The organism is Rhodanobacter sp. IGA1.0, from assembly GCF_040208325.1.
Classification (GTDB): Bacteria; Pseudomonadota; Gammaproteobacteria; order Xanthomonadales; family Rhodanobacteraceae; genus Rhodanobacter; species Rhodanobacter spathiphylli.
Window position 1 is genome coordinate 2,494,213 of the sequence record NZ_CP157948.1, and the last position, 453,655, is coordinate 2,947,867.

The following is a 453,655-nucleotide window of genomic DNA, read 5'->3' on the forward strand; positions in this document are numbered from 1 at the left end:
TACGTGCTGGACGATTCGGTGATCACCCAGAGCGCGCCCAGCGACTTCCAGCTGCAGCAGATGCTGGACATCCTGCGCGGTCGCCTGGCCGCCCGGAAGATCGACATCCGCGCGCTGGACATGGGCGAGCCGGAAGTGAACCTGGGCGGTGCGCGGCAGAAGATCACCGTCAAGCAGGGCATCGAGCAACCGGTGGCAAAGAAGCTGGTGGCCGCGCTGAAGGCGGCCAAGCTCAAGGTCGAGGCGCAGATCAACGGCGACAAGCTGCGCGTCAGCGGCAAGAAGCGCGACGACCTGCAGGAAGCGATGGCCGTGCTGCGCAAGGCGGACGTGGAACTGCCGCTGCAGTTCGACAACTTCCGGGATTGAACGGAATCCCTACGCCTTCGACAACAGGCGTCCGCCCATCGCCGCATTGACGGCCACCACGAAGGCCACCGCCGCCGCGTGGGTCAGCAGGTCGGTGGCGGCCGAATCGTAGGCGTGGCAGATCTCCAGCAGGCTGGCCGAGGCGGCCGCGCTGGCCAGGCCGATCAGCACCGCGGTGCGCACCGGTCGCAGCGGACAGGCGCGGCGCAACAGGATCACCAGCAACGCCGACAGTGGCACCGAGAAGCTGATGATGAACAGCAGGCAGTCGGCCGACTGATGCAGGCCGGCCACCTCGGTACCCGGCGCGATCCACGTGCGCAGGCAACCCAGTCCGCTGGCGCCGATCCACAACGCCGCCGCGGGCAGCGGCAGCCATGCCCAGGCGCGGCTGCGCCCCGGCACGCCCAGCGTGAACGCCGCCCACGCGCCACTGATCGCCGTCGCCACCGCGCCAAGGCCGGCCCACGCCAGGTCGGGGGTTGCCGCCCAGCGCAGGCGCATCGGCTGGATGCCGTAATGCATCACCAGCAACGCCGCGATCGCCACCACCGTCAGCAGCCACCCCGCCGTGCGCAGCCATGGCGGCAGCAGGCGCCGCACCGGCACCAGCTCGGTGCCGAGCCGGTCGATCAGTGCCTCATGCGGTCGCAGCTCGGACATGGCCTCAGGGTTCTCCGTGGAAACGTTCGCGCAACGCCTTCAGCGCGCGATGCAGGTTCACTTTCAGCGCGCCGGTGTTGCGCCCGGTCAGCTCGGCCGCCTCGCTGAGCGAGCGTTCGCGCAGGCCCAGTTGCTCGATGGCCTCGCGCTGGCCCGGCGGCAACTCGGCGATCGCGTCGCGCAGGCGCTGCGCGCGCTCGTCGCTCTCGGTGGCGGAGCTGGCATCGCCTTCGTCGGCATGGCTGTCGAAGGCGTACTCGTCGTGCACCTCGCGACTGTCGCGCCGACCGCGGCTGCGCAGGGCGTCGATCGCGCGGCGACTGGCGATCGCGGTCAGCCAGGCGTCGTACGAGCGCGCCGGGTCGTAGGTATGGCGCACCCGATGCACGGTGATCAGGGTTTCCTGCACCACGTCATCCAGATGGTCCGGCGCCACGCCCTGGCGCCGCGCGGCGGCGCGGATCAATGCCACCGAGTCGGCCAGCAGCTTCTCGTAGGCACGCCGGTCGCCGGCCTGGGCAGCCGCCATCCAGGCCGCCCGACGCTGGTCGGGCGAATCGCTGTCGCGGGCTTCGGTAAAGTCGACTGGCACGATCCGGCGGGGACCCGTCCGCAAACAAAGTCCGCTATCTAGGCCCAACAGGCCGTTGGCAGTCAAGGCTTGCGACATGCGTGTTCCATCGTGGGACCCTCACCCTCTTTCGCCGCATCCGCCGCCCGGGTTACCTCGTAAACCTCGGGTAACCGGCGACGGTCCCCCGGCGAAAGACCAGACAACCACCCACGGATGACATCCCATGCTCGTGTTGATCCTCGCCTATCTCGGCGGCGTCCTGACCATCCTCAGCCCGTGCATCCTGCCGGTGCTGCCGTTCGTGTTCGCCCGATCGGACAAGCCATTCATGCGCAACGGCTTCCCGATGCTGCTGGGCATGGCGATCACCTTCGCCGGCGTGGCGACGCTGGCGGCGCTGGGCGGCGGCTGGGCGGTGCACGCGAACCAGTACGGCCGGATCATCGCGCTGGTGGTGCTGGGCTTCCTGGGCCTGACCCTGCTGTCCACCCATCTGGCCGAATGGATCACCCGCCCGTTCGTGGCGCTGGGCAACCGCCTGTCGCAACGTTCCGCCACCGACGGCGATTCGATCTGGGGCTCTACCGGCCTCGGCGTGGCCACCGGTTTGCTGTGGGCTCCGTGCGCGGGGCCGATCCTGGGCCTGCTGCTGACCGGCGCGGCGCTGAATGGCGCCAGCGTGCAGACCACCCTGCTGCTGCTCACCTACGCGGCCGGCGCGGCGACCTCGCTGGGCCTGGCGCTGCTGATCGGCGGCAAGGTGTTCGCCCTGATGAAGCGCTCGCTGGGCGCCGGCGAATGGGTGCGCCGGGCGCTGGGCGTGCTGGTGCTGTGCGGCGTGGCCGCCATCGCGCTGGGCCTGGACACCGGCCTGCTCACCCGCGTGTCGCTGGCCAGCACCGGCGGCATCGAACAGAAGCTGATCAATGCCGTACGCCCGGCACCCGCTCCCCAGCCGGTGCTGAAGGCCGGTGAACCACTGCCGGTGGAAGGCACGATGCCGTCGCTGGCCGGCGCCACGCAGTGGCTCAACAGCGCGCCGCTGAGCACCGAATCGTTGCGCGGCAAGGTGGTGCTGGTCGACTTCTGGACCTACTCCTGCATCAACTGCATCCGCTCGCTGCCCTACGTGCGCGGCTGGGCCGACAAGTACAAGAACCACGGCCTGGTGGTGATCGGCGTGCATGCGCCGGAGTTCGCCTTCGAGAAGGACCCTGCCAACGTGGCCAAGGCGGTGCAGGACCTGGGCGTCGACTACCCGGTCGCGCTGGACAACGATTACGCGATCTGGAAAGGCTTCAACAACGAGTACTGGCCCGCGCATTACTTCATCGACACGCAGGGGCAGATCCGCCATCACCACTTCGGCGAAGGCGAGTACCGGCAAAGCGAGGACGTGATCCGCCAGCTGCTCACCGAGGCAGGCCAGAAGAACCTGCCCGGTGGCTACGTCAGCGACGACCATCGCGGCGTCGAGGCGGCCGCGTCGGACGATCCCACCCGCTCGCCGGAAACCTATGTCGGCTACGCCCGCGCCCGCAATTTCGTCGGCGGCCGGGTCGTGCACGACGACGCGCATGACTATCACGCGCCAGGCGCGCTGGCGGCCAACCAGTGGTCGCTCGACGGCCGTTGGACGGTGCGCGACGAGAATGCCCGGCTGGAGCAGGCCGGCGGCGCCATCGTCTACCGCTTCCGCGGTCGCGACCTGCATCTGGTGCTGGGCCCGGCGGCGGACGGCAAGCCGATCCGCTTCCGCGTCACCATCGACGGCAAGGCACCCGGCGCCGACCACGGCATGGATACCGATGCCGACGGCAACGGCACGGTCGACAGCCAGCGTCTTTATCAGCTGGTGCGCCAGGCCAGCGGCAGTGGCGAGCGGCTGTTCGAAATCACCTTCCTCGACCCGGGCGTGCAGGCATTCGCCTTCACCTTCGGCTGATTCCCCACCCACCGTTCCGGAGGTTGCCATGTCACGACTTGAACAAACCCTCGCGATGGATCGCCGCCGCTTCCTGCGTGCCGCGCTCGGCGGTGGCGCCGTGCTGCTGGCCGGCGGTGGCCTGCTCGCCTCGCGCGTGCGTGCCGCGGCCAGCACGCCGGTCGGCCAGCCCGGCAACGTGCTGGTGGAAATCTTCGACGATCACGGCCGCGATCTGGGCCCCCGCGAAATGCCGCGACTGGTGCTGACCGACGCCCAATGGCAGCAGCGCCTGCCGCCGGCGTCCTACGACATCATGCGGCGCGACGGCACCGAACGCGCGTTCAGCGGCGAGCACGAGCGCCCCGCGGTGGCCGGCCTGTTCCGCTGCAGGGCGTGCGGCACCGCGTTGTACGACGCCGCCACCGAATTCGATTCGGGCACCGGCTGGCCCAGCTTCTGGCAGCCGATCGCCGCGCGCAACGTGGTCGAGCGCAGCGACCACCTGTTCGGCATGACCCGCACCGCGATCAGCTGCAAGGGCTGCGACAGCCACCTCGGCCATGTCTTCGACGATGGCCCCGCCCCCACCGGCTTGCGCTACTGCATGAACTCGGTGGGTCTGCGTTTCGTGCCGCGCACGGCAGCCTGAGTCGGACACACCCCGGCAACAGTCGCTCGAAACCCCCGGTTCAAGAAAATACGCGCACCACGTTCACCGGGCCATGCACCCGGACGGTCAACCAGGCGGGCGGGAGGACGAAAGCCTCCCGCCCGTTTTCGTTCCTGCATGCGCCACGTGACGATGCGTCGACGCCGCTGAACCAGGTCAGGTGAATCCCGACACGCCGTCACGTCGTTACCACGGCGGCCGTAGCAACGTTCCTGCGCGAAGCACGCCGGCATCGCGCGTCGGCGGCGGCATCGACATGAATGACGGAGGGTTGCGATGAAAACCGTGATGGAAATCTATCGCCGACAGCTGGATCGGCAGAAGCAGAAAGGCGGCATCGGCTGGGTCCTGTTGTGGCTGCTCGGCGTGCCGATTCCGGTACTGATCGTGTTGTTCCTGCTGCGCGGCTGCACCTGAGCCCGCCGCCCGACATCGACGGTCACGTTCCGGTTACCAGGAGAACTTCATGGCACAGGTGGAAATTGAAAGCACGGTGGTGGAAGCTGCGCAGCCGTCGCTGCGGTGGGGCGCCATCGTCGCCGGCTGGCTGGTGGCGGTTGGCATCGCCTTCCTGCTGTATGTCGGAGGACTGGCGATGGGTTTCACCGCATTTGATCCCGACGACGTCGAGGCCACCGCGAAAGGCATCGGCATGGGCACGGCGGCATGGCTGATCCTGACCTGGGTGGTGTCGTTGCTGATCGGCGGCATGTTTGCCAGCTGGTTTGATGGCAGGGATGACGAGACCACCGGCGTGATGCATGGCATCACCGTCTGGGGGCTGTCGATTGCCGCCTCCGGCTTGCTGCTGGCGCTGGGCATGGGCGGCGCGATCGGTGGCGGTGCCAGCCTGGCGGCGACCGCCGGCATGCATCGGCACGGCATGAGCCGCTCCGTCGGCTTTCTGCACGATGCGCAGCGCATGGGCAGCGACGCCAGCGTGCTGCTGCAGGCCCGGCTGTCGCAGAAGATCCGCACGGCGGACAGCCCCGCGTCCCCCGCCGCCACGACGGACATGCAGACCGGCGCGACGCCGATGCCTGCGGCTCCGCCTGCACCGAAACTCGATCCGCGGGTCGCCGGCGCGGCGACCGCTGCGCTGCTGGCGAATCATCCCGACACGGCAAGGGCGTTGCTGGCCGCCAATACCGACCTGCCGCAGGCCGATATCGATGCCGCGGTGCAAAGCCTGTCACCCGAAGTGAGCGCTGCCCAGGCACGGCTGAAGGCCGCCGCGGACAGGGCCACGCACTACGCCGCGATGGCGATGTGGGTACTGCTTCTGAGCATCGTGCTGTCGCTGCTCGCCGCTGCGCTGGGCGGTTGGCTCGGTGCGTCCCACGTGCACCGTGTCTATCACCTGCGTCGTTACGCGCGCCGCGTGCCGCAACGCTGAATCGCCTACGCCCTCCACGGCCACCAGCCGTGGCCGTGGAGGGCGTAACGATCCGCCGCATGCTCCAGCGGATTGCGCGCGCTGATGCCGCCACACCACAGATACACCGGAAGGAACAGCGGCCCCAGCAGCATGTATTGATAGACATGGGCACGCTCGTGGTCGGCCAGCGAGATCGCCGGCTCCACGCATCGGCCGGCGCGATGGGCATAGGTGACGCACGCCACATCCAGTCGCTGCCCGGTGTGCACGATCACATTGCCCAGCGTCAGCGCGCCGCCCGCGCCCCACGGCCAGCACCGCACCACCACCGCCCGCTCCCGTCGCTGCCAGCGCATCCGCGCGCCGAACGGCAGTGCGATGCAGCCGAGCAACAGTCCCGCCGCGCTGTTGGGCAAAGTCCACAGCATGCCCAGCGCAAGCAGTCCGATGCGCAGCGGCGAGGTTCCGGGCTTGTGGACTCGACTTGGATTCACGCTGGCCAGCCGCCATCTGATGCCCATGGGCGCGGCGCGCGCCGGAGATCGGAGTTTGCCATGAGTACACCGCTTGCCATTCCCTGCCCGCACTGCAGCGCCCTCAACCGCGTGCCGGCCGACCGCGTGGCCGAGCGCCCGAACTGCGGCCGCTGCAAGCAGGCGCTGTTCGAGGGACATCCGGCGGAACTGACCACGGCGAACTTCGACGCGATCGCCGGCCGCGGCGACCTGCCGGTGCTGGTGGATTTCTGGGCGCCGTGGTGCGGGCCTTGCGTCGGCTTCGCGCCGGTATTCGTGCAGGCCGCCGGCAAGTTCGAACCGCGCCTGCGGCTGGCCAAGCTGGATACCGAGGCGCAACCGCAGATCGCGGCGCGCTTCAACATCCGCAGCATTCCCACCCTGATCATGTTCAGGCAAGGCCGCGAGATCGCGCGGCAATCCGGCGCACTGAACGCGGCGCAGCTGCAGCAGTTCGTCGAGGGTGCGCTGGCGCGCGGCTGATCAGCGCGCCGCGGTGCCCGCGGCCTGCCAGCGCAGCCAGTTGATCACCGCGGTCACCGCCGCGCGTGGTTTCCCCGGCGGTCGCACGATCCAGTACGAAGTTCCCAACGGCACGCCGAGTTCGCCGCACGGACGCAACAGGCTGCCGTTCGTGACCTCGTCCGCGGCCAGCCGATGGCGCGCCAGCGCCACACCCTGCCCCTGCATTGCCGCGCGCAGCACCAGGTCGGACGAGGTGTAGCGGGCGCCGCCCTGCAACGCGAGCCTGGCCGGACCGTGCACGCTGCGCCACGCTTCCCATGACGCCTGCGGGTCGCGGTCGTGCAGCAGCCGCAGCCCGGCCAGTTGCCCCGGCTTCGATGGGCGTCCGGAGGTCTGCCACAGCGCCGGGCTCATCACCGGATACAGCGCATCGTCCATCAATCCCTCGGCATGCAGGTCCGGCCACGGCCCCGTACCCATGCGGATCGCCAGGTCGATGCGGCCATCGTCCATGGCGTCGAGGCGTTGTTCCACCTGCACCGACAGCTCGATCTTCGGATGCGCCTTTTCCAGCGCGGGCAGGCGCGGCAGCAGCCAGCGGATCGCGAACGACGGCGAGGTCGACAGCGTCACCGCATGCGCCGGCCGGGTCTCGCGCAACGCGGCCACCGCCTGCTCGATGCCGCGCAGGCCGGCCAGGCTGGCACGCCCCAGCGCCTCGCCCTGCGGGGTGAACACCAGAGCGCCGCGACCGGCCGACGCACGCAGCAGCGGCACGCCCAACCAGCGATCCAGTTCGGCCAGGTGCCGGCTCACCGAGGAATGCGCCATGCCCAGCTCGCGCGCGGCGGCGCGCACGCCGCCATGGGCGTAGACCATGGCGAACGCGCGCAGGGCATTCAGCGGAAGCTCGTTCATGGTCGCAATTCTAGACCATAGATGCCGCGTCATAGACCAGCTTCGTGGCGGACGATGGATACACTCGACCATTGCGGAGAACGACCCATGGAGCAACTGCTCGCTGCTACCAGCCTGCTGTGCGTGGCCGCGATCACGCCCGGCCCGAACAACCTGGTGATCCTGCGCGCGGCCGGCACGGCCGGCATGCGCCGCACGCTGCCGATGATCGCCGGCATCGTGCTCGGCGGCCTGTTGTTGCTGGCGGTGACGGCGCTGGGCGCTGCGGCGGTCTTTGCGGCACTCCCGTCGCTGCGACGCTGGATCGCCCTGGCCGGCACGCTGTACCTGGCCTGGCTCGGTGCTGCGCTGTGCATCGCCGGGATGTCACCACCAGGCGACACGACCACTTCCTCGCCCTTGCCGGCCGGCGCGCTGGGACTGGTCGGCTTCCAGTTCCTCAACCCGAAAAGCTGGCTGCTGGTGCTTACCGTGCTGGCCGCGATGCAGGCCACGCGAACGCACGATTACCTGCTGCTGGTGGCGATGTTCGTGCTGATCCCCACGCTGTGCCTGTGGCTGTGGGCCGCGCTCGGCGCCTCGCTGGCGCGCTGGCTGGCCCGGCCGGTCGCGCGACGCGGCGTGGACATCGTCGGCGGCGCCTTGCTGGTCGCCTGCGCCGCGCTGCTGCTGATCCAACCCTGAGCTGACCGGAGACTTGCGATGACCACTTTTCAGCCCACGTCCGCCCGTCGCGTGCTTTGCCTTGCCGGCAGCCTGCGCCGCCACTCCTGGAACCGTCGCCTGTTGCACGCGGCCGCACTGCAGGCACCAACGGGCCTGCAGCTGGACGTCCACGACGCACTGGCGGCCGTGCCCCTGTTCGACGAAGACCTGGAGTCGCGCGATCCGGCCGGTCCGGCCGGCGTGCAGGCGTTGTGTGCGGCGGTGGCCGCCGCGGACGGCCTGCTCATCGCCACGCCCGAGTACAACCAGGCGCTCCCTGGCGTGCTGAAGAACGCACTGGACTGGCTGTCGCGCGAGAGTCCCCTCGGCGAAGTGCTGGCCGGCAAGCCGGTCGCCGTGCTTGGCGCCAGCAGCGGACCGTGGGGCACCCGGCTGGCACAGGCCTCGCTGCGCCAGGTGCTGCACACCTGCGGCGCACTGGTGATGCCGGCGCCAAGCCTGTTCGTGGCCCGCGCCGCCGAGCGCTTCGATGCCCGGGGCTGGCTCACCGACACCGCCACGCTGCAGTCGCTGCAGTCCTTCCTGCTGGCCTTCGACGCGTGGATGGAACGCGTGGCCCGACCGGCTGCGCTGGAGCAGCCGCAGGCCATGCCGCGCTGAGCCATGCCTGCGGCCACCCATGCCTTTCAGCACACTCGGCGCACCCGCCGCGCGTTTAGGCTTCGGTCTTTACGCCCGAGGAGAGGCCCGTGCGCAAGTCCCTGCCGTTCGCCCTGATGGTCGCCCTGCTGTTGCCCGGATTCGCCACCCCGGCCGCCGCGGCCGACAGCGACAAGCCGGCGGCGAGCGCCCAGGCGGCGGGCAAGGATGGCTTCCAGCTACCGCCGTTCCCCGCCGACGCGCACGTGACGCAAACCGCCACGGTCGACGGCCGCACGCTCAAGTACACGGTGACCGTCGGCTCGCTGCCGGTGCGCGACGAGAAGGGCAGGACGACCGGCGAGGTGGTGTTCACCGCCTACACCATGGCCGGCAACGACCGGCCGGTGACGTTTGCGCTGAACGGCGGCCCGGGTGCTTCGTCGGTCTACCTCAACCTGGGCGCGATCGGCCCGAAGAAGGTGGACTTCGGCGTCGAGGGCGACTCGCCGTCCGAGCGCCCCACCCTGCACGACAACCCCGGCACCTGGCTGGGCTTCACCGACCTGGTCTTCATCGACCCGATCGGCACCGGCTACAGCCGCGCGCTGGTCGACGACAAGGAGGCGACGAAGCAGTTCTACGGCACCGATGTCGACATAAAGTACCTGTCGCGGATCATGTACGACTGGCTGGTGAAGAACGGCCGCATGGACGCGCGCAAGTATTACGTGGGCGAAAGCTACGGCGGTTTCCGCGGCCCGCGCATCACCGAATACATGCAGACCCAGCTGGGCGTGGCGATGAGCGGCGTGACGCTGATCTCGCCGTATCTCGACCCGGGTGCATGGAGCGACGACACCGTCTCGCCGCTGCCGTGGATGACTACCCTGCCGTCGATCGCGGCGGCGCACCTGGAGCGCGAAGGCAAGCTCAGCGCCGAGACGATGGCGCCGGTGATCGCCTATACGCGTGGCGAGTACGCCACCACTCTGATGAAGGGACGTTCCGACCCGGCCGCCACCGAAGCGATGATCCGCAAGGTCACCGACCTGACCGGGCTGGACCCGCTGTTCGTCAGGCGCTCCGGTGGCCGCCTGGAAACCCAGGCCTATCTGCGCGAGGTGTATCGCGCCGAAGGCAAGCTGGGCAGCCGCTACGACTCCAACGTCACCGCGTGGGACCCGTTCCCGTACGCGCCACGTCAGCAGACCGGCGACCCGATCCTCAACGGGATCATCGCGCCCACCACCACGGCGATGGTTCACTTCGTCACGCAGACCGTGGGCTGGAAGGTCGACGGTCGCTACAACGCGCTCAGCTACGAAGTGAACCGCCTGTGGCACGAGGACGACGACGCGCAGGAAGGTTCGGTGAAGGAACTGCGCCAGGCCGTGGCCAACGACCCCGGCCTGCGCGTGCTGATCGCCCACGGCTGGGACGACCTGTCCTGCCCGTTCATGGTCTCGGTGCTGGCCGTCGACCAGATGCCGGCGATGGGTGATGCGTCGCGCGTGCAGGTCAAGGAATACCCCGGCGGCCACATGTTCTACGCCCGGCCCGACAGCCAGGCCGCGCTGACCGCCGACGTGAAGCAGCTGTACGGCGCGAAGTGACCCCTGGAGGGCCGGCGTCGCGCCGGCCCGTCGCCGCTCAGCGCCTGTGAAGAAAACCACCTCCTGTGGTTTTCTTCTATCGCGCGTCCGGTACATGCCCGGACGCGCTCACATGAAGCAGTCTCTAGCGTGACTCCTTCATGTCCGGCCATCGGGCAATCGCTCCTGCGTTGCCTCAACTCGGGCATCCATGCCCTCGCCGTGGCCGGGCTTCGAGGTTGAAAGAATCACAATCTCTCAGCGCGCCACGGCGCTGGCGCGCACCAGGTATTGCACGCTGAACATCCGTTGCGGGTCCAGCCAGGTGCGCATCACCGCCAGCCCGGCCTTTTCGGCCAGGGCGGCGAAGTCTTCCAGCGAGTACTTGCAGCTGTATTCGACCTGGATCACTTCGTCGGCGCGGAAACCCACCTTGCTGCTGCCGATCTTCACCTGCTGCTCGCGGCTGCTGACGATATGCGTCTCGATGCGGCCGGCCATCGGGTTGTAGCGCGCGTGGTGATGAAAGGCGGAAAGATCGAAATCGCTGCCGATCTCCCGGTTCAGCCGCGCCAGCATGTTCAGCGTGAACTCGGCGGTGACGCCGGCGCGATCGTTGTAGGCCGCTTCCATCTGCGCAACGTCCTTCTTCAGGTCCACCCCGATCAGGATGCCGCCCGCGTCGCCCATCTCGTTGCGCATCTTGCGCAACAGGTCCACCGCGTCGCGCGCCTCGAAATTGCCGATGGTGGAACCGGGGAAATACAGCACCGTCCGGCGCGGTGCGCGCGGCGGGATCGGCAGGCGCAAGGGCTTGCTGAAATCCGCGCACAACGGCTGCAGCGGCAGCTGCGGGAACTCCAGGGCGAGCCTGCGCACGCTCTCGTTCAACGGCGCCGGCGAGATCTCCACGGGCACGTACGACACCGGGTCGTGCATCTCGCGCAACAGCATGCGGGTCTTCAAGCCGCTGCCGCTGCCGTATTCGACCAGCCGCACCTCGCTGCCCAGGCTGTCGGCGATGCTGGCGGCATGCTCGTCCATCAGGGCGACTTCGCAGCGGGTCAGGTAATACTCGGGCTGCTCGCAGATCCGCTCGAACAGCGCCGAGCCACGCTCGTCGTAGAACAGCCACGAAGGCAGGCGCTTGAGTTTCAGGCCGAGCCCGTGCCGGGCGATCGCCAGCAGGTCGTTCAGTGGCGGGCGGCGATCGTCGTCGCCGGTACTGCAGGGTTGTACGCTGCTCATCGATCCTGTCCCAGGCGCAGCCCGGCAAACTGCCAGCGGGCGTGTGGTGGAAAAAAATTGCGGTAGGTGGCGCGCAGATGGTCGCGCGGCGTGGCGCACGAACCGCCCCGCAGCACCCACTGCCCGCACATGAACTTGCCGTTGTATTCGCCCAGTGAACCGGGCAGCGGGCGAAAGCCCGGGTAACTGATGTAGGGCGAGGCGGTCCACTCCCACACGTCGCCAAACATCTGCAGCAGACCCTCGCCAGCCACGGCTGGCTGCGGCTGGCAGCGCCCCTGGTCCTGCAGGTTGCCGTGCACCGGCAAGCCCTGCGCGGCCGACTCCCATTCCGCTTCCGTGGGCAGTCGTGCACCGGCCCAGCGCGCGAACGCCTCGGCCTCGAAATAGCTCAGGTGGCAGACCGGCTCCTGCGGATCGATCGCGCGCACGCCGGCCAGGGTGAATTCGCTGGCCAGGTCGTCCTGCCAGTAGATCGGATGCTGCCAGCCCTCGCGCTGCACCGTGGCCCAGCCTTCGGACAGCCACAGGCCGGGCTCGCGATAACCGCCTTCGCGCACGAACGCCAGGTACTCGGCATTGGTCACCAGCCGGTTGGCCAGCGCATGCGGCTGCAGCAGGGTCCGGTGGCGCGGGGTTTCGTTGTCGAAGGCGAAACCCTCGCCACGATGGCCGATCTCGACGATGCCCTCGCCGCCATCGATGTAGCGCAGCGGCACGACCTTCGCGCCAGCCTCGGCGAGGATCGGTGCGCGATACGCCGGCTGCAGCGGATTGCACCAGAACGCGTGCTTGATGTCGGTCAGCAGGAGTTCCTGGTGCTGCTGCTCGTGATGCAGGCCCAGCTCGACCAGCGAGGACAGTTCGGCGTCGTCGTGGCGGGCCAGCAGGTCGGCCACCATGTCGTCGATGCGCCTACGGTAGTCGCGCACCTCGTCCAGCGAGGGGCGCGACAGCAGCCCGCGTTGCGGTCGCGCATGCATCGGCCCGACCGACTGGTAGTAGGAATTGAACAGGTAATGCCACGCCGGATCACGGGGCCGATAAGCCGGGTCGCGGCCCAGCACGAACTGTTCGAAAAACCAGGTCGTGTGGGCCAGGTGCCATTTGCCTGGACTGGCATCGGGCATCGACTGCAGTTGCAGGTCTTCGGCGCTGAGGTGGGCGCAGAGTTCCAGGCTGTGGCCGCGCACCCGCCCGAAGCGGCTGCCGATGTCTTCCGCCGCCAGCGATCGCGAGGCCATCAGCAGGCCTTCCGGAACGACGTCCCGGTACCGGCGGAGCAGAGGGAGTCGGTGATGGAGTCTCGGGTCACATGCATATTCCCCAGCATGGCGGATCGACCGTTCACTTCTTGTGACAAGAGTATCGCGGATACTCCGTCTGCTCTCCCCATGCCGCTGCAGCGCGGCATGCAGCTGCCGTGGCTGGATCACGGTTCGCACCATCCCGAGAAAGCGAGGCACGTCCGATGAAAATGATCCTTCCCCTGATGATGCTTGCCCTTGCCACCGGCGCGGGTACCGCGCAGGCGGCCGACAAGGCGGCCCACCCGCCCCTGCCCGCCGGCGAGTGCATCGACACGACCCAGATCAACGAATGGCACATCGTGGATGCGCGCACGGCGATCGTGCGGACGGGTCCGAAGCGCTACCTGGTGGCATTGCGTCACGACTGCCCGCGACTGGGCATCGCGCCGCCAGGCCTGATGTTCCGCCCCAACCACTCCAATGCGGTCAACAACCGGGGGCGCATCTGCGGCGAGACGGGCGAGACCGTGCGCTCGCGCCAGCAGCCGCCGTGCGCGATCGAGTCGGTCAGCCGGATCGACAAGCAACGCTTCGACGAGCTCAGCGCCAGCGCGAAGCGTCACGGCAGCGGCGCGGAACAGCCCATGACCCTGCCTGTCCACTGACTGAAGCATCCCGCAAAACGACAGGGGCCCGGATGACCGGGCCCCTGTTCAAGTGCTTCAGCGATGAGTGCGATCAATCGTCGCCGTAGCCATCGTCGCGGATGTAGCGCGTCTGGTACGGGTCGTCGTAGACCACGGTGCGCGTCTCCACCACGCGACGGGTGACCACCGGCTCCTCACGGTAGATCACGGTGCGCGGCTCGCGATAGACCGGCGCGTCGTAATACACCGGCGCGGGGCGCAGGGCGTTGTCGACCAGGCCGATCACGGCGCCGGTGACGATCGCGCCCGCGATCCAGCGACCACCGCTCCAGTGACCACCACCGTGACCGTAATAACCGCCATGGTAGCCACCGTGGTAACCACCGCCATGGTAGCCATGGCCGTGCCCGTGCGCCGACGCGCTCAGCGGCATCGCCACCGCCGCTGCAACCGCCAGGCCGATGGCCGCCAGCTTGCCTGCACCACTGAAACGTCGAGTCATGAGTGTTCTCCGTTGTACGGGCAGATGCTCGTCGGATCAGCCTTAATGTGCACTGAAGGGTTCACTTTTTGATGCGGGCGCTGTCCCAGGGATTGATGCCCGGATCGGCCTTGCGCCGCCGCAACAGCCAGCAGCCGTGGATGTCGGCGCGGCGGGCGAAGTCGAACGGGATGCTGGGCGCGCTCCAGTCCTCGATCTCGAAGTGCGTTTCCAGCGCCTCGCGGTCCAGCTTGAAGCGGCGGAAATTGTTGGAGAACACGATCACGCCGTCGCGGGTCAACCGCTCGTTGCAGGCTTCCAGCAGCTTCACGTGATCGCGCTGCACGTCGAAATCCTCGGCGCGCTTGGAGTTGGAGAAGGTTGGCGGGTCGACGAAGATCAGTCCGTAGTGGCCGCGATCGCGCTGCAGGAATTCCAGCGCGTCGAACTGCATCAGCCGGTGGTCGACACCGGTGAACCCGTTCAGCGCCAGGTTGCGCGAAGCCCACTCCAGATAGGTCGCCGACAGGTCGACGCTGGTGGTTTCCAGCGCGCCACCCGCCGCCGCGTGGACGCTGGCGGTGGCGGTATAGGCGAACAGGTTGAGGAAGCATTTCCCGTGGGCCAGTTCGCGCACCTTGCCGCGCACCAGGCGGTGGTCGAGGAACAACCCCGTATCGAGATAGTCGGTGAGGTTGACCAGCAGCTTCAGACCGTCCTCTTCCACCTCGATGAACTCGCCACGCTGGTCCATCTGGCCGTATTTCGAACCGCCCTTGCCGCGCTCGCGGGTCTTCAGCGCGATGCGCTCGCGCGGCACGCCGAGCACCTCGCCGGCAACCCGGGCGATCTCGCGCATGCGCAGGCGGGCCACGTCGGCGGGCACATCGGCCGGCGCGCGGTACTCCTGGATGTGCAGGTGGTCGTCGCCGTTCGTATCGCCGTAGACGTCGATGGCGGCGGCGTACTCGGGCAGGTCCTGGTCGTAGGCGCGCCAGCAGTGGATGCCCTCGCGGGCCAGTCGCTTGCGCAGGTGCCGGACGTTCTTTTCCAGCCGGTTCTTCAGCATCTGTGCGCCGGGAGACAACGGCTTCGCTTCACGCGGCTGCTCGTCGCGCGGTTTGAGGTCGAAGGTCAGCAGCACGGTTTCCAGCGCGCCGTTGTACAGCGCGTAACGCTTTTCGGCATGCAGTTGCATCGCGCGGCCCAGTTCGACGTCGCCGGCCAGCACGGCGGCGCGCCAGCCGCTGAAACGCTGGCGCAAGGTGTCGCCCAGCGCGCGGTAAAGCTTCGGCATCTCGGCGCGGTCACCGAGGCGCTCGCCGTACGGCGGATTGGTGATCACCAGGCCGTACTCGACGCCGGGCGGCGGCGCGGCGCGCGTCATGTCCTGCTTGTCCAGCGTGAAGAAGCCCGCCACGCCCGCTTCCTGGGCGTTGCGTTTGGCCGTCTGCACCATGCGCGGGTCGGCGTCGCTGCCGAAGAACACGCTGCGCAACGCGCGCAAGCCGTTCTCGGCGCGCTGCTTCGCCTCGTCCAGCAGGCCGCGCCACAGCGCGATGTCGTGTTGTTGCCAGCCGAGGAAGCCGAAGTATTCGCGGCGCAGGCCCGGCGCCACGTCGGCGGCCATCAGCGCGCCTTCGATCAGCAGGGTGCCCGAACCGCACATCGGATCAAGCAGGGCACCGCCGGCCGCGTAGACCTCGGGCCAGCGCCCGCGCAGCAGCATCGCGGCGGCAAGGTTTTCCTTCAGCGGCGCCTCGCCCTGCTCCTCGCGCCAGCCGCGGCGGTGCAACGGCGAGCCGGCGAGGTCCAGCGACACGGTGGCGCGATCGCGGCGCAGGCGCAGGTTGATGCGGATGTCCGGCTCGTCGGTATCGATGTCCGGACGCGAACCGTCGCGCTGGCGGAACTGGTCGACCACGGCGTCCTTGGTGCGCAGGCCGATGAACTGGCTGTGGTTGAGCTTGCTCATCGCGGTGCCGGCATCCACCGCGAAGGTGGCATGTGCGGCCAGGTGTTCGCTCCAGTCGATGCCCTGCACGCCGCGGTACAGCGCGTCGTCGTCGGCCGCGTCGAACTCGGCCAGCGGCAGCAGGATGCGGCTGGCCAGGCGCGACCACAGGCAGGCCTTGTAGGCGGTTCCCAGCGTGCCGGAAAAGTGCGCGCCGGCCAGCGCCTCGCGCACGTCGCTGGCGCCGATGGCGACCAGTTCGTCGCGCAGCAGGTATTCCATGCCCTTGGGGCAGGTGGCGAAGAACGCGCGCATTGCCGACGTGTTCATGCGGCGGCCTGCTGGTCGAGCAACAGCCGGAACTGGGCGCTGATCATGCCCATGCTTGCGCCCAGTCGGTGATCGTCGTCCAGCACCAGCAGCGGCAGGCGCCGCCGCGCGGCGAACGCGTGCACGCCGGCCAGCGGGCAGACCTCGTCGCGCCAGCCGTGGATCAGCATGGCGGGCACGTCGGCGCGCAGGTCGAAGCGGCGCGCATAGCCGGGGATCTCGCTGGGCGTGGCCAGCAGCAGCAAGCCGGCCACGGCCACGTCCAGCGAGACCAGTCCGGAAACGAAGGCACCCATGCTGGAACCGACCAGCAGCGGTGGAGCGTCGAGCGCCTCGATGGTGGCGCGCAGGCGGGCGATCCGCGGCGCCACCGAGCCGGCATGGCCGCGGCTGTCGTCGGTGCGGTAGTCCGGCCGCTGCGTGCGCCAGCCCAGCGACTCGGCCAGTGCGGCCAGCGCGCTGACCTTGGTCGCCTCGGGGCTCGAATCCGAACCGTGCGAAAGAATGATCTGGCCGCGCATGGCGGTCTCCGTGAAAGTGCTCGAAGCAAGGCACGCATGGTAACAGGCGGCGTTTCCGCCGCGGCCGCGGCACGTGCGAAACTGCCCCGCATGAGCCTGACCATCCACGACCAGCCCCTGCCCTACGTCGAGCTGTTGCCCGAGCGCCCCGCCGCGGCGGTGGAGCTGGTGGTGATCCACTGCACCGAGCTGCCGGACCTGGCCACCGCCCGCGAATACGGCGAGCGCGTGCTGCACCCCAGCGGCGCCGGCAACAGCGGCCACTATTACATCGACCGCGATGGCGCGGTGTACCGCTACGTGCCCGGCACCCGCGTGGCCAACCACGTGCGCGGGCACAACCCGAACTCGATCGGCATCGAGCTGGTGAACCTGGGCCGTTATCCGCACTGGTGGGATTCGCGCCAGCAGCAGATGACCGAGCCTTACGGCGATGCCCAGATCACCGCGTTGCGCGCCCTGCTGGCCGAGCTGCGCCGGGACTTTCCGAACCTGCGCCGGATCGCCGGCCATGAACAGCTGGACACGGACCTGATGCCAGCCAGCGACGATCCCGCCATCCAGATCCACCGCAAGCTTGATCCCGGCCCGCTGTTTCCGTGGGCCGAGGTGCTCGAAGCTTGCGGCCTGAGCCGGCCGGCGGTGCCGTAAGCACGGCCCGCGCCCGCTATAATCGCGGGCTTACCTCCCCGCGAGTCCGATTCCATGTCACCCAACCACGTCACCGAACTGGTCGAGCTGCTGCAGCTCGAGCGACTGGAAGACAACCTGTTCCGGGGCCAGAGCCGCGACATCGGCACCCGCTTCGTGTTCGGCGGCCAGGTGCTGGGACAGGCCTTGTCCGCCGCGCAGCAGACGGTCGATCCGGCCCGCGAGGCGCATTCGCTGCACGCGTACTTCCTGCGCGCCGGCGACATTCGCGCGCCGATCGTCTACAGCGTCGAACGCACCCGCGATGGCGGCACGTTCTCCTCGCGGCGGGTGGTGGCGATCCAGCACGGCCAGCCGATCCTGAACGGCTCGATCTCGTTCCAGGTGCCGGAAACCGGCGTGGAACACCAGACCTCGATGCCCGAGGTGCCGGCGCCCGAAGACATCGAACCGATGCATCCGCTGCCGCCGGACGAACTGGCCCGCCTGCCGGTGAAGCTGCAGCGCTGGCTGGGCATCGACGGTCCGTTCGAGTTCCGCCAGGTGTGGCCCCGCGACGAACTGCATCCGGTGAAGCGCCCGCCGATCCAGCACATCTGGTTCCGGCTGACCTCGCCGATCGACGACTCGGCGATCCTGCACCGCGCGCTGCTGGCTTACGCGTCGGATTTCCACCTGATCGGCACCGCCACGCTGCCGCACGGCATCTCGTACATGACCCACAACGTGCAGATGGCCAGCCTCGACCACGCGCTGTGGTTCCATCGCCCGTTCCGCGTCGACGAATGGCTGCTGTACACCTTCGACAGTCCCACCGCCCAGGGCGGCCGCGGGCTGGCCCGCGGACAGATCTTCAGCCGCAACGGGCACCTGGTCGCCTCCACCGCGCAGGAAGGCCTGATCCGCGTGCGCAACGACTGATCGCGTAGACTGCCGTCCATGCGCCAGATCTATACCTCTCCCCGCGAGCAGAACATCGATACCGTGGTCGCCCTGATGGCCGAGCACGGCATCGAGGCCACGGTGTCCAATCGCTCCAACTACAACCGCTCCAGTTGGCAGCGTTTCAGCTACTCGCAGCGCCAGGACGATCGCAGCCGCTGGCCCCAGGTGTGGATCACCAGCGCCGACGACTACACCCGCGCCCGCGCGCTGCTGCGCGAGATCGGCATCGAGCCGGTGGTCCGTCATGGCGAGGAACTGGCCGCCGCACGCAACCCCACGCCGCTCGACCGGCGCAGGCTCACCGTCGCCCGGGTGCGCCGCATCGTACTGCTGGTGGTGCTCGGCGTGGCGGCGGTGGCGATGCTGCGCGATCTGCACGTGTTCTGAATCGACCACGTGCGGCGCCGCCAGCGGCGACATAGAATCGGTCCATGCGCCGATCCGACCAAGTCCGGCTGTTCCAGACCCTGCCCCATGCGTGCGGCTATTACGCCGACCGCACGGCACAGAACCTGGTGCTTGATCCGGCCGCCCCCAACCTGGACCAGTTGTACGGACCCGCGCTGGAACGCGGCTTTCGTCGCGCCGGTGGCCACCTGTATTTTCCCCATTGCGCCAGTTGCCACGCCTGCACGCCGTGCCGCATCGACGTGGCGAATTTCCGGCCGGATCGCAGCCAGCGCCGCTGCCTGCAGCGCAATACCGACGTGGTCGTCACCGAGTGCATCCCCGGTTACAACCGCGAACGCCACGCGCTCTACGAGCGCTACCTGCACAGCCGGCATGCCGGCGGCGGCATGGACGACGCCGAGGCCAGCGACTTCCGCCGCTTCCTCACCGCGCCGTGGAGCCCCACCGTGTTCATGGAGTTGCGCACGGGACCAAGGTTGCTGGCCGTGGCGGTCACCGACATCTGCCTCAACGGCATTTCCGCCGTCTACACCTTCTACGAACCGGAGGAAGCCGGGCGCAGCCTCGGCACCTTCGCGATCCTGCAACAGGTGGAACTGGCCCGCCGCCGCGGCATCCCGTGGCTGTACCTGGGTTTCTGGATCGACGGCCACCCGAAGATGGATTACAAGCGGCGCTTCATGCCGCTGCAGATCCGTACGGCCCAGGGCTGGATCGACATGCCGTAGGGCGCGCGTCTAAGAAGATTCCCGCTGCGGATACGGAAACAGCTTCTCCAGCGGAATCGACAGACCGTCGTCGCCGACCACGCGGCAATGCCCGCGATTGAGCTGGCGCGGCTCGCTGACGCCACAGCTGTGGGCGATGATGCCCACTTCGTGCATCACGTTCTTCGCGTAGTGGAATACCCGCTCGCTCTTGTCGGTGACCACCAGCCCGCGTTGCAGTTTCGGGTTCTGCGTGGTGATGCCGGTGGGGCAGGTGTTGCGATTGCACTGCAACGACTGGATGCAGCCCAGCGCCAGCATGAAGCCGCGCGCCGAGTTGACGAAGTCCGCGCCGATCGACAACGCCCACGCCACGTCGTAGGCGGTGATGCACTTGCCCGAGCAGACCACCTTGATGCGTTCGCGCAGGCCCTTGACGATCAGCATGTCGATCAGCGCCGGCAGCGCCTCGTGCAGCGGCAGGCCCACGCCTTCCATCAGGGTCTGCGGCGCGGCACCGGTGCCGCCCTCGGAGCCGTCGACGATGATGAAGTCGGGTGCGCTCCCGATGCCGCGGCGATGCACTTCATCGCACAGCTCGCCGATCCATTCGGCGCCGCCCAGCACCGCCTTGAAGCCCACCGGCTTGCCGGTGAGCTCGCGGATGTGGGCGATGCTGTCCATCAGCTGCGCGACGTTGCCGATGTCCAGGTGCCGGTTCGGGCTTTGCGAATCCTCGCCCACGGGAATGCCGCGGATCGCCGCGATCTCGGCGGTGACCTTGGCGCCGGGCAGCAAGCCGCCCATGCCCGGCTTGGCACCCTGGCCCAGTTTGATGCTGACCATCTTCACCTGCGGGTGGGCACAGATCGCCAGCAGCTTCTCGTCGTCGAGCTTGCCGTCCGGCGTGCGCACGCCGTACTTGGCCGTGCCGATCTCGAAGATGATGTCGCAGCCGCCTTCCAGGTGATACGGCGCCAGCCCGCCCTCGCCGGTGTCCATCCAGATGCCGGCCTTGGCCGCGCCGTGCGACAGTGCCCGCACCGCCGGGGCCGACAGCGCGCCGAAGCTCATCGCGGAAATGTTGAAGAACGCGGCATGGCTGTACGGCTCGCGTGCATACGGGCCGATCGTGACCGGCACCGGCTTGACATGATCGGTGCCCAGGTCGGGAAACGGCGCATTGACGAAGAACGGCACGCCTTCCGCCCGCAAGTCGCGGCTCGACCCGAAGGCGTTGGTGTTGTCGACGTTCTTCGCCGCGCGATACACCCAGGTGCGCTGGGCGCGGTTGAACGGCATTTCCTCGCGGTCGCTGGAATACAGGTACTGGCGGAAGAACTCGCCCAGGTGCAGGAACCAGTAGCGGAAGTGGCCGATCACCGGGAAGTTGCGCAACACCGCGTTGCCGGTCTGGTTGCGGTCGACCACCCAGGTCGCCAACAGCACCACCACCGCCAGCGCCAGCAACAGCAGCGCGAACGCCGCCGACAGCTCGACCACCACCACCAGCCAGTGCGCAAATCCGCCTGATTCCATCCTTGCCTCTCCCCGATCAAGGGCTCGCCGTGAGGGCGAGCGGTTACGACTGGACAACCATCGTCGATGGCGCAGAGCCTATCGCATCGGGTCGCGGCATTCTTCCGCTCACAACTCGATGCGCAGCCTGCCCGCGGCGCGCACGGCCTTGCCCACAGCCTCGTTCAGCGTGCCGGCCCGCGCCAGCGCCACCGCCATGCGCCGGCGCCCCTTCACCTCGGGCTTGCCGAAGATGCGCAGTTGCGTGTCCGGCTCGGCCAGCGCCTCGGCCACGCCGTGGTAGCGCGGTCCCGCACCTTCGCCCTCGACCAGCACTGCGCACGAGGCCGACGGCCCGTACTGGTGGATCACCGGGATCGGCAGTCCCAGGATCGCCCGCGCATGCAGCGCGAACTCGGAAAACTCCTGCGAGATCAGGGTGACCAGGCCGGTGTCGTGGGGGCGCGGGCTGACCTCGGAGAAGATCACCGCATCGCCCTTGACGAAGAACTCCACGCCGAACACGCCCCAGCCGCCCAGCGCGCCGGTGACCGCGGCGGCCTGGCGCTGCGCCTCGGCCAGCGCGGCATCGCTCATCGGCTGCGGTTGCCACGACTCGCGGTAATCGCCGTCTTCCTGGCGGTGGCCGATCGGCGCGCAGAAGCTCACGCCATCGGTGTGCCGCACGGTGAGCATGGTGATCTCGTAATCGAAATCGACGAAGCCCTCGACGATCACCCGGCCCTTGCCCGCGCGTCCGCCGGACTGGGCGTAATCCCACGCATGCTGCACTTCGTCGTCGCCGCGCACCACGCTCTGGCCCTTGCCGGAGGAACTCATCACCGGCTTGACCACGAACGGATAGCCGATCGCGGCGGCCGCGGCGCGGTACTGCACCTCGTCGTCGCAGAAGCGATACGGCGAAGTCGGCAGCTGCAGCTCCTCGGCGGCCAGCCTGCGGATGCCTTCGCGGTCCATCGTGAGCCACGCGGCGCGTGCGGTCGGGATCACCCGCTGCCCTTCCTTTTCCAGCTCGATCAGGGTCGGCGTGTGGATCGCCTCGATCTCCGGCACCACCAGATCGGGCTTTTCCAGCTCGATCAGCGCACGCAGCGCCTTGCCGTCCAGCATGTCGATCACGTGGCTGCGATGGGCCACCTGCATGGCCGGCGCATTGGCGTAGCGATCAACCGCGATCACCTCGACCGCGTAGCGCTGCAGTTCGATCGCCACTTCCTTGCCCAGCTCGCCGGAGCCCAGCAGCAGAACGCGCAACGCGTGGTCGGAATGGGGCGTGCCGAAAGGCTTCATCGGGTTCTCCGGTGTGGGCAAACCGGCATTGTATGCGGCCTGCTCGGAGGGCCGACCGCCGCCCTGCCGGGATCACGAGGAGGCCGCTTGCATTTGATATCACTCTGATATCTAATCACCCCACCTCAGGGAGACTCCTCAATGAACGAACACAATGGCTTTTCCGTCGCCGGCATCCCCTTCGTGGGGTTGTGCCTGGTACTGGCCGGCATCGGCGTGACGCTGGTGGTATCCGCCATCCACGGTCATCCGGACGCCCCCCCGCTGTTCCAGGTGTTCACCGGCGTGATCGTGCTGGCGATCGACAGCTTCATGCTCAAGGGCTTCTTCCAGGTTGCCCCGAATGAAGGCCAGGTGCTGCAACTGTTCGGCAAGTACGCCGGCACCGTGCGCCAGGAGGGCCTGCGCTGGACCAATCCGTTCTACAGCCGCCAGCGCATCTCGCTGCGCGTGCGCAACTTCGAGAGCGGCAAGCTGAAGGTCAACGACAACGACGGCAACCCGATCGAGATCGGCGCCGTGGTGGTATGGCAGGTGCTGGACACGGCCGAGGCGGTGTTCTGCGTCGACGACTACGAAAACTACGTGCACATCCAGAGCGAATCCGCGCTGCGGCAGATGGCGCAGAGCTACCCCTACGACGCCCACGAGGACAGCAAGCCCTCGCTGCGCAGCCACGGCGACGAGATCAACACGCACCTGCGCGACGAGATCCAGACCCGCCTGGGCAAGGCCGGCGTGCAGGTGGTGGAGGCGCGCATCAGCCACCTTGCCTACGCCCAGGAAATCGCCCAGGCGATGCTGCAGCGGCAGCAGGCCGGCGCGATCATCGCCGCACGCACGAAAATCGTCGAGGGCGCGGTGAGCATGGTCGAGATGGCGCTGGAACAGCTGAGCCAGCGCGGTGTGGTGAACCTGGACGAAGAGCGCAAGGCGGCGATGGTCAGCAACCTGCTGGTGGTGTTGTGCGGCGAGCGCGGCACCCAGCCGGTGCTGAACACCGGCACGCTGTACTGAGGGGATGGTCATGGGCAGCCTCATCACCATCCTGCTGATCGTGTTCATTGCGTGCCACGCCGCGAGGCGTGGACACGGGCGGCGCTGAGCCGGCATGGCCGCCGAGAAAAAAGCCTATCCGCTGCGCATCAACGCCGTCGTGCTGGACGCGATGCAACGCTGGTCCGATGACGAATTGCGCAGCCTCAACGCACAGATCGAATACGTGCTGCGCGAGGCGCTGCGCAAGGCTGGCCGTCTGAAAGCCAACCCCGGCGCGGCCGCAGTCGACCAGGACAGCGACTGACCCTCCACTGCAAGAGCCCCACTCCATGCCAGCCATCGCGCCCGCCGCCCTTCCCGTCAAGGGCCCCCATCTGAAGCTCGCCATGCTGCTCGGCGTGGCCGGTTTGTTGTCCACGCTGGCGCTTTGGCCCTATCTGATGGTGCTGATGCCGCAGAAGCTGGCCGCCCTGCACGTGCCCTTGCCGGTGGTGATCGCGGCACAGACGATCCAGGCTGGCGTGATCTGCTGGCTGCTCGGCTGGCTAGGCCTGTACCTGGGCGCGACGCACGGACTGGATGCGCCGTGGCTGCGCAGTTGGGTCTACCGGCGTCCGCTCGACCCGGGCCGGCCCGCGCGCTGGGGCCTGGCCATGTCGCTTGGCGCAGCGGCTGCCGCGCTGGTTCTCGGGCTGTCGTTGCTCGGGCCCGCGCTTCCAGCCGAGCATGCCACCAGCGCCGCGGGCTGGGCCTGGCGTGGCGCGCTGGCGTCGTTCTATGGCGGCATCGTGGAGGAAGTCGGCTGCCGGCTGCTGCTGGTCAGCCTGTTCGTCTGGCTGCTGGCCCGAAGCCATCGCAACGTGGCGCTGCCGTGGATGTTCGTGCTGGCCATCGTGGTGGCCGCGCTGCTGTTCGGCGCCGGCCATCTGCCGGCAGTCTTCGCGATCACGGCGGCGCCGGCATCGCTGCTGATCGGCAAGATCGTCCTGCTCAATGCCGTGGTCGGGACGGTGACCGGCATGCTGTTCTGGAAGTACGGCCTGGAGCACGCGATGCTGGCGCACTTCTGCGCCGACCTGGTGCTGCACGTGATCGCGCCACTGGCCGGCGCCACCTGAATCGCTCAACGCGGATCGAAAGCCACCTGCTGCAACTGGGGCAACTTCAACAGGCGCACCTCTGCATGCTGCCGATCCGCCACCAGCAGCAACGAACCCGACTGCGCGATCGAATCAACCTCAGGCAGTCCGTCGTCTGCACCCAGGCGCTCCAGCGGACGCCCATTGCTGGCGTCGTAGACCACCAGTTCGCGGGTCTCCGGGTCCACCACCAGCAGCCAGTCGTGGGCCGCATCGCGAAAATGCACCAGCTGGCGAACCGGATCGGCCTGATCCGCTCCGGCCGGGGCCGACAGCCAGGACCACGACAAACCCAGCGACAGCACCGCAAGCAGGATCAGGCCGGGCCCGCGCAGGCGGCGCAGAACGTGGCTGGGCGACCATGTCGCACGGGAGCGGTGCCAGAGGGCGATCTGCATGTTCATGCAGGAACGATCGCAGCCAGGCGTGACCGTCGCATGACACCCGCAAGAACTATTCGTTGCGCCAGCGCAGCGTCCAGCCAAGCGCGAGCCAGCCAAGCACGAAGGCGAGTCCGCCCAGCGGCGTGATGATGCCCACCCAGCGTGGCGCGCCCAGCGCCAACGCGTACAGGCTGCCGCTGAACAGCACGATGCCGGTGCCGAACGCGAACAACGCTGTCCGACCGCTGCGGCCACGCCCCAGCGCAGCCGTCATGACCAGCGCCAGCGCATGCCATGCGTGGTAGTTCACCGCCGTATGCCACAACTCCATGCCACGCCCGTCGAGCACGCCGCGCAATGCATGTGCGCCGAACGCGCCCAGCAGCACCGCGCTGGCTCCGGCGATGCCGACCAGCATGGCAACACGGGTACTGACAGGTTGTCGCATGATGCTCGTATCCCTGGCCGGCGAACCCGGCAACGCGGCGGGTGTCGTATGCTTGAACGGATGAAGACCCAGGATTCTCGCATGAAGCCCCGCCATTGGCCGCGCCCCGCGCTGCTGCTGTTGCTGCTCGCCATCAGCCTGCTGCTGGGCGGCTGCCAGCGCGGTGAACCGCTGCCGTTCCGGCTGACCAACATCACTGGCCACATGCCCGATCTCGACTTCAGGCTCACCGACGACAACGGCAAGGCGGTCACCGGCGCCGACTATCGCGGCAAGGTGGTGCTGCTGTATTTCGGCTACACCCACTGCCCCGACGTCTGCCCGCTGACCCTGGCCCAGTTGCACGTGGTGATGCAGCGGCTGGGGCCGTTGGCCGACGGCGCACGCATCCTGTTCGTCAGCGTCGATCCGGCGCGCGACACGCCGTCGATCATGCACGCCTACGTCAACGCATTCGATCCGCGCGCGGTGGGACTGGTCGGCGACGCCCGCGCCGTCGAGGCGCTGAGCAAGCGCTACCGCTCGGCCTTCACCCGCGAACCGGGCGATGCCGACGGCAATTACGAGGTCAGCCACAGTTCGGCGATCTACGTGTTCGACCGCGAGGGCCATGCCCGCGTGCTGGCCACTCCCTCCGCCTCGCACGACGACCTGGTCCACGACCTGCACCTGCTGCTCGACAACGGAGCCGACCGATGAAACTTTCCCGACTGTCGCTGCTGTGCGCCGGCCTGCTGCTGGCCGGCATCGCCCACGCAGCCGATGCCGACCACATCCATGCCAGCCACGCGTGGATTCGCGTGCTGCCCGGCGCCCTGCCCGCCGGGGCCTATGTCACGCTGGAAAACGACAGCGGCGCGCCGATCGCGTTGCGCGGCGCCGGCAGCACGATCTACGACGACGTGATGCTGCACCAGAGTTCGACCGCCGGCGGCGTCAGTCGCATGAGCATGGTCGACTCGCTCGACGTGCCCGCGCACAGCAAGGCCGCGCTGGCGCCGGCGGGCTACCATTTCATGCTGATGCAGCCGAAACAGCCGGTGAAACCGGGCGACACGGTCACGCTGACCCTGCAATTCGCCGACGGCAGCACCCTGGCCACCGACTTCATCGCGCGACCGGCCAACGCGCTGGACGCCGGCGACGCTCATGCCGACCACGCCATGCCCGGCATGGATCACGGCGCGATGTCACACGATCACTGAGCGCGCAGCCCTCGGTCGGCGACCGTCGCTTCGCTGGCCACCTTCCTGACCGTCCTGTGCGGCGGCTTGCGCGGCAGCCGGCCGTTGCGTGACAGGCGCAGCCACAGGCGCAGCGCCATCAGCCCGCCGATCGACTCCACCAGCGCCGACGGCACCCAGATGATCACGCCGCCGATCAGCTGGCCGGTCAGCACGTTGAAGGTGAATGCGCGTCCGCAGATCTCGAAGATCGGATAGAGGTCGGTCTTCGAGAACGTGACGATCGCTCCGGCGACGATCTGCGGCGTCATGGTGATCGCCGGCGACAGCACGCGCAGCCCGGCGGTCATCCGTCCCGGCGGATGCGGGCGGTGATCGAGCACCAGCGACCAGTAGGCGAAACCGCTGACCAGCATGCTCCAGTTCATGAAGCGGTAGATGCGCCAGTCCAGCATCGCCAGCGTCTGCAAATCGGGAACCAGCCAGATCAGGATGAAGGCGATGAACAGCAGCGTGGCGACGGTCGGGTTCCACAGCACGCCGAACACCATCCGCCACGGCCACGAGCGCTGCAACGGACGCAGCACGCGCACCCGCCAGGCCAGCGGAAGGCCGGAACGCAACACGGCAGACGGATACGCCGCCACGATCAGCAGTGGCGCGACGTGGTGCAGCAGCAACTGCTGGATGCGGTGCATGAAGAACTCATGCTCGGCGTAGTAGTCCAGATACGTGTGCAGCGACAGGTAGATGATCGCCATGCCCGACCAGAACGCCAGCTTGCTGGCAAACCGCACCGGCCGACGGCGGCACCCGCGCAGATACAGCACGCCGGCCACCACGAAGCACGCGAGCAACACCCACGAAAACTCCCACGGCACGATCCATTTCAACAGGCTTGCAGTCACTGCACCGGCACTTCTGTCTGCGCCGGCGGCGGCCGGCGACCGCCCAGCTTAACGCCGCACCGCCATCGCGTCAGCCTCCGCGGGTTCGCGCGCTTGCGGCAGATTGCCGCCGTCACCGGCGGCGGCGACCGTAGCGGCCCCTGCGCCAGCCGTACAACAGGCCGAACAGCACCACCAGGGCGGGGATCGCCACGATGTTGGTGACCTTCACCCGCAGCCCCAGCGCATCGATCTCCGCGTTGAGCTGGTGCTGCACGTCGCGCAGCTCCTTGTTGATCGCCAGCTGGCGCTGACGGAACTGCTCGATCTCGCGGCGCTGCTCGGTCGTGGCGGTGCTGGCATGGCCGCCCTTGGCGGGCTGCAGCTCGTCCAGCCGCCGCCGGGTGTCGGCCAGTTCCTGCTCCAGCTCCTGCTCCTTCTGCAGGAATTTCTGGTCGGCCACGTTGCGCAACGCCTGCACCCGGGTGAAGGGACGCTGCGACGTGGAGCGGCCGCGGATCGACAGCAGCGCCGACGAGCCGCTGAGGTTGTCCACCAGGTTGGTCACCAGATCGCCGTTGTTGGCGAAGATCCGCATCATGGTCTGCCCGAGAATGGTCTGCGGCTCGACCCACAGGCGATCGCTGAGCAGGTCGGTATCGGCAACTAGGATCACCTCGGCATGCGCGGCCGAGCGCGCGCGATGCCCCGACACGCCGGCGCGCTCCGGAAACGCGCTGTCGAACGTGCCTTGCAGGCGGGCAGCGAGCAGGTAGTGGGTGCCGTCAGGATGGTAGTTCTGCAGCAGCGTGGTGGGATCGTTGCTGGCGTCCAGCACGCGCTGGGTGGACACCACCTCGGCCTCGGCACTGCTCTGCAGCAACGGAATGAGCCGGGTCTGCGCATCCGCGGCCAGGTCGAAGAAGCCCGCGGTGGAGACGTTGATGCGCTGCAGGCTGGCGGTCACCGGATCGTTGCGGTTCAGCTCCTGCGCGCCCAGGTCCAGCATCGCCGGATGGTTGAGGCTGTTGCCGGCCAGCTCGATCTGCAGCGCACGGGTGCGATCGAGCACCACCTTGTGCGGGTCATAGCTCACGCCCCACGCCTTGAACAGGCGCGACAGGTCCGAAGCACGATCCGGGAAGGTGATGCTCTCCGGCCCGTAGGGCGAGGTGTCCAGCTCGGCGTCCGGATCGACGAACACCACCAGGTGCCCGCCGCCCAGCACATACTGGTCGATCGCATATTGCGCGTCGGGGCTCAGCTGCTTGGGGTGGATCAGCAACAGCACGCGGATCTTGTCGTCCACTTTCTGCAGCGTGGCCGGATCGATCGTCTTCAGGTCGAACAGCTGACCCAACTGCTGCAGGACCGTCCACGGCTGTTCGCTGAGCACCGGGTTGCCCTCGACCGGCAGCGAACTGATCACGCCGACCTGCGGCTTGCTGGTCTGGTTCAGTTCGTAGACCAGCTTGGCAATGTCGTATTCGAGGAACGTCTCGCGTGAGGGATCGAAGAACGCGATCGACAGGGTCTTCTCCGGCACGCGCTCATCGTTGCCGTCGCCGTCGACACTGCCGGACATGGCACTGCCGGCGAGGCCGAAGAACACCCGCTCGCCATTGCTGCCGCCATTGGCCGCGGTGAGGCCGCTGCCCTCGGCGCTGGCCTCGTCGTCGGAATACGGCACCGGGTCGATGGTCTGCAGGCGGATGCGGCCGTGCGAGCGCGCCACCATCTCCTGCAGCATCTCGCGCACGCGCTGCTCGTAACTGCGCAGCTGCGGCAGGTCGCGGGTGGCATGGTCGGAAAAGTACAAGGTCAGCCGCAGTGGCCGCTGCAACGTATCGACGATGTGCAACGTGCCGGGCGTCAGCGTGTACAGCTGGTCGGTGGTGAGGTCGATCCGCGACGCATGCAGCCAGCGACTGCTGGCCACGATCAGCGGCACGAACACCAGCACCAGCAGCACCAGCGCCAGGTAGAGCAGGCCCCGCCGGGTCAGCCGCAACGGGGTGGAGAACAGGCGGCGGATACGCGACATGGACATGGCTTCAGCGCGTCCGTTTCAGGTCGAGCAGCAGCACGCCGGCGAGCAGCCAGCCCAGCGTGCTCAGCAGGAAATACAGCAGGTCGCGCACGTCCAGCACGCCCCGCGCGATCGCCTCGAAGTGGCGCAGCATCGACAGGTGCGCCACCGCGTTGATCAGCTTGCGCGGCAAGGCGCCGGAGAAGAAGTCGAGCACCTGCGGCTGGCCGATCAGGATCAGCAACACGCAGACCAGCGCGGTGAGGATGAAGGCCACCACCTGGCTGCGGGTCAGCGCGGACAGGCAGGCGCCGATCGCCACGAAGCTGCCCGCCATCAGCCAGCTGCCCAGGTATCCCGCCAGGATGATGCCGTTGTCCGGCGAGCCCAGATAGTTGACGGTGATCCAGATCGGGAAGGTCAGCGCCAGCGCCAGGCCGATGAACAGCCAGGCCGCCAGGAACTTGCCCAGCATCGCCTGCCACAGCGTCAGCGGCAGGGTCAGCAGCAGTTCCAGCGTGCCGCCCTTGGCCTCCTCCGCCCACATGCGCATGGTGATCGCCGGCACCAGGATCAGGTACAACCAGGGATGCATCGCGAAGAACGGCTGCAGGTCGGCCTGGCCACGCTCGTAATAGTCGCCCGCGTAGAACGTGAGGATGCCGCTCAGGACCAGGAAGATCACCAGGAAGACGTAGGCCACCGGGGTCACGAAATAGCTGCGCAACTCGCGCCGCAGCACCGCGTTGACCGGGCTCATGCGCGAACCTCGGCGGTGCGCTCGTCACTGGTGGTGATCTGGCGGAACACCTCGTCCAGCCGGCCGCGCTCGAGCTGGATTTCCGAGACCTCCAGGCCCTGCTCGCGCAGCAGCGTTTCCACCGCCTCCAGGATGCGTTCGCCGGGCTTCGGGAACACCGTGATGCGCCCGTCCAGCGGGTCCACCTCGATCGACGCCACCTGCGGCAGGCGCCCCAGCATCTCCTGCGACATGCCGCTGCCCGGCGCGCTGAACGACACCGCCCCGTGATAGCGCGAGCGCGCCTCCAGTTCGGCCGGCGTGGCATCCGCCAGCAGCTTGCCACGGGCGATGATCACCACCCGGTTGCACAGCGCGTGGACTTCTTCCAGCAGGTGGGTGGAGATCAGGATGGTGCGGTCGCGCGCCATCACGTCGATCAGCTGGCGCACCGCGTGCTTCTGGTTCGGATCGAGGCCGTCGGTGGGTTCATCCAGCATCAGTACCGGCGGATCGTGCAGGATCGCCTGGGCCAGTCCGACGCGCCGGCGCAAGCCCTTCGACAGGGTGTCGATGCAAACCTCCAGCACTTCCTCCAGCTGCAGTTGCTGCACCACCGCGTCGAAACGCCGGTAGCCCGTCTCCGCCTTGAGCCCGCGCATGCGCACGATGAAGTGGAGGAACTCACGCACGGTCATTTCGCCGTAGCTGGGCGCGCCTTCGGGCAGGTAGCCCAGTGCCCGCTTCGCCTTCAGCGGCTCGCGGCTGACGTCGTGGCCGCAGACCCGTGCCGTGCCCGACGTGGGCACCAGGAAGCCGGCGATCATGCGCATCGCGGTGGACTTGCCGGCACCGTTGGGGCCAAGCAGTCCCAGCACCTGGCCTGGCTCGACACGGATGCTCAGCGCATCCACGGCGGTGAGGTGGCCATAGCATCGGGTGAGCTGGTCGGTTTCGATCATGTCCGGTTGGGGCTGTGGAGTTCGGCGCGACCAGCTGGCGAAAGTACGGTTGGGCGCTGTCGCGGCGCGTCCCGCAATGTACCGCAAGAAGCGCGGGGTGGCCCGCCCGGGGTGACCCGAAAAAGAAAGGCCCTTCCGCTTGGAAGGGCCTTTCTGTCTTTCGGCAAGACCGCGCGTGGAGGGTTTACTCGCCCGCGCTGGCGGCCTCTGCCGGAGCCGCGGCCGTGCCGGCCGGGGCGGGAGCGGAGCTGGCCGCTGCCGGCGCCTGCGCATCGTCCAGGCTCGGCGGCTGCAGGCCGGCTTCCTGTTCCGGGGTCTTCTCCGGGGCGTCGGTGATCGGCAGGTACACGTTGTACTTGGCGTAGGACGTGATGTTGCCGCCGGCATCCTTCACTTCCGGCGTGGCAATCACGTCGTAGGGGCGGTTGACCACTTCGTCGTACTTGTAGCCATGGGTCTGCGCGTACGCCTTGAGCATCTCGCGGGTCTGCGGCACACCGGCGAAGGTGCCGTTCCACACGCCCTTGAGCGCGGAACCACCGAAGGCCAGCGAGGCGCGAACGTTGCCGTCCACCACCAGGCGACCGAAGCGGTCGCGGCTGCCGACGGCCACGCTGCTGTCGGCTGCGCCGGCGGCGCTGCTCGCCTCGGCGGGAGCCGCATTGTCGATCGACGGCGGGGTGGCGGCGGTGAGCTGTTCGCTCTGGCCATTCACGGTCAGCGTGCTGCTGTCGATCGGGAACGCCACGTCGAAGCTGTAGGTCTGGTCGCCGTAGTTGGTGGTGATCAGGATGCGCGAGCCGGTGATGTTCACGCCGAGCTTCTTGGCGGCCGCCTGGATTTCCGTGGTCGCCTTGGCCACCGCGTCGTCCAGACCTTCCAGGCCGTCCTTGCGCTGGATCGAGCTCGACACCAGCAGCACCGGGGTGGGCTGGGTCTGTTCGATGTAGGGAATCAGCTGGCTGTAGTCGATGTTCGGCACGCCGGCCAGCACGTTCTGCAGGTTGTTCAGGCTGAACTGGATGAAGGAGTCCGGATCGCCGTGGATGTACAGGTTGGCGAAGCGGTTGATCAGGTTCCAGCCGTAGGAAACGTCGTACGACCAGGTCACCTGGGTCAGCTGGCCGCGGTTGCCCTGACGCTCCAGATCCAGCGTGAAATGCTTGTCCAGGCCGCGCCAGTCGTTGTCCAGGTTCCAGATGATGCTGGCGCTCTTGGTGTTGCCGTCGATCTGGTCGAACTCGGGCGTGGCGCTGGCGATGGTCAGGCCACCGTTGCCCAGCTTGGCATCCGTCGTGGTCCAGCTGATCTCGGCGCCCGGGCCGTAGGCCTTGCCGGAGAACGCGAACTGCACCTTGGGATCGAGCGAGCGCAGCACCGAGTAATCCGGCAGCCGGCGGTAGTTGTCGAGCACGTCATAGACCTGACGCATGTCCTTGCCGATGACCAGCTGGCGTTCCACATGACCGCTGCCGGGCATGACCACAGCCGCCAGGACACCGATGACCGCAACGATGACCAGGGCAACAAGAAATTCAAAGACACGCATCATTCCAGAGTTCTCCGAAGCGTCTTTACGCCATACCTAGATAGTGTTGCCCCGGCCTTCCGCGCGAACCCGCCCTTCGGTGGGGTCCGCGGGCCATGGCAGGGGGTCGGCAAACGCCGAAGCTACGGATGTTACTTGCTCACGGGCTGGAACGCTATCCGCCCGGACGGCCTCCGCGCAGGGCCGAAAAACCGCCGGCCGGGGCCCGCTGAAACGGCGCATCCGGGCGCCCTGCACCCGCTCGGGCATCAGACGATGCCCATTTCCAGCGCCTTCAGAACGGCCCGCGTGCGGTCGCGCACGCCCAGCTTGGAAAGGATGTTGGAGACGTGGTTCTTGACCGTGCCCTCGGCCACCTTCAGCGAGTTGGCGATCTCCTTGTTGCTGTAGCCGCCGGACAGCAGTCGCAGGATCTCGGTCTCGCGCTCGGTCAGCGGGTCGGGCTGCTCGAGGCTGGTGAAGTTGTTCTGCATCCGCGACACCCCGGCCATCAGCCGCTGGGTCACCATCGGCGCCACCAGCGAGCCGCCGGCGGCCACCGTGCGCACGGCCTCGACCAGTTGCTCCAGCGAGACGTCCTTCAGCAGATAACCGCGGGCGCCGGCCTTGAGGCCCTGCAGCACCAGCTGGTCGTCGTCGAAGGTGGTCAGGATGATCGTGGGCGGCAGCTCGTTGCGGGCGGACAGCGCCTGCAGCACCTCCAACCCGCTCATGTTCGGCATGCGCAGGTCCAGCAGCACCACGTCGGGCTTGATCCGCGGAATATCCTGCACGGCCTGGGCGCCGTCGGCGCACTCGGCCACCACACGGATGTCCTCGGCCAGGTCCAGCAGCGAGCGGACGCCCTGGCGAACCAGATTCTGGTCGTCGACGAGACAAACGGAAATCATCGCGGATCCTCGGGAAAACTGTGGCTTGACGATGGGATGCTGGCAGCTGGCGCAGGGCACCGCTGCCAACACCGACGCACTTTCGCACCCCGGCGCAGCCGGCAGAGATTACGACACATTGAGCGCTGGTGGCTCAAGCCGGTTCGGTGCGTGCGCCAACGCGGCATGTTCCCCCAGCGGTAGCCGCACGGTCAGCGCAAACCCCTGGCTCGGCCCGCTGTCCAGGCTGAGGCTGCCGCCGAACTCGGCCAGCCGCTCGCGCATGCCGGACAGGCCGTTGCCCGGCTCGAAGTTCTCGGCGCCGCGGCCGTCGTCGCGCGCATGCAGGCCGATCAGGCTTTCCCCGGCGTAGGCGAAATTCAGCCACAGGTTGCGGGCTGCCGCGTGGCGCGCGGCATTGGTGATGATCTCCTGGGCGCAGCGCAGCAGCACCTGGGCACGGCGCGGGTCCTCCACGCTGAAACGTGGCGGCATCACCACGTGCACGGCGAGGCCGGGCACGCCTTCGGCCAGTCCCCGCAGGGCCAGGGTCAGGTCGATCGCGTCGTCCTGGCGCAGTTCGCTGACCACCTCGCGCACGTCAGCCAGCAGCAGCTTGGCCGTGCTCTGCGCCTTGCGCACATGGGCGCCGGCCGCTTCGTTGGTGAGATGGCTGGCCACCTCGAGGTTCAGGCTCAGCGCGGTCAGGTGGTGGCCGATCAGGTCATGCAGGTCGCGCGCGATGCGCATTCGCTCGGCGATGCGGCTGGATTCGGCCAGCAGGGCGCGGGTGGCGCGCAGCTCGGAATTCAGCCGCCGCTGCACGTCGCGCTGCTCGGCCTGCTGACTGGCGACCGTCGAGGTCACGAACACCAGCACCGAGATGCCCAGGTAGATGCTGGCCTGGAGAAACCCGAGGGCAACACTGTGATCGTATTCGGGGAAGGTGGCGAAGATCGCCACCAGGCTCAGGTGCTGCAGCACCAGCCAGAACACCGCCAGCGAGAACGGCAGCAGCCACGGCAGCACCAGCGAGGCCACCACCATCAGCATCGCCGACAGGCCGCTGTGGCTGTACCAGCCCACCGCCACCGCGGCGGCCGTCATCAGCGTCAGCCCGAGCAGTTTCAGCACAGGGTAACGGCGCGAGCCGAGGTTGCTGGTCAGCAACCAGTACATCAGACCGAAGATCAGGTAACACAGCGTCCACAGCAGCAGCGAGAAATTCGGGCGCTGCAGCTGGGTCAGCCGCTCGGTGGCCCAGTTCGTGATCAGCGGCGTCCCCACCGACAGATAGGTAAAGAAGCCCGCATAGCGAAGCAGGCGGATATGGTTGAAGAATGGCCAGCGCATCCCCGCATCATTGGCTGCGCGGGGATTTCGCGCAATGCGCGAGAAGTCATGCCCGGCCGGGCCCCGCTTGTCGCCGCGCGCCGCTTTACAAAGCTTTTACATGTGCCCTTGCGAGATGTAAGGGCCTGCAGCGCATGTCATAATGCGGCATTGCGCGAGGCTGCGGTCGCCTCTCGTCCCCGAATCCACCCTTGCGGAGCAACGAATGGCCCTTGCCATCCGCGACGTGCGCGAGCACGACCTGGATGCCGTACTGGCGCTCAACAACGCTGCCGGTCGCTCCATCCTCGCACTGGATCCTGCCCAGCTGCGCTATTTCCACGAGCACGCCGAATATTTCCGCGTGGCCGAAATCGACGGTCAGCTGGCCGGCTTCCTGATCGCGCTGCGCGAAGGCGGCGATTACGACAGCCCGAACTATCGCTGGTTCGCCGAGCACTATCCGCAGTTCCTGTACATCGACCGCATCGTGATCGCCAACGCCTACCGCCGCCACGGGCTGGGCCGCATCTTCTATTGCGACGTGCACAGCTACGCCGAGGTGCGCGTGCCGCTGCTCACCTGCGAAGTGTTCCTGGAGCCGCGCGACGACGTGGTCGTGCTGTTCCACGGCACCTACGGTTTCCAGGAAGTCGGCCAGCAGCGCATGGGCGAGCACGGCCCGCAGGTCAGCCTGCTGGCCCGCGACCTGCCCAGCTACGCTTATGTACGCGACACCTGGCTGGAGAAAGGCGGCCTGCCCGACGTGCCGTGGCTGGCCGAACGCGAACGCCCGGACACCGCCCAGCCGCATCCGCTCCGCCTGGCCGGGGAGCGGCACGCATGAACGCAAGCATGGATGCCACCGACGCCTGTGACCTGCGCTTCGGCCAGGTCGGCCTTGCCTGCGTGCGGGTGCGCCGGGTCGATGCCGCCGCCCTGTGCGACGAACTGGAACGCCGCGTGCGCGCCGCGCCGCAGATGTTCGCCCGGGCCGCCGTGGTGCTGGACCTCAGCCACCTGCTCGACCTGCCCGACGACGGCACCGTCGACGCACTGCTCGAAGCGGTGCGCAGCGCCGGCATGTTGCCGGTGGGGCTGGCCTATGGCACCAGCGAGACCGAGGCGCTGGCCAAACGGATGGGGCTGCCGCTGATCGCCAAGTTCCGCGCGGCCTACGAACCGGCCACCGGCGCGCCCGCTGCCGTCGCCCCCGCGCCACGCAGCGAACCCGCCCCCGCGCCGACGCGCGAACCGATTCTCGCTGCGCCGGCCTCCGGCAACGTGGGCGCCCAGCATCATGCCGGCTCGGTCCGCTCCGGCCAGCAGATCTACGCTCGCGACCGCGACCTGATCGTCACCGGCGCGGTGGCCAACGGCGCCGAAGTGATCGCCGACGGCAACATCCACATCTACGGCGGCCTGCGCGGCCGCGCCATGGCCGGCGCGCAGGGCGACGAGAAGGCACGCATCTACGTCTCCGACTTCCGCGCCGAACTGGTGGCGATCGCCGGCCAGTACCGCGTGTTCGAACAGATTCCCGGCGACCTCGAGGGCCAGTCCGTGCAATGCTGGCTCGACGGCGAAAAACTGATGATCGCCAGGCTGTGATCACCCACAACAAAAACAAACCTGCGGAGATGGGCCCTTGACTGCTGAGATTATCGTTGTCACCTCCGGCAAAGGCGGCGTCGGCAAGACGACGACCAGCGCCTCCCTCGCCACCGGCCTGGCCATGGCCGGCAAGAAAGTCGCCGTGATCGACTTCGACGTCGGCCTGCGCAACCTCGACCTGATCATGGGCTGCGAGCGGCGCGTGGTGTACGACTTCGTCAACGTCGTGCACGGCGAAGCCACGCTGAAGCAGTCGCTGATCAAGGACAAGCGCTACGACAACCTGTACGTGCTGGCCGCCAGCCAGACCCGCGACAAGGACGCGCTGACCATGGAAGGCGTCGAGAAGGTGCTCGACGGCCTGTCCGAGGACGGCTTCGACTACGTGGTCTGCGACTCGCCCGCCGGCATCGAGAAAGGCGCCCACCTGGCGATGTACTTCGCCGACCACGCGGTGGTGGTGGTCAACCCGGAAGTCTCCTCGGTGCGCGACTCCGATCGCATCCTGGGCCTGCTGGCCAGCAAGACCCGGCGCGCCGAGAAGGGCGAGCCGCCGATCACCCAGCACCTGCTGCTGACCCGCTACAACCCGGCCCGCGTCGCCATCGGCGAAATGCTCAGCGTGAAGGACGTCGAGGAAATCCTCGGCATCCAGGTGGTGGGCGTGATCCCCGAGTCGGAGAACGTGCTGACCGCCTCCAACAACGGCATCCCGGTCATCGTCGACGCCAACTCGCTGGCCGGCCAGGCATACAGCGACACCGTGGCCCGCATCCTCGGCGAAGAGCGCCCGTTGCGCTTCATCGACGTGCCCAAGAAGGGCTTTCTCCAGCGCGTGTTCGGAGGTTGATCACGATGGGCATTCTCGATTTCCTCAAGCGCAAGCCCGAGGCCACCGCCAGCGTGGCGCGCGAGCGCCTGCGCATCATCGTGGCGCAGGAGCGCTCCACCCGCGGCGCGCCGGACTACCTGCCGATGATGCGCAACGAGTTGCTCGAAGTGATCAAGAAGTACGTCCATGTCGACCTCGACGCGATCAACATCAACTTCGAGCGCGACAGCGGCCACGAGATCCTCGAACTCTCGGTGACCCTGCCTGACGGCAAGCAACCGGCGAGCAGCGAAGCCCGGAGCGGCTGAGCACCCACGCCAAATCCATGCCGGGCCGCCACGCGCGGCCCGGCGATCTTCATCCGGATCGTCCGCGCGTCGCGCCCCATGCACCCCGACACCCATCCCACCGCCAGCGACCCGGCCGACAGCGTGCTGTGCGTCGGCCAGATCGGTTTTGCCGATCCCGCCGCGTTGCTCGCGCAGTTCGGATTGACGCTCGAACAGGTGGCTCGCGACGCGCCGATTCCCGGCAGTTTCTGGGGTGAGCGCGAGGCCGGCATCATCGGCACCACGGTCTACGCCCGCGAAGACACGCCGGTGCACTCGCTGTTGCACGAAGCCGGCCACCTGATCGTGCTGCCCGAGGAAAAACGTGCGACGGTGCATACCGACGCCACCGACTCGGTCGAGGAAGAGGACGCCACCTGCTACCTGCAGATCGTGCTGGCCGGCCAACTTCCCGGTGTCGGCCGCGAACGCCTGATGACCGACATGGACGCCTGGGGCTACTCGTTCCGGCTGGGCTCGACCCGCGCCTGGTTCGAGCGCGATGCCGCGGAGGCACGGGAGTTCCTCAGGGCGCGTGGCCTGCCCCACACCTGACCCCGCGCCTGATGCACCACGGGCGGCAAGCTATTTCGCGTGCCAGTCGCCGTCGCTGCCCTTGTCGTACTTCTTCTTCACCGCCGCCCACGCCACCTTGTGCGCCACCTCCTCGCGCGATTCCTCGCCGCGACGCTCGTCGCTGTCGGCGTATTCGTCCCAGGCGCTGTTGAACGCTTCCTTGTAGATCTCCTGGGCGTGCTTCGGCACGTGCTCGCGCACCGACTCGGGCAACTCGCTGACGGTCTTGTAGGGCATGACATGCTCCGGCAGGGAACTGCGGCCAGCCTGGACCCGGCCAGGTCCAGCGCGCGTCAAATGGATGTCCATATCGCGCGAAACGCGGGCGGCGGCCACGCGTGCGACAACCCGCCAGCGGCCTGCGTCCGCGGCACTGGTCGCCCGCGGTGTTTGCCCTAGAATCGGCCCAGGCAACCCCTTGCGCAGCGCGCGGGAGGACAACGTGGCGATGCGTCAGCTGGTATTGCTGTTCGACGGCACCTGGAACAAGCCCGAATCCAACACCAATGTGGAGCGTCTGCGCCAGCTGATCGCCCCGCTCGACGACCACGGCCATTCGCAACTGGTCAACTACATTCCCGGCGTGGGCGTGACGCGCGGCATCAGCCATCTGCTCGGCGGCGCGTTCGGCTACGGCCTGTCCGGCAACGTGCTGGATGGCTACCGCTGGCTGTGCGAGCAGTGGCAACCGGGCGACCGCATCTTCCTGTTCGGGTTCAGTCGCGGCGCCTACACCGCCCGCAGCCTCGGCGGACTGATCCGCAAATGCGGCCTGCTGCGCTGCGGCAACGACGACAAGGTGGCCAGGTCCGACGTGTCCGCTGCCTACGCCCTCTATCGGGACGCCGCCAGCAAACCCGACGACGACGTCGCAGTCGCCTATCGTGCCGAGCATTCGATCGAGGTGGATATCCACTTCATCGGCGTATGGGACACGGTCGGCTCGCTGGGCATTCCCGACACCGCCTCCTGGTTTCCGTATGCCCGGGCGCGCTACCGGTTCCACGACACCGAGCTGAGCCGCATCGTGAAGTACGCCTACCAGGCGCTGGCGCTGGACGAGCATCGGGCCGACTTCGCGCCCGCGGTGTGGACGCGCAATCCGTACACCGTCAAGCCCGGCGAATCGCTTACCTCCAAGAAGAACGAGCAGATCGACATCGAGCAGCGCTGGTTCATCGGCTCGCATTCGGACGTCGGCGGCGGCAACGACTGCGACGGTGCCGGCCGCAAGCCTGACCCACTGCCCGACCTGCCGCTGGCCTGGCTGCAGCGCAAGGCCATCGACGCCGGCCTGGCGTGCGACAGTCTGCTGCTGCCCGCCGCCGACGCGTACACCGGCGTGCCGCGCAATTCGTACCGGGAATTCATGAGCGGCCTGTACAAGGAATTCAAGCCGCCGATCGATCGCCTGCTCGGCACCGGCGTCAACGAGAAGGTCGACGAGTCGGTGTGGCAGCGATGGCTCGCCGACAGCAGCTACCGCTCGCCGTCGCTGGCCCGCGCGCTGACCAGCGCCACCGTGCTGATGTCGGTGGAGGCCGTGGTGCCGATCGCGCATGCGCCCGCCGCTAGCGAGTCGATCACCAGCGCGCCCGCCGCCTGAGCCTCATCGCTCAGCGCGGCTCGGCGATCTCCGCCTCCATCACCTCCGCCGCATCGGCGCCGCTGACCGGCAACACGGCCTCGCGGGTCACGCCGTGGTACCAGCCCCAGGCCAGCACGCCCAGTACGGTCAGCAGCGACGCGCCCAGCGCCAGCTGCAGCATGCTGGCCGACAGCAGCGGCGACATCACGCCGGCCACGAAGCCGCACAACAGCAGGCTGGCAAACGCCTGCACCGAGGAGATGCCGCCACGATGGTGCGGAAAGCGATCCAGCAACAGCAGGGTCAGCGTGGGGAACGCCAGCTGCACGCCGATGCCGTGCAGGATCAGCGGCAGCATCGACCACGGCAGGCGCGGCTGCGGAAACAGCAGCGCCAGCAGCAGATGCGCCACGCAGGCCAGCAGCATCGACGCGTAGCCCAGGCTCACGGTGCGCTTGGCGCTGGCGCGTTCGGCCATGCGCCCGGACAGCCAGGCGCCGCTGATCAAGCCGACCACCACCGGCACGAACAGCCACGGAAAACCCTGCGCCGAAAGATGCAGCAGCTCGCGCACGATGCGCGGCGCGGAGGAAATGTAGAGGAACAGCCCGGCGAAATTGACCGAGCTGGAAACCAGCAGCGGCCAGAACGAGCGCTCCCGCGCGAACGCCAGGTAGCCGGCCAGCAACGGGCGCGGCGCGAAGCGCGAACGCCGTTCCGGCGGATGCGTTTCGTCCAGCAGGGTCAACAGGGCCACCGCCAGCAGCAGGGTGAAGCCGGCCAGCAGCCAGAAGATGCCGTGCCAGCCGTCCAGTGGCAGCAGCAGGGCGCCGATCATCGGTGCGATCACCGGCGCCACGCCGAAGATCATCATCACCTGCGACATCAGCCGCTGCGCCGCCGGCCCTTGCAGGCTGTCGCGGATCACCGCCCGGCCCACCACCAGGCCGGCGCCCGCGCACATGCCCTGCAGGCTGCGACAGGCCAGCAGCATCGCGAACGAGGTGGACGAAGCCGCGCCCACCGACGCCAGCGCGTAGACCAGCATGCCGGTGACGATCACCGGCTTGCGCCCGATCGCATCGGAGATCGCGCCATGGAACAGGCTCATCACCGCATAGGTGAGCAGGTACGCACTGACCAGCTGCTGCAGCGCCGTGTCGTCGACCTGGAAACGCGCACCGATCAGCGGGAACGCCGGGAACACCGCATCGATCGAGAACGGCCCGATCATCGACAGCCCGGCCAGCAGCCACGGCAGGCTGCGTCGCACGGTGTGCTGGGCTGGAGTCATGATGGCATGCTGGTCGCGGCGGGTCGCGGCGGGTCGCGCATTATAGGGCGACCCTTGACGTCGGGGCGGCCGGATCGACTAGGATGTTCGCCATGGGAGATGGCATGCCTCCCGTCCCGGAATGCTCGCTCCCCCCGGGACAAACCGCTTCTCGCGCTCCTCGTGTTGAAGTTGATGATGCCTGCTCCCCCGGTTTCCGGCGGTGCAGGCGTGCCTGCCACCGCGGAACCGGACACATTCCCGTCAGGAGGCGCGCTCGTGGGCTTTACCGGATTCGTGGCAATCGGCATCGGCGGCGCCATCGGCTGCTGGCTGCGCTGGGGACTGGGCATCCTGCTCAACCCGATGTTCCCCACCCTGCCGCTGGGCACCCTGGCGGCAAACCTCGCCGGCGGACTGCTGATGGGCTGCATGATGGGCCTGTTCGATCACTTCCAGGCACTGCCGCCCGCACTGCGGCTGTTCGTGTTCACCGGCTTCCTCGGCGGCCTCACCACCTTTTCCACCTTCTCCGCCGAATCCGCCACCCTGCTGCTGCGCCAGCAGTACCTGTGGTTCAGCGGCCATGTCGCGGTGCACGTGATCGGCTCGCTGGCGATGACCGTGCTCGGCATCGCGCTCACCCGCAGCCTGCTGCGCCACTGACCGGGCATCCGCATGAAACCGCAAGACCTGCAACAAGGCGTGCACCTCACCTTCTACTGCCACTCCCGCGCCAGACACGACGGCATGCTGCTGTCCGAATGGCTGCTGGAACAGGCGAAGCAGCGCGGCATCGGCGGCGGCTCGGTGTTCCGCGCCATCGCCGGCTTCGGCCGGCATGGCGTGCTGCACGAGGAGCAGTTCTTCGAGCTGGCCGACGACCTGCCGGTGAAGATCGAGTTCCTGCTGCGCGACGATCAGGCCGCGACGCTGCTGCAACTGGTGCGCGAGGCGGGCGTCGACGCGACGTATGCGCGCTGGCCGGCAGACTTCGAAATCCTCGGCAAGCACTGACCAAGAACGAAACATCCGCCGCGAGGCAAGGCCATGAGTCAGGACGATCTGAAAGACCGCGCCAGCCAGTTGCTCGAACAGGCCGGCATCCACATCGACGGCAACGCGCCGATCGACCTGCGCGTGCACGACGACCGCCTGTATCCGCGGGTGTTCGCGCATGGCTCGCTGGGTCTGGGCGAAGCCTACATGGACGGCTGGTGGGACGCGGACGACCTGCCCGGCCTGTGCACGCGGCTGCTCACCGCGGGGCTCGACCAGGAACTGAAGACGCTGGATACCCTGCTCGCCCACCTCAAGGCGCGCTTCATCAACCTGCAGCGCGGCGAGCGCGCGTTCGAGATCGGCAAGGCCCACTACGACCTCGGCAACGACCTGTTCCAGGCCATGCTGGGCAAGCGGCTGGTCTACTCCTGCGGCTACTGGGCCAGGGCCGACAACCTCGACGACGCGCAGGCGGCCAAGCTCGACCTGGTCTGCCGCAAGCTGCAGCTGAAGACCGGCCAGCGCGTGCTGGACATCGGCTGCGGCTGGGGCGAGGCGCTGAAATACGCCGCCGAGCGTTACGGCATCGAAGGCGTCGGCATCACCGTCTCGCAACAGCAGGCCGACTACGCCCGCGAACTGTGCGCCGGCCTGCCGATCGAAATCCGCCTGCAGGACTACCACGACATCAACGAGCAGTTCGACGCGGTGTTCTCCATCGGCATGTTCGAGCACGTCGGCGGCAAGAACTACCGCGCCTACTTCGAGACCGTGCGCCGCTGCCTCAAGGACGACGGACTGTCGCTGCTGCACTGCATCGGCAGCAACCGCGCACCGGCGCAGACCGACCCGTGGATCGAGAAATACATCTTCCCCAACTCGATGATCCCCGCCGCGAGTCAGGTCACCACCGCGCTGGAGGACCTGTTCGTGATCGAGGACTGGCACAACTTCGGCGCCGACTACGACCGTACCCTGACCGCGTGGCGCGCCAACGTCGAAGCGGCGTGGCCGAGCCTGCCAGCCAGCTATGACGAACGCTTCCGCCGCATGTGGCGCTACTACCTCGCGGTCTCCTCCGCGGTGTTCCGCAGCCGCCGCGACCAGCTGTGGCAAATCACCCTGAGCCCGAACGGCGTGCCCGGCGGCTATCGCGTGCCGCGCTGAAACGCCCGCGCCCGTGCTTGCAGGCAACTTGAAGGCCCCGCATAGTCCAGTCTGACCTTGCCCCTGGGAAACCCCGATGAAGCTACGCATCGCCGCCTTGCTGGTCGGCCTGACCCTGCTCGCCAACGCCGCCCTGGCCATCGGCACCTCTCCAGCCTCCGCCACCCCAGGCAACGCCTACTTCGACAACAGCGGTCGCGACGACGTGCTTGCCGGCGGCGTGAAGATGATCCCGGTCACCACGCCCAGGGGCACGTTCCACGTCTGGACCAAGCGCGTGGGCAACAACCCGAAACTGAAGGTCCTGCTGCTGCACGGCGGCCCCGGCGCCACCCACGAATACTTCGAGGCGTTCGACAGCTATTTCCCGGGCGCCGGCATCGAGTATTACTACTACGACCAGCTCGGCTCGGCCTACAGCGACCAGCCCAAGGATATTTCGCTGTGGACCATCGGCCGCTACGTCGACGAAGTCGAACAGGTCCGCCAGGCGCTGCACCTGGACAAGGACAACTTCTGCCTGCTCGGCCAGTCCTGGGGCGGCATCCTGGCCATGGAGTACGCACTGAAATACCAGCAGCACCTGAAGTGCCTGGTGATCTCCAACATGATGGATTCGATCCCGGCCTACAACGTCTACGCGAAGAACGTGCTGATGCCGGCGATGGACCAGAAGCAGCTGGCCGAAGTACAGAAGCTGGAAGCCGAACACCACACCGACGATCCGCGTTACATGCAGATCCTGACGCCGATGCACTACGAGCAGCACATCCTGCGCATGCCGGCGGATCAGTGGCCCGATCCGGTCAAGCGCGCCTTCGCCCACATCAACGAACAGATCTACACGCTGATGCAGGGCCCCAGCGAACTCGGCGCCAGCGGCCGACTGGAGCACTGGGATCGCAGCGCCGACCTGCACCGCATCACCGTCCCCACCCTGGTCATCGGCGCCCAGCACGACACGATGGACCCGAAGTACATGCAGTCGATGGCGAAGAAACTGCCGCAGGGACAGTTCCTGCTCTGCCCGAAGGGTGGCCACATGGCGATGTATGACGACCAGCAGACGTACTTCAATGGGTTGATCGGGTTTTTGCGAAGGGTGAAAGCGCGATAACGGAAGGGATGGTTGCGGAATTACACTGTAATTTGAAATCTACTTACCGTTAGAACCGTGGTGACATTTTCAGGGGGCGTCGTGAGCGAGAAACCGGACCAGGCCCAGGAGATTGGAAAAGCGATCGTCGTCGCGGCAAAGCCAGAAGAGCTAGATGCCCTTAGCGCGTGGGCACAGACCATGCTGGACATCAAAGCTAGCAAGATCTCCGCAGTCCAAAAAGCCAAATCCGCCATACTCGCGTCTACTGACAGGAAGGTTCTAGCCCCCATCCTCCAAGTTACTTGGAAAGAGCTAAAGCGTGTCGGATGGGAAGAGCGCAGTCTGCCTGCACGGATGGCCATGGGGGGTGCTGTTGCTGCACTGACGATTTCAGGACAAGGCGCAGGAATAGTTGCATTGGGTGGCGCAATCGGCGTGCCCCTTTTTGTCGTATTCGGTGCTGGGAGCGCGCTTGCCGGCGTAATAATTGATGAGGTCAGGAGAAAGAAGTGATCGCCGTCCGCAGTTCTAACAGCTCATTCAAGCCGATGCCGCAATTGGCGCGGGTTAACCCAAGTGTTAGCTGCCATTACAAATGACCATTGCAACGGAAGCACAAGAAATCTATCTCAGCAAGATCAACGAGACGCTAGCGCGGCTTGAAGCTTGTGCGGCATTTCTTGGCACATATACCTCGACCGGTTCAATTTCGCTACTAGAGGCAGCAGCGCTGCAAGCGCGCAAAGCCTTTGAGACTGTCGCATACGCGGCAATTGCGCCAAACAAGGCTCGCTACAAGGCATTTCGTGCGCAAACGGAACGGCCATCAGATTACCGGAAGGACTATAACGCTCGAGCGATTCTCCAGCATTTAGCAAAGATCAACCCAGACTTTTATCCAACTCCCCTTCTGCCCCCTACACAGCAGGCACCGGGGCATTGGCACTTCGATTTGAAGGTTGATGGCTATCTAACAAAAACGCGATTTGAGTCGTTCTACGACAGGCTCGGAAAATTCCTCCATGCCGACAATCCGTGGGGTAGCGACAAGGGCTTTGCGAACCTTGCAGCTGATCTTCCTTCGACTGTAAGCCAACTTAGGGGACTGCTTGCGCTTCACAAGACGATTGTCCGTGTTCCAAACTTCTCAGGCGTCTGGGTTATCGAGGTGCCAACTGATGGTCGCGCACCGCATATTCTGACTGCACAGGCCACAGGCGAATTTGCCGTTGTCGTGGGTGGAAGCTAACGATTCGTTGAGGGCGGACAACTTCGCCACCACTCAACTCAAGCTCACGAGCAATGAGGCTAGGTACATTTAGATTCAAACGCCACGAACTCTCCCAAGGAGCGGAAATGGATACCCCGAACAAGTACTGGTTTCCCGCCAAGCGCTACGGCTGGGGCTGGGGGCTGCCGACCCGATGGCAGGGTTGGGTTTGCCTCGCCATCTATGCGGGGTGTGTTGCACTCGTCATTCATTTCCTGCGCCCGGCGGTGGATCCCATCATGTTCGCGATCAGTCTTGTATTGCTCACTCTCGGACTGATGGCCGTGTGCTGGCTGAAGGGCGAGCCGCCTCGCTGGCGTTCGGGCAGCTGACCTGAGACTTTCAGCACAGCGCACTTCGTCGCAACGATTCATCCAGACCGGAAAAGTATTTTCCGCGGCGGTTCCTTTTGCTTCAGCACGACGCAACTCCATCGGAAGCGAACCATGAGCAAGCAAGTCCCACTCTCCGAATACCTCATCCTCTCACGCGGCCAATGGGACAAGGACGCCTCGCGAGAAGATATCCAGGCGGCGATCGACCGGTTCTACGCGTGGTACGACCGGCTGGTAAGTGAGGGCAGGATCGCACTTGGGCATCGGCTGGCACGCGAGGGCAAGGTGGTATCGCGGCAGGCGGCCATGGACGGCCCGTTTGCCGAGGCCAAGGAAGTGGTCGGCGGTTACTGGTTCATCCTGGCCGACAGTCTGGACGAGGCCGCACGCATCGTGTCGGAAAACCCCTGCCTGACCTACGGCCTGGTTTGCGAGGTGCGGCCGATCGATCCGGCGCGCGGCAGCGCGTATGCATTGACCAACGAAACTCCGACCTAGCAGCCCATGCACATCCGTCTTGACGACCTGACCGGCCCCGAGATCATCCAGCTGCTGCGCGAGCATCTGCGAGACGTGGCGTTGCACTCCCCTCCGGAAAGCATCCATGCACTCGACCTCGATGCACTGCGCCAGCCGGACATCACGTTCTGGAGCGTGTGGGAGGACGATGAACTGATGGGCTGCGGTGCGCTCAAACAGCTCGATGCCGGCCACGGTGAGATCAAGTCGATGCGCACCGCGGCGATCCACCTGCGCAAGGGCGTGGCCGCCACGCTGCTGCAGCATATCCTCGGGGAGGCAGCGCAGCGCCACTATCGGCGGCTGAGCCTGGAAACGGGTTCGATGGCCGCGTTTGCGCCGGCCCATCGCCTCTACGCCCGCTTCGGCTTCATGCCATGCGGACCGTTTGCCGGCTACGTCGAAGACCCTTACAGCGTGTTCATGACGCGGGATGTGCCGCAGCAGTATTGAACCGATCGCACCTACCCGCAACACTCGCGGACATGAAGAAGCCAACCCTGTTCGCACACATCCTGATCGGCGTCGCCCTGCTGCTGCCCGTCGCAGCCATCGCCCGCCCTGCGCTGTGGGTGGTGAAGGACGCCGACACCACGATCTATCTGTTCGGCACCATGCACCTGCTGCCGCATGACACGGCCTGGCATTACCCGGCACTGGACCAGGCGCTGGCGGACAGCCAGACGCTCTACATCGAACTGACCGATGACACTCCGGCGAACATGATGCCGCTGGTATTGCGCTATGGCATGGACACCTCGCATCCGCTGCCGACCCTGCTCGACCATGCCGAACAGCTGCGGCTGAACATCGCGGCGAACGAGGCCGGCGTGCCCGGTGGCATGCAGACACTCAGCATGATGCGCCCATGGATGGCGGCGCTGACGCTGGCGACGGCGCCGCTGCTGAAGGCCGGGCTTGATCCCGAGCAGGGCGTGGACAAGCAGCTGAAGGCGCAGATGACGAGCGCCGGCAAGCAGGTGCTGGGGCTGGAAACCGCCGAACAGCAGATCCGCTTTCTGGCCGACATGCCGCAGGCGGCACAACTGGCGTTCCTGCGCTCGACCATGCGCGATGTCGGCAAGGGTCCGATCGAACTGACCCAGCTGATCGACGCGTGGAAGGACGGCGATGTCGCCACCATCGCCCGGCTCGAAGACGAAGACCTGCGCCAGACCGAGCCGAAGCTTCATCAGCTGCTGCTCGTGCAGCGCAATGGCATCTGGGCGCGGAAGATCGCCGCGATGCTGCAGCAGCCCGGCACCGTCTTCATCGCCGTCGGCGCCGCGCACCTGGCCGGGCCGGACAGTGTGCAGGCGCAGCTGCTCAAGCTGGGCATCGACGCGGTTCGCCAATAGCGGGAGGGCTGCTGCAGCGTCTCCCGAACCATCAGGTCCAGCGCATCACCGCTTCTGCCGTGTCGGCCGGCGTGGAGTTGAAGCAGATCTTCGCGTCAGGTGCGCGCTCGTGAACCACGTTGATGAGTTTCTCGAACAGCAGCAACAGCGACGGCGTGCGAAGTCCGGCGCCGATCATCACGCAGTCGAAGCTCCCTCGCTGGAGATGCTGTGCGGCAACCGCTTCGGCAGTTTCACCCGCATCGACGAGGCAGCTTTCCACCACATGGCCCATGCCACGCAATCGCTCCAGCTGGGCATCGATGAATGCCTTGACGAGATCGGGAGTGAGCTCGGGAAATTCCGAGAAATCGGCAAAGACCGGATCAAGCCCCAGGGCAAGCACGCTTTTCGACATTTGTTCGGGCTCCGTTGCATGCGGATCAGTCGATGCCGGCGACAGCATGCGGCAGGTAGGGCGCTTCAAGCGCCTCGATTTCGGCATCCTGCAATCTGACCGTCAGTGCTGCCACGGCTTCTTCCAGATGCTGCGGTTTGGTCGCGCCGACGATTGGCGCGGTGACCACGGACTTGTGCAGCAGCCACGCCAGCGCCAGCTGCGCACGCGGCACGCCAAGCCGCGCGGCGACCTCGCCGACGCGATCCACCACAGCCTTGTCCGCCGCCTTGCTCGCGGCATACACGCCATCGCCCCAGGGATCGGAGCCGCCACGCACCGTGCTTGGCTCCTCCTCCCACGACCGTGCCAGGCGCCCGCGCGCCAGCGGACTCCACGGCACCACGCCGATGCCCTGGTCCGCGCACAGCGCCAGCATCTCGCGCTCTTCCTCGCGATACAGCAGGTTGTAGTGCGGCTGCATCGAGACGAAGCGTGTCCAGCCATGCAGGTCGGCGGTGTGCAGCGCCTTGGCGAACTGCCACGCCATCATCGACGAGGCACCCAGATAACGCGCCTTGCCCGCTTTCACCACGTCATGCAGCGCCTCCATCGTCTCCTCGATCGGCGTGGCGTGGTCCCAGCGGTGGATCTGGTAGAGATCGACGTAGTCGGTGCCGAGCCGGCGCAGGCTGGCGTCGATCTCGGTCATGATCGATTTGCGCGACAGGCCGCCGCCGTTGGCGTCCTCGCGCATCGGGTAGAACACCTTGGTCGCGATCACGACCTCCTCGCGCCGGGCGAAATCGCGCAAGGCGCGCCCCAGCACCAGCTCGCTGCCACCGGCGGAGTACATGTTCGCGGTGTCGAAATAGTTGATGCCCAGTTCGAGCGCGCGGCGGATGAAGGGCCGGCTGTGCTCCTCGTCGAGCGTCCATGGCCTCGCCCTGGTGGGCGCTTCCGAATAGCTCATGCAGCCCAGGCAGATGCGCGAGACCTTGAGGCCGGTGTTGCCAAGTCGTACGTAGTTCATGGGGATCACCTCTCTCTCGTTGCGTGAAATCGGTCCGGCCCTATCGCCGCGCCTCGCGGTGGATGGCGATGCCGGCGGCAACCAGCGCGATGCCGATCGTCTCCGCCCGCCCGGGCAGCTGGTGCAGCACGACGGCGCCGACCAGGCAGGCGGTGGCGGGCAGCAAGGCCAGCAGCATCGCAAAGGTGGCCCGCGGCAACCGCGCCATCGCCAGCTGGTCGCACACGTAAGGGATGACCGATGATGTCACGCCCACGCCCATGCCTGCGGCGAGCAGCGGCAGGCTGAGCAGCGCCGGCGTGGCCGGGCGAAGACCGATCAGGCTCACCACCACCAGCGCCACCAGCATTGCGGCGGCCAGGCCATCGATGGCGTTGCCGCCGGCATCGTTCGCGACTCGATGGCCGAGCACGATGTACAGCGTGAACAGCGCGCAGTTGGCGAACGCGAACGCGAAGCCGAGCGGCGCGCCGGCCAGGCGCAGGTGGGTCAGGAACCACACGCCGGCAATCACCAGGGCCAGCGCCACGGTATTGCGCTGCGTGCGCAAACCGGCCAGCGCCAGCGCGATCGGGCCGAGGAACTCGATCGCGCCGACCGTCGCCAGCGGCAGTCGATCGATCGCCAGGTAGAAGCAGGCATTCATGCCGCCGAGCACCACGCCCAGCCCCGCGATGTTCCATCGCGCCGCCACATCCATCTGCCGGAAGCGGCGCCACGGCCGCCGCCACGCGGCAAAGATCAACGCCGCGCTGGCGATCCGCAGCCAGGCGACGCCGAGTGGCTCGACCCGGGCGAACAACAGCACGGCGAAGGCCGGGCCGAGGTAGTGGAAGATCGCACTGGCCACGAAATACAGCTGCGGCGGCGGCGCGAACCGCGGTAACGGAGAGGTGGAAGGCTGCTCGTTCATGGCCTCCCATTTTCCAGGGAACCGGCGCATGATCCATCAAAAATCCAAGGATACGTCCGTCAATTTTTCAACTATCGCAGTAAAAGTGAACGATATGCCTCAGATTTCCAGCCTCGTCTCCGATCCCCGCAACATCGAATTGCTGAAGGCGCTGCAGGAAGACCCGCGCCAGCCGGTCAGCAAGCTCGCCAGTCGCATCGGCATGTCCGCGCCGGCAGTGAAGGAGCGCCTCACCCGGCTGGAGGAAACCGGGGTGATCTGCGGCTACCGGATCGAGCTGGAACCCAAGGCGCTGGGCTGGCCGATCACCGCGTATGTGCGCGTGCGCCCGATACCCGGGCAGCTGTCGAAGATCGCCGAACTCGCGCAGAAAATGCCGCAGGTGGTCGAGTGCCACCGCGTCACCGGCGAGGACTGCTTCATCATCAAGGTGTACCTGGACGCGCTGGAGAATCTCGACCAGATCCTCGACCGCTTCCTGCGCTACGGCCAGACCACCACCTCGATCGTGCAGTCCACCCCGGTGCCGCTGCGTGCGCCGCCGCTGCCGGGCAGTGGCGGCAGCAATCCGTAGACGCGCTACAAGAGGTTGCCACTTTCTGGCACCATCGACCGGTTATCCGCGCCGCGCGCGCCACTTTCCAAGATGTAACCCATGAACCTGCAAGCCAATTACGAACAGATCCCGCTCAAGGAATACGCCGAGCGGGCCTATCTCGATTACTCGATGTACGTGGTGCTGGACCGCGCCCTGCCCTTCGTGGGCGACGGCCTGAAGCCGGTGCAGCGGCGCATCATCTACGCGATGAGCGAGCTGGGCCTGAGCGCCACCGCCAAGCCGAAGAAATCCGCACGCACCATCGGCGACGTGATCGGCAAGTTCCATCCGCACGGCGACAGCTCCAGCTACGAAGCGATGGTGCTGATGGCGCAGCCGTTCTCGTACCGCTACCCGCTGGTCGATGGCCAGGGCAACTTCGGCTCGCCGGACGACCCGAAAAGCTTCGCGGCGATGCGCTACACCGAATCCAAGCTCAGCCCGATCGCCGAGGCCTTGCTGGGCGAACTGGGCCACGGCACGGTCGACTGGGTGCCGAACTTCGACGGCACGCTGGAAGAGCCGGGCTGGCTGCCGGCGCGCGTGCCGCACGTGCTGCTGAACGGCTCGATGGGCATCGCGGTGGGCATGGCCACCGACATCCCGCCGCACAACCTGCGCGAGCTGGTCACCGCCTGCATCCGCCTGCTGGACGAGCCGGAGGCCAGCGTCGCCCAGCTGTGCGAGCACGTGCTGGGCCCGGACTACCCGACCGAGGCCGAGATCATCACCCCGCGCGCGGACCTGCTGTCGATCTACCAGACCGGCGGCGGCTCGGTGCGCGCCCGCGCGGTGTACCAGCGCGAGGAAGGCAACATCGTGATCACCGCGCTGCCGCACCAGGTCAGCCCGTCGAAGATCCTCGAACAGATCGCCGCGCAGATGCGCGCCAAGAAGCTGCCGATGATCGAGGACCTGCGCGACGAGTCCGACCACGAGAACCCGATCCGCCTGGTGATCGTGCCGCGCTCCAACCGCGTCGACGCCGACGAGACGATGCAGCACCTGTTCGCCACCACGGACATGGAAAAGAGCTTCCGCGTCAACCTCAACATGATCGGCCTGGATGGCCGCCCGCAGGTGAAGGATCTCAAGCGCATCCTCACCGAGTGGCTGAGCTTCCGCACCAGCACCGTCACCCGCCGACTGGAAAACCGGCTGGCCAAGGTCGACCGCCGCCTGCACCTGCTTGAAGGCCTGCACACCGCCTACCTCAACCTCGATGAAGTGATCCGCATCGTGCGCACCGAGGACGAGCCCAAGCCCGTGCTGATGGCGCGCTTCCGGCTCAGCGAGGAGCAGACCGACTACATCCTCGAAACTCGCCTGCGCCAGCTGGCCCGCCTCGAGGAAATGAAGATCAACTCCGAGCGCGACCAGCTCGAAGAGGAGCGCGCCCGCATCAACGTGCTGCTGAAATCGCCGGCCAAGCTGAAGGGCCTGATCAAGGAAGAACTGCGCGCCGACGCCGAGAAATTCGGCGACGCACGCCGCTCGCCGCTGGTCGAGCGCGAAGTGGCCCAGGCGCTGGACGAAAGCGCGCTGGTCGCCAGCGAGCCGGTCACCGTGGTGCTCTCGCAGAAGGGCTGGGCACGCGCGGCGAAGGGCCACGACATCGACGCCGAGGCGCTGAACTATCGCGAAGGCGACGGCCTGCTCGCCGCGGTGAAGGCGCGCACCACGCAGCAGGTCGCCTTCATCGACTCCACCGGCCGCGCCTACTCCACGCCCGCGCACACCCTGCCCTCGGCGCGCGGCAACGGCGAGCCGCTGACCGGCCGCTTCAGCCCCGCCGGCGGCGCCAGCTTCGACGCGGTGATCGCCGGCGACAACGACACCCGGCTGATCCTCGCCACCGACTTCGGCTACGGCTTCGTCAACCGCTTCGAAGCGCTCACCGGCCGCAACAAGGCCGGCAAGCAGATCATCTCGCTCAGCGACGGCGCGAAAGTGTTGCCGCCGCAGGTCAGCGCCGACCCGGCGCGCGATCGCATCGTGGTAGTCACCACCGAAGGCCACCTGCTGATGTTCTCGGTGGCCGAGCTGCCGGAACTGGACAAGGGCAAAGGCAACAAGCTGATCGAGATCCCGAAGAAGCAGCTGGCCGAAGGCGAACGCGTGGCCGGCGTGGCCGTGGTCACCGAAGGCAAGGGCGAAGTCACCATGTACGCGGGCGCGCGCAAGCTCACCCTGAAGTGGGCCGACCTGGTCGAATACGGCGGCAACCGCGCCACCCGCGGCAACCTGCTGCCGCGCGGTCTGCGCCGCGTCGAACGGATCGAAACCACCGGTTGAGCACGGCATGGCGCAGGGCGGGCAGTGCCCGCCCTGCGGAGCGAGTCCAGGAACTTGTCGCCGCACCACCGTTCCAACAGGGATGTGCACGCCGACGCGACCCCGCGCGTTGAACACGTGACCACCGGAGTAAGCATGACCATGCAACGCATCCTCCCTGCCCTGTTCGCCGCCCTGCTGACCACCACGGCCTGGGCGCAGACGCCGGCCAGGCCGCTGAACCTCAAGCTGGCGCCCGCCGACATTCCCGCAGCCAGCAGCACCGTCGCCAGGCCGGCCTCCGCCACCAGCGCGCCCGGCGTCTACTACGGCGACACCAGCGGACGCATGGGCAACACCGAGGTCACCAGCGCCAGCGACACCGATTCCGATTGCGACGATTACAGCTACAACCGGCCGCAGGTGCACGGCAGCGTCGGCATGGGCGTGGTCGGCGGCAACCACGTCAGCGGCAATTACCAGACCGGCACGGTGAACCTCAGCAAGGCCTTCGGCAGCTGCGACCATCCCCGCGGCGGCGTCAGCATCTCGATCGGCGGGGGCACCGGCAACTTCCACGGGCGCGGGCATTGATGCAACGGTAGCCACCAGGGGCTTGGCGAGGCGACGCTTCGACTCCGTTCGCTGGCGCGAGCTGCGCTCAGCGTGAGAATGATGTCAGGGACAATAGTTGCCTGCGTGGATCACCGCGGCTGGGCCGCGCGCGTACTGGCGATGAAACAGGCGAGAGTCGCTGCCGCGGAAAAAAAAGAGGCGCACCGCGCCTCCCACCATCAATTTATATCAGCCACCGGGACTTGCGACAAGGCTGGTGGCGTGAACTAGGATCGCCGCCCTGCCGATCGGGCAGGAAGCGTGAGACGCACCGGGCGATGCATGACGACGAGTGGGTTCCGGTTACCAGCGAGAACTGCAACCGGGTGGACGGGCCGTTCTATCACGGGACGAGGGCGGATCTTTCGGTCGGCGATTTGCTGACTGCCGGGTTCACCTCCAATTACGACGATCGCGTGGTGATGAACCATGTCTATTTCACTACCGTGCCGAAGGTGGCCGGTCTTGCGGCGGAGATGGCCCGTGGTGCGGGAAGGCCGCGCGTCTATGTCGTCGCGCCGACCGCGGCGTTTGAAGACGACCCGAACGTCACGAACAAGAAGTTTCGCGGCAACCCCACACGGTCGTATCGAAGCGCGTCACCGCTGAGGATCGTGGGTGAGCTCACAAGCTGGGAGCCCTACGACGAGGAGTTCATTTCGGCACTGAAGAGCCGCGTCGAAGGCGGCATGGGAGAAATTATCAACTGAGAAAAAGGGGACCCGCCAGAAAAGGTATCTGGAACCATTCGTGGCTTTGTTTAAAGTCGCTGACAACAACGTCAGCCTGTCCGCATGTCATCAACGCGCGTTCGCACAAGACACGATCTGAGACAGGGCTCGTCGCTTGTCCGTCCAGAAGTGGCGCCGCATACTCGGCGCAACGTCCCGTTTTCGGGCCCAAGAAAACGCTGGACCTTGAAAACTGCCACGGCAATCTTCGCAGCAATCGCTGGAGCTTCAGCAGGCTTCATTGCCGGAGTGTTCGCTGCGTTTCTTGGCGGCGTACACGAGAAGCCGGCGTTCTTCGCAATTTCACTGTCCTCATCCATCGCCCTTGCCCTTGCATCGCTAGCCGGCGCTTCACGTTTGCATGTGGCGTTCCCCCGGGCCCATTACGCCATTCTCGCAGCCTCCATGGCCGGGGCGGGAGTGGGCGTGTGGAGCGTCCTTCGCATGATCAAAGTCATTTAGTCGGGCGCGGACGCCTAACGGGCGCAACTGAAAACCAGAGCGGGCGAAGGCAAGTAAATCGGCTTGTTGCCTCCGTCCCCTTTGATTGATATTGCCCATCTCCATGCGCAACACCGCGATGGCCACCTTGTCCGAAGCCTGCACGTGCAAATTAAAGGGGACGAAATTAAAGGGGACGTGGCCAATTAAGTGGAGCTGCGGTTCTCCGCCAGCGCCTCAGGCAACGGCGCGTTCGCACGAAGCCAAGCCTCCCCAAGCAGCTCCACCAACCGCGCCTCGCACGCCGACAGATCATGCCCGCGCCGCTGTGAAACCACGAACGTCAGCGAACGGATGTGCCACGCACGCCGCTCAAGCTCGACGAGCTGTCCGCTGGCCAGATCCTCGGCGACGAGATGCCGCGGCAAGTGTCCCCATCCCAGCCCGGCCTTCAGCAGATCGCGTTTGGCGCCAAGGTCATTGACCAGCCACTGGCGCTTGCCGGCAACACCCTGTTGGGTCTTGTCGGCGCCGGGCTGGTTGTCGGTGACGATGATCTGGATGTAGCGGCCAAACTCGTCCACGGGGACGGGGCTGGGTGTCGAAGCCAGCGGATAGGTCGGCGCACAGACCGTCGCCATCGCTTCCTCGCGCAGCCAGTGGCGCTCGATGGCATGCGGGTTCACTTCCGGCACGTCGTTGATGGTGACGGCCAGGGCGCACACTTTTTCGAGCACCAGCTTTTCGCCGCCCTGCATGGTGGTGATGCGCAGGTTGATCGCGGCGGTGGGGCATTCTTCCTGCAGAGTGCGCAGGCAGCCGATCAGGTGGGCGCGCGGAAAGTAGGCGTCGACCGCCACCGACACTTGCGGCACACCGGCCTTGGCGATCGCGCCGGCGCGGTTCTTCATTTCCTCCGTGCGCGAGATCACCGCCCGTGCGTCCGGCAGGAGGCTGCGCCCCGCCGCGGTGAGCTGGGCCTTGCGCGTGTTGCGCTCGAACAGCTCGACGTCGAACGCGCTTTCCAGCGCCTTGATCGCGTGGCTGATGGCCGACTGCGCCCGCGCGAGCTTGCGCGCCGCGCCCGAGAAGCTGCCCTGGTCGCACACCGCCACGAACGCACGCAGCTGGTTGATGGTGACGTTGTCGAGCATGAGTTATCCAGAAAATAGATCGTATCAAGCGATGTTTCGTCAATTGGTTTGATGCGTCAAGCGACCCAGATTGGTTGGGCAACCGGCTCGAACAGGCCGGATCACCCCACTCAAGAAGGATCATCCCCATGAGCTACGCCATCATCGGTTTCGGTTCCATCGGCCAGGCCCTCGCCCGCGCGTTCGCCCGCAACAACATCGAAGTCACGGTCGCCAGCCGGCGGCCGCCCGAAGCACTGTTGCCGCAGGCGCAGGCGATCGGCCCCAGGGTCATCCCAGGGACTTTGCAGGAAGCGGTCAAGGCGGACGTGATCATCCTGGCGGTGCTGTTCGAGGGGCACCGTGACATCGGCAAGCTGCTTGCGGACTGGAAGGGCAAGACGGTCATCGACGCGATGAACACGAATGACCCCGTCGAAACGCTCGACAACCTCCCCTCCTCCGCCTTCGCCGCCAGGTCGTTCCCCGGCGCCAGGTTCGTCAAGGGCTTCAACCACCTGCTGTCGCGCACGCTGGCCACCGACCCCAAGGTCGAGGGCGGCCACCGGGTGGTGTTCCTGTCGAGCGACGACGAAGCGGCCACCGCGCAAGTGGCGGACCTTGCCAAGCGACTCGGCTTCGCCCCCGTCAACCTCGGCAAGTTCGACGAGGGCGGCGCGCTGGTGCAGGCACGCGGCCGCGTCTGGGGCCCGCTGATTTTCCAGGACCTGTTCAAGCAGCAGCCCTGAACGCGCACGGCCATCGCGACAAGGATCGCGATCGGCGCGCCATCCCCATCACTGCTTCGGCAGTGGCAACCCCTCCCACCAAGGATCCATGACATGAGCAAGTTGAACGGCAAGACCGCCGTCATCACCGGCGGCGCCACCGGCATCGGCCTCGCAGCGGCAGAGCGCTTCATCGAGGAAGGCGCCTTCGTCTTCATCTACGGCCGTCGGCAGGAAGCGCTCGACGCCGCGCTGGCAAAGCTCGGCCCCAACGCCCGCGCGGTGCAGGGCTCGGTCTCCGACCCGGCCGATCTCGACCGGCTTTACGCGGCGGTGAAGGCCGAACGCGGCACCCTCGATATCGTGTTCGCCAACGCCGGGACCGGCGGCCTGCTTCGGCTGGGCCAGATCACCGCGGAGCACATCGACGAAACCTTCGATACCAACGTGAAGGGCACGATCTTCACGGTGCAGCAGGCGCTGCCGCTGATGGGCCCGGGTGGCTCGATCATCCTGACCGGATCGAGCGCCGGCACCACCGGCGCCCCGGCCTTCGGCGTCTACAGCGCGAGCAAGGCCGCCGTGCGCAACCTCGCCAGGACCTTCGCGGAGGACCTGAAGGGCACCGGCATCCGGGTCAACGTGCTGTCGCCCGGACCGACCGCGACCGAACTGGCGAAGGCCGCGGTGGGCGAGGAAGGCCTGAAGGCGTTCGCCTCGATGAACCCGTTGCAGCGCATGGCCGAACCGGCCGAGATCGGGGCGGCGGCGGCCTTCCTGGCGTCGTCGGACAGCAGCTTCATGACCGCCAGCGAGCTGGCCGTCGATGGTGGGCTGGCGCAGATCTGACGCGTTGCATATGGCCGGGTGCTCCTTCCGATGGGTTGGAGCGCCTTGTCGATTGCCCGGTGGCCGCGCCGAGCTACCAACCCGCATACGCCACCCACCCCTTGAACGTGAAAGCCGCATAGAACAGTTCATGCCGTTCGAAGCCCGCCTGCTCCAGCAGGTCGACTTCAGCTTCGGGGGAAAGCAGCGGGAGGCGGCGGGCCATCGCTTCGATCGTCGTGGCCGGATTCGCCACGGGTACGCCGTTCGAGGTCATGAAGGCCACATGCCTGCCCAGCCAGCGCAGCTTCTCGTCCGGCGCGTCGGGTACGCTGTGATGCGCCATCACCAGCGGGGCGCCTGGTTTCAACCGGCGCCACAGCTCGCGCAGCGCCTGCAGGCGCTCCGCGAAGGACAGGAAGTGCATGGTCAGCAGGCAAACCGCGCCGTCGAATTCGATGGCCGGGGCCGCATCGATACAGCCTTCCAGCAACTCCACTCTCGGCGCCAGCGGCCCCAGCGTCTGGACGGCCAAATCCAGCATCGGCGCCGACGGGTCGACGCCGAGCAGGCGCCAGTGCGGGTAAGCCTCGGCGAGGGCCTTGAGCTCCAAACCTCCACCGGCGCCCAGCACCAGCACGCGCCCATTGGACGGCACGTGCTCGTGCAGGAGCAGGCCGGTCATCTGGTGGAGCGCATGCAATCCGGGCACCTGCCGCAGCGGCCCGTCCGTGTATCGCGCCACCGCCTGGGGATCGTTGAAAGAAGACATGCTGCCCTCGCCGCTTGACATGGAGGCACTAACGTAACATCGTTTGTTACATGAAACGAGACAGCCGACTTTCCGCCGTACTCCATGCCCTGCTGCACATGGCCGAGTGCGATGCGCCGATGACGTCCGATGCGCTGGCGCAGTGCCTGGGCACGCATCCGGTGGTGGTCCGCCGCACCATGGGCCTGCTGCGCGAGGCCGGCCTGGTCACGGCGGAGCGCGGACACGCCGGCGGCTGGCGCATTTCGGCAGACCTCACCAAGGTCACGCTGCGCCAGTTGCACGAAGCGCTGGGCGAGCCTGCGCTGTTCGCCGTGGGCAACCGGAACGAACATCCCGAATGCCTTGTCGAGCAGGTGATCAATGCGGCGCTGGACACCGCGTTCGCCGACGCCGAGGCACTGCTGTTGCAGCGGTTCGAGTCTGTCACCCTGGCCGCGCTGGCCGCGGATTTCGTGCGGCGCCACGGCGCGCATCGATCGAGGCACCGGCATGAAGCATGACGTGATCATCATCGGCGGCAGCTACTCGGGCATGGCCGCGGCACTGCAGCTGCTGCGGGCGCGGCGCAGCGTACTCATCATCGACGGCGGCAAGCGGCGCAACCGCGGCGCCCGTCATTCCCACGGGTTTCTGGGCCAGGATGGCGTCGATCCCGCCGAACTGGCCCGCGTTGCCCGCGAGCAACTGCACGCGTATCCCACGCTGACCTGGCTGGACGGCGAAGTCGAGCAGGCGACCGGCGCGATGGACGACTTCCAGGTGGTCTGTGGCAGCACCCCGCATTCAGCCCGGCGCTTGCTGCTGGCGATCGGCGTGTCGGATCGGCTGCCCGGGATTCCCGGCCTGGCCGAGCGCTGGGGCAGGAGCATCTTCCACTGCCCGTATTGCCACGGCTACGAACTGGACCAGGGCCGCATCGGCGTCATCGCGACCGGCTCGATCTCGATCCATCAGGCGCAGCTGCTGCCGGAGTGGGGAAACACCACGTTCTTCCTCAACGGCACGTTCGAACTCGACGAGACCGCCGCGGAAGAACTGGCCCGTCGCGGCGTGACGGTCGAAACGACGCGAATCGAGCGGATCGACGGAGACGCCGACGTCGTGCTCACCGACGGACGACGCATGAGCTTCGCCGGCCTGTTCACCGCGCCGCAGAACGAGCCATCGACGCCGATCGCGGCGCAGCTCGGTTGCGAACTGGCCGAAACGCCGATGGGCCTGCAGATATCGACCGGAGAAACCAGGGAGACCACCGTGCCGGGCGTGTTCGCCTGCGGTGACGCGGCAAAGATCCCGCACTCGGTGTCGCTTGCGGTGGGCGACGGCGCCTGGGCCGGTGCGCAGATCCACCGGTCACTGGTGTGGCCCGGGGCATAGCCCGCTTCCGCCGGCACACGGCTCGCAAAGCGCGTTCCTCCGGCGCCCGATCGAGCCGATCCCGAGGCGCAACCTGTTGCCCACGCAGAAGCGGAACCGCAAATACGTTCCGATGGAATCGCTCGCCCGCGCTGAAGCGGGAAATGCGCTGAAACTCACAAAGACGGCGGTCCGAAGCGGGGTTCTTTGGCATCGGTGCCGACAACGAGGCAAACTGCGCGCCTGTCCAGACGATACGCGGAACACGCCCATGCACGGCGAATACAAGATGCCCGGCGGCAAGCTGGTCGTGATCGACCTGGAACTGCATGGCGATCGCCTGGCCAAGGTGCAGCTGAGCGGCGACTTCTTCCTGGAGCCGGACGGCGCGCTCGACCTCATCAACCGCGCGCTGGAAGGCCAGCCCGCGGCGGCCACGGAAGCGGAACTGGCCCGCGCCATCGCCGGCCCGCTCGACAGCGACGTGATGATGTACGGCATTTCGCCCGAGGCGATCGCGGTGGCCGTGCGCCGCGCCCTGCACAAGGAATCTGCAGCATGATCCGCACCGACTGGCGCGACCACGACTGGCAGCTGATCCACACCACGCCGCAATCGCCCACCCTGCACATGGCGCTGGACGACGTACTGACCCACGAGGTCGGCGCCGGCCGCCGCGCACCCACCCTGCGCATCTGGGAATGGGCTTCGCCGGCGGTGGTGATCGGCCGCTTCCAGTCGCTGCGCAACGAGGTCGACATGGAGGCCGCACAGCGCCATGGCATCGAGGTGGTGCGCCGGGTCTCCGGCGGCGGTGCGATGTTCATCGAGCCCGGCAACACCATCACCTATTCGATCTACGCGCCGAAGTCGCTGGTCAAGGACCTGTCGTTCCAGGAGGCCTATGCCTTCCTCGACGAATGGGTGCTCGAAGCGCTGGCCGAGCTGGGCATCAAGGCCTGGTACCAGCCGCTCAACGACATCACCTCCGAAGGCGGCAAGATCGCCGGCGCCGCCCAGGTGCATCGTGGCGGCGCGGTGCTGCACCACGTCACCATGGCCTACGACATCGACGCGGCGAAGATGCTGGACGTGCTGCGCATCGGCCGCGAGAAACTGTCCGACAAGGGCACCACCAGCGCGGCCAAGCGGGTCGACCCGCTGCGCAGCCAGACCGGCCTGCCCCGCGAGGTGGTGATCGAGCACATGATCGCCACCTTCCGCCGACTGCACGGCCTCGGCGACGGCACGCTGCGGATGGATGAACTGACCCAGGCCGAGACCCTGGCGCAGTCCAAGTTCGGCAGCCCCGAATGGACGGCCGACGTGGCCTGAGCAGCGGCGTGGCAGGGCCATACCTGCCATTCGTCACTTGTCAGGCGCGGTTCGCGAGGCAGAGGATCGGACTTCCGTTCGCGCTGACAAGGAGAAGTAGATGGCTGCTTCACGACTACCCGTCCTGGTCGCCGGGCTCTGCCTGGCCTTCGCCGCCCACGCCGCCGACACCGACACCTGGAAACTTCCGGTCGCGGTGAAGAAACTCGACAACGGTCTCACCGTGGTGGTGTCCGAAGACCACAGCTCGCCCACCGTCGGCATCAGCATGGTCTACCACGTCGGCATGCGGCTGGAGCCGCAGAACCGCACCGGCTTCGCCCACCTGTTCGAGCACCTGATGTTCGAGGGCACGCCCGACGCGCCCAAGGGCACCTTCGAGCGGGTGATCCAGGGTGGCGGCGGCGTGTTCAACGGCTCCACCCGCGCCGACTACACCAACTACATCGCATCGGCACCCTCGTCAGCGCTGGCGCCGATCCTGTGGATGGAGGCGGACCGCATGAAGTCGCTGGACTTCAGCGCGAAGAACCTCGCCAACCAGCAGAACGTGGTGAAGGAGGAGATCCGCGTCAACGTGAAGAACCAGCCCTACGGCCTGTTCTACTGGACCGACCTCAACCGTCTCGCGTTCGACAAGTGGGCCAACAACCACGACGGCTACGGCTCGTTCAAGGACCTGGACCACGCCAGCATCGCCGACGTGAAGACCTTCCACGACACCTTCTACCAGCCGGCCAATGCGGTGCTCGGCATCGCCGGCGACGTCACCCCGGCGCAGGCCTTCGCGCTGGCGCAGAAATACTTCGGCCAGCTGCCCGCCCGCACGCTGCCGCAGCGTCCCGACGTCACCGAGCCGCTGAACACCAAGCCGCGCCACGAGGAGCAGACCGACGCGCTGGCCAAGGTGCCGGCGCTGGCGATCGGCTGGAAGATGCCCGCCCGCGGCAGCAAGGACCAGGTGCCGATGATGGTGCTGTCGCAGTTGCTGGTGGGCGACGACGCCTCGCGCTTCTACCAGGGCCTGGTCAAGGGCCGCGAGCTGCTGCTCAACGTCAACGGCGGCGTGAACTTCCCGCTCGGCGACGGCAGCGACTACGCCGGTCCGACCCTGCTGGGGCTGTTCGCGCTGTACAAGCCCAACGCCACGCCCGACCAGGTACTGGCCGCGATCGACGAGGAGATCGGCAAGGTCGCCAGCGACGGCGTCGACGACGCCACCCTGGCGCGGCTGAAGACCAAGATGCTGTCGGACTGGTACGGCGGGCTGGAGTCCTTCCTCGGCCGTGCCGACACGCTGGCCAAGCTGCAGACCTTGTGGGGTGACGCCAACGTCGCCAACCGGATGCCGGGCTGGATCGAGGCGGTGAGTTCGGATGACATCAGGCGCGTGGCCCGCACCTATCTCACCGACGCCAACCGCAGCGTGATCGTGCGCCGCCCGGCGGCCGCTGCCGCCCCCGCCACCAAGACCGCCAAGTGAGGACCGCCATGAAGACGAACATGACATTCAGGACGCTCGCCATCGCGCTTGGCCTGGCACTGGCCGGCATGGCGCAAGCCTCCACCACGGCGTTGCCGAAGGACCTGCCCGCCTACGGCCCGGACAAGCCGCTGCCGGTGCCGCAGATCGCCCAGCGCACACTGCCGAACGGACTCACCGTGTGGGTGGTGCCGCGCGACGGCCTGCCCAAGGTCAACGTGGCGCTGTCCGTGCTCGGCGGCACCGCGGCCGACGCCGCCGCCACGCCGGCGATGTCGCAGATGATGGCGCGCCTGCTCGACGAAGGCACCGCCAGCCGCAGCTCGCGCGACATCGCCGAGGCACTGCAGGCGATCGGCGGCGACTACGGTGCCGGCGCCGACGACGATGCGATCGGCATCCGCGCCAGCGCGCTGGCCTCGCACGCCTCGCAGTTGCTGGCGCTGGTGGCGGACACCGCGTTGCATCCCAGCTTCCCGGCCAACGAAGTCGCCCTGGCCAAGGCCAATGCGCTGCAGGGCCTGAAGGTGCAGGAAGCCGACCCGGACTGGCAGGCGGGCCGTGCCTTCAGCCACGCGGTCTACGGCGATCATCCGTACGCGCGCGATTCGCTGGTCGAAGCCACCGTGCAGGCCACCTCCAGCGACTCGCTGCGCGCGCTGCACGACGCCCGCTTCCGGCCCGATCGTGCCCTGCTGGTGATCGTGGGACGCATTGACGCGGACGCGGCGTTCAAGCTGGCCGAACAGCAGTTCGGCAGCTGGAAGGCCGACGGCAAGGCCCTGCCCGATACTGCGCCGGCACCACGTGAAGCAGCGCCCCAGCGGCTGCTGGTGGCGCGCGACGGCGCCGTGCAGAGCAACATCCGTTATGGCCGTCCAGCCGTCCCCGCCAGCGACCCGGACTACGTCCCGCTGACCGTGGCCAACACCATCCTGGGCGGCGGCTTCACCAGTCGCATCACCCAGGACATCCGCGAGGACAAGGGCTACTCGTACAGCCCGTGGTCGCGCTTCAGCGCCAGCCGCGTGGGCGGCAGCACGGTGGCCACCGTCGACGTGCGCAACGAAGTCACCGGCGCCACCCTGGCCGAACTGTCCAAATTGTTCGACAGCATGGCCAGCCAGCCGGCCAGCGCGGAAGAACTCAACGGCGCCAAGCGCCTGGTCGGCGGCATCTACCTGCTGCGCAACCAGATCCAGGGCTCGCTGACCGGCACGCTGGCGAACTACTGGGTGGACGGCCTGCCGCCGAGTTTCCTGGGCAGCTACGTGGCCGAGGCGAACAAGGTCACCGCCGCGCAAGTGCAGGCGATGGGCCGCAAGTATTTCGCCGCGAAGGACCAGAGCATCGTGATCGTGGGCGATCCCAAGGCGATCGATGCGCAGCTGAAGCCGTACGGGACGTTTGCGGCGTTCAAGCCCTGAAGAACGACCCCACCCCAACCCTCCCCTGCGACCGAAGGAAGTCCCCTTGCGGGACACGCAGGGGAGGGAGCAAGGCGGCGCTTTCGCTTTCATCTCCTGCATGACAGGGTGGGAGCAAAACCGCACGCTCGATCCCTCCCCCTGCGCAGCAGGGGGAGGTCAGGAGGGGGTGGCTTTTGACTTTGCGGCGAACAGCGACCCCACCCCGGCCCTCCCCTGCGACCGAAGGAAGTCCCCTTGCGGGGCACGCAGGGGAGGGAGCAAGGCGGCCCGCACGGCTTTACCCATGCAACAAGCAGGCTCACAACAGCGGCAGGATGTGTTCACGGCTGAGGTGGGCCACCGGCACGTCGGGCCGGGCCGGATCGATCCAGCGCAGTTCGGCGATCTCGGCCTGGGCCGTGATCGCGCCGCGCACTGCCACCGCGTAGACGGCCGCCTCGACCACGTGGCCGGGCTCGTTGGCCGCCGGCGCGCGGCAATGGCACAGCAGGCGGGCCGAGTCGCGCAGCAGTTCGCAACCCAGTTCCTCGCGCAGCTCGCGGGCCAGCGTGGCCAGTTCGTCGAGGTCGTCCGGATCACGCTTGCCGCCGGGCTGCTGGAACACCGTGGCGCCGTGCTTGCGCACCAGCAGGCTGCGTCCGGCCGTGTCGCGGAGCACCGCGGCGACGATGCGGATGACCGGTTCCGCGCTCACAGCCGGGTGTACGACCACGACTGCATGCGGCCATCCCGGTACGGCATCACGCCGTGGAACGGGCGCGGGTCGGTGTCGAACACCAGCGGCAGGAAGTGGCGGTCGCCTTCCCACATCGGCAGGGTCAGCAGGCGCTCCAGCGCGATCCACTCCAGCGTGCCTTCGGGATTGACCATGAACGGCGTGCCCGCGTAGCGGTCGATCACGAAGATGAAGCCGAGCCAGTCCTCGCCCTGCTTGCCGAAGCCGGGCCAGTTCAGCGTGCCGCGCAACTGCATCGACTCGCAGGTGATGCCGGCCTCCTCGAGGATCTCGCGCTGCATGCAGGCGGCGATGTCCTCGCCCGGCTCCATCTTGCCGCCCAGGCCGTTGTACTTGCCCAGGTGCTGGTCGTCCGGGCGGGCGTTGCGATGGATCATCAGCACTTCGCTGCGATCGGGCGACAGCACGTAACCGAGGGTTGCCACTATCGGCGTATAGGGCATGGGCGGGCACCGGGGAAAAGCGCAAGTTTAACGGCAGCCGGGCCTCTGCGCAGGCGGCGGACTTGCACGCGCAACGCAGGGCGGCGACCATCGACGCATGGCTTCTTCTTCCCCGCTCCACCCCCGCCCCCGCCATTCCCGATGGCAGCGCGCGCTGTTGCCCGTGTTGCTGCTGCTCGGCGCGCCCGGTTGCGCGCCCACGGCGCAGGCACTGGCCAGCGGCGAGATCGCGTTCGAAGGACAGAACTACCGGATCGTGCACGTCGATCTCAGGCGCGAGGGCCTGTCCCTGCACTGGCGCGACCCGCAGAGCGGCCAGCCCTTCAGCAGCATCGAGACGCTGCGCCAGTGGGGCGAGCAGCACGGCCGGCACCTGCTGTTCGCCGCCAACGCCGGCATCTACGACCACAAGTTCGCGCCGCTCGGCCTGTACGTGGAAAACGGCAAGACGGTGGTGCCGCTGAACCTGGCCCACGGCAACCCGGCCTCGGGCAATTTCTCGCTGCTGCCGAACGGCGTGTTCGCGGTGTATCCGGACGGCCACGCCGCGGTGCGCACCAGCGCCGCGTTCAAGGCCGACGGCAAGAGCGCGAAGTGGGCCACCCAGTCCGGCCCGATGCTGCTGATCGACGGCAAGCTCAACGAGCAGTTCGTCGACGATTCGTCCAGCCTGAAATGGCGCAGCGGCGTCTGCGTGAAAACCCCGACCGAAGTGGTCTTTGCCGTGAGCGAGGCGCCGGTGAACTTCCATACGTTTGGACGTCTGTTCCGCGACAAGCTGGGCTGCCGCGACGCGCTGTACCTCGATGGCAGCATCTCGCAGCTGTACGTGGACGGCGAAGGCTATGCCGGCGCTCCGGCCTTCATGGTCAAGCCGTATGCGGGCATCTTCGCGGTGTTCGCCAAGCCATGACGACGCGTCGTCGCCGCATCCTGCGCATTGCGCTGCCGAGCCTGCTGGCGCTGCTGCTGGCCGCCTTCCTCGTCGGCTGGTACCTGTTCGCCGGCAGCCGTGCCCGGCTCGACGGCACGCGCCAGGCCACCGGCCTGTCCGCTGCGGTCAGCATCCGTCGCGATGCGCTGGGCACGGTCACCATCGAGGGGAAGAATCGCACCGACATCAGCTATGCACTGGGTTACGTGCACGCGCAGGAGCGCTTCTTCGCGATGGACCTGATGCGCCGCATGAGCGCCGGCGAACTGTCCGCGCTGGTCGGGCCGGCTGCGCTGAAGGTCGACCTCAACCACCGTCGCCATCGGCTGCGCGCCGTGGTCGAGGCTGCCTATGCGCAGATGGCTCCCGCCGCGAAGCACGAACTCGACCGCTATCGCGACGGCGTCAACGCCGGTCTGGCCGACCTGCGGGTGCGGCCATGGGAATACCTGCTGCTGGGCAGCCAGCCGCAACCGTGGCGCTCGGAAGACAGCGCGCTGGTGATCGCCGCGATGTACCTGGACCTCAACAGCGACGGCCGCAACGAACGCGAGCTGCGCATGGCGCAGATGCGCGCGGTGCTGCCCGGTTCGCTGGTGGATTTCCTGCTCGCGCCCGACCCCGACTGGGAGGCGCCGCTGAGCGGTCGGCTGTCGCGCACGCCGGTGCTGCCCGCCGCCAGCGTGTTCGACCTGCGCCCGCTCGCACCGACTGCAGCGTCGACGGCGCTGACCGCCACGCTGGCGCCGGCGCTGGATGCACCGCGCCCCGGCAGCAACAACTTCGCCGTGGCCGGCACGCTCACCGGCAACGGCGCGGCGATGCTGGCCAACGACATGCACCTGGGCCTGCGCGTGCCGAACATCTGGTTCCGCACCCGCCTGCGCTATCCCGATGCCGGCGCGCCGGGCGGCCAGCGCGACGTCAACGGCGTCAGCCTGCCCGGCACGCCGGCGGTCATCGTCGGTTCCAACGGCCAGATCGCCTGGGGCTTCACCAACAGCTACGGCGACTGGCAGGACTGGGTGCGCGTGCTGCGCGATCCGCACGACGCCAGCCGCTACAAGGTGCCCGACGGCTGGGCCAGCATCGAGACCCACGACGAACACATCCGGGTCAAGGGTCGTCCCGACACCATCCTCAAGGTCGAGGACACCCGCTGGGGCCCGATCATGGGCCAGGACGCCGACGGCACGCCGCTGGCGCTGGCGTGGATCGCCGGCCGGCCGCACGGCTACAACCTCGACCTGATGCAGCTGGAGCACACGCCCGACGTCGCTGCGGCGCTGGACCTGGCGCCGCATCTCGGCATGCCGCCGCAGAACCTGCTGGTCGCCGACAGCCACGGCAACATCGGCTGGACCCTCGCCGGCAACAGCATCCCGCTGCGCGCGGGGATCGACCCGCTGCTGCCGTCGGACTGGTCGAAACCGGGCAGTGGCTGGCAGGGCTGGGCCGCAGCCGAGCGTTACCCGCGCATCGAGAATCCCGCCGATGGCCGGCTGTGGACGGCCAACAACCGCACCGTCGACGGCGACGCGCTGGCCCTGCTCGGCAACGGCGGCCACGACCTCGGCGCGCGCGCCCAGCAGATCCGCGACGACCTGCGCGCCCGCCCCAGTTTCACCCCGGGCAACCTGCTCGACATCCAGCTGGACAACCGCGCGGTGTTCCTCACGCGCTGGCAGCGCCTGCTGCAGCACACCCTGGCCGGCAGCACCGACCCGGCGCTGCAGCAACTGCGCCAGCTCACCGCGACCTGGCGTGGCCGCGCCGCGGTGGACAGCGTCGACTACCGGCTGGTGCGCGCGTTCCGCAACCAGGTCAGCGAGGCCGTGCTGGCGCCGTTCGCCGCCCGCGTGAAGCAGCGCTACGCGGACTTCAGCTGGCCCGGCGAAAACAGTGCCGAGGCGGCCGTGTGGACGCTGATCCACGCGCGACCGCCGCAACTGCTCGACCCGCGATATCCCGACTGGCACGCCCTGCTCGTCGACGCCGCGAAACAGGTGACGACCGAACTGGGCCGGCAACCCGGTGGCCTCGCCGCACGCAGCTGGGGCGAGCGCAACCGCGCCGACATCCGCCACCCGCTGTCCGCCGCGTTGCCGCGCTGGCTGGGCCGCCACATCGACATGCCCGACCAGCCGATCCCGGGCGACAACAACATGCCCCACGTCGCCGCGCCCGGCTTCGGCGCATCCGAACACCTGGACGTCGCGCCCGGCCACGAGGCCGAGGCCATCCTCAACATGCCCGGCGGCCAGAGCGACCACCCGCTGTCGCCGTATTTCGGCGCGGGTCACGCGGACTGGGCCAACGGCAGGCCGACCCCGCTGTTGCCGGGCGCCGCCAGCCACACGCTGACCTTGCGCCCGGTGCCGGAACCATCGCCTACAGCTGACGCGCGCGGTGCAGCAACGGATTGATGCCTTCGCGTAAACGCCTGACGATGGCGCTGCCGCGGATGCGAATGGTGAGGTGCTGGTCGCCGTGACCGGCCAGTTCGAGCACCGCCAGCATGCGCTGCAGAGGCAGCCACGTACGCCACCATTGCAGCAACACCAGCAGCAACGCATACAGTGCGAGCCCGACCACTCCGGCCAGCCCTGGCAGCGCCGCGGGATTGGCCAGACCGCCGACTTGGTCGGGACCGATAGCCACCAGTGCAGCACGTCCACCGGACGCCTTCAGCGGTGTCACCCAGGCGGTGGCCGCATGCTGATCATCGCTCAGGGTCAGCGCCTCGCCCCTGCTGTCGCTCACCGCCAGCACGCTGGCAAGTTGCGCGGACAGCGCCGTGCCGGTCCAGCCCAGACCCGTCGATGGCGGAAGCGCCGAACCCGGCGCCGGCTGCATCAGCAAGGCCACGTCGACATGCGCGATGCGGCTGATGGCGGTGGCAAACGCATCGTCAACATGGCTGGCGGCAAGCAGCAAACCTTGCAAGGCACCACCGCGCAGCAGCGGGCTGACCGATACCCAGTACAGCTGACCGTGATCCACCCATACGCCCTGCTGCGCCTGCCGTTGGCTGATCGCGGCGCTGACCAGCGGATCACGCTGGATGCTGGCGTGGTCTTTCAACAGGATGCCGGATGCCGCCACCGGGCGGCCTTGCAGATCGAGCACCACGGCGATGTCGTAGCCACGGCGGCGATCCTTCAGCAGGTCGCTGATCGACGCGCTGTCCACCGTGCCGCCCAGTTGCGGGTTCGGAATCAGCGACTGCGCCACGTAGTCGACAAACGCCGGATCCTGGGCCAGCAGGTCGGCGCGCAACTGCAATTCGCTGAGACGGTTCGCTTCCAGCTCGCGCTCCACCGTCGACGCCACGCGCAGCTGATCAAGCGCATGGCCACGCGTGGCGTGCTCGACTTGCCACAGGATTCCGGCGACCGCCGTCACGGCAAGCAGCAGCACGGCACCCGTTCCGAGCAGCAGGAATCGCGTTGCCGGCTTCATGGCGTCGACACGGCATGGAGGGCGGTGGTCAGGCGCGGCCTGGTCACCACGATCCGCTGGCGCACCGCCGCGCTCGCCGGCAAGATCAGCTTCTGGCTGAGCGGTTGCGCACGCGGGTTCCAGAAGTGCAGCGTGCCCGGTCCTGCCGGCAATCCGGTCAGGGTGAAGTTGCCGTCCGCGCCCACCCTGACCACGTAGGCGGAAGGCACCACCAGCACGTCCAGCTCCATCGAATGATGGACGTTGCAGCTGACCAGCACGATGCCGGCCCGGCGAAACGCGTGGTCGGCCTTCTCGCCGGAAGCCTGGTAGCCCAGATCAAAGGCGGCACCCGGCGTCACCGAGAAAACGTTGTGGCGCACGTCGTCCAGGTTGACGAAGGTCACCGTGCTGCCCAGCGGCACCGCCAGCGCCTCGGGGCTGAACTCCCGATTGTGCGTATACACCGTGTAGCGCCCCGGCCTGGCGCGGCTGCCACCTTTGTCGGCGACGAAATACACCAGCGTGTCGGACTGTTCGCCCGCGTCGACCTGCTGGCCGCGCGCGGCGGCCAGATCCACGTGCCCGCTGACTTGCAGCGTCGCTGGCGCCGGTGCGGCTACCGCCGTCGCGGCGGCCTTGTTCGCCGGCGCCGGCTTCGGCGCGGGACGATGGGTCACCGCCGTGTGCGCTGGCCGGGCCGCCGGCACCGGCGCCATCGTTGCCGCAGGCGCGGGCGAAGCAGCCACCGGCGCCGCTGCTGGCAACACCGGTGCCGGCGCGACTGCCGGCATCGGCTGCGCTTGCGTCCGCGGCGCGAGCGTCGGCGCGCTGGCGTGCGGGCGCGGTGGCGCCATGCTGCACGCGCCGAGCAACAGCAGCGCGCCTATCCAACCCATGCGATACGTGTACATGCGACCCCCTGAGGTCTTTCGATCCAGCAGCGTCATCCGGTCACTGCCGGATGACGTCCTGCGCAAGCACGGCTTTGCGTGCGGAGCCACCCGGATGGACGGCTATCTGGTGATCACCGCCGGATGCATCGGCGCCAGTTTCGCCAGCAACTTGTTCTGCGCGCGGAACGGCACATTGTTCTTGTCCATCGCCGTCTGCAGATCCTCGACCAGCGCATTGAACGCTGCGCGGTTGATGCCGAGGCTGCGGTGCACCTTGACCATGTCCTTGCCGGTATACGTGCACGGCCCATCGAGGATCACGCAGAACTGGTCGACCAGCTCCGCCTTGATGTGCTCGCGGTCGCTATCGGCGAAGTACGGTCGCGTGCGCGCGTCCGCCATCAGGTTGTCCATGAAGTCGTTCATCAGCGTGACCAGGCCCGGCTTGCCGCCGAACTGGTCGAATACCGGCTTGAGTGCCGGATCGCGCGGTGCGCTGGCAGCCATTGCCGCGGACTGCGGCGGCATCGGCGCGGTGTCCTGCGCCAGGATGCTCTGGCTGAGCATGACAGCGGCGGCAAGCGTGGCGAGCTGGAAATAGTGCTTGTACATGGGGTACTCCCGGTGGGGAAAAAGTGGCGACAAGGAAGGCGCGAAGTGGCTCAGAAACCGACCTGCACCGAGGCATACAGGCCGCGCTGCCGATCCTTGATCACGATGTTGCCGAGGTCGGCGTAGGCCACGGTGAGCGAGACATGCTTGCTCGGCGCCCATGCCACAAAGGCGTCGTACCAGTCGTCCTCCCTGGCGATGCCGAGGTTGTTCGGCTTCTGCCGGTATTCCGCGCCGATCGCCCAGTGCCGGCTCAGCAGATAGGCCACCGAGGCCTCGAACTCCGGCTTGTAGGAGTTGTTGAGATCGCCGCCGAAACCGAGGATGCCGATCTGGTTGGCCTTGGTGAAACGCACCGTGCCATCGACCAGCAGGCTCTGGCCGAGGAACAGCTTGGTCGCGCTGATGTAGTAATCAGTGCCCTGCGAGCGCTTCGCGCCGACAAACCTGACCACGCCGTCCTGATCGTTCTTCTTGTATTGCGCACCGACCGAAACCTGCGGCAGCCAGCTGCCCTGGTCGAGCACGACATCGCCAAACAATCGCACCTTCACCCCGACGACGTCCTGCCGGAAGGTGAAACCCTCACCCAGTCCCAGCGCCGCACCGACCTTCTCGGTATCGAAGCGCTGCCGCGCGAACGACAGTTCGACCCGGTTGTACAGGCCGACCATCGCACCCGCCGTATCCACGTGATAGTCCGGCAGGTTCACCCGCGTGTAGAACGCATTGGCGCCAATCTCGTCGCGCGTTCCGTAACCACCGATTACCGCCCACGGCGTGAGGCCGCCGCCCGCCGCGCCTTCGAGTTGGGACACGCCGCCGGTCAGCAGCAGCTTGTTGCTCGTGGTCGGGCCGGCATCCGTGCCAGCGGCCGTGGCCACCGCGGAAAGCATGCAGCCACCCAGTGCCAGGCCGATCAGCCCGGCGAACCGGGTCTTGTCATTCGTACGCATTGAAACTCCCCTCGCAGACAGCGCGGTATGCGCATGTGAGGAGAGGTACGAGTAATGCCGCGCAAAAGATGCAAACTTTCTTTCGCCGGCCCATGCAGCCTCGCGGGGGGCCGGATCTGGTTCCTGATGCATCCATCCGCACCGGCGTCACGTATGCGCACGTGCGCCAACGAGTGGGGCGTCCCCACTCGTTGGCAAATCGGCGTCGCCATGACCCGCGTCAGCTGGCTCGCCGCTGAAATACGGACCACAGGATGATTCAACCATGAGTGTCAGCAGCCCCGCCGAGCGAGACGAGTTGAACCGCCTGTTGCAGCAATCCGGAAGCCATGATCAGAAGGCATTCGCCGAGCTGTACAAGCGCACCTCGTCCAGATTGTTCGGCGTCTGCCTGCGCATGCTGCGCGATCGGGGCGAAGCCGAAGAGGTGCTGCAGGAAACCTACACCACAGTGTGGCGGCGCGCCGCCAGCTTCGATGCGTCGAAGGCCAGCGCGATCACCTGGCTGGTCACGTTGTCGCGGAACAAGGCGATCGACCGCCTGCGCCAGCATCGCGAGCAACTGATGGATGATCCGTCCCGTCTGGACGAGATGGTCGACGAACAGCCCACACCCGCCGCCGACGCCCAGACCAGCCAGGAGTACCGGCGACTGCAGCACTGTCTGGACGAACTGGAGCCGCAGCAGCAGAGCTCGGTGCGTGAAGCCTTTTTCACCGGCGCTACGTATAACGAATTGGCGACACGCTGCAAGGTGCCGCTGGGAACCATGAAAAGCTGGATTCGCCGCAGCCTGATGCAACTCCGCACGTGCCTGGACTCATGAACAACCCCACCGACGACGGCAACCACAACCTGCGCTACGCCGAATACGTGCTTGGCGTGCTGGATGCCGACACACGCGCCGACGTGGCGCGCGAAGTGCTGGCTTCCGATGAAGCCGCCACCGCGGTGGCACTGTGGCAGCGCCGGCTGATCCCGCTGGCCGACAGCGTGACCGAAGTGGCGCCCGCTCCCTACGTGTGGGCCCGTATCCAGCATGCGCTGCAGCTGGATGCGCCGACCCGCGCGCAGCCGCCCGGGAAGCTGTGGAACAACCTGCCACTCTGGCACTGGCTTGGCATCGGCGCCAGCGCCATCGCTGTCGCCCTGCTGGTGGTCGTCGCATTGCCGCGCAAGCCACCGACACCCGCCGCGACCATGGTTGCCTACATGGCCGCCACCATCCAGCAGGACAACGGCAGCACCGGCTGGACCGCCACGGTCGATCCGCAGCACGCGCACATGGTGGTGGTGCCCGCCACGCCGATCGCGTTCGAGCCAGGCCGTGCACCCGAACTGTGGCTGATTCCGGCGGGCGGCAAACCGATTTCCGTCGGCATGATCGCGCGCGACCGCGCCACCACTCTGATCCTCGATGCGACCCTGGTGGCACGCCTTGGGCCGACGGTCACGCTTGCCGTTTCGGTGGAACCGACGGAGGGCTCACCCACCGGCCAGCCGACCGGTCCGGTGATCGCCAAGGGCGCACTCAGTACCGCACCGAACGCGGGCGGCAAGGTGTCATCGGCGTGATGCACGGTCGCCATCAACCATCTCGCAGGATCACGGCTTGCTGCCACCGCTGATTGCGCACCGCCAGCGCTCGCCGACCCGCCGTCGTGATGAATCATCGCAAGCCGGGCTGGCTGGCTGTCGATGCTGGCCAGGCCGCGGGACTGCACGGGGAAACCGGAGATGGTGCCAAGGCCAGGACCGGCGCCCTTGCCGACCGGCCTGGTGCGGCGCACTTCCTCGGCCATGCTCATGCCGTTGTCGGCCACCGCAGACACGCGCAGTCGCCGTCCGGCGGCCGTCCACGGGGTGGTCTGCGATCCGCCGGGTGACCGCCGTGCGGCAGAGCGGGACGCGGTCGGTAATCGCGGCTGCGCCCATGCGTCATTCGACCACATGAACCATCCGGCCGAATCTGACCGAAGTCAAAGGTATCGCGCCCGCACACGCGCATGATCCGCACCGTTCACACGGCGGATCCGGTTCATGATCAGTTGCGACACCGTCATCATCGGCGCGGGCCCGGTCGGCCTGTTCCAGGTTTTCGAGCTGGGTCTGCTCGGGCTCGGCGCGCAGGTGATCGATTCGGTGCCGCAGGCCGGCGGCCAGTGCATCGAGTTGTACCCGGACAAGCCGATCTACGACATTCCGGCGGTGCTGGCATGCAGCGGGCGCGAGTTGATCGAGCGGCTGCAGCAGCAGATCCGGCCGTTCGCGCCGCAGTTTCACCTGGGCCACACCGTCACCACGCTGGAGCGCATGCAGGACGGTCGCTTCCGCCTGCAGACCAGCGGCGGGCTCGTGTTCGACGCGGGCGCGGTGGTCATTGCCGGCGGCCTCGGCGCGTTCGCACCGCGCACGCTGAACCTGCCGAAAGCCGCGCCGCTGGTGGGCCGCACGCTGCACTACAAGGTGACCCGGCCGGCGCTGTTCGACGACCAGGACATCGTGATCGCCGGCGGCGGCGACGCGGCACTGGACTGGGCGCTGGAGCTGGTCGAGCGCGCGCGCAGCGTGGTGCTGGTGCACCGCTCGTCGACCTTCCGCGCGGCGCCGGCCAGCGTGGCCCGCATGCAGGCCTTGTGCGACGAGGGGCGCATGCAGTTCTGCGAGGGCGACATCGTCGGCCTGGAAACGGCGGACGACGCGCTGGCGCAGGTCCGCGTGCGCACGCGCAGCGGCATGGTCCAGCGCATCGCGGCCTCGCACCTGCTGGTGTTCTGGGGCCTGCATCCGGCATTGGGGCCGATCGCCGAGTGGGGGCTGGCGCTGGAACGCCAGCAACTGGTGGTGGACCCGGCGACCTTCCAGACCTCGGTGCCCGGCATCTTCGCGGTGGGCGACATCAACACCTACCCGGGCAAGAAGAAGCTGATCCTGTCGGGCTTCCATGAAAGCGCGCTGTGCGCGTTCGCCGTGCATGCGCATCTGCATCCCGGCGACAAGGTGAACCTGCAGTACACGACCACCAGCCCCGCCTTGCAGCGGCGCCTGGGCGTGCGCGATGCCGAGCGCGACGCCGTCGTCGCCGAGCCGCCGCCACGCGTGGCGGCCACGGCCTGACCTCGCACGCACGCGTTCAATCACTCATCCCGGGAGACATCCCATGCACCGTCCCTCCGCTTCCGACGACCCGCGTTCGCCCGACCGCCGGCGCTGGCTGAAGCAGGCCGGCCAGCTCGCCATCGCGGGCGGCCTGCTGGCCGGTGGCGGCTGGGCGGTGCTCAAGCGCAAGCAGAACCTGTGGCAGGTGCGCCGCGAGCGCACGCTGATGCAGACCTCGGTGGCGGTGACCTGCCTGGCCGATGACGTGCAAGCCGCCGGCGTGGCGATCGAAGCCGCGTTCGCGCGCATGGCGGCGACCGCGGCGCAGCTGACCCGCTTCGATCCCGCCGGCCCGCTGGCGCGACTCAACCGCGAGGGCCAGCTGGCGCAGGTGCCGGCGCAACTGGATGCAGTGCTGCGCCAGGCGCTGTCGCTGTCGCGGCTGACCGACGGCGCGTTCGATCCGACCGTGCTGCCGGTGCTGCGCTACTTCGAAACGCTGCGCGGCACGGCGGCCACCGACGCGCACGAGCAGCGCGTGGCCGAAAGCCGCGACGCGCTGGTCGGCTACCGCGACCTCGCCCTCGATGCGCGCGGCGCGCGGTTGCTGCGCCCGGGCATGGCGATCACCCTGGACGGCATCGCCAAGGGCCACGTGGTCGACCAGGGCATCGCCGCGCTGCGCGGCGCCGGCATCGAGTATGGCCTGATCGACGCCGGTGGCGACATCCACGCGATCTGCGGCAACGACCCGCAGCGGCACTGGAACGTCGGCATCGTCGATCCGTGCGACGTCAGCCGCGTGGCGGCAGTGCTGCAGCTGCGCAACGCGGCGCTGTCCACGTCGGGCAATTACCGCGTGTTCTTCTCCGCCGACCGGCGGCTGTTCCACATCGTCAACCCGCGCACCGGCTGGTCGCCGCAAAGCTATTCGAGCGTCACCGTGATGGCGCAGCGTTCGGTGCTGGCCGACGGCATGAGCACGGCGGCGTTCTCGCTGGAGCTGCCGCGCCTGTCTGCACTGATGGACGCGCAGGATCAGCAGTGGCTGGCGTTCTCGCGCACGGGCGGGCAGCGTTGGCGCTCGCGCGACCTGCCGCTGATTGCCGGCACGGCGGAGCGCGTGTGATGCGCATGCCACGCCCGCTCGTCACCCGCCTGCTGCTGGCGCTGTGCCTGTTGTTGCTGGCACCGGCCGCGCTGGCCGGCATCGACGCGAAGCACCCGCAGCTGCACGAGGTGTTTCCGCAGGCCACCCGCTACGGCGACATCGAGGGCACACCGCCGGCAGCCGCGGTGTACCAGGGCGACAAGATCATCGGCTACGTGTTCGAGACGGTGATGGTGGCGCCGGTGCCCGCGTACTCGGGTGCGCCGATCAACCTGCTGGTATCAATCGGCACCGACGGCAGCATCCGCGACGCCCGCGTGCTGGAGCAGCACGAGCCGATCCTGCTGGTCGGCATCCCGGTGCAGAAGCTGTACGACTTCGTGGCGCGCTACATCGGCCATCGCGTGGACGACCAGATCGTGGTCGGCGGCGGCGCCAGCGGCAGCGTGCGCATCGACGCGATCAGCAGCGCCACGGTGACCTCGATGGTGGTCAACGAGACGATCATGAACTCGGCGTTGAAGGTGGCCGCCTCGCGCAAGCTGATCGCCGGCGCCACCGAGACCGACGCCAGGGTCGCCGCCGTGCGCGCCGACTACTACCAGCCGGCCGACTGGGACACGCTGACCGGTAACGGCGCGATCGGCCACCTGCAGCTCAAGCGCCGGGCAATCACCGACGCCTTCAAGGGCCAGCCGGAGAGCGGCCTGGTCGACGATCCCACCGCGCCGGCGCCCGGCCACGAAGGCGATGTCTTCATCGACCTGTACTTCGCCGACGTCACCCCGCCCACGGTGGGCCGCAACCTGCTCGGCGCCAGCGCCCACGCCGACCTGATGAGGCAGCTCAAGCCCGGCGATTCGGCGATCGCGGTGATGGCCAACGGCATCTACTCGTTCAAGGGCGTGGGCTACGTGCGCGGCGGCATCTTCGACCGCGTGCACGTGCTGCAGGATGGCAAGCTGGTGCTGTTCAAGGACACCGACCTGGTGCAGTTGAACGACACCCCGCTGCGCGGCAAGCCCGACTTCGCCGAGCAGGCGATCTTCATCGTGCGCAACGGCGGCAGCGGTTTCGACGCGACCCGGCCGTGGACGCTGCAGCTGATGGTGAACCGCCAGGTCGGCCCGCTGCAGAGCATCTATCACACCTTCACCCGCGATTACCGCATGCCGGCGGTCTACACCACGCGGCCACAAAGCGGCGCGGAGGCACAGTCCGGCGCACTGCCGGCCGACGCCGCGCTGTGGCAGAAGATCTGGTACGGCCGCCGCATCGACATCGCCGTGCTGCTGGCCGGGCTGACCGTGCTGACGCTGATCCTGCTGTTCCAGGACTGGCTGGTGACGCGGCCCGTGCTGCTCGAACGGGTGCGCACCGGTTTCCTGATCTACACCCTGGTGTTCATCGGCTGGTACGGGCTGGCGCAGTTGTCGGTGGTGAACATCTTCACCTTCATCCAGTCGCTGCTGCACGGTTTCCATTGGGAAACCTTCCTGATGGACCCGCTGATCTTCATCCTGTGGGTATTCGTCGCCGCCACCTTGCTGCTGCTCGGGCGCGGCGTGTACTGCGGCTGGCTGTGCCCGTTCGGTGCGCTGCAGGTGCTGGTGAACAACGCGGCCAAGCGATTGCACGTGCCGCAGTTCGAGTTCCCGCGGGCGGTGCACGAGCGGCTGTGGGCGCTGAAGTACGTCATCCTGCTGGTGCTGTTCGGCATGTCGCTGCAGTCGCTCAACACGGCCGAGCACTACGCCGAGATCGAGCCGTTCAAGACCACGTTCACCCTGCACTTCGCGCGCTCGTGGAGCTACGTGCTCTACGCAGTGCTGCTGGCCGGCGTCTCCGCCTTCAACCACAAGTTCTATTGCCGTTACGTCTGCCCGCTGGGTGCCGGGCTGGCGGTGTCTGGGCGCTGGCGCCTGTTCGAATGGCTGCGCCGGCGGCCGGAGTGCGGCAGCCCCTGCCAGGTCTGCGCCAACGAGTGCGAGGTCAAGGCGATCCATGCGGATGGCCGCATCGACTTCAACGAATGCCACTACTGCCTGGATTGCCAGGTCACCCGCGTCAACGATCACAAGTGCCCGCCGATGGTGCAGCAACGCAAGAAGCGCGAACGCGCCGCGCGGCCGTTGCCCACGCCGATCGCGCTGATTACCCCGGCGAACGCGCCGGAAACCCGGGAGCCGGCGCCCGTCGCCGACTGATCCCACACGTCACCTGCCTCTGCGGATGGAAGCCATGCACGACGAATCGAAGAACAAACCCGAAGCAAACGCGGAAGGCGCCGACCCCGCGCGTCGCAACTTCATGAAGAACAGTGCGCTGGTCGGCCTGGCCGGTGCGGCGGGACTGGCGTTGGCGGGCTGCGGCCGCAAGGGGGACCACGGTGGCGCGGAAGGTGGCGCCGCCGGACACGATGGCGAGCGCCAGCGCGGGCACGGCGAGCACGAAGCGGCCTCCGACCACGTGCCGCCCGGCCAGCTCGACGAGTACTACGGCTTCTGGAGCGGCGGCCAGTCCGGCGAGGTGCGCCTGGTCGGCGTGCCCTCGATGCGCGAGCTGATGCGCATCCCCGTGTTCAACCCCGACTTCACCATCGGCTGGGGCGTCACCAACGAGAGCAAGCGCGTGCTGGGGCCGAACTTCCCGCCCGGCGGCGACTGCCACCACCCGCACATGAGCCAGACTGACGGCCACTACGACGGCCGCTACATCTTCATCAACGACAAGGCGCATACCCGCGTCGCGCGCATCCGCTGCGACGTGATGCGCACCGACCGCATCACCGACGTGCCCAACGTGCAGGCGATCCACGGCCTGCGCGTGCAGCGCGCACCGCGCACCGGCTACGTGTTCGCCAACGGCGAGTTCCTGGTCCCGGCACCGAACGACGGCCGCGACCTGGAGGACCCGGCCAAGTACCAGACCATGTTCAGCGCCCTCGACGGCGACACCATGGAGGTTGCCTGGCAGGTGCTGGTGGACGGCAACCTGGACAACACCGAGGCCGACTACGCCGGCAAGTACGCCATCTCCACCTGCTACAACAGCGAAAAGGGCATGGACCTGCCCGGCACGATGCAGGCCGAGCGCGACTGGGCGGTGGTGTTCAACCTCGCCCGTATCGAGGAGGCGGTGAAGAACGGCAAGTTCAAGACCATCGGCAGCTCCAAGGTGCCGGTGCTGGACGGCCGCCACGGTTCGTCGTTCACCCTGTACATCCCGATTCCGAAGAACCCGCACGGCATCAACGCCAGCCCCGACGGCAAGTACGTGGTGGCCAACGGCAAGCTCTCGCCCACCGTCACCGTGATGGAGTGGAGCCGCATCGACGATTGGTTCGCCGGCAAGCTGAAGGACCCGCGCGACACCGTGGTGGCCGAGCCCGAGCTGGGCCTGGGCCCGTTGCACACCGCCTACGACGGCCGCGGCAATGCGTACACCACGCTGTTCATCGACAGCCAGATCGCCAAGTGGAACATCGCCGACGCGATCGCCGCCCACGACGGCAAGAAGGTCAACTGCCTGCGCCAGAAGATCGACGTGGCCTACCAGCCCGGGCACTGCCACACCTCGATGGGCGAGACCCGCGATGCCGACGGCAAGTGGCTGGTGTCGCTGAACAAGTTCTCCAAGGACCGCTTCCTGCCCACCGGCCCGCTGCATCCGGACAACGACCAGCTGATCGACATCTCCGGCGACACCATGAAGCTGGTCGCCGACGGCCCGGTCTACGCCGAGCCGCATGACGTGATCCTGCTGCACCGCCGGCTGCTGATCGACAAGGTCAAGAAGAGCTGGGACCGCGAGGACCCGTTCTTCGCCGAGACGGTGGCGATGGCGAAGAAGCACGGCGTCAACGTGCTGTCCGACAGCAAGGTCATCCGCGAAGGCCGCAAGGTGTTCGTGTACATGACCTCGGCCGCGCCGATCTTCGGCATGGGCAGCTTCAAGGTGAAGAAAGGCGACGAGGTGACCGTGGTGGTGACCAACATCGACGCGGTGGAGGACGTGAGCCACGGCTTCTGCATCGTCAACTACGGCATCAACATGGAGATCAGCCCCGGCGCCACCGCCTCGGCCACCTTCACTGCCGACAAGGCGGGGGTGTTCTGGTACTACTGCACGTTCTTCTGCCATGCGATGCACATGGAGATGAGCGGGCGGATGCTGGTCGAGGCCTGAGCCATGCCGTGCCGCCGCATCACACGCGGCGGCACGGCACGACCTGCCGCTGCCATGCATACGCTTCGTTGCCTCGCCATCCTGCTGCTGCCGCTGCTGGCGCTGCCGGCATACGCGGACGAGTCGCTGGAACAGCTCGTGGCGGCGGCGCCGCCCGGCGCCACGGTCAGCGTGCCCGCGGGCGTGCATGCGGTGCACCTGAAGCTGGATAAGCCGGTCACCCTGGTCGGCGAACCCGGTGCGATCCTCGACGGCGGCGGCGCGGGCGACGTGGTGCGCATCGGTGCATCGAACGTGACCGTGCGTGGACTGACCCTGCGCCACAGCGGCAGCAACCTCACCGCGACGAACGCCGGCATCTTCGTCGAGCGCCAGACACGCGAGGTCACGCTGGAGGACAACCGCATCGAGGACAGCCTGTTCGGCATCTACCTCGACGGCGCGGCCAACGTCCGCGTGGCCCACAACGTGATCCGCGGCATGCGCAACCTGCGCGTGGCCGACCGCGGCGACGGCATCCACCTGTGGAACGACACCGGCTGCACCATCGAGGGCAACGACGTGGCCGACTCGCGCGACGGCATCTACGTCTATGTCAGCTCGCACAACACCATCGCGCGCAACGTGGTGCACGACGTGCGCTACGGCGTCCACTACATGTATTCCCAGGACAACCTGCTGCTGGACAATGTCAGCCGCGGCAACCTCGCCGGCTATGCGCTGATGTCCTCGCACCACCTGAAGGTGCTCGGCAACAGTTCCGAGGACGAGAGCTCCTACGGCTTCCTCCTCAACTACATCGCGCACAGCGAGATCGCCGGCAACCGCATCTACCGCATCAAGGGCCAGAGCGACGACGCCGGCGGCACCATCGACGGCACCGAGGGCAAGGGCCTGTTCGTCTACCTGTCGCAGTTCAACGACTTCCACGACAACCTCGTCGCCGACTCGCAGATCGGCATCCACGTGACCGCCGGCTCGGAGCACAACCGGTTGTGGGGCAACCATTTCGAGGACAACCGCATCCAGGTGAAGTACGTGCAGAACCTCGCCCAGGAGTGGTCGGCGCACGGTCGCGGCAATTTCTGGAGCGATTACCTGGGCTGGGACCTTGACGCCGACGGCATCGGCGACGTGCCGTTCCGTCCCAACGACGGCGTCGACGTGCTGCTGTGGAAATACCCCTCCGCGCGGAACCTGATGTCCAGCCCTTCGGTGCTGCTGATGCGCTACGTGCAGCGCGCCTTCCCGGTGTTCACGCCGCCCTCGGTGCAGGACAGCTACCCGCTGATGAAAGCTTCCCCGGCCATGCCATGAACCACCCGATCGAATGCCACGCGCTGGCCAAGCACTACGGCGAGCTTGCCGCACTCGACGGCATCAGCGCCGTCGTACCGCGCGGCCAGGTGATCGGCCTGCTCGGCCACAACGGCGCGGGCAAGTCCACCCTGATCAAACTGATCCTCGGCCTGATCGCGCCCAGCGGCGGCCGACTGCAGGTGCTCGGCCAGTCACCGTGGCGCGCGCATGCCTTGCGTCGGCGCATCGGCTACCTGCCCGAGAGCGCCACCTTCTACGGCAACCTCAGCGGCCGCGAACTGCTCGACTACCTGGCGCGACTGAAGCAGGCGCCACGCGCACAGGTCGCCACGTTGCTCGAACGCGTCGGCCTGGCGCACGCCGCCGACCGACGCGTCGGCACGTATTCGAAGGGCATGCGCCAGCGCCTCGGCCTGGCGCAGGCGCTGCTCGGCTCGCCCGAACTGGTGCTGCTGGACGAGCCGACCACCGGCCTCGATCCGCAGGCCACCCGCGAGCTGTACCGCATCGTCGGCGAGTTGCGCGCGGACGGCCGCTGCGTGCTGGTCTCCTCGCACCTGCTGGCCGAACTGGAGCCGCACATCGACGGCGCGCTGATCCTGCGCCAGGGCAAGTTGCTTGCCGCCGGCAGCCTGCACGCGCTGGGCGAGCAGGCCGCGCTGCCGGCACAGGTGTTGCTGCGGTCGCGCGAGCTGGCGACGGGCGAACTGCTCGCGCGCCTGGAAGCCGGCGGCGTGTCGGCACGGCCGCGCCCCGATGGCCGGCTGGAATTGCAGGTGCCGCGCGCCGGCAAGTTGCGCATGCTGCGCGAGCTGCTGGCCGACCCGGCGGTCATCGATCTCGACGTGCGCGAGCCGACGCTGGCGCAACTCTACGACTGGCTTGGCGCCGGCCCGCCATCCACCGCGGAGGTGGCCGCATGAACCCGATCCTCACCGTCGCCGCCAAGGAATTCCGCGACGACTTCCGCAACCGCTGGACGATCGCGCTGACCGTGCTGTTCGCATTGCTGGCGCTGGGCATCGCCTGGTTCGGCAGCGCCGCCGCCGGCCGGGTCGGCTTCACTTCGTTCGACGCCACGCTGGCCAGCCTGACCACGCTGGGCGCGTTCGTGATCCCGCTGATCGGCCTGCTGATTGCCTATGGCAGCATCGTCGGCGAGCGCGACGACGGCACCCTGCTCCTGATGCTCAGCTATCCGCTCTCGCGCGGGCAACTGGTGGCCGGCAAGTTCCTCGGCCACTGCGGCGCACTGGCCGCGGCCACGCTGGCCGGCTTCGGCCTGGCGGTGGCGATCATGCAGTGGATGCAGCCGCCGGAGCAGATGATGCAGGCGTGGCTGCAGATCGGCCGCTTCATCCTCAGCGCCTCGTTGCTCGGCGCCAGTTTCGTCGGACTGGCCTGCCTGATCAGCGTGCAGACCGCCGACAAGTCCCGCGCCGCCGGACTGGCGCTGGTCGGCTGGCTGGTCAGCGTGGTGCTGTTCGACCTCGCGCTGCTGACGCTGCTGGTGGTCAGCGGCGGCAACCCGCTCGAGCGCGCGGTGTATCCGTACCTGCTGCTGTTCAACCCGGTCGACGTGTTCCGCCTGGTCAACCTCACCGCGCTGGGCGACGGCGCCGGCAACGACCTGCTGACCGGCATGACCGCCCACCACGTCTATCCGCCCGCCCTGCTCTACGCGCTGTTGCTGGGCTGGGCGGTGGCGCCGTTCGCGTGGGCGATGCTCGCGTTTCGGCGCAAGGAAATCTGAAGGACTCCGCGCATGCCCTGCTCGCCGATCACCCCCCTGCGCCGCGCCGCCTTCGTGCTGACGCTGGCCCTGCTCGCCGGTTGCGGCGGCAAGCCCGTACCCGCACACCACGCCGTCGATACCCACCCGGACGACGCCTGCGCGGTGTGCGGCATGTATCTGGACGGCTCGCCCGGCCCGCGTGCCGAGGCCTGGATCAGCGGCCGCGCCAAGCCGCTGGTGTTCGATTCCACCCGCGACTTTTTCGCCTACGTGCTGCAACCGGAAAACCAGTCCGCGCTGCAGGAACTGTTCGTGCAGGACAGCACGCGCATCGACTGGCAGCAACCCGCCCACGCCGCCGCCAGCTTCATCGACGCCCGCACCGCCTCCTACGTGGCCTGGCAGCCGCTGGCCGGTTCGATGGGGCCGACCCTGGCGCCGTTCGCCAGCCGCACCGTCGCCGAAGCCTTCGTGCGCGAACATGGCGGCGCCGTGCTCGGCTTCGCGGAGATCACGCCCGCACTGGTGGCCACGCTGGACTACCGCTGCCCCGCCCAGGCCACCGGCGCTCACAGCACGCTGCAATGCCTCGCCGCGCCCTCGCCGTTGCTCGGCCTGTCGAGCCATCCGCCAGCCGCGCCTTCGCCGGCGCATCCCCGCCCCCATCCATGACAGGAATCCGCACCATGCTCGGACTGAACAGTTTTTCGCACTGGATCGTGCTGCTCGTGCTGGCAGTGCTGATCTTCGGCACTGGCAAGCTGCGCAACGTCGGCCGCGACCTCGGCGGCGCCATCGCCGATTTCCGCAAGGGGCTCGGTGAGGTCAAACCGGAGCGCGCTGCTCCGTCGGCGGCGCAACTGGACACCGACGACAAGCCGCCGCGCTGACACGCCGCTCTCCCTCGCCGGATGGTGGTCCGCTCAGTGCTCCAGCGCGGCCGCCACGGTCTCGGGCAGGGTGTTCAGCGAGAACGGTTTCTGCAGCACGCGGTAAACCAGTGCCTGCAGCGCCTCCGGCAGCGGCGATGGCGCGTAACCGGTCATCAGGATCACCCTCAGTTCCGGACGCAGCGTCTTGCCGATCCGGGCGACCGTATAGCCGTCGATGTCGGGCAGCTTGATGTCGCTCAGCAGTACGTCGATGCGCAGATCGGATTTCAGGGCCTCGACCCCGCTGTTGCCATCGCTGGCTTCGACGACGCTGTAGCCCGCGTCCTGCAGGTTTTCCATCACCAGTTCGCGCAGGAAGGTCTCGTCTTCGACAAGCAGGATGCATGGGGTGGAGGAGTCGGGGGATGACATTACGCTACCTCGGGAGTCGCTTCGCCGGGAACATGCGGCAGGACGATGTGGATGGTGGTGCCGCGGCCGGGCCCGCTGTCGATGCTGGCCAGGCCACGGGACTGCACGATGAAACCGAAGATGGTGCTGAGGCCCAGGCCGGTGCCCTTGCCGACCGGCTTGGTGGTGAAGAACGGCTCGAACGCCTTGCGCCGAACCTCCTCACTCATGCCCATGCCGTTGTCGACCACTCGCAGATGCACGTAGTCGCCGTCCGGCAGGCCCTCCATGGGATGGTCGGCATCGATGCGCAGATCATCCACGCCGATGACGATGCGCCCGCCGTCCGGCATCGCATCGCGCGCGTTGACGACAAGATTCAGTATCGTGTTCTCCATCTGGTTCGCGTCGCACAACACAGGGCGATGCGAGTCGAGCCGGTAATCGATTTCCACGCCGCTGCCCACCGAATGCTCCAGCAGCGGGCGGATGTCGCGAACCAGCACATCCAGCCGCAGCAACCGCGGCGACAGCGGTTGTTGCCGCGCGAAGCTGAGCAGGCGCTGGGTCAGGCTGGCGGCCCGATCAATGCCGTCCTGCGCCACGTCGAGGTAGTGCCTGATCCGCTGTTCCCGCGCTTCGCGGCCATCATCGGACCCGCGTTCGCGTGGCGGCGAGGCGGGTGTGCCGTCAGCCGACGGATCGCCCTGCAGCAGCTTCTGTTGCAGCAGGGTGAGACTGCTCTTGATGATCATCAGCAAATTGTTGAAGTCATGCGCGATGCCGCCGGAGAGCTGGCCGATGGCTTCCATCTTCTGGCTCTGCCGCAGCGCCTCCTCGGTCCGTGCCCTCTGCGCCATCTCGATGTTGAGCCGCTCGTTGGCGTCGGCCAGTTCGGTGGCACGCCGATGCAGCGCATCGTTGGCGCGGGTCAGCACGCCCTGGGCCACCGCCAGCACGGCAAGCATCAGCACCGCCATGATGGTGAGCAGCGCCACGCCGCTGTAGCGAGTCAGTTGCACCATCAGCGGCGTGTCTGCAGCACGCAGGTATACCCGACCGACGGTAGTGGCGCCCTGGCGCGCTGGCACTTCCACCAGTTGCCGCTGGTGCGGCGCGCGGCCGTCGGCGGCCAGGCTGTCGGCGATCGGCTCGCTGCCCGCCCGCTGGAAACCGGCCACCTGGCGATGCGCCTCGTTGTACACCGCCGCTGCATCCAGCCGGGGGTCGAGCATCAGGGCGTTCACGTATTCCTGCGCGGCCGCGCGATCATCGAACGCAATTGCCGCAGTCACGCTGGCGGCCAGGATGTTGGCCTGGGTGACCAGCTGATGTCGCCGCTCGACCCGCGCCGAATGGTATTGGTAGGCGGCCGCGAGTGCGCCGGCGATCAGCAGCAGGCCAGCCGCGACCAGCAGCATTACCGGGCGGAACCTGTAGGCCTGGAGGTTCGCGTGGGCATTCATCGCGAATTGACCTTAAGCGCCAGGCTCAACAGCTTCGAGCTGATGGTGAGATGGTTGCGCGCGGCGGCGGAGGTATTGATCTCGAAGCCGACCCGGCCCTGCCGTATCACGAACTGCACGATGCCCTGATCATCCGGCGTGGCGGAGTCGACCACGGTCAGCACCGGGCTGCCGTCCACCGCCGCCAGCGCCTGCCGCGTGGTCTGCGCCGGCAGCTTGCCGATGAAGGCGATCTGGCAGCCAGCGTCGGCCGTCAGCGCGTCCAGCCGAAGCACTTCAAAGGCATGCGTACCGAAGCGGCGCCCGACCACCGCGTCGGCCAGAAAGCCGTGGAACGGATCGTCGCCGACCACGCAGATCCTGAAAGCTGCGTCCGGGCCGACGAACTCGCCGGGCGGCCAGTTGACGAAGGGCGCGAGCTTGTAGAGATACGTCGCCTTGACCGCGTACTCCAGCGAGATCGCCGGTGGCGCTGGCGACGGCTGTCGTGGCAATTGCACCGCGTTCGCCGCCGCTGCGCCCATCGCGTACGCCAGCAGCGCGGTCAGGCAGGCGCAGACACGGGCGCGCGCCACGCGCGATCCCGCGCACAACGCGGCAACGGCACGCAGGGCATGTCCGGACGCGGCGCGGCGGGGCAGGATCGGCATGTCCTCAGAACTTCAGGCGGGCATCGAGCAACACGCTGCGTCCGATGCGGTCGCTGTCCGGGAACACGTATTCCTGATGCCACGAGTGCAGCAGGCTGGAGCCGGACAGGGCGAGATCCAGTTTCTCATTCACCCGCCAGGCCAGTCGTGCGTCGAGCTCCACGTAGCCGGGCACCTTCGGGTCCGGCAAGGCGCTGACCCCGCGCAGTTCGGCCACCAGGGTCCAGCGCTCGGAAAGGTTCATCACCGAGCGGATGAAACCGTGACGCTCGGGATCATTGCCCGCCTGCGACAAGCCCAGCAGGCCACTCGCACCCGGCTTGAAGCGCAACCGTTGCCGCTGTGCGGCAAAGCCCGCGCCCAGGCGCCAGGAGTCGCTGACCGCGTAGCTGCCCCAGGCTTCCAGCCCCAAGGTATGGCCTTCCATGCCATTGCCCCACAGCAGTGGAAGCAGCGTGGGCGAATATTCGATGGTCCGCAGGTCGTCGTAGACGTTGTAGTACACCGACACCGACACGGTCGCCCGCGTGGCCACCTGTGCACGCCAGCCGGCTTCATAGGCGGTCAGCTGCTCGCGCCTGAAATCCGGATTGCCGACCAGGAAGGTGGTCGAGCCGAGTTTCTCGATGACATCCTGGTCGAATGGCGTGGGCGTGCGCACCGCGCGCGAAGCGGCTGCCCACAGCAGCACGTTCCCCCCGGGCTTCCATGACAGCTTTCCGCTGGGCATCAGCGACAGGCCCGAGTAGGGATCGTCCTCGGCCTTGAGGCCAAGAGTCAGCTGCACGCGCGGGCCCAGCCCGATCTGGTCCTGCACGAATGCGTTCGCCAGGTTCTGCGTGTTCACCGCCGGGTTCCACAGCAGCGAACTGGCCGGACTGATCCGCGGCTTGATGTCGTAGCGGTAGTTCCGGTTGCCGGCACCCCACACGACCTGGTTGTGCTCGCCCAGCGCGAAATTGTGCTGCAGCTCGATGTCCCAGGTGTCGAGCGCGAAGCCGTCGCCACTGGCATCGTTGCGACGATGCACATGGTCGTAATAGGCCTGCAGCTGGAAGCTCGAGGTATCGCTGATCGCGTGCTGCCAGCGTGCCAGCAGGTCGCCTTCGCTGCTGCGCGAGTCGGGTGCGCCAGCCTGCTCCACGCGGCCATCGTGCAGGTCGCCCTGCAGCATGGCGGCATCGGCCGCGCCGCCATCCCAGTCCAGCCGGAAACCGACCTGCGGATTGCTCCAGCCGTTGCGCGCGTCGTGCCCGGTGCTGTCGTCGAGCGAGTCCCGGCGAACGTCCCGCGCGTAGACCCGGTAATGCGCGTGTTGTCCCAGCACGCCGCCATATTGCACGGACGCCTCACGCTGCCGGTCGCCCACGCCCACGCGCAGCACCCCGCCCCGGGTATCGGCAGCCTTGCGGGTGATGATGTTGATCACGCCGTTGACGGCGTTGGCGCCCCACAGCGCACCGCCGGGACCGCTGATGACCTCGATGCGCTCGATGTCTTCGGGCATCACGTACTGGTCATCCCAGTACATGCCGGAAAAGATCGGTGAATACACGCTGCGGCCATCGATCAGCACCAGCAGCTTGTTGGGAAAATTCTGCGCGGCGTTGTTGCCGCTGAAACCCCGCGCGGTGATCACGTAGTTGCTCGGGCTGGTCTGGAAGACCGCCAGGTTGGGCGCGAGCCGCAGGATGTCCGGCAGGCTGGTGGCGCCGGATCGCAGGATGTCGTCGTGACCGATCACGTAGACCGCCGCCGCGGCATCGCCCAGCGGCTCGGGGGTCTTCGCCACCGAGGAAACCACCACCTTGCCCAGGTCCTCCAGCGAAAGGTGACTGAGATCCTGCGGCACCGCCACGGCGCTGGCCACGTCGACCGACAGCGCCAGCAGGCCCAGCGCAATCGCGCCGCGCCGGCACGCGCGCTTCTCCAAGCTCATGTCGCCATCCTTTCGCAAGCACAATCCGAACAGCACATGAAAGCCCCCTGCCACCGACCTGACTCACCCCGGATGCCGGCATCGGGCGACATTATGCCGCCGATGCCCGTGGCGCCGTGTCTATGGGTTCTTCACATTTCGCAGCGGCGCCCGTCTCGTCGCCCCGTGCCACAGGTTCGCCCCGCGCCTATCCCAGCATGCGTTCGCACACTGCCCGGTACAGCGCCGGCAGCGCATCCAGGTCCGCGATGTCCACGCACTCGTCCACCTTGTGGATGGTGGCGTTGACCGGTCCGAGCTCGACGACTTCGGCCCCCATCGGGGCGATGAAGCGACCGTCGGAGGTGCCGCCGCCGGTGCTTTGCTCGGGATCGATGCCGCACAGGTCGCGGCAGACCGCCACCACGGTCTCGCGCAGGGCGCCACCCGGTGGCGTGAGGAAGGGCTCGCCGGAGAGGTTCCAGTCCAGTGCGAAGTCGAGTCCGTGGCGATGCAGGATCGCCTCGCTGCGCGCGCTCAGGTCTTCCGCGCGGCTGGCAGTGCAGTAGCGGAAGTTGATCAGCGCGGCGAGTTCGCCCGGTATCACGTTGTTGGCGCCGGTGCCCGCGTTGAGGTTGGAAACCTGGAACGAGGTGGGCGGAAAGTCCGCATTGCCTTCGTCCCAGCGCTCGGCAGCCAGTTCGGCCAGCGCGGGGGCAAATGCGTGGATCGGATTCAGCGCCTTTTCCGGATACGCCACGTGGCCCTGCACCCCGCGCACCACCAGCGTGCCGGACAGCGATCCGCGGCGGCCCACGCGAATCAGGTCGCCCAGCCGTTCCTTCGAGGACGGTTCGCCCACCACGCACCAGTCGATGCGTTCGCCGCGTTCGCGAAAGTGTTCGGCCACGCGGCGCACGCCATCGAGGTTGGTCGGGCCTTCCTCGTCGCTGGTCAGCAGCAGGCCGACCCGGCCGCGATGTGCGGGATGTGCCGCCACGAACAGCTCCAGCGCCACCACCATCGCGGCGACCGAGCCCTTCATGTCGGCCGCACCTCGGCCGTATAGACGTCCGTTCCGGACGGCCGGCTCGAACGGCGGACTTTGCCAGGAGGCTTCCGGCCCGCTGGGCACCACGTCGGTGTGGCCGAGGAACGCCAGCGTCGGGCCGGCGTCGCCATGGCTGGCCCACAGGTTGTCGACTTCGCCGTAGCGCAGGTACTCGACGCGGAAACCGGCATGCGCCAGCCGCTCGCCGATCAGCGGCAGGCAACCGGCGTCATCGGGCGTCACCGAATGGCGGCGAATCAGGTCACAGGCAAGCTCGAAGACGTCGGACATGGGCACTCGCGATAGTCACGCAGGGCAGGAGCCGCAGCATACCAAGCACGCCCGGCCCGGTTGCTCAGCCGGTCAGCACCACGCCCAGCAGATGGCCTACCCCGTAGGTGATCGCGGCGGCCGCGGCGGTGATGCCGAACTGGCGGGTGATCGAAAACAGCATGCTGCGTCCGGTGAACAGCGAGGTGCCGATGCCGATCAGGGCCAGCCCGGCGGCGGTGGAGCAGGCGCTGGCCAGCATGGCCATGTGGCCACCGAGGAAGAAATATGGCGCGACCGGAAACAGTGCGCCACAGGCGAACAGGCAGAACGAGGAGATCGCCGCGCCCCAGGCCGAGCCGCCCAGTTCGGCCGGATCGACACCCAGGTCTTCGCGCACCAGCATGTCGAGCGCCGCGCGCGGCGTTTCGGCCACATGCTCGGCCAGGTGCTCGGCCGCCGCCGGCTCCAGCCCCTTGTCGCGATAGATGCCGGCGATGTGTTCGAGGCCGTCTTCCGGCGCCACCGCCAGGCGCTCGGCGCGCTCGGTGATCCGGGCCTGGTAGAACTCGCGCGAACTGTTGACCGACAGCCACTCGCCCAGCGCCATCGAGCATGCCCCGGCGACCAGCCCGGCCAGACCGGCCAGCAGCACGGCGCGATCACCCGAGGCGGCGCCGGCCATGCCCATCACCAGGCTGACGTTGGAAACCAGCCCGTCGTTCGCACCGAGCACGGCGGCGCGCAAGGTGTTGCCGCTCTGGGCGCGATGGCGCAACCCGTGCGGACCGGCCGGCTGCGACAACGGAAAGTGGTCGCGATGGCCACTGCGGTCGACTGGCGTGACGGCATGATCGGCGTGTTCAAGCCGCACCACGGTAGGCATCACGAACTCGGTACCGAAGCGCTGCGCGAACCAGCCAAGCGTGCGCACACGCAAGCCGATCCGCGACGGCGGCACCACCTCGCCCAGTTCGCGCAGGCGCTCTTCCCAGAACTGCGCATTGACCTGCTCGCCCGCCGCGATGCGTCGATAGGCCTGGCCCAGTCGCGCATCATCGGCCAGCTCGGCCAGCCGCGTGTACAGCGCGGCGTTGTCACGCTCGATGCGAAGATTGCTGCGGAAGCGGCGGGTGCGATGCGTGCTCATTGTTGTCAGTCGTCGAGTTCGTCGTCGCGCTGGCCCAGGCAGACCAGCGCCAGCAGCAGCACCGCGACGAAACGGAACGCGCTGTCCAGCCCGTTCCACTGGCTGGACATCCACATGCCGAACCATTCGCCGCCAATCGCCATGAAGCCACCCAGCCACAGCAGCACCCCGACGCTGAGGCCGGCCACGGCGAGGCGCTTGGCACGATGGAACTGCGCGGCCGGTGAACGGCGTGCGCGCCACAGGCGCCACGTCCCCAGCCCGCACAGCACCGCGGCCAGCGTTTCGGTGGCGATGATCAGCACGTAAGCCGCATGCTGCAGCAGCGGCGCATGGATCGCGCGGTAGTGGATGGTGGCGTCCGGGAAGATCGAGTCCATCGCCAGCACGTGCTGCACGAAGACCAGGTTGCTGCCGTAATCGGTGATGTTGCCGAAGGCGACCAGCGCCAGCCACAGCGCGATCGTCGCCATCAGCCCGATCCTGGAAAGCCGCAACGGCATCTCAGCGTCCGAACAGTTTCTTGAAGCCGTTGTCGCTGAAACCCACGCTCACCGTGCCGTCGGCTTGCACCACGACCGGACGGCGGATCAGCGCGGGATATTCCTTCAGCAGCAGGGTCCATTCCGGATCGCTGCCGGGGTTCTTGCGCTGCGGCAGCAGGTTGCGCCAGGTGGTCGAGGACTTGTTGACCAGCTTGTCCCAGCCGCCGAGCTGCGCCGCCCACGCTTTCAGCGTCGCCGCCGGCACCGGGTTGGCGCGGTAGTCGACGAAGTCGTGCGCCACCTCGAAACGGGCCAGCCAGTTGCGCGCCTTGCGGCAGCTGTCGCAATTCGGAAGTCCATGCAGCACGGGGTTCATTCGCCACTCCGCAGCAGCTCGTTGATGCTGGTCTTGCCGCGCGTCTTCTCGTCCACCTGCTTGACGATGATCGCGGCGTACAGGCTGTGGCTGCCGTCCTTCGCGGGCAGGCTGCCGGCCACCACCACGCTGCCGGCCGGCACGCGGCCATAGCTCACTTCGCCGGTGGCGCGGTTGTAGATGCGGGTGGACTGGCCCAGGAACACGCCCATGCCGATCACGCTGCCCTTCTCCACCACCACGCCCTCGACCACTTCCGAGCGCGCACCGATGAAGCAGCCGTCCTCGATGATGGTGGGGTTGGCCTGCAGCGGCTCCAGCACGCCGCCGATGCCGACGCCACCGGACAGGTGCACGCCGGCACCGATCTGCGCGCAGGAACCCACGGTGGCCCAGGTGTCGATCATGCTGCCGGCGCCGACATGGGCGCCGATGTTGACGTAGCTGGGCATCAGTACCGCGTCCTTGGCGATGTGCGCGCCACGGCGCACCAGCGCGCCGGGCACCACGCGGGCACCGAGCTGCTGCAGCTCGGTGTCGTCGCCGTGGGCGAAGCGCAGCGGCACCTTGTCGAAGGCCTGGGCCGGGCCACCGTCGACCACGCGGTTGTCGTTGATGCGGAAATACAGCAGCACCGCCTTCTTGATCCACTGGTTCACCGTCCAGCCGCCGTGGCCGTCCGGCTCGGCCACCCGGCGCTCGCCGGACTCCAGCAGGTCGAGGACCTGGCCGATCGCGGGGCGCAGACGGGTCTCGATCTCGGTCGGGTTCAGCGTGTTGCGGCGTTCGAAGGCTTCGTCGATCAGGGTTTGGATGGCTTGCATGGGGTTCTTTCGCGGAAGATGATGACGGTTGGCCGGTAGGGCCACGAAGAATACAGGCCGGATCGGCATTTGCCTGCCCGGGTTCATCCGTATTTGACGACGGCGCATCCATTGTTTCACAGCACTCAACGGAGTCGGAAATGAACCAGATCAAGATTGGCGTGATGGTGGGAAGCCTGCGCATGGATTCGTTCAATCGCCGACTGGCCCGGGCCGTGGAGAAGCTGGCTCCCGACGATCTCGCCTTCCGGCACATCCAGATCAACGACCTGCCGCTGTACTCGCAGGATTTCGATGCGGCCTACCCCGCTGCCGCCACCCGACTGAAGAAGGACATCGAGTCCGTCGATGCCCTGCTCTTCGCCACGCCCGAATACAACCGCTCGATTCCGGGCGTGCTGAAGAATGCGATCGATATCGGTTCGCGGCCCTGGGGCACCAACTCGTTTGCCGGCAAGCCCGCGGCCGTCATCGGCGCCTCGATCGGTTCCACCGGCACCGCCCTGGCGCAGCAGCATCTGCGCAACGTGCTCGCCTACCTGGACATGCCCGTACTGGCCCAGCCGGAGGTGTTCATCCACTTCAAGGAAGATCTTGTCAGCGAGGATGGCAGCATCGGCAATGATGGAACGCGGAAATTCCTGCAGGGCTTCGTCGACAACTACGTCGCGTGGGTCAGGCGATTCGCGCGGTGAGCCGCCCATGCGACGCGCCTGTCGCGCGCGTCGCATGGCGTTGCCGGGAACCGTTGCAGTCTCCTGCGTGAAGAGCCATCACCGGCTCCCGGATGTTCGGGCACATCTGACATGCCGATGCGGGGAACCTCCTTCACCGTCACGAGACGCCCTGCGGGTCCATGATGCATCCGGGCCCGCCTGCATGAAATGTGCGAGGGGCACCGTTTCGTCATCTCCCCTGGAGGAACCCCATGCACGAGCAGATCACTCAAGGCTCGATGGTCTTCATCACCGATGGCGCCGACGGCATCGGTGCCGTGCGGGAGATCAGGCGCGGCCTGCCCGAACTGCTGGTCTATATCGAGAACGCCGGAGACTTCGTGATACCGATATCGGCCGTGAAGGATGTTCATTCCGGCAAGGTCGTGCTGGATTTCGACAGGCTGGATCTGCGCGTGCGCAATGCCATCCGTCATGCGCGCGATGCGGAAGACAGCCATTACGTCGCACCGGCTTCGGGGGAAGAGGAAGAATAGCCGTCGACATGCGCCAGGCCGATCACCCCGCGGCCCGGAGTACGCTTTCCGGCAAGATATCCGGCTTGTCGACGGAACCCCTCATGGCATGATCAACCGAGACGAAGAACGACTGAACCGCCAGCTGGACCGGTTCGAACGCGAGTTGCCCGCGCCGTTGAGTCGAAGCATGCGCTGGCTGCGCGAACCTTCGTCTCGATGGATCCGCGTTCCGGCGGGCATCCTGCTCATTGTTGGCGGCATCTTCAGCATCCTGCCCCTGCTGGGCTTGTGGATGCTGCCGCTGGGTCTCCTGCTGCTGGCGCAGGACCTGCCGTTCCTGCGGCGCCCGACGCGGCGCGCCCTGCTGTGGATGGAACGGCGCTGGGTGCGCTGGAAACGGCGCCCTCGCAGCACCACCGGATAGTCGGAATCGTCGGAACGCCGACTTCGTCGATGCCGTCCTGCCGTGTGGCCCGATCCGCGCGCCCTCGGCAACCACCCGGGGCCGTCCCGCAGATCGACGATGCATGGTGTTGAAGCCGCCGGTGACTGGTTTTGTGTGGATAATTCGTGATAATGGCGCGATCCCACCTGGAAGGCGGTGCAAACCCATGACGCAATATGATCTTGAGTCTTTGTTGGCACCGATCGGAGATGAATCCCCGTCGGGTGACGATCTGGAATACGACCCCGAATTCCTCGCGCTGGAACGCGCCGCCGCACCCAAGGCGGAACGCGCCATCGGGGACAACGTCAAGGCCGCGGAAGAGCCGGACTGGGAAAAGGTCGCCGAACTGGCCGAGGCCCTGCTGCACCGATCCAAGGACTTGCGTCCGGCCATCCACCTCACCACCGCCTGGATGCGCACCTCCGGCATGCGTGGATGGAGCGCCGGGCTCAGCCTGATCCGCGGGCTGCTTGAACACTTCTGGGACACCGTCTATCCGCAACTGGATGCCGAAGACGACAACGATCCGACCATGCGGGTCAATTCGGTCGTGCCACTCGGTGACCTGCAGGGTGTGCTGCGCTATTTCCGCACCACACCCTTCGTGCAGTCGCCGCGGATGGGCCGTTTCGACCTGCGCGACCTGCGCATCGCCAACGGGACGCTGAAGGTCACGACGGAAGGCGAACCCGGCCCGTCGTTGACCGAGATCGAAGCCTGTTGCATGGACTGTTCCGAAGAAGAACTGGTGGCGGTCACTGCCGCCATCGGCCAGTCACTGGAGAGCGCCAAGGCCATCGACGGCATCTTCAACGACCGCATCGGTACCGCCGGCCCGGACCTCAAGAATCTGCTCAGCGATATCTACGAGCTGAAGAAGTTCCTGGACCCCCAGCTGGCGCGGCGGCTCCCGCAGGAAGGCACAGGCGGTGAGGGTGACGCGGGCGAAGGTGGCGGCGAAGGCGGTACCGGCGGCACCCGCGCATCCAACGGTGCCATTTCCGGGCCGCAGGACGTCATGCGGCGGCTGGACGAGTTGTGTGACTACTACTCGCGCAACGAACCGTCGAGCCCGGTGCCGCTGCTGCTGCGGCGTGCCCAGCGACTGGTCGGCATGGACTTCATGGACCTGCTGAAGGATCTCGCCCCGGGCGGCATTTCGGAGCTGCGCGTGGTTTCCGGCACGCCCGAAGACGAATAGGCCGAGGACGAGCCGGCCGCAGATCCGACCCGGCAGTTGCAGGGGCAGGCTTCAGTAGACGCCCTTGCAGCTGTTCGCACCGGATCGCACGAAGAGCTGACGCACCGACGGGTCCCAGCTGAGGGTCAGGCCGGCGGGCAGTCCCGCGGTGATGCCGGCCGAAGCGATCTGACTGATTGGCCCCACCGTCGTGGTGCGGCCATCCGCGAAGGTGACTCCCGCGCTGATCGTGTAACTCAGCGGATCGGTGCACGTCCCTATGTCCACCTGCCTGGAAACGGTGGTGCCGCCGGAAAAGTCCGGCATGGTACCGGCGATGGGCGACCCGACCTTCTCGCTGCCATTCCCGGCACGGCACGTGGTGGTCAATACATAGCTGATCGAAAGTTTCGCCGGGGTGGCTACCTGCACCACGGCCACCGCGTCGGGCTGGGCCCCGCAGCCAAACAGGAAGGCCTTGCGCCTCGACGCCACGTGGAGGACGTAGCTGCCAGGATCCAGCTTGGCGCCCGCGGGCAGTTCCAGCTCGATCCGGGCGGGCGAGACCCCGGTCACCTTGGGCTGCACGGCCTGCGGCTTGCCCTGGGCATCGGTGGCGGTGACCGTGGGATCCTCGCACTGCGCGTCGAACAGGTTGGCGCCCACCAGCGCGAAACTGGTCTTGCCGGGGGTGTTGCGCAACACGAACAACGGTCGGTGATCGGCGGTCTCGACAGCATCGACAACCGGCGGCAGCTTCGCCCCCTCCGAGGCTTCGGCAAGCTGGGCCACCGTGGTCGCCAGCGCATCGGCCATCGCGTTTGCGTCGACGTCCAGGCAGCCCTTGCTGGCAGCCAGAAACGCTTGCACCCGCTGGCTGGCTGCATGGGCACGATAGGCGTTGCTTTTCGGTTTGGCGTCGATGATGTCGATCGGCTTGTCGGTTTCCTTGCCGAGCGATTTGCGCAGGGCCTCGCTCATGGCGGCGAGGCGCTCGCTGGTCGAACCCAGGCTGGAACCCGGCATGCCCGCTGCGCGAGCGGACAATTCGTGCTGCGCCGCGCCCAACTCTTCCAGGATCGCCGTTCCGGTCAGTCGCGGCGCAAGCTGCGCCGCGAGTGGTGTAACCCACCCCGGCGCCAGCAATCCGACCAGGACGGCCGCGCCGAGCTTCAGCATGCTCATCGGCGACCATTCATCATGAAGCCCACCATCCCCACCGTGTCGCCTTCCTGGCAATCCTGCTGGTCCGGCTGATCCGGATCGCACCCGCTCTGCTGATCGGCCGGCAAGCGCACGCCGGACGGCACGATGCCGTAGGAACGATAGTTCGCCGTGATCACACTCGGGTCGATGTAGGAGTCACCGTGGTTGCCGTTCTGCGCACTGCCTGCACCGGTCGCGGTCGGAACGTTGATCGCGAAACCACCACCCAGCGGCAGCAGGTTGTTGCTGCTGTCGATCGCATAGAAATAGGCGGGCGGGAAACCGACATTCGCAATCTGCTGCAAACCGCTGCCGATCACGTAGATGGGCGCCGAGGCCTTGCCCATCCGTCCGGTTGAGCCCCAGATGCCCGTGCTGTTGTAGAGCGGCGTGGTGCCCAGCTGGAACAAGTCGCCATTGGTCACCGACAGATAGGTGACCGCGTTGCCGGCGTTGACCGTGAACGTGCTGCCATCGACCGACGCCAGAGTCAGGGTCTTGTTGTTGGTCATGCTGAAACCACCCGGCGACGAGAAGTTGCCAAGCGTGTCGACCATGTTGTTGATGCGACCGGAGGCACTGCCCAGCGTGGTGGCGCCTGCCGCGCTTCCGCTCAGGGTGCCGGCCGTGATCAGGCCACCGGAGCCTTCGTTGATCGCGCCGGCGGACTTCAGCGTGGTCTTCGTGCCGCTGATCGACCCGTTGATGGACAGTCCACCGGCGGTCGTGGTCAGGGCCAGGGCGGAACCGCCGTTGACCGCGCCATTGACCGTCAGCGCCTGCGCATTGCTCAGCGCGAAGTTCGCTGCGCTGAAGCTGCCCAGGGTACCGATGTGGTTGGCGCCGGTGAGGGTCGTCGCGCCGACCGACTGGCCGCTCAGGGTACCGGCCGTGATGCTGCCGCCGGCACCTTCGCTGATGGCACCGGCCGACTTCAGCGTCGTCGTGGTGCCGCTGACGGCACCGTTGATGATCAGGTCACCCGCGGTGGTCGTGAGTGTCACGGCCGGACCGCCATCGAGTGGCCCGACCACCGTCAGCGTCTGCGCATTGGTCAGACTGAAGTCTGCCGTGAAGCTGCCCAGCGTGTTGATGTGGTTGCTGCCGTCCAGTGTGGTATTGCCGGTCGACTGACCCGTCAGCAGATTGGCAGTGATGCTGCCTGCCGCCCCCTCGGTAATCGCGCCGGCGGAGTTGAGCGTGGTGGTGGTGCCGCTGACCGCACCGTTGATCGCCAGATCGCCGGCGGTCGTGGTCAACGTGGTACTGGCGCCGCCCTGGAGCGGACCACTCACGGTCAGCGAACGCGCATTGGTCAGGCTGAAGGCCGTCGCGCTGAAATCGCCAAGCGTGGCGACCTTGTTGGCCTGATTCAGCATGGTGCTGCCGGTCGAACTGCCGGTCAGCGTGCCGGCGGTGAGGATGCCGCCGCCCTGGCTGATATTGCCGCTGGAGCCCAGGTTCACCGTCGTGCCCGTGACGTTGTTGCCCAATGCCAGATCGCCGGCCGAGGTCAGCGAAACGTCATCACCCGTCAAGGCCGTATTCACGCTCAGCGCTCCGCTGGTCGTGGTCAGGCTGATGTCGCCGGTACCACCCGCGGTGGTCAGCGGGCCAGCCACACTCAGCGCTTGCGCATTGGTGAGAGCGAAATTGGCGGCACTGAAGCTCCCGAGCGTGCCGACGTGGTTGGCCTGGTTCAGCACGGTGTTGCCGACCGAACTGCCATTCAAGGTGGTCGCGGTGATGCCGCCACCGCTGCCTTCGGTGATGTCCGCGGCCGAGTTGAGCGTGGTCGTGGTGCCGCTCACCGCGCCGTTGATGGCCAGGTTGCCGGCCGTGGTTGCCAAGGTCGTGCTGGTGCCGCCGCTGACGGGACCGGTGACGGTCAACGCTTGGGCGTTGGTCAGTGCGAAGCCAGCCGCGGTGAAGCTGCCCAGCGTGCCGATGTGGTTGCTGCCGTTGAGCGTCGTTGCTCCAACGGATTGGCCGGCCAGCATGGTGGCCGTGATGACACCGCCTGCGCCTTGGCTGATCGCGCCCGCGGAGGTGAGTGTCGTCGTCGCGCCATTGACCGCCGCGTTGATCGCCAGGTTGCCGGCGGTGGTGGTCAGCGCCGTACTGGCGCCGCCGTTCAGGGTGCCGGCGATGGTCAGTGACTGGGCGTTGGTGAGGGCGAAACCCGCGGCACTGAAGTTGCCCAGGCTGGTGACGTGATTGCTGCCGTTGAGCGTGGCAGCCCCCGCCGACTGGCCCGTGAGCGTCGCGGCGGTGATGTTGCCGCCGGCTCCTTCGCTGATTGTTCCGGCCGATTTCAGGGTGGTGGTGGTGCCGCTCAACGCACCGTTGATGGCCAGGTTCCCGGCGGTCGTGGTCAACGCCATGCTGGCGCCGCCATCGACTGTCCCGGTCACGGCAAGCGACTGCGCGTTGGTCAGCGCAAAGCCGGCGGCAGTGAAGCTGCCCAGGGTGCCGACATGGTTGACCCCGGCGAGGCTGGTTGCACCTGCCGAATGACCGGTCAGCGTGGTGGCGGTGATGCTGCCTGCCGGTCCTTCATTGATCGTGCCGGACGAGTTCAGACTCACTGCCGTGCCGTTGAGCATGCCGCCCACGGTCAGGTTGCCCGAATTCACCGTCAACGCACCCGTGCTCACCGTTCCCAGCGTCAAGGCGTTGATGTCGCTGATCTGCGTGGCGCCACCGGCGAGATTCACCGTGCCACCGAAGTCATTGCTGCCGCCAGCGAGGGTAATCGCGCTGGTGCCGGCATTGATCGTGGTGGTACCCGCCACGGCCAGCGCAGCGCCCGTCTGCGATACCGCTCCGCTGCTGGTGATGAGCAGGTCGCCACCCACCGTGGTCGCACCCAGCGTCGTGCTGGTTCCGGCTCCGGTCGTGGTAATCGTCAGCGTGCCGGCCGCATTGCCGCTGACGCCAAGATTGCTGCTCGCCGTCACCGCTGCGATGCCCGACGTGGTACCGCCAACCCCTGTCGTACCCGCACCGGACAGGTTCACATTGACCGGCGTGGTGTATCCCGAGTAGTCCAGGCTGCCGTTGCTTCCAGCGTCGAGATTCCCCGAGATATCCCCGTCGGCACCCGAGTGCATGAAGAAATGGCCGGTACCGGTGTCGATCAGGTTGCCGATGCCGGAGAAGGTTCCGGCCAGACTGGTCACCGTACCCTGATTGTGGCCGGTGAGACTCCAGTTCTGGTTGGACGCGGACAGCGTGCCGGTGCCGGCATCGGCGATGTTCTCGAACGAGGTCCAGGCCAGCGCGCCGCCGTTGCCGGCGTTTGCGCCGGTCAGGGTGTAGGTCTGGTTGCTGCCGCTGATCGTGTCCGAGGCCGAGCCGCCCTTGGCCGTGGTGATGCCGCTCCAGCCGCCGGTCCCGGTGGCCGTGCCGCCCAGGCCCACGTTCACCGCCGTGGTGTACGCACTGTAATCCAGCGTGCCTGCACTGCCGGCCGTCAGCATGCCGCTGACGCTCGCACCGTTGGCAAACACGAAGTTGCCCGCTGCGCTGTCGCTCAGGTTCTCGAACGAGACCCAGCTCATCGTGCCGTTGTTGCCCGCGTTCGCCCCGGTCAGGTGATACGTCTGGCTGCTGCCGCTGATCGTGTCCGACGCCGAACCGCCCTTCACCGTGCTGATGCCGCTCCAGCCACTGGTGCCGGTCGCCGTACCACCCAGGCCCACGCTCACCGCCGTGGTGTACGCGCTGTAATCCAGCGTGCCTGCACCACCGCCCGCCAGCGTGCCGCTGACGCTCGCGCCATTGGCAAACACGAAGTTGCCTGCCGTGCTGTCACTCAGGTTCTCGAACGACGTCCAGTTCAGCAAGCCGCTGCCGCCAGCGTTCGCGCCCGTCAGGTTGTAGGTCTGGCTGCTGCCATGCACCGTGTCGTTGTGACCGCTGCCGGTCACCGACGTCACGCCGCTCCAGGTGCCGCCAATGCCGGTCGTCGCGCCGCTGCCGTTGGACAGGTCCAGCGACACCGCCGTGCCGTAGCTGGCGTAGTTCAGCGTCTGCGCCGCGACGTTGCCCGCAAGGCTGCCGGCCGTACCGAAGTTCACCGTGCCGGTCGCGTCGCTGATGTTCTGGAAGCCGCCCCAGTTGTAGCCGTTGCTGCTGCCCTGGTTGGCCACCGTATTGTCCAGCGCATAGGTCTGGCTCGTACCGGTCACCGTGTTGCTTTGCGCCGCGTTCGCATTGACCGTGGTGTAACCGCTGAAGCTGCCACTGGCACCCGAGATCGCGCCGGTGTCCACGTTCAGCGTCAGATCCTGCAGGTAGTTGCCGAAGTCCAGCGTCTGCACCGCGATGGTGCCGGTGACCCCGCCGTTGGTGCCGAAGTTGACCGTGCCGGTGGCGTCGCTGATGTTCTCGAACGAGCTCCAGCCCACCAGGCCACTGCTGCCCTGGTTGGCAACGGTGTTGTCCAGCTGGTAGGTCTGGCCCGAACCCGTGATCGTGTCGCTGTTGCCACTGCCTGTCACCGTGGTGACGCCTGTCCACGTGCCGCCCATGCCGCTCGTCGCGCCGGCGCCATTGCCCAGGTCGAACGTCACCGCCGTGCCGTAGTTGGTGTAATTCAGCGTCTGCGCGGTGATGTTGCCCGTGACGCTGCCGCTGGTACCGAAGTTCACCGTGCCGCTGGCCGCGTTGAGGTTGCCGATGCCACTGAAGCCACCCGGCAGCAGGGTCGTGACCGTGCCGGTGTTGCTTCCGCTCAGGTTGTAGACCTGCGCGCCCGCGGTCGCGATCGTGCCGGTGCCGGCATCGGCGATGTTCTCGAACGAGGTCCAGGCCAGCGCGCCGCCGTTGCCGGCGTTTGCGCCGGTCAGGGTGTAGGTCTGGTTGCTGCCGCTGATCGTGTCCGCGGCCGAGCCGCCCTTGGCCGTGGTGATGCCGCTCCAGCCGCCGGTCCCGGTGGCCGTGCCGCCCAGGCCCACGTTCACCGCCGTGGTGTACGCACTGTAATCCAGCGTGCCTGCGCTGCCGGCCGTCAGCATGCCGCTGACGCCCGCACCGTTCGCAAACACGAAGTTGCCCGCTGCGCTGTCGCTCAGGTTCTCGAACGAGACCCAGCTCATCGTGCCGTTGTTGCCCGCGTTCGCCCCGGTCAGGTGATACGTCTGGCTGCTGCCGCTGATCGTGTCCGACGCCGAACCGCCCTTCACCGTGCTGATGCCGCTCCAGCCACTGGTGCCGGTCGCCGTACCACCCAGGCCCACGCTCACCGCCGTGGTGTACGCGCTGTAATCCAGCGTGCCTGCACCACCGCCCGCCAGCGTGCCGCTGACGCTCGCGCCATTGGCAAACACGAAGTTGCCTGCCGTGCTGTCACTCAGGTTCTCGAACGACGTCCAGTTCAGCAAGCCGCTGCCGCCAGCGTTCGCGCCCGTCAGGTTGTAGGTCTGGCTGCTGCCATGCACCGTGTCGTTGTGACCGCTGCCGGTCACCGACGTCACGCCGCTCCAGGTGCCGCCAATGCCGGTCGTCGCGCCGCTGCCGTTGGACAGGTCCAGCGACACCGCCGTGCCGTAGCTGGCGTAGTTCAGCGTCTGCGCCGCGACGTTGCCCGCAAGGCTGCCGGCCGTACCGAAGTTCACCGTGCCGGTCGCGTCGCTGATGTTCTGGAAGCCGCCCCAGTTGTAGCCGTTGCTGCTGCCCTGGTTGGCCACCGTATTGTCCAGCGCATAGGTCTGGCTCGTACCGGTCACCGTGTTGCTTTGCGCCGCGTTCGCATTGACCGTGGTGTAACCGCTGAAGCTGCCACTGGCACCCGAGATCGCGCCGGTGTCCACGTTCAGCGTCAGATCCTGCAGGTAGTTGCCGAAGTCCAGCGTCTGCACCGCGATGGTGCCGGTGACCCCGCCGTTGGTGCCGAAGTTGACCGTGCCGGTGGCGTCGCTGATGTTCTCGAACGAGCTCCAGCCCACCAGGCCACTGCTGCCCTGGTTGGCAACGGTGTTGTCCAGCTGGTAGGTCTGGCCCGAACCCGTGATCGTGTCCGAGGCCGAGCCGCCCTTGGCCGTGGTGATGCCGCTCCAGCCGCCGGTGCCGGTGGCCGTGCCGCCCAGGCCCACGTTCACCGCCGTCGTGTACGCGCTGTAATCCAGCGTGCCTGCGCTGCCGGCCGTCAGCATGCCGCTGACGCCCGCACCGTTCGCAAACACGAAGTTGCCCGCTGCGCTGTCGGTCAGGTTCTCGAACGAGGTCCAGCTCAACACGCCATTGTTGCCGGCGTTCGCGCCGGTCAGGTGATACGTCTGGCTGCTGCCGCTGATCGTGTCCGACGCCGAACCGCCCTTCACCGTGCTGATGCCGCTCCAGCCACTGGTGCCGGTCGCCGTACCACCCAGGCCCACGCTCACCGCCGTGGTGTACGCGCTGTAATCCAGCGTGCCTGCACCACCGCCCGCCAGCGTGCCGCTGACGCTCGCGCCATTGGCAAACACGAAGTTGCCTGCCGTGCTGTCACTCAGGTTCTCGAACGACGTCCAGTTCAGCAAGCCGCTGCCGCCAGCGTTCGCGCCCGTCAGGTTGTAGGTCTGGCTGCTGCCATGCACCGTGTCGTTGTGACCGCTGCCGGTCACCGACGTCACGCCGCTCCAGGTGCCGCCAATGCCGGTCGTCGCGCCGCTGCCGTTGGACAGGTCCAGCGACACCGCCGTGCCGTAGCTGGCGTAGTTCAGCGTCTGCGCCGCGACGTTGCCCGCAAGGCTGCCGGCCGTACCGAAGTTCACCGTGCCGGTCGCGTCGCTGATGTTCTGGAAGCCGCCCCAGTTGTAGCCGTTGCTGCTGCCCTGGTTGGCCACCGTATTGTCCAGCGCATAGGTCTGGCTCGTACCGGTCACCGTGTTGCTTTGCGCCGCGTTCGCATTGACCGTGGTGTAACCGCTGAAGCTGCCACTGGCACCCGAGATCGCGCCGGTGTCCACGTTCAGCGTCAGATCCTGCAGGTAGTTGCCGAAGTCCAGCGTCTGCACCGCGATGGTGCCGGTGACCCCGCCGTTGGTGCCGAAGTTGACCGTGCCGGTGGCGTCGCTGATGTTCTCGAACGAGCTCCAGCCCACCAGGCCACTGCTGCCCTGGTTGGCAACGGTGTTGTCCAGCTGGTAGGTCTGGCCCGAACCCGTGATCGTGTCGCTGTTGCCACTGCCTGTCACCGTGGTGACGCCTGTCCACGTGCCGCCCATGCCGCTCGTCGCGCCGGCGCCATTGCCCAGGTCGAACGTCACCGCCGTGCCGTAGTTGGTGTAATTCAGCGTCTGCGCGGTGATGTTGCCCGTGACGCTGCCGCTGGTACCGAAGTTCACCGTGCCGCTGGCGTCGGCGATGTTGCCGAACGATGTCCAGTTCACACCGTTGCTGCTGCCTTTGTCCGCGACGGCATTGTCCAGCAGGTAGGTCTGGCCCGAACCCGTGATCGTGGCCCCAGAGCCGTTGCCGGTTATCGTGGTCAGACCGAAAGCACTGTAATCCAGGCCCGAGTCGCTCGAGGTCTTCGTACCGACGTCGAAAGCCCCGGTCACGTCGGTGACGTCGCCACCGGTGCCCGACACCGCGCCGAACCCGGTATAGGTTATGCCGCTTGCCGACGATGCCCCGGCGTGATCGTCGAAGCTGCCGGCGACGTTCGCAATGGTACCGGTACCCGCCACGTTGGTGGCATTGGCGAAGGTCATGCCCAGGCTGGTTCCGGCGTTGTCGTCGAACCCCGAAGCTCCCGTAACCGTCGTGGTGTCGGCGCTTGTGAAACCGTTGAAGGTGACGCCGCCGGTGCTGCCCGCCGTGTTGCCGGTCAGGTTGAACGCGGCACTGCCCAGGCCGGTGATCGAACCGGTGCCGGTGATGCTTCCCGTCCCTGTTGGCGCAGCGCCGGAAAATGCAGCGTTGCCCAAGCCTGCAAGCGTGCCGTCGACCGTGATGGTGGTTGCCGCGGTCGCCGACAAATCGCCATTGATCGTGCCGGTGCCCAGGTCCAGCGCACCGCTGTTGCTGACGACGGTCAGTGCGCCCGTGTTCAAGGTACCCAGAACCAGATCGCCGCTGTTCGTGACCTGAGTGGCTCCACCGGTGAGACTCACCGCACCGGTGAATGCATTGAGGTTGTTCAGCGTGATCGTCCCGCTGCCGGCGTTGAAGGCCGAGGTGCCGGCTACGCTGAAGATGCCCGACGTCTGCGAGATGTTGCCTGTGGTGGTGGTCACCGACAAGGAACCGTTGACGGTGACATCGCCCGCACTGAACGTGCCGCTGTTCGTGGTCAGACCGGTCAGCGCCACCCCGCCGCCCACCGCATCGCCGAAGGTTGCCGCGCCACTCGTGCTCTGCACTCCCAGTGTGTGCGCACCGTCGACCGTCGACGCGAAGTCGATCGAGCCGCCCGTGCTCATCAGTAGCGTATTGGCACCCAGTGTCACCGCGCCGCTGTACGTCTGATCGCCACTCGTGCTCACACCCGTGGCGTTGAGCGCCGTCGTACCGCTGACCGAAAGCGTAGTCAGGCCGGAAAACGCGCTGCCAAGCACGGCATTGCCCGTAACGGTCAGGCCGTTGCCCGATCCGGTTACACCGCCGAGCAGTTTTACCGTCGTACCCGCAAGGGTGTCACTGTTGCCCAGGGTCACGCTGTCGTTGTAGGTCTGCGCGGCGGTGGTGTGAACGTCGCCACCCAGCATCGTAGTGCCCGCCGCGTCCGTGGTCAGACTTGTCAGGGCGTTCGCCGCACCGACCGCCCCACCAAACGTCGTCTGGCCGCCCGTATTCACCGAGAGGGTGTGCCCACCGTCCACCGTCGAGATGAAATTGATGGTGCCGCTGCCGCTGCTGGCAAGCGTCACGTTGGCGCCAAGGACCACCGGGCCGTTGTAGGTCTGGTTGCCACCCGTGGTGATGTTCTTGCCGATCTTGATGGCGCCGCCCGCCACGGCCGCATCTGCTCCGTTGGCGGTTGCCGAATTCAGAACCAGTGCCGATGTCCCGGTGCCGGTGAGCACGGCATTGATGTTGACATCCTTGGCGGCGGTGAGAGTAAGCGTGTTTGCGCCCCAGCTCACCGTATCATTCACGTTGATGTTGCCGCTGCCGCCGCCGCTGCCACTGCTGGACAGGATCGTGACGTTGCCGCTGCCCAGATTGGTGCCTAGCGTGGCACCCGTGATGTCGCCGCCGCTGGCGGCAATCTTGAAGTCCTTCGGGTCGATCAGCCAGTCGCCATTCGTACCGTTGGCGGCCAACGTGTTGACGCGGGCGCTGTCGGCGATGCTGACGTGCGCAGCCGAAGTTTCGATGGCGCCACCGTTGCCGCCCAGGGTGCCACCGCGGGCGCTCAGGCTGCCTGCGATGGTGCTGGACTGGTCGCCCCATACGACCACGGAGCCGCCGTTGCCGGATTGCGTGGCGTCGGCATTCAATGTGGCGCTGGCGCCGAGCGTGCTGTTGGCAGCCCTGAGCAATCCTTCACCACCTTGCTGACCTCCGCCGATGCGGATGCTGCCGCCGCCCAAGGTACCGGAGGCGTCAACGCTGCCGCTGACGTTGACATCCTGATCGGACAGCAACTGGGCGCTGCCGCCGTGCACGCCGGACACCGTGATGTTGCCGCTGTTCTCGACGTTGCCGCCGTTGCCGACCAGACGCACCACGCCGCCATCGGTGCTGATGCCGCTGGCATCGATCACGCCGGCGTTGTTGACCAGGTTGGTGAACAGGTCTTTGGTGGCCGAAGCCTGCAGCACCACGGTGCCGTCTTCGGCGCGCAAGGTACCCTTGTTGGTGACCGCGGCTTCCTTCGCGTCCAGGCGTTCCTTCAGTTCACCGGTGATCTGGATGTTGATCAGGCCATTGCCATCGAAGTCCAGCGTGGCATGGTCCGCACCGTCGAGGTTGATCTTGCCGTAGTTGGCGAAGATCACGCCGTCGTTGAGGACGCTGCCGCCCACCAGACTGACGGAACCGCCGCTCGCGGCCTGGATCAGGCCGTGGTTGACGATGCCAGCCCCCGCACCCGCCACGTTGAGGTTATAGCGCCCCGCGAGAAAGTCGTTCGGGGTGAGGTCCAGCGTACTGGCGAGCAGGCCGCCGACATTCATCTGCGCGGTGGCGCCGAAGATGATGCCGTGCGTGTTGATCAGGAAGATCTGGCCGTTTGAATTGATCTTGCCGAAGATCTGGCTGGGATTCTGGTCGAGGATGCGATTCAGGGCCACCGCCGACCGACCGGGCTGATTGAACAGCACCGTTTCGTTGGCTGCCAGATTGAAGGTCTCCCAGTTCAGCGCCAGCTTCTGCGACACCTGGTTGATGACGGTGCTGTTGCCACTTTGGGCGATGGAACCCGAGCCACCCACCACCACGCCACCGGTCGGTCCTCCGGCGAGTGCCTCGCCACTGAACACGATCGACCCCAGGGCCAGGCCCACGCAGAGACTGATGGGCCAGGTCCGCCTCAAGGGCAGTGCCGTTCCGGAAGTCCGATCTGCATGGACGCGCGCCGTCGTGCGCATCGTGCGCTGCTTTGTGCTCTTGCTCATGGTCGTCATCCGTCAGAACGTGAAGCTGAACCGGGAGTAGATGTGGTAGCCCTTGTGGTCAGACGCATCCTGCGAACCCAGGGGCACGGCACCGTTGAGGTGAAACTCGAAATTGTGGAATCGTGGCAGGCGGAAAATCAGACCTGCGCCCACGCCACTCAAGGTGGCCGTGTCGGGCGTGATCTCGCGGTTGGCACCCGCGGAAAAACCCTTGGCGTAGTCGACGAACACCTGGAACTCCAGCAGTTCGCGCCATGGCCTTCCGTAGAAAGGCGACACCTTGTCGCCGAAACCCGGGGCGTCGACGTGATACTCCAGCGAGGTGTAGTAGCCACGGTCGCGCAAGGCATCGGCAATCGGGTAGGCGCGGGTGCTGTCGGGGCCGCCCAGGGCGAACTGCTCAAGCGGGATCAGGGCATCGTTGGTGTACTGGCCCACCAGTTTCAGATAGAGCCGCTGCGACTTGGTGAGGAACTGCATGCGCGTGTACGACAGCTTCGTCACCAGGAAGCTGCGCGAGTGCTGCGGACTGACCAGGTCGGGAACGAGCGAATCGTCACTGATGGACTTGCGCAAGCCGACCTGAAGGATGTCGACACCGTTGAAGCGACGGTCGGTGTGCAGCAAACCGTAGGTCAGTTCCCCCACGGTGAATTTCTCGTCCGACAGGTGGAATCCCAGACTGTCCAGCTTGGACTCTTCCCGGATCACATGCAGCGTGCTCAGCGCCTGCATGTCGTCGCGATTGATGAACTTCCAGTCCATGCCGCCGTAATAGAGGGAACTGGGACCCTTCACGTCCAGCGCCGCGAACGAACCGGTATTGATCTGCAACTCGTTGCGGGAGGCGCCGACCACGGCTGACAAACCGGGCACCCAGGGCGCCGGCGCGCGATACGTGGTCGCGCCGTAGATGTTGTCGCTGGGATCCAGCGCATAGTCGACGTTGAGGTTGAATACGTCGCCGATGCCCAGCGGATTGGCCCATTCGATGCCGGCCTGTGCACGGTAGCGGCCGGTGAGCTCGGTGCCGTAATTGTTGGCACCCAGCATGAACTTGACCGGACGCTTCGCTTCGGTGGCGATCATTACCAGATCGGTATCGCCCGTGTTCTCGCCGGGCTGGAATGTCGATGCCACGGTGACACCGGGGAGATCGCGCGCGTAGAGCAAGGCGGTATCCACATCGCTCTTCTGCAGCGGCTTGCCGCGGAGTTCCTGCGCCGAAGCAGAGATCACGCTGGGCCGGTAGCGCTTGGTGCCCTTGACGATGATCTTGCCGATCTTTCCTTCCAGCACCTGGATCTGCACGATCTTGTCCGGCCCCACCGTCTGCGCCGGCAGGAACGCGTTGGAGACGATGAAGCCGGCACTGCGATAACGCTCGACGATCTTGTTGGCGACCGCCTGCATGTCGTCGAAGCTGAGCTCCACCGGAGTGCCGGCCTTGGCCGCCAGTTCCTGGTACTGCGCATCGGCCAGAGCCTGGATGCTGGCCGGCGTCACTCCGACATCGGAATGGTCGGCCACGCCCGTCACGTGGAAACCCTGCACGGCAATCTTCTGATCGGCGGCGGCATCACGATCACGGACTGGCGGCACCACGTTGTCCGCCTGGACCTGCGCCGGCGGAGTCTGTGGAGAGCTGCCGGCAGGCGCCGCCGTGCCGGAAGCCTGGTCAGCTGATCCGCCGCCAGCATCCTGTGCCTGAACGTTTCCGCCCGTAAGTGCAAACGCCAACGCTGCCGCGAAGCAAACAATGCGCACGATACATTCCCCTTGGCCGCATCTAATCGATCCATTGACGGTGTGCCCCGATGATCGGTGCCCACCAGCTGCGAACTTCCCAAGCCCCCGGCATTCAGGCAATTGCTGCCTGCTGGCTCGTCTTACCTCTATCAGGATACACCTTTGCCCTTCCAAAGGAAGAGCCGTTCGGCATCGAAAAAGATGCCCACGAGCATGCCCGGCAAGTTCTGACAGGGCATGTCGGAAAAGGACTGCTTTACAGATACGCGACAATCAAGAATCACTGGAAAAGCAGGGTTTTCAGTATTCCCGCGCGGTGTTGCCGGCAGGCAAATTCCGCTGGATTTCACGAGCAGCGAGGGCCGCCCGGGCTCGCTTCGACTTGAACGAAGAATGTGCCGCACGGTTGCCTGTCATGGATGGAGTCGCAACCTGAAACGACTGCCATGGCAGGCAATCAATGACGCAGAACCAGCCAGCCAGCCACGACCACGAGAATGGCAGCGGCAGTCAGGACCAGCAGCACCTTCCTGGAAAACGTCGGCCGCATCGAAACCAGCGAGGCAAGTGCCCGTCCGGCGTCAGCAGCAGAATCATTGGCGCTCGCCGCAGCCGGATCGCCGCTACGCGGTGCCCTGACGCTTCCCGGCGGCACCAGCGCCTTGCGCGCGGTGACCACGCCACCACCGTCCGACAAGGGTTGCAGTACGCGACGACGGCGGTTGCGATATTCCGCGCGGGAAATCCGGCCCAGCCGGTGGGCATCATCCAGTGCACGCAAATCGCGGTTGATGGCAGCTTCGCGTTCGGTCATTTCAGCTCCCTCAGTATCCGGAAACCCACGTCCCGTTGCGGCGATCCGCCATCAGCACGGCTGGAATCGACGCTGCAATCCGACCAGTAGCTGCTGTAACTGCCGCCACGTACCATCACGCTGCCGCCGCTCACCACCCACTCCCACACGTTGCCGGTCGAATTGACCAGGCCCCAGGGATTGCGTGAACGACCACGCGGGGAAACCGCAGCGCCACCGCCATCGCCGCCGCCGGCCGAGGGAAGGATGCAGTTGCTGTCCTCGGCCTGCTTCCAGCCACCGCCGCCTTTCGCCGCGTGCAGCCATTCCGCGTCGGTCGGCAGCCGATAGGTGAATCCGCCGCTGAGGTCACTGAGCCAGCGCGCATAGGCACGCGCCTGATCCAGGCTGATGTTGCTTATCGGCGCGTTGCCAAGATCCTTGTCGGCCACCGACACCGCGGCGCACTTGCCGCTGGAGCGGCAGAACTGGTTGAACTCGTTGATCGAGATTTCCGCACGCGAGATGGCGTACGCCTTGCCACCGTTCACGCCGGGCACAACCACCAGCAATGGCCCGCGCCCGCCATTGATGGCATCCGAACAGAACTTGCCCTTGCCCGCCAATCCCGGCTTCGCGCAGGGATCGGGACCACCCGCCGCAGCCACGCCTCCGCTGGGCGCGGGTTGCACGACCGGGGTGGTGCCGGTCTTTCCGGTCGTCACGGGCGGCCGCCCCGGCGTCGGCACCGGCGCCTCGGTCACCGGCGTCGATACCGGGGCAGTGACCTGCGGGGCGGGCGCCGCCACAGCAGCGCGCTTCAGCTTGTCGAGCTGCTCGGCGAGCGACCGGGCCGTCAGCTGGCCCCGCGCCTTCATGCTCGTTTCCAGCTTGCCCAGTTCGGTGGCGTCGTTCCTGCGCACGCTGTCCAGTTGCTTCTGCAACTGCGCGTACTCCGCACTGCCCAGTGGCTGCTTCGAGGCGGCCATGATGGCGGCGACCACATCGTAGCGGGCCTTTGCCGCGCGCAAGCCGGCGTTGTTGCCGAGGGTCCCCAGGCCCTGCCCGAGCACGTCGGACGCGCGCTGGTAACGCCCCTTCTGGAATGCATCTTCGGCCTGGCCCAGATAGGCATCGGCCAGCAGCTTCGGTCCCTCGGTCTTGAGGAAGGGATTGTCCGGCTGCAGGGTCCTGATCCGTGCCAGCGACTGGCTTGCCTTGCTGACGTCGCCGGCGGCCACCGCGCTCTTCATCGATTCGATACGCGACTTCACTTCGGCATCGGCGCCTTCCTGCGCGGCCTTCGCCTGCAACTGCTGCTGCAGCGCATCCAGTGCCGCGCCCTGCGCGATCAGCTCGGCCGATTTCGGCACGTACTTGAGGCCGAAGTCGACCGCAATCCTTGCCTGGGGCAGATGCTGGGGATCAGCCAGGCGCGCGGCTTCGGCCGCGATGGCCGCACCCAGCGCGTTGACCGCGCGTTCGGTTTCGGGAGACTTGTCGGCGCCGAGCGTGGCCATTGCGGTGGCCACGTCACGCTGCCAGTCAGGTGTCAGCGTCGGCTTGGCACCCAGGCTGGCCAGCGTGGTGCGCGCGTCGGCAAGTGCCTGAGCCTGCTGCTGCAAGGTCTTCTGCTGCGCCGCCGAACGGGAAGCGGCCACGTCGGCCAGTACCCTGGCGAAGCCGGCTTCCGCGGGATCGATCTGCTGGCCGGCCTGGCCGACCCGCTCGGCCGCATCCAGGTTGCCACCGGCGATCTGGTCGCGCGCCAGCTTGATCAGGCCGGCATCGGCCTGCGCCTTCACTGCCGCGTAGTCCGGAGAATCCGCGCCGATCTGGGTGCGCGCGGTATTCAGGGCGCTCCTGACGTCCTGCAGCCAGACCACCGTGGCCTGGGGATTGGCGAGCAGGTCGGTTACCCGGCTCTTCGCCAACGCGGTGCGTTGCGCTTCGCTGGCAGCCTTCTGCGCCAGCTGGTTCTGCTGTTCCAGCAGGGCCTGTCGCGTCGCCGTGAGGCTGGCGTCGCCCGGGAACAGGTCGATGCCGAAGCCGGCAATGCTGATGGCGCCCGGCAGGTCGCCGGCACCCTGCCGTTCTTTCGCCTGGGCGGCCAGGACGTCTTTCAGGCGGGCCGTCTGCGCCGCCAGTCGCGGATCGTCTCCCAGCAGGCTGGCCGCATCGTGATAGGCCGTGGCTGCCTTGGCGCGCCAGTCATCGGCGCTGACTGGCTGGTCCAGCAAGGCGGTCAGCGTCTGCAGGCCCTGCTCCCGCTGCTGTTGCAGCGCCTGCGCCTTCTGCTCCTGCAGTCGTTGGGCCGCCAGCGCCTTGCCGATTTCGTCGAGCTGCGCGCTGCGCTGCTTCAGTCTCGCCGAATCGGGGAACAGGCTGCTCGCCAGCTTGAGTTCGACGGTTGCCTCGTCGACACGCCCTGCGTCGATCGACTTGCCGATGGCGGTGTCGTACTTCAGCTCCAGCTCGGCATTTTTCAACAGGGCACTGTTCGGATCGATCGCGCGGATGCGAGTCAGCGTGGTGACGACGTTGTCCGGCTGGTTCTCGAAGATCGCGTCGGCGCCGATCTGGTCGGTCAGTTTGGTGTCGAGCGAGTTGAGCAGGTCGTTGCGCTGCTTCTCCACCTCGGTGCGCTTGATGTCCAGCGCTGGCGAGTAGAGCTTGAGGTCGTCGCGCAGCTTGAACACCTTCTGGGTGCCGGCATAGTCGTAACGATCCCTGGCGGGATTCCAGTAGGCGTCGATGCGGCCGAGCAGGTAGCTCTGGATCAATTCGCCCTGATCGATGATCGTACGCTTGCGATCGTCGTCGTTCAGGGTGTCGAGGGCCTGCAGGGCCTGACCCTCATCCGCGTAGTGGTCGGCGCGCGTCATGGTGAAGCGGGCGATCACTTCGGCCAGATGATGATTGCGCTGGTAGGTCGTCCATGCCCAGGCGCCGCCGGCAATGACCAGAATGGCCGGCACGCCGTACAGCAGATACGGCAGTGCGCGTTCACGCGCGCCCACGTCGCGCAGGCCTTCGATCAGCTCGTTGGCGCTCTTCAGGCGCTGCGCCTTGGTGAAGGCGACGCTGGCACAGAGCGTCTTGTACTGGTGCTTGGTCAGCCCCTTCACCGGTGGCGGCTTGCGGCCTTCCTTCATCGCCACTTCGGCGCTGGCCTTGTCGTACGGATGCTTGCCGGTGAGCAGTTCGAACGTCACGCAACCCAGTGCGTAGACATCATCGCTGGGAACCGGGTCCTCACCCCGGATCATCTCCAGGCTGGCGTAGGCCGGGGTGAGCGCGCCCAGCGTACCGGCGTCGAATACGGTCTGTTCGCCGACGGCATCGCCCATGTGCTTGCCGGCGCGGGCAATGCCGAAGTCGAATACCTTCGGCACGCCTTCGCGGGTGACCATGACGTTGGCCGGCTTGAAGTCCGAATGGACCACGCCGGCCGAGTGGGCGCGCGTGAGCGCCCGCGCCATGCCTTCGATCAGCGGCCGGGCTTGCGCCAGCGGCATGCCGTTGTAGGCCTTCTCGCGAATCAGCTGCTTGAGATCGGAGCCGTCGACGTACTCCATCGTCATGAAGACGATGGTGCGATCCTTGTCGAAATCGTAGACGCGCACGATGTTGTCGTGCGCCAGCTGTTGCGAGCGGCGCGACTCGCGCTGCAACGAGATCAGCGAGTCGGGATGGCGGCGAAATTCGTCGTTCAGGATCTTGACGGCGACGTAGGGGTCGCGGTCACGGGCTTCCACCTTGCGCTCGTCGCGGGCCTTGAACACCACGCCCATGCCGCCGCGGCCGATCTCCTTCTCGAGGTAGAAACGTCCCTTGAGCAGCGAGCCGACGGTGACGAAGTCAGGCGCATCGCCTTCGGCGATATGGTTCCAGCTGGAACTGCTCATGCTGGAACTCGTGCCGGTCATCCCCTGACGGGTGCCCTGCGTGCCGGTCGCCCCGACGGTCTGACCTTCAGTCGGTTCGCGTGGCGCAGCCGAGGCCGGTTTCACCATGGTGGCTTCATCGTCCGCCGCCGGTGGCCGGACCGGACGCGAGGCCGGCTTGACCACGGTGACATCATCCGGCGGCGGAGCTGGCGGACGGGAAGCGGGTTGCACCCGGGTCGCGTCGTCACTGCCGACTCCGCTCGGCGGAGCGGCCGGAGCGCTCGGCGCGGGGCGCTGCGTGGCGGGCTTTACCTGGGTAACGTCATCGTCCTGCGACGCGCCTGCCGGGGAAGCCTGCACGGATGCCAGCTTGGCCAACAGGGCCTTGGCCACCATCGGATCGAGCGCACCGGCGTCACGCTGCTGTTCGAGCCATTCCTGTTCGGCATGGTGTTGCGCCTCGGACACGGCCCCGCGCGCACCGAGTGCGTCGAACAGGGCGGCGAGCTTGAGCTTGTCGGCCTGGTAAGCGGAGACCAGTTCGGCTATGGAATTCATGAGTGGGGGTTTTTCTTCATTCTTGGATGCGAACGACGACGGCCGAGATGTTGTCCCTTCCGGCGCGACTCATCGCCAGGTCGAACAGGCTGGCGACGAGATCCTGCGGTTGCGGGTGGCGACGGCATTCGTCGTCAAGTTCGGCATCGGACATTTCCTTGTTGATGCCGTCAGAACAAAGCACGAAGCCCATGCCGGGCCGATTGCCCGCCACGACCCAGTCGACGAACAGGCGTTCCTCCGCGCCCACTGCGCGCGTGAGCACGCCGGAGCCTGCCTGCGCTGGCGTCGCAGGGGCGCCAAAATGGGTGACATCATCGTCGCCGCCATGCACGTGATCGCGGGTGATCTGACGCAGCTGGCCGTCCTCGAAACAGTAGACGCGGCTGTCCCCCACCCATCCGCACAGCATGTAGTCGCCGTCATGCACCAGCACCACGACGGTGGAGCCGATCAGGTCGACCCCTCGCGCGGCGGCGGTCTGCAACAGTTCGGCATTGACCTGGGAGAGCGTGTCCTCGATCGCTTCGATGAAATCCAGGGCGCTGCCGGAACGGGGCAAGGCGCCGAGGCGTTCGACGATCATCGAGCTGGCGTAGTCGCCTGCCGAATGGCCGCCCAGTCCGTCGGCGACAACCCACAGGCCGACTTCGTCGCGCACGAGAATGGAGTCTTCGTTGTGCTTGCGCACCTTTCCGGTCACCGTGCGTCCGGCCGAAACATAGCGGGTCATCATGCACCAACCTCGATGATCGTCAGCGGCCACCTTGCCGCATCCACGCCCAGTCCCGCGGCATTCGCCAGCCGCGGGCGTGCTTCGTCGACAGGCAGCGCGAGATGGCTGGCCACGACGTCCGGTGACAGGTTCAACAGGGGCTCGCCCGCCATCAGCAACAGGCGATCACCCGCAACGAGCTCGCAGCGGACTTCTCCGCAAAGGGGCTGCTCGGACGCGCCCAGCCCGGGAACACCGGGTACCACGCTGCTGAACAGCAGATCGTCGAACTCGCCGTCGTCCGCGCCACCGGGCAGAGGGTCGTCGGCCTGCGCGAACAGCGGCTGCACGCGTCCATGGCGCCAGTGCCAGGCGCCTGCGGCGCCAATTCGCAGCAAGCCGGCCTGCCCCGCCACCACGTGAGCGGCAATCACCGCGCAGTCCTCCAGTACCGGATCGATCAGGTCCTCGCTGGCCCGGCGCAACGGCGGGTTGAGCATCAGCAACTGTCTGCGCAGCGAATGCATGCCGCCGATCAGGTCGCTGCACGACATCGTGCGGATGATCCCGGACACTTCGCCGACGGCACGCTGGCGAGAATCGGCCGTGCCGACCTCGGCCGACAGCACAGTCAGTCCGCAGTCCGTTCGTTCCACCACGGTGACGGCCGCGACAACCTCACCTTCCCCGGCTGAGGTTACCTGGGCCGCCACCGGGGCAACGGACGGGAGCGGCGGCACCGAGGTCGCCGCTTCGGACGTCCCGACGAGGTCGGCCAGCAGATCCGGATCATCGGGCAGCCATGCGCTGGAAGGTGTCGGCGGTGGTGACGGCATGGCCGACACCGGGATGGCCGGCGCCGCCGCCATCAGGTCGTCGAGCAGGCTGTCCGCGCGTCCCGACACCGCTGCCACGCGCGGCACCGATCGTTCGAAAGTCATCGGCGATTGCCACGCCGCGGCGCCATGTTGTGCGTCCAGGAAGGTCACGTAGGCGGATGCCGCCGGCAATCCGCGGGTGGCCAGCACACACGCCGGAACACGTTCGCTGCCTGCCGTCCACCACAGGCACCAGGGACCCGGGACGGCGGCCAGACGCTCCCACACTTCTCCCAGGAACGGCTCCGGCGAGGAGGCCCCGCCGAGGGGCAGGCGCCAGTGTGCCGCGCGATTCCAGTCGACGTCGCGCAGCGACGTGGGGGCCGGCGACGACGCCCGCGCCAGCGGATCACCCAGGGCTGCCACCTGCTCGTCGAACGCCTCCACGCTGATGCGGGCGTCGCACTGCGCCATCGCATGCACCTGCTCGGCCGCGTCTGACCAGGCTTTCGCCTCGGTCAGCGCGCGGGTGCCTGAGGCGATGTCCACGCCGAGCGGAGCGGCGATGACCATCGGGAAGCAGCGCCCCACCCGATCCACGCCCGGCCCCATGATCCCGAACCAGGCGGAATCACCGCACACCCCCGGGGCGAAGAGAAAGCGCCACACCGGACTGGCGTGGTAGGCGTCGTGCCAGCCGCTGCCCAGTTCGGCACGGCTGGCCGCCACCGCCTCCTCGAAGTGCCTGTCCCAGACATCGACGAAAGCCGATGGCAGCCGGCGCTGCACGAAGTCTCCCGCGCAAGGCAGCTTTCCGAAAAAGCCCGCGGCGGAAGTCGGCATGCCTCTAGCCTCCGCACCGGAAACTGGACAGCGCGTTGCTCAGGAAGGGGTTCTTCAGGTTGTTGGCCTGGACCGTCACCTTGGCGACATGGCCACCGAAGTTGAAGCTGGCCACGAAACGCAGATCGGACTGCTTCTGCAGATTCGCTGCCTGCAGCGCCCGGAAGAACGCCCAGTCGCCGCGATAGTCGAAGGTGGTCAGCAGGGTTCCAGCCGTGTCGTAGGCCGAGATCGAGACATGGCCCGGCGTCGGTCCCGGCCATTTCATGGTGGCCGTGGTCGAGCCACCGGACTGGTATTCGTACTTCTGCCCATCGACCTCGATCACCAGCTTGCCGATGCCGGGGTCGAGCACGGGCGCAAGCAGGGTGAAGTCGACCTCGGGCATGTTGCCGCTGCGGAAGAACATCTGCTTGATGCGGTCGGCACCCTGCAGTTGCGCCAGCATGCCGGCCGAGCCACTGACCGCGCCAGGGCCGCTCTTCCACTGCCAGTTGCGGCCACTGGCATCGATCAGCTTGCCCGCGGTCTGGTTGTAGAAGCCGTCGAAGCGCCCGCCATAGCCGAACATCTCGCCGAAATTCTGCAGCGGGATATCGTTGTTGCTGGACGGCGAGAACGGATAGCGCCCACGGGTGTAGTCGGCGCAGTCCTTGGCCACCATCTGCTGGTACTGATCGTCGAGCGCGCCCTTGGTGCCGCTGGCCACCAGCGCCTGGCTCTTGCCGGTCAGCGCCGCAAACCAGCCCGAAGCGGGCGCCGGCAGCTGGCCGGCCGCCTGCTGCGCCATCAGCAGTTGCGGATTGGGCTGGCCAGCGGCCGAGCTGAAATCGCCCATGGTCAGCAAGGTCTTGCTGAGATCGTCCAGCACCTTGAGCGTCTGATCGATCGGCGCGGCACCCGGGCCACCTTCGCTCAACTTGTTGATCTGCTCGAAGTGGTCGCTGATCACCTGTCCCGGCTTGGCGGCTGCCGCATCGTCACCCGGCGCGGCAGTCCCGGCGCCGGCCTGGGCGAGCGCGCGCGCCAGGGCGGACTGGGTCGCCTTCTTCTGGGCCAGCTTCTTGGCCACGTCCTCGGCCTTGTCCTTCGCATCGGCGGGCGGTGCGCGCATCAGGTCGTGGGTGTTGTCGCTCACCACCTTCAGCAGCAGCTTCATCGGCGAGTTGGGGCCGGCCAGCTTGGCCGCGATCGTGCTGGCATCCTGGATGTTGCCGATCGGCTGCAGCTCCAGATCCGCCAGGATGTCGTCCCAGGCCTTGATGTAGTCCTGCTCGTAAAGTGCCAGCACCTGCTGGGCGAGCCGGGCCTTCTGCAACGAATCGATCTTGGTGGCGCCGAATACCCAGTCGTCGGCGGCGAACTGCGTGACTGCCTGATCGATGCCCTTGTCGACTTCATCCTTGAACACCGGTTGCGTGAACAGTGCAGGCAACGGTTCCGAAAGCGGCGCACCGCTCTTGCGCCGGTAGACGTTGCCGAGCAGGCCCAGCTCCTTGTCCAGTCGCAGCGGCGGATACGCACCGCTGTCCGCGTTCAGCTTGATGTTGCCGTAGATCAGCGTGGCCAGGTCTGCGGTGCGCAGCGTGTTGCGCGCCTGTTCCACCAGGCTGGAATCCAGGTTCAGCGCGCGCAGCCGCCCCTCGTGTCCGACCAGCGCGTCGAAATGCCTGGTCAGCGCCTTCTGCAGCACCGGGTCGGACGGGAACAGTCGCCGCCATTCGATAGCCGCCAGCGCCACGATCTGGTCGTGATCCAGATGCTCGGGCTGGCCCAGCATCAGGTAGCCCTTGAGGTAGTAATAGAGCATCTGCGGGTCGCCCGCATTCGCGGCCAGGCCGGCCCGGAACTGCGAAGCCACGCCAGGCAGCAACAGCGCGTTCAGCTCGCGATAGTACGCGTCACGCACTTCGTCGCCGACCGCATTGCCCTGGTACAGGCCGAAACGCATCGACAGCGGCACGTCGCCCTTGTGCTGCTCGGCGACATCCACCGCGCTGGACAGCGACTCCAGCCGCTCCAGCACCATCGCGAAATAGGCCTGCTGGTTCGGCGCCAGCGAAGCGTCGCTCTGCGCCGGATACTTCTGCAGCGCCGCCTGCACCTGGCCCAGGTAGGCGCCGTTGCGCCGGTAGCTGCTGGCCAGGCCGAGGATCAGCAGGCCGCAGGCCAGCAGCACGCCGATGTACGCGGCCGCCTGCAGCAGGGTCTTCTGGCGCTCCAGCTTCGGATTGGTGCCGGCAAAGCCGGATTCCTTGAACAGCACGTCCCGAAGCAGGCGTTCGACGAAGAAGGTGCGGCTCTGGGCGCCGGGCACGTGCAGGCGCGAGGCGTCCAGCCCGAAGGTGCGTGCCACCGCGCCCATCATGCGGTCGATCGGCGTGCCTTCCTGCGTGCCCGAAGTGAAGTAGGCACCACGCAGCAGCAACGGCGCATCGTACTGATGACCGGTGAACACGCCTTCGACGAACTGCCGCGTGATGTCGCGCAAGGCGCCGAGCTGCTGCGGGAACGACAGGATGGCCGCGCGCCGGGTGCGATCGCGCTCGCCGTGCAGTCGATCGAGGATGCGCGTGTTGAGCCGGTCCAGCAGCAGGTTGAATTCTTCGAGGAACTGCTTCGCCGCGCTGCCGTCCATGGTCTTGTCGACCGCGAACGACATGCCCCAGACCTGGCTGCGCAACTCGGGATTGAGGTCGTCGAAGAACTCGGTGAAGCCGGCGACCAGGTCGCACTTGGTGAACACCAGATAGGCCGGCACGCCGATGCGCAGGTGCTTGGCCAGTTCGTCCAGGCGCTGGCGAACCGCCTGGATGTGCTGCTGGCGGCCATTCGCATCCAGGGTCAGCAGATCGGACAGGCTCATCGCCACGATCACGCCGTTGATCGGGCGGCGCTTGCGGTACTTGCGCAACAGGTTCAGGAACTCGGTCCAGGCCGATGCATCGGCGCCGCGGTCGGAGTCCTGGGTGGTGTAGCGGCCGGCAGTGTCGAGGAATACCGCCTCGTCGGTGAACCACCAGTCGCAATTGCGCGTGCCGCCAACGCCGCGGATCGCTTCCTTGCCGAACTTGTTCGACAGCGGGAAGTTGAGGCCCGAGTTCTGCAGCAGCGTGCTCTTGCCGGACCCCGGCGGCCCGATCACCACATACCAGGGCAGCGCGTAGAGATTGGTTCCACCGCTGCGATTCTTGCGCAGGGTTTCCACCGCCTCCTGGAAGCGGTTCTGCAACTGCGCCCGCTCGTTGGCGGAGCGGTCGTCACGCTCGCCGCCGGCCTGGGCGGTGCCCTGATCGCTCAGGTCGCTGGCCATCTGCCTGGCCTTGCCGCGCACGCGCATCTGTTGCAGCTGCAACCAGACCGCCCAGATCACCACGATCACGATGATCACTAGCAAGCGGACCACCGGGCTGGCCAGCGGCTGCGACTCGCCGAAGCCGAGGTAGGGACCGCCGAACCAGATCAGCAACGACAGCAGCAGCAAGCCGACGAGGGTGATGAACAGGCGGGATTTGAACAACGCAAGAAGCTTGCCCACGATGTTCAGTCCTCCGGGCTGTAGAGAATTTCGACGCGCCGATTGCGCGCGCGATTGGCCGGCAGGTCGGGCGGCAATGCGATCGGTTGCGAGGAACCCGCGCCGCTGGATTCCAGCCGCCCGCTGTTGTCGATGCCCTGGCCGAGTATCTGCAGTACCGACTTTGCGCGCTCGGCGGACAACGCGTAGTTGTCCTTGAACCGCAGCGAGTGCACCGGCTGGTCATCCGTGTGGCCCACCACGACGACCCGCCCCGGAACCTGGTTCAGCGCGGCGGTGATGGCGTGCAGCATCGGAATCTGCTGGTCGGCCACCTCGGTGCCGCCCGATGCAAACATCGCGGCGGCATTGAGGCGAACCAGCGCCGAGCCGTCCGGCTTCTCGTCCACCGTCAGGGCGCCAGCCTGTTCCTCCGGCGCCAGCAGCTGTTTCAGGCTCTTGCGTTCGACCTTGGGCTGGGCCTGGCGACGCTGCGCGTCGTCCGGTGGCACGGCGGTTTTCAGGCCGATCTGCGCCACCTGTGCGCTGACCGGCGACGACAGTTCGTTCAACCGCGTGAAGAAGTACAGGAAGGCGCCCAGCAGCAGGCAGGCGCCAGCGGCCAGGATCACCCACAGCGGAACGTGGCGCACCAGCGGATTGCGCCGGTCCTCGATGCCCTTCCAGTGCGGGGCCAGCTCCTCTGCCGCGGGCGGGCGCTGCGCCTTGATCCGGCGGTACAGCTCTTCCTGGATGTCGGCCAGCTTGGCGCGGCCATCGGCTTCGATCTGGTAGCGCCCGCCGAAGCCGAGCGCCAGGCAGATGTACATCAGTTCGATCAGGTCGATGTGCTTGGAGAAATCGGCACACAGCCGGTCGAGGATGATGAAGAATTTCTCGCCGCCGTAGGATTCGCCATGGAAGACCACCAGCAGCGTCTTCGCCGCCCAACCGCTCTGCTGCCCCCACGGCGTGTTCATCACCGACTCGTCCAGCGTCGAGCACAGCACGTAGCGCGCCGCGGTGATGGTCTGGGCGGCGATGCCGGCCGCCTGCGCGGTGCTTTCGAACTGACGGACCTGGGCGATCACCTGCTCGCGCAGATGGGCCGCATCGGGTTGCGACACGCTGTTGCGCAACTGCACGGCCAGCAGCAGCAGCGGACTGGCGGCCTGCACCAGGGCGTTGAGACCCCCGCCCAGAAAGTCGCTGATCGCGGCCGGAGGAGCCATCTCGGCGCGCGACACCGGGCCGCGCGGAGTGGCCGCGGGTGCGACGGGTGCTGCAGCAGCCGGTGGCGGGACGGGCATGGGCGCCGGCGGCGCTCCGCGCGGACGGACCACCGTCGCATCGCGCATGGGATCGTCGTCATGGGGACCGTTGCTGTTCATGCGCTCAACCTCTGATCGCCCACAGTTGCAAGTCGAGGCCGGCGAACTCGCCACCGAAGTGGAAGGCGATGCCGCCCGACGTCTTCAAGGCCCGCCACATCGGCGAATTCTTGTCGAACTCGAAATACAGATAGCCGGAGTTGTAGGGAATCTGGCGCGGCGCGACCGGCATCGGCGCCACCGGGATGCCGGGCAGCTGCAGATTCACCAGGTCGCGGATCTTTTCCACCGGACCGATCTTCGACTGCGCGGGCAACTGCCGACGCAGGTCTTCGGACTTCATGTCCGCCTTCGCCGCCAGCACGAACGCGGCGCTGTCGACCAGGCTGAGATCGGGCACCACGGCCACCCACACGCCGAACTTGCGCTGCTGCAGCGGAATCGGAATCGCCGTCTGCTCCATCACCGCGCTCAGGCTGCTGCGCAGAGCCAGAATCAGTGGCTCGAAACTCTCGTACAGCGCCTCGTGCCGGTACGGCGGAAACGCCGGCGGCCGCTTGCCCGGCGCGGTGAACGTGCACAACTCGCCGGCCATCTCGGTCAACACCCGGTAGAAGTCTTCAGGATGCAGGATCGGGGCGGCTGCGAGGTGGGCGATCAGCGGCTGGTAGCGGTTGACCACCTGCAGCAACAGGAAGTCGGCGATCTCGGCGGCACCGCCGCGGTCGGTCACCGCGACACGGCTGGCCAGCGCCTCGCCGCGCTGGTGCAGCAGGCCGAGCAGTTCGGTGAGGAAGGTGGTGAGCTTCGGTGCGGCATGGCAGCTCAGTGCCGTCGGCATGAAGGCTTCTTCGAGGATCACCCGCCGGTCGGAACGACACTCCACGATCCGCGCCACGGGAATCTGGGCCAGCCCCTCCAGCGGTTGCGATTGCGGCAACAGTCGGCTGTTGAGACCGCCCACCTCCAGCGCCGTCAGCCCGTCGACGCTGCCCGAGGCATCGCGCACCTCGGTTTCGCGCACGCGGAAGCGAAACAGCTTTTCGGCAGGTGCCTCGGGGCGCCCGCTGTCCGGTTGTGCGGGCGAGCGCAACGGCAGGGTCAGGAATACCGTCTGGTCGCGCCAGTTGCCATCCACTTCCAGCGCCAGCGGCAGCGGATCGTCCGCCGGCATGCAGAATGGCGTGCCGTCTGGGAACACGCCGCGGGCGCGCTTGATCCCGAGCTTGCCGATCGCCAGCAGATCGGTCTCGAGTTCCAGCTCCGAAAAGCCCCAGGTGTAAGGGCGCAGACTGCCGGCACGCAGTTCCACGAAGCGCTCGAGATAGCGTTCCTGCTGCTGCAGATGCTGGGGTCGAAGGAAGAGTCCCTCGCTCCAGACGACCTTGTTCATATCCGTCATGCGTCGCACCTGCCCCTGTGAGTCCCCGACGGCATTGCCGGGTGTGTCGGTGCCGGCCATCAGCGCCGACACGTCCCCTGAATCCGTCCTTCGATCTGCGACCTGCAATGCCCCCCGGCGCCGCTAGTGATGTGCCTTTTGCATTCTCCGCGCCGACTTCAGGCGTGACAACTGTTCTTCATAGGCCCGCGCAAACTCGTCGCCGAACAGGCGCCGGAAACATTCATCGGGATCACGCGAAAGGCCTTCGAAATGCTCGCGGTACTTTTCCCAGTACTTGCCCTTGCCGGCGAACGCCGACCGCTTCGCGCCATCGGTTTCCTGTTCGAAGCGGTCCGGGCTGAAATGCACCAGCAGGGATTCGAACGCGGCACGGACACCGGCGAGCATGGCCATCTGGTGGCAGCGGATGTCGTCGAAGGCGTCCTCGAAAGCCGCCGTCCCGGACATGAAGGCGCCGTTCGAGGGCGCCATGATCTTGGCCAGCGCATCCTCCGGATTGGGCGCGAACTTCAGCGGGTTGTTCTCGGAGCGCTGGATGATCGTGACCGGCAGGCGGAACGTGTTCTTGATCTCCGCCCGCGCGCGGAGCACGTCCATCACGCCATCGACGACGACCCGGAAGATCTGGTCGACGTCCGTGGGCAAGGCCGTGGTAGCCGCCGGAAGCGGCACGTACGCTGCCGCCGGAGCTGCCATATAGGGTGCCACTGGCGGCGCATGGACCGGCGGCGCGACCACCGGAGGCGGCGCCACGGCCACGGGCGGCAGCATGACCGGTGCCGGGGCCGGACTTGGCGGCGACGAAAAGTCGCCCATGGTCAGGTCCCAGTTTTCCGGCAAGGCGTTCGCGGTGGACTGCCGCTGTTCGGTGGTCATCGGCGGATGGAAGAAGTCTTCCGTGCTGGACGAGTGGTTCCAGCTCGAACTGGCATTGCCGGTAGTGGCGCCTGAAAGAAGACCGGAGGTGCTCTCCGAGGAACCCAGAAAACTCAACGGATCAAGTTCGCCGCCCGACGCGGGTGAGACGGCGCCGGGAATCAGGTCTGCATCGAGCGGAATGCCGCCGCCCATCGCCGGGGGATACGCAGGCGCCTGGGGAGCGATATCGAGCAAGCCGAAATCCAGCGGGTCGAGCGCCCCCGCCGGGATGGACCCGGCCGGGATGGATGGCGCCGAAGGCGGCGGGGACAGATCGGGCAACGCGGTGGAGCTGCCTGCATCCTGCAGGCGCACTTCGACCTCGAAGGTATCGATCAGCAGGCGGTCGCCGTTCTTCAACGCCGAGGGATCGCCCTTGATCAGCGGCGCATCATTGAGCAGCATGCCGTTGGTGCTGCGATCCTCGATGAAATACATGCCGTTGAGGAAACGGATCATCGCGTGAACGCGCGACACGCCCGATGCACTGAGCACCCAATCGCAATCCTCGGAACGTCCGATGCTTCCACCCGCCCCCTCGAACGCCTTGCTGCTTCGGCTGCCGAACTGGGCAGCCTGACGGCCAGCGACTGCAAGGATCAGGCTCTGCGACATCGGCACGCGTATTTCCCCAGCAACTGTCAGATCGGCACGGCGGTGACGAACGCATCATCACGGCTCATGCAGTGAACCAGGTTTCGAACCCACGTGAAGACCAGCGACTGATCGCGGCAAGGCCGTGAACCGGTTTCACGACCAGATTTGGCACTGGGACTTCCACATCCATGACCGAGCATCCTGCCCCTCCACCTTTCCATTCCCGCCCCGAGCCGAGCACCGCCGTAGTGCCCGAAGCGGCGAACCACGTACCGGGAAAACCGGCGCGCGATCCACCACGACAGCCATCAACTCACGAAAAATCTGCCGTCCACAATCGTATCGCCCCACGCCACGCCGGGCAAGGTCATGTCGGTTCGACACCCGGTCCTTGGCCTGCCCCGCGGCGCCTCAGGCGGTGCCGGCAACCCCGTTCAACAGGTTCATCGCCGGCTCGATGAAGGCAGCCCGGCGACTTTCGAATTTCTCGGTCACCAGGGCAGCCAGCATGTTGATCGCCGCCACGACGGCACAGGCCGTGAGATGGTCGGCCGGGGGCACCGGGGTTTCCTGCGACGCCGGCGCCAGACTGCCGCCCGACCAGCCCGCCGCCGCAGCCACCCAGGCGCCAGCCGACTTGTAACCACCCGCGTTGGCGAACTCGAAGGCGGCGCGCCGATTGCTTTCGTTCGGCTCACGCACCCACTTCTCGGCCAGCGAGGCACCGGCCTTGTCTTCCGGGTCCAGCACCTGGTCGCGTGCACATTGGCACAGCCAGGCCACGGCGTAGCGCTTGGGCAGCATCCGGGCCAGCAATTTCAACGCATCCTGCACCTGCCCGGCCGCCACCAGCGCCTGCACGGCGGCCTGTGCGGTCATGTCGGGGGTGAGCAACGCACTGGCCGGCTCGGACAATTCCATCTGGACGGATGCTTGCATGACTGATGACATCGACGTGCTCTCCAACCTAGCCAATCATGATGATGCCGCCGGACATCTGCGCCATCGCGTCGGCCTTGAGCATCAGCATAGGGCCCTTGACCGTCGTCATGGCGCCGCCGGCCACTTCGACCTGCGCGTCGGAATGGGCCTTCAGCGACACGCCTGCACCGAGGTCCATGTTGACGCCAGCCTTGGCAGCGATCTTCATGCTGCCGTCTAGCGTGATGTTGACACCCTTGATCGTGATCGAGCCGTCGCTCTTCATGACGATGCTCGAAGCACCCGTGACCAGCTCGATCTCCGTGCCCGCATCAAGCTTGAACTTCTGGCCGATCGTGGTGGTGCCGTTCTGCTTGACGTCCAGCTTGTCGTCCTTGCCCACCGTCGCCGTGCGATTGCCGGTGATGTCCTCGGTCTGGTCGTTCTTGATGGTGATCTTCTCGTCGTGGTCGATCTGCACGAAATGATCGTTCTCCACTTCCTCGCGCATGTCCTTCTGCGCGTGCAGGAACAGCTCCTCGCTGCCCTTCTTGTCCTCGAAGCGGATTTCGTTGAAGTCGTCCGCGCCACCGCCTTCATGGCTGCGGCTCTTCACGCCGCTCTGGGTCTTGTTGTCGGGCAGCGCGTAAGGCGGCAGGTTGTCGGCGTTGTAGACGCTGCCGATCACCAGCGGGCGATCCGGGTCGCCTTCGAGGAAGCTGACCACCACTTCCTGCCCGACCCGGGGAATGTGCACGGCGCCCCAGTTCTTGCCGGCCCACGACGACGCCACCCTGACCGGGCAGGAAATGTGGGCGTTCTTCTTGTCCGACTTGTTCCAGTGGAACGTCACCTGGATGCGGCCATACTTGTCCACCGAGATGTCTTCGGCCTTGTCGCTTCCCGACACCACGGCAGTCTGCAGGCCGACGACCATCGGCTTGATCGCCGTCTGCATGGTGCGGAACGGCTGGCGGCTGCTGATCACCGAGAAATTGCAGAAGAACAACTCGCCATCCGAGCCGCCGGACGTGCGCGCGGCGTTCTCGATGTGCACGGTCGACCCGGTGACCAGGTATTCCTGGTTCAGTTCGGCACGGGGGAACTTGGTCAGCTTGAACAGTGCGCCAGTCAGAAGTCCCGGCGCGTTGGTCGAGCCCGAGCACAGCGACTGGGCCACGTTGATCGCTTCGAGACGCACCTGGGCGTAGTGCTTGCCCGCGTCGCTGGTCTCGTGATCGCCGGGGAAGTCGAACGACTCCAGTCCGTTGACGGAGTGGTTGTCGTCGGCGTTGCTGATCGTCTCCTCCCCGAGCAACGAAGTCTTCGGCTTCATCGGGTCGTAATCGGTCAGTGAGTACTTGGTCGTCTGCACCGATCGCGCCGATGAAAAGTCGGTGATCGAGACCTCCAGCGCCGCGCGGCTTGCCCCGGCCTGCGGCCGATACGGAAGCTGTGCGTACCCGCTGGTGGTGGCATGTGCACCCAGGGAGTCGGCGAGCACCATGGTGTGCACGCCATCGGTGTGCTGAAAGAAGTAGTAGATGCCCTCCTGTTCCATCAGCCGGCTGATGAAGTTGAAGTAGTCCTCGCGGTACTGCACGCAATAGTCGCGCGGCGGATAGTTGCCGCTGAGGCTCAGCTTGACGTCGCCATAGCCGAACTCGGCCAGCACCGCCTTGACGATGTCGGGCACCGATTGCTTGAGGTAGATGCGGCAATCGACCTTGTGCATCAGCAGCCAGGCCTTCGGCACCAGCGTCACCGCATACTCGGCAAAACGCTCTTCCTTGAAGCTTTCGAACCCGGTCTGCGAGATTTCCGAGACCATGCCGCTGAAATAGCGCTTGTAACCCTCAGATTCGAAGGTGACCGTCATCGAGCTGCCGAGCAGAGGCAGCAGCTTGACTTCGCTGTCCGTGCTGATCAGCTTCAACTGGTAGGAAAACAGCCTCCCCAGCTGCTCGCCGCCAGACAGGCTGGCAGGCAGCAGCTTGTCACCGAGGTCTGACTTCAGTGTCATCCGATTCGTCATTTCCCATCTCCCCCAGCGAGCCCGCGATTGCGTTCTTGCGAATCCCCAATGTTTATCATATTCCCGTCCAGCCCGGGAGAGGCGAATATCCCGTCAGCGCCCGTCCTGCGGCGCACAGTCTGGCAGGCCCTTTGCTTTCAGTTGCCTCGACGAGCCAGTACCACCCAGCCGGACACGGGCCGGCCAAGCTCCTTGCGCAGCGGGTGCGCCGCCATCCGCACTTCGCCGAAGCCCGCTGCCTTCAACGCCTGCAGCACGTGACTCCGGCTGTGCTGATAGCGGCCACTGGGATGCAGCTCGACGCGATCGTCGTCGCCCTCCAGCACTTCGAGCGTGAAGGCCAGTATCCCGCCGGGCCGCAGCGATCCATGGGCGGCCTGCACGACTTCATGCAGGTCCCCGAAATAGATCAGGGTGTCCGCCGACAGCACGAGATCCCAGCACCCGTTGCCGCCACGCAGGAACTGGCCCAGTTCGGCGACTTCCAGTGCGTCATAGCCGCCGCGGCTGCGTGCCTTGTCGATCATCTTGCCGGACAGGTCAACACCATGCAGCCGCCGCGCGTAGGGCCCGATCAGGGGCGCGCACAACCCGGTACCACAACCCGCATCCAGCACATCCAGGCGAGCGGCAGGCTGACCCAGCATGCCGCCCAGGTGGTCGACCAGTACGTCCGGCGCACGGTAATCGAGGCTGTTCAGCAGCTGCTCGTCGAAACTGTCCGCAAACCCGTCGAAGATCTCCCGTACGTAGGCGTCATCCGCCCGCGCCGGCATCGTGCCGCCACCACAGGATGCCAGCATGTGGCGCGGCACCGGATGGTTCGGTTCGCGCGACAACCAGTCGCGGTAGACATCGAGTGCCTCTTCGCGCCGGCCCAGCACGTAAAGCGCCACGCCTAGCTCCTGCAAGGCACGTGTATCGGTCTGGTCACAACGCCAGGCCTCCCTAAAACAGTCCACGGCGTCGGCGAGATCCTCGAGTACGTCCAGATGGCTGCTCTTGAACATGCCCATCAACATGTGGGCGCGGCCCAGACGGGGCGCCCGTTGCAGCAGCTCTTCGTAGAACCGGCAAGCCTCCGTGGGCCGCTGCTGGGCCTCCAGCACGATGGCCAGATTGCCCAGCGCATCGAGATGGTGAGGCACGCAAGCCAGCGCCCGGCGATAACAGGCTTCCGCTTCGGCGAGATGTCCTGATTCCTTCTGTATGTTGCCGAGGTTGTTGTGGGCTTCCGCGTGACCGGGCACCGCACGCAAGGCCATCCTGATCAATCGGGCCCCTTCATCGCTGTCGCCGCGCTGGTGACGCAGGACTCCAAGGAAATGCAGCGCATCGGGTTGGCCCGCCTTCATCTGCAGGGCCCGCCGATAGCCGGCTTCGGCTTCGTCGAGACGGCCTTCCTGATGCGCCTCGATGGCCCGCTGCATCGTACTCATCACGCGATGCGCCAGATCCTGGGCGTGACGACCGTTTCCGACCCGGTCAGCGGATGACCGGCTCACCCGCCGAGCTCCGGCATCCCGGACAAATGCATGGCACCGGGCCCGCGGGATGGCAATCCGCCATCTGGCGCCCGCCAACGACCAGGGCCGATGATCACTGCAGCACGCGGCGTCTCCATGACTTGTTCCGGTCAGCTGATGATCACCGTGGGACAACCGAGGATGATGGTTCCGCCATGCGCCGTCACGTCACCCATCCGGGCCGCGGGCATGTTGGAGATGAGCACCTTGAACGAGCCCATGGCGATCAGGTCCGGCGGTCCCACGCAGACAGCCATGTCGCTTACCCGAGCGGCGGGCAATCCCCCAATGAGCACCGTGGGCGCACCCGGGCCGGAGATGGGGCCACCCACGTGGGGCACCGGCCCGGTAAACATCGGGCAGACGTGCATGTCGGTAAGTCGCGCTGCTGGAGGCATGAGCTTCCCTCTCCCTCAATGATTTGGATGAATTATGCGCCGTGCCGGGCGTCCTGCGTGCGGCGATGAATGGGGCGCGCTGCGCGAGTATCCGTCCGATCAACTTGACCCAGGATCGAAAGCGCAACTTCGCCTTCCTGACTTCAAATCCCCGCCCCCAAGGACGGGCCAGGCTGCATGACTGCTGACGCAAAAGCGGCCACGAATCGACTTAGGCGTTGAACTGAACGGTATTTCCCGGCTTGTCGATGCTGCTGTTCAACTGGATGATGTCGGCCCGACTCAACCGGTTCAGATCGTAGATCGTCTGTCCCTTGTTCTCGTCGGCAAAGTCGACCATGACGAAATTCGGCAGGTAAATCTGGAAATTCGTGGCATGCGAATCCAGGGGAAAGGCCTCCGGAACGCTGTTGCTCATGTAATTGTAGCCACCTTCTGTCCACAACTGCTTCAGTTGCTGCTTTCCACTCGTGGTCCAGGCCTTCTTGTCCCTTCCCTTGATGCTTCGCACCATGCCGGTCTGCGTCCAGTACATCATCCGGAGTACGTCGCGGGAATAGTGCGCCGTATTGGCGTCGCCGAGGATGCGCCTCTGCTTGTCGATGTTCTGGAGGAACTTCCCCTTCACCGGGGAGCTGAATGCATAGTCCCGCGGCTGCACGATGTCCGTTCCGCCCTTCCCGTAATAGACCAGGCCGTTGATGTGGTCGGGCATCACGCCATGGGGATAGAGACTGACAACTTGTGCTGCGCCGTCCGCAATCGTCGCGCCCGCCTGGCTCAATTTGGAGAAGCCGTCAGGCATGAACCCGCAGACCACCTTGCCGCCCATTTCGTCGAGGGTGTGGTTGGCCAGATTGCCCGGCTTCGTGTAAAGCCGGGTTTTCAGCTTCTTCTGGCAGGCCTCCAGGATCAGCTCGTAATTGGCCGACTTGTCGAACTTGAGTATCAGGAATTCGTCCTTGTACTTCTCGACGAAGCGGAACGCACCATCGAGGATGTCGTCCAGATCCATGCCCCAATCGCCGAGCACCATCCGCGTGACCTCGATGTTGCGGGTGGTCCCGCCCACGTTTTTCGTCTTCATTTCCGGCGTGTTCTTGCCGTGGAAGGCGGAAAGCTTGGCGCCGCCGTGGCCGGTTCGCTGACCCGAAATGCGGATATCGAAAATGCGCACGCCGCACTTGGCCTGCTGATAGATCGACTTGCTCTGGGTGCGGGCACGGATGCCGCCCGAATTGATCGCCGCGTCGTGGCTGCCGGCCATCACGATCTCGTTGACCTTCTTCTGCCCGCCGAGCGAGTGGTATTCAATGGCCATTTCGACATCCTTCAATGGGGTGGGAGCGCACGCATCGCGGGCACTCGGGCATCAACGAAAAACAGAAACTCTCCATGCCTGTCTGGTCCGGGACACAGCGAACCTTCATGCATGCAGGGGGAAAGTTGCCGGCCAGACACTGACACGGCTATCCGCATAGCGGCCACCACCAACCTCGACGGTATACGTGGGATCGTCCGTCAGCAGCCCCTTGCCCATCAGCGAATCGCGCAGGAACGCGCTGCTTCCGACCGCCTGGAACAGGCGGCTGTCGACCTTGGACAGCAGCAGGTTGCCGTTGCCGACATCCTCGAAGATCGTCTGATAGGCACCGGGATAGGCGGCCGCGAAGCAGGCCCGATGATGTTCGTTGATCCAGTAGCTTTCCTTGCCGCCGCGGGTGTAGAGATCCATCCTGGAGTGCTTGGCGGCGGAACGCCGTCGCAATCCACCGCCGACGATGCGATTCTTCATCCCGCTGGTCTGGTAGCTCTTGTGTTCGGAAAGCCCCATGACCAGGCGGGCGTAGCCCTCGCACATGTCGGCTGCCGAGCAAAGAAAGTTGTAGGGGACGCCATCGATCGGGGTGCCGAGGCTGCGCAAGAATCCGCAAGCCAGGTTCCGCGTGATGTATGCGGCATAGGCGGGCTCGTTGGGGATCACCTGGGCATTGTGCACACCCGGCATCGGCAGCATCACCGCCGTGGTGCGGGCCGGATCGACGACAGTCAGGCGACTCCAGTCCTGCGGCTTGAATGACTTGCGCATCTCGTGCATCGCAATGATCGCGATGTAACGCGCAACGTTGGGGGTCAGTCGCGTGGTGTCCTCGATGGTCTTGCCGGCACTCAACCCGGCGACCGGGTCGACCCCGAAGATATTGCACTCCAGCTCGTTGCCGAACACCTCGTTCAGGGCCGCCGCGATGCGGATGCAGGTCACCGCGCCACGGCTCCAGCCCGCCAGGTTCACCCGATCGATCGCCTGGCCATGCTCGAAGATCATGTCCTGGATGATGTTGACCGTACGGATCACGTTCTCGTCCCAGCCGAGTCCGCTGAGATTTCCCAGCGCGTTGCCGACCTTGTTCGAGCGCGTCAGTTTCGACGTGGAGGTCTTGCCACCCAGCGCCTTGCTGAACGATGAGCCGCCACCACCCGACCCCGAGATGCGATTGCCCGTGATGGGGTTGACCTGCTGGGGAAGCGCGATGCCCCCGACCATTCCCGAGCCGGGCCCCTCGTTGATCAGATAGCTGCCCGGAGTAACCAGCGACCCTGCCAGCCTCGCCTCCGAGCCGTCCGTATGGTTATGAAACCAGGCCACCAGTTCATTGCTTTCCGTCGCCTTTACCCGGTTGAACCCGGTACCGTGGCAGTACACCGTGAACGTAGTCATATTGATTCCCGGTTGTCGCTGGCCGCCCCCTGACGTGCGGGCCTGCGGTACATGGGCAACGTCATGCCCCCAATGGCACTTCAACTTCGCATTCCGTCGCCCAAGGTCCGCAGCAAGCCCGCGCCAGATCAGGCTGGGCGCGGGTGACGGTCATCCTTCGAGTTTCCGGACCCACGTGGCTGCCCCGATGTGAGAGGGAGCGCGTCGCTGCGAAGACGTGCGGTCGACCTGCAGCGACTTCGCGCTTCGTCCTTTCAGGCAGGCCATCGCCTGCCGCTTGTTCAACGGTCACCCGAAGGCGTACGCAAACTCCCCGTCCTTCACTTCCACCAGCACCTTCGCCACCTCCTCCCCAGCAATCATCCTGGTGAGGAACGCGCGCGAAATGTCCGGCAGCATCGAGTTGGTCAGGATGGCGTCGATCATGCGTCCGCCCGATTCGGTCTCGGTGCAGCGTTCGACCACCAGCTTCACCACGTCGTCGCTGTATTCGAACGGGATCTTGTAGCGGGCCTCGACGCGCTTCTTGATGCGGTTGATCTGCAGCTTGACGATCTTGCCCAGCATTTCGGGGCTGAGCGGGTAGTACGGAATCGTCACCAGACGGCCCAGCAGCGCGGGCGGGAAGATCTTCAGCAGCGGCTCGCGCAATGCCTTGGCCATGCCCTCGTGATCGGGCATCAGCTCGGGGTCCTTGCACAGGCCGGCAATCATCTCGGTGCCGGCGTTGGTGGTCAGCAGGATCAGGGTGTTCTTGAAGTCGATCGAGCGGCCTTCGCCGTCTTCCATCACGCCCTTGTCGAAGACCTGGAAGAAGATCTCGTGGACGTCGGGGTGGGCCTTCTCCACTTCGTCCAGCAGCACCACCGAATACGGCTTGCGCCGCACCGCTTCGGTAAGCACGCCGCCTTCGCCGTAGCCGACATAGCCGGGGGGCGCCCCCTTGAGGGTCGAGACGGTGTGCGCTTCCTGGAACTCGCTCATGTTGATGGTGATGATGTTCTGCTCGCCGCCGTACAGTGCCTCAGCCAGGGCGAGCGCAGTCTCGGTCTTGCCGACGCCGGAAGTGCCGGCCAGCATGAACACGCCGATCGGCTTGTTCGGATCGACCAGCCCGGCACGCGAGGTCTGGATGCGCTTGGCGATCATCTCCATCGCGTGATCCTGGCCGATGACGCGGGCACCCATCAGGTTGGCCAGGTTCATCACGGTCTCGAGTTCGCTCTTGACCATCCGACCGACCGGAATGCCGGTCCAGTCCGACACCACCGAACCCACGGCCTGCTGATCGACCGAGGCCAGGATCAGCGGATGTTCGCCCTGCAGTTCGGCCAGTTCGCCCTGCAGGTCCTGCAGTTCCTTCAGCGCGGCCGCACGGTCGTCACCGGCAAGGGCGGACTCGCCAGCGGGCGCTTCCTTGGCGTCGGCCACCTGGTTGGCCGACTGTTCCAGCGCACTGCCGGTGCCTTCGACCGGCGCGGAAGAACCGCGCAGCTTCGCACGGATGTCGAGGATCCTGTCGACCAGATCCTTCTCCTTGACCCAGTTCGCCTCCAGCGTTTCCAGCCGCGCCTTCTGCGTCGCCAGTTTCTCGTTGGCGCTGTCCTCGCGGGCGGTCACGTTCACGCCCACGTTCTTCTCGCGAGCGATGATGCCCAGCTCGGTTTCCAGCGCCTGGATGCGCTTGCGGGTGTCGTCCACCTCGGCCGGCACCGCATGCTGGCTGATCGCCACACGGGCGCACGCAGTGTCGAGCAGGCTGACCGATTTGTCCGGCAACTGGCGCGCGGGTATGTAGCGGTGCGACAGCTTCACCGCCGCTTCCAGCGCCTCGTCGAGGATCTGTACCTTGTGGTGCTTCTCCATCACGCTGGCGACGCCCCGCATCATCAGGATCGCCTTCTCCTCGCTGGGCTCGTCGATCTGCACGGTCTGGAAGCGACGGGTCAGCGCCGGGTCCTTCTCGATGTGCTTCTTGTATTCGGCCCAGGTGGTGGCGCCGATGGTGCGCAGGTTGCCGCGCGCCAGCGCCGGCTTGAGCAGGTTCGCCGCGTCGCCGGTGCCGGCCGCGCCGCCGGCGCCGACCAGGGTGTGCGCTTCGTCGATGAACAAAATGATGGGCTTGGTCGAGGACTGCACTTCCTCGATCACCTGCTTCAGGCGATTCTCGAACTCGCCCTTCATGCTGGCGCCGGCCTGCAGCAGACCCACGTCGAGCACGCGCAACTGCACGTCCTTCAGCGGCGGCGGCACGTCGCCGATGGCGATGCGCATGGCGAAGCCCTCGATCACCGCCGTCTTGCCCACACCGGCCTCGCCGACCAGCATCGGGTTGTTCTGGCGACGGCGCATCAGGATGTCGACCAGTTGGCGGATCTCGTCGTCACGACCGACGATCGGGTCCATCTTGCCGTCGCGCGCCTGCGCGGTGAGATCGATGGTGAACTGCGCAAGCGCTTCCTGTTTGCCCATCTGCGCCGGCGACATCGCGCCGCTCGCTTCACCCGGCGCCGAGCCCCCACCCATCCTGAAACCGTCGTTGGCGCTCAAGCCGTCTTCGGGTGAACCGCCGACGACCTCGGCGAACTTCTCGACCAGGGCCTCGGGCTTGATCTTGTCGAATTCGGCCGAGATGTTCACCAGGGCATTGCGCAGGTTGCGCGTGCGCATGCAGCCGACGATCAGGTAGCCGGTGCGGACCTGCGCCTCGCCGAACATCAGGGTGGCGAACACCCAGGCGCGCTCGACTGCTTCCTCGACATTGCTCGACAGGTCGGAAATGGACGATGAACCGCGTGGCAGTCGATCCAGCGCATCGGTAATGTCACGCGCCAGGTTCGACGGATTGAGGTTGAACTGCTTGACGATGCGATGCAGGTCCGAATCCTGCAATTGCAGGATCTGGTGAATCCAGTGCACCAGTTCCACGTAGGGATTGCCCCGCAGTTTGCAGAACACGGTAGCGCTTTCGATGCCGCGAAAAGCAAGCTTGTTGAGCTTTCCGAACAGGGCGCCGCGACTGATTTCGGCCATGATCATCGTTCCTTTGCAGTAGTTGTCGTTCAGCGAACTTCTTGCGATGTCGAACTGGTATCTGCGCGCGCCGTTCAGGCGGCGCGATCGTGCAACGAGCTGCCTTCGCCCTGTCTGGTCAGCCCACCGGCTTCAGGACGACCTGATCGGCGTCATCGTCCCGGTACACCTGCCCCATCCATGTCGTCAGCCCCATGCGGCCACCCTGCCCCAACCGGGTGGCAGGCACCTCGTCCCTTTTGAGGACCAGTTGCACATCCCAGGCCTTTTCTTCACCGACATAGGTCTTCACCGCGGCCACGAGCTGTTTCAGCGCCTCGCCCCCCGGCAGGAAATTGTTGAACTCGGCTCGGCTCAGCGGCCCCAACCGCAGGCGGAACCGCTGCTGACTGCCCCATACGTACTGGCCAGTGACCGTGGTCAGTCCCAGCGCCGCCACCTCGCCGGAGGCACCAAGGCGCAGGTGGGACTCCGGTGGCAGACGCATCCACTCGGCGACAAACTCGACAATCCCCACCGGGATGCGGAAGAAACGTTCGAGCAGGCCCTTCAACCCTTCGGCATTGCGTGCCTGCTGCAGCAACCGCCCGGCGAAGAAGCGCTTGAACTGGTCCGGCAGCGCGTCGCGCCCCTCGAGATTGGGCGTGGCCAGGCCGACCAGGGCGCCCATGTACAGGCGGAACCGGTCTTCATCCGGTCGATCCAGATGCACGGTGGGCTGCGAGTCGGCCCAGGTGCGATAGAACAGGCTCATCATCCGGTGATGGAAGATGTCCGCGAACGCGGAGAATGTGCGATCCCGCGAGTTCAGCTCGCGGTCCATCGCATATTCGGTCAGATGCAGCGGCAACGGCGCATTCGGGCCGAACAGGCCGAAAAAGAGGCCATGCATGCGCGCCGGCCGGCCACCGCCACCCGGCTGGTAGCGATCAACTGTCCTGGGCGCAAACGCCAGCGACGGCGTCTGGCACAGACGCACGAAGTCCTCGGCAGCCTTGGCGGAATGTCCAAGTCTCGGCCGTTCGGGATGGGCACACTCAAGCCGCCGGATCGCTTCGAAAAACTCGAAGTCCTCCGGACGATCGCGCAGCGCGTTCTCCAGCGCTACAACGTCTGCCGTGTTCCGAGCCGAGCCGGCCATCGAGCGACCTCATTGCGTTCCAAAGTACGCAGGACTGTTTCAGTGAAGGAATTGATGGACACGTAGCGCGCAAAGAACTGCTGCATCACCGCGCCCAGGAGGAAGGCGCCGGTGCCCTCGAAGGCGCCGTCGTCACAGGTAAGCGTGATCTCCAGGCCACGGCCGAAAGTGATCGGACCCGGTACCGGAATGCGCCGCACGATGGGCTGCGAACTCACGGCCTTCACACCTTCGACCTGCCGCAGCGCACTGGAGTCGAACTCGTCGCAGTAGAGCGTCAGCATCTCGCGCAAGGCCGAGGCGCCTTCGCCGGCGTTGTTCTCCAGCAGCGATACGTAATTCAGCTGAAGGTGGCTGAGCAGCCGCCACGCCGTTTCGCCCGTGGCCACCGGCGCTCGTGGCTTGGTGGGGCCGGCAACACAACGGATGGATTCGACAGGCGCACCGGTCTCCAGCGTGAAGTCGGTCTTGGACTTGCCCACCGGCATCTGCAGCGGCAGATCGCGGTTGGTGCACATCAGCTGCATGCCGATCTGGCGCAGCTCGGTCGAGTACGGCGCCTCGCTGGAGTCGACCAGCGCGATGAACATCTCGTTGCCGATGTAGCTGGAACGCGCACCCTGGCGCTTCTGCCGCGAGGACACCAGCCGCGGCTCGCGGCGTATCGTGTAATAGGCCGAATGCTGGCTGTGCCAGGTGCGTTCGTCGCAACCATAGAAGGGCAGGAAGCGCTGCTCAGGTTCCTGCCGGTCGCCGAAGCCCTCGACGTTGCCGATGCTGTGGATCTCGAAATCCATCGGCCGCGTACGGTCGGCCAGGATGTGGTACTCGCTCTTGCCCTGCTGCAGATGGATGCGGTCGGCCCGGCGGGGAAACAGGTTGATCGCGGGCGTGCAGAACAGACGGAAGTTGTTCAGGTCGATCGCGTTGTGCAGGCTTGCCACGCTGCGGTCGAACAGCACGACGATCTCGAACTCGTTGCCCCTGGAGCGGCTCAGCAACGACTTCAGCCCGGTGAATTCGGCGAACAGGAAGCGCTCGGGACAGGCAAAATATTCCTGCAGCAGCCGGTAGCCGCTGAAGGATCGGCCACTGTACGGAATGAGCGCCTCGTCATCGTCGAAACCACGCCGATGGATGGCGCTGGCGTCATGTGTCTGGCTGATCTCGCCACTGGCCCCCATGGCTCGCACCATGTAACAGACCGCATTGCCAAGCAGTTGCTCGTAGAGACGCTTGGGCAACTCGTCGGCGCCGGCGATGAATACCGGCAGTTTGTCCAGCGCCAACATGTTGGCCTGGGCGCCGGCCGTGACGCGAAGCTTGAGCCGAAGGCCGGCACGCACCGTCTTGCCTGCGGGCAGGGCCACGCCCGCCGCGGCGATGGCCGCCGGCGTCTCGAAATACTTCGCCTCGATCAGTTCCAGCGGCCACAGGGTGACGTCGTGCGCAGTGCGATACTCGCACGTCGTGCGGTCATCCTTGCCGGCAAGGCTGCGCAGCGCGGTGTGCCGCGCCACCGTATGACCGGCGAGCAAGCCGCTTTCTTTCAGATCCGGCTGCATCTGGACCACGGCCATGGACGGCACGGGCGCCAGGTAATGCGGGTAGATCATTTCCAGCAGATGCTGGGTGAACACCGGGTATTGCGCGTCCAGCTTGAGCTGCACGCGCGCGGCGAGGAAGGCGAAACCCTCGAGCAGACGCTCCACATATGGGTCGGCGCACTCGAAGCCTTCCAGGCCAAGGCGTCCGGCAATCTTCGGGTATTCGCGCGCAAACTCGCCGCCCATCTCGCGGACGTGTTGCAGTTCCCGGTTGTAGTACCGCAGCAGTCGTGGGTCCATGGTCAATCAGCCGAAGCCTTCCGTTACCTTGAAGTTGCCCGTCTCCAGATCGACTTCCGTCTTCAGGTAGAGATTCAGCGGGATCGGCTGCGCCCACATTTCCGAGTCGATATTGAAGACCAGTGCCTGCCGATCCATGCGCTTGGACATGGCCGTGGCCGTGACCCGAAGCGTGTTGGCCGTGAGCCGGGGCTCAAAGGCGAGAATCGCATCCCTGACCTGGCGCTGCAGCACGTCCGGATTGATTCCGGACAAGGCCATGCCGGTCAGGTCCGGGATGCCGAAATTGAGTACCGAGCGCGCCACCTCGGGATATTCGGACAGGTCGTTGTCGGCATCCATGCTCACGCAGTTCAGCAGCCACGACATGTCCCGCGTGACGCAGTCACGCAGCCGCGTGGCCGAAATGACCCGCTTCTCGCGGCTCTCTTCCAGCTTGCCCGGTTCGTCGTCGGTAAGGCGATCGAGCAGCGATGGCTGAAGTCGTTCCTGGGTGGTCAATTCAGCCATGGCAATGCATCCCGGCTCAGGCGGCGCCGAACGCGATCAAGCGCGCGTCGAAGAGCGAATACTCTGCTGCATCGGTAGCCAGCATGCGCTGGCCCAGGCCCACGTGCAGTCCTTCGCCCTGCTCGATCCAGTCGGTTCGGCGGCCGAGCACGAGGTCAGGATCCCCGGTGAGCTCGCTGCCCGCATAGCGCCCCGGAATGAAGCCGATCGCCTTTCCGCCATTGCTCCAGGTGACCTGGGTCGGCACCCAGATCTTGTCGCGCAGGTCGCTTGGCGCCTCGAACTTCAGCTCGCTCAGGCGCGAGAACGGCACCCAGGAATAGCCACCGTTGACGATGATCTCCAGACAGGGACCGATGCGCGGGTCCGCGTCGGCGATCCATTCGAACGCATTTCCATCAATGTTTCCGGCCACTGCCGGCGCCTGCTCGAAAGCCTGTTCACGCAGGGCGGCGGCCTGCTCATGCTGTCCTTCGGCGCCCAGCTTGAGCGCCTGGAGCAGCAGCGCCAGCCATTGCTCCGGTTCTCCGATGATCACCGGCATGCGCTTGCCGGCAAAGACCTCGGCGCGCACCAGCTCGCCGCGCAGTGCCTCGGAGTACGCGCCCACCATCATGGCGTTGAGCGGATCGAGCTCACCGCAGACGTTCAACTGGTTCTGTGCCCGCTCCCATTGTCCGAGCAGGGCCAGCAACTGGAATAAAAAAACCCGGCGCTTGGCGTCTGCCGGGTTGTTGCGTACTTCTGCAGTGAGCAGTTGCAGTGCCTCGTCAGGCCGACCATCTTTGAGCTTGCTCTCGGGCGTCATGTCATTCTCGGAAGCGTATCTGTGGACATGTCCACAGACAGGCCCGTTGTCCATGCTTGGCCCCGGAGCCGCTCGCGCACGACGCCCGGAAAATCACGCGAGGCACGATCTTCGATCATGCCTGCGCGTGCATTCACGGGACGACCAGAACGAAGGCCCCGGGGTTCAACCCCGGCTGGAAGCCGGGGAGCACCGCGCGGTTTAAGCGACTTCTTCGACGCTGTACGCGACCGTACCGGCTTCGCTGACCTTGCCCTTGTCGTCCTGGGTGGAATAGGCGACTTCGAACTTGGCAAACGCGAGCGAGATGTTCTCGGTCAGCATGTCCTCACCACCCGAGCCACCGGTGCTGTAGCTGGTGACCATCACGCTGGTGAGCGTGACTTTCAGGTAGTCATCCTGCGTGCCGCCGGCCTTGGACACATAAAGGATCGCCGAATCGGAATGGGCGCCGGTGGTCAGGGCCTTCATGAACTGCGTCGAGCTCTTGTCCACATACTTCGTGATGCTGATGTCCTGGACGTTGGCCTTGCCGGCGCCGCCGCCGCTGCCATGGCCGAACGAGCCACTCTGCGACATGCCCCACGACCAGGCCAGGAGCTGAATCTTGCCAGCGTGCTTCTTGTGCTTCGACTCACCGGTAAAGGTGACCGAACCGCCCTTCAACTCCAGATGCATGTCTAATGCCATGAGAATTCTCCTTGTCAGTTTTGGTCAATTGAACCGGATTGGCCTTCTACTCTTCACCAACGATCCGGCGATGTTGCGTGCAACCACTTCATGAAACGAACATCTGGCAGGAGCGTCAGCTCTTTGCCGCAGACGGCAGGCGGGAAACCAGCCGCAAGGACACCGTCAAACCCTCCAGCTGGTAATGCGGCTTGAGGAAGAACTTCGAGGTGTAGAAACCCGGTGCGCCCTCCACTTCTTCCACGATGACTTCCGCCGCGGACAGAGGCTTGCGCGCCTTGGTTTCCTCGCTGGAGTTGGCCGGGTCACCGTCGACGTACTGGCCGATCCAGGACCCCAGCCACCGCTCCATCGCATCACGATCCTTGAACGAGCCGATCTTGTCCCGGACGATGCACTTCAGGTAATGCGCGAAGCGGCAGCAGGCGAACATGTACGGCAGACGTGCGCCGAGGGCCGCGTTCGCGGTCGCGTCCGGATCGTCGTACTCGTCCGGCTTGGCCAGCGACTGCGCGCTGATGAATGCCGCCATGTCCGAGTTCTTCCGGTGAACCAGCGGCATCATGCCCATCTTGTCCAGCTCGGCCGAACGACGGTCGGTGATGGCGATTTCGGTCGGGCACTTCATGTCCACGCCACCGTCGTCGGTGGGGAACGTGTGCGCCGGCAGACCTTCCACCGCACCACCGGACTCGATGCCGCGGATACGCGAGCACCAGCCGTATTCCTTGAACGAACGGTTGATGTTCACCGCCATCGAGTAGGCCGCGTTCTGCCAGGTGTACTTGGAAGAGTCGGCGCCACTGGTGTCCTCTTCGAAATTGAACTCCTCGACCGGATCGGTCTTGGAGCCATACGGGAGGCGCGCGAGCGTGCGCGGCATGGTCAGACCGATGTACTTGGCGTCATCCGACTCACGCAGCGAACGCCATGCGGCGTAGTCCGGAGTGGAAAACACCTTGGCCAGATCACGCGGATTGGCCAACTCGTTCCAGCTGTCCATGCCCATCAGCGTGGATGCCGCTGCGGAAATGAACGGTGCATGCGCCGCCGCCGCGACCTGTGCGATACCGCTCAGCAGCTCGACGTCGGGCGGGCTGTGGTCGAAATAGTAGTCACCCACCAGGCAGCCGTAGGGTTCACCACCGAGCTGGCCGTACTCTTCCTCGTACATCTTCTTGAAGATCGGGCTCTGATCCCAGGCCGTGCCCTTGTAGCGCTTCAGGGTCTTGGCCAGATCCTTCTTGGAGATGTTCAACACGCGGATCTTCAGCTGCTGATCCGTTTCGGTGTTGTTGACCAGGTGATGCAGGCCGCGCCACGCGCTCTCCAGCTTCTGGAAATCGGCGTGGTGCATGATCAGGTTGATCTGCTCGCTGAGCTTGCGGTCAATCTCGGCGATGTAGGCGTTGATGGTCTGCGCAACGTCGTCCGAAACGATGTCGGAACGGCTCAACACCTGTTCGGCCAGGGTGCGAACAGCCGATTCCACTTCTTCCTTGGCGCGGTCGCTCTTGGGCTTGAATTCCTTGTTCAGCAGCGCAGCAAAATCGCCGGCGTCCAGAGTCTCGGTGGCGCCACCCTGTTCGGCTAGTTTCTCGGTTGCCATGCGTGCTTACTCCCCGTCTTTGTTGTTGTCGTCGGACGGCTTCGGCGCTGAAGCCAGCGACTGCAGCAGCGCCGGGTCCTTCAGTGCCTGGGCGATCAGATTCTCCGCGCCGGCCTTGCCGTCCATGTAGGTGTCGAGGTTGGCAAGCTGGGTACGCGCTTCGAGCAACTTGGCTACGGCGCCCACCTTGCGGGCCACCGCCGCCGGCGAAAAGTCGTCCATGCTCTCGAACGTGATGTCGACCGCGAGATTGCCTTCGCCGGTCAGCGTGTTGGGAACGGCAAACGTCACCCGGGGCTTCATCGACTGCAACCGGTTGTCGAAGTTGTCGACATCGATCTCCAGCGCCTTGCGATCCTCGATCGAGGGCAGTTCGCCAGCGTTGGCACCGGAGAGATCCGACATCACGCCCATCACGAACGGAACCTGGACCTTCTTCTGCGCGCCGTAGACCTCGACGTCGTATTCGATCTGCACGCGCGGCGCACGGTTGCGCGCGATGAACTTCTGACTGCTTTGCTTGGCCATGCCTTGTCTCCCGGTAAATGCTCTTGCAGTTCGAACGGAACGATCAATTCGGTGCGGCACCAATGTGCGCCTGCCGCAAAAAACCCTATATCGGTGGGCCGACGTTCCTGCATCGCGAGATGACCGCGACGGAGAACTGCCGGGATTTGCATTGATGCCCCTCATTGCCGCTGCCCGACACCCCGAAAGCTGGTAGCGCACATGCGCTGCACAGCCGGGCCGGTTCGATCAGCCGGACATTGCATCAATTGGAATTGCGCAATTTCGAAACACTGCAAACCGCAGGCTCCGGCGCCCATGGGGCGCACAGCGGGGATCGCGGCACTGCCTCCGGATCAGACCCGATATCACCAGATGGTTCGCAAGCGTGATCGTCCACCCCCTTCATTCCATGCGTCGGACAGGCTCGACGGGGCTCCTTGCCTGCCCCGCCCTGGATCTTTCCACCTCATGGCAAGGCCCGCCTCATCCGGACGAACGCGCCAGCTGCCGAATCGCAGCAATGAAGTGTCTTGCAGCCCCCGTACAACCATCGTCACCGAAATGCTGCACTGGTCAGCACAGTCCGTGATACCCGGAGGCCCCTGAATCTGCTATCGCGGAACGGCAGGTTTCTGCGCTCCGCTTCCATCCTGAACCAGACTGGTTCGCCGGATAACGTACATCCGCAATCGCCTGTCTGCAAGCTGAATTTGAGCCCGTCGACGGTTATGACAACAAACTAACAACCGGCCCATGCCGGGCGATCGCCGCGACACGACAATTGCTGTTGCATCGTGTGTTTGAGAAGCATCGCAGGACGCAAGATTCTGTAGGTCTTTGCCCCGTCCCGGTGATCGAGGCACGGGGACGGGAGCCGGCCAGCCCGGGTCAAACGCGGCGCGGCCGGCCGTCCGGTTCACCGAACTGCCCATTGCGGGAAAATCGGTGGCTCGGCCAGTTCGACGTCGGGGTACCATGGCTGCCAACTCCTGTTTCAGCCGTGCATCGGCACCACCGTTCGGGAGGTGATCCGCAGCGAATTCCGCATCGGGCCGAATCCGTAATTCCGACGCCGCCGCCCGCGGCTTCCGGCGGTACCCGCTCGCTTCGTCCGCCATTCCGCGAATGGCCGGAATGCCGGTTCCGAGGCCGCAAAACAGAAGCGGCGCGACCCTGGGGATCGCGCCGCTTCTGAATTTCAATTGGTGGGCGGTACAAGGATCGAACTTGTGACCCCTACCATGTCAAGGTAGTGCTCTACCGCTGAGCTAACCGCCCGTATCGCGCCTGACTGACGACGCGAGCCGCGCAGTATACGGGAGCCGAAGGCGATCGACAATATCCCGCCGGCGACGGGTTTCCCGGCTCAACGCAGCGACTGCTCGCGCAATTGATGGATCTGGTCGCGCAAACGGGCGGCATCCTCGAATTCCAGGTTCTGCGCGTGCTTGTACATCTGCGTCTCCAGCTTTTTCAGCAGTGCCGAAGCCTGCTGTGAGCTCATGCCTGCGTAATCGGCGGCCTGCTCCGCCACGGCGCCCTGACTGCGGGACGATGACTTGCCGCCACGGCGGTTGCCGGCATCGCTGCGCGCCCCTTCCATGATGTCGGCGATGCGCCGCACCACGGTCTTTGGCGTTATCCCGTGCGCTTCGTTGTACGCCAGCTGCTTTTCGCGACGGCGGGCGGTTTCATCCATCGCGGCCTGCATCGAGCGGGTGACGTTGTCGGCATACAGTATCGCCTTGCCCCGCACGTTGCGGGCGGCACGGCCGATGGTCTGGATCAGTGAGCCGGTGGAGCGCAGGAACCCTTCCTTGTCGGCGTCGAGTACCGCCACCAGCGACACCTCGGGCATGTCCAGGCCTTCGCGCAGCAGGTTGATCCCGACCAGCACGTCAAACTCGCCCAGCCGCAGGTCGCGGATGATCTCGCTGCGCTCGACCGTCTCGATGTCCGAGTGCAGGTAGCGCACCTTCACGTCGTGTTCGGACAGGTATTCGGTGAGATTCTCGGCCATGCGCTTGGTCAGCGTGGTGACCAGCACGCGGTCGCCCATGGCGATGCGCTTGTGCGCCTCGCTGAGCAGGTCGTCGACCTGGGTGCGCACCGGGCGCACCTCCACTTCGGGATCGACCAGGCCGGTCGGGCGCACCACCAGCTCGGTTACCGCATCGCCGGATTTCAGCAGCTCGTAGTCGCGCGGCGTGGCGGAAACATAGATCGTCCGCGGCACGCGCTCCTCCCATTCCTCGAAACGCAGCGGCCGGTTGTCCATCGCCGATGGCAGCCGGAAGCCGAACTCGACCAGGGTTTCCTTGCGCGAGCGGTCACCCTTGTACATCGCGCCCAGCTGCGGCACGGTGACGTGGGACTCGTCGACCACCAGCAGACCGTCGGCCGGCAGGTAGTCGAACAGCGTGGGCGGCGGCTCCCCCGGCGCGCGGCGAGTGAGGTGGCGCGAGTAGTTCTCGATGCCCTGGCAGTAGCCGACCTCGGCCATCATCTCCAGGTCGAAGCGGGTGCGCTGCTCCAGCCGTTGCGCCTCGACCAGCTTGTTTTCCCGGTAGAGATATTCCAGCCGATCCTTCAGCTCGAGCTTGATCGTCTCGATCGCGTTGAGCACGCTCTCGCGGGTGCTGGCGTAATGGGTGCGGGGATAGACGGTGTAGCGCTGCACCTTGCGGATCGTCTCGCCGGTCAGCGGGTCGAACAGCGCCATCTTTTCCACTTCGCCGTCGAACAGCTCGATACGCAGCGCCTCGGTTTCCGATTCGGCCGGGAACACGTCGATGATCTCGCCGCGCACGCGGTAGGTGCCGCGGCGCAGCTCCGTCTCGTTGCGGGTGTACTGCAGCTCGGTCAGCTGGTGGATCAGCTTGCGCTGGTCGATGCGTTCGCCGGTGGCCAGGATCAGGCGCAGTGACAGGTAGTCCTCCGGATTGCCCAGGCCGTAGATCGCCGACACGGTGGCCACGATGATCGAGTCGCGCCGCGACAGCAACGCCTTGGTCGCCGACAGCCGCATTTGCTCGATGTGCTCGTTGATCGAGGCATCCTTCTCGATGAAGGTGTCCGACGCCACCACGTAGGCTTCCGGCTGGTAGTAATCGTAATAGCTGACGAAGTACTCCACCGCGTTGTGCGGAAAGAATTCCCTGAACTCGCCGTACAACTGCGCCGCCAGCGTCTTGTTCGGCGCCATCACGATGGTCGGCCGCTGCACGCGTTCGATCACGTTGGCGATGGTGTAGGTCTTGCCCGAGCCGGTGACGCCGAGCAGGGTCTGCGCGGCCAAGCCGGCCTCGAAACCCTCGGCCAGGCGGGTGATGGCCTGCGGCTGGTCGCCGGCGGGCTGGTAGGGGGCGGCGAGTTGGAAACGATCAGTCATCGGCTACAGATGTGGGCGCGGTACGCCATTTTAAATCGGGCCTGCTGACAGGGAGTGTCACCAGAAGCCGACGGACCAAAGGCTGCCCGGCCACTGGAGGGGAAACACCTGCGCCATAGCATGGACGTCCGGTCCACGCAGGAGGCGACGCCGTGACAATATCCGGGAAACGCAGGCCAGGGCACGGGCAAACCGGTTTCACCCTGATCGAGCAGATAATGGTGCTCGCCATCATCGGCATCCTGGCCAGCGTGGCCACGCCTTCCCTGCATCGCATGCTCGGCCGCAACGAATTGCGGGTTGCCCAGATGGATTTCATCAGCGCCCTGCAGCGCACGCGCCAGGCGGCCGTGATGAGCGGCCGACGCGCGCTGTTCTGTCCCAGCGTGGACGGCGGCAGCTGCAGCAGTGCCATCCGCTGGGAAAGCGGCTGGCTGGTGGCGCACGACCGCAACGGCGACGATCAGCCCGATGGACATCCGCTGGATGTCGGCAACAGTCATCGCGGAAAGCTGATCATCCAGAGCAGCAACGGTCGGCACATCGTGCGATTTCACCCGGACGGCACCGCCGGTGGCAGCAACATCACCTTGCTGTTCTGCCAACCTGCGCATGCCGGCGATGCTCTCACCGTGGTGGTTTCCAATGCGGGCCGCGTCCGCGGCGCCCCGGCCAACTCCACCCAGGCCGCCACTTGCGCCCAGCTGAGATGACCCGCCTCGGCGAGGTTGACGCGGCGGCAGCATGTCCAGTTGATCCCGATCAACACCTGGCCACGCCGACAGGCACATGCTGAGTCTCCCGGAGGAGACATGGCCATGGGCAGGTTGAGCGGAAAAGTGGCGCTGGTGACTGGCGGCGCCGTGGGCATCGGCGCCGCCTGCGTGCGCCGCATGGTGGCGGCAGGCGCCCGGGTAGCCGTCGTCGACCTGCCCGACGGGCCGGGTCGGCAGCTGGTGGCGGAGCTCGGTGAAGACACCCGCTTCTTCCCTGCCGACGTCTCGTTGGAAGCCGATGTCGCGGCGGCGATCACCGCCACCGTCGCCGCGTTCGGACGGCTGGACATCCTCGTCAACAATGCCGGCATCGCCGGTCCGAACAAGCCGACGCACGAACTCACCGAGGCCGAATGGGATCGGGTGCAGGCGGTCAACGTGAAGGGCGTGTTCTTCGGTACCAAGCACGCGATCGCGCCGCTGCGCGCAGCCGGTGGTGGCAGCATCATCAACCTGTCGTCGATCTATGGCCTGGTCGGCGCGCCCGACGTGCCGCCGTACCATGCGTCCAAGGGGGCGGTCCGCCTGATGAGCAAGACCGACGCGCTGCTGTACGCCGCCGATCGCATCCGGGTGAATTCGATCCATCCCGGCTTCATCTGGACGCCGATGGTCGAGCAGCACGTCGCGTCCATGGGCGGTGACCCCGAACAACACCGTCGCGAGGTCGGCGCGCTGCATCCGCTGGGCCACATGGGCGACCCGGACGATATCGCCTGGGGCGTGGTCTATCTTGCCTCCGACGAGTCGAAGTTCGTGACCGGCAGCGAGCTGGTCATCGATGGCGGCTATACCTGCCGCTGATTACCCAGAGCATTTGAGGAGTTCCCCATGTTCAAACATATCCTGCTGCCCGTCGACGGTTCCGAACTGTCCCTGCGCGCCGTCGACACCGGCATCGAGCTGGCCGCCCGGCTGGGCGCCAGCGTGTACGCCTTCCACGTGATCGCACCGTTCCCCGCTTCCATCTACTTCGCGGAGATCATCCAGGCCAACGAGCCGACCTATACCAGCGAGGCCATCGCCAACGCCGAGAAGTACCTGGCCGACGTGAGCCAGCGCGCGCAGGCCGCCGGAGTTCCCTGCGAGAGCAGCCACGAGACCGACGCGCGGCCCTACGCGGCCATCGTCGGCGCCGCGCGCAAGCAGCAGTGCGACCTGATAGTGATGGCCTCGCACGGCTGGCGCGGCTTCGACCGGCTGCTGCTCGGCAGCGAGACGCACAAGGTCATCCTGAACGGCGACGTGCCGGTACTGGTCTGCCGTTGAGCAACGGCCGGCAGACCGCGGCATGAACGACAAGGCCGAGGCACCGGCGCGCCACGGCCTCGGCCCGGCCGAGGCGGCTCGCCGGCTGGCCGCGGACGGCCCGAACCTGCTGCCGGGCAACACGCCGCGCAGCATGTTCGCGATCGTGGGCGGCGTGCTGACCGAACCGATGTTCCTGATGCTGCTGGTCGCCGGCGGACTCTACCTGGCACTGGGCGACCGCGCCGAGGCGGCGTTCCTGCTGTCCTTCGTGTTCGTGGTGATCGGCATCACGCTGGCGCAGGAGCGCAAGACCCAGCGCGCGCTGGAATCGCTGCGCGAGCTGTCCGCGCCGCGCGCGCTGGTGATCCGCGGCGGCGAGGAAGTGCGCATTCCCGGCCGCGAAGTGGTGGTCGGCGACTTGCTGGTGCTGCACGAGGGCGACCGCGTCGCCGCGGATGCGGTGTTGCTGGACGGGCATCTCGACGTCAACGAATCGCTGCTCACCGGCGAGGCGGTGCCGGTCACCAAGCTTCCCGGCGAAGACACCGGCCAGTTGTTTGCCAGCACCGTGGCGACCAAGGGCGTGGGCGTCGCCGAGGTCCGCGCCATCGCCGGCGCCACCGCGGTCGGTCGCATCGGCCAGGCGCTGGTCGACACGGCCGAACCGGTGTCCGGCTTGCAGCGTGCATCGCGCCGGCTGATCCGCAACCTCACCATCGGCGGCCTGCTGCTGGCCACGACGTACACGCTGCTCGGCTGGCTGTGGGACAGCCACGGCCTGCTGGAGAGCGTGCTGGCCGGCATTGCGCTGACCATGGCGATCCTGCCGGAAGAGATCCCGGTGATCCTCACCGTGTTCCTCGCGCTGGGCGCATGGCGCATTTCGAAGCACAAGGTGCTGACCCGGCGGGTGCCGGCGGTGGAGGCGCTGGGCGCGATCTCGGTGCTGGCGGTGGACAAGACCGGCACGCTGACGCAGAACCGCATGCAGGTGGCCGAGCTGGACCTGATCGGCGACACCTTCCGTGACGCCGGCGCCGACGCATTGCCCGAGCCGTTCCACGCTCTGGTCGAGTTCGCCATGCTGGCCACGCCGGCCGACCCGTTCGACCCGATGGAAAAGGCGATCCAGCAGTTCGGCCTGCGCTGGCTCACCAACACCGAACACGTGCACGCCGAATGGGCGCCGGAATTCGAATACGCGCTGTCGCCGGAAATCCTGGCGATGACCCACGTGTTCCGCGGCGATGCCCGCGATGCGCACCTGCTGGCCACCAAGGGCGCGCCCGAAGCGGTGATCGACCTGTGCCACCTGGACGCGGATGCCGCTGCCGCGATCCTGCGCCAGGTCGAATCGCTGGCCGAGCGCGGCCTGCGTGTGCTCGGCGTGGCCCGCGGCGAATGGCAGGGCGAGGCGTGGCCGCGCAGCCAGCACGATTTCGACTTCCGCTTCCTCGGCCTGCTCGGCTTCGTCGACCCGCCACGCCCGGAAGTGCCGGCGGCGATCGCCGAATGCCGCAGCGCCGGCATCCGCATCATCATGATGACCGGCGACCACCCCGCCACCGCACGGGCGATTGCCCGCGAGGTGGGCTTGAGCGAGCGCGCCGAGGTGATCACCGGTGCGGAAATGGCCGCGCTGGACGACGTCGCGCTGCGTGAACGGCTGCGTCGCGTCGACCTCTGCGCGCGACTCAAGCCCGAGCAGAAACTGCGCCTGGTGCAATTGCTGCGCGAAGGCGGCGAAGTGGTGGCGATGACCGGCGACGGCGTCAACGACGCGCCCGCGCTGAAGGCCGCCGACGTCGGCATCGCGATGGGCGAGCGCGGCACCGACGTGGCGCGCGAGGCCGCCGCGCTGGTGCTGCTGGACGACAGCTTCGCCAGCATCGTCAGCGCGATCCGCCAGGGCCGGCGCATCTACGACAACATCACCAAGGCCACCCGCTTCGTGTTCGCGGTGCACATGCCGATCATCGCGCTGGCGCTGGTGCCCACCCTGCTGCACTGGCCGGTGCTGCTGATGCCGGTGCACATCGTGCTGCTGGAACTCCTGATCGACCCGGCCTGCTCGATCGTGTTCGAAGCCGAGCCGGCCGACGACGACATCATGCGCCGGCCACCGCGCGCAGCGTCCGACTCCCCGTTCGCCGCGGCCAACCTGCGCTTCGCCGTGATCCAGGGACTGGGCTTCGCCGGCATCCTGCTGCTCGGCTACGGACTGCTGCCCGGCCAGGGAATGGACGCCGCGCAGAGCCGCAGCGCCGTGTTCATCGCGCTGATCATGGGACTGTTCCTGCTGACGCTGGCCAACCGCGACTTGTCCCACCCCATGCTGGCCCGCCATCCGGCGAAGAACCCCTGGCTGCGGCGGATGTTCGGCGCCGTGACGGCGATGCTCGTCATCGTGATCGGCGTGCCCTTTTTCCGCGGCGTGATGGGCCTGGCCCTGCCCAACGCCCCCCTGCTGCTCGCCAGCGCCGGCATGCTGCTGGCAGCGATCGCGTGGCTGGAGTTCTTGCGCCGCGCGACACATGTGCGGCCGCGCGCGTTTGTGGCGCCTTGACCCGCGACCGCGCCACAGGCGATATCTTCACCCACGCCGGCCCGCCCCCATCCACCTCACGCCGGCCCAGCGAAGGCCACGCCATGACCACGACGCCAGCCCACACCACCATCGGAGAACCGCTGCTGGAGCGCGCGGGGCAGCTGGGTGCCGTGCGCATGGCGGTGGTCCATCCTTGCGATGCCACCAGCCTGGCCGCCGCGCTGGATGCCCGGCGCTGCGGACTGATCGAGCCGGTGCTGGTGGCGCCACGCCACAAGCTTGAGCAGGTCGCGAAAGACGGCGCGCTCGACCTGGCCGGCATTCCCATCGAAGACGTGCCCCACAGCCACGCGGCGGCGGACCGGGCGGTGGCGCTGGCTGCCAGCGGACACGTCGACGCGCTGATGAAAGGCAGCCTGCATACCGACGAATTGATGGCCGCGGTGGTGGCCGCCACCTCCGGCCTGCGAACGGCGCGGCGCATCTCGCACTGCTACCTGATGCAAACGCCGGCCTACCCCCGTCCGTTCATCATCACCGATGGCGCGATCAACATCGCACCGACGCTGGAAGACAAGGCCGACATCGTGCGCAATGCGATCGACCTGGCGCACATCCTGGGCGTGGCCACGCCGCGCGTGGCGATCCTGGCCGCGGTGGAGACGATCAACCCGCGCATGCAAGCCACGCTGGACGCGGCCGCGCTGTGCAAGATGGCCGATCGCGGCCAGATCACCGGCGCGATCCTGGACGGCCCACTGGCCTTCGACAACGCGATCTCCGCCGCCGCCGCGAAGATCAAGGGCATCGCCTCGGACGTGGCCGGCCGCGCCGACATCCTGCTGGTGCCCGACCTGGAAAGCGGCAACATGCTGGCCAAGCAACTGGAATACCTCGGCGGCGCCACCAGCGCGGCGGTGGTGGTGGGTGCGCGCGTGCCGATCGTGCTGACCAGCCGCGCCGACCCGCGCGAATCGCGCATCGCCTCCTGCGCGCTGGCCGTGCTGATCGCCCACCACTACCGGCACTCACCGCCATGACCGACGCCACCGGCCGCCCGCTGATCCTGGTGCTGAACTGCGGCTCCTCCAGCATCAAGTTCGCGCTGTTCGACGCCAGCCACACGCCGCTGTCGCGCACGCCGCACTGGAGCGGCGCGATCGAGGGCATCACCGGCGCCACGCCGGTGTTCAGCGCGATCGACGCCGCTGCCGGGCCGCTGACACTGGACGCCGGGCAGCCGTACCTGTCGGCCCTGACGTTGCTGCGCCAACGCATCGTGGATCGCCTGGAAGATAGCCGGATCGTGGCGGTCGCTCATCGTGTCGTGCATGGCGGCAGCAAGTATTTCGAGCCGACGCGGGTCGACGCCGAGGTGCTGGCCGATCTGAAGAGCTACGTCCCGCTGGCGCCGTTGCACCAACCCTTTGCGCTGGAAGCGATCGCCGCGCTGCTGGATGAACAGCCGCAGCTGCCGCAGGTCGCCTGCTTCGACACGGCCTTCCACCAGAGCATGCCCACCGTGGAAAAAATGCTGCCGCTGCCACGCTCGGCCTGGCAGCAGGGCTTGCGGCGCTACGGCTTCCACGGCCTTTCGTATGCCTACGTGGCGCAGGCCCTGGGCGAGCGCTACGGCGTGGTCGCGCGCGGCCGCACGATCGTGGCGCACCTGGGCAGCGGCGCCAGCCTGTGCGCGTTGCAGGATCTGCGCAGTGTCGCCACCACCATGGGCTTCTCCGCGCTGGATGGATTGATGATGGGCACGCGTTGCGGCGCGCTCGACCCCGGCGCGGTGATCTACCTGATGGAGATCCGCAAACTGTCGCTCGAACAGGTGGCGCGGATGCTGTACCACGAGTCCGGCCTGCTCGGCGTTTCCGGCATCTCGTCCGATCCGCGCGTGTTGTTGCAGCATGAGGACGACGCACGCGCACGCGAAGCGCTGGAGCTGTACGTGCGCAGCGCGGTGCGCGAAGTGGGCGCACTGGCGGCGGCGCTGAATGGCCTGGACATGCTGGCCTTCACCGCCGGCGTCGGCGAGCACAACGCGGTGATCCGCGAACGCATCTGCGCCGGCCTGGGTTTTCTCGACATCGCGCTGGACCCATCGGCGAATGCCACCCATGCCCCCGTGATCTCCAGCGCGGCCAGCAAGGTGCGCGTGGTGGTGGAACCCACCAACGAGGAATGGGTGGCCGCCAGCGCTGCCGCCACGCTCATTCGCCATTGAAGCACGGCACGGCCTTACGCCAGCATGCCTGCGGTCTCCGCGCTCCACGCCCAGTTGCGGATCTCCGGCAAGTCCTCGCCGTTCTCGTCGATGTACCGCTTGTGCTCGACCAGCTTGTCCAGCAGCTTCTGCTTGAGGTAGATGCCGCGCTCGCCTGCCCGCGGCACCCGGTTGATCACGTCGATCACCAGATGGAAACGGTCGAGCTGGTTGAGCACCGTCATGTCGAACGCGGTGGTGATGGTGCCCTCCTCCCGGTAGCCGTGCACGTGCAGGTTGTCGTGGTTGGCGCGCCGGTAGGTCAGGCGGTGGATCAGTGTCGGGTAGCCGTGGAAGGCGAAGATCACCGGCGTGTCGCGGGTGAACAACTGGTCGAAGTCGTCATCGTCCAGGCCATGCGGATGTTCACTGGGCGACTGCAGCTTCATCAGGTCGACCACGTTGACCACGCGCACCTTCAGCTCCGGCAGGTAACGGCGCAGGATCGACACCGCGGCCAGCGTTTCCAGCGTGGGCACGTCACCGGCGCAGGCCATCACCACGTCCGGCTCATCGTGCTGATCGCTGCTGGCCCACGGCCACAGGCCGATGCCCTGGCTGCAATGGCTCGCCGCCGCATCCATCGCCAGCCATTGCGGCGCCGGATGCTTGCCCGCGACCACCACGTTGACGTAGTGCCGGCTGCGCAGGCAATGGTCCATCACCGACAACAGGCAGTTCGCATCCGGCGGCAGGTACACCCGCACGATGCTGGCCTTCTTGTTGATCACGTGGTCGATGAAACCCGGATCCTGGTGGGTGAAACCGTTGTGGTCCTGTCGCCACACATGCGACGCCAGCAGGTAATTCAGCGAGGCGATCTTGCGCCGCCACGGAATCGCCGCGGTCATCTTCAACCACTTCGCGTGCTGGTTGAACATGGCATCGACGATATGGATGAATGCCTCGTAGCAGTTGAACAGGCCATGGCGCCCGGTCAGCAGATAGCCTTCCAGCCAGCCTTCGCACTGGTGCTCGCTGAGCATCTCCACCACCCGCCCGCTCGGGGCGAGAAACTCGTCGCCCGGCAAGGTGGTGGCCTGCCATTGCCGATCGGTGACCTCGAACGCCGCGCCCAGGCCGTTGGACAGCGTCTCGTCCGGCCCGAACATGCGGAAGTTGCGCTGCTCGGCATTGCCCCGGATCACGTCGCGCAGGAACGGCCCGAGCACCCGCGTGTCCCCGATGCCGGGCACGCCGGGGATCGGCACGTCGACGGCGTAGTCGCGGAAATCCGGCATGTTCAGATCGCGCAACAGCAGGCCACCGTTGCTGTGCGGGTTCGCGCTCATGCGACGCGCCCCGGCCGGCGCCAGTGCGGCCCACTCCGCGCGGAAACGGCCTTCCTCGTCGAACAGTTCTTCCGGCCGATAGCTGCGCAGCCACGCCTCGAGCTGCGCCAGGTGTTCCGGCGGGCTCGTCGACGAGATCGACAACGGCACCTGGTGGGCGCGGAACGTGCCTTCGTTTGGCCGTCCGTCGACCACGGCCGGGCCGGTCCAGCCCTTGGGCGAATCGAGCACGATCATCGGCCAGCGCGGCCGGGTGGTGACGCCGCCTTCGCGGGCGTCGCGCTGGATCTGGCGGATCTGCGCCACCACGGCGTCCAGCGTCGCGGCCATCGCCTGGTGCATGGCCGCTGGTTCGCTGCCCACCACGAAATGCGGCGTCCAGCCGTAGCCGCGCAACAGCTGCTCCAGCTCGTCATGGCCGATGCGTGCCAGCACGGTGGGATTGGCGATCTTGTAGCCGTTCAGATGCAGGATCGGCAGCACGGCGCCATCGCCCACCGGGTCGAGAAACTTGTTCGAGTGCCACGCCGTGGCCAGCGGCCCCGTCTCCGCCTCGCCATCGCCCACGACACAGGCGGCGATCAAGCCGGGGTTGTCGAAGACGGCGCCGAACGCATGGCTGAGCGAGTAGCCGAGTTCGCCGCCCTCGTGCATCGAGCCCGGGCACTCCGGCGAGGCATGGCTGGCTATGCCTCCCGGGAACGAGAACTGCTTGAACAGCCGCTGCAAGCCGGCCTCGTCCCGGCCGATCTGCGGATAGACCTCGCTGTAGGTGCCGTCGAGGTAGGCATTGGCCACCACGGCGGGCCCGCCATGGCCGGGCCCGGAGAGGTAGAGCATGTCCAGATCGTGTTGCCTGATCACCCGGTTCAGGTGCGCGTAGATGAAGTTCTGCCCCGGTGTGGTGCCCCAGTGGCCAAGCAACATGCGCTTGATGTGCGCCGGGGCCAGCGGTTCGCGCAGCAGCGGATTCGCGCGCAGGTAAATCTGCCCGACCGAGAGGTAGTTCGCCGCGCGCCACCACGCATCGATGCCCCGCAACGATCCGGCATCGGCCGGCGGACAATCCAGGTGGGTCGCCATCGACAGTCTCCCCGGCGGGCTGGAAGCCCGGTATGCCCGCAGTATGTACCCGTATCCGTGAATTCCGATGCTGCACATTGCCGCATGTCGTGCAACCGCACCGACTCCCGACCACACTTGGGCAGCGGGCACTGACCTGCGACACCGGCCCAGTCGGCAACCACTCCACCGGAAACACCCATGACCGTGCGCAGGAACACCGAAGATGGCGGTACCGAAAGGCCGGTGTGGGCCAACCTGAGCGCAGGCCTGGTCACCGGCGCGGCCGACGACGACCCCAGCGGGATAGCCACCTACTCGCAGGTGGGGGCCGCATTCGGCTACGGCATGCTGTGGTGCGTCGTGCTGACCATGCCGCTGATGATCGCGATCCAGGCGGTCAGCGCCGGCATCGGCCGCGTCACCGGCCACGGCCTGATGGACGGCATGCGCAAGCACTATCCGCATCCGCTGGTCTACGCGTTGACGGCCTCGCTGGTGTTCGCCAACGTGATCAACCTGGCGGCCGACATCGGTGCCATGGGCGCCGCGCTGCAACTGCTGATCGGCGGACCGGCGCTGCTCTACGCGGCGGGTTTCGCGCTGTTGTCGCTGGTGCTGCAGGTGTTCATACCGTTCACCCGTTACGCCCCGATCCTGAAGTTGCTCACCCTCAGCCTGTTTGCCTACGTGGCCACCGTGCTGGTGATCGGCGTGCCGTGGCTGGCCGTACTGAAGAGCCTGGTGCTGCCGCCTATCCGCTGGAATGCGCAATACGCGGTCGGCCTGGTCGCCCTGCTCGGCACCACCATCAGCCCCTATCTGTTCTGCTGGCAGGCGGCGCAGGAGGTCGAGGAAATGACCTCCAGCAAACGCCGCAAGCCGCTGCGCCGCGCGCCGAAGCAGGCGCCGAGCGCCCTGCGCCGCATCGGCATCGACACCACGGTCGGCATGATCTTCTCCAACCTGATTGCCTTCTTCATCATCCTCACCGCCGCGATCGTGCTGCACGCACACGGCAAGGTCGACATCCAGACCTCCGCCGAAGCGGCCGCGGCACTGCGGCCACTGGCTGGCGACCTGGCCTTCGCGCTGTTCGCCGCCGGGATCATCGGCACCGGCCTGCTGGCCGTGCCGGTACTGGCCGGCGCCACCGCCTATGCCGCCGCCGGCGCCTTCGGTCAGCGCAGCGGGCTGGAATACAAGCCGCAGAACGCCCGTTTTTTCTACACCGTGCTGATCGTCGCCAGCCTCGCCGGCATCGCGCTGAACCTGACGCCGCTGGACCCGATCAAGGCCTTGTACTGGAGCGCGGTGGTCAACGGCGTCACCGCCGTGCCATTGATGGTCGTGATGATGCTGATGGGCTCGCGGCGCAAGGTCATGGGCAAGTTCACCATGCCCTGGCCGCTGAAGATCTTCGGCTGGCTGGCTACCGCGGCCATGGCGACGGCGGCCGTGGTGATGTTCGTCAGCTGGGGACAGTGAAGGCGCGGCGGCCCGGCCTTCGACGAGCCCGACCGCAGGGTGGCTCCCGATGCGACGATGCCATTCAGCCGTCGGCCCTCCTCCCATCCGCTCGCCGCAGCACGCCGGAAAGACGCGTGCCCGGCGCCACCGTGTTGAACACCGTGCCGAACTTGCGCACGTTGTCGTGCAACAGGGCCAGGCGCTGCTCGCTCTCGTCGCTGTCCACCAGGATCTCGTAGTCGATCGATTCCAGCCGCGGCGGCACGTCCTGGCGCACGCCATGCACGCGCACCTCGACCCCGCGCCACTGGAACTTCAGGATCGGCGTGACCCGCTCGATGCTCTTGATCATGCAGGCCGACAGGGCGGCCAGCAGCAATTCGGCGGGGTTGAACGCATCGAGGCGACCGGCCAGATCGGTATCCAGCGACAGTTCGGCATGCTTGCAGCGGGCAACGCTGCCGTGGGCATCGGTGCGATGGGCAATGACCTGGAAGCTCAGCTTGCCAGCGGTTTCGGTCATGGGAGTTCTCCAGAATGAGACGGCCGATGGATCAAGCGTAGCCGGGCGCATGCGCCGCGTCGGTCGCGACGCGCGGCAGGCTGAAACTCACTTGCGCGCCACCCAGCGCGGAGCGACCGAAGGCCAGCTCGCCGTGATGCAGGCGGGCGATCGCCTGGGCGATCGACAGGCCCAGCCCGCTGCCTTCACCGATGCTGCCTTCGGGGCGATGGAAGCGCTCGCCCAGCCGCGCCACGGCCGCGTCGGCGAAGCCGCTGCCGCTGTCGTTCACCTCCAGTGTCACCTGTTCGTCGCGCCCGCCGACGCGCACGTTCACCTGGCCGTGGTCGGGTACGTGGCGCAGCGCGTTGTCGAGCAGGTTCTGCACCAGGATGTCGAGCAGGCTGCGGCTGCCCAGCACGAAGTCGTTGCCGTCGTGGTCCAGCGACAGCTCGATGGAACGCGCCGCCGCGCGCTCGCTGGCGTCGCGCAGGGCGGCTTCGGCCACGCTCACCAGACGCAACGGGCCGGCGTCGTCCAGCTCGGCCAGTTTCTCGACCCGCGCCAGCATCAGCAGCTGGGCCACCAGTCGCTGCATGCGGTCCAGCGCCGCCTGCGCGCGCTGCAGGTGCTGCGCGCGCACGGGCACATCGTCGCCGCGCCCGGCCAGGTCCAGTTCCAGCCGCAGCGCCGCCAGCGGGTGGCGCAGTTCGTGCGCGGCGTCGGCGGTGAAGCGGCGTTCGTGTTCCAGGCTGCGCCGCAGGCGATCGACCAGTTGGTCGATCGCCTCGGTGAACGGCGCCAGCTCGACCGGCACCCGCGCGTCGGTGAGCGAGGCGGCGGCCGGATCGGTGCCGGCGGAGAGGCTGCGCGCCAGCTGGCGCAGCGGTTTCAGCCCGCTGCGCAAACCGGCAAACACGATCGGCGGCACCAGCACCAGCAGCGCGAGCAAGGCCAGCAGCGCCGGCGCCAGCAGCTTGCGCAGCAGTTCGTCGCGCTCGTCCAGCGGCGCGCCGACCTGGACCCAGTACCGATGCCGCGCATCCCAGCGCTGGAACACCCGCCAGCGCCGGTCGTCGTGCACGATCGAATGGAAGTGCGCATCACCCGGGTCGAAGCGCAGCAGCGGCAGTTCGGCGCTCTCGACCAGCAGTTCGCCGCGCGCATCGCGCAGCACGATGGCCGGTCGCTGGGCGGTATCGTCCGAGCCGAGCAGCGGCTTGTCCGGCAGGCGCACCGTACCGACGCGGGCGACCTCGTCCGGCATCACCGCGAACACGCTGGCGGCGGTGCGCACCAGCATCTGGTCGAAGATCTCGTCGACCTCGTGCAGGCTGCGCCAGGCCAGCCAGCCGGCGGCGGCACACCACACCAGCACGATGCCGGCCAGCAGCCGCAGCACCAGCCGCCGGTTGAGCGAGGGGCGGATCACGCGGCAACTCCGCCGGGCGGATTGATGGCGTAGCCGATACCGCGCAAGGTGCGAATCCAGCCTGGTCCCAGCTTGTGGCGCAGGTGATGGATGTGCACTTCCACCGCGTTGCTGGCCACTTCGCGGTCCCAGCCGTACAACGCGTCCTCCAGTTGCTCGCGGGAATACGCACGCCCGGGATGGCGCACCAGCATTTCCAGCAACGCGTACTCGCGCGCGGTCAGCTCCAGCGGCGCATCGGCAAGCGTGGCGCTGCGCGCGGCCGGGGTGACTTCCAGCGCGCCCACGCGGATCGCCGGCTCGACCTGGCCGTCGGCCCGCCGCAGCAAGGCGCGCAGGCGGGCGGCCAGTTCGTCCAGGTGCACCGGCTTGACCACGTAATCGTCGGCGCCGGCGTCCAGCCCGGCGACGCGGTCGGCCAGTTCGTCGCGGGCGGTCAGCAGCAGTACCGGGGTGGCGTCCTGGCGCCGGCGCATGCCGGCGATGATCGCCGGGCCGCTGCTGCGCGGCAGGTTCCAGTCCAGTATCGCCGCGGCATACGCGGTGTCGCTCAGGGCGGCGGCCGCCTGGTTGCCGTCGGTGATCCAGTCCACCGCATAGCCGAGCTGGCGCAGGCCGTCGGCCAGCGCCTGCCCCAGTGCCCGGTCGTCTTCGGCTAGCAGGATGCGCATAGCCTCATTCTTCTCGCGTGATCGATCCGCCCACTTGACTTGCAGCAATTGGCGCCGTCTTTTCGCCGCCTGCGGCATCCTGCCCCAGCGCATGCTTGCGGCCGTGGATCATCGCGGCGACCAGGTTCTCGCCGTAATGCACGCTCTCGCCCACCGCGGCCAGCACGTGCAGCACGACCAGCCCCAGCACGGCGTAGGCCAGCGCTTCGTGCAGCTCCTCCAGCCAGGGCGTGCCGAAGTAGGCGTCCGTCGTCTGCAGCCAGCCGGTGACGCCGACCAGCAACACGCCGACCAGCAGCGCCAGGATCATCACGGCGGCCGCCGGGTTGTGCCCGAGCTGTCGTCGCGAGCGCCCGGCCAGCCGCTCGCGCAGATAGTCACGCACCCGGCGCGGGCCGGGCACCCAGTCGGCGAAGCGCGCGTGCCGCGTGCCGACCCAGCCCCACACGAAACGCACCGCGAGCAGGGCCAGCACGGTGTAGCCGATCCCGCGGTGGACCAGCTCGCCGTCCTCGGTGAAGAAGTTGGCGAGGAACAAGCCCGCCAGCGACCAGTGGAACAGGCGGACCAGCGGGTCCCACACTTTGACCATCGCGTTCATGGCTTGTCCTCGCTCGAGTCAGGTGACGATCAACCGCCCTTCTTCCTGACGATGCGGCCGTCGGTGGGATCGAAGTAGATCTCCACGTTCTTGCCCGCCTTGTCCTTGCCGTAGATCTCGTAGCAGTTGCCGCTGACCTGGAACACCTTGATGGTGTAGCCCTGGTCGAGCACCTTCTGCTTCATCGCCGCCTCGGTCAGCCACTGCGCACGCGGCGCGTTGGTGCATTGCGGTGCGGCGAAGGCGGACGCCGACAGGACGGCGGCGGCGAGGAACAACGGTGCGATGACGATGCGCTTCATGGTGTTTCTCCGGTATCGGCATGATTGCCTTGGGTGGCATTGCAACCGGGAAGGCTTACGTGGGTCTTAAGCCCCTTCGACATCCGCGATTGACGTCGGTCAGTACGGTTGCGGCGGCTTCATGGGAAAGTCCGCCGGACTGTGCCATCCGGAGCAAGACCCGCATGATCATCTACAGCTGCCACGGCGCCGCCAAACAGGTCACCGGCTCCTGCCACCTGGTCACCTGCAACGATCGCCGCGTACTGATCGACTGCGGCATGTTCCAGGGCAGCGACGAAGTGGAGCGGGCCAATGCCGAGCCGTTCGGCTTCGACCCGGCCGGCATTGATGCATTGCTGCTGACCCACGCCCACCTCGACCATTGCGGGCGGATCCCGCTGCTGGTGAGCCAGGGCTTTCGTGGTCGCATCATTACCACGGCCGCCACCCGCGAACTGGCGCGGGTGGTGATGCTCGATTCGGCCGGCCTGCAGGAGGAAGAGGCGCGCCGGGCGCAACGCCGCAATCGCCGCGGCGAGGAAGTGACGCCGCCGCTGTACACCCTGGACGAGGCGCTGCACGCGCTGGACTTCTTTGGCCCGGACGTCGGCTACGACGAAACCGTGCCGGTCGTCGAAGGCATCACCGCACGCTTCCTCGATGCCGGCCACATTCTCGGCTCGGCGTCGATCGTGCTGCAGCTCGATGACGGCAAGCGGCAGCGCCGCATGCTGTTCTCCGGCGATCTCGGCAACCCCGGCCGACCGATCCTGCGCGACCCGACACCCGCGCCGCCGGCCGACTACGTGGTGATGGAGAGCACTTACGGCGATCGTCCGCACCGTTCGGTGCCGGACTCGGTGGACGAGATGTACCAGGCCATCCGCGACACGGTGAACCGGCGCGGCAACGTGGTGATCCCCACCTTCGCGCTGGAACGCACCCAGGAAATCCTCTATTACCTGCACCGCGGCATCGCCAGCGGCGCAATTCCGCCGCACGTGCGGGTGTTCCTGGACTCGCCGATGGCGATCTCCGCCACCGAGATCTTCCGCCGCCACCGGGAATGCTTTGACCAGCGCTTCCTGGACGAACTGCAGCACGGCGACCCGTTTGCCATGCCCGGCCTGCACTTCACCCGCGAAACGGCCGAGTCGATGGCGATCAACAACGTCGACGGCGGCGCGATCATCCTGGCCGGCTCGGGCATGTGCAACGGCGGTCGCGTGCGTCACCACCTCAAGCACAACCTGTGGCGCGAGCGCAGCAGCGTGGTGTTCGTCGGCTATGCCGCGGAAGGCACGCTGGCGCGGCGGATCATCGACGGGGCCGCCAGCGTGCGCGTGTTCAACGAGGAGATCCCGGTGCGCGCGCAGGTGTGGACGATCAACGGCTTCTCCGCCCACGCCGACCGGCCCTCGCTGCTGGCCTGGCTGGGTGATGCACCGCGGCGCGAGGTGTTCCTGGTGCACGGCGAATACGGCCGCGGCATGCAAGCCATGCAGGACGTGCTGACCGGGCAAGGCGTGAACTGCCAGCTGCCCGGCCTGCACGAACCGATCAGGATCGACTGAACCTGACGCAGGCGGATCGACAGATCCGGCACTTGCGGTGCTGGCCTGCCCGCGGGCGGCCGGGTGAGGCGGCCGTGCCGCATGTTATGGTGCGTGCAGACTCCGCACCGGCGCGGCGCCCAACCGGGTTCACCGCAGGTGCCACCGAGGAAACGATGGCCGACGAATCCGCCGTGCTCGACCTGAGCCAGCTGCGCCGCAGCTGTTCGTCCTGCGCCTTGAGCGACCTGTGCCTGCCCGCCGGCATTGGCGGCGATGACCTCGAGAAGCTGGACATGACGATCCGCGACAAGCGCATGCTCGATCGCGGCGGTGCGCTGTATCGCGACGGCGACCCCTTCCACGCGCTCTACGTGGTGCGTTCGGGTTCACTGAAGACCTTCGTGCAGGATGACACCGGCGCGGTGCAGATCCTGGGCTTCCACCTGCCCGGCGACATCGTCGGCTTCGACGCGCTGGCCACGGACCGGCATGTCAGCCAGGCCGAGGCGCTGGAGCGCAGCAGCATCTGCGAGCTGCCGTATGACCGCCTGCAACAGGTCACCAGCGAGGTGCCGGCGCTGCATCGACAGCTGATGCGGGTGGTCAGCCGCGAGGTGGTCGAGGAACACCGGCACATGGTTGTGATGGGACGGCAGCAGGCACAGGAGCAACTGGCGATTTTCCTGAAGAGCCTGTCCGACCGCTACCAGCGCCTGCAGCGCGACGGCAGCATGCTCACCCTGTCAATGTCGCGCTACGACATCGCCAACTACCTTGGCCTGGTGGTCGAGACGGTCAGCCGCCTGTTCTCGCGACTCGAGGAAATGGGCGTGCTGGAGGTCAACCGCAAAGCGGTGACCATCCGTCGACCGGACCTGCTCGCCGAGCTCTGCCGCAGCAGTTCCACCTCGCCGTCGAGACAACGCGACAACGGCTGAGCCCGCCATCGCCTTCCTGCCTGATTGACCTGGATCAAGTCGAGCCACTCCGGGCCGGCGTAGAACAGTACGCAGCGAAAAGCCGTGCCGCGATGGCCGCCCCTCCCGGCATGGGAATCGATCACGATTCATCCACTGCGGGAACGACCATGTCCACCAGCCACTCCGATCACGGCGCCTCTTCGGGCACACCCTTCGGTGCCATCGAAGGCACCCACTGGATCGACACGCTGAACGACGGCAGCGCGGTACTGATACGCCCGTTGCGTCCCGACGATCGCCAGCGCGAGAAGGATTTCATCCATCGCCTGTCCGAACAGGCCTGCCGCTTCCGCTTCATGGGAAGCCTGAAGGAAGCCAGCCCCGCCCTGCTCGACCAGCTGATGGACATCGACGAGCGGAACCGGATGGCCTTCATCGCGCTCGCCCACGACAACGGCGAGTTGCGCGAAGTCGGCATCAGCCGCTACAGCGCCAGCGGCGATGCGGGGCAATGCGAATGCGCGGTGACCGTGGCCGACGACTGGCGCCATCGCGGCCTGGCCGTGCTGCTGATGAGGCGGCTGATCGAGGTCGCGCGCAAGAACGGCTTTCGCAAGATGTTTTCGACCGACGCCGCGGAGAACGAGCCGATGCGCGAACTGGCCGACCACCTCGGCTTCCAGCGCCGGCGCGACCCGGATGACGCCACCCAGGTCATCCACACGCTCGATCTTTGAACGCCACCAAATCGACACGGCCGCCATGACAAGCACCGAACAGACACCGGACGTCAAGCGTCCGGGCGACATCCTCGCGCTGGCGACTTCGACCAGTCCATGGAGCCCGGCGGTCGTCGCCGGCGCCGCCATTGCCAGGCGCTGGGGCAGCAACCTGACCGGCTGCTACCTGGACCCTGCATTGCGAAAACTCACCGGCAGCGAAGCGGACAGCGAACCCAGCGTACTGGGCCTGCTGCTCGAACCGCGAGCCGAATTCGCTGACGAGCGGGCGGCCTTCGAATCCTTCGCCCGCCGATCCGGCATCAGCAACGCCGACTGGATTGTCGCCCGGATGGGCCTCGCCCACAGCCTGCGCTGGCTCGGCGCACGACACGACCTGGCGGTGATCGAGCGCGACATGGTGCCGGCATCCGGCCTGCTCGACGTCCTCGGCGAGGCGATCCTGTCCTGCCAACTGCCGTGCCTGATCCTGCCCCCGCGGCTCGATCGGGAAATCCGCTTCGAACGCATCGTGATCGGCTGCAACGGCAGCGTCGAGGCGATCCGCTCGATCCATGCCGCGCTGCCGTTTCTCAGGGTGGCGCGGCAGGTCACCCTGGTCGACGGCGACATGCGCAATGGCGATGAAGGACGACCGCACTTTGACCCCTTCATCTACCTGTTGCGCCATGGCGTCACCCCACGACCCAACTACATTCGCGCCTCTTCCGCGATGGCCGGTGAAATCCTGCTGAAGGAAGTGGAGAACATCGACGCGGACCTGCTGGTGATGGGCGCCTACGGCCATTCGCGCGTGCGCGAACGCGTCTTTGGCGGGGCCACCCGACGCGTGCTGGAGGAAGCCGTCGTCCCGGTACTGATGCAGCACTAGACGCACACGCGATGCCCGGGCCGAAAGCCGGTGCGCCCCCTTCTGGCGCAGTGGGGTCCGCGGACATCGGCTGTCCTGCCGGCCCCGCATCAATCGTCCCTGCCGACCGGCACCACCGGGAGCGCGCAACGCGTTCCCTTGATCGCGTCATGACCATCCCGTGACCCGGATTGCGGCCGCGACAATTCGCCCGGGCAGCTGACGTGGTCGCTTGACCTGCATCAACAACAGCGACAACCGCCTCGACCAGCATGCGCGCATCTTTCAGGGAGATGCACCATGAGTACCACCCGAAAACTCTGGCTGGGGCTGGCGGCGTTGCTCGTCGCCTCCTTCGCCGTGCTGCTGTGGGTCGGCAAGGAGGTCCACCAGCAGGCGCCACCGCTGCCCACCGCCGTCGTCACCGCAGACGGCCAGACGCTGTACACCAAGGGCGACATGGAGGAAGGCCGGCAGGTCTGGCAGAGCATCGGCGGCCAGCAGCTGGGCTCGATCTGGGGCCATGGCGCCTTGCTGGCACCGGACTGGAGCGCGGACTGGCTGCATCGCGAGAGCATGGCGATGCTTGAACTGCTTTCCCGCGACGCCGGCCTGGGCCCCTACGACACGCTGACCGCGCAACAGCAGGCGCCGCTGAAGGCTCGCGTGCAGGAAGAGCTGCGCACCAATACCTGGGACGCGGCCAGCAACACCATCACCGTCTCGGCATTGCGCGCCCGCGCCATGGAAGCGGTGGCGGCGCACTACATGAGCCTGCTCGGCAACGACCCGGCCACGCACAAGCTGCGCGAAGGCTACGCCATGCGCGAGAACACCGTGGCCGAGATGGAGCACCGGCGCGAGGTCACCGCGTTCTTCTGGTGGACCAGCTGGGCGGCCGCCACCCAGCGCCCGAACGAGCCGATGAGCTATACGCAGAACTGGCCGTACGAGCCGCTGGCCGGCAACACGCCGACCTCGACCAGCTTCCTGTGGTCGGTCTTCAGCATCCTGTTCATGATCTTCGGCATCGGCCTGCTCGGCTGGCACCACGCCCGCCAGGTCAGCCACGAACCGCTGCCGATCGTTCCGGCGCGCGATCCGCTGACCGAGTTCAAGGCCACGCCGTCGATGAAGGCCACCGGCAAATATTTCTGGACCGTGCTGGGCCTGTTCCTCGCACAAATCCTGCTGGGCGCCACCACGGCGCACTACCAGGTGGAAGGCCAGCAAGCCTATGGTTTCGCGCTGGCCAACTACCTGCCGTACAGCCTCACCCGCACCTGGCATACCGAACTGGCGGTGCTGTGGATCGCCACCGCGTGGCTGGCCACGGGCTTGTACATCGCGCCGCTGATCTCCGGACATGAACCGAAATTCCAGCGCCTCGGGGTGAACTTCCTGTGGGTCTGCCTGCTGGTCATCGTGGTCGGTTCGTTCGCCGGCCAATGGTTTGCGGTGATGGACAAGATGGGCCTGAAGTACAACTTCTGGTTCGGCCACCAGGGCTGGGAATACACCGACCTCGGCCGCTTCTGGCAGATCTTCCTGTTCATCGGCCTGATGCTGTGGCTGTTCCTGGTCGGTCGCGCGTTGTGGCCGGCAATGGATCGCAACAAGGAAGGCGCCTCGATCGTGGGTCTGCTGTTCCTGTCCACCGTGGCGATCGGCCTGCTCTACGGCGCCGGCCTGATGTGGGGCGAGCACACCCACATCGCGATGGTCGAGTACTGGCGCTGGTGGGTGGTGCACCTGTGGGTGGAAGGCTTCTTCGAAGTGTTCGCCACTGCAGTGATCAGCTATCTGTTCGTCCGCCTGGGCCTGCTGCGCGTCACCACGGCAACTACCAACGTGCTGTTTGCCACCATCGTGTTCATGGCCGGCGGCGTGCTCGGCACGCTGCACCACCTGTACTTCAGCGGCACCACCACGGCGGTGATCGCGCTGGGCGCCAGCTTCTCGGCACTGGAAGTGGTGCCGCTGGCCCTGATCGGCATGGAAGCGTACGAGACCTGGAAGAAGCAGCACGAGGCGCCGTGGATGGCGCGCTACCGCTGGCCGATCATGTTCTTCGTGGCGGTGAGCTTCTGGAACCTGGTCGGTGCCGGCCTGCTCGGCTTCCTGGTGAACACGCCGATCGCGCTGTACTACATGCAGGGCCTGAACCTCACCGCCACGCACGGCCACACCGCCCTGTTCGGCGTGTACGGCATGCTGGGCCTGGGCCTGATGCTGTTCTGCCTGCGCGGCATCAGGCCGGACGCCGAGTGGCGCGAAGGCTGGCTGAAGAGCGCGTTCTGGCTGCTCAACATCGGCCTTTCGCTGATGGCTGCGCTGACCCTGCTGCCGCTGGGCATCCTGCAGCTGAAGGCGGTGCTGGAACACGGCTACTGGTTCGCCCGCTCGGCCGAGTTCATGGATCGCCCGCTGATCCACATGCTGGTGTGGATGCGCGTGCCCGGCGACTCCCTGTTTGCCCTCGGCGCGCTGCTGATCTCGGTCTTCGTCGCGGCACTGTGGCTTGCGCCAAAACGTCGCAGCGCCACGCTGCCGCTGGGCAAGCGCCAGACCGAAGGCGTCTGATGCGGCGCTGACATGACCCACATCAGGGCGCGCCGCAAGGCGCGCCCTGATGCTTGCAGCCATCCAGAAAGCCTCATGGAATGCCGGTGTTCGAGTTCTACCCGCAAATCAAATGGGTGCATATCGCCTGCGTGCTGGCCAGCGGTTCGCTGTTCGCGCTGCGCGGCCTGCTCGTCCAGCTCGGCCACGCCGGCGCCGCCCAGTGGGAGCCCGTGCGCTGGCTCAGCTACGCGATCGACACCAGCTTGCTCACCGCCGCGCTGATGCTGGTCAGCATCCTGCCCGGCGCGCTGTTCGCCAACGGCTGGCTCACCACCAAGCTGGTGCTGCTGGTGGTCTACGTGGTGCTGGCCACGCTGGCACTGAAACGCGCCCGCACCCGCCGTGCGCGGCTGGCCTTCTTCATCGCCGCACTGGCCTGTTACGTCTACATGCTCGGCGTGGCGCGCATGCACCACCCGCTGGGCTGGCTGCATGGATGGATCGCATGAGCGCACAACCGTTCAACCATGGCGAGCCGCGCGACCACACGCTGGACGCCTGCTTCCTCGGCCCCTACGGGGAGAACGACGCGCTGCTGGAGAAGATGCTGGTCGAGTTCCTGCGCGATCACGTCTACTGGCGGCGCAACTTCCACCCGGAAGATCCGCCGGCGATCGCCACCGCCGCCGCGCACCACCCCGACTACCTGGCCTTCGAGTCGCGCATGCGCCGCGAGCTGCACCAGCTGTCGGCGTCGCTGAAGAAGTCGGTGCCGTTCCACAGCCCGCGCTACATCGGCCACATGGCCTCGGACCTGCTGCTGCCGGGCCTGGCGGCGCAGATGCTGACCCTGCCCTACAACCCGAACAACGTCAGCGAGGATGCCGCGCCGGTCACCGTCGACATGGAAGTGCAGGTCGGCCTGCAGCTGGCGCGCATGCTCGGCTATCCGCATGACCCCGCCCAGGACGCCTGCGCGTTCGGCCACCTCACCTCCGGCGGCACCCTGGCCAACTACCAGGCACTGCGCCTGGCGCTGGCGCTGAAGGCGTTTCCGGTGGCGCTGCGTGCTGCGCAGGTCCCTGGACTGGCGCTGCCCGAGGATGACTGGAGCGCATTCAACCTCGCGCAGGCGGACGGCATCGCGCTGCTGACCGACTGGCAGGCCTGGCTTGTGGCGCAGCCCGCGGCCGGGCGCAGCGGCTGGTTGCAGCGCGTCGAACGCGAGCGCATCGAGCAGCGCGGCCTGGTCGACTTCTTCGCCGCACACGCCACGCTGAAGCTGCCGCGGGTGCTGGCGCCGGTGACCGCCCACTACTCCTGGAGCAAGGGCGTGAAGCTGCTCGGCCTGGGTCGCGACCAGCTGGAGCTGCTGCCCACCGAAGGCATGCGACTGGACCGGGACGCCCTGCGCGACACGCTGGAGCGCTGTGCCCGCGAGCAACAACCCGTGCTGATGTGCGTGGCGGTGCTGGGTGGCACCGAGTACGGCACCATCGATCCGATCGACCAGGTGCTGGCCGCCCGCGATGCATCGCGCCAGCGGGGACTGGATTTCGCCGTGCACGTCGACGCCGCCTGGGGCGGCTACCTGGCCACCCTGTTCCGCAACGAAGACGGCTCGCTGCGCCCGCGCGACGAAGTCGCCACCGACTACGTGCAATTCCCCACGCCCGCCGTGCACGCCGCGTTCGCCGCGCTGGGCGCCACCGACTCGGTCACCGTCGACCCGCACAAGCTCGGCTACCTGCCCTATGGCAGCGGCGCCTTCATCTGCCGCGACCATCGTGCGATGAGCCTGCTGGCCGAGCGTGCCGACTATGTCTTCCACGGCGGCACGCCGAAGGACTATCTCGCCCGCTACCGCAGCCTGGGCCAGTTCATTCCCGAAGGTTCCAAGTCCGGCGCGGCGGCGGCAGCGGTCTACGTCACCCACAAGGTGTTGCCGCTGGATCACGCCCATTTCGGCCGCCTGCCCTGCGCCACCGTGCGTGCCGCCGAAACCTTCCACGCCCGCGCGCAGCGCTTCGCGCTGGAGCTGGCCGACTGCGTCCACGCGCTGGTGCCGTTCGCGCCGGACAGCAACCTGGTCTGCCTGGCGCTCAACCCGCGCGGCAACCGCTCGATCACCGTCGCCAACGCCTTCTTGCGCGAACTGCACGACACCTTGCGTTGCGACCCGCAGCAGCCGCTGCAGACCAAGGAGTTCTTCGGCTCGGTGACCACGCTGCGCCCGGACATGCTGGGCCACGCACAGACCACGCGCATCTTCCAGGCGCTGGGCCTGGATGCGAGCTCGCTCGATCCGGACGAGGACCGGCTGATGATCCTGCGCCACACGCTGATGAATCCGTACCTGATCGATCACGAGAACGGCATCAGCTACATCGACCGCTATTTCGAATTTCTCGGCCGCCGCATGCGCGCGATGCACCGGGCCGCGAGCCACTCGACATGAATCCGGAGTCTCCGATGGACAGCGTCCTGCACCTGGTCAACCTGCAACAGGATCATGATCGCCGCTGGGTGCACGACGCCCTGACCAGGCTGGCGCAGGAGGCCGCACGCTCCGCCGACACCCATCTGCTGAAGCTGAATTTTCCCGGCTTCCACGGCATCGACTTCTACTTCAAGGACGAGGCCGCCCACCCCAGCGGCAGCCTGAAGCACCGGCTGGCCCGCTCACTGTTCCTGTACGCGCTGTGCAACGGCCGGCTGCGTGGCGGCCAGGCGGTGGTGGACGCGTCTTCGGGCAGCACGGCGATTTCGGAAGCCTGGTTCGCGCGCCTGCTCGGCCTGTCGTTCACCGCGGTGATGCCAGCCTGCACCGCGCCGGGCAAGATCCGCGACGTGCAGGCGCTGGGCGGCACCTGCGACCTGGTCGACGACCCGGCCCAGGTGCACGCGCGCGCCGCCGAACATGCCGCACGCGGCGCCTGCCACCTCGACCAGTTCGGCCTGGCCGAACGCGCCACCGACTGGCGCGGCAACAACAACATCGCCGAGTCGATCATCGGCCAGCTGGCACTGGAGGCCGAACCCGAACCGGCGTGGATCGTGTGCGGCGCCGGCACCGGCGGTACCTCGGCCACCATCGGCCGCTACCTGCGCTACCGCCACCTCAATACCCGACTGTGCGTGGCCGAGCCCAGCGGCAGCGGCTACGTGCACGGCTGGCGCAACCGCGACATGAAGGCGGTGGCCAGCCAGCCCACCCTGATCGAGGGCATCGGCCGACCGCGCGTGGAACCGGGCTTCATCTTCGACGTGGTCGACCGCGTCAACGAAATCCCCGACGCCGCCTCGATCGCCGCCGCCTGGCTGCTGGAAGACCTGCTCGGCCATCGCTACGGCGGCTCGTCCGGCACCAACCTGGTCGCCTGCCTGCAGCTGGCCGCGTCGATGCGCGCGCGCGGCCAGCGTGGCAGCATCGTCAGCCTGCTGTGCGACCGCGGCGAGCGCTACGCGCAGACCCTGTTCGACCGCGACTGGCTGGCCGCGCGCGCGATCGACCTCGCGCCGTGGGATGCCGCGCTGCGCCACAGCCTGGCCAGCGGCCGCGCGCCCGCGCTGACATGAGCGCCGCTGCGTCGCCGGCCCCGGGCGTGCGCTTTGCGCTGCTGGGCCATGGCCGTTTCGGCGCGGCGTTTGCGCAGCTGTTGCTGCAGGCGGGGCACCACGTGCGCGTGTTCGATCCGCACGCCCGAGTTCCCGCCGCACTGGCCGCGCCATCCTTGCGTGTCGCGCTCGAGGGCGCGCAATGGATCGTGCTGGCGATGCCGGTGCCGCAACTGCGGAGCACCCTGCTCGCGCTGCGCCCGCTGCTGCACGCCGGCCAGATCGTGTTCGACGTGGGCAGCGTGAAGATGCATCCCTGCGCGGCGATGGACGAGTTGCTGGGTGACGCGATTCCCCACGTCGGCAGCCACCCGCTGTTCGGTCCGCTCAGCCTGGCGCGCGACGAGCGCCCGCGGCGCACGGTGATCTGCGCCTCCGCCCGGCATCCGCAGGCCGCCGCGCGCACGTCTGCGTTGTTCGCCGCGCTCGGCTGCGAAGTCATCGAACAGGACCCGGAGAGCCACGACCGCGCGATGGCGCGCACCCACGTGCTGGCCTTCTTCATCGCCAAGGGCCTGATCGACATCGGCGTGGACGACGGCATGCCGATCGCGCCGCCCTCGTTCCAGGGCATGAAACACATGCTGGCCGCGGTGCGCGGCGACGCCGGCCACCTGTTCGGCGCGATCCAGCGCGAGAACCCGTTTGCCGCCGAGGCCCGCGCCGAACTGCTGGCCGAACTGCAACGCGTGCATCAGCAGTTGCTGGTCGCGACGGATGACGACGAGCTCGCCATTGCGACCTCCGGCGAACCGTCCGCATGAGTTTCCATGACCTGCGCAGCTTCCTGCAGCGGCTGGAGCGCGAACGGCAATTGCAGCGCGTCAGCGCGCCCGTGGACATACATCTCGAATCCACCGCGCTGAGCCTGCGCGCGCTGCGCGAGGCGGGTCCCGCATTGCTGATGGAACATCCCGGCGACAGTCGGCACGCGTTGCTGGGCAACCTGTTCGGCCATCGTCGCCGCATCGAGCTGGCACTGGCCGGGCGGCCGCTGGCCTCGCTGCGCGAATTGGGCCAGCTGCTTGCCGCGATCAAGGAACCGCGCTGGCCGTCCAGCCTGCGCCAGGCGCTGGCCACCTGGCCGGAGCTGGCACAACTGGCCCACGTCGCGCCGCAACGCGTGCGGGAAGCGGCGTTCGAACACGAAACGCTGCGCGGCGACGAGATCGACCTGGCCCGCCTGCCGATCCAGCACTGCTGGCCGGACGACGCCGGCAAGCTGGTCACCTTCGGCCTGGTGGTGACCCGGGGCACCGACAAGCCCCGACAGAACGTGGCGATCTACCGCCAGCAGGTGATCGGTCCGAACCGGGTGATCATGCGCTGGCTGCCGCATCGCGGCGGCGCGCTGGACTACGCCGACTGGCGCGCCGCGCATCCGCGGCAACCGTTCCCGCTACTGGTCGCCATCGGCGCCGATCCGGCGACCATGCTGGCCGCCGTGGCGCCGGTGCCGGACAGCTTGTCCGAATACGAATTCGCCGGCCTGCTGCGCGGCCAGCGCACCCGCGTGTGGCACAGCGAGCTGACCGGGCTCGATGCACCGGCCGGTGCGGAGATCCTGCTGGAAGGCTTCATCCACCCCGGCGACACCGCGCTGGAAGGCCCGTTCGGCGACCACACCGGCTACTACAACGCGCAGGATCACTTCCCCGTCTTCACCATCGAACGCCTGCACCTGCGCCGCGACGCGATCTACCACGGCAGCTACATGGGCCGCGCGCCGCACGACGAGCCGTCGGTGCTGTCGATGGCGCTGAACGACATCTTCGTGCCGATCCTGCAGAAGGTGTTTCCCGAGATCGTCGACTTCTTCCTGCCGCCGGAAGCGTGCTCGTACCGCATCGCCGTGGTCAGCATCCGCAAGCAGTACGCCGGCCATGCGCGGCGCATCATGATGGCGGTGTGGTCGTACCTGCGCCAGTTCACCTACACCAAGTTCGTGATCGTCACCGACGACGACATCGACGTGCGCGACTGGGCGGCGGTGATCTGGGCGGTGTCCACCCGGGTCGATCCCGCGCGCGACACCATGCTGGTGGAGAACACCCCGATCGACTACCTGGACTTCGCCAGCCCGGTCGCCGGCGTGGGCTCCAAGCTCGGCATCGACGCCACCCACAAATGGCCGTCCGAAACCACGCGCGCCTGGAGCCGGCCGATCGTGCCCGATGCCGCGGTGGAGCGTCGCGTGGATGCGCTATGGGCGACCCTGCAAGCCACCCCGTAGGAGCGCACCCTGTGCGCGATGCACTCCGTCACGTGTCGCAAAAGCTCGCGCACAGGGTGCGCTCCTACGGCTCGTCGTGCATCTCGTGCATCGTGGGCGCCGGCTGGTCCCAGCCCGGATCATTGAAGTAGTGCGGATAGTGCGCGATCGCCTCGCGCATCGCGGCCACCGCCTTGACGTTGCCCGGGTTGGCCTGCAGGGCCTGCGCTGCGCCGAGCAGCGGCGCCAGGATACCGTGCAGCGCCGCGTCCGGCTCGGCGGCGAGCTTGCAGTTGGCAAACATGAAGCCCACCGCATCCTCCACTTCGGCCGCGCGATCGACCGCCATCGGCGCGCTCATGTGACCCATCTCGTAGTGACTCAGCTGATCCACCGCAACGTGCACGCGTCGCATGCCCTCGCGCAGGGACGCGTCCGGTTCCCAGCGCTGCGCGGGCACGCTCGCCGTGGCGGCGTGGTGGGTGGTGTGTTCCGCATGCGTCTGTGGTGGTGTGGCCTGCACCGAAACGGCCAGGCCCAGGCCGCAGGCCAAGGTGACAAGAGTGTGGACGGATGTCATGGGGACTGCTCCAGCAGGCGGCGTGCATGCCGCGGATGGAACGATGCTAGCGCGAGCCTGCAGATGCGCGACTGACCTGCGTCAACCACGCGTCCGTCATCGCCGCGACCGGCTGTCGCAGCTCAGTTGCCGTTCCCGCGTCGCGGCAACATCCGGCGCAGCGTGTTGTCATGCATGAAGTAGTGGTGATACAGCGCCGCAGCCGCATGCAGGCCCACCAGGTAATAGCCGATTGTGCCGATGGTGCCGTGCAGGTCCTCCAGCCGCTCGCCGAGCAGCTCGTCCGGCACGATCAGCGGCGGCAATTCCAGGCCGAAGAACGGGATCACCTTGCCGTGCGCGCTCAGCGTGAGCCAGCCCAGCATCGGCATCACGATCAGGAACGCGTACAGCAGCGCGTGCATGATTCCGGCCAGGTGATGCTGCCAGGCCGGAAGACTCGCATCACGGCGTGGCGCCGGCGTCGTCAGGCGAATCGCCAGACGCAGTAAGACCAGCGCGAACACGCCGAGCCCCAGCATGAAATGCCACGTCTTCAGGCCCGCGCGCAGGCTGCTGCCGCGCGGCGCCAGTTCGTGCAGCTCGATGCAGGCGTAGACGGCCACCAGCAGCGCCAGCATCAGCCAGTGCATGCCGATCGACAGGGGGTGGTAACGGTCGTTGGTGTTCATCGGATTCATGGATCTTTCCCGTCGGCAATCGGAGCGGAGTTCCGGACATCGCTACGAATCGTGCGAAGTCGACCGCAGCATGGACTGTGCCGGCACGTCCGGGCTTGACCTCGGTCAACTTCCCTTCCGGTGACTTCAGCGCATCCGCAGATTTTTTTCGCATCCGCACGGAACCGCTCCGGCCTGACCCATGTCAACGCAGGTCGCCCGGTCAGCCGCCACGATGCGCCGCGACCTTCTCCGCTTCGAGGTGCACATGCAACTGGTCTGTCCTGCCGGCAACCTGCCGGCGCTGCAAGCGGCGATCGACGCCGGTGCCGATGCGGTCTACGCGGGTTTCCGCGACCAGACCAACGCCCGCGCCTTCCCCGGCCTGAACTTCAGCGACGCGGAGCTGCGCGACGGCATCGCCTACGCGCACCAGCGCAAGCGCAAGGTCTACCTGGCGCTGAACACCTACCCCGACAGTGCACGCCTGGCGACGTGGTACGGCGCGGTGGACAAGGCGGCCGAGTTCGGCTGCGACGCGATCATCGCGGCGGAGATGGCGGTGCTCGATTACGCCACGCGCAGCTACCCGGCGATGGCACGGCATTTGTCGGTGCAAGGCTCGGCCACCACCGCACCGGCGCTGCGCTACGCGCACGAGCGCTTCGGCATCAGCCGCGCGGTGCTGCCGCGGGTGCTGTCGATCCAGCAGGTCGAACGATTGTGCGCAGGCTCGCCGGTGCCGATCGAAGTGTTCGCGTTCGGCAGCCTGTGCATCATGGTCGAAGGCCGTTGCCAGCTGTCCAGCTACGTCACCGGCGCCTCGCCGAACCGTCATGGCGTGTGCTCACCGGCCAGCTTCGTGCGCTGGGAGGAACACGGCGACGGTCGCCGCAGCGTGCGCCTGAACCAGGTGCTGATGGACAAGTTCGAGCCCGCCGAACCGGCCGGCTATCCCACCGTGTGCAAGGGCCGCTTCGAGGTCGGCGGCGAGACCTTCCACGCACTGGAAGAACCGACCAGCCTCAACACGCTGGAGCTGCTGCCGCGCCTGGCCAGGGCCGGCGTGGCCGCGTTGAAGATCGAAGGCCGCCAGCGCGGCGTCGCCTACGTGGCCTCGGTCACCCGCACCTGGCGCGACGCGCTGGATCGCTACCGCAGTGCGCCGGATGCATGGCAGCTGCAACCGGGCTGGCAGTCGTCGCTGTCGAAACATGCCGAAGGCCACCAGACCACGCTGGGCCCCTACCACCGTTCCTGGCATTGAAACGATGAACACGATAAAGCTGAGCCTCGGCCCGCTGCAGTATTTCTGGCCCCGCGAACAGACCCTGGCGTTCTACCGCGAGGCGGTGGAGTGGCCGCTGGACATCATCTATCTGGGCGAAACCGTGTGCAGCAAGCGCCGCGAACTGGGCACGCGCGACTGGATCACGCTGGCCGCCGACCTCGCCCGCAGCGGCAAGCAGATCGTGCTGTCGTCGCTGGCGCTGATCGAGGCCGAATCCGAGCTGGGCGTGCTGCAACGGCTGGTCGACCACGGCGACTGCTGGATCGAGGCGAATGATCTTTCCGCCGTGCAGCTGTGCCGCGAACGCGGCGTGCCCTTCGTCGCCGGCCCCGCCCTCAACGTCTACAACCACCACGCCCTGTCGATGCTGATGGCCGACGGCCTGCGCCGCTGGGTACCGGGCGTCGAGCAGGGCCACCAGCTGCTGCGCGAACTGCGCGAGGCGATGCAGGCCGAGGACCGGCCCATGCCCGAGCTGGAGGTGATCGCCTTCGGCCGCCTGCCGCTGGCCTTCTCCGCCCGCTGCTTCACCGCCCGCGCGCTGGACGTGGCCAAGGACCAGTGCGGCTTCCGCTGCATCGACTACCCCGACGGCATGCCATTGGCCACCCGCGAAGGCGGCCCCTTCCTGCGCATCAACGGCATCCAGATCCAGGGCGAGGAAATCACCGACCTCGGCCCCGAACTGCCCGCCTTGCGCGAACTGGGCGTCGACGTGCTGCGCCTGTATCCCCAGGTCGACGGCATGGCCGAAGTGATGGCGCACTTCGACCTGGCCCGCCACTCCCCGGTAGCACCGCCGCGGATCGGCGCCCGCAACGGCTACTGGCACGGCGAGCCGGGCATGCGGCCGGTGGCTGAGGCATAAGCCCAGCGAAGCCGACGCGTGGCACCGGCAGCTGTCCCAACAGACATCGCGGCCACCCTTCTTTGTTGCGGGTCGTGGTGCCGGTATCCCACGGCCGTACTCCCAACCGCCACAGTCCGCAGGCTTGCCGGATGATAGGCTGCGGCTTGGCTTTTCCTGCAGCGACGTTGGAGGGGAACGTGGCACCTGATCAGAAAGAACAGCCCAGATGGATACGGTATTTGGCGTATGCATTCGCGACCGTTTGGCTTGGCACTTTTCTATATCGTTATATCGATCCCACGTCGCGCCAAGATCGAGCAATTCTGAGAAACTTTTCGAGCCAACAGATTCTGTCCATAAGCGTCGAGCCAGCCCGAGCCGGATACCCAACTCTTGTCAACCAGACAGTCCTTATCAAGGACAGGCAGAGCATTGCGGCCTTTTCCAAGGCGTTCTCGCATCTGTCAGGCCATAACCCTGAGCATCCTGAAGTCACTAGGGCCGCCATACTTCGCATACAACTCAAAGACCGGGTGCTAGGTGGCTACCTCGAGGAGAGCAGCAATGACGGCACAGTTTTTTACTGCATGAGTGGCGTGACGAAAGGATGGGTATACGGGACCTATCTGGTCCCTGACGGCGGCGAGCTCTTCAATCTCATCAAGAAGTTCGCGCCCACGCCAGCTCCATAGCAGCCTTCGCGGAAAGCTTCTCGTCAACGCCGGTTGCACGATGCTCTTGCCTTGGGCCTTCGGGCGACTGCCGGCGATCATGTGATCTTTGGTGTGGCGTGCCCGTTGTCATCGCGTCGCGCTGGCGGTGAATCGAAAGGCGATTCCTCAGGCAGGCTGGACTGGGCGATGCATCGAGTGGCGTTGAATGGCACAGCATCGCAGTCCACTTGCCTGCAACGCACGCAAGTTCACAGGCAGCACGCTGCACCACGCTCAAAACGTATAACGCAACACCGTGAAGTAGTGGCAGCCGGTGCCGGTGAGCACGAACAAATGCCAGACGAAGTGGCTGTAGCGCAGGCGTTCGTGCAGCAGGAAAAACACCACGCCCAGCGTATAGGCCAGGCCGCCGGCCAGCAGCCAGGCCAGGCCGCCCGGCGCCATGTGCAGCCATAGCGGGCGGATCGCGATCAGCGCCGCCCAGCCCATCGCGACGTACAGCGCGGTGGACAGCCGATGGAAACGCGCGCCGACGGCAAGTTTGAAGATCGCGCCCAGCAGGGCCAGGCCCCAGATCACGCCCAGCATCGACCAGCCCCAACCGCCACGCAGCACGCCCAGCGCGATCGGCGTGTAGGTGCCCGCGATCAGCAGGTAGATCGCCGCGTAGTCGAAGCGCTGCAGCAGTTCCTTGATCCGCAGATGCGGGATCGCGTGGTACAGCGTGGACGCGAGGTACAGCAGGATCGCGCTGGCCCCGAACACCGTCGACGCCACCACCGCGGTGGTGCTGCCGCTGCGCAGTGCGGCAATGACCAGGATCGGCAGGCCGGCCACGGCGAGCAGCAGGCCGAGGCCATGGCTGATGCTGTTGGCGATTTCCTCGCCGAGGGTGGAGTCACGCGAGAGCGCGGGCGCGGCCGTGGGAGACATGCGGAGAAGCTCGGAAGAATGGAGCGGCTGCCGCGAGGGCAGCCGCAGGACGCGCGGGCTCAGACCCTGGCAAACACCAGGGTGCCATTGGTGCCGCCGAAGCCGAAGCTGTTCGACATCACCGTGGCCAGCTTCGCTTCCCGGCTTTCGCGCACGATCGGGAAGCTTGCGGCTGCCGGATCGAGGTCGCTGATGTGGGCGGAGCCCGCCATGAAACCGCCGTTGAGCATCAGCAGGCTGTAGATCGCCTCGTGCACGCTGGCGGCGCCCAGCGAGTGGCCGGTCAGTGCCTTGGTCGAGGACAGCGGCGGCACCGCGTCGCCGAACGCTTCGCGCACCGCGTTCAACTCCACGATGTCGCCCAGTGGCGTGGCGGTGCCGTGGGTGTTGAGGTAGTCGATCGGCGCCTTGACGTTGGCCAGCGCCATCTTCATGCAGCGCACCGCGCCCTCGCCCGACGGCGCGACCATCTCGGCACCGTCGGAGGTGACACCGTAGCCGACCAGCTCGGCATGGATGCGCGCGCCACGCGCCCTGGCGTGTTCGTATTCCTCCAGCACCAGCATGCCGCCGCCGCTGGCGATGACGAAGCCGTCGCGGCTGGTGTCGTAGGGGCGCGAGGCGCTGACCGGCGTGTCGTTGTGATGGCTGGACAGCGCGCCCATCGCGTCGAACTGCGAGGTCATGCCCCAGTGTTCCTCTTCGCCGCCACCGGCGAACATCACGTCCTGCGCGCCGTGGCGGATCAGGTCGGCGGCCGCGCCGATGCAGTGCGCCGAGGTGGCGCAGGCGGCGGAGATCGAATAGCTCAGGCCCTGGATGCCGAAGGTGGTGGCCAGCGTGGCCGACACCGTCGAGCACATCGTGCGCGGCACCATGTACGGGCCGATCTTGCGCACGCCCTTGTTGCGCAGCAGGTCGGCGGTTTCGATCTGCCAGCGCGGCGAGCCGCCGCCGGAACCGGCGATCGCGCCGATGCGCGGGTCGCGCACCTGGTCCGCGTCCAGTCCGGCATCTTCCATTGCCGAACGCATCGACACATAGGCGAACGCCGCGGCGTCGCCCATGAAGCGCTTCAGCTTGCGATCGATTACCGCGTCGAGATCGATGTTCGGCACGCCGGCCACGTGGCTGCGCAAGCCCAGCTCGGCGTACTCGGGCATCGCGCGGATGCCGCTGCGGCCATCGCGCAAGGCGCTGGTCACGGTTTGCAGATCATTGCCCAGGCAGGACACGATGCCCATGCCGGTCACGACGACGCGACGCATCTCAAAAACCCTCGGTGGACTGGAACAGGCCCACGCGCATGTCGCTGGCCTCGTAGATCAGGCGGTCGTCGACGAAGGTCTTGCCGTCGGCGATCACCAGGCGCAGCTTGCCGCGCATCACGCGGCGGATGTCGATCTCGTAGCGCACCAGCTTGGCCGTCGGCATCACCTGGCCGGAAAACTTCACGTTGCCCACGCCCAGCGCGCGGCCACGGCCGGGTTCGCCCAGCCACGGCAGGAAGAAGCCGCTGAGCTGCCACATCGCGTCCAGGCCAAGGCAGCCAGGCATCACCGGGTCGCCGATGAAGTGGCAACCGAAGAACCACAGGTCCGGATGGATGTCCATTTCGGCATGGATCAGGCCCTTGCCGTAGGCACCGCCTTCCTCGGAAATCCGCGTGATGCGATCGAACATCAGCATCGGCGGCGAAGGCAGACGGGCATTGTCGTCACCGAACAACTCGCCGCGGCCGCAGGCGCGCAGCTGTTCGTAGTCGAAGGAGGAAGGACGTGTCATGAAATACTCGCGGGGTGAGGAACGCCCAGTGTGCCAGCTGAGCGCCCTCCTGTCTTGACGCGCATCAACGCGATGCCGTACGCGTGCGCACTGAAAAGCTGTCGTGGTAGTGGGCGGTGTGTCAGGACGGACAGCCGCGATCTTCCCGCCAGTGTGCGCCCAGCGAGCGCGTGCGCAGGCGCATCGCGCGCAGCAGCGCCTTGCCCAGCTGCGCCTGCCAGCCGGCCTCGGCCAGCACCTCGCAGGCGTGCCACGCATCGCGCAGCGAACGGGCTTCACGGATCGGGCCGGCCGCATGCCACAGCAGCTCGCGCAACATGGCCAGCTCGGCCGGCGGCAGGCTCGGGCCGCGCTCGACCACGCGCACCGTTCCCGCCACGACAGGCTCCGCCGCGTGGCTGAGCCCTTCGCCCAGGCGCCGGCCGCAGACCACGCCCTCCAGCAGCGAATTGCTGGCCAGCCGGTTGGCGCCGTGCACGCCGTTGCAGGCCACCTCGCCCACCGCGTACAGGCCGGGCACGCTGGTGCGCCCGTCCGCGTCGGTGGCCAGCCCGCCCATGTGGAAATGCGCCACCGGTGTCACCGGCAGCGCGGCGTGGCGAGGATCGAAGCCATGCGCCAGGCAGGCCGCCAGCACGGTGGGGAAACGCCGCTCCCAGTCGCCATCGACACCGGTTGCATCGAGGCGGACACGTCCTCCGGCCGTCTGCACCGCGGCCACGCGCCGCGACACCACGTCGCGCGGCGCCAGGTCGCCCAGCGGATGCACGCCGGCCATCAGCGCGTTGCCGGCGGCGTCGAGCAGGCGGGCGCCGGCACCGCGCAAGGCCTCGGTGATCAGGGGCAGCCGATGACCTGCCACCTCCAGCGCGGTGGGGTGGAACTGCACGAATTCCAGGTCGCGCGCCGCGGCGCCGGCGGCCAGCCCCAGCGCCAGCCCCGCGCCATCGGCGCCTGCCGGGTTGCTGCTGCGGGCATACAACGCGCCGATCCCGCCGGTGGCCAGCACCACGGCGGACGCCTCCACCGGCTCATGCCGGCCGCGCTCGTCGCGGGTACGCACGCCGACCACGCGGCCTTCGCGCAGCAGCAGGGCATCGACATCGACGCCGCCGCGCCATTGCACATGCACGGCCGCCTGCGCCCGTGCGCGCAAGGCCTGCACCAGGGCTGCACCGCTGGCATCGCCGCCGGCATGCGCAATGCGGGCGGCGCCGTGGCCGCCTTCGCGGCCCAGCTGAAGACCGCCGAGCGCATCGCGATCGAACGCCACGCCCTGCGCCTGCAGCCAGGCAATCGCCGCAGGCGCCTCGGCAGTCAGCCACTGCACCATCGCCGCGTCGTTGTGCTGCACCCCGGCCACCAGCGTGTCGTGCGCGTGGGCGGCCGGGCTGTCGCGCGGATCGAGCGCCGCGGCGATGCCGCCCTGGGCCAGCGCACTGGCGCTGCCGCAGCCGTCATGGGCGCGACACAGCAGGCGCACCGGCGCGGGCGCCGCGGCCAGCGCCGTCGCCAGCCCGGCGACGCCGCTGCCCACCACCACGATCGGCAGGCGTGCGTGCCTCACACGCGTTCGCGCCGACCGACCGCCAGCATGCGCTCCAGCGCTGCGCGTGCGCGTTGGCTGACGTCGGCGGGGATCTCGATCGCGTGGCGCAAGTCGCGCAGGCAGGCGTAGATGTTCTGCAAGGTGATCCGCTGCATGTGCGGACACAGGTTGCACGGCTTGATGAACTCGGTCTGCGGGAACTGCGACTTCAGGTTGTCGGCCATCGAGCACTCGGTGACCATCGCCACGCGCGCCGGCCTTTCGCGCGCCAGCCACTTGCCCATCGCGGTGGTGGAGCCGACGAAATCGGCCTCGGCCAGCACCTCGGGCGAGCATTCCGGGTGCGCCACCACCCGGGTGCCGAATTGCTCGCGCACATGCCGCACTTCCTGCGCGGTGAAGCGCTCGTGCACTTCGCAGCGGCCGTGCCACAGGATGATTTCCACGGCGGTCTGTTTGGCGACATGGCGGCCCAGGAATTCGTCGGGCAGGAAGATCACCTGGTCCGTGCCCATCGACTCGACCACCTGCACCGCGTTGGCCGAAGTGCAGATCGCATCGGACTGCGCCTTCACCGCGGCCGAGGTATTGGCGTAGCTGACCACCGGCACGCCCGGATGTTGCGCGCGCAGCGCCAGCACGTCGGCGGCGGTGATCGAGGAAGCCAGCGAGCAGCCGGCTTCGAGGTCGGGCAGCAGCACGGTCTTGTGCGGCGCCAGGATCTTCGCGGTCTCGGCCATGAAGTGCACGCCGCACAGCACGATCAGCTCGGCGTCGCAGTCGGCCGCGGCCTGGGCCAGGCCCAGCGAATCGCCGGTGATGTCGGCCACGCCGTGGAAGATCTCCGGCGACTGGTAGCTGTGCGCCATGATCACCGCGCCGCGCTGCTTCTTCAGCCGGTTGATCGCCTCGATCCACGGCAGGTGCAACGGAATTTCCAGGCATGGCACCAGCGGCTCCAGCCGCTCGGCCAGCGCCGCGTAGTCGTGTTCGAGTTCGTCGCGCCAGACCGGCACGGGCAGGTTTGCGAGGTCAGTCATGGTGATCGCTGCCGAGGAAAGAAACGAAGCGTCAGGCGGACTCGCCGCGATGCGCCGCACGCGCCGCGCGGGCGAACCGGGCACCGCGATTGAGCGCGATGCGCAGGCCCAGCGGCACCGATTCCCACGGCAGCCGCTCCAGCAGGTTGCGTGCGGTGAGGCCAAGCTCGGTATCGCCGGTCAGGTCCAGCGCGCGCTGGAAGAACAGCGTATCGGCGTCTTCCAGCCGGCCGGCCAGCAACAGCAGGTCGGTGGCGCTGCCGCGCACGCTGGCCTCGGGTTCGTCGTCGACCACCTGCAGGCGATCACCTTCCAGCGCCAGCACCCAGCGCAGGCGCAGGTCGCTGACCTCGATGGCCAGCCGACGGCCGCGCATGAACTCCAGCGAGCCGTCGCGGATCGGCGTGGCCAGCACGCGCTGCATCGCCGCTTCCAGCAGGCGCTGCTGCCAGCGTACCGGCAGGACGCGCAACAGTGGCGCCACGCGTTGCGGCGGCGGCAGCACGCGCAGCAGGCGCGGCGTGATGGAAGCGGGAGCTGAGGGCATGCGCATGGTGGGCGGCATCATGCGTGGATCGATGGCGTGGACGCCTTGACCCAGGTCAACGGCGAGGCCTTGCCGCGCGCAGGCATCGGCGATCGCCAGGTTCACCATCCGCGCCGCGGTGTCCGCCGGCAGTTGCAGTCGACGCGCCAGCGCCTGCGTGCGACGACGAACCTGTTGCTCGCGCAACAGGTCACGCGACGGCACACCGCTGCGTGGCTTCAACCGGCCGGCCATCGCGGCGAGCCGCCGACGCGTGGCCAGCAACACGATCAGGCCATCGTCGACGCGATCGATCGCCGCACGTACGCGGGCAAGCGCAAACCGTCCGGCGCCGGGCATCACGGCCCGCTCTCCTGTCGAAACACTCATCGCGACTTCTCCAGCGAGCGCAGAAAGTGCCTGGCGCGACGGCCCGCGCCGAGCAGGGTCCAGCCCGTCAATGACCACACCAGCACCAGCGCCACGCCGGCCACGCGTGCCAGCGAGGCGGACGGCCAGGCCATCGCGGCCGGCAACGACAGCAGCAGCGGCTGGGCCAGCAGGACGCGACGCTTGTCCGCCTCGGGCAGCAGGCGCTGCACGCCGGGCAGCTGGATGCCGCGACCGCAGTGGCGATGCAGCGCGATCCAGCCGATGAAGGGCACGATCTCCAGCATCATTGCGGTCACCAGCAAGGGCAGCGCCAGGCCCAGCCCCACGCTGGCGGCGAGCATGCCGCCGGGCGCGATCGGCAAGGCCAGCGCGGCGCATGCCAGCGCGATAAGTCCTGCACGCCAGCTGTCCACCAGCGGTCCCCGGCGCAACCGCGGCGCGCGCCACTGCAGCCACAGGCCGGCGCCGGCGAAGATCAGCACGGGCGCGGCAACCACGCCGGCCACCGCGCTGCCTGCGCGCAGGCCGGCAACAGCCACCAGCATCGCGACCACACCAGCCAGCCACGTCGCCTGCGCCGCTTCGGGCACGCTGCCGGTGCCCTGGAACATCGGCATCACCACGCGTGCCACGGTGGCCAACAGCACCACGATCCAGCCCAGCACGCCCCAGCTGGCATGCACGTCGGTCCACGCCATCAGCGGAACGGCGAGGCGTCCGGCCAGGCCCAGCGCAAGCACGGCACCGAGCACGGCGGTGGCGATTGCGGACGCCAGTCCCACGCCGAAACCCGCGCGCAGCAGTCGCTGTCCCGCCGCCGCCAGCAGTCCGGGCACCACCATCAGCGCCAGCATGACGAAGGCAGCCGGCAGGACCATCGCCGCGGTCATCAGGCCGAAAGGCCAGCGCTGGTGCATGCCGGCCACCAGCAGCAGCACGCCGACGTTGAACAGGCCATGCAGCCAGCGGCCCGATCGCTCGCCACCGCGCAGCGTCACGCCAGCGGCCGCGGGAAGAAACTGCAGGATGCTGCCGAACATCGCATTGCCCAGCACGCCGAGGGTAAAAGCGTGCACCAGTGCCAGGGTGGCCGGGCTCCAGCGCGTCCGCAGCGCGACATCGCCGTCGACGATCAGCAGCACGCCGGCCAGCACGCCCCACAACGGCACCGTCAGCAGGAAGCGCAGCGGCAGCGGCGCGGCCGGCGCCCGGTCAAGCCGCAGCTTCGTCATCGCCGAGCGGACAGCGGATCAGCACGCGGGCACCGCCGCCGGCAAGCAGCGTTGCGGTTGCCGGCCATCCGCGGGCCTGCAGCAGGTCGAGCAGCGGTGTGGGCAGCAAGGGCGTCAGCACCTGCACGGCCTGACCCGGACGCAACGCGTCGGCGGCGGCCAACGCGCGCATCATCGGTTGCGGCGACGGCAGGTCGCGCAGATCGAGTTCGAGCAGCGGCGCGTCAGCGACGCCGCACACGGTGGAAGGGGTGTTCTGCATGTCGCCATCAGACCGCGGATGCACTGCGGACGCGCTGACCTGGGTCAACCCGCCCGCAGCCCGCCGCCGGTCGTCTCAGCGGGCGCCGGCCAAGCCATGCTGGCCACGCCACTCCAGCTGCAACCACACCTTGGCGCTGTCGCGACCGAAGCCGTCCGCCTGGTAGTTGCCCAGCTTGACCAGGCCGCTGAGTCCGCTTGCCAGCGGGAACGCCAGCGACGCATCCCATTCGCTGCCGTAACGGCCGCCACGATCGGCGCGATAGTCGTGCCACACCACGGTCCACGCCAGCTTGCCGGCAAGGCCGGCGCGACCGAAGTTGCCGTTGACGCCCACGTAGCGATCGTCGAGCCCACCGGCCGGCGTCACGTTGAACTGGTCGTTCCAGCCATTGAACGCGTGCAGCGTGGCCAGCGGCGTCTGCAGCGCATGCACGCCGTTGCCGCCCAGGTGTTCCCAGCCCAGCTTCGCGGTGATGCCGGATTGCGTCCAGCTCGGTTCAAGCAGCCAGTAGCTGTGCGCAAAATTCAGCGGATTGTCGGCATGCTCGTATTGCCGCGCGCCCTCCACCGTCCAGCCCAGTCCGTTGCCATCGCGCAGGGCCTTGCCGTTCCAGCGCAGGCCGTAGGTGGCGCTGGAAGCGCTGGCGACGTCGCGGTCATCGTGCAGGTAGGCGTAACCGGTGAACTGCTGCGTGCCCCGCGTCCACGCCACGTTGAGCAGATGGGTATTCAGCTTGCGCTCGCGGGCCAGCGGATTCAGCGCATCATCGCCGGCCACCCGATGCACGCGGTCGAGCCAGTCGTAGTTCACCGTCAACGCGGACCACGGCTGCCATTGCAGGGCGACGGCATCGAAGGTCTGTTCGTGCTGGCGCCAGCCGCTGTTGCCGATCCAGCGCTGGTTGTCGACGAGCAGCCGCTGGCGACCCACCGTCGCGGCGACCTGGCTGCCCTGCCAGCGCACCCAGTACTGGTTGAACTCGCTGCCCTTGGGATCGGTCACCGCCGGATACTGGCTCTGTCCGTTCGCGCCGCTGTTGTAGCGATCGCCGGCGCTGGCCACGCCAGCGCCTTCCAGCAGGCCGCTCCAGCCGTGGCCAAACTCCGCATGCAGGCCGAGCCGCAGGCGCAAGGTGTCGGCGCTCGCGTTGCGGTTGAAAGCATCATCATCGACGCCTTCATGGCGCAGGCGGGCATCCCACTCCAGTTGCAGCGAAGGCGTGGCCGACGTGGTGGCCGGCGTGACGCTGGCGGACTCGCCCGCCGCCCAGGCCGGCATGGCCACGATGGCCAGCAGGCAGGCCATGGAAAGACGGTTTCTCGTGTGCTTCATCGCGTTGCTCCCTTGTAGTTGGCGGCAGTCTCTGCCTGCGGGGGCGCACCCGACCTGACTTCGGTCAAGTCATGGCGAGGGATGCCACCACTGTGACAACGCGCCGCGCAGTCCACCCAAAAGACAACGCCGTCCATGCGGACGGCGTTGTCTTTTGGTCTGTCAGGTATGGCCGTATGGACGTCCATACCTGCATTTCACCGCGGCATCAGTGTCCGGCAGGTGCGGCCGGCACTGCTGCGGCACGTGCCTTGGCCACCTCTTCCTTGCTGATCTGGCCACCCGGGTTGCCCCAGCTGTTCAGCACGTAGGTCAGGATGTTCGCCACCTCGTCGTCGTTGAGCTGGCTCATCGGCGGCATCACCGAGTCGTACTCGTGCCCGTTCACCGTGACCTTGCCGGTCAGGCCGTGGGTGACGATGGTCATCGCCCGCTTCGGATCGGCCGCCAGGAAGTCCGACTTCGCCAGCGGCGGGAACACGTTGGCCAGGCCTTCGCCGTTGGCCTGGTGGCAGACCGAGCAGGTGCCGGTGAACAGCTGCTTGCCCGCGGCGATCTGCTCTTCCTTGGTCAGCGTGCCGGCCGCATGCGCCTTGGCTGCCGTGGTCACCGCCTTCAGGTTCGGCTCCGAGCGGTCGCCCAGGTAGACCGAGTCCACTTCCTTGCCCGAGTAGATCGACTTGTCTTCCGGGCCATCCACCTTGAGGATGCCCAGCGCGCCCTTGTTGAAGGCGCGGAAGATCGAGTGGTCGACCAGCACGTAGCTGCCCGGCACGTCGGTGTGGAATTCCACGATCGCCGCGCCGCCGGACGGGATCAGCGTGGTCTGCACGTTGTGCTGCGCCACCGTGCCGCCTTCGGGCTGCACCTTGTCGAAGATCTCGCCGATCACGTGGAAGCTCGACACCAGGTTCGGACCGCCGTTGCCCACGAACAGGCGCACCGTCTCGTTGGTCTTGGCGGTCAGCGCGTTGTCGCCGGTGAGCGCGCCTTCCTTGCCGTTGAACAGCACATAGGTCGGGTTCTCGTCGATCGCCTTCTCCATGTCGAACGGCTGCAGGCCCTTCTGCCGGTACTTGCCGGTGGTATAGAAGTCGCCCTGCATCACGTAATACTCGTGGTCGACCGGGCTCAGGCCCTCCGGCGGCTCGACCAGGATCAGGCCGTACATGCCGTTGGCGATGTGCATGCCCACCGGCGCGGTGGCGCAGTGGTAGACGAAGATGCCCTGGTTCAGCGCCTTGAAGGTGAACTGCGACTCGTGGCCCGGCGCGGTGAAGCTGGAGGCCGCACCGCCGCCCGGACCGGTCACGCCATGCAGGTCGATGTTGTGCGGCATCTTGCTGTCCGGCGCGTTCTTCAGGTGGAACTCCACCGTGTCGCCCTGGCGCACCCGGATGAAGCTGCCCGGCACGGTGCCGCCGAAGGTCCAGAAGGTGTAGCTGACGCCTTCGGAAATCGGCATCTCCTTCTCGACCACTTCCAGCTCGACGATGACTTTCGCCGGATGGTTGCGATGGATCGGTGGCGGCACGTGCGGCGGGCTGGTCAGCACCGCGTGGATCGGCTCGCCCTGGGGCGGGCCGAAGTCGCCGTGGGTGGCGGCGATCGCGGCCGGACTGGCGGCAACCTCCCCCACCGGCGACACCGAAGACGACTTGCCCGAACAGCCGGCCAGCGTCAACGCACCCGCCGCGGCAAGAACGAGTAACAACGAACGTGACATGGGTTTCTCCCTGTGGTTTCTGGACGAAATCGTAGGGAGGCGTCGAAAACCGCGCTTGACGCAAGTCATCTTTGCCGATGGAAAACTGCGCGTGCGTCAAGCCGCCACAGGCATCGAAAATCGCTCAGCGCGGAAGCAGGTTCCTGCCGAGCTGCTGCAGGCGCTCGGGATCGCGCAACACCAGTTCGCGGCCTTCCAGTTCGATCAGTTCCTGCTGGCGGAAACGGCTGAGCACGCGACTCACGGTTTCCGCGGCCAGGCGCAGATAGTTGGCGATGTCGCCGCGCGACATGCTCAGGTGGAAGCGTGTGCCGGAGAAGCCCCGCTCCTCGTAACGCCGGGCAAGGTCGGTGAGGAACGCGGCCATGCGCGCGTCGGCGTTGTGGTCGCCGGCCAGCAGGGTGGCCATGCCCAGCTCCTTGCTGATCAGGCTGAACAGGCGCTGCTGCACCGCCGGCATGCGCGTGGCCAGCGCACTCATCGCGGGGAAGGAGAAGCGGCAGAAGTAGGCGGTGTCCAGCGCCACCGCATCGCAGGGGAAGTGATCCGGATAGATCGCGTTGAGGCCGATCACCTCACCCGGCAGATAGAAGCCCAGCACCTGCTCGTGGCCCTCGGCGTCGACCATGCTGGTCTTCACCGTGCCGGCGCGCACCGCAAAAATGGAGCGGAACGGATCGCCGGTGCGGAAGACGTGCTCGCCGGCATGAAACGGCCCGACGTGCTCGACCAGGCAATGGAGTTCCAGCAGCTCGGGCTTGCCATAACCTTCGGCAATGCAGGCGCCGGAAAACGCGCAGGTGCGACAGAAATGGGTTTCGTCGCCGTCGTCGGCAATCGGATTCGGTGGCTCGGGCAGGCGGCCTGCCGGGTTGTTGCGGCGCATGGGAGACCTTGCAAAATCGCGCGAATCGGACCAGGCGCGCTGGTGTCGGCATACCGCCACCGGCGCGCTGCGGATACCCCGCGATGATACGCAATGCCGGCCGTCTCTGCGGCCCGGCCTGCCGGTCACGTCGTCGCACTACCCTGCGACACGGCGATTTTTGCGTTCCGCAAAAAGAACAAGGGCCGGCATGACTGCCGACCCCTGCTTGCATTTGGCGCCCGAAGTTGGACTCGAACCAACGACCCCCTGATTAACAGTCAAGTGCTCTAACCAGCTGAGCTATTCGGGCGTGAGCTGCGTAGTTTGCTGAGCAGGCCGCTGGCTGTCAAGACGTCACCAGCGATTCCTGCCACTTTTTCTTCAGGCACCGAGCACCCGGTAGCACGGCTCGTACGCGCTGCCGCCGGGAAGCTTCATGCGGTGCTGGGCCACGAACGCCTGCAACAGCTTGTCCAGCGCACGCATGATGTCGGCATCGCCGTCGATGTCGAACGGTCCGTTCTTCTCGATCGCCTGCACGCCCTCCTCCTTCACGTTGCCCGCGACGATGCCGGAAAACGCGCGACGCAGGTCTGCGGCGAGCTCGTGCAGGGGCCGGCCATGCCGGATCTGCAGCGCGCGCATCGCCTCGTGGGTGGGCCGGAACGGCCGCTGGAATTCCAGCGGAATCTGCAGCGCCCAGTTGAAGAAGAATGCGTCCTTGGTGTCGAGCCGGTTGTGGCGCACCTTGTCCAGGCCCTTGATCATGGTGCGCGCCACCTCCTGCGGATCGTCCACGATGATCTGGTAGTGCTGCGCCACTTCGTCGCCCAGGCTCAGCCGCAGGAATCGGTCGATCTGCTCGAAATAGGCGGACGACTGGCGCGGCCCGGTGAAGATCAGCGGGAACGGCGTGCCGGCATTGTCCGGGTGCAACAGGATGCCCAGCAGGTAGAGGATTTCCTCGGCGGTGCCGACGCCGCCGGGGAACACGATGATGCCGTGCCCGAGGCGCACGAAGGCCTCCAGCCGCTTCTCGATGTCCGGCATGATCACCAGGTGGTTGACGATCGGGTTCGGCGATTCGGCCGCGATGATGCCCGGCTCGGTGATGCCGATGTAGCGGTTGTGCCGGCGCCGCTGCTTCGCGTGGGAGATCGTGGCGCCCTTCATCGGCCCCTTCATCGCGCCAGGGCCGCAGCCGGTGCAGATGTCCAGCCCGCGCAGGCCGAGCTGGTAACCGACCAGCTTGGTGTAGTCGTACTCCTCGCGCGAGATCGAGTGGCCGCCCCAGCACACCACCAGGTTCGGGTCCACCTGCGGCTTCAGGATGCGCGCGTTGCGCAGGATCTCGAACACGCCCTGGGTCAGCCCCGCGGATTCGTCCAGGTCGAAACCGACCTGCTCCAGCTGGGTCGACACGTAGACGATGTCGCGCACCACCGCGACCAGCAATTCGTTGATGCCGCGGATGATCTGGCCGTCCACGAAGGCCTGCGCCGGCGCGTTGGTCAGTTCGATCTTCATGCCGCGGTCCTGCTGCAGCACCTGGATGTCGAAATCGGGGTACTGCTCGAGGATCGCCCGCGGGTCGTCGCTGATGTTGCCGGAGGTCAGCACCGCCAGCGCACAGCGCCGCAGCAGCGCGTGCAGACCGGAGCCGCTGGCACCGCGCAGGCGAGCCACTTCATGGCGCGAGAGCACGTCCAGGCCACCGATCGGCGAAATGCGGGCGCTCACCACGCCGGTTCTGGCCGGTGCGCCCTTGTAGGTGTCATTCATTCGATTGCTTCTCCATGGCCGCTCCATCGCGGCCGACCTGTTAGCTTCCTGCGCGAACCACGATATGGTCAAGCACAAAAAAACCGGCGCCCTCGCGGGCGCCGGTTGCGTTTCAGACCCGGGAATGGATCAGAACGTGTACTTCACCGTCAGCTGCACCGCCCAACGCTGAGCCAGATCGCTCGGGTAGGTCGAGGTTGGCACCTGCTGCGGGCTGTAGTTGCCGTTGCTGTCGTGATAGCTGGAGCCGGAGATGTCGTAGATGTACTTGCCGTCGGCATCCACGCCATAGAAGTCGGCCAGGTTGCGGTAGCCCGGGAAGTTGGCGCGCTTCTCGATACCCCAATGCTTGTTCAGCAGGTTGGTGAAGTTGTAGACGTCGAGCTTGATCTTGCCCTTGTTGCCCTTGAACAGGCCAGGAATTTCCTGGCTGAAGCTCAGGTCGATCTGGTTGAGCCAGCCCGCGTGGTCGCCATTGCGGCCGGCAGGGCCGCCCTGGTGATCCTTCAGGTAGTCGTTTGCCTTGATGTAGTCGTAGAACTGCTGGATCAGCTTGGGATCGGTGTTGGCACGGAACGATACCTGGCCCGGGTTCGGGATGAAGGCCAGGTCGTTGCTGACGCCGTCGCCATTGGCATCGTTGCCGAAGGTCCAGCTGTACGGCGAGGCATTGTGGCCGTCATAGAACACGCTGGCGCTGGTGGCGTAATCGCCGAAGAAGCGATGCTGCCAGTTCAGGCCGGCGATCACGCGACGCGGGATCGAGTAGTTCGACGGGCTTGCCTTGTCCTCGTTCGGGTTGAACACGTAGTTGTTGACGTAGTTCGAACGGGCGACGCTGCTGGTACCCGGGTTCACTTCCGTGGCGCGGCTCCAGGTGAAGCCCACCATGCCCGACCAGTCGGTCGAGAACGGCTTCTTCAACGACAGCGCCAAGCTGTCCGCACTGCCGCGGCTGCTGTTGGCCAGGTTGATGGTGCCGTCGGAGAAGGCGCCATTGGCGAGGTAGCGCGACTGCTGACCCGACGAACGCGGATCCCTGGTCGGGTTCTTGTAGTAGGTGAAGCGACCATCCGGCAGCACACCGGTGGGAGCACCGATGTTCATGTTCTGATAGTAGATCGCGTCACGCACCTTGATGTGCTGGTAGTCGGCGGTGGCGATCAGGCCCCACCACGGCAGCTCCTTGTCCATGCCGACGCTGAACTTCCACACGCTCGGCAGGCGGAAGCCCGGAGAGATGGTGTTGACCGTCTGCTGACCCGAACCCACCACGCCATCATGCTGGTCGTGGGCATTCGGGCTGAAGACGGGCGGATTGGGGTTGCAGGGATCGTTGCCGCCGCTGGGTTTGCAACTGAACTGCGTCTGCGTGGCACCCGAGTTGGAGAAGATGTTGCCGATCCACACGCCGGGCGGGTTGGAGATGAACAGGCCCGCGCCACCGCGCAACTGGGTCAGATGCTCGGTGTCGAAGTTGTAGTTGAACGACAGGCGCGGCTGCACCACGCGGTTGCCGTTGATGGTGGTCTGGTTGGTACGACCAAAACCGCCGGTGGCAGCGCCGGTCACCGGATTGATGCCCGGCGCCGCTGCGAACAGCGGGTTGTAGATCGGCTTGTCGCTCATCAGCGGGATGTCGACGCGCACGCCGTACTGGACCGACAGGTTGCTGGTGGCCTGCCAGGTATCCTGCAGGAACACGCCCCACTGCTTGAGCTCGAAGTTGGCCGCAACGTCATCCAGGCTCAGGCCGTCGGACGGACGGCTGTAACGGTACTGGTAGTAGTTGCCGGCCTCGAAGTTCTCCAGGCCGGTCATGCCGTTGCCATCCTCGAACGTGTAGCTGCCGAAATAGTTCTGCAGGAACAGGTTGTAGGTGGTGTCCCGCTCGTAGTCGAAACCGCCCTTGATGGTGTGGTCACCGGCGTAGTACGTGCCCGCCCACGCGGCGTTCAGCGTCTTCACGTCCAGGATGTTGGCCTGGTAGGAATAGTTGGTGCCGAATTCCACCTGCGCACCGTCGCTATAGCCGACCGGATAGATGGTGATGTCCGGCAGGTCGCCACCCGCCACTGGGTTGCTGCCCTTGTGGAACTTCGCGTACGAAATGGTGGTGTCGGTCGAGAACGAATCGGACCAGTCGTCGTAGAAGTGCAGCGCGTAGCTGGTGTTCTTGGTGTCCGAGTTGTACCAGCCGCTGGAAAGCACCAGCTTGGAGCTCGTGCCGCCGATAGTCGGCTTGCTTTCCTTGGTCTGGCTGAAGGTGAAGCTGGCACGATGGCTGTCGCTGATGTTCCAGTCGATCTTGCCCAGGTAGCGCTTGTCTTCCAGGTCGGTGTTGCCACCACCCGCAGTACCGATGTCGGTGATGCCGTACTTGCTGGCGGCAATGTCGCGCACCTGCTGGATCATGTCGGGGGTAAGCCCCTGCACGATGACGCTGGCGCCGCTGCCTTCCGCACCGTAGGGGCTGCCCGAGCCGATCTGCTTGCTCTTCTCGGCCGAGATGAAGAAGAACAGCTTGTCCTTGATGATCGGACCACCGACGGTGGCGCCGCCGGTCCACTGGCGATCGAAGCCGTTGAACTTGGTGTCGCTTTCGTTCTTGCCGATCATGTTCTGGTTCTGGAATACGTAGTAGACCGAACCATGGAAATCGTTGGTGCCGCTCTTGGTCACCGCATTGACCACGGCGCCCACGCCGCGGCGGGTCGCCACGTCATAGTTCGCGGTGGAGATGTTGTATTCCTCGATCGTGTCCTGCGAAATCGGCGTGGACAGGGTCGGCAGGCCGTTCGCGTTCAGGCCGAACGGATCGTTCGCGCTGACCGAATCGACGGTGATGTTGTTGTAGCGGCTGTTCTGGCCGATGGCCGAGAACGAACCGGCGGCGCGATCGGTGACCACGATGCGCGGATCGAGGCGCACGATGTTCTGGATCGAGCGGTCCGGCGTCGGGGTGGCTTCGATTTCGCGGCTCGACACGTTGGTCGAGATGCCCTTGTTGTCCGCCGAGAAGGTCTGGGCCAGCGAGTTGGCCGAAACGGTGACGCCGCTGAGATTGGTGGCTGCCTGCTCGCTGGCGCCGCCCATCGTCAGGTTGACCGGGGTTTCCTGAGCCAGCTGCAGATAGACGTTGTCCTGTTCCGCCTGCGCCATGCCCGCCTTGGAGACGGTCACGTCGAACGGACCGCCCACACGCAGACCCTGCGAGGAGTAACGGCCATCCGGACCGGTGGTGGTGATCTTGGTGGTACCCGACGGCTCATGCACGATCTGCACGGTGGCGCCGGCGACCGGCTGGCCGTTGGCGTCGAGCACGCGGCCGCTGATCGAGGAAGAGGTGTCCTGCGCCATGGCAGGCACCGACGCTGCCAGCAACGAGGCAATGGCAAACGGAAGGAGTTTGGTGCGAATTCGGCTATTCATTCTTGATCGACCCTCAGGCTCGCAACGAAAAGGAAACTCAGGTTTGAAGGTCAAAAACGTGGCTACGCCCGGCACGGGCCAGGCAACATCGACACGATCTGCAACCCCAATTGATTTGCGCGGTTCCAAAACAGCACGAACCGCAAGAACTCCGGCACGCTGGACCAACCCGTCCGCGGCTTTGTTAAATGATTGTAACGACATTGTATGACATTTTTGTAACGTTTACACGTCACCCCGGCGCGACAAAGCCCTGCCCCCAGCGCCAGCACGAAGCTTTTCAAATCAGCCACATGGCAAGGTTTCGCGGGATCGGCATGGCTGCCGTGCGACACCTTATCCGGGGACGCGCCTATACCGAACGGAGAATGTTTGCCGCGGCTTGGCGCACACCTGCCGGATGTCGATCTCGCGGGACCAACGCGCCCCGTCGCGGCGGCGAAACAGCTCGCGACAAGGGCGAAAGCTCAGCTGCTCGCGCGCAGGAACGAGGCCACGCCGGCCATGAACATCTGCACCGAAAGCGCGATCAGCAGCATGCCCATCACGCGCTCCAGCGCCGTCAGCACGCTCTCGCCGAGCCAGCGGAACAGGTAGGTCGAGCTGAGCAGGATCAACGCGGTGGCGAGCCATGCCAGCAGCAGGGCCAGCACCCAGTCCGCGGTGCGACCGGGCTGGGTGTTGGTCAGCAGCAGCAGCGCGGCCATCGCCGAGGGACCGGCCACGCCGGGTATTGCCATCGGCACGATGAACGGCTCGCCGCCACCGGACTTGCCGAAGATGCCGCCACCATCGGCCGGCGGAAACACCATGCGGATGCCGATCAGGAACAGCACGATGCCGCCGGCGATGCTGATCGACTCCTGCCTGAGCTGCAGCAGGTGCAGGATGTACTGGCCGCCGAACAGGAACGCGAGCAGGACGCCCAGCGCGATCAGCAGCTCGCGCACCATCACGTGGCGGCGGCGCCTGGGTGGCACGTCCTTCAGCAGGCTGAGGAACAGCGGGATGTTGCCCAGCGGATCCATGATCAGGAACAGCAGGATGCCCGCGGACAAGGTGGTCATCTGCGCTTCCATCTCGACTCCATGCTTGATCGACGCCGGTGTGGCGCCCTTTCGGTGGATCTGCTGCCGATCAGCCGGCGCGCAGGTCCAGTATCGTGCCGCGCGCGGGGGCGCCCTGAGCACCCAGCAGGTGGATCGCCGCGGCGGCGGTGGCATCCGGCAACGGTCGCTGCAGCAGGTCTTCGCCAAAGTAAGCCAGCTGCCGCAGCGCCGTGCGCATCGGCGCCGGCAACAGGGCATGCACCCGCAGCGGGCCGGTGTCGGTTTCCTCGTGCAGGATCGCCGCGAAACGCTCCAGCGCCGCCTTCGATGCGCCGTAGCCGCCCCAGTGCGCGCGCTGCAGCAACTCGGGGTCGTCCAGCACGAACACCACGGCACTGTCATCGGCCTGGGTCAGCAGCGGCAGGCAGGCCTGGGTCAGCGCGAACGGTGCGTTGACGTTGACGTGCATCGCGCGCAGCCAGGCATCCGGCTTGTGCATGGTGATCGGCGTGAGGCCGCCGAAACTCACGGCGGCGTGCACGATGCCGTCGAGGCGACCGAAGTCGCGCTCCAGCCCTTCGGCCAGTGCGGCATAGTCCTTCGGCGTGGCCACTTCCATGTCCAGCGGGTGGATCACCGGCTCGGCCAGGCCTTCGGCGAGCATCGCGTCGTAGAGTTGTTCGAGCTGGCGCTTGCGCTTGCCGGTGATGACGACGGTGGCGCCCGCACGCGCCGCAGCTCGCGACACCGCCCCGCCGAGGCCACCGTAGGCGCCGGTGACCAGCACCACGCGACCGGCCAGGGCATCGTTGGCGGGTTGCCAATGATCGGGCAGGCGGGAAAAGGGCAGCATGCTCAAAGTGCGACTCCGGCAACGTCGCTGGCCATGCGCGACAGCTCGCCGGCAGCCTTCAGCTCCTCGATGATGTCGCAACCGCCGATCAGCTCGCCCTGGATGAACAACTGCGGGAACGTGGGCCAGTTGGAAAAATGCGGCAACGCGGCGCGTATGCGCGGATCGGCCAGCACGTTCACGGCCTGGAACACCGCACCGGCTTCGGTCAGCGCCTTCGCGGCGCGACTGGAAAAGCCGCACATCGGAAACTCCGGCGTGCCTTTCATGAAAAGCACGATGGGATGCGCGGCCAGCATCGCCCTGATTTGCTCGTTGATGTCCATAGTTCGGTGATTCATCTTTACAATGCAGGCAGAGCGCTATTGTATCAGCCAGCCGTCGGCTGCCGTCCGCTGCGCCGACCTTTTTCCCAGCCAACGTCAAGGAGCCCCAACATGGCGATCGAACTTCCCCCGCTTCCGTATGAAAAGAACGCGCTGGAGCCGCACATTTCCGCCGAAACGCTGGACTTCCACTACGGCAAGCATCACCAGGCCTACGTGACCAACCTCAACAAGCTGATCGAGGGCACCGAATTTGCCGACGCGCCGCTCGAGGACATCATCCGCAAGTCGTCCGGTGGCGTGTTCAACAACGCGGCGCAGATCTGGAACCACACGTTCTACTGGAACTCGATGAGCCCGAAAGGTGGCGGTGAACCCGGCGGCAAGCTGGCCGACGCGATCAACAAGGCGTTCGGCTCGGTCGACAAGTTCAAGGAAGAATTCAGCAAGTCCGCCGCGGGCAACTTCGGCTCCGGCTGGACCTGGCTGGTGCAGCGCCAGGACGGTTCGCTGGGCATCGTCAACACCTCGAACGCGGCCACGCCGATCACCGGCACCGACAAGCCGCTGTTCACCGCCGACGTGTGGGAACACGCCTACTACATCGACTACCGCAACGCCCGCCCGAAGTATCTGGAAGCGTTCTGGAACCTGGTGAACTGGGACTTCGCGGCAAAGAACCTCGCCTGAAGTCCGGCCATCTGAAAGCAGGAAGCGGGGCCGCCAGCGGCTCCGCTTTTTTCATGCCTGCACGAAGCCTCGATCAACCGAGTCGATCATCGGCCAGGTGATAGTGCGGGTCTTCGGCGGCGTTCGATTCGATCATGCCGCCCGCCTTCAGCAGCAACTCGGCACAATCCGGACTCAGGTGGCGCAGCTGCAGTCGCTTGCCGAGCTTCTGATAGCGCTCGGCCAGCGTATCGATGGCCTCGATGGCGGAGTGATCCATCACCCTGGCCCGACCGAATTCCACGATCACCTGCTGCGGGTCGTCCCTGGGGTGGAACAGGTTCTGGAAATTGCGGGTCGAGGCGAAGAAGAGCGTGCCCTCCAGCTCGTAGATGCGGCGGCCTTGGGCATCGGTGCGCGTGCTCACCTCGATCTGGCTGGCATGCTGCCAGGCGAATACCAGCGCCGAGATCACCACGCCCAGCAGCACCGCCAGCGCAAGGTCGGTGAAGATGGTCACCACGGTGACCGCGACGATCACCAGCGCATCGGCGCGCGGCACCTTGCCCAGCACCCGCACACTGCCCCAGGCGAAGGTCTTCGCCGACACCACGAACATCACCCCGATCAGCGCCGCCAGCGGAATGCGCTCGATCAGCGCCGAGCCGAACAGGATGAATCCCAGCAGGCCCAGCCCGGCCACCACGCCCGACAGGCGATGAGTCGCGCCGGCACCGACGTTGATCATGCTCTGCCCGATCATCGCGCAGCCGCCCATGCCGCCAAACAGGCCGGTCACGATATTTGCGGCGCCCTGCGCCAGGCATTCACGGTTGGGCTTGCCGCGTGTATCGGTCATCTCATCGATCAGGTTCAGGGTCAGCAGCGACTCGATCAGGCCGACCATGGCCATGATCAGCGCGTACGGGAACACGATGCGCAATGTACCGAGGTTCCACGGCACGTCAGGAAGATGGAAGCTGGGCAGGCCGCCCTTGATCGAAGCCAGGTCACCGACCGTGCGCGTGTCGATGTCGAGCAGGTTGGTCAGCAGCGCCACAGCGAGGATCGCCACCAGCGCCGAAGGCACGGCCCGGGTCACGCGCGGCAGCAGGTAGATGATCGCGATGGCCAGCGCGACCAGGCTCAGCATCACCGCCAACGCCCGGCCGGTGATCCAGTCGCCGTGCTGCTGGAAATGCGGCATCTGTGCCAGGAAGATCACGATCGCCAGCCCGTTGACGAAACCCAGCATCACCGGGTGCGGCACCATGCGGATGAACTTGCCCAGTCGCAGCGCGCCGAACAGCAACTGCAGCAGCCCCATCAACACCACCGCGGCAAACAGATACTGCACGCCGTATTGCACCACCAGCGCCACGATCACCACGGCGATGGCGCCGGTGGCGCCGGAGATCATGCCCGGGCGCCCACCCAGCATGGCCGTGATCAGGCACATCATGAAGGCGGCGTACAAGCCGGTCAGCGGATTGACGTGGGCGATCACCGCAAAGGCGATCGCCTCGGGCACCAGGGCAAAGGCCACGGTGAGACCGGACAAGACATTGTTTTTCGCTTGCGCGAGCGAGAGCGACATGGAAATCCCTGTTGTTCGACGCCAGCGCGGCCGGCATCGACGGTGCCTTCGGCTGGCGGCGGATTCACGAAAACGCGCGGTGTCGGACATGGCGACACGGCGCAGCAGACGGAAGAACAGAGGGGGCACTTACACTGGCGGAAGATCCTGGGGGCCGGCGCGAACAGCGCCATGCAAGCCGCCCAATATAGCAGGCAGGCTGCCGGATCGGGGCCAGCCTGCTCCGGATTCCGGGCGCGACAGGATCAATCGCCCAGCACGTCCAGCACCGGCTGCGCCTGTGGCTGCCGATCGAGCAAGCGGGCAACCCGCTGCACCCGCTCGGCCAGCGCACCGGCATCGATGCCGCAGACGGTCGCGTGGCCGACCTTGCGGCCGGCCCGCTCCTGCTTGCCGTAGTCGTGCCAGTGCGCATCGACCGTTTCCAGCACGGCCGTCCGCTCCGGCAGTTCGCCGATCCAGTTGAACATCGCCGACATCCCGCGCACGCCGGTGTCGCCCAGCGGCATGCCGAGCACGGCCCGCACGTGGTTCTCGAACTGGCTGGTGCGGGCGCCCTCGATGGTCCAGTGCCCGGAGTTGTGCACCCGCGGCGCCATTTCGTTGCCGAGCAACTCGCCATTCCTGACGAACAGCTCCAGCGCGAACACCCCCACGTAGCCCAGCCGTTCGGCCAGGATGCGGGCCAGTTCGGTGGCGCGTTCCTGCAGCACATCGCTGTCCGGCGCCGGCGCCAGGCTCATCGACAGCACGCCGTCGACATGCCAGTTGCGGGTCAGCGGCCAGGTGCGGAAGTCACCGTCGCGGCCGCGCACGGCAAGCACCGACAACTCGCGCTCGAACGGCACGAAGGCTTCGAGGATCAGTCCATGGGCCGGTGCCTGCGCGCCGAGCGCCGCCCAGGCCGCGTCGGCATCGGCCACCTCTCGCAAGCGGAACTGGCCCTTGCCGTCATAGCCGAGCCGCCGCGTTTTCAGGATGGCCGGCGCGCCGACCCGTGCCAGCGCCTGATCCAGCTGCTCTCGGGTGTCCACCGTCATGAAGTCAGGCGTGGACAAACCGCATTCGCGGAACAGGGTTTTCTCCGCCAGCCGATCCTGCGCCACCGCCAAGGCCTGCGGCGCGGGAAACACCGCCACGCGTTCGGCCAGCCAGTGCGCGGTTTCGGCGGGCACGTTCTCGAAATCGAAGGTCACCACATCCACCTGCGCGGCAAACTTCTCCAGCGCCGCGTAGTCGGTCCAGTCCGCCACCACCAGCGGCGCGACCTGGCCCGCGCAGGCATCGGCCGCGCTGTCCACCACCAGTGACTTCACTCCCAGCGGCGCCGCAGCCAACGCCAGCATGCGCGCCAGCTGGCCGCCACCGAGTACGCCCAGCACGGGCTGCTGCCGCGGGCTCATTGGCGCGGGTCCGGCTGTTCCAGCACGGCCTGGGTCTGGCGCAGCCGCCAGTTGTCCAGCGCCGCCGCCAGGGCAGGATCGTGCAGGGCCAGCACCGCCGCCGCCAGCAGGCCTGCGTTCACCGCGCCGGCGCGACCGATGGCCAGCGTTCCGACCGGGATGCCGGCCGGCATCTGGGCGATCGACAGCAGGGAATCCATGCCGTTGAGCGCCTTCGACTGCACCGGCACGCCGAACACCGGCAGCCGGGTCTTGGCCGCCAGCATGCCGGGCAGATGGGCGGCCCCACCGGCGCCGGCGACCACCACCTGGATGCCGCGGGCCGCCGCCTGTTCCGCGTAGCTGAACAACAGGTCCGGCGTACGATGCGCGGAGACCACCCTGACCTCATGGGCAACGCCCAGTTCGGTCAGCACGTCGACCGCGTGCTGCATCGTTTCCCAGTCCGAGCGCGAGCCCATCACGACGCCGACGCGCGGCTGCATGCTTGTTCCTGTCATGGCCGGAATGCCCAAAAACGGCTATTGTACGGGCTTTCTCCACCCCGGCACACCCAAGCGAACCATGGACAAGCGCCTGCTAGACATTCTGTGCTGCCCGGTCAGCAAAACCCCGTTGCGCCCCCTCAGCAAGCGCGAACTCGACGCACTGAACGAAGGCATCGGCGGTGGCAAGGTCGACACCGTAGCCGGCGTGACCGTAGGCGAGCGGGTCAGCGAAGGCCTGATCACCACGGACGGCAAGGTGATCTACCGGGTCGAGGACGGCATTCCGGTCATGCTGCCCGAGGAAGGCATCGGCACGCTGCAACTGGCCGATTTTCCTGCGGCCTGAGGCCGCAGCAGTGGCCTGAAACGCCGGGTCGGGCATGACACGGGGGCGTCATTTGGCTTATCGTCGACACCTGCGCCGCCCATTGTGGGTCCGGTCGCACGCCATGTTTCAGGGGTTTGGCGATGAATGAAGCCACCGATACGCCACGAGTCGTCAGTCTGAGCCAGCGCATGGACCCGGCCAGCGAGCGCGTGGGCGAATTGCTGAGCGCGGTTCGCAACATCGCCGGCAAGCACCTGCAGCAGTGGACCGGCAACGCGTTCGAGCATGTCGACGACGCCCTGTTCGACCTGGCCGAGAAGGCCGAAAACAACGCCACCCAGATGCATTATTTCGACGGCATGCGCGAGGTGCGCAAGCGCCGGCCGTCGGTGGAACGCAACTTCCTCGGCGCGGTCAGCCGCAGCATTGCCGAGCTGGCCCATCCGCCCAAGGCGGAACCGACGAACGTCCCGGCATCACTCGGTGGCGTCGAGCTTTCGCTGGTGGCGGACAACGAGCTGGAAGAGTCGCTGGCGATCACCAGCATGATCGGCAAGAACGAATCGCGGCTGTCGCGCGATCTGTTCTCGGTCAACCAGCGGCTGTCGGTGATCTGCGGCGGCCACAAGGTGGACGATGCCGGCAACCCGGTGGGGCCGGCGGTGCTGGCCCAGGCCTTCCGCCAGGCCCTGCACGAACTCAGCGCCGACATGCGCGTCAAGCTGATCATCTACAAGCTGTTCGATCGCTACGTGCTGTCATGCCTGGAAGAGCTCTACCAGGACATCAACACCGAGCTGGTGCGCGCCGGCGTATTGCCGCAGCTGCGCCACGAGATCATGCGCGGCGGCAATGCCAAGCCGGGCCCGGCGGGCACCCAGGCCGGAGGCGTCGATCCCGCCGGTGGCGTCGCCAGTGGCAACGTCGACGAGGCTGGCGACATCCCGAGCGACCTGCTGCAGACCCTGCATGCCCTGTTCAGCGCGCGGCGCCCGCACGCCGGCGTCGGCCTGGGCGCGGCGAACCTGCCCAGTGGTCCGCTGCCGTCGGCCAACGAGTTGCTCGGCGCCTTGAGCGTGCTGCAAAGCCAGATCGCCAGTGCCGGACCGCTGCCGCATGCGCAGCCGGATGACGCCGCGGAGCTGAGCCGCGAGGTGCTGCAGCTGAAGGGTCAGTTGCTGACCCAGCTTGGCGCCCTGCGTGGCGAGAAGCCCAGTCATGTCGCCACCATCGATGAGGACACCATCGACCTGGTCGGCATGCTGTTCGAATTCATCCTCGAAGACCGCAACCTGCCCGCCGCGATGCAGGTCATGCTGGCACGCCTGCAGATCCCCTATCTCAAGGCGGCGATCCTCGACCGCAAGCTGTTCGCCCATCGCCAGCACCCGGCGCGACGCCTGCTCGACTGCCTGGCCGAGCAGGCCAAGAGCTGGTCGCAGGAATCCGATCGCGACCAGCGCCTGCACGACAAGGTGAAATGGATCGTCGATCAGCTGTTGCACGATTTCGACGACGACATGGGCATCTTCGACCGCCTGCTGGTCGATCTGCAGCAGTTCCAGGATGCCAACAAGCGTCGCTCCGAACTGGCCGAGCAGCGCGTGGCCGAGTCGACCCGCGGTCGCGAGAAGCTCGAGCAGGCGCGCCGTCGTGCCGCCCGCGAGATCCTCGATCGCATCGGCGAGAACAAGTTGCCACCGCTGGTCCACGGCGTGCTGGCAAGGGCCTGGGCCAATCACCTGGTGCTCACCCTGTTGCGCGAGGGCGAGGATTCGCCTGCCTTCAAGAGCGCCCTGCGCTTCATCGACGAATTCATCGCCAGCACGCGCACGCCGCATGACGTCCAGAGCCAGCAGACGCTGCGCCAGATGCTTCCGGGCATCGAGCGGGCATTGCGGCAAGGCCTGGCCAACGTGGCGTTCCAGGAACAGGACGTGGAGCGCCTGCTGGCGCAGCTGCATACGTACTACCGTCAGCAACTTGGCGAGACGCTCGGTCCGGCCGAGGTCGTCACCGTCGAGGAAGACGCCGCGATGCTGGCGATTCCCGACAACATCCAGCCGATCATCGAAAGCCGGAACTCGCAGCAGGAAGAGCTCGAGGAAGAGGTCGCCGAAGTTCCGCTGGACAGCCCGGAATGGCATCAGGTGCTGGCGCTGCAACCCGGCACCTGGCTGGAGTTCTGCCTGCCCGACGAGGCCATGACCCGCGCCAAGCTGTCCTGGATCAGCCCGATGAGCGGCCGCTACCTGTTCGTCAACCGGCGCGGCCTGAAGGTGGCCGATTACTCGCCGCAGGAACTGACCGGGCTGATGACCGATGGCCAGGCTCGCGTGCTCGCCGCGAACGCGCTGTTCGACCGGGCGATGAGCGCGATCGTGGGCAAGCTCAGCCAGCCGGACAACCCGGCCCCCGCAGACAACCCCGCCGAATGACCCAGCCTTCACCGCTCACGCCGCCTGCCGCCGATCAGATTGCCCTGGATGTCGAACGTGCCCTCGCCGAGGATCTCGGCGCAGGCGACGCGACGGCGGATCTCCTACCCGTCGATGCCCGGGCTCATGCGGTACTGACCTGCCGCGACGCTGCCGTGATCGCCGGTACGGCCTGGTTCGACGCCTGTTTCCGCCGCCTCGATCCCGCGGTGCGGATCGACTGGCAGGTCCGTGACGGCGAGCGCGTGGCGCCAGGCACGGTGATCTGCCGGCTGTCCGGCCATGCCCGCTCGCTGGTCACCGCCGAACGTTCGGCGCTGAACTTCCTGCAACTGCTTTCCGCCACTGCCACCCTCACCGCAAGCTACGTGGCGGCAGTGGCCGGCACCGGCACGCGGGTGCTCGATACCCGCAAGACCATCCCGGGCCTGCGGATCGCCCAGAAATACGCGGTGCGCTGCGGCGGGGGCCACAACCACCGCATCGGGCTGTACGACGCGATCCTGATCAAGGAAAACCACATCATCGCCGCCGGCAGCATTGCCGCCGCCGTCGCGGCGGCGCGCCGCTCGCACTCCAGCCTGCTGCTGGAGATCGAGGTGGAGAATCTCGATGAGCTGGAACAGGCCCTCGAGGCCGGCGTGGACCGCATCATGCTGGACAACTTCTCGCTGGCGGACATGCATGAAGCGGTGACCCGCACCGCCGGCCGGGTGGCGCTGGAAGTCTCCGGCAACGTCGACCTGGAGACGATCGGCGAGTACGCCCGCACCGGCGTGGACTTCGTCTCGGTCGGCGCGCTGACCAAGCACGTGCACGCGGTCGACCTGTCGTTGCGGCTGCAGCTGGACTGACCGGAGCGACGGCCGGGCCATCGGCTCCGGCAGCTTGCACTGCATCGACGGCACCCACACACTGAAGGCATGAGCGACGTCTTCAACCTCCTGCTGCTGCTCGCCCTTGTCGCCATCGTGGCCGCGTGGCTGAAGCTCAGCGCCGCCCGCGACCGGGCGGTGCTGGAGGCTCGGCGCCAGTGCGAGCAACACGGCCTGCAACTGCTCGATGAAACGGTCGGGCTGCGCGCCCTGCGGCTGCGCCGGGTCGACGGCCTGCTGCGAGTCGAGCGCTGCTACGGTTTCGAAGTGAGCATCGACGGCCACGATCGCGAGCCGTGCCGGCTGTGGATGCTGGGCAACAGCCTCAGCGGCCTCAGCCTCCCGGTGATCGAACTGCAGCCCCACGAAACCCTGGCCAACCGGACCGACAACGTGGTGCCGCTGCGCCCGCGCCGGATTGATCGCCTGAACTGACCCGGCGGGCGCCACTTGCCCGCCCCTGGCCTCGGCGGCGCAGGGCCATGAATCTCCGCGCTACTTCACCACCCGCAGATGCGGCGCGCTGCGCTTCGGCCGGGAACCCGCATCCTCGGCGCCACCGTGGCCCGGCGTACTGTCGTCCGGCTCGGGAGCGGACGGTGGCGGGTCACCACCTTCCTCGTCGGCGGGGAACATCATGCCCTGGCCGTTCTCCTGGGCGTACAGCGCCAGCACGGCCAGCACCGGAATCTGGATCGACTGGCTGACGCCGGAGAAACGTGCCTGGAAGCTGATCCAGTCATTGCCCAGGTCGAGGTTCGCCACCGCCCGCATCGCCAGATTCAGCACGACCTGGCCGTTCTTGATCACCTGCGGCGGCACCCGCACGCCGGCAAACGTCGCATCCACCAGGATGTAGGGGGTCAGTTCGTTGTCGCTGATCCAGTCGTAGATCGCCCGCAGCAGATACGGCCGATTGGACGTCATTGGAACTACTTCATTCTTGCTCATGATCCTGCCGCATTGCCTTTTCCTGATCGGTCATGCTGCGCGCAAAACCCTGACTGTGAAACAACCGCTCGCCGTAATCGATCAGCGGCTTGCCTTCCCTGCCCAGATCCACGCCCAGCCACGGCAGTCGCCAGATGACCGGCGCCACCAGGCAATCGGCCAGGCTCATTTCGGGATTGAGGAAGAACTTCGCCGCCTTGAACAGCGGCACGGAAGCCAGCAGGTGCTCGCGCAGGCGCTTGCGCGCCGCGTCCGCCGGCCGGCCACCGGCACGGATGATGTCGACTTCGACCAGCCAGTCCTTCTCGATGCGCACGGCCGCCACGCGCAGCCGCGCCCGCGACTGCGGATCGATCGGCATCAGCGGTGGATGCGGGTAGCGCTCGTCGAGGTACTCGCAGACCACCGAGGTATCGAACAGGGTCAGGTCGCGATCGACCAGGGTCGGCGTGCTGGCGTAGGGATTGAGGTCGATCAGGTCCTCGGGAGGACGTGCCGGATCAACCAGGACGCGTTCGTAGCTGACCCCCTTGGCGGCAAGAACCAGCCGGGCGCGGTGACATTGCACGTCATCGGCGGTGGTGTAGAGCGTCAATACGGTACGCGAGCGAGCGCTTGGGACCATGCGCATTTCCCCATCGGTGAGACGACTGCGGCGGCTCGTGGCCGCCGCAGTCGGTTGATGCCATCCGGCTTCAGTGAACGTCCTTCCAGTATTCCTTCTTCAGCATGGCTGCCAGCAAGGTGAAGAACGCCAGGAACAACAGTACCCAGATGCCGTAATGATGACGCTCCAGCGCCGCCGGTTCGGAGGCATATTCCAGGAACGTGGTCAGGTCGCGACTGGCCTGCTGGAACTGCGCCGGGGTCAGCTTGCCCGGTTGCGACAGCACCAGCTTCTCGACCTTCGCATCCTCGCCCGGCTTGGCCTCGGTCATCACGGCCGTCTGCAGGCCCTGCAATTCCCACAGCGGGAACGGCATCGACGCGTTCGGAAATACCGTGTTGTTCCAGCCGACCGGACGGCTCGGGTCCAGGTAGAACGAGTTGAGGTAGGCGTTGACCCAGTCCGCACCCTTGGCGCGCACTTCCAGCGAGAGATCCGGCGGTGCCTTGCCGAACCACTTGGCCGCCATCTCCGCCGGCATGTGGGAAACCACGGGCTCACCGAACTTGGCGCCGGTGAAATTGAGGTTTTCCATCACTTCGGCTTCGGTCAACCCCAGATCGCTGGCGATCCGCTCGTAACGCATGTACTTGAGCGAGTGGCAGCCGACGCAGTAGTTGAAGAACAGCTTGGCGCCGCGCTGCAGCGAAGCCTGGTCCTGCACGTTGGTGCCGGCGGGCGGCAGGCCGCCCTCTTCCGACGCCTGCACCGAGGCGCTGCCGACGATCAGACCGAACGCCAACGCCACCGGGAAGATGTATCGCTTCATTAGCAGCTGCCGCTTAGTCATGCGTCGTCACCCGTTCCGGAACCGGCTTGGTCTTTTCCCAGCCGAAGTGTGTATAGACCCAAAGGAATGCGAAGAAGCCGAAGTAGACCAGCGTCATCAGGCGGCCGAACAGGTTTTCCCAGAACGTCACGTCGACATCGCCGAACCAGACCGGGATCACCTCGGCGGTGATGCCCGCGCCAACCGCACCCAGCGCAATGAACGACACCACGAACAGGCCCAGCGCCACCTTGAAGCCGGTGCCGCGGTAGCGGATCGACTTGACCTTGCCGCGGTCGAACCAGGGCAGCGCGAACAGCACCGCGATCGCGCCGAACATCGCCAGCACGCCCCACACGGCGGAGCCGAGGAAGGACGGGATCATGCGCACGATCGCGTAGAACGGGGTGAAGTACCACACCGGCTTGATGTGCGACGGGGTCGCCAGGTTGTTCGCCGGGATGAAGTTGTCGTGCTCGAGGAACCAGCCGCCGAAGGTCGGCGCGAAGAAGATGATGAAGGCTGCGATCAGCAGGAAGAAGCCCACGCCAACCAGGTCCTTCACCGTGTAGTACGGATGGAACGGAATGCCGTCGGCCGGCTTCAGCGCATCCCAGCGGTTGCCCTTGGGACCCTTCTTGATCTCCACGCCATCGGGATTGTTCGAGCCCACTTCATGCAGGGCCGCGATGTGCAGCACCACCAGCAGCAGCAGCACGATCGGCAGCGCGATCACGTGCAGGGCGAAGAAGCGGTTCAAGGTGGCGTCGGCGGGCAGGAAGTCGCCCATGATCCATTCCACCAGCGTGTTGCCGATGTAGGGAATGGTACCGAACAGCGAGATGATCACCTTGGCGCCCCAGAACGACATGTTGCCCCACGGCAGCACGTAGCCCATGAAGGCTTCCGCCATCAGCACCAGGAAGATCAGCATGCCGAGCAGCCACACCAGCTCGCGCGGCTTCTTGTACGAGCCGTACATGATGCCGCGGAACATGTGCAGGAACACCACCACGAAGAACAGCGAGGCGCCGGTGGAGTGCATGTAGCGGATCAGCCAGCCCCACTCCACGTCACGCATGATGTACTCGACCGAGTTGAAGGCTCCCGCCGCACTCGGGTTGTAGTTCATGGTGAGGAAGATGCCGGTGACGATCTGGTTGATCAGCACCAGCAGGGCGAGCGAACCGAAGTAGTACCAGAGGTTGAAGTTCTTCGGCGCGTAGTACTCGGTCATGTGCGCGCGGTACATCGGCGCCATGCCGGGTGCGCGTTCGTTGACCCAGTCACCGACTCTCGTGAATACGTTGGCCATTAGCCAGCCTCCTTCGGATCCACGCCAATCTGGATGGTGCTGTCATCGATGAAGTGATACGGCGGCACCGGCAGGTTCTTCGGCGCCGGAACGCCCTGGAACACGCGACCGGCCAGGTCGTAACGCGACTTGTGGCAGGGGCAGTAGAAACCGCCCTTCCACTCCGGATCGAACGGCTCGGGCTTGATCTCCGGCACGAAGTCGGGGACGCAGCCCAGATGCGTGCAGATGCCGATCATGACCAGCCATTCGGGCTTGATCGAGCGCGCTTCGTTCTGCGCGTACTTCGGCTGCTGGTCGGCGGAAGCGCCGTCGGACTTGGGGTCGACCAGGCGCGAGTCCACCATCGGCAGGGTCGCCAGCTGGGCTTTCGTGCGGTTCAGCACGAACACCGGCAGGCTGCGCCACGATACGGTCAGCAATTGCCCCGCCTCGATCTTGGCCAGCGATTGGGTAACCGGAGCGCCAGCGGCCTTGGCGCGCGCACTGGGTTCCCACGACTTGATGAAGGGCACAGCCGCCGACACGATTCCGATACCACCAACCACCGCAGTGGTTGCTGTCAGGAAACGGCGGCGGCCATGATCGACGACTTCGTTCGCCATCAGGCTCTCCGGATTACATTGCTTGCCATTGAGACACAGGCGTTTTGGTGCCTGCAAAAATCGCGTTAGTGTAGCGTCAGGCCCTGCCCCGTACAATAAACGGCATCACGGCGAAGTCCAGCCGCCACACCACTCGCCACGATCGCCGGGACCCATCCTCCGACATGAAACATGCCGCCGGCACGCTCCTGTTCATTGCCCGCTTCGCCATTCTCGGACTGGCCATGGCCTTCGTGGTCGGCCTGTTCTGGCCGGGCAGCGGCGAGCGGCTGCGGGCGCGCTTCGGGCTGACCGAGTCCGTGCACGCGCCGGCGGCCAGCCAGCCCCGCGTGGGCAACGGGCCCGTGTCCTACGCCGACGCGGTGGCCGCCGCAGCGCCCTCGGTGGTCAACATCTACGCCAACAAGATCGTCACCGAGCAGGCCGTGCGGATGTACGACAACCCGGTGCTGCAGCAGTTGTTCGGTGGCCAGCCGACGACCTACCAGCATCGGGAACAGACGCTGGGCTCGGGGGTGATCGTCAACGCCCAGGGTTACGTGCTGACCAACAATCACGTGATCGCCCATGCGGCCGACATCCAGGTGCTGCTGTATGACGGCCGCATCGCCCAGGCCCGCCTGGTCGGCGCCGACGAGGAATCCGATCTTGCCGTGCTGAAGATCGACGCCAGCAATCCGCCGGTGATCCCGATCGCCAGCGAAGACCCGCGGCCGGGCGACGTGGTGCTGGCGATCGGCAACCCGCTCGGGCTCAACCAGACCGTGACCATGGGCATCGTCAGCGCGATCGGCCGCCAGTTGAACAGCTCCAGCGCCGAGGATTTCATCCAGACCGACGCGGCCATCAACCTGGGCAATTCCGGCGGCGCCCTGGTCAACGCCGAGGGCCAGCTGGTCGGCATCAATACCTTGCTGATCGGCAAGGCCGCCGGCGCCGAAGGCATCGGCTTCGCGATACCGGTCACCACCGCGAAGAAAGTGCTGGACCAGATCATCGCCACCGGACATGTGGTGCGCGGCTGGCTCGGCGCCGACTACGCCTTCGTGCCGGTCGCGGCCAACAGCGGCTTGCCGGCGGCAGCCCGCGGCGCGCTGGTCACCAACGTCTATCCGGGCAGTCCGGCCGCCCTGGCCGGCATCAAGCCACGCGACATCCTGCTGCGCCTCGGCAGCGAGGACATCCTCGATCCGGCCAGCCTGCGCCGCTCCGAAGCGGCGCTCAAACCGGGCAGCAAGGTCGAGATCTCGGGCTTGCGCAACGGCAGCCCGTTCCACGCCGAGGCCACCGTGGCGCAACGACCCGCGATGGGCACGAACGCGCTGTCCGGCGACTGAGGGCAGCCGGCGGGAACCTGCCGGCTCAGGGCGCGGAGCCCGGCCCCCGCGCAGCCAGCGGCTGGTGGATCGCCGCGCCGTAGCGCTTGCGCAAGGTGCCCACCCGCTCCACGTAGACCTGGGTCTCCGCATACGGCGGCACGCCCCTGTAGCGCTGCACGGCACCGGGGCCCGCGTTGTAGGCCGCGGCGGCCAGTCGCTCGTCGCCGTTGAAGTCATGCAGCAGCAGGCTGAGATAGCGTGCGCCGCCGCGGATGTTCTGGTCGCTGTCGAACGCGTCCAGCACGCCCATGTCGCCCGCCGTACCGGGCATCAGCTGCATCAGTCCCTGCGCGCCCGCAATCGACAAGGCGCGTGGATTGAACGCGCTCTCGGCATGGATGATCGCCCGCAGGAACGCCTCGTCGACCCCATATTCCAGGCTGGCGGCGCGAATCGTGTCCGCATACGCGGTCAGGTTGAGCGCCACGCTGCCCCAGCGAACCGTCGAATGCAGGTTGCATGCGGCACAGGTGGCGATATAGGTGAACAGCATGGTGACGGCGCGGCCGCGCGCGCCACCGACCTGGGGCAGGTTGGTGTATTCCACGCTGCCATCCGCCCGCACGATGCGGTAGACCGCACCACGCAACACCTTGTCGGGCGCTGGCCCGGTCGCCGCCGACGCAGCGACGGGGGCCGGCGTCTCGCGGTAACTCCATTGGCCGGGCACGGCCGTGGCGGGGCCGCCGATCGCGCTTGCCCCAGTGGCCACCGAGCCCTGCACGGCGGCCAGGGAAACCTTGCCGGCCGGTGCAGGGCCGATCGGTGTCGCGCTGGTTTCGACCGTTCCCCGAACGTTGGTCAGCGCCGCGGCTTCCACGCTGCCATCCACCAGTTTGCGGGCCGAGGTCGTCACCGCGGAGGACACCCCGGTCAGCGACACCCGCGGACGCGGCGCCGGCTTGCGCCGGAATGCGGGCGCGGCGTAGCTGCTGATCGCGCGGCAACCGTGATAGCCGACCTTGCTGCTGCTGTACGCCGTCTCGCCATTGGCGCCGGTACACTGATACAGCACGCCGGCCCGGGCCGACAGCCACCACAGCGGGCCGCAGGCCAGCGCGACCCCGCAAAGGATCGTGCGTAATGGGAAGCCCCGGAACAGTCGACCGACGCTTCCCCCGTGACCTGCGACGTCGAACATGGGCGCAGTGTGCCGCCATGTGCCGCCAGCGCCAAGTCCGCAGCGGCGATTTCGTGCGCCATGCAGCGTTCCGGGCCGCAGGCCGGTGCACGGCCGGAACTGCGGCAGCGGCATCGGACCGCCGGTCGACGAGCCGCAAGTGCTTGATCCGGCATGGCGAATTACTGGCAGGCGGGCGCCCGCGCGGGTAAACTGCGCGGTTCACACGATGGCACCCCGTGCCTCACGAACCACGGTATCCCCAGTCATGAGCGGCAACCCGACGCCTCCGAAACTGTTCATCAAGACCCACGGCTGCCAGATGAACGAGTACGACTCGGCCAAGATGGCCGACGTGCTGAAGGCGTCGCACGGCATGGAGCTGACCCAGGACGAATCCGAGGCGGACGTGATCCTGATCAACACCTGCTCGATCCGCGAGAAGGCGCAGGAAAAAGTGTTCAGCCAGCTCGGCCGCTGGAAGCAGCACAAGAAGGACGGCAAGCCGGTGCTGATCGGCGTCGGTGGCTGCGTGGCGAGCCAGGAAGGCGACGCCATCGTCAAGCGCGCGCCGTACGTCGACCTGGTGTTCGGCCCGCAGACCCTGCACCGCCTGCCCCAGCTGATCGAGCAGCAGCGCGCCAGCGGCAAGCCGCAGGTCGACATCAGCTTCCCCGAGATCGAGAAGTTCGACCGCCTGCCCGAGCCACGCGCCGAAGGCCCCACCGCCTTCGTCTCGATCATGGAGGGCTGCTCGAAATACTGCAGCTACTGCGTGGTGCCGTACACCCGCGGCGAGGAACTCAGCCGTCCATTCGACGACGTGATCGTCGAGGTGGCCAAGCTCGCCGCCCAGGGCGTGCGCGAAGTGAACCTGCTGGGCCAGAACGTCAACGCGTATCGCGGCGCCACCTTCGACGGCGGCATCGCCGACCTCGCCGTGCTGATCCACGCGATCGCCCGGATCGACGGCATCGGCCGCATCCGCTTCACCACCTCGCATCCGCTGGAGTTCTCCGACTCGCTGATCGAGGCCTACGCCAACGTGCCGCAGCTGGCGAATTACCTGCACCTGCCGGTGCAGGCCGGCTCCGACCGCATCCTCTCCGCGATGAAGCGCGGCTACACCGCGCTGGAGTTCAAGCAGAAGATCCGCAAGCTGCGCGCGGTGCGGCCGGACATCTGCGTGTCATCCGATTTCATCGTGGGCTTCCCCGGCGAGACTGCCGAGGATTTCGACAAGACCATGAAGCTGATCGACGACATCGGCTTCGACCAGAGCTTCTCCTTCATCTTCTCCTCGCGTCCCGGCACGCCGGCGGCAAACCTCGCCGACGACACGCCGGCCAGTGAAAAGCATGAGCGCCTGTCCCGTCTGCAAGCCGCGATCAACGCGAATGCGAAAGCGATCAGCCAGGCGATGGTCGGCACCGTGCAGCGCGTGCTGGTCGAAAAGCCCAGCACCCGCGACGCCAGCGAACTGACCGGCCGCACCGAGAACATGCGCTTCGTCAACTTCCCCGGTCATCCGCGCCTGATCGGCCAGTTCGTCGAGGTGGAGATCACCGAGGCGATGAGCAACTCGCTGCGCGGGCGGGTGAAGCTGGCCGACGAAGTCGCCGCACTCGCGTCATGAGCGGGCTGGTGATCCGGGAAATCGGCGCGGACGAGTTCGTGCGCGTGTGGCCGTTCTTCCAGATGATCGCCGCCGGCGGGGACACCTACACCTATCCGCGCGACATCACCCTCGAACAGGCCCGCTCCATGTGGACCACGCCCCCGGCACGCTGTTTCGTGGCCGAACGCGACGGCCAGGCGCTGGGCTGTTACCGGCTGGCGCCCAACCAGATGGGCCCCGGTGACCACGTGGCCAACGGCAGCTACATGGTGGCGCCGCAGGCACGCCGGCAGGGCATTGCGTCGACCTTGTGCGAACACTCGCTGGAACAGGCGCGCCAGGGCGGCTTCAGCGCGATGCAGTTCAATGCCGTGGTGGCCAGCAACACCAGCGCCGTGCGGCTGTGGCAGCGCCACGGTTTTCGCATCGTCGGCCAGGTGCCCGGCGCCTTTCGTCACGCGCAGCTCGGCCCCACCGATCTCTACGTGATGCATCGAGCCCTGTAGCCGGCGGCGACGGAGTGGCTCAATCCAGCCGCTTGCGGAAACGCAGGATCGCCAGCGCCATCATCGCCACGGTGAACACGGCCAGCGCGAGCACGTCGCCCCACATTTCCCACAGCCCCGCGCCTCGCAGCATCACGCCGCGGATCAGGCGCAGGAAATGGGTCAGCGGCAGCGCCTCGGCGATCCATTGCACTACCCGCGGCATGCCCGCGAACGGAAACATGAAACCGGACAGCAGGATCGACGGCAGGAACACGAAGATCATCATCTGCATCGCCTGGAACTGCGACTGCGCGCGGGTGGAGATCAGCAGGCCCAGGGTGAGGTTGGCGAGGATCAGCAGGCTCGACGCCAGGTACACGTCGAGCACGCTGCCGCGGATCGGCACCTCGAACAGCCATATACCGAGCGCCAGGATCACGCTGGTCTGCACCAGCCCGATCGCGACATACGGCAGCACCTTGCCGACCATCAGTTCGGAACGGGTCAGCGGCGTGGCGATCAGCAACTCCATGTTGCCGCGCTCGCGTTCGCGCACGATCGCAATGGCGGTGAACAGCACCATCGTCATGGTCAGGATCACCCCGATCAGGCCGGGCACGATGTTGACTGCCGAGCTGCGCTGCGGGTTGTAGAACGCGACCACGCTGATCCGCCCGGACACCGGCGTGCTGGTCAGCGGCGCACGCGTATCGGGCCGGGCACTGTCGATCGGCACCTGCGCGAGCTGCGCGGCGGCGCCCTGCACCGTCGTGTCGCTGCCGTCGACCAGCACCTGCGCCACGGCGCGGCCGTCGATGCGGCGGCGCTCGAAATCCGGCGGCACCACGATGCCGATGCTGACTTTGCCGGCACGGATCATCGCCATCAGTTCCTGCGGCGTGTCCGCTTTCGCGACCGGCGCGACCACGCCGGTGGCCAGCATGTCCATCACCAGTGCCCGCGAGCCGGCGGTGTCGGCCTGGTCGGCGACACCGGTGGCCAGCCCGCGCAGGTTGGTGTTGATCGCATAGCCGAACAACACCAGCTGGATCACCGGAATGGCCATGATCATCGCCAGCGTGACGCGGTCGCGGCGCATCTGGCGCAGCTCCTTGATCACGATCGCCCACAGCCGGCGCCAGTTCATGCAGTGCGCTCCCCGTGCGCGTCGCCCTTGCGCGTGGCGGCGACGAACACGTCTTCAAGGCTGGGTGGCGCCGGCACCACGTCGGCTTTCGGCCCGGCGGTCGCCAGTGCCTGGTCCAGGCGTTGCGTCACGTCGCCGATGTCTTCCGCGACCAGCACGCGCAAGGTGTTGCCGACCTGGGCTACGCCGAGCACGCCCGGCAGTTCGACCAGCGCGCGCTGAGCCGCGCGCGGGTCGGCGGTGTCGACGACGAAGGTGCGTCCGTCCAGCTCGGCGGTGAGCTCGCGCGGCGTGCCGTCGGCGACCAGCGCGCCGCGATCGAGGATCGCCAGCCGGTGGCAGCGCTCGGCCTCGTCCATCAGGTGAGTGGACACCAGCAAGGTGGTGCCGTTGTCGGTCAGCTCGAACAACTTCTCCCAGAAGTCGCGGCGCGATTCCGGATCGACCGCGCTGGTCGGCTCGTCCAGGAACAGCAGCTCAGGCTCGTGGATCACCGCGCAGGCCAGCGCGAGGCGCTGCTTCTGGCCGCCGCTCATGCTGCCGGCGAGCTGCTGCTGTCGGTCGCCGAAGTGGTATTGCCCGATCAGTTCGTCGATGCGGCCCTTCGTCTTCGCCTTCGGCACGCCCTGGATCGCGGCCAGGAATTCCAGGTTCTCGCGCACGCTGAGGTCCTCGAACAGCGAGAACTTCTGGGTCATGTAGCCGATGTGCGGACGCAACTCGTCGGCCTGCGCGGGAATCTTCAAGCCCAGTACCTCGATCTCGCCATCGGTCGGCGTCAACAGGCCGCACAGCATGCGGATCGTGGTCGACTTGCCGGAGCCGTTCGGGCCGAGGAAGCCATAGACACGTTTTGCCGGCACCTCGAGGTCGACGTGATCGACCGCGACCAGCTTGCCGAAGCGCCTGGTCAGTCCGCGGGCGCGGATCGCCACGCTGCCGGCATCGGTGGTCACTTTGCGGACCCGTGGAACTCGACTCGCACCGGCAGACCGGCGGGAAGGTCCGCCGCGTCCCCACCCAGCGTCACTTCGGCCAGATAGCTCAGCCGCGCCGCGTCGTCGCCGATCAGCGCGTAATAAGGGGTGAAATCGGGTTCGCTGCGGATCATCCGCACCGTGCCGGCATACGGCTGTTCGCGGCCGGTCACGAAGACCCGGATCGCATCGCCGACATGCATGCCCGCGCGCTGCTGCACCGGCACGTAGATGCGTGCATATGGCGCGTCGCCGGCCAGCAGGATCGCCACCGGCGCGCCCACCGGCGCCTGGTCGCCCAGATTGTACGGCAGGCTGTCGATCCGTCCGGCGCGCGTCGCCACGATGGCCAGCTTGCCCAGCAGCACCCGCTGCGCATCGACCTCCGCTTGCGCCGCCGCGACTGCCGCCTGCGCCTGCGCGAGCTGTTCCGCACGGGTGCCGTGCAGCAGTTCGTCGAGGGCCGCGCCGGCAGCGGCCACCTGGCCGTCGGCGTTGCCGGCCGCGGCGCGGGCGCGATCCAGATCGGCCGCGGCCACGTAGTTCTGGCCCTTCAGCGGAAGCAGGCGGTGGTAGTACGCCCCGGCTTCACGCGCCTGCGCCTGCGCCGCCGCCAGGTTCGCCCGCGCCTTGGCGATGTCCTCGCTGCGCGGGCCGGTTTCGAGCTCGGCCAATATTTCGCGCTGCTGTTGCAGCTGGGCTTCGGCGGCCGCGAGCTGGGCACCGGCATGCGCGGGGTCAAGTCGCAGCAGCGGCTGGCCCGCCTTGACCCGCTCGCCCTCGCGCACGTCGACCGCCACGATGCGTTCGGCGGCGGGCGCGGGCAGCGTGATGCGGTCGAATTCAAGCGTGCCCAGCGCCTGCGGCGGCTGTTTGCCGCAACCGGCGGTGATGGCGAGCAGCACGGCCGCCAGCGACCGGCAAATCACAGCGGCGATCTTCATGCGGTTTCTCCGGGTACTGCCGCGCCAATACCGTGTCCGAGCAAGGCCAGCGTGTGCCTGGGCATGACCTCGGCCCCCAGCTCTTCGGCGCCGAACGCGCGTCGCCAGATCGGCGCACCCGCGGCGGGAAACAGGGTCAATCCGACCAGCGAGACGACCAGCAGGCGCGGGTCCAGCGCCGCATTCAGCCGTCCATCCGCCTGCGCCGCCGCGAAGCGTTGCGCCAGCAGCTGCGGCACCCCCGGCACGCCCTGGGTGAACAGCACTTCGCGCAGCGCGCCGCCTTCGCACAGCACCTCGCGGACCCACAGCGGCGGCAGCCAGGGATGCTGCGCGACCAGCTCGCCGATGCCGCGCACGAAACCCTCGGCCAGGGTGGCCGGATCGTCCCCGGCATGTTCAAGTTGCGTGCGCAGCGGCGCCAGCGCCGGCAGCAGGCGCTCGTCGATCACCGCCTGCTGCAGTCGCGCCTTGTCGCCGAAGTAGTAATGCAGCATTGCCGGGGTGACGCCTGCCTCGGTGGCGATCGCCCGCAGCGAGGTGGCGGCGATCCCGGTGCGCGCGAACTGGGCGATCGCCGCATCCAGCAGGCGCCGCCGCAAGTCCTGGTCGTCGCCGCTGGGTCGCCCGGCACGGCGACCCGCTTTTGCGCGCTTGTTCGAGGTGGTCATGCGCGCAAATTAATTCATCAATTAATTATTTGCAAATTGCTGGTCATGCGGGCTTTCGGCAATGGCCCTTCCGGCAGCGGCGCGCTACTCTCGCGCCCCTATGAGCGAACTCAACCAGCGCGACTTCACCCTCGACCCCGAAGACAACGCCCGCCTCGCCAACCTGTGCGGGCCGTTCGACGAGCACCTGCGCCAGATCGAACTGCGCCTCGGCGTGGAGATCAACCACCGCGGCAGCATCTTTCAGGTGCTCGGCGCGGACGCCCCCGCCAAGGCCACCGAAAAAGTGCTGCGTGCGCTGTATGCCAGCACCGAAGACGAGGCGCTGACCGGCGCGAAGATCAACCTGCACCTGGCCGAATCCGGCGTCGACGCGATCGCCGAAGCGGACGCCGGGGAAGCGCAGGAAGTGGTGATCAAGGTCAAGCGCGGCGTGATCAAGGGCCGCGGACCGAACCAGGCGCGCTACCTGCACGCGATCGCCAGCCACGACATCAACTTCGGCGTGGGCCCGGCCGGCACCGGCAAGACTTATCTGGCCGTGGCCAGCGCGGTCGAAGCGCTGGAGGCGAACCGGGTGCAGCGGCTGATCCTGGTGCGCCCGGCGGTGGAGGCCGGCGAGAAGCTGGGCTTCCTGCCCGGCGATCTGTCGCAGAAGGTCGATCCCTACCTGCGCCCGCTGTACGACGCGCTGTACGAGATGCTCGGCTTCGAGAAGGTGGCCAAGCTGATCGAGCGCAACGTGATCGAGATCGCGCCGCTGGCCTACATGCGCGGGCGCACCTTGAACGATTCCTACGTGATCCTCGACGAAGCGCAGAACACCACGGTCGAGCAGATGAAGATGTTCCTGACGCGCATCGGCTTCGGCACGGTGGCGGTGATCACCGGCGACGTCACCCAGGTCGACCTGCCGCGCAGCACGCGCTCGGGCCTGCGCCAGGCCATCGAGGTCTTGCGGGGCGTGAACGGCATCAGCTTCACCTTCTTCACCTCGCGCGACGTGGTGCGCCATCCGCTGGTGGCCAAGATCGTGCGGGCGTACGAGGCGTTCGAGCAGAAGGACGAGGGCGGCGAATGAGCGCGCCGGTGATCCTCGCCGTCGGCTACGCCGTGCCGCGCGCCGGCTTGCCCGCGTCGGCCAGTTTCCGCCGCTGGGTGGAGGCGGCGCTGCGCGGCGCCAGACGCCGGAAGAGCGTCGAGCTGGCGATCCGCATCGTCGACGCCGACGAGGGCCGCGCGCTCAACCGCGACTACCGCGGCAAGGATTACGCCACCAACGTGCTGTCGTTCCCCGCCGAGTTGCCGCCCGGCATGAACCTGCCTCTGATCGGCGACCTGGCGATCTGCGCGCCGGTGGTGCTGCGCGAGGCCGCCGAACAGGGCAAGGCACCGCGCGACCACTGGGCCCATCTCACCGTCCACGGCGTGCTGCATCTGCTCGGCTACGACCATCTCGTGGACGCCGAAGCCGAGGCGATGGAAGCGCTGGAAACCCGCATCCTGGCCGGCCTCGGCATTGCCGACCCCTACGCCTGACGTGCTTGCTCCCTCACCTGCAAAGCAGGGGAGGGCCGGGGCGGGGTTCGCTGTTGATCTTCACCGCCCCCCCCCCGGAGCAACCCCCTCACCTGAAGGACTCCTTCCGGTCGCCAACCTCCCATGTGCGCAGGGGAAGGGGCAACGGCGCGCTGGTACCCTGAACCATCGCGACTTTTCCGCTAGAATCGGGCTTCCGCCCGTTTCCGGGCAGAATCCCAACGAGTGATGAGCGACGACCCCGGCAGTACCAGCGGCCCGGCCCACCGAACCTGGTGGGATCGACTGGGCCACATGTTTTCCGGCGAGCCACGCAACCGCGACGAACTGATCGAGGAATTGCGCTCCGCCCAGACCAACGGACTGCTGTCCGTGAACACCCTCACCATGGTCGAGGGTGCGATCAAGGTCACCGAACTCAGCGTTGACGACGTGATGGTGCCGCGGGCACAGATCGTGATGCTGGCGGCCGAGTCACCGCTGCCCGACATCCTCGCCGCCGTGGTCGAATCCGGCCACTCGCGTTTCCCGGTGCACGGCGAGGACAAGGACGAAATCCTCGGCATCCTGCTGGCCAAGGACCTGTTGAAGTATTTCGGCGCCGCCGAACACTTCGACATCCGCGCGATCCTGCGCCCGGCCGTGCTGATCCCCGAGTCGATGCGGCTGAACGTGTTGCTGGAAGAATTCCGCCTGACCCGCAACCACATGGCGCTGGTGGTCAACGAATACGGCGGCGTCGCCGGACTGGTCACCATCGAGGACGTGCTCGAGCAGATCGTCGGCGAGATCGACGACGAGCACGACGACGAGGAGGAACCCGAGCTGATGCACGTGCAGCCCGGCGGCGACTGGCTGGTCAGCGCGTTGACGCCGATCGAGGATTTCAACGAACAGACCGGCGCCGACTTCTCCGACGAGGAGTACGACACCGTGGGCGGCATGGTCACCTCCGAGTTCGGCCACCTGCCCGAGGTCGGCGAGGAAGTCAGCATCGGCGACTACCTGTTCCACGTTACCGAGGCTGACGATCGACGGGTGCAGGGCTTCCGCGTGGTGCGCCGGTAGACTCCCTCACGCCCGCTGCGCGGGGCCGGATCACCGGGCCCGTTCCCGCAGCACCACGACAAGGTTGAACCCATGCGACAAACCGGTCTCGCGTTCCTGCTCTTCGCCCTGTGGCTGGCCATCGCGCCGGCGCACGCCAGCGTGGCCAACGCGCCGGGAGCGAACCTAGAAGTGTCACTGGTCACCTACGGCCCGGGTGAAACCTACTGGGAGCGCTTCGGCCACGATGCCATCGAAGTGCGCGACACGGTCTCCGGCGAAGCGGTCAGCTTCAACTACGGCGTGTTCGACTTCAACGAGGCGAACTTTTTCCTCAACTTCGCCCGCGGCCGCATGCACTATCTGATGGATGCGGCGCCGACCAGCCTGGACGAAAGCTATTACGTCGAGGCCGGCCGCTTGATCACTCGCCAGCCGCTGGCGCTCGATGCGAACCAGGCCGCCGCGCTGCGCGACTTCCTGTTGTGGAACCTGCGCCCGGAGAACGCGGGCTACAACTACGACTACTACGCGGACAACTGCACTACCCGCGTCCGCGATGCGCTGAACCAGGCGCTCGGCGGCATCTTGGCCACGCAGATGAAAGCACGCGCCGGCGGCATGACTTACCGCCAGCAGACCGATCGCCTGATGAGCGGCCAGCCATGGCTGATGCTGGTGCTGGACCTCGGCCTCGGGCCGTATGCGGACCAGCCGCTCGATGCATGGCGGGAAAGCTTCCTGCCCGAAGTGCTGCAGTCGCAACTGCGCGAAGTGAAGGTGGACGACGGCCACGGCGGCCTGCGTCCGCTGGTGATCGGCGAGCAACTGGTTTCGGCAAACCGGCTCGACGTGCCACCGACCGTGCCGCCCGACCTGCGCCTGCCCCTGGCGCTGGCCGGGCTGTTGCTGGCGGCGCTGCTGGTGCTGGGCCGTCGCCACTGGCCCACCGGCTACGCCCTGCTCGGCACGATCTACCTCGTTGCCGCGGGCCTGGTCGGCATCGTGCTGCTGGCGCTGTGGACGCTGACCAGCCATCACTCGGCCTGGGCCAACGCCAACCTGCTGCTGTTCAATCCGCTGGCCTTCCTGTTGCTGCCGACGCTGTGGCGCGCGCGCCGCGGCCTGGCAGCCTCGCGCTTCATCGATGGCGTGATCGCGATCCAGTTGCTGGCCTGCATGGTCGCGGTGCTGCTGCACCTGCTGCCCGGTACCGTGCAGCAGAACCAGCCGTGGCTGCTGTTTGCGCTGCCGGTCTGGCTCGCCCTGGCCTGGAGCCTGCGCCACCGCCGCTGATCCGCGTTGCCCCGCCCGCGGACGGGGGGCATCATGCACGGCATGAATCCGATTTCGCCTCCAGCAGACTCCGTGGCGCGCACCGACCAGCCCATGGTGGTGAACTGCATCGCCTATCGCCAGGACGGCAGCCGCATCGGCGACGTCACGCTGGATGCGATCAGCGATGTACTGGCCGAACCGGACACCTTCGTCTGGGTCGGCCTGCACGAACCGGACGAAGCCCTGCTGCTGAAGATCCAGGACGAATTCGGCCTGCACGACCTGGCCATCGAAGACGCCCACGCCGCGCACCAGCGCACCAAGATCGAAGCCTATGGCGACTCGCTGTTCCTGGTGGTGCAGACCGCCCAGCTGATCGATGGCCAGCTGGCGTTCGGCGAAACGCACATCTTCTTCGGCCCGCGTTACCTGGTCACCGTGCGCCACGGCGCCTCGCTGTCGTACGCGCCGGCCCGGCGCACCTGTGAACACACCCCCGAGCTGCTGGCCAACGGCCCCAGCTACGGACTCTACGGCGTGCTCGACTTCATCGTCGACAACCTGCTGCCGATCGTGCGCGACTTCCGCGAAGAGGTGCAGCAGCTGGAGCACGACATCTTCGGCGAGACCTTCAAGAGCAGCACGATCCGCCGCCTGTACGACATGCAGCGCGACCTGATGACGCTGCGGCTGGCGGTGGCGCCGCTGCAGGACATCGTGCAGCAGCTGATCCGGCTGTACCCGAACCTGATCCCCGAGGAACTGCGCGCCTATTTCCGCGACGTCTACGACCATGCCTTTCGCGTCAACGAGGCGATCAGCGCGATGCGCGAAATGCTCACCGCGGCGATCAACGTCAACCTGTCGCTGGTCAGCCTGCGCCAGAACGAAGTGATGAAGAAGCTCGCCGGCTGGGCCGCGATGCTCGCCGCACCCACCCTGCTCACCAGCTGGTACGGCATGAACTTCACCCACATGCCCGAACTCAGCCGACCGTGGGCGTATCCGGCAATGATCGTGCTGATGGGCTGCATCGTGGGCGGCATCTACGTGGGGCTGAAGCGCGCACGCTGGCTGTAGCGGCCGGTCGCGAACCGGCAGGCGGTTGTCGATCCGGCGCCGAACCGCCAACATGGCGCAAGCTTCCAGCATGGCGCCGCGACTGATGACCCACCCTGCCGACCGCATCCCCGCCGACGCCAGCGCGCCGGTGGAAACCCTCTACGAAGGTCGCTGGCTGAGCCTGCGCAAGCGCGGCCGCTGGGAGTATGCCGAGCGCAACAACCCCGGCGGCGCGGTGATCATCCTGGCCGTGACGCCCGAGGACAAGGTGCTGTTCGTCGAGCAGTACCGCGTATCGATCCTGCAGAACACCATCGAGATGCCGGCGGGACTAGTCGGCGACCTGCCCGGCCAGGACGACGAGGACATCCTGCTGGCGGCGCAGCGCGAGCTGGAGGAAGAAACCGGCTATCGCTGCGAACGGGTGGAATTCATCCACCAGGGGCCGTCGTCCTCGGGCATGAGCACCGAGATGATCGCGTTCGCCCGCGCCTGGCACCTGCAGAAGGTCGGCCCCGGTGGCGGCGACGAGAGCGAGAACATCGTGGTGCACGAGGTGCCGCGCAGCGAAGCGGGCGCGTGGCTGTTTGCCCGCGCCGCGGAAGGCTATTCCATCGATCCCAAGCTGTTCGCGGGGCTGTGGTTCATCGAACACGGCGGGCGGCCCGCAGCTGCAGGAGGCTGAGAGGTTGGCGTTTTTCAACCTCTCAGGTCGGCCAAGGACGGCCGACCGCGGATCGGGCACGCCAGTGCCTGATCCGCGTGAGCGAGTCCGGGCATGTACCGGACTCGCGATAGAAGAAAACCACGGGAGTGGTTTTCTTCACAGGCTCTGAGCGGCAACCTTCAGTCGCGCCCCGCCCCCAACAGCGGCCCGCGCAAACGCCAGACCGCGATGCCCAGGCCCACCAGCGACACCGCCAGCCAGCCGCCCATGACCTGCGTGTCGCCCAGCCAGAGCACGGCGGCCACCACGCCGACCACCAGCACGCCCAGGCTCAGCGCCAGCAGCGGATCGCGCTGCTCGCGATGGGCCGACAACAGGGCGAACGCACCCAGCGACGCCAGCAGCACGGAAAGGATCCGCCAGGTCCAGACGAACTCCGGCGGCACCGGCAGGTCCGGAAAGATGTCCAGTACCGGCACGTCGCCCAGCTGCACCACGTAACCCTTGCCGTCGGCTGCGTCGGCAGCCGCCTCCAGCCGGTCGCCATCGATGCGCCCGACCACGGTCAGCTGCTGCAGCGGCACCTCGTTCCAGCTCACCCGCACGTCGCCGAGCCGCGGATCGCCGGGGTGTGCACTGGTGACCAGGTAGTTCTGGTAACGCGAGAAGCTGGCCGCGAGATTCTCCGGCAGCCCGGCGGCATCGGGGGTCACCTGGACGGTTCCGGGCATCGCGTGCAGCAGCACCGGGTCCAGCTTGAATCCGCCCAGTTGCACCAGCCCGGCATCGAACTGCTTGCCCTCGATCGGAAAGCCGACCGGGTTCGCGTGTCCCTTCGGCTCGACGAAATGACCTGCATCGAGCAGGTGATCGACCCAGTCCAGCTCGTAGTGCACGCTGTCGCCCACCCGGATCTCGCGCCACTGGAACATCTCCACGTGACGCACCAGCACCGGCGTGCTCACCCGCAAGTTGAAGTCCGGGTCATGCGGCGCCTCGACCACCCGCGGCGTGCCGACCAGGCGGGCCATGGTGCCGTGCTGGCCCGCTTCCGGCCGCGCGTTCTCGCCCAGGTCGATCACCTCGCCGCCATGTGCGCTGGCGGCGGCCCGGTAATCCTGCAGGCCACGCGCGGTGGTCGCCATCAGTCCGATGCCCGCGAACACCAGCAGCGCGCCGACGACGTTCAACGCCAGCGCACGCAGCGAAATCCCCTTGCGCAAATCCATCAACCTGCTCCGATCGTGCCCAGCGGCAAAATGCCCGCCGCCATGACCGCATCATGCAGCATTCGGGGAAAGTAGCGAATCCGGCGGTCTTGCATGTCGTTTCACTGCACCTTGCCCAGTCCCGACGGCCGGCGCGGATCGCTGGCGGCGTCGAGTTGGTTGGTCTTGCGGTCCCAGGTCACCACGTTCATGAAACCCCAGGCTTCGCGGGGCTTCAGTGTGTAGCCCATCTTCGTCAGCGCATCGCTGGTCGCGGCATCGAACACGCCCGCCTCGACATTCACCACGTCCGGCAGGTACTGGTGATGGAAGCGCTTGTGCGCGGCGATCTGCTGCGCGCTCTCGCCATCGATGAAGTGCAGGATGCCTTCGAGCACCTGGGTGATGATGGTGGAGCCGCCCGGCGAGCCGATCACCGCGGTGCGGTCCGCGCCGATCACGAGGCTGGGCGACATCGACGACAGCATGCGCTTGCCGCCGACCGGCGCATTCGCCTTGCTGCCCAGCAGGCCATAGACGTTCGGCTTGTCCGGCACCAGCGCGAAGTCGTCCATCTCGTCGTTGAGCAGCACGCCGGTGCCGTCGGCGACAAAGCTCGAACCCATCGTGTAGTTCACCGTGGAGGTCACCGCCGCCATGTTGCCGTCGGCGTCGATGATCGAGAAATGGGTGGTGTGCATGCCCGGCTCGGCCGCCTCGGCGCGGGGCAGCATCGACGATGGCGTGGCCTTGTCCGGCAGGATGCTCTGGCGCAGGCCGTCGGCGTAGAACGGCGACAGCAGCATGTCCAGCGGCATCTTCACGAAATCCGGGTCGCCCAGGTAGTCGTTGTGGTCGCGGAAGGCACGGCGCATCGCCTCGATGATGTAGTGCGTGCGCGTGGCGGCGTCCATTTTCGTCAGGTCGTAACCGGACAGGATGTTGAGGATCTCGGCGATCGCCACGCCACCGGACGAGGGCGGCGGCGCGGTGACGATCCGGTAGCCGCGGTAGTCGACGGTGATCGGCGTGCGCTCCTTCGCCCGGTAGCTGGCCAGGTCCGCCAGCGTCCAGTTGCCGCCGGCCGCGCGCACCGCGGCGACCAGTTTCCGCGCCGTCTCGCCGTGATAGAAACCCTGGTCGCCGTGGCTGGCGATCAGCTCCAGCGTGCGCGCCTGGTCCGGGTCCTTCCAGATCACGCCCGCTGCCGGCGGCTTGCCGCCCGGCAGGTATTTTGCGGCCGACGCGGGCCAGCGCTGCAGGTCCTCCTGCATGCCGGCGATGGCTTCGCGCAGGCGCTCGTCCGGCTCGAAACCCTCGCGCGCGATGCGGATGGCCGGCGCCAGCGACTGCGCCAGCGGCAGCCTTCCGTAACGCTTCGCGATCAGCACCAGTCCGGCCGGCTCGCCCGGGATGCCGGCCGACAGCGGCCCCTTCAGCGCGGTGTCGCGATCGGGGCTGCCGTCGGGGTTGAGGTAGTCCTGCGCATCCACCGCCGCCGGCGCGGTTTCGCGCGCGTCGATGAAAACCTCGTGGCCATCGCTGGCCCGGTGCAGCACCGCCATGAAGCCGCCGCCGATGCCGGAGCTTTCCGGCTCCACGATCGACAGCGTGGCTACCACCGCCACGGCGGCGTCGAACGCATTGCCGCCCCTGGCCAGCACTTCGAGGCCCGCCTCGGTGGCGTGGAAATTCGCGCTGGCGATCGCCGCGTGTCCCGGTGCCCGGGTCGAGGCGTGGCCGCTCGCGGCCTTTGCCGGTGCGCCGTCGGCAGCGAACGCGCCGCCAGCGACCAGCAGCAGGCACAGCGCCGCCGCCCGCCAGTTCATCGACAGGCTCATGCCGCGGACTCCCTGGCCATCAGGTGTCGGTATTTCAGTTCGAGTTGCTGCGGTGATTCGACGTGATCCGGGTCGCTGATGATGCATTCGACCGGGCACACCACCACGCACTGCGGTTCATCGTGATGGCCCACGCACTCGGTGCACAGCGCCGGATCGATCACGTAGAACTCTTCGCCCAGCGAGATCGCCTTGTTCGGGCAAGCCGGCTCGCAGACGTCGCAATTGACGCAGGTGTCGAGAATTTTCAGGGACATGGCTGGATATGACAGGCCGGGTTGCGACGCCGTGGAGGGCGTCCGGGCCGCCGGTGCAATCACGGCGGGCAGTCACCCGGCGCCCGCGCAGGTCGCGGGGCGACGGTTCATCCCGCCGCGCCGGAAACCGGCGCGGCGGTCGTGCTTACATCGCGACGAAACGGACCGTGGCGCCGGTCGGCTTCAGCACGTCGTCGACGCGCTGCTGGTCGGCGGTGTCACCGATGAACAGCACGATCACGTCCTTGAACGAACCGGGCTTGGCATCCTTGAACGCCGCGATCACCAGGTCGGCAGTCTTGGCCGAATCGGGGCCGGCGAACACCAGCATGTTGCCCGGCAGCACGCCGCGAGCGACGGTGTCCTGCACGTTCGACAGCTGGCGGCCGCGACCGGCCACGGCTTCCTCGGAATCGCCGGCCGGCACCAGATACGGGTACGGACGATCCGCCTTCATGCCCTGCATGTTGTTCTGCACGATCTGGCCGAGATAGGCATTCCACGCCTTGGTGTCGTTCGGATCGGTCGGCTTGGTCGCCTGCTGGCTGGTCTGCTGGTCGGCCTGCTGGGCTTCTTCGTGCTTGCCGCAGGCGCTCAGGGCCAGGCTGGCGGTCAGCGCGAGGGCAGCAATGAGAGCGAACTTACGCATGGTTATCACCTTCTGTTTCGGGTTGCTTGTTGGAGCCGGCGCGGCTCTTCTGCCAGCGCTGCCGCATGGCCTGTTGTACCGCCGGATGCACGAAACCGGAAATGTCCCCGCCGAGGCGGCCGATTTCGCGTACCAGCGAGGAGGAAATGAAACTGTATTGCTCGGCCGGCGTCAGGAACAACGTCTCGGCCTGGGGAATCAGGTGCCGGTTCATGCTGGCCAGCTGGAACTCGTATTCGAAATCCGACACCGCGCGCAGGCCGCGGATGATCACGCCGGCGCCAATCTGCTCCACGAAGGTGGCCAGCAGGCAATCGAAACCGCGCACTTCCACGTTGGGCAGGTCGGCCAGCGCCATCCGCGCCAGGGTGATCCGTTCGCCGATGCTGAAGGCCGGCCCCTTGCTGGAGCTGTCGGCCACCGCCACCACCACGCGATCGAACAGCGCCGCGGCACGGGCCACCAGATCGGTATGACCGTTGGTGATCGGATCGAAGGTGCCCGGATACACGGCCAGGCGGGGATTGCCGATGGATTTGCTCACGAGAGGGAAAGTGGCAGTGGTTGTGAGCCCTAGCTTAACGGAAGCGCACGCCGATAGAGCGCAAAACGCACCTCACCGGCATGGCCTTCGCGGTGCAATTGCCAGTTCGGCGGCAGGTCGGGCACCACGGCGCGGGGCGATTCCACGTAGATCCATGCGCGCGCGGCCAGCCAGCCGCCCCGTTCCAGTTGCCTGGCCAGACCCTCCCACAGGTCCAGCGCGAACGGCGGGTCGAGGAAAACCAGGTCGTGGGCCCGGCCAGCCTGCTGCAGGAAGCTGCCGGCGTCGGTGACGTTCACCCGAGCCTGGTCCGCCTTCAGCCGCACCAGGTTTGCCCGCAGTGCCTGCGCCGCGCGGGCATCGCGTTCGACGAACTGCACCGACGCGGCGCCGCGCGAGAACGCCTCGATCCCCAGCGCGCCGGTGCCCGCGCACAGATCCAGGCAGTCCATGCCCTCGATGACCGGCGCCAGCCAGTTGAACAGGGTCTCGCGCACGCGCTCGGCGGTGGGCCGCAGCCCGGGCAGATCCGGCACCTCCAGCCGCGAATTGCGCAGGCTGCCGCCGATGATCCGCACCCGCCCCGGGCCGGCCTTGCGTGACCCGTTCATGCGCTTGCCACGATGGCGCGCCGTCCCTCAGCGGCCAGTACAGGTTGGAGTGTTAGCATGCCGCCCATTGTCTTTGAATCACGCCCGCAATGCTCAAGTTCTGGAAGAAAAAGCCCGCCGACAAGGACGCGGAAGCGCCGGCCACCACGCCGCCGGTCGACGCTGCCGTCGCGCAGACCAGCGACGCCCCCGTCCTGCGCGAGGCACTGGCCGAGACGCCCTCGCCCGCCGACCACGCCACCGACCACGAACGCTTCCAGGTCCCGGCACCCGCCGCCGATGAGCCGGCCGCCGCGCCGGCCAGACGCAGCTGGCGCGAACGCCTGGCCGGCAGCGTGTTCTCGCGCAGCCTGGGTTCGCTGTTCGTGCGCCATCCGAAGCTCGACGACGACCTGCTGGACGAGCTGGAAACCACCCTGATCACCGCCGACGTCGGCATCGAGGCCAGCACTGACCTGGTCGAGAACCTGCGCAAGCGCATGCACAAGCGCGAGTTCGCCGACTCCCCCGCGCTGCTGGCCGCCCTGCGCCAGTCGCTGGTCGCCCTGCTCAAGCCGGTAGCGCAGCCGCTGGACGTGGCGCATCGCAAACCGTTCGTGGTGCTGGTGGTGGGCATCAACGGTGCCGGCAAGACCACCACCATTGGCAAGCTGGCCCGCCGCTGGCGCGACGAGGGTCGCGCGGTGATGCTGGCCGCCGGCGACACCTTCCGCGCCGCCGCGGTCGAGCAGCTGAAGACCTGGGGCGAACGCAACCAGGTGCCGGTGATCTCGCAGGGCCAGGATGCCGATTCGGCCAGCGTGATCTTCGATGCCTTGCAGGCGGCGCGTTCGCGCGGCGCCGACGTACTGGTCGCCGACACCGCCGGCCGCCTGCACACCCAGGGCGGCCTGATGGACGAACTGGGCAAGATCGCCCGCGTGCTGAAGAAGCTCGACGCCGATGCGCCGCACGAGGTGCTGATGGTGATCGACGGCACTACCGGACAGAACGCCGTCAATCAGGTGCGGCAGTTCCGCCAGATCGTCGGCGTGACCGGCCTGGTCGTGACCAAGCTCGACGGCACCGCCAAGGGCGGCGTGGTGTTCGCCCTGGCGCGCGAGTTCGGCCTGCCGATCCGCTACGTGGGCCTGGGTGAAACCGCCACCGACCTGCGCAGTTTCGATGCGGAGGCTTTCGTCGATGGCCTGCTTCCGGCCAGCCTCGGCGAGGTGCCGACGCATGACTGAACCGCGACGACGGAGCTGAGCGGATGTCGCGCCGACTGCGATTGACCCTGCTGGTGCTTGGCGGCCTGGTGCTGGCGCTGGTGCTGGCCGCGGTGATCGCCGTCTACCTGTTGCTGCAGCCGGAACGCTTCACCCGGATGCTGCAGACCCAGGCGCGCGCGGCCGGACTGGAACTGAGCCTGGCCAGCCCCGCCAGCCCGACCCTGTTTCCACGCCCGGCCCTGCAGCTCGATGGCATCACCCTGAATGCGGCCGGCGCCACTGCGCCGATCCTGCTGGCCGCACACGGCCAACTGGCCCTGCCATGGCACACCCTGTTCGGCGGCCCCACGGTGATTTCGCAGCTGGAGATCGATTCGCCACGGGTCGATCTGGATGCGCTGCAGGACTGGCTGGCCGCGCTGCCCGCCAAACCCGAGGGCGCGCCCCCCAACATCCCGCGCATCGATACCGGCGTCAGCATCAGCCACGGCAGCGTGGTGCGGGGCAATGAAGTGCTGCTGGGCAGCGTCTCGCTGCAGGCCGGCAGCCTGGTGACCGGCCAGCCATTTCCGCTGGCGCTTTCGGCCGTCACGGCGGCGGGCACGCCGGTGCAACTGCGCCTGTCGGCGACCCCACGCATCGAAGGCAATGCGCTGCAACTGCAGGACATCACCTTGCACCTGACCCAGGGCAGCACGGTGAAACTCGCCCTCACCGGCAATGCGTACTGGCATGGCGCCGCCGATGCCGAGGCCAGCCTCAGCGGCAAGCTCGAGCAGGCCAACGCCGGCCAGTACGACATCTCGCTGCGACTGACGCCCGCCGACCAGAGCAACCCGCTGCTGCTGGCGCTGAAGCTGGACGGCCCTGCCAATCATGCGGATCTGAAACTGCCGCCACTGGCGCTGGCGCGCTGGTGGAACGGGCTTGGCGATCCGCGGGGGCCGCAATTGAGCGTGCCGCCGGGCAGCGGCCACGCCGAAATCGCCAGCCTGGAGATGGCCGGCATCAGCATCGAAGGCCTCACCGTCCAGGCCGGCATCGATGCGCCCGCAGCGGCCGGCACGGTGGCGGCACCCGCCTCGAAACCGGCGGCCGGCAAGAAGCCATGAGCGATTCATTCGCGAACCGGTTGCTGCGCTGGTTCGACCGGCACGGCCGCAAGGACCTGCCGTGGCAGCAGGCGCTCGACAACGGCCAGCGCGACGCCTACCGCGTGTGGTTGTCCGAAGTGATGCTGCAGCAGACCCAGGTCGCCACCGTGGTCGGTTACTTCGATCGTTTCGTCGGCGCGCTGCCCACGCTGGAAGCACTGGCTGCCGCCCACGAAGACACCGTGCTGGCGCTGTGGTCGGGGCTCGGCTACTACCGCCGGGCGCGCTTCCTGCACCGCGCCGCGCAACTCTGCGTCGAACGGCACGGCGGCGAACTGCCGCGCGACTTCGACGCATTGAACGCGCTGCCCGGCATCGGCCGCTCCACTGCCGGGGCGATCCTGGCGCAGGCGCACGGCCTGCGTTTTCCCATCCTCGACGGCAACGTCAAGCGCGTGCTGGCGCGCTACCACGGCATCCACGGCCACCCCGGCGAAAGCGCGGTGGAAAAGCAGCTGTGGCAACACGCCGAAGCACACACCCCGGGCACCCGCGTCGCCGACTACACCCAGGCGATCATGGATCTCGGCGCGACGGTCTGCACCCGTGCGCGCCCGCGCTGCGATGCCTGCCCGCTGGCCACGGATTGCATCGCGCACCGCGACGACCTCACCGCCGCCCTGCCCGGCCGCAAGCCGGCCCGATCGATCCCGACCCGCGCCACCGTGATGCTGATCCTGCGCGACGCAAGCCATCGCGTGTTGCTGGAACGGAGGGGCCCGCAAGGCGTGTGGTCGGGCCTGTGGAGCCTGCCCGAGGCGAGCGACCCGAACGAAGCCTGGCGAGTGGCGCGGCAATACGCGCACATCGATGACGCGCAGGCGCTGGCCCCGTTCACCCACGTCTTCAGCCACTATCGGCTGGCGATCGAACCGCTGCTGTTCGATCGCGCGACAGCCGCACGCGGCGTCGCCGATAATCCGCACTGGCGCTGGTGCGGCGTCGACGAACTCGATGCGCTTGGCCTGCCCGCGCCGGTACGCAGTCTCTTGCTGCAGATCAGCGACGCCGGCCGAACGCCTGCCGCAAGCTTGCGCACCAACTGATCCGCCAGCCCCCGAGGGCCGCAACAGGAATGACCCCATGAGCCGCACCATCCACTGCAGCAAACTCCACGTCGACGCCGAAGGCCTCGACTTCGCCCCCTGGCCCGGCCCGCTCGGCCAGCGCATCTACACCGAGATTTCCAAATCCGCCTGGCAACAGTGGCTGGCCCACCAGACCACCCTGATCAACGAGTACCGGCTCAATCCGCTCGATCCGAAATCGCGCAAGTACCTCGGCGAACAGATGGAGAAATTCCTGTTCGGCGGCGACGTCGACCAGGCCGCCGGCTTCAGCCCGCCGCCCACCGAGTCTTGACGAAACGCCGCGCTTTCGGTCTAATGCGCGGCTCCACGCATCAACAGCGACCTTGCCGGTTCTGCTTGATCGCCAGGTTCCCGGCCGGGTAGCTCAGTTGGTAGAGCAGGGGATTGAAAATCCCCGTGTCGGCGGTTCGATTCCGTCCCCGGCCACCATGTTTGTCAGCACTCGCAGAAGCCGCACTCGTTGCGGCTTTTGTTTGCCTGCCGGAAACGTGCGCTTCCGCTTGCCCACCGTGCGCGGCACTGACGGCGACGCTCAACCCTTTTGGGTCACTCCGTGACGTGTTGCGGATCTTCCGGGGACTGTCGTGGCGCCGTATCCGCTTGCGTGAAGCCTGGCCCGGGTGCATCGTGGCCACTCGATTTTCCTTGTGGATCAGGCGATCTAGCGCAAAAGCTTCGTCTAAAACCGTGAACTGCATCACAGATTCTCAAATTGGCACAGATGCTGCTTTGCCTGTGCGGCAATCCCCGTTGCCCGCTTTCGAGAAGTCGCCATGGATGAATGTAGCGAAGTCCCCACCCCGGGTCGTACCCAGCAGTTTCTGGCCGAACAGTTGCGGCGGCGCTATGCGAGCTGCCGCGAATCCCTGGCCGGTCGAGGCGATCAGTCGCCACAAGCGCCGACAGCCCCGCCTCATGCGGTGACGCAGGCAGTCGCGGAAATGCCGCCGGCCGCCACCGCGCAGCGCTTTTCCGCCCTGTTCTCCGAAGCTTACAGCGCCGCGCGGGATTCGCAGGACCACGCTCTCAACAGCATTCTGGACCGCCGCCGACGGCACGCCGCAGGCTGAGTCGTCAGGACGGCTTCGTCGCCATCCCGCTGGCCCGGACGCTGGCCGGCGGGTCGTGGGCGCCGTGGGAAGCGGACGTGCGAAAATCGCCCCACCCAATGACGACGTCTCCAAGTTCATGACTTCCCAGAAATACGACTTCCGCCAGTTCCAGGAAGAGCTCGCCAGGCTTGAACAGAAGGTGGAGAAGCAGCAGGCCGCCAAACCGCCCGGCGGGAAACCGCTCGGCAAGAAGGCGCTGGCCGCCCAGCGGATGGCGATGGCCCGCGAGGAGTTCCTGGCCTTGCGCAAACGGCACGAACTGACCGTGGCGGACGTCGTGGCGTTCTTTCCGGAGGAGGAAGGCATCGCCTACCTGCAGGATCTGATCGCCGCCGCCCAGGCGAAACCGCGGCGCAGCCGCAAGGCGTGAACCGGCGCCGCCGGCGTAGACCCGCAGGAACTTGCTGACTAGTATCGGAGCACTCTGCCCTTACGACAGGTGAAGCCCGTGAAGCGACTACTCCTCAGCGCCTTGATCATGGCCGCGTTCTCGACCGCCCAGGCCACCGACCAGCCCGGCTTCAGCACCGAGCGGCTTTCGGCCACGGTGAAGACGCTTTCCTCGGATGCCTTCGAAGGCCGCGGGCCGGCCACGCCGGCCGAGACGAAGACCATCGATTACGTGGTGGCGCAGATGAAAGCCGCCGGCCTGCAACCGGGCGGCGACCTCAAGGACGGCAACCGCGGCTGGACCCAGGCAGTGCCGTTGCGACGCAGCGCGATCGTCGGCACGCCGGTGTTGCGGCTGGCGCTTGGCGACCAGCATGAAAAGGTGACCCAGGGCGAGCAGATCGCGATCCGCGCCCCGATGAACGGCTCGACCGAGGTGGCAATCCGCAACGCGCCGCTGGTGTTCGTCGGCTACGGCGTGAAGGCGCCGGAGCGGAACTGGGATGATTTCAAGGGCGTCGACCTGCACGGCAAGATCGCCGTGGTGCTGATCAACGATCCGGATTTCGAGACCGGCCACGGCGACTTCGGCGGCAAGGCGATGACCTACTACGGCCGCTGGACCTACAAGTTCGAGGAAGCCGCGCGGCAGGGCGCGCTCGGCCTGCTGGTGATCCACGAAACCGCGCCTGCTTCGTACGGCTGGGCCACGGTGAAGAACTCCAACATCAACGCGATGTTCGACATCGTGCGCGACAAGCCCGCCGCCGTGCACCCGGAACTGGAAGGCTGGATTCAGCGCGATCTGGCCGTGCAGATGTTCAGTCACGCCGGGCTGGATTTCGATGCGCTGAAGAGGCAGGCGCAGACGCGCGACTTCAAGCCGGTCACGCTGAAGGACGAAAGCCTCTCGGCCCACTTCAAGGTCGATTCGCAGGTGATCACCTCGCACAACATCGTCGGCCGCGTGGAAGGCAGCAAGCGCCCGGACCAGACGGTGATCTACAGCGCGCACTGGGATCATCTGGGCGTCGGCGCGCCGGACGCCAGCGGCGACCGCATCTACAACGGCGCCGTCGACAACGCCACCGGCACCGCGGCGCTGATCGAGATGGGACGCGCCTTCGCCCAGGGCCCCAGGCCCGAGCGCACGGTGGTGTTCCTCAACGTCACCGCCGAGGAAAAGGGCCTGCTCGGCTCCGAGTATTACGCGGCCAATCCGCTCTACCCGCTGGCCACCACGGTCGGTGTGCTCAACATGGACGCGCTCGATCCGCATGGCCCCGCGCGCAACTTCACCATCTCCGGCAGCGCGAAGCTGGGCCTGCTCGACGACCTGATCGCCGAGGCGAAGAAGCACGACATCAGCTACACCGCCGACCCGAAACCCGAGGCGGGCTACTTCTTCCGGTCCGATCACTTCTCGTTCGCCAAGCGCGGCGTGCCGGCGGTCTCGTTCGGCTCGGGCAATGACTGGATCGATGGCGGCCTGGCAGCCGGCAAGGCCGCCGAGGACGACTACACCGCCAAGCGCTACCACCAGCCCGCCGACCAATGGGAAGCGGACTGGTCGTTCACCGGCATGGCGCGCGACCTGCAGGTGCTCCACGACGTGGGCAGCGACCTGGCCAATTCCGACCAGTGGCCGGACTGGAGCAAGGACTCCGAATTCCGCAGCATCCGCGACGCCAGCAGCGCCGAACGGAAATAGCGCAGTGCTCCCTCCCCTGCTTTGCAGGGGAGGGTCGGGGTGGGGTCAACGCAAAAACCGCGGCAACACCATCACGCCACGCCGGCAAACCACGCGCCGTAGCCGGGAAGCTGCAGGCGGCTTCCTTCGAGGCTGCCCGACAGCAGGCCGTGCCCGTCCAGCGGATGCAGCCGCGCAAGCTCGTCGGGAAGATCGATGCTGACCGGCGCGTCGCCCAGGTTGAACACCACCAGCACGGTTCGTTCGGCCAAGTGGCGGGTGAAGGCAAGCACCGGCTCGACGGTATCGATGAAGGCGATGTCACCCCAGCGCATCGCCGGTCGCGACTGGCGCCAGTGCATGAAGGTGCGGAAACCGTTCAACACCGAATGTGGATCACCGTCCTGACGGCTCACCGCCAGTTCGCGATGCTCCTCCGGCACCGGCAACCACGGCGTGCCGTGGCTGAAGCCAGCGTGTGCCGCGTCATCGCTCCACGGCATCGGCGTGCGGCAACCGTCGCGACCCTTGAACTGTGGCCAGAACGCGATGCCGTAAGGGTCCTGCAGCGCCTCGAACGGCAGCTCCGCCTCGGTCAGGCCCAGCTCCTCGCCCTGGTAGACGCAGACCGAGCCGCGCAGCGAGCAGACCATCGCGGTGAGCAGGTTGGCCAGCGATGCGGATGACCGCCCCTTGCCCCAGCGCGTCAGCACGCGTTCGACATCGTGGTTGGAGATCGCCCAGCATGGCCAGCCTTCGGTCATCTGCGCCTCCAGCGTCTGCACCGTGCCGCGGATGTGCGCGGCGCTGAAGTCGTCGGTGAGCAGCTCGAAGCTGTAGCCCATGTGCAGGCGGCCGGGACGGGTGTATTCGGCCATCGTCGCCAGCGAATCCTCCGAGGAGATCTCGCCCAGCGTGGTCGCGCCCGGATAGCCGTCCATCAGCGCGCGCAGCTCGCCCAGGAAGGCCAGGTTTTCCGGCTGCGTGTTGTTGAAATAGTGGTACTGGAACGCGTACGGGTTGTCCGGGCTGAAGCCGCGGCCCACGCGCTTGTCCTTGGGCTTTGGCGGGTTGTCGCGCAGCTGGCGGTCGTGGAAGCAGAAGTTGATCGCATCCAGGCGGAAGCCGTCGACGCCCTTGTCCAGCCAGAAACGCACGCTGTCCAGGATCGCCGCGCGCACTTCCGCGTGGTGGAAATTCAGGTCCGGCTGCGAGGTCAGGAAGTTGTGCAGGTAATACTGGCCGCGGCGCGGCTCCCATTGCCACGCCGAACCGCCGAACAGCGACAGCCAGTTGTTCGGCGCACTGCCGTCGTCCTTCGCGTCGGCCCACACGTACCAGTCGGCCTTCGGGTTGTCGCGGCTTTGCCGGCTCTCGCGGAACCACGCGTGCTCGGCCGAGGTATGGCTGAGCACCTGGTCGATCATCACCTTCAGGCCCAGCCCATGCGCCTTTTCCAGCAGCGCATCGAAGTCGGCCAGCGTGCCGAACAGCGGATCGACATCGCGATAGTCGGCGATGTCGTAGCCGAAATCGGCCATCGGCGACTTGAAGAACGGCGCCACCCAGATCGCGTCCACGCCAAGGCTGGCCACGTAGTCGAGACGCGCGATGATGCCCGGCAGATCGCCCACGCCGTCGCCATCGGTGTCCAGGAAACTGCGCGGGTAAATCTGATAGGTGACGGCGCCGCGCCACCAGGGTGCATCGGTCATTCGCTTGTCCCGTGTGTTTGCCGCTGTCGAAGCGCGCGCCTGCAGGCACGCAGTTGTGCAGCCCGTGGAAGAGCTTAGCGGCAGCGTGCAGACAGCACCGCGACAGTGCATACGTATTCATCGAATGCGCTTATCGCAGCGCAGCATGAGGCGCGACGATGCAGCGACGAACCCGCTTCCATCACTGCTGTCGAGTGCGCAAACAGCGCCGCATCGGCATCCGCGCCAGCCAACCACGCATCGATGCCCAATCGATCGACACATCCTCGGCGACTGCGTTGCAGCGTCGTCTTCGACGCACAGCAGCACAATGAATACGTATGCATGAACGGTCCGACCGGCGGACGCCGCCCTACCATGGCGTCACGTCGACGAACAGGTGCTGCGCAAGCGCGAGTCATCCGCCGCGACGCTGGGGCTGAAACCAATGACCAATAATGACGTGCAACCCTGGGAGGGGATAACGGTGATACTCAAACGCAAAGTGCTGGTTCTGGCGCTGGCATCGGTGGGCTTCTGCGCCACCTCGGTGACCTGGGCCGCGACACCTCCGGCCGGCAACGCCGACCAGTCCGGCCAGGACACCACCCAGGGAAGCACCGCTTCCAACACCCAGGAAGTCAGGGATGCCAAGGCTAAGAAAAAGCAGCAGGCCACCGAACTCGGTGTGGTGACGGTGAGCGGCTTCGCGCAGAGTATCCAGAGCGCGATCGCGACCAAACAATCGTCCAACGAGATCGTCGAGGCCATTTCTTCCGAAGACATCGGCAAGCTGCCTGACGTCAGCATCGCCGAATCGATTGCGCGCCTGCCGGGCGTGTCGGCCCAGCGTGTCGCCGGCCGCGCCCAGGTGATCAGCGTGCGCGGTCTCTCACCGGACTTCGCCACCACCCTGCTCAACGGTCGCGAGATGGTCAGCACCGGTGACAACCGCAGTGTGGAATTTGACCAGTATCCTTCCGAACTGGTCAGCGGGGTCACCGTGTACAAGACACCCAGGGCCAGCCTGATCGGCCAGGGACTTTCCGGCACGCTCGACATGCACACCGTGCGGCCCCTGGACTACCAGCAGCCCGTAGCTGTCGTCGGTGTGCGCGGCCAGCACAATTCGCTGGGCCGGGCAGCAGATTCGAGTGCGTTCGGCAATCGATTCAACGCCAGCTACATCGGCCAGTTCATGGATCACACGCTGGGCATCGCCGTTGGCTACGCGCACTCGCAGACGCCAACCCAGGAAAATCAGGTGGGTCTGTACGAACCCTGGCAGCAGGTGGGTGACAACTGGCGTCCGGGCGTGCCCGCCGGCACCTGGTTCTCGGATGGCATCAAGGCGTTGCGCCGTACCGGCTACACCAAGCGTGACGGCGTGATGGCCACGGTGGAATGGCGGCCGTCGGAAAGCTGGACCAGCACGCTCGACCTGTTCCATACCAAGGCCACGCAGAAGGACACCGCCAACCAGTTCGAAGTGAACCTCGGCGACTACAACGGCGGCTACGGCCGTCTCGCCGTCACCAACCCGACGATCAACAGCAACGGGACATTCACCAGCGGCACGGCCAACAACATCTATCCGCTGGTGCGCGGCATGTACAACAGCCGTCACGACACCATCAACGCGGCAGGCTGGAAGAACGAGTTCAATGCCGGCCAGGTCAGCATCGTGGCCGACCTCAGCTACTCCAAGGCCAAGCGTCGCGAGCTCAATCTCGAGAACAACACCCAGCTGGTGCCTGCACCGCAGCTCGACTCGCTGAACCTGAACTACTCGGGCAGCAACTTTTCCCAGCTGGCGCCCGGACTCGACTATTCCGATGCGAGCAAGCTGTTCCTGACCAATACCATTTACGGCTCAGGCTACGGCAAGGCGCCGAGGGTCAGCGATCAGCTGAAGAGCGCCAAGCTCGGCGCCACCATCCCGATGCCCGATTCGGTCAACCAGCTGATCACCGACGTGGAAGTGGGCATCAACTACGCCGACCGCGAAAAGATCAAGCACCAGCCCGAAGGCAACATCAACGTCGGTGCCCAGGGCGACACGGCGATCGCACCCGACCTGCAGTACGGCCTGGTGGACCTGGGTTTCGCCGGCGTCGGCAAGATCCCGTCGTGGTATGTGCCGGGTGCCGTCGCGCGCTACATGACCTTCGCGCCCAACGAAGACGCCTCGTATCTGGTGTCCAAGGCCTGGGACCTGTCGGAGAAGATCACCACCGCCTACGCGATGGCGAATGTCGACACCGTATGGGGCGTTCCCGTACGCGGCAATGTGGGCGTCCAGGTGCAGCGCGCGGACCAGTCCTCGTCGGCCAACGTCTTCAATGATTCGAAGCCGGTTGGCAGTCAGATCGAAAGGTTCACCGACGGCAAGACCTATACCGACGTACTGCCGAGCCTGAATCTGGCCTTCTCGCTTACCGAAACCCAGATGCTCCGCGTGGCACTGGCCAAGCAGGTGGCACGTCCGCGCATGGACGACATGCGCGCCTCGCTGGAGTTCGGTGTCGACAAGACCACCGGCAAGCCGGGTGCCAGCGGCGGCAATCCAAGGCTCGATCCGTGGCGCGCCAATGCCTTCGATCTGTCGTGGGAAAAATACTTCGGTGGCAATGGCTACGTCGCCGCGGCGTTCTTCTACAAGGACCTGACCAGCTACATCTACACGCAGACCCGCGACGGCTACGACTTCTCGTCCCTGGTAGCCAATTATGTGCCGGGTCCCAACGAGCCGCCGACCCTGACCAAGGGAACCTTCAGTGCGCCGTTCAACGGCAAGGGCGGCAGCCTGAAGGGTCTGGAATTGTCGGCATCGATACCGCTGAGCATGTTTACGCCGGCACTTGATGGCTTCGGCGTGCTGGGCAGCGCGAGCTTCAACGACAGCAGCGTCAAGATCAGATCTCCCGAGAACGCGACCAGCGTGGGCGATGGCCCGATCAGCCTGCCAGGCCTGTCCAAGCGCGTGTTCAACCTCACCGCCTACTATGAAAAGAACGGGTTCGATGCCCGCATCAGTGAGCGCAAGCGTTCGGACTTCATCGGCGAGATCGGCAACTTCAACGGTGCGCGCACGCTGCGCTATGTCGTAGGCGAAAAAATCTTCGACGCACAGATTGGCTACACCTTCGCCGAGGGCAGCAAGCTGCACGGACTGAGTGTGCAGTTGCAGGCCAGCAACCTGACGAACGCGCCGTATCGCACCTACGCCGGCACCAAGGATCGTCCGCTCGAGTACATCGAGTGGGGCCGCACCTACCTGCTTGGCGCCACGTACAAGTTCTAAGCCAACGCAGCTACTCCCTGTCCTGCCGGCGGCGACGCCGGCAGGTTTTTTTTGCCGGCCATTTGCATCGCGCGAGTTGCGCACGCAGAACCGCCCTGGCGGTGCATGAATACGTATGCAGAACTGCGGCATCCGCCACCCGGCGGCCTACCATGAAGAGCACTCTCTAGATGGATGGTCGCCGTCCGGCGCAAACCATTGGCCGCGCGAAAACGACACGATCAGCCGCAAGTTGCCGGAGCCCCCGTTGATGCGCCCTGCTGCCCTTGTCTTGCTCATGTGCACGGCCCTGCTCGTCACCGGATGTGCGGCGCCATCCGTGCGAGCGCCTGCCGAGCACCATGAGGCCGCGGTCAAGAGGTTGTCGCCAGGCGCTGCCTCTACCGCCCGCGCGGACGTCTGGTACGAAATCTTCGTGCGCAGTTGGGTCGACAGCAACGGCGACGGCATCGGCGACCTCAACGGCGTCACCGCCAGGCTCGACTACCTCAAGTCGCTGGGCGTCAGCGGCATCTGGCTGATGCCGATCAATCCGTCCCCCAGCTATCACGGCTACGACGTCACCGACTACTACGGCATCAACCCGCAGTACGGCACTCCGGGCGACTTCCGCCGCCTGCTGGCCGAAGCGCACCAGCGCGGCATCAAGGTGATCATCGATCTGGTGACCAACCACACCAGCGACCAGCATCCCTGGTTCGTCGCCGCGCGCGATCCGGCCAATCCGTACCACGACTGGTACAGCTGGGCCGACCCGCATACCGACCTGTCCGCGGCCAGTGCCGTCGGCGGCCAGGCCTGGCGCGCCGCCGGCAGCGCGCACTACCTGGGCGACTTCACCGGCGCCATGCCCGACCTCAACTACGACACGCCGGCCGTACGCCAGGCAATGCTCGACGTGGGCCGCTACTGGCTGAAGCAGGGCGTCGACGGCTTTCGGCTCGATGCCGCCCAGCACATTTACTACGACTTCAAGGCACAGGACGGCGACCCCCGGGTGCTCGCCAGAAACCTGGCCTGGTGGTCGCAATTTCGCCGCGCCATGCAGGCGCTGCATCCGGACGTCTATATCGTGGGCGAGGTCACCCAGGATTCACCCGACCGGCTCGCGCCGTGGTTCGGCCCGCTCAGTGCGGTGTTCGACTTTCCGCTGGCCAGCCAGTTGATCGACAGCGCCAGGAACGAGCGCGCCGGCGACCTGCCCGCGCTGCTGGCGCGCACCGACGCCGCCTATCGCAAGGCTACCGGCAAGGCGGGCGTGGACGCACCCTTCTTGTCCAATCACGATCAGGAACGCGTGATGAGCCAGCTAGGCGGCAACTTGCAGCACATGCGCATGGCCGCCGCGATGCTGTTGACCCTTCCCGGCCAGCCATTCGTCTATTACGGCGAGGAACTGGGCATGCGCGGGGTGAAGCCCGATCCGAACCTGCGCGAACCGATGCGCTGGGGGCGTTCCGGTGGCGAGACCACCTGGAAGGCTTCCACGGCGCACGACGGTGCCGGGGTGTCGGTGCAGGCCGAGCTGGCCGATCCCGCCTCGCTGCTCCAGCACTACCGCAGCCTGATCCGCTGGCGCAGCGAGATCGGCGCCCTGCGCGATGGCGTCCTGCACGCATGGCCCACCACCAACACCCGCATCGCCGCCTGGCAATTGCAGGACGCGAGCAGCCACGTGCTGGTGCTGCACAACTTGTCCGGCCAGGCGCAGACCGTGATGTTGGGTGGCAGCGCCACGACGTTTTCCACCATTGCGCGCCAGACTGGATCGGGCGCCACGCTCGCTGACGGCCAGCTCCGGCTGCCGCCATATGCCTCGGTGATCCTGCGCTGAGCGCAGCAATCCCGATCTCCCGTTCATCGAGAGGTTTTTGCATGCCCCACTTCACGCCCCGCCGCCTGACGCTCGCGCTTGGCCTCGCCCTCGGCTTGGCCGCTGCACCCGCCTTTGCCGCGGAGGCCGACGTTGCGTTCACTGCACAGGCAGCGCACGGCGAGCTCAATCTCGTGCACGGCAGCGACCGCATCACGATCGGCTTCATCACGCCGAACACCGTGCGCGTGCATGCGCTGCCGCATGGCCAGAGCAGCCCTGCCTCGATCGTGATCGACCCCAAGGCGAGGCCCGCCGCGCTGACCGAGGTGAAGGCCGATACGACGGGCGACGTCACCACGCTGTCCACCTCGGCGGCTGCGCTTCGCTGGGATGCGCGCAACGGCAGCCTGCAGTTCTCCGATGCGGCCGGCCATGTGCTGCTGACCCAGCACGGACTCGGCGCACTCGCCAATGGCACACTGAAACTGGACCACGGCAGGGGCGACCCGCTTTACGGCATCGGTGGCTACAACGCCACCGAAGACGCCAGCGCCGGCCTGCTGCGCAGCGGCACCCAGACCATCACCGCCGGCGAGCAGGGCCATGCCGGCGCTCCGCTGGTGTGGAGCACCGCAGGATATGGCGTGCTGGTCGATACCGTGGGCGGCAAGTTCACGCTCGACGACGGCCGCATCGCTGCCAGTGACACGTCGCGCAGGGACCTGGACTACTACCTGATCGCCGGCGCGCCGAAGCAGATCTTCGCCGAGGTGGCCAAGCTCAGTGGGCATACGCCACTGTTCCCGAAGTGGGCGATGGGCTTCACCAACAGCCAGTGGGGCATCGACGAGAAGGAGTTGCTGCAGATCGTCGACGCCTACCGCGCCAGGCACATCCCGATCGACAACTTCACGCTGGACTTCGACTGGAAGGACTGGGGCAACGACTGGGGCGAGTTCACCTGGAACACCACCAAGTTCCCCGACGGCCCCGGCGGCAAGCTCAAGCAGATGCTCGACGCGCGCGGCATCAAGCTCACCGGCATCATGAAACCGCGCGTGCACGTCGACACCATCGAGGGCCGCGAAGCCGCCGAGAAAGGCTACTTCCTCAAGGGCAACAAACCGGCAAAGGACTACTTCTCCGGCAAGCTGGTGCGCGAGATCGACTTCGCCAACCCGCAGGCACGCACGTGGTTCTTCGACCACATGAAAACCGCCTTCCAGTCCGGCATGGTCGGCTGGTGGAACGACGAGGCCGACAACGTCGGCATCGACACCCAGCACCTGGACATGCAGCGCGCGATCTACGACGGCCAGCGCGCCATCTCCAACCAGCGCGTGTGGTCGATCAGCCGCAACTTCTACCTGGGCGCGCAGCGCTACGCCTACGGCATGTGGTCCGGTGACATCCACACCGGCTTCGCCAGCATGGCCGGCCAGCGCGCCCGCATGCTGAGCGCGATCGACGTGGGCGCGATGCAGTGGGGCATGGACACCGGCGGTTTCACCGCGGGCACGCCGACGCCGGAAAACTACGCGCGCTGGGTGCAGTTCGGCGCCTTCGTGCCGGTGTTCCGCGTGCATGGCGACTCCAGCCAGAAGCGCCAGCCGTGGGTGTACGGGCCCACCGCCGAGAAGGCCGCCGCCGATGCGATCCGCCTGCGCTACAGCCTGATCCCCTACATCTACAGCTACGAGGACCAGCGTCGCCACAGCGGCGTCGGCCTGGTGCGTCCGCTCACCTTCGACTGGCCGAACGATCCCAAGGTGCGCAACGACGTGGCCAGCTGGATGTTCGGTGACAGCCTGCTGGTGTCGCCGGTGGTCGAGCAGGGCCAGACGGCGAAGACCATCTATCTGCCCGCTGGCCAGTGGACCGACTGGTTCACCGGCAAGCGTTACGCCGGCGGCCAGGACGTGACGCTGCCGATCGATGCGAGGAGCTGGAGCGACATCCCGTTGTTCGTGCGCGCGGGCGCGATCATCCCGACCCAGCCGGTGATGGATCATGTCGGCCAGAAGCCGGTGACACAGCTGGAGGTCGAGGTGTTTCCCGCCGACACCCGCACCCAGTTCGATTACTACGACGATGACGGCAACAGTTACGACTACGAGCATGCGGCGTACTTCCGCCAGTCGCTGGCCGTGCAACGGCGCGATGACGGCGTCCGCTTCGAGACCGGCGCGGTCACCGGCAGCTTCAGGCCGGCGCTGCGTTTTTACCTGTTGAAGATCCACGGCAGCGCCGCGGGTGCGGTCGACGGCGACGGTCGGCCCATGAAATTCTTCGCCGACCCGGACTCGCTGCAGGACAGCCAGGGGGAAGGCTGGGCCAGCGGCCGCGATCGCTACGGCGAGGTCACCTGGGTACGCGTTGCCGCCGGCGCGACGCGGAGCGTGCGGGTCTCGCCGAAACGCTGAGCATCGCGCGACTCGTGGCGGCAGTGGACGCCGCCGCCAATCCGTACGAAACTGCACACTTCGATGTAAACGTTTACATCCTTGTCCCGCAACGGCCCGCCCTGCCCGCATCCATCCGGACGACGCCATGAACCACATGTCTATTGCCCGCCACTTCCTGTTGTCCGTCTGCGCCGGCGCCCTGCTGGTCACCAGCTCGGTGCGGGCCGTTCCGGCAGCCGGTGAACGGATCCACATCGACGCCACTGCCAGCGGCACGCCGTTCCCCCATTTCTGGGAACAGATGCTGGGCTCCGGCCGCGCCGCGCTGGCGCTGCGCGATGACTACCGCAAGGACCTGGACGCCGTGCATCAGGCCACCGGCGTGAGCTACATCCGTTTCCACGGCATCCTCGACCACGACGTGGGCCTGATCCAGCGCGATGCGCAGGGAAAGATCTCCTACAACTTCTCCTACATCGACCAGATCTACGACGGCCTGCTCGAACACGGCTTCAAGCCGTTCGTGGAACTCGGCTTCATGCCGCCGGAACTGACCTCCGACCCGGCCGCGCTGCACCCGTTCTGGTATCACCCGAACATCGCGCCGCCGAAGGACTACGCCGAGTGGGACGCGATGATCGACGCGCTGGCCAGGCACCTGGTCGAGCGTTACGGCATCGATGAAGTGGCCAGCTGGTACTTCGAGGTATGGAACGAGCCGAACATCGGCTTCTGGGTCGGCAAGCCGGCACAGTCCAGCTACTTCACCCTGTACGACCACACCGCGCGCGCGCTCAAGGCGGTCAGCCCGCGCTTCCGCGTGGGCGGCCCGGCCACCGCCCAGGCGGCGTGGGCCGCCGACTTCCTTGCCCACACGCACGAGAACAACGTGCCGGTCGATTTCGTCAGCACGCACGTCTACGGCGACGACACCGCCGACAACGTGTTCCACACCGGCGAGAAGATCCAGCGCCGTGACATGGTCTGCCGCTCGGTCGACAAGGTGCACCGGGAAATCGCCGCCTCGCCCTACCCGCACATGCCGCTGATCTTCAGCGAGTACAACGCCAGCTACGCGAACCTGCCCAACGTCACCGACACCGTGTTCATGGGCCCGTGGCTGGCCAACACCATCCGCGAGTGCGCGGGCAAGGTCGAGGCGATGAGCTACTGGTCGTTCTCCGACGTGTTCGAGGAACAGGGCATCGTGCGCAACCCGTTCTACGGCGGTTTCGGTCTGATCGCCGCCAGCCGCATTCCCAAGCCGGCGTTCAACGCGTTCGCGATCCTGCACAAGCTGGGCGGACAGCGGCTGGCCGTCGCCTCCGACTCCGCCCTGGTCACCCGGCGCGATGACGGCACGCTGGTGATCGCCCTGTGGAATTACGCCCCGCCGGTGGGCGACACCGCCAGCTACACGCCGGGCAAGCCCGCCGGCAGCGCGAAGCACTTCAGCCTCGACGTGCAGCACCTGCCGGCCGCCGCCCACGCCACCGTCTGGCGCGTCGATGAAACCCATGGCAACGCGCTCGCCGCGTTCGACCGCATGGGCCGCCCCGACTCGCCCAGCCGCGCGCAGATCGTGCAATTGCGCGAAGCGGGCAAGCTGGCCGCGCCGGAGTCGATGAAGCCGCGCGACGGCAAGCTCGCGGTCGACGTGCCGGTGCAGGGCCTGGTGGTGATCGAGCTGCGCTGAAGCGGCCCCGACAGCGCAGCAAGGCGGACACGCTCCGCCCTACGCGGCAGAGCCCTCGCGCTGCGCCGTCCGCTGCACATGCTCGCGGCACAACCGCTCAACCAGGGTGCGATGGTCGGGCAGATCGACAAGTGCATGGCCGGCCATCTCGCGGATCATCGCGAACTCGCGCCGCGCCGCGGCCATCTGCGGATACGCGCTGCGCATCGGCTCCAGGTCGGTCCTGAATTCCATGCCGTACAGCACGTACTGCCAGCTGCACGGCAGGAACATCTCCAGGTCGGTGACGAAGTCCAGCCGGTGCGGCGGGCGATGCCGCCACAGCGCGAGGCGGTCCTGCAGCGTCTGCGGGATGCTGGCCGGGTCGGCGTTGTCGATCCAGAACGCGTGGTCGCGCCGCTGCGACAGGCAGTAGTGCATCTTGATGAAGTCGATGATGCGCTCGTAGCGCGCCACCATCATCTGGTTGTAGTGGCGCGCGCTGCGTTCCATGTCGTCGAGGTCGCCGGGCAGCAGATGCGCGATCAGGTAGGCGCCCAGTTCGACCAGGGCGATGCCGGTGGATTCCAGCGGCTCGACGAAGCCGCCGGCCAGGCCCACCGCCACGCAGTTGCGACGCCAGTGCTCGGGCCGGTAGCCGGTCTCGAACTTGATGTGCAGCGCGTCCAGCCCCGCCGCCTGCTCGCCCACGTAGCGACGGATCACTTCCTCCGCACGCGTCGCATCGGTGTGTCGCGACGAATACACGTAGCCGATGCCGCGGCGTTTCTGCAGGCCGATGTCCCAGATCCAACCGGCCTCCTGCGCGGTGGCGCGGGTGAACGGCAGGATCGGCGCATCCGGCCGCACATACGGCACCTGCAGCGCCACTGCACGATCGCCGAACAGCACATCGCGCCGGCTGTGGAATGGCGACTGCATCGCGCCGCCGATCAGAGCGCCGCGCAGGCCGGTGCAATCCACGTAGAGGTCGGCCGTGAGTTCGCCGATTTCCCGTGTGACGATGCGCGCGATCGCGCCGGATTCGTCCAGCTCCGCCCGCTCCACCGTGGCCAGATGACGGGTGACGCCAAGCGCCTGACCATGCTCGGCCAGCACCCTGGCGAAGCAGGCCGCATCGAAGTGATAGGCGTGGTTCATCGGCCCCTGGTAGTCCGGGTCGCCGGCCCGCTTCGGCGCGCGGCCCTGTTCGATCAGGCGCTGCTGCATGCTCACCGCCTCGGCGAACGACATGCCTTCGGGCGCACCGCCCAGCAACCAGTACGGCAACAGCTCCGGGCTGCCGGGCCGCTGGCTGGGCTGGCTGAAAGGATGGAAGAAACGGTCCGCACCCGCTTCGCCCGGCGGGCGCACCCAGTTTACGTACTGGATGCCCTGCTTGTAGGTCGCGGTGGCGCCCACCAGGAACCGTCGCTCATCCAGGCCGATCGCGGCCAGGGTGCCGCGGATCGAGGGAAACGTGGCCTCGCCCACGCCGAGCAGGCCGATGTTCGGCGACTCCACCAGCTCGACCCGGATGCTGCCGGGCACGGCGCTGTTGAGCGTCCTGGCGAGGTAACAGGCGGTGAGCCAGCCGGCCGTGCCGCCGCCCACCACGAGGATCTTCTGAATGCGTGACATCTCGCCCCCTCCGCGGCTTGTTGCGGAGCAACAAGCCAAGCATGGAATTTCGCAGTAGGATCGGCCCCGATGACAGCGCTGTCATACATTTTGACAGCGCTGTCATTCAGCACAATAGCGCATGTCCGCGACCACTGCATGTCCACGACGATCTTTGGGGAGAGGGTGAAATGAAATTACGCTACTCGGCTTTGTACCTCGCGATGACCGCGATACTCGCCTCGGGCGCCGTCCATGCAGCCGGTCAGGACACGACTGCTGCGCCCGACGCCGCCACACGCACCAAGGTCAAGGACCTGGACAGCGTCCAAGTCACCGCGACCAAACGCGAAACGCCGCTGCAGAAAACCCCGGTCGCGATCAGCGTGATCAGCGCCGATTCGCTCGACAAGGAGCGGGTGATGACGGTGCAGGACATCACCAAGCTGGTGCCCGGTTTCCAGGCCACCTCGCAGGGTGACCACGGCGTGGTCACGCTGACCATGCGCGGCATCGGCAACGACAGCGCCAAGACCGAATACGCCGATCCGGAAGTGGCGATGTTCATCGACGGCGTCTACTCGCCGCGACCCGAAGCCGCCGCCGGCCTGCTGCTGGACATCGACAGCGTGGAAGTGCTGCGCGGTCCGCAGGGCACGCTGTGGGGTCGCAACTCCACCGCCGGCGTGGTGAACTTCCAGACCGGCAAGCCCGACCTCAGCGGCTTCTACGGCAACGCGCAATTCGAGGCTGGCAACTACAGCCACATCGGCACGCGCGCCACGGTGAACCTGCCGATCAGCAGCACCTTCGGCATCCGCGTGGCGATGGCGCAGGAACAGCACGACGGCTACGTCGACTACCAGAACCCGTCGCAGCAGTTGCCCAGCGTGGCCGACCAGCAGGCGGCGTACCTGGCCAGCGGCGGCTCGCTGGCCAGCTTCCAGCCGATCAACGCCGCCAACTACGTGACCGCCGGCGACAAGTACAACGCGCAGGACCAGTCCGCCGCGCGCGTCAGCGCGCTGTGGCAGCCCAGCGACAAGTTCACCTGGAACCTGTCGTGGGAATACTTCCGCGACCGCGGCACGCCGGGCATGAGCCTGATGCAGCATCCCCGCGCCGGGCAGGACTTCTGGTCCGCGCTGATCGACACCGCGCCCTACCTCAAGCGCGACTCCAACACGGTGCGCAGCCGGATGGACTTCAAGATCGGCGACTCGATGCTGCTGAGCTACGTGGCGGGCTTCAACCGCTTCTCCGGCAAGAGCAACTTCGACCAGGACAACGGTGCCCAGGTGCCGACCAGCTTCAACACCGGCGCTTCGTACCAGGCCGACCGCACCAACTACAGCAACTACAGCAACTACAGCCACGAGCTAGACCTGAAGTCCACCGGCGACAACGCGGTCGACTGGATCCTTGGCGCGTACTACGCGGCCGAAGACAACAACATCCGCTTCGACATCCCGATCCTCAACGGCACCGCCCAGGGCACGGTGAGCTGGCAGGGTTCGTTCATCCAGCCCAAGGAAACGGTGAAGTCCACCGCGTTCTTCGGCCAGGCGACCTGGCACATCAGTGACGGCCTGCGCCTGACCGGCGGCGCGCGCTGGTCCAAGGACAAGAAGGAAAACGTGGGCGGCCGTGGCTGGGGCTGGGGGTATGACCCGAACGTGCCGCAGGTGCCGATCGCGCCGGACGTCGACCCGGGCAACGTGGGCTTCAACGTCTCCACCGTCAACGATGCGAAGTACGACAAGAGCAAGGTGACCTGGCTGGGCCGGCTCGATGCCGACGTGGGCCAGCACGGCCTGCTGTACGCCAGCGTGTCCACCGGCTACAAGTCCGGCGGCACCCAGGATGCCGGCACCCTGTACGAGCCGGAGACGCTGACCAACTACGAAGTCGGCTCGAAGTTCAGCTTCCTCGACGGCCACCTGACCTGGAACAGCGCGATCTACTACGAGCAGTTCAAGAACTTCCAGCTGGCCGCGCCGATCACCTACCCCGACGGCAACCGCGGGCTGGGCTTCTCCAACGTCAAGGGCACCACCAAGGTGATGGGCTTCGAGTCCGAACTGGCCTACTCCAGCCAGGACGACCGCCTCAACCTGGTGTTCTCGGCGATCCCCAAGAAGGAGCTGGGCACGCTGAAGTACGCCGGCAGCAACGACTACCAGGGCCTGCCCGCCTGCGATCCGGCCTCGGGCATCAGCGCCTGCGTCGACGTCAGCGGCAACGACCTGCCGCACGCGCCGAACACCTCGCTCACCGCGATCTACGAGCACGACTTCCACCTGACCAACGGCGGCCGCGTCACCCCGCGCCTGTCCGCGCAGTACCAGAGCACGCAGTGGCTGAGCACGTTCAACCTCGGCGAAGGCGATCAGCAGAAGGCCTACACACGCGGTGATCTTTCGGTGCGCTACACCGAACCGCAGGATCGCTGGTGGGTCTCGGCCTATGTGCAGAACGTCACCGATGGCAAGGTGCGCACCAGCGCCGGTCGCTTCGCCCTGCCCGACGGCAGCTTCATCTACACCTCGCAGTACCTGCCGCCACGCACCTACGGCGTGACCGTCGGGGTCTGGTTCTAGGAGCGTGGGCGGTAGAAACTTTCGAGGCGAAAAAGTGGCGGCGCGAGGACAGATTTTTGACGATTCGCCGACCCATGGTGGTTCCATGGGTCAAGAATCGGCGGAAATATGGACCGCGCAGGCGCTTTTGCAGCCCGGAAGATTTCTGCCGCCTACGCTCCCAGGCTGACACCGTTCTCCTGGCGACGGATTCCTCCCCTCCCATCGCCACTGGATGCCCCCGCAACGGGGCATCCTTTTTTTTGCGCTCGCCCGCGCCAGTGTGATCGTCCGCATACTCCGCGCGATCACTCGGGGCTGTCGCCGCAATCTGCGCAGCCGGACACGGACACGTGTCGCACCTGGCGCTTGAATGGGAACCGCAGCCTCACCGAACCGACGATCAGGACACTCTCCCCGCGACCGCACTCCGGGTCGCCCATTGGATGCACCGGCAACGGGGCATCCATTTTTTTGGCCGTCCATATGGGTGGGCCGGCGTAGCGCCGGCAGGCGAGGCCCACGAAAAAGCGGCCCGCAGGCCGCCAAGTTTTCATTCCGCGCCTTGCCGGAACCTGTTCCGGCTCCGGCCTGGCTGCCCGGCTCAGTGCGCGGGGCAGTCCAGCGTGTGGTCGGCCACCGTGCCCAGCGACACTTCGGCCACGGCGATGCGTCCGCCGCTGCCGCTGGCCCACTCGAACGGCCGGTCCAGCTTGCTCATGTCGGCGCCCGCGTCGCGGAAGCACTTCAGCGGGATGCCGACGCTCAGCCATTGTCCGCGCGGCAGGGCGGTGAGCTGCGTGCCGATCGGCAATTGCGCACCGCAGCCGCTGCCGCAGCTGACGCCGATGCTGGCGCCCTGGGCCGACAGCGCATCGACGCGCAGCGTGGTCACCAGCATCACGTCGCCATTGGTTTCGCGCTCGACGTCCAGCGGTGCCGGCGCGACCAGCGCGGCCTGCGCCTTGCCGCCGCCGGACCAGGCCAGGCTGCGGGCGTCTTCCTGCGCCTTGTAGTCGAGCGCGCCGACGCGCAGCGTGCCGTCCGCCGTGACCGATGGCGTCGCCGTGACGTTGCTGTCCGCGCCATTGGCGCCGGTGAGCTGCAGCACGAAGCCCTGCGCCGGCTTGCCGTGGGTGAAGTAGACGCCGGCACGGGCGCTGCTCAGCGCGATGCCCGGGTCTTCGGACAGCTTGCCGCCCTTGCCGGGCTCGGCATAACTCAGCCCGAAGCCGTAGCGGAACTGCGGGTCGTAGTGCGCCTTGCCGCCGGCCAGCGGAATCTGCACCGCGGTGCGCGGCCACGAGTAGGCCAGCCTGCCGTGGAAGTCGTGGGCGATGTGGCCGTCGCGGGTGCGCAGCAGCACGTCGGCAATGCCCTCGCCTTCGCTGCCCGGCAACCACGCCACCACGAACGCGTCGGCGGCATTGATCTCGCGGTTCATCCACAGCGGCCGTCCGGTCAGGAACACCGCCACCACCGGCACGCCCTGCTGGCGCAGGCGACGCAGCAGGTCGAGGTCGTGATCGTTGCCCGGCCGGTAGGCGAGGTTCGGCAGGTCGCCCTGGAACTCGGCGTACGGGTCTTCGCCGAACACCACGATGGCGACATCGGGCTTGCGTTTGTAATGGCCTTCCACCGACAGCTCGGCGCTGCCGCCGGCGGCCTGCACCTGGTCGCGGATGCCGGCCCAGATCGAGGTGGCGCCGGGGAAGTTCGCATTGGTGAGGCCGGTGCCCTGCCAGGTCAGCGTCCAGCCGCCGTTCTGCTTGGAGATGTTGTCCGCGCCATCGCCGGCGACCAGCACGTGCTTGCGCGGATCGATCGGCAGCACGCCGTCGTTCTTCAGCAGCACCAGCGATTCGCGCACGGCGCGGCGGGCCAGCGCGCGGTGTTCGGCGCTGCCGATCACCTTCACCGAATCACGCACCAGTGGATTGGCCGAAGGCAGCCCCGCCTCGAACATGCCCAGGCGCAGCTTCACCCGCAGGATGCGGCTCACCGCGTCGTCGACGCGGCTCATCGGGATCACCCCGGACTTCACCTCGGCCAGGGTGTTCCTGTACAGGCCCTTCCACGAATCGGGCGCCTCCAGCATGTCCAGCCCGGCGTTGTAGGCCACCGGGCAATCCTCGTTGGTGCAGCCGGGCACCTGGCCGTGGGCGTTCCAGTCACCCAGCACGATGCCGCCGAAGCCCATGCGCTGCTTCAGCACGTCGGTGATCAGGCCCTTGTTGCCGGCCATCTTCACCCCGTTCCAGCTGGAGAACGAGACCATCACCACCTGCACCCCGGCGCGGATCGCCGGCGGATAGCCGACCGCGTGCACGCCGCGCAACACCGCCTCGCTGACCTCGGCATCGCCCTGGTCCTTGCCGTCCCTGGTGCCGCCGTCGCCCAGGAAGTGCTTGGCGGTGGCGATCACGTGGTCGGCGTCGAGGAACTGCGGCGTGCCGACCTTGCCTTCCAGCCCCTCGATCACCGCGCCGGCGTATTGCGCCACCAGCGCGGGGTTTTCCGAATAGCCTTCGTAGGCACGGCCCCAGCGGCCGTCCTGGGGCACCGTCAGCGTGGGCGCGAAGGTCCAGTTGATGCCGCTGGCGCGCAGCTCGCGGGCGGTGACTGCGCCGATCGCATGGATCAGCTGCGGATCACGCGCGTTGCCCAGCGCGGAGTTCTGCGGGAACAGCGTGCTGCCGACCAGGTTGTTGTGGCCATGCACCGCGTCGATGCCGAACAACACCGGGATCGCCAGCCGGCCGCCCGAGGTATCCATCGAGGCGCGGTAGAACGCGTCGGACAGCTTCTGCCACTGCGCCGCGGTGCCGTACTGGCCGCCGTCCGGCCCGGAATTGCCGCCGGCCAGGATCGAGCCCAGCCGATACTCGCGCACGTCCTCCGGCGTCACCGACTTGATGTCGGCCTGGATCATCTGGCCCACCTTGTCCTCCACCGACATCTTCGCCAGCAGCGCCCCCACCCGCGCCTCCAGCGCCGGATCGGGCGGCAACGGCGAGCGCACGCGGGGCCAGGCATCGGGATGGACGGTGGCGGCGGTGTCCCCGGCGAGCACGAAATGGATGGGCATGATCAACGCGCCGGCGAGGGTGGCGAAGAGGGCAAGACGACCCGGCAACGAGTTCGGTGGGGGCGGAAATCGCACGGCAAGGCTCCTGGCTGGCGCGCCGACGGCACGCGGTCTGAACCGCATAGTGACACGGATGACAGCGCTGTCAATTCGCTGCGCAACATGGCTGGATTCGGCGGGTCTGGTCAGGCACGCCGTGGCGGTGTGACGCATCGGCCGACGCATCAGCCAAGGGAAGTGGCGGCTTGCGACGGCGTGTGGCGGGCGGTGCCCGCCCTGCGGAGGGAGGCTGAGAGGCAGGCGTAGGGCGGACACCGTCCGCCGGCTCTTCGCGACCGGGCGGCGAACTTCAGGAAACGCGCGCGGTGGAGCCGCGGATCTGCAGGGAGAACGGCATCTGCACCAGCTCGCCGGTGCCGCGGCCGCGCAGCAGGTTCAACAGCTGCTGGGCGGCGATCCGGCCCATCTCGCGGCTGGGCTGCTGCACCGTGGTCAGCGCCGGCCACAGCTGGCGCGCCAGCGGGGTGTCGTCGAAGCCGCACACGGACAGGTCCTGCGGCACCTTCAATCCGTACTCGCCGGCGGCCCACATCACTCCGGTGGCCATGTCGTCGTTGGCGGCAAACACCGCCGTCGGCCGCTGCTTCAGGGCGAACAGTTCGCGTGCCGCGGTGACGCCGGAGCCGAACGTGAAGGCGCCCTGCACCACCAGCGCGGGATCTTCGGGCACGCCGGCCGCGGCCATCGCCTCGCGGTAACCGGCCAGCCGCCAGCGGCTGGCGCCGTGGTCGGCGATGCCCAGCACGTGGGCGATGCGCCGGTGGCCCAGGCCCAGCAGATGCTCGACGATGGCCCGCGCGGCGGCCTGCTCGTCCATTCGCACGCCGATGCTGGTGTCGCTCTGCGGCGACACGCTGGCATACGGCACGTTGCGCTCGCGCAGGCGCTTGAGCAGCGGCGCGTAGTCGGTGATCGGCGGCGTCAGCACCACGCCGTCGGGGTGATGGTCGGAGATCAGAGCGTCGAGCCGGCGGATGAAGTCGTCGCCACGCATCCGCAGCGGTCGCACCATCATGCTGTAGCGATGGGCGTCGCAGGCTTCCAGCACGCCGTCCTGGATCTCGGCCAGGTAGGTCGAGGCCGGGTTGTCGTTGTTGTCGTACAGCATCGCCACCACGAACGAGCGATTGCCGGCGAGACTGCGCGCCGAGGGATGCGGGCGATAGTCCAGCTCTTCCATCGCGGCGCGCACGCGCTTGCGCGTCTCCTCGCTCACGTTGGCCTCGTCGTTGAGCACGCGGGACACCGTCTTGGGCGATACGCTCGCTGCGCGCGCCACTTCTTCGAGGCGTACCCGCATGGAATCTCCCGTGTGATCGTGGCCGTCGAACGACTATGCCGTCATCGCCCGCCGCTTTACAAGGCGCCGCGCGAATGGCGCGCCGGGCGAAAACGGACGCGCGGCATGAATACGTATGCAACCACTGGTTGCTGCAGTGCGACGCTGCCTACCATGCGGGAAGCATCGTCCCTGCGGACGTCGCGCCAGCCCGCAGCCACCGGAGCGTTGTCACCGATGACCACCACGATTCGCCTTCCGCCACCGCGTCCCCGCCCGTGCTGAGCCTGTTGCTGGGAGCCGCGCTGGCCGCCAGTGCCGCGACGCCTGCGTGGCAGGAAGGCCTGGCGCAGGACGGCCTGGACTGGCACGGCGTGCACGTCGGCATCGAGCACGACGCGCAGCACCGCTACACGCTGGCGTGGCCATACGGCCAGCGGGTGATCGCCCCGCAGCCGCTGCGCAGCGACACCGCCAGCCCGCTGTTCGACGGCCTGTTCGCGATGGCGCAGGACGACCTCGCGCTCGACTCGGTGGAGGCGATCCGCGACGGCGCGTTCGACCACGGCCAGCCGATTCCCTGCCGCTGCTTCGTCACCGGGCTGAAGTGGCCTTACGTGTGGACGCGCGACCTGTCCTACGCGATCGACCTCGGCCTGTGGCGCTTCGACCCCGCCCGTTCGCGCAACGGGCTGAAGTTCAAGCTGTCCGGCGTGCGCGTGGCCGGCGCAGCGCAAGGCACGGATTCAAAACCGTACTATCCGATGCAGGACACCGGCTCCGGCGGCAGCTGGCCGATCAGCACCGATCGCGTGGTGTGGTTCCTCGGTGCGCGCCATCTGCTCGACGACGCCGCGTTCGCCGGCGACGTCTACCAGGCACTCGGCGCCACCCTGGCGCAGGATCGGCAATACGCGTTCGACCAGCGCCTCGGCCTGTACCGGGGCGAGACCTCCTTCCTCGACTGGCGCGAACAGAGTTACCCGGCGTGGACCGCGGACGAGGTGGGCTTCATCGCGCAATCGTTCGCGCTGTCCACCAACGTGCTGCACTACCAGGCGCTGCAACTGGCCGCCACGCTGGCCGACCAACACCACGACGCGAAGGCCGCCACCGGCTACCGCAATGACGCGGCGGCGCTGAAGGCGGCAATCAACGCCCGCTTCTGGCGCGCCAATCGCGGCATGTACATGAGCTACCTCGGCGGCGACGGCACGCCATACGACACTTACGACCTGCTCGGCATCGCGCTGGCGGTCGACAGCGGCGTGGCCGACGGCGAACGCGCCCGCCGGACGCTGGCGAACTACCCCACGTGGCCGGCCGGCAGCCCGGTGATCTGGCCCGAGCGCGCCGACCAGCCGGTCTACCACAACCGGGCGATCTGGCCGTTCGTCAGCATGTATGCGCTGCGCGCCGCACGCGAAACGCAGCAGCCCGCCCGCATCGCCCACGAGATCGCCTCGATCATGCGCGGCGCCGCGCTGCACGGCTCCAACATGGAGAACTACGAACTGCTGACCCAGGGCCAGCACGTCGACGAAGGCAAGCTGAGCGGCCCGGTGGTTAATTCGCCGCGCCAGTTGTGGTCGGTGGCGGCCTACCTGGCGATGGTCAGCGAAGGCGTGTTCGGCCTGGAAGAGAATGGCCTGAAGGGGAACGAGCGGGTCGCACCGAAGCTGCCCACCGCGCTGGTGCCGATGCTGTTCGGTACGCGACATGCGATCACCCTCGAACTGCCCGGACGCCGGATCACCCTGCAGCTTCCCGCCGCGCTCGACGGCAACCTGCTCGTCGCCGACCAGCAGCGCACGCAGGGCAACACCACCACCGTCACGCTGAAAGCGGTGCAAGTCGCCGACCTGCCGCCGCGCACCGACGCACCGCTGTACGCGCCGCTCGCCCCCGCCGCACCGCAGGTGCAGGCCGTCGGCAAGCGCTGGCAGATCCGCGTCGACGGCAGGCAGCGGCTCTACCTCAACGGCGTGGCGCACGGCGACATCGACGCCAGCAGCACGCTCGCACGACAGCCGGGCCTGGCCTGCTTCAGCGCCACGCGCATCGACGCGCAGGGGCTGGAATCGCTGCACAGCCCCACCGTCTGCGTCGGTGACACGAACCGGATCGGCGGCGACTGGCCGCGCCAATGGACGGCACCGGCCAGCGGCGACTGGCGCGTCGCTCTGGACTACGCCAACGACCACGGCCCGATCAACACCGGCATCACCGCGGCGGTGAAGATGCTGGTGATCCGCTGCGACGGCAGCGCCGAGCAACGCCTGCCGATCGTGATGCCGCACAGCGTGCGCACCCAGTCATCCAGCTGGGGCCGCTTCGGCACGAGGGCGGGCGCGACCTGCCGGTTCACGCTCGACGACGGCTTCAACATGAGCTACCTGGCCCACTTCGCCCACTACACCGGCGGACAGGGCGGCAGCGATGGCCCATTGAACCGGGCGGTGGTGCATGATCTGCTGATCGCTCCGCTCGCCCCCGGCCACGGCTCACCATGAACGACGGTACTTCCGTGAACTCCAAACCGGCGCTGTCGTTCTGGCAGATCTGGAACATGTGCTTCGGCTTCCTCGGCCTGCAGTTCGGCTTCGCGCTGCAGAACGCGAACATCAGCCGGATCTTCCAGACCCTGGGCGCCGACCTCAACGACATCCCCGCGCTGTGGATCGCCGCGCCGCTGACCGGGCTGATCGTGCAGCCGATCATCGGCCACTTCTCCGACCGCACCTGGAACCGGCTGGGGCGGCGCCGCCCCTACTTCCTGGCCGGCGCGGTGTTCGCCTCGCTTGCCCTCTTGTGGATGCCGAACGCGCCGGTGCTGTGGATGGCCGCCGGCCTGCTGTGGATTCTGGACGCCTCGATCAACGTGTCGATGGAGCCGTTCCGTGCCTTCGTGGGCGACCAGCTGCCGACCCGCCAGCGGCCCTCCGGCTACGCGATGCAGAGCTTCTTCATCGGCGTGGGCGCGGTGGTGGCCTCGGCGCTGCCGTGGATACTGGCGCAATTCGGCGTGGCCAACGTGGCGCCGGACGGCGGCATTCCCGACACGGTGAAATATGCCTTCTACGCCGGCGGCGCGGTGCTGCTGGGCGCAGTGCTGTGGACCATCTTCAGCACCCGCGAATACCCGCCGGACCGGCTGCAGTCGTTCAGCGACAGCGTGGCCGAACAGCCGCCGGTGGACGTGTCGCAGGCCTGGCGCTGGGGTGTGCTGCTGCTGCTGGTAGGCGTCGCGGTGCTGTTCGCGATCCAGCATTTCGCGCTGGAGAAAGAGGTCTACGTGCTGGGCGGCGGGCTGCTCGTGTTCGGCCTGCTGTTCGTCTGGCTCAGCTTCAGCCGCGGCCGCGGCATGCTGCGCGAAGTGATGGGCGACCTCTACGGCATGCCCGTCTCGATGCGGCAACTGGCGTGGGTGCAACTGTTCTCGTGGTTCGCACTGTTCGCCATGTGGATCTACACCACCGCGGGCGTGACCGAGACCATCTACGGCACCACCGACGTGCACTCGGCGCTGTACAACGAGGGCGCCAACTGGGTCGGCGTGCTGTTCGCCGCCTACAACGGCTTCGCCGCCGTGGCCGCGGTGGTGATTCCGCTGATGGTGCGGCGCTGGGGCCTGCGCATCAGCCACCTGATCAACCTGTGCCTGGGCGGCGCCGGCCTGCTGTCGTTCCTGCTGATCCGCGACCCGGTATGGCTGCTGGCCTCGATGGTCGGCGTGGGCTTCGCCTGGGCCTCGATCCTGTCGCTGCCCTATGCGCTGCTGTCGGACAACCTGCCCGCGGGGAAGATGGGCGTCTACATGGGCATCTTCAATTTCTTCATCGTGATTCCGCAGCTGCTCGCCGCCAGCGTGCTCGGCCTGCTGCTGCGGCTGTGCTTCCACAACCAGCCGATCTGGGCGCTGGCGCTGGGCGGCGCCTGCCTGCTGGTCGCCGGCCTGTTCACCCTGCGCGTGCGCGAGCCCGGCTAGCCCAGCCTCGCCAACGCCATCACCGGAACGACGAGATGATCCGCACCACCGTACTGGCGCTTGCCACGCTCACCCTGTTCTGCGGCGGCGCGCACGCCGCGGATACCACGCCCGAATTCGTCGGCACCGACGCGCCGATGGCGTCCAACGCGATCTACTTCGTGATGACCGACCGCTTCGTCAACGGCGATCCGTCCAACGACCAGCGCCACCAGGGCGGCGCCCACCCCACCTTCGACATCCCGGTGGCCGGCGCGCCGAAGGGCGAGAGCGCCAACATCGGCTACCTCGGCGGCGACTTCCGGGGCGTGCTGGACAACGCCGCCTACATCCGCGGCATGGGCTTCGGCGCGGTGTGGATCACCCCGATCGTGGACAACCCCGACGAAGCCTTCACCGGCGGCGATCCGGTGAGCTGGGGTTCCAAGTTCACCGACCGCGGCAAGACCGGCTTCCACGGCTACTGGGGCGTCAACTTCTACCAGCTCGACGAGCACCTGCCCAGCAAGAACCTCGACTTCCGCCAGTTCACCACGGCGATGCGGGCGCAGGGCCTGAAGACCGTGCTCGACATCGTGGCCAACCACGGCTCGCCCGCCTTCAGCATGCCGCAGGCGCAACCGATGTTCGGCCAGATCTACGACAGGGAAGGCAAGCTCGTCGCCGACCAGCAGAACCTGCCGCCGTACAAGCTCGATCCCGTGCGCAACCCGCTGCACCGCTTCTACCACGCCTACGACGACCTGGTTCAGCTGTCCAACAACGACGACCGGAACCCGGCCGTGCTCGACTACTTCGCGGGCGCGTACAACCAGTGGGCCGACCAGGGCGCCGACGCGTTCCGCATCGACACCATCAGCCACATGTCCACCACCTTCTGGAAACAGTTCGCCGCGCGCATCCGGGCGAAGCATCCCGGCTTCTTCATGTTCGGCGAAGCGTTCGACTACAGCCCCGACAACATCGGCCAGTACACCTGGCCCGAAAACGGCGGCATCAGCGTGCTCGACTTCCCGCTGCGCGGGCGCATCGCCGACGTGTTCGAGCATCCCGGCAGCGACTACGCCCAACTGCTCGACCGCCTCTACCTCACCAATGGCCCGTACCAGAACCCGTACGAACTGGTCACCTTCTACGACAACCACGACATGGCGCGCCTGGCCGCCAGCGACAACGGCTTCATCGACGCCAACAACTGGCTGTTCACCGCCCGCGGCATCCCGGCGATCTACTACGGCTCCGAAACCGGCTTCGAGCGCGGCAAGGCCGAACACCAGGGCAACCGCAACTACTACGGCCAGCAACGCATCGACGCCGCAGCGAAAAGTCCGATCTATCGCCAGCTCAAGCGCATCGCCCAGTTGCGCGAAAAGACCCCGGCACTGCAACGCGGCCTGATGCTGCCACTGCACTTCGCCGGCAACCAGGCCGCGTTCTACCGCGTGTACCAGAAAGGCGACGCACACCAGATCGCACTGGTGCTGCTCAACAAGGGCGACGCTGCCGCATCGTTTGACGTTGGCGATTATCTGCAAGCTGGCCGCTGGACATCCGCGTTCGGCGACAAGGCAGTCGACGTCGGCACCGGCGGAAAACTGCACGCGACGGTGGCGGCACACGACGTGCAGGTCTATCTGCTCGATGCCCCCGCCACCCGCGCCGACCTGATTGCCGAACTGACCCGACTCACCCGCGAGCGCGGACATCCGCCCCATTGAACCATCCGGGTCGAGCCGGGCAGACCAACACGATGGTCGCACCCCGCCACGCATCAGCTTGCAGCACACCCTCGAGCAGCCCGCGGCTATCGTTTCGCGGCCGATCCAGCCACTGCGCCATTCCCGCCGCCGTTACACCCTCACTTCCGCCCCGGTAACTCATACACCCTCAAAAGTCGCTGATAACAACGGCAGTCGATCCCGCCCCAAGACCGACGTCGTCGCGCAAACTCATGATGTGGCGAAGGAATTCGCCGCTTGAACGATCAATGGCCAAATCGCATACTCGGCGCAACACCCCACTTTTGGGGTCTACTTAGCGTTAGACGTCAGAGCATCTTTACTTCGCAGCTTCTTCGCGTGCGTGCCGAGTTCTGGCTTCGCATCGGCTGCGCGCATTCTTTCGCTTCGGGCTGGCCTGCGTTGTCGTCTTTCGCGCGCCTGGTCGCTCATCGTGTCTTGCGCGCGTTGGCGTACCCGCACCTTCATGCTTCGCGGCGCGCGCGATTCGCTTCAACGTGGCATTCGTCTCAGCGGCTCGTTCTTCGCACGCAGGCCACAACCTTCGCGGCATTGCCGGGCTTTCAGCAGTTCACCGACGGCGTAGCGTGCTGCCGCCTAACAGGTCATTCAAGGCGGACGGCTTCGCCGCCGCTTAATTCCAGCGTTGAGGCTGTAGAAAAAGTCCTTTCCGCCGGCGGATAGACGGCCAAATGGGCGGCTGAAGATATCGTCGCCTGCCGCGCTCCATCCTTGGTGGTTCTTCGCAGAGAGGTGTTCGCTTCCATTCGAGGCGCCTGATCGGCGCCACGATGCTTGTCTTGTGCCTTCTCAGGCCACCTTGCGGTAGTTCGCCAGCTTCTCGATGTTGTGCACCAGTGCGAACAGCTTCCACTGACCATCCACCTTGGATTGACCGCGCAGGGTGAATCGATGGAGCCGCTTGTTGTGGCGCACATTGCCGAAGACCGGTTCGACGGTGGCGAAGCGCCGCCCGTATTGTTCGCGTCCCCACGCACTGTCGATGCGCTCGCGCATGCGCGCGCTGTGGGTGCGTTCGGCTTTGCGGGTAAGTACGGCCACTTGCCGCGAGCGTGTGGTCTGGGGTTTGCGCAAACACCTCGTACGCAGCGGGCAGTCATTGCAGGCTGCTTCCGGTGCGCGGAACTTGATCGCGGCATAGCCGCCGATGGTGCAGTCCTTGCCGTTGCGATGCAGCCGCTGCCCGGCAGGACAGATCGCGTGTGACTGGTCCGGCGCGATGATGAAGTCCTCGCTGCCGAACAGGCGTGGCTTCGCTTCCTTGCGTGACTTGTCATGCAGCGGCTCGGGCTTGACCCGGTGCTTGGCCTGCTCGGCGAAACGTTCGTCGCGTCGACGCATGGCGTTGTCGGCGATCAGGGCGTCGATGCCCTTCTCGGCCAGCGCTGCGAGGTTGGCTTCGGAGTGATAGCCGGCATCGGCGGTGATCAGCGTCGAGGCGGTGCGCTGCGTGGCGCACGCTTCGAGGACGGGCAGCAACAATTCCTGTTCCGCGCCGGTGCCGTGGGCCGAAGCCTCCACGATCACCTGATGGTCGGCATCGACCACGGCCACGGCGCAGTAGCCCTGGATCACGCCCTTGTCGGTCGCCAGCTTGGCGGACTCGCTGTCGGTGCGGTTGGACTTGCGAACCTTGCCGCGGGTGCCGGGCCGATCTTCCGGATGATCGGCCAGCCACTGACGAATCTTCGCCGCCTCGCCGGTGAGACGCTCGATGCGAGCAGCCGCTTTGGCATCCAGCACGTCTTCGGCGGCGCCGGCATCGTTGGCCTGGTGGCGTTCCAGCATGGTGGTCGCCGCACGTTCCATCTTCTGAGCTTGCGCAAGAAACTCCGCTCGTGTGCCGGAGCGATGCTTGGAGGCGTTGGAGGGCAGCTTCACGCCATCGATGGCGAACACGACCCACAAGGATGTGGGAAGTGGCTGCTGGCGTCGGGAACGCCAGCAGGCTCGCGGCCGATCAGGCCTTCGCCATCAAGTAGCGTGAGCACCTGGGCAAACACCGCCGCGATCGCGTCGCGCGAGCGGCTGACGAAGTCCGCATCGTGGTGAAGTGCGGCTTGGCGTCGCCGGTCAAGGCGATGAACAGCACGTTGTCGCGGCAGGCCCGCTCGATCGAGCGCGAGCTCACCATGCCTTGCGAGTACGCCAGCAAGACGGCCTTGAGCAGCATCGTCGGTGCATGCGCCGGCGCGCCACTTTCGTCGTTGCGGTAGTGCGCATCGAACGCCGACAGGTCCAGTTGATCGACCACGTGGTACAGCGTATGGGCGACCGACCCTGGCACCAGCTGCGCCTGCAGGTCGACCGGCAACAACCGCGGACTCATGTCGATGTGCTTGTAACGCGCCATGCAGATGCCTCTTGTTCGCCTGAAGCTATTGAAGCAACATCAGCGCAGGTTTTTCTACAACCTCGTTAGCGCTTTCAGAGGAAGTCGTGAAGTCCAGACGTTTACTTGCTTCGTTGACAGGGCTCGCATTGCTGCTTGTGAGCGTAAGCGCGCAGGCGATCAAGCCGCCAATGCCGCGGTCAAGGGCGCAATTAGCCGGCGTCTGGGTTGGCCCGGACGCGTGGGGTTCAGTGCTGCGCCTGGAGCTCAATAGTGAAGGGCAAGGGCTCCTGGCAGTCCGCGACCTCGACTCAAAGGGCGATCTGGCTCTCTACAAAGTTGAGCTTGCAAAGATCAACATCAACGACCTCTCCTTTTCAGTTTCATCCATCAGCAACGGTGCTGCACGTATCGCTTTGTCTGGTACAAACGACTCGAATGCCATCAATTTGGTGCGCTACTTGAAGGATTTCGGTGACGGCTACGGCGTTCACGCGTTACTTATTCGCCAAAGCGATCTACAGTCAGGGTTACGAGATCTGAAAGCGGCCGGCTCTAAGCTTCCCGCACAGCCAGCGCGCTAACAGATCATTCGAGGCGGACGGCTACGCCGCCGCTCAATTCCAGCGTTAGGCCGTAATGGCAACTCGCATAAAAGTACTGAGTTATCTCATGGCAGCTTGTGGCGCACTGCTGCTTACGGTGGCCATTGCCTCGCTCATTGCCGTCTGGCCGCCGAGACTTTCTGACCCATACCACCCCGCGTACGTGGTTGTGCCTGCCTGGTTGCCTCAGGCCTTCGTCCTTGTCTCAGCGCTTGTTGCTGGTGGCGTCATGCTCTCCTATCGCATTGCCAGTCGACACAGTGAACCGCCCCGGTTTTCCCGGAGGCTGTTTGGTTTGAGTCACGCTGCCTTGGGCAGCGCAATCTGTTGCCGATAGTAAGCCGCCTCGGCTTCCGCCGGCGGGATGTTCCCGATCGGCCCCAGCAAGCGTTTGTGATTGAACCAGTCCACCCAGTCCAAGGTGGCCCATTCCACGGCCTTACGGTTCGGCCAGGAGCGCCGATGAATCACCTCGGCCTTGTACAGGCCATTGATCGTCTCGGCCAAGGCGTTGTCGTACGAGTCGCCGACACTGCCGACCGAGGCGTCGATGCCGGCCTCGGCCAGGCGCTCGGTATAGCGAATGGACACATATTGCGATCCGCGGTCGCTGTGATGAATCAGACGGCCCTCGTCGAACGGCTTGCGTGCATGCAGTGCCTGTTCCAGGGCATCGAGCACGAAATCCGTGCGCATCGTGCTCGACACCTTCCAGCCGACGATGCGACGCGCGTACACATCGATTACGAAGGCCACGTACAGGTGTCCCTGCCAGGTCGACACGTACGTGAAGTCGGCCACCCACAGCGCATTCGGACGAGCGGCCCGGAACTGCCGGTTCACACGGTCCAGCGGACAGGGCGCCGCCGTGTCGCTGACGGTCGTCTTCACGCCCTTGCCGCGGATCACGCCACGCAACCCCTGCCGCTTCATCAGCCGCGCCACCGTGCAGCGTGCCACATCGACCGATTCACGCCGCAGCTGTCGCCAGACTTTACGCACGCCGTAGACCCGGCGGTTCTCATTCCACACCCGCTGGATGTCGGCACACAGTCGCTCGTCTCGCTGGACGCGTAGCGGTGTCTTGGCCGGATCGGCTCGCCGGGCTGCGTGCAGGTAGTACGTCGACGGGGCGATCGGCAATGCCTTGCAGATCGGCTCGACCCCATAGACGCCCCGGTGCTCGTCGATGAACGCCCTCATGGCTTGAACCGGCGGTCGAGCTCCGCCTGGGCAAAATACGCACTGGCCTTGCGCAGGATCTCGTTGGCCTGGCGCAGTTCGCGCACCTCGCGTTCCAGCGCCTTGATCCGGGTCTGCTCCTCGCTCGTGGCTCCGGGCCGCAGCCCTTGGTCACGCTCGGCCTGGCGCACCCAGTTGCACAGCGTCTGCGCCGTGCAGCCGATCTTGCCGGCGATCGACTCGATCGCGGCCCACTGCGACGGGTGCTCCGCCCTGTGTTCGAACACCATCCGGACTGCGCGCTCCCGGACCTCACGTGAGTACGTTGGGGACTTCTTCTTCGGGGTTTCCATCGCTCCATCCTCTCAAGAGTTGGAGCCTCCGAGAATCCCGGGACGGTTCACAGCGCTCGTCTCTCCCGGGTTTCGTTGGTAGCCATAGTGCTTACAGTCGCCGCATGGGCTACGGTTGTTACCTCTTGGGCGGTCGCTGACGGTTGGGTAGCGGCCTAACATCTCCTTAGGAGACTTCCAGTCAAGCCCGGGTGCATGATGCTTTTGCCCTGAGCTTTCGGGCGACTGCTGGCGATCGTGTTGTGCTTCGTGTTGCGTGCTGCGTTGTCAGTTTGATGCGGCGTCAAACGTTGCCAGACTGCATTTCCCTAGACGGTCTTGTTGAGTCGATGTTGCCGGCTCGGACCAGGGTATAAATCGCGCCCGGGGACATCATTCCCGCATACCCCAGGTAGTGACGATGCCAACGATACGAAAAGCGCACGCCGGTGATGCCGGCAGGCTGTCCGAAGTTGCCGAGGCGACTTTCAGGGCGACGTTCGGTGCAACGAACACCACCGAGCACATGGAGCTTCATTGCCGAAGCAGCTACGGCGCGCACATTCAGTCAGCCGAGATCGCCGACCCCGACCTGCTCACCTTGCTCAGCGAGGATGAGGGGCGCCTGGTCGGTTATGCCCAGCTGCGCCGGGGCGAGGCACCGGGATGTGTGGCGGCGAAGCGACCGGGCGAGATCCAGCGCCTGTATGTCGTTGAGGACTGGCACGGCAAGGGGGTGGCGCAGGCGCTCATGGATGCCTGCATCGAGGCGATGCAACGACGCGGCGCAGACGCCGTCTGGCTCGGTGTGTGGGAACACAATCCGAGGGCCATCGCGTTCTACGGGAAATTCGGCTTTGTCGTGACGGGTGAGCATGTGTTTTCACTGGGCGGCGATCAGCAGCGGGACCTCGTGATGGTCAGGGCGCTTGCTTCGGAGTAGAACCGTTTTTGCGCCGCGGAGCTGCTGTACATGGTCGCCAAGTCTCTCCCGGACGAACGCGGCGGGGAAACCGGCTTGCCTGCCGACTCCGCCATCCGCAAACCATGCTTCCGGGGAAGCGCCCGGGAGCAGAGATGATGCATGATGCGGTCCGGAACCTCGGACCGAACGTTTTTCACCCGCCACTCCAGCGCGATGAGGACGATATGCTCAGACGCGATTTCCTGAAGACAGCCATGGCTACCGCCGCGATGACGGCGGCGCTCCGCATTCAAGCCAGCGAGACTCCCGCGATGTCGAACGGGCATTTTGCCGACGTCGATGGCCAGCACGTCTTTTACAGCGTGCATGGCGCCGGCAAGCCACTCATTCTTCTTCACGGCGGCATCGACCCCGACAGCTTCGGCAGCAATCTGGCCGCATTGGCGAAAGGCCGGCGGGTGATCGCGCCCCATCTCCAGGCGCACGGGCGTACGCCGGACACCGACCGGCCATTGCGCAGCGAAACGCTGGGCGACGACATCGCCGCGCTGATCGGCCATCTGAAGCTCGGCAAGGCTGACATCATGGGTTATTCCCTGGGAGCCAGCGTCGCCCTGCAGACCGCGATCCGCCATCCGGACGTGGTCGACCGGCTCGTGCTCGTGTCCGCGGCGATGAAGCAGGACGGCTTCTACCCGGAGGGGGTGGAGGCCTTCAGGCAACTGGAGGTCAATGCAGCCGCCTACGGCCCCGGCGTCAAGGCATCGCCGTTGGGACAGACCTATCCCGACGTCGACTGGACAAACCTGTTCCGCAAGGTCGGCGACCTGACCAAACGCCCCTTCGACTGGAGCGCCGACGTCGCCCGGATCAAGGCTCGCACGCTGCTGGTCTTTGCCGACGCCGACGCCATCCGGCCCGGGCACATGGTCGAGTTCTGGAAAGCCCTGGGAGGCGGCCAGCGCGATGCCGGGGTCGACGGCTCCCTGCGACCCGCGAACCAGCTCGCCATTCTGCCGAACACCACCCACTACACACTCGCCGTCGATCCGATGCTGCCGGCGATCGTCGACCGCCTCCTTGTGCCGGGCGCTGGCTGATGATGGCGTGGCCCGGACACATGGTGAGCGGCGGCGGCGACGTGGCGAACTCCCCTCGCCTGCCGCGACGCGGCGAGGACGTCGGCGCATGAGTGTCCACGCCGGCTCCTGTCTTTGCGGCGCGGTGCGCTTCGAGGTGGAAGCCGAGTTCGAGCACTTCTACCTTTGCCACTGCACGTATTGCCGCAAGGATTCCGGTTCGGCCCACGGCGCGAACCTGTTTTCCACGCAGGCCCGCTTGCGATGGCTCAGCGGCGAAGACAAGGTGACGCGCTTCGAGCTGCCGCAGAGCCGGCACGTCCGGTGCTTCTGCTCGATCTGTGGCTCGGCGTTGCCGGTGACGCCGATGGACGGCCAGATGCTGGTCGTTCCGGCCGGCAGCCTTGATGCCGCTGTCACGCTCCGACCCGACGCGCACCTCTTCGTAGCCAGCAGGGCCGACTGGGACGAGGCCTTGGAGACGATTCCACGCATGGCGGGATTCCCGGACTGAGACGGCGGCAATGGCGCATTGATGCGCCATGGCGCCAGACCGCATACTGGGCGAACACTGTTCATCGCCGGGGACCACGCGATGCGATGCAAGCCGGGGCTGCTGATGTTTGCGCTGGTGCTGCTGGCCGGTTGCGGGACCGTCCCGCGGCTGCCCGCTCCACCGGAACTGATCGGCCCGGCGGCACCGGAGGGCTTTTCGCCTGACGTGCGACTGGTCACCACCGACCTGAAAAACTTCACCGCGCTGGCACCCGACTTCTTCGGCGGCATGCGCTGCGCGGCGCGCGACGGCACCGTCGACATCCTCGCATTGTCCGGCGGCGGCTCGGGCGGCGCCTACGGTGCCGGCGTGCTGGCCGGCATGACGCGCGCGCACGCGCGACCGCAATTCGAGATGGTCACCGGCGTGAGCGCCGGCGCGCTTCTGGCCCCGTTCGCGTTCCTCGGGCCGCAGTGGGATGCCCGCATGCAGGAGGCGTTCACCGGCGAGCGCAGCGCCAAGCTGCTGCATTCGCCCACCCGCACGGTGCTGGCCCGCCTGCTGTCGCCGCGCGGCCTGCCGCACCGCAACGCGCTGTTCCAGCTGGTCGATCACTTCGTCACGCCGCAGATGATCGAAGCGGTGGAGCGCGAAGCGGCAACTGGCCGCCGACTGGTGGTGGCCACCACTGACCTGGACAAGCACGAGACCGTGCTGTGGGACCTGGGCAAGATCGCCCGGCATGGCGGCGACGCGGCGCGCACGCTGTTTCGCGACGTGCTGATCGCCTCGGCCAGCGTGCCGGGCGTGTTCCCGCCGGTGCTGATCCGCGTGCGCGACGGTGATCACGTCTACGACGAAATGCACGTGGACGGCGGCGTCACCACCTCGGTGTTCAGCACGCCGCTGATCGCCGGCATCCAGTCGACCGAGCTGCCGCTGCTGCGCGGCGCGCACCTGTACATGCTGGTCAACGGCCAGCTGGCGCGGGCGCCGCAGACCACCCGTTACAACACCATCGACATCGTCTCCAATGCACTGGCCGCCGAACTCACCTACAAGACACGCGAGGCGATCGTGGACAACATCGCCGCCTCGCACCGGCTGGGCATGCAATTCCTGCTGACCGAAATTCCGGTGGACTATCCACAGACCAGCTTCATCGACTTTGACCAGGCGAACATGCTGGCGTTGTTCGACTACGCCGCGCGCTGCGCCGCGCAGGGGCTGGTGTGGATGACGCCGGAACAGTCGATCGAACGCAACATGGGCGCGAACCACGCCATCACGGCATCGGACGCACCGGCCTGCCCGGCTGGAAGTCGACGGGACAAGCCGGACCGCTTCACGCCAGCGTTCCAATGAAATGGCGCGATGGCGACGGTCATCGCGCGGCAACAGGGATACGCGTCAGAGCTGGCTCATGCCGCCGTCGATGATGACTTCGCTGCCGACGATGAAGGCCGATTCCGCTGCGGCCAGGTGCAGCACGGTCGAGGCCAGTTCCTGCGGCGTGCCGAAGCGGCCCAGCGGAATCTGCGACTGGATCTGCGCGGCGGTGGCTTCCAGCGTGGCCGCGTCCATGCCCAGCTTGCCGTACAGCGGCGTGCTGATCGGGCCGGGGCTGACCACGTTGACGCGCACGCCGCGCGGCAACAATTCGGCCGACAATGTCCTGGCCAGCGAGATCAGTGCGGCCTTGCTGGCGGCGTAGACGGATGAGTTCGGCATGCCGATGTGCGCGTTGATCGAACCGTTCAGCACGATCGAGGCGCCGGCATTGAGCAGCGGCAGCAAGGCCTGGATCTGGAAGTAGGCGCCCTTGACGTTGGTGTCGAAGCCCTGGTTCCACAGCGCCTCGTCGACGTCGGCAAGCGAGGCGAATTTCGCGCTGCCCGCATTGATGAACACGGCGTCGAGGCGGATCTGCTGGCTGGCCAGCGTGGCCGCCAGGTCCCTCGCCTCGGCAACCACGCCGGCGTTGTTGCGCAGGGCGATGGTGTCGCCGCCCAGCGCTGTCCTCGCCTCGGCCAGCGCGGTGCTGTCGCGGCCGGTGATGATGACGCGCGCGCCTTCGGCGGCGAACGCATGGGCGGCGGCCAGGCCGATGCCGCTGCTGCCGCCGGTGACGAGTACGGACTTGCCTTCGAAACGATTCATGATGTGCTCCAGCGATGGGGTGGTGTTTCAGTGGAGCCATCCTGATCGCCGGCGCGGTGTTTGCCGTACCATCGTTTCGACGAACTCGTTCGAAGGAGTTGCACATGTTGTCCGACGACGAACTGGCCCTGCTGGAGGCGATCCGCAGCACCGGCAGCCTGTCCCGCGCGGCGGCCCACCTGGGCAAGGCGCCCTCGACCGTCTCGCATGCGGCACGCCAGCTGGAAACACGTTTCGACGCCCTGCTGTTCGACCGCCGCCGCTACCGCCTGCAACTGACCCCGGCCGGCGAGCTGCTCACCCACGAGGCCGCGCGACTGGTGCAGGATGTGGCCCGCTTGAACCAGCGCGTGAAGCAGGTGGCCAACGGCTGGGAAGACCGGCTGCACATCGTCACCGACGAGATCCTGGAGTTCGAGACGCTGCTGCCGGTCATCCGTGCGTTCGATGCGCTGCAGTCCGGCGTGCGCCTGCGACTCACCCACGAGGTGCTCGGCGGCACCTGGGAAGCCTTGCGCGAAGGCCGGGCGGAACTGGTGGTCGGCGCCACCAACGAACCGCCGGCGATGCCGAAGTTGCGCTGGTTCGAGCTGGGCACCATGGACTGGGTGTTCGCCGTATCGCCGCGACACCCGCTGGCGAAGGCGGGCGAGCCGCTGTCACAGGACGCGGTCGGCGCCCATCGTTCGGTGGTGGTGGCCGACTCCTCGCGCAACGTCGGCCGCGCCTACGGCATCGTCGGTGGGCAGGCGACGCTGGCGGTGCCCAGCATGCGCGCCAAGATCCTTGCCCAGCGCGATGGCCTGGGCGCGGGCTGGCTGCCGCGACATCGCGCCAGCGCCCTGCTGCGGAGTGGCCAGTTGGTCGAGAAGAGCATGAGCGAGCCGCGCGAACCGAACACGCTCTACGTCGCCTGGCGCAGCGACCAGGAAGGTCGCGCGCTGAGCTGGTGGCTGCAGCAACTGCGCCAGCCGCGGCTGGCGAAGCGGCTGATCCAGGGCCTGCCGGTGCCCGCGGAAAGCCGCTAGCCGCGTGCGTCGAGGCGCCGCGCCGCCTCGCTGGCGGCCAGGGCATGATCGAGATGGTGACCCTGCAGTTCATCGCAACCGGCGCCGACGAGGAACTGCGCCTGCTCCGCGGTCGCGACGCCTTCGGCGGCAACGCTCATGTCCAGCTCGTGCGCCACCGCGATGATGGTGCGCACGATCGCCGCATCCGCGGCGTCCTGCGGCAGGTCGCGCACGAAGATCTGGTCGATCTTCAGCTTGTCGATCGGGAATTGCTTGAGGTAGGCCAGGCTGGAATAGCCGGTGCCGAAATCATCCAGCGACAGCCTGATGCCCAGCGCCTTCAGCTCGGCCAGGGTGCGCTGCACCCGTCCCACGTTTTCCATCAGCGAGCTTTCGGTGATCTCGATGTCCAGCATCGCCGGCGGCACGGCATGACGCTGCAGCGATGCGGCCACCTGGGCCAGCAGCCCGGGCCGCTGCAGTTGCTGGGCCGAGACGTTCACCGCGACGGTGAAGTCGCGATAGCCCAGGTCAAGCCAATCGCGCACCTGCCGGCAGGCCACGTCGAGCACCCAGCCGCCGATCTCGTGCATCAGGCCGAGCGCTTCGGCAATCGGGATGAAGCGCGCCGGTGACACCTGCCCGAGCTGGCGGCAGTTCCAGCGCAGCAGCGCCTCGAAACCGGTCAGCCGCAGGTCGGCGGCCTCATGCTGCGGCTGGTAGTGCAGCTCCAGCTCGCCCAGCCGGATCGCATCGCGCAGATGGTTGCCCAGCAGCAGCCGGTCTTCGAGCTCCTGCATCTGCGCCAGCGAAAATTCGCAGACACGGTCGCGCCCTTCCTGCTTGGCCTGGCTCATCGCCGCCTCGGCGCGGCGCAGCAGGTTCCTCGCATCGGTGCCATGCGCGGACGAATGACTGACACCCACGCTGGCAGTCAGCAGCAACCGGTAGTCCGAACCCTCGATCGGCTCGGCCACCACCGCGCGCAGCACTTCGGCCAGCTCCAGCACCGCGGCGGCCGGCATCCCGGCCACCGTCACCATGAATTCGTCGCCGGCGAAGCGGGCGATCCGGCCGCGTCCGCCCAGCGCCGTCTGCAACCGGGTGGCGAGGCGCAGCAGCACGTCGTCGCCGGTGGGATGGCCGACCGAGGCATTGACCAGCTGGAAGCGGTCCAGCCCCACCACCAGCACCGAGGCCGGCACGTTCGGATAGCTCAGGATTTCCGCCAGTGCGTGCTCCAGCAACAGGTGGTGCTGCAGGCCGGTGACCGGGTCGTGGCTGGAGGCGTAGGCCAGTTCGGCCTCGACCCGCCGCCGCTCGGTGATGTCGCGCGCCACGGCATAGACCAGCCCGTCAGGCGCCACGAACGACACCCACTCCAGCTGCCGTTCGCTGCCGTCGCGGCAGATGCAGCGACTGACGAAATCGTGCATGCGCTGGCCGGCCGCATCGAGCTGCTGCATCGGGTCGACGTCGAACACGTCGCTCTCCACGCGCAGGAATTCGCGGTAGCTGCGCGACTTCAATTCGTCGGCGGAGTAACCGGTCACGCGCGTCAACGAGGGATTGAACTGCACCAGCCGCTGCGCGGCCGGATCGATGATACAGAAGATTTCCAGCGACATCTCGAAGAAGCGATCACGCTCGCGCAGGCGGCGGATGAGCTGCTCGCTTTCGATCGCCACGCCGGTGAGCGGCAACATGCGATCGATGCTGTACAGCTCTTCCGGGCGCGGCTCGCGCAGTTCGCGAAAATACACCGCGAAGGTGCCCAGCACCTTGCCTCCGCTGCCCAGCACCGGCGTGGACCAGCACGCCTTGAGGCCGTGCGCCAGCGCCAGCGACCGATAGCTGGCCCAGTACGGATGGCTGGCGATGTCGGACACCACCACGCGCTCGTGCCGCCACGCGGCGGTGCCGCAGGAACCCTGGGCTTCGCCGATGGCCAGGCCATGCAGGGCGCGGCTGTAGGCCTCGGGCAGGCTGGGTGCGGCACCGTGCAGCACGTGCTGCCCGCTTTCATCGAGCAGCAGCAGCGAGCACAGCGCGCCGGGGTTCATCGCCTCGTGCAGGTGGGCGATCTGCGCCAGGCTCTGCGCCAGCGGACGCTGCGCCGCGATGCCGGCCAGGATTTCGTGCTGACCGGCCTCCAGTTGTTCGGCGCGCTTGCGTTCGCTGATGTCCTGGCAGGCGCCCATCAGGCGCACCGCGCGACCGGCGGCATCGACCTCGACCATGCCGCGACTGAGCAGGGTGCGTATCGCGCCGTCCGGGCGCACGATGCGTTCCTCGAACTCGAACGGCTGCGTTCCGGTCACGGCCTGGGCGATCGTCTGCTGCACGCGCTCGCGATCCTGCGGATGCACCAGCGCCAGGTAGGACTCGAACGTGGCGGCGTGTTGCGCCGGCGTCACGCCATAGATGCGGTACAGCTCCTCCGACCAGGTCACCCGGTTTTCCGCGATGTCCCATTCCCAGCTGCCGACGTGCGCCACCTGCTGCGCCTGCGACAGCATGCGCTGGTGTTGCAGCAGCTCCTGTTCGGCCCGCTTGCGCTCGGTGATGTCGAGGAAGTAGATGGTCAGGCCTTCCGCCGACGGATAGATGCGGTTCTCGAACCAGCGCTGGTACGGCGGATACCAGGCCTCGATCTGCCGCGGCTGCTGGTCGGCCATCGCCTGTTCGTAGGCGCGCTGGAACGGCTGACCCTTGCCTTCGGGGAATTCGGTCCAGATATGCCGGCCGATCAGATCCTCTGCCCGGCGACCGAAAAACTCGCAGGCCTTCGCGTTGAGGTAGATGTAGCGCCAGTCCCGATCCAGCGCCACGTACGCATCGGTGATGCGTTCGAACATCTGGTGAAATTCCAGCTCGGACGTGGTGCGATCCATGGCGCTCTCGATCCTGTCATGCGGGGGGATCCGGACAACTTGGGCAGACTAAGGGATCATCCGCACCAGCCGCAACGGCACCAGGCCGATGGCATCAGCGCAAGCTGGAGCGACGCACCATCAGCTTCACCGGCAGCACTTCGCTGTCCACCGGCTCACCGCGGATCAGGCCGATCAGGCTGTCGACCAGCACTTCGCCAGCCTGGCGCGTGTCCTGCAGCACGGTGGTCAGCGGCGGGTTGACGAAGCTGGCGGTGGCGATGTCGTCGAAGCCGGCCAGCGCAACATCCTGCGGCACGCGCAGGCCGTGGTCGCTCAATGCGCGCATTGCACCGATCGCGATCAGGTCGCTGGCGGCGAACACGGCGTCGAAGCCGGTTTCGTTGAGGATCAGCCCGCGCATCGCCTCGTAGCCCGAATGCTCGGTGCTTTCGGCGTTCTGCTGCAGCTCCGGATCGACCGTGATGCCTGCCTGTTCCAGTGCTTGCACGTAGCCGCGATAGCGACCGAAGAATTCCGGGTAGTGGCTGGAGGCATCACCCAGGAACGCGATGCGGCGACAGCCGCGCTCGAGCAGGTGCTCGGCCACCGCCAGGCCGCCGGCGAAATTGTCGCAACCGATCGACACGCCGGGCTGATCCGGCAGCACCGCGCCCCAACGCACGAAGCGGGTGCCCTGGTCGACCAGTTTTTCCAGCTTGTCGGTGTAGGCCAGGTAATCGCCGTAGCCCAGCAGGATCAGCCCGTCGGCCTTCTTGCTGTCGGCGAAGTCGGCATGCCAGTCGTGCGAGAACTGCTGGAACGAGATCAGCAGGTCGTAGCCCTGCAGGGCACAGGCGCGAGTGATCGAGCCAAGCATCGACAGGAAGAACGGGTTGATGTGCGAGTCGTCGGCGGTGGGGTCCTCGAAGAACAGCAACGCCAGCGTGCCGGTGTGCATCTTGCGCAGGTTGGACGCGTTCTTGTCGACCTTGTAGTTGAGCTGGTCCGCGGCGGCCTGGATGCGCCGCCGGGTTTCCTCATTGACCAGCGGGCTGCCACGCAGCGCACGCGACACCGTGGCTTGGGATACCCCGGCCAGGTGGGCAATGTCGATTGAAGTGGCCTTTGCCTTCATCCGCAGCGCGATCCGCCGGCTTCCCTTGCGACGGCGCCGTGCCGTCGTTGGCGAATCCTAGCCGGTTTGCGCGGCGCGCGTCGTATCGGCTCCGCCGCTGCTCGCGCGCGGGACAGGCAAATTGCGCCACGGCGAGGTCTTTTTGCGGCACGGCGTTCATGCGCGCATGTCCTCCAGTTCGACGCCGCGGGTTTCGCGCACGCCGGACACTACGAACAGCAGCGACAGCAGCGCGAAGCCGGCATACAGGCCATAGGCGAAGGTGAGGCCCAGTTCGGCCAGCGCGGGGAAGCTGCTGGTGATGGCGAAGTTGGCCAGCCACTGCGCCGCGGCGGCCACCGCCAGCGCGGTGGCGCGTATCGAATTGGGGAACATCTCGCCCAGAAGCACCCAGACCACCGGGCCCCAGCTGACGCCGAAGAACACCACGTAGGCATTCGCCGCGACCAGGGCCACCATGCCGACCGAGCCGGGCAGGCTCAGCTCCGCACCGCTGCCGGTGGCCTGCGAGAAGCACCACGCCATCACGCCCAGGGTGATCGCCATGCCGGCCGAGCCGACCACCAGCAGCGGCTTGCGCCCCACCTTGTCGACCAGCGCGATCGCCACCAGGGTCACCAGCACGTTGACGATCGAGGTGACCACCGTGATGGTGAACGAGTCGGCCTCGCTGAAGCCCACCGAATGCCACAGGGTGGACGAGTAGTAGAAGATCACGTTGATGCCCACGAACTGCTGGAACACCGACAGCAGGATGCCGATCCAGACCACCGGCAACAGCCCGGCCGCCTTGCCGCGCAGGTCGCTCAGCCGCGGCTTGTGTTCCGATCGCAGGCTGCCCTCGATGTCATGCAGCTTGCTGTCCAGCGCCGACTCGCTGTGCATGTTCAGCACCTTGCGCAGCACGACGCGGGCTTCGTCGATGCGGCCCTTGGCGACCAGGTGACGCGGCGATTCCGGCACGCCCAGCACCAGCACGCCGTAGATCAACGCCGGCAGGGTGGCCACCAGGAACATCCAGCGCCAAGCCGCCAGGCCCAGCCACAGCGGCTGGCTGGCGCCGCCCGCGGCACCGCTCAGCCAGGCATCGCTGAGCAGGGCGGCGAAGATGCCCAGCACGATCGCCAGCTGCTGCATCGAGCCGAGCCGGCCGCGGATGTTTGCCGGCGACACCTCGGCGATATAGGTGGGCGCGATCACCGAGGCCACGCCCACGCCGATGCCGCCGACCAGTCGCCACAGGATCAGGTCCCACACCGCGGTGGCCATGCCCGAACCGATCGCGCTGGCGACCAGCAGCACCGCCGCCACCTGCATGGTGCGCACGCGGCCGAAGCGGTTGGCCAGCATGCCGGCATACCAGGCGCCCAGCGCCGAACCGAGCAGGGCACAGGACACCGCGAAGCCGATCTGCGCCGCGTCCAGCGCGAAGCTGCCGCGGATCGCGTCGACCGCGCCGTTGATCACGGCCGTGTCGAAACCGAACAGGAATCCGCCCAGCGCAGCCGCCGCCGAAATCAACACCACCCGCGCCGTGGCGTGCCGCCCCAGGCCATCTCCGGTTGCATCCATCGTGCTCATCGCGTCTCCCCAACGTCATGACCAGTCATCGCAGTCGATTCTGCGGTGTGCGTGCGGCGCTGTCCGGCTGAATACGTATGCAGGAACCGACACGGACTGCCCGTGCCCACCCCTGCCCGCTCCTGCACCTGACGCCATCGAAGCTACTATGACAGCGCTGTCATGTTTCGCCAAGCCTGACCCGAAAACGTCGATGGAACCGCGCTCCCATGCTGCTTGCGGAACGGCTGACGGCGCCCGGGCGCAGCCATGCGCCAGGCGTTTGCCAATCATCGGTGGCGCCACGGTGCGCCGCGGCGAGAGAGCTAGTCCGCCGCGTTGATCACCGCGAGGAAATCGCGGCCGTAGCGCTTGAGCTTGGCCTCGCCCACGCCGCTGACGCTGGCCAGCTCGTCCTCGTTGGCCGGCAATGCCCGCAGCATCGCCAGCAAGGTGGCGTCGTGAAAGACCACGTAGGGCGGCACGCCCTGCTGTTTCGCCAGCTGGGTGCGCAGCGCGCGCAGCTGGTCCCACATCGGCTGCTCGTAGGCCTCGATGCCCAGGCTGCCGCCATGTCGCGGATCGCCGGTGACCAGCTTGCTGTCGCGCCGGCGCCGGGTGGCACGTTCGGGGCGGGCGTCCTCGCGCAGCCGCACCTGCTTGCCGCCGCTGAGCACGGCGCGGCTGGCGGCGGTGAGCCGCAGCGTGCCGTAACCTTCGGCGTCGGCTTCGAGCAGGCCGGCCGCCAGCAACTGGCGGAACACCGAGCGCCACTGCTTATCGTCCAGCTCCGCGCCGATGCCGAAGGTGCTCAGGCGATGGTGGTCGAAGCTCAGCACGCGCTCGCTCTCCTCGCCGCGCAGCACCGCGATGACGTGGCCGGAGCCGAAGCGCTGGCCGGTGCGGTACACCGCCGACAACGCCTTCTGCGCGGGCACCGTGGCGTCCCAGGTTTTCGGTGGCGCGATGCAGTTGTCGCAATGGCCGCAGGGGCCGGGATAGCTTTCGCCGAAGGCGCCCAGCAGCAGCTGGCGGCGACAGTCGATCGCCTCGGCGTAGGCCAGCAGGGATTCCAGCTTCTGCCGCTCGACCCGCTTGCGCTCGTCGGCCGATTCGGATTGCGCGATCATCTGGCTCATGGTGACCACGTCGGACAGGCCGTAGATCATCCACGCCTCGGCGGGCAGGCCATCGCGGCCGGCGCGCCCGGTTTCCTGGTAGTAACCCTCGATGCTGCGCGGCAGGTCCAGATGCGCCACGAAGCGCACGTCGGGCTTGTCGATGCCCATGCCGAAGGCGACCGTGGCCACCATCACCACGCCGTCCTCGCGCAGGAAACGCTGCTGGTTCTTCGCACGGGTGGCCCCGTCAAGGCCAGCGTGGTACGGCAGCGCCTCGATGCCCGATTCGGCCAGCCACGCGGCGGTGTCGTCCACCTTGCGCCGGCTCAGGCAGTACACGATGCCGGACTCGCCCTCGTGGCCAAGCAGGAACTCGCCCAGCTGGCGCTTCGCGTTGTGGCGCTGGCCGACCCGGTAGCCGATGTTGGGCCGGTCGAAACTGGAGACGAATTGCCGCGCATCCTGCAATGACAGGCGCTCGACGATCTCCTCGCGGGTGCGCGGATCGGCGGTGGCGGTAAGCGCGATGCGCGGCACCTCGGGGAAGCGCTGGTGCAGGATCGCCAGCTCGCGATATTCGGGACGGAAGTCGTGGCCCCATTGCGACACGCAATGTGCCTCGTCGATCGCGAACAGCGCCACTTCGGTGCGCTCGAGCAGGTCGAGGAAGCGTGAGGTCAGCAATCGCTCCGGCGCCACGTAGAGCAGGTTCAGCTCACCGGCCAGCAGCTGCCGCTCGACCTCGCGCTGCTGGTCCCCCGCCAGGCTGGAATTGAGAAACGCCGCCGCCACGCCGGCCTCGCGCAAGGCGTCAACCTGATCCTGCATCAACGCGATCAGCGGCGACACCACGATGCCGGTGCCCTGACGCAGCAACGCGGGGATCTGGTAGCACAGCGACTTGCCGCCGCCGGTGGGCATCAATACCAGTGCATCGCCGCCCTCGCCCAGATGCTCGACCACCGCCTGCTGCTGGCCGCGGAAACTGGGATAGCCGAAAACGCTTTGAAGAATGTCGAGGGAAGTGGGCATTGCTGGAATGCTAGCAAATGCGGCGGTGCCGCTTCGCGGAAGCAGGTGTGCGCGGGACGCGCGCGGGCGTGTGGGTTGGCGATGACAGGGGCTTCTCCCCTTGCGTGGGCGGAGAGATGAGGCGAAGGCAAGAGGCGCTTTGGTTCTATTGGAGCGGGGGCTTCCCTCTCCTCAATCCTCTCCCGCAAGCGGGAGAGGAGGCGAACGCAAGAGGCGCTTTTACTTTATTGGAGCGGGGGGCCCCACAACTCGTGGTCGAGATCGGCGTCGAGGCCGAAACGCGAGAGGGGGACGCGGCCGTTCTTTACCTCGACGCCTTCGGCGCGCAGGCGGCGTGACTGTTCGCGGAAGCCGCGGCTGCCCGGGGGCATCGCGATGTGCCCGCTGGAACGCAGCACGCGGTACCACGGCAGCTCCATGCCGTCGGGCACTTCGCCCAGCAGGCGGCCGACCAGGCGCGCGCGACCGGGCAGACCCGCGCGCGCGGCGATCGCGCCGTAGCTGGCCACGCGTCCTTGCGGAATGGCGGCGATGGCGGCGTAGATGCGGGCGGCGGCATCGTTCATGGTTCACGCGACGCAGGGGAATCCGTGTCAGAGTAGCTTCCGACCTTCGCCAGCGGAAGCCGCACCATGCGCCACTTCGAAGCCGTGCGTTCACACATCGGCAGCCTGCACGAGCTGCGCCACAACGACCCCTACCTGATCAGCTTCGACTTGCAGCTGGCGCAGGATCGCTGCCAGGGGATCTACCTGGCCGAGCTCGAGGACGAGGCGGGACGACGCTATCTGCGCATCTCCACGCCGGTGGGACCGCTGGCCGGCACCGACCCGAACCGCTGCCTGCGCTTCAACTGGCAGCAGCGCACCGGTTTCCTCGCAGTCGCCGACCTGGACGGATCGCCCTACCTGCACCTGTGCGAAAACCGCCCCTACGAATTCCTCGACCAGGCCGAGCTGCAACGCGTGGTCGGCGAGCTGGGCACGCTGGGTGACGAGCTGGAACAGCTCATCGCCCACAGCAGTGATTCGCTGTAGCCGGACGTTCGCTCAGGACACCAGCCGGAACAGCAGCACCAGGCCGTAGGCCAGCAGCGCGGTGATCGGCAGGGTCAGCATCCACGCCCACACCATCCGCTCGACCACCGACCAGCGGATCGCGTTGAAGCGCTTGGCCGCGCCCACGCCCATGATCGAGGCGGAGACGTTGTGCGTGGTCGACACGGGAATGCCGAACACCGACGCCACCAGGATCACCGCGGCGGAGCTGGTTTCGGCGGCGAAACCGTTGATCGGATGCAGCTTGACCATCTTGTGGCCCAGCGTCTTGATGATGCGCCAGCCACCGCCGGCCGTGCCGGCGGCCATGGTCAGTGCCGACACCACCTTCACCCACACCGGGATTTCGAAACCGCCGGCGGGGTTGCCGTCGATGCGCAGGAAGCCCAGCCAGTGCGGCAGCTGGTCGAACTGGTGGGCGGCGGTGCCGCCGGCCAGCGCCAGCGCGATGATGCCCATGCTCTTCTGCGCGTCGTTCATGCCGTGCGCCACGCCCATCGCGCCGGCCGACAGGATCTGCGCCTTGCCGAAGAACGCGTTGACGAACGGCGTGCGCCCGAATCGGCGCAACCAGCCCTGTCGGTTGGCGAACCAGGCCAGCAGTGCGTACAGCGCCCCCATCAGCAGGAAGCTGATGACGAAACCGCCCAGCGGCGACAGCACCATCGGGATGATCACCTTGGGGATCACGCCGTGGCCCTTGAGCACGCTGCCCTCGACCCAGATCACCGAGTCGAAGTTGTTGCCCGAGGCGGCGATCGCCGCGCCGACCAGCGAACCGACCAGCGCATGGCTGGAGCTGGACGGCAGGCCCAGCCACCAGGTGATCAGGTTCCACACGATCGCCGCCAGCAGCGCGCAGATCAGCAACTGCGAACTCATCTCGATGACACCGGCATTGATCAGCCCCGAGGCGATCGTGGCGGCCACCGCCGTGCCCATGAACGCGCCGACCAGGTTGGTGCCGGCCGCCATCAGCACGGCCTGCCCCGGCGTCAGCACCTTGGTCGCCACCACGGTGGCGATCGAGTTGGCGGTATCGTGGAAACCGTTGATGTAGGTGAAGGCCAGCGCGATCACCACCACCGCGATGACGATGCTCATGGGCGCTCACCGCAGCAGGGAGAAATCCCGCACGGCGTCGCAGGCCGGCTTGCAATGCACAGGGTCACGGGCGTGGCCTCAGGAGTTCTTCAGCACGATCGAGTAGACGATGTTGCCGACGTCGCGGCACTTGTCGATGGCCTTCTCGATCAGCTCGAACAGATCCTTGGACAACATCGCCCGCATCACGTCGCCGCCTTCCACGTACAGCGTGCGGTATGGCGCCAGCAGCATGCGATCACCTTCGGACTCCAGCGCCTGCAGGCGATCCTGCAGCTTCTTCACCGGGTCGATGCGCAGGCCGCGGCGCAACTCGTGCACCATCTGCACCACCACCGCGCTGGACTGCTCCAGCACCAGCGCGCGCTGGGCGAAATCCACGCCGACCAGGCGCCCGGCCACGATCTCGTAGCGCTCGGCGAATTTCTCCACGGTCTTGGGAATCTTGTACAGGGCCGAGTTCAGCGCCTCGATGTCCTCGCGATCCAGCGCGGTCACGAAGGTGTTGACCAGGCCTTCGCTGATCTGTGCGGCCAGTTCCTTTTCGCGTGCCCGGGTCACCGCGAATGCCGCCATCACCTGCTCGGCGCCCGGCCGGGTCAGCAGTTCGTGCAGCGCCTTGGCGCTTTCGTGGGCGGTCTCGGCGCTCTGTTCGAGCAAACCGTAGAACTTGTCGCCTTTGCCGAAAATCGTCTGCAGTGAAAACATGCGGGTCACGCCTGATCGAACGGAATGACAGGAATGTTACAGGACTGCCGTGCTGCCCTGCATCAATCCGTGTCCATCGACGGATCAATCCGTGTCCATCGACGGGGTGATGCGCGGGGGCAACACCACTTACACTGTGCCCATGCACCCTCCCCCATCATCGCCGCGATGCTGACCCAAATCGCGCTCGTCCTCGTCCTGGCCCTGTGCAACGGCTTCTTCGCGCTGTCGGAGATGGCCCTGGTGGCTTCGCGCAAGAGCCGCCTCAAGCAGATGGCCCTGAACAGCCGCAAGGCAGCCGCGGCATTGCGCCACGCCGAGGCGCCCGAGCATTTCCTGTCCACCGTGCAGGTCGGCATCACCCTGGTCATGCTGATCACCGGCGCGATCGCCGGCGACGCGCTGGGCGGCCATATCGCCGCCGCCCTGGAGGGCACGCGCCTGACCTGGTTGCTGCCGTACGCGCGGATCATCGGCATCGTGCTCGGCTTCGTGCTGATCTCGTACATCCAGATCGTGTTCGGCGAACTGGTGCCCAAGCGGCTGGCGCTGGCCTCGCCGGAGAAGGTCGCCTCCTACGTGGCCATCCCGATGCTGGTGCTGTCACGGATCACCGCGCCGTTCGTGTGGCTGCTGAACCATTCCAGCAACCTGCTGCTGCGCATGTTGCGGGTCAACCAGCTCGGTAGCGGCATGGTCACCGAGGAGGAGATCCGCCTGCTGGTGGCCGAGAGCGCCGAACAGGGCGTGCTGGACCCGGATGAGCACAACATGGTGAACCGGGTGCTGCGCCTGGGCGACCGCACGGTGGACAGCGTGATGACCCCGCGCATGCGCATCGCCTGGCTGGACATCGCCGGCACCCGCGAGGAAAACATCGAGGTGCTGCGCGAAACGCCGTATTCGCGCTACCCGGTCTACCGCGGCGACGAGAGCGACGTGGTCGGCGTGGTCGAGGTCAAGCGCCTGCTGCACAGCTTCGCCGAAGGCATGCCGGAACTGTTCGAGCACCTGTCGAAGCCCCTGTTCGTGCCCGCCGCCGCCCGCGCGCTGGACCTGCTGGAGGAATTCCGCGACGCCGAGACGCCGCTGGCGCTGGTGGTCGACGAGTACGGTGACATCGAGGGCGTGGTCACCGTCAACGACCTGCTGGCGGCCGTGGTGGGCGCCAGCCAGATCGGCCACGGTGGCGGCAACGAGGCCAGCCCGATCATGCAGCGCGCCGATGGCAGCTGGCTGATCGACGGCAGCCTGCCCACCGACGACCTGCGCGAACTGCTGCAGATCAGCACGCTGCCGGGCGAGGACGAACATGATTTCCGCACCGTCGCCGGCATGGTGATGACGGCGCTGGGCCACGTGCCGCAGACCGGCGAAGTGTTCGCCTGGCACGGCATCCGCTTCGAGGTGGTCGACCTCGACGGCGCCCGCATCGACAAGCTGCTGGTCACGCCGGCACCGTCGCTGGAACCGTCCGACGACGAGCAGTAAGGCCAAGAGCACCCCACCCCGGCCCTCCCCTGCTGCACAGGGGAGGGATCAAGACAAGCTAGTTACCGATCTTTCGCCAGCCCGGCCATCCGCTGTGCGTCCGCCAGGATGCCGTGCAGCACGCGCAACTCGCGTTCGTCCGGCTGGGCGCGCTGGAACAGCTTGCGCAGGCGCAGCATGATCGTGGTGGGCTCGCGGCCCTTGTGGAATTCGATGTCGTCCAGGGTCTGTCCCAGGTGGCGGTAGAACTGCTCCATCTGCGCGGCGTCGGCCGGCGGCTCGTCGTGCTCGGGCGGTGGTGCGGGCAAGTCGTCGCCCAGCATCGCCAGGCGCACCTCGTAGGCCATCACCTGCACCGCCTGCGACAGGTTCAGTGAACTGAAGTCGTCCACGCTGGGAATCCGCACCATCGCGTGGCAGCGCGCCAGTTCCTCGTTCTCCAGCCCGGTGCGCTCGTTGCCGAACACCAGCGCCACCTGCTCCCCGCGCATCGCCGCCGCCAGCACCTGCTGCGCCGCCTCGCGGGGCGACAGCTCCGGCAGATTGACCCCACGCCGGCGCGCCGACAGGCCCAGCGCCAGGCTGGTGCCGGCCAGGCCATCGACCAGCTCGCGGTGGATGCCGGCCTGTTCCAGCACGTCGTCCGCGCCCGCCGCCAGGGCATTGGCCTCGGGGTCGGGGAAGCGATACGGCGTCACCAGCTCCAGTCGCCGGAAACCCATCGTGCGGATCGCCCGCGCCGCGCTGCCGATATTGCCCGGATGCGAGGTGCGCACCAGCACGTGACGGATGCGGGCGGCGAGGTCGTGGAGATCGGTCATGCGCTGGGTGGATTGGCAGTGCGGGTCGACAAGGATAGTGGACAAGGGCGCCCGGGGCTCGCCTCTGCTAGAATCGCCGGCCGCAAACCCGCTCTCTTCCAAAGTCGATACCCATGGCCAGACCACACGTCACGATCGCGGCGCGCGCCGCGCGTTCAGCAGGCAATGTGATCCTGCGCTACATGAACCGCATCGACGGGCTGAACATCGTCGAGAAGCAGCAGATGGACTTCGTCTCCGAAGTCGACAAGCTGGCCGAGGCGGAAATCATCAAGGAACTGCGCCGCGCCTACCCCGACCACGCAATCCTCGCCGAGGAAAGCGGCGCGATCGGCAAGGGCCCGCTGACCTGGGTGATCGACCCGCTGGACGGCACCCACAACTATCTGCGCGGCATCCCGCACTTCAGCGTCTCCATCGCGCTGCTGGACAAGGGCGTGCCGATCCACGCGGTGGTGTTCGACCCGTTGCGCGACGAGCTGTACACCGCCAGCAAGGGCGACGGCGCCTACCTCAACGACCGCCGCATGCGCGTGGGCAAGCGCGAGAACCTGGGCGGCGCGATGATCGCCACCGGCTTCCCGTACCGCCAGCGCGAGCACCTGGTGCCGCAGCTCGACATGACCCGCGCGATCCTGGGCCAGGCCGAGGACATCCGCCGCTCCGGCTCCGCCGCGCTCGACCTGGCCTACGTGGCCGCCGGTCGCTACGACGGCTACTTCGAGATCGGCCTGAAACCGTGGGACATGGCTGCCGGCGTATTGCTGGTGCATGAAGCGGGCGGGCGCTACTGCGACTTCGCCGGCCGCGACGGCATCCCGGAAAGCGGCAACATCGTCGCCGGCAACCTCAACGTGGCCAAGGCGATGGTCGACGCGATCGGGCAGCAGGCGACGCCGGCACTGCTCAAGGCCTGATGCGTGGCAGCCCGTTGCAATGGAAAGGCGCCTTCGGACGCCTTTTGCTTAGGAATTTCTGTGATGCAAGGAATACTTGCGGCGCGCCGTGCCGGCATGCCCAGCGCAGTTCCTGAAGACTGACCACGACGGCGGCTTTCCCACCGGCAGACATTCCAGAGCACACTGCCGGACGAACGCCTTTGGCTATCGCCAGCCGATCCCGATGAGCCCCCTTGCCACCGATGCACTGAAACCACACTGACCCTGCTCAGCCAGCCGCCTGCCCCACATCGGACTGTTCGTTGCGGCCGTCACGCGCACTGGCTGCATGATGCACCGGAGGACTGGCACAGGACCCGGCATCGAACGAACCTGTCCGGGTCGCCACGATCCCGTCGCGCTCAACGTCTTCCGGCCCGCCTTGCCCTGGAGCGAAGTCGAAGCCGTAACCGTGCCCCGTCAGCCCCACGGCCGACAGCTTCAACTCGACCCAACTGGCATCGTCGGGAGAGCGCTCGAAGGCGAAGGACACCGCGTTTCCATCGCTGGCCGTCGACCAGGTCAGCCAGCGTCGACGCAGAGTATCCGGATCAAACGGTCCGTGCCCACCGGACGTCGTTGCCGCGTCGAGCAGCAGACAGCCATTGACCGGCTCGCGCTCCAGCGACTGGCGCATCCGCCTGCTCCGCTGATTCAGCAAGGGATGTCCGGACAACACCAAGGTCCCGGTACGATCCCATGCCGAGGCTACCGCCGTGCAGGGTCCATGGCAGAAGCGGATGGCATAGACCCCGGTATAGACCGACGGATGTCCGGCCGCGTAGGGTGCCGAAGCCACCCACTGCAGCACGCCGGACACGATCACGGACAGCAACGTAATACCGGCCATCGCCGAACTCCTGATCCATCAGCTTTCGGGCAACGAGGCCCCAGTGTCGCGCAGAAACCCGCGCAGGAACGGCACGGTGATCCGCCGCTGCGCCGCCAGCGAGGCCTGATCCAGCTTGTCGAGCAGGTCGAGCAGCGCACCGAGGTCGCGCGCGTAGCGGGCGAACAGCCAGTCCAGCACGCTGTCGTCCAGTTCGATGCCGCGCGACGCGGCTTGCGCTTTCAGCACCATGCGGCGTTCGTCGTCGTCCAGCGGTTTCAGCGCGAACTGGGTGCAGGCACCGAGGCGCGAGCGCAGGTCGGGCAGTTCGATGCCGAGCCGGGTGGGCGTGGCGTCGGCGGCGAACAGCAGGGCGCTGCCTTCGGCGCGGGCGCGGTTGTAGAGATCGAACAGGGCGTGTTCCGCGTCGCGGTTGCCGGCGATGGCGCCCAGGTCGTCCAGCGCCAGCAGTTCGCTGCCGGCGACGCCGCGCAAGGCCGCGGCGTGGTCGGCGATCGTCGCCAGCGGCAGGTATTGCACGCGCCGTTCGGCGGCGATGGCGGCCTGGCAGGCGGCCATCAGCAGATGGCTGCGGCCGCTGCCGCTGGCGCCGTGCAGGTAAACCCACGGTGCACCGGGCTGCAGCGCCAGCGCCTGCACCGCGGCCAGTGCGGCGGCATTCGCGCCGGCGTGGAAATGTTCGAAGCGCTGCCGACGCGGCCAGCGCAGCGCGAGCGGCAACTGCGGGATCATGGCGTGGACGAGTCGACCGGCGATGCCACGTCGACCGCGGAAGCCTCGACCTCACCACCGCGGTGCACGGCCACATCCACCTCGGTGATCACCGGATCGTCCGGCCCTTCCTCGTTGTACAGCTCGCTCATCCGGTAGCGTTCGATCAGATAGCGCAGCAGCACCATGATCACCGACGCCGCCGGCAGTGCCAGCAGCACGCCGAGGAAACCGAACAGGTAGCCGCCGGCCAGCACCGCGAACATCACCGCCACCGGGTGCAGGCCGATCTTGTCGCCGACCAGCTTGGGCACCAGCACATAGCCTTCCAGCAACTGACCGACCGCGAACACGCCGCAGACCAGCAGCACGTGGGTCCAGTCGCCGTACTGCACCAGCGCGGCGATGATCGCCGCCACGAAGCCGATGATGAAACCCAAGTACGGCACGAAGCTGAGCAGGCCGGCGACCATGCCGATCAGCAGGCCCACCTGCAGCCCGACCATGCCCAGGCCGGCGCCGTAGAAGACGCCCAGCGCCAGCATCACCAGCAACTGGCCGCGCACGAAGGCGCCGAGGATCTTGTCCGACTCGCTGGCCAGGTGCGCGATGGTGGGCTGGATCGAGCGCGGCAGCATGCCGTCGATCTTCGCCACCAGCCGATCCCAGTCGCGCAGCAGGTAGAACGCCACCACCGGGATCAGCACCAGGTTGGTCAGCGCCATGGCGATGCCCAGGCCCGAACGCGAGACCTTGCCGATCACCGCGGTGGCGACGCCGCCGATCGAGCCGATGTGTTCCTTGATCGCCGTCAGCATCCGGTCGCTGTCGAAGGTGTGCGGGTCCAGGTGCAGTCGCGCCTGCAGCCACGGCCACACGGTGTTCTGCGCCCAGTCGCCGTAGCGCGGCAGGTTGCCGACCAGGTTCTCGACCTGGCGCGCGACCAGCGGGATCAGCAGCAGCAGCACGCCGACCACCGCCACCAGGATCACCACGAACACGATCGTGGCGGCCCACATCCGGTTGAGGCCGAGCCGCTCCAGCCGGTCGGCCAGCGGATCGCCCAGATAGGCCAGCATCGCGGCCACCGCGAACGGCATCAGCACCGGCGCCAGCAGCCACATCAGGTAGCCGATCACCAGCACGATCGCCAGCAGCTGCCAGCGCCGCGAAATGTCCCTGTCCTGATTCATCTTGTCACCGCAGCCAGCGCAGGTTCGCATCGGCACCCGGGTGCGGTTCGCCCTGCAGCAGCAGGTGGCCGCCCGCGGCGAGGTTGGCGGCCAGCGCGCTGATCGGGACCGCCGCCTTGATGTCCAGCAGCACGGCATCGTTCTGCGCGCCCAGGGTCAGCACCTGTTTCACCGTCGGGTCGTCCTGCAGGGTCGAGATCAGCCTTGCGTAATCCATCGCGCTGTCCAGACCACTGACCCACAGCTTGCCCTCGCTGGGGCCGGCGCCAATCACGTTGAGCTGCTTGCCCAGCCGGTCGACCAGGCCGTTGCCGGCATCGCCCAGCAGGTTGTCCGCGCTCGCGCCCTGCGCAGTCCAGTGCTGGGCCTGACCGCCGGAAATCAGCGTCCAGTCCGCGCTGTTGCCGGCGAGCTTGCCCAGCAGGACCAGGCCGGTGCGGTACTGCTGGTTGACCCCGGCCAGTGCAACAGGGTCGGCGGCGGCGATCTTCGCCGGATCAGGCGCGCTGGCCGCATCGGGATACACCACGTTGATGCCGCGCGCGTTGGCACTGGTCGCCAGGCTGGCCAGTGCCGTCTGGTCGAGCAGATGACCGTTGCCGTCCTGCACCAGCAACAGCACGGGCGGCTTGATGCCCGCACTTTGCACGCCCAGCTTCGAGACCAGCCGGCGCACCGAACCGGGCTCGAAATCCACGTTCAGGATCAGCCCGGTGGCGGCGCGCTGGTACTGGAATTTCTGCACCATGGAGGTGGCCTTGCCCAGGGCATCGGCGTAACCGGCGTTGCTGCGCAGGTCCTGCCCGCCGGCGACCCGCGTCAGCACCTGGGCCAGCGCGGTGGAGAACGCCTGGTCGCGCTGGGCGTCGCTGGTGTCGGCCACCGGCACCACCACCGAATACGGCGAGCCGGCGAGCTGGGCATGCAGGGACGGCAAGGCGGCAAAAGCCAGCAGCAAGGTGAGCATCAGCAGGCGGGACAGGCGCATGGGGCAGGCATCTTCTTGGAGAAATCTCCCGGGAAGTCTGCCCAATAGTGTCCCCAGCGTCCATCGCGGCGGTGTCGAAGCCGGCGAAGGCGAACGGCACCGGCGCCACAAGCTGGTAAACTTGCGCGTTTCACCCACGCCGCAGATCCTGACCAAGGTGCTCGCCATGTCTGACGCCCTCACCTACCGCGCCGCCGGCGTCGACATCGATGCCGGCAATGCGCTGGTCGAACGCATCAAGCCGCTGGTCAAGCGCACCCTGCGCCCCGAGGTCATGGGCGGGCTGGGCGGCTTCGGCGGCCTGTTCGACCTTTCCGGCCGCTACAGGGAACCGGTGCTGGTCTCCGGCACCGACGGCGTGGGCACCAAGCTGAAGCTGGCGCAGATGCTGAACCGCCACGACACGATCGGCATCGACCTGGTCGGCATGTGCGTCAACGACGTACTGGTGCAGGGCGCCGAGCCGCTGTTCTTCCTCGACTACTTCGCCACCGGCAAGCTGGACGTTGACACCGCCGCGGCCGTGGTCGGCGGCATCGCCACCGGCTGCGAACTGGCCGGCTGTGCCCTGATCGGCGGCGAGACCGCCGAGATGCCGGACATGTATCCGCCGGGCGAATACGACCTGGCCGGCTTCACCGTGGCCGCGGTCGAAAAGTCGCAGATGCTGACCGGCGACGCGATCGTGGCCGGCGACGTGGTGCTGGGCGTGGCCTCCAGCGGCCCGCATTCGAACGGTTACTCGCTGGTGCGCAAGATCCTCGATCGGGCGGGCAGCCCGCTGGATCTCGACCTCGGCGGCGTGAAGCTGGTCGACGCGCTGATGGCACCGACCACGATCTACGTCAAGCCGATGCTGGAATTGCTGAAGAATGAAACCGTCCACGGCATGGCCCACATCACCGGTGGCGGCCTGAAGGAAAACATCATCCGCGTGGTGCCGGATGGCCTCGGCATTGCACTGGATGCCTCCGCGATCGTGCTGCCGCCGGTATTCGACTGGCTGATGCGCGAAGGCAACGTGGCGCGCGAGGAAATGTGGCGCACGTTCAACTGCGGCGTCGGCTTCACCGTGATCCTGCCGCGCGATGCGGTGGCAGGCGCGTCCGCGCTGCTGGCCACGCACGGCCTGGCCAGCTCGGTGATCGGCGAGATCGTGCCCGCGCAGGGCGACGAGCGCGTGCATATCGGCTGATCCGTTTGGCCTCCGTACCCGCCAAGGTCGCCGTGCTCGCCTCCGGGCGCGGCAGCAATCTCGCCGCCCTGCTCGACGCGCGTGCGCGCGGCGAACTGCCGGTCGACTTCGTGCTGGTGGGCAGCGACAAGGCCACCGCCGGCGCGCTGCGGCTGGCCGAAGCCGCCGGCATCGCCACCCTGGCCCTGGACCCGCGCAGCTACGCGGATCGGCGCGCGTTCGATCTCGACCTGTTCGAACGCATCACCGACAGCGGCGCCGAATGGCTGGTGCTGGCCGGCTTCATGCGCATCCTCGACGGCGAGGCGCTGCGACCGTGGGCGGGGCGCATCATCAACATCCATCCCTCATTGCTGCCGAAATACCGGGGCCTGCATACGCATCGTCGCGCGCTGGAAGCCGGTGACGCCGAGCATGGCGCCAGCGTGCATTTCGTCACTGCCGAGCTGGACGGCGGCCCGGTGATCGCCCAGGCGCGCCTGCCGATCGTGGCCGATGACGACGAGCAGTCGCTGGCCCAGCGGTTGCTGCCACTGGAACACCGCCTGCTGCCGGCGGTGCTGGCCGAACTGGCCGGCGGCCGGCTGCAATGGGATGGCCACGGCCCACGCTTCGACGGCCGGCCGCTGTCGATGCCACTGCAGCTGGGCACACACGGGCTGCAGCCTTAAGGCGACGCTGATCAAGTATCGCCGCCGTCATGATGACTGGAAGGCCCGCAGGTGATGTTGCGTGGCGCCGGCAAGACTGGCCGTCTTGCCAAGCTGCGCGGCATCGGCTGCGGGCCTTCCAGTCATCACCTCATCATTTCAAATTCAAGAAGTTGAGGCCCACCCTCTCTGTCCGCATACCTTCGGTCCGTCGTCTCGACAGACGGCCAGTCTGCCTTCGCCGACGGCCCTGTGGTCTGCGAACAGAGAGGGTGGGTGACGGTGGTGATACTTGATCAGCGTCGCCTTAAAGCAGGTTCAGCCCTGCCTGCGCAGACTCGGCGCATGACTATCCGATCCCTGCTCGCTCCCCTGCTCGGCCTTGGCCTGCTGTTCGGCAGCCACGCCGCCGCAGCCACCCAACCCCAGGCCTTCACCGCCACCTATGACGTGCTGCAAGGTGGCCAGCCCATGGGCGTCGCCACGATCCGGTTGCACGCGGCCGGCGACGGCCAGTGGATCTACAGCAAGGACGTCAAGGGCACCGGCGGACTGGCCGCCCTGCTCGGCGCCAGTGTCAGCGAAACCTCGCGTTTCCGCTGGAAAGGCGACGTGCCCGAGGCGATCAGCTACGACTACCTGATGCAGGCTGCGGTAAAGCAGAAGCAGCGCCACTTGGTGGTGGACTGGGCGAACAAGCAGGTCAGTGTCGACGAGGGCAAGGGCGCACAGAGCTATCCCGCCAGTCCCGGCATGGTCGAGCGCAACACCCTGGCGCTGGCGCTGGGGTTGGCGCTGCGCGACGGCAAGCAGCAGATCGCCCTGCCAGTGGCGGTACGCCAGGAAGTGCAGACGCAAAACTTCAAGGTCAGCGGCAAGGAAACCGTCAAGGTACCCGCCGGCAGCTTCGACGCCGAGCGCATCGATCGCACCGACGCCGACCGCGGCTTCAGCGCCTGGTACGCCCCCGACCGCTACCCGCTGCCGGTGAAACTGGCCCAGCACGACGGCGGCGACCTGGTGCTGGAGCTGGTGAGCTACCAGGCCGAGTAAGAGCCCAAGCCCGGCAATCCCGCCGTCCCGGCAAACCCGCCGTCCCGGCAAACCCGTAAGCCCCGAGAGCACCTTGATCCCTCCCCCTGCTCGCAGGGGGAGGAAGGGAGGGGGTAGCTCAGGCCCTCGCGGAAAATGAGCGGAACCCGCGGGGGCAGCCCAGCCCCTCGCGGAATCGGCGGAACCAGCGGGGGTAGTCCAAGCCCTCGCGGAAAACGGGCGAAACCAGCGGGCAAGCCCAGCCCCTCGCAGAAGACGGGCGCAAGGAGCAGGTAGCCCAGCCCCTTGCCGAAGATCAAGAGCACCCCACCCCGGCCCTCCCCTGCTGCGCAGGGGAGGGAGCAAACCTCAGTTCGGCAGACGCCGGATCTTCGCGCCAAGCACGCCGAGCTTCTCCTCGATGTTCTCGTAGCCGCGATCGATGTGGTAGACGCGGTCGACGGTGGTGTCGCCCTTGGCCACCAGGCCGGCCAGCACCAGGCAGGCCGAGGCGCGCAGGTCGGTGGCCATGATCGGCGCGCCGCTCATCCGGGACACGCCCTGGATCACGGCGGTGTTGCCTTCGAGCTGGATGTTCGCACCCAGCCTCTGCAATTCCTGCGCATGCATGAAACGGTTCTCGAACACCGTCTCGGTCACCACGCCGGTGCCTTCGGCCACGCAGTTGAGCGCGGTGAACTGCGCCTGCATGTCGGTGGGGAACGCGGGGTATGGCGCGGTGCTGATGTTGACCGCCTTTGGCCGACGACCGCCCATGTCCAGCTCGATCCAGTCGTCGCCGGTGGAGATGTGCGCCCCGGTCTCTTCCAGCTTGGCCAGCACGGCCTCCAGCGAGCTCGCCCGGGCATGGCGGGCACGCACCTTGCCGCCGGTCATCGCCGCGCCGACCAGGTAAGTGCCGGTTTCGATGCGGTCGGGCAGCACGTCGTGCTGGGCGCCGTGCAGTCGTTCGACGCCATGGATCACCATGGTCGAGGTGCCCACGCCCTCGATCTGCGCGCCCATCGCGATCAGGCAGTGCGCCAGGTCCACCACTTCCGGCTCCTGCGCCGCGTTCTCGATCACCGTGGTGCCCTGCGCCAGCGTGGCAGCCATCATGATGTTCTCGGTGCCGGTGACGGTGACCATGTCCATCACCACTCGCGCACCCTTCAAGCGCGACGCCTTGGCCTTGATGTAGCCGTTTTCCACCGTGATCTCGGCGCCCAGCGCCTGCAGGCCGCGGATGTGCTGGTCGACCGGGCGCGAGCCGATCGCGCAGCCGCCGGGCAGCGAGACTTCGGCCTGGCCGAAGCGCGCCACCAACGGCCCCAGCACCAGGATCGAGGCGCGCATCGTGCGCACCAGGTCGTAGGGCGCCACGCAGGTGCTGGTGGTGCGCGGGTCGACGTGCATCTTCATGCGGTCATCGAGCACCAGTCGCACGCCCATCTGGCCGAGCAGTTCGATGAAGGTGGTGACGTCATGCAGGTGCGGCACGTTGCCGATGCTCACCGGCTCGTCGGCCAGCAGGCACGCGGCGAGGATGGGCAGCACGGCGTTCTTGGCGCCGGAAATGGCAACCTCGCCGTTGAGTGGCGTGCCGCCGCTGATCAGGATTTTGGCCATGGGTGCAGGGAATCGGGAATGGAGAATCGGGAATGGGAAATCGGAGGAGCCGAGGTCGGGCGCGGAACTGGGCGGAATGGCTTTTGACCATTCCCCGTTCCCTATTCCCTGTTCCCGGCTTCTTCCGGAGTCAGTGTCTTTAGCGCCAGCGCGTGGATCGCACCGCCCATCAGCTCGCCCAGCGTGGCGTACACCAGCCGATGCCGGGCCAGCGGCAGCTTGCCGCCGAACTGGCTGGCCACCACGGTGGCCTCGAAATGCACGCCATCGGCGCCGCTGACCTCCGCCTTCGCACCGGGCAGGCCCTGTTCGATCATCGCCTGGATGCGGCTGGAGTCCATCGGGTAGTGTTCCATGAGGTGGTCGGGCCAGCCGGAAGGCGGATTCCCGCTGGACCGGAATCCTTTGTGCTGGCTTATGACGTTAAAATGGGAAGATGCCATGGTAATGGAAATACGCTGGCGCAGAAATGACGAGGGTTCGGCGGCAGGCGGAACCGGCCCGCTTCCCATCGCCCTCCGTGTCCCCGCCACCCTTGCCTGAGCCCCCATGAACGCACGCACCGCCCCACCCCTCCCGACCTCGCTGGATGCCGACCTGGTCACCCGCAGCGCGCGCACGGTGGTCGCCACCGAGGCGGCCGCCGCGCTGGCCCTGGAATCGCGGATCGGGCCGGAATTCGTCGAGGCCTGCCGGCTGATCCTGGGCTGCAAGGGTCGCGTCGTGGTCAGCGGCATGGGCAAGTCCGGCCATATCGGGCGCAAGGTCGCCGCCACCCTGGCCTCCACCGGCACCCCGGCATTCTTCGTGCATCCGGGCGAGGCAAGCCATGGCGACCTCGGCATGATCCTGCCGCAGGACGTGGTGCTGGCGCTGTCCTATTCCGGCGAGACCGACGAGCTGCTGCTGATCCTGCCGGTGATCAAGCGCCAGGGCATCCCGCTGATCGCGATCACCGGACGCCCCACCTCCTCGCTGGCCACCCAGGCCGACGTGCACCTGGACGGCAGCATCTCCAGCGAAGCCTGCCCGCTGGGCCTGGCGCCGACCACCAGCACCACGGTGGCGCTGGTATGGGGTGACGCGCTGGCGATCGCCCTGCTCGAGGCGCGCGGCTTCACCTCGGACGACTTCGCCCGCTCGCACCCGGCCGGTGCGCTGGGCCGCCGCCTGCTGTTGCACATCAGCGACGTGATGCATACCGGCGACGACGTGCCAAGGGTTTCGCCGGACGCCGGCATCACCGCCGCGCTGGTCGAGATGACCCGCAAGCACCTGGGCATGACCGCCGTGGTCGACGCCGATCAGCGCCTGCTGGGCGTGTTCACCGACGGCGACCTGCGCCGCGCGCTGGACGACGAAGGCGTGGACCTGCGCGGAGCCACCGTAGCCGAACTGATGACCCGCGGCCCGAAAACCATCGGCGCCGACAAGCTGGCGGCCGAGGCGGCGCAGCTGATGGAGAAGTACCAGATCCACGCCCTGCTGGTGGTCGACGACGAACAGCGCGTGGTCGGCGCGCTGAACATTCATGATCTGCTGCGGGCGCGTGTGGTCTGATCCCGACTCTGATTTGTCTCGACAAATCAGAAAAATCAGGCAACCCCGCTCTTGACCCTTTCCCACCACGCACCCGAAGCCGTGCCTACTTCCTCTTACCTCGCCAATATCCCCCCTGACCTGCTCACCCGCGCCGCGAACATCCGCCTGGCCGTGTTCGACGTGGACGGCACGCTGACCGACGGTCGCCTGTGGTACGGCGAGGACGGCCGCGAAACCAAGGTCTTCCACGTGCATGACGGCCTGGGCCTGAAACGGCTGCAGGCGAACGGCGTGCAGGTGGCCATCATCACGGCACGCATCAGCCACCCGGTGGCGCTGCGCGCCGAGGAGCTGGGCATCAGCCACGTCTACCAGGGCCAGGGCGACAAGCGCGGCTGCCTGCAGCAATTGCTCGACGCCCTGCAGCTGACGCCCGGACAGGCCGCCTTCGTCGGCGACGACCTGCCCGACCTGCCGCCGATGCGCATCGCCGGGCTGGCCGTGGCGGTGGCCAACGCCCATCCCTGGGTCGCCGAGGCGGCCCACTGGCAGACCACCCGCAGCGGCGGCATGGGTGCGGCGCGCGAGGCCTGCGACCTGATCCTGCACGCCCAGGGCAAGAGCGACGCCGAACGGGAGCGCTGGCAGTGAGCCTGCGCCTGTGGCTGCGCGACCGGCGCCTGCCGGCCGCGACCATCGCCATCGCGCTGGCCGCCGGCGTCGCCCAGATGCTGCTGTGGTGGTTCGGTCCGGCGCCCAGGACCAACGACTTCGTGGGCCCGCCCCGCTCGGGCTACACCCTGACCGACGCCCGCATGACCGAGTTCAACGCCGAGGGGCAGCCCAGTTTCCACTTGCAGTCGCCGCACCTGGAACGCCGCGAGGGCGACGATTCGCTGTACCTGAATTCACCCACCTTCCAGCTGCCGGCAAACCAGGCCGGCGTACCCGACTGGCAAGGCAAGTCGCTGTATGGCTGGGTCAACAAGAGCGGCACCGAGCTGAAACTGCAAGGCCCGGTGGACATGCACCGGGCGGCCTTCCGCGATGCGCCCGCCGCGCAGATCCAGACCGCCGACATCACTGCCTGGCCGAAACAGAATCGGCTGGAAACCGCCGCACCCGCCCGAATGGTGCAGGGCGGCACTAGAATCAGCGGTATCGGCATGCGCGCCGACCTGAATGACAAACACCTGGAGCTGCTCGATGACGTTCATGCCACCTTCCCGCCGCGCAAGCGCTAGGTTCGCGCTCGGCATTGCCGCCCTTGGCCTGCTGGCGGCCCAGCCCGCCCTGGCCAAGAAGAGCGACCGCCAGCAGGAAATGCACGTGGGCGCGAAGCATTTCGACGGTTTCCAGAAGCCCAACAGCGTCAGCACGCTGAGCGGCAGCGTGGTGATCACCCAGGGCACCCTGAAAGCCACCGGGGCGCAGGCCAAGGTGTATTTCGACGGCGACAGCCAGATCAGCCGCGTGGTGATCACCGGCAGCCCGGCCCATCTCGAACAGCTGGACGAGAACAACAACCTGGTGCTGGGCGACGCTGCCACGCTCGACTACGACAACCTCAAGGGCATTGCCGTACTCAGCGGCAACGCCTCGATCACCCAGAAGGGGCGTGGCGACGCCCACGGCGACAAGCTCACCTACAACACCGAGACCAGCCAGATGACCGGCGAAAGCAACGGCGACGGCCTGGTCCACATGACCTTCAAGCCCAAGGCGAAACCTGCCGGAGACACGGCGCCAGCCGCATCCTCGAGCGCACCGGCCAAGCCGGCCACGCAGGGACAGCCGTAACCGATGCTCTCCGCCGAAGGTCTGCAAAAGAGTTTCAAGTCGCGCCAGGTCGTGCGCGAATTCGGTTTCTCGATCCGCGAGGGCGAAGTGGTCGGCCTGCTCGGCCCCAACGGCGCGGGCAAGACCACCTGCTTCTACATGGTGGTGGGACTGATCGAGGCCGACGCGGGCAGCATCAAGCTGGACAAGCTCGACATCACCGGCCTGCCGATGCATGCGCGCGCCAAGCTCGGCATCGGCTACCTGCCGCAGGAAGCGTCGGTGTTCCGCCGGCTCAGCGTGTCCGACAACATCATGGCGGTGCTGGAGTTGCGCGACGGCCTGACCACGCAGCAGCGCGAGACCGAGCTGGAAAACCTGCTGGACGAACTGAAGATCGCCCACATCGCCGAACAGAAGGGCATCAGCCTGTCCGGCGGCGAGCGGCGCCGGGTGGAAATCGCACGGGCGCTGGCGGCCAACCCCCGCTACATGCTGCTGGACGAACCGTTCGCCGGCGTGGACCCGATCTCCGTGGGCGAGATCCAGCGCATCGTGCGCCACCTCAAGGAGCGCGGCATCGGCGTGCTGATCACCGACCACAACGTGCGCGAGACCCTGGGCATCTGCGACCGCGCCTACATCCTCAACGAGGGCGAAGTGCTGTCGCGCGGCACGCCGGCGCACATCCTGGCCGACGACAAGGTGCGCGAGGTGTACCTGGGTCGCGAGTTCCGGCTCTGAACAAGCTGTCGCGACACCATCGTCCGCCTGGCCCGGGCTATGGCCGCCCGCGCGGGCTCGGGGTACGATGGTGGCGTTATCTTTCGACCCGGCTGGCATGAAACCCGCACTGCAGTTTCGCCTCCACCAGCAGCTGACGCTGACGCCGCAATTGCAGCAGGCCATACGCCTGCTGCAGCTGTCGCAACTGGAGCTGGAGACCGAGCTGCGGCAGATCGCCGAAAGCAATCCGCTGCTGGAATTCGCCGAGGAGATCGAGGACGAGGAAGCCCCCGAGGTCAGCGAGGCCGAATTCGACTACCCCAGCGTCGAGGCCGTGTCCGCGGCCGGCAGCAACGACGAAAGCGAAAACAGCGAATGGGCTGACGGCGGCGGCGCAGCGGAAGCGCCCATCGACTTCTCGGCCAGCAGCTCGGGGAGCAGCTCCGGCTCGCGTGGCGACGACGACTTCGAGCCGCAGAGCGTGGCGCCGGAAACCCTGCAGCAACACCTGCTGTGGCAGCTCAACCTGGCCTCGTTCAACCCGCGCCAGCACCTGATCGCCACGGTGCTGATCGATGCGCTGAACCCCGCCGGCTACCTGGCCGAGGGCCTCGATGCGGTCATCGCCGCCCTGCCCGCCGGTTTCGATGCCAGCATGATCGAGATCGAGACCGTGCGTCGCCAGTTGCAGGGCTTCGATCCCACCGGCGTGGCCAGCCTCGACCTGCGCGACTGCCTGCGCGTGCAACTGGAACAGTTCGATGCCGCGACCCCGCAGCGCGAACTGGCGCTGCAGATCGTGGACAGCGAGCTGGACCTGCTGGCCCGCAACGACATCGCCCGGCTGGCCCGGCGGCTGCGCGCCAGCGAGGACGACGTGGCCGAGGCGGCCGTACTGATCCGCAGCCTGGACCCCCGACCCGGCGCGGCCCTGGACACCACCCCGGTGGAATACGTGGCGCCGGACGTCTACGCCCTGCGCGACGGCACCCGCTGGCGGGTCAGCCTGAATGCCGACGCGCAGCCGCGGCTGGGCCTCAACCAGCATTACTGCGGGCTGATCGCCAAGGCGCGCGGCGAGGATGCCAGCTGGATGCGCGGCCAGCTGCAGGAGGCGCGCTGGCTGATCAAGAGCCTGGAATCGCGCGCCGAGACGCTGCTGAAAGTGGCCGACGCGATCGTGCGGCGGCAAAGCGCCTTCCTCGACTACGGCCCCGAGGCGATGCACCCGCTGGTGTTGCGCGAGGTGGCCGAGGAAGTCGGCATGCACGAATCGACCATCTCCCGGGTCACCACGCGCAAGTACCTGCACACCCCGCGCGGCACCTTCGAGCTGAAATACTTCTTTTCCAGCGGCGTATCCACCGAGGACGGCGGCAGCGCCTCGGCCACCGCCATCCAGGCCATGCTGCGCAAACTCATCGACGCCGAAGACGTGCGCAAGCCGTTGTCCGACCTCGCCATCGCAGAGGAGCTCAAGCGCAAGGGCATCCAGGTTGCCCGCCGCACCGTCGCCAAGTACCGGGAAGGCCTGCGCATCCCCACCTCCAGCGAGCGCCAGCGCGCGGGCTGAACCATCTCCGTCGCGGGAACTTGGTTAACGAAAATTCGCTCCCATACCTGTTACAGAATGACTGACGATGTGTCGGCGCCCGTGGCCCGACGCGTCCACCCCGCCGCGACAACGCGGCACTGCACCACCAGAGGAGGCGACCCATGCAATTCCAACTCAGCGGCCAGCAGATTGAAGTCACCCCGGCCTTGCGCGACCACGCCACGGCCAAGCTCGACCGCCTCACTCGCCTCGACGACAAGCTGATGAGCCTGGCGATCGTGCTTTCGGTCGACAAGCTCCAGCAGCGCGCCGATGGCACGCTCAACGCGGTCGGCGCCACGTTGCATGCCGAAGCCACCGAGGCCGACATGTATGCCTCGATCGACGTGCTGTTCGACAAGCTGGTCGCCCAGCTGCGCAAGCACCGCGAGAAAATCGCCGACAAGCACCAACGCGAAGCGCGCGAGGAGCGCCAGTACGGCTGATCCCGTCGCTTGAACACTACCCGGAACGGCCCGCCTCGCGCGGGCCGTTTCCTTTTCTGAACACGTACCACCGTCCAAGCTGGCACAATGGCCGCGTCGCCGCGAAGCCCCGCCGGGCAACGACACGCGGCGCAGAGGACTGAGCTTGGACCGGATCAGCGCACGACAACTCTTCGACGGCGTCCACGAACGCATGGCCTTGCGCTGGGTGTCGGGCATGCGTGGCGAATCGCGCGTGCTGGAGCCGGGCGTGGCGCAGTCGCGGCGGCCTTCGCTGATCGGCTATCTCAACGTGATCTACCCGAACAAGGTGCAGATCATCGGCTCGGAGGAGCTGAACTTCCTCGACGGGCTGGACTCGCGCCAGCGCTGGGAGGTGATGCACAAGATCGCCGCCTACCAGCCGGTGGCACTGATCGTGACCAAGGACCAGCCGATCCCCGCCGACCTGCGCGAGGTGGCCGAGGAAACCGGCACGCCGCTGTGGACCAGTTCCAAGCGCGGCCACGAGCTGCTGACCTACCTGCAGTACCACCTGGCGCGCATGCTGGCGGCGAAGATCACCCTGCATGGCGTGTTCATGGAAGTCTTCTCGATCGGCGTGCTGATCACCGGCGAAGCCGGCTCGGGCAAGAGCGAGCTGGCGCTGGAGCTGATCAGCCGCGGTCACCGGCTGGTCGCCGACGACGCCACCGAGTTCACCCTGATCGCGCCGGACGTGATCGACGGCACCTGCCCCGACCTGCTGCAGGACCTGCTGGAAGTGCGCGGGCTGGGCGTGCTCAACGTGCGCGAGATGTTCGGCCACATGTCGGTAAAGACGTCCAAATACCTGCGCCTGGTGATCCACCTGAAGCCGCTGCGCGACGGCGAGGACATCGATGCGCTGACCCGTCTGACCGGCGACATCGGCCACCGCGAGGTGTTCGACGTGCAGGTGCCGATGATCACCCTGCCGGTCGCCTCGGGCCGCAACCTCGCCGTGCTGGTCGAGGCCGCCGTGCGCAGCCATGCGCTGAAGAGCAAGGGCATCGATCCGGCGCAGACCTTCATTGACCGCCAGGCGCACCAGTTGCGGCGGCTGCCTCCATGGTGAACGCATGAACGGAAACACTCCCCTGCTCAATCCGCAGGTCGACCCCAGCGAGATCCACCTGATCGTGCTCACCGGCATGTCCGGTGGTGGCAAGACAGTGGCGCTGCGCGCGATGGAGGACCTCGAGTTCTACTGCGTCGACAACCTGCCATCGGCCCTGCTGCCGCAGCTGGTCAACGCGGTGATCCATGGCAGCAGCAAGCACCGGCGCATCGCGGTGGGCGTGGACGTGCGCAATCGCGGCACCGACTTCGCCAACATGCCGACCGTGCTGTCCGAGCTGGCCGCCGCCGGCGTGCAGGTGCACCTGGTGTTCCTTGACTGCCGCGACGAGGTGCTGATCAAGCGCTACTCGGAAACCCGCCGCCGCCATCCGCTGGCCACCCGCGGCGTGTCGCTGGCCGACGCAATCGTCGAGGAGCGCCGATTGCTGCGCCCGCTGATGGCGATTGCCGAGAAGGTGATCGACTCCAGCGAACTCAACGTGCACCAGTTGCGCCGCCTGGTGGCCACCGGCTACGCCCAGGCCACCGAAGGGCTGACCCTGATGTTCCAGTCGTTCGCGTTCAAGCGCGGACTGCCGCTGGACGCCGATTTCGTGTTCGACGCGCGCTGCCTGCCCAATCCGCACTGGCAGGCCCACCTGCGTCCGCTGTCGGGCAAGGACGCGCCGGTGCGCGAGTTCCTCGAAGCCGAACCCCTGGTCGGCGAATACTTCGCCGACACCGCGCGCTGGCTGGATGCCTGGCTACCCCGCTTCGAACAGGACGACCGCAGCTACGTGACCATCTCGATCGGTTGCACCGGCGGCCGTCACCGCTCGGTGTACCTGGTCGAAAAGCTCGCCGCCCATTATCGTGACCGCCGTGAAGGCGTGCTCGCCTTCCATCGCGAGCTGGAGTGAACCGGCATGACTTCGGCAATCCTCAGGAAGCAGCAGCCATGAGCGTGGGCGTGCTGCTGATGACCCACGAAGCGGTCGGTCACGCGATCATTTCGGCGGCGCACCACGTGATGCCGAAACTGCCCTTGCGGGTGGACGCGGTGGAGGTGCCACCCAACGCCGATCCCGACGTGATGCGCACGCTCACCGCCCACCACGCGCGAGAACTCGACCACGGCGACGGCGTGCTGATCCTTGCCGACCTGTACGGCGCCACGCCGTGCAACATCGGGCTGTCGCTGGGCGCGCTGGGCGTGCGCCTGCGCTGCGTTTCCGGACTCAATCTGCCGATGCTGCTGCGCGTACTCAACTATGCGGAAAAGCCGCTGGACGAACTGGCCGAGATCGCGGCCAGCGGTGGCCGCGGGGGAATTTTCATCGACCATGCCTGACCTCAAGGATGCCCTGATCCATTCCACGCAGGCGTCACCGGCTCTGTCTGCCCGCAGGTTCGCGGTGCGTCGACGACGCCAGGCCGGCCGCCTGTCGAGGAGGCGCGCCGCGGAGATGCGGGCAGACAGAGCCGGCCCCCACCGGCTGACAAATAATGACGGGGTGATGTCCAGAAGGCCCGCAGCCGGCAGCGCGCGGCTTGCCAAGGCGGCCGGCCTTGGCTGCGCCACGCGCCACCATCTGCGAACCTTCTGGACATCATGCCGCCTGTGCGGAATGGATCAGGGCATCCTTTCTCATGCTTGAACAAGAAGTCGTCATCTCCAACAAACTCGGGCTGCACGCCCGCGCCTCGGCCAAGCTGGTACAGCTGGTGCAGGGTTTCAAGTCCACCGTGTGGCTGGTCAGCAAGGGCCGCGAGGTCAACGCCCAGAGCATCATGGGCGTGATGATGCTGGCCGCCGGCCTGGGCAGCCCGCTGATCATCCGCGCCGAGGGCCCCGACGAGGAACCTGCACTCGCCGCCGTGGTCGAGCTGTTCGAGCGCAAGTTCGACGAGGGAGCGTAGTGATGCAGGGAATCGGGAGTCGGGAATCGGGAATCGGCAAGGCCGGCTGCACCAGATTGACGGTGCATCGCCGGCCTGCGCGCGCCCAGCTCCGGTCCATGCCCCATTCCCCATTCCCCATTCCCGGCTCCGCAGGGAGCCGAGCGTGAGACACCTCCTTCCCGGCACCGTCGCCGCCCACGGCATGGCGCTTGGCCGCGCGCGGCTGGTGCAGCCCAGTCGTTACGCGGTCGACAACCGGCCGCTGGGCGAGGACGAAATCGAGGGCGAACTGGAACACCTGCACCGCGCGCTCGACACGGCGCGGCAGGAACTGCGCGAACTGCGCAACCGGCTACACGGCGCGCTGGCCCGCGAGGTCAACGAATTCATCGACGCGCACAGCCTGCTGCTGGACGACGCCGAACTGCTGCGCGGGCTGGACGACCTGGTCCGGATCGGCCACTACCGCGCCGGCGCCGCGCTGAAGAAGCAGCGCGATCGCCTGTCCGCCGTGTTCGAGGCGATGGACGATCCCTACCTGCGCAGCCGCAAGGAAGACGTCGAGCAGGTGATCAACCGGGTGATCTCCGCGCTGCAGCGGCAGACCAGCCCGGAAGAGCGCAAGCTGGCCGCCCGCGTGGGCGAGATCCTGGTGGCCGATTCGATCGCGCCGGGCGACATGGCGCAGCTGGCCGGCAACGGCCTGCTCGGCGTGGTCGCCAGCTCCGGCAGCGCCTATTCGCACAGCGCCATCCTGGCGCGCAGCCTGGGCCTGCCGATGCTGGTGGGCACCCGCGATGCGCTGTCCAACATCCACGACGACGACCTGATCCTGCTCGACGCCGAAGGCGGCGAGGCGATCGTCCATCCGACCGCGCAGGACCTGTCGCGCTACCGCGCCTGGCAGCGCGAGGCGGCCATCGAGGGGCGCCGCCTGGCCAAGCTGGCCAACGCGCCCACCCGCACCCGCGACGGCGTCGAGATCGCCCTGCTGGCCAATGCCGAAACGCCATCGGACGTGGCCATGGCCCGCGCCCGCGGCGCCGATGGCGTGGGCCTGTACCGCACCGAATTCCTGTTCCTCAAGCACAAGGGGCTGCCCTCGGAAGACGAGCAGTTCATCGCCTACCGCGACCTGGTGATGGGCATGGGCGGCCTGCCCGTCACCATCCGCACGCTGGACCTGGGCGCCGACAAGGCCGACGCCGCCGGGCTCAGCCTCCGCGGCGAGGACAACCCCGCGCTGGGCGTGCGCGGCGTGCGCCTGTCGCTGCGCTATCCCGCGGTGTTCACCACGCAGATCCGCGCGATCCTGCGCGCCGCCTGCTACGGTCCGGTGCGCGTGCTGGTGCCGATGGTGACCCAGCCCGACGAACTGATCGCGGTGCGCACGCTGTTCAAGCTGGCGCGCCAGGACCTGAAGCGCGAGAACATCGACCTGCCCGAGAAACTGCCGCTGGGCGCGATGATCGAGGTCCCTGCGGCGGCGATCAACGTGCGCGCCCTGCTGGAGCACGCCGACTTCCTCGCCATCGGCACCAACGACCTGGCCCAGTACGTGCTGGCCGCCGACCGCGGCAACGACGCGCTGGAGAACATCTACAACCCGCTGCAGCCGGCGCTGCTGCGACTGATCTCGCACGTGCTCGGCGCCGGCCGCCGCGCGAAGAAACCGGTCAGCCTGTGCGGCGAGATCGCCGGCGACGTGAACTTCACCGCGCTGCTGCTGTTGCTGGGCCTCAACGAATTCAGCATGCACCCGGCGCAGATCCTGCAGGTGCGCGACCGCCTCGCCACGCTCGACCACGCCAGCCTGCGCCGCAACCTGGCCCGCCTGCTGCGGGCCCACACCCACGAGCAGGCCGAAGCGATGCTGCGCGAAATCCTGGACCATTCGCAGGAGCCGGCGCTCCCTGCCAGCGCTTCCACCTGAGTCATCGCGGGTTTCCGGCCGGGCAACACGGCATGGGCTTCAGGCGCCGCGCCGGAAGCCGATGCTGTCGAGAAACGCATCCAGCAACGCACCCCGATATTTCTGCCGGTGCAGCAGCAGCGAGAGCCGGCGTTGCAGATCCAGGAACGGCGTCTTCAGCGCCTTCAGCCGTCCGGTCGCCAGGGCATCGGTCACCGCCACCGAAGGCAGGCAGGCGATGCCCAGGCCGGCGACCACGGCCTGCTTGATCGCCTCGATCTGGTCCAGCTCCAGCACCGTCTCGCCCGGCGGCAGCTGTGACAGCACCCGCTCGCTGGTGGCACGGGTGGCCGAACCGGGCTCGCGCAGCACCCAGCGGGCGCCGGCGAAATCCGCCGGCTTCAGACCCCGCTTGCGCGCCAGCGGATGCTCCGGCGGCGCGCACACCACCAGCGAGTCGTCGCGCCAGGGCCGCACTTCCAGCAGCGGATGGGCCACCGGGCCCTCGACGCAGCTGATGTCCAGGCTGTGCTCCAGCATGCCTGCGGTGATCGTCTCGGTGTTGGCCACGCGCAGCCGGATCGCCACCTGTGGATGCGCACGCACGAAGCCGCCCAGCAATTCACCCACCAGATAATTGCCCACCGTGTTGCTGGCGCCGATGCGCAGCTCGCCGCCCAGTTCGGCGCCGTCCTCGCGGCCGCGGCGACCGAACTCGGCGTGGCGCTCCAGCAGTTCCTGCGCCAGCGGCAACAGCTCGCGACCACGGGCGTTGAGGTGCAAGCGGCCGCGCTCGCGGTCGAACACCGGCCCGTCCAGCTGTCGCTCCATCTCGGCCAGCGCCATGCTGGCCGCCGGCTGGGTGAGGTGCAGGCGTTCGGCGGCGGCACGCACGCTGCCGAGCAGCGCGATCTGCACGAACACGTCCATCTGTCGCGGGCTGATGTTGATCATCAGCTGAGTTTATACGACCAATCACATATTCCAAGTTCTGGTTATGGATCGCGGGGCGGACAATGGGCGCCAATCAAGGAGCCCGCCATGTCCGCCCCCGTTTCCGTCGCCACTCCCAACCCCTTGCTGCAACGCGCGCCCGGCCTGCTGCTGGCGGTAACTATCGCGCTGCTGGCCTGGCTGCTGGGCCGCTGGGTACCGCTGATCGGCGGGCCGGTGATCGGCATCGTGCTGGGCATCGTGGTCGGCAACACGCTGCCGCTGGGGGCGCGTTACGCGCCGGGCATCGCGTTCGCCGGCAAGAAGGTGCTGCAGTGGTCGATCATCGCGCTGGGCTTCGGACTCAGCCTGGACCAGGTGGCGAAGACCGGACTGGAGTCGCTCTCGGTCACCCTGGTCACGATGACGATGGCCTTTCTTTCCGCCTGGGCACTGGGCCGCTGGCTCGGCGTGCACGACAAGCTGATGGTGCTGATCGGCGTGGGCACCGCGATCTGCGGCGGCTCGGCGATTGCCGCGGTGACGCCGATCATCCGCCCCGACGACCACGACACCGCGTTTGCGATCTCCACCATCTTCCTGTTCAACGTGGTCGCCGTGCTGCTGTTTCCCCTGCTCGGCCACCTGATGCACCTGACCGACCTCGGCTTCGGCCTGTGGGCCGGCACCGCGATCAACGACACCTCGTCGGTGGTCGCCGCCGGCTACAGCTACAGCCACGCCGCCGGCGACTACGCCACCATCGTCAAGCTGACCCGCGCCACCCTGATCATCCCGATCTGCCTGGTGCTGGCCTTCGTGGTCGCCGCCCGCGAGAAGCGCAAGCATGCCGAGGCCGGCAACGCCGGCCACTTCAGCCTGGCCAGCATCTTCCCGTGGTTCATCCTGTGGTTCCTGGTCGCCTCGGCGCTGCGCACCGCCGGGCTGATCCCCGTGGCCATCCAGCCGTCCATTCACCTGCTCGCCGAATTCCTGATCATCGTGGCGCTCACCGCGATCGGCCTGTCCGCCAACCTGCGCAAGATGATCTCCAGCGGCCCGCGTCCGATCCTGCTCGGGCTGGGCGTGTGGATCGCGGTGGCGGTGAGCAGCCTGCTGGTGCAACTGGTGATCGGGCGGCTTTGATCCCGGCCCTCGTCACCGGTCGGCATGAGTCTCGACGCTTACGCCTTGCCCTGCTCCACCAATGTCAACGCCACCTTGTCGCGCAGATACACCGGCAAGGCCAGCTCGGGCGCTTGCGCATGGCCAGCCGCGAACTCGCGCATGGCCAGTTCGGCGACATGCGCAGCTTGCGGGTAGCAATGGCCATCGGCCGAATGCAGGGCGCCACTGAGGCGCTGGCTCAGCACGGTGGCGTAGGTGGCCCAGCCGCTGCCGACTACCTGCCAGGCGTCCGCTTCAGGCAACACCAGGGTCTCGGCAGTGCAGATGCGCTCGTCGTCCAGCGCGACCAGGCCGCCATTGTCGTCGCGGCGGTAGCAGGCGGCGTAGATTTCGCCCATGCGCGCGTCGATCACCGCGAGGATGGCGGTGCCTTCCTCCTCCGGCGCCTCCAGCGCCAGCGCGGCGAGCGAAGAGACGGTGATCACCGGCAGGTCCAGCGCCAGCGCCATGCCTTGCGCCAGCGACACCCCCAGCCGCACGCCGGTGAACGCGCCGGGGCCGCGGCCCACGGCGATCGCGTCGAGCGCGTGGCGGCCGATGCCGGCTTCGGCCAGCAGTTCGTCGGCCATCGGCAACACCAGTTCGGTGTGCCGGCGCGGCGCGATTTCACTGCGGGCGATCAGCTCGTCGCCGTGGATCAGGGCGACGGAGCAGGCTTCGGTGGCGGTTTCGATCGCGAGCAGATTCATGATTGTCCCATGATAGCCGCTGGCGGCTCGGTCGAGGTCGGTACGTACGCATACCAGTCGATGCGGCGGGTCAGGTACATCATCAGCGCGACCATCGCCAGCAGCACCAGGGCGCCGATCAGCAGCGCGTACTGCTCGGCCGCGATCAGCCCGTACAGCATCGCGTAGATCAGCCCCAGCACGCCGCCCAGCAGCAGGCCGGCGCGCCGTGCATGCAGCACCGCCATCGCATAGCCACCGACCAGCACGACCACCGCGGCCGCCGCCAGTGCGTAGGCCAGACCGAAACCGATCTGCTCGGACAACGCCAGCAACACCACGTAGAACGTGGCCAGCGCCGCGCCGACCAGCAGGTATTGCACCGGGTGCACGCGCAGCCGCTTCAGCACCTCGAACAGGAAGAACGCCACGAAGGTCATCGCGATGAACAGCAGGCCGTACTTCCCCGCGCGCACGTTGCGCTGGTACACGTCGACCGGCTGGTACAGCTGCACGCCGAAGGTCGACGCCTGCAGCGCGGCTGTCATGGCGTCGCCGTCCGTCCAGTGCTGGCCGTAGCTGCGATTGAGGTCCAGCAGGTGCCAGTGGGCGCTGAAGCCGCTGGCATCGATGGCGTGTTCCAGCGGCAGCGCCGCACCGATGAAGCTGGGGTCGCTCCACGGCGCGCGCATGGTCACGTCGGTGCCGCGCGCCAGCGGCAGCATCTGCAGCGCCTCGGTGCCGGCCAGCTTCAGGCTGATCTGCACGTCGATCGGCTGGTCGCCCAGCACGTCGAGGTCGATCGGCACCACCACGTTCGGCCCTCCCCCAAGGCGATCGGCCGACGATTCGAAACGGGCTGGCTGACCGTTGACCCGCAGGTCGGAAATTTCCTGCAGGCCGCGCAAGTCACCGATCGGCAGTCGCAGTTCGGCCTTGCCGCCCTGCCACGGCGCGTCGCTGGCATGGCGATACTCGGCGATGTCCTGCGCCCGGAATTGCGCGCCGAGCTTCACCGTGGCGACGAATACCGGGGCGGTGTAGATGCCATAACTGCGCGTGGTCACCGCCATCGCCACGTCCAGCTTCAGCGCGTCGGCCAGCATGCTTGCGCTGCCCGCCTGCCAGCGCGGCGTCGCCTGACCTTCCGCCGCCACCTGGCGCAAGGTGGGCACCACCAGCACCGGCCCGCCCAACACCTGCTTGCCGCCCCAGCCTTGCGCGATCTGGCTGATCGCATCGGTGCGCAATTGCTGCCGCTCGCCCACCAGCCCGCGTACCTGCATCAGCGGTATCGTCATCAACAACGCCAGCACCCCGACCCCGAGCACCTTGGCGGTCACCGTCTGTGTCCAAGCAATCATGCGTCCACACTCCCCGGATGGAGCGCGCATCAGAGCAGACGCAACGGCCCGCAACGCGTCGCAAGCAGGCCGTTCGGGGGCACGGGCATGGCATCCACGAGGCGGTGAGGGAGCGATCGCGGATCTAGTCGCGGATTTACCGGCGGGCAGGCTGGCGGGGTGTCACCGCCGAAGGTCTTCCACCCATCGACCATCCACGAGTTCGACCCACCGGGTAATGCCGATCCCGGCCAGGAAGGCCGGATCGTGGCTGACCACGACCAGGGCACCTTCGTACGCGCGCAACGCCTGCGCCAGCAGGTCGACGCCGGGAAGATCGAGGTTGTTGGTCGGCTCGTCCAGCAACAGCAGCTGCGGTGCCGGCGTGGCGTGCAGCACGCAGGCCAGCACCGCACGCAGGCGCTCGCCGCCGGACAACGCGCTGGCGGCCAGGTCCATCCGGTTGCCCTGGAACTGCAGCCGTGCCAGCAGGTTTGCGCGTTGCTGTGCGGGCATGCCCGGGGCGGCGAGCGCAAGGTTCTCGCTGACCGTACGGTCCGGATCGAGCAGCTCCAGCCGCTGCGACAGGTAGGCGACCCGACCCGGGCCATGCCGCACGTCGCCATGGCCCGGCCTGCACTCGCCGGCGATCACCCGCAGCAGGGTGGTCTTGCCCACGCCGTTGGCGCCGCACAACGCGATGCGTTGCGGACCGTGGATGGTGAAGCTCAGGCCGTGCCTGCCGAAAAGATCGCGACCGCCCTGCACCACCTGCAGGCCCTCGGCCGAAAACAGCAACCGGTCGGCGGCCACCCGCGTGGCCGGCAATGAAAAATCCGGCACCGCCGCATCGTTCAATGCGTGCCTTGCGTCCTGCAGGCGCGAGCCCGCCTGTTCCATCCGCGCGGCATGGGTCGCGTCGACCCTGGCTGCGGAAGCCTGCGCCGCGCTGCGGCGATTGCCGGCCACGATCCGTGGCAACCCGGCGTCGGCCAGGTGGCGCGAGGCATTGCCCGATCGCCGCGCGGCGCGTTCGCGTGCCTGCTGCATGTCGCGCTGCTCCCGCTTCCATTCGCTGCGCAGGTTGCGCACCTGCTGTTCGACGGCGCGCTGTTCGGTTTCCAGCGTTTCGCGATAGAACGCGAAGCCACCGCCGTACAGGCGCAATGCGGACGGCGTCAGTTCGGCGATCTGATCCATCCGCTCAAGCAATTCCCGATCATGGCTGGCGACCAGCAGACAGCCCTTCCACTCCTGCAGCACGGCATACAGCCGCAGGCGCGAAGCGCGGTCGAGATTGTTGGTCGGCTCGTCCAGCAGCAGGACGTCCGGGCGTCGCATCAGTTGCGCCGCCACGCCCAGCGACATCGCCTCGCCGCCACTGAAGGTGTCAAGCCGGCGCTCCAGCGCAACGTCAACCAGACCCAATCGCGCCAGTGCCGCCACGCTGCGCTCGCGCACCTGCCAGTCGCCATCGACTGCATCGAAGTGCACGGGATCGACCTGGCCGGCGGCGATCGCATCCAGCGCCTGCAACCTGGCCGCGATGCCCAGCACTTCGGCCACCGTGGCCTGGCCATCCAGCGACACGCTTTGCGGCAGATACCCGACGACACCGTCGATCGCCACCTGACCGGACCGCGGCGACAACTCGCCCGCCAGCAGCTTCAGCAGGCTGCTCTTGCCTGCACCGTTGGGCGCGACCAGGCCGGTGCGAACCGGCCCCAGCGCGAACGAAAGACCGTCCAGCACCGGCGTGCCGTCAGGCCATGAAAAAACGAGATTGACGACGCGAATGCGTGCATCCGACATGGGATTCTCCACGACAGCACACGGGCAGCTGCTGCCCGCGGCGATGAACCAGGAGGATGGCCGACGCGACGCGCCTGACTGGCGGCGCCCGGAATCCAGGATGGGTCTATGGATGAATCATGTCGCTCACATGCTGCCGTGCTCTCCGTCGTGCGCGTGCATTCTATGACCTTCGGCACCGGCCTGCCCGATCCTGAAACTTCATCACCGGGCCGCGGTCAGGCACCATGAGGTGCCGGCGCGGTCGGCGCATCGCACTGCCCATATGACAAGACCGGAGATCCGCATGCACAGGCTCGTCCGCTTTCTGACCCGCAACCGGGGCTTCATCACCTTCATGCTGTGCATGATGGTTTTCCGCAGCGCGGTGGCCGACTGGAACGTGGTGCCGACCGGCTCGATGCAGCCGACCATCCGCATCGGCGACCGCATCCTGGTCGACAAGCTGGCCTACGACGTGCGCCTGCCGCTGACCCATGTCTCGCTGCACCACCTGGCCGATCCGCAACGCGGCGACATCGTGGTGCTGGATTCGCCGGCCGCGCACGAGCGCCTGGTGAAACGGGTGGTCGGCCTGCCCGGCGACGAGGTGGCGATGCGCGCCAACGTGCTCTTCATCAACGGCCGCGCGGCCAGCTACGCGGCCAGCGGCTATCAGGGCATCCACGACGACCTCAGCGATCCCGCGCATTACGAAACCGAACGCTATGGCGCGCTGCGCCACGCGATCCGCCTGTCCAACCGTCACCCCAGTCCGCTCAGCAACTTCGGCCCGGCCAGGGTGCCGCCCGGCCAGTACCTGCTGCTCGGCGACGACCGCGACAACAGCATGGACTCGCGCTACTTCGGCTTCTTCGCCCGCGGCGAGATCGTCGGCCGCGCGCACCACGTCCTGGTCTCGCTGGACCCGCAACAGCATTACCTGCCGCGCGGGGATCGCTTCGGCGCCGCGCTGCACTGACCCTGGCCGTACGGCCAGGGATTAATTCGCCGGATCGAATCGGCTTCCGCGCTGCTCGTCCCGGGCCAGCCAGGCCAGGAAGTCGGCGCGCATCGACGCATCCAGTTCGTGGCCGGTCGGATGGAGCTTCGTCTCGTGGGCGACGCCGAGGCGGGTCAACCAGTCATCGCTGCGCTGCGCCCAGCTCACCGGAAGTTTGTCGTCGTGCGTGCCATGCGCGATGTAGCCACGCAAGGCGAACAGACGGTCCGCGCTCGCCAGCAGCGGCTCGAGCTCCGGCAGGATGCGCCCGGCCAGCACGGCGAATGCAGCGACGCGTTCGGGCGCGGTCAACGCCACGCTGGCGCTGAGGATGCCGCCCTGGCTGAAGCCGGCCACGACGGTGTGCGCCGCGTCGATGCCGTGGGCCTGCTGCAGTTGTCCGATGAAGTCGATCAGGATGCGACGGCTGGCGTCGGCTTCGCTGGCCACGATCTGCGGACCGTTGCTGCTGAAGGCCACGCGGAACCAGCCGAACGCCATCGGGCCCAGCGTGATCGGCCCGCGCGGCAACACCACCAGCGTGTGGCTGTCGACCTCGGCGCCGAGCGCGGCGAGGTTGCTCTCGTTGCCACCCACGCCGTGCAGCAGCACCAGCAGCGACGTCGGCTGTGCCGGCGGCGGCTGCAAGGTGCGGAAGGCCAGCGCGAAGGCCGGATCGTTCGACAACGGCGACAAGGTCTTCATGCTGCTTTCCCTAGCGCGGACTGCACGGCATCGGGCAAACCGAACGCGAACGAATCCATCGACAGCACGCCGTAGGTCATGCCGCCCTCGACCAGCTGTGCCGTGTCCGTCGCGGAGCTTGCGCCCACGGCGACCAGCAGCGGCAGGTAGTGCTCCTCGGTCGGGTGCGCGCGTTCACCGTGCGGAGAACGACGCCGGTAGTCGAGCAGCGCCTCGACGTTGCGTGAGGCCACCGCGTCGCGAACCCAGCCGACGAATTGCCGGGCGTACTCCGGATCGCGGATGTGCTGGCGGAATTCGTACAGGTTGTGGGTGAGGCTGCCGGAACCGACCACCAGCACGCCGCGCTCGCGCAGCGGCGCGAGCGCCTGGCCCAGTCGCAGGGCACCGGCCGCATCGATGCTCTGCGGCAGCGACACCTGGAACACCGGCACGTCGGCGTCGGGGAACAGATAGCGCATCGGCACCCACGCGCCGTGGTCGAGGCCGCGGCGTTCGTCGACGGTCACTTCAAAACCCGCCGACGCAAGCAGGCGTGCCGCATCCTGCGCCAGCGCGGGCGCGCCCGACGCGGGGTATTGCAACTGGTACAGCGGCTCGGGGAAGCCGCCGAAGTCGTGGATCGTTTCCGGCGCGGCGCTGCTGCCGATGCGCACGCCCCGCGTCTGCCAGTGCGGCGACACCACCAGCACGGCGGTGATGCCGCTCAGCGCCTGGCCGATGGCGCGCAGGTTCGGGCCCAGCAGGCCCGGTTCCAGCGCGAACATCGGCGAACCGTGGGAGATGAACAGCGAAGGGGCGGTGATCATGGTGTTTTCTCCATGGGCAACGGACGCGAAGCGCCCGTTGCGTGAACTGCAGGATGGAACTCAGGCGTCGCGGCGCTTGCTCCACAGATGGTCGAGGCTGAGCGCGCCGGCGCCGTGCGCGGCGACCATCAGGAAGCCGCCGGCCATCGCCACGTTCTTCCAGAAGTTGATCGCCTGGGCGGCATCATCGAAGTGGGCGTGGAACACCACGGCGCTGACCAGCGAGAACGCGGCCATCGCCAGCGCGATCCAGCGGGTGAATGCGCCAGTGAGGATGGCCAGGCCGCCACCGAGTTCCAGCGCGATCACCAGCGGCAGCAGCGCGCCCGGCAACCCTGCGGATTCCATGTACTGCTGGGTGCCGGCGTAGGCGGCGATCTTGCCCCAGCCGGAGATGATGAAGATCAGCGAAAGGCCGATGCGGCCAAACAGCGCAAGCGAGGCGTTCATGACAAGTCCTTTGGTGATGGGGTGATGGAGCGAGTTGATGGAAGACACTCTATTCGCCAAAGGAATACCGATAAACTGGATCTGGATTGACTTACTGTTCCGCAAATCGAGACAAAGGGACCGTGCCGTGGACAAATTCCAGGAAATGGCCAGCTTCGTGGCGGTGGTCGAAGCCGGCAGCTTCGTCGGCGCCGCCGAGGCCACCGACCTGTCCAAGGCGGCGGTGTCGCGCCATGTCGGCGAACTCGAGCAACGTCTTGGGGCGCGCCTGCTGCACCGGACCACGCGACGACTGTCGCTGACCGACGATGGCCAGCTGTTCTTCGCCCGGGCGAAAGAGCTGCTGGCCGCGGCCGACGAGGCGGAATCGGAAATCAGCTCGCGCAGCGGCGAGCCCAGCGGAAGGCTGCGCATCAATGCGCCGCTCACCTTCGGCGTGCTGCACCTGGCCCCGCTATGGGGACGCTTCGCGCAGCGGTATCCGAAAGTGTCGCTGGACATCGAACTGAGCGATCGCGTCGTCGACCTCGTCGAGGAGGGCTACGACCTCGCCGTGCGCATCACCAACCTGCCCAGCTCGCAGCTGGTCAGCCGGCGACTCGCCACCACCCGCATGATCGCCTGCGCATCGCCGGCCTACCTGGCGCAGCACGGCACGCCCACGCACCCCGCCGAACTGGCCCAGCACGAGGTCATCTCCTACAGCTACTTCGCCGCCCGCGACGAATGGACCTTCACCGCGCCCGACGACAGCCCCGTCGTGGTGCGCACCCACGCCCGCATCCACGCCAACAATGGCGACACCTGCCGTGCCGCCGCGCTGGACCACCAGGGCATCATCCTGCAACCGGACTTCATCATCGCCGACGACCTGCGCCGCGGCGACCTGGTCGAACTGCTGCCGACCTACAGCACGATGACGCTAGGCATCCACGCGGTGTATCCGTCGCGCAAACACCTGCCGATCAAGACGCGCAGGCTGGTGGATTTTCTGGTGGAGGCGTTTGCGGTGCCGGGGTGGGATGTGGCGCGGTGATCAGTGGCGACCTGAGGCGGGATCTTGCCAGTCGGGCGAGTGTCGACTTCGCCCAGAAGTGGACACTCCAACATGCAGTCTCATCGGGTTTCGTCCTGCTCAACTTCCCTCGCCCCGGTTTTCGTGTGGACCCTATCTCGCGATAACGTCCATTGTTCGCAGCGGCCGGCAGGGCATCAGCTATATCGTTTGCAGGAAGTGAACCCGACTTGCATTTCTCAGTCTCCCCGGGATTGCACGGCGCTTGTGCGGCAGGCAAGATCAACCGCATCCGCAGCTATCGGGGACGCCTACGTGCCATTGCCAAACGCTACGGTCGGCGCACGCGAGGCGAGAAAGTGCAGGAAGCGGAGCATTCTGCATCGCCTGCTGGTTGCCGCCGCTTTGCTGCTGGTTATTTCCGGGGGAAGTGCAATGGGTCTGTTTACTTCGCTGGTGTTGTTTTCGCCCGTGTCTGGCGTAGTGCTGAAGGATGGCGCGCCAGTGGAGGAGGCGGAGATTCGGCAGGAATTGAGGTTGTTTGACGAGAAGTTGCCCGTGCAACGAGCATTGAGCGATTCATCGGGCCGGTTTCATTTTGCGATAGTCGAACGACGAGCGGGCCTTAGCAGAATCGTGCCGCATGAACCGGTGATCACGCAGACGATCATCATCACGTACGCCGGTAAAGAGTACGAGGCATGGATCCATACGAAGAACAGCTATGAGCTCAACTCCGAGCTGGACGGCCACCCACTTCGTCTGCAGTGCGAACTTTCTCGCGAGCCGGACTTTGAAGGAAAGCATTACGGAATCTGCAAGGCTGTTTGACGCCAGCAAGACAACACCACGCAATGGGAGCCAGGCTCATGGAACTTTCACCTGCCGATTCAGCCGAAATCGCCAGTAGCGCTTACACACTCCGCGACTCCACGGACATGCGTCGCATGGCAGCTGCCGCGCCATTGACCCGCCACGCCTTTCGGTTGCTCGACGCCACAAGGTTGACAGGAACCACGGGCCTGGGTGCGCCGTTGAATAAAACCACCGGGTTCGGTTACGTCGCATGGGGCGAGGGTGCCAGGCAAGGCGAATGCCTCGTGTCGATTCGAGGAACATTTATGCTGAGTGCCTGCGACTGGATGACCAATGCGCGGCTGGGCGGCGTGAATGGGCCGAGCGGGTTCTGCGTTCACTCAGGATTTTGGGCGGCCGCGCAAACCATCCTTCCGCAGGTAAGGTCGGCATTGCGTGGTCGCAATGTATCGACCATCCATCTTGTGGGCCACAGTCTCGGTGGCGCGATCGCGACGCTGCTGGCGGATAGTCTCGGCGATACCGGCTGCCGACTGATCTTGTACACCTTCGGCGCACCTCGCGCCGGGGTAGGACAGCACGCTGAATATCTGACCAACAAGCTTGGTACCAACAACATCTTTCGCGTATATCACGACACGGACCTGGTGCCGATGGTGCCTGTCTATCCGTATTGCCATGCACCTTATGGATCCCGTGCTTATGCCATGAAGGGGCCCGGCAAGGTGATCAGCGCCGCCGCACATTCGATGACCACATACTCGCACTCGGTAGGGTCGCTCGGATGGATCGGGTTACCTATCCGGGAGGCGTCGCTGGGCAGCCTCGAAGCTGCTCAAGTCTGGCTTGCTGCTGCCGCGGATGTCAGTGGGCCGAGTATCATGTTGTCGGCCACGGCATTGAGAATGATCCTGTCCTCGCTGGACTGGATATTGAAGCAGATAGGTCACGGCGTAGGCCTCGCACTGCTGGGCGGTGCGACGATCGTCGATCGCCTGGCACATCTGCTCTACAGTGGCGCCCTGCAGTCGATCAAGCTTGCCGGGATGATTCGACAATTGATGTCTGCAGCGATGCGTTTCATGGGCCGCACCATCACCGCCACGATGAATATCACCGTTGCGTTCGTGCAGTACGTATTTGACCTGCTCTTTCGGGTCATTTCCAGGCTGGCCTTGCGCGCCGCTGAATTGATGGTTCGTTGATGGCGAAAACCTCCGAGGCAGACAACTCGCGATAACCCGTACCCACGCCCGCATCCACGCCAACAACGGCGACACCTGCCGTGCCGCCGCGCTGGACCACCAGGGCATCATCCTGCAACCGGACTTCATCATCGCCGACGACCTGCGCCGCGGCGACCTGGTTGAACTGCTGCCGACCTACAGCACGATGACGCTCGGCATCCACGCGGTGTATCCGTCGCGCAAGCACCTGCCGATCAAGACGCGCAGGCTGGTGGATTTTCTGGTGGATGCGTTTGCGGTGCCGGGGTGGGATGTGGCGCGGTGATCGCCGCCCCGAGTGATCCATCGCCTTCGGCGATCGAATCACCTTGCCTGCAGGAGCGCGCTTGCGCGCGATGTTCGGCGCGGAGCTGACGGCATTCAACGCCGTGTCACCCGCACCCGCCATGCGAGGCCCTGATCAGGGCACCCCGGCCACCGCCACCGCGTCCGCACCCGCGGGAATGCGAAGCGGGCACGCGGGATCGTTCACCGCACGCCACACCGCTTCGGCCACGTCGCGTGACAGCGTGATCTCGGACGACTGCCGCGACTCCGCAAGAACCCGCTGCGCAAAGCTGTCGTAGGCCTCGGGAAAGCCGTCCTGCATCAGGGGCCGTGCGTTCTCGCCAAAGGCCGTGTCCGGAGCCCGCCCCGGCAGCACGAGGTTCACCTGCACATGAAACGGCTGCAGTTCCAGCGCCAGCGATTCGGTGAATGCATTGATGGCCGCCTTGCTGGCGGTGTAGACGGAAAGCAGCGGCAGCGGTTTCAGCGTCACACTGGAGGTGATGTTCACGATGCGCCCCGCCCGCCGCTCACGAAACCGGGGCAGCACCGCGCGGGTCATCGCGATCGTGCCCAGCGTGTTCGTTTCGAAGACCGTGCGCGCGATGTCCATGGTGGTGCCCTCCAGTGCGTTCAACACGCCGATCCCCGCGTTGTTCACCAGCACGTCAATCGGCCCCGCCGCGTCCACTGCTGCAGCAATGCTTTGCGGATCGGTCACGTCGAGGGGGAGCACGCGCAGGCGTGCGGAGCGGGGCAGCAGGTCCTCGCGCGGCGTGCGCATGGTGGCGATGACATTCCAGTCGCGGTCGAGGAAATGGCGGGCAATCTCGAGGCCGAAGCCGGACGAGCAGCCGGTGATCAGGATGGTTTTCATGATGACTCCGTAATGGTGGGCGGAGTCGAAACGATAGGCGGGTTGGTCAGGACTTTCTATGATAGACAGTCCATTATTCTTTTGCAGGAGTCCTGCATGATCGACCCGCTTGCGGAGATTGTCACGCTGCTGCAGCCAGCCGCCCGCTTCTCCAAGGTCGTGGTGGGCGCCGGTCGCTGGCGTGTCCGTCGCGAGGAAGTCGGGCAGCCGTTCTACTGCGTGGTCATTGACGGATCGTGCCGCCTGAAGGTCGACGACGACGCGCCGATCATGCTTCATGCGGGCGATTTCGTGCTGATCCCGGCGGCGCAGAACTTCACCATGACCAGCCAGGAAGCGCTGACCCCGGAAGACGTCGACTCACCGCCGATGCCAATGCCTGATGGCGAGTTCCGGCTCGGCCACCCTGCCGGTCCGCCCGATGTCCGATTGCTGGTGGGCCACTGCAGCTTCGCTTCACCGGATGTGGCCTTGCTGGTTTCGCTGCTGCCGCGGCTGGTGCACGTGCGCGACGACAAGAGGCGGGCTGCCGTGGTGCAGCTTGTCGCCGACGAATCCCGCGCCCGTCGCCCCGCACGCGATGTCATCCTCTCCCGCCTGCTGGAAGTGCTGTTTATCGAAGCGCTTCGATCCGGCGCGGGGACGGCTGCGTCACCCGGTCTCCTGCACGGCCTCGCCGACACCCGTCTCGCCGAGGCGATACGGCAAATGCACGAAAATCCCGCTCGGCCATGGACGGTCGCGCAACTGGCGAAAGCGGCGGCACTGTCCCGCTCGGCATTCTTCGAACGTTTCAGCCGCGCCGTCGGCATCGCCCCGATGGCCTATCTGCTCGCCTGGCGCATGGCGCTGGCCAAGCAATTGCTGCGGCGCCGGGAAGGCGCACTGACCGAAGTAGCCGAACGCGTCGGCTACAGTTCGGCCAGCACCTTCAGCGTCGCCTTCGCCCGCCACGTCGGGCAGTCGCCGATGCGGTATGCGCGGGCGCAAGGATAGAAGGCTGAGCAGGAGCATCACGCAAGTGTGCTGCCGCAAGTAGCCGCAGCAGCGGCCGCGCTCCAGGCATCGGCATGGATGCCCGAGTTGAGGCAAGCGCGGTTACGATCTCGGCGGTTACGATCTCGCCTGCACCCTGCCCGCCACCAGGCGGTCCGAGCCACCCGCGACATTCCGATAGGCACCACGATGAGCCAGTCCCTGGAAGCAACCCGCAGCGCCACGGTGAAAGCGCCTTCCGTGCTGCGCCGGATTCCGCCCGGCATCTGGGCGCTGGGCATGGTCTCGATGCTGATGGACACCTCCTCGGAGATGATCCACGCGCTGCTGCCGGTGTACCTGGTCGGCACGCTCGGTGCCTCGGCGCTGGCGGTCGGCATGATCGAGGGCATCGCCGAATCCACCGCGGCGATCACCAAGGTGTTCTCCGGCGCACTGTCGGACTGGCTGGGACGGCGCAAGTTGCTGGTGGCGCTCGGCTACGGCCTGGCCGCTTTCACCAAGCCGGTCTTTCCGCTGGCAAGCACGCTCGGCTGGGTGGTCGCGGCGCGTTTCGTGGACCGCGTCGGCAAGGGCATCCGCGGCGCACCGCGCGACGCGCTGATCGCCGACCTGGCACCGGCCGAATTGCGCGGCGCCTCGTTCGGCCTGCGCCAGTCGCTGGACACCACCGGCGCGTTCCTCGGCCCGGTGCTGGCGATCGCCCTGATGTGGCTGACCGCCGACGACATCCCGCGGGTGTTCTGGTTCGCGGTGGTGCCAGGCCTTGCAGCGTTCGCGCTGGTGCTGTTCGGCGTGCACGATGCGCCGCGCGACCGGAACAGCAGGCGGGCGCGTTCGCCGTTGTCGCGCGCCGAGTTGGCGCGCCTGCCGCCGCTGTACTGGGGCGTGGTGGTGATCGCCGCGGTATTTACCCTGGCCCGTTTCAGCGAGGCGTTCCTGGTGCTGCGTGCGCAGGAGCTGGGCCTGGGGCTGGTGCTGATTCCGCTGGTGCTGGTGGTGCTGAACGTGGTGTATGCACTGTCGTCCTACCCGGTCGGCGTGCTGGCCGATCGCTTCGACCACGGCAGCCTGCTCGCGCTTGGCGTGCTGGTGCTGGTGCTGTCGGATCTGGCCTTGGCCTTCGTCGGCGGACTGGCTGGACTGGCGCTGGGCGTGGCGTTGTGGGGACTGCACATGGGCATGACCCAGGGCCTGCTGGCCGCGATGGTCGCCGACGCGGCACCGACCGACCTGCGCGGCACGGCGTACGGCATGTTCAACCTGGTCAGCGGACTGGCCCTGCTGGTGGCCAGCGTGGTGGCCGGCGGGCTGTGGGATGCGTTCGGTTCGCGCGCCACCTTCCTCGCCGGCGCCGGCTTCGCGATCGTGTCGTTGCTCGCGCTGGTGCCGGTGGCGCGACGGGTGCGCAGGAGCCGGCCGGCACCGCACTGAAGGGAGCGGCGTGGCGTTCGACGGCGCCGCTGCCCGGGATAGCCGTGGAGCCCACGACGGGAGGAAGTCAGCGCGAGGTCGTCTTCACCCCGTGGGCCCGCCGCTGGCCTCGCGGGTCAGGGTCTGGAATGCCTGCATGATCTGCTCCGGCGCAAAGCCGCAATGGCCTTCGCCGACTGACGGCAGCAGGGTCGGCGCGCGGCCGTGGGCGGACTGCACCATGGCCGGATACACCGGCTGGTAGCGCACGGGGATGAGGAAGTCATCGTGGTTGTACTGCAGCACCAGCGGCTTGTGGATCTTGCCGCTGAGCGAGGTGGCCACGGCCAGGTAGCGCATGGCCTGCGGGTCGCCGGCGTAGCGGCGCACGCCGCGATTGAAGGCCGCATCGTCACCGAAGCCGGCGTACACCGTGGCGCGATTGTCGACCGGCATGCCTTTGGCGCGTTGCTGCATCTGGTGCAACACCAGGTAATGCACGCCGATGGCACCGGCCAGGCGTTCGCGCGATACGTGCAGGTGCGTGGCGAGCAGCTGCGCGGCGTGTTTGTCGGTCTGCAACGCCGCATCCACTGCATGCATCACTTCCATCTGGCCCAGCGCGGGCGCGGCGGGATCGGCGAGGCCACCCGGCGGCAAGCCGGGCGTGCGGGGAAAGAAGTAGTCGAACGCGACGACGGAGGTCAGGATGTCGTCGAACACGCGTGTGCCGGGCACGTTGGCACCGCACAGCGACAGCCCGCCGTCGTAATGCCGGCCGTGATGCTCCAGGCTGGCCAGTACGACGTAGCCGCCCATCGAAAAACCCACGACGTAGGTATGCCGGGGCTGGCCGTGCCGCCGTACGAACCAGGCGCGCAGGCGCTCGTTGTCGCGCAGCGCGTCATCCACCGCCCAGCCCTGCGAGGCATAGCTGCTCTGCGCCAGCGCGTAGCCGGCCGCCAGAAACGGCGACGCCTCCTCGCCGGGTGGCCTGGGCGCGGGGCGCGGCGTTCCGATCGGCTCGAAACCGTGCAGCTGCATGACCAGGTCGCCATTCCAGTGCGCGGGGATGTCCACCCGGTACGGCGCGCCCTTCAGCACGCCGGTGTCCACCGTGGCGGTGGAGGTCGCCTTGTTCTCGGGATCGGCATCGTGCGCGGCTGCCGTCCCCGCACTCAGGGCGAGAAACGCCAGGAACAGCCATGCACCACGGGGCTTGCGGATCATCGACAGCAACTCCTTCGCCTGGACAGGAAGCATGGGGCGCGACTACCGGTTTCGCGTTCGCCAACAGCTGGGGGTGGTCGCCTCAGGACGCGGCCACCAGCGTTCCCTGATGGAACAGGATCACCCAGTCATCTGCCCGACGTCGCCAGATCGTGCTGCGACGGCTCACGCGTTCGCCCTGCTCCAGGGTGTAGGTGAGCAGGTAGGTGTCGGGGCCGAGCTCGCGGCAGTGGAAGTCGCGGGTTGTCCAGCCGTGTTCGGCAGGATCGGGGGCGCGGTGTTCGAGGACATCGAGGACATGGGCGCGGCTGTAGCGCAGGCCGGAGGCACCGACTTCCCAGAAATCCGCCTCGACCATGCGTTCGAAGTCGGCGCGGCGGCTGCCGAATTCCGGCCGGTGGAAGATCGGCTCGCGCCGACGCAGGGCTTCCAGCACGGGCAGCAGTTCGGGGGCCGTGACCAGGTCGGGTTCCGCCGGATGGCCGTTCCGCTCGCGGTCGCGGTGCGATGTCGGGCTCATGGCCTGGTTGCGCTGCGACAGGAAACGAACGCTTACCGGGGCGGCTGCCACAGCTCGACGCGCGCGCCTTCGGGGTCGGTGATCCAGCCGAAGCGACCGAACTCGCTCTGCTCGACGCGCTCGTCCACCGCGACACCGGCGGCACGCAGTTGCGCCAGCAGCGCGTCGAGATCGTCGACGCGGAAGTTGATCATGCACGCTTGCGGGCCGGGGCCGAAGTACTCGGTATCGGCCGCGAACGGCGACCACAGCGTGTAGCCCGGACGCTGCTCGTCTTCGACGAAGCGCGCGCCACCCCATGCTTCGGCATCGAGGCCGAGATGCTTCGCGTACCACGCGGTGAGCGCCGCGGGATCGCGCGACTTGAAGAAGATGCCGCCGAGTCCGATGACCTTGGCCATGTTGCGATGTTCTCCCGATCGGGTTGTGGGCGGGCTCAGGGTAATCCCCTTCGACCTCGCTGCGCTACGCCCGGGAGGAATCCTTCGCGGTCACCTGCGGCTCGTCGCTGAAGAACGCCTGCACGTCCGCCAGCTCGCGGGTGCGCGGCATCGGCGGCACGCTGGCGAGGAACAGCTTGCCGTAGCCCTTGCCGGTGAGGCGCGGGTCGCACAGCACCAGCACGCCGCGGTCGTGCACGCTGCGGATCAGGCGGCCGGCACCCTGCTTCAGTGCGATCACCGCGCTGGGCACCTGCCAGCCCATGAACGGGTTGATGCCGGATTGTTCGAGCGCGGCAAGGCGCGCCATCAGCACCGGATCGTCGGGCGCGGCAAACGGCAGCTTGTCGATCACTACCACGCTGAGCGCCTCGCCGACCACGTCGACGCCTTCCCAGAAACTGGCCGCGCCCAGCAGCACGCCGTGGCCGCTGGCGCGGAATTCCTCCAGCAAGCGCGGGCGCGGCGCGGTACCCTGCACGAACAGCGGCCACGGCACCTTGTCCTGCAACAGTTCGGCGGCACGACGCAGCGCCCGGTGCGAGGTGAACAGCAGGAAGGCGCGGCCATTCGAAGCGTGCAGCACCGGCAGCACGGCGTCGATCACCTGCTCGGTGTAGTCGCGCGCGTTGGGATCGGGCAAGCCCGACGGCAGGTAGCACAAGGCCTGCCGCGCATAGTCGAACGGGCTTTCCAGGCTCAGCGTCTGCGGCTCGTCCAGGCCGAGCTGGCGCGCGAAATGGTCGAAGTTGCCGGCCACCGACAGGGTCGCCGAGGTGTGTATCCACGCCGCCTGGGTCCGCTCGCGCAGGCCGCGCATCGGCGCGGCCAGGTCCAGCGGCGTGGCGTACAAGGCAAAGCCGCGGGGAAAGGTTTCGTACCAGCGCACGTCCTGGTCGCCGTGCGTCTCGACGATGCGCTCCAGCCGCTCGCTGAACAGCGCGGCGCGTTCGTGCAGGTTGGCGAAGCCGCGCGAGCGCTCGGCCTGCGAGGCGAGCAGCTCGGCCAGCGTGGCCAGCAGTTCGCCCAGCTCGTGCAGCGCGGTGCGCACATCGGCGCGATCCTCCAGCAGCGCGAAGGCGCCGCGCGTGGGCAGCGGGTCCATCGCCAGGCGCAGTTTGCGCAGCGCGTCCTGCAGCGCCTCGACCGGTTCCAGCAGCAGGCCGATCGCGCCGGTGACGCCGCTGCATTCGGTCAGCGCGTCCTGCGCCATGTCGGTGAGCTGGCGCGCGCTGAGGCTTTGCGAGAAGAACTGGCCGGCCAGTTCGGGAATCTGGTGCGCCTCGTCGAGGATGAAGGCCGCTGCGCCGGGCAGGATCTCGCCGAAGCCCTCCTGCTTCAGCGCGAGGTCGGCAAACAGCAGGTGATGGTTGACGACCACCACGTCGGCCTCCATCGCCTCGCGGCGCGCCTTGAACACGTGGCAGTCCTCGTGGAACGGACACTCCACGCCGAGGCAGTTCTCCGCGGTCGAGGTCACCCGCGGCCACAGCGGCGATTCCTCCGGCACCTCGGCCAGTTCCATGCGGTCGCCGCGGCGGGTGCGCGCGGACCAGGCACGGATCGTGGCGAGCTGGGCGGCCTGGGCGCGTTCGAAGGTGGCGCCTTCGCGCACGGTCTGATCGAGCCGGTACAGGCACAGGTAATTCGCGCGGCCCTTCAGCAAGGCCGTCTTCAGCCGTGCGTCCAGCACCGAGCGCACCTTCGGCAGGTCGCGGAAATACAGCTGGTCCTGCAACGCCTTGGTGCCGGTGGAGATGATCACCCGCTCGCCCGACAGCAGCGCCGGCACCAGGTAGGCGTAGGTCTTGCCGGTGCCGGTGCCGGCCTCGGCGACCAGCGTGTCACGGCCCGCGATCGCCTGCTGCACGGCGCGCGCCATCACCTGCTGGGCCAGTCGCGGCGCGAAGTTCGGCAGCTCGCGGGCGAACGGGCCGTCGGCACCGAGCAGGGCGTCGAGGTCGTCGGACCCGGTGTCGTCGAGGGCAGTCATCCGGCAAGTATGGCGGAGCGGCGACGCGCCACAAAACCCGGGGCGGAACCTTGGCGCGCTCCACTGCATCAACTTGCCTGACACCACCCCAGGGAGAATCCACGTGAGACTGTTCGCACCCGCCGCCGCACCCGCGCTTGACCTGGTCGACATCCACGGCCGTCCGATCGCGATCCATCGCGCGGGGCGACTGACCCTGCTCTCGTTTTTCCGCGACGCCGCCTGCCCGTTCTGCAATTTCCGCATCTACGAACTGACCAGCGAACACGCGGCACTGGCCGCGCGCGGTCTGGACATCGTGGCGGTGTTCAGCGCCTCGCAGGCGGACGTGCTGCGCTTCGCCGGACATCGGCCGCGACCGTTCCCGCTGGCGGCCGACCCGACCTCGCGCGCGCACGAGATCTACGGCATCGAGCGCTCGCTGTGGCGCAAGCTGAAGGCGATCGTGACGCGCGTGCCGACTTTGCTGAAGGGCATGCGCCTGGTCGGCCTGGCCGGGCTCAACACCGGCAACCTGATGCCGGCCGACTTCGTGATCGACGAGCACGGCCGCATCGTCGAGGCGTACTACGGCCGCGACGCCGGCGACCGCATTCCGCTGGAACGGGTGCAACAGCTGCTGCCGGCCGGTCGACTTCGGAAGGTGGCCTGAGCCGCTCGGCGTCACTGGCCGCGCCCGCGACAATCGTTCACCATGCGGGCACCGCCACCGGGAGATGTGCCGCATGACGACCGAACTTTGCATGCTGTTGTGGAGCGTGGTGCTGGGCCTGGTGCAGATCGCACTGGCCGCCACCGGCTCGGTGAGCCAGCGCGGCCTGGGCTGGGCCGCCAGCGCCCGCGACGGTGAACCGAAGGCACTGACCGGCATCCCCGCGCGGCTGTGCCGCGCCAGTCAAAACTTCCTCGAAACCTTCCCGCTGTTCGCGGTGGTCGTGCTGCTCGCCCTGGTGCTGCAGCGCCACGACGGCACGATCGCGCTCGGCGCCCAGCTGTATTTCTGGAGCCGACTGGTCTACCTGCCGGTATATGCCGCCGGCATCCCCTACCTGCGCACGGTGGTCTGGACAGTGAGCATCGTCGGCATCGTGCTGGTGCTGACGGCGCTGTTCTGAGTCACCGCGCAACCGGCAGGGTGTGGCGACGAACACAAGACCAGAAGAATGCCCCCAAGCACATGTCGGCTGGCCCGCCCACAGAAAGGAAAGTCCCGACATGACTACGCGTGGAGCATGACGATACGATCTTGCTCCCAGTATCCGGGAGGGATCGTGGGATTCCTGCCAGCCAGTGCTTCGATCAAGGAAGATGAAGATGCCTTATCTGATGAACGTCGAGGAAGCGTCGGTCTACGGAAAGCGAAAGTTCGTCAACACGAAGGGACATACCGAGTGCGTCGAGTTTGTCCGCCAGGTCACCGCCGCTCCACAGACGTCACTATGGATTCGTGGCCGACTGGTCAAATCCATCAAGCCCGGCGAACTCGCTCGCGGCACCGCCATCGCGACCTTCGATGACCATGCGAAATACCCGACCGACAGTTCGGGCAGACATGCCGCGATCTATCTCAGCCACGACAGTCGTGGCATCGTGGTGTTGGATCAGTGGAACAGTCAGGGTGAGGTCTTACAACGGGTCATCCGGTTCCATCGCCCGCCCGGAACGAAACGCAGCAACGACGGTGATTCGTTTTACGTCATTGAATAGCGGGAGAATGCGATGAAGACTTTCCTTTTTTGTGCTTTCCTGCTTGCCCTGTCAACAGGATGCGCCGCGATGCAGCCGATCGACTGTCCGGCGACGCTTGCTGTCACGAGCGCGGCCAGTCCGCCGGGCGATTGGCAGGTGGTGACGCCGACCGGAACCCGTTCGCTCGATCGCGTCGGATTCTATTCGGGGCCGCCGTCGGAGCAGGTGTCGCTGGCACCGGACAGCACCGTGGAAGGCGGCGGAAAATCGCTGGACGTCTGGACCTTCTCCCCGTCGACCGACGAGCCTCTGTGGGTCGCGTGCTTCTATGTTGGCACCACGCTGTTCATTGCGAAGCCGATGCCCCACGGCATGAAACGCTGCAGCGTGAATTACGCGACCACCCGCTCCGGATCGCGCTTGCGGCTGGCCGAGGCGCATTGCCAATAAGCTTGCCGCGGCACCGCGACCTGCCGGTGATTCGCGCGTGCCGTGTGTGCACGTCCGCTTGGCCGGGTACGCGAGAAAACGCGAGCGATCCCGTCGGCTGACTCAGAGCCTGAGAAGAAAACCACTTCCTGTGGCTTTCTTCTATCGCGAGTCCGGCGCATGTCCGGACTCGCTCACATGAAACAGTCACTTGTGTGACTGCTTCATGCTCGGCCGTCCTTGGCCGATCTGAGAGGTTGAAAAACTCACAACCTATCAGTACCGCGGCACGCCGGCCTTGTGGCACTGCCCCACCCACTTGCGGGCAGTGGCGGCACCGGCCTGGTCGCGGGCCTGCAGGCGCATTTCGACGATGGTCTGCCAGTTGCGTGCGCACAGCGGGCCCAGCCGCGGGCCCAGGCTCCACGAGCGATGGGCGAGGCGCTCGGCGGCGCCGAAATCCTTCAGTCGCACGGCCACTTCGGCGCGTTCCTGCAGCAGTTCCGGCGAATCGGGGCTGAGCTTCAGGGCCTGGTCGAGCTTGCCGGCGGCGGCGCCGTATTTGCCGGCCTGCTCGTCCTGCTTCGCGGCGTCCTGCAGCGCGTCGACGCCGGGATCGCGCAGCGGATTGACGTCGATGATCGACTTCTCGCGGGCTCCGGCCGCGCGGATCGCCGCCACCTGGTCATAGGTCGGCAATGGCACCTGCGCCGGCGCGGGCGGCGTGGTGGCGAACATGCCGCAGCCGGCGAGCAGGCCGGCGGTGAGCAGGGACAGCAGCAGATGTCTGACACGGAACAGCATGATCAGTTTCCATTCGGTATGGCAGGCGCCGCGACCGGCGCGTCGGCGGGCGGCGGGTTGTCGCCGCTGCCGAACAGGTTCTGCCAGAAGCAGCCTTCGGTGTCGGCCGACACGGTGCCGGCGATCACCGGCACCTGCTGCGCACCTTCGCATTGCGGTTCGGTACGCTTGCCGGTGGCGGGATTGAGCCAGGCCATCTCCAGGCCGGTGCCCGGTGCCGCCGGCAGCGGCTGCGTGGGGAGCTTGGCGAACAGGTCGCGCCACGCGCGCAGGCCGCCGCTGGCGCCGAACAGCGTGGTCGGCTTGTTGTCGTCGCGGCCCATCCAGAACACCGCCAGGTGCTCGCCGGTGAAGCCGGCAAACCAGCTGTCGCGCATGTCGTTGCTGGTGCCGGTCTTGCCCGCGGCATGCAGCGAAGCCAGCGCGGAATTGCCCAGCGCGCTGGCGGTGCCGTATTCGGCCACCTGCTGCATCGCCCAGGTGGTCAGCCGCACGGCTTCCTGGTATTCGCCCGCGCCACCCTGCACCTGGTAGCGCTTGATCGTGCGGCCATTGCCGTCGAGCACGCCGCGCACCGCCACCAGCGGCAGCGCGTGCCCGTCGGCGGCGAGGTACTGGTAGAGCTGGGTCAGTTGCAGCGGCGCCAGGTCCAGCGCGCCGATCAGCAGCGACGGGCTGGGATTGATGTCGCCGATGCCGAACGACTTCAGGAACGCCTGGATGCGCGGCAGGCCCACGTCCATGCCCAGGTGGATCGTGGCCAGGTTCCACGAGTGCGCCAGCGCGTCGACCATGATCAGCGGGTCGTGGCTGCGATGGTCGTCGTTCTGCGGTGTCCACTGGCTGCCGTCGGGCTGGCGCATGCTGACCGGGCTGTCGTCCACCAGGCTGGCCAGGTTCCAGCGCTCGGGCTGGGTCAGCGCCACCAGGTAGACGAACGGCTTGATCGTCGAGCCGATCGGCCGGCGCGCATCGAGTGCCCGGTTGAAACCCGGATCACCGGGGATCTTGCTGCCGACCACGGCCAGCACGCTGCCGCTGTGCGCATTGGTCACCACCGCCGCCGCCTGCACGCCGTCGCCACGCTTGCCCAGGCCCTTGAGCGTGCTGGTGATCGCCTGCTCGGTGTAGATCTGTGCCGCCGGATCGAGCGTGGTGAAGATCGACAGGTTGCCTTCGCGCAGCGCGTCCTCGTCGAAGTCCGCGGTGATCTGCTTGCGCACCAGGTCCATGAACGCCGGGAAGCGGTTGTGCGGCAACTGGCCGTTGCTGACGATGTCCAGCGGCGCGGCCTGGGCCGCGTTGAGCTGGGCCGCGGTGATCAGGTTGGTCTCGAAGAATTCCTTCAGCACCAGGTTGCGGCGGGTCAGCGCGCGCTGCGGCGATCGGCGCGGATCGTAGAAGCTCGGGCCCTTGACCATGCCCACCAGCAAGGCGATTTCCTGCGGGCGCAGGTCTTCGAGTCGCCGGCCGAAGTAGAACTCCGACGCGGCCGCGAAGCCGTGCACGGCCTGGCTGCCCTGCTGGCCGAGGAAGACGTCGTTGACGTAGGCCTCGAGAATCCGCCCCTTGCTGTAATGCGCCTCCAGCAGCAGCGACATCAGCGCTTCGTTGATCTTGCGGGTGAAGTTCTGGTCGCGGCTGAGGAACAGGTTGCGCACCAGCTGCTGGGTCAGCGTGGAGCCGCCCTGCACGGTATGCCCCGCGCGCAGGTTGGCGAACGCCGCCCGCGCGATCGCGCTGAAATCGATGCCGATGTGGTGGTTGAAGTCGCGGTCCTCGACTGCCTGCAGGCCGCTGACCAGCAGCGGCGGCACGTCGGCAAGGCGCACGAAGCGGCGCTCTTCCTGGCTGGCGCCGTACAGCGTGGCGATGCGCGCCGGGTCCAGGTGGGCCAGCTCGATCGGCTTGCCGCTGGCCGCGTCCTGCACCGACCTGATCGAGCCGCCACCCAGGCTGACGCGGATGCGCTTGGGCAGTTCGCCGCCGTCGGGGCCGGCGTAGCCGCGCGAGGAAATCGTGTAGCGCAGACCTTCCTTCTGCCAGCTGCCGGCGACCTGGCCCTTGCCGTCATGGCTGTAGCCGGCGAAGGTGAGTTCCAGTTCCAGCGCGGAAGACGTCATCGGCTCGCCGGCCGCCAGCGGCAACGGACGGGCGTAGACGCGGGTCGGTACCGCGAACACCAGTTCGTTGAAGCGGTCCTGGACGCGCTTGTTCAACACCAGGGTGTACGGCAGCACGAAGCCGACCAGCAAACCCGTGCCGATCCAGAACGGGATGCGCAGCCACGGCCAGCAGCGTCGGGCGAACAGGCGAATGCGGGTCAGAAAGGCCAACGTGGGGAATTCCGGCAATCAAGTGGTTCGATGATAGGGCCTGCCACCCGGCGGGCATATGAACGCGGCGGGCGGTTTTGGGGCGAAATGCGGGCGATTCGGGATTCGGGGAACGCAGAGGGTCATGCAGGGGACGCCGTGCCCGCGCTACGGAAGCGTCTGCCACGTCGCGGGTTCGGGGCGGAACGATCGGGGGTGGACGCCGAGCAGGCGCTGCAGCTCGCCGTTGTCGGCGACCAGGTCGTTGTCCAGTCGATCCAGCGCGCCGCGCAGGCGTGGCAGCGCCAGCTTCGCCGCGCGCAGCAGCCACGCGGGCAGCGGCAGCGGCATGGTGGCGACCGGCAGGCTGCGACGCACCCGCGCGAACATCTCCGCCGCAGGCAGACGTTCGCCGCCGCCGATCTGCAGCACGCGCCCGCCCGATGCCGGACACTCCAACGCCGCCAGCGCGGCCAGCGCGATGTCTTCCGCATGCACCGGCTGGCGCAGGCCGCGGCCGCAAGGCAGCGGGAAGACGCGCAGGCGCATCGCCCGACGCGCCAGCGGAGTGAGACTCTTGTCCAGCCCGGCGCCGTAGACCAGGGTGGGACGCAGCACGGTCCATGCGCTGCCGTGACGCTCGCATGCAGCCGCCAGTTGCGCCTCGCTTTCGCGCAACTGGCGCGAGATGTCGCGCTCGCCGGAAACCAGCGAATCGCGCTTGCTCTCAGCGCTCATCGAACTGGTGGCAATCACCCTTGGCGCGTCGACCACGTCGGCGTGCGCCAGCCAGTCGGCCAGGCCGGTCAGCGGACCGAAGCTGATGATCGCCGACAGTGGCGGCAGGCCCGGTGGCCGGTCGGGCAGCCAGCCATGCAACCAGGTGATGCCGGCGGATGCGGTTCGCGGCTGCCGGCTCAACGCGACCACCGGCTCGCCATTGGCGATCAGTCGTGGCAGCAGGAATCGGCCGATCTGGCTGCTGGCGCCGATCACCAGAACCGTCATGCGCGACTCACCCGCCACCCTGCAGACGGGCATCCAGGTCCTGTACGCGCGGACTCGCCGGCGCCAGTTTGCGTGCGCGCAGCAGCGACTGGCTGGCACCGATGCGGTCGCCGCGACCCAGTTGCTGTTCGGCCTGGTCCAGCCAGGCACCGGCGAGGCGGCTGCCGAGCGCGCCTTGCGCAGCGTCGCCAGGGGCCAGTTCGGCGAGATTGGCCAGCATGTCGCTGGCCTGTGCCAGCTTGCCCGCGGCGAGCGCCTGCTCGAACTGCTGGCGAACCTTGTCCGGCAACGCCTGCAATCCGCGCACCGCTGCCTCGTTGTTGCCATCGATCGCCAACGCGCTGCGGTACAGATCGTAGGCGCTGTCGCCGGGCGGCATCATGATGTCGCCGTGGCTGGTCGCCTGTTCGGCACGCTGCACCAGTTGCGCCACGGCCGCGCTCTGCTGGGGCGTCAACACCGCTTGCGGCATCGGCGGCTCGCTGCTCGCATCGGCTGCAAGCGCGGTCTTGCCGCCATCGGAAACGGCGGAGGCCGCCGCACTGCCCAGGCGTGCCCGCGTCGCTGCAAGGTCGGCCGATTTGGGCGCCAGCTGCGCGGCCTGGTCCAGCAGTTTCTCCGCCTGCAGGTTGTCGCCGGCATCGATCGCCGCGCTGGCCTGCACGGTCAGCGCCTGCGCCACGTTGCCGAGGCCGGCGTGGGCCTGGGCGTTGTCGGGGTCCAGCTTGAGCGCGGCCTGGAAGTGCGCCAGGGCGGTGTCGTCGCCGCTGCCGGCGATGCGGCCTGCGCGCAGCGCATCCTGGCCGGCCTTCAGTTCCGCCGCCAGCGCGCTGTTGTCCTGCTTGCGCGTCTGCGCCTGCAGCGCACGCAGTGCCGGCAGCGCCCCGTTGTTCGGCTGCAGCGCGGCGAGCTGCTCGATGCTGGCATCGGCCTTCGCGTTGTCCTTCGCATCCAGCGCCTGGCGCGCATCGACTGCCAGCGCGTAGCCGACCTGGTCCAGGCCGTGCCTGGCCACTGCGTTGTCGGGGTCGGCCTGCAGCACGCGCCGATACAGCGCGCCGGCACCATCGGGTCCGGCCAGCTTGCCAGCGGCGAAGGCCTGCTGGGCCTGGTCGACCAGGTCCACGGCGTGCACCTGTCCGGCACGCGCGCTGCTGATCGCGTGATCCAGCCGATCGATGTCGCTGCCGCCACCGAGCAGTTCGCGGGCCACCGTCGCCTGCTGCGCGGCCTGGCTCAGGTTGCCCGCCTGCAGCGAGGCGTCGGCCCGGGACAGCATCGCCTGGCCGACCTGGCGCAGGCCGTCACGGGCGCGATCGTTGTCCGGCTCCAGCGCTGCGGCGGCCTGGAACAGTTCGCGCGCACTGCTGCCGTCCTGGCCGTCCAGACGTCCATCCTGCAAGGCCTGCTGCGCCTGGGTGAGCAAGGTGTTGAAGTCGGTGCGCGGCACCATGCCGCGCAGGCGGTTCTGGTTGATCCACAACGCCGCCAGCAAGGCAATCACCACCAGCAGCAGGACCGGCACCAGCCAGCCGCGGCGTGTTTTCGGCCGCGCCGGCGAGGACGCCCGGCCATGTGGCCGGCGGGCTTCCACCGCGACCCGCGGCAGGCCGTCCGGCGAGGGCGCGCGCGGCGTGTCCAGCCGATCGAGATCGCCGAGGGTGGGCTCGGTGCGCATCGGGGGGTGTGCGTCGTGCTGGTCGCGGCGTCCGCTCATGGTTCGTGGCTTCGGAAATGTCGGCTCAGCTTACCATCGGGCCCGCAGCCCCTGCCCCGCCTGGGGGCAGGCATTGCGTGGGCATTCAGCCGACGCCGACGCGGCGCACGTCGATCACGTTGGGCAGCGCCAGCAGCTTGCCGAGCAGGGCCGACAGCTGTTCGAAGTCGCGCACGCGCAGGGTGAAGCGCATTTCGACTTCGCCGGTGCGCACGAATTGCCGGCTGGACGAGGCGATGATGTGGGTGGCCGCGTTGCTGATCACGCTGGTGACGTCCTTCTGCAGGCCCTTGCGGTCGTAGCCACGCAATTCGATGTCGACCTCGTACGCTTGCGCCGCCGCGCTGCCCCAGTTGACCTCGATCACCCGGTCCGGGTCACGCCGGGCCAGCCGCGCCAGGCTGGCGCAGTCGGCGCGATGCACCGACACACCACGGCCCCGGGTGATGAAGCCGCGCACCGGATCGCCCGGCAGCGGCTGGCAGCAGCGCGCCAGCGTGGTCAGCAGGTTGCCGATGCCCTCGATGCTGAGCGCGCTGTGGTCGAGCGTGCTGTGGCGCGAGGCGACCGGCGTGCTGGACTGCGTCACCGCCGGCTGCGCCGGTTGTGCCGCCTCCTGCACCACCCGGGCGATCTGGCCGGGCGTGATCTCGCCCAGCGCCAGCGCGATCAGCAACTCGTCCTGGTTCTTCAGGTGGAAATGCGCCGGCAGCTTGCCCACGTCGGCACTGGTCAGCGCCAGGCGCCGCAGCTCGCGCTCGAACATGCTGCGGCCGACCGCGAGGTTGGTGTCGTGGGCGATCCTGCGGAACCAGTTGCGCAGCTTGTCCCTGGCCCGCGAGGTATTGAGGTAGCCGTGATGGGGCGAGAGCCAGTCGCGGCTGGGATCGGCCACCTTGCCGGTGAGGATCTCCACCCGGTCGCCGCTCTGCGGCTGGAAGGTCAGCGGCACGATGCGGCCGTTGACCTTGGCGCCGCGGCAGCGATGACCGACTTCGGTGTGCACCAGGTAGGCGAAGTCCAGCACGGTGGCGCCGCGGGCCAGGTCGAACACCTCGCCCTTGGGCGTCAGCAGGTAGACGCGGTCTTCCAGCAGCTCGGTGTGCAGGTCGGCGGCCAGCGTGCTGTCGTCGTCGCCGCGCGGTTCCAGCAGCTTGCGCATCCAGGCGATCTTCGCCTCGAACTCGGCATCACCGCTGCCGCCTTCCTTGTAGCGCCAGTGCGCCGCCACGCCCAGCTCGTTGGCGCGATGCATTTCATGGGTGCGGATCTGCACTTCCAGGGTCTTGCCAGCCGGGCCGATCACCGCGGTGTGCAGCGACTGGTAGCCGTTCGGCTTGGGCCGCGCGATGTAGTCGTCGAACTCGTTCGGCAGATGCGGCCAGCGCCCGTGCACCACGCCCAGCGCGGCGTAGCAGTCGGTGATGTTGTCGACCAGGATGCGCACGGCGCGGATGTCGTACAGGTCGGAGAAGTCCAGCGACTTGCGCTGCATCTTCTTCCAGATCGAGTAGATGTGCTTCGGCCGGCCGGCCAGGTCGGCGCGGATGTCGGCGGCGGCCAGCGCACGCTGCAGTTCGTCCAGCGATTCGCGGATGAACGCCTCGCGATCGGCGCGACGCTCGTCGAGCAGCTGCGCAATGCGGCGGTAGGTGTCCGGCTGCAGGTAGCGAAACGCCAGGTCCTCCAGCTCCCACTTCAGCTGCCAGATGCCGAGCCGGTTCGCCAGCGGCGCGTGGATGTCGCGGGTCAGCCGGGCCAGCGCCTGGCGTTCGTCGTCGGCCAGGTTCGCCGCCGCGCGCATGCGCGCGAGCTGACGAGCCAGCAGCACGAACACCACGCGCAGGTCGCGCACGATCGCCAGCAGCAGGCGGCGCAGGCCTTCGGCAGCGCCTTGCGGCGGTCGCTGCGCGTGCAGCGCCCACACCTGTTCGGCCGCCTGCTGCCCGTCCACCAGCCGCTGCAGCTCCGCCGGCAACTTCGCCCGGCGCTCCTGCCACAGCGCCGGATCGGCACGGGCCAGCGCGAACCACAATGCCGCCGCCTGCGTCTGCGCATCGCAACCGAGCATGCCGAGCAGGTCCAGCACGTCGGTGCATTCGGCCTCGTTCACCGTGCGCAGGGCGCAGGCATCCAGCGCCTCGACCAGCGCAGGCGGCAGCGTGCCGGCGCGATCGCGCCATTGCTGCAGGCTGCCGGGTTTGACGAGGGGGGCCATGATCTTCAGGGCTTCGCGGGATGCGCCCATCTTAGCTGCAGCCCCGCTCCGTTCACTGACCGGCAACGGAATGCCACGCGCCCCGACAACTCAGCCGAGGGCGGCCAGCGCCTTCGCCAGCCGCTTGGCCGAGACCGGCTCGGCCGTTTTCAGCTCCTGGGCGAACAGCGACACCCGCCACTCCTCGATCAGCCAGCGCAATTCGGCCAGCCCGGCCGGGTCGGCGCCGGCGCCGGCGCCGGCGCCGGCGGCGCGATGCTGCAGGTACGCGCGCCAGTACGGCAGCACCTGCAGCATGCGTTGCTGGTCCTTCGCCGGGTCCTGGCGCAGGCGTTCGCCACGCAGGCGCATCGCCTTGAGGTAGCGCGGGTAGTGCGCCAGCCGCGCGGTCGGCAACTCGCGCAGGAAGCCCGGCGTCAGCAGCGCGTCGAACTGTTCACCGAGGTCGTCGTAGCTGGCGCGGGCGAAACCCAGCAGCGGCGGCGCCAGCCACGGCTTCATCTCGGCCTGGGCCTCGATGATCGGTTCGGCCAGTTTCAGCCGCTCGACGCCGGCGCCGAACAGCTCGCGCGAGAACTGCGTGCGCAACATCTCGAATGCGCCGGCGCTGCGCACGTCCAGCTCATGGCGTTCCAGCAGATCCCGAAAACCGCCTTCGAGCAAATCCTCGCGCAGGCCGTCGACGCCACCGAGCGGCGCGTATTTCAGCGCCAGCGCATTGCCGATCGGCAACCGACGGCGCGCCTGCTTCGCCTCGCTGGCCAGCGCATTGCGCAACAGCCGCACCACGCCCTGCCGATGGGCGGCGCGAGCCTCGTCGCTGCGCTCGAACACGCGCAGCGCCACCGTCTCGCCCAGGTCGACCAGGGCCGGGAACGCGGTGAGCCCGCCATCGGAACGCACCTGCGCGGGGATCGCCTCGAAGTCCCAGCTGGCCACGTCTTCGCGGGTCAGCTCGATGTCGGTCTTGCGCGAGAACGCCTCACGCGCCTGGCCTTCCCACTGCCCTCGCAGCGCGGCCAGGTCGCGGCCGCTGGCCAGCGTCCTGCCGCGCTCGTCGTGCAGGCGATAACGCATCAGGAAGTGCGGCGGCAGTTCGATGCCGGCAAATTCGCCGGCACCGATGTCCACGCCGGTGGTGCGTTTCAGGAACGCGGCCAGCACCTTGACCAGCGACTCGTCGCGGGGCGATTCCGCCTCGACGAAGGCGCGGGCGAAATCCGGCGCGGGCACGAAGTTGCGGCGCAGCGCCTTCGGCAGGCCGCGGATCAGTTCGGCCACCTTGTCCGCCAGCAGGCCCGGCACCAGCCATTGGCAACGCGCGGCGGGCAGCGCGTTCAACATCGCCAGCGGCAGCTGCAGGGTCACGCCGTCGGCCTCGTCGCCGGGGACGAAGCGGTATTCCAGCCTGTATTTCTGCGGCGGCATTTCGAGCGCGGCGGGAAAGGCCTTCGCATCGAGCCCGGCGCCGCCGGCCATCACGTCGTCCAGCGACCAGCGCAACGCGGCCTGCTCGGCGGGGCGCGCCTTGCGATGCCACGCTTCCAGCGCACGGCTGCTGGCGATGTCCTCGGGCAACTTGCCCTCGAAGAACGCGACCAGCTCGTCTTCGTGGCGGATCAGCCCTTCGCGGCGCTGCTTCGCCTCGATGCCCTGCGCCTCTTCCAGCACGCGCAGGTTGGCGCGCACGAAATCGGCCTTGCTCTCGATGTCACCACGCACCAGCGCTTCGCGCACGAAGATCGCGTGAGCCAGCGCCGGGTCCTGCTGCTGGAACGTGACCGGCCGCTTTTCCACCAGCACCAGGCCGAACAGGCTGACCTGCTCGTACGCCACCACGCAGCCGCGCTTCTTCGACCAGTGCGCCTCGCGGCAACTCGTGCGCAGCAGGTGCGCCGCCTGCTGTTCGATCCACAGCGGCTCGACCCGCGCGTTCGCCATGCCCCACACGCGCCCGCCCACGTCGAGGATCTGCGCCGAGAAGATCCAGTTCGGCGGCGCCTTCGACAAGGCCGAACCGGGGAAGACCTGGAACTTGCGTTCGCGGGTGCTCTGGTAGATGCCCTTCTCGTCCTTGCGGCCGACCTGGGTCGGCAGGCCGGCCAGCAGGGAGCGATGCACGGATTCGTAAAGACGATCGGCGGAGTCGCCGCCGTCACTCCCTCCCCCGCTAGCAGGGGAGGGTTGGGGTGGGGTCCGCTTTTGACTTTGTGCAGCGACGTCAAGAGCTCTACCCCCTCCCGACCTCCCCCTGCCAGCAGGGGGAGGAGCAGAGCGTGCGGCTTGCGGCTGTCCTTCCAGCTTCCAGCCCAGCTCCCCCACCACCAGCAACAACTGCCGATGCAGCTCGCGCCATTCGCGCATGCGCATGAAGCTGAGGAAATGCCGCGAGCACCAGTCGCGCAGCTTCGACTGGGTCAGTTCCTCGTGCGCGTCGTGATAGGCCCGCCACAGGTTCAGCACGCCGGCGAAGTCGGATTTCGGATCGGCGAACACGGCGTGCGCCGTATCGGCCTGCTGTCGTGCATCGCCCGGCCGCTCGCGAGGGTCCTGGATGCTGAGGAAGCTGACGATGACGAGCAGTTCGCGCAGGGCATGCAGTTGCTCGCCCTCGACCAGCATGCGCGCCAGCTGCACGTCGATCGGCAGGCGTGCCAGGGTGCGGCCGATCGCGGTGAGCTTGCGCGCCTCGTCGATCGCGGAAATCTCGGTGAGCCGGCGGAAGCCGTCGGCGATCACGCGCGGGTCGGGTGCTTCCAGGAACGGGAAGTCGTCGACCTCGCCCAGTTTCAGCGCCAGCATGCGCAGGATCACGTTGGCCAGCGACGAGCGCAGCAGTTCGGGATCGGTGAACGCGGCGCGGCCGGCGAAGTCCGCCTCGTCGTACAGGCGATAGCAGATGCCCGGCCCCACGCGGCCGCAGCGGCCCTTGCGCTGGTCGGCGGCGGCCTGCGAGACCGGTTCGACATGCAGCCGTTCCAGCTGGCTGCGCTGGCTGTAGCGCTTCACCCGCGCGGTGCCGGTGTCGATCACGTAGCGGATGCGCGGCACGGTCAGCGAGGTCTCGGCCACGTTGGTGGCCAGCACCACGCGACGCTTCACGCCGGGCTTGAACACGCGGTCCTGGTCGCCGGCGGAGAGCCGCGCGTACAGCGGCAGGATTTCGGTTTCACGATATTGCCGGCGCGACAGCAGCTGGTGCACGTCGCGAATCTCGCGCTCGCCGGGCAGGAACACCAGCACGTCGCCGCGCGGGTCGTCGTGGCTGATCTCGTCGAGCACGGCAGCGATGTGTTCGGCGCTGCCTTGCTGCATGTTTTTGGCCACAGCCTCCACCGGCCGCCAGCGCGTTTCCACCGGATACGCCCGCCCTTCCACCTCGACCACCGGCGCGCCGCCGAAGTGCTCGGCAAAGCGTGCGGTATCGATCGTGGCCGAGGTGACGATGATCTTCAGCTCCGGCCGCCTGATCGCCAGCCGCTTCAGATAGCCCAGCAGGAAGTCGATGTTGAGGCTGCGCTCGTGCGCCTCGTCGATGATCAGGGTGTCGTACGCACTGAGCCACGGATCGCCCTGGGTCTCGGCGAGCAGGATGCCGTCGGTCATGAACTTGACCAGCGTGCGATCCGACACCTGGTCGTTGAAGCGCACCTGGAAACCCACCACCTCGCCCAGCGGCGTGCCCAGTTCCTCGGCCACCCGACGCGCCACCGAGCGCGCGGCGAGCCGGCGCGGCTGGGTGCAGCCGATCATGCCGGCCTCGCCGCGACCGGCGGCCAGGCAGAGTTTGGGCAGCTGGGTGGTCTTGCCCGAACCGGTCTCGCCGGCGATCACCACCACCTGGTGCTCGCGGATCAGCTTGACGATGTCCTCGCCGCGGGCGCTGATCGGCAGCGCATCGTCCAGCCGGATCTCGGGCTTGGCCGCGGCGCGGGCGCGGCGTTTGGCCGCGGAACGCTGGATATCGGCGCGCAGCGCCTCCAGCTTGCCTTCGTCGGGCCGGCGCGACAGCGTGCGCCAACGCCCCAGCAGGCGACCGAAGTCGCGACTGGACACTCCATCCAGTTGGCGGCGCAGGTCGCGCAGGCCGGGGTCGGCGGCGGAATCAGGCGGTGGTGGCGGGCGGTCATTCATCGAACCGCGCATGATACCCGTTGCAAGCGCGTCAGCCCGATAGCCGCCAGCTATCGCAGGCATACGAAGGTTTCATTTCACCGGCGGGCTGGCACCCGCTACTGTGGACCCATTGCATTCACCCACCCGTCTTCTTCCACCATCGAGGAGCAGCACATGGCCATTTCCATCGGCATTGCCAAGAAGGACCGCGAAGCGGTCGCCAAGCATCTGTCCAAGCTGCTGGCCGACACCTATTCGCTGTACCTGAAGACGCACAGCTTCCACTGGAACGTCACCGGCCCGCAGTTCAACAGCCTGCACCTGATGTTCGAGACCCAGTACAACGAGCTGTGGCTGGCCGCCGACGAAGTGGCCGAGCGCATCCGCACGCTGGACGTGTTCGCCCCGGGCTCGTACAGCCAGTTCGGCAAGCTCAGCTCGATCAAGGAAGAATCCGGCGTGCCGGATTGGAAGGAGATGGTGAACCAGCTGGTCGAGGGCCACGAGATCGCCGCCGCCACTGCCCGCGATACGCTCAAGGCCGCCAACGGCGCCGGCGATGACGGCACCGCCGACATGGTCACCGGCCGCCTGCAGGCGCACGAAAAGACCGCGTGGATGCTGCGCTCGTTGCTGCGTTGAGCGCGGGCATCCTGCGTACAGGCAGAAACCCGGCCTGGCGCCGGGTTTCTTTTTCCTACAGCTCGCGCGTGGCGCAGCACTTGTCGGGCTCCATCGGCTTCAGCACCGTCGCCGGCGGAGCGGGCGCGGGCTGGAGGGATTTCGGCGGCAAGCCGTAGCGCTGGTTGAAGTAGGCCCAGCTGGGCCACAACGCGTGCGCCAGCGCCAGCCTCGACAGCGCCGGATCGACCGCCACCGGCGCCAGCTGGTGGTCGGCCACGGCATAGTGGAACTGCGCCGCGGGCTGGCCCGGCTGCAGCACCAGCAACTGGTCACCTTTCAGATAACCGTAGTTGTCGCCGTACTGCATGATGGCCCGCCCCGGGTAATGCACGGTGAGATCGGCACCGAGCATCGGCTGGACGCTGCTGATGCCGATCAGCGACAGCAGGGTGGGCGCCAGGTCGATCTGGCTGACGAGGTGTTCGTCACGCTGGGCCGGCACGCCCGCACCGAGGATCAGCGCGGGAATGTGGAAGTGCCGCACCGGCACCAGGCTGGCGCCGAACACCCGCGAATCGTGGTCGGCCACGAGCAGGAACACGGTGTTCTTCCAGTACGGTGACAGCTTCGCCTTCGCAAAGAACCGGCCGATCGCCCAATCGGCGTAGCGCACCGTGTTCTGCACGCTCGCCGCCGGCTCGCTCGCCTCGATCCGTCCGCCCGGGTATTCCCACGGCGTGTGGTTGGAGACGCTGAAGGCCAGCGTGAACTGCGGCTGCGTGCCGCCCTGCATCAGGCGATGGTGCAGCTCGTTGAACATGTCCTCGTCGGACGCGCCCCACGAGCCGACGAAGGCGGGCTTCACCTCGAACTTCGGCTGGTCGATCACTTCGTCGAAGCCGTTGCCGAGGAAGAACGACTTCATGTTGTCGAAGTGCGCCTCGCCGCCGTAGATGAAGCGCGAGTGGTAGCCGAACTCGCCGAGCAGGCCGGCCAGGGTGAAGAAGCCCCGCTGGCTGCGCGGCTGCTTCAGCACGGCCTCGGCCGGCGTGGGCAGGAACCCGGTGGTGATCGCCTCCAGACCGCGCACCGAGCGCGTGCCGGTGGCGTAGGTCCGCGCCAGCAGCCAGCCGTCCTTCGCCAGCGCATCGAACTGCGGCGACAGCTGCTCGCCGCCCAGCGTGCCGATGTACTGCGCCCCCAGGCTTTCCTCGACGATGATGACCAGGTTGAGTGGCTCGGCCGGCCGCTTCGAGGCGTGCTGCACATGCCAGCCGGGATGCTGCGGATCGAGCATCGCACCCTCGAACCCCGACGCCTCGCGCACCAGCTGCTGCATTTCCGCTTCGGGCATCGGGCCGTACAGGGCCGCCGACGAGCGCTCGTTGTGCATGCCGCGGATCGCATTGATCACGCTGTACAGCGAATTCAGCGGCAACGTGTTGATCATCGCGTCATCGCTGAACGCCACCATCGATGCATTCAGCGGGCGATGCTCCAGCGTGCCGCGCGCGCCCAGGAACAGCAGCGGAAACATCGCCGCCATCAGCAGCGGCCGCCAGCGCAGTCGCAGGCGCGCATCGACCAGTGACGTGCGCAATACGCGAAAGCCGACCCAGCCGAGCAGCAGCAGGCCCGCCAGGGCGAACAGCAGCACGCCCTTGTAGCCATGCCACAACATCGCCGACACCTCGTGCGGACTGTCGAGGTACTCCACGTACAGCCGGTTCGGCCGGGTGTCGTATTCCAGGATGAACTGCGGCGTGGACAGCTCCAGCAGCACGAACAGCATCCACCACAGCCGATACCACCACGCCGTGATGCGCGCGGCCCAGGGCCGATGCCCCAGCCACGGCGAGAGCAGGGCCGGCAGCGCACAGACCATCGCCAGCAGGCTCAGATCGATGCGCAGCCCGCCCAGCAGCACCGGCCACAATCCGCCAGCCGGCTCCGCCCGCGGCCACAGCCACAGCGCAAGACCGAACCGGCTCAGGCCCAGAAAAACCAGGGCGAGCAAAAAGAAACGCCAGCTGAGTTGTCGCACGTGATCCCCCGAGACTTGCAGCGCCTTGCGCCGCGAAGGACGACCACTGCGAACGCCGCCAGAGAAGCGGCTACAGCGCGGACTCTAACGCATAACTCATGACCGGACCCGGCGGCGCCCATCCAGTCGCCCCGCAGGCCGGTCGGCGGCAGGTGGCTCAGGCGCCACGCGCCGCAGCGTCGCCCTCAAGCTTCCGCACAGCGTCGGCGGCCTCGGCCAGGCTGGTTCCGAAATGCCGGCGATGGGCAGCCACGGCGCGCCCCTGCTTGCCGGACACGGCCAGCGACCGGATCTCGGCCAGCTTCGCCAGGTCGGCTTCGCTGTCGCCGAGCAGGCGTCTTTCCAGCTTGCGCAGTTGCGAATGCAGTTCGCCCAGCCGCATGCAGACGATCTGGAAGCCCACCGCGAGGGTGATCATGACGACCATTTCAAACCCGTCAGGGCTCACCTCCGCAGCGTAACCGTCGGCATACCCGTGGGCATGAGCCGGCAGGTACGCCAACACAGGAAGCCGCAGAAGCGGCGCACCTCTTCCTTGCAGCCCTGTACGGGTAGCGGCTCACACCGGCCATTCAACGGAACGTGGCGGTGGAGAATTTCACCGAATAGCCATTTTTCTTCAGCGCCTTGCCGATTTCGGTCGCGCCGTCATCGCGGCAATACTTCAGGTCCTTCACGCCGTACTTTTTCAACGAACGCATCGACGGTACCCACACGCCGGCGGATGTCGAATACGAGTACTCGCCAGTCACGGCGTCCAGCGTGTAGCTTTCGGCCAGATCGAGAGTGCTGACGGCCTTCTCCGAATCGGCGAGCAGGGCAATATCCACGCCGGCACGGGCGTAGAAGTCCGACTCGTCGGCATGAAATGCCGTGAGCCAGGCCGCATATGCAACCACCAGCCCCTCCGGGATGTGTTCGGCGCGCATGGATCGCGCCTCGTCTTCCGGGGTCCCGAGGCCGCCATGCCACGCGACCACCGAATCGCACTCGATGTTCAGGCGCTTTCCGGCGATGGCCAGATAGCTTGCACACGCGGAAACGCACACCCCTTTCACGTCGACTTCGACATCCGGATGCGCCTGGATGTCCCTGGCAATCTTCAACGCCACCGAAGGGTAACCACCGCTGCTGTTGAGCAGCACTCTGGTAAAGCCACCCCTGGCGACCGTCAGATATTGTTCGTACGAACCTTTTTCGATATCCCCCTCGAACCGTATGGTCGAGCCGGAAGACCGGGTCCAGCCGGCCCACACGCACTGACTGAACAGCGCGATGGTGATCAATGTTCCGGCGATGAAGCCATGCTTTTTCATGCGTCGTCCCGAGCAGATCCGTTGCCGGAGCCGCACCTCAGCAATAATGTCGACGTACCCGCTTGCGAACTCCGGATATCGCTCCCCTGCGATGCGGTCGCCATGGGAAAACCGTTGACTTCCCTGGCGGAACACACCGGCCGTTCGGTGCCCGAACGGATCGACCTTCCCACGCGGCTACGTCGCCGGCGTGGATGAACGGCCAGGTCCGGGCCGGTCTTGCAAAATCGGCGGGCTTACGCCGGGTCACTCGAAACGGAGCCGCCACCAAACCACCCGATGAGTACTATCCATGGCGAAGCCCATGGATCCCTGCAGAAACACGCTGCGCTGCACCTGGCGAAGCAGCAGAAAGATGATTCACACGTCGCTGATTGCGGCGGTTCCATTCAGTATGGACAACGGCGAAACCATGGACAGCTATGCGGCGGGCACCATCGTGTCCAGGGAACGAGGAAAGACCCGCCGCGCCTTGACCGCCCACGCCGAGAGAGATGCGGTTCAATCAGTCGGACAGGGGCGCAATCAACCCCGAAGTGACTTCCACGTCAGCGCCGCCGTACTGACTTCCCCAAGCCAAGCGGACCGGGATCACCGTCGACATTCGGCTTTTACGCACCTGTTTTCCCATGCTTCTCGTCGTCGTACAGACGACACATTTTATGCACGTCGTCGCTGTATTTCCTGCGCAAGACAAATATAACAAGTTTGTTGCAACCGATTCCAAGTACAGCGCCAGCCACCAGCAACGCCACGTAGCTGTAATGGGACGCTTGGTAGATGATCGATACAAGCACAGCCATGCTTACGACGCCGATCCAGGTCAGCCAGTGGCCAAGCGCCAGCCAGAAAAGCAGCTTCCCCACCCGTACCCTTTGAACCCGGTTCAGGCCCTGCAACTCGGCCATGTCCTTCACGAAAAGCTCGCCCCTCACCGCTTGGCGCTCCCAGCAAAGGTCTGGACAAGCATCTTGCCGATTCCCAGGTTGCATCCATCGATTCCGGAATACCTGATCGAGTGCCCTTTCGACGCGACCACCAGTGCAGGTGAAAGCCTTATGTTGAGCACATGCCGCAGGTCGGGTCGCCCATTGCATATGAAACCACCACCGAACCTGCGGGGCTCATCCAGCTCCATCCCGTCGGCGAATACGAATATATTGAACGTACCAGGCAAAAGCGCCGAAACCTTCTCGAGGTACCTCAAGAAAACCATGCATATCGGGCATTTGAGTGAAACGAAAACCAGTACGACGCCCTTGCCTTCAGTATCCAGATCGTCGATGTTGGGCAACATGTCAGTTACGTCGCTCGCCCGCACGCCCACGTAAGCCGACTTGGAAAGATTCATGCCGGCACCGAAGCCGCACAGAATCAGGACTGCGGAAACCAGCGTCAGGCATGAGGTAGTGAAGCCCATTTCCCCAATCCCGGCAACCAGCCCGGACATGCCAAGAAATGTGGCAACCATCGATACGTTAGTGCGCTCATCCACCATGGACGCCACTCCGAAGCAGGGGCATCCGGTGCGGGAAAACAGTAGCCGGCCAGCCAACAGCATCGCAAAAAGGGTCACTCCCAACGCCAAAAGCACCCACCGGCTCAGCGGGCCCCACAAAAGAGCAGCCCCGCCCAGCGAAAGATCCAAGGCAATCAGGGCGGCCAGAAGTCCCGTGGAGCCCTTCTGCGAAACCCGGGTCTTGCCGGTCATCCACAAAACAATCGACCTGCGGTCAGATATTTTCTTGTAGGCCGAAATGAAGAATAACGTCGACAAACACCCCGCGGACACGGCATCCGCCCATGAATACATACCCACCTCCGAATCTTGCAGTGGCGGCGTGCTCATCGAGCACGCCGCCCCGATCAATCAGCAACCGATGATATTGGCGGCTATGTCACCCGCCCCGATGCCGACAGCGGCGCCGCCCCAACCGCCGAGGATGCCGCCAACGATGGCGCCGCCGATCTCCCACTTGTCGGCGCACGAGAGCACTGCCCCAGAAACGCTCTCAATCTCTTCCAGAGTTATTTCGCGCATAAATATCCTTCTCAAGTTAAATGGACTCGGCAAAAAACTGCCGAGTCCGGATTACGCAGTGCAATCAGCTGGCGCAGCCGCCACCGATCGCATCCCCGATCCAATGGCCTGCGGCGGCGCCGACCCAGGCACCGGCAGGGTTACCGCCGGAAAGGAGAAAACCTTCCAGAGCAAAGGATCCCACCAGAATTCCCTGACACACATTGATCATGCCGCCGGACACCTTCTCGATATCTTCAAAACTCAACGTCTGCATGCTTATCTCCCTCTCCTGATTTAACGGCTGGAGCGATATTGCCCAGCCATGACGGGAAGCGGCTTTATGCCGCCACCACCGACTTCGCTTGACCCATGGTCAATAGGACCGCCCGATCGGCACAGGCCACCGTCTCCGCGCGGTGCGCGACCAGCAACCGGGTGACTCCGAGCGCCTTCACTGATGCATTCACTGCGCGCTCGCGCGCAGGATCCAGGTGGCTTGTCGCCTCATCCAGAATCAGCAGGCGCGGCTGCCGGTACAGCGCCCGAGCAAGGATTACCCTCTGCTTCTGCCCCCCGGACAGGCTGGAGCCCATGTCCCCCACGAGGCTCTGATAACCCATCTGCATCGAAATGATGTCTTCATGCACGGCGGCCTGCCGGGCGGCTTCCTCGATGCGTGCCGAGGAGGCGTCCGGGTCGAAGAAGCTGATGTTGTCTGCAATCGAGCCCGCAAAAAGCTGGTCATCTTGCATCACCGCGCCACTCCAGCCGCGATACTCATCCAACCCCAGCGTGCGGATGTCGATTCCGCCGAAGCGCACCTCACCCTTCGTCGGCTCAAGCAACCCAAGCACTATTTTGGCGAGCGTGCTCTTCCCGCATCCGCTGGGACCGACGATGGCCACTGATTCGCCTGCCTCGATGCGCAAGCTGCAGTTCCGGAGTATCCACGGCTCGTCTTCCGCATAGCGGAAACTGACATCGCACAATTCGATGCTGGCTTCGGGAATTGGCCCCGCCCACGCCGTATCAGCCACCTTTTCAGGAGCGGTCAACGCGATGTCCGCCACGCGCTCCGCATGCAGTTTCAACATGCTGAAATCGACCCACTTGTCGATCAGCGCCGAGGCTCGGCTGATGAACTGGTCGGCGTATGCAATGAAGGCTATCAACATGCCTGCGGAGAACTCGTTCCTGAGCGCCAGCGTCGCAGCAATCCAGATCATCCCGACCCGACCGATGCCGAACACCAGCTGGTTGCTCAGGGTGAAGGCGATGCCTAAGCGCTGGATCTGGACCTCGCGATTTGCCGTAGACACCGTGGCGTTGGCATACCGCGACAATCTTTCGCTTTGCTTGTTGCCCAGCTTGATCGGCAAGGCACCACGAATGGACTCGAGCAGCTCACTCTGCTGGCGCGCGGTACGTGCGATCTGCTCTTCGTTGGCACGGCGCAAAGGACCGAAGAAGGCCCACCGTATCAAGCCGTAGCTGGCGAACAGGCCCACCACCAGCGCCGTGAGCCCGGCGCTGTAGAGGGTCATCACAAACAGCGTCGCCAGTGACATCACGCCATCCAGCAACGATCCGACAAATTGCGTGGTCAAGGTGCGCTGTATGCTCTGTATCGAACTGAAACGTGATACGACGTCGCCCACATGGCGTTTCTCGAACCAGTCCATCGGCAGCCGCATGAGGTGACCGAACAAATTGCTGGACCACTGCACATTCAGCGTTGCGCCGAGCCAGGTGACCGCCCACGAACGGGCGGCGGTGATCGCCGCCGAGAAGATCGCAACCCCCATGAAGCCAAGCCCGAGCATGGCGAGCAGGTCGTGATCCGCCGATACCAGCACCTGATCCATCACCCATTGCAGATAGAAGGGTGCAGCCAGACCAAACACCTCGAGCGCAAGCGCCAACAGGAGAATCTGTGTCAGTGCCGATATCAGCCCATGCACCCGGCCAGTCAGGCCGCGGAGCGAAACCGCCTGGCGCTCATGCACCGGCGAAAAGTCGACCGCGGGACTGAGCTCCAGGGCTATACCGGTGAAGTGCGCCGAGGCCTCCTTGAGGGTCAGCCTTCGGATCCCGCGAGCCGGGTCATGGATGACGATACCTCGCCTGCCGGCGCTCCTGAGCACTACGAAATGGTTGAGGTCCCAGTGCAGCACGCAAGGTGTTTTAAGTTGGGCCAAGTCGCCCATGTCCAGTTTCAGGGGGCGGCAGGTGAACCCCAATTGCCCTGCCATCACCATCAGCCGCGCCAACGATGCGCCCTTGAGCGAAGTGGAAAATCGCCGGCGGAGGGCGGCCAGATCCACGTCGTGACCGTGAAAGTTCGCCACCATCGCCAGGCAAGCCACGCCGCATTCGGTGACCTCGGTCTGTAGCATCATCGGGAGCGTGCGACGCCAGCCAAACTGCAATGCGGCGCGGTAGCCGCGGCCCGCTGCGGACACCTGCGCTTGTCGGTTGCCGTCAGCCATGAGCGGCGTCTCCATCCAGTTGATGGGCCATGCCGTACAACGGCTCGAACACCCATTCAATCAGGCTACGGCGATCCATGAGGATGTCAGCGTTGAGCGCCATGCCGGGCCTCACGGGCTGCCGCTTGCCGTAAGCCAGTACATCCTGCCTGTCCAGCTTCACCCATACGCGATACATCGGTTCGATCTGTTGCTGTGGCCGATCGGTCAATGCTGTCAGCTCTTCGGGGCTCAGTGCACTACGGGATATATCGGTAATGTGGCCATATTGCTGGCCAAACTTTTGGTACGCGAAAGCCTGGTAGCGCATTACCACCCGGCTGCCCGGTTCGATGAAGCCGATGGCCCGGCTGGGCACCAGCAACTGGGCCTGCAGCGAGGAGCCCGCCGGAAGGATGGAAAGCAGCGGCTGGCCGGCGGCGACCATCTGCCCTTCCTTCAGCAGCACGGTGGAAACCACGCCATCGCGCGGCGCGCGCAACACCACGGCGCGCTGCATTTCGTTCTGCGCCGTCGACTGGGCCAGGGCGGCGAGTTGCCTCTCGGTATCGTTGCGCTTGCCTGCCTCGTCCAGCGGCAGACGTGCCAGCTGCTGCTGCGCCTCGTCGTATTGCTGGCGGGCATCGAGCTGCTGACGCAGCAGCGTCTTGTACTGCGCCTGCGCGTCGAGCATCGCCGCCTCCTGCTGCTGGATCTGCACGGCCGAGACAAAACCCCGGGCGGCCAGCGGCCTGATCTTCGCCAGCATCTGCTGGTTGCTGGTCACCTGTTGCTGCTGGATCGCCAGCTGTCCGGCGATCTGGGTGAGCTGCCCCTGCAGCAAGGCCATCCGCGAACGCAACGCTTCGCCCTGCTGCTCACCCAGCTGCTGCTGATTGACCAGGTCGGCCTGCAGGCGTGAGCGCTGGATCTCCAATTGCCTGCCGACCAGCGCATGAGTGTCGCCCAGCGCCACGCTGTCCTGTTCGCTGGACAGGCGCAGCAACACCTCGCCCTTCCTGACCTGCTGGCCATCGCGCACATTCAATCGGGTGATCGTGCCGGCGTCGGGAGCCACGACGTTGAGCAGGCCTGCGCTGGGCACCAGTTGGCCCGCCACGGTCTCACGTCGGGTGTAGTGACCAAGAAAGAGGAACAGCAGAATGGCCGCGGCCAGCGCCAGCGCCAGCATGGTCAACAGCCAGCGCGACAACGGCGCGGCCACGATGATCGAACCGAGCCACTCGCCGCGTCTGGCGTCGATGACTTCCTGGCGAAACAGTCCCTGTGACAAAGCCATCCTTCCCTGACCAGCGATCCGCGATGAGCCGAGCAGGCTGCACCCGGCATGAAAGGCGCGCATTGTTCAGATCATGTCCCCACGACGCCATAAGACAGTTTCCTAATTGACGAGCAGGTTCCGGCCCGCCGACCGCCGCGGCGCGTGCCCGCCCGCCGCCACAACCTTTTCCCGCAACAAGGACTTGCAGACGCATTCCACCGCGCCGCCGGGATGCCTCGCACCTTCGCAGGCCACCGGCACACGCGGCGAAACTGTGCGCTGGCTCAAGCCTTACCGGTGTGGCAAGACGCGGTGGCCCGGCCCGAGCCAGTCACAATCTCGACCCGGTCGCCGCAACCACCGGCCGACAAGCTCCCGCGGAGGCAGCCGCGTCCGGCCTCGCGAAAGCCATCGCTTGCGGACGGATTTGTCCCCCGCCCGGGGATTCATTGGCCGTTGGTCTCAAATTCGCTAAGCTTCTGCGGCTCGGTCGCCAGTCCGGCGAAGCCTCCCTGGGGATCTCTTGAGCATCACCGCAGCAAACCACAACAGCCGATATCCGCTGCTCACTGCGATCCTGCTCGCGCTGGTCGTGGCGGCGATGAACATCGGGCTGTGGTGGTACGGCAACCTGCCGCATGGTCCGGATGACTGGCACGGCAGGATCGGCGGTTTCTCGCTGTCGGTGTTCCAGCGCTACCAGAGCCCGTTCAAGCAGGACTATCCCAGCAGCGACGACATCGCGGCCGACCTGAAGCTGCTGCACAAGTACAGCGACCGCGTGCGCACGTACACCATGCAGCAGAACCCGCAGATGTACCGGCTGGCGCAGGCCGAAGGCCTGAAGGTGATGGCCGGTGCCGAGATCGACAAGCGGCTGGACAACAACGAGCGCGAGATCGAGCTGCTGATCGCCAAGGCGCGCGCCTATCCGGACACGATCACCCGCGTCATCGTGGGCAACGAGGTGCTGTTCCGCAACGACCTCACGCCGGAACAGATGATGACCTATCTGGACCGGGTGCGTGCGGCCGTGCACCAGCCGGTGTCGATCGCCGAGCCGGACTACATCTGGCTGAAGTATCCCGAGCTGGCGCGGCATGTCGATTTCATCACCATCCATCTGTTCCCGTTCTGGAACGGAGTCGCGCGCAAGGATTCGGTGCCGGCCGCGCTGGGCGCCTACCAGCAGGTCCGCCAGCACTACCCGGACAAGCCCGTGGTGGTCGGCGAAATCGGCTGGCCGTCGAACGGTGACCGGCACGAGTACGCCGACCCGTCGGTTTCCAACGAGGCGATCTTCATCCGCGACTGGATGAACGTCGCCAAGCAGCAGCACATCGACTACTACCTGCTCGAAGCGTTCGACCAGCCGTGGAAGGAAAACCTGGGCGAAGGCCGCACCGGCGCGTACTGGGGCATGTTCAACGCCGACCGCCAGATGAAGTTCCCGCTGACTGGCCCGGTCACCGAGGACACCGGCTGGCCGTGGAAGGCACTGGCTGCCAGCCTGCTGGCGCTGTTGCCGATGATCCTGTTCGCCCGCCGCTTCAGCCGCTTCCGGCTGATGGGCAAGTTGTTCTTCTGCATGCTGATCCAGCTGGCCTGCGGCCTGCTGACCTGGTCGGCCACGCTGCCGTTCAACTTCTACCTGAGCTGGGTCGACTGGACCATGCTCACCTTGTTGTTCCCCGCGCAGATCGCGATCCTGGCGATCCTGCTGATCAACGGCTTCGAGTTCACCGAGGTGCTGTGGCGGCCGAAATGGATGCGCCATGCCGGCATGCTCACGCCCGATCCGCCGGAGAAGCAGCCGTTCGTGTCGATCCACCTGGCCTGCTACAACGAGCCGCCGGAGATGGTGATCATCACCCTCGACTCGCTGGCCGCGCTGGACTACGCGAACTTCGAAGTCCTGGTGATCGACAACAACACCAAGGACCCGGCGGTGTGGCAGCCGGTGCAGGCCTACTGCGAGAAGCTGGGCAAGCGCTTCCGCTTCTTCCACCTGGAACCGTGGCCGGGCTACAAGGCTGGCGCGCTGAACTTCGGCCTCAAGGAAACCGATCCGGCCGCCGACGTGGTGGCGGTGATCGACGCCGATTACGAGGTGCGCGCCGACTGGCTGGCCACGCTCACCGGCTACTTCCACGACCCGAAGGTGGCCGTGGTGCAGTGCCCGCAGGCGCATCGCGAGTTCGAGCACAACGCGTTCCGCCGAATGACCGCGTGGGAATACGACGGCTTCTTCCGCATCGGCATGCACCACCGCAACGAGCGCAACGCGATCATCCAGCACGGCACCATGACCATGGTCCGGCGCACCGCGCTGGAAGGCACCGGCGGCTGGTCCGAGTGGACCATCTGCGAGGATGCCGAGCTGGGCCTGCGCCTGATGCACGCGGGCTACGAGCTGGTCTACGTCGACGAGCTGATGGGCAAGGGCCTGACCCCGGCCGACTTCAAGGCGTACAAGAGCCAGCGCTACCGCTGGGCCTTCGGCGCGATGCAGATCCTCAAGGGGCGCTGGGACTGGATGACGCAGCGAGGGCCGCTTTCGGCCGGCCAGCGCTTCCACTTCCTCACCGGCTGGTTCAGCTGGTTCGCCGACGCGCTGCACCTGATCTTCACCCTGATGGCGCTGTTCTGGACCGCGGGCATGATTGCGTATCCGCAATACTTCAGCCTGCCGATGCAGCTGTTCCTGATCCCGGTGATCGGCTTCTTCTTCGCCAAGGCGATCTTCGGCATCGTGCTGTATCGCGCCCGCGTCCCGTGCAGCTGGTACGACACGCTGATGGCGTCGCTGGCCAGCATGGGCCTGTCCCACGCGATCGCCCGGGGCATCCTGCACGGCCTCACCCGCGAGAAGACCTCGTTCGTGGTGACCGCCAAGAGCCGGCGCCTGGGCGGCAGCAACTTCGCCGCCTTCGCCCCGGTGCGCGAAGAGCTGCTGATGGCGATCGCGCTGGCGCTGTGCGTGATCGGCATGGCGCTGGGCTACGGCACGCGCTACATCGAGGGCACCTTGTGGATGTTCATCCTCGCCGCGCAATCGATTCCGTACGTGTCGGCGGTGATCGGTGCATGGATCGCGCACAAGGCCGGCGACAAGGCCGGTTGATGCGCCCGTTGATATCGCCTCGGCGATATCAACAAATCAAGCATGACGCCCTGGCGCTCAGGAAATCCGTCATGCTTCATACGAAGCCAACAACTCCTTGGGTAAGCTGCCCTCACCCCCGCGAACACGCCATCGAGGACGGAACCCCACGCATGCGCCGATCCCCACGACGCCTGAGCCTGCTGCTGCCGCTGGTGCTGTGGGCTACCGCAGCCCACGCCGGCGTGCAGTTGACGGTGGATGGCGTGGCGGACCCGTTGAAGGCCGCGGCGATTTCCGGTGTCGAGCTGTCGCAATACGCGAAACGCGAGGTGAGCGACGCCCAGATCCGGCGCCTGGCCGAACGCGCGCCCGACCAGGTCAAGGCGGCGCTGCAACCCTACGGCTATTACGACGCCACCGTCACCGACGAGCTGCAGCAGGTCGGCAGGGACTGGCACGTGACCCTGCACGTGAAGCCGGGCGAACCGGTGAAGGTCACCGACGTCGAACTGCAGCTGGACGATTCCGCGTCGAAGATCGCCCCGCTGCGCCGGGCCCGGCGCGCGATCGAACGACTCAAGGGCCAGACCCTCGACCATGGCGCCTACGAACACGCGCGCGACGCGCTGAGCGCCCAGCTCACCGCCAACGGCTTCCTCGACGCGCGCCTGGTCACCCATCGCGTCGAGGTGAACCGCGCCAACCACAGCGCGGCGATCAGGCTGGCATGGGATGCGGGCCCGCGCTTCCGCTACGGCCGGGTGCACTTCGAGGGTTCGCAGTTCAACGACGGCTTCCTCGACCGCTACGTGCCGTTCAAGCCCGGCGACTACTTCGCCCAGGACCAGTTGCTGGTCTTGCAGCAGGCCCTGAACGGGGCCGACTACTTCGCGGTGGTCAACGTGTTGCCGGACATCGACGAGGCGAAGGATGGCGTGGTCGACGTCACCGTGCAGCTGGCGCCGGCAAAGCGCTCGATCTACACCGGAGGCCCGTTCATCGGCACCGACACCGGCTTCGGCGTGCGCGGCGGCCTCGAGCGGCGCTGGGTCAACCGCCGCGGGCACAAGTGGAAGAACGAACTGGTGCTGGCGCAGAAGCTGAAGACACTCTCCACGCTGTACTCGATCCCGATGCCGGGCGACAACCAGCGCAGCTACAACGTCGGCGCCAATTTCCGCGACGCCAACACCGCCACCTCGCAGTCGCGCACGCTGGAGCTGGTCGGCAACGAGACCCGCCAGTGGCATGGCTGGACGCGCACCGTGGGCGTGCATGCCCTGTCCGGCACCTTCACCGTGGGCAAGCGTGGCAACGAGCCCGACAGCGCACCCGGCATCGAGCACGGCCGCAGCACCCTGGTATTCGGCGAGGCCTCGCTGACCCGCAAGCAGGCCGACAACCCCGACTTCGTGCGCCGCGGCTGGCTGCTCGGCATGGCCGTGCGCAGCACCGCCGGCAGCCTGCTCTCCGACGCCAGCTTCAGCCAGTTCACCGCCGACGCGAAGTGGATCCGCGCGTTCGGCGCGAAATCGCGCAACCGGCTGATCCTGCGGGGCAGCTTCGGCATCACCCACACCGACGACTTTTCCGCGCTGCCGCCGCAGCTGCGTTTCTTCGCCGGCGGCGACCGTTCGGTGCGCGGTTACGGCTACCAGTCGATCGGGCCGCGCAACAGCGACGACCGCGTGATCGGCGGCACCAGCCTGCTGGTCGCCAGCAGCGAGGTCGAACACTACTTCACCCGCAACTGGGGCATGGCCGCCTTCGTCGACGCCGGCAACGCGTTCCGCGGCACCGACTACCGCCCGAAGATCGGCGCCGGCCTGGGCCTGCGCTGGCGCTCGCCGGTGGGCATGATCCGCGTCGACCTGGGCACGCCGATCCACGACGACCGCGCCCACGGCATCCAGCTGCATCTGGTGATCGGACCGGATTTGTGAGTGGCTGGCGCAGGCGGCCGCTCACAGGCGATCCAGGGATGGATCGCACGCGCATCGACCACGCCGTGGTCGATGCGGCGGAGCCGGGTTCGTGCAACGGACCCGGCGAGTTGCAAAAGGGCAGGACTGCCCTTTTGCAACTTTGGGTAGAAGGTGGCATCGCAAGAAGAAAAAAACGCAATAACCGAAGGAAACGGAAGGCATCGTATTCATGAAGTGGTTCAAGCGCATCGCCATCGCATTCGCCGCGCTGCTGCTGGTCGTGGCGGCGACGTTGTGGTGGCTGCTCGGCACCGGCGCGGGCCTGCGCTTCGCGCTGGCGCGGGCACAAGGCGCCACCGACGGCGCGCTGCAGGTGCGCCAGGCCACTGGTCGGCTGATCGGCCCGCTCGATCTCGCCGGCGTGCGCTATGACGACGGCAAGGGCACCGTGGTTTCGCTGGCCAAGGCGCATCTGGATCTGCGCCTGTGGCCGCTGCTGGCCAAGCGCGTCCACGTGCTGGCGCTGGACGCCGATGGCGTCGAGGCAAGCCTGCCCGCGCCTGCCGCCGACAAGGCCGAAAGCAGCGGCAGCTTTTCGCTGCAGCCGCCGCTAGAAATCATCTTCGATCGCGCGCACGTGGGCAGCGTCAAGGTAAGCCAGGCCGGCAAGCCGGTGTTCGCCTCCGACCGGCTCGACCTTGCCGGCCGCTGGAGCAACCAGGGCATCGAGGTGCGTCAGCTGGCGCTGCAGGCGCCCGATGGACACGTCGACCTGGATGGCCTGCTGGTGCTGGGAACGCCCTACCACGGCAACGGCAAGGCCGCGTTCGCCTGGAAGGTCGGCACCACCGGATACGCCGGCAGCCTCGATGTGCGCAGCGACGGCAAACAGGCCACGCTGGATGTCAGGCTTACCGCACCGACGCCGCTGCGGTTGCAGCTGGCGTTGACCCAGGGCGGCGACTACGCCTGGACGGGCAAGCTCGACGCGCCGCGGTTCGATCCGCAACCCGTGCTGGGCGAAAGCTCGCTGAAGACCGTGGCGCTCGCACTGCAAGGCCATGGCGATCGCTACAGCGGCACGCTCGATGGCCGGCTGGAGCTCAATGACTACCAGCTCCTGCTGCAGCCGCTGCGGGCGTCGCTCAGCCGCGATTTCCAGGTGCTCACCCTGCAGCAGCTCACGCTGGGCTCGCCGCAGATCAAGGGCAAACTGGAGGCCAGCGGCAACGTGCAACTGGGCGCCAAGCCGCTCGGCGCCGAGCTGGACATCCGCTGGAACGAGCTGCAACTGCCAGCCGCCCTGATCGGCCAGGAGCTGGCCAGCCAGGGCGAGCTCAAGGCCAGCGGCAGCGTCGACAGCTACCGCGCCAGCGGCGACGTGCGCATCGGCCCGCCCGGCAAGCTGGCGGCGCTCACGCTCGACCTCGACGGCACACCACAACGGATCAACCTGCACACGCTGGCGTTGAAGCAGGCCCGGGGCGGGCTGCAGGCGAACGGCACGCTCACCCTGCAGCCGACGCTGGCCTGGCAGGCCGAAGCCAGTGCCGACCAGCTCGACCCGGGCCAATTGTTCGCCGGCTGGAACGGTGCGCTGGATTTCGACATCGCCAGCCACGGCAGCCTGCCGCCGAGCGGCCCGGACGCCACGCTGGAGATTCGCCGGCTGGGCGGCCAGCTGCGCCAGCGCGCCGTCAATGGCCGCGGCAAGCTGCACCTCTCGCCGGACGAGGTGGTGGACGGCCAGCTGGAGCTGGCCTCGGGCCGCAGCAGCATTCACCTGGTCGGCAAGCCCGGCAACAGCAACGATGTCGCGCTGGATCTGGCGGTCGCCTCGCTGGGCGACTGGCTGCCGGATGCCGGCGGACGTCTGGACGGCCATTTCACCATCGCCGGCAGGCCACCAGGCTTGAGCATCAACGGCCAGCTGCACGGGCAGGCCCTGTCATGGCAGCAGCAGAAGGCCGACAGCTTGCAGCTGATCGTGGGCGTGCCGGACATCAGCCATCCCGCCGGCAAGATCGACCTGCAGACCCGCAGCGTCTACCTGCAGGGCCTGCTGTTCCAGCAGGTGCACCTGCTGGCCGAGGGCAGCCAGTCCGACCATCGCCTGCAACTGGACGCCAGCGGCAGCCAGCTGTCGGGCCGGCTCGACCTGCGCGGTTCGCTGAAAGGCCCGCAATGGAAGGGCACCTTGTCCACGCTGGACCTGGAACCGCAGGGCATGCCGCCATGGCGGCTGCTGCGGCCGTCGCAGCTGGCCTACGACGACGGTGCGATGAGCCTGTCCGAACTGTGCCTCGGCGCGGGCGACCCGCAGCTGTGCCTGACCGCGGAACAGGACAAGTCCGGCAACCTCGACGCCGGTTACCGGCTGCAGGCGCTGCCACTAGCCCTGCTGCTGGATGCCACCGGCAACGCCGACCTGCCGATGCGCGCCGATGGCGTCCTGGAAGGCAGCGGCAAGCTGCGGCGCAGCGCGGCGGGCGCGCTCAGCGGCAACGCGTCGATCCATTCCGCGCAAGGCACCATCAGCTACACCGACCGCACCGACGAGCCGCTGCTGCATTACAGCCAGTTGCGTCTGGACGCGGCACTCGCACCGGGCGGACAACGGATCGAGGCCCACGCGGGACTCGATGACGGCGGCCGTCTGGACGGCCAGCTCACCATCACTGGCGCGCAGCAGGCGCTGGGTGGCCAGCTCGACCTGCGCCTCGACAACCTCGCCTTCATCGAGTTGTTCAGCAGCGAAGTGGCCGGGGTCAAGGGCAGCGCCAGCGGGAATTTCCGCTTCGGCGGCACGCTGAAGCAGCCGGCCGTCCTCGGCCAGGCCGGCGTGACGGACCTCGCCGCGGAGTTGCCGTCGGCGGGACTCAAGCTGAGCGAAGGCCAGCTGGTGGTCAGCACCAGCGACGCCCGCCAGTTCCTGATCCGGGGCAGCGTGAAGTCGGGCAAGGGCAGCGTGGCGATCAACGGCAGCGCCGGGCTCGGCGAAGGGGCGCAAACCTCGTTGAGCCTCAAGGGCAGCCAGTTCACCGCGGTCGACATCCCCGCAGCCAGAGCCGTGATTTCGCCCGACCTCACCCTGAAGCAGGACGCCGGCGGCATCGAACTCGGTGGTTCGCTGGCCATCGACAGCGCCGACATCAATGCAGAGAAATTGCCCGGCGCCGGCGCGACCCAGGCCTCGCCCGACGTGCTCGTGGTCGACGAGAAGCAACAGCAGGAGGCCGCCAGCAAACTGCCGCTCAGCGCGGTGGTCAAGGTCGACCTCGGCCGCAGGACCCACGTGGTGGGCATGGGACTGAACGGCACCGTGACCGGCGTGCTCACGGTGATCGATCGCCCCGGCCGGGCCACCACCGGCCAGGGCCAGATCGCGGTGAACGGCACCTATCGCGCCTATGGCCAGGATCTCGCCATCCAGCACGGCCAGCTGCTGTTCGCCAGCACGCCGATCGCCAATCCGGGCCTGAACATCCGCGCGGTGCGCAAGCTCAACCCGAACGCCACCATCGACGAAGGCCAGGAGGTCGGCCTGCTGGTGTCGGGCACCGCGCAGCGGCCGATCCTCACCGTGTTCTCCAACCCGGTGATGGAGCAGTCCGATGCGCTGTCCTACCTGGTCACCGGCAAGCCGCTGTCGCAGGTCAAGGGCGGCGAAGGCGACATGGTCGGCGCCGCCGCCCAGGCGCTGGGCTCGGCCGCCGGCGACCTGCTGGCCAAGAGCATCGGCTCGAAACTGGGCGTCGACGACATCGGCGTGTCCAGCAACGAGGCACTGGGCGGCAGTTCCGCGTTCACCGTGGGCAAGTACCTGTCGCCGCGGCTGTACCTCAGCTACGGCGTGGGGCTGTTCGAACCCGGCGAAGTGATCACCCTGCGCTACCGGCTCAGCCGGCGCTGGAACTTCGAGGCCCAGCAGGCCACCGAATTCAGCCGCGCCAGCCTCAACTACCGCATCGAGAGATGATCAGCCGGCGCTGCCCAGATACGCCGACGGCGTCGCACCGAAGCCGGCCTTGACGTAGCGCGCGGTGTCGTCCGCCAGCACTTCCGAAGCGCCTGCCTCGATGCCGGCCAGCACTGCCTGCGCAATGTCCTCCGGCTTCGACTTCGGCGCCTCGACGGTCTTCACCATGTCGGTGTCGATGTAGCCGGCATGCACCGCGACGACCTGGGTGCCCTGCCCGCGCAGCTCGTTGCGCAAGCCGTTGGTGAGCGCCCACGCGGCGGCCTTGGAGACGGAGTAGTCCCCGGTGCCCGGCAGGCTGGCCCAGCTCAGGGCGGACAGCATGTTGACCAGCGCGCCACCGCCGTTGCGGCCCAGCACCGGCGCGAACGCGCGGCTCACCGCAAACACGCCATAGAGGTTGGTTTCCATCACGGCGCGCAATGCCTCCACGCCGTTGTCGCCGAGCAGGCTGTCGCCGCCGATGACGCCGGCGTTGTTGATCAGCAGGTCGACGTCGCCACACTGCGCGGCGGCCGCGGCGATGTCGGCGGGGTTGTTGACGTCGAGTCGCACCGGCACCAGGCCCTCCAGCGAAGGCACGGTCGAGGGATCGCGCGCGCCGGCGTAGACCTTGCGCGCGCCAGCGGCCAGCAGGGCCCTGGCATAAGCCAGCCCGAGGCCACGATTGGCGCCCGTGACGAAAGCGGTACTGTTCTGGATTTTCATGGATCGGACCTCGGAGTGTGGGAAGGAGACTTTGCTGGCCGCGATGCGCGCGGCCCATCCGTTTCTTGCGGGCGATGACGGTTGCGCCTGCTCAGCGCGCCGCCTGCATGGAGGGCGAGCCGTCCAGCTTCACGGTGACGGTGCTGGACAGGCCCGGCCGCAGCCGCGCCAGCGCCGCCTGGCCCGGATCGAAGCGGATGCGCACCGGCACCCGCTGCACGATCTTGGTGAAGTTGCCGGTGCCCGGCTCGAACGGCAGCAACGAGAACTGCGCGCCGGAACCTGGCGCGAAACTCTCGACGCGGCCGTGCAGGGCCTGACCGGGCAAGGCATCGACCTCCACCCTGACATCCTGGCCGACCACCATGCGGGTGGTCTGGGTTTCCTTGAAGTTGGCGATCACGTACAGCGCGTCCAGCGGCACCACGGTGAGCAGGCGCGAGCCCGGCTGCACGTAGTCGCCCGGTTCCACCTGGCGATCACCGACCACGCCGTCGATCGGCGCGCGGATCAAGGTGTTCGCCTGGTCCTGCCGGGCCAGCTCGAGCGCGGCCTTCGCGGTGGCGACGCCGGCCTCGGCCTGGGCAAGCCCGGCCTGCAGGGCGAGCCGGCTCGCGTGGGTCACCGACGCCGCGTCGCGGCTGACGGCAAACTGGGCGCGGCTGTGTTCCGCATTGGCCTGGGCGGTGATCGCCGCCGTGCGGAACTGTTCGGCCGCACTGCGCGACACCGCACCGCTGGCGATCAGTGCGTCGTAGCGTCGACGGTCGGCCTCGGCCTGTTTCTGCTGCGCATCGGACGAGCGGATGGAAGTCTGCGCCGCACGCATGTTCGAGCCCGCGAGGCGTTCCTGCGCGTCGAGCGCGACCAGTGCGGCCTTCGCCGCCGCGACCGCAGCCTGCGCGCTCTGCAGGTTCGCCGTGGCCGATGCCACGCGGGCATCGAACTCCTCCGCGTCGATGCGCAGCAACGGATCGCCCCGGTGCACGCGCTGGTCATGCTGCACCAGCACCGCGGCGACCAGCCCGCGCACCTTCGGCGCGACCACCGAGCTGTCGGCCTGCAGGTAGGCGTTGTCGGTGGACACGCTGCGCTTGGGCGCGGCGATCCACCAGGCGCCGGCGAGCGCGATCGCCAGGGCCACGGCCCCGACCAGCAGCGGCTTGCGCGCCCATGGTGTGCGGGGGAGCGCCGCGGCGGCGGTCGCGGGCGTGCCCGAGGTACCGTCGGCACTCATTGCTGCGACGCCTTCATGCCGAAGCGCTGCTTGAGCTGCGCACGCGAGGCGGCGAGGATCGCGTCGGAGCGTTTCGCATCCGGCTCGATGCGCGCCAATGAGAGCGCGCCGATCAGCTCGGCGATCATCGAACGTGCTGCGGCTTCCGGTTCGGCATGGCCCAGCGCCGACAACTTGTCAGCCAACCTCGCAGTGGATTGCTGCACGCCGAGCGCGAACTGTTCGCGCGCCGGCCCGGACAGCCGCGGCACGTCCGAGGCCAGCGCGGCCATCGGGCAGCCGAAGCCCCGTGCGTCGCGATGTTTCTTCGACAAATAGAAATCGACATAGGCCGCCAGCCCTTCGGCCGGGTCGCGTTCGGCGGTTTCGTGTTCCAGCCGCGCACTTGCCTGCGCGAACATCTGCCCGATCGCGGCGGCGACCAGCTCGTCCTTGGACTTGAAGTGGGCGTAAAAGCCGCCGTGGGTCAGCCCGGCCTCGGCCATCACGCCGGCCACGCCGACGCGATCCGGGCCGTCGCTGCGGATCGCGCGCGCCGCGGCCTGCAGCACCAGCTCGCGGGTCTTCTGCTTGTGTTCGGTGTCGTAGCGCATGACGGCCTCGCTTTTTAATATGATGAGCATCATACTATGATTCCACGACAATGCAAGAGCCGCCCGTGAATGCCCTTACCGCCCCGCCATCCCCGGCCGCCATCGCCCCCGCCGACCTGCCGCTGCCACGCAAATTCCTGATCTTCGGCGTGATGGCGTTCGGCATGTTCATGGCGCTGATCGACATCCAGATCGTCGCCGCCTCGCTCAACGAGATCCAGGCCGGACTCTCCGCCGGACCGGACGAGATCAGCTGGGTGCAGACCGGCTACCTGATGGCCGAACTGGTGATGATCCCGTTCTCCGCCTTCCTGGCGCAGGCGCTGTCGACGCGCTGGCTGTTCGCGCTGTCGGCCGCGCTGTTCACGCTCGCCAGCGCGCTGTGCGGAATGGCCTGGGACATCCAGTCGATGACCGTGTCCCGGGTGATCCAGGGCTTCGTCGGCGGCGCGATGGTGCCGACCGTGTTCGCGACCGGCTTCGCGCTGTTCACCGGCAGGCAGCGCGCGCTGATCCCGGCGATCCTCGGCATGGTCTCGGTGCTGGCGCCGACGCTGGGGCCGACCGTGGGCGGCTGGCTCACCGAGGTGGTCGGCTGGCGCTCGATCTTCTACGTCAACATCGTGCCGGGCGTGGCCGTCGCCGTGCTGTCGATGCTGCTGGTGAGGGTGGACCGGCCGAACCTCGCGATGCTGAAGCAGATCGACTACGTGCACCTGATTGCGATGGCGGTGTTCCTCGGCGGACTCGAATACGTGCTGGAGGAAGGTCCGCGCCACGAGTGGCTGGGCGACCCCGCGATCGCCACGGCGGCATGGCTGTCGCTGGTGGGGTTCGCGCTGTTCCTGGAACGCTCGCTGCGCTCGTCCGGGCCGATCGTGCGGCTGTCGCCGTTCCGCCAGTCCACCTTCGTGCTGGCCTGCGTGCTCAGCCTGGTGATCGGTTTCGGGCTGTACGCGGCGACCTACCTGGTGCCGGTGTTCCTGGGCCGCGTGCGCGGCTACAACAGCCTGCAGATCGGCACCACGGTATTCGTCACCGGCCTGGCGCAGATCCTCAGCACGGTGGTGGCGGCGCGACTGTCGCAGCGCATCGACGCGCGCTGGACGATCAGCGCCGGCCTGCTGCTGTTCGCCGCCAGCCTGTGGATGTTTTCCGCGATGACGCCCGAATGGGGCTTCGCCGCGCTGTTCTGGCCGCAGGTGCTGCGCGGCTTCGCGATCATGCTGTGCATCGTGCCCAGCGTGAACATGGCCTTGAATGGTTTTGCCGCGGCCGAGCTGCGCTACGCCTCGGGCCTGTTCAACCTGATGCGCAACCTCGGCGGCGCGATCGGCATCGCGGTGGTCAACACCTGGCTGCAGGATCAGAGCCGCATCCACGTCGCGCGCTTCGGCGAGAACCTGGGCGAAAGCGGCCGCCATGCCGGCGACGTGGTCACGCAACTGGCCGGGCGGATCGGCCAGCTCACCACCGATTCCGCCCACGCCCTGCTGATGGCGCAGGGCGAGCTGGGCCGGCTGGTGTCGCGCACGGCGTTGACGCTCGCCTTCGACGACGTGTTCCGGCTGATGGCGTGGATGTTCGCCGCCGCGCTGCTGCTGGTGCCGTTCTGCCGCACCCCGCCGCATGCCGCCCAGGGTGCTGTCGTGGAAGCGCATTGAGGAGGGCAGTCCGCCCGTGCCGCCTTCCGGCCACCGGGACGTCGACGCGCGCGCCCGGACAGTGCAAGCTGTGCGGCACCGACCGACCTGCCACCTCATGGAGACCCATCGCATGTTCAAGAAGACCCTGCTGACCGCCCTGCTGCTCGGCGCCTCGGCCGGCGCGTTCGCGCAATCGCCGGCGCCGGCAACCCCGGCCAAGGCCCAGGCGACCAGCACGCTGACGCCACAGCAGAAGGCCTTGCTGGAAAAGCAGAACGTGCAGATGGCACGGGCCGCGCTGCGCATCGCGCAGATGGTCGACCAGAACCAGCTGGGCCAGATCTGGGACCAGTCCTCCAGCGTGGCGAAGCAGTCCACCAGCAAGAGCGATTTCGTGAGCGGCGTGAGTTCCGATCGCAGCAAGCTTGGCGCAGCAGGCGAACGCAGGCTGCAGGCGATCACCCGCACCGCCTCGAAGGGCGGCAAGGTGCCGGCCGGCATGTACGTCAACGTCAGCTATGCCACGCACTTCGCCAAGGCGCAGCGGCCGGTGCGCGAACTGATCTCGTTCCACCTGGACAGCGACAAGGTCTGGCGCGTGGCCGGCTACACCCTGCGCTGACGCCATCCGCCAACCGGCCGGCGTGGCGCAGCGCCGGCCGGCCATAGCCCACAGGTCATGCACACAACGCGGCACCGGCGCACTATCGTGGGACTTTCCCCGGTGGAGGCGTGATCATGCAACACATGCGATGGATACTCGGTGCCGCGATCCTGTGCGGCGCGCCGGCGTGGGCGGCCACGCCGGCCACCAGCCCGATCGGGATCGACCTGAAGGGCATCGACCACGGCGTGAAGCCGGGTGACGACTTCTTCCGCTACGCCAACGGCGACTGGCTGAAGACCGCGAAGATTCCCGCCGACCGCTCCAGCACCGGCAGCTTCCTCAAGGTGTTCGAGCAGTCCGAAAAGGACACCGCCGAACTGATCCGCAACGCCGGCGCCAGCCACCCCGCCGCCGGCAGCAATGCACGCAGGATCGCCGATTACTACGCCGCCTGGATGGACACCGCGACGATCGAGAAGCATGGCCTGTCCGCGATCAGGCCCGAGCTGGCGCAGATCGACGCGATCGCCTCGCGCGCGGACCTGGCCCGCGTGCTGGGCAGCCGCCTGCGCGCCGATGTCGATCCGCTCAACGCCACCAACTACCACACGCAGAACCTGTTCGGCCTGTTCGTCACGCAGGGGCTGGAGGACCCGTCGCACCACGTCGCCTACCTGCTGCAGGGCGGCATCGCACTGCCCAGCCGCGACTATTACCTGTCCGATGATCCGCACATGGTCGCGGCCCGCGGCAAGTACCTGAGCTATGTCGGCGCCTTGCTGCAGCAGGCCGGCTTCGCCGATGCGCAGGCCAGGGCAAAGGCCATCGTCGCGCTGGAAACGAAGATCGCCAAGGCGCAGGCCAGCCTGCTCGACAGCGAGAACGTGCACAAGGCCAACAACCTGTGGCGCACGGCCGACTTCGCCAGCAAGGCGCCCGGACTGGACTGGCCTGCCTACTTCAAGGCGGCCGGCCTCGACGACCAGTCGCAGATCGACGCGTGGCAGCCCGGCGCGATCACCGGCCTGTCCGCGCTCACCGCCAGCGAGCCGCTGCAGGCGTGGAAGGACCTGCTCAGCTTCCACACCATCAACCACGCAGCCGGCCTGCTGCCCAAGGCGTACGCCGACCTCAACTTCGATTTCTACGTGCGCACCCTGCAGGGCACGCCGGTGCAGCAACCGCGCTGGAAGCGTGCCGTGGGCGCCACCAGCAACGCGCTGGGCGATGCCGTGGGCCAGTTGTATGTGAAGCACTACTTCCCGGCCTCGTCGAAGGCGGAAATCGAACAGCTGGTGAAGAACCTGATCGCCGCGTTCCACGACCGCATCGACACGCTGAGCTGGATGACACCCGCCACGCGGGCGAAAGCCCAGGCGAAACTCGCCACCTTGCGCGTGGGCGTGGGCTATCCGGAAACCTGGCGCGATTACGGCAAGCTGGACATCCGTGCCGATGACGCACTGGGCAACCAGCTTCGCGCGGAGAAGTTCGAGTACGAGCACCAGCGCGCCAAGCTCGGCCAGAGCGTCGACAAGGCCGAGTGGTGGATGACCCCGCAGACGGTCAACGCGGTGAACCTGCCGCTGCAGAACGCACTGAACTTCCCCGCCGCGATCCTGCAGCCGCCGTTCTTCGACCCGAAGGCCGATGCGGCCGCAAACTACGGCGCCATCGGCTCGATCATCGGCCATGAGATCAGCCACAGCTTCGACAACCTCGGCGCCGAATTCGACGACCAGGGCAAGCTGGCCAACTGGTGGACGCCGGAAGACCTGGCCCACTTCAAGGCGGCCGGCCAGCAGCTGGTCGAGCAGTTCAACCAGTACGAGCCGCTGCCCGGCCTGCACGTCGATGGCGAGCAGACCCTGGGGGAAAACATCGCCGACGTTTCCGGCCTCACCATCGCCTACCTCGCCTACCAGAAGTCCCTGGGGGGCAAGCCTGCGCCGGTGATCGACGGACTTACCGGCGACCAGCGCTTCTTCCTCGCCTTCGGCCAGGCCTGGCGCGGCAAGATCCGCGACGCCGCCCAGCGCCAGCGTCTGGCCACCGACGTGCACGCGCCCGGCGACTTCCGTGCCGAAACCGTGCGCAACCTCGACCCGTGGTACCCCGCCTTCGAAGTGAAGCCGGGCGAGAAGCTGTACCTGGCGCCGAAGGATCGGGTCAGGATCTGGTAAGCGGCGCTTCCGGACCGACCTCCCGCGGGCTGCACCCAGGTGCAGCCCGCTTTCCGGAGGCACATCGGCGTGCACGCGCCCCGGCCTGTTCCTGTGGTCGCAGCGGACAACCTGCGCGCAGCGCATCGGCGCTGCCCGGCAAACCATCAATGTTATTGTGCGAGAGAGCCGCCGCGGGGCGGCTTTCTTGTCGGGCAGGTCTGGAAAGAAATTGATGTTGATCCGATCGGGGTGGCTTGTACGCCTGGCCATGGCGGCGGTGGTGGCGGTGGCGCCGGTAGCGCCGAACGCCGCGACGACCCCGCCTACCCAGCCGCTCGACCTGTTCGATCTCGGCGCACCGTCGTTCACGACCTTCACCACGCGCGACGGCCTGCCCGACCCCGTCGCGGTCACCCTCGCGACCGATCGGCAAGGCATGGTCTGGGTGGGCACCCCGCACGGCCTGGCCTGGCATGACGGCAAGCGCTGGCATCCACTGGACGACCCCGCCCTGCACGGCTACGTCAGTCAGTTGTTCGTCGACGATGAAGGCACGCTGTGGGCCTGTGGCAGCGCATTCGGCCTGGCCCGTTACGACGGCAGGCACTGGCACGTCGAGGGTGCCGCCGACGGCCTGGCCACCAGCCACGTGCGGCGACTGGTCGAAACGGATCACCGGGGCGGCAGGCGGCTATGGGCGGTGAGCCCGAGCGACGGCCTGTTCTATCGCGATCACGGCCGCTGGCGGGCCGACCCGGGCAATGCCCAGCTGCCTGACGCCGGCTTCCTGGTGCTGGCGCAGACCCGCGACCTTTTCGGACACCCGCGGCTGTGGGCCGGTTCGGTCAGCAGCGGCCTTTGGTATCGCGAGGACGACGGCCCCTGGCAACACTTCAGCACGGCCGGCTTCGATGCGGGCAACGGCCTGGCCTACCTGCTGGCCACCCGCCACGAGGGGCGGGACGCGTTGTGGGTCTCCGTCTACAACTCGGGCCTGTGGCGACTGGACGAACATGGCGTGCGCCACTGGAGCGTGGAGTCCGGCGAGCTGCCGACCGACGTGCTCTATGACATGGTCGATACGCCGGTCGCCCATGACGCGCACGCGCTGTGGGCATCCTCGCGCAATGGCCTGATCCGGATCTACCAGGACAAGGTGCAGGTGTTCGACCGTCGCCACGGCCTGCCGTCGAATGCCGTGCGCGGAGTGAGCGCCTGGCGCAGTCCCAACGGCACCGCCGTGTTGTGGGTCGCCACCGAGGACGGCGTGGCGCGCGCCGCCGTGGACCAGGGCAACTGGAAGACGGTTTCGCTGCTGGGCGCCGCGCAGACCGGCGTGCTGGCCGTGCTGGTGGACCATGATCCGCAAGGCAACGAACGCCTGTGGGCCGGGTCGGACGGCGACGGCCTGGGCCTGTACGAGCGGGGCCACTGGCGCTACTTCAGCAAGTCCGGCGGGCAACTTGCCGATGCCGACGTGAACATGATCGCGCGGACCGACGACACGCAAGGCCGTGCCGCCGTCTGGCTGGGAGCGGGCTCGGGGCGCCTGTTGCGCGTGCGCGACGACGCCACCTTCGAACCGGTGGCCACGCCCTGGCCACGCCAGCCCGGGCAACGCCTGAACGACATGCTCAGCCGCCGCATCGACGGCACGGTCGAGCAATGGTTCGCCACCGACGCCTCCGGCGTGTACCGGCTGCGCGGCGGCGTCTGGACGTCTTTCCGTCCGGACGGCGCCGTCGGCACCTGGTCGGTGGTGAAGTTGCTGGCGCAGACCACCGCCTACGGCCACGCCTGGTTATGGGCCACCAGCAACCAGGGGCTGGCCCGATTCGACGGAAAGAAGTGGACGCTGCTGGGCCGCGACATCGGCCTGCCCGGCACCGACCTGCTCGGCGTGCAGCTGATTCCCGATGCCCGTGGACGCCCGATCCTGTGGCTGGGCAGCACCCGTCACGGCTTGATCCGCGTCGACATCAGCGATCCACTGAAGCCGCGCACCCTGCCCGCCGACCTGCCGCCTTCGCCGGACCTGACCACCGATGGCGCGCTGGCCGACACTGGCGGCCGCATCTACGTCTGCACCGATTCGGGCGTGCAGGTGCTCAGCCCGGAGGCGGGTCGGTACCGCTCGCAGGTGTTCACCGTCCGCGATGGCATGGTCAACAACGAATGCAATCCCAACGCGCAGTTCATCGACACGCATGGGCGCTTCTGGACCGGCACGCTGGGCGGACTGATGGTGCACGACCCGGACGAGCAGAAGCCGGACCACGACCCCAAGCCGCTCAGGCTGATCCAGGTGAAGCTGGACGACCAGCCCATGAACGGCGAGCGCTACACCATTCCACCCGGCCACCATGAGCTGCGCGTGGATTTCGCCCTGCTGACCTGGCAGCACGAGGACGAATCACGCTTCCGCACCTGGATCGAGGGCTTCAGCAAGGCGCCGGGCGCGTGGACGGCCGACAACTTCCGCGAGATCGGCGCGCTGCCGGCCGGCGACTATGTCCTGCATGTCGAAGGCCGGGATCATGCCGGCAACCTCAGCGAGCCCTTGCTGTTGCCGTTCACCGTCGAGCCGTACTGGTGGCAGCAGCTGTGGGCGCGGCTGCTGTTCGCTGCCGCGGGCCTCATCGCGATCTGCGCCTTGTGGGCCTGGCGCACGCTGGCGCTGCGCCGACGGCAGCACGCCCTGGAGCGCCGCATCGATGCCCGCACCAAGGCCTTGAACGACGCCAACCGGCAACTGCTGGAGCTGTCCCGCCGCGATGCGCTGACCGGCGTATTCAACCGTCGCTGGCTGATGGAATCCCTGCAGGCCATGCATGACGAGCGGCGCGGCGCGGTGGCGTCGATGATCTTCATCGACGTGGACCACTTCAAGCACTTCAACGACAGCTTCGGGCATCTGGTCGGCGACCAGGCGCTGCGCAGCGTGGCCGAAACCATCGGCCGATGCCTGCCGGCAAACGCCGTGCTGGCCCGCTACGGCGGCGAGGAGTTCGCCTGTCTGTTGTCCGACACGGAATTGCCGGCGGCGCACGAGCTGGCCGAGAAGATCCGCACCGAGGTGGCGCGGCATGCGGCGCACGACCCAGCCAGGACCACGCGCCAGATCACCATCAGCGTCGGCGTGGCCTGTCGGCGCCTGGAATCGGAAGCCGACGTGGAAATCCTGCTGCGCAAGGCCGATGAGGCGCAATACGAAGCCAAGCGCGCCGGCCGCAATTGCGTGCGCGACGCCTCGCCGGGGGCCTGACCGCAAACCTCGCCGGAGCGAGCCCGCCAGGCATCACCCGCCTCGGCGCGAACCCTGCTTCCGCTTTGCCGCATGCTCCGCCTGCGTGGCCACGTTGAGCGCCACCGCGGCGCGTATCAGCTGCCTGAAGGCGGAGGCGGGAATCCTGGCGTTCTCGTGCAGGTCGATGGCCCGCCGGGTGCCGCCGTCGAGGCTGGCATTGAAGAGCTTCTTCGGATCACTGACCGATGCGCCGCGGGCGAAGGTGAGCTTCACCTTGTCCTTGTACGACTCGCCGGTACAGACGATGCCCGCGTGCGACCACACCGGCGTTCCGCCCGAGGTGGGCTTGGCCCACTTCCACTCTTCGGTGATCTCCGGATCGGCCTCGCGGATCAGCTGGCGCACCTGCGCGAGCATCTCGCCGCGCCAGTCGTCCAGCGCCTCGATCCGCGCGGTGATCCTGGCGGAAGCGTCATCTGCCGCGGCTTTCGTTGTCATGCCGGCTCCTGTCTGCTGACGGCCTGGCGGCCAGGGAAAGCGGAGCATAACCGGCCTTCGGCCCCGCATTGCATGAGGCCGCTGCAGGCGGTATAACATGCGTTATAACAATCAGTGGAACCCGCCATGAAGCTCAAGATCACCACCATCGGCAACTCCGCCGGCGTCATCCTGCCGCGTGAACTGCTGGCCCGTCTGCGCCTGGAAAAGGGCGACGAGCTGTTCGCCCTGGAAACCCCCGACGGCATCCGCCTAACCACCTACGATCCGAACCTGGCCAGGCAGATGGAAGTGGCCGAGGAAGTGATGCGCAAGGACCGAAACGTCCTGCGCAAACTGGCGCAATAGGCGGATGAACATGATCATCTGGATCGAACGACCGCTCGCCATCGCTATCCACGAGCGGCAGTTGGCCGAACATGGCGGCGGCATCGGCGTGCGCGACGATCACCTGCTGGACTCGGCGCTGGCCCGCCCGCAACAAGCGCACGCCTACGGCGATCCGCCGCCTGATCTTGCCGACCTGGCCGCCCGCCTCGCCTTCGGCCTGGCGCGCAACCACCCCTTCGTCGATGGCAACAAACGCACGGCGCACGTCTGCTATCGCGTCTTCCTCACACTCAACGGTGCCGACCTTGTCGCCAGCGACGAGGAAAAATACGTCCACATGGTCGCCCTCGCCGAAGGCAGCCTGCCTGAAGCCGAGTTCGCCGCATGGTTGCGCCAGCACATCAGGCTCGACGCCGGTTCAAGCCTCAACGAGGCGCCGGCACGCTACGCGCGCTGAATCCGCCTGCACCACACTAGGGCCGGGCATCTGCGTTCACCCATGCTCAGTCCTGCACCATGCCGATCGTGTGCAGCCATGCTTCGGCCAGCTTCGACCAGCCGGTGATCGGGTTCGCGGTGGGACGCAAGCCGAAGGCATGGCCACCATGCGCATACAGGTGCATTTCCGCCGGCACCTTCGCCTTTGCCAGTGCGGTGTAATAGACCAGCGCCTGATCCACCCCATCCACGTAGTCGTCCTCCGCCTGCAGCAGGAACGTCGGCGGCGTCGTGGCTGAAACCGGAATGTTCGGGTTCAACTTGCCGTCACCCCGGGTCAGGTGCCCGGGATAGATCGGCATGGCGAAATCCGGTCGCGCGCTTTCCCGGTCGGCCGCATCCACCGGCGCATACAGATGGCGATCGAAGTTCGTGCTGATCTCCGCCACCAGGAAACCGCCAGCCGAGTAGCCCAGCACGCCGATCCGGTGCGGATCGACGTGCAGTGCGGCGGCTTGCGAACGCACCAGCCGCATCGTCCGCTGCACGTCCTGCAAGGAGGACACCGACAAGGCGAAATTGTGCGGACGGCAGTCGCACTTCCAGTCGTAAGGCAGGCTCGGCACGCGATACTTCAGCAGCACGCAGGTGATGCCTCGCGATGTCAGCCAGTCGCAGGTCTCGGTGCCTTCAAGGTCGATGGCAAGGATCTGGAAGCCGCCGCCGGGAATCACGATCACCGCCGCGCCGGTGTTCTTCCCCGTGGGCGCGTACACCGTCATGGTGGGCTGCGTGACATTGGTGACCGCCGTCGCCGGCTTGCCCGCCAGCAGCTTCTCGCTGACCTTCGCCGTTTCCGGCCCGGGCACCGGCTGCAGATCCGGCGCCGCGCCCGGCCATATCGGAACCTGCGTGTGTCCGGCAGCAGGCTGCCACACCGGTGTCTTCGCCTGCACGCTGGCGCAAAGCGCCAGCAACCCGAGCGCGGCGATGAAAGCTTTCATGGCGAGTCTTCCTTGCTGGCGCATGGCCAGGCGGGATCTACAGGGCGGGAAATCTGCGGGAGCGCAGCGTGCCTATTCTGGGCGAGTCATCGGCCCGGCGGCGGCAGGTTTCATGACTTTCCCGGGACGCGTCGCGACACAACCCGTGCAGGGATTCAGCCGCGCTGCATTCCCTCGATACCCAGCCCGTCGATGCTGGCGATCCCGGCCGAATCGAAACCGGCCAACGCGCTGAACCGCCGCCCGCGCTCCGCATAATCCTTGAACTGATCGAAGCTGGGCGCACCCGGTGAAAGCAGGATCACGCCCGCGGCGGGAGTGCAGGCCCGGGCCTCGGCGACCGCCGCGGCCAGGTTGTCGACCAGGGCCAGCGGGCAGGCGACGCCTGCCGCGCGCAAGGCTTCGGCGATGCGCGCGCCGTTGCTGCCCATGCAGACGATCGCGTGCGCCGGTGCGTTGCGCATCGCCTCGACGAACGGCGTCCAGTCCAGCCCGCGGTCGTGACCGCCGACCAGCACGGTCACCGTGCGGCCGTGCAGGCTTTCCAACGCGGCCAGCGTGGCCAGCGGCGTGGTGCTGATCGAGTCGTTGACCCAGTGCCAGCCATCGTGTTCGCCCAGCGGCTGCAGGCGATGCGGCAGCGGTCGGAAGCGTGCCAGTGACGGCGCGGCAGCCAGCGCGTCCAGGCCGATCGCCTCCAGCGCGGCCAGCGCGGCGCAGGCATTCAAGGCGTTGTGCAGGCCGGGCGCGGCCAGCTGCGCCACCGGGAAAACCTGCTGCGTACCGCGGCAGATGACCTCGCCTGCAACGTGCCAGCCGTCGGCCTGGCCGAACTGCAGGCGCTGCGGATGCGTGCCGGTGAGCGCCAGCAGGTTCGGCTGCAAGGCATTCACCAGCAGCTGGCCGGACACGTCCCCCAGCTTCAGCTTGTCCGCCACGTAGCGCTCGCGCGAGCCGTGCCAGTCCAGGTGTTCTTCGTACAGGCTGGTGACCACGCCCAGCTCCACGGGCCCGGCTTCGCCGGTCTGGAAGCTGGACAACTCGATCACCCACAACTCCGCGCGCTGGTCGAGCAGTTCCAGCAGCGGCAGGCCGATATTGCCGGCCAGCGCGGTGCGCACGCTCAAGCTCCGCGCCAGGTGCGCGATCATCGCGCTGGTGGTGCTCTTGCCCTTGGTGCCGGTGACGGCGATCACGCGGGCGTCGGGGTTCTCGCCGAACCACAGCGCGGTGCCCGAAGCGACCGCCGTGCCCCGCGCCTGCGCCGCGAGCAACGCGGGCTTGTACGCCGACACGCCGGGCGACTTCACCACCACGTCGAACTGCGCCAGTGTCGCGGCATCCGGTTCGCCGGCAACCACCTCGAGCGCGCCATCGAAAGCGCGCGCCGCGTCGACCTCGCCGGCACTGCAAAACAGCACCAGCGACAGCTGCGGACAACGCTGGCGCAGGGCGTGGATCGCGGCACGGCCTTCACGGCCGAAACCCCATACCGCCACGCGGCGGCCTTCCAGATCGGCGAAACGCATCAGCCGATCGTCTTCAGTGCCGGCCGCAGACGTGCCGGCACGCGGTGCTCCGGCGACGGTTCCAGCCAGGGCTCCAGCGCCAGCTGCGAGGCATCCAGCTGCGGCAGGATCTCGCTGCGGAAGCGCGTCACCAGCGCATCTTCCTGCCACTCCGGCCGCTGGCTCAGCGCGAACATCGCGGCGCGCGCCTCGGCGCCCTCGCCCACGCATTCGAACGGCTTGTGGTCCTGGTATTCCAGCAGCGCGTCGAACCCGGCGGCCTGGTTTTCATCGTCCAGCAGGTTGCGGCCGAAGATGGAAAGCAGCCGCGGCTTGGGCAGGAACGGCGCCAGCGCCAGGAACACGAAGTGACACTTCGGGCACTGCCCGCACCAGCGGTCGACGGGCTTGGGCCCGAGCAACCTGAAGTTGCGATTGCAGCTGGAGAACGCGTCGAAGTACGGCGTCAGTTTCGCGAACGCGCGGGTGATCGCCAACTCCGAATACGGCCGCAGCAGCGAGCAGTAATCGAGATCGCTGGCCACGTGCGTGTGCAGCCAGCTGCCCAGCAGCTGCTCAAAGGCGTAGCCCTTGCTCCACTGGTGGTTCACCTGCTGGCCGTCATATTCCAGCGTGGCGGCCGAGGCGGAACGTTCGTTGGCGAAGGCGATGGAGTCGTAGCCATACAGGATCGCGGCGACGGCGAGGATCGCCGAGTTCACCGCGGTCACCGGGATATGTCCGTTCCACGCGCCCAGCTGGTTCATCTCGAACAGCCCTGGCGCCAGTTCGCGCTGGATGTTCAGCGTGGGCAGGCCGGTGCGCTCGGCGCAGGCCGCGATCAATGCCGAATTGCCGACCCACACGGCGGTCGCCTCGCCGCCGATGGACTTGATCGCCTCCACCGCGACCAGCGAATCCTTGCCGCCGCCGATCGGCACCAGGGTGCGCCGGGGCAGGTTGAGTGATGGAGCCTTGGGTAGACCCGCCCCCTCACCCCGCCCCTCTCCCCCCAGGGGAGAGGGAGATGTTGCGCTTCGCGGAAAACTTATGCGCCCGCGCAGGTCCAGCCCGTTGCGATAGGCGAACTCGGCCAGGCCGTGCAGGTACAGCGCGTCGAGCAGGTCGGCGGTGGCGTCATCCAGCGGACCATCGGCCAGCTCGATCTTCGGCGGCACGCCGGCCTTGTAATAGCTGACCCCGGCGATCAGGTGCAGCAGTTTCAGCGCCGCAGCGAATGCCGCGCGCCGCTCCGCCGGCAGCGCCGGCGCCTGCGGAAAGCGGATCGTCTCGACCAGTTCCTGACCATCATCGAACGCATAGCCCAGCTCGGCCACGCCATCGGCGTAGCTGGCACGGGTGAACCGGAACACCTGGGTCAGGCGGGGCTGCATGGTTGGTTGCACATCGTTCTCCAAGCGGTCGCCCATTATCGCCGCAGTTTCATCCGCGCAGGCAGAAGCATCATTCGAGGATGATTTCCTCGGCCTCGTCGCGCATGTTGTACGGGCTGGACATCACCTTGCCGTAGGCGCCGGCCTGGGCGATCAGCATCACGTCGCCCTCGGCCGCTTCGGGCAGGCGACGGTCGCTGCCCAGCACGTCGCCGCTTTCGCAGATCGGGCCGACGATCTGGTACAGCGCGGTGGCCGGTTCGTGCAGGCGGGTCAGGTTGACGATCTCGTGCCAGGCGTCGTACAGCGCAGGGCGTATCAGGCTGTTCATGCCGGTGTCCAGGCCCAGGTAACGCAACGCGCCCTTGCCCTTCTGCTGGGTGACCTTCGCCAGCAGCACGCCGGCGTCGGCTACCAGGTAACGGCCCGGCTCCATCCACAGCTGGTAATGCGGATACGCGGCCTTGACCTCGCGCAGCACCCGATCGAGCGCGGCGATGTCCAGCCGCGCCTCGCCCGGATGCGACGGCACGCCAAGTCCGCCGCCGATGTCGATGAAGCTGACGCTGCCGATGCGTTCGGCCAGGCTGGCCAGCTGGGCATAGACCTCGCCCCAGTGCGTGTCGTCGAGGATGCCCGAGCCCAGGTGCGCATGCAGGCCGCGCACCGTGACGCCGTGCGCGTCGGCCAGACGCAGGAAGTCGTCCAGCTGATCGACCGGCAGGCCGAACTTGCTGCCGCTGCCACCGGTGCGCACTTTTTCGTGGTGGCCCAGGCCGCGACCCAGATCCACCCGCAGCACGATCTCGCGGCCACGGAACAGTTCGCCCCAGTGCTCCAGCGGATACAGCGCGTCGAGCGACACCGTGGCGCGCGTGGTCAGCGCCCAGGCGTAGTCTTCGCGCGGCGCGAAGTTCGGCGTGAACAGCAGCGGCGCGGATTCGGGCACATGGGCCAGCACGAACTTCAGCTCGCCCGGCGACACGCATTCGAAACCGAAACCTTCCTCGGCCAGCGCAGCGAGGATGGCAGGATGGGTATTCGCCTTCACCGCGTAATGCAGGCGATCGACCGCAGCCAGCGACTTCAGCTCGCGCGCCTGATGGCGCACGGTGGGCAGGTGGTAGACGTAACGGGGCGTGGCTTCGGCGGCGATCTGCAGCAGGCGATCGCGCTCGGCCTCGTGCCACCACGCGGCGGCCACGTCCGGCACTTCGCCGCTGCCGTACAGCGCCTGCCAGCTGGGACCGAACAACGCGCTGTCGTCGGTGCGCAAGGCCCCGGCGCCGATCAACAGGTCGTGCAGGTGCGGCAGCAACAGATCCACCACCTCCTCGTCCACCACGAAGGTGAGATTCAGGTTGTTCGACGACTGCGAAATCATGTGCACGCGCAGCTGGCCGAACTCCGCCAGCACGCCGGACAAGGTATGCAGCAGCGAGCGCATGCCGCGGCCGACCAGGGTGATCGCGGCGCACGGCGCAATCACCTTGACCCGGCACACCTTGGCCAGGTCCGAGGCCAGCGCCGCGATCGCGTCGGAATCGAGCAGGTTCTCGGTGGGGTCCAGCGACACGGTGACATTGGTTTCGGCCGAACCGATCAGGTCCACCGACAGACCGTGCTGCTTGAAGTGGGCGAACACGTCGGCAAGGAAACCGACCTGTTGCCACATCCCGACCGATTCCATCGACACCAGGGTGATGCCCTTGCGCGCGCTGATCGCCTTGACGCTGGGCGCGTGCGCGCGCACCTCGGGACCGATCACGGTGCCCTCGAGCTCGGGCCGGTTGGTGTCCTTGATCAGCAGCGGCACGCGCGGCTCGCGCAGTGGCGACAGGCAGCGCGGATGCAGCACCTTGGCTCCGGTCGAGGCGATTTCCTGGGCCTCCTCGTAATCCAGCCGCTGCAGCAGGCGGGCCCCGGGCACCTGGCGCGGGTTGGCGGTGAACATGCCGGCCACGTCAGTCCAGATCTCCACCCGCTGCGCCTTCAGCAACGCGCCGAAATAGGCGGCCGAAGTATCCGAGCCGCCGCGACCGAGCAGCACCGTGCGCCCCTGGCTTTCACGGGCGATGAAGCCCTGGGTGATGAACACCTCGCCCAGCGCGGCCAGCCGCGCGTTCAGCGCGGGATCGGGTTTCGCCTCGACCATGGCCGACAGCAGCCGGGTGCGCTCGTTCTGGTTCGGCAGCGCCACGGCCGACAGGCATTCGCGCGCATCCAGCCATTGCGTGGTCACGCCGCTATGACTGAGGAAGGCGGCACCCAATGCACTGGACATCAGCTCGCCGTGCGCCTGCACCTGGGCCTGCCAGGCCAGTTCGCCCAAGCTGCCGCTGTCGTCGGCCAGCCGGACCAGGTCGCCCAGGCGCTCGTTGAGTGTCCCCGGCAGGGCCAGCTGCATGTGTTCGAGCAGTTCGTAATGACGCTGCACGATGGCCTTCGCCGCCTCGTTGCGCTCGGCGCGATCGGCGTGCCGGCACAACTGCTTCAGCGCATCGGTGATGCCGGACAGCGCGGAAACCACCACCAGTACCCGAGCGCCCTCGGCGCGCCGACTGGCCACCAGCTCGCGGATGTTCTGCCAGCGCGGCAAGCTCGCCACGCTGGTGCCGCCGAACTTCATCACGATCCAGGGGGCGTGGGCAGGCAGGGGCGCGGAAGTTGGCGAGGTCACGGGTGTTCGCTATGGGCGGTGGGACATCCGGCCAGTGTTGCGCTGCCGCATCGGAATTGCAAATGGTTTTTCGATGCGGTCATTTGGACGTTTGGACGTCTGAATGATGATGACTTGTCGGGGTTGGCGTGTGCGAGGCAGGCGGCCCGGAGGGGGTGGCCGGATGAAGACTGGATGGTCCGGAAAGCTTTTATGGGGCGAGGTCGGGGCTTTTTGGGGGCTGTTGCCGGAAACGTGGCGCACTTGCTCCCTCCCCTGCTCGCAGGGGAGGGCTGGGGTGGGTGCTTTTGAGCTTTTCGATGACCCTGAGCTACCCCACCTCAATCCTCCCCTGGGAGGGGAGGAGGCGATGGTGTGCGCTTCGCGCACTTGTTTATTGAACAAAGACGGGGATCTTTCCGATCCTGGCCTGCCACTCGCGCGGGCCGGTCTGGTGCACCGAGGTGCCGCCGGAATCGACGGCCACGGTCACCGGCATGTCCTCGACGGTGAATTCATAGATCGCCTCCATGCCCAGATCGGCGAAGCCGACCACGCGCGAAGCCTTGATCGCCTTGGACACCAGGTACGCGGCGCCGCCGACGGCCATCAGATACACCGACTGGTGCTTCTTGATCGCCTCGATCGCGGCCGGGCCGCGCTCGGCCTTGCCGACCATGCCGAGCAAACCCGTCTGCGCCAGCACCTGTTCGGTGAACTTGTCCATCCGCGTGGCGGTGGTGGGGCCGGCGGGGCCGACCACTTCTTCGCGCACGGGATCGACCGGGCCCACGTAGTAGATGAAGCGGCCCTTGAAATCGACCGGCAGCGGCTCGCCCTTGTTCAACATCTCAACCATGCGCTTGTGCGCGGCATCGCGGCCGGTGAGCAGCTTGCCGTTGAGCAGCAGGGTTTCGCCCGGTTTCCAGCTGGCCACTTCCTCGCGGGTGACGGTGTCGAGGTTCACCCGGCGGCCCTTCGAGGTGTCGTAGGTGAGCTTGGGCCAGTCTTCCAGCGACGGCGGATCGAGCATCACCGGACCGCTGCCGTCCAGCACGAAGTGCGCGTGGCGGGTCGCGGCGCAGTTCGGGATCATGGCCACCGGCAGGTTTGCCGCGTGGGTGGGGAAATCCTTCACCTTGACGTCGAGCACGGTGGTCAGGCCGCCCAGGCCCTGGGCGCCGATGCCCAGCGCATTGACCTTCTCGTACAGCTCGATGCGCAATTCCTCGCAACGGTTGGCCGGGCCGCGGGCGATCAGTTCCTGGATGTCGATCGACTCCATCAGCGATTCCTTCGCCATCAGCATCGCCTTCTCGGCGGTGCCGCCGATGCCGATGCCGAGCATGCCCGGCGGGCACCAGCCGGCGCCCATCGTGGGCACGGTCTTCAGCACCCAGTCGACGATCGAGTCGGACGGGTTGAGCATCGCGAACTTCGACTTCGCTTCCGAGCCGCCGCCCTTGGCTGCCACGATCACCTCGACCGTGTCGCCCGGCACGATCGACATGTTCACCACCGACGGCGTGTTGTCCTTCGTGTTGATGCGCTTGCCGGCCGGATCGGCCAGCACGCTGGCGCGCAGCTTGTTGTCCGGGTCCATGTACGCACGGCGCACGCCTTCGTTGGCCATGTCCTCCAGCGACATGCTGGCGTCGTCCCAGCGCACGTTCATGCCGACTTTCAGGAACACGGTGACGATGCCGGTGTCCTGGCACAGCGGGCGATGGCCTTCGGCGGCCATCCGCGAGTTGATCAGGATCTGCGCCATCGCGTCCTTCGCGGCGGGCGATTCCTCGCGCTCGTAGGCGGCGGCGAGGCTCTTGATGTAGTCGACCGGGTGGTAGTAGCTGATGTACTGCAACGCGTCGGCGACGGACTGGATCAGGTCTTCTTGCTTGATGGAGGTCATGGCGGCAGCTTTGATGTCGAGGGGGCGAGGCGCCGCAGACTGCTGTCCGGGGCGCACAACCCTCTTATTGTGCCGCAAATCGCTGCGGCGCCCGCAGTCCGCCGCAGCGGAAGGGTGACATCCCGGCTTGCCGCTATCATCGAACCCCTCCCCGTCACCCGTCGCCACCGACCATGCCCGACACCTTCCGCTTCCTGCAGCTGGACGTCTTCGCCAGCCGCCTGTTCGACGGCAACCCGCTGGCCGTGGTGATCGGGGCGGTAGGGCTGGATGGCCAGGCCATGCAGCGCATCGCGCGCTGGACCAATCTTTCGGAGACCACCTTCCTGCTGCCGCCGAGCACGCCGCAGGCGGATTACCGCGTGCGCATCTTCACCCCGCGGCAGGAGCTGCCGTTTGCCGGCCACCCCAGCGTGGGCAGCGCGTATGCGGCGATCGAGGCCGGCCTGGTCGACGCCGGCAAGACGGCGCTGATCCAGGAGTGCGCCGCCGGCCTGCTGCCGGTGCAGGTGATCGGCCAGGGACCGACGCGAATCATCCACGTGCAGGCGCCGCCGGCGCGGATGCACGCGCTCGACGATGCACGGCGCGCGCAACTGGCGTCCGCGCTGCAGGTGGAACTTGCCGGGGATGAGGTGGTGCTCGTCGACAACGGTCCGCACTGGCTGCTGTGCCAGCTGGGCGAGGCGGCAACCGTCCGGGCACTGAAGCCGGACATGGGCGCCCTGGCGGAAATCTGCACGCGGCAGCACGCCGTCGGCGTCGGTGTGTTCGGCCGCGAGCGTTCCGGCGATGCGGCGATGGCCGTGCGCGCGTTCTGCCCGGCCGACGGCATTCCGGAAGACCCGGTCACCGGCAGCGCCAACGCGGCGATCATGGCCTGGCTGGCCGCGCGCGGCGATCGCGACGGCTACGGCCTGGACTATCGCGCCAGCCAGGGCCGCGAAGTGGGTCGCGACGGCATCGTCGAGGTGGCCCGCGACGCAGCCAGCGGCGCGGTCACCATCGGTGGCGCCTGCGTGATCGGCGTACGCGGTGAACTGAGGCTTGATGAGCCGACCGGTCACGCATGAAGAAAACGGCCGCCCGGGGCGGCCGTTCTCCTGCACCGGTTGCGCGAGACTCAGAAACGATATTCGGCAAATCCCGACAGCGAGCTGACGGCTTCCTTGGCCTTGGTGCCATACACCGTGGCACGGCTGTGGTACTCGTCGAAGTTCACGCCCAGACTGAAGTGCGGCGTGACGTCGTAACCGACGCCGACGCCACTGTAGGCCCCATCGCCACTGAAACTGTCCGAGCCGAGAGTGGTCACGTTCGCGTCGAACTTCGAACGGAACCAGCCCGCGCGTGCGGACAGGTAGATCTTGTTGTTGAAGGTGTACTTGAAGTTGGCGCCAAGCAACGGCCCGGTCAGCTTGGTCTTGAGGTTGACGGTGTTGAAGTTGACGATCAACGACCCGCTCGCCTGGCCCAGGTTGACGTAGCCAGCTTCGACGCCAAGATCGCTGGCGTCGCCCATATGCCACGCATATCCGACGCGCGCCGCGGTGGTGGTGTCGGTACGGTCGTCGAAGCCGCTGTCGTGGAAGTGCGACTGGCCGACATTGGCGTTGATGAAGAACGCGCCCGTATCGGCGGCAAACGCGCCGGTCGACACGGTGCCCAACGCCAACGCGAAGGCGGCCATCCTGATGACTTTGTTCATACGATTCCCTGTTTGGATACTGCTGCCATGCCCGCTGCCACATGCATGCGGGCGCGGCATTCTGGGTGAAGCGGGAGACGGAACCAAGAGCCGCATGAAATTGCGAGACAACGCAGTTTTTGCGTCGACGCGCGGCCCCCTCACACGCCACGAGATTCCGACGCACCACCACCGTTGCGGTGTGCACGGCGAGCTGCAAACCGGGCCCGGCTTGCCCGATCGCCGGCGCGACGCCATGCTGTCGCGCCACCCCTGCAGAGTCCATCGAATGTCATCTCCTCCGCCGTCCACGGGCTCCTACCTGCGCAGCCTGCGTCCCTGGGACGCCGCCCTGATCGTGGTCGGCGGCGTCATCGGCGGCGGCATCTTCCTTACCCCCGGCGTGGTGGCGCAGCGCACCGAGTCCGGCTTGTGGCTGTTGCTGATGTGGGTGGCCGCGGGCTTGCTCACCCTGCTGGGTGCGCTGTGCTACGCCGAACTGGGCGCCCGCCGGCCGCATGCCGGCGGCACCTATGTCTACCTGCGCGAGGCGTTCGGGCCGCTGGCCGGTTTCCTGTTCGGCTGGACGATGCTGCTGGTGATCTACTCCGGCTCCTCCGCCGCGGTAGCGACGATCTTCGCCAGCTATGCCGCCCCGCTGTTCGGCCTGTCGGCGGCGTGGTCGCTGCCGTTGACGATCGGCGCGCTGGTCTTCGTCACCGGCATCAACCTGTTCGGTATCCGCCTTGGCGCGCAGATCCAGAACCTGTTCGCCCTGCTCAAGCTGCTGGCGGTGGCGGTGCTGGTGGCTTGCGGGCTGTTCTTCGCCGGCGCCGGCCACCAGCAGGTGCTGGCCGCGGACCCTGCGCGTCGCGGCGTGGGCTTCATCGGTGCGGCGCTGCCGGTGCTGTTCGCGTACTCGGGCTTCACCTATCTCAACAACCTCGCGGGCGAAGTGCGCGAGCCGCAGCGCACCTTGCCGCGTGCGCTGGCGCTGGGCATGGGCCTGGTGATCGTCGCCTACGTGCTGGTCAACGTGGCCTATCTCGCCGTGCTCGGCCACGCCGGCCTGGCGGCCAGCAACGCGCCCGCCGCCGACGTGATGCAGCAGGTGGCCGGGCCGATCGGCGCCAGGCTGATCGCGCTGGGCGTGGCGATCTCCACCCTCGGCTTCTGCAACATCACCCTGGTCGCCGGCGCGCGCGTGCTGCAGGTGATGGGCGAGGACGGCCTGTTCTTCCGCGCCGTGGCCCGCCTGCATCCTCGCTGGCGCACGCCGAACACCGCGCTGCTGCTGCTGTCGGGCTGGGCGGTCTTGCTGGCGCTGGCGTTCAGCTACGGCCAGCTGCTCGACTACGCCACCTTCGGCGACTGGCTGGCCTGCGCGCTGGGCGTGGCCACCCTGTTCTGGTATCGCCGCCATGACGATGCGGCAGGCGGCTTCCGCGTGCCGGGCTATCCGTGGCTGCCGCTGCTGTTCGTCGCCGCAGTGGTGGCGGTGGTCGTCGCCACCCTGCTCGACAACCCGCGCAGCTCGGCCATCGTGCTGCTGGTCATGCTGGCGGGCGTGCCGGTCTACTTCGTCTGGCGGCGCCTGTTCAGCCATCCACTGCCCTAAGCGGGCGGCGGCAATGCCACAATGTGCGAATCGACCTCAAGGAGATGATGGATGGCGCCCGTGCAAGCCCAGGTCCTGCCGCCCCCTCCGGAAAGCGGCATCGTTCCGGAAAAGATTCGCGACGGCATCGACCTGCTGATCAATGGCGAGCACTACCGCCACACCGGTGATCCGCAGATGCCGCTGCTGTGGTACTTGCGCGACGTGTTGCGGCTGACCGGCACCAAGTACGCCGGCGGGCACGGCGGCAGCGGCGCCGACCTGGTGCTGCTGGACGGCAAGGCCGTCTCCGCGATCGCCCAGCCACTGGCCAGGCTGGCCGGCAAGGCGGTGGTCACCGTGGAAGGGCTGGCCGCCAATGATGGCAGCCTGCATCCGCTGCAACAGGCCTTCATCGACGAGGACGCGATCGGCTGCGGCTACTGCACGCCGGGCTGGCTGATCGCCGGCGTCGATCTGCTGCGCCGCAAGCCGCATCCGGGCGACGACGACATCGACCAGTTGCCCAACCTGTGCCGCTGCGGCTGCCAGACCCGCGTGCGCCGCGCGATCAAGCGCGCCGCCGCCGGCAAGGCGGGCCCGCGATGAGCCAGGGCATCCGACTTTCGCGCCGCCGCTTCCTGCAGGTGCTCGCCGGCACCGCGGGCTCGCTGCTGGTCGGCATCCGCTTCGCCGAAGCGGCCGACGCACCGCTGCCGCCGGCACTGCTGGGCGACAACATCCACGGGCTCGGACCGTACGTGCGCATCGACGAGGACGGCAGCGTGCTGATCGGCGCGCGCGATCCGGACACCGGCACCGGCGTGGCCACCTCGCTGCCGCGCATCATCGCCGACGAACTCGACGTCGACTGGAACAACGTGCGGGTGGTCGCGCTCGGCCTCGGCGTCGACAGCCGGAACGGCAAGCCGGTGTGGAGCTACGGCCACCAGGTCGGCGGCACCGGCACCTCGATCCCTGCCGCTTGGCGCGACCTGCGCCAGGCCGGTGCGGTGGCGCGCTGGCTGCTGCTGCAGGCCGCCGCGCGCCGGCTGGGCCTGGCCGCCAGCCGCCTGCGCAGCGAGAACGGCATGGTCATCGCGCCGGACGGTCGCCGCTTCAGCTACGGCAGCCTGGCTGCCGACGCCAGCAAGATCGCCCTGCCCACCACCTTGCCGCCGCTGAAGAACCCCGCCGATTACCGGCTGATCGGCCACGGCGTCGGCGACGTCGACGCGCGCGCCATCGTCACCGGGCAGACCCGCTACGCGATCGACCACTTCTACGGCGACGCCGTGGTCGCCGTGCTCTCGCATTGCCCCTGGCCCGACGGCAAGCTGGCACGGATCGACACCACCGACGCGCTGGCCGTCGACGGCGTGCTGAAAGTGGTGCAGCTGCGCCCCGAGCGCGGACAACCGGCGGGCAGCACCGTGATCGCCCCGGCCGTGGCCGTGCTCGCCGAAAACACCTGGGCCGCGCTGCAAGGCCAGGCCCGGCTCAAGCTCGAATGGAAGCCCGGTGCCAGCGGCGACGCCAGCAGCAGTGCGCTGGAACAGCAGGCGCTCGCCCTGCTCGGCGGCAAGAGCGCGCCCACCACCCGCGTGCGCAACATCGGTGATGTCGACGCCGCCGGCAAGAAGGCCGCGCGCCGCCTGGAGGCGACCTACTTCCAGCCGTGGCTGGCGCACGCCACCGCCGAGACGACGAACTGCCTGGTGCGGCTGGACAAGGATCGCGCCAGCCTGGTGGTGCCCACCCAGGCGCCGCAGGCAGCCTCGGCCGTGGTGCAGCGCCTGACCGGCCTGGCCGCGGACAAGATCGACATCCGCGTGCCGCGCGTGGGCGGCGGCTATGGCCGCCGGCTCGATCACGACTACGTGGCCGAGGCGGTGATGCTGGCCAAGGCGATCAACAAGCCGGTGCGCCTGCTGTGGTCGCGCGAACAGGACCTGCGCAACGACTACTACCGCAGCGGCAGCGTGCACCAGCTGGGCGCCATCATCGATCGCAAGCGCCAGCTGCTGGCGTGGAACCAGCGCATGGCCAGCGCCTCCGCACTGACCGGACGCGGCGTGCCGCAGGATCACCTGTGGACGTCCGAACTGCAGGCCGACCAGTTCCCCGCCCCGCTGGTGCCGAACTATCGCAGCGACTGGTACGCGCTGGAATCGGCCACTCCCCGCGGCCCGATGCGCGGCATGCCGCACCTGAGCAATGCGTTCGCGGTGGAAAGCTTCATCGACGAAATCGCCCACCAGATGCGCGAGGACCCGCTGAAGACGCGCCTGCGCATCCTCGGCGAAGCGCGCCAGCTGCCGCTGGACAACGGTCGCACGCTGGACGTCGGCCGCCTGGCCAACGTGCTGCGCCTGGTCGCCGATCGCATCGAGTGGAAGAACTGGCTGCGCACCGTCAACGGCCTGGGCATCGCCTGCTGGCACGTCGACGGCGCCTACGTCGCGCACGCGATCGAGGCGGCGATGCAGGGCGACAAGCTCACCATCCAGCGCGTGGTCTGCGCCGTCGACGTGGGCCGCGTGATCAACCCCACCGGCCTGCAGGGCCAGGTCGCCGGAGCCACGCTGGATGCGCTGTCCATCGCCATGAATGCCGCCATCACCATCAAGGGTGGCCAGGTGCAGCAGCACGACCTCAGGGATTACCCGCTGGCCAGCATGGCGCAGCTGCCCAACGAGGTGGAGGTGATCACCGTCGACGACGAGCGTGACCCCGCCGGCGCCAGTTTCCTGGCCATGCCCACGGTCGCCCCCGCGCTCGCCAATGCGGTGTTCCGCGCCAGCGCGGTACGCGTGCGGCGATTGCCGTTGATGAAGGAGCTGCTGCGGCTGCTGTAGTGGTGCCTGTCCCGATCAGCCGGCGCTGGCGCAGCCATCCGGCCTGGTCACCCGCTCCGTCGATGGCGGGTACTTCGCCAGCAGCGCCGCCGCCCGCGTTGGCCGCGGGCTGAAGCCGCCGCCGCAGTTCGGGCAGGTGCCGTGCAACACCTGCTCCACGCAGTGCGCGCAGAACGTGCACTCGAACGAACAGATCATCGCGCCCTCGGCCTCGGCCGGCAGGTCGCGGTCGCAGCACTCGCAGTTCGGTCGCATCTGCAGCATCGGAATCTCCCCTGCCGCACATCGCCTGCGCGGCCATCATCGTCACCTGGCGAGGCCAGCCCGTCCATCCTGCCAACGCCCTGCATCGTCGCCGGCTCGAGCGGAGGCACGGCGTCGCCCCGGGTCTCGGACGACGGTCGTCAACGGTACAGCAGCCATGCCAGAACGTGATACTCCGCGCCGACGCAGGCCAGCGACAACAGCACGAACAGCAGCAGCCTCAACGCCGCGTACAAGCCATCCACTTCCCGATCCGGCGGCGGCCGCTGCGCGGGCCGATACCACAGGCGGAGGCTGCGATTGACGATGACGACACCGCGCACGCAGTCGACCAGGTCCTGCCAGCTCCCGAAGAAGAGGCGGCCCAGGAAGATGTACGCGGGGAAATTGCCGACCAGCAGTGCCAGCGCCAGCAGCGGGTGCTGGAAATCCGCGGGTCGCTCATGCATGGCCAACTCCCGGCAACGCCGAACCTGTCCCGACCCGGCGACTCATGCGATCGGCCCTGTCCCTTGAGTGCTCAGAACCAGCTCATCTCGCCCAGCACCACCTTGCGGTAGTAAAGAAGATCGGCGCGCAAGGCGTAGACGGCCGCAAAACCGTAACCGACTCCGTGCGAGAGCCTGCCCTTGCTGAGCATCTGCAGCAGCACGCCCAGTGCAATGGCCAAAATGGAATACATCAGTGCCGGCCGCCACAACCCCTTGGCCAGGAAATACAACGGCCCGAAGAAGAACGCGAGGAAATTGAAACCGATGGCCCGCCGTTCGCCGGACTGCAATTTCCGCGCATCGGACAAGTCCGGTCCACCCGCCTTCTCGATCAGCCTGAACTTGCGCTTCCACGCATCGGACACGTCCAGCCGTGAGACAAGGTCCACCGGCTTCGCCGCCGGAGCGGCCACCGCCGCCACCGGACGCGCCGGCTGCACGTGGTCAACGTAGGTATTGTACGGATCGCTCATGAAACCCCCTTCCCTGGATGCCGAAACCGGAGTGGCAAACCGCGTCGTAGCAGGCTCGCCAGGACAAGCAACGGCCGAAAGACTACACGATCGGGCGCGCCCGCCCCATGGGAAAAAACCCTATGCGAACCTGACCGGCATTTCGGACGAAACTCGTACCGCTCCCGGACCGTCGATGAATGAATGAAGTCTTTGGGTGCGGTCTATACCGAGGTCCGAGCCAGCGAAACCGACTCAACAAGACCGGTTACGGAAATGCAGCCGGGCAGCGGCTGCATCGCAACGGCAAGGACTGCACCATCGGCGGCTATGCCGCGATCAAGTTCCGCGCACCGGAAGCAGCCTGCAAAGACTGCCCGCTGCGCACGAGGTGTTTACGCAAACCCCAGACCACACGCTCGCGGCAAGTGGCCGTACTTGCCCGCAAAGCCGAACGCACCCACAGCGCGCGCATGCGCGAGCGCATCGACAGTGCGTGGGGACGCGAACAATACGGGCGGCGCTTCGCCACCGTCGAGCCGGTCTTCGGCAACGTACGCCACAACAAGCGGCTCCATCGATTCACCCTGCGCGGTCAATCCAAGGTGGATGGTCAGTGGAAGCTGTTCGCACTGGTGCACAACATCGAGAAGCCGGCGAACTACCGCAAGGTGGCCTGAGAAGGCACAAGACAAGCATCGTGGCGCCGATCAGGCGCCTCGAATGGAAGCGAACACCTCTCTGCGAAGAACCACCAAGGATGGAGCGCGGCAAGCGACGATATCTTCGGCCGCCCATTTGGCCGTCTATCCGCCGGCGGAAAGGACTTTTTCTACAGCCTCAACGCTGGAGTTAAGCGGCGCGCGGCTTTTTCGCGCGTCCGCTTGGACGAAATGTTATGCCCGCGACAAGGCAGAAGGCGATGCCTGAAAGCAGGCCGAAGAATGCGGGGATCAGAATGTCGCCAATCTGAAGCGAAGTTGAGCCAAAGCAAGCCCAGACAAAAATGGGAGACACGACGATGGCTGCAGCGATGGCCCCTACGCAGACACGCAGAAAGGTCAGCGCGCCATGCGCCCGTAGCCATAGTAAGTATGGAAGTCCGATGCCAAGCATCGCAGCGTAGGTTGCCGGCAAGATGTAAACGAAGACGAAATAGGATCCCTCCGGCACCCTCAGTGCGCCGCGACCTCTGGTGAATAGACCGACTAGCACCGAGGTAAAAACTAGCCCAACGGGTACGACCCATGGCGTGGCCAGCACGGCAAACCAAATTGGGCGGCGATGTTGAGTCATTGGCATAACGCTTAGTAGACCCCATATCGGGGCATATGCAATGGATGTTCAGCTTTCGGCTGCGCTTGGTCAAGGAGCGATCCTGAGGAGCGACAGGACTGGCCGGATGATGGCTCCCGCTTCCGCAGGTAATTCTTCCCTGTGCATATCCCACAAATCGGGGCGCCATGTCTTATCCCCCACAATCGATGGTGATAGCAGGTGCTGGTTCGGTAACGCGTCTACCTGCCTTCTGGACGAAGTTCGGTGGCGTTTGCCGCACGGACACCGCAGCTTGTGCATCGGAACCATTACACCGGATGGATACGCCGGTTCATCCTGGGGAACGGAAGACAGCCCTCGCCTGAAAAAGACGCGGTCGCGCTGGCGCGTTCCGGACCTTGGAGCAAGGCGCCACCGCAGTCCACGAAAGCTCAATGGAACTGGTCGCTCGCCGGCACCCACGAACTGGACGATGAGGCCGGCGCGGCGGGTTTGACCGGCAGCGTGATGACCTCGCAGCCGGGGGGCGGCGGACTGCCGGCGACGCGGGCGGCGGCGCATTCGGCGCTGTTGTCGAACTTGATCATCGGCGCGGGCGATGGGCTGCTGGCGGCGACTGCCGGTTTGGCCACGGGATTGGCCGGGGCCAGGTTCAGGCGATCGTAGATTTTCTGGTCCAGCGGCTTCGCCGGCGGATCGGGGTTGCCGCAGCCCAGCAGCGCGATCGGTATCAGGGGATTCACGGCGCACTTGATGCGGATGCCGCGTGGCAGATGGAAGGTGTGGGTGACCCGGGTCTTCTCCGCCGCGCGCCGCAACGCGGTGTCGATCGAACTTTCGCCTTCGGGCGCCCAGTCCTGTTCGAAGCGGGTCGGCTTGTAGCCGATGTCGGGGCGGCCGTGGCTCATGATCTGGGTGTCGCCGTGCGGCTTCAGTTGCACATACTCGCCCAGGCCGGTTTGCGGCTCGCCTTGCGCACTGCCCTTCTGCACGCCTTGCGGCGCGCCGGGCTGGTTGCCGCCGGGCTGCGCCTTGCCAGCCTGGTCGCTGGCAGTCGGTGCCTTGCCTGCCTGGTCGGCGGCGACCTGCTTGCCGTTGCCCGGCTGCTTCGCCGCTTGCGTCGACGGGGCGGCGCTGCTGTCGGCCGCTGCCGGTTCGCGCACGACGGCATCGGCTCGACCCGGATCACCCAGGTCGCTGCCTTGCGGGATGGCGTCGGGCGCGCGGCTGACGTCGCGCCCCGGCGACTGGTCCGCCGGGGTGGGCGCGGGCTGTTGCGCTTCGTCGCTGGCCCTGGAGTGGGGCGATTCGGCTTTTGCCGTCGTGTTGTCGGGAACAGGCGCGGCGGCCGGGGTCACCGTGGGCGGTGCGCTCAGTTCGGGAAGTTCGATGGACGGCTGGACGGGCGTCTGACGCGGCGTGTCGGTCACCTCGATCTTTTCGCTGGGCGCCTGCGGCTTGATCTCGGCCGGTGCCGATGGCGCCAGCGGGACCGCGTCTAGTTCGGCTTCGGCCACCTCGATCGACGGCGCCTGCACCCGGGGCTTTTCGTTGGACACCGTGGGACGGGGCGCGCTCAGCGGCGCGTCCAGATTGACGATGGGCGAGGCCTGCGCCGGCAGGGGCACCGGCTGCAGTGCGGGCACCGGCGGCGCAGCGGGAACCTCGGCGCGCATCACGGTGACGCTGGCCGGCGCCAAGGATTTGGGCACGTTCGTGTCCAGCGCGATGCTCGGCATGGCGATCGGCGGCGCGGCCTGCGGCGGCACTTCGGGCATCGCCAGCGAAGGCGGTGGCGGCATCGGCCGATTGCCTTCCCGTTGCGGCTTGCGCACGGACTCGGGCTGGAACTTCGGCGGTACCGGCGGCTGCACCACCGGCGTGGGCAGGTTGATCACGGGCGGCTCGCCGGCCAGCGGCACGGGTTGCAGATCGGGCGCCGGGGCCGGTTGCGGCAGGCTCACCGGTGCCGGCGGCGCGGCCACGGGTTTCGGCTTGGGCGCCTTGACCTTCGCCACCCTGGCGACCACCGGCGGCGCGGCCGCCGCGGGTGGCGCCGGCGTCACCACCGCCTCGACGTTGGCGCTGCGTTCGCTGACCCGGGCCGGCCGCCGGTCGCGACCCTGGTGGCGTGGCCCCCGCTCTTTCGGTGGCGTGCCGCGCACCGGGGGCGGCGGGGGCGGTTCGGGCGGCTCGATCAAGCGCACCTGCAACAGCACCTGCTTCGGCTCGGGCGGCAGCACGACCTGGAACGCGGGGCCGAGCACGAAGCCGAACAGGAAGAACAGATGCACCACCACGGCGCCCGCCATCGCCACGATGCGCAGGGTGCGCTCGCGCGGCCGTGGCCGCGTGCGCTGGTGATACACGCGTGCACGAGTGGCCGCCGCCAGTGGCGAGTTCAGCATCACCTGCGCGGGGTTGGCGGCGCGTCGGGAGGTGGCGTGTGGCGGTGGCGCGGGCATCGGATGAGTGTAGCGGGCGCCGCCCCGGTTGCGGGTGGCGGGCGTGAGGATCGACCGCCGCGAGGGGCATGCCGCCGCAGGTTCAGTGCCCGCGCGCTGCCTTCGCGGCCCGCTCGCGCAGCTCGGCATCCACGGCACGATCGGGCGTGTCCACCGGGCAACCCCAGGCCAGCGGCTTGCCGGCGCGATACATGTCGATGCAGGCCTGCTCGTCGGGTGGCTTCGGCGCATGCGCCTGCCCGTCCAGCGAACGCGCCGGCGCCATGTTGAGGCGCACGTCACCGTCCTTCGCCGAAGGTTTCGCCGGTGGATCGCCGCCACAACCACCCGCCAGCATCGCCAGCGAGATCGCGCAGTGGATGCGCACGCCGCGCGGAAGCCGGATGGTCTTCTTCACCGTGGTCTTGTCCACCAGCTTCTGCAGCGCGCTGTCGACGGCGTTGCTCTTGCCCCAGTCCTGGTCGAAGCGCGTGGCCTGGTAGGTGACCGGACTGCGGTGCTGCATGATCCGCGGGTCGCCCTGGGGCAGGTGCTGCACGTAGTCGGGCACCGGGGTGCTGCTTGCCGGGGCGGGCAACAGGGGCTGGCCGTTTTGATCGAACAGCCGTGCCGTGCTGCGCGGTGGTGGCGGCGCGGGCAGTTGCAGGCTCATGGCGTTCTTTCGCGGGGGCTCGCGCGGCGCCGCCGGGACGCGGGGACGCGGCGGCGCCTGCAACGCCGGGGCCGGTGGCGTCGCCCTCGCCGGTGCGCTGCTGATGAAGCGGATCTGCAGCGCTTCCTGCGCGGGCGCGCTGGTGGTCGGGGCGATCATTCGGGGACGCATCTGCTGCCACACCACCAGCACGAACACGCCGTGCAGCAACGCGGCGAGCAGCAGGGCCAGCCAGTGCTGGCGGCGTTCGCGCCGTGGCTCGTGCCAGCGGCGGCCACGCCCGGCCGCCAGGGCAAGCGGGGTCGCCTCGTGCATCGGCGGCGCCGGCGACTCCTCGGCGGGTACCGGCGGCGGGCGTTGGGCGAGCGGCGAGCGGGCGATGACGGAACCTCGGACGTGGCGGGAGCGGGCAGCATGCCGAGCGGGAACTGAATTCCGGCCGGCCGGATGGCGGCGCACATCCGGCGGGATGGCGACGCCACGGCGCTTGAGACCACCCGGCGACGGCGGCGGTTCCCCGCAGTGCAGCTTGACCCGCACGCCGCTCGGCTCAAGTCTAGGCGGGCGGCGCCTTGCGCCGCCTCTCCGCCATGACCGCCCGATCCGCTGACTTCGCCTGCCGCGAACTCGAGGACGACCATGACGGCCCGCCATTGTCAGCCGCTACAGCGCGGCTTCGTGCGGCGCCGTGGTTGATGCCGGCACGATCCGCGCCCAGTCATGGGAGGGTCGCATCGTGACGTATTCCACGGAAAGCATCCGCAACATCGCATTCGCCGGGCACGCCGGCGTGGGCAAGACCAGCTTGTTCGAGGCGCTGCTGGTCGCCGGCGGCGCCATCCAGTCCGCCGGCAGCGTCGAGCGCGGCAACACGGTGTCCGACAGCGACAGCCAGGAGAAATCGCGCGCCCATTCCATCGACAGCTGCGTGGCGAACCTCGATCACGGCGACTGCCACGTGAACCTGATCGACACCGCCGGCTACGCCGACTTCCGCGGCGCCACGCTGGCCTCGCTGTCGGCGGTGGAAACCGTGGCGGTGGTGGTCAACGCGATCAACGGCATCGAGTACGGCACGCGCCGGATGATGATGCATGCAAAAGCGCGCGGCCTGGCCCGCGTGCTGGTGATCAACAAGATCGACTTCGACGGTGCCAACCTGCCCGCTCTGGTCGACGCGCTGCGCGACGAGTTCGGCAGCGAATGCCTGCCGGTGAACCTGCCCGCCAATCGCGGCAATCGCGTGCTGGACTGCTTCTTCCACACCGACGGCGCCACCGACTTCTCTTCGCTGGCCGAGGCGCACCAGCGCATCCTCGACCAGGTGGTGGAGATCGACGAAGGCGTGATGGATCGCTACCTCGATGCCGGCGAAGGCTCGCTCACCCCGGAGCAGCTCCACGATGCGTTCGAGCAATGCCTGCGCGAAGGACACCTGGTGCCGATCTGCTTCGTCAGCGCCCGCACCGGCGCGGGCATCCGCGAATTCCTCGACCTCGCCGCGCGACTGCTGCCCAATCCCGCCGAAGGCAACCCGCCACCGTTCGCCCGCGACGACGGCACGCCGCTGGCGGTCAGCGCCGATCCGTCGGCCCACGTGATAGCCGACGTGTTCAAGATCGTCAACGACCCGTTCGTGGGCAAGCTGGGCGTGTTCCGCGTGTGGCAGGGCACCGTGCGTCGCGACAGCCAGTTGCTGGTCGACGACGGCCGCAAGCCGTTCAAGGTCGGCCACCTGTTCCGGGTGCAGGGCAAGAACCACGTGGAGATCGAAGCCGCCGTGCCCGGCGACATCGCCGCGGTGGCCAAGGTGGAGGAGATCCATTTCGACGCGGTGCTGCACGACTCGCACGACGAGGACCGGATCAGCCTGGCGCCGCTGGCCTTTCCCGCGCCGATGTTCGGGCTGGCGCTGGAGCCGAAACACAAGGGCCAGGAGCAGAAGCTTTCCAACGCGCTGGCACGGCTGGCCGAAGAAGACCCGTGCTTTCGCGTCGAGCATCACAAGGAGCTCAACGAGACCGTGGTGCGCGGCCTGTCCGACCTGCACCTGAAGGTGATGCTGGAACGCATGCGCGAGCGCTACGGCGTGGAGGTCGACTCGCATCCACCGCGGATCGCCTATCGCGAAACCATCGCCGGCCACGCCGAAGGCCATCACCGGCACAAGAAGCAGACCGGCGGCGCCGGCCAGTTCGGCGAGGTGTTCCTGCGCGTCGAGCCGATGGAACGCGGCGCCGGTTTCGAGTTCGTCGACGCGGTGAAGGGCGGCGTGATCCCCGGCCAGTTCCTGCCGGCGATCGAGAAAGGCGTGCGCCAGGCGATGGAGCACGGCGCCGTGGCCGGCTATCCGCTGCAGGACGTACGAGTCACCGTCTACGACGGCAAGTACCACGCGGTGGACTCCAAGGAAGTGGCCTTCATCAGCGCCGGCAAGAAGGCGTTCCTGGATGCTGTGGTGAAGGCGCGGCCCACCGTGCTGGAACCGATCGTCAACATCGAGGTGGCGATCCCCGAGCACAACGTGGGCGACGTCACCGGCGGCCTGGCCGGCAAGCGCGCCCGCATCCTGGGCACCGACAGCCAGCGTGGCGGCGAGCTGGTGATCAAGGCGCAGGCGCCGCTGGCCGAACTGACCGACTACCCCACCGAACTGAAATCGATGACCGGTGGCCGCGGCCGCTACAGCCTCGACCTCAGCCACTACGAGGCGGTGCCGGCCACCGTGCAGAAGCAGCTCAGCGAAGCGTGGAAACCGCACGCGGAGGAGGACTGATGGCGCCACGCGCCACGCGCACGCCGCCTTCATCGCGCGCCGCTATGCTGGTCATCCCCGACCGACACGGAGCATCACGATGAAGCCAGCTTGCACCCTGCTGCTGCGCGGCCTGCTCGCCGGCTCGATGCTGTGGCTGGGCGCCTGCGCCGTACGCGCCCAGGCCGATGATGCCCAGCCCATGCCCGAGAGCAGCATCACCCTCGAACGCAGCACCTGCTTCGGCAACTGCCCCGCGTACCGCGTGACCGTGACCGCCGCCGGCCAGGTCAGCTTCACCGGCCAGGCCCACGTGCAAACCATGCAGGCCACCGGCCAGGTCACCCCGACCCAGCTGGCCGCGATCCACGACGCGCTGGCGCGCGCCGACTTCGATGCGATGCAGGCCAGCTACGTCAGCCGCAACGACGGCTGCGGCATGATCATGACCGACCAGCCCGGCATCAGGATCACCGTGGAAAACCCCGGCGGCAGCCGCAGCGTGGACTTCTATCTCGGCTGCACCGGCCCGGCCGCCGAAGCGGTACGCCCGCGCATCGAACAACTGGCCAACAGCATCGACCAGCAACTCGGCACCCGGCGCTGGATTGGTACGCCGAAACCGCCGGGGGCGGTGGAGCACGTGGAGCGCTGAGCAGACGCCACCGGCGCCCCGCGCGTAGGGCGGACACCGTCCGCCGACTCTTCAGGTATATACGACTCATGGTGACAGACCACGATCAAAGAGCGGAATTCAACTACCGGCCCCATTGATCACCGAGGTGCTGCCCGACGAACTGGTCGAAGAGATGCGCCTCCACTTGCAGCAACAGAAGGTGTTGGGGACAGATCGGTTTCGGTCGAGAGTTGAAGAGAGGACAGGCTGATTCATCGCCGTGCGGTCGATAGGCCTTCTCCATGCGTTCAAATTGTCCTGACACCTTTCGCCTTTTGTAGCAAACTGAGGCGCCGCTCAAGACATGCCAACCACACAGGAAGAAGAACCGACAAAAACAGGCAGTATCTCTTCGCTTGCGCCCGACCTGGACACTCCAGCGGATATCTTGAATCTGACCATTGCAAGCAGTCGGACTGCATCCAACGGACGCAACTTCAATTCGTATGATGTTCGAAACTCGCTGTTGGTTCGCCAACAGAAGGCACGTGTCAGATACCGGAACGGTATGACCCTGCCAACCTCAGCGGAAGTATTGTTGGCCAACGCTGAGCGAAAGGACTACAACCATCGTCGCTCCCTATCCACGAACGTAACGAAAGCGACGTCGCAGGCTCGGCCCGCTGATGTCTGTGCTCATCACATCGTCGCGCTACGCGACATTGAAGCGGAGAACTCTCGACTCCTGCTGTTCGTGTGGGGTATCGGCATCAATGACGCCGACAACGGCGTCTTCCTGCCTCGCTATGGCAAAGGGCTGCCTGGCTATCCAGATGCCGCACATCACAGCCCGCACCATGCGGCTACGTACCACCTCACGGTGTTCTATCAGCTGAGTCGCGCGACCGAAGTCGAATCGGGTCGAGTACGTCTACGCTCGATCAAGTCACAATTGCTGTCGGGCGTGTTGACGCTTTGAGTAGGGGAAGACAGATGACGATCTGGGAACTGCGATGCGCCTCTGTTCGAGACTACGCCATGGTTGTCTCTCTAAACCGGGATGACATGCTCGAACGACTTTTCAACACGAATGGAAGTCCAAAAAATTGGCTTGATCGTCCGCTCGTCGGCTTGGCGGACAGCGCGCGAGGCAAGAACCCGCGCCCGCCAGCCGACGTCAGTGCGATGGTCGCTGGTGCATTGGTTCTCAATGAGCGCGCAAGGATGATGCTGGCCCCGTTTTTGTTGCAGTTCGGACAACTGTTGGAGCTCGATTGCCAAGGTAGTGGTGAGGTTCGCCACTTCTACAACGTCACCAATATCATCCATTGCGTCAATGTGGAGCGCTCCGAGATGTCCGAGCTGGGGGACGTAAAAATGGAGGCGTTCAATGAATTGAAGATTCCCGTTGAGCCCGCCATCTTCAAAGATCCCTCGACGGCAGACGTCAGAATCTATATCAATGATTCCGGCAAAAGGCACATGGATAGCTTGATTGCTTCCGCGAATTTGACCGGCATCGAATGTGGCGCTCTGGCCCCGCTACTCTGGTAAAACAAAGGGGCCAGCTCAACCTGATCCCCTTGGGCTGTGTAACCGTGACCGCTGACGACCAGGTGCGCTTCGCCGGCCAGGCCCACGTGCAAACCATGCACGCCACCGGCCAGGTCACTCCGACCCAGCTGGCCGCGATCCACGACGCGCTGGCGCGCGCCGACTTCGATGCGATGCAGGCCAGCTACGTCAGTCGCAGCGACGGCTGCGGCATGATCATGACCGACCAGCCCGGCATCAGGATCACCGTGGACAGCCCCGGCGGCAGCCGCAGCGTGGACTTCTATTTCGGCTGCACCGGTCCGGCCGCCGAAGCGGTACGCCCGCGCATCGAACAACTGGCCAACAGCATCGACCAGCAACTCGGCACGCGGCGCTGGATTGGCACATCGAAACCACCGGGCGCGGCGGAACACGCAACAAAAGGGACGGAGGCAATTAAACGGCTTGACCTACTCGTGGCCGGCACCATCACGGCAGGCCTGCCTGGTCGCCTCTCAGCTCAGCGCATCTCAAGTACAGCCCCAGTTCTGTCATATTGCCTGACGAAGGCGCGGCGCATAGATCCATAGCCTCCCCACCAATCAAAGCCGGCTGCTCCGCTTCAACGCCAGGTACCGCTCGATCAGCGCGCCGGACAGTTCGCTGCAGCTGACGTCGAGGGTGTTGACGCCTTCGCGGCGCAGGGATTCGTGCACGCGGTCGCGTTCGGCCAGGTAGTGCATCGCGGCGGCGCTGCGGATGCTGTCTTCAAGTTCTTCGCCCGGCTCGCTGGCGGCGCGGTCCAGCGCCAGTTCGCGCAGGCTGACCAGCATCACCAGGTGGCGCTTGGACAGCATGCTGACCGCGGCGCGCAGTTCCACGTCGTCTTCGTCGCGCACGTTGGTGATCAGCACGACCAGGGCGCGGCGGCGCTGGTGCGCCTGCAGCGCGCTGGCCGCGGCCAGGTAGTCGGTGGCTTCGGGCAGTGCCTGCAGGTCGTAGCCGGCGCCGAGCAGCATGTCCATGCCCAGGCTGCCCTGCTGCGGCGGCAGCCAGCGTTGCTGCTGGCCGGTGCAGGCCAGCATGCCGACCGCGTCACCCTGGCGCAGCGCGATGCTGGCCAGCGCCAGCGATGCGTTCAGCACGTGATCGAAATGGACCAGCTGGTCGTCCTGCGCCAGCATGCGGCGGCCGCAGTCCAGCATCAGCACCACCTGCTGGTTGCGCTCGTCGCGGTATTCGCGCGAGATCAGCCGGCTGCTGCGTGCAGTCGCCTTCCAGTCGATCTTGCGCAGGCTGTCGCCGACGCGGTAGTCGCGCAGTTCCTGGAATTCGGTGCCTTCGCCGCGGCGCCGCTGCAGACGCGCGCCCACGCTGCGCGAAGCCAGCTCCACGCTGAGTCCCGCCAGCTCGGCCAGCGAGGCGAAGTTCGGATACACGCGCACGGTCGACGACGCACCGATCACGCGGCGCGCGGTCCATGCACGCCAGGGCGAGCGCAGTTGCACGTGGCAGCCGTCGAACACGAACTGGCCGCGCGCATCGGGGATGACGCTGTAGTCGAGCAACAGGTCCCGTCCCGGCGGCAGGCGCACGTCGCGCGGCATGCCATGCACCACCCAGCCGCCCGGATGCAGGTCGTGCAGGCGCAAGGCCTGCGTTCGTCGCGTGCCGCCGCGCAGGCGCAGGCTGACGGTGGCCGGCGGACCCAGCGGCATCACCGGCGCCACGTCGCGCTGCAGTTCGGGCGAAGGCATCCGGCGCAGGCGCAGCACGTCGACCAGGGCGAACAGCGCGATCACGACAGCGACGGCCAGCCAGGCGGACAGCGGCAGCCAGCCAAGGCTGGCCAGCACGCCGAGCACGGTCCAGCCCAGCAGCAACCACAGCAGTAGCGGAGCAGGTCGCATCATTGGCGCGGCGCGGGCACCTTGTGCAGCAGCGCGGCGAGCACGTCGTCGGGCCGCTGCCGCTCGATCAGCGCCTCCGGCGCCAGCACCAGGCGATGGCGCAGTGCCGGCAGGGCCACCGCGCGCACGTCGTCGGGGGTGACGAAATCGCGACCATCGACGGCGGCGTGGGCGCGCGCCAGTCGCGCCAGCGCCAGCCCGCCGCGCGGGCCGGCGCCGCCGATCACGCCCGGCCACTCGCGCGTGGTGCGGGCGATGCGCACGGCGTAGTCGGTGACCGCCTCGTCCATGCGGATCGCCGCCACCGCTTTCTGCACCGCCATCAACTGGGCCTGGCTCAGCACCGGGCGCACCTGCGACACGTCGAGGTCGGCGGCGATCTTGCCGTTGACCACGCTGGCCACCATGCGTCGCTCGTCTTCCAGGCCGGGGTAGCCGATGACCACCTTGATCAGGAAGCGATCCAGCTGCGCCTCGGGCAAGGGATAGGTGCCTTCCTGCTCGATCGGATTCTGCGTGGCCACCACCATGAACGGCTCGGGCAGTGCGAAGCGGCGGCCTTCGATGGTGACCTGGCCTTCCTGCATCGATTCGAGCAGGGCGGCCTGGGTCTTCGCCGGCGCGCGGTTGATCTCGTCGGCCAGCAGCAGGTTGGCGAACACCGGGCCGCGGCGGATCTGGAAACGCTCGGCCTTGGGATCGTAGATCGCGTGGCCGGTGACGTCAGCCGGCATCAGGTCGGGGGTGAACTGCACGCGGCCGAAGGTACAGCCGACCGACGCGGCCAGCGCACGTACCAGCAAGGTCTTGCCCAGGCCCGGCACGCCCTCGATCAGCACGTGGCCGCTGGCCAGCAGGGCCAGCAGCACCTGGTCGAACACGTCGCCCTGGCCGATGAAGGCGCGGGTGACCTGGCCGCGCAGGGCACGCGTCTGCTCGCCCAGTTCGGCGATCGACAACGGGGCCGGCGGCGTGACCGGAGTGGCGAGGGTTTCGGTAGTCATGGGCGGCTCCTGAGTCGGGCCAGGGTGATGATGGAAGCGCGGAACGCCTGGGCGTTCGCGGGTGACTGAAAGGCTTGCGCGACCTGCGCGGCGTCGAGCGCGCTGCGCTCGGCCAGGCGGGCATACAGCGCATCGCCGTTGAGCATGGCGCAGGCCGGGTCGCGTCGGCGCAGGCGCGCCAGCACGGTGTCGCTGGCCAGCCGGTGCAGGCTGCGGCCGCCGTCGCGGCGATAGACGAACTCGCCGGCGGCGTGCACGTGTTCGAGCAGCGCACGCCGATGCAGCGCCGGCGCGGGCATCAGCGGACCCAACCGCGCGCTGCGCATCGCCATCCACGCGCCGAGCAGCAGGGCCAGCGCCAGCAGCGCGGGCCAGCCCTTGAGCCACAGGAATGTCAGGAACGACGGACCATCCAGCGCGTACACGATGTAGAGCGTGCCGCGCCCGCGATTCGGTTCCAGCAGGCCCCAGGCAAACTGTTGCGCCACCGCCCGCTTCAGCTGGTCGCGCGAGATCGGGGCGAAGCTGGCCAGCAGGCTCACCCTGCCCTTGCCCAGCCGGGTGCGCGCGAACAGGTAGCCGCCTTGCGCATCGCCGATGGAAGCCTCGACCGCGGTGGTGGCGGCGCCGGCCAGCAGGAAGCGCACGCCGCACAGGCGCAGCTTGTCGTCGTCCTTGCTGGTTTGCGCATCATCGAAAGCGCTGCAGGCATAGTCGCCCGGATGCGGATCGAGCAGGCCCAGCGCGTCGAACATCGGCGTGCGCGCGCCGGTCGCCGCCCCCGGCGACAGCAGCAGGTGGCCGCCGCCGCGCACCCACGCGGCGATGCGCGCCGCATCGGCGACATCGACCCGGCTGGCGTCGTCGCCCAGCAGCAAGGTGTCGCCGGACTGCAAGGAGAGATGCTTCGGGTCCAGCGTGGTCAGCGAGCGCGCAGGCAGCTCCAGCCGCCGCAGGGTTTCCTGCAGGGCGAAGAAGCGGTTGTAGCGGGCCTCGCCATGCGCGGGCGTGGTTTCGACGACGTCCCGGCGTTCGAACGTGGCGAAGAAGCCGGCCAGCAACAGCAGCACGGCGCCAAGCAGGACCAGGACAAGGGTCAGCGTCCGGCGGTTCATGCCGGTGCTCCCGCCTGCGCGGGCCAGCCCGTCAGCAGTTGCTCGATGGCGGCGTCATCCGGATAGCGGCCGGCGTAGGCAGCGAACTGCCAGGTGCGCACGATCGCCACCACTCGCTGGGCACGCGCGACATCCTCGATCGCGCCGGCGCGATGCAGCCAGTCCGACTCGGTCGCATCCTTCGACGGTGGCAGTTGCAGCAGCTGCGCGGTGTGTTCCACGCAGCCGCGATAAAGCAGGGCCAGCGCCTCGCGCCTGCGCTGCGCCTGCCACAGCGCGCGGGTGGCCGCGGCGAGGTCGTCGGGCAGCGGCAGCTCGGCTGCCTCGCCGGGCAACAGGCTGGACGAGCTCATCGCCACCGGCTCCTCCGGCTCGGCCTGCCAGCGGCCACGCCAGCGCCAGGCAAACCAGCCCAGCGTCACCAGCGCAGCGCCCAGCAGCAGCCACAGCAGGCCCTTGAAGATCGCCGACAGCCACTGGCCCAACGCGGGGAACGGCATCTCCTGTTGCTGGCGTTCCGTCTGCCACGGATGCTTGAGCCGCCAGCCGCGCGTCGCGCGTTCGCCACCGAAGCGCGGGTCGCGATACACCTGCGCAGCCGCTTCGGCGAAGCGCTTTCCGTCGCTGGCCGGCAGTGTGCCGAACACCTTCTCGACGCTGGTGGCAATGGGTTTTTCCGGAGCACCGACGCTTGCCTGTGCACGCGGGCTCGCCTGGGCATGCAGCGAAGGCAGCATGCCCAGGCACAGCAGCACGCCCAGCACCTTGCCCAGCGCCTCGATGCGCGTGCGCATGCGGCGGAACGCCAGGTCGATGTCCCACGCCTCCAGTTGCGTGCGGCGATTGAGATACAGCGCGAATCCGCAGGCCACGTACAGCGGCTCGATCGCGCTCATCGCCAGGTAGGCCACGCCCGCGCCCAGCACGATCCAGATGGTCGAGACGCCCTGCGTTCCGCCGCGGAACAACTCGCCCAGCGACTCCGGCCGCCATTCGTCGGGAATCAGCAACCACGCGAACATCCAGAAGCTGAGGAACAGCACCAGCTCGAACTGCAGGCAGCCATAGGTCAGCAGGCTGACGTCGCCCACGATGCGCTTGCGCAGCACCTTCCAGCGCGCCGAACGCTGCTGCCGCGTAGCGCCTTCGAGCAGATCCAGCGGCAGGCGCAGGGCGCGACTGCTGTCGATGCGCAACCAGGTCAGCCCGGCCAGCGTGCTGCGCCAGCTCCACTGGCGCTGGCCGCGCAGGGTTTCGCGCCAGCCCGGCGCGCGATCGAACACCGCGCGCGACAGCACGTACAGCGGCACCCGGTCGAACAGAGGCTTCAGCCACCACACCAGCACCCAGCCCAGCCATGGCAGGTCGAGCAGCAGGCCCAGCGCATTGCACAGCACGAACGCCGGCAGGGTGAAGGCGAACCACGCCGACCACACCGCGCGCGCGTTGGCGCGCAGCATGGCGGCGCCAAGATCGACCGCCTCACGCGTCACGCGCGGGCGCAGCACCACGCTGATCCGTTCAAGCTCCATGCCTGCCCGCCCTGCCGCCACGCCACAACCAGCCAAGCACCAGCACCCACAACACGGCGGCGCTGCCGAACTTCACCGCATCGGACAGGCTGGCGATCGACGACCAGTACGCCTCGACGAAGGCCGCCACCACCAGCATCGCAAAGGCGCCCAGGGCCAGCTGCGCCCCGATCCAGCCGGCCGCGACCAGGGCCGGTCCGCGGCGCTGGCGACCCGGTGACAGCAGGGTCAACCCCAGCCGCAGGCCCGCACCGCCGGCGATCACCAGCGCGGTCAGCTCGAAGGCGGAATGGGCAGCGACAAAACGCCAGAACGGACCGCCATAACCGATCGCGGTGAGGTGCCCGGCGACGCCTCCGATCAGCAGGCCGTTGGCGCCCAGCACGTAGATCGCGCCGACGCCGAAGACCAGGCCCGAGGCGAACGAGCGAAACGCGATGCTGACGTTGTTCATCACGTAGAAGCCGAACATGTGCAGGTCGGTGCCGCTGCTGCGGCCGATCTGCGCGTTGGCGGGGTCGTACATCTTCTCGAACTGCGCCAGTTGCGCGCTGCTGAAGACCGTGTGCGCCAGCTCAGGGCGCAGCTGCATCAGCACGAGGGTGACCAGCGCCGGCACGTAGAACAGCACCGCCGCCGCCAGCATGCAGCGCCACTGCGCCCGCACCAGCCGCGGGAAGCCGGCGACCAGGAACGCGATCACGCGATGCCAGCGCGGCGCCGGCGGCTGGTACAGCACGCGATGCCCCTGCTGCACGATGCGCTGCAGGCGCTCGGTGACTTCATGGCTGTAGCCGCGACCGCGGGCCAGCGCCAGGTGATGGCAGATGCGTCGATACGACGCGGGAAAATCCAGCGCCTGCTCCTGGCGCAGGGTGCGTTTCGCCTGCCGGTCCAGCGCATTCAGCCACGACTGCAGGTGGTCCCACTCGCGGCTGTGCAGGGCGACGAAGCGTTCCTGTTTCATGTCCGCCCCAGCAGCCAGTTGGCGTGCGCCACCAGTTGGCGGATCGCCCCGGTGTCGCGCTGCCCGGTCAGCGGCGTCAGCAGGTTGGCCAGTTCTTCCTGGCGCTGCACGGTGAGCTGGCCGGCGCGCTCGGCGAATTCGACCAGCGCGGCCTGCTCGTCGCTGGCCAGCACCAGCGGCAGCGGCACGGCGGTCAGCGCGGGAATCTCCTGGCCGGCAGGAAGGTCCGCGACGTGGATCACCATGGTGCCGGCCACGATGTCGCCGAGGCGCCGCGCATGCGGGTCGATCAGGGTGCAGGCCAGGCCCACGCCGTAGACACCCGGCAGTGCATCCACCACCCGCAGCAGGTTGCGCACCACCGACGGCAGCCAGGTCACCGGCGTGCCGTCGGCATTGACCACGCGCAGGCCCAGTGCGCGCTTGCCGAACGTCTGCCCGCCCAGCCACACCTCGCACACCACCGAGTAGCCCCACAGCAACGCGAACATCACCAGCATCGCCAGCCCGTTGCCGCCCTTGCCGAAGGCCGCCAGCGGGATCAACGCCACGAAGAAGATCGCGAAGCGCAGCAGCAGATCGACCATCCACGCCTGCGCGCGGGGCAGAGCGCCGGCCGCACGCAGGCGCAACGAGACGCCTTCCGGCGTCTCGATCTCGCGGACGGTATCGATCATCAAGCGTCGACGACGATGGTGTCGGCAATCAGGTCGTGCAGGCAGCGCTTTTCCTTGCCGAAGATCAGCAGCGGATCGATCAGGTTGACCGCCTTCCCGACGAACGGAATCATGCCCAGGATCAGCACCGGCACCACCCGCAGGAAAATGTAGCGCCCCAGGCCGATCGGGCTGCCATCGGTGCGCACCACCGCGATGTCCACCGCGCGCTTGCCGATGGTCTGGCCGCTCCGATGCAGCATCAGGCAATTCACCACGATGATGGTGATCATCAGGGCCAGGCCCAGCAGCATCAGGGCGATCATCGGCCCGGCGGGCTTGATCCCCTTCCTGACGTCCAGTGCCATGTAGCCGGCCCAGATCACCGGGGCCAGCCAGATCAGGCTGACCACGCCATCCAGCAAGGCAGCACCCAGACGCTTGCCACGCCCGGCCTTGCGGTTCTCCAGGTCATAGGCGTCCCACGCGCTCGCATCGTCGACCACGGCCGCCGGTGCGGCGTACGGATTGTTTTCCATCGAGTCCTTCCCCTTGCTGCTTGTCCATGTTGCCCTCCCCCATGGCGGGCAACTTCCATGGAGTATAAAAGGCGGTTTCGGCGCTTGCCTACCGCTTCGGCTTGAGCAGCGTGCCGGTGCACTTCGGCGAACCGCACAGGCACTTCCAGAGTTTTTTCAGGCGCGCGGTGTGCGGCACGTCGAGCACGATGCCGTAGTCGTAGGTGAGTTCCTCGCCCGGCTTGATGTTGCGGATCGCCTCGATCACCACCTTGTCGCGGCGCGGGTCGCCGCTGGCGCTTTCCTCGACCAGCGCGCGGCAGTTCGGCGCACAGCTGTGGTTGATCCAGCGCGCGCTGTTGCCCTGCTGGTTGGCGTCGATGATGTAGTCGTCGTTGAGCGTGAACAAGAAGGTATGGCCGGTCTCGCCGCCGTCGCCATACAGATCGTCCGCCTCGTCGTGGCTGATCAGGCGGCCCTTGTACTCGATGATTTCCTCACCCTTGCCGATCGGAGCGGTGGCGAACACGCCATTGCCGTGGATCGGCGAGCGGCGCGCGATAAAACGTCGTGACATGCGGTACAACCCCAGCGCTGGAGACAAGTCGTCGATGATGCCTGTTTGCGGATGAGCGCGAAACCGGGCGGCCGGGACGAGCTTCCGCCGGCATCGCGGCAAGGCGATGACGATGTTCGACGCCGCCACTGGCCAGTTGCCCCCCAAACGCGGTTAGAATCGACTTTCAAACGATCGTTTGGAGAACGGCAATGCGTCTGTTGCGCTGGATCATCCCCGTCCTGATGCTGGGCCTGGCCGCCTGCGGCCCGGCCAGGAAGAGCGTGTTCCCGCCCACCGTGAGCATCCAGCAACTGGTGGTGCTGCCCGGCGGCCAGTGGCAGCTGACCGTGCGTATCCAGAACAACAGCTATGCCGGCATGAAGTTCAGTTCGATCGACGGCCAGTTGCAGATCGCCGAACTGGTGCCGGTGCGCCTGCATGCGAACTTCGACCTCGACATCCCCGAGCTGGCCGGCGACGTGGTCCGCATCGACGTGCTGCCCACCAGCGCGATGAGCCAGGCGCTCGCGGCCATTGCCGGCAAGGGCAGCGCCGGTTCGCTGGCCTATCGCGTCAGCGGCAGCACCACCGCCAAACCCGAGCAGGAAGACAAGCCGCGCTCGTTCGACTTCAACGGCAGCGACTGGATCTCGGCGGTGCCGGGCATCGCCAACACGTATCGCTGATCACCCCATTCAACGAAGGAACCACCATGACCGCTTACAAGGCTCCCCTCGACGACCTGCGCTTCGCCCTGTTTGATGTACTGGGCGCCGAGTCGACCCTGACCTCGCTGCAGGGCGGCGAAGCCCACACCCGCGACCTGTTCGACGCGGTGCTGGAGGAAGCCGGCCGGCTCAGCGAACAGCTGCTGGCGCCGACGAATGGTCCGGCAGACGCCGAGGGCTGCCATTACGACAAGGCCACCCAGACGGTGACCACGCCGAAGTCGTTCAAGGAAGCGTTCAAGGCGTTCGCCGAAGGCGGCTGGACCGGCCTGACCAATCCGGAGACCTACGGCGGCCAGGCCCTGCCCGGCGTGCTGGGCACGGCGACCACCGAGATCTTCCAGTCCGGCAACCTGGCCTGGAGCCTGTACCCGCTGCTATCCGAGGGCGCCACCCACGCGATGGAGATGCACGGCGAGGAATGGCAGCGCGAGCGCTTCATGAAGCCGATCGTCGAAGGCCGCTGGACCGGCACCATGTGCCTCACCGAGCCGCAGGCCGGCTCCGACCTCGGCCTGCTGAAGACCCGGGCAGAGCCCGCCGCGGCGGACGCGGACGGCCATGCCGTGTACAGGATCAGCGGCACCAAGATCTTCATCAGCGCCGGCGAGCACGACCTCACCGAGAACATCGTGCACCTGGTGCTGGCGCGCCTGCCCGACGCACCGGAAGGCAGCCGCGGCATCTCGATGTTCATCGTGCCGAAGTTCAAGCTCAACGCGGACGGCACGCCGGGCGAACGCAACACCGTGGCCGCCGGTGCGATCGAGCACAAGATGGGCATCCACGCCTGCTCCACCTGCGTGATGAACTTCGACGGCGCCGAGGGCTACCTGATCGGCAAGCCGCACAAGGGCCTGGCCGCGATGTTCACCATGATGAATGCGGCGCGCCTTTCGGTCGGCGTGCAGGGCCTGGCATTGGCCGAGCGAGCGCTGCAGAACAGCCTCAACTACGCCCGCGAACGCCTGCAGTCGCGCTCGCTGTCGGGTGCGAAGTTCCCCGACAAGCCGGCCGACAACCTGCTGGTGCAGCCGGACGTGCGGCGCATGGTGCTGACCCAGCGCGCCTTCGTCGAAGGCTCGCGCGCGCTGGTGCTGTACACCGCGTTGCAGACCGACATCGAGCATCGCGCCAACGACGAAGCGGCGCGGCAGAAGGCCGGTGAGCTGGTCGCCTTCCTGATCCCGATCGCCAAGGGCATGACCACCGAGCTGGCGCAGGAGTGCACCAAGGAAGCGCTGCAGATCTACGGTGGCCACGGCTACATCGCCGAGAATGGCATGGAGCAGTTCGTCCGCGACGCCCGCATCATCACCTTGTACGAAGGCACCACCGGCATCCAGGCCGCCGACCTGCTCGGCCGCAAGATCCTCCAGCTGCAGGGCGTGGGCGCGAAGCATTTCCTGCAGGAGATCAGCGCGTTCTGCCAGCAACACAGTGCCGATGCCGCGCTGCGCAACCTGATCGGCCCGCTGGCTGTCGCCACGAAGGAATGGAGCGACCTCACCGTGAGCCTGGCCCAGCGCGTGGCGGCCAACCCGGAGGAACTCGGCGCCGCGGCGACCGACTACCTGTACTACTCCGGCTACGTCACCCTGGCCTACTTGTGGGCGCGCAGCGTGGCGGCCGCCGAGGCAGGCAACCAGTCGGCCGCGTTCAAGCAGGCCAAGCGCGACACCGCCGCGTTCTACTTCGCCCGCATCCTGCCGCGCACGCTGATGCACAAGGCGGCGATCGAAGCCGGCGTGGACACGCTGCCCGCGATCGCCTGAGCCGGCGCAGGCAGTTCAACGACAAGGCCCGGGGCGATCCCGGGCCTTTGTCCGTGCGGGGCCGACTTCTCAGAAGTGACCGGATGTGCCCATCCGGGTCAGCTTCTGCTGCGCAAGGCTGAAGGGATCGGGCTGACGGGATCGGGCTGAAGCGATCGGGCTGACGGAATCAGGCCGACGGGATCAGACGCCGTCGCCCGCGACGCCGTACATGCGCACGTACTGCCTGATCCAGTCCTCGTGGGCCTCGGCGGCCTGCAGCAGCTCCAGCGCCAGCGCTGCCTGGGCCGCGGCGATGTGCGATGGGCTCCGCGCAGGCTTGGGCGGCACCTTGGCCACGCGCAATACCGGCACCTCGGCCGTGGCCGCGTCGCTGTCCAGCAGGTAGCTGATGTCGTAGGCATGGTCACTCATGCCTGGACTGAAGCAACAGTCTTGCCAACTTTGCGGTCGCGCTGTGGCGGCCACGGGTTTACTCTGGCGGGAGTTGACCCCGGGGGAATCATCATGACGTCGAGTCGTTTCGCTGCGGGCATTCGGCCCGCCCTTTTCGCCCTGCTGCTCACCGCGACTGGCCTGCTGCAGGCCACCGATACGGCGCAAGCGAAATACCCGAACTACCCCAGCGAGACCCCGGCGAAGTTCGTGCCGGCCACCGCCAGCTTCGACTACGAGCGGCGCGAGGTGATGGTGCCGATGCGCGACGGGGTCAGGCTGCATACCGTGATCCTGGTGCCCAAGGGCGCCACTCACGCCGGCATCCTGCTGACCCGCACCCCGTACGACGCGAACGCGCTGACCAACCTCAGCATGAGCGGCCACCTCGGGCCGGCCCTGCAGGGCTACGACAACGTGGCCGACATCATCGTCGAGGACGGCTACATCCGCGTGGTGCAGGACGTGCGGGGCAAGTACGGCTCCGAAGGCGACTACGTGATGAACCGGCCGCTGCACGGCCCGCAGAATCCCACCCCGGTCGACGACGCCACCGACACGTACGACACCATCGACTGGCTGGTGAAGAACATTCCCGAGTCGAACGGCAAGGTAGGCACGCTGGGCATTTCCTACGACGGCTTCGAGCCCCTGATGGCGCTGTTCAATCCGCACCCGGCGCTGAAGGTGTCGGTGCCGATGAACCCGATGGTCGACGGCTGGATGGGTGACGACTGGTTCCACAACGGCGCGTTCCGCCAGCAGAACCTGGCCTACATCTACGAGCAGGTCGGCAGCCGCGACAACTCGATCAAGTGGTGGACGAACTACCACGACGAGTACGACCTGTTCATGCATTACGGCTCCGCCGGCGCGCTGGCCGATGCCTACGGCATGCGCCAGCTCGGCTTCTGGAACAAGCTGCTGGCGCACCCGGCCTACGATAGCTTCTGGAGCGACCAGGCAGTCGACAAGCTGCTCGCCGCGCAGCCGCTGAAGGTGCCGGTGATGCTGGTGCACAGCCTGTGGGACCAGGAAGACAGCTACGGTGCACAAGCCGTGTACCGCGCGATCAAGCCGAAGGACACCAGCGGCACCATGGTCAAGCTGGTGATGGGCCCGTGGAATCATGGGCAGGAAATCGGGGAAGGCAGCTCGCTGGGCGCGATCCGCTTCGGCAGCGACACCGCGAAGTATTTCCGCGAGAAGATCCTGCGCCCGTACCTGGCGCAATACCTCAAGGACGGCGCGCCGAAGGCCGACACCGCCGCCGTCACCGCGTACCAGACCGGCAGCAACCAGTGGCAGCGACTGGAGCGCTGGCCGCTCGCGTGCGCCGACGGCTGCCCCACGAAAAGCCGTCCGCTGTACCTGGAACCCGGCAGCAAGCTCGGCTTCAACGCGCCCGCCGCGGGCGCCGCCTACGACGAATACGTATCCGATCCCGCGCACCCGGTGCCGTTCCGCGCCCGTCCGATCCAGCCGATCGGCTACGGCACGTTCAGCTGGCCGCAGTGGCTGGTCGACGACCAGCGCGAGGCGTCCGGGCGCACCGACGTGCTCAGTTACGTCAGCGACGTACTCACCGCGCCGCTGACCATCAGCGGCGCGCCCGAGGTGAACCTGATCGCCTCGACCAGCGGCACCGACAGCGACTGGGCGGTCAAGCTGATCGACGTCTACCCCGACCAGGTCGCCTACGAACCGGAGATGGGCGGCTACCAGCTCGCCGTGGCGATGGACATCTTCCGCGGCCGCTACCGTGAAGGCTTCACCGAGGCGAAGCCGCTCGCCGCCAACCAGCCGCTGTCCTACCGCTTCGCCCTGCCTTCGGCCAACCACGTGTTCCTGCCCGGCCACCGCATCATGGTGCAGGTGCAATCGAGCTGGTTCCCGCTGTACGACCGCAACCCGCAGACCTTCGTGCCGAACATCCTGCTGGCCAGGCCGGCGGACTACGTGAAAGCCACCCAGCGCATCTACCACGCCCCGGCGCAGGCGAGCTTCATCGCGCTGCCGGTGGTGGGCGGCTGACGCGCGCAGACTGCGCACCCGGACATTCAGGTTCGGCGCGCCGCAGTTCTCCCGGGGTCGGCGAAGAAGGCAGGCCCTACGGCGTTCCTTCTTCGCCAGTCCGGGTGGCTACGGTCGCTGCATGCCGTTCGCGCTGGCGAATCCTGCCCTGGCCCGAGACGTGATGAAGCAGAGAATCAGGATGATCGCGCGGATGCTGCTGTTCGGCCTGCTCGCCCTGGCCAGCCTGGGTTCGGGCGCGTGGGGCGCGCTGGCGCTGTGGTACCAGCTGCCGGGCGGCACCGTGGTGAAGCTCCTCGGCAGCGTGACCTGGTCGCTCGTGGTGATCGTGCTGGCAGGCGTCGCGATCAGCCACCGCAGCTGGCTTCCGCCGGGAATCTACCTGGTGCTGTACGCGTTGCTGCTGCTCTGGTGGAGCAGCATCGCACCCTCCAACCTGCGCGACTGGGCCGACGATGTCTCGCGCCCGCTCACGGGCCGCATCGAGGGCCACCAGGTCGTGCTGGACAACGTGCGCGACTTCGCCTGGCGCGCCGACACCGACTACGACGCGCATTGGGAAACCCGTCGCTACGACCTCGACCACCTCGTCACCGCCGACGCCGTGCTGTCTTACTGGGGCAGCCAGGCGATCGCCCACGCGATGATCTCGTTCGGCTTCGACGACGGTCGCCACGTGGTGTTCTCGGTGGAGATCCGCCGCGAACGGGGCGAGCAGTATTCGGCGATCGGCGGCTTCTTCAAGCAGTTCGAGACCACCCTGGTAGCGGCCGACGAACACGACATCATCCGTGTGCGCACCAACGTGCGCGGCGAGGACGACTACCTGTACCCGCTGCGCATGGACAAGCCCGCGATGCGTGAGCTGTTCCTGTCCTACGTGCATGCCGCCAACCGGCTGGCGACGACGCCGGCGTTCTACAACACGCTCACCTCCAACTGCACCACGATCGTCTACCACATGGCCCGCCAGATCGAGCCGCGTCTGCCGTGGGACATCCGCCTGCTGTTCACCGGCTACCTGCCGGAATACCTGCACGCGGTGGGCGCGGTGGATCGCAGCGTGCCGGTGGGCGCCCTGCGCGAACGCAGCCGGATCACCGACCGGGCAAGACGCACGCGGGCGACGGACGACTTCTCGCGGGTCATCCGCGAACGCGCGCCGTGATCGACCCGGGAGCCTTGCTCAGCTGCCCAGCGCGAAGCGCGTCACCCGCCGGACCGGGTCGGCCTCGACCAGGCTCACGCGGACGTCAGCTCCCAGCGGCAGGGCGGCGCTGCCGGACACACCGGCCTCGATCGCCGGCTCGCGCACGATCACCGTGCCCTTGCGTGGATCGTCGCGGGCCACTTCGACGATCGCACCGGGGAACACCTCGCCTACCCGCGGCGCCAGCACCACGGCTTCGGCCAGGTTGAGCACGGCGCTTTCGTACTGGCCGGCGCGATGGCCGGAGGCCTGCATCGTGGCCGGCAGATCCGGCAACGCGGCCAGCACCCATGCCGGCACCGGCTGCTTCGCGCACAGCGCCACGCAGATCTCGCCGCTGTAGCGGTCGACCAGCCGACGCAGCGGCGCGGTGGCGTGGGCATACTGCGCGGCCAGCGCCGAGTGCATCGATTGTTCGGGCAGGGTGCCGTCGAACGCCGCGTAGCCGGCGCCCCGCAGCACGCTGGTGCAGGCGGTGAGCATCGCCACGTGCACGTCGCTGGATGGATCGAGCGAGCGGATGAAGCCGGGGTAGTCCAGCGCGTCGGGCCAGTCGATGGCCAGAGCCCGCGCCGTGATGCGCAGCCGCGCGATCGCGTGCGGATCGGGCGGCGGCAGCGTCCGCAGGATGCCCACCTTGGCCTGCACCATCAGGTAGGCCGCCGCCATGCCGGTCAACAGCGAGATCTGCTCGTTCCAGTCCTCCACCGCCAGGCGACCGCGGAAAGCCAGCTTCCACTGCCCGTCTTCCACGCTGACTTCCTGTTCCGGCAGCGGCAGGCTCACGCCGCCTCGCGACACCTCGCGCTGTCGACGCAACTCGCCGATCTCGCGCAGCACCGCCCACATCGGATCGGCCTTGCCGGCGTCGATCTGTCGCTGCACGCCTTCGTAGTCGAGCCTGGCCCGACTGCGCACCTTCGCGCGACGCACGTCGACGGCGATGCCTTCGCCGGTGCGATCCAGCTCGATCGTCCACAACAGCGCGGGGCGCAACTGATCCGGCAGCAGCGAGGCCGCATCCTCGGACAGCACCTTGGGGTGCAGGGGAATCTTGGTCTCGGCCCCGTACAGGGTCTCGCCGCGACGATGGGCCTCCAGGTCGATCGGGTCGCCCGCGCTAACGAAGGCCGCAACATCGGCAATCGCGTAGTGCACGCGGTAACCGCCCTCGGTGCGCTCGACATGCATCGCCTGGTCCAGGTCCATCGAACCGGCGGGGTCGATGGTGACCAGGGCGATCTCGCTGCGGTCGAGCTCGGGCCAGCGGGGATTCGCTGCCGCCGCGCTGGCCGCCGCCTCGACTTCCGGCGGAAACGCCGACGGCAGTTTCAGGTCGTCCCGGATGTCGCGCATGCCCTGCGCAAGGGCCGGATCAGCGGATGGCCGGATGTGGATGCGGCGGGTGGTCGACATGGATGACGCTCCTGCGTGGCGGATTCGACATCGACGGATGAAGTCCGTGACGACGGGCAATCCCCGCAAGATATACCCATGCCCGGCGGGACTACCACGGCGACGATCCAGGGTGTAGAAACGGCAAGGCCCGTCCTGCCGCGATCGACTCCCATGACCGACCCCACCCTGATGATCCGTCTGGCCGAAGAAGAGGATGATGACTTCATCCTCGAACAGGTGCCGCGCTTCGCGGATTTCGCGCTGCCGCCGTGGCGACGCCGCCACGAATGCATCGAGGGCATCCGCAATGACCTGCTGCGCCATCTGGAAGACCAGCCGCCGAACAGCTACCTGTTCGTGGCCGAGGACACCGATGGCGAACGCGCCGGCTTCATCCACCTGCAGCGCACCACCGATTTCTTCACCGGACGCAGCAACTGCCATGTCTCGGACATCGCGGTGGCGCCTTCGCACGAGGGGCGCGGCGTAGGCAGGCTGTTGCTCGCGCATGCCGAGGCCTGGGCCAGCGAACACCAGTGCCAGCTGGTGACGCTGGCGGTGTTTCCGGGCAACGAACGCGCCCGCGCCCTTTACGAAGCGGCCGGCTACGCCACCGACCTGCTGCGGCTGGCCAAGCCGGTCCGCTGAGCACATGCGAAGAAGCCGCCCGCAGGCGGCTTCTTCATGATCCAGCGCCGATTGCAGCGACGATCAGTTGGTGGTCTTGCCCGCGGCTTCCTCGGCCTGCTCGCGCACGTCGAGGCGATGGGCGAGACGGTCGATGTTGGACAGCGACAGCAGGTGGGCATAGATCCAGCCGAGCACGCCTTCACGCAGGAACTCGTGGGTTGTCTTCTCGTCCAGCGCGCGCAATTTCTCCTCGTTGACCACGAACAGGCCATTGAGGTTGATCGACTTGCCCTGGGCGCCATCCTTGCCCTGCTTCTGCAGCTGCACGTTGCGCGGCTCCAGCAGCTCATGCTTGTTGAGCTGCTGCATGAACCAGCGCGTGCGCGCCACGTTCTGCTGGAAGTCGCCCAGGAAACCCACGGCATTGGTCAACAGTTCCGTATCGGTGCCGTCTTCCTTGAACAGGCGCTCGCCTTCGGTGGTGTTGAAGCCTTCGTACTTCTCGTCGAGGAACACGGTGAAGTCGTCGCCTTCCTGGCCGGCCGGCTTCTCGGCCAGCACGAACGGATAGCGACGCACGAACGCGGGGACGTAGGTGTCCGGCGCCCAATGGCCCTCGGCGTCGACATAGAGGTTTTCGTTCTGGCGCAGGCCCAGCAGGGCAACCGGGCCGGCGTCGGCGACGCTGGAACCGGCAAACACGATCAGCATGTCGCGCGCGGCAAGGCCGAACTCCACGCCGGTCAGCGGCACCGAATGGGCATTCATGGCGAACTTCACGTTCGGCACGACCTTCATGCGCAGATCTTTGTGTTCATTGCGGTTCAGCGGAACCGGATTCTCGTAGAACAGAACTTCAGCCACGTTGTTCACCTCTGCCCATCGCCGTGCCGGGTCACCACCAAGCGCCCCTACCAAACCCGGCGTAGGGTCTGTGTTGACTGGCGATCATAACAGTGCCGCGGGCGTCCGGGCGACTGCCCCGGGGGAGACCCGACGGAGGCCAAGCATGCGAATTGCAACGAAATTGTTCTATGCTGGCCGCAGACTGGCTGCATGCATTGCCTGAACGATCTTTCGACGCCCCTGGCTGAAGGACGGTTTACATGCTGATGGAAGTGCCAAGTCGCGCCGATATCAACGCGACGCGCGTATTGTCGCTGGACGCCGCCGGCCGCATCCTCGACTGGATCAGCTGGCAGGAGGCAGTTTGCCTGTATGTCCGCGACGCGGTGGCCTGGACGCTTGGCGACCCCTGCCTCACCGTGCACGGCGGCCACAATCGGCTGCTGGGCGCGCAAAGCCTGCTGCAGCTTCATCCGATCATCGCCAGCACCGGCCGTTGCCGCGAACACGCGATCGACCCGGCCCCGGCGCTGACCAACACCGCGCTGTTCGCCCGCGACCGGCACATCTGCCTGTACTGCGGCGAGCATTTCAGCCGCGCCGAGCTCACCCGCGACCACGTCATGCCGATATCCCGGCAAGGCAAGGACGAGTGGGAGAACGTGGTCAGCGCCTGCCTGGCCTGCAACCTGAAGAAGAGCAACCGCACCCCGCAGCAGGCGAACATGCCGTTGCTGGCGGTACCGTACCGGCCCAGTTGGGTCGAACACCTGATCCTTTCCAACCGCAACATCCTGGCCGACCAGATGGAGTTCCTGGTCAGCCGGCTGCCCCGCGACCGGCGCGCCATCGCCGAATACGCCTAGCCTTCCGCCGCGGTTTCACCCTTGCCCTTGCCCTTGGACTCGCCCTCGCAGGCACGCGTGGCGCGATTTTCCTTCAGCTCCCGATCAATCTCCCTGACCTCCTCGCAGGCCTCGCCGGCCTCATCCCGCTTTTCGGCCTGCCGGCCGGCGTCTTCGCGTCGTGCCTGCTGTTCGCGCCGATTGGCCAGCTTGCGATAGTTCTCGCGAATGCGCTCCAGTGTTTCCTCATCGACCTCCTCGAGGTCGAGCAGGCTGTTGTGCGCCGCCGTGGCGCGGATCAGTTCGTCCAGCTTGATCTGCAGCGCCGCGCTGTCGCGGTTCTGGCTGTTCTGGATCAGGAACACCATCAGGAAGGTGATGATCGTGGTGCCGGTGTTGATCACCAGCTGCCAGGTGTCGCCAAAATCGAACAGGGGCCCGCTGGCGGCCCAGATCACCACGATCAGCGCGGCGCACAAAAAGGTGGCCGGCCGGCCGGAATAGCGGGCGGTGGCTTCCGCAAAACGACGAAAGGACTGCGAGAGACTGGCCATGGAGCGACTTTCCGAAGGGAACCTGTCCCAGCATGCGACGCCCTCCGTATGCCGGATGTGCAGGTTTCGGGCAGCTGCCGCCCCGCATTCTTCACGGCATCGCCCTTGCCCCGCCCCGCCGCTGGTCTAACAATACGCGGATGACCGACCTTTCCCGCTACCCCCACCTGGCCACCATCGAGACGCCAGCCGATCTGCGCCGCGTACCGGACAGCGAACTGCCTGCCGTCGCCGACGAGCTGCGCCAGTTCCTGATCGAGTCGGTGGCCAGTTCCGGCGGCCATTTCGGTGCGGGCCTGGGCGTGGTCGAACTGACCGTGGCCCTGCACCACGAATTCGACACCCCGCATGATCGCCTGGTGTGGGACGTGGGTCATCAGTGCTACCCGCACAAGATCCTCACCGGCCGTCGCGACCGCATCACTACGATCAAGAAGAAGGATGGCCTGGCGCCGTTTCCGCGCCGCGAGGAAAGCGAATTCGACACCTTCGGCGTCGGCCACTCGTCGACTTCGATTTCGGCCGCGCTGGGCATGGCGATCGCCGCCCAGCACCAGGGTGACCACCGCAAGGTGGTGGCTGTGATCGGCGACGGCGCGATGACCGCCGGCATGGCTTTCGAGGCGCTGAACCACGGTGGCGACGTCGAGCCGGACATGCTGGTGGTGTTCAACGACAATGGCATGTCGATCAGCGAGAACGTCGGCGCGATGACCAAGATGATGGCGCGCGCGATGGCCAGCCGCCGCCTCAACCAGCTGCGCGAGCGGGCGAAGCGGGCGATCCCCAGGCAGTCGTTCGTGGGCCGCTTCTTCAAGCGCTGGGAAGAACACGCCAAGGGCATGTTCGTGCCCTCGACCCTGTTCGAGGAACTGGGCTTCCACTACACCGGCCCGATCGACGGCCACAACATCCCGCAGTTGCTGCAGGCGCTGCGCACGGTGAAGAACCTGCCCGGCCCGCAGCTGCTGCACGTGATCACCACCAAGGGCAAGGGCTACGCCCCCGCCGAAGAGGCGCAGATCGAATACCACGCGGTCGGTCCGTTCGACCCGCAGGCCGGCCTGGTGAAGAAGAACACGCCGGTCAAGCCCACCTACACTGACATCTTCGGCAACTGGCTGTGCGACCAGGCCGCGGCCGACCCGCGCCTGCTGGCGATCACCCCGGCGATGCGCGAAGGTTCCGGCCTGGTGCGCTTCTCGAAGGAATACCCGGACCGCTACTTCGACGTGGCGATCGCCGAGCAGCACGCGGTGACGCTGGCCGCCGGCATGGCTTGCGAAGGGGCCAAACCGGTGGTGGCGATCTATTCCACCTTCCTGCAGCGCGCCTACGACCAGGCGATCCACGACGTGGCGCTGCAGAACCTCGATGTCACCTTCGCGATCGACCGCGCCGGTGTGGTCGGCCCGGACGGCGCCACCCATTCGGGCAGCTTCGATCTCTCTTTCCTGCGCTGCCTGCCCAACTTCGTGATCATGGCGCCCGCCGACGAAAACGAATGCCGCGCGATGCTTTCCACCGGCTTCCAGTACACCGGCCCTGCCGCGATCCGCTACCCGCGCGGCACCGGCCCCGGCGTCGCCATCAGCGAGCAGCTCGACACCTTGCCGATCGGCAAGGCCGACCTGCGTCGCCGCGGCCGCGGCCTGGCCCTGCTCAGTTTCGGCGCGATGCTGCCCGCCGCCACCACCATCGCCGCCGAACTTGACGCCACCCTGGTCAACATGCGTTTCGTGAAGCCGCTGGACGAGGCGATGATCACGGAGCTGGCGAAGACCCACGATGCCTTCGTCACCCTGGAAGACAACGCGATCGCCGGCGGCGCCGGCTCGGCCGTGGCCGAATGCCTGGCCGCCCACGGCATCGCCCGACCGATCCTGCACCTTGGCCTTCCAGACGTCTATCTGGAACACGGCAGCCGCGAGGAAGTGCTGACGATGGCTGGCCTGGACCTGCCCGGCATCCGCCACGCGATCCATGCACGCTTCCCGACGCTGTGCGCGGGCAGCATGGCCAGCACCGGCTGACCACGCCTCACGCCATTCACACAACGTGACGTGGCGCACATCGCCGGCCATCACCGGCGATGCCTTACAGCCCGCGAGTCCCGCCACGATTACCCTGCCTTGAGTTTTGAAGAAAACCTCCAGGGAAGGAGTTGCGATGACGTTGGCAACGTCGATACAGGGCTCGTGGAACCAGCTCGAACGCTGGGCAGGCCGTCAGATATCCGGCGCCCGCAATGAAGCCAGACTGATCTCCGCACGGGCCGAAGCCCTGCAAGTTGCCATCACGCTTTCCGAAGGCCTGGCGGTCTATCGCATCCTTCGCGACTTCCAGCACCTCGACCTCGACGCCGTCGTCAACGACATCGTCGCCGTGTTGCGCCAATGCCTGATCGTGATGCTGACCAGCACCGGCGGCGGCGCACTCATCGGCGGCGTCGCCGGCGGCGTATTCGGCGTGGGCGTCGGCGCCGCCCCGGGAGTCGTCATCGGCGCGGCGGCCGGCGCGCAGATGGGCGAATGGATTCTCATCTTCATGGGGCTCAGGGCACTCAGCGAATACATCGTGCGGGACATGCCCGACATCGCCCGCGCCTACTGGGACGGCATCCGCCTGGCCTGGTCCGCCGCCTCCCCCTCACCGCTGCCGCAGCAACCCGTCCGCGTCGACCGCTTCGCGATCCAGCACGCCGCCGAAAGAATCGCCCGCGCCCACGTCGCCATGTTCGTCCTCCTGCTGATGGGCATCCTCGCCTACCTTGCCAAGGGCCGCGGCGACATGGGCCAACTGGCCGAAGGCGTCCGCAGCAGCCGGATGGGACCGAAGTTCGCCGACTGGATGGTGAGGAATGAGGGGAGGCTTAAGGCGGAGCCGCGGTTGCGACCCGAAAGAGTGGAAGCACCAAAAGGTAGCAGCCCCCATCAAGAGTCACCCGCCATCCGCTCACATCGAACACCGGAGCAAAAACCTGCAACAGTGGCGACTACCCCAAGGAAGGCGGTCACACGCAGCGAGCGCATCGCCGCCGCACGACTCCGCCAGCATCAGCTGCTGCTAGACAACATAGGCTATAACGTCAGCCCAATTTCCTGGGATCAATATCCGACCATTGGTCGCGGAGGAACGTTCGTCTCCGATAAAAAAGCAATTACCGACATACTGGGCGACATCAACGGCCGAACAGAGATCAACCTAACTCGCATGCAGGCATCAAAAATGGAGGGCGAATTGGGGCTTGAACCCGGATCGCTACAAAACGGTTTCAAGCTCAGACAAGTTACAAACCTCATGGATATGGCTCCCTCAAGTCCCTTGGAAGGAAACGCGTACTTTCTTGGACCTGGCAACCACCTGCCCGGAGGGGGACCCGAACTGGTTATACGATCTATCCCTACCACTGACAATACAATGGTGAAAACCATTTTGACTGGAAAAGTGAAACCCTGATGAACCAAATGCCAGACGATGAAGTGGTAGTGCTAGAACTCGCTGGTGACTCAGCAAGGGCAATTTGCCCCAACAAGCTTGCTCGACATGCCTTGACCTCGCTTGGGTTCGCTGGCCTCGATGAACAAATGGTCAGGCCCATCAACGACGATGCAGACAGAAAGCAACTGACAACCGGGTTGCTCGCCTTGAATGCAATTTTTTCGGGAGGCCCCGGATGGAGTCCGGCTGAACTACTTGGCTATTACCGCGAGCAGGGCATAGTCACAAAGCCATACCGGACCATCGTATGGAAGGGGCCGCGTAGCTTTGTTATATCCATAAACACCTGAACATATCGAGCTGGGCGGATTCAACTACGAAGTGCACCACGATTGAAGGAAGCATCGAAAACGTATTGTGGTGTACGGAAGTCTAAACGCTTTCGTGGCCGTTGGTTGATCTTGTCTTCAATCGCCTGAATGTCGGCGTCGGAGTAAACACTGAGATCGCACCCTTTGGGCAGGTACTGCCGTATCAGCCCGTTGGTGTTTTCGTTGGTGCCGCGCTGCCAGGATGAGTACGGCTCGGCGAAATAGCTCTTGGCAACCAAGGCAATATCGACCAAAGCGTGTTCGGCGAACTCGCTGCCGTTGTCCCAGGTCAGGGTATGCACGCGAGCCCGCAGGGGATGCAGGGCATGGACGATGGCGCGCATGACCGTGTCGGCCTCGCCGTTGGGTACGAGCCGCATGCGCAGCAGGCCGGACTTGCGGTCGACCAGCGTCACGACCCGCGCAAGCCCCTTGCCCACGATGGTGTCGCCTTCCCAGTCACCCACCCGCTTGCGGCTCTCCACGATAGCCGGCCGCTCGGCGATGCGCCGCCCGTGGAGGCGTTGACGCTGCCGCGGAGTGCCACAGCGATGACGGCGGCGGCGTTGCTTGCGGCAGCGCAGATGTAGCCACAACTTGCCACCCCGCTGACGATCGACAGCAATGTGCTGATAGATGCGTTCGTGGCTGATGGACACCTCGCTGGCAATCTGCGCAGGGCTCCATTGCTCGACTGTCAGCCGTGCCTCCACGGTGGCCCACTGCTCCGGTCCGATCCGAGGTTGCGCGCTCGCCGCACGCCGGCGCTTGGCGCCCTGTCGCTGTGCAGCCCGCGCGTAATACTTGGCCGCCTCGCTCGAGTTGCGTCGAAGCTCGCGACTGATTGTCGTCGCCGCGCGCTTCAACTCCGCGCCGATCTCTCGAGCTGAAAAGCCGCCCCCATGGAAATGCTGAATCTGATAGCGTTCGTCTTGGCTCAGGTGTGTGTTGCTCATGTGCAGTTCCACTTGGCGGTGAAGCTGTGCAGGCTACCGCACCTGCGCCGCTCTACCGCTGGGGGTGGTGCACTTCAGAATTGAACTCGCCCGATCACCCGCGCCGAAGCAGCAAAGGCCCAGGGAAGCGAGAAAGATGCTTACGAGGTGATACTTTCCTGCCAACGCCGTAGAGACAACGGTTGAGGCCAGGTTGCCGAAGGCGTGGGGACGATGACCAGGATCATTCAAATCAGCGCCAGAGATGCTGGCGTCGAGCCTGCCCTCGTCAGGGACCGGGAAGTACATGGACTCGTCTTTTTCACCTGGGCACAAGCAGCCGTCATTGGTGCCCAGTGCGGACATTGCCACACGATCCTGTGGACAGATCCTCGGGTGGACCGCGTCCTGGGCGAACCCAAGCCCGACAAGGTTCCTGATCATGGTGCCGGGTATCGATCCTATTACGAGAACAATCTGAAAAGATTTCTGGGAAGCCTGCCGCCATGCCCGAACTGCGGGAAGCAGACTTACGATCGCTTTGTAAATAATGTTCAGTGGTGCAGGTTTTCTGACGGCACCGAAATCCCCACAGACATTACTCCGGAAAGAATCATTCCACAGCAGACCGACTCGTGCCTGGTATGGATGTATCGTCAATAGGACGCCACTGGTGGCTCATACCTGTCGACCCCATGGCGTTGGGGTGCGCACCGGAGGCTTGGAGCCCTCCTTCGCAAAGCTGCCCATGGCAGTCCGTTGTTGACGCCGTGGCGGCAAGGCATGGCTAGCCGGATCATGCGACTGCAAATCTTCGATCACCAATGCGAACCTTGGGGCCATCCCTTCCAGGCTCCGGCGTTGCCACTCGCGTCCTACGCGGAATTTCTTCTCCGTAGTGGAACAGGAGCGTCGATGGCCTATCTGAATGCGCTCGTCGATCCCACCTGCAAGGAGGTCGATGACCTCATTGCCCGGCAATCCGGCGTCGAGATGAAGGCAACCAGGCGTGCGGAACTGCTGCGAGACATCTATGGGCAGGTCGCTTGCGATCCGGACGAGGGTGGCAGGCCGTTCCGGATCGGTCGGCATCCATCGTGCCCAGTGTGTTCTTCCTCCTCCATGCGCGCCTGGGAAGCGGCTCAGCCGGCGCTATTTGTGGATATGGAGGTAACCCCGGTGACTCATTCGCTTTGGGAGTCGCTGACCGAAGAGGAGAAATTTCTGCGGATCGGCCGTTGCATCATGGACGCGCGCATGTGACCTCAAGCTTGCGACAAACATCCCTCGACACGGCCCCATCGTCGAAGTTTCGTGCTGCAAAGAAAGCAAGCACGTCAGGTCAGGAGACCAGCAGTGATCAGGGAGGTGACTCGCAGTCACATGAGCGTCGAAGTCAACGGCAGGTCTCTGACCATTCCCGGCGAAATGTTCTTTCCGCCCGGTGGAAAGATCGGATTTGCCATCTACACGCATGAAATCAAATACTGGGATCACCCCGCGGGCTGAAGATCAGCAGTCCTGAACTGGACGCCGTCATTTCCGGGGTGCGCAGCGACTTTGAGAGGGCCGGAAACGTCCTGGAGCTGGCGTGAACGGAGTAGCGGTACCTCATCGAACCCTCTGCATGGCGATCCGGACATGACGCAGGCAACAGATCGAAATGATTGACCCCTACGGCTCGACCATCAAGGCTTTGCTCCTCGAATTTCGCGAGCTCGATCTCGGTCTTGATCGGGATGCGGAGTACGAGTTGGTTCTCGCGAATAGCGCCTGCTCGCTGACCTTCCAGACCGAAAGGCATTACCTCCCGTCGCTGGCCGCACACCTCAGCGACAGCTCGGGCAGGAAGTTCGAGATAGGCCTGTCCAGGAAAATACTTGCCGGAGAGGCATTCCGCGCTGACGCCAGCGTGTTCGACGGAATCAGGAAAACTAGTTCGGCGGAGCTGGAGGGCGAAGATCAGGTCAAGCTCATTCGCCTCCATGTGGAACGTGAGGTTCGACAGGTATTCGACTTTGTCCTCAAATTCAGCCGGGAGATGCTCGACGAAAGTGGTCCATTCCGTCATGCGTACCAGATCGAAGAAAGAAAGCTGCTGGACAGCCTCGGCTTGTAATTGCACGGCGGACTTTCACGCGCACACGGGAAATGCGGTGGCCCCGAAGGAACAGGGGCCGATGCGCTCCTCCGGCACAAGGTATATCCATCCCATGATCCAGAATTTTGTCTTCATCTTGAACAACGGCATCAGGACTGGAGTCGGCAAGTACCTTCCCGATGTGCCGGTGCTGCAGCAAATCAATGACCCCGAGTTCCACCCGAGAGCCTACGCGTGGAAGAGCGGCGGCCGTGCGTTCACGCGCTTGATCGACGGCGACGACACTTTGACTGCGTGTCTCATGCCCGATGGCAGCAGCATCGCCGTTCTCCAGAGTGAAGAGCACTATGGTTCCGATAACGTTGTCGTCCTGAATGCCAAGAACGAACTGCTTCGACGCATTGCCAATCCCTACCGAAGCTCAAAATTCTTCACGGCAGGCGACGAATTTTCGTTCTATGGCGTCACGGCAAGCGGTGACGATGCCATCTTGCACATTCAGGTGCACCGCAAACTACCGGGGAAGCCCTATGATGCTGCACCCATCTATGAAGCAAGTTACGACCCATCGACATGGGACTTGAAAAAGATCGAGTGGAAACCTGTGACATAGGGCACGCCCCCGCTAGTTCGTGCGCATGGCGAGGCAAGGCTGGTTCGTCAGACCATCAAGCAAGATGTACCGCCGGACGATCCGTATGGAATTCACCGTGAGTTGCTCCTCCTTGATTGAGCGCATCATCGCCGGCAAGCAGAGCTTGCCGCTCACCAGCCAGTTCGAACCTGGAGAACTGCGTTGGGCGAGACGATGACTGCTCGCGCGCTTCCCGATGGCAGCGGCATCGTCGTGCTGCAGGACCACGACACGTATGGTTCCGGCAACGTCATGGTCCTCGATCCGACGAACGAAGTCCTTCGACGCATCATCAATCCTTACGGCACCTCAAGATATTCTATGGCGGGAGACAGGTTCTGGTTTGATGCCATCAGCGTGCACGCCGGGGAAGTGGCACTGAATATCCACGTGCACCGTAGACTGCCCAGAAAGCCATACGATGCCTCGCCGCTTTACGAGGCCTGCTACGACCCGTCCTCTTGGAGCCTGATGGAATTGACATGGAAGCCATCGACATGATTCCCAGCCAGTCGAGCCGAACGACATGAAGACCAGCATGGCATTGATAACCTCTGCCCCTGTCCTTCGTGCTGTGGAAATCGCCATCGAGGAAGGCAACATCCTGGCCGAAATTTCCGAAGGATGGAGCAGAACCTGCCAGGTCGTACACATGGAGAGGGAGCTGTCCGCGCTGGCCAGGCAACGCATCGAATCCGAAGTGCCATCGCTGCGCTACTGGCGTTCACCAGGGACGCCGCACAACCTGGCGACATGCGGCTTCATCAGCGATGACGACGGGACAGGCCTGTCATTTCCCGATGACTCGCCGCCACATGGGGCAACGCCTTGGATGCACCCATGATTGATCGCAGCGAGGCGCTGGCTTCGGCCAGGCATGCGCTGGACATGCTTGCCGATCGCCTGGCAAGAAGCCCCGATTATGGGGTTCATATCCATGCCGGCGAGCAGCTGAGCCGCATGATCGCGGAACTTGGCTACCGGTGTCTTCCGCTTGCCGCGGATCGCGGATGGGTGGATATCGGCCTGATGGCGGCCAGGGAGCTGGAGTCTTCGGATGCCGAGTTCGCCAATGCGCTCATGCAGGCGGACTTCGATTTCAAGCATGTCGAATAATGCACGGGGTGCCGCGATGACGAAGTTCGAGGAGGTCTCGCGGGCGCTGCATGCCTGCCTGTCATTCATGACACGCTGGGGATACGCACGGCTTCCGGATGAGTTGGCTCATTCCACCCTGCTTGGCGATCAATTGGTCATCCGGTACGTATCGAGCGCGGCCGACAGGGAGCTGCGCATTCACTTCTCGCCCGCAATGCCGACCCATGCCGACCGTCTTTCCGTGTTTGTCGACTCGCGCAATGGAGATGGCTTCTTCGTGAACGATCATCTGGCCCGGTGCGACAAATAAGATATCGTGCCACCGCTCACCAACGCCAACCCCGAGCACACGATCGCTGAATTCTGTCGCGACGCTGCATCGATCCTGCGGCTGGAGTTCGAGACGACGCTTGCCGATCTGATACAGGGCAGAGCCTGGGACGCACCGCCGTTCGACTGGTCGCCTTACAAGTAGACGAATGACCATGACCCGCCCCACGAGATCTCCATGAACACCATGCCAGACCATGAAGTCGTGGTGCTCGACCTTGCCGGCCATGTGGCTGCGCTTGTTTGCCGTAGCCCGGCAATCGAACCCGCGTTGCGCGTACGTGGCGTTGTCGCGGTGTCGCCACGCTGGGAGAGGCCCATCACGGACGACCCCGACAGGAAGCAACTTGCCGATGCATTGATCGGGCTGGACGGTCTGTTCGCGGAAGGCGCGGGCTGGAGTCCGGCCGAATTGCTTCGCCTCTATCGCGAACGGAACACCCTCACCGCCGCCTATCGCACGATCAGCTGGCTTGGCCCGTCAGGGTTCCGCATTCACCACCACCCGAATCAGGCGACCGGCTGACTCACACCCTGCCGCCGCTGATCCGATCACGCAGCTCCAGATCCTGCGCCGTGAACACGTCGGCATAGCCGGCCTGGGCCAGCAACCCGCGCACCGCTTCACCCTGGTTCCAGCCATGCTCGAACAGCAGCCGGCCGCCGGGGCGCAGGTGGTGGTGGGCGTCGACGAGGATGCGGCGGATGTCGTCGAGGCCGTCGTCGCCCGAGGCCAGTGCGCTGGCCGGCTCGTGGCGCAGGTCGCCTTGCACCAGGTGCGGGTCGGCGGCTTCGATGTACGGCGGGTTGGAGACGATCAGGTCGAACTGCTGGCCGGCCAATGGTGCCAGCCAGTCACCATGCACGAAGGTGACGTTGTCGAGGTGGTGGCGTTGCGCGTTGCGCCTTGCCACCGCCAGCGCGGCGACGCTGGCGTCGGTGCCGATCACTCGTGCCTGCGGCCGTTCGCTGGCGATCGCCAGCGCGATCGCGCCGCTGCCGGTGCCCAGGTCGACCACGTCGACGGGCGCCCTGTCGGGAAGTTGCTGAAGGGCGAGCTCGACCAGCAGTTCCGTCTCCGGGCGCGGGATCAGGGTGGCCGGGGTCACTTCGAGGTCCAGCGTCCAGAAGCCCCGGCGGCCGGTGAGGTAGGCCACCGGCTCGCCTGCTTCGCGCCGCGCGACCAGCTGTTGAAAAGCCGTCTGGACGTCCATCGCCAGCTCGTCGTCGGCGTGGGTGAACAGCCAGCTGCGTTCCTGCTGCAGCGCGTGCAGCAGCAGCAGTTCGGCGTCGGCGCGCTCGCCGAGCCGTGCGGTCGCGGCCATCAGCGCATGGCGTACATCAGGCATGCGGCGGCTCCGAACTGTTCGGTGGCAGCTGTGGCGGCGTCGCGCCCGGCTTCGGCAACGGCTTGCGCCAGTAGCCGCCGTGCGTCCACGACTTGAACGCCCACTGCAACCAGCCGATCAGGGCATTGGCCAGCCACAGCGCCCAGATGAGCATTGCCAGCTTGTAGAACCACAACGACACGCTGAACACGCCACCGCCCGGCAGCAGGCCGGCGCTCTGGTCGGCGAACCAGCGCAGGCTTGCGGCAGCCGAGCCGTTGCCCACCACATGCATGTCGGGCAGTCCAAGAAGCCCCTTGGGCACCGCGGCGATCAACACCAGCAGGGCCAGCACGGTGAGTGCCGCCAGGCCGACCTGCAACAGGTTGAAGCGCGTGCTGTCCGCGTTCTCCGCGGGCGCGTGGCGGGCGCGCAGGCCCAGCAGGATCAGCCACAGCACGACCAGCGCATAGGCGCTCCAGGCGAATGCGGAGAAGCCCAGCCCCAGCAGCAGCCAGTGGCGGAAGCGCAGCGGCGTCGGCGCGAAGCGGGCCAGCAGCCACGCGGCGAGCAGCAGCACGACCAGCTGCGACCAGTACAACACGGCCGGACCGGTGGTCGGCCCCCATGTCCACAGCACCCAGCGGTCCTGCGGCAACTGCAGGTCGAGACCGATGTTGGCCACCGGCGCGTGCAGCGCGAACGTCGGCGTGCGCGTGCGCGCGGCCACCCCACGCGGCTCGCGCAGGCGCAGCGTGTAGTCGTGCTCGCCCGGCAACAGGGGCAGGCCGAGCTTGCCGTCGCGGACCGCCAGGTTGATCGACTCGCCATCGCGGTTCGCGTCCAGCAATTCGGCGCCGGCCGGCAGGTCGATCGCGTGCTCGCCGCCGCGGGTGCTGCGCGCATGCAGTTCCAGTGTGGTTTCGCTGGCGCGTTCGCCGGCCACCGTGGTCACTTGCACCCGATCGAAGGCCAGGCTGTCGCCGGCGATCGCCTGCGGCTGGGTGAATGCCAGTTGCAGGGTCTCGCCCGGCAGCGGCTGGAACAGCAGGCCGTCGTCACTGGCGCTGGTTGGCACGCCCTTCGCCTCGACATGCCACATCGGCGCCGCCTGGATCTGCCATGCCTCGGCACGTTCGCCCAATGCGGGCGCCTTCAACACCAAGCTGGCAACGTGATCCAGGCGACTGCGCCAGGTCACCGCGCCGCTGCTGGCATTGAAGGTGATGTTGATGCGACCGTCCTTCACCAGCACGTCGTCGCCCACCGGATGCTCGCCGGGCAGCAGCGGAATGCTGATGCTGAAGCCGCCCTCGCGCGGCGCGATGCGCTGGACTTCGTTGGTCACCGTCCAGTCCACACCCAGCTCCAGCGTGCGGATCAGCCGCACGTAAGGTGGAAAGCTCTGCACCGCCGCGACGCTGCCGCCGTCGTTGCCGGCGCGCACCCGATGCAGGGCGATGCTGTCGCCCAACGCGCGGCCGTCACTGACGCCATCCAGCAACCAGCCCTGGCCGTCGAAGCTCACGCGTTGCGGGCGCAGGTCGAAACGGAGGCTCGCGGTGTCCGCGCTGCCGATGCGGTAGCGCAGGCCGACCCGGTGCACGCCGCGATCCAGCCGCAACAGCAGCCGGTCGCCACGACGCACGATCGGCGCATCGGCATGGCCATCCACGCTGACCTCGAACAGCTGCAGCGCGTCATCGGCTTGCGGCAGGGGCAGCGCCACCGCCGCCCCGACATGGATTTCCAGGGCGACATCCAACACGTCGCCATTGACTTGCAGCTGCGCCTGAGCCACCGCGGCGCAGGCCGGCGCACAGGGGGGCGCCTCGGTGAGCCGGTTACGCAACTGCTCCAGCAGCGGCGCGTCCGGCAGACTCTGCGCCCGGCTGCCCGTCGGCAGCAGCAAGGCCACGAACAGCGCCGCGCCGACCACGCTCGCGCCGCGACGCCCGCCCGGCCAGGAGATGCGCGAAGCGGGCAGCAACCTCGGCACCAGGCGACCCAGCAACGCGGCCAGCAAGCCCACCATCACCACCCGCAGCAGGCGCACCAGCCACGACGGCACGATCAGCAGGCGCGTGGTCTGCTCCGCCGTCACCGGCCCGGACCAGCCAAGCCGGTAGTTGTTGCCCTGGTTCCAGGACGGCATGCCGGCGCCGGCCTGCACCACGTTGCGGGCATCCAGATCGTCGCGGACGGCGGCCAGGCTTCCACCGAGGTCCTGCACCGCCGACGCCTCCACGGCAATGGCACTCAGGGCCGCCGCCGTCTTTCCCGACACCACCCCGCGAGCCGACGAACTGCGCGCGTCAGCCGCTGGCATGGGCGGGGGCATCGACGCGTTCGCGTAGGCTTCTTCGGTCGGCGGCGGTGCCGCTTGCGCGACGATCTTCGGCGGCGGCTGACCCGCCGGCTCGAACCTCGCCATCACCGCACCCTGTTGTCCGCCCTCCAGCTGGGGATGCAGCGCGTACTGCAACTGCGCCGCCGCGAACGGCAGCGCCCACAGTACCGCCAGCGCAAACCCGGCCAGCGCGCCGAAGCGCGCCGTGCGGCGCAGGCGCCCTTCGGGCAGCGCCGCCAGCAGCAGGCCAAGCGCCAGTGCCGTGGCCAGCGTCCACAGCGGCACGCCCACCTCATGCCGCGCCAGGGCCAGGAAACCGGCGGCCAGCAGCGCCCACGGCCAGCCCAGCAGGCGTCCCGCCAGCAGCGCGATCACGGCCACCACGAACAGGTCGAGCAGATCCCATTGCGCCACCCACGAATCGGGCGAACGATCCGCACCGATCGCACCCAGCAGGCGGTAACCGTGCGGCAGGTGCAAGGTGGCATCGATGTCTTCCAGCGGCACCTGCCAGCCGGCCGTGGGAATGCGGCCGCCATGCATGGGCAGGCGCAGGCCGGCGCCGAGGTCGATGTCCTGCTCGCGCAGCTCGACGCCGCTGCGGCCCTGCCCGCTCCGGCTGATCAGCAGCGGCTCGTCATCCTGGCTGGCCCGCTGCAATTGCCACGGCGCCGCCACATCCAGACGCTGCCGATGACGCAGCTCGCCGCCGAGATGGTCGACGATGCTGAGCCCGCCGCCGTCGAAGTCGAGCCAGAGCTGACGCTGCAGGTGCAGCTGGTCGCCCTTGCCGCCCTCGTCGCCGCGGGTGCCCTGCTCGATCGCCAGGCCGGCATGATCATCCAGCACGAAGGCCGGCAGCTGGCTCCACTGGGCGGGCACGCCGGCCTGGGCGGCATCGGTGGCGTTGCCTTCGACACGCGTGCTGCGCAGCGCCGGAGCATCGACATAGCTCCACACTTCCTGCCGCGGCCACGGTGCGGCCGGCAGCTTCAGCGCGATGCGGGACAGCGGCGCGGCGCTGCGCGCGGCCAGCGTGATCGTCCACTGGCCCGGGCGCAGCTGCACGCGCAACTGGCCGTCGTTGTCCAGCCGGGACGGCAGCTCTCCGAACAGGGAGGTGGCCACGAAGCCGTCAGGCAGCACCGGGCCCAGGCTCTGCTCGCGGGCGCTGCCGGTGACGTTGAACTGCAGCTGCGTCAGCAGGGTGCCCGGCAGGCCATCCTCAAGCCGGCGATAGACGCGCAGGGAAAGTGCGTCGGCGGCGCGCTGCGCAGCGGCGGCCTCGCCCAGGGTCAACTGCTCGCCGTTGCGCTCGATGCGGCTCACCGCCGCGCCATCCACCTTCAGCGTAACCAGCCCGATCGACTGCGGCACCCGCAGCCGCGCCGGTCGCGCGTTCCACGGCAGACTGCCGCTCAACTGGTGTTCGCCCGGGGTCAGCCACAGCATCGGCTGGTCGTTGCGCTGCAGGACCGTGGCAGGCTGCCGGTCGAGCATGACCTGCTGCGGCCAGTTCTTCGCATCGCCCGGCAGCGCCACCCAGCTCGGCGCATCGACATGCACGTCGAGGGTGAAGTGACCGCCGTCCTTGCCGGCCTCGAGGCTCATCCGGCCCGGCCAGGCGCATTGCCGGTTGTCCGAGCCCGGCGTCTGGCCGGCAAGAAACGGACAGCCATGCTGCGGCACGTCGTGCAGCACCCAACCCTGCCAGTCGCCCAGTGCCGGCGGAATGTCCTGCGCCGGCACTGGCGCGGCCAGCAGCAACAACGACAACGCGATCGGCCACACGAAACCCGACAACCCCGGCATTCGACGACGCATGCTTCTCTCCCTGTGTGCCTGCTGGCCGGCACAGTGTAGGTGGAACACGTCAGGCATACATCGACGCCTGCATCTTCTGGCGGCCATGGCACGTACACCTGTGCACGCGACCCCACATCCATGCAACGCAGCTCGGCGAATCACGGGGTTGACGCCCCCGGATCACCGTCGCAAAGGAACCCCATGCCACCGAAAGACGCCGGTCACGCCCCGCGCCGCACCGTGTTCGCCACCCTCCTGCTGCTGCTCGGCGGCGGCCTGCTCAGTGGCTGCCAGGCGGCGCTGTTCCGCAGCCTCAATGCCACGACGGGCAGGCACGACGTGGTGGTTCAGCGCGACGTGATCTACGCTCCCGCTCACCGGCTGGCGCTGGACATCTATCGCCCGCGCGACAGCCGCCACGCGCCGGTGGTCGTGTTCTTCTACGGTGGCAGCTGGAAGTCGGGCAAGCGTGCATGGTATCGCTGGGCCGGCGAAGCGCTGGCCAGCAAGGGCATGGTGGTGGTGATTCCCGATTACCGCCTGTGGCCCGCGGTGCGCCTGGATGGCTTCATGCAGGACGCAGCGCACGCCGTGGCCTGGGCGCACGCGCACGCCGGCGAATACGGTGGCGACCCCGCCTCGCTGTTCCTGATGGGCCACTCCGCAGGTGCCCACATCGGTGCGCTGCTGGCCACCGATACGCAGTGGCTGTCCGGCGTCGGCATGCAGCCGCGGCAACTGGATGGCTTCATCGGCCTGGCCGGCCCGTACGACTTCCTGCCGCTGGAGAATCCGGACTTCATCGACATGTTCGGCACCACCCACGTCGCGCAATTGCGCTCCCAGCCGGTGCACCAGGTCGACGGTGACGAGCCGCCGATGCTGCTGTTGCAGGGCGGCGACGACAAGGTGGTGTGGCCGCACAATGCGACCTCGCTTGCCGCAGCCATGCAGCGCCACGATGAGCCGGCCGAGGTGAAGCTGTATCCGGGCATCGGCCACGCCGCGATCCTGCTGTCGCTGTCCCGTCCGTTCCGCGGGAAGTCGAGCGCACTGGAAGACAGCGTTCGCTTCATCCGGCAACAGGCAAAGGCCTCGGCGGCCCGCGCAGCCACGTCGCCCTGAGCGAGCGCAGCACGCGACGATGGCGAAGGTGCACGCCGGGACGCGTCGATGCGCCACAATCGAAAACGCAGCGAGGCGGCGTCAACGCCACGCATGACCTCTCCATCCCAGCGGAACGCCTCGATGAGCACCAGCCAGCTGTTCGACCTCTCCGGCAAGATCGCCCTCGTCACGGGTGCCAGCCGCGGTATCGGCGCCGAGATTGCCCGACTGTTCGCCGCCCAGGGCGCGCACGTGATCGTCTCCAGTCGCAAGCAGGTCGACTGCCAGCGCGTGGTCGACGAAATCGTCGCCGCGGGTGGCTCGGCCGAGGCGCTGGCCTGTCATATCGGCGAAATGGAACAGATCACTGCGCTGTTCGCGCATCTCGAAGCCAGCCATGGCCGGCTCGACGTGCTGGTCAACAACGCCGCCACCAACCCCCACTTCGGGCCGATCACCGAGACCGACCCCGCCATCTTCCAGAAGACCGTGGACGTGAACATCCGCGGCTATTTCTACATGTCCAGCCATGGCGCGAAGCTGATGGCAAGGCATGGCAGCGGCTCGATCATCAACGTGGCCTCGGTCAACGGCGTGGTGCCGGGCTTCCAGCAAGGCATCTACTCGATCACCAAGGCCGCGGTGATCTCGATGACCAGGGCGTTCGCGGCGGAATGCGCCGAATCCGGCGTGCGCTGCAACGCCCTGCTGCCCGGGCTCACCGACACGAAGTTCGCCTCGGTGCTGGTCAACACCCCGGCTATCCTCAAGCAGGCGCTGGCCCACGTGCCGATGCGCCGGGTGGCGCAACCGTCCGAAATGGCCGGCGCGGCACTCTACCTGGCTTCGGCCGCCGCCTCCTACACCACCGGCGCGGCGATCAACGTCGATGGCGGCTATCTTTCGGTCTGACACCTGCCTGGAGGCAAACCATGTCCCTGATCAATCGCCAGCTGCGCCTGAAAACCCGCCCCGAAGGCCTGGTCTCGCGCGACGACTTCGAGCTGGTCGAGCAAGCCGTACCCGAACTCGAAGACGGCGAGGTACTGGTGCGCGTGCTGTACCTCTCGATGGACCCGACCAACCGTGTGTGGATGCGCGACATTCCCCAATACCTGCCGCCGGTGGCCATCGGTGAAGTGATGCGCGCGCTCGGCCTGGGGCGCGTGGTCGCTTCGCGCTCCGCGCACTACGCCGAAGGCGACCTGGTTCAGGGCGTCACCGGCTGGCAGGACTATCTCGTGCTGCACGAAGACGCCAGGGGCTACGTGCGCCTGCCCGCCGATCCCGGCATCCCGCTGCCCACCCTGCTGGGCGCAGCCGGCATGAGCGGCGTCACCGCCTACTACGGCCTCACCGACATCGCCCCCGTGCAGGCCGGCGAAACCCTGGTCGTCTCCGCCGCCGCCGGCTCGGTCGGCTCCATCGCCGGCCAGATCGGCAGGATCATGGGCGCCCGCGTGGTCGGCATCGCCGGCGGCGCCGACAAATGCCGCCACCTCGTCGACCACCTCGGCTTCGATGCCGCCGTCGACTACAAGTCCGCCGACTTCAAGCAGCAGCTCAAGGCCGTCACGCCCGACGGCGTCCACGTGAACTTCGAAAACGTGGGCGGCGAGGTGATGCGCGCGGTGCTGTCGCGGATGGTGATCGGCGGCCGCGTGGCGCTGTGCGGCATGATCTCGGGCTACAACAGCGCCGAACGCCCCGGCGACGACTTCAGCCCCGTCATCATGAAACGCCTCAGCGTGCGCGGCTTCCTGGTGCTGGACTACACCAGGACCAGAGAAGCGGTGGGTGCGATCACCGGATGGATTCGCGAGGGCAAGTTGAAGACCGAAGAGACCGTGGCCGAAGGCCTGGAGAATGCACCCGTGGTGCTCAACCGCCTGTTCGACGGGAGCCATCGGGGGAAGCTGGTGTTGCGGGTGGATGGGCAGGCGTGAGGTGCGGCTGTTTCGTGATGCTCATCATCGAAGCGGATGGCGGCCGGCGGGCTTCGACATGCCCACCCACAGCCACGCCCCATGACCCATTCCAAGAGCCACGTGCCACGCGGGCATGACGTTGATCAGGAATAGCCTTGCCCCGTCGTTCAGCCTCTCCTCGATGGGCGCATGCCGTTCGGCAAGGTGATCGTGGCTATCGCCAACAAACACGCCAGGCAGATCCTGGCGATGCTGGCGCACGAGGTGGACTCCGATCCGCACGCCTGCCTCCGCCATCCCATGCACCAGAAACACCACGCGACCAACGCCGTGTAGCCACAGGGTTTCGTTCCAACGTCAGTGCGAAGTGGTAGACAACAATTCAGGCCGGCCCAGAGAGAACCTGACTAACCAGATGGACGTCCAAACGGTGTAACGGCTGATCCCCGCACACCGGACAGTCCGATCAACGAAAGAGGTCTTTGGGTGCGGTTTATACCGAGGTCCGAGTCAGCGAAACCGACTCAACAAGACCGGTTATGACCGAAGGAAATCCCCTTGCGGGACCGAAATGCAGCCTGATACTCGTTGAATCCGCGCAGCACTGATACGCAGTACGCACATGCAGAACAATGCCCTCACCAGCAGTGGCCCGAAAGCTCGGGGCAAAAGCCTCATGCGGTTGGGGTTGACGGGAAGTCTCTTACGGAATTGTTAGGACTCAGCTGGCTCATACCGGAGCAACTCGGACCCAGCAAAGTAGTTGCCATAGTACTCGCTGGCCCGCGACCCGGGATGAGCAGCAAAGTCGATGTAGGGGGCACTGCAACAGGGACAGCGGAATGGATTTAGGTAAGCAAAGCGTGAGCCGTCTGGCGCCTCTGGCAGACGTGCCTCAAGTGCGGCTAGCCCAGCAGGCTCCGGCTCAGCGAGGGCTGCCGGCGCTCCCGCCACATACGAAGACACGGTGAGGGTGTACTTGCCAGACCCCGAATAGAAGTAGCCAGAATTGCTAAAGCCGGCGTGATACGACCTTATAAGAAAGCTACGGTGACAGCAGTCACACTCGCACGAGAGAAGAATGTTGCCGGGAGTAACCCTGCCATTAAAGTGCAAGCCGCGTGCGAAAAGACCCTTACCCCTAAGCTCCGAATTTGTAACGTTGCCGCCAGGCAGAAAGAAGGGCTGAAAGCGGACTCCAAGAGCCTCACCCCGGCTGAAAGCGTCTGCGTCGAACTGCGGCGAGCTAGTGACGACGCAGTCTGACTGGCACGCCAGGTTTCTGTGCACACGTACAGAAAAGTGGGCCCAGCCTTGAGCTCCGCCAAGTGAGTGTCTGTGCTCGGTGCCATCGGCTGCGAGGAATAGAACCTCGGAATCAGGTCGAACAGCCGCAGCTGGCGCCAGCTCGCAAGGCAGGCTGTCACTTGTGACTGTGCAAAGTGGAGCGCCATCCACGAAGACCTTCAGGAGAGCGGGAGGCTCTTTCTTAAAGAAGCTGAGAAGCGTCATCTGAGTCCTAACGCTGGAATTGAGCGGCGGCGAAGCCGTCCGCCTTGAACGAGTAAAAAGAGACTTCCTCCCCTTTCGGCCTCGAGGGCCATGATGGAGTTGCGACACTACCGTCAGCAGAAGAGGAAGTCTCCATGAGCACTATAACCATCGGCGTGGATTTGGCGAAAGTCCTGTTTTCGGCGTGTGAGGTGGATGGCATTGGACATGTGTTGAAGCGGCAGGACCTGCGGCGCGGGCCGTTTGCCCTGTGGCTGGCACAGCTGCCAGCCGGCACGGTGGTGGCGATGGAGGCCTGCAGCGGCGCACACCACTGGGCGCGGCGCTGCCTGGAGTACGGCCTGCAGCCTCGGATCATGGCCGCGCAATTTGTCACGCCGTACCGCAAGAGCGCGCGCAGCAAGAACGATCACAACGACGCCGAAGCGATCGCCACGGCAGCGCGCCAAGGCAACATGCGCTTCGTCCCGGTGAAGTCGATCGACCAGCAGGTGCGGCTGTCCTGGCATCGGGTACGCGAGGGTTACAAGGTCGAGTCGCTGGCCGTCGGCAACCGGGTACGCGGCCTGCTCGCCGAGTTCGGCGTGATCGTGGCGCAGGGCGACGTGGCGCTGCGTCGGCTGCTGGCTGACCTGGATGCGCAGGCCGGGTTGCCGGGGGAGTTCAAGGAACTGCTGCGTGATCTTGCGGACCACTGGAAACAGTTGCGCCTGCGCCTCGACGCGTGCACGGCACGCATCGAGGCACACGCGCTGGCGGATGAACGGTGTGTCCGCGTGAGTGCGGTCATCGGCATCGGTGCGCTCACCGCCGATGCGGTGGTGGCCACGGTCGGCAACGCCCGCGAGTTCAAACAGGGTCGCCAGATGTCGGCGTGGATCGGGTTGGTGCCCACGCAGCATTCCAGCGGCGGGCATACGCAACTGGGTGAAATCAGCTGCCGCGGCGATGCGTACCTGCGCACGCTACTGATCCAGGGCGCCCGCAGTAGTCTGCAGCGAGCCAAGGCGGTGGCCACCGAGAAGGCCACGCCCGAACAGCTGTGGATACGCACCCTCGATGGCCGCATGCCTTTCGGCAAGGTGATCGTGGCCATTGCCAACAAACATGCCCGGCAGATCTGGGCGATGCTGGCACACGACGTGGACTACGACCCACACGCGTGCCTCAATCATCCGATGCATCAACACACGCAGGCGGCCCACACCGCCTAGAGAAACGTTTCGTTTCAACGTCAGCGCGATACGGTAAACAACAGGTCAGACCACCCCGGAGAGAACCTGACTAACCAGATGGACGTCCAAACGGTGTCTCGGCTGATCCCCGAGCTCCGGACAGTCCGATGAACGAAAGAGGTCTTCGGGTGCGGTTTATACAAAGGTCCGAGTCAGCGACATCGACTCAACAAGACCGTCTAGGGAAATGCAGTCTGACAATCGTTGAACCCGTGAAGCATTGACACGCACGACGCAATACCGAAGACAACATGATGACCAGCAGTGGCCCGAAAGCTCAGGGCAAAAGCACTATGCGCCGGGAGTTGACGGAAAGTCTCCTAGGGAGTGGTTAGGTGGCACCAACGTGCAGTAACCACAAGCGAAGTTACTTAGGATACGCGCGACTCATGATGTCTTTGAATGACAGCCCATCAAGCTCTTTGCGGCACGATGTGATGTTGGTTTGACCGCCAAGGGTCTTGGTTAGGAAAAGCTGCCCAGGAACTGGTTTGGAGGTGGCGCAGCCAAATGGGGTTAGCACGATAGCCTCTGCCAAGCTCAGGCGCATGCGGTCTTGCGGTGAAATGGATTCGACGAGCCGAGCATGACTACGATCGAACGCAGCGTCGGAACTGCCGTCGATAGTTGGTACGGAATTGCAGGCGGAGATGCCCAGCAAAAGCAGAAGCGCAGTAGAGAATTGTGTGAATTTGCTGAGCAATCTCACGTGCCACCTAACGCTTAGTAGACCCCATATCGAGGCATATGCAATGGATGTTCAGCTTTCGAAGGAAACGCGTCAAGCGAGCAGATTGTCCGGTTTGGCGAGGGCTTGAGGGATGACGTGAGCGGCTCGGACGACTGGGGTGACTTTGCATATCTCACAAATCGAGGTGCTATGTCTTATCTCCCACGATGGATGGTGATAACAGCTGCACGTTCGCGGTGTGCGCAAGCCGCCTTATGAGCGAGGCTCGGCGATCTTTCGCGCTCGAACGACACCACTCAGCTGACGAAAGCCATGTGCCACGTGGAAACGTCGGTTCATTTTGGTCCGCAGGGAAAGGCCGCCCGGCTGCCGCAGGCAGACGAAAGCTCTTGCTTCAAAATTCGAAAATACGAGTCCCGATGAAATCCGCCTTCACAACGCGAACCCTCATCCTCAATGACTCGCGCCAGCCGCCCTCTTGCCTGAAAACATGACGCAGACCCCCACGAAGACCAGCAGCACTGCCGACGCGGAATAACGACTCAAGGCGAGCCCGCCGGACGCCAGCGGCTTGTCCAGGAAGTCGCCGAGGACAGCCCCCAACGGCCGCGTCAGCACGAAAGCGGCCCAGAACAGCAGCGTGGAGGAGACCCGGGTCCAGAAGTGCGCGCCGGCGATCACAGCCAGCATGCCGCCGAAGATGAGCGCCGCGCCCAGGTAACCCAGGCCGGCGGTGTCCGCCGTCCAGTCGCCGAGCGCGGTGCCCAGCGTCTGCGAGAACATGATGGTGGTCCAGTAGAACATCTCGGATCGGGGCGTGCTCACCGATTCGACCGACACCGTGCCCGTCGTGCGGTGCCACACCGCCAGCGAGGCGAGCAGCAGCACCAGCAGCAGCGTGCTGCCGCCCGCGTAGCCGATGCCCAGGGAGCGGGTCACGAAATCCGCCAGGGTGGTGCCCACCGTGGTGGTGGCGATGATCGCCGCCCAGTACACCCAGGGACGGAAGCGCGTGGCGGCGATCTGCACGCCCACCGCCACGAAGAACACCGCGGCGAAGATGGCGGTCGCCACGAGGTAGCCCAGGTTCATCGACATCGACACCGCGTCGCCACCGGTTTCGCCCAGCGTGGTGACGGCGATCTTGATGATCCAGAACAGCAGGGTGACTTCCGGTACCTTGCCGGGTGTCTGGCCGTGGACAGCGTTCATCGGGGCGCCTGCCATGGAAAGTGGTGAAGCCTATACCCATTTGTTGGCGACGCCATTTCAATTTTGCCCGGCTGGCGCGTCTAGGCCTGCAATCGACAACCGCGGCGAGCGCAAGCGCGCCATGAGTAACCTGATGGACGGTCCGCACAGTTTCATGGAACACCTCTCGCGCCACGACGACCTGCAGTTCGACCCTGCGCCCGCCCATGGCGAGGTGGTGGCGGCGCTGTATCGCGAGCATCACGCTGCGCTGGTGGCCCTGCTGCAGTGCCGGCTGAATTCGCGCAGCGACGCGCAGGAGATCGCGCAGGAGGTCTACGTGAAGTTGCTGACCATGAAGGACCTGGGCCACCTGGAAACGCCGCGGGCGTTCCTGTTCCGCATGGCGATCAACCAGTCGGTGGACTACCTGCGCAAGCGCGTGGTGCGCGCCAACCTCTCGCCCCCGCCCGTCAGCGAGGATCTGCACGCCGCGCCGCTGCCCGAGCAGCACCTGTGGGCCGGCCAGCAATGGAAGAAGGTGCAGGCCGCCCTGCGCGAGTTGCCGGCCAAATGTAGCCAGGCGTTCGTGCTGCACGTGCTGGAAGGCCGCGAGTTTTCCGCGATCGCCACCGAGATGAAGCTCAGCGAACGGATGGTTCGCTACCACGTCAGCCGGGCCATGGCGCACTGCCGTGAACGCTGTTTTGCAATGGAGACGCCGTAATGGCCACCAATACCGGATTCGACGAGGAAACCACGCGCACGGCGGCGCTGTGGTGGACCCAGTTGCGCGATCCCGAACCGTCCCCGGACCTGCTTGAGCGCTGGGGTGCATGGATGGCGGCTGATCCCAGCAACGCCCAGACCTTCGCCCAGCTCAACGCGCTGGGCGTACTGGCTGCCGACGCCTCGCCCAGCCAGCGCCAGCAGCTGATCGACGAGTTCGCGCCGCGCGCCACGAAGCGGCCGTATCGTCCGCTGGCGGCCGCCGCGGCGGTGGTCGGCGTGGCGCTGCTGGGCGGCTGGTGGATGCTGCGCGGCGGGCCGGATCACTCCCCGCTGCCGCAGCAATACGCCAGCGCGGTGGCCGAGGATCGGGCCATCCAGTTGCCCGATGGCACCGCCATCGAACTCGGTGCGGCCTCCAGCCTGACCACCCGCTATGCGCAGAACCGGCGCGACATCGACCTGCGCGCCGGCGAGGCGTTCTTCACCGTCACGCATGACCGCGAGCGTCCGTTCGTGGTGACGGCCGGCCCCCTGCACATCGAGGATCTCGGCACCGCATTCAACGTGCGGCGTACCGGCCAGCGGATCAGCGTGACGGTGACCGAAGGACGGGTGCGGCTGTCACCGGCGAACGGTGCCGGGGACGATACGAACCTCCCATCCGGCCGGCTGGATCTGGTGGCGGGCCAGCGCGCCGAGTACGACCCGGTCAGTGGCGCGCTCAGCGTCAGCACGATCGCGCCGGAACACGCGGCGACGTGGCGCCGGCACCGGCTGGAGTTCGTCGACGAACCGCTGTCGACCGTGCTGGCCGACGTCAATCGCTACAGCCGCCAGCCGGTGCAGCTGGCCGACCCGCGCCTGGGCGAGCTGAGGTTCACCGGCACCGTCAACACGACTAACATTGGCCGTTGGGTCGATGCCTTGCCGCATGTTTTTCCCGTGCAGGTGAGCGCGTTTGCCGATCACGTGGTGCTTTCGGGCACCGGAAAGCACTGAGAGGTTGTGCGTTTTACAACCTCTCAGGTCGGCCAAGGACGGCCGAGCATGAAGCAGTCACGCAAGTGACTGTTTCATGTGAGCGAGTCCGGACATGCGCCGGACTCGCGATAGAAGAAAACCACAGGAAGTGGTTTTCTTCACAGGCTCTGAGAGCCGGGAGCGTGGGTGGTGGGAATGTTCGAGGCGAAGGCCCGGCCCGATTTCCACCGGCCACGCTCCCGACCATGGTTCGCACGCACGGTGGGCAGGATGGCGGAACGTAAATGGCGTCGCGGCGACGGGCGCAGGTGTTGCCGATGACGTCCGCGAAGCGGATGCAGCGTGCGTTCGGCGTTGGCCTGGCATGGATCGCGGCGACCGGTTTCGCCGGCGTTGCCGTCGCCTCGGGCGCACCGACACTGAAGGCCGAGCGCACCAGCTTCTCGATACCCTCGCAGCCGCTGGCCGATGCGCTGATGGCGCTGGGACGCCAGGCCGACGTGCAGATACTCGCCTCCAGCAAGGCGATCGCGGGGCGACGCAGCACCGGCACCTCCGGCAGGTTGAAGGTGGAAGCGGCGCTGGACCACCTGCTTCAGGGCACCGGCCTGGACTACGAGGTGATCGGCAGCCGCACGGTGGTGGTGCACCAGCGCGAGTTCACCCCGGCGACCTCGTACGAAAGTCCGCTGCGCGGCACCAAGCCGAATGTGCCGATCGTCTCGGTGCTGGATACCGTGCGGGTCTCCGGCCTGGTGCTGGGCGACTGGGGATTCCTGGCCGACGGCACGCGGGGCGCCACCCGCACCGACGCGGAGCTGGCCGACCTGCCGCAGTCGGTGAGCATCGTGACGCGCGACCTGATGGATTCCCGCCAGGCGTTCGAGGTGGCCGACGTGGTGCGCCACGTGGCGGGCGTGGACTATGTGGATGGCTTCGGCGGCCCGCCGCTGTTCCGCATCCGCGGGTTCACCACCGGCAACGGCCTCACCGACGGCATGCCCAACGGCGTGGCGCGCATCGAGGATCTGCCGCCGCTGATCGGCATCGAGCGGGTCGAGGTGTTGAAGGGCCCGGAGACGATCCTCGGCGAGTCGTCGGTGGACAACAATTTCGGCGGCTCGGTGAACATCGTGATGAAGCGGCCGCAGGCCGAACCGGTGCGCGAGCTGACGTTCTCCACCGGCCAGGGCGACGGCAGCCGCCTGGGCGTGGACCTGGCCGGTCCGCTCGACGAGCGGGGCCGGCTCACCTATCGCTGGGTCGCCGCCGGCAATCGCGCCGAACGCACGGCGCAGGGTTATCGGGGCCAGCGCAGCGCCTACTTCGCGCCCTCCATCGGCTGGCAGGACGACACCACGCGATGGCTGTTCGGCCTGGAATACGTCGACAACCGCGTGCCGGTTGCGGACCACACGGTGTTGCTCGGGCAGTCGCTGGCCAGCGCGTCGCCGTTCGACCGCTTGCTGGGCAACCCCGACGACCATGCGCGGTTCCGCACGCGCCGTGCGTTCTACATGGTCGAGCAGGCGCTGGGCGACGACTGGAGCCTGCGCAGCCGCGGACAGTACGTGAGCCAGCGCAGCAGCGGCCAGGCCTGGGCGTTCTCCGACACCCAGCATTTCGGCCTGAGCGAGGCGCAGGCCAGCAGCTACCGCTACTCCGACGCGTTTTCCACCTTGCAGAACGAACTGGCGGCAAGTTTCGAACAGGGCCTGCTGGTGCACGACGTGCTGCTGGGCGTGGACTATGCCCGCACCCACACGGGCAACGGCAACCAGCCCAGCACGCTGGTCACCGGCGCAGCGGTCAACGCCGACCTGCAGGCGGACGAGTTCCTGCCGTTCGCGTCGGCGAAGAACACCGTCGCCGTCCAGACCCGTCCGCTGGGCGGATCGTGGTCGAGCCAGCTCGGGCTGTTCGCGCAGGACCAGCTGTCGATCGGCGAGTCATGGCATGTGCTGGCCACGGTGCGCCACGCCACCTACGAGCTGACCGGTGCGGCAATGCCCGCGCTGCGCCAGTCGAGATGGATACCGCGTTTGGGCGTGGTCTATCAGCCGCGCCCCGGCGTGTCGCTTTACGCGTCCAGCAACACCGGTTTCCAGGCCGATGCCCTGCTGGGCGAGGACGGTCGCCCGCTGCCGCCATCGGTGTCGCACCAGCTCGAGCTGGGCAGCAAGGTCGGCCTGTTCGACCAGCGCGCCAGGCTGACGCTGGCCTGGTACCGCATCCGGCTGGACCACAGCATCAGCCAGGTAGCGCCGGAGGCGCCGCATTTTGCCGTGCCGGGTCCAGGCCAGACCAACACCGGCGTGGAAATCGAATTCGACGGCCGGGTCCTGCCGGGGCTGGACGTCTCGGCCAGCTATGCCGGCGCGCGCATCCGCAACCACGACGGCAGTGCTCCGTACGGCGCGCCGCGGCACCAATGGAACACCTGGGCCAGCTACCGTTTCCAGCGCCCTGCCCTGCAATCCTGGGGCGTGGCCGGCGGCGTGTTCGGGCGCAGCAGCACCAGTGGACGCACCGAGGACGGCGGCTATTTCCGCATGCCGGGCCAGCTCAGCGCGGAGGCGAACCTGAGCTGGTATGCCGATCCCTGGACGCTGACCCTGGGCGTGAAGAATCTTTTCGGGGGCACCTTGTACGCGATCAACGCCGAGTCGTCCTTCGTGCCGGTGCGCCAGGGCCGGCTGGTCCTGTTCAACGGAACCTTCCACTTCTAGCTTCCGCCGCGCGCGCGTCACGGACCGGCAGCCAGCAGGCTGGCGGCAACGGCGGGGTGTTTCTCGCCGCCGCGAAATCGCTGGGCCGGCGTCGGCGCGCCTTCGCGCGGGACCGCGGTTTCCGCAGCGGCAGGCTGCGCTCCGGTCGATCGCCGCAACGCGGCCGCGAAGACCTCGGCAGCCTTCCGGCGGAAGGCTTCGCTGCGCTGCTGCCTTTCGCGGCGACTGCGCGGGCCTTCGGCGCACGGCGCGGGAATCAGCGACAACGGCAGCGCATGACAGCCCGCGCCGGCGCTCACGCCGCCCTGTGCCTCCCAGAACGCATCGCCGCTGGCGGCAGCTTCCACGTCCGCACCGTCGGCATCCGCACCCGACTGGCCGACGCAGGCTGCCGCCGTGACGGCGCGAATCCGCTTCAGCCCGTGCAGCGCCGCCAGCTCCCGCACCAGCGACATCAGCAGGTCCTTCGGATGCAGGCCGTGGCTGCCCCGGATGAATTCCCGCGTCGCCTCGAACGGCGCATGCGGTCCCGCGCCCCGCAACGCCCCGATGGTGATGCTGTCGCGTCGGTCGAAGGTCAGGATGCACGAGGCCAGCACGTCCTTGTCGTCGCTGAGCAGCAGCAGGCTCAGCTCGCCTGCGTCGGCACGCGAAGGCTTGCGCAGATGCAAATGCACGTCGGCCGCATCCTCCAGCCGCAGCGTGGTCAGGCGCGCGCCGCCGCCCAGCACGAGGCGTTCGGCCAGCCATGCGGGAAACCGGCGCATCACGAAATCGTAGTGCGCGTTGACGATGCGACGGCGTGCGGCGGCGCTGAAGTGCGTCGAGATGTAGGGCCGGTGCCAGCGCTCGTACAGCCGCGGATCGGCCTGGGCCGCCCGCCACATCGCCTCGCGCGCATGCAGCGAGTGCAGCCATCGGGTCTGGCCGACGCACAGCCGCAACCAGCTGGTCATGTGCAGTGCGAGCTGCCAGCGCCCGTCACCGGAGGCCTGGCGCAGCGACCAGCGACTGCGCACGGCCTCCATCCACAAGCGGGTCGTCCTGCTGATTTGTTCGATGCGCATCGGTCCGCCTCGTCATGCCGAGTTGACCTGTGAGACGCGCGAGCCAGCGGTTTTTGAAATGCCTGCGTTCAGCCGTCCGTGGCTGCGGCCGGCGAACCCGTCAGTCCGAAATCGCCAGCACGCACTCGTCCGCGCCGTAGCTGCGGCAACACACCGGAAAGATCGACAGGCTTCCCGGCGCGATGACCGGTCCCAGCAAGCCTTCCAGGAATCCGCTGAAGAAGCTGCAGCCGGAATGGCCCTGGTTCGTGCACAGCGGGCTGTCGAGGATATGCAGTTGAGCGCCCTGCTGCTCCACTTCCACCAGCGCACGCAAGGCCGGCGTGCCGATGCGCTCGAGTGCATCGGCCAGGCCCAGGCCGCCATCCAGCGCGTATTCCCGCGCGAACACCCATGCACCGGCGCGCTGACCGGCCAGCGCCAGCGAGGATTCGCGTGCACCCTCGGGCACCGCACCGCTCAACGCCAGCAGCCTGGGCATGAGTTTCGGGTAGTCGTACTCGATGGACTGCAGCGCCTTGTCGACCGCGCCCTCGTCCGCGTCCAGCGCCACCACGTCGACGAAGGGGTTCGCCTCCACCGAGGCGGCAGGCGGTGGCGCCGGCGCGCGTGTGGTGGGCAGGATGAATTCGAAGTCCGGTTCCGGCGGCGCAGGCGGCGCTGCCGGAACGGTCTGCACGGCTTCGGCCTGCACGGCGTCGGTCTTCGCGGGCCGGGCCAGGATCGGCGCCACCGCGAAGGGTTCGTCCGTCAGCACATCTCTCGATGGCGATGCGGCAGGCGAAGCGACGCGAGCCGGTGCAGGCGCCGCCACCTTCGCGACAGGCGTGACCGGCTCGGGTGCCGGCGGCGGCAGATAGGTCGCCCGCTTCACCGTGGCGCCGAAATGCGGCTGCTCCTCGCCTTCCACGAACGGCGTGATCCGGAAACTGACGAAGCGGTCGTAACCTTCCAGCGCCGCTTCCAGTTCGCGCTTCTTGCGCGGCGAGCCGCGCACCACCATCGTCAACAGGGTTCCATGGGGGTCCTGCACCAGACGCTGGCGCTGCAAGGTGAAACCGCTGGCAAGAATGAAACGGCCAACTTCGATGAGCAGACCTTCGCGACTCTGCGAAAGCCCCTGGATTTCCAGCTCGATCATCAAGCCCCCTGTAGGCGATGCCGATGGAGATGTGGGATGAAGGACGGCGCCGGCCCCGAACAGGACCCGGGCGCACATCGGTGCAACGTGGCAATTTTATCGCTGTCCCGCCGCCCGGGGTGTGAACGGATACGGCGGATGGGGCATGTGTTGCGGGCACGCGTGGCGGATGGCGGTGCAAGCACGTATGGTCGCTGCTTCCCCAGCGAAGGTTTGCCATGGCCACGCCGAAACCGTTCCAGCATGCTGCCTTTCTGCGCGACCTGGAGCAATTCGTCGCCGGTGGAAGCTGCCCTGCCTCCTGTTCGCCCGAACTTGCCGCGATCCTGCGGACCCCGGGCGTCGATGCCCGGCCCTCACCGGCGGCGAGCCAGCTGGTTCGCCTGCTGCATGCACGCAAGGCCGTGCTGAAGGCAGCGTTCGACACCGGGCAGGTCGCCGACGAATTGCGTCGCCACCAGAAGTTCGCCAGACCCGGACAGCCGTCGCCGCATATCGTGCAACTGCGCCAGCAACAAGCCGCTGCACGACAGGCTTCCAGCCAGTCGCGACAACTGCTGATCCAGTCCGCCGCCGCCTTCGTGCGCGAGGCCGGCATCGTGCCGCCCGCGCGACTGGCCCTCGAGGCGTTCATCGACGGCTGGATGGAAGCCGGCTTGCCGCAGGACCCGAGCACGCCCGGATAAAAAAGCGCCGCCGGCACGATGCCGTGCCGGCGGCGGATGCCTCGTTGCCGCTTAGCGCAGGATGCTGGCCGGGTCCTGCTTCGCCGTCAGCGCACTGCACAGCTGGATCGACTCGCCGGTCTGCGCCAGGCCACGACCGATGCCGGCCGCGTCCTTCTCGCGGGTCTTGAAGAACGCCTGCAGGCGATCGTACTCGGCGGTGGAGCAGCCGCCACCGGCGGCCAGCGACGGCAGGCGGCCACCGGAGAAGCTGCCGGTGCGATCGAGGATCTGCTGGTAGTGAGCGGTGAACCAGTTCCACATCGCGTCACGCTGGGCCTGCGTATCGCGACCACCGCGCAGCAGCATGCCCATCTCGCCGACCTTGACCGGCTTGGTCAGCGCGAAGTTGCGCACCTGCTCGGCCAGTGCCGGATCTTCCACACTGGCCAGGCCGCCGAGGATGCCGTTGCGCAGCGCCGGGTCGCTGGTCTTCGGCAACTCGGCGATCAGTGCATCGACCGCGCTCTTGCCGTGTTCCTGCACCGCCACGCCCAGCGCATCGCCAAGCAGGTCGGGATCGGCCGCGGCCAGGTTCAGGTGGCCATCCGCCGTCGGCTTCAACGCCGCATCACCCTGCTTGAGCAGGGCCGCACGTACTTCGGGCAGCTTGAAGTCGAACGCCAGCGAACTGGCCAGGCTGCTGCGCATCAGCGAGTCGTCTTCCGGCTCGCCCGTCTTGCGCTGGTAGCCGAGCTGCTCCAGTCGCGGCAGGTAGGCGGCCTTTGCCCATGCGGCCAGGCGGGCGCGCTGGGCATCGGTGGTGGCGATGCGATGGTAGAGACCGCCGGCCGTGTCCAGTGGCACGGTGGCCACTTCGCGGATCTTCGAACCGGTCAGCGGCTGCATGGCGGCCAGCACCTGGCCGGCATCCAGATCGCCACGACGGAAGCTGGCGTTGATCGCGTCGGCGTAGGCCAGCTGCTCGGCGTCGCTGAGCTTGCCGACCTGCTTGATCAGGCGCTCGAGCCCGTCCTTGTCGAGGCTGAAGCGGTAGTAGCCGCTGGCGTCCGCGTTCGGCATCACCCAGGTCGGCTTGCTGGCGCCGGGCAGCTCCATCGAACCGGTGGCCTGGTCGAGCATGTCGCAGGCGACCTTGCTGGACGGTGCTCCATCTTTGCCGTGGGCGTCGGTGCCGTAGCGCACGCACACCGGCACGCCCCAGATGCGCCTGGCGTCGCCGCTGCTGCCCAGCGGCAGGTAGCGGCTCTGGCTCAGCTGCAGCACGGTCTTGCCGTCCTTCTGCTCCAGCTTCGTGGCCACGTAGGGCACGCCGGACTGGTCGAGGAAGCTCTTGAACGCATGCTTGAACGCCTCGCCCTTGTCGGCCGCGGTGGCGATCGCCGAGACCAGGTCATCGGCGGTGGCGTTGCCGTACTTCTGGCTCTGGATGTAGGCGCGCATGCCCTTCTGGTAGGTCTTCTCGCCCACGTAGTTCTCGAACATGGCGATGACGCTGGCACCCTTCTGGTAGGTGATGCCGTCGAACGCGGTCATGATGTCGCCGTTGCCGGAGATCGGCTGGCGGATGCTGCGGGCGCTGGTCAGGCTGTCGTTGCTCATCGCGCCCTGCGCGCCGCGCACGCGGTCGAGGTCGGCGCGGTATTCCGGATGCACCTGCATGGTGACCTTCTGCTGCATCCAGGTCGCGAACGCCTCGTTGAGCCAGATGTCGTTCCACCACGCGGTGGTCACCGTGTCGCCGGTCCACTGGTGCGCCAGCTCATGCGCGTTGACGTTGAACGAGCCCTGCACGTTGCGGGCCGGGGAATCCTTGTCCAGCAGCAGCAGCCAGTCGCGGAACGTCACCAGGCCCGGGTTCTCCATCGCGCCGGCTTCGAAATCCGGTGCCGCCAGCAGGTCGAGCTTGCCGAACGGATAGCCGAAGCCGTAGTAGTTCTCCAGTGCATGGATGATGCTCGGCGTCTCGCCCAGCACGTGTTCCATGCGATGGCCTTCACCCTTGGCGGCGATGCCGCGCAGCTTCAGCGGCTCGCTGCGGTAGGCGTCGGGCGAGATGTCCGGGCCGTCCACGATGTCCCACGGACCGACCGCGAACGCGACCAGGTAGGTCGGCAGCGGCAGCGTCTGGGCGAAGGTCACGGTCTTCCAGCCCTTGCCGGCCGGCTGCTCCTTCACCTGCCTGGTATTGGCCACCACGTTCTCGTGGTCAGGCACGGTGATGCTGATGTCGAACGGGGTCTTGAAGCCGGGCTCGTCGAAACCGGGGAAGGCGAAACGCGCGCTGATCGGCTCCATCTGCGTCATCGCATACGGCTGGCCCTTGGCGGTGACCTTGTACAGGCCCTGCAGCTGCTGGTTGAGCGGCGCGCTGTACTCGAACTTCACGGTGAGGTCCTGCGGCTTCAGCGTGCTGCCGAAATCCACCCGCACCACGCCCGTCTTCGGGTCGACGTTGACGTACTTGCCCGCGTGCGTCCTGCCGGCGGCGTCGGTGATCGTCACCTTCGACACCTTCAGCTCGGCGCCATCCAGCCACAGGTGGTCGGAGGCCTGGGTCAGCTTGACCTTGATCGTGGTGGTGCCGGAAAAGTCCTGCTGCGCCGGATCGACCTTGAACGCCAGCTGGTACGACTGCGGCACCGCCCAGCCCGGCAGGCGACCCTGCGGCGCCTGGTCGGCGGTGGCGGCAAACGCGGCGCCGCAACAGGTGGCGAGTGCGGTAAGCAGGAGCGGGCGGACGAGACGGCGCATGTTGGTTTCCCTGGGTTGTGGAGAATCCCCAAGCTAGAGCCGGCATGACCTTCGACCCAGTGCCAGAAGGCATGGCCGGGCACGGGCCAAAAAAAACCGGCGATGAAGAGGACTTCATGGCCGGTTGGGGAAGCCCGCGCGCCTGCGGGGGAGAGGGAGGGACTCCGACGCGCGGGTTGTCACGGGATCAATGGCGCACAGCTTAGCGACCTCGCTTGCATTGCTCCAATTGATTGTTACCATCTCGCTCATAGCTTCTGGCTATTGTCGTACCGGGATGAGCGATGAATCTGCGCGACCTTCAATACCTGGTGGCCCTGGCCGAGCACCGTCATTTCGGGCGCGCCGCGAATGCCTGCTTCGTCAGCCAGCCCACCCTGTCCACCCAGATCAGGAAGCTGGAGGACGAACTGGGCGTGCCGCTGGTCGAGCGCACGCCGCGCAAGGTGCTGCTGACCGAGGTCGGCCGCGACATTGCGATGCGCGCGCGCAACGTGCTCAACGAGATCGAGCAGATCCGCGGCGTGGCCCGGCGCACACTGGACCCTGAATCCGGCACGGTGCGGCTGGGCATCTTCCCCACGCTGGGACCGTACCTGCTGCCGCATGTGCTGCCGCTGGTGCGCAAGGCGTTTCCGCGACTGGAACTGCTGCTGGTCGAGGAGAAGACCGAGACCGTGCTGCGCCTGTTGCACGAGGGCAAACTCGACGCCGGCATCCTCGCCCTGCCGCTGCACGAGGACAGCCTGCATCAGGAATTCCTGTTCGAGGAGCCGTTCCTGCTGGCGGTGTCCGAGGCGCATCCGCTGGCGCACAAGCAGGGCCAGCTGAAGCTGGCCGACCTCACCCACCAGAACCTGCTGCTGCTGGAGGACGGCCACTGCCTGCGCGACCAGGCGCTGGAGGTCTGCCACCTGGCCGGCGCGGGCGAACATTCCGGCTTCCGCGCCACCAGCCTGGAAACGCTGCGCCAGATGGTGGCGGCCAACGTGGGCATCACCTTGCTGCCGGTGACCGCGGTGAAGCCGCCGGTGGCGCCGCTGGAAAACCTGCACCTGATCGAGTTCAGGGGAACGCCGCCAAGCCGGCGCATCGCGATGGTCTGGCGCAAGAGCTCGGCGATGGACGCCTTCCTGAAGCGCCTCGCCGACGTGCTGCGCGACCTGCCCGCCGACCTGCTGGACGCACACACCGTGGCGACGCCGCCGGCGGCGAAAGCCTCCGCCGGCTGACCCGAACGCGCCGGACGCGAGATGGCATCCATCATCCACCTGCAAGCGGCCCGGCCGACCACGGATACTCCCTGACGATGCGCAAACTGCTGATCGCCGCTGCGGTGCTGCTGGTCCTGCTGTTCGTGCTGTCGCACCGGCAGCACGCGGCAGTGGAAACCGGGCCGGGCGTGCTGGCTCCCGACGCACCGCAGCAGGTCGACCTCGACCACGGCGCACAGCTGCAACGCGACGGCGTCAACCTGCAGACGCGCGCCCACTTCGACATCACCGCGCGGGTGCTGTCGCGCAAGGACTATTCGGGCTCCCGCGATGGCGACCTGGTGCCGCTGGATCTGGCGTTGGGCTGGGGCCGCATGTCCGACAGCACCGTGCTGGCCGGCATCGACATCAGCCAGTCCGGGCGCTTCTACTACTGGCACGTGAAGGACTTCCCGATACCGCGCCGCGAGATCGAAACCTCCAGCGCCAACATGCACATGATCCCGGCCGACGAGGACGTGAAGCGCCAGCTGGAGTTGGTCCGGCCGGGCCAGGTGGTGCACATCGAGGGCTTCCTGGTCGATGCCACCCGGGCGGACGGCTGGCACTGGAACACCTCGATGACCCGCGACGACACCGGTGGCGGCGCCTGCGAATTGATCTACGTCGAAGGCGTGACCATCACTCAGAGCCTGTGAAGAAAGCCACTTCCTGTGGTTTTCTTCCATCGCGAGTCCGGCGCATGTCCGGACTCGCTCACATGAAACAGTCACTTGCGTGACCGCTTCATGCTCGGCCGTCCTTGGCCGACCTGAGAGGTTGAAAAAATCACAACCTCTCAGTAGTGCAGCAGGCCGTGCAGCGGCTCGCCGCCGGTCCAGCGCTCGCGCCCGCGCAGCGCGTCCAGTTCGATCACCACGCTGGCGCCGACCAGCTCGGCGTCCAGTTGCCCGACCAGCACCCGCGCCGCAGCCAGCGTGCCGCCGGTGGCCAGCACGTCGTCGACCAGCAGCACGCGCTCGCCCGGGCGGATGGCGTTGTGCTGGACTTCCAGCCGATCCGTGCCGTATTCCAGCTGATAGTCCATCGCGATCACCGGCGGCGGCAGCTTGCCGGGCTTGCGCAAGGGCACGAAGCCCGCGCCCAGCTTGTGCGCCAGCGCTGCGCCGAAGATGAAGCCGCGCGCCTCGATCCCGCACACCGCCTGCACGCCGTGGCCGAGCCACGGCTCGGCCAGCGCATCGATGCAGCGGGCGAAGCCTGCGGCGTCGGCCAGCAGCGGCGTCACGTCGCGGAACACCACGCCGGCGCGCGGAAAGTCGGGCACGGCGCGAATCAGCGCGGCGAGTTCATGCATGTCGTTTCCCCGGGAATCCACGTCGTGAAGCGCCGCTCAGCACGGCAGCGGCAGCGGCTCGCCAGGCAGTTCGTCGTTGCGGATCGCTTCGCGCGCTTCGCTCAGCTGCAACTCGACCCCGGCCACGATGGCCTGGCCGTCGGCCAGCGCGGCCTCGGGCACCATCACCGCGATGTAGTCCATCGCCGGCAATTGGCCCACCGCGCCGGTCAGGTACTCGCCGGCGATGAACGCGGGGATGCCGCCGCCTTCCAGCGCATCCTTGACCAGATGGGCATCGAACAGGTTCTCGGCGCGATACACGATGTGCATGGGCGCACGCTAACCCGCACGGCAGCGCGGGGCAAGCCGGTCGCCCTGCCCCGATCACGGTGACAGGGTAAACTTGCACGTTTCCACCACCGTCCGTGAGCCACAGCCCGATGTCGACCGATCAGCCCGCCGCCGCACCCGCCCAGCCGCCGGCCGCGGCACCCCAGGATTTCATCCGGCAGATCGTGCGCGACGACCTCGCTTCGGGCAAGCACTCGGCGATCCACACCCGCTTTCCGCCGGAGCCGAACGGCTACCTGCACATCGGTCACGCCAAGGCGATCTGCCTCAGCTTCGGCATCGCGAAGGAATTCGGCGGCTGGTGCAACCTGCGCCTGGACGACACCAACCCGGGCAAGGAAGACCCCGAATTCGTCGAGGGCATCAAGGACGACGTGCGCTGGCTCGGCTTCGAATGGCACGAGCTGCGCCACGCCTCGGACTACTTCGAGGTGTTCTACCGGGCGGCGTGCAAACTGATCACCGACGGCGTGGCCTATGTCGACGACCTCGACGCCGAGCAGATGCGCGCGTACCGCGGCACGCTGACCGAGCCGGGCCGCCATTCGCCGTATCGCGAGCGCTCGGTGGAAGAGAACCTCGACCTGTTCGCGCGCATGCGCGCGGGTGAATTCGCCGACGGCAGCAAGACCCTGCGCGCGAAGATCGACATGGCCTCGGGCAACATCAACATGCGCGACCCGGCGATCTACCGGGTGCGCAAGATCGCCCACCAGAACACCGGCGACGCGTGGCCGATCTACCCGATGTACGACTACGCGCACTGCCTGTCCGACGCGCTGGAAGGCATCACCCACTCGCTGTGCACGCTGGAGTTCGAGGACCACCGCCCGCTGTACGACTGGTTCGTCGACAAGGTCGACCTGCCGAACCATCCGCAGCTGTGGCAGCCGCTGCTCGCCGCGGGGATGCCCACGCAGCCGGCCAAGCCGCGCCAGATCGAGTTCTCCCGACTCAACCTCAGCTACTGCATCACCAGCAAGCGCAAGCTGGCCCAGCTGGTCAGCGACGGCTTCGTCGACGGCTGGGACGACCCGCGGATGAACACCTTGCGCGGACTGCGCCGCCGCGGCTTCACCCCGGCCGGACTGCGCCTGCTGATCGAGCGGCTGGGCGTGAGCAAGCAGAACAGCGTGATCGACTACGCCGTGCTCGAAGGCTGCATCCGCGAGGACCTGGACGCCACCGCGGCGCGACGCATGGCAGTGCTCGACCCGCTGAAGCTGGTGCTGACCAACCTGCCCGAAGGCCACGAGGAAACGCTGGGCTTCGCCAACCATCCGAAGGACGAGAGCTTCGGCACCCGCGAGGTGCCGTTCTCCCGCGAGGTGTGGATCGAGCGCGACGATTTCGCCGAGGTGCCGCCGAAGGGTTTCCATCGCCTGAAGCCCGACGGCGAAGTGCGCCTGCGCGGCGTGGGCATCGTGAAATGCACCGACATCGTCAAGGACGCCGACGGCAACGTCACCGAGCTGCACGGCTCGCTGGACCCGGAAACCCGCCACGGCCTGCCCGGCGCCGACCGCAAGGTGAAGGGCACCATCCACTGGGTCAGCGCGAAGCACGCGGTGGCCACCGAGGTGCGCCTGTACGACCGCCAGTTCAGCGTGCCCGCGCCCGACAACGAGGAAGACGGCAAGACCTGGCTGGATCACATCAACCCCGACGCCAAGCGCGTGGTGCAGGCGTGGCTGGAACCGGCCGCGGCCCGTGTCGAACCCGAACAGCGCTTCCAGTTCGAGCGCCTGGGCTACTTCGTGGCCGACCGCGTCGACCATCGCGCCGAGGCTCCGGTGTTCAATCGCACGGTGACCTTGCGCGACGTCTGGGCCAGGGCCGCTGGCCAGTAAACGGAGAACCGCATGTTGCCCCTGCAAATCCATCTGACCCTGCCGCCGTGGATCGGCGACGTGGCCGATGCCAACCGGCGTTACCAGAGCGACGAGGAACGCGTCGGGCTGGCGATCGAGCTGTCGAGACAGAACGTCGAGCGCGGCGGCGGCGGTCCGTTCGGAGCGGCCGTGTTCAACAACCACAGCGGCCGGCTGGTCGCCGTGGGCGTGAACCGCGTGGTGCCGCAGAGCTGCTCGGTGGCGCACGCGGAAATGATGGTGATCATGATCGCCCAGCAGCGGCTGAGCCGGCACCGGCTGAACGAGGACGGCGGCCACTACGTGCTGGCCACCAGCTCGCAGCCGTGCTGCCAGTGCTACGGCGCCAGCGTCTGGGCCGGCATCGATGAACTGCTGATCGGCGCGCGTTCCGAAGACGTGGAAGAGCTGACCGATTTCGACGAAGGCCCGCTGCCGGCCGACTGGATCGGCGAACTCGAGCGCCGCAACATCTCGGTTCGGCGCGACATCCTGCGTGACCAGGCCCGTGCGGTACTGGCCACTTACGGCGCCAGCGGCACGCCGTATTGAGCCGCTGGCGCGCCACGCTGCCGCTGGTGCTGCTGGTGCTGGCCGGCGTCGTGCTGTTCGCCTCCGGCTCGCTGGACCAGTTGACCCCGCACCGGCTGCTGGCCAACCAGGCCAGCCTGCATGCGCAGATCGATGACCACCCGTGGTTGAGCCGGCTGGCCTTCACCGGACTGCTGACGCTGACCGTGGCCACCGGCATCCCCGGCACCATCGTGGTGATCCTGGCCGGCGGCTTCGCCTTCGGGGTGTTCGACGCCACGCTGTATTCGTCGCTGGGGCTGACCCTGGGATCACTGATCCTGTTCCTGGCCAGCCGCTATGCCTTCGGCCCGGGCAGCCGCCAGCCGCCGGCCATCGTGGCGCGGCTGCACCATGGCTTCGAGCGGCACCCGGTCAGCTACACCCTGTTCCTGCGCTTCATTCCGATCGTGCCGTTCGGCGCGGTCACGGTGGCGCTGGCCTGGCTGCGCTGCCCGCTGTGGCTGTTCCTGGGCGCCAGCTGGCTGGGCGGCACGGTCGCGCTGATCTTCGAAACCTCGATCGGCGCCGGTCTTGGCGACGCGATGAGCCAGAGCGACAGCCTCGGGCTGGGCCTGTTCCTGCACCGCGGGGTGCTGTTGCCACTGGGCGCGATCGCCCTGCTGGCCCTGCTGCCCCTGCTGATCGAACGCATGACCCGGCGCCGGCGTCAGCGCCGATTCCCGCCGGAGTGAAACGGATCGCGGCAGCTGCCAAGCCGAGCCGTTTCGCGCTAGTGTGACCACCGGACAACCGGCAGCACCTCGGGCCCGGCATCAATGCCCATCGGTCCGCGACGCGCGATGGGAGACGGGACGGATGGACATGGCGGCTGACTCCTGGCCCAAACGACTGTGGCAACGCCGGTCGTTGATGCAGCGCATGGCCTTCGTGGCCCTGATGCCCGCCCTGATCACCGCCGCCCTGCTGGCGGCCTTCCTGGCCCAGCGCCAACTGGTCAACCTGCGCGAGATGGCCCGCAGCAATGCCGACGCCATCGCCACCCAGGCCGCCTCGATCAGCCTGCAGCCGTTGCGCAACATGCAGCTGCGCGAGCTGAACCGCATCGCCGACTCGGTGGGCGACCTGCCGCATGTCATCCGGGTGCAGATACGTAGCGGCGCCGGCCAGATCCTCGCCGACCACAACGAGCTCGACGGCAACCGCAAGCCGGCGGAGGTCCTCACCGTGGTGCGCGAGATGGTCGACCGCGACCAGCCCGGCGGCGTGGCCGAAGGTTCGGTGCGGGTGGACGTCAGCCTGCATGAAGCCATCGCCATGCAGCGCGCCAGCCTGCGCCACGCACTGATCGCGCTGCTGGTCAGCCTGCTGCTCGCCGGGGTACTCGCGTGGCAGGCGGCGCGCTGGATCAGTGCGCCATTGCGCCACCTTGCCGGCGCCGTGCATCAGCTGGGGATCGGCGATCGGCCGGTCGAGGTGCCGGTGACCGACCGCACGGAAATCGGCGAACTGCAACAGGGTTTCAACCATGCCGCCGCCGCGCTGCATGACATACAGAGCGGCATGCGCCAGCAGATCGAACAGGCGACGCGGGAGCTGGCGCACAAGAATGCCGCGCTCGAAGCCGCCAGCCTGGCCCGGTCGCGCTTTCTGGCCGCAGCCTCGCATGACCTGCGCCAGCCGCTCTACGCGCTGACGCTGTTTTCCTCCGCGCTGAGCGTCGACGAGAGCCGGCCGGAACAGCTGGACCGCATCGCCCACATCCAGGAATGCGTGCAGTCGCTCGACCATCTGTTCAACGAACTGCTCGACCTGTCGCGGCTGGAGACCGGGGCGGTGCAGGTCGAGATCAGCGAGTTCCCGCTGGCCCAGGTCTTTGCCGAAGTCACTCGCAACTTCGACATGGTCGCCGAGCAGCGCGAGTTGCAGTTGCTCATCCACCCGACCCGGCTGTGGGTACGCAGCGACCGCACCATGCTGAGCCGCATCCTCAACAACCTGGTCAGCAATGCGCTGCGCTTCACCCATCATGGCGGCGCGCTGCTCGGTGCCCGGCGGTGCGGGGACGGGCTGATCCGCATCGAGGTCTGGGACACCGGCAGCGGCATCGCGCCGGAACACCTGCCCAACGTGTTCGACGAGTTCTACCGCATCGACGACCGTGCCGACGCCGGGCTGGACGATGGCTCGCAATCGGGCCTCGGACTGGGGCTGGCCACGGTGCAGCGACTGGCGGAGCGGCTCGACACCGAAGTGCAGGTGAAGTCCCGGCTCGGTCGCGGCAGCGTATTCCACTTCCGCCTGCCGACCGCCGACGCCAGCCCCGATGAATCGCTGGCGCCCCAGGAGACGCCGGTCGACCTCAGCGGCAAGCGGGTGCTGGTGGTTGACGACGACCCGGCCATTCTCTCCGGGGTGCGTTTCCTGCTGCGCAGCTGGGGCTGCGAGGTGGAGGTGGCCGAGGATCGCCTGCAGGCGATGGAGGCCGTCGAGAACTGGCCCGGTCCGCCGGACATCGTGATCAGCGACCTGCAGTTGCGCGGCGGCACCCGCGGCATGGAACTGTTCGCCGCGCTCGACCAGCACTACCAGCGCGACGGCGACACGCCGTTCGCGCGACTGCTGGTCACCGGCGAGACCCGCGTCGACCATCTGCGCGAGATCATCGCGGCGAACATTCCGCTGCTGTACAAGCCCGTGTCGCCACCCCAGTTGCGCAGCGCGATGATGTCGGCGTGGACCAGCAGCCGCGCCGGCCGGTGATTGCGGGCTGGACGCAAAAAAAGAGCGCCCGGACGGGCGCTCTGAAAACTGGTGGGTCGTCCGGGATTCGAACCCGGGACCAATGGATTAAAAGTCCAGTGCTCTACCAACTGAGCTAACGACCCATCGTTGAAAACTCAAGCGATCAATTTTACGGGCTGCGTGGCAAGGGCACAAGCAAGCGCCCCGCGGCCGGATCACGCATAACGCGTGGGATCGGCCAGCCCGGCCTCGCGAAAACCCTGGGCGCGCAGGCGGCAAGCGTCGCAATGTCCGCAGGCGCGACCGTCGTCGTCGGCCTGGTAGCAGCTGACCGTGGCGGAAAAATCCACGCCCAGGCGCTGCCCTTCGCGGGCGATGTCGGCCTTGCTCATGCGCATCAGCGGCGCGTGGACACGGATACCGGCGCCCTCGACGCCGGCCTTGGTCGCCAGATTGGCCAGCTGTTCGAAAGCGTCGATGAAGGCCGGGCGGCAATCGGGGTAACCCGAATAGTCGACCGCGTTGACGCCGCACCAGATGTCACTGGAGCCCAGCACCTCGGCCCAGCCCAGCGCAATCGACAGCATGATGGTGTTGCGCGCCGGCACGTAGGTGACCGGGATGGCGCTGGCATCCGCCGCATCCAGCGGCACGTCGATGTCGGCGGTCAGCGCCGAACCGCCGATGCTGCGCAGGTCGATGCCCACCGTCTTGTGCTCGACCGCACCCAGCATGCTGGACACGCGGTCGGACGCCGCCAGTTCCGAATGATGGCGCTGGCCATAGGAGACGCTCAGCGCGTGCACCTGATAGCCCTGTTCACGAGCCATGGCGATGACGACCGCCGAATCCATGCCGCCGGAAACGAGTACGACGGCCTTGCGGGGGGAATGTTCAGACATGTTTTGCATCCACGGAGTGCGACCGGTCACCGGCCGGAAAGCGCCACCGGCAATACAGGCCGGCGCGCGATGTTCGTCGCAGGGTCCGGCCACCGATGGCCGTCCCCTTCCCGCGCCCCGGGCGGGCGCAGCAAACTATCTCCCGGCGGCGTCATTCCACAGCAGCTTGTGCAGCTGCAACTGGAAGCGCACCGGCAGCCTGTCGGCGATGATCCACTCAGCCAGTTCGCGCGGCTCGACCTTGCCCCAGACCGGCGAGAACAGCACCATGCAGCGATCGGCCAGGCGGTGCTCGGCCAGCATGGCGCATGACCACTCGTAGTCTTCGCGACTGGCGATGACGATCTTGATCTGGTCGTGCGGCAGCAGGTGATCGAGGTTCGACCACAGGTTGCGCGCGCTTTCGCCCGAGCCGGGTGCCTTCAGGTCCATCACCTTGCGCACGCGGGGATCGACGGCGGAAACGTCCAGCGCGCCCGAGGTCTCCAGCGACACCTCGTAGCCGGCATCGCACAGGCGCTGCAGCAGGATCAGGCAGCGCTTCTGCGCCAGCGGCTCGCCGCCGGTGACGCAGACATGCCGCGCGCCATGCGAGGCGACTTCGGCCAGGATCTCGTCGATGCCGTGCCAGTCGCCGCCGTGGAACGAATATTCGGTGTCGCACCAGACGCAGCGCAGCGGGCAGCCGGTGAGGCGCACGAACACGGTGCGCCAGCCGATCGCGTCGGCTTCACCCTGGATCGAGTGGAAGATCTCGGTAATGCGCAGCCGCTCGGGAACGGCTGCGGCAGGCGTCGCCGACGCCTGCTGCGCGTCATGGCCGCTCATCGCCGCGGGACTCAGTTGCCCGACTGCAGTTGCAGGCGCTGCAGGCGTTCCTGTGCCAGGCTGGCCGCCTTGGAGCCCGGGTACTTCGTGGTGACCTGGGTCAGCGTGGCCCTGGCCTCGGCGCTCTTGTTCAGCTCGAGCTGGCTGTAACCCACCTTGAGCAGGGCGTCGGGCGCCTTGTCACTCTGCGGGAACTGGCTCAGCAGCTGCTGGAACGACTCCAGCGCCACCGGGTAGTTGGTGGTGGCGTAGTACGACTCGCCCAGCCAGTACCAGGCGTTGGGAACCAGCGGATGATTCGGGAACTGCTGGATGAAGCTGCGGAACTCGCGCGAGGCTTCCACGTAATTGCCGCCGCGGATCGCCTTGAACGCCACGTCGTAGGCCGCCTGCGCCGCCGCGGGATCGCCCGCGGCGACAGCCGCGCTGGCTGCGGGCGCCGGAGCGTTGCCGGCGGCCGCTGCTGCCGGCACATTCGCATTGGCGCCAGCAGCGGGGCTGCCCGCGGCCGCCGCTGGCGGATTGCCGGCGCCGGGCGCCGCGCCCGCACCGCCCGATTCCAGACGCCCGAGCCGGGCATCGAGATCGGTGTACTGGGCCTTGTTCTTGTCGTCGAGCGTCTGCAGCTGGTGCTGCAGTTCCTCGACCTGACCCTGCAGTTGCTGCACCTGGGCCTGCAACTGCTGCATCTGGTTGACCATGCCCGTGCCGGACTGGTCCTTGTTCTGTGCCTGCTGTTCCAGCCGCGCGACACGATCGGCGAGGCTCAACCGGGAGTCCTGCGCGAAAGCCGGGAACGCGAACAGCACGGCGGACGCGATGGCGCCCGCCGTGCTGATCCTGGCTGCAAAGCTGTTAGCCAGTCGCTTCATCATTACTGCGCCGTGTAGACGATCTCGACGCGACGATTCTTGCTCCAGCAATCCTCGTTGTGCTCACGGCAAACCGGCTTTTCCTTGCCATAGCTGATCACTTCCAGCTGGCTGGCCTGGCCGCCATTGGCCTGCAGCGCGTCGGAAACGGCATTGCCACGACGCTCGCCGAGGCCGAGGTTGTACTCGCGGGTGCCGCGCTCGTCGGTGTTGCCTTCCAGACGGATGTGCGACATCGGGCGATCCTGCAGGTACTTGGCGTGGCACGCCATGATCTGCTGGAATTCCGGCTTGATCTCGGTCTTGTCGAAGTCGAAGTACACGACGCGCTGACGCAGGCAGGCATCGGTATCGAGATCGGCAGGGGTGTACTTGCCGTCAGAGACGGGCGCCTGCGCGGGAGCAGCCTGCTCCGGAGCCGGCTGCGGTTTGACTTCCTGCTTCTTGGAGCAAGCGGCCGCGCCTACGCAGAGCAGGGCAACCAGGGCGACGCGAACGGTCTTATTCATGGTGACGTTCCTTACGGGTTGAGTTCCGACAAACAATGACGATGGGAATTGCGGGACAGCTGACGCCGGTTGACCGGCTGTTATTTTGACACTTGAAAGATCGATGGTGCGTGAGCCTGCACCATCCACCTGACTGGCTCTCGACGCGACAAGCGCCGTCACCGGAAACCGAAACGCGCCTTGCCGGCGCTGTTCGGGCCCAATCCCTGGGCATCATGCTGCCGCACTTTCGCGCAGCAGCATGAAAATATCATCGTTGCCGGTATGGCCCCCAGGCCGGTTCGCGCACGTCGCCATCGGAAAGTACGAGGCGCTGGCGAACCTGACCGTCGGCCGATACGGCGTACAGCACGCCGCGACGTCCTTCGGTAGCGGCATAGAGCAGCATGCTGGCATTCGGAGCAAAACTCGGGGACTCGTCAATCGGGCCCGGCGAGAGGAATCGCACCTGGTCACCCAGGCTGCGGTCCATGATGGCAATACGATACACGTTCCCATTGCCCTGCACCATCGCGATCTGCTTGCCGTCGTAGCTCACCGAGGCGTTCGCGTTGTTCTGG

Annotated in this window: 403 protein-coding genes, 4 tRNA genes, 2 pseudogenes, 1 riboswitch and 1 other annotated feature (2 of these 411 running past the window's edge); of the genes and pseudogenes, 205 read left to right on the top strand and 204 right to left on the bottom strand. The window is 67.0% G+C overall.

All coding sequences use genetic code 11. The annotated features are described in order from the left end of the window. Window positions 1–369 carry the 3' portion of a YajQ family cyclic di-GMP-binding protein gene (locus ABNK63_RS11320; RefSeq protein WP_007806314.1) on the top strand. Its footprint begins 114 nt before the window's first position, so 369 of the gene's 483 nt are visible here — the last part of the coding sequence; the start codon falls outside the window, past its left edge; the stop codon is at window positions 367–369. Between the two features lie 9 nt (window positions 370–378). Here ABNK63_RS11320 and ABNK63_RS11325 read toward each other — a convergent pair whose 3' ends face one another. Further along, window positions 379–1,032, bottom strand: coding sequence for an NrsF family protein (locus ABNK63_RS11325; RefSeq protein ID WP_350015674.1), 654 nt, complete (start codon window positions 1,030–1,032; stop codon window positions 379–381). Between the two features lie 4 nt (window positions 1,033–1,036). After that, entirely contained in the window at window positions 1,037–1,624 is a 588-nt protein-coding gene (locus ABNK63_RS11330) for a sigma-70 family RNA polymerase sigma factor (RefSeq protein ID WP_007806318.1), read from the bottom strand. 205 nt (window positions 1,625–1,829) lie between these two features. On the opposite strand from ABNK63_RS11330, the gene ABNK63_RS11335 reads away from it, so the two are divergent. The 4 genes from ABNK63_RS11335 (at window position 1,830) to ABNK63_RS11350 (ending at window position 5,599) form a co-directional block, all read left to right on the top strand. Continuing rightward, the gene (locus ABNK63_RS11335; protein WP_350015675.1) at window positions 1,830–3,551 is read left to right on the top strand and encodes a cytochrome c biogenesis protein DipZ; all 1,722 of its coding nucleotides are present in this window, start codon (window positions 1,830–1,832) and stop codon (window positions 3,549–3,551) included. A gap of 28 nt (window positions 3,552–3,579) precedes the next feature. Continuing rightward, a complete protein-coding gene (gene msrB, locus ABNK63_RS11340) occupies window positions 3,580–4,182 on the top strand; it encodes a peptide-methionine (R)-S-oxide reductase MsrB (protein ID WP_350015676.1) in 603 nt (200 codons plus the stop codon). A gap of 297 nt (window positions 4,183–4,479) precedes the next feature. Beyond that, window positions 4,480–4,620 carry a hypothetical protein gene (locus tag ABNK63_RS11345; RefSeq protein ID WP_007806325.1) on the top strand — a complete coding sequence of 47 codons (141 nt, stop codon included), beginning with the start codon at window positions 4,480–4,482 and terminating at the stop codon, window positions 4,618–4,620. Window positions 4,621–4,669: 49 nt separating this feature from the next. Next, window positions 4,670–5,599, top strand: a complete 930-nt coding sequence (locus tag ABNK63_RS11350) for a hypothetical protein (protein WP_350015677.1) — start codon at window positions 4,670–4,672, stop codon at window positions 5,597–5,599. A gap of 5 nt (window positions 5,600–5,604) precedes the next feature. Here ABNK63_RS11350 and ABNK63_RS11355 read toward each other — a convergent pair whose 3' ends face one another. Then, window positions 5,605–6,009 (bottom strand): hypothetical protein, encoded by a 405-nt coding sequence (locus ABNK63_RS11355; RefSeq protein WP_157581945.1) that lies wholly within the window; start codon window positions 6,007–6,009, stop codon window positions 5,605–5,607. Window positions 6,010–6,135: 126 nt separating this feature from the next. On the opposite strand from ABNK63_RS11355, the gene trxC reads away from it, so the two are divergent. Continuing rightward, entirely contained in the window at window positions 6,136–6,579 is a 444-nt protein-coding gene (gene trxC / locus ABNK63_RS11360) for a thioredoxin TrxC (RefSeq protein ID WP_007806330.1), read from the top strand. On the opposite strand, the gene ABNK63_RS11365 is transcribed toward trxC, so the two are convergent. Further along, entirely contained in the window at window positions 6,580–7,479 is a 900-nt protein-coding gene (locus ABNK63_RS11365; protein WP_350015678.1) for a LysR substrate-binding domain-containing protein, read from the bottom strand. It abuts the gene before it with no gap. A gap of 87 nt (window positions 7,480–7,566) precedes the next feature. Here ABNK63_RS11365 and ABNK63_RS11370 point away from each other — a divergent pair, with 87 nt between their 5' ends. From ABNK63_RS11370 to ABNK63_RS11380, 3 genes are all read left to right on the top strand, one after another. Beyond that, the gene (locus ABNK63_RS11370; RefSeq protein ID WP_350015679.1) at window positions 7,567–8,163 is read left to right on the top strand and encodes a LysE family transporter; all 597 of its coding nucleotides are present in this window, start codon (window positions 7,567–7,569) and stop codon (window positions 8,161–8,163) included. Between the two features lie 18 nt (window positions 8,164–8,181). Beyond that, window positions 8,182–8,805 (top strand): NADPH-dependent FMN reductase, encoded by a 624-nt coding sequence (locus ABNK63_RS11375; protein ID WP_350015680.1) that lies wholly within the window; start codon window positions 8,182–8,184, stop codon window positions 8,803–8,805. An 89-nt stretch (window positions 8,806–8,894) separates the two neighbouring features. Then, window positions 8,895–10,400: a peptidase S10 gene (locus ABNK63_RS11380; protein ID WP_350015681.1), complete on the top strand. Its 1,506-nt coding sequence runs from the start codon at window positions 8,895–8,897 to the stop codon at window positions 10,398–10,400. Between the two features lie 237 nt (window positions 10,401–10,637). Here ABNK63_RS11380 and egtD read toward each other — a convergent pair whose 3' ends face one another. Then, entirely contained in the window at window positions 10,638–11,627 is a 990-nt protein-coding gene (gene egtD / locus ABNK63_RS11385) for an L-histidine N(alpha)-methyltransferase (protein ID WP_007806338.1), read from the bottom strand. Beyond that, window positions 11,624–12,871 carry an ergothioneine biosynthesis protein EgtB gene (gene egtB / locus ABNK63_RS11390; protein ID WP_350015682.1) on the bottom strand — a complete coding sequence of 416 codons (1,248 nt, stop codon included), beginning with the start codon at window positions 12,869–12,871 and terminating at the stop codon, window positions 11,624–11,626. The genes egtD and egtB overlap by 4 nt, the downstream gene beginning before the upstream one ends. 227 nt (window positions 12,872–13,098) lie before the next feature. Here egtB and ABNK63_RS11395 point away from each other — a divergent pair, with 227 nt between their 5' ends. After that, a complete protein-coding gene (locus ABNK63_RS11395) occupies window positions 13,099–13,542 on the top strand; it encodes a DUF6491 family protein (protein ID WP_350015683.1) in 444 nt (147 codons plus the stop codon). Between the two features lie 73 nt (window positions 13,543–13,615). Here ABNK63_RS11395 and ABNK63_RS11400 read toward each other — a convergent pair whose 3' ends face one another. The 3 genes from ABNK63_RS11400 to ABNK63_RS11410 all read right to left on the bottom strand — a co-directional run bounded on the left by ABNK63_RS11400 (window position 13,616) and on the right by ABNK63_RS11410 (window position 16,810). After that, window positions 13,616–14,026: a hypothetical protein gene (locus ABNK63_RS11400; protein WP_007806344.1), complete on the bottom strand. Its 411-nt coding sequence runs from the start codon at window positions 14,024–14,026 to the stop codon at window positions 13,616–13,618. Window positions 14,027–14,087: 61 nt separating this feature from the next. Beyond that, entirely contained in the window at window positions 14,088–16,274 is a 2,187-nt protein-coding gene (gene rlmKL, locus ABNK63_RS11405) for a bifunctional 23S rRNA (guanine(2069)-N(7))-methyltransferase RlmK/23S rRNA (guanine(2445)-N(2))-methyltransferase RlmL (protein WP_350017216.1), read from the bottom strand. An 11-nt stretch (window positions 16,275–16,285) separates the two neighbouring features. Continuing rightward, a complete protein-coding gene (locus tag ABNK63_RS11410) occupies window positions 16,286–16,810 on the bottom strand; it encodes an alpha/beta hydrolase (protein WP_350015684.1) in 525 nt (174 codons plus the stop codon). 90 nt (window positions 16,811–16,900) lie between these two features. On the opposite strand from ABNK63_RS11410, the gene ABNK63_RS11415 reads away from it, so the two are divergent. From ABNK63_RS11415 to ABNK63_RS11430, 4 genes are read left to right on the top strand one after another with little or no spacing between them, the layout of a single operon-like run. Beyond that, complete coding sequence (locus tag ABNK63_RS11415; RefSeq protein ID WP_350015685.1) at window positions 16,901–17,461, top strand: N-acetylmuramoyl-L-alanine amidase; 561 nt, start codon at window positions 16,901–16,903, stop codon at window positions 17,459–17,461. Between the two features lie 54 nt (window positions 17,462–17,515). After that, the gene (locus ABNK63_RS11420) at window positions 17,516–18,382 is read left to right on the top strand and encodes an acyl-CoA thioesterase II (protein WP_007806351.1); all 867 of its coding nucleotides are present in this window, start codon (window positions 17,516–17,518) and stop codon (window positions 18,380–18,382) included. Window positions 18,383–18,400: 18 nt separating this feature from the next. Further along, window positions 18,401–18,793, top strand: coding sequence for a DUF2007 domain-containing protein (locus ABNK63_RS11425; protein ID WP_007806352.1), 393 nt, complete (start codon window positions 18,401–18,403; stop codon window positions 18,791–18,793). A gap of 44 nt (window positions 18,794–18,837) precedes the next feature. Next, a complete protein-coding gene (locus tag ABNK63_RS11430; protein ID WP_350015686.1) occupies window positions 18,838–19,545 on the top strand; it encodes an arginyltransferase in 708 nt (235 codons plus the stop codon). A 9-nt stretch (window positions 19,546–19,554) separates the two neighbouring features. On the opposite strand, the gene ABNK63_RS11435 is transcribed toward ABNK63_RS11430, so the two are convergent. Both ABNK63_RS11435 and purT read right to left on the bottom strand, forming a co-directional pair. Then, window positions 19,555–21,063 carry an FMN-binding glutamate synthase family protein gene (locus ABNK63_RS11435; RefSeq protein ID WP_007806356.1) on the bottom strand — a complete coding sequence of 503 codons (1,509 nt, stop codon included), beginning with the start codon at window positions 21,061–21,063 and terminating at the stop codon, window positions 19,555–19,557. Between the two features lie 108 nt (window positions 21,064–21,171). Then, a complete protein-coding gene (gene purT / locus ABNK63_RS11440) occupies window positions 21,172–22,353 on the bottom strand; it encodes a formate-dependent phosphoribosylglycinamide formyltransferase (RefSeq protein WP_007806358.1) in 1,182 nt (393 codons plus the stop codon). 141 nt (window positions 22,354–22,494) lie between these two features. On the opposite strand from purT, the gene ABNK63_RS11445 reads away from it, so the two are divergent. From ABNK63_RS11445 to ABNK63_RS11455, 3 genes are all read left to right on the top strand, one after another. After that, a complete protein-coding gene (locus ABNK63_RS11445) occupies window positions 22,495–23,370 on the top strand; it encodes an SPFH domain-containing protein (RefSeq protein WP_007806360.1) in 876 nt (291 codons plus the stop codon). Between the two features lie 94 nt (window positions 23,371–23,464). Then, window positions 23,465–23,656 carry a hypothetical protein gene (locus tag ABNK63_RS11450; protein ID WP_007806362.1) on the top strand — a complete coding sequence of 64 codons (192 nt, stop codon included), beginning with the start codon at window positions 23,465–23,467 and terminating at the stop codon, window positions 23,654–23,656. Window positions 23,657–23,681: 25 nt separating this feature from the next. Then, window positions 23,682–24,470, top strand: a complete 789-nt coding sequence (locus ABNK63_RS11455; protein ID WP_040672922.1) for a CPBP family glutamic-type intramembrane protease — start codon at window positions 23,682–23,684, stop codon at window positions 24,468–24,470. A gap of 5 nt (window positions 24,471–24,475) precedes the next feature. Here ABNK63_RS11455 and ABNK63_RS11460 read toward each other — a convergent pair whose 3' ends face one another. Together ABNK63_RS11460 and ABNK63_RS11465 are read right to left on the bottom strand one after the other, a co-directional pair. Continuing rightward, window positions 24,476–24,895, bottom strand: a complete 420-nt coding sequence (locus ABNK63_RS11460; protein ID WP_007806365.1) for a hypothetical protein — start codon at window positions 24,893–24,895, stop codon at window positions 24,476–24,478. A gap of 49 nt (window positions 24,896–24,944) precedes the next feature. Further along, window positions 24,945–25,322, bottom strand: a complete 378-nt coding sequence (locus ABNK63_RS11465) for a DUF423 domain-containing protein (RefSeq protein WP_350015687.1) — start codon at window positions 25,320–25,322, stop codon at window positions 24,945–24,947. An 81-nt stretch (window positions 25,323–25,403) separates the two neighbouring features. Between ABNK63_RS11465 and ABNK63_RS11470 the strand changes: the two genes are divergently transcribed. Next, window positions 25,404–26,021 (top strand): SCO family protein, encoded by a 618-nt coding sequence (locus ABNK63_RS11470; protein WP_007806368.1) that lies wholly within the window; start codon window positions 25,404–25,406, stop codon window positions 26,019–26,021. Continuing rightward, the gene (locus ABNK63_RS11475) at window positions 26,018–26,527 is read left to right on the top strand and encodes a copper chaperone PCu(A)C (RefSeq protein WP_350015688.1); all 510 of its coding nucleotides are present in this window, start codon (window positions 26,018–26,020) and stop codon (window positions 26,525–26,527) included. Before ABNK63_RS11470 ends, ABNK63_RS11475 begins: the two co-directional genes overlap by 4 nt. Here ABNK63_RS11475 and ABNK63_RS11480 read toward each other — a convergent pair. The 7 genes from ABNK63_RS11480 to ABNK63_RS11510 all read right to left on the bottom strand — a co-directional run bounded on the left by ABNK63_RS11480 (window position 26,521) and on the right by ABNK63_RS11510 (window position 34,894). Next, window positions 26,521–27,414: a cytochrome c oxidase assembly protein gene (locus tag ABNK63_RS11480; protein ID WP_350015689.1), complete on the bottom strand. Its 894-nt coding sequence runs from the start codon at window positions 27,412–27,414 to the stop codon at window positions 26,521–26,523. The two genes, ABNK63_RS11475 and ABNK63_RS11480, sit on opposite strands and share 7 nt — an antisense overlap. Before the next feature lie 112 nt (window positions 27,415–27,526). Continuing rightward, window positions 27,527–29,443 (bottom strand): Gldg family protein, encoded by a 1,917-nt coding sequence (locus ABNK63_RS11485; protein WP_350015690.1) that lies wholly within the window; start codon window positions 29,441–29,443, stop codon window positions 27,527–27,529. A gap of 4 nt (window positions 29,444–29,447) precedes the next feature. Then, entirely contained in the window at window positions 29,448–30,182 is a 735-nt protein-coding gene (locus ABNK63_RS11490) for an ABC transporter permease subunit (protein ID WP_007806377.1), read from the bottom strand. After that, window positions 30,179–31,123, bottom strand: a complete 945-nt coding sequence (locus ABNK63_RS11495; RefSeq protein ID WP_007806380.1) for an ABC transporter ATP-binding protein — start codon at window positions 31,121–31,123, stop codon at window positions 30,179–30,181. Before ABNK63_RS11495 ends, ABNK63_RS11490 begins: the two co-directional genes overlap by 4 nt. A gap of 184 nt (window positions 31,124–31,307) precedes the next feature. After that, window positions 31,308–32,675: a hypothetical protein gene (locus tag ABNK63_RS11500; RefSeq protein WP_007806382.1), complete on the bottom strand. Its 1,368-nt coding sequence runs from the start codon at window positions 32,673–32,675 to the stop codon at window positions 31,308–31,310. A gap of 245 nt (window positions 32,676–32,920) precedes the next feature. Then, window positions 32,921–33,562, bottom strand: a complete 642-nt coding sequence (locus tag ABNK63_RS11505; protein ID WP_007806385.1) for a response regulator transcription factor — start codon at window positions 33,560–33,562, stop codon at window positions 32,921–32,923. 108 nt (window positions 33,563–33,670) lie between these two features. Further along, window positions 33,671–34,894 (bottom strand): histidine kinase, encoded by a 1,224-nt coding sequence (locus ABNK63_RS11510; RefSeq protein ID WP_350015691.1) that lies wholly within the window; start codon window positions 34,892–34,894, stop codon window positions 33,671–33,673. A gap of 205 nt (window positions 34,895–35,099) precedes the next feature. On the opposite strand from ABNK63_RS11510, the gene ABNK63_RS11515 reads away from it, so the two are divergent. The 5 genes from ABNK63_RS11515 to ABNK63_RS11535 all read left to right on the top strand — a co-directional run bounded on the left by ABNK63_RS11515 (window position 35,100) and on the right by ABNK63_RS11535 (window position 38,203). Beyond that, complete coding sequence (locus tag ABNK63_RS11515) at window positions 35,100–35,720, top strand: GNAT family N-acetyltransferase (protein ID WP_350015692.1); 621 nt, start codon at window positions 35,100–35,102, stop codon at window positions 35,718–35,720. Next, complete coding sequence (gene minC, locus ABNK63_RS11520) at window positions 35,717–36,484, top strand: septum site-determining protein MinC (protein ID WP_007806391.1); 768 nt, start codon at window positions 35,717–35,719, stop codon at window positions 36,482–36,484. Before ABNK63_RS11515 ends, minC begins: the two co-directional genes overlap by 4 nt. 37 nt (window positions 36,485–36,521) lie before the next feature. Continuing rightward, a complete protein-coding gene (minD, locus tag ABNK63_RS11525) occupies window positions 36,522–37,337 on the top strand; it encodes a septum site-determining protein MinD (RefSeq protein WP_007806393.1) in 816 nt (271 codons plus the stop codon). 5 nt (window positions 37,338–37,342) lie between these two features. After that, entirely contained in the window at window positions 37,343–37,627 is a 285-nt protein-coding gene (minE, locus tag ABNK63_RS11530; protein ID WP_007806395.1) for a cell division topological specificity factor MinE, read from the top strand. 78 nt (window positions 37,628–37,705) lie between these two features. Further along, on the top strand, window positions 37,706–38,203 hold the full coding sequence (locus ABNK63_RS11535; protein ID WP_350015693.1) for a hypothetical protein: 498 nt from the start codon (window positions 37,706–37,708) through the stop codon (window positions 38,201–38,203). 30 nt (window positions 38,204–38,233) lie between these two features. Here ABNK63_RS11535 and chaB read toward each other — a convergent pair whose 3' ends face one another. Further along, the gene (chaB, locus tag ABNK63_RS11540) at window positions 38,234–38,461 is read right to left on the bottom strand and encodes a putative cation transport regulator ChaB (protein ID WP_007806399.1); all 228 of its coding nucleotides are present in this window, start codon (window positions 38,459–38,461) and stop codon (window positions 38,234–38,236) included. A gap of 211 nt (window positions 38,462–38,672) precedes the next feature. Between chaB and ABNK63_RS11545 the strand changes: the two genes are divergently transcribed. Next, window positions 38,673–39,830: a DUF2235 domain-containing protein gene (locus tag ABNK63_RS11545; protein WP_238530901.1), complete on the top strand. Its 1,158-nt coding sequence runs from the start codon at window positions 38,673–38,675 to the stop codon at window positions 39,828–39,830. A gap of 10 nt (window positions 39,831–39,840) precedes the next feature. Here ABNK63_RS11545 and ABNK63_RS11550 read toward each other — a convergent pair whose 3' ends face one another. Beyond that, window positions 39,841–41,106 carry a multidrug effflux MFS transporter gene (locus ABNK63_RS11550; RefSeq protein ID WP_007806404.1) on the bottom strand — a complete coding sequence of 422 codons (1,266 nt, stop codon included), beginning with the start codon at window positions 41,104–41,106 and terminating at the stop codon, window positions 39,841–39,843. Window positions 41,107–41,192: 86 nt separating this feature from the next. Continuing rightward, window positions 41,193–41,297, top strand: a riboswitch (Fluoride riboswitch). Between the two features lie 67 nt (window positions 41,298–41,364). On the opposite strand from ABNK63_RS11550, the gene crcB reads away from it, so the two are divergent. The 10 genes from crcB to ABNK63_RS11600 all read left to right on the top strand — a co-directional run bounded on the left by crcB (window position 41,365) and on the right by ABNK63_RS11600 (window position 47,835). After that, window positions 41,365–41,751 (top strand): fluoride efflux transporter CrcB, encoded by a 387-nt coding sequence (gene crcB / locus ABNK63_RS11555; RefSeq protein ID WP_007806405.1) that lies wholly within the window; start codon window positions 41,365–41,367, stop codon window positions 41,749–41,751. A 12-nt stretch (window positions 41,752–41,763) separates the two neighbouring features. Then, window positions 41,764–42,102 carry a DUF190 domain-containing protein gene (locus ABNK63_RS11560; protein ID WP_350015694.1) on the top strand — a complete coding sequence of 113 codons (339 nt, stop codon included), beginning with the start codon at window positions 41,764–41,766 and terminating at the stop codon, window positions 42,100–42,102. A gap of 33 nt (window positions 42,103–42,135) precedes the next feature. Further along, window positions 42,136–43,254 carry a cyclopropane fatty acyl phospholipid synthase gene (gene cfa / locus ABNK63_RS11565; RefSeq protein WP_350015695.1) on the top strand — a complete coding sequence of 373 codons (1,119 nt, stop codon included), beginning with the start codon at window positions 42,136–42,138 and terminating at the stop codon, window positions 43,252–43,254. Between the two features lie 76 nt (window positions 43,255–43,330). Further along, window positions 43,331–44,371: a proline iminopeptidase-family hydrolase gene (locus tag ABNK63_RS11570; RefSeq protein ID WP_350015696.1), complete on the top strand. Its 1,041-nt coding sequence runs from the start codon at window positions 43,331–43,333 to the stop codon at window positions 44,369–44,371. An 81-nt stretch (window positions 44,372–44,452) separates the two neighbouring features. Further along, a complete protein-coding gene (locus tag ABNK63_RS11575; RefSeq protein WP_350015697.1) occupies window positions 44,453–44,866 on the top strand; it encodes a hypothetical protein in 414 nt (137 codons plus the stop codon). Between the two features lie 82 nt (window positions 44,867–44,948). Then, window positions 44,949–45,602, top strand: coding sequence for a hypothetical protein (locus ABNK63_RS11580; protein ID WP_350015698.1), 654 nt, complete (start codon window positions 44,949–44,951; stop codon window positions 45,600–45,602). Between the two features lie 107 nt (window positions 45,603–45,709). Then, window positions 45,710–45,955 carry a hypothetical protein gene (locus ABNK63_RS11585; protein WP_350015699.1) on the top strand — a complete coding sequence of 82 codons (246 nt, stop codon included), beginning with the start codon at window positions 45,710–45,712 and terminating at the stop codon, window positions 45,953–45,955. 114 nt (window positions 45,956–46,069) lie between these two features. Further along, window positions 46,070–46,456, top strand: coding sequence for a YciI family protein (locus ABNK63_RS11590; protein WP_350015700.1), 387 nt, complete (start codon window positions 46,070–46,072; stop codon window positions 46,454–46,456). A 6-nt stretch (window positions 46,457–46,462) separates the two neighbouring features. Next, window positions 46,463–46,930 carry a GNAT family N-acetyltransferase gene (locus tag ABNK63_RS11595; RefSeq protein WP_350015701.1) on the top strand — a complete coding sequence of 156 codons (468 nt, stop codon included), beginning with the start codon at window positions 46,463–46,465 and terminating at the stop codon, window positions 46,928–46,930. 32 nt (window positions 46,931–46,962) lie between these two features. Continuing rightward, the gene (locus tag ABNK63_RS11600) at window positions 46,963–47,835 is read left to right on the top strand and encodes a TraB/GumN family protein (RefSeq protein ID WP_350015702.1); all 873 of its coding nucleotides are present in this window, start codon (window positions 46,963–46,965) and stop codon (window positions 47,833–47,835) included. Between the two features lie 31 nt (window positions 47,836–47,866). Here the strand turns inward: ABNK63_RS11600 and ABNK63_RS11605 are convergent, their stop codons facing one another. From ABNK63_RS11605 to ABNK63_RS11615, 3 genes are read right to left on the bottom strand one after another with little or no spacing between them, the layout of a single operon-like run. After that, window positions 47,867–48,232 (bottom strand): hypothetical protein, encoded by a 366-nt coding sequence (locus ABNK63_RS11605; protein WP_350015703.1) that lies wholly within the window; start codon window positions 48,230–48,232, stop codon window positions 47,867–47,869. A gap of 25 nt (window positions 48,233–48,257) precedes the next feature. Continuing rightward, window positions 48,258–49,244, bottom strand: a complete 987-nt coding sequence (locus ABNK63_RS11610) for an aldo/keto reductase (RefSeq protein ID WP_350015704.1) — start codon at window positions 49,242–49,244, stop codon at window positions 48,258–48,260. Window positions 49,245–49,284: 40 nt separating this feature from the next. Beyond that, the gene (locus ABNK63_RS11615; RefSeq protein ID WP_350015705.1) at window positions 49,285–50,157 is read right to left on the bottom strand and encodes an EamA family transporter; all 873 of its coding nucleotides are present in this window, start codon (window positions 50,155–50,157) and stop codon (window positions 49,285–49,287) included. A gap of 94 nt (window positions 50,158–50,251) precedes the next feature. Between ABNK63_RS11615 and ABNK63_RS11620 the strand changes: the two genes are divergently transcribed. The 5 genes from ABNK63_RS11620 to ABNK63_RS11640 all read left to right on the top strand — a co-directional run bounded on the left by ABNK63_RS11620 (window position 50,252) and on the right by ABNK63_RS11640 (window position 54,837). After that, window positions 50,252–50,731: an Lrp/AsnC family transcriptional regulator gene (locus ABNK63_RS11620; protein ID WP_350017217.1), complete on the top strand. Its 480-nt coding sequence runs from the start codon at window positions 50,252–50,254 to the stop codon at window positions 50,729–50,731. An 81-nt stretch (window positions 50,732–50,812) separates the two neighbouring features. Next, complete coding sequence (parC, locus tag ABNK63_RS11625) at window positions 50,813–53,050, top strand: DNA topoisomerase IV subunit A (RefSeq protein WP_350015706.1); 2,238 nt, start codon at window positions 50,813–50,815, stop codon at window positions 53,048–53,050. A gap of 135 nt (window positions 53,051–53,185) precedes the next feature. Then, entirely contained in the window at window positions 53,186–53,623 is a 438-nt protein-coding gene (locus tag ABNK63_RS11630) for a hypothetical protein (protein WP_350015707.1), read from the top strand. Window positions 53,624–53,922: 299 nt separating this feature from the next. After that, the gene (arr, locus tag ABNK63_RS11635; protein WP_350015708.1) at window positions 53,923–54,354 is read left to right on the top strand and encodes an NAD(+)--rifampin ADP-ribosyltransferase; all 432 of its coding nucleotides are present in this window, start codon (window positions 53,923–53,925) and stop codon (window positions 54,352–54,354) included. Window positions 54,355–54,561: 207 nt separating this feature from the next. Beyond that, a complete protein-coding gene (locus ABNK63_RS11640; protein WP_350015709.1) occupies window positions 54,562–54,837 on the top strand; it encodes a hypothetical protein in 276 nt (91 codons plus the stop codon). A 185-nt stretch (window positions 54,838–55,022) separates the two neighbouring features. Here the strand turns inward: ABNK63_RS11640 and ABNK63_RS11645 are convergent, their stop codons facing one another. After that, window positions 55,023–55,931 carry a LysR family transcriptional regulator gene (locus tag ABNK63_RS11645; protein ID WP_350015710.1) on the bottom strand — a complete coding sequence of 303 codons (909 nt, stop codon included), beginning with the start codon at window positions 55,929–55,931 and terminating at the stop codon, window positions 55,023–55,025. A gap of 113 nt (window positions 55,932–56,044) precedes the next feature. Here ABNK63_RS11645 and ABNK63_RS11650 point away from each other — a divergent pair, with 113 nt between their 5' ends. Beyond that, a complete protein-coding gene (locus tag ABNK63_RS11650) occupies window positions 56,045–56,698 on the top strand; it encodes an NADPH-dependent F420 reductase (RefSeq protein ID WP_350015711.1) in 654 nt (217 codons plus the stop codon). Between the two features lie 93 nt (window positions 56,699–56,791). Then, window positions 56,792–57,526 (top strand): SDR family oxidoreductase, encoded by a 735-nt coding sequence (locus ABNK63_RS11655; RefSeq protein WP_350015712.1) that lies wholly within the window; start codon window positions 56,792–56,794, stop codon window positions 57,524–57,526. 73 nt (window positions 57,527–57,599) lie between these two features. Here the strand turns inward: ABNK63_RS11655 and ABNK63_RS11660 are convergent, their stop codons facing one another. After that, complete coding sequence (locus tag ABNK63_RS11660; protein ID WP_350015713.1) at window positions 57,600–58,277, bottom strand: class I SAM-dependent methyltransferase; 678 nt, start codon at window positions 58,275–58,277, stop codon at window positions 57,600–57,602. Between the two features lie 50 nt (window positions 58,278–58,327). Here ABNK63_RS11660 and ABNK63_RS11665 point away from each other — a divergent pair, with 50 nt between their 5' ends. The 6 genes from ABNK63_RS11665 to ABNK63_RS11690 all read left to right on the top strand — a co-directional run bounded on the left by ABNK63_RS11665 (window position 58,328) and on the right by ABNK63_RS11690 (window position 63,881). Further along, a complete protein-coding gene (locus ABNK63_RS11665; protein ID WP_350015714.1) occupies window positions 58,328–58,780 on the top strand; it encodes an Rrf2 family transcriptional regulator in 453 nt (150 codons plus the stop codon). Beyond that, on the top strand, window positions 58,770–59,657 hold the full coding sequence (locus ABNK63_RS11670) for an NAD(P)/FAD-dependent oxidoreductase (RefSeq protein ID WP_350015715.1): 888 nt from the start codon (window positions 58,770–58,772) through the stop codon (window positions 59,655–59,657). The genes ABNK63_RS11665 and ABNK63_RS11670 overlap by 11 nt, the downstream gene beginning before the upstream one ends. A 250-nt stretch (window positions 59,658–59,907) precedes the next feature. After that, window positions 59,908–60,198 (top strand): hypothetical protein, encoded by a 291-nt coding sequence (locus tag ABNK63_RS11675; protein WP_007806481.1) that lies wholly within the window; start codon window positions 59,908–59,910, stop codon window positions 60,196–60,198. After that, entirely contained in the window at window positions 60,195–60,971 is a 777-nt protein-coding gene (locus ABNK63_RS11680) for a biotin/lipoate A/B protein ligase family protein (RefSeq protein ID WP_350015716.1), read from the top strand. The genes ABNK63_RS11675 and ABNK63_RS11680 overlap by 4 nt, the downstream gene beginning before the upstream one ends. A 100-nt stretch (window positions 60,972–61,071) precedes the next feature. After that, on the top strand, window positions 61,072–62,454 hold the full coding sequence (locus ABNK63_RS11685) for a pitrilysin family protein (protein WP_350015717.1): 1,383 nt from the start codon (window positions 61,072–61,074) through the stop codon (window positions 62,452–62,454). Between the two features lie 20 nt (window positions 62,455–62,474). Then, complete coding sequence (locus ABNK63_RS11690; RefSeq protein ID WP_350015718.1) at window positions 62,475–63,881, top strand: pitrilysin family protein; 1,407 nt, start codon at window positions 62,475–62,477, stop codon at window positions 63,879–63,881. Between the two features lie 301 nt (window positions 63,882–64,182). On the opposite strand, the gene ABNK63_RS11695 is transcribed toward ABNK63_RS11690, so the two are convergent. Further along, window positions 64,183–64,578 carry an NUDIX domain-containing protein gene (locus ABNK63_RS11695; protein ID WP_350017218.1) on the bottom strand — a complete coding sequence of 132 codons (396 nt, stop codon included), beginning with the start codon at window positions 64,576–64,578 and terminating at the stop codon, window positions 64,183–64,185. Continuing rightward, entirely contained in the window at window positions 64,575–65,063 is a 489-nt protein-coding gene (locus ABNK63_RS11700) for an 8-oxo-dGTP diphosphatase (protein WP_350015719.1), read from the bottom strand. Before ABNK63_RS11700 ends, ABNK63_RS11695 begins: the two co-directional genes overlap by 4 nt. A 97-nt stretch (window positions 65,064–65,160) precedes the next feature. On the opposite strand from ABNK63_RS11700, the gene ABNK63_RS11705 reads away from it, so the two are divergent. Together ABNK63_RS11705 and ABNK63_RS11710 are read left to right on the top strand one after the other, a co-directional pair. Continuing rightward, window positions 65,161–65,976 carry a phosphodiester glycosidase family protein gene (locus ABNK63_RS11705; protein WP_050981426.1) on the top strand — a complete coding sequence of 272 codons (816 nt, stop codon included), beginning with the start codon at window positions 65,161–65,163 and terminating at the stop codon, window positions 65,974–65,976. Beyond that, window positions 65,973–68,423 carry a penicillin acylase family protein gene (locus ABNK63_RS11710; protein WP_350015720.1) on the top strand — a complete coding sequence of 817 codons (2,451 nt, stop codon included), beginning with the start codon at window positions 65,973–65,975 and terminating at the stop codon, window positions 68,421–68,423. The genes ABNK63_RS11705 and ABNK63_RS11710 overlap by 4 nt, the downstream gene beginning before the upstream one ends. Here the strand turns inward: ABNK63_RS11710 and ABNK63_RS11715 are convergent. The 4 genes from ABNK63_RS11715 to ABNK63_RS11730 all read right to left on the bottom strand — a co-directional run bounded on the left by ABNK63_RS11715 (window position 68,389) and on the right by ABNK63_RS11730 (window position 71,902). Beyond that, window positions 68,389–69,459 (bottom strand): hypothetical protein, encoded by a 1,071-nt coding sequence (locus ABNK63_RS11715; protein ID WP_350015721.1) that lies wholly within the window; start codon window positions 69,457–69,459, stop codon window positions 68,389–68,391. The genes ABNK63_RS11710 and ABNK63_RS11715 overlap by 35 nt on opposite strands. Beyond that, window positions 69,456–70,352 (bottom strand): hypothetical protein, encoded by an 897-nt coding sequence (locus tag ABNK63_RS11720; RefSeq protein ID WP_007806463.1) that lies wholly within the window; start codon window positions 70,350–70,352, stop codon window positions 69,456–69,458. The genes ABNK63_RS11715 and ABNK63_RS11720 overlap by 4 nt, the downstream gene beginning before the upstream one ends. Before the next feature lie 102 nt (window positions 70,353–70,454). After that, window positions 70,455–70,946 carry a group 1 truncated hemoglobin gene (locus ABNK63_RS11725; protein WP_007806462.1) on the bottom strand — a complete coding sequence of 164 codons (492 nt, stop codon included), beginning with the start codon at window positions 70,944–70,946 and terminating at the stop codon, window positions 70,455–70,457. A gap of 50 nt (window positions 70,947–70,996) precedes the next feature. Further along, window positions 70,997–71,902 carry a DUF3034 family protein gene (locus ABNK63_RS11730; protein ID WP_007806460.1) on the bottom strand — a complete coding sequence of 302 codons (906 nt, stop codon included), beginning with the start codon at window positions 71,900–71,902 and terminating at the stop codon, window positions 70,997–70,999. Window positions 71,903–72,167: 265 nt separating this feature from the next. On the opposite strand from ABNK63_RS11730, the gene ABNK63_RS11735 reads away from it, so the two are divergent. The 11 genes from ABNK63_RS11735 (at window position 72,168) to ABNK63_RS11785 (ending at window position 84,245) form a co-directional block, all read left to right on the top strand. After that, complete coding sequence (locus ABNK63_RS11735; protein WP_350015722.1) at window positions 72,168–72,728, top strand: sigma-70 family RNA polymerase sigma factor; 561 nt, start codon at window positions 72,168–72,170, stop codon at window positions 72,726–72,728. Next, entirely contained in the window at window positions 72,725–73,477 is a 753-nt protein-coding gene (locus ABNK63_RS11740) for an anti-sigma factor (RefSeq protein WP_007806456.1), read from the top strand. The genes ABNK63_RS11735 and ABNK63_RS11740 overlap by 4 nt, the downstream gene beginning before the upstream one ends. Before the next feature lie 465 nt (window positions 73,478–73,942). After that, window positions 73,943–75,019 carry an NAD(P)/FAD-dependent oxidoreductase gene (locus ABNK63_RS11745; RefSeq protein WP_350015723.1) on the top strand — a complete coding sequence of 359 codons (1,077 nt, stop codon included), beginning with the start codon at window positions 73,943–73,945 and terminating at the stop codon, window positions 75,017–75,019. Between the two features lie 43 nt (window positions 75,020–75,062). Next, window positions 75,063–76,130, top strand: a complete 1,068-nt coding sequence (locus ABNK63_RS11750; RefSeq protein WP_350015724.1) for an FAD:protein FMN transferase — start codon at window positions 75,063–75,065, stop codon at window positions 76,128–76,130. Further along, complete coding sequence (locus tag ABNK63_RS11755) at window positions 76,130–78,319, top strand: 4Fe-4S binding protein (protein WP_350015725.1); 2,190 nt, start codon at window positions 76,130–76,132, stop codon at window positions 78,317–78,319. The genes ABNK63_RS11750 and ABNK63_RS11755 overlap by 1 nt, the downstream gene beginning before the upstream one ends. A gap of 34 nt (window positions 78,320–78,353) precedes the next feature. Next, window positions 78,354–80,300 carry a TAT-dependent nitrous-oxide reductase gene (gene nosZ, locus ABNK63_RS11760; protein WP_350015726.1) on the top strand — a complete coding sequence of 649 codons (1,947 nt, stop codon included), beginning with the start codon at window positions 78,354–78,356 and terminating at the stop codon, window positions 80,298–80,300. Window positions 80,301–80,354: 54 nt separating this feature from the next. Then, window positions 80,355–81,617, top strand: coding sequence for a nitrous oxide reductase family maturation protein NosD (locus ABNK63_RS11765; protein WP_350015727.1), 1,263 nt, complete (start codon window positions 80,355–80,357; stop codon window positions 81,615–81,617). After that, on the top strand, window positions 81,614–82,543 hold the full coding sequence (locus ABNK63_RS11770; protein ID WP_350015728.1) for an ABC transporter ATP-binding protein: 930 nt from the start codon (window positions 81,614–81,616) through the stop codon (window positions 82,541–82,543). Before ABNK63_RS11765 ends, ABNK63_RS11770 begins: the two co-directional genes overlap by 4 nt. After that, window positions 82,540–83,373, top strand: a complete 834-nt coding sequence (locus ABNK63_RS11775; RefSeq protein ID WP_350015729.1) for an ABC transporter permease subunit — start codon at window positions 82,540–82,542, stop codon at window positions 83,371–83,373. Before ABNK63_RS11770 ends, ABNK63_RS11775 begins: the two co-directional genes overlap by 4 nt. Window positions 83,374–83,385: 12 nt before the next feature. After that, complete coding sequence (locus ABNK63_RS11780; RefSeq protein ID WP_350015730.1) at window positions 83,386–84,027, top strand: nitrous oxide reductase accessory protein NosL; 642 nt, start codon at window positions 83,386–83,388, stop codon at window positions 84,025–84,027. A 14-nt stretch (window positions 84,028–84,041) separates the two neighbouring features. Then, a complete protein-coding gene (locus ABNK63_RS11785) occupies window positions 84,042–84,245 on the top strand; it encodes a Sec-independent protein translocase subunit TatA (RefSeq protein ID WP_007806437.1) in 204 nt (67 codons plus the stop codon). A 33-nt stretch (window positions 84,246–84,278) separates the two neighbouring features. Here ABNK63_RS11785 and ABNK63_RS11790 read toward each other — a convergent pair whose 3' ends face one another. The 9 genes from ABNK63_RS11790 to dapD form a co-directional block, all read right to left on the bottom strand. Further along, window positions 84,279–84,659: a response regulator gene (locus tag ABNK63_RS11790; RefSeq protein ID WP_350015731.1), complete on the bottom strand. Its 381-nt coding sequence runs from the start codon at window positions 84,657–84,659 to the stop codon at window positions 84,279–84,281. Further along, window positions 84,659–86,104 carry an ATP-binding protein gene (locus ABNK63_RS11795; RefSeq protein ID WP_350015732.1) on the bottom strand — a complete coding sequence of 482 codons (1,446 nt, stop codon included), beginning with the start codon at window positions 86,102–86,104 and terminating at the stop codon, window positions 84,659–84,661. The genes ABNK63_RS11790 and ABNK63_RS11795 overlap by 1 nt, the downstream gene beginning before the upstream one ends. Continuing rightward, window positions 86,101–86,754 (bottom strand): YfiR family protein, encoded by a 654-nt coding sequence (locus ABNK63_RS11800; RefSeq protein ID WP_350015733.1) that lies wholly within the window; start codon window positions 86,752–86,754, stop codon window positions 86,101–86,103. Before ABNK63_RS11800 ends, ABNK63_RS11795 begins: the two co-directional genes overlap by 4 nt. 4 nt (window positions 86,755–86,758) lie before the next feature. Continuing rightward, window positions 86,759–88,693: a TonB-dependent receptor gene (locus ABNK63_RS11805; RefSeq protein ID WP_350015734.1), complete on the bottom strand. Its 1,935-nt coding sequence runs from the start codon at window positions 88,691–88,693 to the stop codon at window positions 86,759–86,761. 187 nt (window positions 88,694–88,880) lie between these two features. Continuing rightward, window positions 88,881–90,014, bottom strand: a complete 1,134-nt coding sequence (dapE, locus tag ABNK63_RS11810) for a succinyl-diaminopimelate desuccinylase (RefSeq protein WP_350015735.1) — start codon at window positions 90,012–90,014, stop codon at window positions 88,881–88,883. Between the two features lie 64 nt (window positions 90,015–90,078). Next, entirely contained in the window at window positions 90,079–91,143 is a 1,065-nt protein-coding gene (locus ABNK63_RS11815) for a VIT1/CCC1 transporter family protein (protein ID WP_007806424.1), read from the bottom strand. Between the two features lie 5 nt (window positions 91,144–91,148). After that, on the bottom strand, window positions 91,149–91,616 hold the full coding sequence (locus tag ABNK63_RS11820; protein ID WP_350015736.1) for a DUF2165 domain-containing protein: 468 nt from the start codon (window positions 91,614–91,616) through the stop codon (window positions 91,149–91,151). A gap of 31 nt (window positions 91,617–91,647) precedes the next feature. After that, window positions 91,648–92,004 (bottom strand): Spx/MgsR family RNA polymerase-binding regulatory protein, encoded by a 357-nt coding sequence (locus ABNK63_RS11825; RefSeq protein WP_007806420.1) that lies wholly within the window; start codon window positions 92,002–92,004, stop codon window positions 91,648–91,650. Further along, window positions 92,001–92,828: a 2,3,4,5-tetrahydropyridine-2,6-dicarboxylate N-succinyltransferase gene (gene dapD / locus ABNK63_RS11830; protein ID WP_007806419.1), complete on the bottom strand. Its 828-nt coding sequence runs from the start codon at window positions 92,826–92,828 to the stop codon at window positions 92,001–92,003. Before dapD ends, ABNK63_RS11825 begins: the two co-directional genes overlap by 4 nt. 140 nt (window positions 92,829–92,968) lie before the next feature. Between dapD and ABNK63_RS11835 the strand changes: the two genes are divergently transcribed. From ABNK63_RS11835 to tssA, 4 genes are all read left to right on the top strand, one after another. Then, complete coding sequence (locus tag ABNK63_RS11835; protein WP_007806418.1) at window positions 92,969–93,523, top strand: NAD(P)H-dependent oxidoreductase; 555 nt, start codon at window positions 92,969–92,971, stop codon at window positions 93,521–93,523. A 233-nt stretch (window positions 93,524–93,756) separates the two neighbouring features. After that, entirely contained in the window at window positions 93,757–94,041 is a 285-nt protein-coding gene (locus tag ABNK63_RS11840; RefSeq protein ID WP_007806417.1) for a hypothetical protein, read from the top strand. A gap of 169 nt (window positions 94,042–94,210) precedes the next feature. After that, complete coding sequence (locus ABNK63_RS11845; protein ID WP_350015737.1) at window positions 94,211–94,447, top strand: hypothetical protein; 237 nt, start codon at window positions 94,211–94,213, stop codon at window positions 94,445–94,447. Between the two features lie 187 nt (window positions 94,448–94,634). After that, a complete protein-coding gene (tssA, locus tag ABNK63_RS11850; protein WP_040672965.1) occupies window positions 94,635–95,672 on the top strand; it encodes a type VI secretion system protein TssA in 1,038 nt (345 codons plus the stop codon). Between the two features lie 51 nt (window positions 95,673–95,723). On the opposite strand, the gene ABNK63_RS11855 is transcribed toward tssA, so the two are convergent. The 27 genes from ABNK63_RS11855 to uvrB form a co-directional block, all read right to left on the bottom strand. Continuing rightward, complete coding sequence (locus ABNK63_RS11855; RefSeq protein WP_350015738.1) at window positions 95,724–96,830, bottom strand: hypothetical protein; 1,107 nt, start codon at window positions 96,828–96,830, stop codon at window positions 95,724–95,726. Window positions 96,831–96,832: 2 nt separating this feature from the next. Continuing rightward, entirely contained in the window at window positions 96,833–107,296 is a 10,464-nt protein-coding gene (locus ABNK63_RS11860) for a filamentous hemagglutinin N-terminal domain-containing protein (RefSeq protein ID WP_350015739.1), read from the bottom strand. Between the two features lie 123 nt (window positions 107,297–107,419). Beyond that, window positions 107,420–109,009 carry a ShlB/FhaC/HecB family hemolysin secretion/activation protein gene (locus ABNK63_RS11865; RefSeq protein WP_350015740.1) on the bottom strand — a complete coding sequence of 530 codons (1,590 nt, stop codon included), beginning with the start codon at window positions 109,007–109,009 and terminating at the stop codon, window positions 107,420–107,422. 604 nt (window positions 109,010–109,613) lie between these two features. Then, on the bottom strand, window positions 109,614–109,970 hold the full coding sequence (locus ABNK63_RS11870; protein WP_350015741.1) for a hypothetical protein: 357 nt from the start codon (window positions 109,968–109,970) through the stop codon (window positions 109,614–109,616). Next, window positions 109,967–114,397, bottom strand: a complete 4,431-nt coding sequence (locus tag ABNK63_RS11875) for a bifunctional serine/threonine-protein kinase/formylglycine-generating enzyme family protein (RefSeq protein WP_350015742.1) — start codon at window positions 114,395–114,397, stop codon at window positions 109,967–109,969. Before ABNK63_RS11875 ends, ABNK63_RS11870 begins: the two co-directional genes overlap by 4 nt. Before the next feature lie 16 nt (window positions 114,398–114,413). Continuing rightward, window positions 114,414–115,133 (bottom strand): PP2C family serine/threonine-protein phosphatase, encoded by a 720-nt coding sequence (locus ABNK63_RS11880; RefSeq protein WP_040673223.1) that lies wholly within the window; start codon window positions 115,131–115,133, stop codon window positions 114,414–114,416. Beyond that, complete coding sequence (gene tagF, locus ABNK63_RS11885) at window positions 115,130–116,773, bottom strand: type VI secretion system-associated protein TagF (protein ID WP_350015743.1); 1,644 nt, start codon at window positions 116,771–116,773, stop codon at window positions 115,130–115,132. Before tagF ends, ABNK63_RS11880 begins: the two co-directional genes overlap by 4 nt. Before the next feature lie 4 nt (window positions 116,774–116,777). Next, a complete protein-coding gene (gene tssM / locus ABNK63_RS11890) occupies window positions 116,778–120,311 on the bottom strand; it encodes a type VI secretion system membrane subunit TssM (RefSeq protein WP_007807859.1) in 3,534 nt (1,177 codons plus the stop codon). A gap of 5 nt (window positions 120,312–120,316) precedes the next feature. Continuing rightward, window positions 120,317–121,522, bottom strand: a complete 1,206-nt coding sequence (icmH, locus tag ABNK63_RS11895; RefSeq protein WP_238530921.1) for a type IVB secretion system protein IcmH/DotU — start codon at window positions 121,520–121,522, stop codon at window positions 120,317–120,319. Window positions 121,523–121,685: 163 nt separating this feature from the next. Continuing rightward, on the bottom strand, window positions 121,686–123,023 hold the full coding sequence (gene tssK, locus ABNK63_RS11900; RefSeq protein WP_007807855.1) for a type VI secretion system baseplate subunit TssK: 1,338 nt from the start codon (window positions 123,021–123,023) through the stop codon (window positions 121,686–121,688). A 123-nt stretch (window positions 123,024–123,146) separates the two neighbouring features. After that, the gene (gene tagH / locus ABNK63_RS11905) at window positions 123,147–124,559 is read right to left on the bottom strand and encodes a type VI secretion system-associated FHA domain protein TagH (RefSeq protein ID WP_350017219.1); all 1,413 of its coding nucleotides are present in this window, start codon (window positions 124,557–124,559) and stop codon (window positions 123,147–123,149) included. Between the two features lie 393 nt (window positions 124,560–124,952). Beyond that, entirely contained in the window at window positions 124,953–125,492 is a 540-nt protein-coding gene (locus tag ABNK63_RS11910; RefSeq protein ID WP_040673235.1) for a hypothetical protein, read from the bottom strand. Between the two features lie 16 nt (window positions 125,493–125,508). Further along, window positions 125,509–127,485 carry a type VI secretion system tip protein TssI/VgrG gene (gene tssI / locus ABNK63_RS11915; protein ID WP_350015744.1) on the bottom strand — a complete coding sequence of 659 codons (1,977 nt, stop codon included), beginning with the start codon at window positions 127,483–127,485 and terminating at the stop codon, window positions 125,509–125,511. 149 nt (window positions 127,486–127,634) lie between these two features. Continuing rightward, window positions 127,635–129,158: a tetratricopeptide repeat protein gene (locus ABNK63_RS11920; protein WP_350015745.1), complete on the bottom strand. Its 1,524-nt coding sequence runs from the start codon at window positions 129,156–129,158 to the stop codon at window positions 127,635–127,637. Next, window positions 129,134–129,421 carry a PAAR domain-containing protein gene (locus ABNK63_RS11925; protein ID WP_007807847.1) on the bottom strand — a complete coding sequence of 96 codons (288 nt, stop codon included), beginning with the start codon at window positions 129,419–129,421 and terminating at the stop codon, window positions 129,134–129,136. Before ABNK63_RS11925 ends, ABNK63_RS11920 begins: the two co-directional genes overlap by 25 nt. 211 nt (window positions 129,422–129,632) lie before the next feature. Next, entirely contained in the window at window positions 129,633–130,742 is a 1,110-nt protein-coding gene (locus tag ABNK63_RS11930) for a hypothetical protein (RefSeq protein ID WP_350015746.1), read from the bottom strand. Window positions 130,743–130,847: 105 nt separating this feature from the next. Continuing rightward, on the bottom strand, window positions 130,848–132,140 hold the full coding sequence (locus ABNK63_RS11935) for a hypothetical protein (RefSeq protein ID WP_350015747.1): 1,293 nt from the start codon (window positions 132,138–132,140) through the stop codon (window positions 130,848–130,850). Between the two features lie 288 nt (window positions 132,141–132,428). Further along, window positions 132,429–135,173, bottom strand: a complete 2,745-nt coding sequence (tssH, locus tag ABNK63_RS11940; protein ID WP_350015748.1) for a type VI secretion system ATPase TssH — start codon at window positions 135,171–135,173, stop codon at window positions 132,429–132,431. 118 nt (window positions 135,174–135,291) lie between these two features. Then, entirely contained in the window at window positions 135,292–136,314 is a 1,023-nt protein-coding gene (tssG, locus tag ABNK63_RS11945) for a type VI secretion system baseplate subunit TssG (protein WP_007807843.1), read from the bottom strand. Then, on the bottom strand, window positions 136,278–138,161 hold the full coding sequence (tssF, locus tag ABNK63_RS11950; protein ID WP_350015749.1) for a type VI secretion system baseplate subunit TssF: 1,884 nt from the start codon (window positions 138,159–138,161) through the stop codon (window positions 136,278–136,280). Before tssF ends, tssG begins: the two co-directional genes overlap by 37 nt. A gap of 6 nt (window positions 138,162–138,167) precedes the next feature. Beyond that, window positions 138,168–138,671, bottom strand: a complete 504-nt coding sequence (gene tssE / locus ABNK63_RS11955; RefSeq protein WP_007807840.1) for a type VI secretion system baseplate subunit TssE — start codon at window positions 138,669–138,671, stop codon at window positions 138,168–138,170. A 16-nt stretch (window positions 138,672–138,687) separates the two neighbouring features. Continuing rightward, window positions 138,688–139,479, bottom strand: a complete 792-nt coding sequence (locus ABNK63_RS11960) for a type VI secretion system accessory protein TagJ (protein WP_007807838.1) — start codon at window positions 139,477–139,479, stop codon at window positions 138,688–138,690. Window positions 139,480–139,680: 201 nt separating this feature from the next. Further along, window positions 139,681–140,169, bottom strand: coding sequence for a type VI secretion system tube protein Hcp (locus ABNK63_RS11965; RefSeq protein ID WP_040673222.1), 489 nt, complete (start codon window positions 140,167–140,169; stop codon window positions 139,681–139,683). A 115-nt stretch (window positions 140,170–140,284) separates the two neighbouring features. After that, on the bottom strand, window positions 140,285–141,778 hold the full coding sequence (tssC, locus tag ABNK63_RS11970) for a type VI secretion system contractile sheath large subunit (RefSeq protein WP_007807833.1): 1,494 nt from the start codon (window positions 141,776–141,778) through the stop codon (window positions 140,285–140,287). A gap of 6 nt (window positions 141,779–141,784) precedes the next feature. Beyond that, complete coding sequence (tssB, locus tag ABNK63_RS11975; RefSeq protein WP_007807831.1) at window positions 141,785–142,306, bottom strand: type VI secretion system contractile sheath small subunit; 522 nt, start codon at window positions 142,304–142,306, stop codon at window positions 141,785–141,787. Between the two features lie 1,185 nt (window positions 142,307–143,491). Continuing rightward, window positions 143,492–143,566: transfer RNA gene (locus ABNK63_RS11980), tRNA-Val, on the bottom strand. A gap of 88 nt (window positions 143,567–143,654) precedes the next feature. Beyond that, window positions 143,655–145,679: an excinuclease ABC subunit UvrB gene (gene uvrB / locus ABNK63_RS11985; protein ID WP_007807829.1), complete on the bottom strand. Its 2,025-nt coding sequence runs from the start codon at window positions 145,677–145,679 to the stop codon at window positions 143,655–143,657. Window positions 145,680–145,897: 218 nt separating this feature from the next. On the opposite strand from uvrB, the gene ABNK63_RS11990 reads away from it, so the two are divergent. The 6 genes and pseudogenes from ABNK63_RS11990 (at window position 145,898) to ABNK63_RS12015 (ending at window position 152,484) form a co-directional block, all read left to right on the top strand. Beyond that, complete coding sequence (locus ABNK63_RS11990) at window positions 145,898–146,392, top strand: GspH/FimT family pseudopilin (protein WP_350015750.1); 495 nt, start codon at window positions 145,898–145,900, stop codon at window positions 146,390–146,392. A 105-nt stretch (window positions 146,393–146,497) separates the two neighbouring features. Further along, window positions 146,498–147,259, top strand: a complete 762-nt coding sequence (locus tag ABNK63_RS11995; protein ID WP_007807827.1) for a glucose 1-dehydrogenase — start codon at window positions 146,498–146,500, stop codon at window positions 147,257–147,259. Window positions 147,260–147,286: 27 nt separating this feature from the next. Then, window positions 147,287–147,724 (top strand): universal stress protein, encoded by a 438-nt coding sequence (locus ABNK63_RS12000; protein WP_007807826.1) that lies wholly within the window; start codon window positions 147,287–147,289, stop codon window positions 147,722–147,724. Window positions 147,725–147,746: 22 nt separating this feature from the next. After that, window positions 147,747–150,272 (top strand): cation-translocating P-type ATPase, encoded by a 2,526-nt coding sequence (locus ABNK63_RS12005; RefSeq protein ID WP_350015751.1) that lies wholly within the window; start codon window positions 147,747–147,749, stop codon window positions 150,270–150,272. 152 nt (window positions 150,273–150,424) lie between these two features. Continuing rightward, a pseudogene (locus tag ABNK63_RS12010) lies at window positions 150,425–151,294 on the top strand (bifunctional enoyl-CoA hydratase/phosphate acetyltransferase); the annotation flags it as partial. Next, window positions 151,291–152,484 carry an acetate/propionate family kinase gene (locus ABNK63_RS12015; protein ID WP_350015752.1) on the top strand — a complete coding sequence of 398 codons (1,194 nt, stop codon included), beginning with the start codon at window positions 151,291–151,293 and terminating at the stop codon, window positions 152,482–152,484. The pseudogene ABNK63_RS12010 and the gene ABNK63_RS12015, both read left to right, overlap by 4 nt. A gap of 14 nt (window positions 152,485–152,498) precedes the next feature. Here ABNK63_RS12015 and ABNK63_RS12020 read toward each other — a convergent pair whose 3' ends face one another. Then, window positions 152,499–154,898 carry a phosphoketolase family protein gene (locus ABNK63_RS12020; protein ID WP_350015753.1) on the bottom strand — a complete coding sequence of 800 codons (2,400 nt, stop codon included), beginning with the start codon at window positions 154,896–154,898 and terminating at the stop codon, window positions 152,499–152,501. A gap of 180 nt (window positions 154,899–155,078) precedes the next feature. Here ABNK63_RS12020 and ABNK63_RS12025 point away from each other — a divergent pair, with 180 nt between their 5' ends. Next, the gene (locus ABNK63_RS12025) at window positions 155,079–156,365 is read left to right on the top strand and encodes a divalent metal cation transporter (protein WP_007807818.1); all 1,287 of its coding nucleotides are present in this window, start codon (window positions 155,079–155,081) and stop codon (window positions 156,363–156,365) included. A 64-nt stretch (window positions 156,366–156,429) separates the two neighbouring features. On the opposite strand, the gene ABNK63_RS12030 is transcribed toward ABNK63_RS12025, so the two are convergent. From ABNK63_RS12030 to ABNK63_RS12050, 5 genes are read right to left on the bottom strand one after another with little or no spacing between them, the layout of a single operon-like run. After that, window positions 156,430–156,870: an OsmC family protein gene (locus ABNK63_RS12030; RefSeq protein WP_350015754.1), complete on the bottom strand. Its 441-nt coding sequence runs from the start codon at window positions 156,868–156,870 to the stop codon at window positions 156,430–156,432. Between the two features lie 31 nt (window positions 156,871–156,901). After that, entirely contained in the window at window positions 156,902–158,281 is a 1,380-nt protein-coding gene (locus tag ABNK63_RS12035; RefSeq protein WP_007807813.1) for an ATP-binding protein, read from the bottom strand. Beyond that, window positions 158,278–158,952, bottom strand: a complete 675-nt coding sequence (locus ABNK63_RS12040) for a response regulator transcription factor (protein ID WP_350015755.1) — start codon at window positions 158,950–158,952, stop codon at window positions 158,278–158,280. The genes ABNK63_RS12035 and ABNK63_RS12040 overlap by 4 nt, the downstream gene beginning before the upstream one ends. A 4-nt stretch (window positions 158,953–158,956) precedes the next feature. Next, a complete protein-coding gene (locus tag ABNK63_RS12045) occupies window positions 158,957–159,553 on the bottom strand; it encodes a cytochrome b/b6 domain-containing protein (protein ID WP_350015756.1) in 597 nt (198 codons plus the stop codon). Between the two features lie 29 nt (window positions 159,554–159,582). Further along, the gene (locus ABNK63_RS12050; RefSeq protein WP_350015757.1) at window positions 159,583–159,855 is read right to left on the bottom strand and encodes a PepSY domain-containing protein; all 273 of its coding nucleotides are present in this window, start codon (window positions 159,853–159,855) and stop codon (window positions 159,583–159,585) included. A gap of 164 nt (window positions 159,856–160,019) precedes the next feature. On the opposite strand from ABNK63_RS12050, the gene ABNK63_RS12055 reads away from it, so the two are divergent. The 10 genes from ABNK63_RS12055 (at window position 160,020) to ABNK63_RS12100 (ending at window position 172,319) form a co-directional block, all read left to right on the top strand. Next, window positions 160,020–161,411 (top strand): MBL fold metallo-hydrolase, encoded by a 1,392-nt coding sequence (locus tag ABNK63_RS12055; protein WP_350015758.1) that lies wholly within the window; start codon window positions 160,020–160,022, stop codon window positions 161,409–161,411. 155 nt (window positions 161,412–161,566) lie between these two features. Beyond that, window positions 161,567–162,331, top strand: a complete 765-nt coding sequence (locus tag ABNK63_RS12060; RefSeq protein WP_350015759.1) for a cyclic nucleotide-binding domain-containing protein — start codon at window positions 161,567–161,569, stop codon at window positions 162,329–162,331. Between the two features lie 149 nt (window positions 162,332–162,480). Continuing rightward, a complete protein-coding gene (locus tag ABNK63_RS12065) occupies window positions 162,481–163,050 on the top strand; it encodes a GNAT family N-acetyltransferase (RefSeq protein WP_007807803.1) in 570 nt (189 codons plus the stop codon). A 25-nt stretch (window positions 163,051–163,075) separates the two neighbouring features. After that, complete coding sequence (locus ABNK63_RS12070; protein WP_350015760.1) at window positions 163,076–163,924, top strand: universal stress protein; 849 nt, start codon at window positions 163,076–163,078, stop codon at window positions 163,922–163,924. Between the two features lie 279 nt (window positions 163,925–164,203). Continuing rightward, window positions 164,204–166,486, top strand: a complete 2,283-nt coding sequence (locus ABNK63_RS12075) for a nitric-oxide reductase large subunit (RefSeq protein WP_350015761.1) — start codon at window positions 164,204–164,206, stop codon at window positions 166,484–166,486. 86 nt (window positions 166,487–166,572) lie between these two features. After that, the gene (locus ABNK63_RS12080; RefSeq protein ID WP_040673229.1) at window positions 166,573–166,977 is read left to right on the top strand and encodes a SirB2 family protein; all 405 of its coding nucleotides are present in this window, start codon (window positions 166,573–166,575) and stop codon (window positions 166,975–166,977) included. After that, complete coding sequence (locus ABNK63_RS12085; RefSeq protein ID WP_350015762.1) at window positions 166,974–168,926, top strand: pyridoxal-dependent decarboxylase; 1,953 nt, start codon at window positions 166,974–166,976, stop codon at window positions 168,924–168,926. Before ABNK63_RS12080 ends, ABNK63_RS12085 begins: the two co-directional genes overlap by 4 nt. 14 nt (window positions 168,927–168,940) lie before the next feature. After that, entirely contained in the window at window positions 168,941–170,047 is a 1,107-nt protein-coding gene (locus ABNK63_RS12090) for a PLP-dependent cysteine synthase family protein (RefSeq protein ID WP_350015763.1), read from the top strand. Continuing rightward, window positions 170,044–170,850 carry a prephenate dehydrogenase/arogenate dehydrogenase family protein gene (locus ABNK63_RS12095; RefSeq protein ID WP_350015764.1) on the top strand — a complete coding sequence of 269 codons (807 nt, stop codon included), beginning with the start codon at window positions 170,044–170,046 and terminating at the stop codon, window positions 170,848–170,850. The genes ABNK63_RS12090 and ABNK63_RS12095 overlap by 4 nt, the downstream gene beginning before the upstream one ends. Further along, window positions 170,847–172,319: a UbiD family decarboxylase gene (locus ABNK63_RS12100; RefSeq protein WP_350015765.1), complete on the top strand. Its 1,473-nt coding sequence runs from the start codon at window positions 170,847–170,849 to the stop codon at window positions 172,317–172,319. Before ABNK63_RS12095 ends, ABNK63_RS12100 begins: the two co-directional genes overlap by 4 nt. A gap of 64 nt (window positions 172,320–172,383) precedes the next feature. On the opposite strand, the gene ABNK63_RS12105 is transcribed toward ABNK63_RS12100, so the two are convergent. Together ABNK63_RS12105 and ABNK63_RS12110 are read right to left on the bottom strand one after the other, a co-directional pair. After that, the gene (locus tag ABNK63_RS12105; RefSeq protein ID WP_350015766.1) at window positions 172,384–172,878 is read right to left on the bottom strand and encodes a DnrO protein; all 495 of its coding nucleotides are present in this window, start codon (window positions 172,876–172,878) and stop codon (window positions 172,384–172,386) included. A 122-nt stretch (window positions 172,879–173,000) separates the two neighbouring features. After that, entirely contained in the window at window positions 173,001–173,558 is a 558-nt protein-coding gene (locus ABNK63_RS12110) for a cytochrome b (RefSeq protein ID WP_350015767.1), read from the bottom strand. 181 nt (window positions 173,559–173,739) lie between these two features. Between ABNK63_RS12110 and ABNK63_RS12115 the strand changes: the two genes are divergently transcribed. Together ABNK63_RS12115 and ABNK63_RS12120 are read left to right on the top strand one after the other, a co-directional pair. Continuing rightward, complete coding sequence (locus tag ABNK63_RS12115) at window positions 173,740–174,804, top strand: peptidase U32 family protein (protein WP_350015768.1); 1,065 nt, start codon at window positions 173,740–173,742, stop codon at window positions 174,802–174,804. A gap of 4 nt (window positions 174,805–174,808) precedes the next feature. After that, window positions 174,809–175,696, top strand: a complete 888-nt coding sequence (locus ABNK63_RS12120) for a U32 family peptidase (protein ID WP_350015769.1) — start codon at window positions 174,809–174,811, stop codon at window positions 175,694–175,696. A 929-nt stretch (window positions 175,697–176,625) separates the two neighbouring features. Here ABNK63_RS12120 and ABNK63_RS12125 read toward each other — a convergent pair. The 17 genes from ABNK63_RS12125 to grxD all read right to left on the bottom strand — a co-directional run bounded on the left by ABNK63_RS12125 (window position 176,626) and on the right by grxD (window position 195,443). Beyond that, complete coding sequence (locus ABNK63_RS12125; protein WP_007807790.1) at window positions 176,626–177,285, bottom strand: hemolysin III family protein; 660 nt, start codon at window positions 177,283–177,285, stop codon at window positions 176,626–176,628. 59 nt (window positions 177,286–177,344) lie between these two features. Next, complete coding sequence (gene fabB, locus ABNK63_RS12130; RefSeq protein WP_007807789.1) at window positions 177,345–178,553, bottom strand: beta-ketoacyl-ACP synthase I; 1,209 nt, start codon at window positions 178,551–178,553, stop codon at window positions 177,345–177,347. A gap of 1 nt (window position 178,554) precedes the next feature. Next, window positions 178,555–179,070 (bottom strand): 3-hydroxyacyl-[acyl-carrier-protein] dehydratase FabA, encoded by a 516-nt coding sequence (gene fabA, locus ABNK63_RS12135; protein WP_007807788.1) that lies wholly within the window; start codon window positions 179,068–179,070, stop codon window positions 178,555–178,557. A gap of 121 nt (window positions 179,071–179,191) precedes the next feature. Beyond that, complete coding sequence (locus ABNK63_RS12140) at window positions 179,192–180,637, bottom strand: FAD-binding protein (RefSeq protein WP_350015770.1); 1,446 nt, start codon at window positions 180,635–180,637, stop codon at window positions 179,192–179,194. Beyond that, complete coding sequence (gene nadA, locus ABNK63_RS12145; RefSeq protein WP_350015771.1) at window positions 180,634–181,659, bottom strand: quinolinate synthase NadA; 1,026 nt, start codon at window positions 181,657–181,659, stop codon at window positions 180,634–180,636. Before nadA ends, ABNK63_RS12140 begins: the two co-directional genes overlap by 4 nt. 31 nt (window positions 181,660–181,690) lie before the next feature. Further along, window positions 181,691–182,575, bottom strand: coding sequence for an SCP2 sterol-binding domain-containing protein (locus tag ABNK63_RS12150; RefSeq protein WP_350015772.1), 885 nt, complete (start codon window positions 182,573–182,575; stop codon window positions 181,691–181,693). Next, the gene (locus ABNK63_RS12155) at window positions 182,572–183,810 is read right to left on the bottom strand and encodes a hypothetical protein (protein WP_350015773.1); all 1,239 of its coding nucleotides are present in this window, start codon (window positions 183,808–183,810) and stop codon (window positions 182,572–182,574) included. Before ABNK63_RS12155 ends, ABNK63_RS12150 begins: the two co-directional genes overlap by 4 nt. Continuing rightward, window positions 183,791–184,072, bottom strand: a complete 282-nt coding sequence (locus ABNK63_RS12160; RefSeq protein ID WP_056717133.1) for a DUF2249 domain-containing protein — start codon at window positions 184,070–184,072, stop codon at window positions 183,791–183,793. The genes ABNK63_RS12155 and ABNK63_RS12160 overlap by 20 nt, the downstream gene beginning before the upstream one ends. A 75-nt stretch (window positions 184,073–184,147) precedes the next feature. Beyond that, on the bottom strand, window positions 184,148–185,407 hold the full coding sequence (locus ABNK63_RS12165) for an alginate export family protein (RefSeq protein WP_350015774.1): 1,260 nt from the start codon (window positions 185,405–185,407) through the stop codon (window positions 184,148–184,150). Between the two features lie 208 nt (window positions 185,408–185,615). After that, window positions 185,616–187,133, bottom strand: coding sequence for a copper-containing nitrite reductase (gene nirK, locus ABNK63_RS12170; protein WP_350015775.1), 1,518 nt, complete (start codon window positions 187,131–187,133; stop codon window positions 185,616–185,618). A 124-nt stretch (window positions 187,134–187,257) separates the two neighbouring features. Then, the gene (locus ABNK63_RS12175) at window positions 187,258–188,019 is read right to left on the bottom strand and encodes a helix-turn-helix domain-containing protein (protein WP_007807994.1); all 762 of its coding nucleotides are present in this window, start codon (window positions 188,017–188,019) and stop codon (window positions 187,258–187,260) included. A gap of 215 nt (window positions 188,020–188,234) precedes the next feature. Beyond that, window positions 188,235–188,311 (bottom strand) — tRNA-Asn (locus ABNK63_RS12180). Between the two features lie 71 nt (window positions 188,312–188,382). Beyond that, a complete protein-coding gene (gene ppnN / locus ABNK63_RS12185; RefSeq protein ID WP_350015776.1) occupies window positions 188,383–189,783 on the bottom strand; it encodes a nucleotide 5'-monophosphate nucleosidase PpnN in 1,401 nt (466 codons plus the stop codon). A 129-nt stretch (window positions 189,784–189,912) separates the two neighbouring features. Then, on the bottom strand, window positions 189,913–193,215 hold the full coding sequence (locus tag ABNK63_RS12190) for a carboxypeptidase regulatory-like domain-containing protein (RefSeq protein ID WP_350015777.1): 3,303 nt from the start codon (window positions 193,213–193,215) through the stop codon (window positions 189,913–189,915). A 467-nt stretch (window positions 193,216–193,682) separates the two neighbouring features. Beyond that, window positions 193,683–194,294, bottom strand: coding sequence for a YhgN family NAAT transporter (locus ABNK63_RS12195; protein WP_274378293.1), 612 nt, complete (start codon window positions 194,292–194,294; stop codon window positions 193,683–193,685). Window positions 194,295–194,352: 58 nt separating this feature from the next. Next, on the bottom strand, window positions 194,353–195,123 hold the full coding sequence (locus ABNK63_RS12200; RefSeq protein ID WP_350015778.1) for an SDR family NAD(P)-dependent oxidoreductase: 771 nt from the start codon (window positions 195,121–195,123) through the stop codon (window positions 194,353–194,355). After that, window positions 195,120–195,443: a Grx4 family monothiol glutaredoxin gene (gene grxD, locus ABNK63_RS12205; RefSeq protein WP_007807984.1), complete on the bottom strand. Its 324-nt coding sequence runs from the start codon at window positions 195,441–195,443 to the stop codon at window positions 195,120–195,122. The genes ABNK63_RS12200 and grxD overlap by 4 nt, the downstream gene beginning before the upstream one ends. A gap of 111 nt (window positions 195,444–195,554) precedes the next feature. On the opposite strand from grxD, the gene ABNK63_RS12210 reads away from it, so the two are divergent. After that, a complete protein-coding gene (locus ABNK63_RS12210) occupies window positions 195,555–196,133 on the top strand; it encodes a Fe-Mn family superoxide dismutase (protein WP_007807983.1) in 579 nt (192 codons plus the stop codon). Window positions 196,134–196,206: 73 nt separating this feature from the next. Here ABNK63_RS12210 and ABNK63_RS12215 read toward each other — a convergent pair whose 3' ends face one another. From ABNK63_RS12215 to purE, 3 genes are all read right to left on the bottom strand, one after another. Continuing rightward, window positions 196,207–197,709 carry a SulP family inorganic anion transporter gene (locus ABNK63_RS12215; RefSeq protein ID WP_350015779.1) on the bottom strand — a complete coding sequence of 501 codons (1,503 nt, stop codon included), beginning with the start codon at window positions 197,707–197,709 and terminating at the stop codon, window positions 196,207–196,209. Between the two features lie 245 nt (window positions 197,710–197,954). Then, a complete protein-coding gene (locus ABNK63_RS12220) occupies window positions 197,955–199,112 on the bottom strand; it encodes a 5-(carboxyamino)imidazole ribonucleotide synthase (RefSeq protein WP_350015780.1) in 1,158 nt (385 codons plus the stop codon). Next, a complete protein-coding gene (gene purE, locus ABNK63_RS12225) occupies window positions 199,109–199,612 on the bottom strand; it encodes a 5-(carboxyamino)imidazole ribonucleotide mutase (protein WP_040673257.1) in 504 nt (167 codons plus the stop codon). The genes ABNK63_RS12220 and purE overlap by 4 nt, the downstream gene beginning before the upstream one ends. A gap of 64 nt (window positions 199,613–199,676) precedes the next feature. Between purE and ABNK63_RS12230 the strand changes: the two genes are divergently transcribed. The 4 genes from ABNK63_RS12230 to ABNK63_RS12245 all read left to right on the top strand — a co-directional run bounded on the left by ABNK63_RS12230 (window position 199,677) and on the right by ABNK63_RS12245 (window position 203,676). Further along, complete coding sequence (locus tag ABNK63_RS12230; protein WP_040673256.1) at window positions 199,677–199,946, top strand: Trm112 family protein; 270 nt, start codon at window positions 199,677–199,679, stop codon at window positions 199,944–199,946. Between the two features lie 122 nt (window positions 199,947–200,068). Beyond that, the gene (locus ABNK63_RS12235; RefSeq protein WP_350015781.1) at window positions 200,069–202,366 is read left to right on the top strand and encodes a DUF1631 domain-containing protein; all 2,298 of its coding nucleotides are present in this window, start codon (window positions 200,069–200,071) and stop codon (window positions 202,364–202,366) included. Further along, entirely contained in the window at window positions 202,363–203,220 is an 858-nt protein-coding gene (gene nadC / locus ABNK63_RS12240; protein ID WP_007807975.1) for a carboxylating nicotinate-nucleotide diphosphorylase, read from the top strand. The genes ABNK63_RS12235 and nadC overlap by 4 nt, the downstream gene beginning before the upstream one ends. A 69-nt stretch (window positions 203,221–203,289) precedes the next feature. Then, the gene (locus tag ABNK63_RS12245; protein ID WP_007807973.1) at window positions 203,290–203,676 is read left to right on the top strand and encodes a DUF3301 domain-containing protein; all 387 of its coding nucleotides are present in this window, start codon (window positions 203,290–203,292) and stop codon (window positions 203,674–203,676) included. A gap of 60 nt (window positions 203,677–203,736) precedes the next feature. Here ABNK63_RS12245 and ABNK63_RS12250 read toward each other — a convergent pair whose 3' ends face one another. The 5 genes from ABNK63_RS12250 to petA all read right to left on the bottom strand — a co-directional run bounded on the left by ABNK63_RS12250 (window position 203,737) and on the right by petA (window position 207,548). Beyond that, window positions 203,737–204,168 carry a ClpXP protease specificity-enhancing factor gene (locus tag ABNK63_RS12250; protein ID WP_007807972.1) on the bottom strand — a complete coding sequence of 144 codons (432 nt, stop codon included), beginning with the start codon at window positions 204,166–204,168 and terminating at the stop codon, window positions 203,737–203,739. A gap of 10 nt (window positions 204,169–204,178) precedes the next feature. Then, window positions 204,179–204,817 carry a glutathione S-transferase N-terminal domain-containing protein gene (locus tag ABNK63_RS12255; protein WP_007807971.1) on the bottom strand — a complete coding sequence of 213 codons (639 nt, stop codon included), beginning with the start codon at window positions 204,815–204,817 and terminating at the stop codon, window positions 204,179–204,181. A 70-nt stretch (window positions 204,818–204,887) separates the two neighbouring features. Continuing rightward, window positions 204,888–205,628, bottom strand: a complete 741-nt coding sequence (locus tag ABNK63_RS12260; RefSeq protein WP_007807970.1) for a cytochrome c1 — start codon at window positions 205,626–205,628, stop codon at window positions 204,888–204,890. A 13-nt stretch (window positions 205,629–205,641) separates the two neighbouring features. Continuing rightward, complete coding sequence (locus ABNK63_RS12265) at window positions 205,642–206,943, bottom strand: cytochrome bc complex cytochrome b subunit (RefSeq protein ID WP_007807969.1); 1,302 nt, start codon at window positions 206,941–206,943, stop codon at window positions 205,642–205,644. Then, window positions 206,943–207,548 carry a ubiquinol-cytochrome c reductase iron-sulfur subunit gene (gene petA / locus ABNK63_RS12270; RefSeq protein WP_007807968.1) on the bottom strand — a complete coding sequence of 202 codons (606 nt, stop codon included), beginning with the start codon at window positions 207,546–207,548 and terminating at the stop codon, window positions 206,943–206,945. Before petA ends, ABNK63_RS12265 begins: the two co-directional genes overlap by 1 nt. A gap of 164 nt (window positions 207,549–207,712) precedes the next feature. Here petA and ABNK63_RS12275 point away from each other — a divergent pair, with 164 nt between their 5' ends. Then, window positions 207,713–208,885, top strand: a complete 1,173-nt coding sequence (locus ABNK63_RS12275; RefSeq protein WP_350015782.1) for a trypsin-like peptidase domain-containing protein — start codon at window positions 207,713–207,715, stop codon at window positions 208,883–208,885. Window positions 208,886–208,910: 25 nt separating this feature from the next. Here ABNK63_RS12275 and ABNK63_RS12280 read toward each other — a convergent pair whose 3' ends face one another. Beyond that, a complete protein-coding gene (locus ABNK63_RS12280; RefSeq protein ID WP_350015783.1) occupies window positions 208,911–210,068 on the bottom strand; it encodes a lytic transglycosylase domain-containing protein in 1,158 nt (385 codons plus the stop codon). A gap of 247 nt (window positions 210,069–210,315) precedes the next feature. Here ABNK63_RS12280 and miaB point away from each other — a divergent pair, with 247 nt between their 5' ends. Together miaB and ABNK63_RS12290 are read left to right on the top strand one after the other, a co-directional pair. Continuing rightward, window positions 210,316–211,683 (top strand): tRNA (N6-isopentenyl adenosine(37)-C2)-methylthiotransferase MiaB, encoded by a 1,368-nt coding sequence (gene miaB, locus ABNK63_RS12285; protein WP_350015784.1) that lies wholly within the window; start codon window positions 210,316–210,318, stop codon window positions 211,681–211,683. Next, on the top strand, window positions 211,680–212,171 hold the full coding sequence (locus tag ABNK63_RS12290) for a GNAT family N-acetyltransferase (protein WP_350015785.1): 492 nt from the start codon (window positions 211,680–211,682) through the stop codon (window positions 212,169–212,171). Before miaB ends, ABNK63_RS12290 begins: the two co-directional genes overlap by 4 nt. Before the next feature lie 19 nt (window positions 212,172–212,190). Here ABNK63_RS12290 and ABNK63_RS12295 read toward each other — a convergent pair whose 3' ends face one another. Genes ABNK63_RS12295 through ABNK63_RS12310 form a run of 4 tightly spaced genes read right to left on the bottom strand, consistent with a single transcriptional unit; the run spans window position 212,191 to window position 215,892 of the window. Next, complete coding sequence (locus ABNK63_RS12295) at window positions 212,191–213,300, bottom strand: ABC transporter permease (RefSeq protein ID WP_007807963.1); 1,110 nt, start codon at window positions 213,298–213,300, stop codon at window positions 212,191–212,193. Next, window positions 213,297–214,229 (bottom strand): ABC transporter ATP-binding protein, encoded by a 933-nt coding sequence (locus ABNK63_RS12300; RefSeq protein ID WP_350017220.1) that lies wholly within the window; start codon window positions 214,227–214,229, stop codon window positions 213,297–213,299. Before ABNK63_RS12300 ends, ABNK63_RS12295 begins: the two co-directional genes overlap by 4 nt. Window positions 214,230–214,252: 23 nt before the next feature. Next, on the bottom strand, window positions 214,253–215,221 hold the full coding sequence (locus tag ABNK63_RS12305) for an HlyD family efflux transporter periplasmic adaptor subunit (protein ID WP_350015786.1): 969 nt from the start codon (window positions 215,219–215,221) through the stop codon (window positions 214,253–214,255). After that, window positions 215,218–215,892, bottom strand: a complete 675-nt coding sequence (locus ABNK63_RS12310; protein ID WP_350015787.1) for a TetR/AcrR family transcriptional regulator — start codon at window positions 215,890–215,892, stop codon at window positions 215,218–215,220. The genes ABNK63_RS12305 and ABNK63_RS12310 overlap by 4 nt, the downstream gene beginning before the upstream one ends. Window positions 215,893–215,992: 100 nt before the next feature. Between ABNK63_RS12310 and ABNK63_RS12315 the strand changes: the two genes are divergently transcribed. The 6 genes from ABNK63_RS12315 (at window position 215,993) to ABNK63_RS12340 (ending at window position 221,503) form a co-directional block, all read left to right on the top strand. Next, the gene (locus ABNK63_RS12315) at window positions 215,993–216,973 is read left to right on the top strand and encodes a PhoH family protein (RefSeq protein WP_007807956.1); all 981 of its coding nucleotides are present in this window, start codon (window positions 215,993–215,995) and stop codon (window positions 216,971–216,973) included. Next, a complete protein-coding gene (gene ybeY / locus ABNK63_RS12320; RefSeq protein ID WP_350015788.1) occupies window positions 216,970–217,431 on the top strand; it encodes an rRNA maturation RNase YbeY in 462 nt (153 codons plus the stop codon). The genes ABNK63_RS12315 and ybeY overlap by 4 nt, the downstream gene beginning before the upstream one ends. A gap of 228 nt (window positions 217,432–217,659) precedes the next feature. After that, window positions 217,660–218,499, top strand: coding sequence for a transporter associated domain-containing protein (locus ABNK63_RS12325; RefSeq protein ID WP_350015789.1), 840 nt, complete (start codon window positions 217,660–217,662; stop codon window positions 218,497–218,499). A gap of 72 nt (window positions 218,500–218,571) precedes the next feature. Beyond that, complete coding sequence (locus ABNK63_RS12330; RefSeq protein ID WP_350015790.1) at window positions 218,572–219,774, top strand: DUF4105 domain-containing protein; 1,203 nt, start codon at window positions 218,572–218,574, stop codon at window positions 219,772–219,774. Window positions 219,775–219,807: 33 nt separating this feature from the next. Next, window positions 219,808–220,836, top strand: coding sequence for a magnesium and cobalt transport protein CorA (locus ABNK63_RS12335; protein WP_083845972.1), 1,029 nt, complete (start codon window positions 219,808–219,810; stop codon window positions 220,834–220,836). Window positions 220,837–220,921: 85 nt separating this feature from the next. Continuing rightward, a complete protein-coding gene (locus ABNK63_RS12340; RefSeq protein ID WP_040673263.1) occupies window positions 220,922–221,503 on the top strand; it encodes an NUDIX hydrolase in 582 nt (193 codons plus the stop codon). A 161-nt stretch (window positions 221,504–221,664) separates the two neighbouring features. Here ABNK63_RS12340 and ABNK63_RS12345 read toward each other — a convergent pair whose 3' ends face one another. From ABNK63_RS12345 to rsmD, 6 genes are all read right to left on the bottom strand, one after another. Beyond that, a complete protein-coding gene (locus tag ABNK63_RS12345; RefSeq protein ID WP_007807947.1) occupies window positions 221,665–222,714 on the bottom strand; it encodes a TMEM43 family protein in 1,050 nt (349 codons plus the stop codon). A gap of 101 nt (window positions 222,715–222,815) precedes the next feature. Continuing rightward, window positions 222,816–224,534 (bottom strand): gamma-glutamyltransferase, encoded by a 1,719-nt coding sequence (gene ggt, locus ABNK63_RS12350; RefSeq protein ID WP_350015791.1) that lies wholly within the window; start codon window positions 224,532–224,534, stop codon window positions 222,816–222,818. Then, complete coding sequence (locus ABNK63_RS12355; protein ID WP_007807941.1) at window positions 224,531–224,791, bottom strand: YfhL family 4Fe-4S dicluster ferredoxin; 261 nt, start codon at window positions 224,789–224,791, stop codon at window positions 224,531–224,533. Before ABNK63_RS12355 ends, ggt begins: the two co-directional genes overlap by 4 nt. A gap of 145 nt (window positions 224,792–224,936) precedes the next feature. Beyond that, window positions 224,937–225,440 (bottom strand): hypothetical protein, encoded by a 504-nt coding sequence (locus ABNK63_RS12360; RefSeq protein WP_007807939.1) that lies wholly within the window; start codon window positions 225,438–225,440, stop codon window positions 224,937–224,939. Next, window positions 225,433–225,984, bottom strand: a complete 552-nt coding sequence (coaD, locus tag ABNK63_RS12365; protein ID WP_007807937.1) for a pantetheine-phosphate adenylyltransferase — start codon at window positions 225,982–225,984, stop codon at window positions 225,433–225,435. The genes ABNK63_RS12360 and coaD overlap by 8 nt, the downstream gene beginning before the upstream one ends. A 29-nt stretch (window positions 225,985–226,013) precedes the next feature. Next, complete coding sequence (rsmD, locus tag ABNK63_RS12370; protein ID WP_350015792.1) at window positions 226,014–226,595, bottom strand: 16S rRNA (guanine(966)-N(2))-methyltransferase RsmD; 582 nt, start codon at window positions 226,593–226,595, stop codon at window positions 226,014–226,016. An 89-nt stretch (window positions 226,596–226,684) separates the two neighbouring features. On the opposite strand from rsmD, the gene ftsY reads away from it, so the two are divergent. From ftsY to ABNK63_RS12410, 8 genes are all read left to right on the top strand, one after another. Beyond that, window positions 226,685–227,824 (top strand): signal recognition particle-docking protein FtsY, encoded by a 1,140-nt coding sequence (gene ftsY / locus ABNK63_RS12375; protein WP_007807933.1) that lies wholly within the window; start codon window positions 226,685–226,687, stop codon window positions 227,822–227,824. A 23-nt stretch (window positions 227,825–227,847) separates the two neighbouring features. Continuing rightward, window positions 227,848–228,918: an AsmA family protein gene (locus ABNK63_RS12380; RefSeq protein ID WP_007807931.1), complete on the top strand. Its 1,071-nt coding sequence runs from the start codon at window positions 227,848–227,850 to the stop codon at window positions 228,916–228,918. Next, on the top strand, window positions 228,915–230,006 hold the full coding sequence (mutY, locus tag ABNK63_RS12385) for an A/G-specific adenine glycosylase (protein ID WP_007807929.1): 1,092 nt from the start codon (window positions 228,915–228,917) through the stop codon (window positions 230,004–230,006). Before ABNK63_RS12380 ends, mutY begins: the two co-directional genes overlap by 4 nt. 37 nt (window positions 230,007–230,043) lie before the next feature. Beyond that, a complete protein-coding gene (locus ABNK63_RS12390) occupies window positions 230,044–230,322 on the top strand; it encodes an oxidative damage protection protein (protein ID WP_007807927.1) in 279 nt (92 codons plus the stop codon). A gap of 82 nt (window positions 230,323–230,404) precedes the next feature. Continuing rightward, window positions 230,405–230,480, top strand: a tRNA-Phe gene (locus tag ABNK63_RS12395). 344 nt (window positions 230,481–230,824) lie between these two features. Continuing rightward, window positions 230,825–231,121 carry a hypothetical protein gene (locus ABNK63_RS12400; RefSeq protein WP_157582139.1) on the top strand — a complete coding sequence of 99 codons (297 nt, stop codon included), beginning with the start codon at window positions 230,825–230,827 and terminating at the stop codon, window positions 231,119–231,121. Between the two features lie 118 nt (window positions 231,122–231,239). Next, window positions 231,240–231,533: a 2-hydroxyacyl-CoA dehydratase gene (locus ABNK63_RS12405; RefSeq protein ID WP_007807925.1), complete on the top strand. Its 294-nt coding sequence runs from the start codon at window positions 231,240–231,242 to the stop codon at window positions 231,531–231,533. A gap of 78 nt (window positions 231,534–231,611) precedes the next feature. Then, a complete protein-coding gene (locus tag ABNK63_RS12410; protein WP_350015793.1) occupies window positions 231,612–233,264 on the top strand; it encodes a M28 family metallopeptidase in 1,653 nt (550 codons plus the stop codon). Window positions 233,265–233,335: 71 nt separating this feature from the next. On the opposite strand, the gene ABNK63_RS12415 is transcribed toward ABNK63_RS12410, so the two are convergent. Next, on the bottom strand, window positions 233,336–234,958 hold the full coding sequence (locus tag ABNK63_RS12415) for an alpha-glucosidase family protein (protein ID WP_350015794.1): 1,623 nt from the start codon (window positions 234,956–234,958) through the stop codon (window positions 233,336–233,338). A gap of 427 nt (window positions 234,959–235,385) precedes the next feature. Here ABNK63_RS12415 and ABNK63_RS12420 point away from each other — a divergent pair, with 427 nt between their 5' ends. From ABNK63_RS12420 to ABNK63_RS12435, 4 genes are all read left to right on the top strand, one after another. Then, a complete protein-coding gene (locus ABNK63_RS12420) occupies window positions 235,386–238,241 on the top strand; it encodes a TonB-dependent receptor (RefSeq protein ID WP_350015795.1) in 2,856 nt (951 codons plus the stop codon). Between the two features lie 415 nt (window positions 238,242–238,656). Next, complete coding sequence (locus ABNK63_RS12425) at window positions 238,657–240,075, top strand: alpha-amylase family glycosyl hydrolase (protein WP_350015796.1); 1,419 nt, start codon at window positions 238,657–238,659, stop codon at window positions 240,073–240,075. Window positions 240,076–240,116: 41 nt separating this feature from the next. Then, window positions 240,117–242,480: a TIM-barrel domain-containing protein gene (locus ABNK63_RS12430; RefSeq protein ID WP_350015797.1), complete on the top strand. Its 2,364-nt coding sequence runs from the start codon at window positions 240,117–240,119 to the stop codon at window positions 242,478–242,480. A 127-nt stretch (window positions 242,481–242,607) separates the two neighbouring features. Then, a complete protein-coding gene (locus ABNK63_RS12435) occupies window positions 242,608–244,158 on the top strand; it encodes a glycosyl hydrolase family 39 (RefSeq protein ID WP_350015798.1) in 1,551 nt (516 codons plus the stop codon). Between the two features lie 39 nt (window positions 244,159–244,197). Here the strand turns inward: ABNK63_RS12435 and ABNK63_RS12440 are convergent, their stop codons facing one another. After that, window positions 244,198–245,778, bottom strand: coding sequence for a tryptophan halogenase family protein (locus ABNK63_RS12440; protein WP_350015799.1), 1,581 nt, complete (start codon window positions 245,776–245,778; stop codon window positions 244,198–244,200). A gap of 170 nt (window positions 245,779–245,948) precedes the next feature. Here ABNK63_RS12440 and ABNK63_RS12445 point away from each other — a divergent pair, with 170 nt between their 5' ends. Further along, entirely contained in the window at window positions 245,949–248,357 is a 2,409-nt protein-coding gene (locus ABNK63_RS12445; protein ID WP_350015800.1) for a TonB-dependent receptor, read from the top strand. A 583-nt stretch (window positions 248,358–248,940) separates the two neighbouring features. Here ABNK63_RS12445 and ABNK63_RS12450 read toward each other — a convergent pair. Further along, complete coding sequence (locus tag ABNK63_RS12450) at window positions 248,941–251,424, bottom strand: exo 1,3/1,4-beta-D-glucan glucohydrolase (RefSeq protein ID WP_350017221.1); 2,484 nt, start codon at window positions 251,422–251,424, stop codon at window positions 248,941–248,943. 349 nt (window positions 251,425–251,773) lie between these two features. Then, window positions 251,774–252,784, bottom strand: coding sequence for a LacI family DNA-binding transcriptional regulator (locus ABNK63_RS12455; RefSeq protein WP_007807909.1), 1,011 nt, complete (start codon window positions 252,782–252,784; stop codon window positions 251,774–251,776). Between the two features lie 257 nt (window positions 252,785–253,041). Between ABNK63_RS12455 and ABNK63_RS12460 the strand changes: the two genes are divergently transcribed. The 3 genes from ABNK63_RS12460 to ABNK63_RS12470 are packed head-to-tail and all read left to right on the top strand — an operon-like array spanning window position 253,042 to window position 258,469. Next, window positions 253,042–255,276, top strand: coding sequence for a Six-hairpin glycosidase-like protein (locus tag ABNK63_RS12460; RefSeq protein ID WP_350015801.1), 2,235 nt, complete (start codon window positions 253,042–253,044; stop codon window positions 255,274–255,276). Next, window positions 255,273–256,751, top strand: a complete 1,479-nt coding sequence (locus ABNK63_RS12465) for an MFS transporter (RefSeq protein WP_350015802.1) — start codon at window positions 255,273–255,275, stop codon at window positions 256,749–256,751. Before ABNK63_RS12460 ends, ABNK63_RS12465 begins: the two co-directional genes overlap by 4 nt. Window positions 256,752–256,786: 35 nt before the next feature. Then, on the top strand, window positions 256,787–258,469 hold the full coding sequence (locus ABNK63_RS12470; protein ID WP_007807902.1) for an alpha-amylase family glycosyl hydrolase: 1,683 nt from the start codon (window positions 256,787–256,789) through the stop codon (window positions 258,467–258,469). 831 nt (window positions 258,470–259,300) lie between these two features. Here the strand turns inward: ABNK63_RS12470 and ABNK63_RS12475 are convergent. Both ABNK63_RS12475 and ABNK63_RS12480 read right to left on the bottom strand, forming a co-directional pair. Beyond that, window positions 259,301–260,320, bottom strand: coding sequence for a transposase (locus tag ABNK63_RS12475; RefSeq protein WP_350015803.1), 1,020 nt, complete (start codon window positions 260,318–260,320; stop codon window positions 259,301–259,303). Between the two features lie 151 nt (window positions 260,321–260,471). Next, entirely contained in the window at window positions 260,472–260,864 is a 393-nt protein-coding gene (locus ABNK63_RS12480; protein WP_350015804.1) for a transposase, read from the bottom strand. Window positions 260,865–260,950: 86 nt separating this feature from the next. Here ABNK63_RS12480 and ABNK63_RS12485 point away from each other — a divergent pair, with 86 nt between their 5' ends. Then, window positions 260,951–261,427 carry a hypothetical protein gene (locus ABNK63_RS12485; RefSeq protein ID WP_350015805.1) on the top strand — a complete coding sequence of 159 codons (477 nt, stop codon included), beginning with the start codon at window positions 260,951–260,953 and terminating at the stop codon, window positions 261,425–261,427. Window positions 261,428–261,748: 321 nt separating this feature from the next. On the opposite strand, the gene ABNK63_RS12490 is transcribed toward ABNK63_RS12485, so the two are convergent. Further along, window positions 261,749–262,983 (bottom strand): IS3 family transposase gene (locus tag ABNK63_RS12490; protein WP_350015806.1). Its coding sequence is split into 2 segments (ribosomal slippage): window positions 261,749–262,686 and window positions 262,686–262,983, totalling 1,236 coding nucleotides; the frame shifts between segments, so codons are not numbered across the junction. After that, window positions 262,577–262,693: a sequence feature (AL1L pseudoknot), on the bottom strand. Its footprint overlaps the gene before it by 117 nt. A gap of 400 nt (window positions 262,984–263,383) precedes the next feature. Here ABNK63_RS12490 and ABNK63_RS12495 point away from each other — a divergent pair. The 4 genes from ABNK63_RS12495 (at window position 263,384) to ABNK63_RS12510 (ending at window position 266,827) form a co-directional block, all read left to right on the top strand. Then, complete coding sequence (locus tag ABNK63_RS12495) at window positions 263,384–263,905, top strand: GNAT family N-acetyltransferase (protein WP_007805818.1); 522 nt, start codon at window positions 263,384–263,386, stop codon at window positions 263,903–263,905. Between the two features lie 134 nt (window positions 263,906–264,039). After that, window positions 264,040–264,987 (top strand): alpha/beta fold hydrolase, encoded by a 948-nt coding sequence (locus tag ABNK63_RS12500; RefSeq protein WP_350015807.1) that lies wholly within the window; start codon window positions 264,040–264,042, stop codon window positions 264,985–264,987. Window positions 264,988–265,075: 88 nt separating this feature from the next. After that, window positions 265,076–265,480: a GFA family protein gene (locus ABNK63_RS12505; RefSeq protein ID WP_350015808.1), complete on the top strand. Its 405-nt coding sequence runs from the start codon at window positions 265,076–265,078 to the stop codon at window positions 265,478–265,480. Between the two features lie 81 nt (window positions 265,481–265,561). Next, window positions 265,562–266,827 (top strand): patatin-like phospholipase family protein, encoded by a 1,266-nt coding sequence (locus tag ABNK63_RS12510; RefSeq protein WP_350015809.1) that lies wholly within the window; start codon window positions 265,562–265,564, stop codon window positions 266,825–266,827. 45 nt (window positions 266,828–266,872) lie between these two features. Here the strand turns inward: ABNK63_RS12510 and ABNK63_RS12515 are convergent, their stop codons facing one another. Then, window positions 266,873–267,622, bottom strand: a complete 750-nt coding sequence (locus ABNK63_RS12515) for an SDR family oxidoreductase (RefSeq protein ID WP_350015810.1) — start codon at window positions 267,620–267,622, stop codon at window positions 266,873–266,875. 104 nt (window positions 267,623–267,726) lie between these two features. On the opposite strand from ABNK63_RS12515, the gene ABNK63_RS12520 reads away from it, so the two are divergent. After that, window positions 267,727–268,650, top strand: coding sequence for a LysR family transcriptional regulator (locus ABNK63_RS12520; RefSeq protein WP_350015811.1), 924 nt, complete (start codon window positions 267,727–267,729; stop codon window positions 268,648–268,650). Here the strand turns inward: ABNK63_RS12520 and ABNK63_RS12525 are convergent. The 5 genes from ABNK63_RS12525 to ABNK63_RS12545 all read right to left on the bottom strand — a co-directional run bounded on the left by ABNK63_RS12525 (window position 268,647) and on the right by ABNK63_RS12545 (window position 276,922). Continuing rightward, on the bottom strand, window positions 268,647–271,526 hold the full coding sequence (locus ABNK63_RS12525; protein ID WP_350015812.1) for an EAL domain-containing protein: 2,880 nt from the start codon (window positions 271,524–271,526) through the stop codon (window positions 268,647–268,649). The two genes, ABNK63_RS12520 and ABNK63_RS12525, sit on opposite strands and share 4 nt — an antisense overlap. Before the next feature lie 94 nt (window positions 271,527–271,620). After that, on the bottom strand, window positions 271,621–272,649 hold the full coding sequence (locus tag ABNK63_RS12530) for a LacI family DNA-binding transcriptional regulator (protein ID WP_350017222.1): 1,029 nt from the start codon (window positions 272,647–272,649) through the stop codon (window positions 271,621–271,623). 150 nt (window positions 272,650–272,799) lie between these two features. Beyond that, window positions 272,800–274,224: a sugar porter family MFS transporter gene (locus ABNK63_RS12535; protein WP_350015813.1), complete on the bottom strand. Its 1,425-nt coding sequence runs from the start codon at window positions 274,222–274,224 to the stop codon at window positions 272,800–272,802. Between the two features lie 305 nt (window positions 274,225–274,529). Next, window positions 274,530–276,356 (bottom strand): DNA helicase RecQ, encoded by a 1,827-nt coding sequence (gene recQ, locus ABNK63_RS12540; RefSeq protein WP_350015814.1) that lies wholly within the window; start codon window positions 276,354–276,356, stop codon window positions 274,530–274,532. A 224-nt stretch (window positions 276,357–276,580) separates the two neighbouring features. Next, window positions 276,581–276,922, bottom strand: coding sequence for an MGMT family protein (locus ABNK63_RS12545; protein WP_350015815.1), 342 nt, complete (start codon window positions 276,920–276,922; stop codon window positions 276,581–276,583). Between the two features lie 66 nt (window positions 276,923–276,988). Between ABNK63_RS12545 and ABNK63_RS12550 the strand changes: the two genes are divergently transcribed. After that, window positions 276,989–277,393, top strand: coding sequence for a hypothetical protein (locus ABNK63_RS12550; protein WP_350015816.1), 405 nt, complete (start codon window positions 276,989–276,991; stop codon window positions 277,391–277,393). A gap of 12 nt (window positions 277,394–277,405) precedes the next feature. On the opposite strand, the gene ABNK63_RS12555 is transcribed toward ABNK63_RS12550, so the two are convergent. Then, window positions 277,406–278,518, bottom strand: coding sequence for an inorganic phosphate transporter (locus ABNK63_RS12555; protein ID WP_007805739.1), 1,113 nt, complete (start codon window positions 278,516–278,518; stop codon window positions 277,406–277,408). A 78-nt stretch (window positions 278,519–278,596) separates the two neighbouring features. Further along, entirely contained in the window at window positions 278,597–279,226 is a 630-nt protein-coding gene (locus ABNK63_RS12560) for a hypothetical protein (protein ID WP_007805738.1), read from the bottom strand. A 168-nt stretch (window positions 279,227–279,394) separates the two neighbouring features. Between ABNK63_RS12560 and ABNK63_RS12565 the strand changes: the two genes are divergently transcribed. Then, window positions 279,395–280,717 (top strand): hemolysin family protein, encoded by a 1,323-nt coding sequence (locus ABNK63_RS12565; RefSeq protein WP_056717061.1) that lies wholly within the window; start codon window positions 279,395–279,397, stop codon window positions 280,715–280,717. 62 nt (window positions 280,718–280,779) lie between these two features. Here the strand turns inward: ABNK63_RS12565 and ABNK63_RS12570 are convergent, their stop codons facing one another. Then, window positions 280,780–281,538 (bottom strand): RNA methyltransferase, encoded by a 759-nt coding sequence (locus ABNK63_RS12570; RefSeq protein ID WP_350017223.1) that lies wholly within the window; start codon window positions 281,536–281,538, stop codon window positions 280,780–280,782. A 113-nt stretch (window positions 281,539–281,651) separates the two neighbouring features. On the opposite strand from ABNK63_RS12570, the gene ABNK63_RS12575 reads away from it, so the two are divergent. Beyond that, window positions 281,652–282,455 (top strand): inositol monophosphatase family protein, encoded by an 804-nt coding sequence (locus tag ABNK63_RS12575; protein ID WP_350015817.1) that lies wholly within the window; start codon window positions 281,652–281,654, stop codon window positions 282,453–282,455. A gap of 250 nt (window positions 282,456–282,705) precedes the next feature. Here ABNK63_RS12575 and ABNK63_RS12580 read toward each other — a convergent pair whose 3' ends face one another. From ABNK63_RS12580 to ABNK63_RS12595, 4 genes are read right to left on the bottom strand one after another with little or no spacing between them, the layout of a single operon-like run. Continuing rightward, the gene (locus tag ABNK63_RS12580; RefSeq protein ID WP_350015818.1) at window positions 282,706–283,326 is read right to left on the bottom strand and encodes a hypothetical protein; all 621 of its coding nucleotides are present in this window, start codon (window positions 283,324–283,326) and stop codon (window positions 282,706–282,708) included. A gap of 18 nt (window positions 283,327–283,344) precedes the next feature. Beyond that, window positions 283,345–284,058 carry a DnaA regulatory inactivator Hda gene (gene hda, locus ABNK63_RS12585; protein WP_350015819.1) on the bottom strand — a complete coding sequence of 238 codons (714 nt, stop codon included), beginning with the start codon at window positions 284,056–284,058 and terminating at the stop codon, window positions 283,345–283,347. After that, entirely contained in the window at window positions 284,055–285,230 is a 1,176-nt protein-coding gene (locus ABNK63_RS12590; RefSeq protein WP_350015820.1) for an AI-2E family transporter, read from the bottom strand. The genes hda and ABNK63_RS12590 overlap by 4 nt, the downstream gene beginning before the upstream one ends. Window positions 285,231–285,234: 4 nt before the next feature. After that, complete coding sequence (locus ABNK63_RS12595) at window positions 285,235–286,218, bottom strand: DUF2066 domain-containing protein (protein ID WP_350015821.1); 984 nt, start codon at window positions 286,216–286,218, stop codon at window positions 285,235–285,237. Window positions 286,219–286,384: 166 nt separating this feature from the next. Between ABNK63_RS12595 and purM the strand changes: the two genes are divergently transcribed. From purM to ABNK63_RS12610, 3 genes are all read left to right on the top strand, one after another. Next, window positions 286,385–287,413, top strand: coding sequence for a phosphoribosylformylglycinamidine cyclo-ligase (purM, locus tag ABNK63_RS12600; protein ID WP_350015822.1), 1,029 nt, complete (start codon window positions 286,385–286,387; stop codon window positions 287,411–287,413). Between the two features lie 5 nt (window positions 287,414–287,418). Next, window positions 287,419–288,084: a phosphoribosylglycinamide formyltransferase gene (gene purN / locus ABNK63_RS12605; RefSeq protein ID WP_350015823.1), complete on the top strand. Its 666-nt coding sequence runs from the start codon at window positions 287,419–287,421 to the stop codon at window positions 288,082–288,084. 324 nt (window positions 288,085–288,408) lie between these two features. Beyond that, window positions 288,409–289,116, top strand: a complete 708-nt coding sequence (locus ABNK63_RS12610) for a DUF3108 domain-containing protein (RefSeq protein WP_007805724.1) — start codon at window positions 288,409–288,411, stop codon at window positions 289,114–289,116. A gap of 348 nt (window positions 289,117–289,464) precedes the next feature. Here ABNK63_RS12610 and murA read toward each other — a convergent pair whose 3' ends face one another. Next, complete coding sequence (gene murA, locus ABNK63_RS12615; RefSeq protein ID WP_007805722.1) at window positions 289,465–290,724, bottom strand: UDP-N-acetylglucosamine 1-carboxyvinyltransferase; 1,260 nt, start codon at window positions 290,722–290,724, stop codon at window positions 289,465–289,467. Between the two features lie 101 nt (window positions 290,725–290,825). Next, window positions 290,826–291,065 (bottom strand): BolA/IbaG family iron-sulfur metabolism protein, encoded by a 240-nt coding sequence (locus tag ABNK63_RS12620; protein WP_007805721.1) that lies wholly within the window; start codon window positions 291,063–291,065, stop codon window positions 290,826–290,828. A gap of 208 nt (window positions 291,066–291,273) precedes the next feature. On the opposite strand from ABNK63_RS12620, the gene ABNK63_RS12625 reads away from it, so the two are divergent. The 12 genes from ABNK63_RS12625 to ptsP all read left to right on the top strand — a co-directional run bounded on the left by ABNK63_RS12625 (window position 291,274) and on the right by ptsP (window position 301,726). Then, on the top strand, window positions 291,274–292,284 hold the full coding sequence (locus ABNK63_RS12625) for a KpsF/GutQ family sugar-phosphate isomerase (RefSeq protein WP_007805719.1): 1,011 nt from the start codon (window positions 291,274–291,276) through the stop codon (window positions 292,282–292,284). Window positions 292,285–292,365: 81 nt separating this feature from the next. After that, the gene (locus ABNK63_RS12630; RefSeq protein WP_350015824.1) at window positions 292,366–292,917 is read left to right on the top strand and encodes an HAD-IIIA family hydrolase; all 552 of its coding nucleotides are present in this window, start codon (window positions 292,366–292,368) and stop codon (window positions 292,915–292,917) included. Further along, the gene (lptC, locus tag ABNK63_RS12635) at window positions 292,914–293,510 is read left to right on the top strand and encodes an LPS export ABC transporter periplasmic protein LptC (RefSeq protein ID WP_350015825.1); all 597 of its coding nucleotides are present in this window, start codon (window positions 292,914–292,916) and stop codon (window positions 293,508–293,510) included. The genes ABNK63_RS12630 and lptC overlap by 4 nt, the downstream gene beginning before the upstream one ends. Next, complete coding sequence (gene lptA / locus ABNK63_RS12640) at window positions 293,473–294,066, top strand: lipopolysaccharide transport periplasmic protein LptA (protein ID WP_007805715.1); 594 nt, start codon at window positions 293,473–293,475, stop codon at window positions 294,064–294,066. Before lptC ends, lptA begins: the two co-directional genes overlap by 38 nt. Window positions 294,067–294,069: 3 nt before the next feature. Further along, window positions 294,070–294,789 carry an LPS export ABC transporter ATP-binding protein gene (gene lptB, locus ABNK63_RS12645; RefSeq protein ID WP_350015826.1) on the top strand — a complete coding sequence of 240 codons (720 nt, stop codon included), beginning with the start codon at window positions 294,070–294,072 and terminating at the stop codon, window positions 294,787–294,789. Window positions 294,790–294,886: 97 nt separating this feature from the next. Then, window positions 294,887–296,344 (top strand): RNA polymerase factor sigma-54, encoded by a 1,458-nt coding sequence (locus ABNK63_RS12650; RefSeq protein WP_007805713.1) that lies wholly within the window; start codon window positions 294,887–294,889, stop codon window positions 296,342–296,344. A gap of 143 nt (window positions 296,345–296,487) precedes the next feature. Beyond that, window positions 296,488–296,811: a ribosome-associated translation inhibitor RaiA gene (raiA, locus tag ABNK63_RS12655; protein ID WP_007805712.1), complete on the top strand. Its 324-nt coding sequence runs from the start codon at window positions 296,488–296,490 to the stop codon at window positions 296,809–296,811. A gap of 145 nt (window positions 296,812–296,956) precedes the next feature. Then, entirely contained in the window at window positions 296,957–297,907 is a 951-nt protein-coding gene (hprK, locus tag ABNK63_RS12660; protein WP_007805711.1) for an HPr(Ser) kinase/phosphatase, read from the top strand. A gap of 4 nt (window positions 297,908–297,911) precedes the next feature. After that, window positions 297,912–298,811, top strand: coding sequence for an RNase adapter RapZ (gene rapZ, locus ABNK63_RS12665; RefSeq protein ID WP_007805710.1), 900 nt, complete (start codon window positions 297,912–297,914; stop codon window positions 298,809–298,811). 38 nt (window positions 298,812–298,849) lie between these two features. After that, on the top strand, window positions 298,850–299,242 hold the full coding sequence (locus ABNK63_RS12670; RefSeq protein ID WP_007805705.1) for a PTS fructose transporter subunit IIA: 393 nt from the start codon (window positions 298,850–298,852) through the stop codon (window positions 299,240–299,242). Window positions 299,243–299,541: 299 nt separating this feature from the next. Beyond that, window positions 299,542–299,811: an HPr family phosphocarrier protein gene (locus ABNK63_RS12675; protein WP_007805703.1), complete on the top strand. Its 270-nt coding sequence runs from the start codon at window positions 299,542–299,544 to the stop codon at window positions 299,809–299,811. A 145-nt stretch (window positions 299,812–299,956) separates the two neighbouring features. Next, window positions 299,957–301,726, top strand: coding sequence for a phosphoenolpyruvate--protein phosphotransferase (gene ptsP / locus ABNK63_RS12680; RefSeq protein WP_350015827.1), 1,770 nt, complete (start codon window positions 299,957–299,959; stop codon window positions 301,724–301,726). A gap of 39 nt (window positions 301,727–301,765) precedes the next feature. Here ptsP and ABNK63_RS12685 read toward each other — a convergent pair whose 3' ends face one another. Then, the gene (locus ABNK63_RS12685; protein WP_007805697.1) at window positions 301,766–302,659 is read right to left on the bottom strand and encodes a LysR family transcriptional regulator; all 894 of its coding nucleotides are present in this window, start codon (window positions 302,657–302,659) and stop codon (window positions 301,766–301,768) included. 87 nt (window positions 302,660–302,746) lie between these two features. Between ABNK63_RS12685 and ABNK63_RS12690 the strand changes: the two genes are divergently transcribed. Beyond that, complete coding sequence (locus tag ABNK63_RS12690) at window positions 302,747–303,784, top strand: YeiH family protein (RefSeq protein WP_007805689.1); 1,038 nt, start codon at window positions 302,747–302,749, stop codon at window positions 303,782–303,784. 38 nt (window positions 303,785–303,822) lie between these two features. On the opposite strand, the gene tsaB is transcribed toward ABNK63_RS12690, so the two are convergent. The 3 genes from tsaB to ABNK63_RS12705 all read right to left on the bottom strand — a co-directional run bounded on the left by tsaB (window position 303,823) and on the right by ABNK63_RS12705 (window position 307,649). Continuing rightward, a complete protein-coding gene (gene tsaB / locus ABNK63_RS12695; RefSeq protein ID WP_350015828.1) occupies window positions 303,823–304,515 on the bottom strand; it encodes a tRNA (adenosine(37)-N6)-threonylcarbamoyltransferase complex dimerization subunit type 1 TsaB in 693 nt (230 codons plus the stop codon). Beyond that, window positions 304,512–305,858 (bottom strand): cell envelope integrity protein CreD, encoded by a 1,347-nt coding sequence (gene creD, locus ABNK63_RS12700; protein WP_350015829.1) that lies wholly within the window; start codon window positions 305,856–305,858, stop codon window positions 304,512–304,514. The genes tsaB and creD overlap by 4 nt, the downstream gene beginning before the upstream one ends. A 162-nt stretch (window positions 305,859–306,020) precedes the next feature. Next, on the bottom strand, window positions 306,021–307,649 hold the full coding sequence (locus ABNK63_RS12705; RefSeq protein WP_350015830.1) for an ABC-F family ATP-binding cassette domain-containing protein: 1,629 nt from the start codon (window positions 307,647–307,649) through the stop codon (window positions 306,021–306,023). A 286-nt stretch (window positions 307,650–307,935) separates the two neighbouring features. Here ABNK63_RS12705 and lepB point away from each other — a divergent pair, with 286 nt between their 5' ends. Continuing rightward, window positions 307,936–308,610 (top strand): signal peptidase I, encoded by a 675-nt coding sequence (gene lepB, locus ABNK63_RS12710; RefSeq protein WP_350015831.1) that lies wholly within the window; start codon window positions 307,936–307,938, stop codon window positions 308,608–308,610. A 21-nt stretch (window positions 308,611–308,631) separates the two neighbouring features. Here lepB and ABNK63_RS12715 read toward each other — a convergent pair whose 3' ends face one another. The 3 genes from ABNK63_RS12715 to ABNK63_RS12725 are packed head-to-tail and all read right to left on the bottom strand — an operon-like array spanning window position 308,632 to window position 310,595. After that, a complete protein-coding gene (locus tag ABNK63_RS12715) occupies window positions 308,632–309,336 on the bottom strand; it encodes an alpha/beta fold hydrolase (RefSeq protein ID WP_007805682.1) in 705 nt (234 codons plus the stop codon). Beyond that, window positions 309,333–310,145, bottom strand: coding sequence for a class III extradiol ring-cleavage dioxygenase (locus ABNK63_RS12720; RefSeq protein ID WP_350015832.1), 813 nt, complete (start codon window positions 310,143–310,145; stop codon window positions 309,333–309,335). Before ABNK63_RS12720 ends, ABNK63_RS12715 begins: the two co-directional genes overlap by 4 nt. Before the next feature lie 60 nt (window positions 310,146–310,205). Continuing rightward, the gene (locus ABNK63_RS12725; protein WP_007805680.1) at window positions 310,206–310,595 is read right to left on the bottom strand and encodes a DoxX family protein; all 390 of its coding nucleotides are present in this window, start codon (window positions 310,593–310,595) and stop codon (window positions 310,206–310,208) included. Window positions 310,596–310,722: 127 nt separating this feature from the next. Here ABNK63_RS12725 and ABNK63_RS12730 point away from each other — a divergent pair, with 127 nt between their 5' ends. The 4 genes from ABNK63_RS12730 to ABNK63_RS12745 all read left to right on the top strand — a co-directional run bounded on the left by ABNK63_RS12730 (window position 310,723) and on the right by ABNK63_RS12745 (window position 313,938). Beyond that, window positions 310,723–311,631: a LysR family transcriptional regulator gene (locus ABNK63_RS12730; protein WP_350015833.1), complete on the top strand. Its 909-nt coding sequence runs from the start codon at window positions 310,723–310,725 to the stop codon at window positions 311,629–311,631. Between the two features lie 294 nt (window positions 311,632–311,925). Further along, window positions 311,926–312,441 carry a DUF6795 domain-containing protein gene (locus tag ABNK63_RS12735; RefSeq protein WP_202946787.1) on the top strand — a complete coding sequence of 172 codons (516 nt, stop codon included), beginning with the start codon at window positions 311,926–311,928 and terminating at the stop codon, window positions 312,439–312,441. Between the two features lie 38 nt (window positions 312,442–312,479). Then, entirely contained in the window at window positions 312,480–313,631 is a 1,152-nt protein-coding gene (locus tag ABNK63_RS12740) for a lipase family protein (RefSeq protein ID WP_350015834.1), read from the top strand. A gap of 91 nt (window positions 313,632–313,722) precedes the next feature. Then, window positions 313,723–313,938: a LysR substrate-binding domain-containing protein gene (locus ABNK63_RS12745; protein WP_238530885.1), complete on the top strand. Its 216-nt coding sequence runs from the start codon at window positions 313,723–313,725 to the stop codon at window positions 313,936–313,938. 135 nt (window positions 313,939–314,073) lie between these two features. On the opposite strand, the gene ABNK63_RS12750 is transcribed toward ABNK63_RS12745, so the two are convergent. Then, a complete protein-coding gene (locus ABNK63_RS12750) occupies window positions 314,074–314,817 on the bottom strand; it encodes an SDR family oxidoreductase (protein WP_007805674.1) in 744 nt (247 codons plus the stop codon). 96 nt (window positions 314,818–314,913) lie between these two features. On the opposite strand from ABNK63_RS12750, the gene ABNK63_RS12755 reads away from it, so the two are divergent. Next, window positions 314,914–315,813 carry an AraC family transcriptional regulator gene (locus ABNK63_RS12755; RefSeq protein ID WP_350015835.1) on the top strand — a complete coding sequence of 300 codons (900 nt, stop codon included), beginning with the start codon at window positions 314,914–314,916 and terminating at the stop codon, window positions 315,811–315,813. A 189-nt stretch (window positions 315,814–316,002) separates the two neighbouring features. Next, complete coding sequence (locus ABNK63_RS12760; RefSeq protein ID WP_350015836.1) at window positions 316,003–317,247, top strand: MFS transporter; 1,245 nt, start codon at window positions 316,003–316,005, stop codon at window positions 317,245–317,247. Window positions 317,248–317,331: 84 nt separating this feature from the next. Here the strand turns inward: ABNK63_RS12760 and ABNK63_RS12765 are convergent, their stop codons facing one another. From ABNK63_RS12765 to ABNK63_RS12780, 4 genes are all read right to left on the bottom strand, one after another. After that, window positions 317,332–318,489 carry a hypothetical protein gene (locus ABNK63_RS12765; RefSeq protein ID WP_007805669.1) on the bottom strand — a complete coding sequence of 386 codons (1,158 nt, stop codon included), beginning with the start codon at window positions 318,487–318,489 and terminating at the stop codon, window positions 317,332–317,334. 49 nt (window positions 318,490–318,538) lie between these two features. Beyond that, window positions 318,539–318,976, bottom strand: coding sequence for a DUF4440 domain-containing protein (locus ABNK63_RS12770; RefSeq protein WP_350015837.1), 438 nt, complete (start codon window positions 318,974–318,976; stop codon window positions 318,539–318,541). Window positions 318,977–319,008: 32 nt separating this feature from the next. Beyond that, window positions 319,009–319,377: a VOC family protein gene (locus ABNK63_RS12775; protein ID WP_350015838.1), complete on the bottom strand. Its 369-nt coding sequence runs from the start codon at window positions 319,375–319,377 to the stop codon at window positions 319,009–319,011. A 64-nt stretch (window positions 319,378–319,441) separates the two neighbouring features. Next, on the bottom strand, window positions 319,442–321,409 hold the full coding sequence (locus tag ABNK63_RS12780; RefSeq protein WP_350015839.1) for an ATP-dependent DNA helicase: 1,968 nt from the start codon (window positions 321,407–321,409) through the stop codon (window positions 319,442–319,444). Between the two features lie 103 nt (window positions 321,410–321,512). On the opposite strand from ABNK63_RS12780, the gene ABNK63_RS12785 reads away from it, so the two are divergent. The 4 genes from ABNK63_RS12785 to ABNK63_RS12800 all read left to right on the top strand — a co-directional run bounded on the left by ABNK63_RS12785 (window position 321,513) and on the right by ABNK63_RS12800 (window position 323,548). After that, window positions 321,513–322,061, top strand: a complete 549-nt coding sequence (locus ABNK63_RS12785; protein ID WP_350015840.1) for a redoxin domain-containing protein — start codon at window positions 321,513–321,515, stop codon at window positions 322,059–322,061. A 73-nt stretch (window positions 322,062–322,134) separates the two neighbouring features. Then, complete coding sequence (locus ABNK63_RS12790) at window positions 322,135–322,524, top strand: MAPEG family protein (protein ID WP_007805664.1); 390 nt, start codon at window positions 322,135–322,137, stop codon at window positions 322,522–322,524. A 199-nt stretch (window positions 322,525–322,723) separates the two neighbouring features. Beyond that, window positions 322,724–323,116 carry a BPSL0067 family protein gene (locus ABNK63_RS12795; RefSeq protein WP_007805663.1) on the top strand — a complete coding sequence of 131 codons (393 nt, stop codon included), beginning with the start codon at window positions 322,724–322,726 and terminating at the stop codon, window positions 323,114–323,116. 12 nt (window positions 323,117–323,128) lie between these two features. Further along, window positions 323,129–323,548 (top strand): STY0301 family protein, encoded by a 420-nt coding sequence (locus ABNK63_RS12800; protein ID WP_350015841.1) that lies wholly within the window; start codon window positions 323,129–323,131, stop codon window positions 323,546–323,548. A gap of 255 nt (window positions 323,549–323,803) precedes the next feature. On the opposite strand, the gene ABNK63_RS12805 is transcribed toward ABNK63_RS12800, so the two are convergent. The 6 genes from ABNK63_RS12805 to hrpA all read right to left on the bottom strand — a co-directional run bounded on the left by ABNK63_RS12805 (window position 323,804) and on the right by hrpA (window position 335,723). Continuing rightward, the gene (locus tag ABNK63_RS12805) at window positions 323,804–324,331 is read right to left on the bottom strand and encodes a tetratricopeptide repeat protein (protein WP_007805654.1); all 528 of its coding nucleotides are present in this window, start codon (window positions 324,329–324,331) and stop codon (window positions 323,804–323,806) included. 2 nt (window positions 324,332–324,333) lie between these two features. Next, on the bottom strand, window positions 324,334–326,667 hold the full coding sequence (gene mrcB, locus ABNK63_RS12810; RefSeq protein WP_350015842.1) for a penicillin-binding protein 1B: 2,334 nt from the start codon (window positions 326,665–326,667) through the stop codon (window positions 324,334–324,336). Window positions 326,668–326,814: 147 nt separating this feature from the next. After that, window positions 326,815–327,654, bottom strand: a complete 840-nt coding sequence (locus ABNK63_RS12815; protein ID WP_350015843.1) for an NAD-dependent epimerase/dehydratase family protein — start codon at window positions 327,652–327,654, stop codon at window positions 326,815–326,817. 7 nt (window positions 327,655–327,661) lie between these two features. Continuing rightward, window positions 327,662–329,371 (bottom strand): tetratricopeptide repeat protein, encoded by a 1,710-nt coding sequence (locus ABNK63_RS12820; RefSeq protein WP_350015844.1) that lies wholly within the window; start codon window positions 329,369–329,371, stop codon window positions 327,662–327,664. A gap of 85 nt (window positions 329,372–329,456) precedes the next feature. Continuing rightward, window positions 329,457–331,589: a bifunctional (p)ppGpp synthetase/guanosine-3',5'-bis(diphosphate) 3'-pyrophosphohydrolase gene (locus tag ABNK63_RS12825; RefSeq protein WP_350015845.1), complete on the bottom strand. Its 2,133-nt coding sequence runs from the start codon at window positions 331,587–331,589 to the stop codon at window positions 329,457–329,459. A 90-nt stretch (window positions 331,590–331,679) separates the two neighbouring features. Continuing rightward, window positions 331,680–335,723, bottom strand: a complete 4,044-nt coding sequence (gene hrpA, locus ABNK63_RS12830; RefSeq protein ID WP_350015846.1) for an ATP-dependent RNA helicase HrpA — start codon at window positions 335,721–335,723, stop codon at window positions 331,680–331,682. Window positions 335,724–335,879: 156 nt separating this feature from the next. Here hrpA and ABNK63_RS12835 point away from each other — a divergent pair, with 156 nt between their 5' ends. Beyond that, window positions 335,880–336,347: a Dps family protein gene (locus ABNK63_RS12835; RefSeq protein ID WP_007805646.1), complete on the top strand. Its 468-nt coding sequence runs from the start codon at window positions 335,880–335,882 to the stop codon at window positions 336,345–336,347. 55 nt (window positions 336,348–336,402) lie between these two features. On the opposite strand, the gene ABNK63_RS12840 is transcribed toward ABNK63_RS12835, so the two are convergent. The 9 genes from ABNK63_RS12840 to ABNK63_RS12880 form a co-directional block, all read right to left on the bottom strand. Beyond that, on the bottom strand, window positions 336,403–338,373 hold the full coding sequence (locus tag ABNK63_RS12840; protein ID WP_350015847.1) for an LTA synthase family protein: 1,971 nt from the start codon (window positions 338,371–338,373) through the stop codon (window positions 336,403–336,405). Window positions 338,374–338,530: 157 nt separating this feature from the next. Beyond that, window positions 338,531–338,791: a hypothetical protein gene (locus tag ABNK63_RS12845; RefSeq protein WP_350015848.1), complete on the bottom strand. Its 261-nt coding sequence runs from the start codon at window positions 338,789–338,791 to the stop codon at window positions 338,531–338,533. A 154-nt stretch (window positions 338,792–338,945) separates the two neighbouring features. Then, window positions 338,946–339,689 (bottom strand): hypothetical protein, encoded by a 744-nt coding sequence (locus ABNK63_RS12850; protein ID WP_350015849.1) that lies wholly within the window; start codon window positions 339,687–339,689, stop codon window positions 338,946–338,948. 611 nt (window positions 339,690–340,300) lie between these two features. Next, complete coding sequence (locus ABNK63_RS12855) at window positions 340,301–340,597, bottom strand: hypothetical protein (protein ID WP_162098633.1); 297 nt, start codon at window positions 340,595–340,597, stop codon at window positions 340,301–340,303. 23 nt (window positions 340,598–340,620) lie between these two features. Further along, window positions 340,621–341,538, bottom strand: coding sequence for a hypothetical protein (locus tag ABNK63_RS12860; protein ID WP_157581855.1), 918 nt, complete (start codon window positions 341,536–341,538; stop codon window positions 340,621–340,623). 21 nt (window positions 341,539–341,559) lie between these two features. Beyond that, window positions 341,560–341,730, bottom strand: a complete 171-nt coding sequence (locus ABNK63_RS12865) for a hypothetical protein (protein ID WP_157581853.1) — start codon at window positions 341,728–341,730, stop codon at window positions 341,560–341,562. A 64-nt stretch (window positions 341,731–341,794) separates the two neighbouring features. Next, window positions 341,795–341,986, bottom strand: a complete 192-nt coding sequence (locus tag ABNK63_RS12870) for a hypothetical protein (RefSeq protein WP_007805633.1) — start codon at window positions 341,984–341,986, stop codon at window positions 341,795–341,797. 64 nt (window positions 341,987–342,050) lie between these two features. Continuing rightward, entirely contained in the window at window positions 342,051–344,201 is a 2,151-nt protein-coding gene (locus ABNK63_RS12875) for a peptidase domain-containing ABC transporter (RefSeq protein WP_350015850.1), read from the bottom strand. After that, window positions 344,194–345,474, bottom strand: a complete 1,281-nt coding sequence (locus ABNK63_RS12880; RefSeq protein ID WP_007805631.1) for an HlyD family efflux transporter periplasmic adaptor subunit — start codon at window positions 345,472–345,474, stop codon at window positions 344,194–344,196. Before ABNK63_RS12880 ends, ABNK63_RS12875 begins: the two co-directional genes overlap by 8 nt. Before the next feature lie 511 nt (window positions 345,475–345,985). Between ABNK63_RS12880 and ABNK63_RS12885 the strand changes: the two genes are divergently transcribed. The 3 genes from ABNK63_RS12885 to ABNK63_RS12895 all read left to right on the top strand — a co-directional run bounded on the left by ABNK63_RS12885 (window position 345,986) and on the right by ABNK63_RS12895 (window position 354,472). Beyond that, window positions 345,986–348,586, top strand: coding sequence for a glycosyltransferase family 2 protein (locus ABNK63_RS12885; protein ID WP_350015851.1), 2,601 nt, complete (start codon window positions 345,986–345,988; stop codon window positions 348,584–348,586). A gap of 152 nt (window positions 348,587–348,738) precedes the next feature. Beyond that, the gene (locus ABNK63_RS12890; RefSeq protein ID WP_350015852.1) at window positions 348,739–350,511 is read left to right on the top strand and encodes an autotransporter assembly complex family protein; all 1,773 of its coding nucleotides are present in this window, start codon (window positions 348,739–348,741) and stop codon (window positions 350,509–350,511) included. A 211-nt stretch (window positions 350,512–350,722) separates the two neighbouring features. Further along, entirely contained in the window at window positions 350,723–354,472 is a 3,750-nt protein-coding gene (locus ABNK63_RS12895; RefSeq protein WP_350015853.1) for a translocation/assembly module TamB domain-containing protein, read from the top strand. Here the strand turns inward: ABNK63_RS12895 and ABNK63_RS12900 are convergent, their stop codons facing one another. From ABNK63_RS12900 to ABNK63_RS12910, 3 genes are all read right to left on the bottom strand, one after another. Beyond that, window positions 354,473–355,180, bottom strand: coding sequence for an SDR family oxidoreductase (locus ABNK63_RS12900; protein ID WP_350015854.1), 708 nt, complete (start codon window positions 355,178–355,180; stop codon window positions 354,473–354,475). It abuts the gene before it with no gap. 91 nt (window positions 355,181–355,271) lie between these two features. Further along, window positions 355,272–356,417: an HlyD family secretion protein gene (locus ABNK63_RS12905; RefSeq protein WP_007805623.1), complete on the bottom strand. Its 1,146-nt coding sequence runs from the start codon at window positions 356,415–356,417 to the stop codon at window positions 355,272–355,274. After that, entirely contained in the window at window positions 356,414–357,043 is a 630-nt protein-coding gene (locus ABNK63_RS12910) for a TetR/AcrR family transcriptional regulator (protein ID WP_350015855.1), read from the bottom strand. Before ABNK63_RS12910 ends, ABNK63_RS12905 begins: the two co-directional genes overlap by 4 nt. A gap of 32 nt (window positions 357,044–357,075) precedes the next feature. Between ABNK63_RS12910 and ABNK63_RS12915 the strand changes: the two genes are divergently transcribed. The 4 genes from ABNK63_RS12915 to ABNK63_RS12930 all read left to right on the top strand — a co-directional run bounded on the left by ABNK63_RS12915 (window position 357,076) and on the right by ABNK63_RS12930 (window position 364,693). After that, window positions 357,076–358,674 (top strand): DHA2 family efflux MFS transporter permease subunit, encoded by a 1,599-nt coding sequence (locus ABNK63_RS12915; protein ID WP_350015856.1) that lies wholly within the window; start codon window positions 357,076–357,078, stop codon window positions 358,672–358,674. A gap of 112 nt (window positions 358,675–358,786) precedes the next feature. Then, entirely contained in the window at window positions 358,787–359,278 is a 492-nt protein-coding gene (locus tag ABNK63_RS12920; protein WP_007805620.1) for a DUF4019 domain-containing protein, read from the top strand. 116 nt (window positions 359,279–359,394) lie between these two features. Beyond that, entirely contained in the window at window positions 359,395–361,446 is a 2,052-nt protein-coding gene (locus tag ABNK63_RS12925; protein ID WP_007805619.1) for a M13 family metallopeptidase, read from the top strand. A gap of 214 nt (window positions 361,447–361,660) precedes the next feature. After that, window positions 361,661–364,693: a diguanylate cyclase gene (locus tag ABNK63_RS12930; RefSeq protein ID WP_350015857.1), complete on the top strand. Its 3,033-nt coding sequence runs from the start codon at window positions 361,661–361,663 to the stop codon at window positions 364,691–364,693. A gap of 33 nt (window positions 364,694–364,726) precedes the next feature. Here ABNK63_RS12930 and ABNK63_RS12935 read toward each other — a convergent pair whose 3' ends face one another. Beyond that, window positions 364,727–365,173: a DUF1801 domain-containing protein gene (locus tag ABNK63_RS12935; protein WP_007805612.1), complete on the bottom strand. Its 447-nt coding sequence runs from the start codon at window positions 365,171–365,173 to the stop codon at window positions 364,727–364,729. 126 nt (window positions 365,174–365,299) lie between these two features. Here ABNK63_RS12935 and ABNK63_RS12940 point away from each other — a divergent pair, with 126 nt between their 5' ends. Further along, window positions 365,300–365,521 (top strand): AbrB/MazE/SpoVT family DNA-binding domain-containing protein, encoded by a 222-nt coding sequence (locus ABNK63_RS12940; RefSeq protein ID WP_007805611.1) that lies wholly within the window; start codon window positions 365,300–365,302, stop codon window positions 365,519–365,521. 10 nt (window positions 365,522–365,531) lie between these two features. Next, complete coding sequence (locus tag ABNK63_RS12945) at window positions 365,532–365,960, top strand: type II toxin-antitoxin system death-on-curing family toxin (RefSeq protein ID WP_350015858.1); 429 nt, start codon at window positions 365,532–365,534, stop codon at window positions 365,958–365,960. 46 nt (window positions 365,961–366,006) lie between these two features. Here the strand turns inward: ABNK63_RS12945 and ABNK63_RS12950 are convergent, their stop codons facing one another. The 5 genes from ABNK63_RS12950 to ABNK63_RS12970 all read right to left on the bottom strand — a co-directional run bounded on the left by ABNK63_RS12950 (window position 366,007) and on the right by ABNK63_RS12970 (window position 374,418). After that, entirely contained in the window at window positions 366,007–366,945 is a 939-nt protein-coding gene (locus ABNK63_RS12950) for an alpha/beta hydrolase (RefSeq protein WP_007805609.1), read from the bottom strand. A gap of 155 nt (window positions 366,946–367,100) precedes the next feature. Further along, window positions 367,101–368,474, bottom strand: a complete 1,374-nt coding sequence (gene murD, locus ABNK63_RS12955) for a UDP-N-acetylmuramoyl-L-alanine--D-glutamate ligase (protein ID WP_007805608.1) — start codon at window positions 368,472–368,474, stop codon at window positions 367,101–367,103. Further along, window positions 368,474–369,847, bottom strand: coding sequence for a UDP-N-acetyl-alpha-D-muramoyl-L-alanyl-L-glutamate epimerase (murL, locus tag ABNK63_RS12960; protein WP_350015859.1), 1,374 nt, complete (start codon window positions 369,845–369,847; stop codon window positions 368,474–368,476). Before murL ends, murD begins: the two co-directional genes overlap by 1 nt. 70 nt (window positions 369,848–369,917) lie before the next feature. Next, entirely contained in the window at window positions 369,918–372,476 is a 2,559-nt protein-coding gene (locus tag ABNK63_RS12965; RefSeq protein WP_350017224.1) for a bifunctional aspartate kinase/diaminopimelate decarboxylase, read from the bottom strand. A gap of 424 nt (window positions 372,477–372,900) precedes the next feature. Continuing rightward, the gene (locus ABNK63_RS12970) at window positions 372,901–374,418 is read right to left on the bottom strand and encodes a fumarate hydratase (RefSeq protein WP_350015860.1); all 1,518 of its coding nucleotides are present in this window, start codon (window positions 374,416–374,418) and stop codon (window positions 372,901–372,903) included. A gap of 173 nt (window positions 374,419–374,591) precedes the next feature. Between ABNK63_RS12970 and ABNK63_RS12975 the strand changes: the two genes are divergently transcribed. After that, on the top strand, window positions 374,592–375,491 hold the full coding sequence (locus ABNK63_RS12975) for a PhzF family phenazine biosynthesis protein (RefSeq protein ID WP_350015861.1): 900 nt from the start codon (window positions 374,592–374,594) through the stop codon (window positions 375,489–375,491). A gap of 50 nt (window positions 375,492–375,541) precedes the next feature. On the opposite strand, the gene ABNK63_RS12980 is transcribed toward ABNK63_RS12975, so the two are convergent. After that, a complete protein-coding gene (locus ABNK63_RS12980) occupies window positions 375,542–376,126 on the bottom strand; it encodes an outer membrane beta-barrel protein (RefSeq protein ID WP_007805598.1) in 585 nt (194 codons plus the stop codon). A gap of 268 nt (window positions 376,127–376,394) precedes the next feature. Here ABNK63_RS12980 and ABNK63_RS12985 point away from each other — a divergent pair, with 268 nt between their 5' ends. From ABNK63_RS12985 to ABNK63_RS12995, 3 genes are read left to right on the top strand one after another with little or no spacing between them, the layout of a single operon-like run. Beyond that, entirely contained in the window at window positions 376,395–377,723 is a 1,329-nt protein-coding gene (locus tag ABNK63_RS12985; RefSeq protein WP_007805596.1) for an amino acid permease, read from the top strand. Window positions 377,724–377,774: 51 nt separating this feature from the next. Further along, the gene (locus ABNK63_RS12990; protein WP_007805594.1) at window positions 377,775–378,311 is read left to right on the top strand and encodes a (2Fe-2S)-binding protein; all 537 of its coding nucleotides are present in this window, start codon (window positions 377,775–377,777) and stop codon (window positions 378,309–378,311) included. Then, window positions 378,308–380,560 carry a molybdopterin cofactor-binding domain-containing protein gene (locus ABNK63_RS12995; RefSeq protein ID WP_007805592.1) on the top strand — a complete coding sequence of 751 codons (2,253 nt, stop codon included), beginning with the start codon at window positions 378,308–378,310 and terminating at the stop codon, window positions 380,558–380,560. The genes ABNK63_RS12990 and ABNK63_RS12995 overlap by 4 nt, the downstream gene beginning before the upstream one ends. Window positions 380,561–380,575: 15 nt before the next feature. On the opposite strand, the gene ABNK63_RS13000 is transcribed toward ABNK63_RS12995, so the two are convergent. From ABNK63_RS13000 to ABNK63_RS13010, 3 genes are all read right to left on the bottom strand, one after another. Further along, entirely contained in the window at window positions 380,576–380,824 is a 249-nt protein-coding gene (locus ABNK63_RS13000) for a DUF1272 domain-containing protein (RefSeq protein ID WP_007805590.1), read from the bottom strand. A gap of 140 nt (window positions 380,825–380,964) precedes the next feature. Further along, complete coding sequence (locus ABNK63_RS13005) at window positions 380,965–381,273, bottom strand: hypothetical protein (RefSeq protein WP_007805588.1); 309 nt, start codon at window positions 381,271–381,273, stop codon at window positions 380,965–380,967. 71 nt (window positions 381,274–381,344) lie between these two features. Beyond that, window positions 381,345–381,788: a DUF2628 domain-containing protein gene (locus ABNK63_RS13010; protein WP_007805585.1), complete on the bottom strand. Its 444-nt coding sequence runs from the start codon at window positions 381,786–381,788 to the stop codon at window positions 381,345–381,347. Window positions 381,789–381,967: 179 nt separating this feature from the next. Between ABNK63_RS13010 and ABNK63_RS13015 the strand changes: the two genes are divergently transcribed. Continuing rightward, window positions 381,968–382,447, top strand: coding sequence for a transposase (locus ABNK63_RS13015; protein WP_350015862.1), 480 nt, complete (start codon window positions 381,968–381,970; stop codon window positions 382,445–382,447). Between the two features lie 1,029 nt (window positions 382,448–383,476). On the opposite strand, the gene ABNK63_RS13020 is transcribed toward ABNK63_RS13015, so the two are convergent. Continuing rightward, window positions 383,477–385,510: a hypothetical protein gene (locus ABNK63_RS13020; RefSeq protein ID WP_350015863.1), complete on the bottom strand. Its 2,034-nt coding sequence runs from the start codon at window positions 385,508–385,510 to the stop codon at window positions 383,477–383,479. An 82-nt stretch (window positions 385,511–385,592) separates the two neighbouring features. After that, window positions 385,593–386,477: a hypothetical protein gene (locus tag ABNK63_RS13025; protein WP_350015864.1), complete on the bottom strand. Its 885-nt coding sequence runs from the start codon at window positions 386,475–386,477 to the stop codon at window positions 385,593–385,595. Window positions 386,478–386,898: 421 nt separating this feature from the next. Here ABNK63_RS13025 and fusA point away from each other — a divergent pair, with 421 nt between their 5' ends. The 5 genes from fusA to ABNK63_RS13050 all read left to right on the top strand — a co-directional run bounded on the left by fusA (window position 386,899) and on the right by ABNK63_RS13050 (window position 391,659). Further along, on the top strand, window positions 386,899–388,938 hold the full coding sequence (gene fusA / locus ABNK63_RS13030; RefSeq protein WP_350015865.1) for an elongation factor G: 2,040 nt from the start codon (window positions 386,899–386,901) through the stop codon (window positions 388,936–388,938). A gap of 79 nt (window positions 388,939–389,017) precedes the next feature. Further along, window positions 389,018–389,572, top strand: coding sequence for a DUF6438 domain-containing protein (locus ABNK63_RS13035; RefSeq protein WP_350015866.1), 555 nt, complete (start codon window positions 389,018–389,020; stop codon window positions 389,570–389,572). A 529-nt stretch (window positions 389,573–390,101) separates the two neighbouring features. Further along, window positions 390,102–390,512 (top strand): AHH domain-containing protein, encoded by a 411-nt coding sequence (locus tag ABNK63_RS13040; protein WP_350015867.1) that lies wholly within the window; start codon window positions 390,102–390,104, stop codon window positions 390,510–390,512. 14 nt (window positions 390,513–390,526) lie between these two features. Further along, a complete protein-coding gene (locus tag ABNK63_RS13045) occupies window positions 390,527–391,087 on the top strand; it encodes a hypothetical protein (protein ID WP_350015868.1) in 561 nt (186 codons plus the stop codon). Between the two features lie 44 nt (window positions 391,088–391,131). Then, on the top strand, window positions 391,132–391,659 hold the full coding sequence (locus ABNK63_RS13050) for a hypothetical protein (protein WP_350015869.1): 528 nt from the start codon (window positions 391,132–391,134) through the stop codon (window positions 391,657–391,659). Between the two features lie 12 nt (window positions 391,660–391,671). Here ABNK63_RS13050 and ABNK63_RS13055 read toward each other — a convergent pair whose 3' ends face one another. The 8 genes from ABNK63_RS13055 to ABNK63_RS13090 form a co-directional block, all read right to left on the bottom strand. Next, entirely contained in the window at window positions 391,672–392,979 is a 1,308-nt protein-coding gene (locus ABNK63_RS13055) for a DUF58 domain-containing protein (RefSeq protein ID WP_350015870.1), read from the bottom strand. Continuing rightward, the gene (locus ABNK63_RS13060) at window positions 392,979–393,983 is read right to left on the bottom strand and encodes a MoxR family ATPase (protein ID WP_056715747.1); all 1,005 of its coding nucleotides are present in this window, start codon (window positions 393,981–393,983) and stop codon (window positions 392,979–392,981) included. Before ABNK63_RS13060 ends, ABNK63_RS13055 begins: the two co-directional genes overlap by 1 nt. Beyond that, the gene (locus ABNK63_RS13065) at window positions 393,980–395,098 is read right to left on the bottom strand and encodes a hypothetical protein (RefSeq protein WP_350015871.1); all 1,119 of its coding nucleotides are present in this window, start codon (window positions 395,096–395,098) and stop codon (window positions 393,980–393,982) included. Before ABNK63_RS13065 ends, ABNK63_RS13060 begins: the two co-directional genes overlap by 4 nt. After that, entirely contained in the window at window positions 395,095–396,630 is a 1,536-nt protein-coding gene (locus tag ABNK63_RS13070; RefSeq protein WP_350015872.1) for a DUF4129 domain-containing protein, read from the bottom strand. The genes ABNK63_RS13065 and ABNK63_RS13070 overlap by 4 nt, the downstream gene beginning before the upstream one ends. Further along, the gene (locus ABNK63_RS13075; protein ID WP_007804137.1) at window positions 396,620–397,597 is read right to left on the bottom strand and encodes a stage II sporulation protein M; all 978 of its coding nucleotides are present in this window, start codon (window positions 397,595–397,597) and stop codon (window positions 396,620–396,622) included. Before ABNK63_RS13075 ends, ABNK63_RS13070 begins: the two co-directional genes overlap by 11 nt. Continuing rightward, on the bottom strand, window positions 397,594–398,274 hold the full coding sequence (locus ABNK63_RS13080; RefSeq protein ID WP_007804138.1) for an RDD family protein: 681 nt from the start codon (window positions 398,272–398,274) through the stop codon (window positions 397,594–397,596). Before ABNK63_RS13080 ends, ABNK63_RS13075 begins: the two co-directional genes overlap by 4 nt. Next, window positions 398,274–398,792 (bottom strand): RDD family protein, encoded by a 519-nt coding sequence (locus ABNK63_RS13085; RefSeq protein WP_350015873.1) that lies wholly within the window; start codon window positions 398,790–398,792, stop codon window positions 398,274–398,276. Before ABNK63_RS13085 ends, ABNK63_RS13080 begins: the two co-directional genes overlap by 1 nt. An 88-nt stretch (window positions 398,793–398,880) precedes the next feature. Beyond that, complete coding sequence (locus tag ABNK63_RS13090) at window positions 398,881–399,348, bottom strand: SET domain-containing protein-lysine N-methyltransferase (RefSeq protein ID WP_007804142.1); 468 nt, start codon at window positions 399,346–399,348, stop codon at window positions 398,881–398,883. A 191-nt stretch (window positions 399,349–399,539) separates the two neighbouring features. Between ABNK63_RS13090 and ABNK63_RS13095 the strand changes: the two genes are divergently transcribed. Next, window positions 399,540–400,016: a hypothetical protein gene (locus ABNK63_RS13095; protein ID WP_350015874.1), complete on the top strand. Its 477-nt coding sequence runs from the start codon at window positions 399,540–399,542 to the stop codon at window positions 400,014–400,016. 26 nt (window positions 400,017–400,042) lie between these two features. Next, on the top strand, window positions 400,043–401,833 hold the full coding sequence (locus ABNK63_RS13100) for an acyl-CoA dehydrogenase C-terminal domain-containing protein (RefSeq protein WP_350015875.1): 1,791 nt from the start codon (window positions 400,043–400,045) through the stop codon (window positions 401,831–401,833). 183 nt (window positions 401,834–402,016) lie between these two features. On the opposite strand, the gene ABNK63_RS13105 is transcribed toward ABNK63_RS13100, so the two are convergent. Beyond that, entirely contained in the window at window positions 402,017–402,247 is a 231-nt protein-coding gene (locus ABNK63_RS13105; protein ID WP_007804148.1) for a hypothetical protein, read from the bottom strand. Window positions 402,248–402,340: 93 nt separating this feature from the next. Here ABNK63_RS13105 and ABNK63_RS13110 point away from each other — a divergent pair, with 93 nt between their 5' ends. Both ABNK63_RS13110 and ABNK63_RS13115 read left to right on the top strand, forming a co-directional pair. Then, the gene (locus ABNK63_RS13110) at window positions 402,341–404,302 is read left to right on the top strand and encodes a CocE/NonD family hydrolase (protein WP_350015876.1); all 1,962 of its coding nucleotides are present in this window, start codon (window positions 402,341–402,343) and stop codon (window positions 404,300–404,302) included. A 163-nt stretch (window positions 404,303–404,465) separates the two neighbouring features. Next, window positions 404,466–405,470, top strand: a complete 1,005-nt coding sequence (locus ABNK63_RS13115; protein WP_350015877.1) for a DUF4105 domain-containing protein — start codon at window positions 404,466–404,468, stop codon at window positions 405,468–405,470. Between the two features lie 18 nt (window positions 405,471–405,488). Here the strand turns inward: ABNK63_RS13115 and ABNK63_RS13120 are convergent, their stop codons facing one another. Continuing rightward, window positions 405,489–406,928, bottom strand: coding sequence for an RNB domain-containing ribonuclease (locus ABNK63_RS13120; RefSeq protein WP_350015878.1), 1,440 nt, complete (start codon window positions 406,926–406,928; stop codon window positions 405,489–405,491). Between the two features lie 153 nt (window positions 406,929–407,081). Here ABNK63_RS13120 and ABNK63_RS13125 point away from each other — a divergent pair, with 153 nt between their 5' ends. After that, window positions 407,082–407,558, top strand: coding sequence for a GNAT family N-acetyltransferase (locus ABNK63_RS13125; protein WP_007804155.1), 477 nt, complete (start codon window positions 407,082–407,084; stop codon window positions 407,556–407,558). A gap of 63 nt (window positions 407,559–407,621) precedes the next feature. On the opposite strand, the gene ABNK63_RS13130 is transcribed toward ABNK63_RS13125, so the two are convergent. Continuing rightward, a complete protein-coding gene (locus ABNK63_RS13130) occupies window positions 407,622–408,404 on the bottom strand; it encodes a SapC family protein (RefSeq protein WP_040672604.1) in 783 nt (260 codons plus the stop codon). Between the two features lie 242 nt (window positions 408,405–408,646). On the opposite strand from ABNK63_RS13130, the gene ABNK63_RS13135 reads away from it, so the two are divergent. After that, window positions 408,647–409,252, top strand: coding sequence for an HNH endonuclease (locus ABNK63_RS13135; RefSeq protein WP_007804159.1), 606 nt, complete (start codon window positions 408,647–408,649; stop codon window positions 409,250–409,252). Between the two features lie 182 nt (window positions 409,253–409,434). On the opposite strand, the pseudogene ABNK63_RS13140 reads toward ABNK63_RS13135, so the two are convergent. After that, window positions 409,435–409,785, bottom strand: a pseudogene (locus ABNK63_RS13140) (low affinity iron permease family protein); the annotation flags it as partial. Window positions 409,786–409,925: 140 nt separating this feature from the next. On the opposite strand from ABNK63_RS13140, the gene dxs reads away from it, so the two are divergent. From dxs to ABNK63_RS13155, 3 genes are all read left to right on the top strand, one after another. After that, window positions 409,926–411,818 (top strand): 1-deoxy-D-xylulose-5-phosphate synthase, encoded by a 1,893-nt coding sequence (gene dxs, locus ABNK63_RS13145; RefSeq protein WP_007804163.1) that lies wholly within the window; start codon window positions 409,926–409,928, stop codon window positions 411,816–411,818. Between the two features lie 136 nt (window positions 411,819–411,954). Then, window positions 411,955–413,244: a DUF6861 domain-containing protein gene (locus ABNK63_RS13150; RefSeq protein ID WP_350015879.1), complete on the top strand. Its 1,290-nt coding sequence runs from the start codon at window positions 411,955–411,957 to the stop codon at window positions 413,242–413,244. Then, a complete protein-coding gene (locus tag ABNK63_RS13155) occupies window positions 413,244–413,576 on the top strand; it encodes a hypothetical protein (protein WP_157581760.1) in 333 nt (110 codons plus the stop codon). The genes ABNK63_RS13150 and ABNK63_RS13155 overlap by 1 nt, the downstream gene beginning before the upstream one ends. Window positions 413,577–413,596: 20 nt before the next feature. On the opposite strand, the gene ABNK63_RS13160 is transcribed toward ABNK63_RS13155, so the two are convergent. Continuing rightward, entirely contained in the window at window positions 413,597–414,553 is a 957-nt protein-coding gene (locus ABNK63_RS13160; RefSeq protein ID WP_350015880.1) for an IS30 family transposase, read from the bottom strand. 213 nt (window positions 414,554–414,766) lie between these two features. Between ABNK63_RS13160 and ABNK63_RS13165 the strand changes: the two genes are divergently transcribed. The 11 genes from ABNK63_RS13165 (at window position 414,767) to ABNK63_RS13215 (ending at window position 419,221) form a co-directional block, all read left to right on the top strand. Beyond that, entirely contained in the window at window positions 414,767–415,195 is a 429-nt protein-coding gene (locus tag ABNK63_RS13165) for a hypothetical protein (protein WP_350015881.1), read from the top strand. 252 nt (window positions 415,196–415,447) lie between these two features. Further along, window positions 415,448–415,795 carry a hypothetical protein gene (locus tag ABNK63_RS13170; protein ID WP_350015882.1) on the top strand — a complete coding sequence of 116 codons (348 nt, stop codon included), beginning with the start codon at window positions 415,448–415,450 and terminating at the stop codon, window positions 415,793–415,795. Window positions 415,796–415,915: 120 nt separating this feature from the next. Then, a complete protein-coding gene (locus ABNK63_RS13175) occupies window positions 415,916–416,041 on the top strand; it encodes an Imm74 family immunity protein (protein WP_350015883.1) in 126 nt (41 codons plus the stop codon). Window positions 416,042–416,195: 154 nt separating this feature from the next. Next, window positions 416,196–416,651 carry a hypothetical protein gene (locus tag ABNK63_RS13180; protein ID WP_007808478.1) on the top strand — a complete coding sequence of 152 codons (456 nt, stop codon included), beginning with the start codon at window positions 416,196–416,198 and terminating at the stop codon, window positions 416,649–416,651. 94 nt (window positions 416,652–416,745) lie between these two features. Next, the gene (locus ABNK63_RS13185; RefSeq protein WP_040673342.1) at window positions 416,746–417,246 is read left to right on the top strand and encodes a hypothetical protein; all 501 of its coding nucleotides are present in this window, start codon (window positions 416,746–416,748) and stop codon (window positions 417,244–417,246) included. Between the two features lie 183 nt (window positions 417,247–417,429). Continuing rightward, entirely contained in the window at window positions 417,430–417,768 is a 339-nt protein-coding gene (locus ABNK63_RS13190) for a hypothetical protein (RefSeq protein ID WP_350015884.1), read from the top strand. Between the two features lie 25 nt (window positions 417,769–417,793). Then, complete coding sequence (locus tag ABNK63_RS13195; RefSeq protein ID WP_157582189.1) at window positions 417,794–418,111, top strand: hypothetical protein; 318 nt, start codon at window positions 417,794–417,796, stop codon at window positions 418,109–418,111. After that, the gene (locus ABNK63_RS13200; protein ID WP_007808473.1) at window positions 418,108–418,383 is read left to right on the top strand and encodes an immunity protein Tsi6 family protein; all 276 of its coding nucleotides are present in this window, start codon (window positions 418,108–418,110) and stop codon (window positions 418,381–418,383) included. The genes ABNK63_RS13195 and ABNK63_RS13200 overlap by 4 nt, the downstream gene beginning before the upstream one ends. A 16-nt stretch (window positions 418,384–418,399) precedes the next feature. Further along, window positions 418,400–418,675 (top strand): hypothetical protein, encoded by a 276-nt coding sequence (locus ABNK63_RS13205; protein WP_350015885.1) that lies wholly within the window; start codon window positions 418,400–418,402, stop codon window positions 418,673–418,675. Between the two features lie 6 nt (window positions 418,676–418,681). Further along, on the top strand, window positions 418,682–418,840 hold the full coding sequence (locus tag ABNK63_RS13210; RefSeq protein WP_157582186.1) for a hypothetical protein: 159 nt from the start codon (window positions 418,682–418,684) through the stop codon (window positions 418,838–418,840). 33 nt (window positions 418,841–418,873) lie between these two features. Then, window positions 418,874–419,221 carry a hypothetical protein gene (locus ABNK63_RS13215; RefSeq protein ID WP_007808469.1) on the top strand — a complete coding sequence of 116 codons (348 nt, stop codon included), beginning with the start codon at window positions 418,874–418,876 and terminating at the stop codon, window positions 419,219–419,221. Between the two features lies 1 nt (window position 419,222). Here ABNK63_RS13215 and prmC read toward each other — a convergent pair whose 3' ends face one another. Together prmC and ABNK63_RS13225 are read right to left on the bottom strand one after the other, a co-directional pair. Further along, the gene (prmC, locus tag ABNK63_RS13220; RefSeq protein WP_007808468.1) at window positions 419,223–420,044 is read right to left on the bottom strand and encodes a peptide chain release factor N(5)-glutamine methyltransferase; all 822 of its coding nucleotides are present in this window, start codon (window positions 420,042–420,044) and stop codon (window positions 419,223–419,225) included. Next, on the bottom strand, window positions 420,037–424,197 hold the full coding sequence (locus tag ABNK63_RS13225) for a hypothetical protein (protein ID WP_350015886.1): 4,161 nt from the start codon (window positions 424,195–424,197) through the stop codon (window positions 420,037–420,039). The genes prmC and ABNK63_RS13225 overlap by 8 nt, the downstream gene beginning before the upstream one ends. A 183-nt stretch (window positions 424,198–424,380) precedes the next feature. On the opposite strand from ABNK63_RS13225, the gene ABNK63_RS13230 reads away from it, so the two are divergent. The 5 genes from ABNK63_RS13230 (at window position 424,381) to ABNK63_RS13250 (ending at window position 429,940) form a co-directional block, all read left to right on the top strand. Beyond that, on the top strand, window positions 424,381–425,304 hold the full coding sequence (locus ABNK63_RS13230) for an alpha/beta hydrolase (protein WP_350015887.1): 924 nt from the start codon (window positions 424,381–424,383) through the stop codon (window positions 425,302–425,304). Window positions 425,305–425,427: 123 nt separating this feature from the next. Continuing rightward, window positions 425,428–426,198, top strand: coding sequence for an SDR family oxidoreductase (locus ABNK63_RS13235; protein WP_350015888.1), 771 nt, complete (start codon window positions 425,428–425,430; stop codon window positions 426,196–426,198). A 20-nt stretch (window positions 426,199–426,218) separates the two neighbouring features. Further along, window positions 426,219–427,232, top strand: coding sequence for an NADP-dependent oxidoreductase (locus tag ABNK63_RS13240; RefSeq protein WP_350015889.1), 1,014 nt, complete (start codon window positions 426,219–426,221; stop codon window positions 427,230–427,232). Window positions 427,233–427,403: 171 nt separating this feature from the next. After that, the gene (locus tag ABNK63_RS13245) at window positions 427,404–427,550 is read left to right on the top strand and encodes a hypothetical protein (protein ID WP_350015890.1); all 147 of its coding nucleotides are present in this window, start codon (window positions 427,404–427,406) and stop codon (window positions 427,548–427,550) included. Window positions 427,551–428,860: 1,310 nt separating this feature from the next. Further along, window positions 428,861–429,940: an IS110 family transposase gene (locus ABNK63_RS13250; protein WP_350015891.1), complete on the top strand. Its 1,080-nt coding sequence runs from the start codon at window positions 428,861–428,863 to the stop codon at window positions 429,938–429,940. A gap of 1,165 nt (window positions 429,941–431,105) precedes the next feature. On the opposite strand, the gene ABNK63_RS13255 is transcribed toward ABNK63_RS13250, so the two are convergent. Then, the gene (locus tag ABNK63_RS13255) at window positions 431,106–431,864 is read right to left on the bottom strand and encodes a hypothetical protein (RefSeq protein ID WP_350015892.1); all 759 of its coding nucleotides are present in this window, start codon (window positions 431,862–431,864) and stop codon (window positions 431,106–431,108) included. A 121-nt stretch (window positions 431,865–431,985) separates the two neighbouring features. On the opposite strand from ABNK63_RS13255, the gene ABNK63_RS13260 reads away from it, so the two are divergent. From ABNK63_RS13260 to ABNK63_RS13270, 3 genes are all read left to right on the top strand, one after another. Beyond that, window positions 431,986–432,570 (top strand): RNA polymerase sigma factor, encoded by a 585-nt coding sequence (locus tag ABNK63_RS13260; RefSeq protein WP_350015893.1) that lies wholly within the window; start codon window positions 431,986–431,988, stop codon window positions 432,568–432,570. Beyond that, complete coding sequence (locus tag ABNK63_RS13265; RefSeq protein WP_350015894.1) at window positions 432,570–433,574, top strand: FecR domain-containing protein; 1,005 nt, start codon at window positions 432,570–432,572, stop codon at window positions 433,572–433,574. Before ABNK63_RS13260 ends, ABNK63_RS13265 begins: the two co-directional genes overlap by 1 nt. Before the next feature lie 299 nt (window positions 433,575–433,873). Beyond that, the gene (locus ABNK63_RS13270; protein WP_350015895.1) at window positions 433,874–436,285 is read left to right on the top strand and encodes a TonB-dependent receptor; all 2,412 of its coding nucleotides are present in this window, start codon (window positions 433,874–433,876) and stop codon (window positions 436,283–436,285) included. A gap of 17 nt (window positions 436,286–436,302) precedes the next feature. Here ABNK63_RS13270 and ABNK63_RS13275 read toward each other — a convergent pair whose 3' ends face one another. Then, window positions 436,303–437,352: a DUF535 family protein gene (locus ABNK63_RS13275; protein WP_350015896.1), complete on the bottom strand. Its 1,050-nt coding sequence runs from the start codon at window positions 437,350–437,352 to the stop codon at window positions 436,303–436,305. A 100-nt stretch (window positions 437,353–437,452) separates the two neighbouring features. Continuing rightward, window positions 437,453–438,493, bottom strand: a complete 1,041-nt coding sequence (locus ABNK63_RS13280; protein WP_350015897.1) for a hypothetical protein — start codon at window positions 438,491–438,493, stop codon at window positions 437,453–437,455. A 218-nt stretch (window positions 438,494–438,711) separates the two neighbouring features. Here ABNK63_RS13280 and ABNK63_RS13285 point away from each other — a divergent pair, with 218 nt between their 5' ends. Next, window positions 438,712–439,179, top strand: coding sequence for a hypothetical protein (locus tag ABNK63_RS13285; protein WP_350015898.1), 468 nt, complete (start codon window positions 438,712–438,714; stop codon window positions 439,177–439,179). A 51-nt stretch (window positions 439,180–439,230) separates the two neighbouring features. Here the strand turns inward: ABNK63_RS13285 and ABNK63_RS13290 are convergent, their stop codons facing one another. After that, window positions 439,231–441,933: a M1 family metallopeptidase gene (locus tag ABNK63_RS13290; protein ID WP_350015899.1), complete on the bottom strand. Its 2,703-nt coding sequence runs from the start codon at window positions 441,931–441,933 to the stop codon at window positions 439,231–439,233. 284 nt (window positions 441,934–442,217) lie between these two features. Here ABNK63_RS13290 and ABNK63_RS13295 point away from each other — a divergent pair, with 284 nt between their 5' ends. Next, window positions 442,218–443,165, top strand: coding sequence for a LysR substrate-binding domain-containing protein (locus ABNK63_RS13295; RefSeq protein WP_007808438.1), 948 nt, complete (start codon window positions 442,218–442,220; stop codon window positions 443,163–443,165). Window positions 443,166–443,242: 77 nt separating this feature from the next. Continuing rightward, window positions 443,243–443,845, top strand: coding sequence for a hypothetical protein (locus ABNK63_RS13300; RefSeq protein ID WP_007808437.1), 603 nt, complete (start codon window positions 443,243–443,245; stop codon window positions 443,843–443,845). A gap of 140 nt (window positions 443,846–443,985) precedes the next feature. Here the strand turns inward: ABNK63_RS13300 and ABNK63_RS13305 are convergent, their stop codons facing one another. Beyond that, window positions 443,986–444,504, bottom strand: coding sequence for an adenine phosphoribosyltransferase (locus ABNK63_RS13305; RefSeq protein WP_350015900.1), 519 nt, complete (start codon window positions 444,502–444,504; stop codon window positions 443,986–443,988). A gap of 36 nt (window positions 444,505–444,540) precedes the next feature. After that, window positions 444,541–444,816, bottom strand: coding sequence for a DUF2007 domain-containing protein (locus ABNK63_RS13310; RefSeq protein ID WP_007808433.1), 276 nt, complete (start codon window positions 444,814–444,816; stop codon window positions 444,541–444,543). Window positions 444,817–444,926: 110 nt separating this feature from the next. Between ABNK63_RS13310 and ABNK63_RS13315 the strand changes: the two genes are divergently transcribed. From ABNK63_RS13315 to ABNK63_RS13330, 4 genes are all read left to right on the top strand, one after another. Further along, the gene (locus ABNK63_RS13315; protein ID WP_007808431.1) at window positions 444,927–446,687 is read left to right on the top strand and encodes a glutamine--tRNA ligase/YqeY domain fusion protein; all 1,761 of its coding nucleotides are present in this window, start codon (window positions 444,927–444,929) and stop codon (window positions 446,685–446,687) included. A gap of 12 nt (window positions 446,688–446,699) precedes the next feature. Further along, window positions 446,700–447,260 (top strand): nucleoside deaminase, encoded by a 561-nt coding sequence (locus ABNK63_RS13320; protein ID WP_007808429.1) that lies wholly within the window; start codon window positions 446,700–446,702, stop codon window positions 447,258–447,260. Further along, complete coding sequence (locus tag ABNK63_RS13325; RefSeq protein ID WP_007808427.1) at window positions 447,257–447,973, top strand: VTT domain-containing protein; 717 nt, start codon at window positions 447,257–447,259, stop codon at window positions 447,971–447,973. The genes ABNK63_RS13320 and ABNK63_RS13325 overlap by 4 nt, the downstream gene beginning before the upstream one ends. A 130-nt stretch (window positions 447,974–448,103) precedes the next feature. Beyond that, complete coding sequence (locus tag ABNK63_RS13330) at window positions 448,104–450,002, top strand: hybrid sensor histidine kinase/response regulator (RefSeq protein ID WP_238530930.1); 1,899 nt, start codon at window positions 448,104–448,106, stop codon at window positions 450,000–450,002. A 49-nt stretch (window positions 450,003–450,051) separates the two neighbouring features. Here the strand turns inward: ABNK63_RS13330 and ABNK63_RS13335 are convergent. The 6 genes from ABNK63_RS13335 to tolB all read right to left on the bottom strand — a co-directional run. Continuing rightward, window positions 450,052–450,127 (bottom strand) — tRNA-Lys (locus ABNK63_RS13335). A gap of 72 nt (window positions 450,128–450,199) precedes the next feature. After that, window positions 450,200–450,886, bottom strand: a complete 687-nt coding sequence (queC, locus tag ABNK63_RS13340) for a 7-cyano-7-deazaguanine synthase QueC (protein WP_007808423.1) — start codon at window positions 450,884–450,886, stop codon at window positions 450,200–450,202. 135 nt (window positions 450,887–451,021) lie between these two features. After that, on the bottom strand, window positions 451,022–451,714 hold the full coding sequence (gene queE, locus ABNK63_RS13345) for a 7-carboxy-7-deazaguanine synthase QueE (RefSeq protein ID WP_007808420.1): 693 nt from the start codon (window positions 451,712–451,714) through the stop codon (window positions 451,022–451,024). Between the two features lie 11 nt (window positions 451,715–451,725). Beyond that, window positions 451,726–452,589: a tol-pal system protein YbgF gene (ybgF, locus tag ABNK63_RS13350; RefSeq protein WP_350015901.1), complete on the bottom strand. Its 864-nt coding sequence runs from the start codon at window positions 452,587–452,589 to the stop codon at window positions 451,726–451,728. Next, on the bottom strand, window positions 452,589–453,095 hold the full coding sequence (gene pal / locus ABNK63_RS13355; protein WP_007808417.1) for a peptidoglycan-associated lipoprotein Pal: 507 nt from the start codon (window positions 453,093–453,095) through the stop codon (window positions 452,589–452,591). Before pal ends, ybgF begins: the two co-directional genes overlap by 1 nt. 250 nt (window positions 453,096–453,345) lie before the next feature. Beyond that, window positions 453,346–453,655: the 3' end of a Tol-Pal system beta propeller repeat protein TolB gene (gene tolB / locus ABNK63_RS13360; protein ID WP_007808415.1), read on the bottom strand. 1,010 nt of this gene lie beyond the right edge of the window; the window shows 310 of its 1,320 coding nt (coding positions 1,011–1,320); its start codon lies beyond the right edge, outside the window; it ends in the stop codon at window positions 453,346–453,348.

What these genes read in the sequence shown, in the direction of transcription:
- ABNK63_RS13080 (WP_007804138.1), bottom strand. Translation starts at nt 398,274, where the DNA reads ATGATCGATACCGTCCGCGAGATCGAGACGCCGGAAGGCGTCTCGTTG.
- ABNK63_RS11660 (WP_350015713.1), bottom strand. Translation starts at nt 58,277, where the DNA reads ATGTCTTCTTTCAACGATCCCCAGGCGGTGGCGCGATACACGGACGGG.
- ABNK63_RS12070 (WP_350015760.1), top strand. Translation starts at nt 163,076, where the DNA reads ATGACAAGCACCGAACAGACACCGGACGTCAAGCGTCCGGGCGACATC.
- ABNK63_RS12970 (WP_350015860.1), bottom strand. Translation starts at nt 374,418, where the DNA reads ATGACCTCCATCAAGCAAGAAGACCTGATCCAGTCCGTCGCCGACGCG.
- ABNK63_RS13040 (WP_350015867.1), top strand. Translation starts at nt 390,102, where the DNA reads ATGACCCTGCCAACCTCAGCGGAAGTATTGTTGGCCAACGCTGAGCGA.
- ABNK63_RS12975 (WP_350015861.1), top strand. Translation starts at nt 374,592, where the DNA reads ATGCCCGACACCTTCCGCTTCCTGCAGCTGGACGTCTTCGCCAGCCGC.
- ABNK63_RS13115 (WP_350015877.1), top strand. Translation starts at nt 404,466, where the DNA reads ATGAAGCAGAGAATCAGGATGATCGCGCGGATGCTGCTGTTCGGCCTG.
- ABNK63_RS13120 (WP_350015878.1), bottom strand. Translation starts at nt 406,928, where the DNA reads ATGTCGACCACCCGCCGCATCCACATCCGGCCATCCGCTGATCCGGCC.
- ABNK63_RS12625 (WP_007805719.1), top strand. Translation starts at nt 291,274, where the DNA reads ATGAACGCACGCACCGCCCCACCCCTCCCGACCTCGCTGGATGCCGAC.
- prmC (WP_007808468.1), bottom strand. Translation starts at nt 420,044, where the DNA reads ATGCCTGATGTACGCCATGCGCTGATGGCCGCGACCGCACGGCTCGGC.
- ABNK63_RS13025 (WP_350015864.1), bottom strand. Translation starts at nt 386,477, where the DNA reads ATGCACGAGGCGACCCCGCTTGCCCTGGCGGCCGGGCGTGGCCGCCGC.
- ABNK63_RS13105 (WP_007804148.1), bottom strand. Translation starts at nt 402,247, where the DNA reads ATGAGTGACCATGCCTACGACATCAGCTACCTGCTGGACAGCGACGCG.
- ABNK63_RS11615 (WP_350015705.1), bottom strand. Translation starts at nt 50,157, where the DNA reads ATGAACGAGCAGCCTTCCACCTCTCCGTTACCGCGGTTCGCGCCGCCG.
- ABNK63_RS11470 (WP_007806368.1), top strand. Translation starts at nt 25,404, where the DNA reads ATGAAGCCCCGCCATTGGCCGCGCCCCGCGCTGCTGCTGTTGCTGCTC.
- ppnN (WP_350015776.1), bottom strand. Translation starts at nt 189,783, where the DNA reads ATGAATGACACCTACAAGGGCGCACCGGCCAGAACCGGCGTGGTGAGC.
- ABNK63_RS11735 (WP_350015722.1), top strand. Translation starts at nt 72,168, where the DNA reads ATGAGTGTCAGCAGCCCCGCCGAGCGAGACGAGTTGAACCGCCTGTTG.
- ABNK63_RS13290 (WP_350015899.1), bottom strand. Translation starts at nt 441,933, where the DNA reads ATGCGCCGTCTCGTCCGCCCGCTCCTGCTTACCGCACTCGCCACCTGT.
- tssA (WP_040672965.1), top strand. Translation starts at nt 94,635, where the DNA reads ATGACGCAATATGATCTTGAGTCTTTGTTGGCACCGATCGGAGATGAA.
- ABNK63_RS11620 (WP_350017217.1), top strand. Translation starts at nt 50,252, where the DNA reads ATGCCTCAGATTTCCAGCCTCGTCTCCGATCCCCGCAACATCGAATTG.
- ABNK63_RS11515 (WP_350015692.1), top strand. Translation starts at nt 35,100, where the DNA reads ATGGCCCTTGCCATCCGCGACGTGCGCGAGCACGACCTGGATGCCGTA.
- ABNK63_RS11750 (WP_350015724.1), top strand. Translation starts at nt 75,063, where the DNA reads ATGCACCGTCCCTCCGCTTCCGACGACCCGCGTTCGCCCGACCGCCGG.
- dapE (WP_350015735.1), bottom strand. Translation starts at nt 90,014, where the DNA reads ATGTCCGACGTCTTCGAGCTTGCCTGTGACCTGATTCGCCGCCATTCG.
- ABNK63_RS12620 (WP_007805721.1), bottom strand. Translation starts at nt 291,065, where the DNA reads ATGGACTCCAGCCGCATCCAGGCGATGATCGAACAGGGCCTGCCCGGT.
- ABNK63_RS12330 (WP_350015790.1), top strand. Translation starts at nt 218,572, where the DNA reads ATGCGACAAACCGGTCTCGCGTTCCTGCTCTTCGCCCTGTGGCTGGCC.
- nadC (WP_007807975.1), top strand. Translation starts at nt 202,363, where the DNA reads ATGACCCAGCCTTCACCGCTCACGCCGCCTGCCGCCGATCAGATTGCC.
- ABNK63_RS13020 (WP_350015863.1), bottom strand. Translation starts at nt 385,510, where the DNA reads ATGCCCGCGCCACCGCCACACGCCACCTCCCGACGCGCCGCCAACCCC.
- ABNK63_RS12515 (WP_350015810.1), bottom strand. Translation starts at nt 267,622, where the DNA reads ATGAATCGTTTCGAAGGCAAGTCCGTACTCGTCACCGGCGGCAGCAGC.
- ybeY (WP_350015788.1), top strand. Translation starts at nt 216,970, where the DNA reads ATGAGCGCGCCGGTGATCCTCGCCGTCGGCTACGCCGTGCCGCGCGCC.
- ABNK63_RS12400 (WP_157582139.1), top strand. Translation starts at nt 230,825, where the DNA reads ATGGATGAATGTAGCGAAGTCCCCACCCCGGGTCGTACCCAGCAGTTT.
- ABNK63_RS12190 (WP_350015777.1), bottom strand. Translation starts at nt 193,215, where the DNA reads ATGAATAGCCGAATTCGCACCAAACTCCTTCCGTTTGCCATTGCCTCG.
- ABNK63_RS12155 (WP_350015773.1), bottom strand. Translation starts at nt 183,810, where the DNA reads ATGACGAAGCTGCGGCTTGACCGGGCGCCGGCCGCGCCGCTGCCGCTG.
- ABNK63_RS12820 (WP_350015844.1), bottom strand. Translation starts at nt 329,371, where the DNA reads ATGAGCGGACGCCGCGACCAGCACGACGCACACCCCCCGATGCGCACC.
- nosZ (WP_350015726.1), top strand. Translation starts at nt 78,354, where the DNA reads ATGCACGACGAATCGAAGAACAAACCCGAAGCAAACGCGGAAGGCGCC.
- lptB (WP_350015826.1), top strand. Translation starts at nt 294,070, where the DNA reads ATGCTCTCCGCCGAAGGTCTGCAAAAGAGTTTCAAGTCGCGCCAGGTC.
- ABNK63_RS12440 (WP_350015799.1), bottom strand. Translation starts at nt 245,778, where the DNA reads ATGTCACGCATTCAGAAGATCCTCGTGGTGGGCGGCGGCACGGCCGGC.
- ABNK63_RS12500 (WP_350015807.1), top strand. Translation starts at nt 264,040, where the DNA reads ATGATGCATGATGCGGTCCGGAACCTCGGACCGAACGTTTTTCACCCG.
- ABNK63_RS12805 (WP_007805654.1), bottom strand. Translation starts at nt 324,331, where the DNA reads ATGCTGTTCCGTGTCAGACATCTGCTGCTGTCCCTGCTCACCGCCGGC.
- ABNK63_RS13110 (WP_350015876.1), top strand. Translation starts at nt 402,341, where the DNA reads ATGACGTCGAGTCGTTTCGCTGCGGGCATTCGGCCCGCCCTTTTCGCC.
- ABNK63_RS11430 (WP_350015686.1), top strand. Translation starts at nt 18,838, where the DNA reads ATGCGCCGATCCGACCAAGTCCGGCTGTTCCAGACCCTGCCCCATGCG.
- ABNK63_RS12945 (WP_350015858.1), top strand. Translation starts at nt 365,532, where the DNA reads ATGATCATCTGGATCGAACGACCGCTCGCCATCGCTATCCACGAGCGG.
- uvrB (WP_007807829.1), bottom strand. Translation starts at nt 145,679, where the DNA reads ATGACTGATCGTTTCCAACTCGCCGCCCCCTACCAGCCCGCCGGCGAC.
- ABNK63_RS12825 (WP_350015845.1), bottom strand. Translation starts at nt 331,589, where the DNA reads ATGGCCCCCCTCGTCAAACCCGGCAGCCTGCAGCAATGGCGCGATCGC.
- ABNK63_RS11460 (WP_007806365.1), bottom strand. Translation starts at nt 24,895, where the DNA reads ATGAACATGCAGATCGCCCTCTGGCACCGCTCCCGTGCGACATGGTCG.
- ABNK63_RS11715 (WP_350015721.1), bottom strand. Translation starts at nt 69,459, where the DNA reads ATGAAGCCGGCAACGCGATTCCTGCTGCTCGGAACGGGTGCCGTGCTG.
- ABNK63_RS12505 (WP_350015808.1), top strand. Translation starts at nt 265,076, where the DNA reads ATGAGTGTCCACGCCGGCTCCTGTCTTTGCGGCGCGGTGCGCTTCGAG.
- ABNK63_RS11880 (WP_040673223.1), bottom strand. Translation starts at nt 115,133, where the DNA reads ATGATGACCCGCTATGTTTCGGCCGGACGCACGGTGACCGGAAAGGTG.
- ABNK63_RS12065 (WP_007807803.1), top strand. Translation starts at nt 162,481, where the DNA reads ATGTCCACCAGCCACTCCGATCACGGCGCCTCTTCGGGCACACCCTTC.
- tssH (WP_350015748.1), bottom strand. Translation starts at nt 135,173, where the DNA reads ATGGCCGAAATCAGTCGCGGCGCCCTGTTCGGAAAGCTCAACAAGCTT.
- ABNK63_RS11425 (WP_007806352.1), top strand. Translation starts at nt 18,401, where the DNA reads ATGCGCCAGATCTATACCTCTCCCCGCGAGCAGAACATCGATACCGTG.
- rsmD (WP_350015792.1), bottom strand. Translation starts at nt 226,595, where the DNA reads ATGAACGGGTCACGCAAGGCCGGCCCGGGGCGGGTGCGGATCATCGGC.
- ABNK63_RS12860 (WP_157581855.1), bottom strand. Translation starts at nt 341,538, where the DNA reads ATGAGCACGCCGCCACTGCAAGATTCGGAGGTGGGTATGTATTCATGG.
- ABNK63_RS12965 (WP_350017224.1), bottom strand. Translation starts at nt 372,476, where the DNA reads ATGAAGTTCGGCGGCACCAGCGTGGCGAGCTTGCCGCGCTGGCAGAAC.
- ABNK63_RS12415 (WP_350015794.1), bottom strand. Translation starts at nt 234,958, where the DNA reads ATGACCGATGCACCCTGGTGGCGCGGCGCCGTCACCTATCAGATTTAC.
- ABNK63_RS12650 (WP_007805713.1), top strand. Translation starts at nt 294,887, where the DNA reads ATGAAACCCGCACTGCAGTTTCGCCTCCACCAGCAGCTGACGCTGACG.
- ABNK63_RS13205 (WP_350015885.1), top strand. Translation starts at nt 418,400, where the DNA reads ATGACGAAGTTCGAGGAGGTCTCGCGGGCGCTGCATGCCTGCCTGTCA.
- ABNK63_RS13090 (WP_007804142.1), bottom strand. Translation starts at nt 399,348, where the DNA reads ATGTCACGACGTTTTATCGCGCGCCGCTCGCCGATCCACGGCAATGGC.
- ABNK63_RS11410 (WP_350015684.1), bottom strand. Translation starts at nt 16,810, where the DNA reads ATGCGCGGCCAGATCATTCTTTCGCACGGTTCGGATTCGAGCCCCGAG.
- ABNK63_RS12985 (WP_007805596.1), top strand. Translation starts at nt 376,395, where the DNA reads ATGTCATCTCCTCCGCCGTCCACGGGCTCCTACCTGCGCAGCCTGCGT.
- ABNK63_RS12895 (WP_350015853.1), top strand. Translation starts at nt 350,723, where the DNA reads ATGAAGTGGTTCAAGCGCATCGCCATCGCATTCGCCGCGCTGCTGCTG.
- mutY (WP_007807929.1), top strand. Translation starts at nt 228,915, where the DNA reads ATGAGCGATTCATTCGCGAACCGGTTGCTGCGCTGGTTCGACCGGCAC.
- ABNK63_RS12565 (WP_056717061.1), top strand. Translation starts at nt 279,395, where the DNA reads ATGCTGACCCAAATCGCGCTCGTCCTCGTCCTGGCCCTGTGCAACGGC.
- ABNK63_RS12015 (WP_350015752.1), top strand. Translation starts at nt 151,291, where the DNA reads ATGACCGACGCCACCGGCCGCCCGCTGATCCTGGTGCTGAACTGCGGC.
- ABNK63_RS12265 (WP_007807969.1), bottom strand. Translation starts at nt 206,943, where the DNA reads ATGGCCAACGTATTCACGAGAGTCGGTGACTGGGTCAACGAACGCGCA.
- ABNK63_RS12380 (WP_007807931.1), top strand. Translation starts at nt 227,848, where the DNA reads ATGTCGCGCCGACTGCGATTGACCCTGCTGGTGCTTGGCGGCCTGGTG.
- ABNK63_RS12235 (WP_350015781.1), top strand. Translation starts at nt 200,069, where the DNA reads ATGAATGAAGCCACCGATACGCCACGAGTCGTCAGTCTGAGCCAGCGC.
- icmH (WP_238530921.1), bottom strand. Translation starts at nt 121,522, where the DNA reads ATGGCTCCTCCGGCCGCGATCAGCGACTTTCTGGGCGGGGGTCTCAAC.
- ABNK63_RS13150 (WP_350015879.1), top strand. Translation starts at nt 411,955, where the DNA reads ATGACGTTGGCAACGTCGATACAGGGCTCGTGGAACCAGCTCGAACGC.
- ABNK63_RS12105 (WP_350015766.1), bottom strand. Translation starts at nt 172,878, where the DNA reads ATGACATCCGTCCACACTCTTGTCACCTTGGCCTGCGGCCTGGGCCTG.
- ABNK63_RS12535 (WP_350015813.1), bottom strand. Translation starts at nt 274,224, where the DNA reads ATGAGCACGATGGATGCAACCGGAGATGGCCTGGGGCGGCACGCCACG.
- ABNK63_RS12780 (WP_350015839.1), bottom strand. Translation starts at nt 321,409, where the DNA reads ATGACTGCCCTCGACGACACCGGGTCCGACGACCTCGACGCCCTGCTC.
- ABNK63_RS11925 (WP_007807847.1), bottom strand. Translation starts at nt 129,421, where the DNA reads ATGCCTCCAGCAGCGCGACTTACCGACATGCACGTCTGCCCGATGTTT.
- tssG (WP_007807843.1), bottom strand. Translation starts at nt 136,314, where the DNA reads ATGGCCGGCTCGGCTCGGAACACGGCAGACGTTGTAGCGCTGGAGAAC.
- ABNK63_RS12750 (WP_007805674.1), bottom strand. Translation starts at nt 314,817, where the DNA reads ATGAAAACCATCCTGATCACCGGCTGCTCGTCCGGCTTCGGCCTCGAG.
- ABNK63_RS11710 (WP_350015720.1), top strand. Translation starts at nt 65,973, where the DNA reads ATGACGACGCGTCGTCGCCGCATCCTGCGCATTGCGCTGCCGAGCCTG.
- ABNK63_RS12305 (WP_350015786.1), bottom strand. Translation starts at nt 215,221, where the DNA reads ATGAAGATCGCCGCTGTGATTTGCCGGTCGCTGGCGGCCGTGCTGCTC.
- ABNK63_RS11535 (WP_350015693.1), top strand. Translation starts at nt 37,706, where the DNA reads ATGCACCCCGACACCCATCCCACCGCCAGCGACCCGGCCGACAGCGTG.
- ABNK63_RS12150 (WP_350015772.1), bottom strand. Translation starts at nt 182,575, where the DNA reads ATGAGTGTTTCGACAGGAGAGCGGGCCGTGATGCCCGGCGCCGGACGG.
- ABNK63_RS11475 (WP_350015688.1), top strand. Translation starts at nt 26,018, where the DNA reads ATGAAACTTTCCCGACTGTCGCTGCTGTGCGCCGGCCTGCTGCTGGCC.
- ABNK63_RS11350 (WP_350015677.1), top strand. Translation starts at nt 4,670, where the DNA reads ATGGCACAGGTGGAAATTGAAAGCACGGTGGTGGAAGCTGCGCAGCCG.
- hda (WP_350015819.1), bottom strand. Translation starts at nt 284,058, where the DNA reads ATGATCCCGCAGTTGCCGCTCGCGCTGCGCTGGCCGCGTCGGCAGCGC.
- ABNK63_RS11740 (WP_007806456.1), top strand. Translation starts at nt 72,725, where the DNA reads ATGAACAACCCCACCGACGACGGCAACCACAACCTGCGCTACGCCGAA.
- ABNK63_RS12990 (WP_007805594.1), top strand. Translation starts at nt 377,775, where the DNA reads ATGGCGCCCGTGCAAGCCCAGGTCCTGCCGCCCCCTCCGGAAAGCGGC.
- ABNK63_RS12980 (WP_007805598.1), bottom strand. Translation starts at nt 376,126, where the DNA reads ATGAACAAAGTCATCAGGATGGCCGCCTTCGCGTTGGCGTTGGGCACC.
- ABNK63_RS12520 (WP_350015811.1), top strand. Translation starts at nt 267,727, where the DNA reads ATGTTGTCCGACGACGAACTGGCCCTGCTGGAGGCGATCCGCAGCACC.
- lepB (WP_350015831.1), top strand. Translation starts at nt 307,936, where the DNA reads ATGCACAGGCTCGTCCGCTTTCTGACCCGCAACCGGGGCTTCATCACC.
- ABNK63_RS13330 (WP_238530930.1), top strand. Translation starts at nt 448,104, where the DNA reads ATGGCGGCTGACTCCTGGCCCAAACGACTGTGGCAACGCCGGTCGTTG.
- ABNK63_RS11835 (WP_007806418.1), top strand. Translation starts at nt 92,969, where the DNA reads ATGAACCAGATCAAGATTGGCGTGATGGTGGGAAGCCTGCGCATGGAT.
- ABNK63_RS12100 (WP_350015765.1), top strand. Translation starts at nt 170,847, where the DNA reads ATGAGTTTCCATGACCTGCGCAGCTTCCTGCAGCGGCTGGAGCGCGAA.
- ABNK63_RS12545 (WP_350015815.1), bottom strand. Translation starts at nt 276,922, where the DNA reads ATGAACGATGCCGCCGCCCGCATCTACGCCGCCATCGCCGCCATTCCG.
- ABNK63_RS12445 (WP_350015800.1), top strand. Translation starts at nt 245,949, where the DNA reads ATGAAATTACGCTACTCGGCTTTGTACCTCGCGATGACCGCGATACTC.
- ABNK63_RS11370 (WP_350015679.1), top strand. Translation starts at nt 7,567, where the DNA reads ATGGAGCAACTGCTCGCTGCTACCAGCCTGCTGTGCGTGGCCGCGATC.
- raiA (WP_007805712.1), top strand. Translation starts at nt 296,488, where the DNA reads ATGCAATTCCAACTCAGCGGCCAGCAGATTGAAGTCACCCCGGCCTTG.
- tssB (WP_007807831.1), bottom strand. Translation starts at nt 142,306, where the DNA reads ATGGCCAAGCAAAGCAGTCAGAAGTTCATCGCGCGCAACCGTGCGCCG.
- ABNK63_RS11630 (WP_350015707.1), top strand. Translation starts at nt 53,186, where the DNA reads ATGACCATGCAACGCATCCTCCCTGCCCTGTTCGCCGCCCTGCTGACC.
- ABNK63_RS11700 (WP_350015719.1), bottom strand. Translation starts at nt 65,063, where the DNA reads ATGCCCTATACGCCGATAGTGGCAACCCTCGGTTACGTGCTGTCGCCC.
- ABNK63_RS11910 (WP_040673235.1), bottom strand. Translation starts at nt 125,492, where the DNA reads ATGTCATCAGTCATGCAAGCATCCGTCCAGATGGAATTGTCCGAGCCG.
- ABNK63_RS13015 (WP_350015862.1), top strand. Translation starts at nt 381,968, where the DNA reads ATGAATGAAGTCTTTGGGTGCGGTCTATACCGAGGTCCGAGCCAGCGA.
- ABNK63_RS12475 (WP_350015803.1), bottom strand. Translation starts at nt 260,320, where the DNA reads ATGGAACGTGCGGCGACCACCATGCTGGAACGCCACCAGGCCAACGAT.
- hrpA (WP_350015846.1), bottom strand. Translation starts at nt 335,723, where the DNA reads ATGAATGACCGCCCGCCACCACCGCCTGATTCCGCCGCCGACCCCGGC.
- ABNK63_RS12115 (WP_350015768.1), top strand. Translation starts at nt 173,740, where the DNA reads ATGTCAACGCAGGTCGCCCGGTCAGCCGCCACGATGCGCCGCGACCTT.
- ABNK63_RS12280 (WP_350015783.1), bottom strand. Translation starts at nt 210,068, where the DNA reads ATGTTCGACGTCGCAGGTCACGGGGGAAGCGTCGGTCGACTGTTCCGG.
- ABNK63_RS12435 (WP_350015798.1), top strand. Translation starts at nt 242,608, where the DNA reads ATGAACCACATGTCTATTGCCCGCCACTTCCTGTTGTCCGTCTGCGCC.
- tssI (WP_350015744.1), bottom strand. Translation starts at nt 127,485, where the DNA reads ATGACACTGAAGTCAGACCTCGGTGACAAGCTGCTGCCTGCCAGCCTG.
- ABNK63_RS13010 (WP_007805585.1), bottom strand. Translation starts at nt 381,788, where the DNA reads ATGAGCGATCCGTACAATACCTACGTTGACCACGTGCAGCCGGCGCGT.
- ABNK63_RS11935 (WP_350015747.1), bottom strand. Translation starts at nt 132,140, where the DNA reads ATGACTACGTTCACGGTGTACTGCCACGGTACCGGGTTCAACCGGGTA.
- ABNK63_RS11550 (WP_007806404.1), bottom strand. Translation starts at nt 41,106, where the DNA reads ATGACTCCAGCCCAGCACACCGTGCGACGCAGCCTGCCGTGGCTGCTG.
- ABNK63_RS12905 (WP_007805623.1), bottom strand. Translation starts at nt 356,417, where the DNA reads ATGAGTGCCGACGGTACCTCGGGCACGCCCGCGACCGCCGCCGCGGCG.
- recQ (WP_350015814.1), bottom strand. Translation starts at nt 276,356, where the DNA reads ATGCCCACTTCCCTCGACATTCTTCAAAGCGTTTTCGGCTATCCCAGT.
- murD (WP_007805608.1), bottom strand. Translation starts at nt 368,474, where the DNA reads ATGCGTTTCGCCGATCTGGAAGGCCGCCGCGTGGCGGTATGGGGTTTC.
- ABNK63_RS13305 (WP_350015900.1), bottom strand. Translation starts at nt 444,504, where the DNA reads ATGCATGAACTCGCCGCGCTGATTCGCGCCGTGCCCGACTTTCCGCGC.
- ABNK63_RS12550 (WP_350015816.1), top strand. Translation starts at nt 276,989, where the DNA reads ATGCGCCACTTCGAAGCCGTGCGTTCACACATCGGCAGCCTGCACGAG.
- ABNK63_RS12430 (WP_350015797.1), top strand. Translation starts at nt 240,117, where the DNA reads ATGCCCCACTTCACGCCCCGCCGCCTGACGCTCGCGCTTGGCCTCGCC.
- ABNK63_RS12260 (WP_007807970.1), bottom strand. Translation starts at nt 205,628, where the DNA reads ATGAAGCGATACATCTTCCCGGTGGCGTTGGCGTTCGGTCTGATCGTC.
- ABNK63_RS12760 (WP_350015836.1), top strand. Translation starts at nt 316,003, where the DNA reads ATGAGCCAGTCCCTGGAAGCAACCCGCAGCGCCACGGTGAAAGCGCCT.
- ABNK63_RS12355 (WP_007807941.1), bottom strand. Translation starts at nt 224,791, where the DNA reads ATGTCCCTGAAAATTCTCGACACCTGCGTCAATTGCGACGTCTGCGAG.
- ABNK63_RS12910 (WP_350015855.1), bottom strand. Translation starts at nt 357,043, where the DNA reads ATGATGCTCATCATATTAAAAAGCGAGGCCGTCATGCGCTACGACACC.
- ABNK63_RS11990 (WP_350015750.1), top strand. Translation starts at nt 145,898, where the DNA reads ATGGTGCTCGCCATCATCGGCATCCTGGCCAGCGTGGCCACGCCTTCC.
- tssK (WP_007807855.1), bottom strand. Translation starts at nt 123,023, where the DNA reads ATGACGGATATGAACAAGGTCGTCTGGAGCGAGGGACTCTTCCTTCGA.
- egtD (WP_007806338.1), bottom strand. Translation starts at nt 11,627, where the DNA reads ATGAGCAGCGTACAACCCTGCAGTACCGGCGACGACGATCGCCGCCCG.
- ABNK63_RS13265 (WP_350015894.1), top strand. Translation starts at nt 432,570, where the DNA reads ATGGCCACCAATACCGGATTCGACGAGGAAACCACGCGCACGGCGGCG.
- ABNK63_RS13160 (WP_350015880.1), bottom strand. Translation starts at nt 414,553, where the DNA reads ATGAGCAACACACACCTGAGCCAAGACGAACGCTATCAGATTCAGCAT.
- ABNK63_RS13005 (WP_007805588.1), bottom strand. Translation starts at nt 381,273, where the DNA reads ATGCATGAGCGACCCGCGGATTTCCAGCACCCGCTGCTGGCGCTGGCA.
- ABNK63_RS13000 (WP_007805590.1), bottom strand. Translation starts at nt 380,824, where the DNA reads ATGCTGCAGATGCGACCGAACTGCGAGTGCTGCGACCGCGACCTGCCG.
- ABNK63_RS12755 (WP_350015835.1), top strand. Translation starts at nt 314,914, where the DNA reads ATGATCGACCCGCTTGCGGAGATTGTCACGCTGCTGCAGCCAGCCGCC.
- ABNK63_RS11775 (WP_350015729.1), top strand. Translation starts at nt 82,540, where the DNA reads ATGAACCCGATCCTCACCGTCGCCGCCAAGGAATTCCGCGACGACTTC.
- grxD (WP_007807984.1), bottom strand. Translation starts at nt 195,443, where the DNA reads ATGGACATCAACGAGCAAATCAGGGCGATGCTGGCCGCGCATCCCATC.
- queC (WP_007808423.1), bottom strand. Translation starts at nt 450,886, where the DNA reads ATGTCTGAACATTCCCCCCGCAAGGCCGTCGTACTCGTTTCCGGCGGC.
- purT (WP_007806358.1), bottom strand. Translation starts at nt 22,353, where the DNA reads ATGAAGCCTTTCGGCACGCCCCATTCCGACCACGCGTTGCGCGTTCTG.
- ABNK63_RS13285 (WP_350015898.1), top strand. Translation starts at nt 438,712, where the DNA reads ATGGCCACGCCGAAACCGTTCCAGCATGCTGCCTTTCTGCGCGACCTG.
- ABNK63_RS12210 (WP_007807983.1), top strand. Translation starts at nt 195,555, where the DNA reads ATGGCGATCGAACTTCCCCCGCTTCCGTATGAAAAGAACGCGCTGGAG.
- ABNK63_RS12795 (WP_007805663.1), top strand. Translation starts at nt 322,724, where the DNA reads ATGCCTTATCTGATGAACGTCGAGGAAGCGTCGGTCTACGGAAAGCGA.
- ABNK63_RS12835 (WP_007805646.1), top strand. Translation starts at nt 335,880, where the DNA reads ATGGCCATTTCCATCGGCATTGCCAAGAAGGACCGCGAAGCGGTCGCC.
- ABNK63_RS12775 (WP_350015838.1), bottom strand. Translation starts at nt 319,377, where the DNA reads ATGGCCAAGGTCATCGGACTCGGCGGCATCTTCTTCAAGTCGCGCGAT.
- ABNK63_RS13035 (WP_350015866.1), top strand. Translation starts at nt 389,018, where the DNA reads ATGAAGCCAGCTTGCACCCTGCTGCTGCGCGGCCTGCTCGCCGGCTCG.
- tsaB (WP_350015828.1), bottom strand. Translation starts at nt 304,515, where the DNA reads ATGAATCTGCTCGCGATCGAAACCGCCACCGAAGCCTGCTCCGTCGCC.
- ABNK63_RS11450 (WP_007806362.1), top strand. Translation starts at nt 23,465, where the DNA reads ATGGCCGCCGAGAAAAAAGCCTATCCGCTGCGCATCAACGCCGTCGTG.
- ABNK63_RS12675 (WP_007805703.1), top strand. Translation starts at nt 299,542, where the DNA reads ATGCTTGAACAAGAAGTCGTCATCTCCAACAAACTCGGGCTGCACGCC.
- ABNK63_RS13165 (WP_350015881.1), top strand. Translation starts at nt 414,767, where the DNA reads ATGACCAGGATCATTCAAATCAGCGCCAGAGATGCTGGCGTCGAGCCT.
- ABNK63_RS12525 (WP_350015812.1), bottom strand. Translation starts at nt 271,526, where the DNA reads ATGGATCGCACCACGTCCGAGCTGGAATTTCACCAGATGTTCGAACGC.
- parC (WP_350015706.1), top strand. Translation starts at nt 50,813, where the DNA reads ATGAACCTGCAAGCCAATTACGAACAGATCCCGCTCAAGGAATACGCC.
- ABNK63_RS13135 (WP_007804159.1), top strand. Translation starts at nt 408,647, where the DNA reads ATGCTGATGGAAGTGCCAAGTCGCGCCGATATCAACGCGACGCGCGTA.
- ABNK63_RS12510 (WP_350015809.1), top strand. Translation starts at nt 265,562, where the DNA reads ATGCGATGCAAGCCGGGGCTGCTGATGTTTGCGCTGGTGCTGCTGGCC.
- ABNK63_RS11720 (WP_007806463.1), bottom strand. Translation starts at nt 70,352, where the DNA reads ATGTACACGTATCGCATGGGTTGGATAGGCGCGCTGCTGTTGCTCGGC.
- ABNK63_RS13100 (WP_350015875.1), top strand. Translation starts at nt 400,043, where the DNA reads ATGACCGCTTACAAGGCTCCCCTCGACGACCTGCGCTTCGCCCTGTTT.
- fabA (WP_007807788.1), bottom strand. Translation starts at nt 179,070, where the DNA reads ATGACACGTCCTTCCTCCTTCGACTACGAACAGCTGCGCGCCTGCGGC.
- ABNK63_RS12815 (WP_350015843.1), bottom strand. Translation starts at nt 327,654, where the DNA reads ATGACGGTTCTGGTGATCGGCGCCAGCAGCCAGATCGGCCGATTCCTG.
- arr (WP_350015708.1), top strand. Translation starts at nt 53,923, where the DNA reads ATGCATGACGACGAGTGGGTTCCGGTTACCAGCGAGAACTGCAACCGG.
- ABNK63_RS13315 (WP_007808431.1), top strand. Translation starts at nt 444,927, where the DNA reads ATGTCGACCGATCAGCCCGCCGCCGCACCCGCCCAGCCGCCGGCCGCG.
- ABNK63_RS12790 (WP_007805664.1), top strand. Translation starts at nt 322,135, where the DNA reads ATGACGACCGAACTTTGCATGCTGTTGTGGAGCGTGGTGCTGGGCCTG.
- ABNK63_RS13300 (WP_007808437.1), top strand. Translation starts at nt 443,243, where the DNA reads ATGCGCAAACTGCTGATCGCCGCTGCGGTGCTGCTGGTCCTGCTGTTC.
- ABNK63_RS11680 (WP_350015716.1), top strand. Translation starts at nt 60,195, where the DNA reads ATGATCCGCACCGACTGGCGCGACCACGACTGGCAGCTGATCCACACC.
- ABNK63_RS12685 (WP_007805697.1), bottom strand. Translation starts at nt 302,659, where the DNA reads ATGATCAACATCAGCCCGCGACAGATGGACGTGTTCGTGCAGATCGCG.
- tagH (WP_350017219.1), bottom strand. Translation starts at nt 124,559, where the DNA reads ATGTCGCAGAGCCTGATCCTTGCAGTCGCTGGCCGTCAGGCTGCCCAG.
- ABNK63_RS12765 (WP_007805669.1), bottom strand. Translation starts at nt 318,489, where the DNA reads ATGCTTCCTGTCCAGGCGAAGGAGTTGCTGTCGATGATCCGCAAGCCC.
- ABNK63_RS12220 (WP_350015780.1), bottom strand. Translation starts at nt 199,112, where the DNA reads ATGAGCCCGCGGCAGCAGCCCGTGCTGGGCGTACTCGGTGGCGGCCAG.
- ABNK63_RS12590 (WP_350015820.1), bottom strand. Translation starts at nt 285,230, where the DNA reads ATGAATCAGGACAGGGACATTTCGCGGCGCTGGCAGCTGCTGGCGATC.
- ABNK63_RS12120 (WP_350015769.1), top strand. Translation starts at nt 174,809, where the DNA reads ATGAACACGATAAAGCTGAGCCTCGGCCCGCTGCAGTATTTCTGGCCC.
- ABNK63_RS11780 (WP_350015730.1), top strand. Translation starts at nt 83,386, where the DNA reads ATGCCCTGCTCGCCGATCACCCCCCTGCGCCGCGCCGCCTTCGTGCTG.
- ABNK63_RS12890 (WP_350015852.1), top strand. Translation starts at nt 348,739, where the DNA reads ATGCGCCGATCCCCACGACGCCTGAGCCTGCTGCTGCCGCTGGTGCTG.
- nadA (WP_350015771.1), bottom strand. Translation starts at nt 181,659, where the DNA reads ATGACTGACCTCGCAAACCTGCCCGTGCCGGTCTGGCGCGACGAACTC.
- ybgF (WP_350015901.1), bottom strand. Translation starts at nt 452,589, where the DNA reads ATGATGAAGCGACTGGCTAACAGCTTTGCAGCCAGGATCAGCACGGCG.
- ABNK63_RS12025 (WP_007807818.1), top strand. Translation starts at nt 155,079, where the DNA reads ATGACCGTGCGCAGGAACACCGAAGATGGCGGTACCGAAAGGCCGGTG.
- ABNK63_RS13170 (WP_350015882.1), top strand. Translation starts at nt 415,448, where the DNA reads ATGGCCTATCTGAATGCGCTCGTCGATCCCACCTGCAAGGAGGTCGAT.
- cfa (WP_350015695.1), top strand. Translation starts at nt 42,136, where the DNA reads ATGAGTCAGGACGATCTGAAAGACCGCGCCAGCCAGTTGCTCGAACAG.
- ABNK63_RS12085 (WP_350015762.1), top strand. Translation starts at nt 166,974, where the DNA reads ATGAGCGCACAACCGTTCAACCATGGCGAGCCGCGCGACCACACGCTG.
- ABNK63_RS13175 (WP_350015883.1), top strand. Translation starts at nt 415,916, where the DNA reads ATGAGCGTCGAAGTCAACGGCAGGTCTCTGACCATTCCCGGCGAAATG.
- lptA (WP_007805715.1), top strand. Translation starts at nt 293,473, where the DNA reads ATGACGTTCATGCCACCTTCCCGCCGCGCAAGCGCTAGGTTCGCGCTC.
- ftsY (WP_007807933.1), top strand. Translation starts at nt 226,685, where the DNA reads ATGCTCAAGTTCTGGAAGAAAAAGCCCGCCGACAAGGACGCGGAAGCG.
- ABNK63_RS11665 (WP_350015714.1), top strand. Translation starts at nt 58,328, where the DNA reads ATGAAACGAGACAGCCGACTTTCCGCCGTACTCCATGCCCTGCTGCAC.
- dxs (WP_007804163.1), top strand. Translation starts at nt 409,926, where the DNA reads ATGACCGACCTTTCCCGCTACCCCCACCTGGCCACCATCGAGACGCCA.
- ABNK63_RS11420 (WP_007806351.1), top strand. Translation starts at nt 17,516, where the DNA reads ATGTCACCCAACCACGTCACCGAACTGGTCGAGCTGCTGCAGCTCGAG.
- ABNK63_RS11690 (WP_350015718.1), top strand. Translation starts at nt 62,475, where the DNA reads ATGACATTCAGGACGCTCGCCATCGCGCTTGGCCTGGCACTGGCCGGC.
- ABNK63_RS12930 (WP_350015857.1), top strand. Translation starts at nt 361,661, where the DNA reads ATGTTGATCCGATCGGGGTGGCTTGTACGCCTGGCCATGGCGGCGGTG.
- ABNK63_RS13270 (WP_350015895.1), top strand. Translation starts at nt 433,874, where the DNA reads ATGACGTCCGCGAAGCGGATGCAGCGTGCGTTCGGCGTTGGCCTGGCA.
- ABNK63_RS12005 (WP_350015751.1), top strand. Translation starts at nt 147,747, where the DNA reads ATGAACGACAAGGCCGAGGCACCGGCGCGCCACGGCCTCGGCCCGGCC.
- ABNK63_RS11400 (WP_007806344.1), bottom strand. Translation starts at nt 14,026, where the DNA reads ATGACTCGACGTTTCAGTGGTGCAGGCAAGCTGGCGGCCATCGGCCTG.
- ABNK63_RS13235 (WP_350015888.1), top strand. Translation starts at nt 425,428, where the DNA reads ATGAGCACCAGCCAGCTGTTCGACCTCTCCGGCAAGATCGCCCTCGTC.
- ABNK63_RS13045 (WP_350015868.1), top strand. Translation starts at nt 390,527, where the DNA reads ATGACGATCTGGGAACTGCGATGCGCCTCTGTTCGAGACTACGCCATG.
- ABNK63_RS13280 (WP_350015897.1), bottom strand. Translation starts at nt 438,493, where the DNA reads ATGATCGAGCTGGAAATCCAGGGGCTTTCGCAGAGTCGCGAAGGTCTG.
- tagF (WP_350015743.1), bottom strand. Translation starts at nt 116,773, where the DNA reads ATGCCGACTTCCGCCGCGGGCTTTTTCGGAAAGCTGCCTTGCGCGGGA.
- ABNK63_RS12875 (WP_350015850.1), bottom strand. Translation starts at nt 344,201, where the DNA reads ATGGCTGACGGCAACCGACAAGCGCAGGTGTCCGCAGCGGGCCGCGGC.
- queE (WP_007808420.1), bottom strand. Translation starts at nt 451,714, where the DNA reads ATGAGCGGCCATGACGCGCAGCAGGCGTCGGCGACGCCTGCCGCAGCC.
- ABNK63_RS11675 (WP_007806481.1), top strand. Translation starts at nt 59,908, where the DNA reads ATGCACGGCGAATACAAGATGCCCGGCGGCAAGCTGGTCGTGATCGAC.
- ABNK63_RS11395 (WP_350015683.1), top strand. Translation starts at nt 13,099, where the DNA reads ATGAAAATGATCCTTCCCCTGATGATGCTTGCCCTTGCCACCGGCGCG.
- dapD (WP_007806419.1), bottom strand. Translation starts at nt 92,828, where the DNA reads ATGCAAGCCATCCAAACCCTGATCGACGAAGCCTTCGAACGCCGCAAC.
- ABNK63_RS11595 (WP_350015701.1), top strand. Translation starts at nt 46,463, where the DNA reads ATGCACATCCGTCTTGACGACCTGACCGGCCCCGAGATCATCCAGCTG.
- ABNK63_RS12555 (WP_007805739.1), bottom strand. Translation starts at nt 278,518, where the DNA reads ATGAGCATCGTCATCGCGGTGGTGGTGATCGCGCTGGCCTTCACCTAC.
- ABNK63_RS12090 (WP_350015763.1), top strand. Translation starts at nt 168,941, where the DNA reads ATGGACAGCGTCCTGCACCTGGTCAACCTGCAACAGGATCATGATCGC.
- ABNK63_RS12855 (WP_162098633.1), bottom strand. Translation starts at nt 340,597, where the DNA reads ATGGCCGAGTTGCAGGGCCTGAACCGGGTTCAAAGGGTACGGGTGGGG.
- fabB (WP_007807789.1), bottom strand. Translation starts at nt 178,553, where the DNA reads ATGCGTCGCGTCGTCGTGACCGGCATGGGCATCGTGTCCTGCCTGGGC.
- ABNK63_RS12845 (WP_350015848.1), bottom strand. Translation starts at nt 338,791, where the DNA reads ATGATCACCCTCGCGGTGGGCTTCCAGATCGTCTGCATGCGGCTGGGC.
- ABNK63_RS12045 (WP_350015756.1), bottom strand. Translation starts at nt 159,553, where the DNA reads ATGAACGCGATGGTCAAAGTGTGGGACCCGCTGGTCCGCCTGTTCCAC.
- ABNK63_RS12360 (WP_007807939.1), bottom strand. Translation starts at nt 225,440, where the DNA reads ATGCGTAAGTTCGCTCTCATTGCTGCCCTCGCGCTGACCGCCAGCCTG.
- ABNK63_RS12060 (WP_350015759.1), top strand. Translation starts at nt 161,567, where the DNA reads ATGGCCGACGAATCCGCCGTGCTCGACCTGAGCCAGCTGCGCCGCAGC.
- ABNK63_RS12770 (WP_350015837.1), bottom strand. Translation starts at nt 318,976, where the DNA reads ATGAGCCCGACATCGCACCGCGACCGCGAGCGGAACGGCCATCCGGCG.
- ABNK63_RS11730 (WP_007806460.1), bottom strand. Translation starts at nt 71,902, where the DNA reads ATGCGTACGAATGACAAGACCCGGTTCGCCGGGCTGATCGGCCTGGCA.
- ABNK63_RS13055 (WP_350015870.1), bottom strand. Translation starts at nt 392,979, where the DNA reads ATGCGACCTGCTCCGCTACTGCTGTGGTTGCTGCTGGGCTGGACCGTG.
- ABNK63_RS11335 (WP_350015675.1), top strand. Translation starts at nt 1,830, where the DNA reads ATGCTCGTGTTGATCCTCGCCTATCTCGGCGGCGTCCTGACCATCCTC.
- ABNK63_RS11875 (WP_350015742.1), bottom strand. Translation starts at nt 114,397, where the DNA reads ATGAATTCCATAGCCGAACTGGTCTCCGCTTACCAGGCCGACAAGCTC.
- ABNK63_RS11345 (WP_007806325.1), top strand. Translation starts at nt 4,480, where the DNA reads ATGAAAACCGTGATGGAAATCTATCGCCGACAGCTGGATCGGCAGAAG.
- ABNK63_RS12250 (WP_007807972.1), bottom strand. Translation starts at nt 204,168, where the DNA reads ATGACGTCCAATCGGCCGTATCTGCTGCGGGCGATCTACGACTGGATC.
- ABNK63_RS13195 (WP_157582189.1), top strand. Translation starts at nt 417,794, where the DNA reads ATGAAGACCAGCATGGCATTGATAACCTCTGCCCCTGTCCTTCGTGCT.
- tssF (WP_350015749.1), bottom strand. Translation starts at nt 138,161, where the DNA reads ATGGACCCACGACTGCTGCGGTACTACAACCGGGAACTGCAACACGTC.
- ABNK63_RS12725 (WP_007805680.1), bottom strand. Translation starts at nt 310,595, where the DNA reads ATGAACGCCTCGCTTGCGCTGTTTGGCCGCATCGGCCTTTCGCTGATC.
- tssE (WP_007807840.1), bottom strand. Translation starts at nt 138,671, where the DNA reads ATGGCTGAATTGACCACCCAGGAACGACTTCAGCCATCGCTGCTCGAT.
- ABNK63_RS12935 (WP_007805612.1), bottom strand. Translation starts at nt 365,173, where the DNA reads ATGACAACGAAAGCCGCGGCAGATGACGCTTCCGCCAGGATCACCGCG.
- ABNK63_RS12290 (WP_350015785.1), top strand. Translation starts at nt 211,680, where the DNA reads ATGAGCGGGCTGGTGATCCGGGAAATCGGCGCGGACGAGTTCGTGCGC.
- ABNK63_RS12165 (WP_350015774.1), bottom strand. Translation starts at nt 185,407, where the DNA reads ATGAAGCACACGAGAAACCGTCTTTCCATGGCCTGCCTGCTGGCCATC.
- ABNK63_RS11815 (WP_007806424.1), bottom strand. Translation starts at nt 91,143, where the DNA reads ATGAGCACGCATCGCACCCGCCGCTTCCGCAGCAATCTTCGCATCGAG.
- ABNK63_RS11590 (WP_350015700.1), top strand. Translation starts at nt 46,070, where the DNA reads ATGAGCAAGCAAGTCCCACTCTCCGAATACCTCATCCTCTCACGCGGC.
- ABNK63_RS12030 (WP_350015754.1), bottom strand. Translation starts at nt 156,870, where the DNA reads ATGACCGAAACCGCTGGCAAGCTGAGCTTCCAGGTCATTGCCCATCGC.
- ABNK63_RS11455 (WP_040672922.1), top strand. Translation starts at nt 23,682, where the DNA reads ATGCCAGCCATCGCGCCCGCCGCCCTTCCCGTCAAGGGCCCCCATCTG.
- ABNK63_RS11365 (WP_350015678.1), bottom strand. Translation starts at nt 7,479, where the DNA reads ATGAACGAGCTTCCGCTGAATGCCCTGCGCGCGTTCGCCATGGTCTAC.
- ABNK63_RS11870 (WP_350015741.1), bottom strand. Translation starts at nt 109,970, where the DNA reads ATGACCGAACGCGAAGCTGCCATCAACCGCGATTTGCGTGCACTGGAT.
- ABNK63_RS13185 (WP_040673342.1), top strand. Translation starts at nt 416,746, where the DNA reads ATGATCCAGAATTTTGTCTTCATCTTGAACAACGGCATCAGGACTGGA.
- ABNK63_RS11485 (WP_350015690.1), bottom strand. Translation starts at nt 29,443, where the DNA reads ATGTCCATGTCGCGTATCCGCCGCCTGTTCTCCACCCCGTTGCGGCTG.
- ABNK63_RS11845 (WP_350015737.1), top strand. Translation starts at nt 94,211, where the DNA reads ATGCGCTGGCTGCGCGAACCTTCGTCTCGATGGATCCGCGTTCCGGCG.
- ABNK63_RS12050 (WP_350015757.1), bottom strand. Translation starts at nt 159,855, where the DNA reads ATGAAGCGCATCGTCATCGCACCGTTGTTCCTCGCCGCCGCCGTCCTG.
- ABNK63_RS11745 (WP_350015723.1), top strand. Translation starts at nt 73,943, where the DNA reads ATGATCAGTTGCGACACCGTCATCATCGGCGCGGGCCCGGTCGGCCTG.
- ABNK63_RS13295 (WP_007808438.1), top strand. Translation starts at nt 442,218, where the DNA reads ATGAATCTGCGCGACCTTCAATACCTGGTGGCCCTGGCCGAGCACCGT.
- ABNK63_RS11820 (WP_350015736.1), bottom strand. Translation starts at nt 91,616, where the DNA reads ATGGCGACGATCGCGCTGTGGCTGGCGCTGGTCGCCTTCGGCAACATC.
- ABNK63_RS13075 (WP_007804137.1), bottom strand. Translation starts at nt 397,597, where the DNA reads ATGAAACAGGAACGCTTCGTCGCCCTGCACAGCCGCGAGTGGGACCAC.
- ABNK63_RS12715 (WP_007805682.1), bottom strand. Translation starts at nt 309,336, where the DNA reads ATGAAGACCTTGTCGCCGTTGTCGAACGATCCGGCCTTCGCGCTGGCC.
- ABNK63_RS11825 (WP_007806420.1), bottom strand. Translation starts at nt 92,004, where the DNA reads ATGAACCCCGTGCTGCATGGACTTCCGAATTGCGACAGCTGCCGCAAG.
- ABNK63_RS11510 (WP_350015691.1), bottom strand. Translation starts at nt 34,894, where the DNA reads ATGCGCTGGCCATTCTTCAACCATATCCGCCTGCTTCGCTATGCGGGC.
- ABNK63_RS13320 (WP_007808429.1), top strand. Translation starts at nt 446,700, where the DNA reads ATGTTGCCCCTGCAAATCCATCTGACCCTGCCGCCGTGGATCGGCGAC.
- ABNK63_RS12670 (WP_007805705.1), top strand. Translation starts at nt 298,850, where the DNA reads ATGAGCGTGGGCGTGCTGCTGATGACCCACGAAGCGGTCGGTCACGCG.
- chaB (WP_007806399.1), bottom strand. Translation starts at nt 38,461, where the DNA reads ATGCCCTACAAGACCGTCAGCGAGTTGCCCGAGTCGGTGCGCGAGCAC.
- ABNK63_RS11605 (WP_350015703.1), bottom strand. Translation starts at nt 48,232, where the DNA reads ATGTCGAAAAGCGTGCTTGCCCTGGGGCTTGATCCGGTCTTTGCCGAT.
- ABNK63_RS12340 (WP_040673263.1), top strand. Translation starts at nt 220,922, where the DNA reads ATGACCCACCCTGCCGACCGCATCCCCGCCGACGCCAGCGCGCCGGTG.
- ABNK63_RS11545 (WP_238530901.1), top strand. Translation starts at nt 38,673, where the DNA reads ATGCGTCAGCTGGTATTGCTGTTCGACGGCACCTGGAACAAGCCCGAA.
- ABNK63_RS11855 (WP_350015738.1), bottom strand. Translation starts at nt 96,830, where the DNA reads ATGCTGAAGCTCGGCGCGGCCGTCCTGGTCGGATTGCTGGCGCCGGGG.
- ABNK63_RS12690 (WP_007805689.1), top strand. Translation starts at nt 302,747, where the DNA reads ATGTCCGCCCCCGTTTCCGTCGCCACTCCCAACCCCTTGCTGCAACGC.
- ABNK63_RS13215 (WP_007808469.1), top strand. Translation starts at nt 418,874, where the DNA reads ATGAACACCATGCCAGACCATGAAGTCGTGGTGCTCGACCTTGCCGGC.
- ABNK63_RS12870 (WP_007805633.1), bottom strand. Translation starts at nt 341,986, where the DNA reads ATGCAGACGTTGAGTTTTGAAGATATCGAGAAGGTGTCCGGCGGCATG.
- ABNK63_RS11445 (WP_007806360.1), top strand. Translation starts at nt 22,495, where the DNA reads ATGAACGAACACAATGGCTTTTCCGTCGCCGGCATCCCCTTCGTGGGG.
- ABNK63_RS11785 (WP_007806437.1), top strand. Translation starts at nt 84,042, where the DNA reads ATGCTCGGACTGAACAGTTTTTCGCACTGGATCGTGCTGCTCGTGCTG.
- ABNK63_RS11580 (WP_350015698.1), top strand. Translation starts at nt 44,949, where the DNA reads ATGACCATTGCAACGGAAGCACAAGAAATCTATCTCAGCAAGATCAAC.
- ABNK63_RS13245 (WP_350015890.1), top strand. Translation starts at nt 427,404, where the DNA reads ATGCCGTTCGGCAAGGTGATCGTGGCTATCGCCAACAAACACGCCAGG.
- ABNK63_RS12560 (WP_007805738.1), bottom strand. Translation starts at nt 279,226, where the DNA reads ATGTTTTCACTGCAGACGATTTTCGGCAAAGGCGACAAGTTCTACGGT.
- rapZ (WP_007805710.1), top strand. Translation starts at nt 297,912, where the DNA reads ATGAACGGAAACACTCCCCTGCTCAATCCGCAGGTCGACCCCAGCGAG.
- ABNK63_RS13230 (WP_350015887.1), top strand. Translation starts at nt 424,381, where the DNA reads ATGCCACCGAAAGACGCCGGTCACGCCCCGCGCCGCACCGTGTTCGCC.
- ABNK63_RS13060 (WP_056715747.1), bottom strand. Translation starts at nt 393,983, where the DNA reads ATGACTACCGAAACCCTCGCCACTCCGGTCACGCCGCCGGCCCCGTTG.
- ABNK63_RS12215 (WP_350015779.1), bottom strand. Translation starts at nt 197,709, where the DNA reads ATGTCGCTCTCGCTCGCGCAAGCGAAAAACAATGTCTTGTCCGGTCTC.
- ggt (WP_350015791.1), bottom strand. Translation starts at nt 224,534, where the DNA reads ATGAGCCTGTCGATGAACTGGCGGGCGGCGGCGCTGTGCCTGCTGCTG.
- ABNK63_RS12495 (WP_007805818.1), top strand. Translation starts at nt 263,384, where the DNA reads ATGCCAACGATACGAAAAGCGCACGCCGGTGATGCCGGCAGGCTGTCC.
- miaB (WP_350015784.1), top strand. Translation starts at nt 210,316, where the DNA reads ATGAGCGGCAACCCGACGCCTCCGAAACTGTTCATCAAGACCCACGGC.
- ABNK63_RS12020 (WP_350015753.1), bottom strand. Translation starts at nt 154,898, where the DNA reads ATGGCGACCCACCTGGATTGTCCGCCGGCCGATGCCGGATCGTTGCGG.
- murL (WP_350015859.1), bottom strand. Translation starts at nt 369,847, where the DNA reads ATGCAGCCCCGCCTGACCCAGGTGTTCCGGTTCACCCGTGCCAGCTAC.
- ABNK63_RS13070 (WP_350015872.1), bottom strand. Translation starts at nt 396,630, where the DNA reads ATGGAGCTTGAACGGATCAGCGTGGTGCTGCGCCCGCGCGTGACGCGT.
- ABNK63_RS12325 (WP_350015789.1), top strand. Translation starts at nt 217,660, where the DNA reads ATGAGCGACGACCCCGGCAGTACCAGCGGCCCGGCCCACCGAACCTGG.
- ABNK63_RS12175 (WP_007807994.1), bottom strand. Translation starts at nt 188,019, where the DNA reads ATGCGCCGCAACAACCCGGCAGGCCGCCTGCCCGAGCCACCGAATCCG.
- ABNK63_RS11375 (WP_350015680.1), top strand. Translation starts at nt 8,182, where the DNA reads ATGACCACTTTTCAGCCCACGTCCGCCCGTCGCGTGCTTTGCCTTGCC.
- ABNK63_RS11500 (WP_007806382.1), bottom strand. Translation starts at nt 32,675, where the DNA reads ATGATGCGTGTCTTTGAATTTCTTGTTGCCCTGGTCATCGTTGCGGTC.
- ABNK63_RS12160 (WP_056717133.1), bottom strand. Translation starts at nt 184,072, where the DNA reads ATGCAGAACACCCCTTCCACCGTGTGCGGCGTCGCTGACGCGCCGCTG.
- ABNK63_RS12595 (WP_350015821.1), bottom strand. Translation starts at nt 286,218, where the DNA reads ATGCGCCTGTCCCGCCTGCTGATGCTCACCTTGCTGCTGGCTTTTGCC.
- ABNK63_RS12580 (WP_350015818.1), bottom strand. Translation starts at nt 283,326, where the DNA reads ATGGCCGGTATTACGTTGCTGTCCGTGATCGTGTCCGGCGTGCTGCAG.
- msrB (WP_350015676.1), top strand. Translation starts at nt 3,580, where the DNA reads ATGTCACGACTTGAACAAACCCTCGCGATGGATCGCCGCCGCTTCCTG.
- ABNK63_RS13155 (WP_157581760.1), top strand. Translation starts at nt 413,244, where the DNA reads ATGAACCAAATGCCAGACGATGAAGTGGTAGTGCTAGAACTCGCTGGT.
- ABNK63_RS11960 (WP_007807838.1), bottom strand. Translation starts at nt 139,479, where the DNA reads ATGACGCCCGAGAGCAAGCTCAAAGATGGTCGGCCTGACGAGGCACTG.
- ABNK63_RS12610 (WP_007805724.1), top strand. Translation starts at nt 288,409, where the DNA reads ATGACTATCCGATCCCTGCTCGCTCCCCTGCTCGGCCTTGGCCTGCTG.
- egtB (WP_350015682.1), bottom strand. Translation starts at nt 12,871, where the DNA reads ATGGCCTCGCGATCGCTGGCGGCGGAAGACATCGGCAGCCGCTTCGGG.
- pal (WP_007808417.1), bottom strand. Translation starts at nt 453,095, where the DNA reads ATGAATAAGACCGTTCGCGTCGCCCTGGTTGCCCTGCTCTGCGTAGGC.
- ABNK63_RS11965 (WP_040673222.1), bottom strand. Translation starts at nt 140,169, where the DNA reads ATGGCATTAGACATGCATCTGGAGTTGAAGGGCGGTTCGGTCACCTTT.
- ABNK63_RS12925 (WP_007805619.1), top strand. Translation starts at nt 359,395, where the DNA reads ATGCAACACATGCGATGGATACTCGGTGCCGCGATCCTGTGCGGCGCG.
- ABNK63_RS11930 (WP_350015746.1), bottom strand. Translation starts at nt 130,742, where the DNA reads ATGGCCATTGAATACCACTCGCTCGGCGGGCAGAAGAAGGTCAACGAG.
- ABNK63_RS13250 (WP_350015891.1), top strand. Translation starts at nt 428,861, where the DNA reads ATGAGCACTATAACCATCGGCGTGGATTTGGCGAAAGTCCTGTTTTCG.
- ABNK63_RS11755 (WP_350015725.1), top strand. Translation starts at nt 76,130, where the DNA reads ATGCGCATGCCACGCCCGCTCGTCACCCGCCTGCTGCTGGCGCTGTGC.
- ABNK63_RS11670 (WP_350015715.1), top strand. Translation starts at nt 58,770, where the DNA reads ATGAAGCATGACGTGATCATCATCGGCGGCAGCTACTCGGGCATGGCC.
- ABNK63_RS12995 (WP_007805592.1), top strand. Translation starts at nt 378,308, where the DNA reads ATGAGCCAGGGCATCCGACTTTCGCGCCGCCGCTTCCTGCAGGTGCTC.
- ABNK63_RS11800 (WP_350015733.1), bottom strand. Translation starts at nt 86,754, where the DNA reads ATGCCGATCCTGCCCCGCCGCGCCGCGTCCGGACATGCCCTGCGTGCC.
- murA (WP_007805722.1), bottom strand. Translation starts at nt 290,724, where the DNA reads ATGGCCAAAATCCTGATCAGCGGCGGCACGCCACTCAACGGCGAGGTT.
- ABNK63_RS13095 (WP_350015874.1), top strand. Translation starts at nt 399,540, where the DNA reads ATGCGTCTGTTGCGCTGGATCATCCCCGTCCTGATGCTGGGCCTGGCC.
- ABNK63_RS11585 (WP_350015699.1), top strand. Translation starts at nt 45,710, where the DNA reads ATGGATACCCCGAACAAGTACTGGTTTCCCGCCAAGCGCTACGGCTGG.
- ABNK63_RS13065 (WP_350015871.1), bottom strand. Translation starts at nt 395,098, where the DNA reads ATGAACCGCCGGACGCTGACCCTTGTCCTGGTCCTGCTTGGCGCCGTG.
- ABNK63_RS11355 (WP_157581945.1), bottom strand. Translation starts at nt 6,009, where the DNA reads ATGCTGTGGACTTTGCCCAACAGCGCGGCGGGACTGTTGCTCGGCTGC.
- ABNK63_RS12405 (WP_007807925.1), top strand. Translation starts at nt 231,240, where the DNA reads ATGACTTCCCAGAAATACGACTTCCGCCAGTTCCAGGAAGAGCTCGCC.
- ABNK63_RS12705 (WP_350015830.1), bottom strand. Translation starts at nt 307,649, where the DNA reads ATGTCGGATGCACGCATTCGCGTCGTCAATCTCGTTTTTTCATGGCCT.
- petA (WP_007807968.1), bottom strand. Translation starts at nt 207,548, where the DNA reads ATGGCGAACGAAGTCGTCGATCATGGCCGCCGCCGTTTCCTGACAGCA.
- ABNK63_RS11770 (WP_350015728.1), top strand. Translation starts at nt 81,614, where the DNA reads ATGAACCACCCGATCGAATGCCACGCGCTGGCCAAGCACTACGGCGAG.
- ABNK63_RS12195 (WP_274378293.1), bottom strand. Translation starts at nt 194,294, where the DNA reads ATGGAAGCGCAGATGACCACCTTGTCCGCGGGCATCCTGCTGTTCCTG.
- rlmKL (WP_350017216.1), bottom strand. Translation starts at nt 16,274, where the DNA reads ATGCGCGCGTTCTTCGCCACCTGCCCCAAGGGCATGGAATACCTGCTG.
- ABNK63_RS12920 (WP_007805620.1), top strand. Translation starts at nt 358,787, where the DNA reads ATGTTCAAGAAGACCCTGCTGACCGCCCTGCTGCTCGGCGCCTCGGCC.
- ABNK63_RS11840 (WP_007806417.1), top strand. Translation starts at nt 93,757, where the DNA reads ATGCACGAGCAGATCACTCAAGGCTCGATGGTCTTCATCACCGATGGC.
- ABNK63_RS11610 (WP_350015704.1), bottom strand. Translation starts at nt 49,244, where the DNA reads ATGAACTACGTACGACTTGGCAACACCGGCCTCAAGGTCTCGCGCATC.
- ABNK63_RS11705 (WP_050981426.1), top strand. Translation starts at nt 65,161, where the DNA reads ATGGCTTCTTCTTCCCCGCTCCACCCCCGCCCCCGCCATTCCCGATGG.
- ABNK63_RS13085 (WP_350015873.1), bottom strand. Translation starts at nt 398,792, where the DNA reads ATGGAAAACAATCCGTACGCCGCACCGGCGGCCGTGGTCGACGATGCG.
- ABNK63_RS12055 (WP_350015758.1), top strand. Translation starts at nt 160,020, where the DNA reads ATGATCATCTACAGCTGCCACGGCGCCGCCAAACAGGTCACCGGCTCC.
- ABNK63_RS12940 (WP_007805611.1), top strand. Translation starts at nt 365,300, where the DNA reads ATGAAGCTCAAGATCACCACCATCGGCAACTCCGCCGGCGTCATCCTG.
- purM (WP_350015822.1), top strand. Translation starts at nt 286,385, where the DNA reads ATGTCTGACGCCCTCACCTACCGCGCCGCCGGCGTCGACATCGATGCC.
- creD (WP_350015829.1), bottom strand. Translation starts at nt 305,858, where the DNA reads ATGATTGCTTGGACACAGACGGTGACCGCCAAGGTGCTCGGGGTCGGG.
- minE (WP_007806395.1), top strand. Translation starts at nt 37,343, where the DNA reads ATGGGCATTCTCGATTTCCTCAAGCGCAAGCCCGAGGCCACCGCCAGC.
- ABNK63_RS12470 (WP_007807902.1), top strand. Translation starts at nt 256,787, where the DNA reads ATGATCCGCACCACCGTACTGGCGCTTGCCACGCTCACCCTGTTCTGC.
- ABNK63_RS13125 (WP_007804155.1), top strand. Translation starts at nt 407,082, where the DNA reads ATGACCGACCCCACCCTGATGATCCGTCTGGCCGAAGAAGAGGATGAT.
- ABNK63_RS12315 (WP_007807956.1), top strand. Translation starts at nt 215,993, where the DNA reads ATGAGCGAACTCAACCAGCGCGACTTCACCCTCGACCCCGAAGACAAC.
- ABNK63_RS13180 (WP_007808478.1), top strand. Translation starts at nt 416,196, where the DNA reads ATGATTGACCCCTACGGCTCGACCATCAAGGCTTTGCTCCTCGAATTT.
- ABNK63_RS11465 (WP_350015687.1), bottom strand. Translation starts at nt 25,322, where the DNA reads ATGCGACAACCTGTCAGTACCCGTGTTGCCATGCTGGTCGGCATCGCC.
- ABNK63_RS11560 (WP_350015694.1), top strand. Translation starts at nt 41,764, where the DNA reads ATGAAACCGCAAGACCTGCAACAAGGCGTGCACCTCACCTTCTACTGC.
- ABNK63_RS12420 (WP_350015795.1), top strand. Translation starts at nt 235,386, where the DNA reads ATGACCAATAATGACGTGCAACCCTGGGAGGGGATAACGGTGATACTC.
- ABNK63_RS11995 (WP_007807827.1), top strand. Translation starts at nt 146,498, where the DNA reads ATGGGCAGGTTGAGCGGAAAAGTGGCGCTGGTGACTGGCGGCGCCGTG.
- ABNK63_RS11505 (WP_007806385.1), bottom strand. Translation starts at nt 33,562, where the DNA reads ATGATTTCCGTTTGTCTCGTCGACGACCAGAATCTGGTTCGCCAGGGC.
- ABNK63_RS11495 (WP_007806380.1), bottom strand. Translation starts at nt 31,123, where the DNA reads ATGATCGAAACCGACCAGCTCACCCGATGCTATGGCCACCTCACCGCC.
- ABNK63_RS12850 (WP_350015849.1), bottom strand. Translation starts at nt 339,689, where the DNA reads ATGAAAAAGCATGGCTTCATCGCCGGAACATTGATCACCATCGCGCTG.
- ABNK63_RS12245 (WP_007807973.1), top strand. Translation starts at nt 203,290, where the DNA reads ATGAGCGACGTCTTCAACCTCCTGCTGCTGCTCGCCCTTGTCGCCATC.
- purE (WP_040673257.1), bottom strand. Translation starts at nt 199,612, where the DNA reads ATGACAGGAACAAGCATGCAGCCGCGCGTCGGCGTCGTGATGGGCTCG.
- ABNK63_RS12125 (WP_007807790.1), bottom strand. Translation starts at nt 177,285, where the DNA reads ATGTCTCCCACGGCCGCGCCCGCGCTCTCGCGTGACTCCACCCTCGGC.
- ABNK63_RS13275 (WP_350015896.1), bottom strand. Translation starts at nt 437,352, where the DNA reads ATGCGCATCGAACAAATCAGCAGGACGACCCGCTTGTGGATGGAGGCC.
- ABNK63_RS11415 (WP_350015685.1), top strand. Translation starts at nt 16,901, where the DNA reads ATGAGCCTGACCATCCACGACCAGCCCCTGCCCTACGTCGAGCTGTTG.
- ABNK63_RS12865 (WP_157581853.1), bottom strand. Translation starts at nt 341,730, where the DNA reads ATGCGCGAAATAACTCTGGAAGAGATTGAGAGCGTTTCTGGGGCAGTG.
- ABNK63_RS11765 (WP_350015727.1), top strand. Translation starts at nt 80,355, where the DNA reads ATGCATACGCTTCGTTGCCTCGCCATCCTGCTGCTGCCGCTGCTGGCG.
- ABNK63_RS11805 (WP_350015734.1), bottom strand. Translation starts at nt 88,693, where the DNA reads ATGAGCTTGGAGAAGCGCGCGTGCCGGCGCGGCGCGATTGCGCTGGGC.
- minC (WP_007806391.1), top strand. Translation starts at nt 35,717, where the DNA reads ATGAACGCAAGCATGGATGCCACCGACGCCTGTGACCTGCGCTTCGGC.
- ABNK63_RS12275 (WP_350015782.1), top strand. Translation starts at nt 207,713, where the DNA reads ATGAAACATGCCGCCGGCACGCTCCTGTTCATTGCCCGCTTCGCCATT.
- ABNK63_RS11655 (WP_350015712.1), top strand. Translation starts at nt 56,792, where the DNA reads ATGAGCAAGTTGAACGGCAAGACCGCCGTCATCACCGGCGGCGCCACC.
- ABNK63_RS12900 (WP_350015854.1), bottom strand. Translation starts at nt 355,180, where the DNA reads ATGAAAATCCAGAACAGTACCGCTTTCGTCACGGGCGCCAATCGTGGC.
- ABNK63_RS12000 (WP_007807826.1), top strand. Translation starts at nt 147,287, where the DNA reads ATGTTCAAACATATCCTGCTGCCCGTCGACGGTTCCGAACTGTCCCTG.
- ABNK63_RS12570 (WP_350017223.1), bottom strand. Translation starts at nt 281,538, where the DNA reads ATGACCGATCTCCACGACCTCGCCGCCCGCATCCGTCACGTGCTGGTG.
- ABNK63_RS12335 (WP_083845972.1), top strand. Translation starts at nt 219,808, where the DNA reads ATGCACGGCATGAATCCGATTTCGCCTCCAGCAGACTCCGTGGCGCGC.
- ABNK63_RS12740 (WP_350015834.1), top strand. Translation starts at nt 312,480, where the DNA reads ATGGAACTTTCACCTGCCGATTCAGCCGAAATCGCCAGTAGCGCTTAC.
- ABNK63_RS13255 (WP_350015892.1), bottom strand. Translation starts at nt 431,864, where the DNA reads ATGAACGCTGTCCACGGCCAGACACCCGGCAAGGTACCGGAAGTCACC.
- ABNK63_RS11600 (WP_350015702.1), top strand. Translation starts at nt 46,963, where the DNA reads ATGAAGAAGCCAACCCTGTTCGCACACATCCTGATCGGCGTCGCCCTG.
- ABNK63_RS12255 (WP_007807971.1), bottom strand. Translation starts at nt 204,817, where the DNA reads ATGGTCCCAAGCGCTCGCTCGCGTACCGTATTGACGCTCTACACCACC.
- tssC (WP_007807833.1), bottom strand. Translation starts at nt 141,778, where the DNA reads ATGGCAACCGAGAAACTAGCCGAACAGGGTGGCGCCACCGAGACTCTG.
- ABNK63_RS11795 (WP_350015732.1), bottom strand. Translation starts at nt 86,104, where the DNA reads ATGAATGCCCACGCGAACCTCCAGGCCTACAGGTTCCGCCCGGTAATG.
- ABNK63_RS11490 (WP_007806377.1), bottom strand. Translation starts at nt 30,182, where the DNA reads ATGAGCCCGGTCAACGCGGTGCTGCGGCGCGAGTTGCGCAGCTATTTC.
- ABNK63_RS12295 (WP_007807963.1), bottom strand. Translation starts at nt 213,300, where the DNA reads ATGAACTGGCGCCGGCTGTGGGCGATCGTGATCAAGGAGCTGCGCCAG.
- ABNK63_RS12310 (WP_350015787.1), bottom strand. Translation starts at nt 215,892, where the DNA reads ATGACCACCTCGAACAAGCGCGCAAAAGCGGGTCGCCGTGCCGGGCGA.
- ABNK63_RS12455 (WP_007807909.1), bottom strand. Translation starts at nt 252,784, where the DNA reads ATGCGGGTACGCCTCGAAGAAGTGGCGCGCGCAGCGAGCGTATCGCCC.
- ABNK63_RS12800 (WP_350015841.1), top strand. Translation starts at nt 323,129, where the DNA reads ATGAAGACTTTCCTTTTTTGTGCTTTCCTGCTTGCCCTGTCAACAGGA.
- nirK (WP_350015775.1), bottom strand. Translation starts at nt 187,133, where the DNA reads ATGTCACGTTCGTTGTTACTCGTTCTTGCCGCGGCGGGTGCGTTGACG.
- ABNK63_RS12040 (WP_350015755.1), bottom strand. Translation starts at nt 158,952, where the DNA reads ATGCGCATCCTGCTAGCCGAAGACGACCGGGCACTGGGGCAGGCGCTG.
- ABNK63_RS12230 (WP_040673256.1), top strand. Translation starts at nt 199,677, where the DNA reads ATGGACAAGCGCCTGCTAGACATTCTGTGCTGCCCGGTCAGCAAAACC.
- ABNK63_RS13310 (WP_007808433.1), bottom strand. Translation starts at nt 444,816, where the DNA reads ATGCACATCGTGTATCGCGCCGAGAACCTGTTCGATGCCCATCTGGTC.
- ABNK63_RS11570 (WP_350015696.1), top strand. Translation starts at nt 43,331, where the DNA reads ATGAAGCTACGCATCGCCGCCTTGCTGGTCGGCCTGACCCTGCTCGCC.
- ABNK63_RS11725 (WP_007806462.1), bottom strand. Translation starts at nt 70,946, where the DNA reads ATGTACAAGCACTATTTCCAGCTCGCCACGCTTGCCGCCGCTGTCATG.
- ABNK63_RS13260 (WP_350015893.1), top strand. Translation starts at nt 431,986, where the DNA reads ATGAGTAACCTGATGGACGGTCCGCACAGTTTCATGGAACACCTCTCG.
- ABNK63_RS11790 (WP_350015731.1), bottom strand. Translation starts at nt 84,659, where the DNA reads ATGTCATCCCCCGACTCCTCCACCCCATGCATCCTGCTTGTCGAAGAC.
- ABNK63_RS12575 (WP_350015817.1), top strand. Translation starts at nt 281,652, where the DNA reads ATGGCCAGACCACACGTCACGATCGCGGCGCGCGCCGCGCGTTCAGCA.
- ABNK63_RS12450 (WP_350017221.1), bottom strand. Translation starts at nt 251,424, where the DNA reads ATGCCCATCCATTTCGTGCTCGCCGGGGACACCGCCGCCACCGTCCAT.
- ABNK63_RS12465 (WP_350015802.1), top strand. Translation starts at nt 255,273, where the DNA reads ATGAACGACGGTACTTCCGTGAACTCCAAACCGGCGCTGTCGTTCTGG.
- ABNK63_RS13225 (WP_350015886.1), bottom strand. Translation starts at nt 424,197, where the DNA reads ATGCGTCGTCGAATGCCGGGGTTGTCGGGTTTCGTGTGGCCGATCGCG.
- ABNK63_RS12075 (WP_350015761.1), top strand. Translation starts at nt 164,204, where the DNA reads ATGAGTACCACCCGAAAACTCTGGCTGGGGCTGGCGGCGTTGCTCGTC.
- ABNK63_RS11435 (WP_007806356.1), bottom strand. Translation starts at nt 21,063, where the DNA reads ATGGAATCAGGCGGATTTGCGCACTGGCTGGTGGTGGTGGTCGAGCTG.
- ABNK63_RS13200 (WP_007808473.1), top strand. Translation starts at nt 418,108, where the DNA reads ATGATTGATCGCAGCGAGGCGCTGGCTTCGGCCAGGCATGCGCTGGAC.
- ABNK63_RS12345 (WP_007807947.1), bottom strand. Translation starts at nt 222,714, where the DNA reads ATGGATTTGCGCAAGGGGATTTCGCTGCGTGCGCTGGCGTTGAACGTC.
- trxC (WP_007806330.1), top strand. Translation starts at nt 6,136, where the DNA reads ATGAGTACACCGCTTGCCATTCCCTGCCCGCACTGCAGCGCCCTCAAC.
- ABNK63_RS11685 (WP_350015717.1), top strand. Translation starts at nt 61,072, where the DNA reads ATGGCTGCTTCACGACTACCCGTCCTGGTCGCCGGGCTCTGCCTGGCC.
- ABNK63_RS12950 (WP_007805609.1), bottom strand. Translation starts at nt 366,945, where the DNA reads ATGAAAGCTTTCATCGCCGCGCTCGGGTTGCTGGCGCTTTGCGCCAGC.
- ABNK63_RS12110 (WP_350015767.1), bottom strand. Translation starts at nt 173,558, where the DNA reads ATGAATCCGATGAACACCAACGACCGTTACCACCCCCTGTCGATCGGC.
- ABNK63_RS12095 (WP_350015764.1), top strand. Translation starts at nt 170,044, where the DNA reads ATGAGCGCCGCTGCGTCGCCGGCCCCGGGCGTGCGCTTTGCGCTGCTG.
- ABNK63_RS11325 (WP_350015674.1), bottom strand. Translation starts at nt 1,032, where the DNA reads ATGTCCGAGCTGCGACCGCATGAGGCACTGATCGACCGGCTCGGCACC.
- ABNK63_RS12720 (WP_350015832.1), bottom strand. Translation starts at nt 310,145, where the DNA reads ATGATCACCGCCCCTTCGCTGTTCATCTCCCACGGTTCGCCGATGTTC.
- ABNK63_RS12390 (WP_007807927.1), top strand. Translation starts at nt 230,044, where the DNA reads ATGAGCCGCACCATCCACTGCAGCAAACTCCACGTCGACGCCGAAGGC.
- ABNK63_RS12480 (WP_350015804.1), bottom strand. Translation starts at nt 260,864, where the DNA reads ATGGCGCGTTACAAGCACATCGACATGAGTCCGCGGTTGTTGCCGGTC.
- ABNK63_RS13240 (WP_350015889.1), top strand. Translation starts at nt 426,219, where the DNA reads ATGTCCCTGATCAATCGCCAGCTGCGCCTGAAAACCCGCCCCGAAGGC.